The 461,373-nt window shown below is 35.4% G+C and carries 421 protein-coding genes, 81 pseudogenes and 2 CRISPR repeat arrays (2 of these 504 cut by a window edge); of the genes and pseudogenes, 233 read left to right on the plus strand and 269 right to left on the minus strand.

The genetic code is table 11. The features are described 5' to 3' along the window. From YN1551_RS08400 to YN1551_RS08430, 7 genes and pseudogenes are all read left to right on the plus strand, one after another. Positions 1-625 carry the 3' portion of a transposase gene (locus YN1551_RS08400; RefSeq protein ID WP_012715708.1) on the plus strand. The gene continues 305 nt to the left of window position 1, outside the view, so only the last 625 of its 930 coding nucleotides appear in the window; its start codon lies off the left edge, out of view; the stop codon is at positions 623-625. 199 nt (positions 626-824) lie between these two features. Then, positions 825-1,685, plus strand: a pseudogene (locus YN1551_RS08405) (IS256-like element ISC1332 family transposase); the annotation flags it as partial. Between the two features lie 44 nt (positions 1,686-1,729). Continuing rightward, positions 1,730-2,050 (plus strand): annotated as a pseudogene (locus tag YN1551_RS08410) (ISH3 family transposase); the annotation flags it as partial. Between the two features lie 14 nt (positions 2,051-2,064). Further along, positions 2,065-2,865: pseudogene (locus YN1551_RS08415) on the plus strand (transposase); the annotation flags it as partial. 143 nt (positions 2,866-3,008) lie between these two features. Further along, positions 3,009-3,686, plus strand: a complete 678-nt coding sequence (locus YN1551_RS08420) for an ABC transporter ATP-binding protein (protein WP_012717544.1) — start codon at positions 3,009-3,011, stop codon at positions 3,684-3,686. Then, complete coding sequence (locus tag YN1551_RS08425) at positions 3,683-6,190, plus strand: COG1361 S-layer family protein (RefSeq protein WP_012717545.1); 2,508 nt, start codon at positions 3,683-3,685, stop codon at positions 6,188-6,190. The genes YN1551_RS08420 and YN1551_RS08425 overlap by 4 nt, the downstream gene beginning before the upstream one ends. Beyond that, on the plus strand, positions 6,187-7,383 hold the full coding sequence (locus YN1551_RS08430) for an ABC transporter permease (protein WP_012713588.1): 1,197 nt from the start codon (positions 6,187-6,189) through the stop codon (positions 7,381-7,383). The genes YN1551_RS08425 and YN1551_RS08430 overlap by 4 nt, the downstream gene beginning before the upstream one ends. On the opposite strand, the gene YN1551_RS08435 is transcribed toward YN1551_RS08430, so the two are convergent. After that, positions 7,384-7,845 carry a MarR family winged helix-turn-helix transcriptional regulator gene (locus YN1551_RS08435; protein ID WP_012716080.1) on the minus strand — a complete coding sequence of 154 codons (462 nt, stop codon included), beginning with the start codon at positions 7,843-7,845 and terminating at the stop codon, positions 7,384-7,386. Positions 7,846-7,973: 128 nt separating this feature from the next. Here YN1551_RS08435 and YN1551_RS08440 point away from each other — a divergent pair, with 128 nt between their 5' ends. Next, positions 7,974-8,735, plus strand: a complete 762-nt coding sequence (locus YN1551_RS08440; protein WP_048052451.1) for a CoA transferase subunit A — start codon at positions 7,974-7,976, stop codon at positions 8,733-8,735. On the opposite strand, the gene YN1551_RS08445 is transcribed toward YN1551_RS08440, so the two are convergent. Beyond that, on the minus strand, positions 8,710-9,447 hold the full coding sequence (locus tag YN1551_RS08445) for a CoA-transferase subunit beta (RefSeq protein ID WP_012716078.1): 738 nt from the start codon (positions 9,445-9,447) through the stop codon (positions 8,710-8,712). The two genes, YN1551_RS08440 and YN1551_RS08445, sit on opposite strands and share 26 nt — an antisense overlap. Before the next feature lie 38 nt (positions 9,448-9,485). On the opposite strand from YN1551_RS08445, the gene YN1551_RS08450 reads away from it, so the two are divergent. Further along, positions 9,486-9,803: a hypothetical protein gene (locus tag YN1551_RS08450; RefSeq protein WP_012713584.1), complete on the plus strand. Its 318-nt coding sequence runs from the start codon at positions 9,486-9,488 to the stop codon at positions 9,801-9,803. Positions 9,804-9,832: 29 nt separating this feature from the next. Here the strand turns inward: YN1551_RS08450 and trm10 are convergent, their stop codons facing one another. Together trm10 and YN1551_RS08460 are read right to left on the minus strand one after the other, a co-directional pair. Then, positions 9,833-10,756: a tRNA (adenine(9)-N1)-methyltransferase Trm10 gene (gene trm10 / locus YN1551_RS08455; RefSeq protein ID WP_012716077.1), complete on the minus strand. Its 924-nt coding sequence runs from the start codon at positions 10,754-10,756 to the stop codon at positions 9,833-9,835. Further along, a complete protein-coding gene (locus tag YN1551_RS08460) occupies positions 10,753-11,823 on the minus strand; it encodes a VWA domain-containing protein (protein ID WP_012717547.1) in 1,071 nt (356 codons plus the stop codon). The genes trm10 and YN1551_RS08460 overlap by 4 nt, the downstream gene beginning before the upstream one ends. A 54-nt stretch (positions 11,824-11,877) precedes the next feature. Between YN1551_RS08460 and YN1551_RS08465 the strand changes: the two genes are divergently transcribed. Genes YN1551_RS08465 through YN1551_RS08475 form a run of 3 tightly spaced genes read left to right on the plus strand, consistent with a single transcriptional unit; the run spans position 11,878 to position 14,463 of the window. Then, positions 11,878-12,504 (plus strand): FHA domain-containing protein, encoded by a 627-nt coding sequence (locus tag YN1551_RS08465; RefSeq protein WP_012717548.1) that lies wholly within the window; start codon positions 11,878-11,880, stop codon positions 12,502-12,504. Beyond that, on the plus strand, positions 12,504-13,310 hold the full coding sequence (locus YN1551_RS08470) for a metallophosphoesterase (protein ID WP_012717549.1): 807 nt from the start codon (positions 12,504-12,506) through the stop codon (positions 13,308-13,310). The genes YN1551_RS08465 and YN1551_RS08470 overlap by 1 nt, the downstream gene beginning before the upstream one ends. Before the next feature lie 10 nt (positions 13,311-13,320). Then, positions 13,321-14,463, plus strand: coding sequence for a vWA domain-containing protein (locus YN1551_RS08475; RefSeq protein WP_012713579.1), 1,143 nt, complete (start codon positions 13,321-13,323; stop codon positions 14,461-14,463). Here YN1551_RS08475 and YN1551_RS08480 read toward each other — a convergent pair. The 5 genes and pseudogenes from YN1551_RS08480 to acnA (YN1551_RS08495) form a co-directional block, all read right to left on the minus strand. Then, positions 14,453-15,004: a hypothetical protein gene (locus tag YN1551_RS08480; protein WP_012713578.1), complete on the minus strand. Its 552-nt coding sequence runs from the start codon at positions 15,002-15,004 to the stop codon at positions 14,453-14,455. The genes YN1551_RS08475 and YN1551_RS08480 overlap by 11 nt on opposite strands. A gap of 157 nt (positions 15,005-15,161) precedes the next feature. Then, a pseudogene (locus YN1551_RS08485) lies at positions 15,162-15,968 on the minus strand (DUF402 domain-containing protein); the annotation flags it as partial. Between the two features lie 3 nt (positions 15,969-15,971). After that, a pseudogene (locus tag YN1551_RS15890) lies at positions 15,972-16,162 on the minus strand (hypothetical protein). A 96-nt stretch (positions 16,163-16,258) separates the two neighbouring features. Then, positions 16,259-16,729: pseudogene (locus YN1551_RS08490) on the minus strand (DUF402 domain-containing protein); the annotation flags it as partial. Beyond that, positions 16,713-19,280 carry an aconitate hydratase AcnA gene (gene acnA, locus YN1551_RS08495; RefSeq protein WP_012716073.1) on the minus strand — a complete coding sequence of 856 codons (2,568 nt, stop codon included), beginning with the start codon at positions 19,278-19,280 and terminating at the stop codon, positions 16,713-16,715. The gene acnA (YN1551_RS08495) and the pseudogene YN1551_RS08490, both read right to left, overlap by 17 nt. A gap of 66 nt (positions 19,281-19,346) precedes the next feature. On the opposite strand from acnA (YN1551_RS08495), the gene YN1551_RS08500 reads away from it, so the two are divergent. Both YN1551_RS08500 and YN1551_RS08505 read left to right on the plus strand, forming a co-directional pair. Further along, positions 19,347-20,099: a hypothetical protein gene (locus YN1551_RS08500; RefSeq protein WP_012717550.1), complete on the plus strand. Its 753-nt coding sequence runs from the start codon at positions 19,347-19,349 to the stop codon at positions 20,097-20,099. A 33-nt stretch (positions 20,100-20,132) separates the two neighbouring features. Beyond that, the gene (locus YN1551_RS08505) at positions 20,133-20,597 is read left to right on the plus strand and encodes a DUF2258 domain-containing protein (protein WP_012713574.1); all 465 of its coding nucleotides are present in this window, start codon (positions 20,133-20,135) and stop codon (positions 20,595-20,597) included. Between the two features lie 3 nt (positions 20,598-20,600). On the opposite strand, the gene YN1551_RS08510 is transcribed toward YN1551_RS08505, so the two are convergent. Continuing rightward, complete coding sequence (locus tag YN1551_RS08510; protein ID WP_012713573.1) at positions 20,601-20,897, minus strand: hypothetical protein; 297 nt, start codon at positions 20,895-20,897, stop codon at positions 20,601-20,603. A 53-nt stretch (positions 20,898-20,950) separates the two neighbouring features. On the opposite strand from YN1551_RS08510, the gene YN1551_RS08515 reads away from it, so the two are divergent. Next, positions 20,951-21,259, plus strand: a complete 309-nt coding sequence (locus tag YN1551_RS08515; protein ID WP_012713572.1) for a hypothetical protein — start codon at positions 20,951-20,953, stop codon at positions 21,257-21,259. 197 nt (positions 21,260-21,456) lie between these two features. Here the strand turns inward: YN1551_RS08515 and YN1551_RS08520 are convergent, their stop codons facing one another. Continuing rightward, complete coding sequence (locus YN1551_RS08520; RefSeq protein WP_012716070.1) at positions 21,457-21,840, minus strand: helix-turn-helix domain-containing protein; 384 nt, start codon at positions 21,838-21,840, stop codon at positions 21,457-21,459. Between the two features lie 200 nt (positions 21,841-22,040). Here YN1551_RS08520 and YN1551_RS08525 point away from each other — a divergent pair, with 200 nt between their 5' ends. After that, the gene (locus YN1551_RS08525; protein ID WP_012713570.1) at positions 22,041-22,361 is read left to right on the plus strand and encodes a hypothetical protein; all 321 of its coding nucleotides are present in this window, start codon (positions 22,041-22,043) and stop codon (positions 22,359-22,361) included. A 3-nt stretch (positions 22,362-22,364) separates the two neighbouring features. After that, positions 22,365-23,501 (plus strand): MFS transporter, encoded by a 1,137-nt coding sequence (locus YN1551_RS08530; RefSeq protein ID WP_012717551.1) that lies wholly within the window; start codon positions 22,365-22,367, stop codon positions 23,499-23,501. Here YN1551_RS08530 and YN1551_RS08535 read toward each other — a convergent pair. Continuing rightward, positions 23,482-23,808, minus strand: a complete 327-nt coding sequence (locus tag YN1551_RS08535) for a hypothetical protein (protein ID WP_012711147.1) — start codon at positions 23,806-23,808, stop codon at positions 23,482-23,484. The genes YN1551_RS08530 and YN1551_RS08535 overlap by 20 nt on opposite strands. Continuing rightward, on the minus strand, positions 23,798-24,220 hold the full coding sequence (locus tag YN1551_RS08540; protein WP_012713567.1) for a glycine cleavage system protein H: 423 nt from the start codon (positions 24,218-24,220) through the stop codon (positions 23,798-23,800). The genes YN1551_RS08535 and YN1551_RS08540 overlap by 11 nt, the downstream gene beginning before the upstream one ends. A gap of 52 nt (positions 24,221-24,272) precedes the next feature. On the opposite strand from YN1551_RS08540, the gene YN1551_RS08545 reads away from it, so the two are divergent. From YN1551_RS08545 to lrs14, 3 genes are all read left to right on the plus strand, one after another. Beyond that, positions 24,273-24,767, plus strand: coding sequence for a hypothetical protein (locus YN1551_RS08545; protein ID WP_012713566.1), 495 nt, complete (start codon positions 24,273-24,275; stop codon positions 24,765-24,767). Positions 24,768-24,801: 34 nt separating this feature from the next. Then, complete coding sequence (locus YN1551_RS08550) at positions 24,802-25,173, plus strand: hypothetical protein (protein WP_012713565.1); 372 nt, start codon at positions 24,802-24,804, stop codon at positions 25,171-25,173. A gap of 78 nt (positions 25,174-25,251) precedes the next feature. Further along, positions 25,252-25,629 (plus strand): HTH-type transcriptional regulator Lrs14, encoded by a 378-nt coding sequence (gene lrs14, locus YN1551_RS08555; RefSeq protein ID WP_012711143.1) that lies wholly within the window; start codon positions 25,252-25,254, stop codon positions 25,627-25,629. A gap of 12 nt (positions 25,630-25,641) precedes the next feature. Here the strand turns inward: lrs14 and YN1551_RS15900 are convergent, their stop codons facing one another. Continuing rightward, the gene (locus YN1551_RS15900) at positions 25,642-25,809 is read right to left on the minus strand and encodes a YHS domain-containing protein (RefSeq protein ID WP_012711142.1); all 168 of its coding nucleotides are present in this window, start codon (positions 25,807-25,809) and stop codon (positions 25,642-25,644) included. Between the two features lie 47 nt (positions 25,810-25,856). Between YN1551_RS15900 and YN1551_RS08560 the strand changes: the two genes are divergently transcribed. Further along, positions 25,857-26,123 (plus strand): sulfurtransferase TusA family protein, encoded by a 267-nt coding sequence (locus tag YN1551_RS08560; protein WP_012711141.1) that lies wholly within the window; start codon positions 25,857-25,859, stop codon positions 26,121-26,123. Here YN1551_RS08560 and YN1551_RS08565 read toward each other — a convergent pair. Next, entirely contained in the window at positions 26,106-26,441 is a 336-nt protein-coding gene (locus YN1551_RS08565; protein WP_012711140.1) for a helix-turn-helix domain-containing protein, read from the minus strand. The genes YN1551_RS08560 and YN1551_RS08565 overlap by 18 nt on opposite strands. A gap of 32 nt (positions 26,442-26,473) precedes the next feature. Then, positions 26,474-26,938, minus strand: a complete 465-nt coding sequence (locus tag YN1551_RS08570) for a CoA-binding protein (RefSeq protein WP_012711139.1) — start codon at positions 26,936-26,938, stop codon at positions 26,474-26,476. A gap of 106 nt (positions 26,939-27,044) precedes the next feature. Between YN1551_RS08570 and YN1551_RS08575 the strand changes: the two are divergent. The 5 genes and pseudogenes from YN1551_RS08575 (at position 27,045) to YN1551_RS08595 (ending at position 31,858) form a co-directional block, all read left to right on the plus strand. Then, positions 27,045-28,080: pseudogene (locus YN1551_RS08575) on the plus strand (lipoate--protein ligase family protein). Further along, positions 28,077-28,982, plus strand: a complete 906-nt coding sequence (locus tag YN1551_RS08580) for a radical SAM protein (RefSeq protein WP_012713562.1) — start codon at positions 28,077-28,079, stop codon at positions 28,980-28,982. The pseudogene YN1551_RS08575 and the gene YN1551_RS08580 overlap by 4 nt, the downstream one beginning before the upstream one ends. Continuing rightward, a complete protein-coding gene (locus YN1551_RS08585) occupies positions 28,979-30,034 on the plus strand; it encodes a radical SAM protein (RefSeq protein ID WP_012713561.1) in 1,056 nt (351 codons plus the stop codon). Before YN1551_RS08580 ends, YN1551_RS08585 begins: the two co-directional genes overlap by 4 nt. A 2-nt stretch (positions 30,035-30,036) precedes the next feature. Continuing rightward, entirely contained in the window at positions 30,037-30,876 is an 840-nt protein-coding gene (locus tag YN1551_RS08590; RefSeq protein ID WP_012716064.1) for a hypothetical protein, read from the plus strand. Beyond that, entirely contained in the window at positions 30,821-31,858 is a 1,038-nt protein-coding gene (locus YN1551_RS08595) for a histone deacetylase family protein (protein WP_012713559.1), read from the plus strand. The genes YN1551_RS08590 and YN1551_RS08595 overlap by 56 nt, the downstream gene beginning before the upstream one ends. Here the strand turns inward: YN1551_RS08595 and YN1551_RS08600 are convergent. Then, positions 31,823-33,082 (minus strand): DUF1641 domain-containing protein, encoded by a 1,260-nt coding sequence (locus YN1551_RS08600; RefSeq protein WP_012713558.1) that lies wholly within the window; start codon positions 33,080-33,082, stop codon positions 31,823-31,825. The two genes, YN1551_RS08595 and YN1551_RS08600, sit on opposite strands and share 36 nt — an antisense overlap. On the opposite strand from YN1551_RS08600, the gene YN1551_RS08605 reads away from it, so the two are divergent. Continuing rightward, positions 33,075-33,467, plus strand: a complete 393-nt coding sequence (locus YN1551_RS08605; RefSeq protein WP_012711132.1) for a PIN domain-containing protein — start codon at positions 33,075-33,077, stop codon at positions 33,465-33,467. The genes YN1551_RS08600 and YN1551_RS08605 overlap by 8 nt on opposite strands. On the opposite strand, the gene YN1551_RS08610 is transcribed toward YN1551_RS08605, so the two are convergent. From YN1551_RS08610 to YN1551_RS08625, 4 genes are read right to left on the minus strand one after another with little or no spacing between them, the layout of a single operon-like run. After that, complete coding sequence (locus YN1551_RS08610; RefSeq protein WP_012716063.1) at positions 33,427-33,987, minus strand: thioredoxin family protein; 561 nt, start codon at positions 33,985-33,987, stop codon at positions 33,427-33,429. The two genes, YN1551_RS08605 and YN1551_RS08610, sit on opposite strands and share 41 nt — an antisense overlap. Beyond that, the gene (locus YN1551_RS08615; RefSeq protein WP_012713556.1) at positions 33,984-34,352 is read right to left on the minus strand and encodes a hypothetical protein; all 369 of its coding nucleotides are present in this window, start codon (positions 34,350-34,352) and stop codon (positions 33,984-33,986) included. The genes YN1551_RS08610 and YN1551_RS08615 overlap by 4 nt, the downstream gene beginning before the upstream one ends. Further along, a complete protein-coding gene (locus YN1551_RS08620; protein ID WP_012716062.1) occupies positions 34,315-35,652 on the minus strand; it encodes a dihydrolipoyl dehydrogenase family protein in 1,338 nt (445 codons plus the stop codon). The genes YN1551_RS08615 and YN1551_RS08620 overlap by 38 nt, the downstream gene beginning before the upstream one ends. Before the next feature lie 10 nt (positions 35,653-35,662). Then, entirely contained in the window at positions 35,663-36,064 is a 402-nt protein-coding gene (locus YN1551_RS08625; RefSeq protein WP_012713554.1) for a DsrE family protein, read from the minus strand. 157 nt (positions 36,065-36,221) lie between these two features. On the opposite strand from YN1551_RS08625, the gene YN1551_RS08630 reads away from it, so the two are divergent. From YN1551_RS08630 to YN1551_RS08690, 14 genes and pseudogenes are all read left to right on the plus strand, one after another. Further along, positions 36,222-36,653 carry a DsrE/DsrF/DrsH-like family protein gene (locus YN1551_RS08630; protein ID WP_012711127.1) on the plus strand — a complete coding sequence of 144 codons (432 nt, stop codon included), beginning with the start codon at positions 36,222-36,224 and terminating at the stop codon, positions 36,651-36,653. A gap of 11 nt (positions 36,654-36,664) precedes the next feature. Continuing rightward, positions 36,665-36,907, plus strand: coding sequence for a sulfurtransferase TusA family protein (locus YN1551_RS08635; RefSeq protein ID WP_009989047.1), 243 nt, complete (start codon positions 36,665-36,667; stop codon positions 36,905-36,907). Between the two features lie 68 nt (positions 36,908-36,975). Next, positions 36,976-37,818, plus strand: a complete 843-nt coding sequence (locus YN1551_RS08640) for a 4Fe-4S dicluster domain-containing protein (protein ID WP_012717552.1) — start codon at positions 36,976-36,978, stop codon at positions 37,816-37,818. A 207-nt stretch (positions 37,819-38,025) separates the two neighbouring features. Then, positions 38,026-39,339, plus strand: a complete 1,314-nt coding sequence (locus YN1551_RS08645; RefSeq protein WP_012711124.1) for a CoB--CoM heterodisulfide reductase iron-sulfur subunit B family protein — start codon at positions 38,026-38,028, stop codon at positions 39,337-39,339. Positions 39,340-39,396: 57 nt separating this feature from the next. Next, entirely contained in the window at positions 39,397-40,503 is a 1,107-nt protein-coding gene (locus YN1551_RS08650) for a CoB--CoM heterodisulfide reductase iron-sulfur subunit A family protein (RefSeq protein WP_012716060.1), read from the plus strand. 43 nt (positions 40,504-40,546) lie between these two features. After that, positions 40,547-41,230 carry a hypothetical protein gene (locus tag YN1551_RS08655; RefSeq protein ID WP_048052312.1) on the plus strand — a complete coding sequence of 228 codons (684 nt, stop codon included), beginning with the start codon at positions 40,547-40,549 and terminating at the stop codon, positions 41,228-41,230. Then, positions 41,217-41,909, plus strand: coding sequence for a 4Fe-4S dicluster domain-containing protein (locus YN1551_RS08660; protein WP_012711121.1), 693 nt, complete (start codon positions 41,217-41,219; stop codon positions 41,907-41,909). The genes YN1551_RS08655 and YN1551_RS08660 overlap by 14 nt, the downstream gene beginning before the upstream one ends. Continuing rightward, on the plus strand, positions 41,906-42,823 hold the full coding sequence (locus tag YN1551_RS08665) for a CoB--CoM heterodisulfide reductase iron-sulfur subunit B family protein (RefSeq protein ID WP_012711120.1): 918 nt from the start codon (positions 41,906-41,908) through the stop codon (positions 42,821-42,823). The genes YN1551_RS08660 and YN1551_RS08665 overlap by 4 nt, the downstream gene beginning before the upstream one ends. 20 nt (positions 42,824-42,843) lie before the next feature. After that, positions 42,844-43,036: pseudogene (locus YN1551_RS17980) on the plus strand (hypothetical protein); the annotation flags it as partial. A gap of 89 nt (positions 43,037-43,125) precedes the next feature. Beyond that, a pseudogene (locus YN1551_RS08670) lies at positions 43,126-43,685 on the plus strand (IS607 family transposase). Next, positions 43,657-44,982, plus strand: a complete 1,326-nt coding sequence (locus YN1551_RS08675; protein WP_012717554.1) for an IS200/IS605 family accessory protein TnpB-related protein — start codon at positions 43,657-43,659, stop codon at positions 44,980-44,982. Before YN1551_RS08670 ends, YN1551_RS08675 begins: the two are co-directional and overlap by 29 nt. Before the next feature lie 3 nt (positions 44,983-44,985). Then, positions 44,986-45,396 (plus strand): annotated as a pseudogene (locus YN1551_RS08680) (hypothetical protein); the annotation flags it as partial. Then, positions 45,383-45,964 carry a hypothetical protein gene (locus YN1551_RS08685; RefSeq protein ID WP_012713550.1) on the plus strand — a complete coding sequence of 194 codons (582 nt, stop codon included), beginning with the start codon at positions 45,383-45,385 and terminating at the stop codon, positions 45,962-45,964. The pseudogene YN1551_RS08680 and the gene YN1551_RS08685, both read left to right, overlap by 14 nt. 128 nt (positions 45,965-46,092) lie before the next feature. Then, positions 46,093-47,268 (plus strand): cation:proton antiporter, encoded by a 1,176-nt coding sequence (locus YN1551_RS08690; protein WP_012717555.1) that lies wholly within the window; start codon positions 46,093-46,095, stop codon positions 47,266-47,268. Here the strand turns inward: YN1551_RS08690 and YN1551_RS08695 are convergent. The 5 genes from YN1551_RS08695 to YN1551_RS08715 form a co-directional block, all read right to left on the minus strand. Next, positions 47,246-48,385: an MFS transporter gene (locus tag YN1551_RS08695; RefSeq protein WP_012717556.1), complete on the minus strand. Its 1,140-nt coding sequence runs from the start codon at positions 48,383-48,385 to the stop codon at positions 47,246-47,248. The two genes, YN1551_RS08690 and YN1551_RS08695, sit on opposite strands and share 23 nt — an antisense overlap. Before the next feature lie 42 nt (positions 48,386-48,427). Further along, on the minus strand, positions 48,428-52,237 hold the full coding sequence (locus YN1551_RS08700) for a S53 family peptidase (RefSeq protein ID WP_012717557.1): 3,810 nt from the start codon (positions 52,235-52,237) through the stop codon (positions 48,428-48,430). A 170-nt stretch (positions 52,238-52,407) separates the two neighbouring features. Further along, the gene (locus tag YN1551_RS08705) at positions 52,408-53,523 is read right to left on the minus strand and encodes an OFA family MFS transporter (protein WP_012717558.1); all 1,116 of its coding nucleotides are present in this window, start codon (positions 53,521-53,523) and stop codon (positions 52,408-52,410) included. Between the two features lie 146 nt (positions 53,524-53,669). Beyond that, entirely contained in the window at positions 53,670-54,383 is a 714-nt protein-coding gene (locus YN1551_RS08710; protein ID WP_010923207.1) for an ABC transporter permease, read from the minus strand. Then, on the minus strand, positions 54,373-55,200 hold the full coding sequence (locus tag YN1551_RS08715; protein WP_010923208.1) for an ABC transporter ATP-binding protein: 828 nt from the start codon (positions 55,198-55,200) through the stop codon (positions 54,373-54,375). Before YN1551_RS08715 ends, YN1551_RS08710 begins: the two co-directional genes overlap by 11 nt. 90 nt (positions 55,201-55,290) lie before the next feature. Between YN1551_RS08715 and YN1551_RS08720 the strand changes: the two genes are divergently transcribed. Both YN1551_RS08720 and YN1551_RS08725 read left to right on the plus strand, forming a co-directional pair. Next, positions 55,291-56,580, plus strand: a complete 1,290-nt coding sequence (locus YN1551_RS08720) for a TrpB-like pyridoxal phosphate-dependent enzyme (RefSeq protein WP_012716053.1) — start codon at positions 55,291-55,293, stop codon at positions 56,578-56,580. Positions 56,581-56,583: 3 nt separating this feature from the next. After that, positions 56,584-57,680: pseudogene (locus YN1551_RS08725) on the plus strand (MFS transporter). Here the strand turns inward: YN1551_RS08725 and YN1551_RS08730 are convergent. Further along, entirely contained in the window at positions 57,681-58,706 is a 1,026-nt protein-coding gene (locus YN1551_RS08730; protein WP_010923212.1) for an arginine deiminase family protein, read from the minus strand. A 31-nt stretch (positions 58,707-58,737) separates the two neighbouring features. After that, positions 58,738-59,184, minus strand: coding sequence for a hypothetical protein (locus tag YN1551_RS08735; RefSeq protein WP_012711109.1), 447 nt, complete (start codon positions 59,182-59,184; stop codon positions 58,738-58,740). Here YN1551_RS08735 and YN1551_RS08740 point away from each other — a divergent pair. From YN1551_RS08740 to YN1551_RS08770, 8 genes and pseudogenes are all read left to right on the plus strand, one after another. Further along, a pseudogene (locus YN1551_RS08740) lies at positions 59,175-59,477 on the plus strand (hypothetical protein); the annotation flags it as partial. The gene YN1551_RS08735 and the pseudogene YN1551_RS08740 overlap by 10 nt on opposite strands. A 290-nt stretch (positions 59,478-59,767) precedes the next feature. Continuing rightward, a complete protein-coding gene (locus YN1551_RS17070; protein WP_012717559.1) occupies positions 59,768-59,926 on the plus strand; it encodes a hypothetical protein in 159 nt (52 codons plus the stop codon). Between the two features lie 43 nt (positions 59,927-59,969). After that, entirely contained in the window at positions 59,970-61,061 is a 1,092-nt protein-coding gene (locus YN1551_RS08745; protein WP_012717560.1) for a hypothetical protein, read from the plus strand. 140 nt (positions 61,062-61,201) lie between these two features. Further along, entirely contained in the window at positions 61,202-62,578 is a 1,377-nt protein-coding gene (locus YN1551_RS08750; RefSeq protein WP_012717561.1) for a TldD/PmbA family protein, read from the plus strand. Further along, on the plus strand, positions 62,571-63,800 hold the full coding sequence (locus tag YN1551_RS08755; protein WP_012717562.1) for a TldD/PmbA family protein: 1,230 nt from the start codon (positions 62,571-62,573) through the stop codon (positions 63,798-63,800). Before YN1551_RS08750 ends, YN1551_RS08755 begins: the two co-directional genes overlap by 8 nt. 80 nt (positions 63,801-63,880) lie before the next feature. Then, entirely contained in the window at positions 63,881-64,972 is a 1,092-nt protein-coding gene (locus YN1551_RS08760) for an acyl-CoA dehydrogenase family protein (protein WP_012717563.1), read from the plus strand. A gap of 28 nt (positions 64,973-65,000) precedes the next feature. Then, positions 65,001-65,435 carry a MaoC family dehydratase gene (locus YN1551_RS08765; RefSeq protein WP_012716047.1) on the plus strand — a complete coding sequence of 145 codons (435 nt, stop codon included), beginning with the start codon at positions 65,001-65,003 and terminating at the stop codon, positions 65,433-65,435. Between the two features lie 227 nt (positions 65,436-65,662). After that, positions 65,663-66,145: pseudogene (locus YN1551_RS08770) on the plus strand (AAA family ATPase); the annotation flags it as partial. 4 nt (positions 66,146-66,149) lie between these two features. Here YN1551_RS08770 and YN1551_RS08775 read toward each other — a convergent pair. Together YN1551_RS08775 and YN1551_RS08780 are read right to left on the minus strand one after the other, a co-directional pair. Then, complete coding sequence (locus YN1551_RS08775) at positions 66,150-67,433, minus strand: RNA-guided endonuclease InsQ/TnpB family protein (protein ID WP_012717564.1); 1,284 nt, start codon at positions 67,431-67,433, stop codon at positions 66,150-66,152. Next, a complete protein-coding gene (locus YN1551_RS08780) occupies positions 67,411-67,995 on the minus strand; it encodes an IS607-like element ISSis5 family transposase (RefSeq protein ID WP_012717565.1) in 585 nt (194 codons plus the stop codon). Before YN1551_RS08780 ends, YN1551_RS08775 begins: the two co-directional genes overlap by 23 nt. A 103-nt stretch (positions 67,996-68,098) precedes the next feature. Here YN1551_RS08780 and YN1551_RS15505 point away from each other — a divergent pair, with 103 nt between their 5' ends. The 5 genes from YN1551_RS15505 (at position 68,099) to YN1551_RS08800 (ending at position 71,541) form a co-directional block, all read left to right on the plus strand. Beyond that, positions 68,099-68,365, plus strand: a complete 267-nt coding sequence (locus YN1551_RS15505) for an MFS transporter (protein ID WP_012717566.1) — start codon at positions 68,099-68,101, stop codon at positions 68,363-68,365. 37 nt (positions 68,366-68,402) lie between these two features. Continuing rightward, positions 68,403-69,200, plus strand: a complete 798-nt coding sequence (locus YN1551_RS08785) for an MFS transporter (RefSeq protein WP_012717567.1) — start codon at positions 68,403-68,405, stop codon at positions 69,198-69,200. 69 nt (positions 69,201-69,269) lie between these two features. Further along, positions 69,270-69,722 (plus strand): pyrimidine dimer DNA glycosylase/endonuclease V, encoded by a 453-nt coding sequence (locus YN1551_RS08790; protein WP_012717568.1) that lies wholly within the window; start codon positions 69,270-69,272, stop codon positions 69,720-69,722. 14 nt (positions 69,723-69,736) lie between these two features. Next, positions 69,737-70,537: an aldo/keto reductase gene (locus YN1551_RS08795; RefSeq protein WP_048052313.1), complete on the plus strand. Its 801-nt coding sequence runs from the start codon at positions 69,737-69,739 to the stop codon at positions 70,535-70,537. 380 nt (positions 70,538-70,917) lie between these two features. Next, positions 70,918-71,541, plus strand: coding sequence for a DUF4143 domain-containing protein (locus tag YN1551_RS08800; protein WP_012717570.1), 624 nt, complete (start codon positions 70,918-70,920; stop codon positions 71,539-71,541). On the opposite strand, the gene YN1551_RS08805 is transcribed toward YN1551_RS08800, so the two are convergent. Beyond that, on the minus strand, positions 71,527-72,327 hold the full coding sequence (locus YN1551_RS08805; RefSeq protein WP_012713540.1) for an acyl-CoA dehydrogenase family protein: 801 nt from the start codon (positions 72,325-72,327) through the stop codon (positions 71,527-71,529). The genes YN1551_RS08800 and YN1551_RS08805 overlap by 15 nt on opposite strands. 252 nt (positions 72,328-72,579) lie before the next feature. On the opposite strand from YN1551_RS08805, the gene YN1551_RS08810 reads away from it, so the two are divergent. Continuing rightward, entirely contained in the window at positions 72,580-72,939 is a 360-nt protein-coding gene (locus YN1551_RS08810; RefSeq protein ID WP_012713539.1) for a HEPN domain-containing protein, read from the plus strand. After that, entirely contained in the window at positions 72,902-73,315 is a 414-nt protein-coding gene (locus tag YN1551_RS08815; protein ID WP_012716045.1) for a nucleotidyltransferase domain-containing protein, read from the plus strand. Before YN1551_RS08810 ends, YN1551_RS08815 begins: the two co-directional genes overlap by 38 nt. 43 nt (positions 73,316-73,358) lie before the next feature. On the opposite strand, the gene YN1551_RS08820 is transcribed toward YN1551_RS08815, so the two are convergent. From YN1551_RS08820 to YN1551_RS08830, 3 genes are all read right to left on the minus strand, one after another. Further along, positions 73,359-73,955, minus strand: coding sequence for a haloacid dehalogenase type II (locus YN1551_RS08820; protein ID WP_012711097.1), 597 nt, complete (start codon positions 73,953-73,955; stop codon positions 73,359-73,361). Between the two features lie 306 nt (positions 73,956-74,261). Continuing rightward, complete coding sequence (locus tag YN1551_RS08825) at positions 74,262-74,708, minus strand: nucleotidyltransferase domain-containing protein (RefSeq protein ID WP_012713536.1); 447 nt, start codon at positions 74,706-74,708, stop codon at positions 74,262-74,264. Beyond that, positions 74,671-75,099, minus strand: a complete 429-nt coding sequence (locus tag YN1551_RS08830) for a HEPN domain-containing protein (RefSeq protein ID WP_012717571.1) — start codon at positions 75,097-75,099, stop codon at positions 74,671-74,673. Before YN1551_RS08830 ends, YN1551_RS08825 begins: the two co-directional genes overlap by 38 nt. A gap of 659 nt (positions 75,100-75,758) precedes the next feature. On the opposite strand from YN1551_RS08830, the gene YN1551_RS08840 reads away from it, so the two are divergent. Beyond that, positions 75,759-77,180 carry an MFS transporter gene (locus tag YN1551_RS08840; RefSeq protein ID WP_012717572.1) on the plus strand — a complete coding sequence of 474 codons (1,422 nt, stop codon included), beginning with the start codon at positions 75,759-75,761 and terminating at the stop codon, positions 77,178-77,180. 125 nt (positions 77,181-77,305) lie between these two features. On the opposite strand, the gene YN1551_RS08845 is transcribed toward YN1551_RS08840, so the two are convergent. The 5 genes from YN1551_RS08845 to YN1551_RS08865 are packed head-to-tail and all read right to left on the minus strand — an operon-like array spanning position 77,306 to position 83,621. Then, on the minus strand, positions 77,306-79,165 hold the full coding sequence (locus tag YN1551_RS08845; RefSeq protein WP_012717573.1) for a glycoside hydrolase family 15 protein: 1,860 nt from the start codon (positions 79,163-79,165) through the stop codon (positions 77,306-77,308). Then, the gene (locus tag YN1551_RS08850; RefSeq protein WP_012717574.1) at positions 79,162-80,268 is read right to left on the minus strand and encodes an ABC transporter ATP-binding protein; all 1,107 of its coding nucleotides are present in this window, start codon (positions 80,266-80,268) and stop codon (positions 79,162-79,164) included. Before YN1551_RS08850 ends, YN1551_RS08845 begins: the two co-directional genes overlap by 4 nt. Continuing rightward, positions 80,265-81,146 carry a sugar ABC transporter permease gene (locus YN1551_RS08855; RefSeq protein WP_012713532.1) on the minus strand — a complete coding sequence of 294 codons (882 nt, stop codon included), beginning with the start codon at positions 81,144-81,146 and terminating at the stop codon, positions 80,265-80,267. The genes YN1551_RS08850 and YN1551_RS08855 overlap by 4 nt, the downstream gene beginning before the upstream one ends. 10 nt (positions 81,147-81,156) lie before the next feature. Continuing rightward, complete coding sequence (locus YN1551_RS08860; RefSeq protein ID WP_012717575.1) at positions 81,157-82,035, minus strand: carbohydrate ABC transporter permease; 879 nt, start codon at positions 82,033-82,035, stop codon at positions 81,157-81,159. Between the two features lie 8 nt (positions 82,036-82,043). Next, on the minus strand, positions 82,044-83,621 hold the full coding sequence (locus YN1551_RS08865; RefSeq protein WP_012717576.1) for an extracellular solute-binding protein: 1,578 nt from the start codon (positions 83,619-83,621) through the stop codon (positions 82,044-82,046). A 222-nt stretch (positions 83,622-83,843) separates the two neighbouring features. On the opposite strand from YN1551_RS08865, the gene YN1551_RS08870 reads away from it, so the two are divergent. After that, positions 83,844-86,552 carry a glycoside hydrolase family 57 protein gene (locus YN1551_RS08870; RefSeq protein WP_012717577.1) on the plus strand — a complete coding sequence of 903 codons (2,709 nt, stop codon included), beginning with the start codon at positions 83,844-83,846 and terminating at the stop codon, positions 86,550-86,552. A 7-nt stretch (positions 86,553-86,559) separates the two neighbouring features. On the opposite strand, the gene YN1551_RS08875 is transcribed toward YN1551_RS08870, so the two are convergent. Further along, entirely contained in the window at positions 86,560-87,813 is a 1,254-nt protein-coding gene (locus tag YN1551_RS08875) for an APC family permease (RefSeq protein WP_012717578.1), read from the minus strand. A gap of 36 nt (positions 87,814-87,849) precedes the next feature. After that, a complete protein-coding gene (locus YN1551_RS08880) occupies positions 87,850-88,779 on the minus strand; it encodes a sodium:calcium antiporter (RefSeq protein WP_012717579.1) in 930 nt (309 codons plus the stop codon). Between the two features lie 145 nt (positions 88,780-88,924). Between YN1551_RS08880 and YN1551_RS08885 the strand changes: the two genes are divergently transcribed. Further along, positions 88,925-90,727 carry a hypothetical protein gene (locus YN1551_RS08885; protein WP_012717580.1) on the plus strand — a complete coding sequence of 601 codons (1,803 nt, stop codon included), beginning with the start codon at positions 88,925-88,927 and terminating at the stop codon, positions 90,725-90,727. Here YN1551_RS08885 and hjc read toward each other — a convergent pair. Further along, positions 90,716-91,123 (minus strand): Holliday junction resolvase Hjc, encoded by a 408-nt coding sequence (gene hjc, locus YN1551_RS08890; RefSeq protein WP_012711084.1) that lies wholly within the window; start codon positions 91,121-91,123, stop codon positions 90,716-90,718. The two genes, YN1551_RS08885 and hjc, sit on opposite strands and share 12 nt — an antisense overlap. A 71-nt stretch (positions 91,124-91,194) precedes the next feature. Here hjc and YN1551_RS08895 point away from each other — a divergent pair, with 71 nt between their 5' ends. Then, entirely contained in the window at positions 91,195-92,265 is a 1,071-nt protein-coding gene (locus tag YN1551_RS08895) for an aminotransferase class I/II-fold pyridoxal phosphate-dependent enzyme (RefSeq protein ID WP_012717581.1), read from the plus strand. 147 nt (positions 92,266-92,412) lie between these two features. Here YN1551_RS08895 and YN1551_RS08900 read toward each other — a convergent pair whose 3' ends face one another. Both YN1551_RS08900 and YN1551_RS08905 read right to left on the minus strand, forming a co-directional pair. Continuing rightward, positions 92,413-92,946 carry a class I SAM-dependent methyltransferase gene (locus YN1551_RS08900; protein WP_012713524.1) on the minus strand — a complete coding sequence of 178 codons (534 nt, stop codon included), beginning with the start codon at positions 92,944-92,946 and terminating at the stop codon, positions 92,413-92,415. 80 nt (positions 92,947-93,026) lie between these two features. After that, positions 93,027-94,403: an MFS transporter gene (locus tag YN1551_RS08905; RefSeq protein ID WP_012717582.1), complete on the minus strand. Its 1,377-nt coding sequence runs from the start codon at positions 94,401-94,403 to the stop codon at positions 93,027-93,029. A 196-nt stretch (positions 94,404-94,599) separates the two neighbouring features. On the opposite strand from YN1551_RS08905, the gene YN1551_RS08910 reads away from it, so the two are divergent. Together YN1551_RS08910 and YN1551_RS16580 are read left to right on the plus strand one after the other, a co-directional pair. Then, complete coding sequence (locus tag YN1551_RS08910; RefSeq protein WP_012717583.1) at positions 94,600-95,739, plus strand: MFS transporter; 1,140 nt, start codon at positions 94,600-94,602, stop codon at positions 95,737-95,739. Positions 95,740-96,091: 352 nt separating this feature from the next. After that, a pseudogene (locus tag YN1551_RS16580) lies at positions 96,092-96,226 on the plus strand (IS110 family transposase); the annotation flags it as partial. Between the two features lie 111 nt (positions 96,227-96,337). Here YN1551_RS16580 and YN1551_RS08915 read toward each other — a convergent pair. The 5 genes and pseudogenes from YN1551_RS08915 to YN1551_RS17475 all read right to left on the minus strand — a co-directional run bounded on the left by YN1551_RS08915 (position 96,338) and on the right by YN1551_RS17475 (position 99,666). Further along, entirely contained in the window at positions 96,338-96,697 is a 360-nt protein-coding gene (locus YN1551_RS08915; RefSeq protein WP_012717585.1) for a nucleotidyltransferase domain-containing protein, read from the minus strand. Further along, on the minus strand, positions 96,673-97,062 hold the full coding sequence (locus tag YN1551_RS08920) for a HEPN domain-containing protein (RefSeq protein ID WP_012717586.1): 390 nt from the start codon (positions 97,060-97,062) through the stop codon (positions 96,673-96,675). Before YN1551_RS08920 ends, YN1551_RS08915 begins: the two co-directional genes overlap by 25 nt. Positions 97,063-97,300: 238 nt before the next feature. Then, positions 97,301-98,348: pseudogene (locus tag YN1551_RS08925) on the minus strand (IS110 family RNA-guided transposase). Positions 98,349-98,776: 428 nt separating this feature from the next. After that, complete coding sequence (locus tag YN1551_RS17470; RefSeq protein ID WP_238527806.1) at positions 98,777-99,061, minus strand: hypothetical protein; 285 nt, start codon at positions 99,059-99,061, stop codon at positions 98,777-98,779. A 131-nt stretch (positions 99,062-99,192) separates the two neighbouring features. Next, the gene (locus YN1551_RS17475; RefSeq protein ID WP_238527807.1) at positions 99,193-99,666 is read right to left on the minus strand and encodes a hypothetical protein; all 474 of its coding nucleotides are present in this window, start codon (positions 99,664-99,666) and stop codon (positions 99,193-99,195) included. A gap of 379 nt (positions 99,667-100,045) precedes the next feature. Here YN1551_RS17475 and YN1551_RS08935 point away from each other — a divergent pair, with 379 nt between their 5' ends. The 3 genes from YN1551_RS08935 to YN1551_RS08945 all read left to right on the plus strand — a co-directional run bounded on the left by YN1551_RS08935 (position 100,046) and on the right by YN1551_RS08945 (position 104,684). Then, positions 100,046-101,521, plus strand: coding sequence for a serine/threonine-protein kinase (locus YN1551_RS08935; RefSeq protein WP_012717587.1), 1,476 nt, complete (start codon positions 100,046-100,048; stop codon positions 101,519-101,521). A 767-nt stretch (positions 101,522-102,288) separates the two neighbouring features. Then, positions 102,289-103,968: a hypothetical protein gene (locus YN1551_RS08940; protein ID WP_012717588.1), complete on the plus strand. Its 1,680-nt coding sequence runs from the start codon at positions 102,289-102,291 to the stop codon at positions 103,966-103,968. Positions 103,969-104,027: 59 nt separating this feature from the next. Further along, positions 104,028-104,684, plus strand: coding sequence for a hypothetical protein (locus tag YN1551_RS08945; RefSeq protein ID WP_048052315.1), 657 nt, complete (start codon positions 104,028-104,030; stop codon positions 104,682-104,684). A gap of 107 nt (positions 104,685-104,791) precedes the next feature. On the opposite strand, the pseudogene YN1551_RS08950 reads toward YN1551_RS08945, so the two are convergent. The 3 genes and pseudogenes from YN1551_RS08950 to YN1551_RS08960 form a co-directional block, all read right to left on the minus strand. Further along, positions 104,792-105,686: pseudogene (locus YN1551_RS08950) on the minus strand (IS110 family RNA-guided transposase). 463 nt (positions 105,687-106,149) lie between these two features. Further along, positions 106,150-106,536 (minus strand): type II toxin-antitoxin system VapC family toxin, encoded by a 387-nt coding sequence (locus YN1551_RS08955; protein WP_012717591.1) that lies wholly within the window; start codon positions 106,534-106,536, stop codon positions 106,150-106,152. Beyond that, positions 106,533-106,775, minus strand: coding sequence for a hypothetical protein (locus tag YN1551_RS08960; protein WP_012713089.1), 243 nt, complete (start codon positions 106,773-106,775; stop codon positions 106,533-106,535). Before YN1551_RS08960 ends, YN1551_RS08955 begins: the two co-directional genes overlap by 4 nt. 145 nt (positions 106,776-106,920) lie before the next feature. On the opposite strand from YN1551_RS08960, the pseudogene YN1551_RS15905 reads away from it, so the two are divergent. Further along, a pseudogene (locus YN1551_RS15905) lies at positions 106,921-107,107 on the plus strand (RNA-guided endonuclease TnpB family protein); the annotation flags it as partial. 536 nt (positions 107,108-107,643) lie between these two features. Continuing rightward, positions 107,644-107,778, plus strand: coding sequence for a hypothetical protein (locus YN1551_RS17880; protein ID WP_012717592.1), 135 nt, complete (start codon positions 107,644-107,646; stop codon positions 107,776-107,778). Between the two features lie 191 nt (positions 107,779-107,969). Here the strand turns inward: YN1551_RS17880 and YN1551_RS08970 are convergent, their stop codons facing one another. The 3 genes from YN1551_RS08970 to YN1551_RS17485 all read right to left on the minus strand — a co-directional run bounded on the left by YN1551_RS08970 (position 107,970) and on the right by YN1551_RS17485 (position 109,479). Next, the gene (locus YN1551_RS08970) at positions 107,970-108,440 is read right to left on the minus strand and encodes a PaREP1 family protein (RefSeq protein ID WP_048052316.1); all 471 of its coding nucleotides are present in this window, start codon (positions 108,438-108,440) and stop codon (positions 107,970-107,972) included. A 530-nt stretch (positions 108,441-108,970) separates the two neighbouring features. After that, positions 108,971-109,123: a hypothetical protein gene (locus YN1551_RS17480; RefSeq protein WP_012717594.1), complete on the minus strand. Its 153-nt coding sequence runs from the start codon at positions 109,121-109,123 to the stop codon at positions 108,971-108,973. A gap of 125 nt (positions 109,124-109,248) precedes the next feature. After that, the gene (locus YN1551_RS17485) at positions 109,249-109,479 is read right to left on the minus strand and encodes a hypothetical protein (protein WP_012717595.1); all 231 of its coding nucleotides are present in this window, start codon (positions 109,477-109,479) and stop codon (positions 109,249-109,251) included. A gap of 211 nt (positions 109,480-109,690) precedes the next feature. Between YN1551_RS17485 and YN1551_RS08980 the strand changes: the two genes are divergently transcribed. Beyond that, complete coding sequence (locus YN1551_RS08980; RefSeq protein WP_012717596.1) at positions 109,691-110,461, plus strand: winged helix-turn-helix transcriptional regulator; 771 nt, start codon at positions 109,691-109,693, stop codon at positions 110,459-110,461. 16 nt (positions 110,462-110,477) lie between these two features. Here the strand turns inward: YN1551_RS08980 and YN1551_RS08985 are convergent, their stop codons facing one another. Next, positions 110,478-110,660 carry a DUF1059 domain-containing protein gene (locus YN1551_RS08985; protein WP_012717597.1) on the minus strand — a complete coding sequence of 61 codons (183 nt, stop codon included), beginning with the start codon at positions 110,658-110,660 and terminating at the stop codon, positions 110,478-110,480. A 132-nt stretch (positions 110,661-110,792) separates the two neighbouring features. On the opposite strand from YN1551_RS08985, the gene YN1551_RS08990 reads away from it, so the two are divergent. Next, on the plus strand, positions 110,793-111,146 hold the full coding sequence (locus YN1551_RS08990) for a hypothetical protein (RefSeq protein ID WP_012717598.1): 354 nt from the start codon (positions 110,793-110,795) through the stop codon (positions 111,144-111,146). A 7-nt stretch (positions 111,147-111,153) separates the two neighbouring features. Next, a complete protein-coding gene (locus YN1551_RS08995; protein ID WP_012717599.1) occupies positions 111,154-111,747 on the plus strand; it encodes a haloacid dehalogenase type II in 594 nt (197 codons plus the stop codon). 378 nt (positions 111,748-112,125) lie between these two features. Here the strand turns inward: YN1551_RS08995 and YN1551_RS09000 are convergent. After that, positions 112,126-112,746: pseudogene (locus YN1551_RS09000) on the minus strand (IS110 family RNA-guided transposase); the annotation flags it as partial. Positions 112,747-113,093: 347 nt separating this feature from the next. Beyond that, positions 113,094-113,549, minus strand: a pseudogene (locus tag YN1551_RS09005) (IS110 family transposase); the annotation flags it as partial. A 331-nt stretch (positions 113,550-113,880) separates the two neighbouring features. Here YN1551_RS09005 and YN1551_RS09010 point away from each other — a divergent pair. Together YN1551_RS09010 and YN1551_RS09015 are read left to right on the plus strand one after the other, a co-directional pair. Then, positions 113,881-116,349 carry a penicillin acylase family protein gene (locus YN1551_RS09010; RefSeq protein ID WP_012717600.1) on the plus strand — a complete coding sequence of 823 codons (2,469 nt, stop codon included), beginning with the start codon at positions 113,881-113,883 and terminating at the stop codon, positions 116,347-116,349. A 5-nt stretch (positions 116,350-116,354) separates the two neighbouring features. Next, positions 116,355-116,699, plus strand: coding sequence for a hypothetical protein (locus tag YN1551_RS09015; protein WP_010923537.1), 345 nt, complete (start codon positions 116,355-116,357; stop codon positions 116,697-116,699). 183 nt (positions 116,700-116,882) lie between these two features. Here the strand turns inward: YN1551_RS09015 and YN1551_RS09020 are convergent. The 7 genes and pseudogenes from YN1551_RS09020 to YN1551_RS18100 form a co-directional block, all read right to left on the minus strand. Next, positions 116,883-118,430: pseudogene (locus tag YN1551_RS09020) on the minus strand (hypothetical protein). A 236-nt stretch (positions 118,431-118,666) separates the two neighbouring features. Beyond that, positions 118,667-118,908: pseudogene (locus YN1551_RS17490) on the minus strand (IS1/IS1595 family N-terminal zinc-binding domain-containing protein); the annotation flags it as partial. Between the two features lie 247 nt (positions 118,909-119,155). Beyond that, a complete protein-coding gene (locus YN1551_RS09025) occupies positions 119,156-119,716 on the minus strand; it encodes a DUF6036 family nucleotidyltransferase (RefSeq protein WP_010923535.1) in 561 nt (186 codons plus the stop codon). After that, on the minus strand, positions 119,689-119,892 hold the full coding sequence (locus YN1551_RS09030) for a hypothetical protein (protein ID WP_010923534.1): 204 nt from the start codon (positions 119,890-119,892) through the stop codon (positions 119,689-119,691). The genes YN1551_RS09025 and YN1551_RS09030 overlap by 28 nt, the downstream gene beginning before the upstream one ends. A gap of 162 nt (positions 119,893-120,054) precedes the next feature. Next, positions 120,055-120,376: pseudogene (locus YN1551_RS16595) on the minus strand (transposase); the annotation flags it as partial. A gap of 4 nt (positions 120,377-120,380) precedes the next feature. After that, a pseudogene (locus tag YN1551_RS15925) lies at positions 120,381-120,579 on the minus strand (IS6 family transposase); the annotation flags it as partial. 174 nt (positions 120,580-120,753) lie between these two features. Further along, positions 120,754-120,987: pseudogene (locus YN1551_RS18100) on the minus strand (RNA-guided endonuclease TnpB family protein); the annotation flags it as partial. Between the two features lie 439 nt (positions 120,988-121,426). Between YN1551_RS18100 and YN1551_RS09035 the strand changes: the two are divergent. From YN1551_RS09035 to YN1551_RS09050, 4 genes are all read left to right on the plus strand, one after another. Next, a complete protein-coding gene (locus YN1551_RS09035) occupies positions 121,427-121,915 on the plus strand; it encodes a hypothetical protein (RefSeq protein WP_010923533.1) in 489 nt (162 codons plus the stop codon). Positions 121,916-121,976: 61 nt separating this feature from the next. Continuing rightward, positions 121,977-123,113, plus strand: coding sequence for a radical SAM/SPASM domain-containing protein (locus YN1551_RS09040; protein ID WP_012713069.1), 1,137 nt, complete (start codon positions 121,977-121,979; stop codon positions 123,111-123,113). Further along, entirely contained in the window at positions 123,086-124,138 is a 1,053-nt protein-coding gene (locus YN1551_RS09045) for a TIGR04053 family radical SAM/SPASM domain-containing protein (protein WP_010923531.1), read from the plus strand. Before YN1551_RS09040 ends, YN1551_RS09045 begins: the two co-directional genes overlap by 28 nt. A gap of 132 nt (positions 124,139-124,270) precedes the next feature. After that, entirely contained in the window at positions 124,271-125,680 is a 1,410-nt protein-coding gene (locus tag YN1551_RS09050; RefSeq protein ID WP_012716027.1) for an aldehyde dehydrogenase family protein, read from the plus strand. 279 nt (positions 125,681-125,959) lie between these two features. Here YN1551_RS09050 and YN1551_RS09055 read toward each other — a convergent pair. After that, a pseudogene (locus YN1551_RS09055) lies at positions 125,960-126,993 on the minus strand (ISH3 family transposase). Between the two features lie 139 nt (positions 126,994-127,132). Between YN1551_RS09055 and YN1551_RS09060 the strand changes: the two are divergent. The 3 genes from YN1551_RS09060 to YN1551_RS09065 all read left to right on the plus strand — a co-directional run bounded on the left by YN1551_RS09060 (position 127,133) and on the right by YN1551_RS09065 (position 127,923). Next, entirely contained in the window at positions 127,133-127,333 is a 201-nt protein-coding gene (locus tag YN1551_RS09060) for a hypothetical protein (protein WP_012716024.1), read from the plus strand. 151 nt (positions 127,334-127,484) lie between these two features. Next, the gene (locus YN1551_RS17075; protein ID WP_012716023.1) at positions 127,485-127,640 is read left to right on the plus strand and encodes a hypothetical protein; all 156 of its coding nucleotides are present in this window, start codon (positions 127,485-127,487) and stop codon (positions 127,638-127,640) included. Between the two features lie 34 nt (positions 127,641-127,674). Then, on the plus strand, positions 127,675-127,923 hold the full coding sequence (locus YN1551_RS09065; RefSeq protein ID WP_187146872.1) for a hypothetical protein: 249 nt from the start codon (positions 127,675-127,677) through the stop codon (positions 127,921-127,923). A 235-nt stretch (positions 127,924-128,158) separates the two neighbouring features. Here YN1551_RS09065 and YN1551_RS09070 read toward each other — a convergent pair whose 3' ends face one another. The 5 genes from YN1551_RS09070 to YN1551_RS09090 all read right to left on the minus strand — a co-directional run bounded on the left by YN1551_RS09070 (position 128,159) and on the right by YN1551_RS09090 (position 132,602). Next, on the minus strand, positions 128,159-128,593 hold the full coding sequence (locus YN1551_RS09070; RefSeq protein WP_012713363.1) for a Zn-ribbon domain-containing OB-fold protein: 435 nt from the start codon (positions 128,591-128,593) through the stop codon (positions 128,159-128,161). Continuing rightward, the gene (locus YN1551_RS09075) at positions 128,594-129,091 is read right to left on the minus strand and encodes a Zn-ribbon domain-containing OB-fold protein (protein ID WP_012713362.1); all 498 of its coding nucleotides are present in this window, start codon (positions 129,089-129,091) and stop codon (positions 128,594-128,596) included. Between the two features lie 11 nt (positions 129,092-129,102). Next, complete coding sequence (locus YN1551_RS09080) at positions 129,103-130,281, minus strand: thiolase domain-containing protein (RefSeq protein WP_012713361.1); 1,179 nt, start codon at positions 130,279-130,281, stop codon at positions 129,103-129,105. Next, the gene (locus YN1551_RS09085; RefSeq protein WP_012710776.1) at positions 130,278-131,423 is read right to left on the minus strand and encodes a thiolase domain-containing protein; all 1,146 of its coding nucleotides are present in this window, start codon (positions 131,421-131,423) and stop codon (positions 130,278-130,280) included. Before YN1551_RS09085 ends, YN1551_RS09080 begins: the two co-directional genes overlap by 4 nt. Before the next feature lie 63 nt (positions 131,424-131,486). Then, a complete protein-coding gene (locus YN1551_RS09090) occupies positions 131,487-132,602 on the minus strand; it encodes an acyl-CoA dehydrogenase family protein (RefSeq protein WP_012716020.1) in 1,116 nt (371 codons plus the stop codon). A gap of 100 nt (positions 132,603-132,702) precedes the next feature. Here YN1551_RS09090 and YN1551_RS09095 point away from each other — a divergent pair, with 100 nt between their 5' ends. After that, positions 132,703-134,571, plus strand: coding sequence for an AMP-binding protein (locus YN1551_RS09095; RefSeq protein ID WP_012717605.1), 1,869 nt, complete (start codon positions 132,703-132,705; stop codon positions 134,569-134,571). Here the strand turns inward: YN1551_RS09095 and YN1551_RS09100 are convergent. Then, complete coding sequence (locus tag YN1551_RS09100) at positions 134,563-135,195, minus strand: helix-turn-helix domain-containing protein (RefSeq protein ID WP_010923762.1); 633 nt, start codon at positions 135,193-135,195, stop codon at positions 134,563-134,565. The two genes, YN1551_RS09095 and YN1551_RS09100, sit on opposite strands and share 9 nt — an antisense overlap. 131 nt (positions 135,196-135,326) lie before the next feature. On the opposite strand from YN1551_RS09100, the gene YN1551_RS09105 reads away from it, so the two are divergent. The 6 genes and pseudogenes from YN1551_RS09105 to YN1551_RS17495 form a co-directional block, all read left to right on the plus strand. Then, positions 135,327-136,805, plus strand: coding sequence for an MFS transporter (locus YN1551_RS09105; protein ID WP_012717606.1), 1,479 nt, complete (start codon positions 135,327-135,329; stop codon positions 136,803-136,805). A 55-nt stretch (positions 136,806-136,860) separates the two neighbouring features. After that, a complete protein-coding gene (locus tag YN1551_RS09110) occupies positions 136,861-137,328 on the plus strand; it encodes a flavin reductase family protein (protein WP_012713358.1) in 468 nt (155 codons plus the stop codon). A 55-nt stretch (positions 137,329-137,383) separates the two neighbouring features. Next, positions 137,384-138,331: a 3,4-dihydroxyphenylacetate 2,3-dioxygenase gene (hpaD, locus tag YN1551_RS09115; RefSeq protein ID WP_012713357.1), complete on the plus strand. Its 948-nt coding sequence runs from the start codon at positions 137,384-137,386 to the stop codon at positions 138,329-138,331. Further along, on the plus strand, positions 138,328-139,803 hold the full coding sequence (locus YN1551_RS09120; protein WP_012716019.1) for a 4-hydroxyphenylacetate 3-hydroxylase family protein: 1,476 nt from the start codon (positions 138,328-138,330) through the stop codon (positions 139,801-139,803). The genes hpaD and YN1551_RS09120 overlap by 4 nt, the downstream gene beginning before the upstream one ends. Before the next feature lie 51 nt (positions 139,804-139,854). Further along, the gene (locus tag YN1551_RS09125; RefSeq protein ID WP_012713355.1) at positions 139,855-140,628 is read left to right on the plus strand and encodes a DODA-type extradiol aromatic ring-opening family dioxygenase; all 774 of its coding nucleotides are present in this window, start codon (positions 139,855-139,857) and stop codon (positions 140,626-140,628) included. A 17-nt stretch (positions 140,629-140,645) separates the two neighbouring features. After that, positions 140,646-140,747 (plus strand): annotated as a pseudogene (locus YN1551_RS17495) (DNA-directed RNA polymerase subunit M); the annotation flags it as partial. Here YN1551_RS17495 and YN1551_RS09130 read toward each other — a convergent pair. Then, positions 140,744-141,151: a hemerythrin gene (locus tag YN1551_RS09130; protein ID WP_048051878.1), complete on the minus strand. Its 408-nt coding sequence runs from the start codon at positions 141,149-141,151 to the stop codon at positions 140,744-140,746. The pseudogene YN1551_RS17495 and the gene YN1551_RS09130 overlap by 4 nt on opposite strands. A 65-nt stretch (positions 141,152-141,216) precedes the next feature. Here YN1551_RS09130 and YN1551_RS09135 point away from each other — a divergent pair, with 65 nt between their 5' ends. Continuing rightward, entirely contained in the window at positions 141,217-141,711 is a 495-nt protein-coding gene (locus YN1551_RS09135) for a hypothetical protein (RefSeq protein ID WP_012716018.1), read from the plus strand. 9 nt (positions 141,712-141,720) lie between these two features. Here the strand turns inward: YN1551_RS09135 and YN1551_RS09140 are convergent, their stop codons facing one another. Then, positions 141,721-142,071: a DUF4898 domain-containing protein gene (locus YN1551_RS09140; protein WP_012716017.1), complete on the minus strand. Its 351-nt coding sequence runs from the start codon at positions 142,069-142,071 to the stop codon at positions 141,721-141,723. 535 nt (positions 142,072-142,606) lie between these two features. On the opposite strand from YN1551_RS09140, the gene YN1551_RS09145 reads away from it, so the two are divergent. The 3 genes from YN1551_RS09145 (at position 142,607) to YN1551_RS09155 (ending at position 145,019) form a co-directional block, all read left to right on the plus strand. Beyond that, positions 142,607-142,843 carry a hypothetical protein gene (locus YN1551_RS09145; RefSeq protein WP_012713352.1) on the plus strand — a complete coding sequence of 79 codons (237 nt, stop codon included), beginning with the start codon at positions 142,607-142,609 and terminating at the stop codon, positions 142,841-142,843. Between the two features lie 337 nt (positions 142,844-143,180). Next, positions 143,181-144,599 (plus strand): MFS transporter, encoded by a 1,419-nt coding sequence (locus YN1551_RS09150; protein WP_012717607.1) that lies wholly within the window; start codon positions 143,181-143,183, stop codon positions 144,597-144,599. A gap of 117 nt (positions 144,600-144,716) precedes the next feature. After that, positions 144,717-145,019 carry a DUF4898 domain-containing protein gene (locus YN1551_RS09155; RefSeq protein ID WP_012713351.1) on the plus strand — a complete coding sequence of 101 codons (303 nt, stop codon included), beginning with the start codon at positions 144,717-144,719 and terminating at the stop codon, positions 145,017-145,019. Positions 145,020-145,381: 362 nt separating this feature from the next. On the opposite strand, the gene YN1551_RS09160 is transcribed toward YN1551_RS09155, so the two are convergent. From YN1551_RS09160 to YN1551_RS09170, 3 genes and pseudogenes are all read right to left on the minus strand, one after another. Continuing rightward, on the minus strand, positions 145,382-148,009 hold the full coding sequence (locus tag YN1551_RS09160) for a thermopsin (protein ID WP_012717608.1): 2,628 nt from the start codon (positions 148,007-148,009) through the stop codon (positions 145,382-145,384). Positions 148,010-148,294: 285 nt separating this feature from the next. Further along, positions 148,295-149,554: a Glu/Leu/Phe/Val family dehydrogenase gene (locus YN1551_RS09165; RefSeq protein ID WP_012717609.1), complete on the minus strand. Its 1,260-nt coding sequence runs from the start codon at positions 149,552-149,554 to the stop codon at positions 148,295-148,297. Positions 149,555-149,864: 310 nt separating this feature from the next. After that, a pseudogene (locus YN1551_RS09170) lies at positions 149,865-151,714 on the minus strand (APC family permease). Positions 151,715-152,109: 395 nt separating this feature from the next. Here YN1551_RS09170 and YN1551_RS09175 point away from each other — a divergent pair. Beyond that, entirely contained in the window at positions 152,110-153,588 is a 1,479-nt protein-coding gene (locus YN1551_RS09175) for an NCS1 family nucleobase:cation symporter-1 (RefSeq protein ID WP_012717611.1), read from the plus strand. 4 nt (positions 153,589-153,592) lie between these two features. Here YN1551_RS09175 and YN1551_RS09180 read toward each other — a convergent pair whose 3' ends face one another. The 3 genes from YN1551_RS09180 to YN1551_RS09190 are packed head-to-tail and all read right to left on the minus strand — an operon-like array spanning position 153,593 to position 157,655. Next, complete coding sequence (locus YN1551_RS09180) at positions 153,593-155,089, minus strand: acyl-CoA synthetase (RefSeq protein ID WP_012716013.1); 1,497 nt, start codon at positions 155,087-155,089, stop codon at positions 153,593-153,595. Positions 155,090-155,135: 46 nt separating this feature from the next. Further along, the gene (locus tag YN1551_RS09185) at positions 155,136-156,362 is read right to left on the minus strand and encodes a metal-dependent hydrolase family protein (RefSeq protein WP_010923746.1); all 1,227 of its coding nucleotides are present in this window, start codon (positions 156,360-156,362) and stop codon (positions 155,136-155,138) included. A gap of 9 nt (positions 156,363-156,371) precedes the next feature. After that, positions 156,372-157,655 carry an MFS transporter gene (locus tag YN1551_RS09190; RefSeq protein WP_012716012.1) on the minus strand — a complete coding sequence of 428 codons (1,284 nt, stop codon included), beginning with the start codon at positions 157,653-157,655 and terminating at the stop codon, positions 156,372-156,374. 346 nt (positions 157,656-158,001) lie between these two features. On the opposite strand from YN1551_RS09190, the pseudogene YN1551_RS09195 reads away from it, so the two are divergent. Beyond that, positions 158,002-158,244, plus strand: a pseudogene (locus YN1551_RS09195) (metal-dependent hydrolase); the annotation flags it as partial. Between the two features lie 82 nt (positions 158,245-158,326). On the opposite strand, the gene YN1551_RS09200 reads toward YN1551_RS09195, so the two are convergent. Next, positions 158,327-159,226 carry an IS5 family transposase gene (locus YN1551_RS09200; protein WP_012717109.1) on the minus strand — a complete coding sequence of 300 codons (900 nt, stop codon included), beginning with the start codon at positions 159,224-159,226 and terminating at the stop codon, positions 158,327-158,329. A 60-nt stretch (positions 159,227-159,286) separates the two neighbouring features. Between YN1551_RS09200 and YN1551_RS09205 the strand changes: the two are divergent. Then, positions 159,287-159,940: pseudogene (locus tag YN1551_RS09205) on the plus strand (metal-dependent hydrolase); the annotation flags it as partial. 2 nt (positions 159,941-159,942) lie between these two features. Here the strand turns inward: YN1551_RS09205 and YN1551_RS09210 are convergent. Together YN1551_RS09210 and YN1551_RS09215 are read right to left on the minus strand one after the other, a co-directional pair. Beyond that, positions 159,943-161,607, minus strand: a complete 1,665-nt coding sequence (locus tag YN1551_RS09210; protein WP_012717613.1) for a thermopsin family protease — start codon at positions 161,605-161,607, stop codon at positions 159,943-159,945. 37 nt (positions 161,608-161,644) lie between these two features. Beyond that, on the minus strand, positions 161,645-162,727 hold the full coding sequence (locus YN1551_RS09215) for a DEAD/DEAH box helicase (RefSeq protein WP_012717614.1): 1,083 nt from the start codon (positions 162,725-162,727) through the stop codon (positions 161,645-161,647). A gap of 67 nt (positions 162,728-162,794) precedes the next feature. Between YN1551_RS09215 and YN1551_RS09220 the strand changes: the two genes are divergently transcribed. Further along, positions 162,795-163,985 carry an MFS transporter gene (locus tag YN1551_RS09220; protein WP_012717615.1) on the plus strand — a complete coding sequence of 397 codons (1,191 nt, stop codon included), beginning with the start codon at positions 162,795-162,797 and terminating at the stop codon, positions 163,983-163,985. A 113-nt stretch (positions 163,986-164,098) separates the two neighbouring features. Here YN1551_RS09220 and YN1551_RS09225 read toward each other — a convergent pair. Beyond that, positions 164,099-164,908: pseudogene (locus YN1551_RS09225) on the minus strand (transposase). 131 nt (positions 164,909-165,039) lie between these two features. Between YN1551_RS09225 and YN1551_RS09230 the strand changes: the two are divergent. Further along, a complete protein-coding gene (locus YN1551_RS09230) occupies positions 165,040-165,558 on the plus strand; it encodes a hypothetical protein (protein WP_012717616.1) in 519 nt (172 codons plus the stop codon). Positions 165,559-166,059: 501 nt separating this feature from the next. On the opposite strand, the gene YN1551_RS09235 is transcribed toward YN1551_RS09230, so the two are convergent. From YN1551_RS09235 to YN1551_RS09250, 4 genes are all read right to left on the minus strand, one after another. Continuing rightward, entirely contained in the window at positions 166,060-167,025 is a 966-nt protein-coding gene (locus YN1551_RS09235) for an energy-coupling factor transporter transmembrane component T family protein (protein ID WP_010923739.1), read from the minus strand. After that, positions 167,009-168,601, minus strand: a complete 1,593-nt coding sequence (locus YN1551_RS09240; RefSeq protein WP_012717617.1) for an ABC transporter ATP-binding protein — start codon at positions 168,599-168,601, stop codon at positions 167,009-167,011. Before YN1551_RS09240 ends, YN1551_RS09235 begins: the two co-directional genes overlap by 17 nt. Next, positions 168,598-169,323, minus strand: coding sequence for a hypothetical protein (locus tag YN1551_RS09245; RefSeq protein ID WP_012717618.1), 726 nt, complete (start codon positions 169,321-169,323; stop codon positions 168,598-168,600). The genes YN1551_RS09240 and YN1551_RS09245 overlap by 4 nt, the downstream gene beginning before the upstream one ends. An 89-nt stretch (positions 169,324-169,412) precedes the next feature. Beyond that, the gene (locus YN1551_RS09250; protein WP_010923736.1) at positions 169,413-170,051 is read right to left on the minus strand and encodes an HAD family hydrolase; all 639 of its coding nucleotides are present in this window, start codon (positions 170,049-170,051) and stop codon (positions 169,413-169,415) included. Positions 170,052-170,129: 78 nt separating this feature from the next. Here YN1551_RS09250 and YN1551_RS09255 point away from each other — a divergent pair, with 78 nt between their 5' ends. Beyond that, the gene (locus YN1551_RS09255) at positions 170,130-170,699 is read left to right on the plus strand and encodes a class I SAM-dependent methyltransferase (RefSeq protein WP_012717619.1); all 570 of its coding nucleotides are present in this window, start codon (positions 170,130-170,132) and stop codon (positions 170,697-170,699) included. Positions 170,700-170,792: 93 nt separating this feature from the next. Here the strand turns inward: YN1551_RS09255 and YN1551_RS09260 are convergent, their stop codons facing one another. Then, positions 170,793-171,323, minus strand: coding sequence for a DUF1286 domain-containing protein (locus YN1551_RS09260; RefSeq protein ID WP_012717620.1), 531 nt, complete (start codon positions 171,321-171,323; stop codon positions 170,793-170,795). Next, on the minus strand, positions 171,320-171,538 hold the full coding sequence (locus YN1551_RS09265) for an SWIM zinc finger family protein (RefSeq protein ID WP_012717621.1): 219 nt from the start codon (positions 171,536-171,538) through the stop codon (positions 171,320-171,322). The genes YN1551_RS09260 and YN1551_RS09265 overlap by 4 nt, the downstream gene beginning before the upstream one ends. A 162-nt stretch (positions 171,539-171,700) precedes the next feature. Between YN1551_RS09265 and YN1551_RS09270 the strand changes: the two genes are divergently transcribed. Together YN1551_RS09270 and ssh7a are read left to right on the plus strand one after the other, a co-directional pair. Next, complete coding sequence (locus tag YN1551_RS09270; RefSeq protein ID WP_012952491.1) at positions 171,701-171,886, plus strand: hypothetical protein; 186 nt, start codon at positions 171,701-171,703, stop codon at positions 171,884-171,886. Between the two features lie 209 nt (positions 171,887-172,095). Next, entirely contained in the window at positions 172,096-172,290 is a 195-nt protein-coding gene (ssh7a, locus tag YN1551_RS09275; RefSeq protein ID WP_009992021.1) for a chromatin protein Ssh7a, read from the plus strand. A 210-nt stretch (positions 172,291-172,500) separates the two neighbouring features. Here the strand turns inward: ssh7a and YN1551_RS09280 are convergent, their stop codons facing one another. From YN1551_RS09280 to YN1551_RS09315, 8 genes are all read right to left on the minus strand, one after another. Then, complete coding sequence (locus YN1551_RS09280; protein ID WP_012717622.1) at positions 172,501-174,168, minus strand: FAD-dependent oxidoreductase; 1,668 nt, start codon at positions 174,166-174,168, stop codon at positions 172,501-172,503. Between the two features lie 117 nt (positions 174,169-174,285). After that, positions 174,286-174,594, minus strand: a complete 309-nt coding sequence (locus YN1551_RS09285) for an FkbM family methyltransferase (RefSeq protein WP_238527808.1) — start codon at positions 174,592-174,594, stop codon at positions 174,286-174,288. 67 nt (positions 174,595-174,661) lie between these two features. Beyond that, positions 174,662-175,396, minus strand: coding sequence for an IS1-like element ISC796 family transposase (locus YN1551_RS09290; RefSeq protein WP_012715555.1), 735 nt, complete (start codon positions 175,394-175,396; stop codon positions 174,662-174,664). A 222-nt stretch (positions 175,397-175,618) separates the two neighbouring features. Then, the gene (locus YN1551_RS09295; RefSeq protein WP_012713331.1) at positions 175,619-175,891 is read right to left on the minus strand and encodes a hypothetical protein; all 273 of its coding nucleotides are present in this window, start codon (positions 175,889-175,891) and stop codon (positions 175,619-175,621) included. Between the two features lie 53 nt (positions 175,892-175,944). Continuing rightward, positions 175,945-176,631, minus strand: a complete 687-nt coding sequence (locus YN1551_RS09300) for a class II glutamine amidotransferase (protein ID WP_010923731.1) — start codon at positions 176,629-176,631, stop codon at positions 175,945-175,947. Between the two features lie 37 nt (positions 176,632-176,668). Next, on the minus strand, positions 176,669-177,469 hold the full coding sequence (locus YN1551_RS09305) for a transcriptional regulator PaaX (RefSeq protein WP_010923730.1): 801 nt from the start codon (positions 177,467-177,469) through the stop codon (positions 176,669-176,671). A 112-nt stretch (positions 177,470-177,581) separates the two neighbouring features. After that, positions 177,582-179,177, minus strand: a complete 1,596-nt coding sequence (locus YN1551_RS09310) for a benzoate-CoA ligase family protein (RefSeq protein WP_012717624.1) — start codon at positions 179,175-179,177, stop codon at positions 177,582-177,584. Positions 179,178-179,246: 69 nt separating this feature from the next. Beyond that, positions 179,247-179,951, minus strand: a complete 705-nt coding sequence (locus tag YN1551_RS09315) for a 1,2-phenylacetyl-CoA epoxidase subunit PaaC (RefSeq protein WP_010923727.1) — start codon at positions 179,949-179,951, stop codon at positions 179,247-179,249. A gap of 101 nt (positions 179,952-180,052) precedes the next feature. On the opposite strand from YN1551_RS09315, the gene YN1551_RS09320 reads away from it, so the two are divergent. From YN1551_RS09320 to YN1551_RS09330, 3 genes are all read left to right on the plus strand, one after another. Continuing rightward, positions 180,053-180,823: a 1,2-phenylacetyl-CoA epoxidase subunit PaaC gene (locus tag YN1551_RS09320; RefSeq protein WP_012715998.1), complete on the plus strand. Its 771-nt coding sequence runs from the start codon at positions 180,053-180,055 to the stop codon at positions 180,821-180,823. A gap of 9 nt (positions 180,824-180,832) precedes the next feature. Continuing rightward, a complete protein-coding gene (locus YN1551_RS09325) occupies positions 180,833-181,636 on the plus strand; it encodes an enoyl-CoA hydratase/isomerase family protein (protein ID WP_012713327.1) in 804 nt (267 codons plus the stop codon). 114 nt (positions 181,637-181,750) lie between these two features. Continuing rightward, complete coding sequence (locus YN1551_RS09330; protein WP_009989050.1) at positions 181,751-182,908, plus strand: peptidase U32 family protein; 1,158 nt, start codon at positions 181,751-181,753, stop codon at positions 182,906-182,908. 14 nt (positions 182,909-182,922) lie between these two features. Here YN1551_RS09330 and YN1551_RS09335 read toward each other — a convergent pair whose 3' ends face one another. From YN1551_RS09335 to YN1551_RS09350, 5 genes and pseudogenes are all read right to left on the minus strand, one after another. Then, entirely contained in the window at positions 182,923-183,165 is a 243-nt protein-coding gene (locus YN1551_RS09335) for a sulfurtransferase TusA family protein (RefSeq protein ID WP_009989047.1), read from the minus strand. A gap of 307 nt (positions 183,166-183,472) precedes the next feature. Then, a pseudogene (locus tag YN1551_RS09340) lies at positions 183,473-183,970 on the minus strand (hypothetical protein); the annotation flags it as partial. An 8-nt stretch (positions 183,971-183,978) separates the two neighbouring features. Then, entirely contained in the window at positions 183,979-185,034 is a 1,056-nt protein-coding gene (locus YN1551_RS09345; RefSeq protein ID WP_012717625.1) for an ISH3 family transposase, read from the minus strand. Between the two features lie 151 nt (positions 185,035-185,185). Beyond that, positions 185,186-185,425, minus strand: a pseudogene (locus YN1551_RS16610) (hypothetical protein); the annotation flags it as partial. Next, on the minus strand, positions 185,418-186,323 hold the full coding sequence (locus tag YN1551_RS09350) for a hypothetical protein (protein ID WP_012717626.1): 906 nt from the start codon (positions 186,321-186,323) through the stop codon (positions 185,418-185,420). The gene YN1551_RS09350 and the pseudogene YN1551_RS16610, both read right to left, overlap by 8 nt. Before the next feature lie 213 nt (positions 186,324-186,536). On the opposite strand from YN1551_RS09350, the pseudogene YN1551_RS15935 reads away from it, so the two are divergent. Then, positions 186,537-187,487: pseudogene (locus YN1551_RS15935) on the plus strand (IS1 family transposase). 309 nt (positions 187,488-187,796) lie between these two features. On the opposite strand, the gene YN1551_RS09365 reads toward YN1551_RS15935, so the two are convergent. The 5 genes and pseudogenes from YN1551_RS09365 to YN1551_RS09385 form a co-directional block, all read right to left on the minus strand. Then, a complete protein-coding gene (locus YN1551_RS09365) occupies positions 187,797-188,168 on the minus strand; it encodes a PaREP1 family protein (protein WP_012715994.1) in 372 nt (123 codons plus the stop codon). Then, positions 188,125-188,502 (minus strand): PaREP1 family protein, encoded by a 378-nt coding sequence (locus tag YN1551_RS09370; RefSeq protein ID WP_048050306.1) that lies wholly within the window; start codon positions 188,500-188,502, stop codon positions 188,125-188,127. The genes YN1551_RS09365 and YN1551_RS09370 overlap by 44 nt, the downstream gene beginning before the upstream one ends. Before the next feature lie 72 nt (positions 188,503-188,574). Then, positions 188,575-188,682 (minus strand): annotated as a pseudogene (locus YN1551_RS17500) (transposase); the annotation flags it as partial. Between the two features lie 122 nt (positions 188,683-188,804). Beyond that, on the minus strand, positions 188,805-190,337 hold the full coding sequence (locus tag YN1551_RS09380; RefSeq protein ID WP_012717627.1) for a hydantoinase B/oxoprolinase family protein: 1,533 nt from the start codon (positions 190,335-190,337) through the stop codon (positions 188,805-188,807). Beyond that, the gene (locus YN1551_RS09385) at positions 190,334-192,268 is read right to left on the minus strand and encodes a hydantoinase/oxoprolinase family protein (protein WP_012717628.1); all 1,935 of its coding nucleotides are present in this window, start codon (positions 192,266-192,268) and stop codon (positions 190,334-190,336) included. Before YN1551_RS09385 ends, YN1551_RS09380 begins: the two co-directional genes overlap by 4 nt. Positions 192,269-192,314: 46 nt before the next feature. On the opposite strand from YN1551_RS09385, the pseudogene YN1551_RS09390 reads away from it, so the two are divergent. Continuing rightward, positions 192,315-193,117: pseudogene (locus YN1551_RS09390) on the plus strand (IS110 family transposase); the annotation flags it as partial. 11 nt (positions 193,118-193,128) lie between these two features. Here the strand turns inward: YN1551_RS09390 and YN1551_RS09395 are convergent. Then, positions 193,129-194,175: pseudogene (locus tag YN1551_RS09395) on the minus strand (ISH3 family transposase). A gap of 150 nt (positions 194,176-194,325) precedes the next feature. Here YN1551_RS09395 and YN1551_RS15940 point away from each other — a divergent pair. After that, positions 194,326-194,568 (plus strand): annotated as a pseudogene (locus YN1551_RS15940) (transposase); the annotation flags it as partial. Between the two features lie 102 nt (positions 194,569-194,670). Here the strand turns inward: YN1551_RS15940 and YN1551_RS17505 are convergent. From YN1551_RS17505 to YN1551_RS09420, 10 genes and pseudogenes are all read right to left on the minus strand, one after another. Beyond that, entirely contained in the window at positions 194,671-194,808 is a 138-nt protein-coding gene (locus YN1551_RS17505; RefSeq protein WP_080513590.1) for a hypothetical protein, read from the minus strand. A gap of 3 nt (positions 194,809-194,811) precedes the next feature. Continuing rightward, positions 194,812-194,880, minus strand: a pseudogene (locus YN1551_RS17885) (DUF4322 domain-containing protein); the annotation flags it as partial. 40 nt (positions 194,881-194,920) lie between these two features. Then, entirely contained in the window at positions 194,921-196,081 is a 1,161-nt protein-coding gene (locus YN1551_RS09400; protein ID WP_012715521.1) for an IS110 family RNA-guided transposase, read from the minus strand. A 218-nt stretch (positions 196,082-196,299) separates the two neighbouring features. After that, positions 196,300-196,485 (minus strand): hypothetical protein, encoded by a 186-nt coding sequence (locus tag YN1551_RS17510; protein WP_238527809.1) that lies wholly within the window; start codon positions 196,483-196,485, stop codon positions 196,300-196,302. Between the two features lie 94 nt (positions 196,486-196,579). Then, a complete protein-coding gene (locus tag YN1551_RS16625; RefSeq protein ID WP_012715989.1) occupies positions 196,580-196,720 on the minus strand; it encodes a hypothetical protein in 141 nt (46 codons plus the stop codon). A gap of 218 nt (positions 196,721-196,938) precedes the next feature. Further along, the gene (locus YN1551_RS09405) at positions 196,939-197,466 is read right to left on the minus strand and encodes an MBL fold metallo-hydrolase (protein WP_238527810.1); all 528 of its coding nucleotides are present in this window, start codon (positions 197,464-197,466) and stop codon (positions 196,939-196,941) included. 551 nt (positions 197,467-198,017) lie between these two features. After that, on the minus strand, positions 198,018-198,293 hold the full coding sequence (locus tag YN1551_RS09410; RefSeq protein WP_012717630.1) for a type II toxin-antitoxin system RelE family toxin: 276 nt from the start codon (positions 198,291-198,293) through the stop codon (positions 198,018-198,020). Between the two features lie 727 nt (positions 198,294-199,020). After that, positions 199,021-199,152, minus strand: a pseudogene (locus YN1551_RS17260) (nitric oxide response protein); the annotation flags it as partial. Positions 199,153-199,199: 47 nt separating this feature from the next. After that, positions 199,200-199,640, minus strand: a complete 441-nt coding sequence (locus YN1551_RS09415) for a hemerythrin domain-containing protein (protein ID WP_009070277.1) — start codon at positions 199,638-199,640, stop codon at positions 199,200-199,202. A gap of 27 nt (positions 199,641-199,667) precedes the next feature. Further along, positions 199,668-200,051, minus strand: coding sequence for a hypothetical protein (locus YN1551_RS09420; protein ID WP_012715982.1), 384 nt, complete (start codon positions 200,049-200,051; stop codon positions 199,668-199,670). An 89-nt stretch (positions 200,052-200,140) separates the two neighbouring features. Between YN1551_RS09420 and YN1551_RS15950 the strand changes: the two are divergent. Then, positions 200,141-200,283 (plus strand): annotated as a pseudogene (locus YN1551_RS15950) (4Fe-4S dicluster domain-containing protein); the annotation flags it as partial. A 52-nt stretch (positions 200,284-200,335) separates the two neighbouring features. Here YN1551_RS15950 and YN1551_RS09425 read toward each other — a convergent pair. From YN1551_RS09425 to YN1551_RS09435, 3 genes are all read right to left on the minus strand, one after another. Further along, positions 200,336-200,866, minus strand: a complete 531-nt coding sequence (locus YN1551_RS09425; RefSeq protein ID WP_012717632.1) for a hypothetical protein — start codon at positions 200,864-200,866, stop codon at positions 200,336-200,338. A gap of 56 nt (positions 200,867-200,922) precedes the next feature. After that, positions 200,923-202,905, minus strand: a complete 1,983-nt coding sequence (locus YN1551_RS09430) for an acetate--CoA ligase family protein (RefSeq protein WP_012717633.1) — start codon at positions 202,903-202,905, stop codon at positions 200,923-200,925. Between the two features lie 112 nt (positions 202,906-203,017). Next, positions 203,018-203,710 carry a DUF981 family protein gene (locus tag YN1551_RS09435; RefSeq protein WP_012717634.1) on the minus strand — a complete coding sequence of 231 codons (693 nt, stop codon included), beginning with the start codon at positions 203,708-203,710 and terminating at the stop codon, positions 203,018-203,020. On the opposite strand from YN1551_RS09435, the gene YN1551_RS09440 reads away from it, so the two are divergent. Continuing rightward, positions 203,693-205,069, plus strand: coding sequence for an APC family permease (locus tag YN1551_RS09440; protein WP_012715979.1), 1,377 nt, complete (start codon positions 203,693-203,695; stop codon positions 205,067-205,069). The genes YN1551_RS09435 and YN1551_RS09440 overlap by 18 nt on opposite strands. Positions 205,070-205,090: 21 nt before the next feature. On the opposite strand, the gene YN1551_RS09445 is transcribed toward YN1551_RS09440, so the two are convergent. Both YN1551_RS09445 and YN1551_RS09450 read right to left on the minus strand, forming a co-directional pair. Further along, the gene (locus YN1551_RS09445; protein ID WP_009991873.1) at positions 205,091-205,894 is read right to left on the minus strand and encodes a hypothetical protein; all 804 of its coding nucleotides are present in this window, start codon (positions 205,892-205,894) and stop codon (positions 205,091-205,093) included. Positions 205,895-206,018: 124 nt separating this feature from the next. Beyond that, positions 206,019-206,717 (minus strand): class I SAM-dependent methyltransferase, encoded by a 699-nt coding sequence (locus YN1551_RS09450; protein ID WP_012717635.1) that lies wholly within the window; start codon positions 206,715-206,717, stop codon positions 206,019-206,021. A 470-nt stretch (positions 206,718-207,187) separates the two neighbouring features. On the opposite strand from YN1551_RS09450, the gene YN1551_RS09455 reads away from it, so the two are divergent. The 5 genes from YN1551_RS09455 to YN1551_RS17525 all read left to right on the plus strand — a co-directional run bounded on the left by YN1551_RS09455 (position 207,188) and on the right by YN1551_RS17525 (position 210,170). Further along, a complete protein-coding gene (locus tag YN1551_RS09455; RefSeq protein ID WP_012717637.1) occupies positions 207,188-207,721 on the plus strand; it encodes a hypothetical protein in 534 nt (177 codons plus the stop codon). 34 nt (positions 207,722-207,755) lie between these two features. Continuing rightward, positions 207,756-207,920 (plus strand): hypothetical protein, encoded by a 165-nt coding sequence (locus YN1551_RS17515; RefSeq protein ID WP_238527811.1) that lies wholly within the window; start codon positions 207,756-207,758, stop codon positions 207,918-207,920. Between the two features lie 281 nt (positions 207,921-208,201). Next, on the plus strand, positions 208,202-209,260 hold the full coding sequence (locus tag YN1551_RS09465) for an ISH3-like element ISSis6 family transposase (protein ID WP_012717385.1): 1,059 nt from the start codon (positions 208,202-208,204) through the stop codon (positions 209,258-209,260). Positions 209,261-209,311: 51 nt separating this feature from the next. Next, positions 209,312-209,878, plus strand: coding sequence for an ABC transporter permease family protein (locus YN1551_RS17520; protein ID WP_238526241.1), 567 nt, complete (start codon positions 209,312-209,314; stop codon positions 209,876-209,878). A gap of 46 nt (positions 209,879-209,924) precedes the next feature. Continuing rightward, positions 209,925-210,170: an ABC transporter permease family protein gene (locus YN1551_RS17525; protein ID WP_238526246.1), complete on the plus strand. Its 246-nt coding sequence runs from the start codon at positions 209,925-209,927 to the stop codon at positions 210,168-210,170. Here YN1551_RS17525 and YN1551_RS09475 read toward each other — a convergent pair whose 3' ends face one another. Further along, on the minus strand, positions 210,171-211,361 hold the full coding sequence (locus YN1551_RS09475) for a metal-dependent hydrolase family protein (RefSeq protein ID WP_012717638.1): 1,191 nt from the start codon (positions 211,359-211,361) through the stop codon (positions 210,171-210,173). It lies immediately after the preceding gene. A gap of 51 nt (positions 211,362-211,412) precedes the next feature. Next, a complete protein-coding gene (locus YN1551_RS09480; RefSeq protein ID WP_009070270.1) occupies positions 211,413-212,012 on the minus strand; it encodes a DUF2249 domain-containing protein in 600 nt (199 codons plus the stop codon). 248 nt (positions 212,013-212,260) lie between these two features. On the opposite strand from YN1551_RS09480, the gene YN1551_RS09485 reads away from it, so the two are divergent. Beyond that, positions 212,261-212,488, plus strand: coding sequence for a hypothetical protein (locus YN1551_RS09485; protein ID WP_009070268.1), 228 nt, complete (start codon positions 212,261-212,263; stop codon positions 212,486-212,488). Here the strand turns inward: YN1551_RS09485 and YN1551_RS09490 are convergent. The 3 genes and pseudogenes from YN1551_RS09490 to YN1551_RS09500 form a co-directional block, all read right to left on the minus strand. Beyond that, positions 212,469-212,791 (minus strand): annotated as a pseudogene (locus tag YN1551_RS09490) (hypothetical protein). The gene YN1551_RS09485 and the pseudogene YN1551_RS09490 sit on opposite strands and share 20 nt — an antisense overlap. Positions 212,792-212,794: 3 nt before the next feature. Then, positions 212,795-213,559, minus strand: coding sequence for a plastocyanin/azurin family copper-binding protein (locus tag YN1551_RS09495; RefSeq protein ID WP_012717640.1), 765 nt, complete (start codon positions 213,557-213,559; stop codon positions 212,795-212,797). Positions 213,560-213,625: 66 nt separating this feature from the next. After that, positions 213,626-214,111: a hemerythrin domain-containing protein gene (locus tag YN1551_RS09500; RefSeq protein WP_009070261.1), complete on the minus strand. Its 486-nt coding sequence runs from the start codon at positions 214,109-214,111 to the stop codon at positions 213,626-213,628. Between the two features lie 62 nt (positions 214,112-214,173). Here YN1551_RS09500 and YN1551_RS16630 point away from each other — a divergent pair. From YN1551_RS16630 to YN1551_RS09510, 3 pseudogenes are all read left to right on the plus strand, one after another. Continuing rightward, positions 214,174-214,338: pseudogene (locus tag YN1551_RS16630) on the plus strand (IS1/IS1595 family N-terminal zinc-binding domain-containing protein); the annotation flags it as partial. Between the two features lie 90 nt (positions 214,339-214,428). Continuing rightward, positions 214,429-214,680 (plus strand): annotated as a pseudogene (locus tag YN1551_RS09505) (IS701 family transposase); the annotation flags it as partial. A 40-nt stretch (positions 214,681-214,720) separates the two neighbouring features. Continuing rightward, positions 214,721-214,909: pseudogene (locus YN1551_RS09510) on the plus strand (IS256 family transposase); the annotation flags it as partial. Positions 214,910-215,108: 199 nt separating this feature from the next. Here the strand turns inward: YN1551_RS09510 and YN1551_RS09515 are convergent. Next, positions 215,109-216,038: a transposase gene (locus tag YN1551_RS09515; protein ID WP_012715708.1), complete on the minus strand. Its 930-nt coding sequence runs from the start codon at positions 216,036-216,038 to the stop codon at positions 215,109-215,111. Positions 216,039-216,203: 165 nt separating this feature from the next. Between YN1551_RS09515 and YN1551_RS09520 the strand changes: the two are divergent. Beyond that, a pseudogene (locus YN1551_RS09520) lies at positions 216,204-217,242 on the plus strand (IS256 family transposase); the annotation flags it as partial. A gap of 95 nt (positions 217,243-217,337) precedes the next feature. On the opposite strand, the gene YN1551_RS09525 reads toward YN1551_RS09520, so the two are convergent. Together YN1551_RS09525 and YN1551_RS15965 are read right to left on the minus strand one after the other, a co-directional pair. Continuing rightward, the gene (locus YN1551_RS09525; protein ID WP_238527812.1) at positions 217,338-217,802 is read right to left on the minus strand and encodes a peroxiredoxin family protein; all 465 of its coding nucleotides are present in this window, start codon (positions 217,800-217,802) and stop codon (positions 217,338-217,340) included. Between the two features lie 160 nt (positions 217,803-217,962). Beyond that, positions 217,963-218,376, minus strand: coding sequence for a hypothetical protein (locus tag YN1551_RS15965; RefSeq protein ID WP_012713305.1), 414 nt, complete (start codon positions 218,374-218,376; stop codon positions 217,963-217,965). Positions 218,377-218,476: 100 nt separating this feature from the next. On the opposite strand from YN1551_RS15965, the gene YN1551_RS09530 reads away from it, so the two are divergent. Beyond that, positions 218,477-218,752, plus strand: coding sequence for a hypothetical protein (locus tag YN1551_RS09530; protein WP_012715969.1), 276 nt, complete (start codon positions 218,477-218,479; stop codon positions 218,750-218,752). After that, positions 218,752-219,129, plus strand: a complete 378-nt coding sequence (locus YN1551_RS09535; protein WP_012717644.1) for a YHS domain-containing protein — start codon at positions 218,752-218,754, stop codon at positions 219,127-219,129. The genes YN1551_RS09530 and YN1551_RS09535 overlap by 1 nt, the downstream gene beginning before the upstream one ends. A 114-nt stretch (positions 219,130-219,243) precedes the next feature. Here the strand turns inward: YN1551_RS09535 and YN1551_RS09540 are convergent, their stop codons facing one another. From YN1551_RS09540 to YN1551_RS15970, 3 genes and pseudogenes are all read right to left on the minus strand, one after another. Continuing rightward, positions 219,244-219,681: a HEPN domain-containing protein gene (locus YN1551_RS09540; RefSeq protein ID WP_012713303.1), complete on the minus strand. Its 438-nt coding sequence runs from the start codon at positions 219,679-219,681 to the stop codon at positions 219,244-219,246. After that, positions 219,671-220,162: a nucleotidyltransferase domain-containing protein gene (locus YN1551_RS09545; RefSeq protein ID WP_012713302.1), complete on the minus strand. Its 492-nt coding sequence runs from the start codon at positions 220,160-220,162 to the stop codon at positions 219,671-219,673. Before YN1551_RS09545 ends, YN1551_RS09540 begins: the two co-directional genes overlap by 11 nt. A 266-nt stretch (positions 220,163-220,428) precedes the next feature. Beyond that, positions 220,429-221,271 (minus strand): annotated as a pseudogene (locus YN1551_RS15970) (IS630 family transposase); the annotation flags it as partial. Between the two features lie 147 nt (positions 221,272-221,418). Here YN1551_RS15970 and YN1551_RS09555 point away from each other — a divergent pair. Beyond that, a complete protein-coding gene (locus tag YN1551_RS09555; protein WP_048052323.1) occupies positions 221,419-221,802 on the plus strand; it encodes a metal-sulfur cluster assembly factor in 384 nt (127 codons plus the stop codon). Here the strand turns inward: YN1551_RS09555 and YN1551_RS09560 are convergent. Further along, the gene (locus YN1551_RS09560) at positions 221,795-222,226 is read right to left on the minus strand and encodes a universal stress protein (RefSeq protein ID WP_012715966.1); all 432 of its coding nucleotides are present in this window, start codon (positions 222,224-222,226) and stop codon (positions 221,795-221,797) included. The two genes, YN1551_RS09555 and YN1551_RS09560, sit on opposite strands and share 8 nt — an antisense overlap. A gap of 216 nt (positions 222,227-222,442) precedes the next feature. Between YN1551_RS09560 and YN1551_RS09565 the strand changes: the two genes are divergently transcribed. Next, positions 222,443-223,177, plus strand: a complete 735-nt coding sequence (locus YN1551_RS09565; protein ID WP_012717648.1) for an IS1-like element ISC796 family transposase — start codon at positions 222,443-222,445, stop codon at positions 223,175-223,177. A 314-nt stretch (positions 223,178-223,491) separates the two neighbouring features. Here YN1551_RS09565 and YN1551_RS09570 read toward each other — a convergent pair whose 3' ends face one another. Genes YN1551_RS09570 through YN1551_RS09580 form a run of 3 tightly spaced genes read right to left on the minus strand, consistent with a single transcriptional unit; the run spans position 223,492 to position 226,405 of the window. After that, complete coding sequence (locus YN1551_RS09570; protein ID WP_012710842.1) at positions 223,492-224,430, minus strand: dipeptidase; 939 nt, start codon at positions 224,428-224,430, stop codon at positions 223,492-223,494. Beyond that, entirely contained in the window at positions 224,375-225,571 is a 1,197-nt protein-coding gene (locus YN1551_RS09575) for an MFS transporter (RefSeq protein WP_012713299.1), read from the minus strand. Before YN1551_RS09575 ends, YN1551_RS09570 begins: the two co-directional genes overlap by 56 nt. 36 nt (positions 225,572-225,607) lie before the next feature. Beyond that, positions 225,608-226,405, minus strand: coding sequence for a KaiC domain-containing protein (locus YN1551_RS09580; protein ID WP_048052463.1), 798 nt, complete (start codon positions 226,403-226,405; stop codon positions 225,608-225,610). On the opposite strand from YN1551_RS09580, the pseudogene YN1551_RS09585 reads away from it, so the two are divergent. The 3 genes and pseudogenes from YN1551_RS09585 to YN1551_RS09595 form a co-directional block, all read left to right on the plus strand. Further along, a pseudogene (locus YN1551_RS09585) lies at positions 226,380-226,709 on the plus strand (undecaprenyl-diphosphate phosphatase); the annotation flags it as partial. The gene YN1551_RS09580 and the pseudogene YN1551_RS09585 overlap by 26 nt on opposite strands. 20 nt (positions 226,710-226,729) lie before the next feature. After that, positions 226,730-227,664 (plus strand): annotated as a pseudogene (locus YN1551_RS09590) (zinc metalloprotease HtpX). 265 nt (positions 227,665-227,929) lie between these two features. Then, complete coding sequence (locus tag YN1551_RS09595; protein WP_012713296.1) at positions 227,930-228,559, plus strand: type 1 glutamine amidotransferase; 630 nt, start codon at positions 227,930-227,932, stop codon at positions 228,557-228,559. Positions 228,560-228,786: 227 nt separating this feature from the next. On the opposite strand, the gene YN1551_RS09600 is transcribed toward YN1551_RS09595, so the two are convergent. Together YN1551_RS09600 and YN1551_RS09605 are read right to left on the minus strand one after the other, a co-directional pair. Then, on the minus strand, positions 228,787-229,308 hold the full coding sequence (locus tag YN1551_RS09600; RefSeq protein ID WP_012715962.1) for a TQO small subunit DoxA domain-containing protein: 522 nt from the start codon (positions 229,306-229,308) through the stop codon (positions 228,787-228,789). A 6-nt stretch (positions 229,309-229,314) separates the two neighbouring features. Then, the gene (locus tag YN1551_RS09605; RefSeq protein WP_012713294.1) at positions 229,315-229,836 is read right to left on the minus strand and encodes a DoxD domain-containing protein; all 522 of its coding nucleotides are present in this window, start codon (positions 229,834-229,836) and stop codon (positions 229,315-229,317) included. 501 nt (positions 229,837-230,337) lie between these two features. Between YN1551_RS09605 and YN1551_RS09610 the strand changes: the two genes are divergently transcribed. Beyond that, positions 230,338-230,559: a hypothetical protein gene (locus YN1551_RS09610; protein WP_048052324.1), complete on the plus strand. Its 222-nt coding sequence runs from the start codon at positions 230,338-230,340 to the stop codon at positions 230,557-230,559. 19 nt (positions 230,560-230,578) lie between these two features. After that, on the plus strand, positions 230,579-231,403 hold the full coding sequence (locus tag YN1551_RS09615; RefSeq protein WP_012717651.1) for a DMT family transporter: 825 nt from the start codon (positions 230,579-230,581) through the stop codon (positions 231,401-231,403). Here the strand turns inward: YN1551_RS09615 and YN1551_RS09620 are convergent. Continuing rightward, positions 231,365-233,365 (minus strand): DEAD/DEAH box helicase, encoded by a 2,001-nt coding sequence (locus YN1551_RS09620; protein ID WP_012717652.1) that lies wholly within the window; start codon positions 233,363-233,365, stop codon positions 231,365-231,367. The two genes, YN1551_RS09615 and YN1551_RS09620, sit on opposite strands and share 39 nt — an antisense overlap. Before the next feature lie 63 nt (positions 233,366-233,428). Between YN1551_RS09620 and YN1551_RS09625 the strand changes: the two genes are divergently transcribed. Together YN1551_RS09625 and YN1551_RS09630 are read left to right on the plus strand one after the other, a co-directional pair. Further along, positions 233,429-233,620 carry a hypothetical protein gene (locus tag YN1551_RS09625; protein ID WP_048052325.1) on the plus strand — a complete coding sequence of 64 codons (192 nt, stop codon included), beginning with the start codon at positions 233,429-233,431 and terminating at the stop codon, positions 233,618-233,620. A 122-nt stretch (positions 233,621-233,742) separates the two neighbouring features. Then, the gene (locus YN1551_RS09630; RefSeq protein ID WP_048052326.1) at positions 233,743-234,033 is read left to right on the plus strand and encodes a hypothetical protein; all 291 of its coding nucleotides are present in this window, start codon (positions 233,743-233,745) and stop codon (positions 234,031-234,033) included. Positions 234,034-234,453: 420 nt separating this feature from the next. On the opposite strand, the gene YN1551_RS09640 is transcribed toward YN1551_RS09630, so the two are convergent. From YN1551_RS09640 to YN1551_RS09670, 9 genes and pseudogenes are all read right to left on the minus strand, one after another. Then, positions 234,454-235,029, minus strand: a complete 576-nt coding sequence (locus YN1551_RS09640; RefSeq protein WP_012713290.1) for a hypothetical protein — start codon at positions 235,027-235,029, stop codon at positions 234,454-234,456. Then, on the minus strand, positions 235,023-236,690 hold the full coding sequence (locus tag YN1551_RS09645) for a DNA polymerase domain-containing protein (RefSeq protein WP_012717653.1): 1,668 nt from the start codon (positions 236,688-236,690) through the stop codon (positions 235,023-235,025). The genes YN1551_RS09640 and YN1551_RS09645 overlap by 7 nt, the downstream gene beginning before the upstream one ends. After that, positions 236,636-236,902, minus strand: coding sequence for a hypothetical protein (locus YN1551_RS09650; protein WP_012713288.1), 267 nt, complete (start codon positions 236,900-236,902; stop codon positions 236,636-236,638). The genes YN1551_RS09645 and YN1551_RS09650 overlap by 55 nt, the downstream gene beginning before the upstream one ends. Positions 236,903-237,216: 314 nt before the next feature. Continuing rightward, positions 237,217-237,384, minus strand: coding sequence for a hypothetical protein (locus YN1551_RS15975; protein ID WP_238526085.1), 168 nt, complete (start codon positions 237,382-237,384; stop codon positions 237,217-237,219). A 159-nt stretch (positions 237,385-237,543) separates the two neighbouring features. Beyond that, positions 237,544-237,690, minus strand: coding sequence for a hypothetical protein (locus YN1551_RS09655; RefSeq protein ID WP_012715942.1), 147 nt, complete (start codon positions 237,688-237,690; stop codon positions 237,544-237,546). A 106-nt stretch (positions 237,691-237,796) separates the two neighbouring features. Continuing rightward, a pseudogene (locus tag YN1551_RS18155) lies at positions 237,797-237,895 on the minus strand (PaREP1 family protein); the annotation flags it as partial. An 8-nt stretch (positions 237,896-237,903) separates the two neighbouring features. Continuing rightward, positions 237,904-239,115: an RNA-guided endonuclease InsQ/TnpB family protein gene (locus YN1551_RS09660; protein WP_012717655.1), complete on the minus strand. Its 1,212-nt coding sequence runs from the start codon at positions 239,113-239,115 to the stop codon at positions 237,904-237,906. Continuing rightward, positions 239,099-239,740: an IS607 family transposase gene (locus YN1551_RS09665; protein WP_012717656.1), complete on the minus strand. Its 642-nt coding sequence runs from the start codon at positions 239,738-239,740 to the stop codon at positions 239,099-239,101. The genes YN1551_RS09660 and YN1551_RS09665 overlap by 17 nt, the downstream gene beginning before the upstream one ends. Then, positions 239,718-240,170 (minus strand): PaREP1 family protein, encoded by a 453-nt coding sequence (locus tag YN1551_RS09670; RefSeq protein ID WP_012717657.1) that lies wholly within the window; start codon positions 240,168-240,170, stop codon positions 239,718-239,720. Before YN1551_RS09670 ends, YN1551_RS09665 begins: the two co-directional genes overlap by 23 nt. A 268-nt stretch (positions 240,171-240,438) precedes the next feature. Here YN1551_RS09670 and YN1551_RS09675 point away from each other — a divergent pair, with 268 nt between their 5' ends. Further along, entirely contained in the window at positions 240,439-241,413 is a 975-nt protein-coding gene (locus YN1551_RS09675) for a glycosyltransferase family 2 protein (protein WP_012713283.1), read from the plus strand. Here YN1551_RS09675 and YN1551_RS09680 read toward each other — a convergent pair. From YN1551_RS09680 to cbsA, 4 genes are all read right to left on the minus strand, one after another. Further along, complete coding sequence (locus YN1551_RS09680; RefSeq protein ID WP_012717658.1) at positions 241,403-242,734, minus strand: APC family permease; 1,332 nt, start codon at positions 242,732-242,734, stop codon at positions 241,403-241,405. The genes YN1551_RS09675 and YN1551_RS09680 overlap by 11 nt on opposite strands. 111 nt (positions 242,735-242,845) lie before the next feature. Next, on the minus strand, positions 242,846-243,421 hold the full coding sequence (locus YN1551_RS09685) for an XdhC family protein (RefSeq protein ID WP_012715937.1): 576 nt from the start codon (positions 243,419-243,421) through the stop codon (positions 242,846-242,848). Positions 243,422-244,172: 751 nt separating this feature from the next. After that, on the minus strand, positions 244,173-245,117 hold the full coding sequence (gene cbsB / locus YN1551_RS09690; protein WP_012717659.1) for a cytochrome b558/566 subunit B: 945 nt from the start codon (positions 245,115-245,117) through the stop codon (positions 244,173-244,175). Continuing rightward, positions 245,114-246,532 carry a cytochrome b558/566 subunit A gene (gene cbsA, locus YN1551_RS09695; protein WP_012717660.1) on the minus strand — a complete coding sequence of 473 codons (1,419 nt, stop codon included), beginning with the start codon at positions 246,530-246,532 and terminating at the stop codon, positions 245,114-245,116. The genes cbsB and cbsA overlap by 4 nt, the downstream gene beginning before the upstream one ends. Before the next feature lie 570 nt (positions 246,533-247,102). On the opposite strand from cbsA, the gene YN1551_RS09700 reads away from it, so the two are divergent. Next, positions 247,103-248,152, plus strand: coding sequence for an ISH3 family transposase (locus YN1551_RS09700; RefSeq protein WP_012717661.1), 1,050 nt, complete (start codon positions 247,103-247,105; stop codon positions 248,150-248,152). Here YN1551_RS09700 and YN1551_RS09705 read toward each other — a convergent pair. The 3 genes and pseudogenes from YN1551_RS09705 to YN1551_RS09715 all read right to left on the minus strand — a co-directional run. Beyond that, entirely contained in the window at positions 248,127-249,281 is a 1,155-nt protein-coding gene (locus YN1551_RS09705; protein ID WP_012717662.1) for an RNA-guided endonuclease InsQ/TnpB family protein, read from the minus strand. The two genes, YN1551_RS09700 and YN1551_RS09705, sit on opposite strands and share 26 nt — an antisense overlap. After that, the gene (locus YN1551_RS09710; RefSeq protein ID WP_012717663.1) at positions 249,265-249,906 is read right to left on the minus strand and encodes an IS607 family transposase; all 642 of its coding nucleotides are present in this window, start codon (positions 249,904-249,906) and stop codon (positions 249,265-249,267) included. The genes YN1551_RS09705 and YN1551_RS09710 overlap by 17 nt, the downstream gene beginning before the upstream one ends. Positions 249,907-249,960: 54 nt before the next feature. Then, positions 249,961-251,508 (minus strand): annotated as a pseudogene (locus YN1551_RS09715) (HAD-IC family P-type ATPase); the annotation flags it as partial. 313 nt (positions 251,509-251,821) lie between these two features. Here YN1551_RS09715 and YN1551_RS09720 point away from each other — a divergent pair. The 6 genes from YN1551_RS09720 to YN1551_RS09745 are packed head-to-tail and all read left to right on the plus strand — an operon-like array spanning position 251,822 to position 258,357. Beyond that, positions 251,822-252,691, plus strand: coding sequence for an XdhC family protein (locus tag YN1551_RS09720; protein WP_012717665.1), 870 nt, complete (start codon positions 251,822-251,824; stop codon positions 252,689-252,691). 60 nt (positions 252,692-252,751) lie between these two features. Beyond that, positions 252,752-253,639, plus strand: a complete 888-nt coding sequence (locus YN1551_RS09725) for an FAD binding domain-containing protein (protein ID WP_012717666.1) — start codon at positions 252,752-252,754, stop codon at positions 253,637-253,639. A 1-nt stretch (position 253,640) separates the two neighbouring features. After that, positions 253,641-254,123 (plus strand): (2Fe-2S)-binding protein, encoded by a 483-nt coding sequence (locus tag YN1551_RS09730; RefSeq protein WP_012715913.1) that lies wholly within the window; start codon positions 253,641-253,643, stop codon positions 254,121-254,123. Next, positions 254,124-256,487 carry an aerobic carbon-monoxide dehydrogenase large subunit gene (locus YN1551_RS09735; RefSeq protein ID WP_012715912.1) on the plus strand — a complete coding sequence of 788 codons (2,364 nt, stop codon included), beginning with the start codon at positions 254,124-254,126 and terminating at the stop codon, positions 256,485-256,487. It abuts the gene before it with no gap. A gap of 42 nt (positions 256,488-256,529) precedes the next feature. Further along, positions 256,530-257,402 (plus strand): AAA family ATPase, encoded by an 873-nt coding sequence (locus tag YN1551_RS09740; protein ID WP_012715911.1) that lies wholly within the window; start codon positions 256,530-256,532, stop codon positions 257,400-257,402. Further along, the gene (locus YN1551_RS09745; RefSeq protein WP_012717667.1) at positions 257,368-258,357 is read left to right on the plus strand and encodes a VWA domain-containing protein; all 990 of its coding nucleotides are present in this window, start codon (positions 257,368-257,370) and stop codon (positions 258,355-258,357) included. Before YN1551_RS09740 ends, YN1551_RS09745 begins: the two co-directional genes overlap by 35 nt. Here the strand turns inward: YN1551_RS09745 and YN1551_RS09750 are convergent. The 6 genes from YN1551_RS09750 to YN1551_RS09770 all read right to left on the minus strand — a co-directional run bounded on the left by YN1551_RS09750 (position 258,343) and on the right by YN1551_RS09770 (position 262,912). After that, positions 258,343-258,588: a sulfurtransferase TusA family protein gene (locus YN1551_RS09750; RefSeq protein WP_187146852.1), complete on the minus strand. Its 246-nt coding sequence runs from the start codon at positions 258,586-258,588 to the stop codon at positions 258,343-258,345. The two genes, YN1551_RS09745 and YN1551_RS09750, sit on opposite strands and share 15 nt — an antisense overlap. 145 nt (positions 258,589-258,733) lie before the next feature. Beyond that, a complete protein-coding gene (locus YN1551_RS17530) occupies positions 258,734-259,129 on the minus strand; it encodes a hypothetical protein (RefSeq protein WP_238527813.1) in 396 nt (131 codons plus the stop codon). After that, positions 259,092-259,244: a hypothetical protein gene (locus tag YN1551_RS17085; RefSeq protein WP_012715907.1), complete on the minus strand. Its 153-nt coding sequence runs from the start codon at positions 259,242-259,244 to the stop codon at positions 259,092-259,094. Before YN1551_RS17085 ends, YN1551_RS17530 begins: the two co-directional genes overlap by 38 nt. Positions 259,245-259,511: 267 nt before the next feature. Further along, entirely contained in the window at positions 259,512-260,048 is a 537-nt protein-coding gene (locus tag YN1551_RS09760; RefSeq protein ID WP_012717669.1) for a HEAT repeat domain-containing protein, read from the minus strand. A gap of 441 nt (positions 260,049-260,489) precedes the next feature. Beyond that, entirely contained in the window at positions 260,490-261,038 is a 549-nt protein-coding gene (locus YN1551_RS09765) for a YdcF family protein (protein WP_048052467.1), read from the minus strand. An 11-nt stretch (positions 261,039-261,049) separates the two neighbouring features. Next, positions 261,050-262,912 carry a hypothetical protein gene (locus YN1551_RS09770; RefSeq protein WP_012717670.1) on the minus strand — a complete coding sequence of 621 codons (1,863 nt, stop codon included), beginning with the start codon at positions 262,910-262,912 and terminating at the stop codon, positions 261,050-261,052. Between the two features lie 228 nt (positions 262,913-263,140). On the opposite strand from YN1551_RS09770, the gene YN1551_RS09775 reads away from it, so the two are divergent. The 5 genes from YN1551_RS09775 to YN1551_RS17095 all read left to right on the plus strand — a co-directional run bounded on the left by YN1551_RS09775 (position 263,141) and on the right by YN1551_RS17095 (position 270,410). After that, positions 263,141-264,112, plus strand: coding sequence for a hypothetical protein (locus YN1551_RS09775; protein WP_012717671.1), 972 nt, complete (start codon positions 263,141-263,143; stop codon positions 264,110-264,112). A 5-nt stretch (positions 264,113-264,117) separates the two neighbouring features. Further along, the gene (locus YN1551_RS09780) at positions 264,118-265,800 is read left to right on the plus strand and encodes a hypothetical protein (RefSeq protein ID WP_012717672.1); all 1,683 of its coding nucleotides are present in this window, start codon (positions 264,118-264,120) and stop codon (positions 265,798-265,800) included. Positions 265,801-266,446: 646 nt separating this feature from the next. Continuing rightward, positions 266,447-268,558: a hypothetical protein gene (locus tag YN1551_RS09790; RefSeq protein WP_012717674.1), complete on the plus strand. Its 2,112-nt coding sequence runs from the start codon at positions 266,447-266,449 to the stop codon at positions 268,556-268,558. Between the two features lie 83 nt (positions 268,559-268,641). Beyond that, positions 268,642-268,941, plus strand: coding sequence for a hypothetical protein (locus YN1551_RS09795; protein WP_012717675.1), 300 nt, complete (start codon positions 268,642-268,644; stop codon positions 268,939-268,941). A gap of 389 nt (positions 268,942-269,330) precedes the next feature. Next, a complete protein-coding gene (locus YN1551_RS17095) occupies positions 269,331-270,410 on the plus strand; it encodes an ankyrin repeat domain-containing protein (protein ID WP_012717676.1) in 1,080 nt (359 codons plus the stop codon). Between the two features lie 10 nt (positions 270,411-270,420). Here YN1551_RS17095 and YN1551_RS15980 read toward each other — a convergent pair. Further along, positions 270,421-271,227, minus strand: a pseudogene (locus YN1551_RS15980) (IS630 family transposase). A 617-nt stretch (positions 271,228-271,844) separates the two neighbouring features. On the opposite strand from YN1551_RS15980, the gene glyS reads away from it, so the two are divergent. Then, positions 271,845-273,266, plus strand: a complete 1,422-nt coding sequence (gene glyS / locus YN1551_RS09820) for a glycine--tRNA ligase (RefSeq protein WP_012717677.1) — start codon at positions 271,845-271,847, stop codon at positions 273,264-273,266. Continuing rightward, positions 273,259-274,434 (plus strand): hypothetical protein, encoded by a 1,176-nt coding sequence (locus tag YN1551_RS09825; RefSeq protein ID WP_012717678.1) that lies wholly within the window; start codon positions 273,259-273,261, stop codon positions 274,432-274,434. Before glyS ends, YN1551_RS09825 begins: the two co-directional genes overlap by 8 nt. A 329-nt stretch (positions 274,435-274,763) precedes the next feature. Here YN1551_RS09825 and YN1551_RS09830 read toward each other — a convergent pair whose 3' ends face one another. Then, on the minus strand, positions 274,764-275,615 hold the full coding sequence (locus tag YN1551_RS09830; protein WP_012717679.1) for a metallophosphoesterase family protein: 852 nt from the start codon (positions 275,613-275,615) through the stop codon (positions 274,764-274,766). Positions 275,616-276,015: 400 nt separating this feature from the next. Between YN1551_RS09830 and YN1551_RS09835 the strand changes: the two genes are divergently transcribed. After that, entirely contained in the window at positions 276,016-276,939 is a 924-nt protein-coding gene (locus YN1551_RS09835) for an alpha/beta hydrolase (protein WP_012717680.1), read from the plus strand. A gap of 41 nt (positions 276,940-276,980) precedes the next feature. Here the strand turns inward: YN1551_RS09835 and YN1551_RS09840 are convergent, their stop codons facing one another. From YN1551_RS09840 to YN1551_RS09870, 7 genes are all read right to left on the minus strand, one after another. Then, positions 276,981-277,379, minus strand: coding sequence for a PaaI family thioesterase (locus tag YN1551_RS09840; RefSeq protein ID WP_012717681.1), 399 nt, complete (start codon positions 277,377-277,379; stop codon positions 276,981-276,983). 11 nt (positions 277,380-277,390) lie between these two features. Beyond that, complete coding sequence (locus YN1551_RS09845; RefSeq protein WP_012717682.1) at positions 277,391-278,752, minus strand: class I adenylate-forming enzyme family protein; 1,362 nt, start codon at positions 278,750-278,752, stop codon at positions 277,391-277,393. A 35-nt stretch (positions 278,753-278,787) separates the two neighbouring features. Beyond that, complete coding sequence (locus YN1551_RS09850) at positions 278,788-279,573, minus strand: PaaX family transcriptional regulator (protein WP_012713255.1); 786 nt, start codon at positions 279,571-279,573, stop codon at positions 278,788-278,790. Between the two features lie 83 nt (positions 279,574-279,656). Beyond that, complete coding sequence (locus tag YN1551_RS09855) at positions 279,657-280,751, minus strand: lipoate--protein ligase family protein (protein WP_012715901.1); 1,095 nt, start codon at positions 280,749-280,751, stop codon at positions 279,657-279,659. A 118-nt stretch (positions 280,752-280,869) separates the two neighbouring features. Beyond that, on the minus strand, positions 280,870-282,417 hold the full coding sequence (locus tag YN1551_RS09860; RefSeq protein WP_012713253.1) for an acyl-CoA synthetase: 1,548 nt from the start codon (positions 282,415-282,417) through the stop codon (positions 280,870-280,872). 47 nt (positions 282,418-282,464) lie between these two features. Continuing rightward, entirely contained in the window at positions 282,465-282,854 is a 390-nt protein-coding gene (locus YN1551_RS09865) for an SCP2 sterol-binding domain-containing protein (RefSeq protein WP_009989590.1), read from the minus strand. Between the two features lie 13 nt (positions 282,855-282,867). Continuing rightward, positions 282,868-284,265: a hypothetical protein gene (locus tag YN1551_RS09870; protein WP_012717683.1), complete on the minus strand. Its 1,398-nt coding sequence runs from the start codon at positions 284,263-284,265 to the stop codon at positions 282,868-282,870. 100 nt (positions 284,266-284,365) lie between these two features. Between YN1551_RS09870 and YN1551_RS09875 the strand changes: the two genes are divergently transcribed. The 3 genes from YN1551_RS09875 (at position 284,366) to YN1551_RS09885 (ending at position 288,111) form a co-directional block, all read left to right on the plus strand. After that, on the plus strand, positions 284,366-285,148 hold the full coding sequence (locus YN1551_RS09875; protein WP_012715898.1) for an acetoacetate decarboxylase family protein: 783 nt from the start codon (positions 284,366-284,368) through the stop codon (positions 285,146-285,148). 76 nt (positions 285,149-285,224) lie between these two features. Then, the gene (locus YN1551_RS09880) at positions 285,225-287,069 is read left to right on the plus strand and encodes an AMP-binding protein (protein WP_012717684.1); all 1,845 of its coding nucleotides are present in this window, start codon (positions 285,225-285,227) and stop codon (positions 287,067-287,069) included. A gap of 178 nt (positions 287,070-287,247) precedes the next feature. Next, on the plus strand, positions 287,248-288,111 hold the full coding sequence (locus tag YN1551_RS09885; protein ID WP_012717685.1) for an amidohydrolase family protein: 864 nt from the start codon (positions 287,248-287,250) through the stop codon (positions 288,109-288,111). Here the strand turns inward: YN1551_RS09885 and YN1551_RS09890 are convergent. Next, complete coding sequence (locus YN1551_RS09890) at positions 288,104-289,384, minus strand: MFS transporter (protein ID WP_012717686.1); 1,281 nt, start codon at positions 289,382-289,384, stop codon at positions 288,104-288,106. The two genes, YN1551_RS09885 and YN1551_RS09890, sit on opposite strands and share 8 nt — an antisense overlap. Positions 289,385-289,493: 109 nt before the next feature. Here YN1551_RS09890 and YN1551_RS09895 point away from each other — a divergent pair, with 109 nt between their 5' ends. After that, positions 289,494-290,606, plus strand: a complete 1,113-nt coding sequence (locus YN1551_RS09895; protein ID WP_012717687.1) for a mandelate racemase/muconate lactonizing enzyme family protein — start codon at positions 289,494-289,496, stop codon at positions 290,604-290,606. Here YN1551_RS09895 and YN1551_RS09900 read toward each other — a convergent pair whose 3' ends face one another. The 4 genes from YN1551_RS09900 to YN1551_RS09915 form a co-directional block, all read right to left on the minus strand. Then, positions 290,607-292,289: a long-chain-fatty-acid--CoA ligase gene (locus tag YN1551_RS09900; RefSeq protein WP_009989812.1), complete on the minus strand. Its 1,683-nt coding sequence runs from the start codon at positions 292,287-292,289 to the stop codon at positions 290,607-290,609. A gap of 67 nt (positions 292,290-292,356) precedes the next feature. Then, a complete protein-coding gene (locus tag YN1551_RS09905; RefSeq protein WP_009989811.1) occupies positions 292,357-292,815 on the minus strand; it encodes a MaoC family dehydratase in 459 nt (152 codons plus the stop codon). A gap of 91 nt (positions 292,816-292,906) precedes the next feature. Next, positions 292,907-293,452 carry a Zn-ribbon domain-containing OB-fold protein gene (locus YN1551_RS09910; protein ID WP_012715892.1) on the minus strand — a complete coding sequence of 182 codons (546 nt, stop codon included), beginning with the start codon at positions 293,450-293,452 and terminating at the stop codon, positions 292,907-292,909. Positions 293,453-293,457: 5 nt separating this feature from the next. Beyond that, positions 293,458-294,645, minus strand: coding sequence for a thiolase domain-containing protein (locus YN1551_RS09915; RefSeq protein ID WP_012713245.1), 1,188 nt, complete (start codon positions 294,643-294,645; stop codon positions 293,458-293,460). Positions 294,646-294,798: 153 nt separating this feature from the next. Between YN1551_RS09915 and YN1551_RS09920 the strand changes: the two genes are divergently transcribed. Both YN1551_RS09920 and YN1551_RS09925 read left to right on the plus strand, forming a co-directional pair. After that, positions 294,799-295,968 carry a thiolase family protein gene (locus tag YN1551_RS09920; protein WP_012717688.1) on the plus strand — a complete coding sequence of 390 codons (1,170 nt, stop codon included), beginning with the start codon at positions 294,799-294,801 and terminating at the stop codon, positions 295,966-295,968. Next, positions 295,965-296,333, plus strand: a complete 369-nt coding sequence (locus YN1551_RS09925) for a Zn-ribbon domain-containing OB-fold protein (protein WP_012715891.1) — start codon at positions 295,965-295,967, stop codon at positions 296,331-296,333. Before YN1551_RS09920 ends, YN1551_RS09925 begins: the two co-directional genes overlap by 4 nt. On the opposite strand, the gene YN1551_RS09930 is transcribed toward YN1551_RS09925, so the two are convergent. Beyond that, positions 296,323-297,324 (minus strand): MBL fold metallo-hydrolase, encoded by a 1,002-nt coding sequence (locus tag YN1551_RS09930; protein ID WP_012715890.1) that lies wholly within the window; start codon positions 297,322-297,324, stop codon positions 296,323-296,325. The two genes, YN1551_RS09925 and YN1551_RS09930, sit on opposite strands and share 11 nt — an antisense overlap. An 81-nt stretch (positions 297,325-297,405) precedes the next feature. On the opposite strand from YN1551_RS09930, the gene YN1551_RS09935 reads away from it, so the two are divergent. Further along, positions 297,406-298,086 (plus strand): SCP2 sterol-binding domain-containing protein, encoded by a 681-nt coding sequence (locus YN1551_RS09935; protein ID WP_009991477.1) that lies wholly within the window; start codon positions 297,406-297,408, stop codon positions 298,084-298,086. Between the two features lie 2 nt (positions 298,087-298,088). On the opposite strand, the gene YN1551_RS09940 is transcribed toward YN1551_RS09935, so the two are convergent. The 4 genes from YN1551_RS09940 to YN1551_RS09955 all read right to left on the minus strand — a co-directional run bounded on the left by YN1551_RS09940 (position 298,089) and on the right by YN1551_RS09955 (position 302,910). Further along, a complete protein-coding gene (locus YN1551_RS09940) occupies positions 298,089-299,633 on the minus strand; it encodes an acyl-CoA dehydrogenase family protein (RefSeq protein ID WP_009991479.1) in 1,545 nt (514 codons plus the stop codon). 81 nt (positions 299,634-299,714) lie between these two features. Next, a complete protein-coding gene (locus YN1551_RS09945; protein ID WP_048052329.1) occupies positions 299,715-300,818 on the minus strand; it encodes a lipoate--protein ligase family protein in 1,104 nt (367 codons plus the stop codon). A 209-nt stretch (positions 300,819-301,027) separates the two neighbouring features. Beyond that, positions 301,028-302,104 (minus strand): glycoside hydrolase family 88 protein, encoded by a 1,077-nt coding sequence (locus YN1551_RS15985; RefSeq protein ID WP_012717690.1) that lies wholly within the window; start codon positions 302,102-302,104, stop codon positions 301,028-301,030. Beyond that, on the minus strand, positions 302,101-302,910 hold the full coding sequence (locus YN1551_RS09955; protein WP_012717691.1) for an enoyl-CoA hydratase/isomerase family protein: 810 nt from the start codon (positions 302,908-302,910) through the stop codon (positions 302,101-302,103). Before YN1551_RS09955 ends, YN1551_RS15985 begins: the two co-directional genes overlap by 4 nt. 234 nt (positions 302,911-303,144) lie before the next feature. On the opposite strand from YN1551_RS09955, the gene YN1551_RS09960 reads away from it, so the two are divergent. Further along, entirely contained in the window at positions 303,145-304,185 is a 1,041-nt protein-coding gene (locus YN1551_RS09960) for an NAD(P)-dependent alcohol dehydrogenase (RefSeq protein WP_012717692.1), read from the plus strand. A gap of 11 nt (positions 304,186-304,196) precedes the next feature. Next, positions 304,197-305,057: a diacylglycerol/lipid kinase family protein gene (locus YN1551_RS09965; protein WP_187146875.1), complete on the plus strand. Its 861-nt coding sequence runs from the start codon at positions 304,197-304,199 to the stop codon at positions 305,055-305,057. On the opposite strand, the gene YN1551_RS09970 is transcribed toward YN1551_RS09965, so the two are convergent. Then, complete coding sequence (locus YN1551_RS09970) at positions 305,008-306,447, minus strand: MmgE/PrpD family protein (RefSeq protein ID WP_012717694.1); 1,440 nt, start codon at positions 306,445-306,447, stop codon at positions 305,008-305,010. The two genes, YN1551_RS09965 and YN1551_RS09970, sit on opposite strands and share 50 nt — an antisense overlap. Positions 306,448-306,529: 82 nt before the next feature. Between YN1551_RS09970 and YN1551_RS09975 the strand changes: the two genes are divergently transcribed. After that, positions 306,530-308,503: a 3-hydroxyacyl-CoA dehydrogenase/enoyl-CoA hydratase family protein gene (locus YN1551_RS09975; RefSeq protein ID WP_012717695.1), complete on the plus strand. Its 1,974-nt coding sequence runs from the start codon at positions 306,530-306,532 to the stop codon at positions 308,501-308,503. Positions 308,504-308,851: 348 nt separating this feature from the next. After that, a complete protein-coding gene (locus YN1551_RS09980) occupies positions 308,852-310,528 on the plus strand; it encodes a long-chain fatty acid--CoA ligase (protein ID WP_012717696.1) in 1,677 nt (558 codons plus the stop codon). Between the two features lie 15 nt (positions 310,529-310,543). Here YN1551_RS09980 and YN1551_RS09985 read toward each other — a convergent pair whose 3' ends face one another. After that, positions 310,544-310,897 carry an acetyl-CoA synthetase gene (locus tag YN1551_RS09985; protein WP_029552504.1) on the minus strand — a complete coding sequence of 118 codons (354 nt, stop codon included), beginning with the start codon at positions 310,895-310,897 and terminating at the stop codon, positions 310,544-310,546. A 190-nt stretch (positions 310,898-311,087) separates the two neighbouring features. Here YN1551_RS09985 and YN1551_RS09990 point away from each other — a divergent pair, with 190 nt between their 5' ends. Beyond that, complete coding sequence (locus tag YN1551_RS09990) at positions 311,088-312,311, plus strand: FAD-dependent oxidoreductase (protein ID WP_012717697.1); 1,224 nt, start codon at positions 311,088-311,090, stop codon at positions 312,309-312,311. A 115-nt stretch (positions 312,312-312,426) separates the two neighbouring features. On the opposite strand, the gene YN1551_RS09995 is transcribed toward YN1551_RS09990, so the two are convergent. After that, complete coding sequence (locus YN1551_RS09995) at positions 312,427-313,449, minus strand: DUF4322 domain-containing protein (RefSeq protein ID WP_012717698.1); 1,023 nt, start codon at positions 313,447-313,449, stop codon at positions 312,427-312,429. A gap of 743 nt (positions 313,450-314,192) precedes the next feature. On the opposite strand from YN1551_RS09995, the gene YN1551_RS10000 reads away from it, so the two are divergent. From YN1551_RS10000 to YN1551_RS10025, 6 genes are all read left to right on the plus strand, one after another. Continuing rightward, positions 314,193-315,191, plus strand: a complete 999-nt coding sequence (locus tag YN1551_RS10000) for a thiamine pyrophosphate-dependent dehydrogenase E1 component subunit alpha (RefSeq protein ID WP_012715882.1) — start codon at positions 314,193-314,195, stop codon at positions 315,189-315,191. A gap of 12 nt (positions 315,192-315,203) precedes the next feature. Next, the gene (locus YN1551_RS10005) at positions 315,204-316,178 is read left to right on the plus strand and encodes an alpha-ketoacid dehydrogenase subunit beta (protein ID WP_012715881.1); all 975 of its coding nucleotides are present in this window, start codon (positions 315,204-315,206) and stop codon (positions 316,176-316,178) included. Positions 316,179-316,185: 7 nt separating this feature from the next. Next, the gene (locus YN1551_RS10010; RefSeq protein ID WP_012717699.1) at positions 316,186-317,205 is read left to right on the plus strand and encodes an ATP-NAD kinase family protein; all 1,020 of its coding nucleotides are present in this window, start codon (positions 316,186-316,188) and stop codon (positions 317,203-317,205) included. Next, a complete protein-coding gene (locus YN1551_RS10015) occupies positions 317,187-318,371 on the plus strand; it encodes a dihydrolipoamide acetyltransferase family protein (protein ID WP_012717700.1) in 1,185 nt (394 codons plus the stop codon). Before YN1551_RS10010 ends, YN1551_RS10015 begins: the two co-directional genes overlap by 19 nt. Positions 318,372-318,919: 548 nt before the next feature. Then, positions 318,920-319,735 carry an N-acyl homoserine lactonase family protein gene (locus YN1551_RS10020; RefSeq protein ID WP_012717701.1) on the plus strand — a complete coding sequence of 272 codons (816 nt, stop codon included), beginning with the start codon at positions 318,920-318,922 and terminating at the stop codon, positions 319,733-319,735. A gap of 6 nt (positions 319,736-319,741) precedes the next feature. Next, positions 319,742-321,037 carry a hydroxyacid-oxoacid transhydrogenase gene (locus tag YN1551_RS10025; RefSeq protein ID WP_012717702.1) on the plus strand — a complete coding sequence of 432 codons (1,296 nt, stop codon included), beginning with the start codon at positions 319,742-319,744 and terminating at the stop codon, positions 321,035-321,037. Between the two features lie 2 nt (positions 321,038-321,039). Here YN1551_RS10025 and YN1551_RS10030 read toward each other — a convergent pair whose 3' ends face one another. The 3 genes from YN1551_RS10030 to YN1551_RS10040 form a co-directional block, all read right to left on the minus strand. Further along, the gene (locus tag YN1551_RS10030) at positions 321,040-322,464 is read right to left on the minus strand and encodes an acyl-CoA synthetase family protein (RefSeq protein ID WP_048052331.1); all 1,425 of its coding nucleotides are present in this window, start codon (positions 322,462-322,464) and stop codon (positions 321,040-321,042) included. Positions 322,465-322,757: 293 nt separating this feature from the next. Continuing rightward, positions 322,758-323,120 carry a PaREP1 family protein gene (locus YN1551_RS15990; RefSeq protein ID WP_012717703.1) on the minus strand — a complete coding sequence of 121 codons (363 nt, stop codon included), beginning with the start codon at positions 323,118-323,120 and terminating at the stop codon, positions 322,758-322,760. Beyond that, the gene (locus tag YN1551_RS10040) at positions 323,086-323,466 is read right to left on the minus strand and encodes a PaREP1 family protein (RefSeq protein WP_012717704.1); all 381 of its coding nucleotides are present in this window, start codon (positions 323,464-323,466) and stop codon (positions 323,086-323,088) included. The genes YN1551_RS15990 and YN1551_RS10040 overlap by 35 nt, the downstream gene beginning before the upstream one ends. A gap of 392 nt (positions 323,467-323,858) precedes the next feature. On the opposite strand from YN1551_RS10040, the gene YN1551_RS10045 reads away from it, so the two are divergent. The 4 genes from YN1551_RS10045 (at position 323,859) to YN1551_RS10060 (ending at position 325,311) form a co-directional block, all read left to right on the plus strand. Further along, entirely contained in the window at positions 323,859-324,086 is a 228-nt protein-coding gene (locus tag YN1551_RS10045; protein ID WP_012717705.1) for an AbrB/MazE/SpoVT family DNA-binding domain-containing protein, read from the plus strand. Continuing rightward, complete coding sequence (locus YN1551_RS10050; RefSeq protein ID WP_012717706.1) at positions 324,073-324,462, plus strand: PIN domain-containing protein; 390 nt, start codon at positions 324,073-324,075, stop codon at positions 324,460-324,462. The genes YN1551_RS10045 and YN1551_RS10050 overlap by 14 nt, the downstream gene beginning before the upstream one ends. 124 nt (positions 324,463-324,586) lie before the next feature. Continuing rightward, on the plus strand, positions 324,587-324,991 hold the full coding sequence (locus YN1551_RS10055) for a HEPN domain-containing protein (protein WP_048052332.1): 405 nt from the start codon (positions 324,587-324,589) through the stop codon (positions 324,989-324,991). Beyond that, on the plus strand, positions 324,979-325,311 hold the full coding sequence (locus YN1551_RS10060; protein ID WP_016731698.1) for a nucleotidyltransferase domain-containing protein: 333 nt from the start codon (positions 324,979-324,981) through the stop codon (positions 325,309-325,311). The genes YN1551_RS10055 and YN1551_RS10060 overlap by 13 nt, the downstream gene beginning before the upstream one ends. A gap of 558 nt (positions 325,312-325,869) precedes the next feature. On the opposite strand, the gene YN1551_RS10065 is transcribed toward YN1551_RS10060, so the two are convergent. The 4 genes from YN1551_RS10065 to YN1551_RS10075 form a co-directional block, all read right to left on the minus strand. Next, positions 325,870-326,241 carry a hypothetical protein gene (locus tag YN1551_RS10065; RefSeq protein WP_238527814.1) on the minus strand — a complete coding sequence of 124 codons (372 nt, stop codon included), beginning with the start codon at positions 326,239-326,241 and terminating at the stop codon, positions 325,870-325,872. Between the two features lie 289 nt (positions 326,242-326,530). Beyond that, positions 326,531-326,683, minus strand: a complete 153-nt coding sequence (locus tag YN1551_RS17100; RefSeq protein WP_012715876.1) for a hypothetical protein — start codon at positions 326,681-326,683, stop codon at positions 326,531-326,533. After that, positions 326,674-327,054: an MFS transporter gene (locus YN1551_RS10070; RefSeq protein WP_048052333.1), complete on the minus strand. Its 381-nt coding sequence runs from the start codon at positions 327,052-327,054 to the stop codon at positions 326,674-326,676. Before YN1551_RS10070 ends, YN1551_RS17100 begins: the two co-directional genes overlap by 10 nt. Then, on the minus strand, positions 327,035-327,760 hold the full coding sequence (locus tag YN1551_RS10075; RefSeq protein ID WP_012715874.1) for an MFS transporter: 726 nt from the start codon (positions 327,758-327,760) through the stop codon (positions 327,035-327,037). The genes YN1551_RS10070 and YN1551_RS10075 overlap by 20 nt, the downstream gene beginning before the upstream one ends. 487 nt (positions 327,761-328,247) lie before the next feature. Between YN1551_RS10075 and YN1551_RS10080 the strand changes: the two genes are divergently transcribed. After that, positions 328,248-329,510 carry an MFS transporter gene (locus tag YN1551_RS10080; RefSeq protein WP_012715873.1) on the plus strand — a complete coding sequence of 421 codons (1,263 nt, stop codon included), beginning with the start codon at positions 328,248-328,250 and terminating at the stop codon, positions 329,508-329,510. 7 nt (positions 329,511-329,517) lie between these two features. Next, positions 329,518-330,471, plus strand: a complete 954-nt coding sequence (locus YN1551_RS10085) for a zinc-dependent alcohol dehydrogenase (protein WP_012717708.1) — start codon at positions 329,518-329,520, stop codon at positions 330,469-330,471. A 110-nt stretch (positions 330,472-330,581) separates the two neighbouring features. On the opposite strand, the gene YN1551_RS10090 is transcribed toward YN1551_RS10085, so the two are convergent. The 3 genes and pseudogenes from YN1551_RS10090 to YN1551_RS10100 form a co-directional block, all read right to left on the minus strand. After that, positions 330,582-331,004, minus strand: coding sequence for a MaoC family dehydratase (locus YN1551_RS10090; protein ID WP_012717709.1), 423 nt, complete (start codon positions 331,002-331,004; stop codon positions 330,582-330,584). Position 331,005: 1 nt separating this feature from the next. Next, positions 331,006-332,180, minus strand: a pseudogene (locus YN1551_RS18105) (CaiB/BaiF CoA transferase family protein). 4 nt (positions 332,181-332,184) lie between these two features. After that, positions 332,185-332,946 (minus strand): SDR family NAD(P)-dependent oxidoreductase, encoded by a 762-nt coding sequence (locus YN1551_RS10100; protein WP_012717711.1) that lies wholly within the window; start codon positions 332,944-332,946, stop codon positions 332,185-332,187. Positions 332,947-333,053: 107 nt separating this feature from the next. Here YN1551_RS10100 and YN1551_RS10105 point away from each other — a divergent pair, with 107 nt between their 5' ends. Continuing rightward, a complete protein-coding gene (locus YN1551_RS10105; RefSeq protein ID WP_012717712.1) occupies positions 333,054-333,953 on the plus strand; it encodes a substrate-binding domain-containing protein in 900 nt (299 codons plus the stop codon). A 598-nt stretch (positions 333,954-334,551) separates the two neighbouring features. On the opposite strand, the gene YN1551_RS17545 is transcribed toward YN1551_RS10105, so the two are convergent. Next, complete coding sequence (locus YN1551_RS17545) at positions 334,552-334,701, minus strand: hypothetical protein (protein ID WP_238527816.1); 150 nt, start codon at positions 334,699-334,701, stop codon at positions 334,552-334,554. A gap of 262 nt (positions 334,702-334,963) precedes the next feature. Between YN1551_RS17545 and YN1551_RS17550 the strand changes: the two genes are divergently transcribed. Together YN1551_RS17550 and YN1551_RS17555 are read left to right on the plus strand one after the other, a co-directional pair. Further along, positions 334,964-335,392: an alkyldihydroxyacetonephosphate synthase gene (locus tag YN1551_RS17550; protein ID WP_012717714.1), complete on the plus strand. Its 429-nt coding sequence runs from the start codon at positions 334,964-334,966 to the stop codon at positions 335,390-335,392. Continuing rightward, positions 335,365-335,547, plus strand: a complete 183-nt coding sequence (locus YN1551_RS17555; RefSeq protein WP_238527817.1) for an FAD-linked oxidase C-terminal domain-containing protein — start codon at positions 335,365-335,367, stop codon at positions 335,545-335,547. Before YN1551_RS17550 ends, YN1551_RS17555 begins: the two co-directional genes overlap by 28 nt. A 241-nt stretch (positions 335,548-335,788) precedes the next feature. Here YN1551_RS17555 and YN1551_RS10115 read toward each other — a convergent pair whose 3' ends face one another. Both YN1551_RS10115 and YN1551_RS10120 read right to left on the minus strand, forming a co-directional pair. Further along, positions 335,789-337,174 carry an MFS transporter gene (locus YN1551_RS10115; protein WP_012717715.1) on the minus strand — a complete coding sequence of 462 codons (1,386 nt, stop codon included), beginning with the start codon at positions 337,172-337,174 and terminating at the stop codon, positions 335,789-335,791. Positions 337,175-337,436: 262 nt separating this feature from the next. Continuing rightward, a pseudogene (locus YN1551_RS10120) lies at positions 337,437-337,937 on the minus strand (IS1 family transposase); the annotation flags it as partial. A gap of 63 nt (positions 337,938-338,000) precedes the next feature. Between YN1551_RS10120 and YN1551_RS16000 the strand changes: the two are divergent. After that, positions 338,001-338,877: pseudogene (locus tag YN1551_RS16000) on the plus strand (IS5 family transposase). Positions 338,878-338,971: 94 nt separating this feature from the next. Here the strand turns inward: YN1551_RS16000 and YN1551_RS10140 are convergent. Beyond that, a pseudogene (locus YN1551_RS10140) lies at positions 338,972-339,217 on the minus strand (IS1/IS1595 family N-terminal zinc-binding domain-containing protein); the annotation flags it as partial. 102 nt (positions 339,218-339,319) lie between these two features. On the opposite strand from YN1551_RS10140, the gene YN1551_RS10145 reads away from it, so the two are divergent. Then, positions 339,320-340,447, plus strand: coding sequence for a mandelate racemase/muconate lactonizing enzyme family protein (locus tag YN1551_RS10145; RefSeq protein WP_012717716.1), 1,128 nt, complete (start codon positions 339,320-339,322; stop codon positions 340,445-340,447). A gap of 28 nt (positions 340,448-340,475) precedes the next feature. On the opposite strand, the gene YN1551_RS10150 is transcribed toward YN1551_RS10145, so the two are convergent. Further along, positions 340,476-341,387, minus strand: a complete 912-nt coding sequence (locus YN1551_RS10150) for a LysR substrate-binding domain-containing protein (RefSeq protein ID WP_012717717.1) — start codon at positions 341,385-341,387, stop codon at positions 340,476-340,478. Positions 341,388-341,718: 331 nt separating this feature from the next. Here YN1551_RS10150 and tcuA point away from each other — a divergent pair, with 331 nt between their 5' ends. From tcuA to YN1551_RS10170, 4 genes are all read left to right on the plus strand, one after another. After that, entirely contained in the window at positions 341,719-343,122 is a 1,404-nt protein-coding gene (gene tcuA, locus YN1551_RS10155; protein WP_012717718.1) for an FAD-dependent tricarballylate dehydrogenase TcuA, read from the plus strand. Beyond that, on the plus strand, positions 343,115-344,233 hold the full coding sequence (locus YN1551_RS10160; RefSeq protein WP_012717719.1) for a damage-inducible protein CinA: 1,119 nt from the start codon (positions 343,115-343,117) through the stop codon (positions 344,231-344,233). The genes tcuA and YN1551_RS10160 overlap by 8 nt, the downstream gene beginning before the upstream one ends. A 5-nt stretch (positions 344,234-344,238) precedes the next feature. Then, complete coding sequence (gene acnA / locus YN1551_RS10165; RefSeq protein WP_012717720.1) at positions 344,239-346,818, plus strand: aconitate hydratase AcnA; 2,580 nt, start codon at positions 344,239-344,241, stop codon at positions 346,816-346,818. 71 nt (positions 346,819-346,889) lie between these two features. Next, on the plus strand, positions 346,890-347,561 hold the full coding sequence (locus tag YN1551_RS10170; RefSeq protein WP_012717721.1) for a helix-turn-helix domain-containing protein: 672 nt from the start codon (positions 346,890-346,892) through the stop codon (positions 347,559-347,561). An 8-nt stretch (positions 347,562-347,569) separates the two neighbouring features. Here YN1551_RS10170 and YN1551_RS17890 read toward each other — a convergent pair whose 3' ends face one another. Together YN1551_RS17890 and YN1551_RS10175 are read right to left on the minus strand one after the other, a co-directional pair. Then, the gene (locus YN1551_RS17890; protein ID WP_012717722.1) at positions 347,570-347,785 is read right to left on the minus strand and encodes a Clp protease/crotonase-like domain-containing protein; all 216 of its coding nucleotides are present in this window, start codon (positions 347,783-347,785) and stop codon (positions 347,570-347,572) included. A 29-nt stretch (positions 347,786-347,814) separates the two neighbouring features. Continuing rightward, positions 347,815-348,357, minus strand: a complete 543-nt coding sequence (locus tag YN1551_RS10175) for an enoyl-CoA hydratase/isomerase family protein (RefSeq protein WP_012717723.1) — start codon at positions 348,355-348,357, stop codon at positions 347,815-347,817. A gap of 63 nt (positions 348,358-348,420) precedes the next feature. On the opposite strand from YN1551_RS10175, the gene YN1551_RS10180 reads away from it, so the two are divergent. Further along, the gene (locus tag YN1551_RS10180; RefSeq protein WP_048052336.1) at positions 348,421-349,254 is read left to right on the plus strand and encodes an IS5 family transposase; all 834 of its coding nucleotides are present in this window, start codon (positions 348,421-348,423) and stop codon (positions 349,252-349,254) included. Here YN1551_RS10180 and YN1551_RS10185 read toward each other — a convergent pair. Further along, entirely contained in the window at positions 349,243-350,403 is a 1,161-nt protein-coding gene (locus tag YN1551_RS10185) for an IS110 family RNA-guided transposase (RefSeq protein WP_012715521.1), read from the minus strand. The genes YN1551_RS10180 and YN1551_RS10185 overlap by 12 nt on opposite strands. Before the next feature lie 294 nt (positions 350,404-350,697). Between YN1551_RS10185 and YN1551_RS16645 the strand changes: the two are divergent. After that, positions 350,698-350,805, plus strand: a pseudogene (locus YN1551_RS16645) (IS5/IS1182 family transposase); the annotation flags it as partial. Positions 350,806-350,917: 112 nt separating this feature from the next. Here YN1551_RS16645 and YN1551_RS17560 read toward each other — a convergent pair. The 3 genes from YN1551_RS17560 to YN1551_RS17895 are packed head-to-tail and all read right to left on the minus strand — an operon-like array spanning position 350,918 to position 352,292. Beyond that, positions 350,918-351,271 carry an MFS transporter gene (locus tag YN1551_RS17560; RefSeq protein WP_238527818.1) on the minus strand — a complete coding sequence of 118 codons (354 nt, stop codon included), beginning with the start codon at positions 351,269-351,271 and terminating at the stop codon, positions 350,918-350,920. Further along, positions 351,271-351,849 carry an MFS transporter gene (locus YN1551_RS17565; protein WP_274379002.1) on the minus strand — a complete coding sequence of 193 codons (579 nt, stop codon included), beginning with the start codon at positions 351,847-351,849 and terminating at the stop codon, positions 351,271-351,273. Before YN1551_RS17565 ends, YN1551_RS17560 begins: the two co-directional genes overlap by 1 nt. A gap of 32 nt (positions 351,850-351,881) precedes the next feature. Beyond that, complete coding sequence (locus YN1551_RS17895) at positions 351,882-352,292, minus strand: MFS transporter (RefSeq protein ID WP_274379003.1); 411 nt, start codon at positions 352,290-352,292, stop codon at positions 351,882-351,884. Between the two features lie 165 nt (positions 352,293-352,457). Here YN1551_RS17895 and YN1551_RS10200 point away from each other — a divergent pair, with 165 nt between their 5' ends. The 4 genes and pseudogenes from YN1551_RS10200 to YN1551_RS10215 all read left to right on the plus strand — a co-directional run bounded on the left by YN1551_RS10200 (position 352,458) and on the right by YN1551_RS10215 (position 356,376). Next, entirely contained in the window at positions 352,458-352,943 is a 486-nt protein-coding gene (locus tag YN1551_RS10200) for a MaoC family dehydratase (protein WP_012717724.1), read from the plus strand. Next, positions 352,930-354,105 (plus strand): acyl-CoA dehydrogenase family protein, encoded by a 1,176-nt coding sequence (locus YN1551_RS10205; protein WP_012717725.1) that lies wholly within the window; start codon positions 352,930-352,932, stop codon positions 354,103-354,105. The genes YN1551_RS10200 and YN1551_RS10205 overlap by 14 nt, the downstream gene beginning before the upstream one ends. Before the next feature lies 1 nt (position 354,106). Further along, the gene (locus YN1551_RS10210; RefSeq protein WP_012717726.1) at positions 354,107-355,192 is read left to right on the plus strand and encodes a glycoside hydrolase family 88 protein; all 1,086 of its coding nucleotides are present in this window, start codon (positions 354,107-354,109) and stop codon (positions 355,190-355,192) included. Continuing rightward, a pseudogene (locus YN1551_RS10215) lies at positions 355,189-356,376 on the plus strand (CaiB/BaiF CoA transferase family protein). Before YN1551_RS10210 ends, YN1551_RS10215 begins: the two are co-directional and overlap by 4 nt. Positions 356,377-356,469: 93 nt before the next feature. On the opposite strand, the gene YN1551_RS10220 reads toward YN1551_RS10215, so the two are convergent. Next, a complete protein-coding gene (locus YN1551_RS10220) occupies positions 356,470-356,742 on the minus strand; it encodes an MDR/zinc-dependent alcohol dehydrogenase-like family protein (RefSeq protein ID WP_048052337.1) in 273 nt (90 codons plus the stop codon). A gap of 64 nt (positions 356,743-356,806) precedes the next feature. On the opposite strand from YN1551_RS10220, the pseudogene cas6 (YN1551_RS16010) reads away from it, so the two are divergent. Together cas6 (YN1551_RS16010) and YN1551_RS10230 are read left to right on the plus strand one after the other, a co-directional pair. Then, a pseudogene (cas6, locus tag YN1551_RS16010) lies at positions 356,807-357,025 on the plus strand (CRISPR system precrRNA processing endoribonuclease RAMP protein Cas6); the annotation flags it as partial. 479 nt (positions 357,026-357,504) lie between these two features. Beyond that, positions 357,505-357,828 (plus strand): hypothetical protein, encoded by a 324-nt coding sequence (locus YN1551_RS10230; RefSeq protein WP_012717728.1) that lies wholly within the window; start codon positions 357,505-357,507, stop codon positions 357,826-357,828. Positions 357,829-357,900: 72 nt separating this feature from the next. Here the strand turns inward: YN1551_RS10230 and YN1551_RS15515 are convergent, their stop codons facing one another. Then, complete coding sequence (locus tag YN1551_RS15515; protein WP_012717729.1) at positions 357,901-358,677, minus strand: zinc-dependent alcohol dehydrogenase; 777 nt, start codon at positions 358,675-358,677, stop codon at positions 357,901-357,903. Positions 358,678-358,725: 48 nt separating this feature from the next. Here YN1551_RS15515 and YN1551_RS16650 point away from each other — a divergent pair, with 48 nt between their 5' ends. Next, on the plus strand, positions 358,726-359,127 hold the full coding sequence (locus YN1551_RS16650; RefSeq protein ID WP_148206569.1) for a hypothetical protein: 402 nt from the start codon (positions 358,726-358,728) through the stop codon (positions 359,125-359,127). Between the two features lie 188 nt (positions 359,128-359,315). On the opposite strand, the gene YN1551_RS10245 is transcribed toward YN1551_RS16650, so the two are convergent. From YN1551_RS10245 to YN1551_RS10255, 3 genes and pseudogenes are all read right to left on the minus strand, one after another. Then, a complete protein-coding gene (locus tag YN1551_RS10245; protein WP_012715555.1) occupies positions 359,316-360,050 on the minus strand; it encodes an IS1-like element ISC796 family transposase in 735 nt (244 codons plus the stop codon). A 47-nt stretch (positions 360,051-360,097) separates the two neighbouring features. Beyond that, positions 360,098-360,706: pseudogene (locus YN1551_RS17570) on the minus strand (mandelate racemase/muconate lactonizing enzyme family protein); the annotation flags it as partial. Between the two features lie 5 nt (positions 360,707-360,711). Further along, positions 360,712-362,148 carry an aldehyde dehydrogenase family protein gene (locus tag YN1551_RS10255; RefSeq protein ID WP_012717732.1) on the minus strand — a complete coding sequence of 479 codons (1,437 nt, stop codon included), beginning with the start codon at positions 362,146-362,148 and terminating at the stop codon, positions 360,712-360,714. Between the two features lie 278 nt (positions 362,149-362,426). On the opposite strand from YN1551_RS10255, the gene YN1551_RS10260 reads away from it, so the two are divergent. Beyond that, on the plus strand, positions 362,427-363,185 hold the full coding sequence (locus YN1551_RS10260; protein ID WP_238527819.1) for a cyclase family protein: 759 nt from the start codon (positions 362,427-362,429) through the stop codon (positions 363,183-363,185). A 41-nt stretch (positions 363,186-363,226) separates the two neighbouring features. On the opposite strand, the gene YN1551_RS10265 is transcribed toward YN1551_RS10260, so the two are convergent. Beyond that, positions 363,227-364,255 carry an LLM class flavin-dependent oxidoreductase gene (locus tag YN1551_RS10265; protein WP_012717734.1) on the minus strand — a complete coding sequence of 343 codons (1,029 nt, stop codon included), beginning with the start codon at positions 364,253-364,255 and terminating at the stop codon, positions 363,227-363,229. 84 nt (positions 364,256-364,339) lie between these two features. On the opposite strand from YN1551_RS10265, the gene YN1551_RS10270 reads away from it, so the two are divergent. Genes YN1551_RS10270 through YN1551_RS10280 form a run of 3 tightly spaced genes read left to right on the plus strand, consistent with a single transcriptional unit; the run spans position 364,340 to position 367,019 of the window. Continuing rightward, the gene (locus tag YN1551_RS10270) at positions 364,340-365,494 is read left to right on the plus strand and encodes a homogentisate 1,2-dioxygenase (protein WP_012717735.1); all 1,155 of its coding nucleotides are present in this window, start codon (positions 364,340-364,342) and stop codon (positions 365,492-365,494) included. Positions 365,495-365,526: 32 nt separating this feature from the next. Next, positions 365,527-366,174 carry a helix-turn-helix domain-containing protein gene (locus YN1551_RS10275; RefSeq protein WP_012715865.1) on the plus strand — a complete coding sequence of 216 codons (648 nt, stop codon included), beginning with the start codon at positions 365,527-365,529 and terminating at the stop codon, positions 366,172-366,174. A 35-nt stretch (positions 366,175-366,209) separates the two neighbouring features. Continuing rightward, positions 366,210-367,019 carry an MBL fold metallo-hydrolase gene (locus YN1551_RS10280; protein ID WP_048052478.1) on the plus strand — a complete coding sequence of 270 codons (810 nt, stop codon included), beginning with the start codon at positions 366,210-366,212 and terminating at the stop codon, positions 367,017-367,019. Positions 367,020-367,319: 300 nt separating this feature from the next. Here YN1551_RS10280 and YN1551_RS16020 read toward each other — a convergent pair. Next, a pseudogene (locus YN1551_RS16020) lies at positions 367,320-368,213 on the minus strand (transposase-like zinc-binding domain-containing protein). A gap of 123 nt (positions 368,214-368,336) precedes the next feature. Continuing rightward, a pseudogene (locus tag YN1551_RS10290) lies at positions 368,337-368,570 on the minus strand (helix-turn-helix domain-containing protein); the annotation flags it as partial. 8 nt (positions 368,571-368,578) lie between these two features. Here YN1551_RS10290 and YN1551_RS10295 point away from each other — a divergent pair. Continuing rightward, on the plus strand, positions 368,579-368,905 hold the full coding sequence (locus tag YN1551_RS10295; protein WP_048052340.1) for a hypothetical protein: 327 nt from the start codon (positions 368,579-368,581) through the stop codon (positions 368,903-368,905). A gap of 183 nt (positions 368,906-369,088) precedes the next feature. Here YN1551_RS10295 and cas6 (YN1551_RS10300) read toward each other — a convergent pair whose 3' ends face one another. The 8 genes from cas6 (YN1551_RS10300) to csa3 (YN1551_RS10335) all read right to left on the minus strand — a co-directional run bounded on the left by cas6 (YN1551_RS10300) (position 369,089) and on the right by csa3 (YN1551_RS10335) (position 376,026). Beyond that, a complete protein-coding gene (cas6, locus tag YN1551_RS10300) occupies positions 369,089-369,985 on the minus strand; it encodes a CRISPR-associated endoribonuclease Cas6 (RefSeq protein ID WP_012717738.1) in 897 nt (298 codons plus the stop codon). Continuing rightward, positions 369,985-371,022 carry a type I-A CRISPR-associated protein CsaX gene (gene csaX / locus YN1551_RS10305; RefSeq protein ID WP_012717739.1) on the minus strand — a complete coding sequence of 346 codons (1,038 nt, stop codon included), beginning with the start codon at positions 371,020-371,022 and terminating at the stop codon, positions 369,985-369,987. The genes cas6 (YN1551_RS10300) and csaX overlap by 1 nt, the downstream gene beginning before the upstream one ends. Further along, positions 371,003-371,722 carry a CRISPR-associated endonuclease Cas3'' gene (locus tag YN1551_RS10310; RefSeq protein WP_012717740.1) on the minus strand — a complete coding sequence of 240 codons (720 nt, stop codon included), beginning with the start codon at positions 371,720-371,722 and terminating at the stop codon, positions 371,003-371,005. The genes csaX and YN1551_RS10310 overlap by 20 nt, the downstream gene beginning before the upstream one ends. After that, positions 371,719-373,224 (minus strand): CRISPR-associated helicase Cas3', encoded by a 1,506-nt coding sequence (gene cas3, locus YN1551_RS10315; protein ID WP_012717741.1) that lies wholly within the window; start codon positions 373,222-373,224, stop codon positions 371,719-371,721. The genes YN1551_RS10310 and cas3 overlap by 4 nt, the downstream gene beginning before the upstream one ends. Further along, a complete protein-coding gene (gene cas5a, locus YN1551_RS10320) occupies positions 373,208-373,930 on the minus strand; it encodes a type I-A CRISPR-associated protein Cas5a (RefSeq protein WP_012717742.1) in 723 nt (240 codons plus the stop codon). Before cas5a ends, cas3 begins: the two co-directional genes overlap by 17 nt. 15 nt (positions 373,931-373,945) lie before the next feature. Then, positions 373,946-374,911 carry a type I-A CRISPR-associated protein Cas7/Csa2 gene (gene cas7a, locus YN1551_RS10325; protein ID WP_012717743.1) on the minus strand — a complete coding sequence of 322 codons (966 nt, stop codon included), beginning with the start codon at positions 374,909-374,911 and terminating at the stop codon, positions 373,946-373,948. Then, positions 374,908-375,336, minus strand: coding sequence for a type I-A CRISPR-associated protein Csa5 (csa5, locus tag YN1551_RS10330; protein ID WP_048052480.1), 429 nt, complete (start codon positions 375,334-375,336; stop codon positions 374,908-374,910). Before csa5 ends, cas7a begins: the two co-directional genes overlap by 4 nt. 78 nt (positions 375,337-375,414) lie before the next feature. Further along, positions 375,415-376,026 (minus strand): CRISPR-associated CARF protein Csa3, encoded by a 612-nt coding sequence (gene csa3 / locus YN1551_RS10335; protein WP_012715847.1) that lies wholly within the window; start codon positions 376,024-376,026, stop codon positions 375,415-375,417. A 760-nt stretch (positions 376,027-376,786) separates the two neighbouring features. Beyond that, positions 376,787-379,017: direct repeats of the CRISPR family, unit length 24 nt; unit sequence CTTTCAATTCTATAGTAGATTAGC. Between the two features lie 272 nt (positions 379,018-379,289). On the opposite strand from csa3 (YN1551_RS10335), the gene csa3 (YN1551_RS10340) reads away from it, so the two are divergent. Beyond that, positions 379,290-379,982 (plus strand): CRISPR-associated CARF protein Csa3, encoded by a 693-nt coding sequence (gene csa3 / locus YN1551_RS10340; RefSeq protein ID WP_012717745.1) that lies wholly within the window; start codon positions 379,290-379,292, stop codon positions 379,980-379,982. A 71-nt stretch (positions 379,983-380,053) separates the two neighbouring features. On the opposite strand, the gene cas4 is transcribed toward csa3 (YN1551_RS10340), so the two are convergent. From cas4 to YN1551_RS16660, 6 genes and pseudogenes are all read right to left on the minus strand, one after another. Continuing rightward, positions 380,054-380,581 carry a CRISPR-associated protein Cas4 gene (cas4, locus tag YN1551_RS10345; protein ID WP_012717746.1) on the minus strand — a complete coding sequence of 176 codons (528 nt, stop codon included), beginning with the start codon at positions 380,579-380,581 and terminating at the stop codon, positions 380,054-380,056. Beyond that, positions 380,569-380,838 (minus strand): CRISPR-associated endonuclease Cas2, encoded by a 270-nt coding sequence (gene cas2, locus YN1551_RS10350; protein ID WP_012713189.1) that lies wholly within the window; start codon positions 380,836-380,838, stop codon positions 380,569-380,571. The genes cas4 and cas2 overlap by 13 nt, the downstream gene beginning before the upstream one ends. A 116-nt stretch (positions 380,839-380,954) precedes the next feature. Then, complete coding sequence (gene cas1, locus YN1551_RS10355; protein WP_080513521.1) at positions 380,955-381,863, minus strand: CRISPR-associated endonuclease Cas1; 909 nt, start codon at positions 381,861-381,863, stop codon at positions 380,955-380,957. 6 nt (positions 381,864-381,869) lie between these two features. Next, complete coding sequence (gene cas4a, locus YN1551_RS10360) at positions 381,870-382,721, minus strand: type I-A CRISPR-associated protein Cas4/Csa1 (protein WP_012715846.1); 852 nt, start codon at positions 382,719-382,721, stop codon at positions 381,870-381,872. A gap of 352 nt (positions 382,722-383,073) precedes the next feature. Beyond that, positions 383,074-387,299: a CRISPR direct-repeat array (repeat unit 24 nt; unit sequence GCTAATCTACTATAGAATTGAAAG). A gap of 56 nt (positions 387,300-387,355) precedes the next feature. Next, a pseudogene (locus YN1551_RS16655) lies at positions 387,356-387,496 on the minus strand (IS630 family transposase); the annotation flags it as partial. A 157-nt stretch (positions 387,497-387,653) separates the two neighbouring features. After that, positions 387,654-387,935 (minus strand): annotated as a pseudogene (locus YN1551_RS16660) (IS5/IS1182 family transposase); the annotation flags it as partial. A gap of 42 nt (positions 387,936-387,977) precedes the next feature. On the opposite strand from YN1551_RS16660, the pseudogene YN1551_RS16030 reads away from it, so the two are divergent. After that, positions 387,978-388,779 (plus strand): annotated as a pseudogene (locus tag YN1551_RS16030) (IS256 family transposase); the annotation flags it as partial. A 312-nt stretch (positions 388,780-389,091) separates the two neighbouring features. Here the strand turns inward: YN1551_RS16030 and YN1551_RS16035 are convergent. Further along, positions 389,092-390,006 (minus strand): annotated as a pseudogene (locus tag YN1551_RS16035) (IS1 family transposase). A gap of 415 nt (positions 390,007-390,421) precedes the next feature. Further along, positions 390,422-391,588 carry an NRAMP family divalent metal transporter gene (locus tag YN1551_RS10380; RefSeq protein ID WP_012717749.1) on the minus strand — a complete coding sequence of 389 codons (1,167 nt, stop codon included), beginning with the start codon at positions 391,586-391,588 and terminating at the stop codon, positions 390,422-390,424. Positions 391,589-391,897: 309 nt separating this feature from the next. Between YN1551_RS10380 and dps the strand changes: the two genes are divergently transcribed. Both dps and YN1551_RS10390 read left to right on the plus strand, forming a co-directional pair. Beyond that, entirely contained in the window at positions 391,898-392,479 is a 582-nt protein-coding gene (dps, locus tag YN1551_RS10385; protein ID WP_012717750.1) for a DNA protection during starvation protein, read from the plus strand. Positions 392,480-392,509: 30 nt separating this feature from the next. Next, positions 392,510-392,848, plus strand: coding sequence for a Rieske (2Fe-2S) protein (locus YN1551_RS10390; RefSeq protein WP_012717751.1), 339 nt, complete (start codon positions 392,510-392,512; stop codon positions 392,846-392,848). Positions 392,849-392,875: 27 nt separating this feature from the next. On the opposite strand, the gene crn1 is transcribed toward YN1551_RS10390, so the two are convergent. Continuing rightward, on the minus strand, positions 392,876-393,412 hold the full coding sequence (gene crn1 / locus YN1551_RS10395) for a CRISPR-associated ring nuclease Crn1 (protein WP_012717752.1): 537 nt from the start codon (positions 393,410-393,412) through the stop codon (positions 392,876-392,878). Between the two features lie 479 nt (positions 393,413-393,891). Between crn1 and YN1551_RS10400 the strand changes: the two genes are divergently transcribed. Further along, positions 393,892-394,491, plus strand: coding sequence for a cupredoxin domain-containing protein (locus tag YN1551_RS10400; protein WP_012717753.1), 600 nt, complete (start codon positions 393,892-393,894; stop codon positions 394,489-394,491). A 673-nt stretch (positions 394,492-395,164) separates the two neighbouring features. Continuing rightward, positions 395,165-395,566 carry a hypothetical protein gene (locus YN1551_RS10405; RefSeq protein ID WP_012717754.1) on the plus strand — a complete coding sequence of 134 codons (402 nt, stop codon included), beginning with the start codon at positions 395,165-395,167 and terminating at the stop codon, positions 395,564-395,566. Positions 395,567-395,707: 141 nt separating this feature from the next. Here the strand turns inward: YN1551_RS10405 and YN1551_RS10410 are convergent, their stop codons facing one another. From YN1551_RS10410 to csm4, 3 genes are all read right to left on the minus strand, one after another. Further along, complete coding sequence (locus YN1551_RS10410) at positions 395,708-396,442, minus strand: IS1-like element ISC796 family transposase (RefSeq protein ID WP_012715555.1); 735 nt, start codon at positions 396,440-396,442, stop codon at positions 395,708-395,710. A 556-nt stretch (positions 396,443-396,998) separates the two neighbouring features. Beyond that, positions 396,999-398,381, minus strand: a complete 1,383-nt coding sequence (locus tag YN1551_RS10415; RefSeq protein ID WP_012717755.1) for a TM1812 family CRISPR-associated protein — start codon at positions 398,379-398,381, stop codon at positions 396,999-397,001. A gap of 277 nt (positions 398,382-398,658) precedes the next feature. Then, a complete protein-coding gene (gene csm4 / locus YN1551_RS10420; RefSeq protein ID WP_012717756.1) occupies positions 398,659-399,501 on the minus strand; it encodes a type III-A CRISPR-associated RAMP protein Csm4 in 843 nt (280 codons plus the stop codon). Positions 399,502-399,805: 304 nt separating this feature from the next. Here csm4 and YN1551_RS10425 point away from each other — a divergent pair, with 304 nt between their 5' ends. The 6 genes from YN1551_RS10425 (at position 399,806) to YN1551_RS10450 (ending at position 406,017) form a co-directional block, all read left to right on the plus strand. Further along, positions 399,806-400,708, plus strand: coding sequence for an OLD family protein (locus tag YN1551_RS10425; protein WP_012717757.1), 903 nt, complete (start codon positions 399,806-399,808; stop codon positions 400,706-400,708). Between the two features lies 1 nt (position 400,709). After that, entirely contained in the window at positions 400,710-401,207 is a 498-nt protein-coding gene (locus YN1551_RS10430; protein ID WP_012717758.1) for a hypothetical protein, read from the plus strand. A gap of 88 nt (positions 401,208-401,295) precedes the next feature. Then, positions 401,296-401,706, plus strand: coding sequence for a hypothetical protein (locus YN1551_RS10435; RefSeq protein WP_048052341.1), 411 nt, complete (start codon positions 401,296-401,298; stop codon positions 401,704-401,706). Between the two features lie 4 nt (positions 401,707-401,710). Further along, positions 401,711-402,670 (plus strand): type III-A CRISPR-associated RAMP protein Csm3, encoded by a 960-nt coding sequence (gene csm3 / locus YN1551_RS10440; protein ID WP_012717760.1) that lies wholly within the window; start codon positions 401,711-401,713, stop codon positions 402,668-402,670. After that, positions 402,667-403,677, plus strand: coding sequence for a hypothetical protein (locus tag YN1551_RS10445; protein ID WP_012717761.1), 1,011 nt, complete (start codon positions 402,667-402,669; stop codon positions 403,675-403,677). The genes csm3 and YN1551_RS10445 overlap by 4 nt, the downstream gene beginning before the upstream one ends. Before the next feature lie 6 nt (positions 403,678-403,683). Continuing rightward, positions 403,684-406,017 (plus strand): Cas10/Cmr2 second palm domain-containing protein, encoded by a 2,334-nt coding sequence (locus YN1551_RS10450; protein WP_012717762.1) that lies wholly within the window; start codon positions 403,684-403,686, stop codon positions 406,015-406,017. Between the two features lie 74 nt (positions 406,018-406,091). Here YN1551_RS10450 and YN1551_RS10455 read toward each other — a convergent pair. The 8 genes and pseudogenes from YN1551_RS10455 to YN1551_RS17105 form a co-directional block, all read right to left on the minus strand. Continuing rightward, positions 406,092-407,140: pseudogene (locus YN1551_RS10455) on the minus strand (ISH3 family transposase). A 152-nt stretch (positions 407,141-407,292) separates the two neighbouring features. After that, positions 407,293-408,111 (minus strand): annotated as a pseudogene (locus tag YN1551_RS16040) (IS256-like element ISC1332 family transposase); the annotation flags it as partial. 43 nt (positions 408,112-408,154) lie between these two features. Beyond that, positions 408,155-408,283 (minus strand): annotated as a pseudogene (locus tag YN1551_RS16665) (ISH3 family transposase); the annotation flags it as partial. Between the two features lie 200 nt (positions 408,284-408,483). After that, entirely contained in the window at positions 408,484-409,413 is a 930-nt protein-coding gene (locus tag YN1551_RS10470) for a transposase (protein ID WP_012715708.1), read from the minus strand. A 158-nt stretch (positions 409,414-409,571) separates the two neighbouring features. Beyond that, positions 409,572-409,733 (minus strand): annotated as a pseudogene (locus tag YN1551_RS16045) (DUF4322 domain-containing protein); the annotation flags it as partial. Positions 409,734-410,225: 492 nt separating this feature from the next. Continuing rightward, a complete protein-coding gene (gene csx1, locus YN1551_RS10475) occupies positions 410,226-411,479 on the minus strand; it encodes a CRISPR-associated CARF protein Csx1 (RefSeq protein WP_012717764.1) in 1,254 nt (417 codons plus the stop codon). 23 nt (positions 411,480-411,502) lie between these two features. Then, the gene (locus YN1551_RS10480) at positions 411,503-412,054 is read right to left on the minus strand and encodes a ParB/RepB/Spo0J family partition protein (protein ID WP_012717765.1); all 552 of its coding nucleotides are present in this window, start codon (positions 412,052-412,054) and stop codon (positions 411,503-411,505) included. Next, a complete protein-coding gene (locus YN1551_RS17105) occupies positions 412,038-412,202 on the minus strand; it encodes a hypothetical protein (RefSeq protein WP_187146876.1) in 165 nt (54 codons plus the stop codon). The genes YN1551_RS10480 and YN1551_RS17105 overlap by 17 nt, the downstream gene beginning before the upstream one ends. Positions 412,203-412,357: 155 nt before the next feature. Between YN1551_RS17105 and YN1551_RS10485 the strand changes: the two genes are divergently transcribed. Both YN1551_RS10485 and YN1551_RS10490 read left to right on the plus strand, forming a co-directional pair. Continuing rightward, a complete protein-coding gene (locus YN1551_RS10485; protein ID WP_012717766.1) occupies positions 412,358-412,804 on the plus strand; it encodes a helix-turn-helix domain-containing protein in 447 nt (148 codons plus the stop codon). Positions 412,805-413,026: 222 nt separating this feature from the next. Further along, positions 413,027-413,452, plus strand: coding sequence for a hypothetical protein (locus tag YN1551_RS10490; protein WP_048052344.1), 426 nt, complete (start codon positions 413,027-413,029; stop codon positions 413,450-413,452). Between the two features lie 20 nt (positions 413,453-413,472). On the opposite strand, the gene YN1551_RS16670 is transcribed toward YN1551_RS10490, so the two are convergent. Beyond that, positions 413,473-413,715, minus strand: a complete 243-nt coding sequence (locus YN1551_RS16670) for a hypothetical protein (protein WP_012717768.1) — start codon at positions 413,713-413,715, stop codon at positions 413,473-413,475. Between the two features lie 117 nt (positions 413,716-413,832). On the opposite strand from YN1551_RS16670, the gene YN1551_RS10495 reads away from it, so the two are divergent. Continuing rightward, the gene (locus tag YN1551_RS10495; protein ID WP_012717769.1) at positions 413,833-414,888 is read left to right on the plus strand and encodes an SPL family radical SAM protein; all 1,056 of its coding nucleotides are present in this window, start codon (positions 413,833-413,835) and stop codon (positions 414,886-414,888) included. A 25-nt stretch (positions 414,889-414,913) separates the two neighbouring features. On the opposite strand, the pseudogene YN1551_RS17575 reads toward YN1551_RS10495, so the two are convergent. The 3 genes and pseudogenes from YN1551_RS17575 to tcmP all read right to left on the minus strand — a co-directional run. Continuing rightward, positions 414,914-415,047: pseudogene (locus tag YN1551_RS17575) on the minus strand (RNA-guided endonuclease TnpB family protein); the annotation flags it as partial. Positions 415,048-415,153: 106 nt separating this feature from the next. Then, complete coding sequence (locus tag YN1551_RS17580; protein ID WP_238527820.1) at positions 415,154-415,342, minus strand: hypothetical protein; 189 nt, start codon at positions 415,340-415,342, stop codon at positions 415,154-415,156. A gap of 165 nt (positions 415,343-415,507) precedes the next feature. Then, positions 415,508-416,137 carry a three-Cys-motif partner protein TcmP gene (gene tcmP / locus YN1551_RS10505; RefSeq protein ID WP_048052346.1) on the minus strand — a complete coding sequence of 210 codons (630 nt, stop codon included), beginning with the start codon at positions 416,135-416,137 and terminating at the stop codon, positions 415,508-415,510. 500 nt (positions 416,138-416,637) lie between these two features. Here tcmP and YN1551_RS10510 point away from each other — a divergent pair. Continuing rightward, positions 416,638-417,577: pseudogene (locus YN1551_RS10510) on the plus strand (IS110 family RNA-guided transposase). Positions 417,578-417,680: 103 nt separating this feature from the next. On the opposite strand, the gene YN1551_RS10515 reads toward YN1551_RS10510, so the two are convergent. From YN1551_RS10515 to YN1551_RS10530, 4 genes are all read right to left on the minus strand, one after another. Then, on the minus strand, positions 417,681-418,826 hold the full coding sequence (locus tag YN1551_RS10515) for an RNA-guided endonuclease TnpB family protein (RefSeq protein ID WP_012717770.1): 1,146 nt from the start codon (positions 418,824-418,826) through the stop codon (positions 417,681-417,683). A 277-nt stretch (positions 418,827-419,103) separates the two neighbouring features. Then, the gene (locus YN1551_RS10520; protein WP_009989379.1) at positions 419,104-419,481 is read right to left on the minus strand and encodes a type II toxin-antitoxin system VapC family toxin; all 378 of its coding nucleotides are present in this window, start codon (positions 419,479-419,481) and stop codon (positions 419,104-419,106) included. Further along, positions 419,447-419,701, minus strand: a complete 255-nt coding sequence (locus YN1551_RS10525) for an antitoxin VapB family protein (RefSeq protein WP_009989377.1) — start codon at positions 419,699-419,701, stop codon at positions 419,447-419,449. The genes YN1551_RS10520 and YN1551_RS10525 overlap by 35 nt, the downstream gene beginning before the upstream one ends. A gap of 159 nt (positions 419,702-419,860) precedes the next feature. Next, entirely contained in the window at positions 419,861-420,595 is a 735-nt protein-coding gene (locus YN1551_RS10530; protein WP_012717432.1) for an IS1-like element ISC796 family transposase, read from the minus strand. A 204-nt stretch (positions 420,596-420,799) separates the two neighbouring features. Between YN1551_RS10530 and YN1551_RS10535 the strand changes: the two genes are divergently transcribed. The 3 genes and pseudogenes from YN1551_RS10535 (at position 420,800) to YN1551_RS17585 (ending at position 422,269) form a co-directional block, all read left to right on the plus strand. Next, positions 420,800-421,327, plus strand: a complete 528-nt coding sequence (locus tag YN1551_RS10535) for a hypothetical protein (RefSeq protein WP_012717771.1) — start codon at positions 420,800-420,802, stop codon at positions 421,325-421,327. A 114-nt stretch (positions 421,328-421,441) separates the two neighbouring features. Then, positions 421,442-421,886 (plus strand): annotated as a pseudogene (locus YN1551_RS15520) (lipopolysaccharide biosynthesis protein); the annotation flags it as partial. A 224-nt stretch (positions 421,887-422,110) separates the two neighbouring features. Then, positions 422,111-422,269 carry a hypothetical protein gene (locus YN1551_RS17585; protein WP_238527821.1) on the plus strand — a complete coding sequence of 53 codons (159 nt, stop codon included), beginning with the start codon at positions 422,111-422,113 and terminating at the stop codon, positions 422,267-422,269. Between the two features lie 636 nt (positions 422,270-422,905). Here the strand turns inward: YN1551_RS17585 and YN1551_RS17590 are convergent. Together YN1551_RS17590 and YN1551_RS10550 are read right to left on the minus strand one after the other, a co-directional pair. Continuing rightward, positions 422,906-423,082, minus strand: coding sequence for a hypothetical protein (locus YN1551_RS17590; RefSeq protein WP_012717772.1), 177 nt, complete (start codon positions 423,080-423,082; stop codon positions 422,906-422,908). A gap of 162 nt (positions 423,083-423,244) precedes the next feature. Continuing rightward, positions 423,245-424,336, minus strand: coding sequence for a hypothetical protein (locus tag YN1551_RS10550; protein WP_012717773.1), 1,092 nt, complete (start codon positions 424,334-424,336; stop codon positions 423,245-423,247). Positions 424,337-424,553: 217 nt separating this feature from the next. Between YN1551_RS10550 and YN1551_RS10555 the strand changes: the two genes are divergently transcribed. The 4 genes from YN1551_RS10555 to YN1551_RS10565 all read left to right on the plus strand — a co-directional run bounded on the left by YN1551_RS10555 (position 424,554) and on the right by YN1551_RS10565 (position 427,020). Next, positions 424,554-424,952 carry a hypothetical protein gene (locus YN1551_RS10555; RefSeq protein WP_048052347.1) on the plus strand — a complete coding sequence of 133 codons (399 nt, stop codon included), beginning with the start codon at positions 424,554-424,556 and terminating at the stop codon, positions 424,950-424,952. Between the two features lie 303 nt (positions 424,953-425,255). Next, positions 425,256-425,561 carry a YbjQ family protein gene (locus tag YN1551_RS10560; protein ID WP_012717775.1) on the plus strand — a complete coding sequence of 102 codons (306 nt, stop codon included), beginning with the start codon at positions 425,256-425,258 and terminating at the stop codon, positions 425,559-425,561. A gap of 216 nt (positions 425,562-425,777) precedes the next feature. Next, complete coding sequence (locus YN1551_RS17110) at positions 425,778-425,942, plus strand: hypothetical protein (protein WP_012717777.1); 165 nt, start codon at positions 425,778-425,780, stop codon at positions 425,940-425,942. Beyond that, positions 425,932-427,020: a hypothetical protein gene (locus tag YN1551_RS10565; RefSeq protein WP_012717778.1), complete on the plus strand. Its 1,089-nt coding sequence runs from the start codon at positions 425,932-425,934 to the stop codon at positions 427,018-427,020. The genes YN1551_RS17110 and YN1551_RS10565 overlap by 11 nt, the downstream gene beginning before the upstream one ends. A gap of 15 nt (positions 427,021-427,035) precedes the next feature. On the opposite strand, the gene YN1551_RS17595 is transcribed toward YN1551_RS10565, so the two are convergent. Next, positions 427,036-427,212, minus strand: a complete 177-nt coding sequence (locus tag YN1551_RS17595; protein WP_238527822.1) for a PIN domain-containing protein — start codon at positions 427,210-427,212, stop codon at positions 427,036-427,038. Between the two features lie 126 nt (positions 427,213-427,338). Continuing rightward, positions 427,339-427,599 carry an AbrB/MazE/SpoVT family DNA-binding domain-containing protein gene (locus YN1551_RS10575; RefSeq protein WP_187146859.1) on the minus strand — a complete coding sequence of 87 codons (261 nt, stop codon included), beginning with the start codon at positions 427,597-427,599 and terminating at the stop codon, positions 427,339-427,341. A 376-nt stretch (positions 427,600-427,975) separates the two neighbouring features. On the opposite strand from YN1551_RS10575, the gene YN1551_RS10580 reads away from it, so the two are divergent. Then, positions 427,976-428,212 carry an AbrB/MazE/SpoVT family DNA-binding domain-containing protein gene (locus YN1551_RS10580; protein WP_009991916.1) on the plus strand — a complete coding sequence of 79 codons (237 nt, stop codon included), beginning with the start codon at positions 427,976-427,978 and terminating at the stop codon, positions 428,210-428,212. After that, the gene (locus YN1551_RS10585) at positions 428,190-428,588 is read left to right on the plus strand and encodes a type II toxin-antitoxin system VapC family toxin (RefSeq protein WP_009991918.1); all 399 of its coding nucleotides are present in this window, start codon (positions 428,190-428,192) and stop codon (positions 428,586-428,588) included. The genes YN1551_RS10580 and YN1551_RS10585 overlap by 23 nt, the downstream gene beginning before the upstream one ends. A gap of 122 nt (positions 428,589-428,710) precedes the next feature. Here the strand turns inward: YN1551_RS10585 and YN1551_RS10590 are convergent, their stop codons facing one another. Then, the gene (locus YN1551_RS10590; RefSeq protein WP_012717432.1) at positions 428,711-429,445 is read right to left on the minus strand and encodes an IS1-like element ISC796 family transposase; all 735 of its coding nucleotides are present in this window, start codon (positions 429,443-429,445) and stop codon (positions 428,711-428,713) included. 360 nt (positions 429,446-429,805) lie between these two features. On the opposite strand from YN1551_RS10590, the pseudogene YN1551_RS16055 reads away from it, so the two are divergent. Further along, a pseudogene (locus YN1551_RS16055) lies at positions 429,806-429,961 on the plus strand (DUF4322 domain-containing protein); the annotation flags it as partial. Between the two features lie 158 nt (positions 429,962-430,119). Then, positions 430,120-430,248, plus strand: a pseudogene (locus tag YN1551_RS18110) (IS5/IS1182 family transposase); the annotation flags it as partial. On the opposite strand, the pseudogene YN1551_RS10595 reads toward YN1551_RS18110, so the two are convergent. Continuing rightward, positions 430,246-431,479 (minus strand): annotated as a pseudogene (locus YN1551_RS10595) (IS256-like element ISC1332 family transposase). The pseudogenes YN1551_RS18110 and YN1551_RS10595 overlap by 3 nt on opposite strands. A 42-nt stretch (positions 431,480-431,521) precedes the next feature. Between YN1551_RS10595 and YN1551_RS10605 the strand changes: the two are divergent. Continuing rightward, positions 431,522-431,806, plus strand: a pseudogene (locus YN1551_RS10605) (hypothetical protein); the annotation flags it as partial. 865 nt (positions 431,807-432,671) lie between these two features. On the opposite strand, the gene YN1551_RS10610 reads toward YN1551_RS10605, so the two are convergent. From YN1551_RS10610 to YN1551_RS10620, 3 genes are all read right to left on the minus strand, one after another. Continuing rightward, complete coding sequence (locus YN1551_RS10610; RefSeq protein ID WP_012717780.1) at positions 432,672-433,790, minus strand: hypothetical protein; 1,119 nt, start codon at positions 433,788-433,790, stop codon at positions 432,672-432,674. Between the two features lie 6 nt (positions 433,791-433,796). After that, positions 433,797-434,648: a DNA-methyltransferase gene (locus YN1551_RS10615; RefSeq protein WP_012717781.1), complete on the minus strand. Its 852-nt coding sequence runs from the start codon at positions 434,646-434,648 to the stop codon at positions 433,797-433,799. Positions 434,649-435,025: 377 nt separating this feature from the next. After that, complete coding sequence (locus tag YN1551_RS10620) at positions 435,026-436,087, minus strand: IS110 family RNA-guided transposase (protein WP_012717783.1); 1,062 nt, start codon at positions 436,085-436,087, stop codon at positions 435,026-435,028. Positions 436,088-436,442: 355 nt separating this feature from the next. Here YN1551_RS10620 and YN1551_RS16060 point away from each other — a divergent pair. Then, positions 436,443-436,868: pseudogene (locus tag YN1551_RS16060) on the plus strand (transposase); the annotation flags it as partial. A 46-nt stretch (positions 436,869-436,914) separates the two neighbouring features. Here YN1551_RS16060 and YN1551_RS10630 read toward each other — a convergent pair. Further along, positions 436,915-437,348: pseudogene (locus YN1551_RS10630) on the minus strand (IS607 family transposase); the annotation flags it as partial. Between the two features lie 418 nt (positions 437,349-437,766). Here YN1551_RS10630 and YN1551_RS10635 point away from each other — a divergent pair. From YN1551_RS10635 to YN1551_RS10655, 5 genes and pseudogenes are all read left to right on the plus strand, one after another. Beyond that, positions 437,767-438,060, plus strand: coding sequence for an ATP-binding protein (locus YN1551_RS10635; protein ID WP_187146894.1), 294 nt, complete (start codon positions 437,767-437,769; stop codon positions 438,058-438,060). A 291-nt stretch (positions 438,061-438,351) separates the two neighbouring features. Next, positions 438,352-439,280 (plus strand): annotated as a pseudogene (locus YN1551_RS10640) (IS5/IS1182 family transposase). Between the two features lie 165 nt (positions 439,281-439,445). After that, complete coding sequence (locus YN1551_RS10645) at positions 439,446-440,375, plus strand: hypothetical protein (protein ID WP_409349256.1); 930 nt, start codon at positions 439,446-439,448, stop codon at positions 440,373-440,375. Positions 440,376-440,555: 180 nt separating this feature from the next. Further along, the gene (locus YN1551_RS10650) at positions 440,556-441,407 is read left to right on the plus strand and encodes a hypothetical protein (RefSeq protein WP_012717787.1); all 852 of its coding nucleotides are present in this window, start codon (positions 440,556-440,558) and stop codon (positions 441,405-441,407) included. 277 nt (positions 441,408-441,684) lie between these two features. Beyond that, positions 441,685-442,630, plus strand: a pseudogene (locus tag YN1551_RS10655) (IS110 family RNA-guided transposase). 291 nt (positions 442,631-442,921) lie between these two features. On the opposite strand, the gene YN1551_RS10665 reads toward YN1551_RS10655, so the two are convergent. From YN1551_RS10665 to YN1551_RS10675, 3 genes are all read right to left on the minus strand, one after another. Beyond that, entirely contained in the window at positions 442,922-444,421 is a 1,500-nt protein-coding gene (locus YN1551_RS10665) for a hypothetical protein (RefSeq protein WP_012717789.1), read from the minus strand. Positions 444,422-444,549: 128 nt separating this feature from the next. Further along, the gene (locus YN1551_RS10670; RefSeq protein ID WP_010923483.1) at positions 444,550-445,443 is read right to left on the minus strand and encodes a DUF973 family protein; all 894 of its coding nucleotides are present in this window, start codon (positions 445,441-445,443) and stop codon (positions 444,550-444,552) included. Positions 445,444-445,465: 22 nt separating this feature from the next. Beyond that, positions 445,466-447,352: a 4Fe-4S binding protein gene (locus YN1551_RS10675; protein WP_012715645.1), complete on the minus strand. Its 1,887-nt coding sequence runs from the start codon at positions 447,350-447,352 to the stop codon at positions 445,466-445,468. Between the two features lie 296 nt (positions 447,353-447,648). Between YN1551_RS10675 and YN1551_RS10680 the strand changes: the two genes are divergently transcribed. The 6 genes from YN1551_RS10680 (at position 447,649) to YN1551_RS10705 (ending at position 456,972) form a co-directional block, all read left to right on the plus strand. Beyond that, complete coding sequence (locus YN1551_RS10680; RefSeq protein ID WP_238526227.1) at positions 447,649-450,780, plus strand: molybdopterin-dependent oxidoreductase; 3,132 nt, start codon at positions 447,649-447,651, stop codon at positions 450,778-450,780. A gap of 6 nt (positions 450,781-450,786) precedes the next feature. Next, positions 450,787-451,473 (plus strand): 4Fe-4S dicluster domain-containing protein, encoded by a 687-nt coding sequence (locus tag YN1551_RS10685; RefSeq protein ID WP_010923480.1) that lies wholly within the window; start codon positions 450,787-450,789, stop codon positions 451,471-451,473. After that, positions 451,470-452,765, plus strand: a complete 1,296-nt coding sequence (nrfD, locus tag YN1551_RS10690; RefSeq protein ID WP_010923479.1) for an NrfD/PsrC family molybdoenzyme membrane anchor subunit — start codon at positions 451,470-451,472, stop codon at positions 452,763-452,765. The genes YN1551_RS10685 and nrfD overlap by 4 nt, the downstream gene beginning before the upstream one ends. Before the next feature lie 6 nt (positions 452,766-452,771). Further along, positions 452,772-454,139 carry a 4Fe-4S dicluster domain-containing protein gene (locus tag YN1551_RS10695; RefSeq protein ID WP_012715647.1) on the plus strand — a complete coding sequence of 456 codons (1,368 nt, stop codon included), beginning with the start codon at positions 452,772-452,774 and terminating at the stop codon, positions 454,137-454,139. Further along, positions 454,136-454,678, plus strand: coding sequence for a TorD/DmsD family molecular chaperone (locus tag YN1551_RS10700; protein ID WP_012715648.1), 543 nt, complete (start codon positions 454,136-454,138; stop codon positions 454,676-454,678). The genes YN1551_RS10695 and YN1551_RS10700 overlap by 4 nt, the downstream gene beginning before the upstream one ends. A 173-nt stretch (positions 454,679-454,851) precedes the next feature. Next, positions 454,852-456,972: a nitric-oxide reductase large subunit gene (locus YN1551_RS10705; protein WP_012715649.1), complete on the plus strand. Its 2,121-nt coding sequence runs from the start codon at positions 454,852-454,854 to the stop codon at positions 456,970-456,972. Positions 456,973-457,286: 314 nt separating this feature from the next. Here the strand turns inward: YN1551_RS10705 and YN1551_RS10710 are convergent, their stop codons facing one another. The 5 genes from YN1551_RS10710 to YN1551_RS10730 form a co-directional block, all read right to left on the minus strand. After that, entirely contained in the window at positions 457,287-457,673 is a 387-nt protein-coding gene (locus tag YN1551_RS10710) for a cupin domain-containing protein (protein ID WP_012713501.1), read from the minus strand. Between the two features lie 30 nt (positions 457,674-457,703). Next, positions 457,704-458,087 carry a hypothetical protein gene (locus YN1551_RS10715; RefSeq protein ID WP_012713500.1) on the minus strand — a complete coding sequence of 128 codons (384 nt, stop codon included), beginning with the start codon at positions 458,085-458,087 and terminating at the stop codon, positions 457,704-457,706. Next, complete coding sequence (locus YN1551_RS10720) at positions 458,071-458,628, minus strand: hypothetical protein (RefSeq protein ID WP_012710661.1); 558 nt, start codon at positions 458,626-458,628, stop codon at positions 458,071-458,073. Before YN1551_RS10720 ends, YN1551_RS10715 begins: the two co-directional genes overlap by 17 nt. A gap of 421 nt (positions 458,629-459,049) precedes the next feature. Then, complete coding sequence (locus YN1551_RS10725; protein ID WP_012717790.1) at positions 459,050-459,736, minus strand: MBL fold metallo-hydrolase; 687 nt, start codon at positions 459,734-459,736, stop codon at positions 459,050-459,052. Beyond that, complete coding sequence (locus YN1551_RS10730) at positions 459,736-460,920, minus strand: radical SAM/SPASM domain-containing protein (RefSeq protein ID WP_012713497.1); 1,185 nt, start codon at positions 460,918-460,920, stop codon at positions 459,736-459,738. The genes YN1551_RS10725 and YN1551_RS10730 overlap by 1 nt, the downstream gene beginning before the upstream one ends. A 251-nt stretch (positions 460,921-461,171) precedes the next feature. On the opposite strand from YN1551_RS10730, the pseudogene YN1551_RS16065 reads away from it, so the two are divergent. Further along, positions 461,172-461,373: pseudogene (locus YN1551_RS16065) on the plus strand (IS630 family transposase) (its annotated part continues 337 nt past the right edge of the window); the annotation flags it as partial.

The following is a 461,373-nucleotide window of genomic DNA, read 5'->3' on the forward strand; positions in this document are numbered from 1 at the left end:
CGCAAAAGAACTTGAGGAAAAGCTAAGCAAACTAGAAAACTACTTGCCAAGTAGTGCCTTATACGGCAAAGTTAACAAACTCTGGGCAATAGATTCCAACATAATCGAAGTACCCTTCGGAAAGAGAAACAAGGAGACATTAAAGAAAAAGCTAGAACTCAACTTGAGACAAGGAAAGTTTAGGGAAGCAGCAAACTTAATTTACTACTATATGAGGGCTAAGATTCATCGTAGATTTAAGGGTGAGTTTGCGAAGAAGAGGGGTAGGAGTTTCTTCGGCTTCAAGGTTTTATATGCTATTTCCCCAACCATGATTCTTCACGCAATTCAAGTTGAGTTTGCAAACTTTCCCGATAATAAGGTTGGTTTTGGTATGAGTGGTTATAAGGTTGTTGATAGGGGTTTCTTGGGAATGCCCTCAACTTGGATAATTGGTTTTTCTAGTTTTAGACGTTATGTTGAATTCTTTGGTATTTTCTTGAAGAGGTATTGGAGACCTTACGCTATTAACAAGGATATGGTTGAGGTTTTTGTTTACGTTATTGGAATAATTTACAATTCCTTGATTTACACTTCCGTGTTAGCAAAAGTTCCGCAAGAGGAATTTGTCAAACTCTCTAGTTAACCCTAGGCTAGGGTTAACTAGAATAATATGGGGTATGTTTGAAATTCATTTTTTCTCAACTATAAGTTATTTTATATTACAATAAAATATTAATCTTCCCTCATATTGAAAGATATAATTGACTTCTATTCTCAACTAGTTATAATATTGTTTTTCTATCACATTATATTTATTGAATTATTTGCATTCTGGACACTCTCTCAAGGCCGTGTTAGCAGCCAAGGGAATACCGTATAGTGAGATCGTAATGAATCGGGTTGCCGAGAGAATATCCAACAAACTCAAGGAATACAAGAGCCGCGAACTACCTCACGATCTCCTAGCCCTTTACATCGATGTGAAGATCGTAAAGGTCAGAATCAGCGAGTCGATCATGGAGAGAGCCATTTACATTGCCATAGGAGTTGACTTAGAAGGGAATAAGTTCGTCTTGGACTACGAAGTTAGGGATAGGGAGGACTTGGACGGTTGGAAGTCCTTCTTGAGCGGACTCGTAAGCAGGGGAGTCAGCAGGGTTGACGTAATCGTGAGCGATGACTTCTCTGGACTCGATCGCGTCGTGTCCACGCTCTTTCCCTCCTCTCAACACCAGCTCTGTATAACACACATGGTTAGGAACCTCATGAGGGTCCTCCCAGACAAGGAGGAACTAATGATTAGAGTTAGGGATCTAAAGTCCTCCAGGAACGTGGAGGAGGGAAGGAAGGCTATATTGTCCCTCAGCCAACTTGTCCAACCCTTTTCTCCAGCCCGAGCCAAGAGGCTTCTTGACGCTGCTGACAAGTATTGTTCCTTTCTCAACTTCCCCAGGGAGATTAGACACTACCTCTACACTAATAACACGTCGGAGAGTTTCAACTTGACCCTGGCTAGGTTTGAGGAGGAGCTCGGAGGTTACTTTCCCTCTCTTCGCTCCTTGGAGGTCTATCTCTACGTTTCGATCCATGAAAGTAATTCGCGTTGGAAGTTCAGGCCCATGTCGGTGATAAGGCATTACTCATATCATCTCAAACAACTCCACGCTTCAAGGTTCCAGGTGAGTCTTGATGAAGACTTTTAACCTTCTGCTTACATATTTTCTCACACAACTATACCCAGTAGCCCCGGGCTACTAATCTAGACCTATCCAAGAGGGAAGTGTTGGATTTGTACAATAAGGTAAGGGGTCCCATAGAGACCTCTTATAGGAACATTAAGGCTTTTCTTCCATTTACTAGTTCTACTAAGTTTGTTTTTCGCACGTTGATCTTCGTGCTGGCCCTTGTACTCTACTCCTTATATACCATATTCAAGGGGGAGGTGGGGAGAGAGGAGTTTAGATTATTATTAATTCTTTTATTTCCTGATTTATTCAATCCAGAGAATTTTACATTTAATATAATTGAAACACTTATTTACACTATAGATTTATTTTTAAGGAGGTGATTTTGGGTCTACCGGAACACTGGTGGGAATTACTCCAGGAAGAGAACAAGTATGCTAAGACCAAGTACAAGGCACCAAAGGAGTTCAACGACTTCCTAGCATTCCTACACTTATTCTTACCTTACAGAGCAATAGAAGGAGTACTAAGCACACTAGCAGAAATGAAGATAATACCGACAAGCCTAGATTAACAATATGGGAAAGGGTAAGAAACATGAATATTAATTTCCTTGAAGCGAGTGACGAACTTGAAGTAATAGCTGATGGTACTGGAATAAGCACAACAAGAGGAGGACAGTAGTAGCAAAGTGGGGCAAAAGGAGGGATTCAAAATTCCTTAAGATTGAAGTAGTTATGGAGAAAGACGAGTTCAAGATAGTAAGCGCTGAGGTGACGAGTAATGAGGCCGAATCTGCTTCAAATACTGTAAAGGACTTGAAGGAAAAGGGTAAGGAAGTTAAGAGGTTCTATGGCGATAAGGCTTATGATGGCAAGATTTATAATCTTGGCGTTGATGTTGTTGTTCCTCCTAGGAAAGACGCTTTAGGCGTGGTCATCCTGCTAGGCGTAAGGCTGTGCGCGAGTTCAAGAAGTTGGGTTATGAACGTTGGCGGGATGAGAAGGGTTATGGTAATAGGTGGTTGGTTGAATCCTTGTTCTCAGCGGTTAAGCGTACTTTTGGTGAGTCTGTTAGGGCTACGAGTTTTGCTGGTCAAGTTGTTGAGGCTAAGCTCAAGTTTTGGGCTTATGCTTGGATGATGTACATGGCCAACCTTGTTGTTGGTCGAGCTAAGGGCTTTGAGGTCAAGAAGTAGTATAGTAAATTATTTAGGAGAGATATTATTTTCTATAGAAAACATATTTTTACTGTATCATCCTATTGAAATATATTGAACGAACCCACAAAGCACCTTTGATGAAAAAATCTTTAACCCACTTTACGTAATACCCAATATATATGCCCGTAATAAGACTTGAAAATGTTACCAAGATTTATGAGGGGAATGTAAAGACTGTTGCGCTTAGAGATATAAACCTAAGTATTGATGAAGGAGAGTTTATTTCAATATTGGGACCTTCTGGTAGTGGAAAATCAACTCTCTTATCAATCTTAGGAATTTTGGATAGACCATCACAAGGGAAGGTATATATTTATGAAATGGACGTAACTAAGCTAAGCGATAACGAAATCTCAAAAATCAGAAATGAGTATATAGGCTTTGTATTTCAGAATTTTAATCTAATTCAGAGGCTTAGTGTACTACAAAACGTTGAATTACCACTAGTAGCCAGAGGAATACCAAAAAAGAAAAGGGAGGAGATAGCAATAAATTCTCTAAAACTAGTGGAATTAGACGGAGTAATAAACAAAAGACCGTCAGAACTTTCTGGGGGACAACAGCAAAGAGTAGCTATAGCTCGTGCATTAGCCCAAAATCCAAAGATCATATTAGCTGATGAACCTACTGGAAATTTAGATAGTATCAATGCAAAAATTGTAATGGACATATTCAAAAAGATTAATGAGGAGTTTAAAACTACGATAGCAGTAGGAACACATGATAGAGAAGTTGCGAGTTTTACAAGGAGAAAGATCTACATCAGAGATGGAAAGATAGTTGGTGAAGAAAGATGATAAAGAAGTTGATAATTGTCTTATTGTTACTTTCATTAATTCTCCCTATAATTCCAGTAAACTCACAGAGTACTGTTGTAATATCCAGTTGGGGATGGGGAACACCACAAAATCCAATAAGGGCACATCCAGCTTATAATGACACGCCATTTTATGTTATAGCCTCACAGCAAGTAGGGTATCAGATTGTTTACGCATATTTGATTCTCTCTGGAACACCAATAACCTCTGAAGGAGGAAGTAGCATAGCTTATGGTTCGGTGTCCTCATCATCTTTAACAACTTCGCAAATAACGTTCTTCCTCAATGTAAATGATAATGCTGAGCCGGGGACCTATAATGTACCATTAGTAGTAGTATACCAAAACGCAGTTACTGGTGCTGAAAGTCAGATAATTCAAGAAATAACTATACCCATTTATAACGTAGCCTTTCCAGTTTTGGATCAAGTATTTTGGGGAACTACACAACAACTAATATTTGCTCAGGTAGGAGAAGGCTTATTACCTCTTACCCTTAGCGTCTTTAATCCCACAACTGAACCTATGCTAAACGTAACCTTAAACGTATTCTTACCCAAGGGAATATTTTCCCAAACTGGTAGTAGAGAGTTAACAGTTACAATTCCAGCCTTACCCGCTGGAGAACCAATATTTGTATCTTCAATAGTGAACGTGAGTAATCTTGTTAAACCGGGAGTTTATACTCTTAATTATTCTTTTTCATTTACTAACTTTCTAGGATATTTCTATAAGCAATCCTCAAACAAGAGTATAAACATAACGATATATCCTCAAGCTAGAATTAACATTTACTCTGATCCCATACAGTCAACTCCAGATAATATAACTACACTCGTACTAGGAATTTCAACTAACGTTAGTAGCTTTATAATTAGTGTAAAGCCAGAATTACCCTCAAACTTCCTACCAATCTCCTCAAACTTTACGCCTATTTCTCTATCACCGGGAGAAAAGGTAATATACACTTTCAAGATTTACATACCTCAAGGAGTAATACCCTCAATATACCCTATACCAATAGAGATTAATTACACTGCATTGGATCAGAAACTAACAGTAGCTTATCTAACATATGCCAATATCTACTATAATGAAACTCCTAGGATAGTTGAGGCAATTTGGAATACTACGATAACGCCATTTCCCGGAATAGGAACAATTCCCTTAACATTGGTAATCTATAATCCATTGCCAATACCCATAACTGGTGTCAACATTACATATACATTTCCTAATGGCATATTTCCCTTGCAACCTTTCATTTTCTTACCCGGAATTCCTCAGTACTCTTCTATACCAATAACTATTCCAGTAGAAATAACTCCAAATAGCTCAGTAGGTGTACTTAATTTCACTTACAAGATTTCCTACAATCAAGATAAAACTGTGGATGGAGTGAATAATATTTACGTTTTACCTCCTGCTCCAGTGATAATTGAGGCCAATCAAACAGTAATAGGTAATGGAGAGTATGCCTTAGTACCAATTAAGGTTGTGAACCTTGGGGTGGAGTATGTTTATAACGTAAATCTAATAACCCTCACACAAGGCTTAGAGGTAATCACATCTGTAAATAACACAATTCCCTTCGTGAAGCCCAACTCATCAGTAACATTCTACTATACACTATACGCTCCACAAGGCTTACCACCAGCTGTGTATCCGCTAGTAATTAAATTGAGTTATACTTATTTTACCAACGAAATAGTGAGGACGTTTACAATTCCAGTTCTAGTTACTTCGTCACAATCGCCAATACTTATATCCTTTCTCAAAACCACAGTTTATTATAATACAAACAACACTGAAATCCTAGCAATTCAAAACCTAGCCAACTTTACGATATATAACATAAGGCTTGACTTAAATTACCCGTCACAAGAAATTTACCTCTCACAAAATCAGCTTTACATCCCATATCTTCCTTCTCACTTCATTTACACTGTCCCATTATATATTATACCACAAATTCCTCAAACAACGTCAATACCTATCGTAGTTACTCTGAATTATGTGTTAGGCCAGGGATCTCCACAGACCTATCAATATCAATTAAACTTACTCAGTACGGGATTCGTTAAAATGGAGATAACGCAAGTTTCCGCACAAATTGTAAACAATACAGTTGTAATTAACGGGTTATTAATAAATACTGGATCACAAAACGCACAATATGTTACAATATCCATTAATAACTATTCCTCAATTTATATTGGAAACGTACCCCCAAATAGTCCAACACCGTTCTCTTTTACTTTAGCGTTATCCCCGGGTTTATATAAGTTCAATATTACTGCAAATTACGAAAATGAGTTATATCAACCTAATATGACATTTTATACATTTTCTTACGTTGTATCTTATCCAACGTCAACTAATTCTCAAGATAAAATATCAATAACCTCAATATTATTGATAGCCGTGATAATAATTCTTATAATTATTATAATCTATTTGAGTCTTAGGGGGTTACGAAAATGAAGATCCTGGATTTTATATCTTATGCTTTAAACTCACTAAAGGAAAGGAAGGTTAGAGCAATACTTACCATCCTTGGAATAGTTGTTGGACCAGCTACAATAATCTCGATAAACTCCATGGTATTAGGTTATTCACATACAATAATTTCTCAAATATCGAATTTTCTCTCACCCTATGACATTATCGTGACGCCTACTGGAAGGGGATTGCCATTATCCCAATACCTCATACTCCAATTAGAGACTATCCTTGGGGTCAAAATGGTCATTCCATTTTATTCGTTTCCGGCGTTAATTAGAACACCCAATGGCTATGAAGGAGCAACTGTATTTGCAGTAAACATAAACCAACTTAAGATAGCGGCTCCGGCTATAAGTTTATCATCAGGTTATTTTCCAGGTGCAGAGGTTAGTTATGAAGCTTCAATAGGTTATCAATTGGGAAATCCGCAAGGTGGATATAGTCCAATAAGACCAAATCAAGTGATACAAACAATTATATTTTATAATGGGAATAATTTCAGTAAGACATTTTTAGTAACTGGAGTTTTGAACGAATATGGAAGTTTTCTCGGAGTTGATATAGATAAGTCAATAATAGTGCCTTTATCTTTCGGTCAGTCAATTTCGAGTTCTTATAGTGGAGCAATAATAATAGTAAACTCTTTAGGTGAAGTGAATGAAGTTGCAAATGAAATAAAACAGAAATTTGGAAATTCCTTAGATATTGTAGTGGCTGAGGAATTTATACAGCTAATAGATAACACTTTACAATCTCTTAACGGGTTGCTAGTATCTGCAGGGGCAACATCTTTCATAGTCTCGTTTATGGGCGTAACTACAACAATGTTTACAACAGTTGTGGAAAGAACTAAGGAGATAGGAATATTAAGAGCAATAGGTTTTACAAAGTTTGATGTACTCACAATGTTTTTAGTTGAGGCCAGTGTAATGGGATTTATAGGTAGTATAATAGGGCTAGCATTAGGTTCAGTAGTAGCATTAGTATTAACACAAGAGCATTTCGGATTGGGCTTTAGTTTTCTAAAGGGTCTTTCAGTATCGCCGATTTATTCTCCTACCTTTATGTTATTAGTGCTAATATTTTCTACAATGTTAAGTGTTATAGCAGCACTAGGACCAGCTTATAACGCATCTAGGCTAGATCCAAATAAGGCTTTGAGATACGAGTAGTTAGGAAAAAAGCTTACTAAAGATTCTCTCTAACTCCTTTATCTCATCTTCTGATAATTTGCTTAGAAAAGAAGATAAGACATTTAAGAAGATCTTCCTACTTTCCATTAATTTTTCTCTTCCCTTTTCGGTCAATTCAACATAAATTACTCTTCTATCACTTTCACTTCTTACCCTTCTAACAAGTTCTTTCTCTTCAAGTCTATCAATTATGCTTGTTAACCCTGCCTTTGTCAACATATATTTCTCAGCTATTCTGCTCATTGGGACTTTTCCTTCTTCCTCCAACGCGCACATTACCTTGAACTCAAAGTATGATAGTCCTATTTGCTCAAGAGCCTTATCTGTCTCCTTGTTTATCCTTCTAGTTAATCCAGTTATTAGATCCCAAACTTCTGAGTATTTTATAGCCAATATCACAGTTAGATATTTAACTTTATAAACAATAAAGTTTTTCCTCATTACAAAAACTCGCAAGCCTTATCTAAATTGTATTACATTCTTATTCTCAATTCCCTAAAATGAGAATTGTATCCTAATTTTGTGTGGAGAAGGTACTTATATATATATCTTTTGTAGATATTATAAATATGGAAAGTAAACTTATGAGAATGGAAGAGGCTGTGGAACTAGTGAAGAATGGAGATTCTGTGACAATAAGTGGTATAAGCATACATAGAAATCCTATGGCATTTATATATGCTTTAGTGAAGAGAGGAGTTAAAGATCTCTATTTTATAGATAGAGAGCCTGGCTTTGGTCTTGAGGTCTTGTTAAAATATGGATTGGTAAGGAAATTGAGAATAGCCATGTCTACTTTGGAATGGTTCTCAAGCATCCCAAGGCATTTTAGGAAAATGATCGAAGAAAGAGAGGTTGAAATGTTGGAAGATACTTGCGGTGCTTTCATTGCTGGGATAAGAGCGGGAAGCTTTGGTATACCATTTATGCCGGTTAAGGGAATAATAGGGTCTGATTTAGTTAAAATGCATGAAAGAGAAGGTACATGGAAAGTTATCGAGGATCCATTCAGTGGAGAGAAAATTGTGCTTGTGAAAGCTATCAACCCCGATGTTGCAATTATACATGTAAATAAGGCTGATGAAGAGGGAAATGCAGAGATTCTAGGTCCACTTTATGAAGATGAGTATAAAGCAAAAGCATCCAAAAAAGTCATAATAACTGCTGAGGAGATAGTTCCTAGATCCTACTTTTATGGTAGAAGGCCAACTATTAATGGGGAATATGTTACCGCTGTGGTTCATGCAATTAAGGGTGCAGAGCCAACTAGTATGTTCCCGTATTATGATGCAGATTATGAGAAAATCATAGAGTTTCTAGAGCACTTCTAAGGTTATAAGGATCCATATAATTGATGAATCTCAAATCTTCATTAGTCAGATCTATCAACCTTTCACTATCTTTTCTCTTTACCTCAAAGTCGGTATTCTCTACTACTTTCTCATATGAGCTAAATGGATAGATCGCTTCTAAGTACCATTTTCTATCCTCTCTATTATACGCTAAGACTCCCAAATTTGTCACTACGAATACTTTATTATTTGAAAACTTTGCTGTTCCAGTTATGAAGTCCACTTTTTTGACAAGAGATCGCTTAGAGTGTTTTAGGTTCCATAGTATTGCCTTTTTAGAAAGGGGTAGGATAAACGCTGTTGCTGCTCCACCGGGTAATTTAACTTTAGGATTATAGTAGTCATTTCCAATCATAGTTAAATTTACATTAGTTTCCTCGTCTATTTGGGCTGGACCTAAGAACATGACATCCAGTTTACCTTTCTGTGCAAAGTCAAATGCGTCAGCAGTAATTATAACTGGAGCTGCTTCAACGAAGAATGGATTTCCGGTAGATGGTGACAATAAAACTCTTGATGGATTTGAGGCTTCAGCTACTCCTATTATTCTTATCTTTTTTCCGTAAAGGTCCCTGGCCATGAAAGATGCAATTAGCGATGAGATTGAATTTAAGCCAATATATACTAATTCACCATCTTCTAATAATGTCGAAATAGCCTTAATGATGTAATCTACACTGTAACTTTTCATGAATAATTTTAAGTTTCTACGTGTTATTAAAGATATTGATGGTAAAGGTTTACAAAATAGGTGATTATTACATAGCTGGTGTAGAGCACGTAATTCAAGGATACTTACAAGATGTTGTTTTAGTTTATAAGAACAATAATAATTGGGTTAGCGTTAGTGCTGAGAGATTCAGGAGCAATGATCCTTCTATTAACAAAGTGAAAGAAGCGGTAAAGTACGCCACTCACGAGGAGGATCTAAAAAAGGCAGTAGAGGAGCTACGAAGTAGTGGTATCAAGATAGAGGAAGTCAAGGAAATACCATTCCCCAGAAAGTTTATTGAAGGGAGGAAGAAGATTCAAGAAGAGTTTGATTGATATGCAATGTAAGGAACCTTTACTCCTCATTAGATATGAGTGTTAAACTTACTTTTCTTCAGCGCTAATTTCAATAATTTATCGTCAATTTTTAGCCAATTTTTTAAACCAGTTATTGTATCATAATCAAATTTCTCTAACATATTCAATTCCCTAATTAACCTGCTCACTTTGTCAGCATTTGATTGGGTTGATATAATAGCCTCTTCTAGGTTATATCCTACAATGACTTTTAATAGTATCTCTATAATAGAATTTATTCTATCTGGGACTCCTACTGTAGAATTTCTTAACGAAATCTTGACTTGTGGTAACTCATCATATCCGTATTTTCTTGATAGTTCATAGGTCGCGTTCTTAAGTCTTCTTCCCTTATCAACTATCCCCCCAATTATGAAAAACTTAGTATTCCTTATTATCTCCTCATTTGCAATCGTGTCACCATAAGGGTTTAGCACAATGGCATTATCTTTAGGGATGTGATTAAGAATCTCTATTTTATTTCTACCCTCCAATTTGAAAGAATCTGGAGTATGAGCTAACTTCAGATTATAGTCAAACAAGTACTCCCTAATGGTTTTTATCGAAACTTGTATTTGTTGTTCTAGACTTGTTTTCTCCTCGTCTTGTAATAAGTCAATATTCCCTAAATCTATTATGAATTGCGGACTTTTCGGTATTATGTCACTGGGTATCTTTATCTCCCCATTTTTTAACAAAACGTAATCCGTAATTTCCTCTCCTCTTCCTTTTAGAATCTTTATCTTTTCTTCAACAGATGTAACCTTACCATAATCGCGTTTTTTAGATATTCCATAATCGTAAAGAAGCATGTTTATTGCAATTGATTGTAGATATCCGGTTTTGAATAGTTTTTTCATAGTAGAAATTTTTAATGTTTCTATTCCAAGAGTGTTTGTGAAATATCTTGCTAAAGCTTTACCTAAGATCATTGTCGCATCTTTCTAGTTATTTCTGATAAATCACTCTTACTATCATTACTCAACTTTTTAGTTTCCTCAATTAATTCTGGTCTTCTAGTTTCTTCGGCAACTCTCTTTAACTCATTAAGCACTTTGGTTGCATCTTTTCCAGCCTCTAAAGCTTCTGAGTATTCTCTTAGTAATCTATAGTATCTAATCTCCAGTATCACATCTCTATCCGCATGGCTTTCCACAAATTGCGGATTACCTCTTTGTAAAATAACGCTTTTTGTTACCGTCTTTCTTTGATTATCTATAGGGTCGATATAGTCTGCACTGAATGTAATCGTGTATGGTTCCTTTCCAGCAGGTATGACGAAACTTCCATAGACTGCAATTAGCTTTTCTACTATTGGTATTGTTATGGGAAGATCGTAATTAAAAGGCATAAAGCCTTGAGGAACTATTAAATTCAAATTATGTGCATATGTTGATGTGGTTCTTTGGCCCTCAAAAATATTAGGCAATTCAGATATATCTTTTATATGGTAAAATTTTCCTGATGATCTATCTGCTAATTTCTTTAAGATTCTTTCATTATAATTATTGCCTATTCCTATTGTAATTATTTGAGTGTTTGGTGGAATATCAAGTTTTTCATAATCCTTAACGTTCCTCTTATCAGTTGGTTTTCCGTCAGTTAGCATGATGATCTTAGTAGGTACTTGTGATTGTTTAGCTAGGTTAATGGTGAAGCTAACGGCTTCATGAAGCCTAGTGGTATATCCTTTACCTACGTCGAAAGTTATTATTCCTTTAGCTGGTCCTTGATACTTTATTTCAGGATGGTTAGAGAAGAGAATTAGTGTTACGTAGTTTCCCTCATTTAAATTATATAAAAGCTTTTGGGCTGATTGTACTGCAGTATTTAGCTTTTCACCACGCATTGATGGACTGTTATCAATCATTATGATATAGTGTATGCTACTTGTTACTGAACTTTGCTGAGGGGTTATGTAAATGACAAAGCCTACTTCAGTTGGTCTATCGCTATAAGCATAAGTATGTGATTGTTTAAGGTTAATAGCAATAGTCATATCTAAGATATTATAGTAGAAATTTTTAAGTACTATGACGCCTTTTATACAAACATGACATGGAAATGTCCAGTTTGCGGTTATGAAAATGCGGACGACTCTCTATTTTGCATCAAATGTGGTACTAAAAAACCAGAGCAACAAGCAGAGCAAGCTCCAGTACCTTCCGTTGAAAATCAAGCAAGTGGACAACAGTCAGTGGAGCAACAGTCAGCAGCTGAGCAACAACTTGTTCAACAATCTACAACATCAGAACAACAGCCAGTAGCCGAGCAACAGACACCTCAGCAAGTGGTAGTTGAACAGCCTAGTGAACCAAAACTTGAACAGCCTCAGCCAGCTGCAACTACTGTAAGTAAATATTATCTCCTTTTCATCAATACTCCTAATCCAGCATTTAATAAGACTAAATTACCCCTAGATTTCGATATATTTCCCTCAATATCCATAGGTAGAAGTCCAGAAAACGTAATAGTTATCCCAGATCCCGAGGTATCTAGAAAACACGCAATTATTAGTTTTGAGAACAACGAGTTGTACCTAGAGGATCTGAACAGCACTAATGGTACTTATATCTATGATGGAAAAGTATTTCAGCCAGTGAAGGGGAAGGTTAGGGTTCAGCCTAATTCAATTATAAAACTAGGTAATAATACTGTAGTGAGAATTGTGGGAGAATGATGAATTTAGATGAAGTTAAGAGCGTTGTGGGTAGTGCTGTTGAAATGTATAAATCCAAATACGATTCCCCATTTGCGGGAAATTTTGAAGTCAACGGTAACGTGATTTTTGTTGGAGATACTCACGGTGCAATTGACGTTACCAGTAAGGTTTTTTCCGATTTCGCTGATAACGCTGATTTAGTAGTGTTTTTGGGGGATTACGTTGATAGGGGAGAGGATCAATTGGGAAACTTACTCTTAATCTTACGTAAGATGGTAGAGAATCCTAATAAGTATATAGTATTGAGAGGGAATCACGAGAGTCCAATAACCAATGAGTATTATGGATTTAAGGAGGAGGTTAAGGAAAAATTGGGGGAAGAAAACTACGAAATGTTTATTGAGCTTTTCTCCTATATGCCCTATGCTGCTGCAGTTAATGGGTATTTTTGCGTTCATGGAGGTTTGCCAATGGGTTTAGAGAAAATTGAGGAGATTAAGAAATTACCCAGACCAGACGTAAATCCAGATAACCCGATAGCCTTTCAATTATTGTGGAACGATCCGAGAGAAGGAATTGACGATTTAGACTTCTTACCTAGTATAAGGGGGGAGGGAATATATTTCTTTGGAAAACGTGTCGTTGATAATTTCTTGGAGAATAATTCTTTAAAAGGTATAATAAGAGGGCATGAAGTAGCAGATGGTTTTAGGACTGACATGAGTGGTAAAGTAATTACGGTTTTTTCCAGTAGGTATCATCACATGAGGGCTGGAATTTTAGTTATGAGAAAAGAGGGGAGATTTGATTACGCGTATGTTTAGGTGATGTGATGTGACTCTTTCATTAAGAGTAGATACAAGTCATAAGTACTCATTTAGCGGAGATGTTAGGTACATTTTCAAGGTATTATTAGTTCCAGAGAAATTGGGTTCAGCTACGGGCTTCCATTACATTGTGGCCCTTGATACTAGTGGGTCCATGACTGGATATAAAATAGAGTTAGCTAAACAAGGTGCCATAGAGCTATTTAAGAGAATACCTAAGGGTAATAAGGTTTCCTTCATAACTTTCTCATCAAATGTGAACGTGATTAAGGAATTCGTTGACCCTCTAGACTTAACCAATGAGATACTACAGATAGCTGCAGGAGGGCAAACTGCACTTTACACAGCTATCTTAACTGCAAATAGTTTAGCAAAGAAGTATCAAATGCCAACTTACCTATTACTGCTAACTGATGGTAACCCAACTGATGAGACGAATGTGGGGAACTATCTAAAGTTACCTTATTTCGAAAAAATGCAAGTGTATTCCTTCGGAATTGGAGATGATTACAATGAACAATTGTTACAGAATATTAGCGATAAGACAAGTGGAGTAATGTATCATATTTCAGATGCTAATGAGATACCTCAAAAGCTTCCTCAAAAGGCTGTAACGCAAATAGCTGCAAAGAACGTTACAGTTGATATAGCTGCTGAGGGTAATGTGAAACTTTTGAATTACGCTACAACACCCGTAAAAGTGAATGGTATAGAAAATGTTATCAAAATCTTTGGAGAAACCATTTTACCAGCCAATTATGAGGGTAGCTTCTTAACTGTGAAAGTCAATTATGAGGATCCAGTAACCAATAAACTTGAATCGTTACTGCAAGTTGTTCAAGTTAAGAGGGCGCAGGATCAAAACACCTTTGTATCTGGTATAAATAATGATGTGATAAATGAATATAGGTATTACGAACTGTTGGATAAGTACGCTAAGCAAGTTCAAGCTGAACAATTGATTGAGGCTACGAAAACTCTTAATCAACTAAATGAAATAGCCCAACAGACTAGGAGGATAGACTTCATGGAGACTACTAGAAGGTTGTCAGAGGGATTAGAGACCACTAAAAGGATAGGTACTGTTGAACAGACTAAAAGGCTATCAAAAGAAGTTACTAGTGAGGTTACTAGAAAGCTTAGGGAATGATGGCAGCGTAATCTACGTCTAAAACCTTTATATCATTTCTTTCCTTATATTCAATCCCATCAACAATTGTAGGTATATTAGAGACTTTAACATAATAATTTTCTTTTAAATAATCTATTAATTTGTCCATCAATTCCTTTTTATTGGACGCTATGATTGGTACGTCATTTAAAATTAACATTCGATAGAGTCTTTCATTCTTTATTCCAAGAAAATGCAGTTTTGTCATCAATCCACTCATTTCTCCTATGACCTTTTTGTAGGCTTTTAGTGCTATCAGTACTTTATCACTACCTTTAAGTGAATACAAGTTATCAGTACTTTTAATTATCTTTACAGTATATTTGTAATTAGGATAGAAGTTAAAACCAATTTTTGGAGGATCAAATATTATGAGCTTTCGCAGAACGTTATTATTTAAATCATATGATACATATGCTGGAAATTCCTCCGCCAAGGAATCCACGAACTCATACCTAGTTATTATGTGACTAGTTTCAGTTGAAATTATAGATGAAATGTCAATTCCATTTAATTTCATATGTATATCTCATCTTAGTAATATTTAATTATTTCTTATTTAACGTTGATCACACTAAACAAAAAGCTAATTTGTCATTATATATTTTCCTAGAAGATTGAATAGTTTTTAATCAATGACGACATTTACTTTATAGAATATCTTGACTATAATCCTATTAAATCAACTTATTTTGTTGAATACAATCTATTAAATAATTAGCAACTTCCTTAGCTTTATTTACTAGTGAAGAGTACATGTAAATGCTTTTTTTGTTTAGCTCATCCTCATCCAATACTATTATTTCTGAATCTCTAATTGCAATATCAATTTCCAAATCTAAGTACCTTATTTTCCCTTTAAGTAATTCTGGTGGTGTTGATATATTAATATAGATTCCCTTTAACGAGTTATCTATACCACTATAATACCTATGAATCTGATACCACTTATCAGAATTGTACTCTACAATATCATAGTCGCCATTCTCTATTCTTTTTCCTATACCATCCAGAACTCCATTACCGTTAATCTCACGCCTAAGAGTGATTCTATATCCGTCATTATTAACTTCCTTCTCAATTACTTTCCCACCTCTTAGGTAGATCGCTTTTCCATCAGCCTTAATGTGCTCAATCTTCATGAAATCGGAAATTAGTGCTTCTAATAATTTAACTGGAGAACCTTCCTTATCCTTTTCTAAGGAGTCCACTTCCCTATTATAACTTAACTTTAACAAATGATGGTACTTAACAGTGTTAACTATGCTCTTTCTGACTTCATCTAAATGCAGTTTATCCGGTAATGAAAGGGTTATTAAATAGAAATCCTCTCCTTGATCTCTAAACTCCCTATTTTCATACCTCAATACTAATCTCTCTAGATCTTCCTTTAATTCGTTTAGTGTTGCATATTTTGCATTACTTCTCCACTTTACGTTATATCCTTTTCTATTAAGAGGTGAACTTAAGGTTAGTAGCCTCAGTGTTTACCCATGGCGTAACTTATCCTTACTTTTAATTACTTCTAATTCCGCCATGGGCACCCCTCCTAAGGGATCATACACAGTCACCCTTAAATCATTGGGCTGGTCGAGGGAAACACCACTACCCTCCCATCCACACTTTTATCACTCCCCAAACCTCGTGAGTAGTACCCGTCATCAGTTAGGGGGATCATCAATATAAAATACATTGTAATACTATATAAGCATTACTTAATCAAAACGATATTTAGAAGTAATTAAAAATAACGAGTAGTTACGTAGAAGTGTTACAGTCTTTCCTCCTCATTGTTGATATGCTCAGAAAAAGTAGTTACTCCCTTCCCTCTCCATACCATTGCGTACTTACTTACAGCCTTAGTCTCACTTAATACTATTTTTCCATCATAAGGCGGTTTTATAACGATTCCCTCTTCTAGGCATGGTTCTACTTTAAAGTTACCGTAGGTGCAACTTTCGTCTGCTTCTATTACCGAGTATAGTTTGATAGGACTTTTCCAGTGGAATGAGTACTTAAATACATCATGTAGGTCCTCCTCAATAGTTCCATTTCCCATCACGATAATCTTGCCTCTATCATACTCAAAATCCTTTATGGTAATGTCTGCTGGTAAATTATTTACTTCCCGCATAAATCGCTCAGCTATCTCCACAGATTGTTGTACAATTTCATACGAAAGAGAAGAAAAAATTGACGTTAACGCTGTAGCATAAATCCCCCTTATTCTAACTCTTCCTTTCATTTTCTAAGAATTTCTCGAGCACATAATTTAATATTCCTCCTTTCTTGACATATGTTAGTTCAACGTTGTTATCTATTCTTGCAATTCCCTTGGTAGTTATTTTCTCCCCATTAGATTTCACAAACTCTATGACTAATTCTTTCTTAGGTTTAAGATCCTTAATACCCTTTATGTTAATAGTCTCATCTCCCTTTATTCCTAGACTTCTCCAGTCTTGAATTTGTATAGGTATTACACCCATAGCTACTAAGTTACTCCTATGTATCCTCTCAAAACTCTCAGCTAAAACTGCCTTAACTCCTAACAATTTGGTCACCTTTGCTGCCCAATCTCTTGAACTTCCACTTCCATACTGTTTACCTGCTACTATCACTAGAGGAACTCCCTCCTTTTTATACTGCATTGCCACTTCATAGACACTAGCAATCCTTCTATCTGGGAAGTGAACAGTATATCCTCCTTCTTTTTCCACTAATAGATTCTTCATCTTAGGATTGAAAAATCCCCCTCTTAACATTACCTCATGGTTACCTCTTCTAGCACCATAGGTATTTAGATCACTTACACCAAATTGCTTTAAGTATAATCCTGCAGGTGAGTCAGGGGTAATTGGACCAGCTGGCGAAATGTGATCAGTAGTTATCTTATCTCCCAGTAACAATAGTATTCTAGCGTTAACTATATCATCTAACTCCTCCTGCTTTTCTTCAGTGTACCATGGGGGTAGTCTTATGTAGGTTGACTTCTCATCCCAACTGTATACATCTCCTTGTGGGGTCTTTAATGAGTTCCACAATTCATTTCCTTCAAAGATATTGGAATTCTTCTTGTACAGTTCTGGCTTTAAGGCCATATTCATGTAGGCTTTTATCTCTTTTAAGGAAGGCCAGATATCCCTTAAATACACTGGTTTTCCATTGGGATCGTATCCTATAGGCTCATTGTAGAAGTCTATATCAATTCTTCCCGCTAACGCATAAGCAACTACTAAGATTGGAGAGGCTAGAAAAGTACCCTTTAATAATGGGTTTATTCTGCCTTCAAAATTCCTATTTCCACTAATTACCCCATATGTTTCGATACCATTTTCCTTAATGTCCTCCTCTACATGCTTTGGTAAAGGCCCTGCATTACCTATACACGTTGTACATCCGAAACCAACTAAGTGAAAACCTAAGGCCTCTAAATATGGTAATAATTCGGTTTCCCTTAAGTATTCAGCTACTACTGGTGATCCGGGAGCAGTACTCGTTTTAATGTAAGTAGGTACTCTTAATCCCATTTCAACAGCCTTTTTAGCTAAGATACCAGCACCTAACATTACAGTTGGATTAGAAGTGTTTGTACAACTAGTAATTGCAGCCAAGACCACAGCGTTGTCCTCTACATATTTGCCCTTTTTCTTCTTCTCCTTACTTAGTTTTCCTTTAACTTCTCTTAAAACTATTCTCTCATCAGGATTTCTAGGTCCCGCTATTGCTGGTTCTATCTTACTTAAATCCACTTCTACTACATCCGTATACCTTATCTTCCTAGAATCGTCATAGAATAAATCTTGTAGTTGGGAATATTTCTTAACGAATTCTCCATCTCTATTTGTAAGTTCAAGATAGCTTACGGTTACATCATCAATCGGGAAGTACGCTGCTGTTGCACCGTACTCTGGTGTCATGTTAGCTATAGTAGCCCTATCTGGTACAGAAAGTAGCGATAAAGATGGTCCGAAGAATTCCACGAATTTACTTACCACGTTCTTTTTCCTTAATAACTCCGTAATGTAAAGAACAACATCAGTGGGAGTTACTCCTTCTTGAATCTCTCCAGATAATCTTACACCTATTACCTCTGGTACATTAAGGTAGTATGGCTCTCCTAAAAGTACAGCCTCTGCTTCTAATCCACCAACTCCCCATCCTAGGATTCCCAGACCTTCAATCATTGTAGTGTGCGAATCTGTTCCAATAATTACCTCTGGAAATGCAGTTAACAAACCCTTTACTTCAGCCTTTGTGACTACAGTACTTAAGTATTCTAGGTTTACTTGATGGATAATCCCTTTACCTGGAGGCACAATTCTTAAGTTCCTAAATGCCCCTTGAGCCCATTTTAAAAATTGATATCTTTCCAAATTTCTTTCAAATTCTTTTTTCATATTGAACTCTAGTGAGTAAACTGTACCGTAATAGTCCACCTGTACCGAATGATCTATGACTAGGTCTGCCGGAACTACTGGGTTGATCATCTTGGGATCTTTCTTCAGTTGAATCATCTTCTCTCTCATTGCTGCTAAATCAACTAATAGGGGAACTCCAGTGTAGTCTTGCATTACAACTCTAGTTGGCATAAAAGCCAATTCTTCTCCTACCTTCCATTTAGTTATATTCTCAAGGTCTTCTTCTGTTATCTTATTTCCATCTAAATTTCTGTAAACGTTTTCAATAAGGATTCTTATTGAATAGGGTAGATCACTTATTTTATAACCTTTTTCTTCCAATTCTTTTAAAGGATAATAATATATTTCTGAACCTTTGTATGAAAATTTACTTGGCATATATAAACATACTCACTCCGAGCAAAAAAATTAGTTTATAAAAAAGACTGTCAGTGATAAAGATATTTGCAACACAAAGTAGTATTGTATGTGAGTGAGATTTTAGAGATCTGCAAAAAAGTTAAACTACTAGCATATTTCGGATCTTATACAAGGCAAGAGGATTTCGTAGAAGGTATCTCAGATATAAACGTTTTCGCTATAACTGAGGATAAATATTTAATGCTTGAGCTTGCAAGTTTAGGCTACTCACCTATTGTACTTTCTGAAAAGAACCTCATAGATCTATGCGAGAAAGGTGATCCAATTTGTTATTATCTACTTTATGATTCTAACGTAGTCTGTGGGCAATTCCCTGAGAACGTTAAATTCAATTTGAATAACTTTACTTGTGAAAGGATAAGAAAATCCATTTTTTCCTTCTTATCATCAGCAGTGTCAGGATTTTTAAGACAAGATGAAATTTCCGCTGTTTCAAATTCCTTTAAGGCATTTAGAAGTGTAATACAATGGAGATCATGCGTTAATCTAAAAACAATTCCGTTAGGGAATAATGAATTAAAGAATAGATGCAAGGAATTAAACCTTTCAGTCTGTAACGAGTTTTCAGATATAGTGCTTGTTAGGCGAATGAAAGCTCCGTTATCACTTTGGAGTTTAGATAGGATAGTTGAGGCTATCTGTAGTGAGATCAAAATCAATTGCGTGAAACCATCTAAAGTATTGGAATTAGTTAAGAATCTCATGCAAGTTACATATAAAGAAGATGGTACAGTTATAGCAAAGGATAGTCTAGGTAGGGAAACTAAGATGCCATAAAATTTTTATTGTAAAATAATATTATAGTAATAGATGAGCGAAGAAATTAACCGTGATATGGAAAGAGCAGAAGAATATGAACAAACAACCACTAGGGTTTCTGCATTAGGTCAAAATAAGTTTGAATTGAGTACCGGTCTCATAATTGCTGCTAGATACGCTGATAAGTTAAGGAGAGTCGCATTGGTTGCATTTAGCAAGATAGCACCTAAGGAAGTTATTATTAGAGATGTGAGTGAGCTAAATAAACAACTATATGCCAAAATTGTGGAGGAGATGAAGCTAGGTAAATTGGATGTTATTAGAATATCAGTAGATGCTGAATATGATAATCAAAATAAAAAATTAATTTTCAGTAATTTGCGAATATTGAGGTACATTACTGAAGAGCAATGTGCAGAGAAGTATAAAGATGTCGTTAGTGAGAATGAAAAACTGAAAGAAGAAATTTCAGAATTAAGGAAAAAATTAGAGGATATATTATCCCTTTTAAAGTAGAAATTACCCTTTTATTATCCCTATTATGAATCCTATAATGAATGTTATTGAGGTATATGGAATTATAGATTTCAAGTTCTCAGTGCTTGAAATTACGGAAGGCAATTTTGCCGATAATGTATGTAAGAAGTTTATCACATCTTGAGGCGTAATGTAGCCAACTGCGATCAGTATTATAACGATAGCAAGCAATATGAGTCCTATTTGTATGATCTTTTTCACAAGAAAACCTATTAGCAACCCTAACAAAAACGCTATAACGATTGAAATTATTCCGCTCGTAGTTAATACTGGTAACATGCTAAGTATATTATGTAATCAAACTTATAACTTTGTATGGATTAGGATGAAATATGAAAGTTGTAAAGTATAATTTGAAGGCTAAGATTGAGAGAGCTGGAAAAGAACCTATAACAATAGAGAAGAAATTTAGAAAATTGGTCAATGCAAGAAGGTTTATAGATGAACTAGTAGGAGAAGCTCAAGTAAAGTGCACCCCATTGAGTAAGTCTGAAACTTTAATGACTAAGCAGTGTGAAGGTGATCAAGTAAAGTACTTCTTCGAAATTAGTATAGAGAGAATTAAAAAGCCAAAGAAGGAGGAAACTAAGAAGGAAGAGAAGAAGCAACAGCAGCAAGGAACTACTTCTCAATCGCCATAATGTACTCTAGTTTCCCTTAACCATTTTCTAAAGCATGATTTAGAACAAAATAGATAAGCCCTGTTTTTATGTACTAAGATAAATTCGGCATACTCTACCTCCTTCCCACACTGGCTACAAACACCAAAGTTAGGAATAGATAAAATTTGTCTTATAGACTTGAATTCAGCCATATAAAAATGTTTGATTGAAAAAGTTTAAATGACTATTTCTAATGCAGTGTGTTTTTGCAATGCGTCCTTTACTGTACCTGCAAGTTTTTCTAGATCTGCTTCTAATTTCTTGTATAACCTCTCTTTTTCTACCCAATATATGTAATTTGGTCTCCCTTTCCTTTCCTCTTTTTCAGCTGGAGCCTTTTCCCTCTGTATTAAACCTTTGTCAAGTAAGTTATTCAAAGCTTTACTTATAGAAGCTTTAGTCACGTTTAATTTTTGAGATAGGTCGTCAGTGGTCATCTTTCCATTTTGCAATAATATGTGTAGTACCTCTACATCGCTTTTAGATAGACCATACATGAAGGCTACGAAGTCATGTATATCTACTTCTCTTCCATCGGGGAACCTAACTTTTTCAGCCATTTCTTTTTCACCATATATCTATTTAGCTTACTTACTTAAAAAAGTCGTGTATATCCAAATATACATTTGTCCATAAATATATATAAGTGTATTTCAATTATCTTCTCCAAGATTTTCTTATTATGATAAACACTGTTAATAGTTAATTATAAAGGCTAATAATAAATGCTGTTAAATGTTTCTGCGGAGAGATAATATATATGCGTTACTCCACATTTTGTGAAGATGGATATGTTAATGTAGTTCCAGCTTTGAAGGTTATGTTAGTAATGAGCTTACTGAGTAAGGGTTTATCACTACGTGAGGCATGTAAATCTGTTAATATGTCAATAACCGCATATGAGAGGCATAAGAAAGATAGTATGGATAAAATTCAGAAAATTAGAGAAGATAGAGAGATTAGTAATATGATCAATTCTTTATCTACTAGAATAATAAATAAAGAGAAGATAGACCCAACGATGTTCTGTCTAGTTTGTAGTAAGTCACGAAGGTTATTTAACTTACCAGTATGTTTTTAAGCTGTGAAAGGGAAGAGAGTAATTTTTCTCTCAGCATCATCATTTTTCCTCTCATACTTTTCCAGAGTCGCTTGGAGTATTGTGGCACCTCTTTCCACATTAAAGACTACTACTACTGAAGATAGTATAATATTCGCACTTTTCTTCCTAGGCTATATTCTAATCCAAATTCCTTCTGGAACGTTGGCGGATCGTATTTCTGCGAAACGCTTACTTTTCCTCTCTTTATTAGGTGTAGCAGTCACGTCGTTTGTCTCAGCAACTTTTCCTCTCATTACGGTTGAATATCTCGCAAGCTTTCTAATGGGATTTTCTGCTGGTTGGATATATCCTATTACAGTAAAACTACTCAGCACCTCCTTTGATGACAAAGACTTACCTATTGCCATGAGTATTTATAGCATGGCTTGGCCCTTATCTATCGTAGCTTCCGGTATTGTAATACCTTTTCTAGCTTTAACATTTAGTTGGGAGTTCTCATTCTATTTTATAAGTGTATTTTCCATAATTTTAGGTATTTTAGCCCTCCTCTATCTTCCTTCATTGAAGTTAACGAAAAGTATAATTAAGTTTAAGGACGTAATTAGAGATAAGAACTCCATATATATTTCAATTGGAGGTTTTTTATTCTATTTAACATATTGGGTGCTTGTTCTATATCTTTATAAATATTTACTGGGTGTAGTTAGAAACGAATATGTAGCAGGTATAATATACTCGCTCACTGCATTAACCGGAATTTTCTCTACTATTCTAGCTGGATATATAATAAAATCGTTAGGTGTTAAGAGAACATTTCTATTGTTCATAAGCTTGTATAGTTTCTCGTTACTTATTTTTTCATTTACGAAGAACGTAATGGTTATAGGTATTGACGCATTGGCTTTAGGTTTCTTCAGGTTTATTATAACGCCAACGAGTTCTACAGCAGTAGCTGTAATTGGGGGAAAAGAGCGGAGTGGTAGCGTAACTGGATTTGCTAACTTCTTTTGGCAATCTAGCGGTATAGTTGGCTCCATAATAGCCCCTCTACTTATAAACTTATTTACATATACATATTTGTGGACTTTTATTAGTGTACTCTCTTTTCTTTCTTTAATTTTTTACTATAAACTTAAATTTATGAGAGATTATCTTTAATATCAATACTCATTCGTTCAACTTCAGCAGAGGAAAGCGTGTCAAGTATTTTTCTCATATAAGCCTTTACAAAATAGTATATCTTGTATTTTCGAAAAATCTCATACTCTTTTTCTACTACTTGATTTAAATAATCATCAGGTTGATATGTAACTACCTTGAACTTCTTTCCCTCAATCTCAACTTCGTTAGGAACGTTCAACGTAGTAACCAGAAGTATTTCATTATTATTTATTCCAGCCAAGTAAACGTAAAACTTATCCACCTTCTCTAATGCGCTTAACACTATTTCCTTATCATCTAACAACTCTTTTTGCCTCCTCCTCAAATTGCTTGTATGCTTCTTGAATTGGTTTGAAAGTTCTTTTTATAATATCGACATCCTCTATCCTTATCTTAATTATCCAACTATCATAAGGTCTTTCATTAATTAATGAAGGATTTTTTACTACTTCTTCATTTACGTCAAAAACTTCACCCTCTATTGGCAACCTAAACTTACCTATCCATTTAGCACTCTCAATGGAGAATAAAACGCTTCTTCCATTTACTTTCTCGCCCTTCTGTTTCGCTGTAACTTGAAATATTTTGCCAGCCATATATTGTCCTAGATCAGTAACGCCTATACTAATTACATTATTATCTTCTATCCTTACCCACACATGTTTTTCCGGTTCATAAAGTAAATCATCAGGGAAGGTAAACCCTAAGATCTTCATAAATATTTGACATATTTTTAAGCTTATAAACTTTATTTAGTAAACCATAATTATGGTTAATTTCGCAGTTTGGTTAGATGGAGTTATTCTAAAAATAGATCTAACTGACTCACTTTACAAGATTTATAAGGGAGACAAGATTAGCTTACCCATCACTTATGATATTAATGATGATTGGCTCAAAATCTATGATCAGATTAGAGAAGTGGAATTAGCCATTCTCTCTCCCTATGATGAAACTACTACAAAGACCATTTTGGAGAGAATTAATTTGAAACCCAGTTACGTCATAGTCAATAGAGGAAGAACTAAACCATCAAAAGAGCCGTATAGGATTTTAATTGAGGTCTCTAGATGGGATCCTTTACAAATAGTAACTTTAGCATCATCCCCCTTAGATTTACTATCTGCAAGATTTTTCGATTCTAGAATAAAAGTTATTTGCGTGAAGAGATATCAAGACTGTTCTAAATATTCTCCATTCTTATATTCTGCTAATCTAGAAGACGCTATATCCTCACTTAAGAGACTTAAAGTTATAAGGTAGGAAAAGTGTTTTTAAATAAGTTTATAATTTCTGAATGAAATATAAGAATATGTCGATTGAGAATGAGGCAAAGAAGTTAGCTGCTACTTATGCGAGATGGTTAAGAAATCCTCAAGATGCTCTCTTTGGGAAAGATGGGGAGGGAGTTGTTCTTCAAATTTATAAGAAACTAAAGCAAGCTAAGGACAAAAATGAAATACTTGAAATACTCAAGTTAGATCAGTATACATATACAATGGAAAAGACCACGTTGAATGATATGGCCAGATTTATAAGCGATTTACTAAATAAGATTCAGCAAATGGATGATCAATCTGCTTTGCGATTCACTGTAGAGGTATTTAGATATTTTCAAATAGCATTAGCTACTAAATTGGAGGATATGAATAAGGGTTTATGGGCATAGAATTTCCAAAAAATCACGTTAACTTTTTTTGCTAAAATAAGGAAAGATTTATATATACGTTTTTTCTGATATATTCATATGCAAGTAGAGAATATAAGAGTTAGGCTTCCATCTGGAAAAGAAGTTGGATTAGTAGATGCACTGAACTTCTGCTATGATATTTCAGATACTGACTTCCAAGTGTTAAAGACATTGCTGAACAGTGGACCGAAGACTGAAGATGAATTAGCTGAAATGCTTCATTTAAGCAAGGCTTCAATAAATAGATCTGTAAATAAACTAGTTTCATTGGGCTTTGTGGATAGGGTAAAAGATTCTTCATCGAAGGGAGGAAGACCAAGATATATCTATAAGCCCATAGAGGCGGACAGAATTACTGAGAAGATTTCGAGCGATTTCAAATATTGTGCTGACTTATTCTCTAGTACAATACCACAAGAATTGAAAGGAAAGTGAATTAGTTTGTTTTTAACCTTCGTTTTTCTTACATTTAAAAGCAAATCTATCTGGTTCTCTTAAAAAGGCTAACATACATATTTCAGTGTCAAAATAATACTTAATATTATTATAGTCAGTAGTATAGGGAGTACATTCAGCTTCAAATAACCTATTACATACTGGGCATATGACCTTCATGTTGTTAAAAATAAATTTTTTATCTTTATAACGTTAATTCTTTGAGTATGATTGAAGAAATGGATTTAACTTCGTTTGAATGCCCAGAGCCTTTCATGAAGGTAGTTGCAAAACTCATGAAGATAGAGAATGGAGAACTTAAGATTAGGTATAAGGATCCCAAATGCAGGGAAATGTTGTTGGAGGCTATGAAGCTAATGAATTGCAAGGTTCTTGAGGATTCACAACAAGATGGGATATTTTTTATGCATATTAAAAAAGAAAGTAGTAGTTCTGAAAAGCCTAAAAAAATCGAACTAACTGGAGGTTGCTGACAGTATCTTAGAAGCACAGCTAGTTAAATCTTGTTTTATTTTAGTCTCAGCATTATGTATTACCGCATATAGATATTTAGGTCTCCCTATTCTCTTCCCTTCCTCTCCATCCTTATTCCTAACTATCAACCCTATTTCTATTAATTTCTTTAGACTATTTTCAACTGTAGTTTTGCTGAGTTTCATTATGGAAGCTAACTCTTCAGCGGAAATTGGTCTGTTAAGCTCAACTAATTTAAATAGGCACTCAACATCAGTATCTGATATTTTATAACAACATCTTATTGCCTCTTTGCTTTCTGAAAGTTTTAAACTCATAAACTTATTTTATCTTTTCTAGTATTAAAACTTTAACTATTTTTTAAGGATGATACTGGGGGAGGATTATTTACATTATATATTTTTTTCATGTATTCCCTATACATACACCTATCTTGAATAACTATAAGTCCTGCTTTTCTAGCCTTTTCCGCAGCCTCATCATTTCTAATACCTTCCTGCATCCATATTACCTTTACGTCACCAACCTTATTAACTCTCTCCAAAACTTGATCAACAATTTTAGGTACCTCATTTGATGGTCTAAATATCTCAACGATTTCGACCTTATCCGGTACGTCGAGAATCGATGGATAAGACTTTTTACCTAATATTTCACTCGCAGATGGATTTACTGGTATTACGTTATATCCATGATCCATTAAAAACTTGGGCACTTGAAAAGCTGCTTTAGATGGATCTTTAGAGAATCCAACAGTTGCTACATTTTTATATTTAAGTAAAACTTCCCTTATGACTTCCTCTTCATTCTCCATAATATTTACTTGTATTTTTGGCTTTTAAATTTGTCTATGTCAATTTAATGTTTTTCGAAGATTTAGGAGAAATATTTTTATATTAAGTTAACTAAAGCATCTAGGAATGAGAGAATTAAGGTTTTTAGTTGAGAGAAATAATCAAGCTTATATACTAGCAGGTGAAGAGGCTCTTCTTTTATCAGTAGCTAACGGCTACCAACCAGTTTTACGATTTGTAATATTTGACCCTCCAGCAGTTCTTATAGGCTACCATCAAGCAGTTGAGCAAGAAGTGAATATAGAAGAAGTGAAAAAAAAGAGGCTGGGAGATAGGTAGAAGACCTACTGGAGGAGGTACAATTATAATGGGTCCATGGCAATTGGGTTGGGAAATTTACGCGAGCAATGATCTGTTGGGATACACTCCAGAAAGTGCAATAAAGATTGGCGCGGAAGGTGTCATTAGGGCATTAGATAAGTTGGGTATAAAGGCATCTTTTAGACCAAAGAACGATGTGGAGGTAAATGGGAGGAAGATCTCTGGAATTGGAGCGTTTTCTGAGGGTAAGTATATAGCAGTTACCGGCACGATTCTATTGGATTTCGATGCGGACGCAATGGTTTCAGTTCTTAGATTATCTTCTGAAAAACTTAAGGATAAATTAGCGAGAGATTTTAAAGATCGATTAACTTGGATTAATAAGGAATTAACACGCCCAATTGACATGGAAGAATTAATAAAAATCTCTAGAGACTCCTTTGCAGAAACATTAGGGGTAAAACTTGTAGATGGAAACTACAACGAATTTGAAAAGAAGACAATACACGAATTAGGGTTAAAGTACTCATCCCCAGAATGGATATTCAACTTAAGGCGACCATTAATTGGAGATAATATAAGATACGTAGAAAAGAAACTTCCAGGTGGGCTAGTTAAAGTACAAGTCAAAATGGCTAGTAAAAATCTGATAGAATCAGTTCTAATAACCGGTGATTTCTTTATAGAACCGAGAAATGCCATATATGATCTAGAAGCTAGGCTAAAGTGGAGTAGAGTTGAGGATTTAGAAGACGAAATCAAAACGTGGTTTAATAGCGTGAAGGCAATTGGAATAACTGCTGATAATCTCATAAAAATAATAGAAGAGGCGGTAAGATGAGGCCATTATTACTTTACGCTCCCAATTTAAAAAGGTATGAGACTGATTTTTTAGATTCTAGAAAGGGATGGAAGTCCATATCAGTCACAGGGACATATTGTGCATTTAACTGTAAACATTGTGGTAGACGAGTATTAGAATCAATGATTGATGGTTCTGCTCAAGATAAAATTGAGAAAGAAGTAATGGAAGCAGTAAATAGAGGAGATGAGGGAATTATACTATCAGGTGGTTCTACATTGAGAGGAGATGTTCCAATATGGAAGTATTCTAACTTATTGAAAAGATATTCCGATAAACTCACAATAATAGCGCATACTGGTGTAGTTAAAAATGAAGAAATAGCTATGAAATTTAAGGAAAGCGGTGTAAAAATCGCACTGCTGGATATGATATCTGATAATGATGCAATTAGAGATATTTTAGGGCAGCCATTTACCGTAAATGATTATCTAAACTCATTTAAATATCTGAAAAAGGTAGGTATAAAAATAGTTCCTCATATAATATTAGGATTGAGTAAAAAGGGGTTAGAAGGCGACTTAGAGTCAATAAGATTACTTCAAGAAGTTAATCCTGACGCACTAATAATCGTTGGCCTCATGCCACTAGTTGGAACACAGATGAATAATTCTAGACCTCCAACTCCGGAGGAGATGATAGTTGCCCTAAAAACTGCGAGGGATACTTTTCCTAATATTCCGATTAACTTAGGTTGTGCAAGACCCAGAGGTAAATCATTTCTCGAGGTAGAAAAGTTTGCTGTGGATTACGATATTGACGCAATAGCTTTTCCGGAAGACGAAACGTACGAATATGCAAAAGGTAAAAGGGAAATATTTTTAAGTTATGCTTGTTGTGGTAATGTAGTTTTTGATATATTTAAGGTGATAACCTCATGACACTACGTCTAGTTTCAAGTCCAGATTGGGTAAGACTAAGTTTTGGAGCAGATATGGTACTAGGTTTTTCTTCTGGAGTGTTTTTAAAGGGAGCTCTAAATACTACGATAAATCTGTTGCAATATTATCCAGATGGATGCAAAGCAAATTGCTCATACTGTGGTCAAGCTAGAGAAGTAGCCAATGGTCCAGAATGTAAAACCTTAATAAGGGTAGAATGGCCACTTAGACCTTTAAATGAGGTATTAAAGAGGATTTATGAAAGACAAGGTAACCCACAATACGGTCTTCAGAGAATATGTGTAGGTCAATTAGCTCATCCTAGGGCTTCACCAGATGCCATAGAGATAACAAGAAGGATAAGGGAGGCTGGAATTGAACTACAAATTTCAGAGTTAGTGACGGCCACTTATACGTTTAAACATCACATGATTGAAATGAGGAAAGCAGGAGCTGATATGATTGATGTTGCAATAGATGCTGCAAATGAGAAAGTGTTTGAAGAACTAAGAGGTAAGAAGGCTAGAAGCATGCACTCATGGAAGAGGTATTTAGAAGCAATAGATGAGGCAGTGGAAGTATTTGGTAAAAAGAACGCTGGTATTCACTTAATAATAGGGTTAGGTGAGACTGAGGAAGATGCAGTAAATCTGATGTGGTACGCTCATAGTAGGGGAGCTAAAATCTCGCTCTTCGCATTTTACCCAGAAGCTGGAACTCCAATGGAGAAGAAAAAACCAGTCCCAGTTCACGTCTATAGGAGAATGCAAATAGCTAGGTGGCTAATTGAAAATGATATTGTTGATATCAACGCGTTTAAGTTTGATGATAAGGGAGAACTGATTGATATAGAAATGCCATCTGGTATAACCTTAGACGAAGTAGCCCCAGCATTTATGACTAGTGGATGTCCAGGTTGTAATAGACCATACTCCAATGAGCGGCCAGGTAGAGTATTAAAGAATATTCCTTGGTATCTAAATAGAGAAATGACTTTACGTTCAATCAAAGCTTCTAGATTAGAATCCCTAATAAAGAAAGTAGTAAGGTAAATATGTTCATAAAAGATGGCTCTCTAATAAGTTATTTTTCAAGCGGTTTTCCTTCGCATGTAAGAGTAAAGGCAATAGATATTTCATCTCCCGATCTTAAATTGTTTTACTCCCCGGTTAAAGGTGAGATCGTAGATATAGTACGATTCGAGATAGGACGGCCAAATAGGTTTTCTAAGACTAACTACGATTATATGGTCTTAATTGAAAATGAAAATAGAAAGAGGATAAAGATCCTTCACGTCTTACCATGGGTGGAGAAAGGCGAATATGTTAAAGAGGGGCAAACAATAGGGGAATTTCTTCAAACACCTTATACTGGTGGTGATTTTCCTCACGCTCACATTGAAGGTATTACAATAAGATTTCCAAAGCTTTCAACTTATAGATATTCTAAAATTGGTATAGTGCACAAGAAAGATAAGGAGTTTTTTGATGTGATAATAAAGGACTTTGCTGAAGCTGGAAAGCTTAGAGGATTAGGTTGTTGTGGAGGATTATTGAATGCGAGTTTACCCTACGCTTGTTATGGTGGAATCATTGGGGGATTCTCTGGTCAATTGTCACTTTATGGCCTAAATTTAGGATATCTAGCGGTTAAACGTAGAACTTACCTCTTGTTTGAAGGTAAGAAGAACTTATTAAGAAATTGGGAGGAAGACGCTTCATTCAAGGTTCTTGCAAATAAGCCCATATGTGGTTTCGCGTTTATGGAAGTTGTTCTATCTTATAATGGTTACCCCATGATTAGATTCTTTTTAAACGACATAAATGTGAATGAAGGTGATGAGATTGATATATCAGAGTTCATTAGGAATCGTTTGGGATCAAAGATTTACTGAAATTTCGTTCTCTCATCCCATGATTAGGGATATGTCTAAGGCCAGAGTAAGAGATTTCATCAAATTAGTTAAGGAAAAACTCTCATTCATAGAAATAAGGCCGGAATACGCTACTGAAGAAGACTTAACGACAGTTCATACAAGGGATTACGTTAGTTTACTAAAAGAGAGCAGTAAGATTCCCTATATAGGATTTTTAGATCAAGGCGATACAATTCATTATCCGGGGATGTTTGAAGACATCCTACTAGTATTAGGTTCTTCATTTACTTCCATAAAGTATTCTAAATTCTTAGATTACGTCTACATTCCCATAGGTGGATTTCATCATGCAATACCTAATAAGGCAGTAGGGTTTTGTCCGATCAACGATGTTGCAATAGCGGCTCTTAAGCTATTTGAAAAGGGCGAAAGGGTTGCTATTGTTGATATCGATGCTCATCATGGAAATGGTCTACAATTCATACTATATGATAAACCAATTTTAAAGATGAATATTTACGCATATGATGGTAACTTCTTCCCTGGAACCGGTAAGATTTATGAAATAGGTGAGGGTGAGGGGAAGGGTTATAATATTAATATTCCTTTATCTTTAGGATCGACTGATGATATCTTCGAGAAAAGTCTGGAAATATTGGATTTATTAGAGGTCTATAGTCCTTCCTATATTCTAGTCATAGCTGGGGTAGATGGTCATAAAGATGATCAGCTAAAATCCTTAGAACTAACAACCAATTCCTATAACCTATTAGGTCTTAGAATAAGAAGAATAAAAAGGGATACTAATGCTAGTATAATAGCTTACGGTGGAGGAGGATATGGTCCAATGTCCTCCTTAAGTATGGTTTCATTTTTAGAAGGATTAGTAGGTAGAAGAACTTCTTATGAACCACTTACATTTTCTAAGGATATAGGAGAGATAAAAAGAATAGAAAAAATTATTTCAAGATTTAAAATTCTTTCCGATTTCTTTAGCTAATTCAAGCATTAATCCTAAAGTATAGCTAACGTCTTTATCGCTTGTAATTCTCAATAATCCCATAGTTCCAACTGGCCTTACGTTTGGCACATCATTAACCCAAGCTTTGAACGCCTTAGAGAACTTATCCATGACCATAACTAGTCCGTTAACGAATTGTGGATCAGACATTATCTCTAATAGTTGCATTAGTCTATCTAAACTACCAGACTTCTGCATTTCAACCAACTTATTTGTTAACATAAGTAATGAATTAACGTCTACTTGTGATATTATCTTAACAGTCTTTTCATCTGTTAGTTTCTTTAATAGTGGCATTGCTGCTTCTAGGGCACTAAGTGAAGACGCAATATCAAATTGCTGAATGATCTTTATTGCCTTATCGCTTGTTAGTTGTTTCATGATCGGTGTTAAGGCTTCTAATGCGTTAAACATAGCATCCAGGTCTAAACTTTTTATTAAATTTAGAGTTCTTTCGCTTGTTAGTTTTTCTAGTATTGGCCATATTGCTTGTATTTTTGGTAGTTGGTCCATTCCGAAGGATATGAGTGTGTTTATTAGGTCTGCCTTTTGTACTGCATCAAGTAGTGATATTCCTTGTTCCATTAAGTTAACTAACATGTCAATTTGACCTTTGCTAGACATCTGATCCATTAATGATGCAAGTTTATTTAGTGTAGGAGCCATCTTCGACGCTAGGTTAAGCAACATATCGATATCTAAGGCTTCAATAGTCTTAACAGTCTTCTCATTTGCAAGTTTCGTAAGAATTGGTACTAATTTCGAAGTACTATCTATTAAAGAGTCATAGTCTATTTGATCAAGTATCTTTAACGCTTTTTCATCTGTTAACTTCTTTATTACGGGAGATAATTTCTCTAACGCTGTAAGTGTAGAGTCTAAGTCTATCTGTGATAATAACTGTAAAGCTCTTTCGCTTGTTAGTTTTTCTAGTATTGGCCATATTGCTTGTATTTTTGGTAGTTGGTCCATTCCGAAGGATATGAGTGTGTTTATTAGGTCTGCCTTTTGTACTGCATCAAGTATGGAAACTGTTTGATCAAATAATGAAAGTAAGAAGTCCACTTGCCCTTTCTTATCCATCTCCGTTATCTTATCAGTTAATTTCTCTATTGTGGGTAACGCGTCGACTATCTTGGACAATCTACTTAAGTTTTCTGGTTTTAATATTTCCTCAAGTGGATCTACTGTTGAAATGCTCATACTACTATACCCTAAATTAATTAATCCGGCATGTTTATATATATTTAATATGTTTGCAGTTATCTCACCAAGTGCATTTGGAAAATTAAAAGAAATACTGGGTTCAAATAAGAATTATAAATTTGTCATTACAACATTAGGAGTTTCTTTTGCGATAAAGAATGGTATTGATATTGATAATGCACTAGATCATGGAGTAATAGTCAGAGCTTTTTCTCACAAACCTCCTAAGGTTGGAGATCTACCACAATATGAATCTGAAGCAATTATGGTTGCCTTAGAGCTGAACGCACTACTTATAGCGGAGGATAAGGATGTTATAGGTAAGGCAAAAGAACTTGGAGTTAACGCAGTTCAGATTGAAGAGCTTTTAACATCATCTTGAGTATCATAGTTGAAGGGAATCCACCTGGAATTTCCACCTTTTCGTTAAATATAATTTTTGGTACACTCAAAATCCTATACTTGTCTCTTTCCTCCTCATACTCTGTAGTATCGTAGATCTCCAATTTAACATTCTCATTTATTTGTGATACTTGATATAAGAACTCCGCGGTAATTGGACATTTAGTGCAATCTGGGGTTACAAACAATTTAACGTTTCCCCTCACTTGCCTTGCCAACTCCATCTCCTTTTCATCTAGGTTAACAATGTTATTAGAGATTCTTACTAACGAGTTAAGAAATGGCCATAGCTCATTTGCTATTGGAATACCATTATAAGTATAGTAAACTCTATCTCCCTTCTTAACTTTAACAAGAGGTTTTTTACAATTATCTAGGGTCTCCACTTTGACGTAATTTTTAAACTCATGAAATAAGTCATCTCCATTACAATGCTGGATCGTTATATCTCCCTTCTTAATCGCGTTAAGATACTCCTTAATAACGTAATCATAGCTCATATGAAATACCTCAAACTTTCTATACCTTCTAGTGATTTAATAATTGAGTTTTCTAAATCTTCTCTATTTTGAAACCTTTTAATAATATAAATGGTTGTACCATTCAATTCATATTCCAATGGTGCTCCTAATCCTTGAGAGATCCTAGATGCTCTTGCATACTTTGTCCCCATTCCTATCAGATCATCTAAACTCTCCTTACCTGTAGGTAATGGAATTGGCAAAAATATGGCTGAGTTTTCAATAAAGAACTCATAGTCATCCATTATCACCCTTTCCCTTTTTCCCTCATTAAATAGGGAAAATCCCTTCTTCCTTAAGTACTCCTCAAGTTTTCCCATCCTTGCTCTTATATCTATCCACATCTAAATCAAAAAAGCCCTTCGCTGCGTTAACTATGGCCTCAGATAATGAAGGATGAACAAAAGGCATTAGCGCTAAACTCTCTATTCTCATTCTATTATTTACTACTAACGTTAAAATATTGATTAATTCTTCAGCTTTGTCACCAATTACTTCTCCAAAAACTATCTCATTCCTCTCATTTATTCCTATTTTAACGTAGCCATCCTTTATTCCGTTAATAATCGCCCTTGTGATAGCAGCGAATGGGAAAACTGAAAACTTCTTAGCTTCTTTGTGATCACCTATAACACCTACTTGCGGATCGGTGTATAATACTACAGGTATTTTAAAATTGTCTGGTGGAATAAACGCAGTCTCCTTAAGGATATGTAGTGACGCAACTAAGGCATCGAACATCGCCGAATGTGCCGTTTTCCTTTCCTTATTTATCACATCACCTATTGCATATGCATTATTCTTTATTTGTTTATATTTGTCAACATTTATTCCACATTCATCAATTTCTAACCCGAGTTTCTCTATACCTTTGGGGAGCTGTGGTCTTCTTCCAGTAGCGTAAACTACCACATTTCCCTCTATCTCACCCTTCTCCGTGATCACTTTACCATCACGAAGCTTCACTATTCTAGTGTTTTCCACTACATTTACTCCATCGAACTCTAAGGAATCTTTCACAACACTCCTAACATCCTCTGGAAAAGTTGGTAAAATTTCACTTCTAGATAACAAGGTAACTTGTGATCCTAATCTGGAATATATTTGAGCTATCTCAACTCCTGCGTAACCTCCACCAATTACTACCATGGAAGAAGGTATGGAATTCAAATTGACCGCATCATCCTCACTTATTGCATCGTCAATACCATCAATATTCGGTATCATCGGTTTTGAACCGGTAGCTATAATTAACTTATCGAATTCAACAATTCTCCCATTTACCTTTACTTCACTAGGAGAAATTATTTCAGCCTCGCCTAACTCGGTCTCACCACCTGAATCCTCAATTAACCTCCTACCTGCATTTGATAAATAATTTACAATTTCATTTCTCTTACTAAAAAGAAGATCCTTGTATTCAATTTCACCATCTAAACCTAGATAGTACACAATTTCTTTAAATCTGTTTAATAAGAAAGTTACGTCAAAAAGAAAAATACTTGGCACACAACCGAAGTTTACACAAACTCCGCCAAATTTCTCCTTTTCGATTACTATTACCTTCTTGCCTTTTCGCGCCAATATGCTTCCAGCAACATAACCAGCAGTACCGCCACCAATCACTACTATATCATATTTCATGCTAGATCATTTAGAAGAATAATGTCCTATCAGCTTCCATTGTTAGATCTATTAACGTAGATCCTCCAACTAGTTCTATACCTTCTACCACATCATCTTCTTTCATATGACACATATCCTTTAAGCTTTGTACACAAACATACATCTTAACTCCATTGTCCTTTGCCATATCGAAGAAGTGTATGAATGGATTCCCACCCTTTTTTCTCTCCTCCTCTTGCCATTTCTTATCTAGTAGTTTTGGTCCCTTTATCATAAAGAACACTGAAGTCTCATATTCCATTGAAGCTGCTATTGAAGCCATAAATAATGGGGCATATGTCCTATCTAAATCCTCAGGACCATGAGTTACTACAATTAATATCTTCTTTTTTTGCTCTTCTTCTTGACCCTGAGTTTGAGCTTGAGCCATATTTTATTCCCAATTATAACTTCTTAAAGAACTTACTTAAATTTTTTATTAAACCTTTATTCTCTACTAATAGGTTGCGGAAAATAGGAAATAATTAAAATAAATGAAAAGGATAAAGCTTAAATAACTTAAACGTAAAAATAAATATGGTGAAAAAATGGTCGAAGAAAAGAAGAAGAAATTATCAATAATAGTCTTCTCTGGTACGATAGATAAGTTAATGCCAGTTGGAATTTTAACATCAGGTGCCGCAGCATCTGGATATGAAGTTAACTTGTTCTTCACATTTTGGGGGTTACAAGCAATCACGAAAAGGAGTCTGAATAGTCAACAACCACCTCAGATTGATAAGAACTACGAACAAATGGGTCCAGTAATGATGCAAAAGATGCAGGAAATGAAGTTCCCAATGTGGCATCAACTAGTACAACAAGCTAAGGAGGTTGGAGAAGTTAAAGTATTTGCATGCTCTACCACTATGGAGTTCTTCGGAATAAAGAGAGAAGATCTAGCTGAGTTCGTAGATGATGTAGTAGGTGTTGCCACATTCTTAGATAGAGCGGAAGGAGGAACCACTCTATTTATCTGAGGTGAAAGGGTATGTCTCAAGAGGTTAGGATTGCAAAGACGTTAGATGCTAGGGGGATGTATTGCCCCGGCCCAGTTTTAGAAACTGCAAAGGCAATTAAGCAAATAAATGTTGGTGAGGTTTTGGAAATACTTGCAACTGATCCTGCTGCGAAACCTGACATTGAAGCGTGGGCTAGGAGAACCGGAAACCAAGTAGTTGACATACAACAACAAGGAGGAGTAACAAGGATATTAATTAAAAGAATGAAATAAGTTAAGCTAGAATTCTTTTTTAACAAAGTTTATAAGTATCTAATTCTTCTATTTAATTGTGAAATGGTATGGCTACTAAAACTATATTGCCTCCTCTTCCTGACGATCCAAGATTTCTAGATATGTCATATGATGTTCAAGGACCACTACCGGAAGAAGAGAGGAACTTGCTAAGTAATTTAAAACCAGAGGATAGAGAAGTAGCGATAAAGTTCTGGGAAGCTGTTAAGAGCGATTTCAGATATGACGAGTATTTAAGAGGGTGTTTGAACTGTGGCGTTTGTACCTCAGGCTGCCCCGCGGCAAAATTCTACGATTTCGGTCCTAGGGAAATGATACAGTATATGATGAGGGATGAAGTGGACAAGATATGGGAGTTTGTAAATAAGAAAGTTTGGGCTTGCGTACAATGCTACACTTGCTCAATGAGATGTCCATTTAATAATGAAATAGCTGGTTTGATAATGGTATTAAGAGAATACGCTGTGAAATTTGGTTTACAATCAGCTAAGGAAGTATTAGCTCCTTATAGAAGAGTCTTATTAACAGTAATCACAACGGGTAATCAAGTTACACCAGATATGATCCAACCCGATGCCTTCCCAGATTGGGGACCACAAGCTGTAGAGGAGTCTAAGAATATGGATGTGTATAGGAAGGCAGTTCCAGTTGATCTTTTACAGAGGACTGATATAGGCTGGCACGCTTCATTACAGACTGCAGTTGAAATGATGACTATATTTGTCGAAGCAGGGGTTCTAGATTCCTTAAAGAACGTCGATAAGGACTTATATGATATGATTATGGATATATATGAGGAAAGGAAGCAACAATTAGAGGAAATCAAGGAGAAGTGGGAGAAAGGGGAGTTAAAGGAAGATGACCTACCAGATAGTTGGTTAGAGTTATAGTATACTTTTTCTTTATAGGAGTATTTTTTCTGTAAAGTTTGTTACTATATAAACTGTATCATAATACTAAGAGTGAGTTGGTTGTATCTGTAACTAACGTTTTTACCTCAAGTTGTGATAAAAATTATATTTACCCTTTCTTCTTGTTAGAAAGAAGTTTTAAAATAAAGTTTATAAATCTGAAATAACTAATATAAATAAGGTGGAATGTTGAGTCAAGAAGAGAAGCAAATTCAAAAGGCTGTTCAAGAAGCCTTCCCGATGTCTGATAATGTTGATTGGAATGAAGTTTATCAGAGGATAATTTATAGATATAGTACACCTCATGGGCTAGAACACGTTAAAGAGGAAATGTATAAATTGGAGGATAAAGGTGAAATCATTATACATCATATTAAGCCCTATAACAATCCAGTAGAAGCTCAAACACTAAATGGATCTCCAAAGAAAATACCCACAACCAAATTATGGCATCATAAGAGTTGTGGGCAATGTGGTCACATTCCCGGTTATCCAACCTCTGTTTTCTGGGTGATGAATAAGTTAGAGATAGATTATCTAGATGAACCCCATCAGACCTCATGTACTGGATGGAACTATCACGCTTCTGGTGCGTCTAACCCCGTAGCCTTGGCAGGAGTATATGTAAGGAACATGTGGAGAGCTTATGAAACAGGTTACTTCCCATTAATACATTGTGGAACCTCATTTGGCCATTATAAAGAAGTTAGGAACATGATAATACTACACAAGGAGATAAGAGATAAGCTAAGACCAATTATGAGAAAATTGGACATGGATATTGTAATACCAGAAGAAGTAGTTCACTATTCTGAATGGTTATATGTAATGAGTAAGAAAGCTGCACAACAGAAAAAGTACACTCTAGATAATATTAAAGCAGCTGTTCACACCCCATGCCATGTTTATAAGCTAGTTCCAGAGGACACTGTTTACGATCCGGAAGTATTCCAAGGTAGAAGGCCAGCAGCACCATCTGGAACGGTACAGAATTTCGGCGCTAAGCTAGTGGATTATTCAACCTGGTGGGATTGTTGTGGATTCGGATTTAGACATATCCTAACAGAGAGGGAATTCAGTAGGAGTTTCGCATTATTTAAGAAGGTTATACCAGCAGTTGAGGAGGGAAATGCTGATGTCTTTGTAACTTCCGATACGGGATGTGTTACTACACTAGATAAGAGTCAGTGGGCTGGAAAGGCTCATGGCTTCAATTATAACCTACCGGTGTTAGCTGATGCGCAGTTTGCGGCTTTAGCAATGGGTGCAGATCCCTACATAATTGCACAAATTCACTGGCACGCAACAGATGTCGAAGGTTTCTTAAGAAGGATAGGCGTTCCAGTAGATGACTATAAAGAGAAGTTCGTACAATATCTACAAGATTTAAGAGAAGGTAATGCTGAGCCACAATACTTGTATCCAAAGCATAGAAAGATTGACTTCTACTTATCCTTGCCAGATAGAGTAAAATGGTATAAGAAGGAGGTACCAAAGTAAATAGAGTAAAAGCAAAGTTTTTTAAATTAAATTTACTTAATAAAAGGTGGTGATTAAGTGGCGAGTAAATCTGTCCTAGTTATAGGTGCGGGGCCCGCAGGTCTTTCTGCAACTAAAGAACTGGCGAATATGGGGGTTAATGTTATACTTGTTGAGACAGAGTCGTTCTTAGGTGGTACACCCAAGAGGTTAAAGTACAGTTTATTATTCCCCGAGTTAAGACCAGCTTCAGAGGTTATAGATCCATTAGTAAAGACTGTTCAAGAGAATGGAAACGTTAAGATTTATACGGAAAGCATAGTTGATGCTGCTAAAAACACCTCTGATGGCTTTGAGGTAAGCATCAAGGATAAGAAGGGTAATGTAAAGGTGGAAAAAGTTAATGCGATAATCGCAGCTTCTGGTTTTGAACACTTCGATTCTAGAAGGAAGTATGAATACGGTTATGGTATAATTCCCAACATATATCAAATATCTGACATAGAGGGTATGCTTCATGATAATAAGCTAGTCACTACTAAGGGAACTCCACCTAAGAGAGTTGCGATATTATTATGTGTAGGTTCTAGGGATGCCACAGTAGGAAATACTTATTGTTCTAGAGTATGTTGTGCAGTCTCAATAAAGCAAGCTATGGAGATCAAACAGAGAATTCCAGATGCGGTAGTTCACATCTACTACATGGATATAAGAACTTATGGTCTAATGGAGGATAAATTATACTGGAAATCGCAACTAGATTACAGGATTGGTTATATTAGAGGTAGAATTTCAGAGTTCATGAGAGGTCCTAATGATACTGTGATAATAAAGGGAGAAGACACAATGAACTTGAATAGGGCATTGGCTGTACCTTATGATATGGTAGTATTAGCTAATGGAATGGAGCTTGGATTGGGTTCAAAACAAGTGGCTAAGATATTGGGATTAGAGTTTGAAGAGCACGGTTTCGTTAAGCCGTTAGATCCAGATAGGCTACCAGTCCAATCCACTAAGAAAGGAATATTCTTAGCTGGTGCTATAACCGGACCTAAAACTATCTCAGATTCAATAACTGAGGGATATGCAGCAGCAATGAAAGCTTATGAATACGTTACTCATGGAATATGGGAAGAGTCGGATTTCGCGAAGAAAACAGCTGAAGCGAAGGTGGTACATCATTAACATTTTTTTAAACATCGATTATGTAAGGGATATTTTTAACGCGATGTTAGCCAAGGATGTAAATAATACTGTGAGAAATAATCCTAAGGAGTCACTATCGGTAATAATTAAAGCAATGCAAATGAAGACCGATTTCCTAAATTCTTCAGAGATCAATACGGAGGAAGATGTAAAGAAGTTATTTGATGTGATATTTTATGCTAAGAGGCATTACAATGAAATTATAGGTAATAATGGAATTGATAAGATTAAATTAGCCTTCAAAACCCTTAGAAACAAGGATTTGCCTTATGGTGAAAGAGTTAAAGCTTTTACTTCGCTTAAGGCAAGTGAACCAGAAGACATAGAGGACATGGCTAGGGAAATAATTCACTTTTTAGAACCAGAAAAGTATCCATTGTGGACTAGATGGTTGTGGAACCCAAACAAAAATTCTGGTTCCATCACTTACATACTAAAGGATGGAGTAGTGTTGAAGAATGAAAAGGATTATTTTAACGCGGTTTCCGAATTGAGGGATGTTCTTTCAATCTTTGGGTTAGACTCACCTAATTATTATTACGCCTCAATTTTTTTAGTATATTCCTACGTTAGATACGTAGATTACGCAACTCTACTGGCTGTGGATAGAAAGGGAGGTGGACTTTATCCATCTCACCTTTCTACTACAGCCATGGTTTTAGGTCTCAAATCCTTCCTTAGGGTGATCCAACTTGCCAATTCCTGAATTAGAAAAATCCATAGTTAAAGGTCTAATTCAAAAAGACAAGGTAATAGTGGATGGCGTAGAGCTAGATGGAACGTGGAACGCCTTCATGATTGAGAGAACACAGACTGGTTACGATCCTACAGTATGGGACGAGATAGCCAATACTCTAGAAGGCGTTACAATAAGCGCTTGCTGGCAATGCGGGACTTGTACCTCAGGTTGTACAATGAGAGAATACGATCCAGACTATAGTCCAAGACGATTTATAGATTTAGCCAGAAAGGGCGACAAACAAGCACTTATTGAATTGCAAAACTCACTCTGGAGATGTGTATCATGTCAGAAATGTACTCACAGATGTCCTAAGGGAGTGCTAGTAGAAGAAGTGGTACATTCAATTCATCATTATCTATTAAAGCATGGGTTAGTTAAGAAAGATCCCGGTACAATATTTGATGAAATATTCCTAGAGACTGTGATCAAAAACGGCGGAAGAATTTCAGAACTAACATTAGGTGCTGCCGCAGCTAAAGCTGGAATGGTTACACTGAGTTTAAAGGATCTAATTAATATAAGTGCAGCGATATTGAAAGGAGGACTTATAAAAGATGTTTTAAGGCCAAATAGAGTTAAGAATTGGGATAGAGTACAAAAAGTATTGGAGGAAGCAATGAAGGAGGAGGTGGTACCAGAATGACATTACCTACACCTTATGGTAAAGTAGCATTCTATCCAGGCTGTGCTTTAGATGGATTAGGTAAATCTTATGACATCTCATTAAAGCTAGTTGCACAGGATTTAGGTATCCCATTAGAGAAGATCGAGGACTATAACTGTTGTGGTGCATTGGAAGTAAAGAACGTAAATACTATGGCAGGAATATTATTACCAGCAAGGAATTTAGCGTTAGCAAGGGAAATGGGAGCTGATGCGGTAGTTTCAGCTTGTCCTGGCTGTCACTATTCCTTATCTAGAACTCAATATTATCTAACTAAATACCCAAAATTAAGAGAGAAGACTAATATGTATTTGGAAAAAATGGGTACTAACAATTACGATCTAAAGCTGATGCTAGTTCACGCTGTTGAATATATTTATAATACCGTAGGGATTGAGGCTATTAAGACTAAGGTAAGAAGACCACTCACTGGATTAAAAGTGGCACCTTATTACGGTTGTCTATACGTTAGACCCAAATCATATACTTTGGCCGGATATATGAAAATGAGGGATGATCCAGAGAGACCATTCTTCATGGACGAAATACTGAAGGCGTTAGGTGCGGAAGTCGTACCATTTGAGGCTAAGACAATGTGCTGCGGCGGTCCTCATGTTTACTCTGATGTAGAAGTAGCCTTACACTTAGAGGCTAGAATATTAAAGGAGGCTAAAAGAAACGGTGCGGAAATATTAGTCACAGATTGTCCACTAGGCCACGTAGCTATTGAAACTAACATGGAGAAAATAGCTAAAAAATATGGTGAAGATCTAAGGACACCATTAGCTTACTTCTCACAACTAGTGGCCTTCGCCTTTGGTCATAGCCCAGAAGAAACTTTACTTACAGCCAATATTACTAATCCAATGTCAATACTCAAAAGATATTTGTAACCTTTTTCCATTTATTATATATGCCTTTTTTCTTTATAGATTTTTAACACGCATTACGGTATAAGACTATATAATTACATGGAAGAGCCTAAGCTTAGAGAGGATGGAATAGAGATAAATCGAATTGTATTAAATCCGATTTATAAGTACTCATGTGACTGTTGTGTAGATGGTTTTTATCAGCAATATCTTTGGGGAAGGAAAGACTATAGCACTTTCACGTGACTTTTAAATACTTCTAGTTACTTTTAATTACTGCGGAGAGGTATCTAACACCTAGTGAGGTTGCTGAAATATTTGGCATGAGCAGGAGTGGTGTTATTAAGTGGATTAGGGAGGGGAAGATAAAGGCCGTTGAAGTTAACGGTAGGTGGAGAATACCTTACAGCGAAATTGAAAGATTACTGTCTGGCGGTGGAAGGGTTAAACAAGTAGCGATTTACGCTCGAGTTTCATCAAATACACAAAAGGACGACTTGGAGAGGCAGTTGGACGCATTGAGAGAATGGGTTAGGAAAACTCTCGGAGGAGTGGGTGTAATAGAAATTAAGGATATAGGTTCTGGATTGAAAGAGGATAGGAGAGGGTTAAAGAAGTTAATAGAATTAGCCAAGAGGAGGCAAATTGACGCAGTTGTAGTAGCTTATAAGGACTAACACGTTTCGGTTTCGAATACCTCGTAGAGTTATTCAAAGCTTACGGAGTAAATGTTATTGTGGCTTTCCAAGATGAACCTAAGGATTACACGCAGGAGCTAGTGGAGGACTTTGTAGAAATCGTTAAATCATTCGCCTCTAGAATTTACGGTCACAAATATGAGAAGGTGGTAAAATGTGTTGAAGACGTTGAAAAGGACTGTTAAACTGGAGAGCGACTCTCTGAACGAGTGGACGTACCGCGTTCTTAAGGAGGTTGAAGAATATCAGAGGGAGATCGTTAACGAAATGATTGAGGTAATCCTATCAAAGCGCTTACAGACCACTAGGAAGAAATTACATGAGAGGTTTTACAATCATTATAAGGAGAAGTACTCCTTCTTACCTTCAAGGGTTATTGAAGGTTCTTATATTGTAGCTGGAAGGATTGTTAAGAGCTTTAGGGAGAGAAGGAAGAAAGGGTTAACGAGGAAGGATAAACCAGAGTATAAGAGAGTTGTAATCACTATTCCTAACATGGTTAATTGGAGGTTTAACAAGGTTTCTGTCAGCGTCCTAACTCACAAGGGTTGGGTTGAGATACCCCTCAAGTTCACCAAGCAATTTACCCGCTACGTATATGAAGGTTGGAGGGTTTCGCAAGAGCTTAAGCTGAGGTTAGTGGGTAGGAAAGTCCTAGTTTGGTTGACTTTTGAGAAGGAGGTTGAGGTTGACACGAAAGACGGCAATTATATCTCTATTGACGTTAATGAGAATAACGTCACGGTAGCGGTTTTTGAAGATTTTAAACTCAAGGAATTGAGAAGATATGAGACTGGGTTAGGGAGGATTGTGGTTAATTACTCCTTGAGGAGGGAAGAGATTACTAAGGGGCATTCAACTAAGGACGAGTTAATAAAGAAGAAGTTGGGGAAGCTGAGGGAGAGGGAGAGGAAAATTGACGTGTTAAGGAAGACTGTTAAGAGGATAACAGAGCTTGCTAGGAGTTTAAGTGCTAAAGTCGTAGTAGGTAAGTTTTCCTCAAGGTCTAAGGATAAGATGGAGAGCAATAAAAATGATAAGCTTAGGCATAGGATTCACCAGTGGAGTGTTGTTAAATTTGTGGAGATGTTGAAAACTCAGCCGATAGACGTCGCGGAGGTTTCTGAATCTTATACTTCCTCTATTAACCCATTTAACGGTGAGAAGTTGAAGAAGAGAAAGCAGGTAGTTGAGAAAGTTATCAAAGTTTTAAACCCCCATCTGATGACGGGCTCTGCTCACGAGGGTGGGGGTGTAAAAGTACTGAAGGTGAACGCTAGGTACTTGGAAAGCGGTGAAGTTCTTTTGGAGAGGGATTCTATTGCTCCTCTTAACTTGGCAAGAAAGGTGGATGGGAGGGTATTGGTGTTTCCCTCGACTAGCCCCAATGAGTTAAGGGTGACTGTGTATGATCCCTTAAGAGGGGTGCCCGTGGTGGAATTAGAAGTAATTAAAAGTAAGGATAAGTTACGCCACGGGTAAACACAAGTGGATAGGGGTATAATTGGTGTAGTTCTAAGCCCTAAACATCACAACTTTTCATTACGTCATTCATCGCTTAACTTCGTGTATGAACTAATAGATAGGAAAGGATTAATTCTAGTACTATATGATCCTTCTTTAGATGAACTAAAATGGTTATTGGATAAATATACTTTTCCCGTTGTACTCATTAATAGTGAACACGTTGTTAATAACGAGAGAGTCTATTATGTAGTGAATCATTCTTCAACAATTATCGATCCAAGAAGAAGTATTTATGGTAGTGATGCTCCATACAATTCTCTTAATTTAATCCAAAGTGCAAAACTCTTTATAAAAAATCATGGCTATGATAAGGATGTTGCATACAAAAACGCAACTGAACTATTGAACAAGGTTAATGCTAATTTATAATAAGACCAACATTAAAGGTTTTTATAATAACTTTCCGATATTTGTTATTGAAATGTGTGAGTTTAAAGTAGTTACTGTTGAAAGACCCATAAGGCAAGATAGTAATATTGTCTTAATTGACTATTATGATTTTGTTAAAATAAGTGATACTAAAATAATGAACGTCCTTGTAAAAGATTCAAGGGAAAATTACAGTAAAAGCTATTATTATTACATCAGAGATTATCTCAATAAGTTAAGGATACTTAAGGAGAATATGATTAACGTCAAGTTAGTGTTTCCTTTTGAAAAGGCTAATGGTTCGTTAAACCTTAAAAAAGGAATAATTTACGTAACTAACGATAAGCAAGTAGTTTATATGAACCTACATTCAAATGTATACACTAATTGTGAAAATTGTATAGCAAAACCCTTCTGTACTTACTATTTAGCAAAAATTGTTGGGGAAAGTAGGTTAAAAATTGGTGTAAATAAGGGCAATCCTGGAGAAAGTTGGGATAAGGCTATATCCTCTTTACAATCTAAGTATGTGAAGTCTAAAGTAATTGAACTTCCTCCTTCTGTTTAGGCAGAAAGTTTAATAATCATTTATCAATATCCTCAGTAATAGTGATGAGCCCAGCTCACTAGATTAGATGAAGAAGGGTACGAACGCTGATAAAAAGTTTAATAATGTTTTTGTTTTCATAGTATCACATGAATCCAATAATCTTGGCTCTCTTTGATGTATCAATATTCATCTTGCTAGCGGAAATTTTAAGCTCTCTTGTACAGAAGCACAGTTTGCCTAAGCTGATAGGCGAGTTATTGGCTGGAATGATAATAGGTCCTTATGCCTTAGGTTCTTTATTAAATCAGATAGTGGGTTTCTCCTTGATAAGTATAAATACTTATATCGAATTTTTAGCTGAGTTTTCAGTAATTCTGTTAATATTTGCCTCTGGTCTAGAACACGGAATTGCACCGATAAAATCTTCTGGAATTCTAGGATTGCTAGGGGCAACGTTTGGGGCATTATTACCTTTTTTTGCAGCATACTACTTCTATATGCCAGATTTTGGTTTAGATTCCTCGCTGATACTTGGTGCTGCGATGGGAGCTACCAGTCTTGCAGCTGTAGCATCTATAATAGAGGAAGAGAAATTGAAGGGTAAGGGCATAAATTTCATGGTATCTGCTGCTGCAGTAGACGATGTAGTGGATTTACTCTTGTTATCTGTCATTCTAGCTATTTTACAAGGTACGTCTACAAGCGTTACCTCTATCAGTTTGAAAATAATCACCCTTGTAGTCATATGGCTAATTATTTTAACAGTCTCAGTTATCTTAGTTCCGAAAATCACTGATAGATTAAGCGATAAGTACATTGAGGAGTTTCCGCTGACGGTGCTATTCGGCTTGACGTTATTAATGGTGTCATTGGGTTATTCTCCCATAATTTCAGCTTTCGTTGCTGGAGTTGCATTTGCAAATAGTATAAAAAGCGAAAAAATTAAGGAAATTAGTAACACATTACTTAGCGTTTTTGGACCATTATTTTTTGTATACGTAGGAGCTGAAGTTAATTTCCTAACACTTAATCTCAATACGTTATTGCTATCCTTAGAATTAACTGTCATAGCAACCATTTTCAAGTGGCTAGGAATCTTCCCATTCGCTCTAGCTTACTTAAGAAGCATAAAAGCTGCTAATACAGTAGCATTTGGAATGGTACCTAGGGGTGAAACCGGGTTAGTTATTGCTTCCATAGGTCTTTCATATAACGCGCTAAATCAAGCGGAGTTTGAGAGCATAGTTTTCATGTCAATGTTTACTACCTTGACAGGTAGTGCATTGTTTAAAGTCTACGCTAAGAAGCATTTGGTCTCATGATTAAGCTTAAGATTAGCGCAAAAGAGATTAGAGAAGTTACAGCAGCGAACAAGTATGCATATGTGTAGCTTATTTGATACAATAACCCCATGATCACATTACCGAGAAATATTCCAACGCTTCTACCCGCTGATAAATACCCCATACTTGTACCATATGCCTCCTCTTTAGTTATTTTAGATATTATTGTGGGTTCAAAAGTCTCAGTTGAGGCAACACTAATTCCCATTAAGAAAGAAAGGGGATAAAGGGAAAATAAACCAATGCCAGATAAATACGCAAATCCAAGAGACCCTATTGCCCCAATTAAGTATCCTAGAAACGCTAAACTTTCAAATTCCCTTAGTTTCATTCTACCAAATAAGTAACCAAATAGTGAAGAAGCGCCGAGGAACACGCCATAGGCCAATACTCCCAAATAGTCTTTTCCAGTAATTTCCGTGGTAGTTAGTATTGGAAAGCCGAAGCTGTATTGACTAAATCCAAAGAACATTGTAGATAATATGACAGTCCAGAAGACCCTTTTTTGCACTATTTTACTCTCTGTCTTCTTTTCCCCTTTCTTTCCCGCGTTAACTAGACTTAAAACTATTGTTGACATAAGCAAAGGTATTGAGGTGAATAATAGAATGAAAAATATGGAAACATGGAGGTAAAGTAGCACAGTCAGATAAATTATTGCTAATAACGCTCCAGCTATATCTAAGGAATGCAAAATTCCAAAGGCTTCAGATCTCTCATCTGGTGATGTAACTTCAGCCATCATTGCCCTTCTTGGTGGGGATCTGAAGTTCCTAAACCACCAGCCTATCATGAAGAAAATAAGGGCTTGAATGTAATTCCCTGCTAGTCCTATTAGAGAAACAAACAAGATGAGAATATTTCCTAAAATTGCAATCCTCTTTCTACCATACTTGTCTCCCGCTATACCACCTAGATAAGCCATTACAGTACCAATTCCGTAATTCAATGCTTCAGCTAAGCCGTAAAGGGGTATTGGGGCCTTGAAAATCAATACGAAAATTATTGGAAAAGACGCTACTACAGCTTGATATCCGAGATCGGCGAAAAAGGCTGAAAATGAGATTTTCAAGACTTCATTTCTGTTTTTAAGCATATGAAAATGTAGTTGGAAAATAATATAAAAAATAATAATGTCTTATCTTCTCCTTCTTATTAGAGAAAATATTGCCAAAACTATTGCGACAATACCAAGTACTAAAGATATAGTCTCATATTCTGATAATGCAGTCCTTAAGGAAGATATGGAAGATGACAAACTATTACTTACATTAGTCAACTGATTAGATATCGCACTAACCTTACCATTTATATTGGTTAAACCGTTTTCAAAATATATATAGCTACTATTGCTACTACTTAAACCATCGCTCTGAATTGCCGTAATTGTTAGATTATATCCACCATCTGGGTAGTTTTGAGTATTTATAGTTACCACATGAGTCCCATTGTTTGTAAACGAATTTATCAGATTACTATTTAAGTATACGTTAACTTCACTTACATCTTCACCTACCACGGTAACAGTAACGTTAATAGTTCCAGTTACGTTCTTAGAAGGCGAGTTTATTGTAATAGTTGGTAATTCTGGATGTAAACCTTGAATGTGAACGTTTATTGGAACTACTTTAGAGTCAATTACATTTAATCCATTTATACTTCCACCTATTGCGTATAGAGTTGAATTGTATAATACAATATTATTTGAATTAGTCTGCATCATGAACACTGTAGAATTTCTAATTACCAAACCAGATATATTTCCACTCAATATTTTTACGTTACTGTTAATTATGGTAACGTTGGTAAGGAAGTCATTCAATAGATTACCATTTGCATTCAATATCTTCACGTTAACTAAATTCGCGTAATATGGTAACGTTTTATCTAAGGTTTGATTCGCAATTAAAGTATATGGCAACACGTTGATCGTATAAGCATTACCGGGGTTGGTAGTGGTTGGATTTCCTAAGGCAGAAATTCCGGTTATTAAGATCTTGAATGGCATCCCGAAATATCCTTGTCCAGCTAAGTAAGTAAGATTTCCAGCGCTAATCGTTGAAGGCAGTGTGAAATTTCCTTCCCATTCTCCTACCTTAGGATTATACCATAACGGTATCTCTATTATTGAGCTTATCGTACTGTAATCAAATGAGAGGCTGGAGGGATACACAGTGGCACTAAACATTCCAAACTTAACTTCACTAGTACCATTAGTTATATTAGAGTAAATGAAAATAGTCTGTCCCTCGAATGCGTAGATAATTGACTTCACTGAAATCATAGCTTGATTAGAAACGTATATCTGACCGTAGTAGAATCCTTGAATTGTAGTGTTTAAAGTATAAGAGTGATAGGTTGCAAACAGTAAAATGTTATAAATCCCGGGAGAAGCATTTTTGGGTACGTATAAGTATCCAAAGTATATTCCATTCGGTGATAATGGAATATTAGCCTCACTTATTGCAATTCCGTTACTATTCACCAATTTAGTAGTAATATTAGTACCGTAAAATACGTCTTGGAATGTACTACTTGGTAAGTTAAATGGTGGTATTATCGTTCCTTCTATTGTAATGTATTGCCCCGGAGAAACACCACCTGGCTCAACTACCACTTGTGGCAATATGAATAAGCTTTGCATGTATATTCCATTAGTAAATGCATCAAATCCATAAGCACTGTCCACCGCTTCAATCAATAAATCCCCTACGCTTAGGTTTGCTGGTAAATCGATAACTCCTACACCATCTTTAATAGGTACATTTAAAGTCCTTACAAGTGTGTATTCGTTTGTTGTTATGTTATAGGAGTAAATATTAAGGGTAATATTCATTACTCCAATTGGCGCCTGGAAATATGAGTTAGATAAGGTAATTCCCAGTTCAGCATTACCCAACTCTACATAAACTGGTGTAAAAGTCGTCGTATAATTGAATGTTATGTAGTATCCAGAGAAGGTCTCATAGTACCCAATTCCTCTTAATCCATCACTACTTCCATAAACGTAGACAAATAAGATACCACTAGCTTTATTGGATAAAACACCACTACCAGTCCATAATTTAGTAAGTGAATTATATGTCAGATTAAACGTAGTTAAGTTCCCAAGATAGTTCTCTATTAATGCCTTGAATTCTCCAGTTTGTACTGGACTTCCGTTAGGATATGTTATATTAGCAGTGACTAGAATACGTTGTCCAGGATAGAATTGTTGAGGAGATACTGTGGGTATTGATGTATTGTAAACGCTAACTATCACATTTAGCTCTTTTGATAAATTAAGTGTGGGTAGTATTTTTTCAAAATATCCTGCGTTAATTGTACCGTAGCCTGTTACCAAGTTATAGCCATAAGTTGCAACCCACGGTATGTTATAACCAAACGTTATTGGCTCTATTACCTTACCGTAGTAATTCTCAGCCATGTAAGTTAGTATAGGATTAAGTAAACCTATTCTATGATGAGTATAGCTTTCAATTGTGGCTAGCACTCCAGCAGTTAAAGGAGAAGCCTCACTTGTGCCACCTGTTATCCCGGTTGTGTTACTTGGTAAAACGATGTATATTCCAGGATATACATTGGCGTTAGCGGAGATCTCTGGTATTAACTTACCGTTTGGATAAGTAGATGGTGTAGGTAGTCCCCATTGATACCACGGTTTAGGCTCTATTATACTTACACCACCAGTTGAACCACCATAATTTAGATTATTTGGAACGAAACCATAGTTGGACCAAGCAGTCTGATAATACGAACCGTTAGGGAATTGCACATATACAGTCGTACCTCCCACTGAAGTTACGAAAGGTGACGTTGAGGGATACCCTACAGTGCCTATTGGTCCATTACTATACCCAGAGCCTCCAGCATCTCCAGAACTTGCTAGGAAAGTTATTCCCTCAGCTGAACCTAGTGCATAGTACTCATCACTTAATATTATACATGAATAGAATGATGGCCCGTTGAAAAGTGAGGAAAAGAGACTTTCTGGTATGCTAAAGCTTTGGGATAACGTATCAACTTTATTTTGACTTGTAATATATGCGATAATAGCGGGTAAAGGAATATTTGGATTAGCGATATATAGCGTTATGTTAGCCTTTGGAGCTATTGCGTGTGCTACTTCAACATCCAGGCTAATCTCTCCAGCCCAACCAGTTACAATACCTAAGTTAGGATTATAGGGTCCAATTGGTACTACACTAAAGTTGGGAGGATTTGGTAATCCAGTTATTTTATCAAAATACGCTAATTGCTGTACAATGTAAGGATCGCCATAAAGGTCTAGTATTCCTATTGTAGTATTCTCTCCCTCTGTAGTAACATTGTACACTTTTTGTAACACAGTTGGCCAATAGCCTTCAAGTGGAAATGTTTGATTTATCTCTTGCTGAAAACTCTTTATTGTACTCTCTGTAATTAATGTAGATGGATGGGCGAAGAATATTGCAGAAATGTTACTGGAGTATACATAGGCGTTTATCTTGGGATATCCGTAATTAGTGTAATAGGTTACGGAACCATTAGAGTAAACCGCATACTTAGTACCTAAATATTTCTCAACTTGCCCCACTGTACCTTTTATTACTATTACTGAGTTCGATGCAGTAAATATCACTTGAAATCCGCTACTTTTGACGTAGTTTAGAATTTGGTTATACTCTTCAGTAGGTAAGAATAACTGCTGAACCTCGTGAGGACTTAAGAATTTATGATATAATGGTGAAGCTGGATTTGAAGCTCCACTGGTGTAATAGTATAATAGATCTAGATTTTTAAGTGGTACGAAGATTGTAACTATTACCTCTTCATTGGCATTTAGTGTTCCTATTTCTCTAAATCCTTTCAAAGTTATTGGATTCTGGTACATATTGGGATTTGATGCAAAAACTAATGGTATAATGGAAATTAATAGCATCGACATTAAAAATATATATCTATACATATTTGTTTATACTGTTACTAGTTTTTAAACTTTTCTACCAATAAGTGTACTGATCAGTGTACTAGTATCCTCTAATTCTTCTTAAATAGAGCTATATCTATTGTTCTATCTCAATTTGGTATTATCAATTAACGTAATACTTGACAATTAGTTGGTTATAAGATAAAAAATCATTGAACCTTTCTGCTCTGCTTAGTAAATAAAAGTGGCAATAAGGTAAGAACTCCTATTAGGCTACAAGACAAAGTATATATTTCAGAGGTTCTAAGACTTATCGTGTAAAGCAATGCAAATATAATACTACCTAACACACCGCCTAAAGCCTTACCAGTATATAATATACCACTATTCACTGTGGAAAACTTAAAGCCGAATATCTCCGTGGAAACGTTAAAATAGAGTGTAATTAGTGAGCCTCCTGCAAAGCCTACTAAAATCGTTGAAAGTGCTATTTCCCCTAAAAGTAAAGAAATACTACCTAACGTTAATACAATGGTAAGAAGGAACGTTGTTCTCAATATACCTAATCTATCAGCAATATAGCCGAAAATTGGCCTTAATCCTCCACTTAATAAGGGTAAGATTGAGATCAAAGTTACTAATTCTTGTTGAGGTAAACCTTTTCCTAGTATTGGTAATTCTGAAGAAAGTACTGTTAGCGGAACTATGGAAGTTGCGAAAGAAAGGTAGATTAGCCAGAATTTGACACTTAAAACGGCTTGCCTTGGAGTCTGACCAGATAGTTTAGGAGGATAATCTGAGATGTACAAGAGAATTGGTAATAGTACTATCTCAACTAATCCTATTGCGAGTGTTACTATTCTGTAATTACCAGCCATGGATATAAAGGGATTAGCTATGGCCGAACCTATTCCAAATCCCATTGACACAATCCCAGTTGCAAATCCCATTCTTTCCCTAAACCACTTCATTGCTAGGTTTGCAGCTATTCCGTAAAGTATGCCCTCTCCTATACTACCTATTGACCAGCTTACAAAAAAGACGCAAATATTAGGGGAAAGATAAGTACCCAGAAAACCAATTGCTGATAAAATTGCTGAGATAACCCCTATCCTTTTTGGACCTTGTTTATCAGCAAAGTGACCCCCAATTGGTTGAAAAACAGAGGAGAATACGCTGAACAACGTAAAGCCTAAGGCTATCTCAACTACACTAACATTAAATCCCTCTCTTAAGAGAGGCTCTAAAGCGTTCCAAGAATATTGGTAAAGTGAATTAAAGCACATTATTACGAAGCCAATAATTATGTACTTGTTCCTTTTCATGAGAATATGTTCACAATTAGTTAAAAAGCTTACTAAAGGACTAGAAAGAAGGCATGTATATTTTTTAAACCATTACGTAAGTCACCTTTGAGCGCTTGAAAGCACTATAGGACATTAAGCTCTGAATTCAAGGAGGAATTCAGAAACTATTGCCTTCTTATAACATATCTACTTAAAATGACGAAAATGAAACCGAAAATTATTATCCCTAAACTCCATAGTAAAGATAAAGGATTACCAATGAAAGCGTAGTAAAGGGCTTGAGAGACGTAAGTAGTAGGTTCAATATAAGTCAAATAGCGAAATGGTAATGGTATAAAGGCTACTGGGAAGTAAACTGGGGCGAAGAAGGAAAGTACGAAGCTTATAATTGTTGAGTATTGATTTACGGCGTATATGTTCCTAATTCCTAAGCCTAATGCCATACCTAACATTGAAGCCATAAATAGAGACGATACCAGTGCGATAAGTAGAAAAGGAATTGATTTTATTTCTACATGAAGTAAATAACTACCTAGGACTAGGATTATTGGTATCATAATTAGTGTGGCAATACCATTACTAAGAGCTATACTTATTGCATAGAACTCTCTCGGTATACCAGTTGCTATCATCAAGGAGAATCTGCCAGCATTTCTCTCAAATGCAAGAGATTGAGCAACAGAAGTTAAAACACCAATTGAAACGTAAAACGTTATTGTTCCAGCTACTATGAATGGCGTCAATGATCTAATTGAGATATATCCAAATACTAGCATAAATCCTATTGGGAAAAGTATTGAGAAGAAGAGAAACACCGGTAAGTACGCCCTTATCATCTTTAGTTGCATTACAATTAAGTTAAGAAATTCACTCAACATCCTTCATCACTTGAAGATATATTTCCTCTAAACTAGGCATTCTAACTTCAAATTTGCCGTTAATTGTCATTATGATTTTCTTGAGCTCCTCCTCACCCTTCACCTTATAGACCTTACCGTTAGTATAATCAATTACCTCGTACCAATCAGCGAATTTCTCCTTTATTTGTGTAGGTGTTCCCTCAACTATAATCTTCCTGCTTAGAAAATATATCTTATCGGCTAGTCTCTCTGCCTCATCCAAATAGTGAGTAGTAAGTAACATGCTCTGACCCTCCTTTCTCATGTTAAGCAATATTTCCCACACCTCCCTTCTAGCTTCAGGATCTAAACCAGTCGTGGGTTCATCAAGTATTAGGAGTTTAGGATTATTTATCAAAGCCATTGCGATTAGAGTTCTCCTCTTTAAACCTCCAGATAGATCCCTAGCCAGAGTGTTCCTTTTACTTCTCAAATCCAATCTTTCCAATAATTCCTCTCCTCTCTTCTTAATTTCATCCTTAGAAGCTCCCTTTAATCTCCCCATGTAATATATATTATCCCATACTGTTAGATCACCATAGGGCTCACATTCTTGCGGGATTACTCCTAAGAATTTCTTAACGTGTCTATCAGTTGGTTTCTTACCTAGAACCCTTATTTCACCCTTAGTTGGGGTTAACTCACCGTAAATTTGCTTAACGAGGGTCGTCTTACCAGCGCCATTGGGTCCCAATAACGCTACTATTTCTCCCTCTTTAACTCTCATCGTAATGTCCTCATTTGCAATAATCTTACCATAAGCCTTCCATACGTTATTTACCTCAATGACATACATTACAATCCTTTTTTCTGATTGAGTCCTTTTAAATTTTTCGTTAATAGTTAAAAAATAGGAGAAAAAAGTATAAACTTCTCTAACGTAGTAATGGCTATGAGAATAAGAATAGATTTGCCTCAAGATGAAATACCCGCACAATGGTATAATATCCTACCAGACTTACCGGAGGAACTACCCCCGCCACAAGATCCCACTGGCAAATCCTTAGAACTATTGAAGGAAGTTTTACCGAGCAAGGTGCTGGAGTTAGAGTTCGCTAAGGAAAGATACGTAAAAATTCCAGATGAGGTTCTGGAGAGATATTTACAAGTTGGAAGACCGACTCCAATAATTAGGGCAAAAAGGTTAGAGGAGTACTTAGGAAATAATATCAAAATCTATCTGAAGATGGAGAGCTACACTTACACTGGTTCTCACAAAATCAACAGTGCCTTAGCACATGTATATTACGCTAAATTGGATAACGCGAAATTCGTTACGACAGAAACTGGAGCTGGTCAGTGGGGATCATCAGTTGCACTAGCCTCAGCCCTATTTAGGATGAAAGCACACATATTTATGGTTAGGACTAGCTATTATGCAAAGCCTTACAGAAAATATATGATGCAGATGTATGGAGCGGAAGTTCATCCTTCTCCTTCAGATTTAACAGAATTCGGTAGACAATTATTGGCCAAAGACTCCAATCATCCTGGATCTTTAGGCATCGCAATAAGTGATGCAGTAGAATATGCTCATAAAAACGGTGGAAAATACGTTGTAGGTAGTGTGGTAAATTCAGATATAATGTTTAAAACGATTGCCGGAATGGAGGCTAAGAAGCAAATGGAACTGATTGGTGAAGATCCAGATTACATTATAGGAGTAGTAGGAGGGGGATCAAATTACGCAGCATTAGCTTATCCATTCTTAGGAGATGAGCTGAGGAGTGGAAAGGTTAGGAGGAAGTATATTGCCTCTGGATCCTCAGAAGTTCCAAAAATGACTAAGGGTGTTTATAAATACGATTATCCAGACACTGCGAAATTGTTGCCAATGCTAAAAATGTACACAATAGGGTCGGACTTCGTACCACCTCCAGTTTATGCAGGTGGGCTAAGATATCATGGAGTAGCCCCAACTCTCAGTCTATTAATGAGCAAGGGAATTGTACAAGCAAGAGATTACTCTCAAGAGGAGTCGTTCAAATGGGCTAAATTATTCTCAGAACTGGAGGGATATATACCAGCTCCAGAGACTTCTCACGCATTGCCAATATTGGCTGAAATAGCTGAAGAGGCTAAGAAGAGCGGAGAAAGGAAGACAGTACTGGTTAGCTTCTCTGGGCATGGACTACTAGATTTGGGCAACTACGCCTCAGTGTTATTTAAGGAGTAGAAAATGAGGACTTTAGTAGGAAGTATACTCTTAACAATTTCCCAATGGTACGCCTTCTTTTTATTTTCCCAGCTCTCTTTCATAGAATTTAACGTTATAATTGGCTCAATAATTTTCGTTCTGGGTTTTATAGCAAGAATGTTAGGAAGCATAATATTTGGTTATATAGGGGATTAGGGTAAATAGGAGAGTTGCCTTAATCTTAGCTGACATTACGTTAGCAGTTTCATCCCTAATAGTGTTGATACCTAATGTCTATCCTTTAATTATTTCAAGACTTTTGCAAGGTCTTAGTTTAGGCGGGGAATGGGGTGGAGCTAGTACTATCGTCATAGAAGCGTATTCTGAACATAAATTTAGAGGGTTTATTACAAGTTTATTGCAATTATCAGTCCCAATTGGCATTATATTATCTTCACTCACTATCCTAGTAATCTATAATTACTCTGTTTACTGGCCTTACTCATTTCTCTCAATAACCTTCCTATCGCTTCTCTCATTATTGTTAGTCAAGGATATAACTACGCAAAAGGTGACTAGGAGTGAAACACAACCACTATTAGAAGCAAAGAGACATGATTGGAAGAATATTTTAAAATCAATAGGGATTAAAGTGAGTGAAAGTGCAAACTTCTATATTTTTACCTCATATATTTTCACAAACTCATCCTCAATTTCCTTCCTCTCGTTAATAGTACTAATCTCTATTTCCTTTCAGCTCTTCCTAAATCCCATTCTTTGGCTACCTAAGTGACCTATTTGGAAGGAGGAAGGTCGTAATTATTGGGTTAATACTAATGATCCTAGCCGGTATTGTGCTATCAAGAAGAAATTTCCTTCCAGGGGAAATACTGATGTCAATTTCGGATTCAGCTTTATATGCCCCACAATCCTCAATATTTACTGAAATATTTGATAAAAAATACAGATTCACGGCCTCAAATTTTTCCTATCAAGCAGCAAGTATACTAGGTGGTTCACTAGCACCAGTAATACTAAGAGCTAATCAATCTTCACTAGTGCTAGTCACATTATCATACGTTCTGGTGACGTTTATAAGTGTATTGCTGATTGCAGAAACTAAGGGGAAGAAAATCTAATCAATCCCTCCTTATCACAGCTGTCATACAATGAATCCCACCGGCACCACCAGTCAAATTTGAAACTTCAACCTCTATTACATCATACTCTTTTTCAAGCTTCCTATTTGCGGAAATTTTAGGAGAGACAATCTTACCGTCGTCTATGGTCAAAAAATTAGTTACATACTTTTTTGCCTCATCCACACTCACTTCAATTAAATTAAATCCCTTTTCTTTAACCACGTAATCGTATAACGTAGTCTCCCTTATGATCTTCCTATCGTAATAGACAGCAACCCTACTCTCTTCCATGAAACTCCTAACACTAACTACTGAACTAGAAGATCCAACATTGAAGAAAGTATCCAAATGAATGAACTCTTCCCTATTCCAATGAATTATACCTATCTCTCCTCCATTCAAAATATTAAATAACTCACTTACACCCTCTAAATCAGTTCTAACTCCAACACCTACCAGATTGAAATCACCCATTGGAAAGAAATCTCCACCTTCAAATTTACCTCTACCTATTTCCTTATATTTTATATTTAACGCTTCCCAAAACAACTTCATAACTTCAACTTCTTTTTCTCTCTGATGTGTAGCCATCCTTCCCATTATTATTCCTTTTTCCGTAGTAATCTGTTGATCCCTCATGAAATAGAGATTGGAAAGAGGGTCAGTCAGTTTAACCTCTAAGTGTGTACCTTTATCCCTCTTCTCGTAACCAAGAATAGGTCTTAAGATCAACAACTCGACAAGGAATTCGGGATCATCATTATTAACTCCAACTTTTTCTATCACCTTCTCCCTAAATCTATCGTCTCTTCTAATCTTGTTCACAATTGTTTGTCTTAGCCTATATATTTTAACTCCTTCCTCTTTTAACACTCTTCTAAGATTATCATGTTCTCTCCTAGCTTTACTCCAATTGAATTGCCTTTCATAAAGGAAAGATGAGGGATCTAAAAGACCCAGCATTACCTCTAAGCCAGGCTTATGCATTCCTACAGCTCTAAGCTTTCCCCACTCAGCAATCATTAGAATAAAATCGGCGTGAATCTAAATAAAATTAAGGAGATAAACTAAGGGCAGCATTTAATATCCTTTCCAGTGCGTGCTCAGTACCTTCCATGAAGTGATCTCTATTCCAACCCTCTGTTAGTTTTAAAAGACCAGTCATAGTAACCTTCCATTCAGAAGAGATTTTCCCTTTAGAGATTTTCACCTTATTATATCCCCTTATTGGTCCGTCTAGATATTCAAAGGTTAAGGTTCTCTCATCGTCATTTATGATTATCCTAACTTTACCCGAAGAGGGAAACGCAAACCTGATTCTTCCCTCGTAAACATTCTTATCCACTTCCTTAACGTTTAATTCCCTAACACCCTTCCAGTAGTTTGGAATTGAATTTACATCTCTGGCTATCCGCCATACTATATCCTCTGGCATATTGAAACTCTTCTCAATTACGAACTCTATCATAATGATAATAATCTCGCTCAAGGATAAAAACATTTAATAAAGTGATAGGTGGTTACGCTCACGGATTGGAAGATCTAGGAAGAATAGTTGTAGCCCATATAATGAGTCAAGAGCCCTTAATAATTTCTAGAGATAATGGGATTAGTTGGGATAAGGTAAGTGTAAAGTTGCCAAGACCCACATTTGGTGTAACAGCAATAGCTAAAAAGGATGAGAGAAAGGTAATTTACTCCACTACTGCAGTGTACGAGGTCGATATAATAGAACAAAAGCCTATAGAGTTAGTTAAAGAGATACCAATGACGAGAAGAGTAATAAAGGTTTAATCATAAGACGATGAAGCTTATGTATAAAAGGAAAAATTTAAATTCCAAAAAGCGAAATTAATAATTTAAGATAGAGATTTTACAACAAAAATTATTTTTTAAAATTTTTCTGTGAGCCATTCTTGTTTTCCATAATACCGGCTTCATAGTTCAGTTTCTCGTTAACTATTTGCTTATATGTGAGATCTTAAAGCTATAAACTTTTTATTATATTGATTTTAGTGTAAACTCTCAATTTCCAAGAAATCTATTTCATTCAAATACTCATATTTATTGGAGTCCTCACGTTTGTGACTATTGACCAAAAAATGAGAGTAAACATGTACACGTTAGCCTCAAGTCAAGTAGTAAGGTATGCAATAATAATAGCAGCAGCTTCCCTACCATTAATCCTTGCAGCACTACATGTAACACACGCTGAAGAATCAATAGCACCAGGTACTGTTTAGATACGTTAAATTCTTTTTAGAATTTTGAAGATACTATTTTTATATGTTCTCACCACTTATTATATTGAGTATGATCGATTCTACTGTTATACAAAAACTTACGAAATTATTGCATTACGTTCAGAGGTTTGGTGATCATAATTACGAGTTACTGGGTGAGTTAACTGGGATAGAAAACGTTGGGAATGTCTTATCTAATCTTAAAGTATTGGTTATTCCGTCTCCCAAACTTGATTCTCTAGGATTATCGCTCTTTCATACTACTATTAAGTTGACAAGGAATTCTAAGGTCCAACCTTTAGATTTCTATTACCTACTTGACGGCATGGTGGTTGCGTCATTGAGGGATGTTTTGACTAGTGATACTATAGTTTTGGATGTTGTGTTTCCTAGGGGTAGGTGGGATTTTGTTCAAATTTTAGAAATGATGAGTAGGGGGGGATTAATTGATAATTATAAGACTTACTTGGAGTATAGGAGGGAGGTTTATCCAGTTGATTATTCAACTTTTAATTTCGATACTTTGACTTTTGAAAGGGTTATACTGGATAAGCCTAGAGAACCTTTCCAATTGCCGGATCTTACTGACGATTTTAAGCCGGACTGGATTGACGTTTATACACTTGGAAAAAAGCAAGCGAATCCTTTGAGGTCGTGGGATGAGATAGCAGAATCTATAGGTGTAACAGCAGATGAAGTGGTAGATCATTATTTTAATCACGTTGTTGGTAAGGGTTTGGTGGATGCGTTTTACACTTATTTAGGTAAGACGGACTTTAGAATGACGTTGATCGTAAACGATACTAGTGAGGAGATTGCTAGGGAGTTGAGTAGGATTGTTACACTTCTAAGAATATCTTATTTACATAACGATAAAATATACGCATTTATTGTTGGGCAAAGACATACATTGATAGATATCATGGAGTTCATTAATAAACTATCCTCAGCATACCATTTTTCATATGAAATTTACGTCCATCCAATTACGCCTTTAAGGGATTTCGTTAGAACGTATTCAATACCTTACGAACACTTCACAAAGGACAATAAGTGGTCAATTACGCTTAAAGAGTTAAAGGAGAACTTTGAGAAGGAATTGAGTAGAGTATTAGAAGAAAGGAAAAACACCTAAAAAATGCTATGGTAGTATATATTTACCACCGAAAACTTCGCGCATCAAAGGCTGGGAAAAGTCAAAATAGAAGAAAGTATTAATATAAAGAAGAAGTTGGAGTTAGCAATCTTTTTATTTGACTAAAATTATATCATAATATGACTGATCTGCAATCTCTTTACGATAAGTTCAGATACCCTTACGTGGAGGTTAGGAGACATATCGTATCGACGTTTGGGATGTCTTTTCTTAATGGCAGATTAATGGGATCTTTTAGGTTTACAGATGATGGCTATTCAGTTAGGTATTACAAGGATGGCGTGTTATATTTTGCTTCATCAAATAATCCCAATGATCTACTGAGCAGCAACAAGGAGTATAAGATAGAGGGGTGGGAGAGCGGTTTAGATAATACTGAACCTAAGGAGGGTAGTTATGAGGTTAAAGAGGGTAAACCTTTTGATCTCATGTCAGTTGACGAGAAGATAAGCTTCTTCAAGAACCTATACGAGGCTGTAAAGGACTTCCGTTCAGTCAAAAGCGTTTCATTTTTCTATGACGAAAGTATTGAGGAGAAGGAGATTATTGTCAATGGTTCACGTATAGTTGGAAGGGTTCCTAGGCTTTACGTAGGAATGAACTTAGTCCTTAACGAGAACAATAGGACGGCTACTGCGTTTTACGAACTTGGAGGAAGTGGTGGGCTGGAAGTATTAGAGAGGATGAATTTGAATGAGGTCGTAGTGGACAAGGTTAGATCTGTTACTGAGGTCTTGGCTAAGGGTAAGAGCTTTGGTGAGCGGACTACTGATGTAGTTTTGAGTAATATGTTAACAAGTATAATGGCTCATGAATCTGTTGGGCATCCATTTGAGGCCGATAGAGTTTTGGGTAGGGAATTCGCCCAGGCTGGTTTGAGTTATCTAGCCGAATTGAAGGATAATAGGATAGGTAGCGATGTCGTTACTGTTATAGATGATCCTACAATACCGAACAGTGGCGGTTATTACACAACAGACGATGAGGGTGTTGAAGCTAGACCTAAATACTTAATTAAGGATGGTAAGGTTAACGAATATTTACAAAATAGGTTTAGTAGTAGTAAATTTAACGTTAAGAGTAATGGCTCGGCCAGGGCTGCGAATTTCGATAGGGAACCTTTAATTAGGATGTCTAATACTTTCTTTAAACCTGGTAACATGACCTTTGATGAGCTTTTGGAAGACGTCAAGGAAGGCGTTTATATAAAGAGTTACATGGAGTGGAATATTGATGATATGAGACTAGGTCAACGATATGTTGGGTTGGAAGCTTATGAGATTAAGAAAGGAAAGATTGGTGATCCAGTGCTATTCCCGGTTTTTCAAGGGAAGACTACTGAATTGTTAAAGGCAGTTGATGCAGTTGACAATACTTTAGTATTTTATCCGGGTACTTGTGGCAAGGGTGATCCGGATCAAGGTATACCCGTTTGGCTAGGTGGGCCTAATATGAGATTGAGAAATGTTAGGATTAAGGTGATGGGAAATGAATGAGGATATGGTAAAATACGTGCAAGAAGTAAAGGGAGAAGAAGTAGGACTATTGAGAGTGAAGACAAGGAGGATAATCACTAAGCTAGTTGAGAGTAAGGTAGCTACAATACAGAGAATGACTAACAGCTACTATTTCCTAGCGTTAAAGAAGGATAGCCAGGGGTTCTTGGGTAGGATAAGTAATTTAAATGACAAACCTAAACTAACCCCAGTAGACTTCTTTCCTATTATGAGTAAAAATGAGCGAGAATACAAAATGGTTAGGAATAACACTAACATTATGTCATTATTTGACGATTTATCACCTCTTCTATCTCTCATAGAGTCGGAATATCCCCTTTACGGTATAATATCAATAGATGATACGGAAAGATCCTTGGTTACATCTAAGGGATTTAACGGAACGGAAAACAATCAGAGCTTAAGCGGTTACTTTAGGGTAAAGAATAAGGAACATAGTGGACAATGGGCTTTCTCGTCAACTAATTTCTCCCCATCTCAAGTTAAGGATAGTATAAAGAAGGCTAATGAGTTGGCATCAATTACTGGTAAATACGAGATTTCTGAAGGTAAATATGACGTGATTCTCTCTCCTTTAGTAATGGGTAATTTAATGGAGAGCGTTGCGAGGATGGCTTCCGGCTACGCTATAATGTCTGGGATGTCGATGTTGAAGCCTGGAGAAAAAGCGGGATCAGACAAGTTTACCTTATTAGATACTCCTAAGGAGGATAGACCTAACTCGTGGGGATTTGATGATGAAGGTACGTTTACCTATAACAAGGCTATAATAGAGAATGGTGTATTTACAACTCCTTTACTAAATAACGAACTATCCACTGTCTTAAAATTACCTAGTACCGGGAATGCGGGATGGATATATCCAACAGCGTGGAATTTAGAGGTTAAGGAGGGTGATACTAGTTTTGAATCACTGCTTTCCGGTAATGTAGTTTTCATAAACAATGTATGGTATACCAGATTCCAAAACTATGCTGAGGGCGATTTCTCAACAGTTGCTAGAGATGCCACTGTAGTTTATAGGAACGGTAATCCTGTTGGAGTAGTGGGCAGAGTAAGGATCGCTGATAATTTGAAGAAGATTTTAAAGAATATAGTACAGTTATCTAGAGAAAGGTACTCTGTGAGATGGTGGGACGCCCCAATGCAAGGGATTTACCCATACGCTTTGGTCAAGGATGTTAGACTAAGTGTAGCGTGATGAGCCGTGTTTCAGCCGATCTGTGACGATAGCCCTTCGGCTGAGCAATTTTTTATTTTATAATTACTAATTTTTTATCTGTGAATGAAGAGGAGTATAGGTTAAAGTTAAGGGAATGGATAAAAAATAACGCTCCAGAGTCGTTAAAGGGAAGAAAAATTCTATTTGAGACAGTAGAGTTTGATGATTATAATGAGTTAAGGTCTTGGCAAAGGAAATTGGCTGATGCCGGATATTTAGGAATAACTTGGCCTAAGAAATATGGTGGACAAGGTTTAGATCCAATTTACGAAGTGATTGCCTATGAGGAATTCATAAGGGCAGGATTACCATATGGCAGAAGCTTAGGTTCAATTGGCTTGATGGTAGTAGCTCCTGCAATTTTAAAGCATGGAAATGAAGAGCAGAAAAGAAAGTATCTACCTAGAATATTAAGAGCTGAGGATATATGGTGCCAAGGTTTTTCTGAACCTCAAGCCGGTTCAGATTTGGCTTCAGCGAATACTAGGGCTGAGGATAAGGGTGATTACTTTTTAGTGAATGGGCAGAAGATTTGGAGTAGTTATGCTCACATTGCCGATTATATGATATTATTAGCGAGAACTGGTGAGGATAAGTATAAGGGCTTAACAATGTTCATACTTAACATGAAGCAAGAGGGAATCAGAGTATCCCCCATAAGTCAACTAACGGGAAAGAGTGACTTTAACACGGTGTATTTCAACAATGTAAAGGTTCCTAAGGAGAACATTATAGGTAACGTGGGTGATGGTTGGAAGGTTGCAATGACAGTTTTAAATCATGAGAGGTTCATGTTGGGAGTTACAATGTTATTTACGTCGAAGATAGCTCTAGAGAGTTTGAAAGGCATAAGGGAGAGAGAGGAGTTGGAGGATGAGGTTGAAGGTCTAGAGGCATTTTATAGGAGAATTTTAGTAAAGCTAAGGAGAGGAGAGGATATAGACGTAGAGAGTTCTATGTTGAAGCTCTTGGCATCAGAATTATTGCAGAGGATATATGAGATTGCAGAGGCAAATTATGATTTGGAGACGGTAATGAAAGAGAAGTGGTATTTAGGTATGCTAGCTTCTAGGGGTAGAACAATAGCTGGTGGTACTTCAGAGATTCTTAGAAATGTCATAGGTGAGAGAGCTCTTAAACTTCCGAAATAATTATATTGCGTTTCTCTTTTCTTATAATATGTTCTTCGAAGATTTTCAAGTCGGCCAAAAGTGGGAGAGTAAGGGAAGGACTATAACTGATGCAGATGTTGTAATTTTTACTGGAATAACTGGTGCACTCAATCCACTTTTTTTAGATGAGGAGTACGGTAAAAAGACCAGATTTAAGGGTAGAATAATACCAGGTTTGTTGTCGGCTTCAATTGCAGTCGGCTTAACTTATCAATTACCTTCAGATCCTTTTGGTGAGGGTTTTGTAGCTCTAACTAAATTAGAGATGGATGCTAAGAAACCGGTAAAAATAGGAGATACATTAAGGACAGTGGTTGAGGTTACTGACAAAAAGGAGAGAGAGAAGGATGGTAGGGTGTATTTGACAATAAGGACGCTAAATCAATTAGGAGAGGAAGTAATGACGTTAAAAATGGAAATATTGTGCAGTAAGAGAAGTTAAAGAATGAATGAAAAGATAAAAGAACAAGTTAAGCTTTTGTTATAACTCGTCACATTCAAATCATTTATGATTAATAAGATTTGCATATAGAGAAAATTATCCTTAAACGTACTATGTTATAACTGGCTTATTCTCGTTTGTTTTGATCCACATGAAGGATCAAAATTACATAAAATTGATTCGTAGTATGGATCAAACTTATTAACATTTAACCATAAATTTTCTTAGTGCATAGGGAATTAGTGTTAAAGGCCTTAATAGACTGGAATTTCTGGTATAAGAACCAATTTATTGGTGTTGAAAGAGATTATTCTAATCAATTGTTAAGTTTATTAGGTAAGGGGTTTGCGATATCAGTTATTGGTGTAAAAAGATCTGGGAAGTCAACAATTATTAATCAGATTGTTAAGAAATTGATTGACAAGGGAGAAGATCCATTCAATACTTTAATAGTCAACTTTGAGGACTCCCGCTTTGGCGACATAAGGACTGCTAACGATCTGTTTTCATTATATGAATTGTACAAGGAGATAAGAAAGAAAAAAGATAGCAGACCTTACATCTTTCTAGATGAAATTCAGAAGGTCAAGGGATGGGAGGGATTTGTTAGATCATTAGTAGATAGAAAAGAAGCTAATGTAGTTATTTCTGGTTCAACGGCATCGGTAAATAACAAGAATGTTAGAGAAGTATTAGCTGGTAGGGGTTTGGGCTTCATTGAATTTTCATGAATTTGTATCCAATTCTCAGCCCTTGGGCTTCACCAGAGTCACGGGGAAACCCGTTACCCCTCCGCCCCTTTAGCGGGATAACCCCAACCCACATCCGCGGAATATCACGGATGTGGGGAAACCCGCACATCTTGAGGTAAATATTCAATGATGCATTCAATTGCCTATCCAGAGTGAACCCGCACCTCTCGCAATGAAAAGTCCTGCCGACCTTTCGGGAAACCCATCCACATCTGGGGCAGGACTTGGAAGTGAGGTGTGGGTTAACCTCCTTAACGAAAGAACCGTAAAGGAGAGCCTTGTACTTTAAGACGCGGTGTATAGTCCTCCATACAGTCCTCGAAACCTTCTTAGATAGCTTATCATCAGCGTCTTGGAACATTGACTGCTTATTCAATTTTTCAACAGCAAACATAGTGAGAGGATACATTCCCAACAGTTTGTTCACAAACTTGTGAACATAATCAAGCACGCGGTTCCTTTCACGGTGGGAGTACTTCCTCAACAATACCTTCCCCTTCCTACCGTGTTTAGAAGCGAAGGACTGTATTTTACTCCTCTTCAACTCCATACCGAACTTCAAACTATACAACTCCTTGATTGAGAAAGTGATGAATTTCTCCCCATCGTAAGCGTCTAATGTGTAAAGGTTACTATCAATAGATAGAAAGTCAAGGGGAGTAAACCAAGGTAACTTATAACGAAATGGTAGGTGAACTCTATCCTCCTTAATTATTGGCTCACCCAACTCAAGTCCTTTAACCTTTCGTGAAAACCATTTGTGAGACCAAGAGAAGGTGACGTATTCGTAAGGTCTTACAGTAATCCTAACGCTCTCACCCTCAACTTTCCTAAGAGTAGACTTAACCCTAACGTAAACCTTCTTCAATCTAGGTTTCCTTAATGACGCTTGTCCTTTTTCAGCCCTCCTCCTCCAACTCCCCAAGATTGAGTAAGCGTCATTTATTGCTTTGTCCACGTAGTGGGAAGCTAACTTGTTAATCTTTTCAAGCTCGTTTCTCAACGCCTTGTACACTTCCTTTTTCTTAGGCAGGGTTATTTTGATCTTAGTGGCTTTCTTACCTTTCACTTCTTTTCTCTCAACTTTTACCCTCTCCCATAACCAGTCTAAAGCTTTCTGTAATAGGACTCTGTAGTTTTCTAATAATACTCTGCTCTCCTCCTTCTTATCGTTCTTCAGAGAGTACGTTAGGTAAACGTATTCCTCCTCCGGTTGGAATGATTTAAGCCTTAAGCTCTTCGACACATTTCTTCACCTTCTCATATTTATGGCTCCTCATACCATACAACTTTCCGCTAAATGATACCAGTATAGAGATCAAATCTTCGATTAGTTCCTGCTCTGGTGTTTTGTCCTCCTTATTTAATACCACGAGCTCGCAGTTGTGTGCTTTGCATGCCTCCTCTATTATTTCAAAGCCGAACCTAACTAGTCTGTCTGGGTAGGCTATGACAACTTTCGATACTTCGTTGTTTAGTATCATTCTCAATAGCTTGAGGAATCCTTTTCTCTTCATGTTCAACCCAGAACCAATGTCTGTTATTACTTGGTCGTAGTCCTTAACGTTCTCCTCCAGGTATTTTACTTGGTTTATTAAGTCGTCTTTCTGTGTGTTTGATGATACCCTAGCGTATAATACTACTTTCCTCTTCCTAACAATCCCCATGAGTCTTTCGACATCCTCTTCTTTAAACCTCCATTTTCCACTCTGTAGTATCACGGGTTTTATGTAACCCTTCTTAACATAGCTCTGTAGTGTGCGGTATGATATTCCTAAGCGTTGGCACACTTCCTTAGGTTTAAGCATTATAGTTAAACTTACATACAAAGTATATAAACTTCACGGTTTATCGAAAACTGTTGGCGACGGCTAGTCTCAACTTTATAACAGTTTGGTACCAAACTAACTTATGAGGTTAAGCCTATTCTCAGTCCTAGCAACTTTCCTACTTTCAGCATACGCGATGTATTCAATTACCTTCGTGGTTGAAGGAATTTCAAAGGTGTTTCAAGTAAGTATTTCGACAGTAGTTTTCGCAATAACTTTATCCTGGATAGGTGGAGCAATAGGAGGTTTCATTTTCGGAATAATTGCCGACAAGGTAGGAAGAAAGAAGGCCTTGCTCTTGTCAATATTCCTCTACTCCTTTCCAACAATAGGAGTACTTTACAACTAATATTTACGAGCTTTACGTACTTTGGTTCCTCGTAGGCATGGGAGTTAACGGAGAGAACGGAATAAGTTACGCAATAGTAGCTGAATTGAGGTTCACAAACTTGAGAGGTTTTGCTGGAGGGTTAATGCAAGGCTTATATGCAATAGGCTCATTATTGGGAGCAGTTACTTCGGCTTTCATTATTTCCTGCTGGAGGGATATATTCCTATTTGCAGGAGGATTTTCATTACTTTCTTTCCTCTTTTGGATATGGATACCGGAAGAAAAGTTTACTAGGAAAATTAAGATGAGAGTTTCAGAAATATTCTCCTCATCAGTAATAAGAATAACTGTGCTGGGTTCAATAATTTCTCTTGCTTCGTTCCTTTATTTAATTCCGGCCTTCAGTTTAATGCCTACAGCGCTTCAGCAATTAAATATTTCGTCTTACGATCTAATCATAGCCTTTGCAGACCTAATTTCTACAATAGTTTACGGAATTTCCGGTTATTTATCTGACGTAAAAGGAAGAAGAATAACGGCGTTGTATTTCTCAATAGGTGCGATAATTTCTTCCGTCCTTTTCCTATTCTTCGTGAGAGAAATTTTTCCGGTGTTCTTAGTATATGCATTTTCAGCCTTCTTTGCATTCTTCGGAGTTTGGATTAGCGAACTTTATCCAATGCATGTTAGGGCAACTGGGGCAAATTTTACCTTATTGATAGGTAGGTTAATAGGAGGAGGTTTCGGAACTTTTATAGTTTCTTTAATTCCTCTGCAATTAAACGTCAGCTTAAGTCTAGATTTAATAATAACTGCAATAGTTGCAACTATTGGAATCTCATTAATGAGATGAAATCTATTACGCCCTATTTTTCAATAAATTTTAACATTAATTTTTAATTATCTGGTATAAGAAAAGCTCATGAGACTTTGGTCAATTCATCCAAAGTATCTTGACACTCAAGGACTTTTAGGCTTATGGAGAGAAGGATTACTTGCTCAAAAAGTTCTCCTAGGAGAAACAAGGGGATATAAAAACCATCCTCAGCTAATAAGGTTTAAGAGAACGAGCGATCCCGATCCTGTCCTTTATATTGGAACTTATCTTTATTACGTTTACCTAGAAGGAGTGAGGAGAGGGTACTCCTTTAATAAGGAGAAAATAGTTAAATACGACCTAACCTTGAGGATGCCTGTGACTGAAGGTCAAATCAATTACGAATTCCACCACTTGTTAGAAAAGTTGAAAATCAGAAACCCTAAAATGTACGCAGAGTTACTCCAAGTTAAAATAATAGAGGTAAACCCTATATTCTTCGTCATTAAAGGTGATGTAGAGGAATGGGAAAAAGTTAGCATTTTTAATACGGCGTAATGCAATATAATACCATGAAGAAGTTTAAGTACTTTACAATCTCTGATCTAGCCTTAGGAACTTGGAAAATGGGTGGAGGTTTCTGGACTCCAAGTTACGAAAACGACGAAAGAGATGTGAACGCAATAAAGAAGGCTATAGAGCTGGGAATTACGACTATTGACACTGCAGAAATGTACGGCGGAGGTCATGCAGAAGAATTAGTTGGCAAAGCGATAAAGGACTTCAAAAGGGACGACATTTTTATTATAACTAAAGTTTGGCCAAACCACGCAAAGTACGAGGACGTAATAAAGTCAGCAAAGGCAAGTAGTTCAAGGCTAGGAACTTTCATAGACCTTTACTTACTTCACTGGCCTTCTTCCTCGGTACCAATATGTGAAACGATGAGTGCATTTGAAAAACTTGTGGAAGACGGAATCGTAAAGTTCATTGGTTTAAGCAATTTTAAACCAGAAGGTATACAAAAGGCCAACGAATGCCTTAAGAAGTACGAGGTAACTGCAATTGAAAACCATTACAGCTTATTGGATAGGAGCGATGAAGATACTCTGGAGTATGCGAAAAAGAACGAGATTGCTTATTTTTCCTATACACCGTTGGAAAAAGGAAGAATATCAGAAATTAAGATACTAAACGAAATTGCTAGAAAATACAATAAAACACCAACTCAAATTGCTTTAAATTGGTATATATCCATTGACGTTATGATTCCCATAGTTAAGGCAAGTAATATAAAGCATTTAGAAGAGAACGCCGGAGCAATGGGGTGGAAATTAAGTAAGGAAGATTGGGAAGCAATAGCTAAAGCTTAAGTAGTTGCAAACGAAGTGACGTTATAACTTTAATACTTCTCGTGATAATATTTTATTGAAGATGTGGGGGGAGTTGTCTGGTGGATGCCAGGCGACAATGATCCCCAAGTTTTATTATTTTTATTATTATCAGTTATTTTATTCATGATAGTCATAGATGACGCTGGAGATCTAGGTAAGGGCATTTAGTATTAGAAGTTTTTCCTTTCTCCTTCAAGGAATTCCTGAGGTTCAAAAACATCAAGTTTTCAACGGAACTGGATATAATAGCCAAAGAAAATGAGATAAAAACACTATTTTCAGATTACTTAAAGTATGGAGGATTTCCGCTAGTAGTATCTAACGATAATGAGAGAGACAAGGAGAAAATACTGTTACAATTGTATGAAGACATAATGCTCAAAGACGTAATTAGTGAATGCAATATAAGGAATGAGGAAGAGGCTAAGTTTTTAGCCTTATTTTACATCTCAAATGCAGGAAATAAGGTACGTTATAGAAAAATCTCTTACTCTTTAAATATTCCCTTGACTAATGTTCTGAGATTCACTGAGTGTATGCAAAACGCTTATTTGATTTTCTTCATGAAAGCCTTAAGCCCAAAGCTGAGCGAAATGGTAAGATACGATAGAAAGGTGTATAGTATCGATAATGGTATTTCTAATGTTTTAGGATATAGGCTAAATCAGAACGTTGGTAGCTTGTTTGAAAATCTAATATTCCTAGAGCTCTTGAGGAGATATGGAATTAACAATATCTTTTATTATAAGGGGAGAAGAGGCGAAGTAGACTTCGTCGTGAAAGTAAAGGATGAAATAAGGGAAATATATCAGGTAACTTATGAGCTAAGTGATATAGAGAGGGAAATAAAAGGTATTGAGGAGTTTCTAAAGATTAGAAAGACAAAGGCTTACATTATAACTTTTGATAAAGAGGGAGAGATAGAACTTAACGATAACGTGGTGAAAGTAGTTAAAGCTTGGAAATGGCTATTGATGGAATAACTTCTCTAACAACACAACCCTCTTCAGATGAAGATGTAAGTCTAGGTCTGCAGTAAATCCTATTCCTCCGTGAGATTGAATTGAGTTAAGAATCGTTTTGAAAGCTTTCTTATACGCGTGTTTAAATATTCTTATCGGATCTGTTGGATTAGCCAAATACCTAGACCTAACCAATTCTATTCCTAAAGCATCGTCGACAATCCTATGTTTTATTGCTTGGTAAGATCCAATTGGCTTACCAAATGCAATCCTATTTTTAGAATACTCAACAGTCTCCTTAAGCACGGCTGTTGCATGACCTATAATTTGAGCCGAGGCAAGTAAAATCACTTTATTAAAATCAACATCTGATTGTCTCCACTTGCCTTCATTTATCTTATAAGCTCTCACTGAAGGATCTGGTGACTCTATTTCTTCAACACTTACATCATTTTTATTTGAAATCCCCTTTGGTGTAACAATGACTTCAGCCTTATCAACTTCAGCAACATAATTAACACCAACACTTACGGGATAATCAACCCCTAACATTGAGCTAAAAGCAATTATTCCCGGCAATAAGTTCTCACCTATAATCTCGTTTATCAACAAGGCATTTGTTAGGCTGGTTTCTTTAATAAATTGGAAGATACCTAAATCCTTAACCTTGCTGAACGTTTCCATAATTTTATCTCTACTAACCTCATGTTTCTTAGCTCCATACTTACTCCATTCTCTGATTAAGAACTCACCAAATGAGTTTTTAACCAGTTCTAAGTCCTCATTCGTCTCAACATCTAAAATCAATTAACCTTCACCACAATTTATGATTAAGAATAAAGGTTTAAATTACTATACTAAAAAGTTAGGAGAACTAACACCGTGTGAAACGTGAACCATTGATGGATTAAAAATACCTTAACGAAACTTAGAGGAATCTCAAAAACTTTCATAATAGATAATTAGTTAGTTAATAGCTAATATAAATAGCGTCAGATTTTTCAGCAAGGAAAGTATTTCGAACCCTACTAATTTAATTTTTCTCTTACGTCCATTTAAATGATGGCAAAGTGGTTTGAGAAGAGTGAGAGAGAAAGGGTGGTAGCACTTCTTCTTTTCAATAAAGGCTACTATCCTGAGGCATGTTTTCACAGTCATATGGCTGTTGAACTTAAATTTAAGGGACTTTTAGTTCAACAAACTGGTGCTGTACTTTATACTCACTCGTTGAAGCGCCTTTTACAAGAGCTTGAAAAAATTAAAGACATAAAAGTGAGCAATGAGATATTAGATTGTGCAAATTATCTTACGATGCTATATACAGGCTCTAGATATCCAGAGGAAAGCCTTATTGACTTGGGCAAAGAAGAGGGTGAGAAGTGTGTCAAATGCATGGAAAAATTACTCTCTCTATTCTGACCTAATGGAGATTTACAAGGAAGAGGAAACGGAGGCTAAGGAATACATATCGTCGATTTGTAGAAAAGAATACACTGTTATCCTCTTTGGCTCTAGGGCTAGGGGTGACAACAAGGTTTACAGTGATTGGGATATCTTAGTTATAGGGAAAGAGAAACCCCCATTACCACCTTCATCAGTGGATTTACATTATGTTAACGTTGATGAAATTGAGGAGAAGATTATGGAGTTCAATACGATTTTTATTGACGCCTTTTACGAGGGTAAGCTTCTGTGCGATAATCTTTCGACGTATCAAAAAATAAGAGGGAAAGTGTTAGAGAGAATCAAGGGATATAAAAAGACCAGAGAAGGATGGTTTAGAGAAAACGATTAGTGTTTTGTTAGGGGGATCTCGAAATATTTAAGAACTTCAGCTTTTATCTTTGTAACCATTCATATAACTCCTTAAAATCCCTTACCACAATATCCGGTTCATAACCTAATGGGTCAACTGGCATATTTCTCCTATTAACGTATATGCTCTTCATTCCACCATTCTTAGCACCAATAACATCAAATGGATTTGATGAGACCAGATAAGCCTCTCCATTAACTGCCTCAAGGAAGTATTTGTAGACCTTAGGTGAGGGTTTATATTCCTTTACCCTTTCTGCGCTAAATATTCCTTTAAAATAGCTAGACAAACCATTAAGTTTTAAAAGTTCCTCTATAGCCTTAGTCGTACCATTTGATAAAATGTAAATATCAGATATTGTGGAGATGTCCTTTAAATAGATTGCATCTTGATGTGCTCTTAGATTTCTCCACTTATTCAATTCTTCCTCTATTTTATCCTCTCCTAGGATGTAGCTTATTGCCATTTTGGTTATCTCATCGAAATCCACATATCTTCCCATTATGGTTAATAGCCAAGTATACTCTAGCTGTTTCCTTCTCATTTCTTGTGAAATTCCTGATAGATCCAAAATTGTACCGTACAAGTCAAATGCCAAAATTTTCTTTTCTTTTCCCATATATTTTTTAATGCTCTTATGTATATAAGCAATTGTAAAGATTCCGTACGTTATTACACCATTAAGTCGTACTAACTTTCGGGAATCTCGTTAGTGTTAGATTTAATAAAATGGGATTTACGTGCTCTGGAGGACTTCTTATAATTTGTTTTGAATGTTATGTATTCCATAGTCTATTCGAAGGATAAAATTTCTTTAAACGAGATCTATTTAAATAGAGAATATTAGAGATAATCTGAATATTATTTTATAACTAAATATCAAACAATATGATGACTCTTTGAAAGCAACTCCAAAATCGGCTAATTAGAAACTTATTTTACACTTTCTAATAGTTCTACCGACAATAAACTTTCCATAGGGTAGCTCAAGCACTGCACCGTATTTCCTTATCTCATTGCTCCACTTTTCTAATTCCTCGTAAACGTTAATTTCATCGTATGTAACACAAAATGCTATAGATACTCCCATTAAAACAGTTCCTAGAGTTAGATTATTTTTGAATTCCTTCTTTGTCATTATAACGGTATCCAGATAAATATTTGTATCTTTAACGAATCTCAATCTAGCATCACTAAAATTCAATTCCTTTGCTTCATCCTTTACAATAATTAATACATCCAAATCCGAGTCCTTCTTATATTTACCTATAACTCTACTTCCAAAGAATACTATCGCAAGTACTCCGTTTCTTCTTAACAAAAAGGTGGCTTTTCTAAATAACTCCATGTTTTCTAAGATAATTCTCTGCAATGCTGATCACCTCATCAGAATAGTTTATTCCTTGCCTACACATTTCCTCAGTCACAAATTCCTCTGGAGTAGTTATATTATTTCCGTTAAAAAATGGATATCTAGACATGTTCCATGCACCAGAAAGGTAATCTAATGCATTCAAAACTACATCTAATTCGTTTCCAAGATCTTGTAAATTATTCGAAGCATCCGCTATGATGTCGTGTTCTTTCTTATATATTAATTTTACTTCTAACATAGCTTTCACGCTTTTTTCGACAGATTGTTGAGAGTAAAAGAAACATTCAAGGTAGTCTTTAAGTTGTAAGGCCCTTTTAGCCCTAATATTATCTTTTTTTGCTATATTTAAGAAGGCTTTAGCATATTCTCTAAACTTAGGGGGAATCACAAGTAACTTCTAAAGTGATAGAATAAATCTTTTGAGAAATCCTTCGTATCGACAATATCAGATCTTAGGGCTAATCTCCTTTTTAATGATTTATAGAAATTTAGTAGAGATGATATTTTAAATTTTTCTGTTATATCCTTTTTTATCTCTAAAATGACTTTCTGAAAAGGAGCTATGTCTATCGTGTTTTCCTTACGTGTATTACGCAAGGAAGGTATTACTTTCAATTTATTGTATGATCGAAGGTGCCACTATTTCCACTGGAGTTTAGGTATTAGTATTAACTTGTTCGGTTAACTGGAGGTTAACTCGTCAAATTCACCTAATTCTTTTCCAGAAGTGTTTGAGTGCCTAAAATTAACGATATAACGTGAAACTACGCTCAATACCCCGTTCTGACTATTTCCTATGTATCTAGTAAAAATAGTAACATATGAGAGTAAAAACGTGAATTTCAAAAAATTATTTCTCTATATACTTAAAACGGAGTATTTGTCAAGAAATATTCTATTATACTCTCTATTTCCCAAATTTTACCCTAAAACTTAAGGGAGGTAGAGTCTAGACTCACGTTAAAGAATAAAATTATCTCATCATAATTTTTATTTGTTTTACGTAAATATGAAAAACATAAATAGTTAGAGTCTTAACTATTAATTATGAACTCAAGCAATCTAGCACTTCTAGTTCTCGTCTTCGGAACTTTGATGTCAGCAATTGATACCACGATAGTAGTTTTAGCGATCCCGTCGATAACTGAAGAACTTCACGCAGATCTATTCATTATGATCTGGGTAATAATTTTGTATTTACTAGTTATAGCAGTATTCACTACACAGTTGGGGAGGTTGGGCGACATATATGGAAGAGCGAAATTTTACAATTTGGGTTTCGCAATCTTCACGTTAGGTTCAGCGTTATGTGGAGCATCTCCCAATGCGATTTCATTGGTTGCATTTAGGGGAATTCAAGGTATTGGTGCGGCAATGATGCAAGCCAACGCTGGGGCAATAATAGCAGATATTTTCCCTCCAAATAGAAGAGGGAGGGCTTATGGATATACTGCAATTGGTTGGAATGCTGGGGCAACATTGGGTATAGTGCTAGGCGGATTTATTACTACCTTTATTGGATGGCGTTACATATTTTACATTAACGTACCGATAGGAATTATTGCACTTATCTTAGGTTTAAGGTACATTAAAACCTTAGAAACTAGGAAAGTTAAATTGGACATTGTTGGAATGATCACTCTACTAGTTGCATTGTCATCCATGGTTTATGGTGCAGTAGATATCGCTGGATATGGAATTAGAACTTTGAATATTGTCTTGATATCTCTAGGTCTAGTAATTTTGCTAACATTCTTCTGGTTAGAGAGAAAGCATGAGTTCCCAATAATTGACTTAAGGGCTTTTAAGGGAAATAGGGTCTTTACGTTTTCGTTGCTCGCGTCTTTCTTACAAAGTACTGGTTATTTAGCTACAGCGTTTATTATAATAATGTATTTACAAGGCATAAGGGGATTATCTCCTCTTAATGCATCCCTTCTTCTCGTTCCCGGTTATGTCTTAGCCAGTCTAGTAGCTCCATTTACTGGCAGAGTATCTGATAAGATTGGTGCTAGAATCCCTGCTACTATAGGAGTTGGTTTAATGCTAATTGCTGTCTTAATTTACCTCACTCTCTCCTTGAATACGCCTCTTTATATTGTGATATTGACTTCTACAATCGGAGGCTTAGGATCTTCGTTGTTTTTCCCGGCTAATAATAGTGCAATTATGGCTAATGCACCTAAGGGATTTTATGGTGGTGCCTCTGGACTAGCAAGAACATTAGCCAACTTAGGGAGTATAATCAGTTATACAATAGCTATTAGCATATCATCTATTGTTGTTCCTAGATATGTGGCCTTTGAGGTTTTCCTTGGGACTTCAAATTTAATAGGTGGTGTTGCTTCAGCATTTCTTACCGGGTTGAAGGCGGCATTTTACGTTTCCTTAGTGATATTAGCATTAGCGTTAGTGCTATCTGCAATTAGAGGAAAAGAGGTTAGGGCACAAGTTGCGAAAGGTAGTTAATTTATTAATTTCCAACGTCGATAATATATTATACTAAAAGAGATTCCTTATATAAGGTCTTCTACTAATGTGAGCAACATTATATTCATAGATTATCGAATATAATCAAGAAGAAATATTCTCCTTCATCTTCTTCTTAATATTGTAATTACAGATATTATGGCTACTGTTGCTATCATGATTCCTAACACATAATATCCAGTTAGTGTTGTACTCTGACTATTGTTCACGGGTTTATAGTTTAAGGCTACTATGTCGAACATTGCTGATGACCATGTTAACGGTGAAGTTGTAGGTAAGGGATATGCATATTTAGGATCTATAGCTTCTGGTAAAAGGCCATGTTGCGAGTGATCGTACGCCCAATTCATTAAATTAAGAGCTTCATTGTATTTACCTAACTCTTCTAAGTATAAAGCCTCAAATAGTGTGGTTATTATCCATGGAGGTCCTGGCGAAGTGGCATCGTAGAGCGATTGAGAGTAATGATACATATCATTAGGAAATCTAGCTAGTCCACCAGTCGTAAGAAGCGTTTTGTTTACAATCTCGAAGTTTGAAACGGAATAGTTGGATGTAGGCGGAAGATAGCCTAAATTAATAGGTAACAAAGTGGCGGAATCTACTGATGGAGGTTCCGGAGACAGTATTGTCTCGCTTTTCCCTCCTTCAAATACAACTGAAACTCCTAAAGCTGAGGCGAAATAGTTATCATTCCAGAAATTCCCTATGATGCTTTGATTTAATTCCTTCTCGTAATATAGAATTGTGGTATAATTACTAAAGTTCAATGCCCTATATATCTCGGCTACACTCTTTAATCCAAGATCATTAATAGCTTCAGTCCAAAAGTGATAGACCTCTCTGTCTTCCCACACGCTTAAGTCTTGGGGCAGTAAATGATATTTCGACTCGTTAATCATTTCAATTTGATATTTCACAGATTTATATATCGTAGTTAAGATTTGCTTGAGAAAAGTTACATTACCGGTAAGGTTATAATATTGATAGACGCCCATTTCATATAATCCTATTCCATCAAGTTCCGGTATTCCAAACGTGGTGTCAAGTTGACCATCATAGAAATTATATCTAGTATACCAGACCCCCGGCTTTAATTGACCAGCATTACTCAACCATAGCCAAAACTTCAAAGCGGAGTTATAGTGCCCAGCTAATTGTAATGCCATTGCACTAAAAGCAGAATCCCTTACCCAAGAATAAAGATAAATTGGAGAAGGCGAAGCAGCAAACGTCCCTAAATATGGGTTTTGGTCATCTTTAATTAGTAGTAGTGAGAGATAGTACTCTTTCAATAAATTGGTTGGTAACCCTGTTGGTAACTTAGATGAATTAAGCCACTTTCCTATCTTCATATCGTTTAATTTAGCCAACCCCGATATGTTAAAATTAGGCTGAGCACCAACACTTAGCTCCACAAACCACTTTCCCTTATAAACGATTATCTTTTCTGTATTGTTCTGAATAATGTAACTAGCGTTAGTTGAAATGTAAATTACTGGAATAGTGTATATTCTTACTAAAGAACTATTCACATGCAATATTGTAGTATTAGTTTTAACGTAAATTGAAGTTGATGAGTTAGTGTTGAACAAGATAAGGATATATGGTGTATTTGGGGGTGTAAGTATAGAAATATTTCCATTAGTGCTTATCAGATTAATAGTATTGTTAAGGTTTAAATAAGCGGAAGTCGTTAGGACATCAAAGTTCACAGTGAGGTTAACTATACCGTATTTTCCTACGTAAAGGTTTCTTATTGATGTATTATAAAGAGGGAATCCGTTAAGTTGAGGGTTTGGTATTGGTATACCAGTTACAACCCAAATTGACTGATTTACCCAATTGTTTAATAGCAAATACGATGGTGAGCTGTATTGAGATGAAGGCGTAGCAGAGATTGTTAAAAGTGGACTTGTAAGGAATAAAAACATAATAAAAATGGTAAAAAATTCCTTTCTCACTTCTTCTTCACTTTCTTGTATTGCTCAAGTAGGTTTCTTTCGCTTGAAGCATCAAAGAGTACTACCTTACTAGTATCAATGGATATTCTTACTTTTTCTCCCCTTTCTCGTCTAGATAGTGATTTCTCTATGACTCTAATGGTAGTTTCCTCATTAATCTTTAAGTGAATTATACTATATGGTCCTAGATCCTCTACCATTTCAACCATTCCCTCTATTTCTCCGTCATCACGTATCTCTATATCTTCTGGTCTTACTCCTACAAGAACTTTTTGACCACTTTTCACTAGATTTTTGTATTCTTCCGGTAATGCTACTCTATAGTTGTCTATTATTATCGAGTCACCCTCTATTTCACCCCTTATAATATTCATGGGGGGATTTCCTAGGAAGCTCCCTACCCAGGCACTATTTGGTCTCTTGTAAATTTCCATCGGATCACCATAAGCTTGTACTACACCATTGTGAAGTATTGCCACTTTTGTCGCCAGGCTTAAAGCCTCAACTTGATCGTGTGTAACGTAAATTATAGTAGGATTAAGATCACGTTGTAGTTGTTTGAGCTCTTCTCTAGCCACTACCCTAACTTGTGCATCTAAATTAGATAAAGGTTCATCCATTAGTATTATATCAGCTTCCTTTACTAATGCCCTTGCAATAGCAACCCTTTGCATTTGGCCTCCGCTTAATTGGCTAGGTTTTCTCTCTAGCAAATTGTCTATTCTTAACATTTTAGCTACTTCCAATACCCTTTTCCTTATCTCCTCTTTTGACGAGTGCATTACTCTTAACGGGAACGCGATATTATCGTAAACTGACATAAAGGGGTATATTGCGTAGTTTTGAGGCACCATCGCTACTCTTCTATCTTTAGGAGGTAAATCATCAACAAGTTCTCCTCTCAAATAGACGTGTCCCTTGTCTTGTCTTAATAATCCAGCTATAATCTTCAAAATTGTAGTTTTTCCTTCTCCAGTTGGCCCTAAGATTACTACAAATTCGCCCTTTTCTATCTCTAAATTCAGTCCCCTAAGAACTTGTACTTTCCTTTTCTTCTCCTCATACTCCTTCCAAATATCCTCCAATTTAACATAATCCATCATTGCTTCACCCCTGCTAGATTACTATATGCACGAGTCATCATTCTTTGCGAAACAATGAATAATGCCATTAACGGTATCCCCATTATAACTGCTCCAGCTGCAAATATATTATATGCTGGAGCGCTTGCTTGATTTAGCAAACCAGCCATATAATATAGCCCTATTGTTGCAGTCCACTCTTTTACATTGGGAAGGAGAAACGAATACGCTAATGCGAAATCCAAGTATGTTCCACTAAAGCCTAATAGTGCCGTTAAAGCCACTACTGGTAATGCTAATCTCATCACTATTCTTAAAAATGCCCCAAATCTAGATAGGCCATCAATCATCGCTATCTCTTCATAAGATGCTGGTATCGAATCGATGCTTAACTTTGCAATGAAAGCTGCAAAAATTGATGTTCCCGGAGTATAAGCTAGAATTAGACCTATGTAGTTAAGCAAATGGAACTTAGCAAATAATAGATATAAAGGTACTGCAGAAGCTGTATATGGGAAAAACGTAACAATATAGATAAACGTTGCCAAAATTTTCTTAGCGGGCACATTAAGCCTGGATAGAGCATATCCAGTTATTAAGGCTAATAGAACTGATATGATGGCTGTAGAACCGGCTAATATTAAACTATTTCTAATCCATAACGGGAAGGAACCTCCATATAAGTTTGTAGTAAATAAGTATTCGTAGGCTGTGAAGTAAATGTGTTTAGGTAATAAGTCTGATACAGCCAATGAAATCAAGTTTGGAGCATTACTAAATGAGGTAACGAAGACATAATATAGCGGGAATATGGAAAAAGCAGCCATTATTATTAATACTGCATACGAGATGACTAATCTTAGGATTTTAAATAACCTATATTTTTTTATCTGCATCATGTGGATCACCTCATGTAAACGAATCTAAAATTCTCGTGTATTTGATAACTATTATTCCTAAAACTATTACAAAAATAGTTGATATTATTGACCAAGCAGCTGCTAAAGCGAAATTATTGTAACTAAATGCCTCTTGATAGGCATAAACTATAAATGTCTCAGTCGAAATCCCTGGACCTCCACCAGTTAAGACGTAAATCGGATAGAAATTATTCCAAGTAAATACGAAGCTGGTTATGAATACGAAGGCAATAGTCCTCTTAAGAGAGGGTAACGTTATGGTAAAGAATTTAGTGAAGGCGTTAGCTCCATCCAAATCTGCTATATCGTATAATTCTCTAGGTATACTCTGTAAGGCTGAGTAGAATACTGTCATAAAATATGGGAAGGAAAGCCAGTCATTAGTCGCTATTAACTCTATCCAAGCATCAGTGGTTGAAGTCAAAGAGTTCACTCTAGGTAGATGGAGTAATGGCAAGACTAGTCTATTCATCATTCCGTAAGGGTCGACCCACAATCCTTGCCATATTAGAATTGATATGAAACCTGGAAAAGCCCAAGGTAATATTAATATAGCGTAAAAAATTGACCTTCCCTTAAGGTCTGTTTGATTTAGAATTAAGGCTAATACAAAACCTAACGTCATCATGGTTAATAAACTACCTATAGTCCAGATTAACGTATTTTTTAACAACTCTAAGAAATACCCATATTGAAATATTATGAGATAGTTCCTCAATCCCACATAGCTGTAGGTTAAGAAGTGTAACAAGCTTAGATTAGTAAATGAAATATAAACTGAATAGAGTAATGGAAACACGAAGAGGAAAAGTATCATAATAACTATGGGCAAAATATAAAAAAGAGAAAATAACTTCTCTTTTTTCATTTCTTAGTTCACCATCTTTTTTTAGGACTAATTACCACAACCATTGGTGTTAATATCACTGAGATTAACGCTAGCACATATTGGAATGGAGGAAGTATGGGTAAAGGTATTAGTGCAGACATTAGACCGTTTTGTACAAGAGCCTGGATAAAAGCTTGCTCCATTCCTTGTACTGCTTGAGTCGAATTTATCTTATTAGCGAAAAACTCACTAGCGTATTGATGGAACGAGTTCCAATAGTACGCCATTTGAGGTATGTTGGGGAATTGTTGACCATATTGGGCTTGTTCTAAAATGCCCTCCATTATTTGATTAAGGTATGTTGGTTTTAACATTCCTTCCTTTAATTGGGATAGAGCCTCATTATAGGCTTGTAAATTAGCTGGTATGTCATGTGCAACTTCCCATAATCTCAAATCAGCCTGATAGTTAGTGAAATAGAGAACGAATATTAGCGCTGCCTTTATTTGCAATTGTGTAGCGCCACTTGCTTGAGGTGAAGCTATTAGAAAGCCAGTAGAACCAATAAATGGTGCAGCTCTTAATCCAGTCTGACTAACTAATGGTAATGGTGCGGCTCCTAAATTAGGTCCTAATACTTGGAGATATGCATTTAGATCCCAAGGACCATCAAATATTATAGCAGTTTGATTAGCAACAAATAACTGACCTTCAGCACCTCCAGCACCAGTAGAAGGAGCTAAGTAATTGACCTTAAGATTATAGGTTAAATTATACCAGAAGTTCAATGCGTTAACCATAGCAGTACTGTTTAAACTGGGAACGACCTTACCATTATTAGTAGCAAATATTTGCCCTTCAAATCCAGCAAACCATGCCGCAAATCTATATCCGTATTCATCACCAGCCCCATATGCTATTCCCCAAACATGATAAGTTTTGTTAACGCTTTCGGCTATTTGTACTAGTTGTTCAGTAGTGTTTGGAGGATACGGGACGAACTTCTTGTTGTAGAACATAACAATATAATTCACATTATCTGGTAGTCCGTACAAGGAGCTGTTTAATTCCCAATCTTTTATTGCAGTAGGTACATATAATGACGTAACGCTCTGAGGCAAATACTGTGATAAGTTTAGCACTAGTCCAGCGGCGAATAATGCGCCTCCAGAATCACTAGTGTCTCTATATACTATTGGAGCTTGTCCAGCCTTCGCAGCAGTCTCAAATTGGGAAGTACCAACTCCAACTCCATACGTTACTTGGACGTGAATCCATGGAAATGCTTGCTCGAATTGTGCTAGCGTCTCATTAAACGCTTGATTTTCGGACGTACTATAACTGTTCCATACTGTTATTGTAACTGGTGTAGAAGGCGCAGTTGAGAGACCAACTAACTGCATTAAAGCTTGAGGATTACTAGTATTTAAAACACTTGAGGTTGTTGTGGTTGATGTCACTGACGTAGATGTAGAGGAGGTAGTCGGCATTGGGGTTGATGAATGTTGACTACTTAAATATGCATAAATACCCCCTATGGCTATCACAATTACTACAACTATTATTACTGCTACTAGTGTCTTTGAAATTGCCTTATAATCTATCTTTTTTACTTTGCTACCCAAGCCGATTCACCTTACTTATTCATTTATTTCTTAACAAGGTATAAAAGTTTAGCTTGGTGAATTTTGCCCTAAATAATTCATGATGATAATTAATCCCAATTATAGGATACAAGCTATTAATATGAGATTTTTTTAGTTATTGATATAGGAGAAATATCTATAATATTTTACGTAGTTGAGTAACTTTGGAATTAAACTAAATGTTCAATAGAAAAGTTTATAATGATAAAAGCCTCATGTTTATCAATGGTTAATCTCCCTAAAAAGTCAAGGACACTTTTACTTCTATTTTTTCTCACAAGTTTAGTCTCAGCGCCCCTCTTCATTTCAACGTCACAGTCGATAAGCGTAAACTTCACTGTTTCGAGCAATGGTATGGTGACTATTTACATTGGAGGCATACCACAAAATAATACTGTCATTTTACATTATGGAATCGAAAGCGGACCACAACAAGCATGGACTAGCATCTCTAACGTAGTAATGAAATGGGATGGGCAAAATTTCAGTGCGACTATAGGGCCATTCGCTAATGGAACTTGGATAGGTTGGGTGTTTTACGACAATACTACTGGACAATGGATAAATTACGATAATCACCCATTCTGGAATTGGAATTTAGAGGTTAATCCTCCAAATGTAGGGCAAACTTACGCTACAGTGCTTCAAAACGGTTCAATATTAATAACGGCTATAGGGAGAGCACCAGATGAGTTCGATATACATTATGGGCTAACTTCTGGACCTCAGACTGGATTACCATGGAGCAATATAACTGATGAATTAATGACTTACAATCCATTATGGGGTAATTACACGATAATCATAGGTCCGTTTAAGCCAGGCCAATGGGTACAATGGGTCTATCACGATCTGACTCTAAATCAATGGTATCACAACGTATCTGGTCAAAACTTCGCAATACAAGACGTTTATTCATTCATTCAATACATCAATGCTTCATATAATAGATATGTTTACATTGAGGGTCAGCCAGCAAATGTTTCAATATACCTACAGAACACTATCTCACAAGCGATTAATTCCTTAATTTCGATTCAGGTAGCGGGAAAAGCATATAATATCTCTTCAACATTAAAACCTGGATATAATCTATTATCCCTTACATTAGATACCTCCCAAATACCACAAGGGATATATTATCCACAATTAAACATTTACGTGAATAATAGTCTTCAGAGGCAGGCAACTCTACCACCATTATATATCCTAAACATTACTGGGAAGAAGCCCTTAAGTTTGGTAATAGTCTGGAATATGCATCAGCCCCTTTATGTAGCTCCAAATGGTAGTTGGGAACAACCTTGGGTATGGCTACACACTGGACAAGACTTTTATTGGGATGGAAGTTTAGTTGGAGCTTACGAATTGCAAGCGTTATTGATAAAACAGTTTAACGTTAGTGTAACGATAGACTTCACGCCTGTTCTATTATATCAATGGGAGACAATATTGCACGAGAAGAATTATAGCTTTACGTCTAATTTTGGAATTAATCCAAATCACGATATAGTTGCCGTAAATTATACCATTAATATCTATAGGCAACTAATTAATGACGGTAAGGTAGATGTCCTCACAGTGCCATTTTATCACCCTTTACAGCCATTGTTACTTCAAGATGGTTATTGGAGTGACGTCTTAACGCAAATCAGAATGGGTGAGAATTTCACTCATGAAGTATTTGGAGTATGGGCTAATGGTACGTGGACTCCAGAAATGGCATTTGATATGGATTTAGTAGGAATTTATAATGAGAGTAACATATCCTATACGATACTAGACCAACAAGGTTTCTTACCTTATACCACATTGGTTACTGGTTCATTAAACCCAGATCAACCCTTCATCGTGGAGAATAACCTAGGTCAAACTATTATTGTACTATTTAGAAACACCACTCTATCTAACGAATTTGGTTTTAAGTTCTTTAGCCAATCTCCTCAGCTTACTGCACAAGAACTCATACAGCAATTGGCTGAAATATATATGAACAATCCGGGTGGAGTTGTCACAGTTGCTTTAGATGGAGAGAATCCTCTCATCTTTAATCCAAACACTGGTCCAGCTGATCTATATGCAATCTATCAAGCTTTATCTGAATATCAAGGGCAATGGCTAATAACTCAAACTGCTAGTGAGGCAATAGCTACTCACAAGCCTTATAGTGTAATAACCAATCTACCTGTGAATTCGTGGGATCTTAATCTAAACTATTGGAATAATGGATATCTTGGTAAGACAGAAATATGGCAAAATGTTTCGCTAGCTAGGGAATATCTAGTAGCTTATACGGTAGCTGTTGGAGCCAACATTTCACCATTAGTCTATCTACCTTTGAACGAGACACCGAACTCAACTAATTTAGTATACACATTATGGAACTACCTATATGTTGCAGAAGGTAGTGATTGGACATGGCAGACGGGTCCTCCAGCATATGGTCCATTATGGTTTAAAGAACAAGCACTACTTTACACTTCTACGATAATTTCAGAGGTTAAACACCAATTTGATCTAATAAGACTGCAAAGTGTAAAGCTAGATGGAAGCAACTTAAAGCTCAGCATATATAATGGAATCAATACTACAGTGCATTTATTACTTGTAATTACTAACGGTAAACAACAAATACAATTACCTATAATATTAAGTCAAGGACAAAACAACTTTAAGATAAAAATATATAACATATCTAGTCAGCTTCAAATAGCGCTGTATTCTCCAATCACTCCCTCACAAGTTGGCTTAACATTGATACCCATTAATAGTTATGGATTTCTAGTAGCTCAATATCAAGTTAATCTAAACAAATCTACAAGCTCCATGGGAACTTACTTGTTGACGTTAATTGGTATACTAGTATTGTCAGCAATAATAGTTATAGTAATGAAGAGAGGTCACATTTAGTTTAAAGTTAATCCTCATCATTTTTTCCATTATTTCCGGCTATTTCAAGTACTTCTGCATAGATAAACCCAGCTATTATCCAAGCGAAGAATATGTAGTTAATTATGGGAGTGTTTTCTTGTATCGAATACACTAATATTATTAAGGATAATATCGTGGAGAAGATTGCAAGGGTTATTTCCATTTTCCTCTTCCTTAGTTTCTTTAACGCTATCCTAAACAGCGAAAGATTGGCTGAAAGTGATATTATTAAATAGCTTAATACCGTAAGTCCTCCTAGTACTAGAAAGGTTGTATATAACCCAGCGAAGTGAGTTAAGAGAAACAAAATAACAGTGTAGATAATGAGCGATACGACCTCAGCGTTATATGGTCTATTATACTTAAGCGATGAAATAATTGATGGCATAAAGTTCTTTAATGACATTGCATAAACGATCCTAGACATTGCTATAATATAAGCTATTCCACCTAAGATCCCACCATTTAAAGCTGAGAAGATCAAATAGGGAAATATAAATCCAGTCTTATCTAAAAGAATTTCTATCAAATCCGTCCCATATAGCGCACTAGCGTAAAAAAGTAAAGCTGATAGTAATCCACCTAAAAGTATCACGATAACAGTAATTATTCCCACAATTTTCTTCGCATTCTTTATATCTTCACTCATCGGATTCAAATTCCCATAACCTATGGGCATTCCTATGGCGTAAAGTATAACTAGAAAGGGATTAGCCGGAATTGTTAGGTTAAAACTTGGTTTTGTCTCTAACAAGAGCACAACTGAGCTGATAATTATTGCGACGATTTCAGCAATACTTATGAACTCGGCGTATTTAACGGAAACGTCTAAACCCCTTATAACTAGAAATGCTGAAAATAATAGGACTAAAAATGCGATTAAGTCAGCATTTATCTTTAAATAACTTGTTATAATGTAAATTGAACCAGCTAATAATGTACCACCGTAAGTAAACGCGTAAAGTAAAAATAACCATCCAGTTACTAATCCGAGCCTTTCGGTAAGCGAATAGAAGGCATAAGTAAAGTATCCTCCATGCTGGGAATACCTTAACGACAGTCTATATATTACTATACCATTTAATAACACTAGGATTGTCCCGATAATTGTGGCAATAGTTAAGAATGATCCACCAAGTTGTAAACCTATTGTGCCAAATGTAATCATGGACGTAAAGGGTGCTTGGCCTCCAAATGATAGTGAAAACGCTTCAAAAACTGAAAGTTTTTTCCTACTCACACACTGAGTTTAATGCTAAACCTTTAAAAATTCGCTCTACAGATAGAAGGATAATATTACCATTACTATATAAACTCCAATCAAAATTGTAGACTCAATCGTCCTAAGCCTCTTATCGAACAGTACGTATATTGCTATTATGTTCGCAACTAAAGCTGAAATATATTCTGGCAAGGCTACCTGTAATTTGTAATCCGTAAACAGACCTATAATTCCTAACAATACAGTAGCGTTCTCAATCTTACTTCCCACAAAACTTAGAATTGAAAGGGATCCTCCATCTTTGGACATTTGAATTAACCTAAATGCTGAAATCTTTTCTTCGAGCTCTCCCGCTATTGGCGCTATTAATAGCGAAAGCCATATTGCAGGAACGTTAAACATCGTTGCGATCTCATTTATGTAATCTACAAAGTAATGAGAGAAAACCACTAGTAGAATCCCTCCAGCGATTATAAATATAATGGGCTTTACCAAATTACCCTCTTTTCTACTCCCTCTCTCTCCCCTGAATTTAATTACTCTGTACACAACGTAAATTATGTAGATTAAGATAAGTAGAAGCCCAGAAATGATATCTAATTTACCGTAAATCAAAACCAGCAGCATTGCAACACTACTTATTATTAGAAATACATTTTCAACACTATATTCACTAGAAATTTGAAGAGTACTCCTCCATTTTAATGCATAAAGCAGTCCAACCAATCCAATACCTAGCGTAAATAACAATACATTACCCCCAATGGCCGAACCCAATGCCACATCAAAACTCCCTTCTAAAGACGCTACGATAACGAAAATGGTCTCTGGTAATGCTGTGAGGAATCCGAGTATTATACCACCAGTTATACCTTGACCTAAGAAATCCTCTAATTCATCAGCGCCCTTAGCTAAAAGCTCTGCAGATACGAAGATAGCTATAAAAATTACAAAGAATTCCAACCAAAATAATAACATTTTCATTAACTAATAGAGTAATTACCTTATAAGCTTAATTGAAAGTAACTTAAAATGCCCATTTTATGTTATCTGAAACACTTTAAGTTGATTAACGTAGATATTGCTAAAAGCTTTTTTAAGGACTCCTCTGTGGATAATACTAAGTGATATGGAAATGAAGGCAAAGCACATACTTTCCCTAATAGGATTAATCCCATTAGTTGCTTTAATAACAGGCGCAGTCTATTCCTCGGGTGGCATAACTTTTTACAGTCCAAGCTACAACGGTGAGACATATTATGTTGGGCAATCAATAACAATTGATGCCATAGTCCCTCAACAGTTCGCAACAGATGGCGCAACCATAAACTTCTTCTTCCCCAATTCCTCATTGGCAGTAACAATACCCGTTCAAATTAATGGAAGTGGCGGAATTTACGTGCGCAATGCCTATACTTTCCCTAATGTTCAAGGAACTTGGCAAATTGCAATAGAAGTAGCTGGAGGTGTAGCAGTAGGTTCAATTAACGTTAACGTTATTCAAAGAACTCCATTAGTTACAGTACACTTAGGTTACAGTGTTATTGGTCAACCAATACCACAAACACCAAATATAACCTTAACTTTCCCCAATGGCTCAACAACTACAGTTCCTCTCCAAGGTACAATTAATGTTCCTTCGGGTACATTATATCAAGTTGAGTCAGCAATTACTGAAGGCAATATTAGATGGGCAACTAATTACGTAAGCACTGGAACCATAACTCCCACGACAACATCCATAACGCCTACCTATTATCAACAGTACCTAGTTACCTTTAACTACACAGTCCAAGGCGGTAATGGCTACACTCCACCTACAGTTTACTATCACAGCCTTGGAACAAACGAGACCGCAGAAGCACCAGCAACAGTTTGGGTGGATGTCAATTCGGCCTATACTTATTCACCACAACTACAATCCAGTGTTCAAGGAGAAAGGTGGATAACAACGAACTACACTGGGATCGTTAAAGCTCCTGGCGAAATTAATGCATATTATATTAACCAATATTTAGTTACCCTACAGTCACAAGTCTCAGTTTATGCAATAGTAAATGGTGTAAACGAGACCTTAAATTCCACTAACTGGTTCACTCAAGGCACTACAATCAAATTAGAAAACATAACTCACTATGTAAGCAGTACAGAGAGATACATGATAGCTAATTTCTCGCCCTCAGCATTGATAACAGTAAATCAACCAACTACAATAACAGTAAATACCATTATCCAATACCTCATTAACGTCAACTCTCCAGTCCAACTAGGAGCGTTTATAAATGGTGAAAATGAAAGCCTCACATCTGGTTGGTACAATCAAGGCACTACAATCAAGATAGAGAACCTTACATACTATACGGGAAGTGGTGAAAGGCTAATCATAGGTAAAGTTCTTCCAGCTCCTCAACTAACTGTAAATGCCTCTTATACAATAACCGCAACAACAATAACCCAATACTTCGTTAACGTTTCCTCCCCAATACCAGTACAAGTGCTAATTAACGGTTCCAAGGCAACACTCAATTCCTCATGGATAAATTCTGGCACAACAATACAAGTGCTAAACTATACTTACAACGTTAGTCCACAAGAAAGGATTATAATAGTTGGTATATCACCCTCACAATCATTTACAGTGAAATCTCCCGTTAACCTAAAGCTCCTTACAACTACGCAATACCTAGTAACAATTAACGGTGTATCTAAATTCTACAATTCGGGATCAAAGATAATCCTCAATGCAAGTGTGCCATTCTATGAAACTGCATTGTTTAAAGGTACATATAACGTGTCTCCAAGTAGTGCAATTACAGTGAACCAACCAATAACTGAAACGTTAGTAGTATCACCAAACTACCTAATTCTAGGAGTAATAGCAGCTGTTATAATAATAGTAATAGCAGTAGTTGTAATCCTCTTAAGGCGTTAATATTTTTTCCTCAACACTCTTTTCCAATATTTTGAAAAGGTCTTCTATAGAAATCGTATTGTCAATAGTCACTACTATATCCTCAGCCTTTTTCGGAATAAGAACCCTCCACTCATGAATTTGTTTAAACTTCACAGCTATTATTGGTATACCACTCATGGTAAACATTGACAAGAACTCGAACAACTTCCTAACTTGATTTTCCTTAACCTTTACCTTATTTTCCCAAGTACTCTTACACTCAATTGATAACAAAGTATTCTCTTTAGTTGCGAAAATGTCCGGCAATGGATTTGGAGAAGAATTGGAAGTGGGAATCCTAACAGCGTTAAATCCCTCCCCTCTCAAAATTGACACCAATTCCCTCTCAGCGTTCTTACCAATATCCCTATTCATCAGATTTACATAAAGTTCATAGAGTTAAAAAGCATGGAACCTTTTAATACGCAAAACAACACAATATCACAATGTACCCCGAATTTTGCCTAGAGAGATGGCAATCCTTAAGGGATTGGAGAGCTAAATACGTCCTTTCAGAGAGCGGAGTAGAATCATTAGATCTAAGTGAGATTAAAATACCTAATGTTAAGCTAGAATATGGTCATACCAAGGGATTAATAAAACTAAGACAGCTAGTATCATCTCTCTATCCCGGGAAGAAAGAGGATGACGTTATAATAACAGCTGGAGGTGCGGAAGCCAACCACCTAACTATCCTTTCTACCATAAAATCTGGTGACGAAGTAATTGTGGAAATGCCAAACTACATGCAAATCCCCGGATTATTAAGGGGAATAAACGCAAAGGTAAAGTACATTTGGCTTAAGGATGATTTTAAGTTAGACCTAAACGAGCTCAACGAAATAGTCAGTAAAAACAGTAAGGCAATAGTCATAACAAACCCTAATAACCCTACTGGTATGGCACTTTCAGAAAGTGAAATTAAGGGAATAATTGAGATAGCTGAGGATAATCACGTTACCGTAATAGCTGATGAAGTTTATAGGGGTCTAGAGCATGACGGCAAAATGAGACCTAGCTTTGTCGACCTATACGATAATGCCATAAGTACTAACAGCATGTCGAAAGTTTACGGACTACCGGGAATAAGAATAGGATGGGTTGTGGCAAGTAAGGAATTAGTTGATAGGATGTGGAGCATCAGAGATTACACGTCAATTTCCCCTTCAGTTATAGGACAAGAGATTACCTATAACGTACTCTTAGAGAGGGAGAAATTCATGGATAGGGCAAGGAGAATTGCGTTAAATAATATGAGATTAATGGAAAGGTTAATTGGTGACCTTGACGTAAAGTGGGTTAAGCCTAATGCCACAGTACTAGCATATCTCAAATTGAACGTTAAGAACACTTACGATTTCAGTGAGAAGTTATTTGAGAAGTATAGCGTGTTGGTGAATCCTGGAGAGTGCTTCGAGATGCCCGGTTATGTCAGAATAGGTTTGGGAAGCACAAACACAGAGTTTTTAAGTGAAGCATTATCATTATTCATAAGCTATTTAAGGGAATATAAATAAAAAGGAGTGGTTTTTAATTATTGTTAAGTAATACGTCAATTGATAATACTCGAGAGACTCTCTTAATATGGTATAGCCCAAAGTCCCTAAGAAGCCCTAGTATTTTTATTTCTACAAACCTAGTATACTAGTAAGTGTACTAGTATATCAACTAGTCTTTCTCTTAAGTACTAATCCAAAGTGATAGGGTGTTGGTGTGAATCTCTTCTCCACTGTAAAATCGCTAAACCATTTCATGTAATCTTTCTCATCCATTCTAACACTTAATGGTGGACCGAAACCAGTGTTCTCTTTCCTCCAGTCTATAATGATAACCCTACCATCACTCTTTAGGATTCTCTTAACCTCACTTACAACGTATTGCTTATCGTCCATATCGTGGAATGAATTGGCGAAGAAAACGAAGTCAACTGTACTATCTGGAATCTCCTTAGGGCTCGTAAGGGTTATCGCACTATTGAACTTCTTTTTAACCTCCTCAAGCGCAATAACGTTTATGTCTATGCAGTATAGTTTTGTAGCGTATTCAAGTAAGTATCTAGCGTAGAACCCATTTCCACAGCCGTAATCTACTATAACACCTTTCTTTCCCTCAAATACCTCTGGTAAATATTCTTCTGGTCTCTCGAAGGTTCGTCTAAAGTCTTCAGGAGGGTAATAATATCCATGATGGTGGTGCATATTTATTATACCTAATTTTAATTATAAAAGTCTAATCGTAACGTAAGGACCAAAAAACCATTAGGGTAAAAAAGTTTAACTTAAGCTTTTACGAACTCTATCTCTCTTGAAGCTTCTTCTAGAGATTTGCTTTTAGTCTCTGGGATGAATAGGAATGTTAATAATGCAGCTATTCCAGAAGCGATCGCAACGAATATTACTGCAAAGGATAGTCCATACTGAACGTAAAGTGAGGGGAATACGAAGGAAGCAAAGGTTGCTCCTAATCTACCTCCAACTACTGTAATTCCTTGCGCTATACTTCTTATCTTAGTAGGAGCTAACTCAACTCCTAGTACTCCAGATGCAGATACTGAACCTGGCCCAGATTGTGACGAAAATAGTTCAAGTCCATAAAAGATGATGGCAATTAAGGGGATATAGTTTGGTGATTGTATATAAAATGCGAAGGAAGTTAAGGCTAAAGTCATTCCTATGAAGCCAATTATTTGTAATGGTTTTCTACCAACCCTATCTATAAGTAAAAGTGCTACTAGCCCACCGGGAATGATGAAAAATGCCTCGTTTACTAGTTGATAAGTAGCGGGATCTAAACCCAACTTACTCGCTATTAAGCTTGGACCAAATAAGATTCCAGCGTATGCTGGAATATCGTATAAGAACCATAGTATAGCAGCAATTAATATTGGCCTCCAATTTGTTTTGAAGTAATCTAACGCTTTAACGTTATCCTTAACGTTTGTCATAATGCTAACTTCAGTTTTAGTTACTTCTTTAATCACCTTCTTAACACCATCTATATCACCCTTTATCCTTCCTAAATACCTAGTAGTTTCTGGTATCTTTCTCCTCAAGTATATTACTGCTGCAGCCGGGATAGCTCCAGTAGTTAGTATAATTCTCCATATAAGATCTAAAGGTATTCCAATTGCTTGTAGAATAAGATATAATCCAGCAGCCGTGGATGCACCTAAACCCCAGAACAGCCCAAAACCTAAGGCTAACTTCTTACCTCTATCTTTAGCATTACTATGTTCAGCCATTATTAATGGGGAGAGAACGTAATCTGCACCAATTCCTAACCCTAAAATTAATCTCACTAATACTAATTGCATAGGATTTTGTACGAATGCTTGTAATAAGGCACCAATTGTCATTAGCGCTACGTCAACCCCGTAAAATGTCTTCCTACCCAAGTTTGCTAGGAAGCCAAAAATTATTGCACCTATTGCAGAACCAATCAGCGCTGCACCAGTTAATAGAGATGAAACTATTGCGAAATCTGGACTACTTTTAGTTATTCCAAAGGACGCTAGTACTGCGCCTAATACTATACCAATTGATGACAAGTCATATCCATCGGTGAAGACTCCCATGCCCGTCGTTATCATTGACTTTGCGTGGAACCAACTGAACTTTGCCTCATCTAACGGTTTAAATACATGCCTTATGTCCATGTGTGAAAGTTGTCATGAAGGGTATTAAGAATGTCGTATAGAATTTATAAATTGATGAGTTTTCTATGTAGTCTATATAGTTACATCACTCTTCCGTCTCTTTATCTCGATAACTGACTTTTTAAAGAGTAAAATTATGTAAACTATATAGAAACATAGAGTAAGACTTTTTTACTTAGTTCTATTATTTGGGTTGATGGAAACGAGGATTTTACCGTATTGGTTTCTCATCTTCACCATAGGCTTTGGATGGTTTTCATTAGCACCCCTAGTACCGGTCTTGGAAAACTACTTTGGTGTTCCCTTAAGTTCAATCCTTTTTATCATATCTGCTTATGGATACAGCATGTCAATTCTGGGTTTATTGGCGGGTTTCTTATCAGCTAAATTCACTACCAGAAGCGTTTTATTGATTTCATCTATCCTATCGTTTATAGGACTTTTAGGTAGGGCGTTATCTAATGACTTTTCTACCTTCTTCCTCTTTGCCATAATAGCATCACTAGCTTATCCCTTAGCAATTGCACCAGTTGGAAGTATTGCCAAGTCAATGTTCAAGGGAAGGGCTAACACTGTTGTCGGGATAAGTGTAGGTACTCTGTTTATTGGAATGGCACTAGGCTCGTTTTCCAGTCCATCAATACTTTCCTTTATAGGCTTAAGGGGAACTTTAATGCTTACGGTAATTTTAGCTTTAATCGCAATGGTTTTAATTATCCCATTTTTGAGGAGATATCCTAGTCATTATGAAAGATCTCTTAAAGGCAGTTTCAATCCGGGAATGATTAAGAACTGGTATGTTGGATTAGCTATTGCGTCTATTTCAGTAATGTTTGGTAGTATTGCCTCAGTAGTTTTGCAAATTCACGGTATAGTTACTTTGCTAGCAGTCATTATGGGAGGTTTCTTAACTGGTCTTAGTTTTCTAGGTTCTGGGCTCGGTGCTATAATATTGCCATCTTTGTTAGAAAGTAGGTTAAGGTTAGGTTTAATATTGACCGGGTTATTAACGTTTTTCTCAGCAATTATAGCTGTAATATCCATTTCCTTTACTGTTAATTTTCCATTAATAGCGTTAGGTTACTTCCTATTTGGTTTCTTTGGGAATGCCTATTGGTCAATGGCTATGGCTTCGACAACTCTATACGTTAATGACCCAGCAAAGGCTGGTTTCGCTACTTCCATGTATAGTGTGATAACAAATGTTGGAGTCTCAATAATTCCAGTGACAGTTGGAGTCTTATTTAACGATAATTCGACTATTGCTGAGGGAGTAATAATAGTGGTTATAATCGAGCTCATAGCTGCTTTGTTATCGTTTTTCCTGAAAACCTAGAGGAAAAATATATCTGCCTTTTCGAAAACATAGAGTTTTAATGGGTAAGAGGGCGAAAGCTCCTTTTTATGACGGTAAGCCCCAAAATATTTTTATAAAAATACTTCTAACTATCTAATATTAAATTTGTAGGAAATAATAAGAATTCAACAAATTAGAAAAATTAAAGTGAGAAAGCCGTATTACCACATGTGAGTCCAACAGTGATAACTTCAAGTTTTCCTCACCAAATAAGATAAGGTTTTTATTATTATTAACAAATACTCAACCCGTGAAAGAGCCTTATAAGAGTTTATTGGGAAAGCTCGGTGAACTCAACCAACCCTCACGGAAGGGACTTTCATCCCCTTAACCTACTTTGCTGAAGTTTTATGAAGCACACAAGGTTAAGCTTCACAGTAGGAAATTGCACACTGCTTTGGCTAGAAAGTTGGCAAGGGTTGTTTGGAGTGTTTGGTATAATAATAAGCCTTATGAGCCTAAATAAGTAAGCCCTCCCCGAATCGCCACGTGGGTTGAAAGGACCCACGAGGCAATGTTAGCTAATACTATGCTTGAAGTTTGACCGAAAGGTTTATTACTGAACGCCCCCGTTAAGTTAAAAAGATAGTCCGATCTCTTTTGCTAAGTCCTTTAGCCTCTTAGCTTCTTTTTTCATTTGTTTAACGAAAAGAGATGCAGAGTCATTCCATTCCTCGGGAGTAAAAGCAAAGAATTCTACGCGTGCTTTCAGGTACTTTCCGAGTTTTTCAAGTCTATCAATATACCTTAAGCCTTTAAAGTCTCGCGATATTATGACTAAATCTATGTCACTTGTCTCTAAGTAATCTCCTCTGGCCCTAGAACCCACTACGTATATATCTTCAATTTTAATTTCATTAGTTATATCATTAATAAATTCTATTGCAACTTTTACCAATTCAACTTGACTTTTTAATGCAGATTTCGCTTTACCCATTCTATCACCTTTTCCGCTTTTTTTACTAACTCCTCAGCATCTTCCTTACTATATAACGAATATGGTATAGTATTTGCAGCATCAGGATATCTAGAGATAGTATAATGTAAAGTAAGTTTGATTATTTCACTTCTTATCTCCTCTACGGATAATCCTATCTCTTCCTTTATTATCTCTAACAACTCATTTAAGTCATGAGTCCTCTCGATCTTTCCTCCCGCTATTAAGAGTGCTTTTAGAGCTTTCTCAGCAGCTTGTTCGGCCCAAAAGGCTGAAGCATAATAATGACCAGTTGTAATAGTATCTTTAGCAGTTGCTAAATCTTCTAAGGCTTGTCTCAACCATTTTTCTGCTTCTTCTCTCATCAGTTTAGATTAGCATCTAGGCCTTTTAATCATAACTATCCTAAAAAGGAGTGTAAAGGGAGATGGAATCTCATGTGAAAATTGCGACCTTTTTGTGTATAACGATTTAAATGAAATGTCCTTACAAAAATTGGAGGCGTTCAGTAATAAACCTTTCGGTCAAACTTCAAGCATAGTGTCAACTAACATTGCCACGTGGGTCCTTTCAACCCACGTGGAGATTCGGGGGAGGGCTTACTTATTTAGGCTCATAAGGCCTATTATTATACCAAACACTCCAAACAACCCTTGCCAACTTCCTAGCCAAAGCAACATACAACTTCCTACCTTTCAACCTATCCTTATGAGACTCGTAAAACTTCAGCAAGGTTGGATTCCTAGAATAATTCCTCACTGCCAAAAAGTAGAACAAGCTACGCAAGTACTTATTACCCCTCTTGGAAATCCCCCTACTTATTACAGCTCTTCCACTCCTCTCAACTACGGGATCTAAACCACAATAAGCCACAAAGGACTCTGGTTTAGGAAAACGCTTAACATCACCAACAATACCAATAATAATACCAGCTGCAAGCCTCCCAATTCCCGGGATTGTTAATAAAACGTGATTATCCGGTACTTGTTCCTCGATCATCCTCCTAACTTCTTTCAATTTCTCTTGAATCTCAAGAAGGTTTTTAGCCAAGATTTTGATCTCCTCAAGCACTATTGGCGTATATTCAAGTTGGTAGAGCTCTTCTCGTGTAAAATCTCCTTTTGCAAGTCTTTCCAACCTATCCTTGTTTACCTTATCGTTATCACTTACTAGGAATAGTGCCCTCTTAAGCCTATTCTTGTACTTTACCTCTATGTCCTTTAGGAAGAGGTAGAGTGTTGTCATTTCCTTTAAGGGGTTGTAATCGTACTCCTTAGCCTTATCAACCATGTTTTCTAATTTTTCTGCATCGTAAAAATCTGTTTTCTTTTCCCTAAACTCCTTTTCCCTTGCGTTTGGACTAACTTTTATCCCTTTCTCCTTGAAGTATTGTGAAGGCCTTATTGCGTATACTCCAGTAGGCTCTAGGACTATTGTGCAAGGTTTCATTTTAAGTATCTCTTCATAACCCTCCTTTTTGTTCTCGTATTTTCTCACCCTCCCCCTAATGATCTTTTGATACATCTATTCCTATTACCCCTACCTCTTTATCACACCTATATGCGTGAATTTTGTCACAATGTTCAGTCCGATGGTAGGGGTTTGTCACGCCCTCTTCCGAAGACTTTACTTCAATTTCTAAGTCGACCATGTTTCCCCAGCCGAGGAGAGTATTATTCTCCTCGGCTAATAGAACCTATATAGGCAACTAAGGCAGTAAATAGGAGCATTCGCACCATGATGTACTCTATAGCCCTAGTCTTATGGGAGAGAAGGTTAATCCCAGATAGCATTTATTGGAAAATCCTTGCATTATAATATTCTTATAAAGGGCTCCATTAATATTTATATTTAATTTTATGATATATTATAAAAACTAATGTGTATATAATGAAACTTCAAAATTTATCTCCACATAATTTTGAAAATTATTTAACTCTAGAATTTTCCCTAAAGTGCTACCCAGAATTTGTAGCTTAATGACGGCATTATCGACACACTCAAGTAGGGGGAGAGAAATATGAGATAAGAGTTAAGGATGTTTTGTCATTATCTTAGATAGCCCTATAAAGGAACATATTAAGGATATATCTTATCGATCAGCCTACTGCAGGGTGAAGATATCATAACAGCAATAACGTCAATGTTACATCTTACTAGCCTTCCGTTTTGGAATTCGCACCATTGTAAATTATTATTAGGATCGAAAAATACTAATCTAGTTAACTTAGCCGGACAGTCTATAATTATTGAATAATCGTGACCTGAGTACTTTACTCCCCCATGATCCAAAAGTATGCTAAAACCTAGTATTACATACCGCATTCTTAGATTAGGCGTAAATCTAGAAACCTTTACGCCCATCTCTACTAATTGACTTATATGATACCTTCCATTTAACGGAGTTTTAGGCGTAGATACCTTTGGTAATTTGTTAATTAAATTTAAAACAATGCTATCACTTAAATAAGGATTACCTATTGGGATGCTTTGACTTAAAATTTTACTATTTTTTCTATCATATATCTCAATTTCTGCAGAATTCTCGTACCATATACTACTCCGTAATAATAGGGGAGTAAGCTATCTCTATATTTCTGAACTTGAAAAATAGCTGTCTTATCATAGTATGATTTAAATTCAAGAACTAAAAAAGGATATTCGCAATCTAGTAATTGTTCATTTTCGCAACTCGTAGTGTATATCGCGAGATCTGGTTTGACTATACCTAACCCCTGAAGATCTATCGAACCACATTCTGAAATTGCACAAAAACCGTTTTTATTTAAAATTCTTACGAATTCTGCTCTTAAAAACCTCTCATAAGTTGGTGAGGCAAATATCTTATTTATAACAGTGCTTCTAGGAATAGTAAAATTAAGAGTTACTGAGAGCTCGTGGAAGAAAACTTGAGAAGAAGTAATTAAATAGGTCAGCATAAGATTGAAAGTCGTTGCTAAATACTTCATTATTACCGTGGTATATTATAAGATAAATATACTTAGTCAAATCAACACATATGGTATAATAAGGATTTATAATGCTAGAATATTTAAATGCTTGTTTACATATTCCATAATGAGAAATCCCTCCCCGTTTTAGCTCATTTTTAAATTCGAATAAAAAGAGAGGACTGCAATACCCATTATTACATATATAAGTAACTAAGTCAGATCTTTGATTTTGATTCCCTACTAGCATTTCTGGAATGTTTACATTATCTATGTTCTTCGCTCTAAAGTATTCTACTAGTGCTGCATACCATTGATCCCTTATTTCTCCCTCACCTATAAAATGTAAATATCTAACCATAAAAATTTTTAAGAACTTTTTTCCTAATAAATATTTATGCTGATTTATGCTTATATTATAGGTAAAGTACAATTTTCAAATCCTCCATTTTTAACTCCTTATGTCCAGATAACAACAGATCATTTTAATGTTAATAATGAGCCTTTAGAATGCGAATTAATGCTAATAGATGAAAAATTAAATGTAGAAATAACTTACGCTACTTGTTTGACAATTCGAGAAACAGATTCAGTAAAGGTTTTCATGAATAATCTTGATCCTAAAATTACTTCAAGACTTTTATCTCAAACTACATTTATTGTAATAATAAAGATATGGAGTCTATTGTTGAATTTGGATTTGTCAGATATAAGGCAGTCATTGGTATATTTCAATAACAACACATTAATATACAATTTCAATAACATCTATTATATATTGAAATATTCTAATTTTATTAATCCAATAGATTTACAAACTGCTATTAAATTATTGAATTATCTTATGACAAAAAGTTCTTATGAACTTTTTAGAGATACTGAATTTTCAAATATAATTCAAACGTTATTTATCAGCCAAACAAGCCCTTCAACCACTCAAGGTAATGTTTGGGTAGGTAGAACAATATATGGTTATAAATTACTTGAGAAGATAGGTGAGGGTGGGAACTCTACGGTGTATAAGGTTGAATATAAGAACTCACTTTACGCAATGAAAATTTATAAGATTTTACCACCTTCTCCAACTCAAAATACTAGTGTGCAAGCGATCAGACTATATAAAGATATATACGACGAGTCATCAAATCTAATAGCACTTTCTAATAAGTCTAAAAATCTAGTAAAGATCTTTGCAATTTACGTGGACTTGAATAGAATAAAAATGATATATAATGGCGATTTAACAATATATCTTGACTACCCGCCAGCAATAGTAATGGAATACATGGAAGGAGGTAATATATGGCAAATAGTTAAGGATAAGTTAATTTACTCAACTCGTTGGGAGAAGGTTGTCGCTAAAATAGGCCTTGAGATATCAAACGCCTTAGAGGTGATTCATGACGAGGGATACGTCCACTTGGACGTAAAGCCTAGCAACTTCCTTCTTTCTAAGAAGGTTAATGTAAATACTGCAGAAGAACTTTTGAATTTACTTAACACTGGCCAATTAGTCGTAAAGTTAGGGGATTTAGGTTCCGCTAGAAAGATTGGAGAGAACATACTACAATTAACACCCGCATACGCACCGCCAGAGCAATTTGATGTAATAAGTAAGGCAGATCCTAGTATGGACGTGTTCTCTCTTGGCGCATCATTATATGCGATATATAGGGGTATAAAGGGCTTTAATCCGACTAATGTGCAAACTAGTGTAGATATTAGAAAGGATTATGAAAAATATTATCAAGAACTCTTAAATAGGGCTAGCTCGCCATTTGAGAAGTTCTTGTTAAAAATGACTTCCCCAAATCCGAAAGATAGACCTACAATAAATGATGTGAAAAAAGAATTACAAAAATTTTTAACTTAATGAACTTTTTGTATTGATTAAAATTTATGAGTGGACAAAAATTAGCTTAACTAGTCGTATAATATTTTAGACTGAGAATTTCAATGAAAATTAGCGTAAACCTAGGCAGATTTAACAAAGATGTTACGGATGTAATTCTTAAATGTCTCAACCTCTTTACTACCAAGTTTTAAATTAGAGAACGTCTCGTTAGTGTTTCTGATCTTAGGATGGGGGCTTAGTAAGCCTACTATAATGGACTTAGGGTAACGTAGCCGACTTACCGTCAAAGTAAACTATATCTCTAGGTAAGTATGTTGATAAAGGGTATTCGGCGACATGCATATCTTACCCTTCTAACATTAACTATTAAGATTTTGTTTCCTTTCTTTTTCTTAAAAAATGATAGCCAACTTTAACTCAACGAAAGATTAGATTTTGAGTTATGACTATGAGAAATTTCAACTAATCTACAAGATATGTAATTATCTAAATTTTTGTATAATTTTGAAGAGAACTACAAGGCACACTTCCCTTGAAACTTTAAATATTAGATCTTATAAAAGTTTTTATTAGATAATTATGCGAGAAGGTGAAGAAAGTAAGAAGAAGAAATTTTATGAAGACGAGGATTATATCGGACGCGCAAGTGAAGATAGTGATGAACCTCCAAAGAACAAAATATCAATTAAAGAGATATAATCAGCAAAGTTAAAGGTAATTTACCTCCTCGACAACCTATTAATAGTTCCATACTTCCTTCTAGGCAAAATATAGCTAATAATGTTATGCATGGCAGTTCAAAAACTGGAAATATAAAATTCGATTTGGATGACTATCCTTATCTTTATTATATTGAAATGTTAGGTAAAGAAGAAAAATATAGTGATTATAAGAGAGAAATATTAGATGGCATAATTAAAGAAAGATCTTATCTCGCGTGGGGAGATGAGTGCCTATCAGCTCTTTTAGCTAACATAGAAAATGTTATTGATAAGTTACGTCAATTAGATCCTTACTTCTCTGATCACTATTTTATTCATCTTGAAGCGGATACTCCACGAGGAATTAAGGAGGTCTATCCTAAAGTAACAAATAATATTCAAAAAGTAAAACAAGATTTCGAGAGTATAAGGGAATGTATCTACAATTTTATTTTAAATTATTTACGCAAGACAGATAGAATGGGTCTATTTATTTTTATGAATAAAAATGACTTCTGGGAATTCACAAATTTTTTGATGGATGATAAAGATAGAAAAGAAGTCTTAACAATACGATCCCTAGTAGATATTTATGAAGTTGATAGGATGCAAGATTTTAAAAAACTGTATAATAACTATTATCTACAAATAATTAACGGATTAAAAGATGAGTTAAAGGACGAAGAATGGTTTAAAATACTTTGTGAACTTAGACGTTTTGTTAAAGTTGGCAAAATAATAAACATTCTTTCTAATTTATATAACATACCGCCACAAGCTTTATCCAGTTTATTCAGTTCAGAAATATGTAACGGTATTAAACACAAATTTGATTTTTCTGATCTTAAAACTTTCTTTTTACTTAATTCATTATCTGTATGTAATAATTACACTGAATGTAAAAATATTTTAGATAAAATATATGGTGATATACAGCAAATACTAAGTTCTTTAGGTTTGTTAAACTCGCAACAGTTAAATGTCAAGCTTATGCCGGTATTGAATTATATTTATTTGGATTACAACAAACCTAATCTTATAATAACATTAGATACTTTAAACTTTCCCGTAACTGCACACGTTTTGAACGAACTACTTCTGGATAATACTATTACTTATTTAGATCCAAAGTCAGTCGCAATTATAACTTTACCGCCTAAAATTTTTGGATTAAAATCTGAGGGATCTTCCAATGAGGAATATGTACAATTGTTCACTAATGACGATGAGCTAGAGTTTCACCCGATTATCAACAGGTTAATGGAAAAATTTAGGGAAAAATTTAAAATTGATATAAAAACAAGGCATTATAATTATACCATAATAGATAAATACGGAAAACCCATAAGTTTGGCAGAGCTTCAACAAAAAATGAGAGAGAGGAAAACATCGGTTGTAAATAGGTCTAAGGGAGTTTTAAATCAACCTGCAAATATAAATACCATATCTATAAATCGGAATGGAGTTCCTAAATACATTCAACTAGACACTAACTTTCTTGGAGGATTTAAAAAAATGGCGTCTCTAGTATATGCATCCGATCGTGGAACGACGATTATTGTTTATGATGAAAATAAACCTGGTATTGAAGATTCGTTAGCTTACTTAGCTACGGAAATTGCGTCAGTTAATGGGTATGAAACAAACCCTATTACAATTTCTAATAAAGATGATTTAAGTAGGGATTGGCGCGTGCCAAATGTTGGCATTGCTGCTGGAATTTTCGTTCTAAAAAGGATCTATGTGAAGCTAATGATAATGTAAAAAAAGCGCTACAAAATTCTCTAAATGGTATTATGGGTTACAAATACTCAATAATTATAATGCCAAAATGTTTATACGACGAATTTAAGTTAATAATAGGAGGAAAAGCAAAAGTAATTCAAGAAGATCTATCTAGAGAAGTAATTTCTACTTTAGCATATTTGTCCTCTGGATTTCAAATTAATCTAAAAACTTATGATGCCTTAGCTAATGTAAGGGAGCCTTATGAAAACTTATTAATTGAAGCTAGATCGTGGCTAGATAATAATTATATATGTAAAGATGTTGAAGGAGAAAAGGAGTCTGATTTACATAGGAATCTTAAGGCTGTCGCTATCAAACACTTAATAGAGATAGAGAAAATTAAAGTGGATGAAATTCATGTCGAAGAATATATTGATGATTTAAAGCCAGATATACTGACCCCTAATCTAGTAGTTGATGCTAAAACTAGTATTGGTATTGAACCCAACGATGAATTGTCTGATCTTAAAAAGTATTCAAAACTAAGTAATAGAATTTGGGCCGTAATGAAACCAATAGCTGTACTACTTGACTTAGATAGGATAATAGGTAGAATAAACGAAGCTGCAAAACAAGGTATTGAGATGAAGGTTATGATCCCCGTGAAAGACGATAAATATGGAAGCAAATTAATAAGTCTAGAAAACTTCATTAAAGAAGGGAGAAACTATTATAGTCAGCAAACTACCTGATTCTCAACATCTCCTCACTGGTATTCAGTCTAAAGCGGAGCTTCCGGTATAAAAACTTTCCTTGAAAATCGAGCATAATTCACACTACTTACGCAATGAAACCTGCTTTACTCACTAGCATCAAAGGGCTTATTATAATACAGCACAGCCCAAGTAATAACAGCCAACTTCCTTGCACATGCAACAATCAACTTCTTACCCTTTAACCTACCCTTGTGCTCCTCATAAAAACGCTTGATAACAGGATTAACCTTAATAGCAGTCAAAGCTGCCAAATAAAAAGCCCTCCTCAAAACAGCATCACCCCTCTTGGATATACCCCTTGAGACAACACTCTTACCACTAGACTCAACAACAAGACCACAATAAGCAACAAACCTCTTCTTATCACTAAAGCGCCTAACATCACCAACCCTAGCCAAAATAATACAACCCAAGGTTTTACCAATACCGGGAATGGTGAAAATCAAACTATCCTTGGGAACAAAATCCTCAAGCTCCTTCTCAATCTCCCTCTTCCTACCCTCAAGCCTCTCAAGCTCCTCCAAAAGAAACCTCAGCCAAGACAACACTATCCCCACCACCCCTCAAAACCTCCTCCAAATTCCTCTTTGACAAACTATCCCTATAGCCTAAAAGTACCAAATCCCTCCTCAACCTATTCTTAACCCTAGCAATACTCCTAGTAACAAAATCCCACTGGCTAGTCAACTCCCTAGCATCACTTGTTACAAACCCACTACCCATACTTACAACTATTTCTGCTAGCTTTTTAGCATCATTCTTATCACTCTTCTTACCCCTAAAACCCTTGAACTTCTTGAGTATAAAGGGATTAATAATCCTAACATTATACTCACCCATCAAGTACTTTGCTAGGTTAACGTGGTAAACTCCAGTACTCTCAATACCCACTTTGCAACCCTTAGGCAAGATCTTCCTTATCTCCTCAAACCCTTGCCTATCATTAGTAAACTCGTAGAGTTTACCTTGAAAATACATAATTAATTTATCTTTTGATACATCTATTCCTGCAACTGGGTGCCTCCAATTGTACTCACCCTTATGTTTTATTCGGGCTTTTTGCCCAACTTCCGGTTCGAATTGGAGGCGGCCAAGCTCCCCATCGGGCTTTAAGCCCAAGGAGCGTCACGGCCTACACCCCAGTCAGATCTGTATTACTCAGATCTGACTAATATGTTTTATATAAGGAGCGTCATTAGCGTTACTGAAAGATCTTGGGGAAAAAGAGATATTTAAACTTTCTATAAAGGGGCTATCCATCCCTTAGCTTTCCGCCCTTTAACCCTCAATTTTTGTAAAGCTAAAGAAGAAGCAGAAAGGTATCAGATTATGAATACTTGAATCCTTTTATAATTAAATTCAGAGATAGTGCAAGAATTGAATGAACAGAAAAAGATAAATAAAAGTTCTTTAAGCTAAAGAATGTTAACTATAAGAACACTCATTTTAACTTATTTTTAGCTTTCATTATTTCCTCATCAAGACTTAGTATTTCACTTTGTAAGATTGTGCTTATTGATAAATGTAAAAGATCCAACGTCTTAAGCTTTATTTTATTAGAAATCTTTATTGCAAAGTCGATTACTCTATCAAAATCTACTTCTTCAATTTCGCACTTGCACTTACTAAGGGTATAATTAACCAAAGCCTCTAGCTCCTCATCGGAAATCTTCATTCTTCTAGAGTAAACTGAATATAACTCTGCCAAGACTAGTTTACTAACCACCTTCTTACCATCCTTAGGGTACATCTTTATAGCCATTTCATGATTCGGATCTTTTTCATTGGCTAAAGCTATTGCAAGGCTAGTATCTATATAATATTTCATTCTCTATCACTTATGACGTCGTTAGATGTAGGTAACTCGAAAGGTAAACCTTCTTTTAACCATTTTTCGGTCAACTCTTTAACTTTCTTTTTCCTTTCTATTTCTTCTACAGCCCTATTTATGCCGTATAGTATAATTAAGTTAAATGCCTCGTTTTTAGATTTAGCCAAACCCATTTCAACCATCTGCTCGGCTATTTCATAGTACTCATCTTTTACTTTTATTGTTACTATCTTCATACTTTTATCTTACTAACAAAGTAATATAAAACTTACTTCAGTAAAATGTAATATAAGCTAATTACAGGAAAAAGGAGGATTAGGGGCGGAAAGCCTCTTCAAGGGATGGATAGCCCCCTTATACTTCTTTTTCTAATTTCTTTTAATGGCTAGGAGGGTTAAAGCGATCAGAGCTACTGTTTCAATGAAGGTTGCCCTCTTTGAACTCTCCTAGCCCTCGTTAATAACTACGTAAAGGCACTCCGCTTCGTCCTCTTTTGGTTAAGGAAAACGTTCCAAATCCGGAAGAGAAGGGAGTATTAGGAAGGGTTCACAAGGAGTTGTACACGAGACGCTATCCAACTTGAGCAAAATTGAAAAATTATCTTAACTATAATATTTCTTACAATAAAATTATTCATTATATTCAACTATAAAAGATTATATAATATGTATTAATAAATATTATACAAATAATTGTACAGTTTTACAATAAAATTTGTTATATTCACAACTAAAACTAGTAAGTAAGCCTTGTTAATTAACTAGCACCCTTGTCCTAATCCTCGTTAAGAGTACTTCAAGATCACGATAGAGGTTAAGGAAGAAGACCTCTATCACAGCACCCCTCAAAGTCGTTGCTGAAGCCTTACCTTCCCTAATCTTAACCCCTCAACCGGAAGCCTAGCAGAACTAACACCCTCAACCAAGATGTCCTTCCTAGAAGGGGCGAGGCTTGTCGTTCGTTTTTTCATTATAACTTAATAAAGAGTATTAATTAAATAGAACTACTCTCCAGATTTAGTTTTGGAGTATACTCCATAACTCTTCCGATTAACTTTTGGAGTATACTCCAAAAGTTTAAAAATGCAAAAAACTCATATTATGCGTGAACGTTGAGGAAATAAAAAGCGTTCTGAAGGAACAAAGAGAGGATGCAGAAAACTTAATGAGTAGGGCAATACCCAGAGATGTGCCTAAGGAGGAGTTGTTAGCAAACTTATCAATCCCAAAAACGTTTTAGCAGTACTAGGCGTCAGGAGGAGCGGGAAATCTACTCTATCACTTCCGGTTCAGAGGAGGTTAAGCTCCTCATCGAGCTTTAGGCCCAAAACGGCCTACGCCCCAGTCAGATCTGACTAAAATGTTTTATAAGGAAGTCAGTAAGCTGTTTAGAAAAGATGTGGGAGAAATAGAATGTAGATAATTACAATTTCAGCTCCCAAATACCTTCTCAGCGTTCTCTAGCAATTTTTTAACCCCTTCTAGGTAAGGGATTATATCAGTTACACTGAGTTTAGACTCGTGAAAACCCCAAACGTGAAGGAAATATGCACTACTCCACCCATTAACTACCCATTCACCCAACATTTTTGACAGAGAGGCCGATGCACTACCTAAAGTGTAAGCATACCATCTCCCTTCCTTAACAGCTTGTTGATACTCTGGCAAATTAAACTTCTCCGCTAAAGCTTTAACTACTTCCTCAGCAACCTTATACACTTTTTCAGAAGCCTGTACCGAATCGCCTTTCTTTAAGTACTCCTCGGCCTCGGCCATATATTTCCTAGCTAGGGTAAGTCTAAGCTTTATTCCCTCTTGAGGGTCTTTCCTCGACATTGCTGTAATTATTAAATCCTCAACATCAATTCCCATCTCTTCAGCTTTTTTTATTAACTCTTCCATCATAAATTACCTAGTTAAGGGCAAAAATATACTTAACGGGATGTACGCAACTGGAGGTTTTACCAATTATTATATTGGTATACAAAACTTCTCATGAATATTTTTCAAGTGGTGTTGCATAAAAGTGTTTACCCGTGGCGTAACTTATCCAATTCCGCCACGGGCACCTAAGGGATCATACACAGTCACCCTTAAATCATTGGGGTTAGTCGAGGGAAACACCAATACCCTCCCATCCGGTTTTTAACTCCCACCCTCGTGAGCAGTGCCCGTCATCAGTTGGGAGATCATCAATATAAAGTACTTCGGTAATACTATATAAACATTACTTGACCAAAAACGGTATTTAGAAGTAATTAAAAATAACGAGTAGTTACGTAAAAGAGTTGCTGTCTTAATATCTAAGAAAATTAAAGAGTTCTATAAAAGTAGTAAATGCTTTAATCTTATAGGTTGCGAATAGTATAATCTACATTTTTATTAAATTATAAATGAATTAAATATAGCTAATAATGAAATATTATGAAACCCTATGAAAGTCTGACCCCTATTTTGAATGCAGATATTCCCAAAATAAGGCCATATAATATATGGCCAATAACTGCTATTCCAAGAACGTCAGGCAATATTGTTGCGGCACTTGATCCCATCATATGTATCATTACTGGTGCAAACATAAACATGGCAACTGGAATGAAAGCTACTAGATAAACAATTAAACCCGCGGCTAAACCAAGTCCTAACGCTTTTTTACTGGATTTAAGATTTAATGGTCTTATATATGATACAATCGCACCAAATATTACACCTATACTATGCTGACCACAAAGTGTGCAATTACACCAACTATTATAGCGTTATTTATTGATGCACCTAGAGCCATACCCATTACCATAGGAAATGCCGTTGGAGGAAGACTTAAGGTCATTGCTCCTATCATTAGCACTATAACCATTACTATACCACCCAAGATTCCACCTATTATCGAAGAAATTATAATATTTCCTGGTCTGATATTTTCTTTATTATTATCATCCATTTGTCTTCACATATTCTAACTTAATAATTACATATAAATACTTTTATCAAAAAACTTTAGCTAAATTTGCAATGTATAGTCGTACATTTAGCTAGTAGTTATAATAATTACGATTTTCGATGTAATTAAGGTCGTTTATGTTAAAGTTATTATTCAATTTAATTTCCAATACCGAGTGAACTATTTAAGCTAATATGGAGAAAACAATGATATGGACAGAATAGATAAGCGCATTATTGTTGAATTATTTAAGGGTAATGATTCTTTACAATATCTATCAAAAATACTTAATATTTCGCCTCAAGCTGTACATTACAGATTAAAAAATCTTGAAAAGCAAGGAATAATTAAGGGTTTTAAGATATATGTGAATCCTAATCTTTTAGGATATCTACACTCTTTTATAGTTATCAAAGGATACGACAATGGTTATGAGTTTCCTTTTATAGCGTCTAAGTTTTCATGTATAGAAGGTTACACTATATATGAAGTTATTGGAAAAAATGTGGTAGAATTAGAGGAAAATGAAAGGAAAATACTCTCTATTACAAGAGGTGAAAAATATATGGAAATACGTATAAACGATTCAATCCGTGATAATCCTATTGATAGGAGAATTATATCGTACATTAGAGATGATCCAACGGTTACATTAAATGAACTGGCAACTAAGTTAAATCTTAGTATAAGAAAAATTTCTAGTAAGATAAAAAAGTTATACAGTAGCGGTTTAATAAAGAAAATTCCCGCTATAGATTTACAGAAAAGTAATATTTTAATGTTTTCAGTATTCTCAGACGATAAAATGAACGAGTTTGATGATTTAAAAATATTGAAATTCTCAGACGTTAATAAGACTCTTCTTATTGGTGTTACTGAAAATTATACATCAATAATTAAACGCGTAAGGAATGCATTAGAGGAAAACAAAAAATTTGCATTATCAATTAAATATGACTATTATATATATGAAATCGAATAAAAAATTAAAATCTTATTCATTTCATCTTAATAGCATTTCGTATCATTTGCATCATTTCTGGTGTGATTTCTTTAATACCATGCTCTTTTTCAGCATGTATCTTTAAAATCGACATTAATTCCTCTTCAGACTTAACACCACTTACCTCAAATTCACAGCTTTGACCTACATCTTTGCATTTAAATGAAAATGTTCCCATGTGATTTTGCTATACTATTTATAATATAAGCATTTGTCAAAAATGTTTTTAACATTTAACAATAAACTTAACGTTAAGTTATAAAAGGATTTTTGACTTAATCTCATAAATGCCGTGAGATCATTCTTAACTATGAAATATCTAATCTCCGTATTAACCGATCCTACAGAAAGTAGGAGCAACATGGCAAAAGTAGCTCATGCAATACTATATGCTATTGAATTAAAGAAAAATGGACACGAAGTTTTAATATATTTCGATGGTGGTGGAATTAAGGCAGTTGAGAACGAGAATTTAAGAAAATATATAGACCTTGTTGTTAAAGAAGGACTCATCTACGGGGCATGTGGCTATTGTGCGTCTCCTTCACATATAGGAGGTAAAGAAAAAATTGAGAAAATTGGAATAAGATTAATAGGAAATGAAGATAATCATCTTGGCATAGCAGAATTAGTTAATGAAGGTTATTATCCAATTATAGTGTGAAGGAATAATGCTATACGCATTTGACGTATATGGTACGTTATTTGACGTTAATAGCATAGTTGATGAAATTAAAGATATAGAACTGGTAAAGGAATGGAGAAGAAAACAACTAGAATATACATGGCTTTTAACGATTATGGGTAGATATGAGAGTTTCTGGGAAATTACAAGAAAGGCATTAATATATGCCATGAAGAAGTTTAACGTCTCCATAGATGTGGATAAAGCAATGAAAACATGGCTCAATCTTACACCTTACGAAGATGTAGTAGAGGCTCTGTCTAAAATAAATGCAAGAAAAGTAACGTTAACTAATGGTGACGAGTGGATGATCAGAGAATTATTGAGAAATTCAAATTTATTAGGATATTTTGATGAGATTATCACTGCTGAGAAAGTTAAAAAGTATAAACCAGCTAAAGATGTCTATAAATTAGTAGAGGGAGCAATTTTCATTTCCTCTAACCCTTGGGACATAGCTGGAGCACGTAATGCTGGATTACAAGCAATTTACGTTAATAGATACGGTTATAATTTAGAGGAAATAGATATCAAAGATAAAATAAAAATAATTAAATCTTTAAAGGAATTAGTTAAATAATTTTGTAATTAGTAATATTTTTTATATAAAATTTTTATAGGACATTGGGTTATGTTAATAAGAGGGTATGATAGTGGCTGAATACTTTTTTAACAAACTAGTATTTCAAGACTGTAACTCTTTTACGTAACCACTCGTTATTTTTAATTACTTCTAAATATCGTTTTGATTAAGTAATGTTTATATAGTATTACAATGTATTTTTTATTAATGATCTCCCTAACTGATGACTGCTCACGAGGGTGGGAGTGATAAAAGTGGATGGGAGGGTAGTGGCGTTCAGTAATAAATCTTTCGCTCAAACTTCAAGCATAGTATTAGCTAACATTGCCACGTGGGTCCTTTCAACCCACGTGGCGATTCGGGGGAGGGATTCACCTATTTAGGCTCATAAGGCTTATTATTATACCAAACACTCCAAACAACCCTTGCCAACTTCCTAGCCAAAGCGACATACAACTTCTTACCCTTCAACCTATCCTTGTGTGTTTCATAAAACTTCAATAAGGTTGGGTTCCTAGAATAACTCCTCATTGCTAAAAAGTAGAACAAGCTACGCAAGTACTTATTACCCCTCTTGGAAATCCCCCTACTTACCACAGCCTTCCCGCTCCTCTCCACTACGGGATCTAAACCACAATAAGCCACAAAGGACTCTGGTTTAGGAAAACGCCTAATATCACCAACAATACCAATAATAATACCAGCTGCAAGCCCCCCAACACCCGGTATCGTTAATAGGACATGATCTTGAGGAACTTGCCCTTCAATCATCCTCCTAACCTCCTTCAACCTCTCTTGAATCTCAAGAAGGTTTTTAGCCAAGATTTTGATCTCCTCAAGCACTATTGGCGTATATTCAAGTTGGTAGAGCTCTTCTCGTGTAAAATCTCCTTTTGCAAGTCTTTCCAACCTATCCTTGTTTACCTTATCGTTATCACTTACTAGGAATAGTGCCCTCTTTAACCTATTCTTGTATTTCGTCTCTATGTCCTTTACGGTAGACCCAAAATCTAATTAGTAAAAATAATTTTTATTCATTATTAGTAGTTCGTAACGATTTAATGTAATTAGTTAGATAATTATATGATAATTTTTATAAATTTCCAAGTACCATATTAGATTTTTTATATTTCCACACAATTAACTGAGGAATATTATTATAATATTAGAAAATGATAAAGATGTATATGATAGAATCTGTTTTATTTACATTGATTATTTAATACATTATTCTTAATGCTCTTGATTATGAGTATAATAAAATATATTCTTTTATTTATTAAGAAAAAATATGAGGTTTAATGTTGAATTTATATTTGTAATATGATTTTGGGTCTACCGTTTAGGAAGAGGTAGAGTGTTGTCATTTCCTTTAAGGGGTTGTAATCGTACTCCTTAGCCTTGTTAACCATGTTTTCTAATTTTTCTGCGTCGTAAAAATCTGTTTTCTTTCCCCTAAACTCCTTTTCCCTTGATAACACGTTTGGGCTGACTTGTAGTACTCTTACCCCTCTCTCCTTGAAGTATTGTGAAGGCCTTATTGCGTATACTCCGGTAGGCTCTAGGACTATTACGCAAGGTTTCATCTTGAGGATTTCCTCATAACCCTTCAAGTTGTTCTCGTATTTTCTCACCCTCCCCCTGCTAGTTATTAAATGTTCTTTTGATATATCTATTCCTATTACCCCTACCTCTTTGTCACACCTATATTCGTGAATTTTATCACAATGTTCAGTCCGACGGTAGGGGTTAGTCACGCCCGTAGCCGAAGACTTTGCTTCAGAACTCACGTCGACCATGTTTCCCCAGTCGAGGAGAGTATTACTCTCCCCGACTAATAAACCTATATAGGGAATTCACGCAAAACTAGATTATAAACAAAATTAAGTATTACAAGAGAAAATGAAATAAACAAGTAAGGAGTAAAACAAGATAAGCCCAGGGACACTAATGGGATAAAAACCCATTTGAGAGGCTGGCTGTGAAGCCTCTTAAAGAGATTTGAAAACTTGCAAAATGCAAGGTTAATGCAAAAACACACACCTCTATTGTGGAAACTTTTTTATGGAATTTACATAATTTAAGTATGATAAGAAGGAGGTGTAGTAGTTGAAGGGATATAATTACCTCATGATAGGTGCATTAGTGACTTTATTAGTAATTCTTTCTATTTTTACGACATCTTTATCTATTTTAAATCCCTTTCTTGGGATTTGGTACTCCTCTGGTAACGTAAATATGCTAAACGAAATCGTTTCCATCCCTGGCTTAAGTGGTAACGTAAATATATACATAGATAGTAATGGAATAGCTCATATTTACGCAAACAATCTTCATGATCTCTTTCTCGCTGAAGGTTATTACGAAGCTAGTCAAAGATTATTTGAAATAGAATTATTTGGCCTTTTAGCTATGGGAAATTTAAGCTCTTGGGTTGGTGCGAAAGCGTTATCCTCGGATATCGCGATGCATTTAATAGGAATACCGCAGAATGCAATAATGAGTGCTCAATACTTAAAGCACAACTATCCAACAATTTACTCATATCTGGAAGCCTTCTCTCAAGGTGTTAATGATTATATAAATACTTTAAACTATAGGGATTTACCCTTAGAGTTCAAGTTATTAAATGTTAGACCTTATTATTGGTCACCAGATTATTCGTTAGCTTTTGGGGAATATATGGGTTGGAGTTTAACTTCAGGATTTAATGATGAACTTAAATCGGCACTACTTTACACATACTTCAACTATTCAGAAATCAACGAAATTAATCCATATTATCCTCATTTCATAGATGGAAATCTTACTGTCATCCCTGGGGATGGTACAGTTAACGGTTATAATTTAACCGATCAAGGGATTTCACCTCAGTATTTATGGTCGCTAAACTGGTATCAATCATGGGCTACTGGCATAAATAAAGATGAGTTTAAAGATCTAGTACCACTAATGAAGTATGCCATACTGAACATTTCAGATCCTTTTATCTTGTTTCCGAAATTTGCAAGCAACTCATGGGTTATAACTTCTGATTTTTCCACTCAAGGTCCGATACTGGCTAACGACCCGCATTTACCTTTATTTGATCCATCAGTCTGGATTCCATTACAACTTATAGCCCCTGCGTTTAACGTAACCGGTTGGTCATTGGTTGGTATACCAGGGGTTCTAATAGGACATACCGCCTACACTGCATGGGGATTAACGACACCAGAAGGGAGTTCTTCAGACGCTTATCTGGAAATAGTGAATGGAAGTCAGTATTATTATAATGGTAAATGGTATCAAATGAATGAGTATAATTACACATTAATGGGCAGAACGTATACCGTTTACTATACTAATAATGGACCACTAGTAGCTAGGTATAAGAACTACGGAATAAGTCTGTATTGGTCTGCGTGGAAAGAGCCGATTCTTACAGTAATTTCCATACTTCTTTTAGATAATTCAACGTCCTTTAATGATTTAATAAATGCAGCAAAGTATTGGGTAATTCCCCCACAGAACTTGGCAATTGTAAGTAAGCATCATGCAGGAATAATTGTAGCTGGGCTGTATCCACTTATAAATGAGACTTTACCTAATGGTAAAAGCGTATTGGTAGTGGGTGCAAGAACGCCATTAAACGGTACTGTTACGAAGTACGAACCAATTGGTTATATACCCTTCAAATACTTGCCGCAGACATTTGACCCTGTAAGGGGGTTCGCCTTTGCACCTAATCAACCCACTGTTTGGATAAATTATCCATTTCCATTTATTGGTGGATTCTGGAGCTCCGGTGGTAGAGCTGAAGATATTTATCATTATTTAGAGTATCAACGAAGTGTTAACATTAGTGATATGATGAAATTGCAATCCAACGTTACCGATTATTGGGCATCATTACTTACTCCCCTTATAATAAAGGCTATGGTCAATAACACGAATGGCAGTATTCAAGGAACTGCATTTAACTATCTACGTAATTGGAACTTCACATTTTACCAAAACGAGGTAGCGCCTACAATATATACTTATATTGTTGCCGAAATGGTGAATAATAGCATTGCGAAAATACTTAATAAAATGGGTTTAGACATATTAGATATAGCTAGTATACCTTATATTGTACCTGACTTCATATATATTGCACAATACGATCCTACATCAATTTGGGTTAATGGAAACTTCACTAACTTAGTTAGGCAATCGTTTGTTAAAGCGATCTCGTTATTAGAACAGAATTTAGGAGATAATATAAGCCAATGGTATTGGGGAAGAGTACATTTCTTAGAAATTTACAACCCATTGGGATTAAAGGCGCTTTCCGTTGGCCCTATTCCAATATTTGGTGATCCTCATACGCTTGCAGTTGGTTCAACTCCTTATATTCCCACAGTTCCTTTACCTTATGTAACAGTAGGTTCATCGCTTAGGTTTATAGCTTCACCTTACTCTTCACAATTCTATGGAATATTCCCAGGTGGTCCTTCAGAGAGTCTAGTTAGCGCGTTTAGAGAGAATCAATTACCCCTATGGTTATCCTTCAAATATATTTCCTATTCAGGATATAATTATACCATAATAGCAAAAATAACATTGGAGGCGTAATAGTAATGAAAGGTACAAATACGATTTACATTATCATTTCGTCAATACTATTAGCATATATAATGCAAATTTTTGTATTGTATCCATTTACAGCAGTAGCTATAGGAATACCCTTAGGATTATTAAGCAGAAAGTATTCAGCGATAGGAGGTTTTCTCATAGGATTCTTATCCTCACTTTCCCTATATCTAATTTACCCTATAAACGCTGTTAGTAAAATAGCAGAAATAATTGGACAACTAATTGGAATTAACCCATTTCTAGTTGTACTTCTTTACCCACTAATTTACGGTACAATATCATTAATAAGTGCTCTACTATTTTATTATATAGTTAGGCTGAATAAATGATATAGTCTTTAGCTAACAGATTAATTTTTATAGAATTCAATAACAAATAATAAACTAAAATTGATAAAAATTTTTCTTGTTATTCCTGACATATCTCCACTAAAATTGTTTCGGATCTTTCTTCTAATCTCCTTCATGTTTATCAGGAAAAAAGATTATATGTTATAGAAGTTTCTCATTTCCTTACTTACCACCTTTTTTTCTTAATAATTTAATAAGCGGAATTATCACTATTAATAATACGAGTGTTATGAATGCAGTTATTCCAATATTAAGCCATAGTTCTGGTGTATTAACATGAATTCCACTTTCTGATTCATTAACTTGCATAACGCTTATCTCTCCATTTCCATAAAGAACTACATTATTGCCTATGTTTCCGACAATGTATTTGCCCCCAGGTATATAATAAGGTTTGCCTCCAATTATGATCGTACTCATTAAAATAATTGGCTGGTTTACCCCTAAAACATTTTCGTAGGCATAATTCACGTTGCTACTGTTGGTAATAACCACGCCGGATACTACTTGACCATTAATTAATTTTCCATCATTATAAACTAAATAGCCATTTGAGGTTTTTAGAAGTACTGAAGATTCGAAGATGTAAATCTCAGATACTGATGGCACAACATTTCCGTTAATACTTACTGGAACTGAATTTAATTTAATTTCATTGGGGGTAGTGGAAAAAGGTATTTTAAGACTGTTCGTATCAATTAATTCGCTTACTGTAATTGCTGGACAGGATAATATAAGGGGAATATTATCTATGGAAATGTTTTTTCCACCATTGGTAAAAGATAATATTGTTGAGACAAGGGTATTATTGCTTTTATTGGTGTAAGTTATTAGCGGATAAAGATTTGGTGTAGATGGAACACAAGAAATACTTATTAATCCTGGAGATAAGAATGGATATGAAATAGTAATATTCTTTATAGGATTATAGAGCATTACTTCAGAGGTATTATAGAACGTTAGGTAGTCTTGAGTTAAATCTGCTATCTCCCCATTAAAACTAACATTAAACTCGCTTACTCCACCAGAAGTTAGATTTATGACGTTAATAATGTATTGGAGGTTATTATTTGCCGTTATGATATAGAGGAAGTTATTATTAGGGTTGAGAACAGCATAGGGTTTGCCTGTGAAATTTTAGCCATCCTTCTCAAAGGACAACGGTAGACCAGTTGTAACAAATGATATTGTTCTAGTAGAATTGGTTATTAAGTTATATGCATTTATGATTATTTCAACTTTAGGTATAACTACTGTGTAACCGTAAACTTCTTCATTTGTAGTTGATAAGATTTTGCTTGCTACATTAAAAGCATAAATTCCATCATTGTCACCATAAAAGTTATTTACATTTACACTTAACTCCTTAAGATTTAGCTTATAGTATTTCATGGTTAATGTATTTATCACATAAACTGTTGTACCATTTAAAAGAAAAGACGTCATGAAATTTGAGACTACATTAAAATAAGGTTCTACAAAAACCAGCAAGTAGTTAGAGTAAGAGTAAAGATGTGCTATCCCCTCTAAAGGTAACTTAATCGTATAACCACTTAAATTCATTAAGAAAAGTTGTGTTGTGTTTTGAATATGATACACTACTCCTATTAGATTATTAGTAACAAAAACATAACTAACATTTGAAGGAAAGAGTTGAGGAGAAGCAAAGAAACTAATTAGCAAGAGTGGTATTAAGAGTGTTGCTTTCATATGTGAAAAGGGTGAGGAGAATGATTATATATTTTTTCGTAAGAATATATCTAATAAATCATGTTAATCTTAAAAATTAATTTGATAAACCTATTATTATACATATCCTAATTTCCTTGAGACGAAACTATGTTTTCACTCTATTCAATCCCATAATTCTCTAAGAAATCATGTAGTACTTTACGATAGACCTTAAATTCATTTTACAAAAAAAATATCTGAATGTGTGATAGCGTAGTCATTATGTTATAAATTATGAAATTAACCTTCTCTCCCATAAGACTAGGACTCACACCATTAGAATACATTTTTAAAGCTTCCTCCCTCAACTCCCTAGAATGGTAAATAGCATCACCCAAGAAGTACCTACCGCAATCCCTACACAAATACCTCTGCCTACCTAACTACACTTAACTACATGATGAGAACCACAAGATGGACAAGAAACGTCTTGTCTAACTAAAGCCTTCCTACCCATAACTAATACTCGTTATACAAATATAAATAGCTTAATAGCGACACCATCTCCACGCTCATAAAAGGAGTATTTAAACATTTTTATAAGTGGTGCTTTGTGGATTAGTTCAATTTTTATCTGAGTTAACGTGTAACTTACTTTTAAATCAACGTTCGATTTTGAATTTAAGAAAAATTGATGAGTCTGACATCTTAGAAAATTGAAGTATTCAGCAAAGCAGATTAGGGAGCAATTCTTAATAACTCATTTAACAATAGTCTTTCACTCTCTCAAGGAAATCTTTTACTCCTCTTCTCTCACTTTCGAGATTTATGTAATTAACGTCAATTCTGTTCCGTTGGGCGCAATAAACAAGAACAGCCTTATTTCTATCCTCAATACTGTTCCAGAATTTCCATGCTTCTAGGTAAGTTAATACTACCTCTTCCGGCGGAGTAATATAGATGTAATAAGAGTCAACTTGTACTTTAAGCGGAGATTTACGTTTATTATAAACGTTATCGACTATGTCAATTCCCTTTTCCGATATTTCCCTTATCTTAGGTAAGTATATTCTTAGCCCAAAATCCGATATCTCCTTTAATACTTGCCGTACTAAGTTTTCCGCTATACCTTCTACTATCACATCCACATCGCCTGTTCTATAGCTTCTACCAGAATATAATTCTACAGCAAAACCACCAACGATAATAATCCTACCAAGACCCTTATCTTCTAGAAGAGTATTTAAAATTGCTAGAAATTTTAGAAAGCGATCTGTTTCACTACCTTTCAGCTCACTTATTCTTGAAAGTAATTCCCTAAGCAACCAGTCTTGTAATATATTATATCACCTTCCATTTTCCAACAGCCTAACACTTCCAGCAATTTCATATTCTCCTCTCCAAATTTGGCCAGTCTCTTTAAGTCTTCATCCTTTATCTTACTACCTCTAGGTCTCTGTCTATCTTCTAATAACTTTATTATTAGTTTTGGATCTATCACACAATTACCTATTCCCTTATTCTTATTAAAGTTTTATTATGGTAATTGCCTTGTGGTATTCAGTAATAAATATTTCGGTTGAACTTCAAGCATAGTGTCAACTAAGGTTGCCACGTGAGTCCTTTCAACCCACGTGGTGATTAAGGGGAAGGGTTTCTTTAATTATTTGGGCTCATAAGGCTTATTATTATACCATACACTCCATATAATCCTAGCCAACTTTCTAGCCAAAGCAGTGTGCAATTTCCTACTGTGAAGCTTAACCTTGTGGGACTTGTAGAACTTCAGCAAGGTTGGGGCCTATGGTAATTCATCTCTGCAAGAAAATAAAACAAGCTACGCAAGTATCTATTACCCCTCTTGGGAATTCCCTTACTTATCACAGCCCTACCGCTTCTTTCCACAACAGGGTCTAATCCACAATAAGCTACAAAGGACTCGGCCTTGAAAAGCGCTTAATATCACCAACAAGAGTGTGAACAATAATTTCATTCAATTGGAATATTTACATCTATTATCACTTCTTTGTCTAGTAAATATACTGGAGTGTAAATAGGTTATATATCAAGAAGAACGTCGAGAGCCAACGGGTAATCGTGAATTTATTTGAATTCCAGGGAAGTGCTTGTCCATTGATGATATTCTGTGTTTTGTTGTTGTGAATCCTTGTTCTGCGTAATCTCTTTGTTGAATTACCCAAGATTAGGTATTGAGTAAGCAGAAGTATAATAAGCTTCTGATATGTGGGTAGTGTTAATCAGATGCGAATTTTATCGCATAGCCCATTCTATCTCTTACAACTAAGATGTCGTTCTTTTTAATCTCTCAAGTATCATATAATAATATGGAGGGGTTTAGGCTTCATAGGATTTCATGATATTTAATATCAATCCTCAGCCCTTTGGCTTCACCAGAGTCCCAAGCATCGCCTCATTCATTACTCCTGTACCTTTAACGGGATAACTCACATCCTTGATATTCCACGAATGTGGGGAAACTCACACATCTTGAGGAAAATATTAAGGGATGCGTTTAATTGCCTGTCAAGAGCGAACCCACACACCTCTCACACCTAAAAGTTCCGCCTATCTTTCGGAGAAGAATAAATGAAAACGTTTATATTATCTCTACACACGTTTATGAGTAGTCCTCTAATAAAGAGACTTAGAAATTCATTTTTTAAAATTCTGTTATTTGTAGGAAATAATTCTTCGCATTCTCATAAAAGTTTTCAGCTTTCAATCTATCTTTGCCTTCAATGAATTTAATCCTTTCTCATACCATACTGAAATCCTAGATTTAGATTAGAAATTATATTTTTATTAAGTACAATAAGCATTTTATTTAAAATCCTAGGGTTAGATAGTTTTTAAAAGAATTATATTCAAGATCATAATATTTTTATATTAAGGCTGTTAAATCCCATTATTTATATTAAAGTAAGAGCAAATATCAAGGTAAGTACTCAATCGAAGAATTCAACAAAGCAAACAAATTGGGAAGAATTTATAAGTCTGTAATACATGTTTAACACATGAGTCAAGAAAACAATGAAAACAAAAAGAAAACAATTACAATAAGAGGAGTTGATGAGAAAATATATAGAAAGCTAACAGAAATTGCTAGATCTTCTGGTAAGACTATTGGGGAAGTTACGAACCAAGCGTTTAGAACATTCTTAGATTTATCAGATGCTGCCAAAAGAACTGCAAGTGGAGTAGTTGAAAGTGGTAAAACGTTCATTGAAGGATTTAAGGAAGGAATAGGCAATTTAATAATAATTTCCGATATAGACGAGTTATCAGTAAACAAGGAAGAGATGATGCAAACGAGTAAGCCTATTGCATTTAAAGGTATTAAGAAATTAAGCCTAGTTAATATTTCGGATGATGATGTGGAGAAATACATCCAAGAAATAAGTGATGTTGATGAGCTTATAATACCACCAAATATTAATAAGTTAAAACTATTGCAGAAGTGTAGGAGAGTTAAAAAGATAATTGTGCAAAACAACCCCGTTTAAGAAAATAATTGCTAAAAGATTAGGGATCACTTTTTTATGACTAAGATATCTTTTTATTATTATGATTCCAATAAGCGTTCTAGTAACTAATGCTGGTACAGTTTCATTTCACATTAAGGGTGAGTATAATAAGGATAGACCTAGTAAATTCAGCGACGTATTTAGACCAGTGGTAACGTGGAATCTCACGCGGAAATGCAACTTGAAATGTCTTCATTGTTATATTAACGCGTCACCAGAAGGTGAGGATGGGTCAACTACAGAAGAGGCGTTAAGGCTAATAGACGAAATGGCTGAAATGAGAATTCCATTAATTATAATGAGCGGCGGAGAGCCATTAATGAGAAGGGATTTCTTTGAATTGGCATCATATGCTAGGATAAAGGGAATAAAATTAGCCTTATCTACAAATGGCACATTGATTACCGAGAGTGTTGCGAAGAAATTAAAAGAACTGGATTTCTCTTACGTAGGTATAAGTTTAGATAGTTACGATCCAGAATTTCACGATAAATTTAGAGGTCTAAATGGAGCCTTTAACATGACAGTAAAGGGAATTAAAAATGCAATAAACGTTGGACTAAACGTTGGACTTAGATTTACTATTACGGCTAGAAACATTCATCAGATAGACGAATACGTGAAATTGGCCCTGGAACTGGGAGTTAAGAGAATAACGTTTTATCATTTATCAGCTAGTGGGAGGGGTAAGGAATTAAGGGAGTGGATGTATACTCCAGAAGAATATGTTGGTTTCATAAACAAAATGATTGACTATGCAATTAAGCTAAGTGGAAAGATAGAGATCGAGACTACCTTGGGACAATTCGATGGAGTTTACATAGCTAAAAAGTTGGCTAGAGATGAGGAAGAACTTGAAAAGTACATGAAATTTGTTGAAAATAGTGGAGGATGTGGAAGGAAGATGATATCAATATATCCAAATGGTGACGTTTATCCTTGTCAATTCATTGACTTTTACAAATTAGGTAACGTTAGGGAAAAACCGCTTAAGGAGATAATTAAGAATATTCCCGACCTATTCATAAATACGGACAAGTATTTGAGGGGGGAATATTGTGATAAATGTAAATATAAATCGGCGTGTAAAGGAGGAGATAGAGCTAGAGCGTATTATTGGAATGGAGATGTTTATGGAGATGACCCATTATGCCCTTTGAAAACGCTCCACATTTAGTCTTCTGGGAAGTAACTAAAGCCTGCCCATTAACTTGTAAACACTGTAGAGCTAACGCTATAGATAAGCCGTTGCCAGGTGAGCTTAATACTGAAGAGAGTAGAAAATTATTAGAAGATATAGCGAGATTTGGAAAGGTTGTTATAGTTTTCACCGGTGGTGATCCGTTAAGTAGAAGTGATATTTTCGAACTAATGGAATACGCTAAGTCGCTAGGATTAGTAGTTTCAATAGCACCCTCTCCTTCTCACCGTTTAGACGATGAGACCATGAAGATAATAAGCAATTATGCTAGATACATGTCAATTAGCCTAGACGGAGCTACTTCGCAAACTCATGACTGGTTAAGGGGACTTGGTAGTTATAAATACGCTTTAAGAGGAATAGAGCTTGGATTAAAATACGGGATACAAGTTCAAGTCAATACCCTAGTTTGGAAGAAGAGTTATAGTGAATTACCTTTCGTAGTCAAATTGCTAAAAGAGATGGGGGTAAAGATTTGGGAAGTGTTCTTTCTAATTCCAGTGGGTAGAGGAACTACTGAATTGGATATTCCTAGAGATAAATATAAAGATGTTATAGATTTTCTAGTTGAAGCCACTAGATATGATTTAATTGTGAGAACTGTTGAGGCACCTTTCTTTAGGAGAGCTAAACTTGAGTATACTCCAGCTACTACTAACGATAATGAGCTGGTTTCTACATTACGCGAATTATTAGGTGAACCAGTAAAGGAAGCTGATAAGAGCATTTTGCCTACTAGGGACGGGGCTGGCGTTATCTTCATAGGTTATAATGGTGATGTCTATCCTAGTGGCTTCTTACCATTGTATTTAGGTAATGTTAAGAAGGAGAGTTTAGTCGATATTTATAGAAAGTCCGAGGTTTTGAAAAAAATAAAGGATAGTAGGTTCGAAGGGAAATGTGGCATATGCAAATACAATAATATTTGTGGGGGGAGTAGGGCTAGGGCTTTTGCAGTATATAATAACCCATTTGCAGAAGACCCAATGTGTCCATACTAATACGCTTTTATTTTAAATTATTTTAAACTAAAGATGAATGTGCTTATAAAAATGTTATAAGTATTATAGGTTTAAAAATTGGATTAAGTATTTCATAATTACTTAAAAACTTCTAATACAAATACATACTTGATGAGTCAAGAGGTTATTGAAGTTCGTTCGCCCTCCAATCTTAATGTAATTGGAACTGTGAAAAGAATGCATAAAGATGAGGTTAGAGGAGAAATAGAGGAGGCATATAAGGGATTTGAAATAATATCAAAGATGCCCCTCTATAAAAGGACAGCTATATTGAGAAAAGTATCGGAAATTTTGGAAAGAGAACAAGAGAGACTAGCTAAACTACTTGCGATGGAAGCCGGTAAGCCGATTAGGGATTCTAGGGTTGAAGTATTAAGGGCTTCCAGATTGTTTAGACATGCTGCTGAAGAAGTCGGAATGGTTTTAGAAGGTAAAAATTATAGAGTGGACGCTTATGAGTACCCTCCTGGAAATGAGAATAGAATAGTTGTAAGTACTAGGGAACCGATAGGTGTTGTAACTGCAATTTTACCCTTCAACTTCCCCATAAACTCCTTTGCCCATAAGGTTGCTCCAGCTTTAGCAGTAGGAAATTCAGTAGTGGTTAAGCCAAGTATAAATACACCCCTAGCCGCCATAGAAATGAAGAAAATATTGGTTGAGGCTGGATTACCCGATAGTGCAGTTAGAGTAGTCACTGGTTATAGTAGTGAAATCGGGGATGAGATAATTACTCACCCATTAGTCGGCTTAATTACGTTAACCGGTTCCACACAAACAGGTCTTAAAATAGCCTCTAAAGCTGTTTCCTTAGGGAAGAGAATAATAATGGAGTTGGGAGGTTCTGATCCCATAATCATCTTAGAAGATGCCAATATAGAGAGAGCCTCTTCAATAGCTGTTAGAGCTAGGTTTGAGTACGCTGGTCAGAACTGTAATGCTGGCAAGAGAATTATAGTTAGGGAGGAGATATACGATAAGTTCGTAAAGGCGTTTAACGATAAGGCTAGAGCGTTAAAGGTAGGTGACCCCTTGGATGAAACTACCGACGTTGGACCAGTAATCAACAAAGAGAGCGTTGAGAACTTAAACAGTGTATTAGCAGACGCTAAAGCTAAGGGTGGAAAGGTTGAAATCCTCAATAAGGGTCCAGAGAGTGGAAGTTTCTTCCCACTAACTATGGTAACCAATCCCTCACTGGATATGCTAGTCCTAAAGAGTGAAGTCTTCGGGCCTATAGTACCAATTGTGAGTGTTAAGAGTGATGAGGAGGCAATACGAATAGCTAATTCAACCGAGTATGGCTTACAGTCTGCAATCTTTACTAATGATGTAAATAGGGCTTTAAAGTTAAGTAGAGAGTTGAAGTTTGGTGCTGTTATCATAAATGATAGTACGAGATTGAGGTGGGACTCACTAGCATTCGGCGGATTTAAGAAAAGCGGTATAGGGAGAGAAGGAGTTAGAGAGACAATGCTTGAAATGACTGAAAATAAGTTAATAGCAATAACGCTTCTTTAATATTTTTGAGTTTCTCATCACTATAGTAATTTTTTACCATCTTTTGTGAAATATATAAATAAGGTCTACGGAACGATTTTCCTATAAAGCACATTCTACATGATTAATTAAATTAATGAAAATTCATGAGGCCCATGTGGTGTTATTATTAAGAGATAAGTAAAGGGCGAAATGAGATTTTTATATATTTTGTTTAGTAAAAAATAGTTAAACTATAACGTTACAAATAAATGGGGTTAAGGGGGCGGAAAGCCTCGCCTCTCTGCGGTAGACCCAAAATCACCTCCTTAAAAATAAATCTATAGTGTAAATAAGTGTATCTACTAGATTAAATGTAAAATTCTCTGGATTGAATAAATCAGGAAATAAAAGAATTAATAATAATCTAAACTCCTCTCTCCCCACCTCCCCCTTGAATATGATATATAAGGAGTAGAGTACAAGGGCCAGCACGAAGATCAACGTGCGAAAAACAAACTTAGTAGAACTAGTAAATGGAAGAAAAGCCTTAATGTTCCTATAAGAGGTCTCTATGGGACCTCTTACCTTATTATACAAATCCAACACTTCCCTCTTGGATAGGTCTAGGTTAGTAGCCCTAGCAAAATAAACAAGACTCTTTCTCCTCACTTTTTCCTTGCTGTACACGAGAAGCCTGAACTTGATCTGCTCATCCCTCCTATGCCTCTTACTATTAGTTGTGTAATCCCCGTCAAACTCCTCAAACACCTTAACATCCCCAACAGGCACAGCAACTATATACTTAAACTGTGAAACGAAGTTGAGCACATCAACTGTGTAGAAACCAGCGTCAAGAGTTATCAACCTTATCTTGAATCCCATTGCCATTACTTGCTCCACAAGAACCTTCACTATCTCGTCCTTAGTCATACCGTTCACTTGCGGAATAAAGGCAAGTAAAAGTACTTTCCCCTTATACTTGGTTGTTGCGTAGTTCCACGAGTTTCCTTTTTCAGAGCTCCCTTTCACTGGTTTCCCATACCACGTCTTGGTTGTCCAGTCTATTGAAAGATCTATCTCCTTTACCCCCTTTAATATCTCCAAGGATATTTTCCTAGCTCTTTCCAATAGCTTTTCAATCACTTCCATCCCTTGTTTCACTACGTAATTCCTCAAGGTCTGTGGGGATACGTCATACGCTCTGGACTTGTTCTCTACAGAGTTGTTCCACAAACACGCGGAGATGAGAGTTTTCGCTACCTTCTCTACCTTTTCCCCTTGGAAGTTCAACATGGAAAGTAATTTATATCCTATTTGTTGAATGTTCGGTGAGGGAGACCGGGTGTTACCATCTTCCTATCTCACGTGGTAATACTCCATCTCCCTCACCTTAAACCCTTTCTTCAATTGAATTCTTTATACTCTTGTAAATTTCTTTATCTTTTATAAATTCGATATTATCCTACCAGAAATATTTTTTCTAATACGATTTTGGGTCTATCGTTCCAGGGCGGGGAGAAATTCAGAAGGAGAAAATTTGGTAATGATAAAACTAAGAAGATAAAAGAAGGTCTAAGCAACGTATATTTATGGTTAGAATTAACATCTACCACTCCAGAGTTATATTATCTTTTCATGGATAAACTTAGCAGAATAGTGATGGAAAATAACGTCGATTTGGCATGGAAGTAATTGGAAGAATTTGAACATTATTTATTGGAGCTTAATAAGGGTAAGACTAGGGAAGTAGAATTGGGCTGAATTCTTTTTCACGTTAATAGAGATCTTTTTATATCTGTTTATAACAAAAAATTATTGATAAATGATGATCTCTCACGCCGATGTGGGCTATGCCCAAAAGGGTGAGGGGGATTACGGAGATGTGAGCCCCGTGCCGTTGGGCTCGAAGGAGTCCCATGACCCACCTATAAGGTGGTTGAGGGCTAAGTACCTACACTCGATCATGAATGAACATAAAATGATTGAAATGAAAGTGTAGGGACAAACGGAGGACTCTTGAAAAAATCAGTGATATGAAAAAGGCTCTAATTAATTACTTGGTTTCTATACAAGGAGACAGTGACGAAGCATTTTTAATAATAAGGAATGAAGCTTTTAATTTAATTCTTGGCAGTAATATATACGAGTTAAAAATTAGTGAACTAAGCGAAAATGAGAGGAAATTCTCCGAGAGTTTTAGACTTTATACTGCGTTGAAATTGTTGTTAGACGAGGAGAATAAAGTAAAAAATAAGAGACTTCTTGGAGAAGTTTTTCTATAAGCAAGATAAAGGATAAGGACGGAAAAGTTGTAAATGTTATGATAAGCTTCGCCAGTGCTAAGGAAATATTGAATTTAAGAGAAAACTCAAATATCGCAGTTAAACTTATGCGTAGAGTTGAAGATGTCTGCATATTTTTATCCGGTAGTACGTTATACGGAATGATTCCTTGCAATGTTGAGTTGGATTTGAATACAGAATACATATATTAAGGGTTAAAATGTTTTCGAAAAAATCAGTCAACCTTGACTCGTAGAGGCCATTCAAAACTCGTAATTTTAGCCTTTGCCTCCACTTTAACATTTCCTTCAGCGTAACACAGCAATCCTCCTTCAACATTTGGAAATCTAATTAGGGCAATAAACACTGGTTGTGCTAATTTGTTACCTTCATCATCATTGTAGATTATTGTATACGAATCCACGTAAGCCTCATCCTTATTTACTTCCACGTAATTCTCTATCTTGACGAAGCAGTGTTCACAATAGGATCTAGCAGGGACGAAGACTCTTCCACACTTCCTACACTTACTTCCTACAATCTTACCTTGTTTCAGCCCGTTAAAGAACTGTTCTCCCGCTGGGCCTACTGTATACTCGTATTTTTCAGCTTCCATTACGTCATACCATCTTAATAGCCTTCCTTCTTTTCCACTCTTCTCCCAAGACATTTAGATCACCTTAAAGCATTGGATATCTTCAATACTTCCTTTCCTTTCCTCCTTTGGCTTCCACACCGCCTTAACCCTCTTCCCTATGATTTCCATACTCTTCACTTGTTCATAACTTGCACATATTCTGTGGAATATTCCAGGGTATACGAAATCCCTATCGTTAGAAGGTAATAGCCTTATAATCCCGACTATCTCTGGCTCTTCCAACTTAGCTCTAGTCCAACTTATGAAGCTAGCAACTGCAGTCATTACTATTCCTTCATCTTTAACTTCAACCCACTCGTCAGTGGGTCTAAAGCATTCCTCACAATACATTTTTGGCGGTACGTGAATTCTACTGCACTTATTGCACTTCCTTCCATAAATTTTTCCTTCCTTAAGTCCAAGTAGATATTTGCTCTGAGCCTGTCCCGCAGTGTATGCGTATTTAGCGTTTGGTTTATATGAGAGTATATAATGTTTGCTTAAGTCTTCTTCTTTTAGAGGAGTTACCATCTCATATCACCTCAATTGCGTAAAACTATAACCGTACCGGCTTGCATTAAATCTCCCCAAGCCTGGGCTACACCAGTATGTACTGGTCTCTTAACTTGCATTTTCCCAGCGGTCCCCTTTAACTGCCAATATATACTTATGACTTTCATTAAACCCGCAGCAGCAATAGGATTGCCCACTCCCAGTAAACCTCCACTGGGACTACTGGGTATATCACCATCGATGTCGAATACTCCCTCCTTCAATAATTTTGGAGCCTCTCCTCTCTTAGCCAATTGTAGTGCCTCTAAATGATGTAGTTCTTTGTAATCAAACGGATCATATGGTTCAGCAACGTCTATTTCCTTAGTTGGTCTCTCAATCCCAGCCATTTTATAAGCCATTCTAGCAGCGAATTCCACATATCTAGCGTAAGATAAGTCCCTAGCAGGCCACTCCGTATTGTCTAACGTCCATCCAACTCCTTCAACCCAAACTGGCGTATCAGTATACCTCCTCGCTAAGTCTTCAGAAGCTAATACGATTGCCGCCCCACCATCACTAACTGGACTAACGTCTAAGAGTTGAACTGGCCAAACTAATACTTCGCTCTTTAACACGTCCTCTACTGTTATTTTTGAACCTAATTGCGCATATGGATTATTTACTGCATTCCTCTTGTTCTTAACGGAAACTAACGCGATCTCCTCCTTTTTAATTCCATAGGTTGCCATATATCTATGCATTTCCATTGCAAATATCCAGATTAGATTAGGGTTCAAGGGTTTTTCAAGGATTGGATCCCATATGTATCTGAATATTGCTTGAGGATGAGGTCTATCTGGGCTCATCTTTTCCTCAGCTACAGCAAGTACTTTTTGGCATAAACCACTGGCAACATGATACCATCCTGCTATGGCAGTCATAACTCCAGTAGCACCACCCACATAAACCCTACTTACTGGTTTTCTAATGCCCCCAGAACCATGTGATAAGTATTCGCCCTTTAGGTTAACTCCATCAAAAGCATCTGGTGCACTTCCAATAACAACACAGTCGATATCCTTTAACTCTAGTCCAGCCTCATCTAATGCCTTACTTGCAGCCTCCCATGCAATCTCTTGTGGAGTTTCTAGTAGTCTTCTCCTAAATAGAGTTAAGCCAGCACCTATTACTGCGACTCTTTTATTTAAATGAATGTTTACCTTCATGGCTTTTCCACCACCACAACTGATCCAGTAAGAGTGGGAATTCCACGCCAAGACGCGACAAGTGCCCTTTCACCTTTCCCTTGCTTAATATAATCTATTGCGTCTAACAGTAATGAAAAACCTGAAGCTTCTAAAGGAACTCCCTTAGCTATATGCCCACCTAATGGATTTACCGGAATTTCTCCTTGAGGAGAGAGATTTCCCTCCCTTAAGTCCTTTGATGGTTCCTCAGAAACTCTCAATCCCTCCAAGTGCTGTAATTCTTTGTAACTGTATCTATCATCAACAAAAACAGCATCAAAATACCTTCTAGGCGACTCAATTCCAGCCATTCTATATGCCATATCTGAGGCTATCCTCATGTAGTTTGCCTTTCCTAGCTCTGCAGTTTCTAGGTTTGAGGAATCAGTTACAAATCCCAGTCCCTTGATTACTAGATAATCATCTTTTTTCAGCTTTTTACCAACTTCCTCATCAGCAACTACTATAACTATTGCTCCATCAACAAAAGGCGCCATATCCAACTCACTAAGAGGGTAAACTACGTAATCTTTCTTTAACACGTCTTCAGCTGATATATTACTAGCATAAGACGCTCTAGGAGATGATAGACCAGCTTTCTTATTCTTTTCCACTACTAATGCTAAGTCTTCCCTTGTTATCCCTTTTCTTTGCATGAACTTTACCGCATCTAACCCTGCAATAAAATGGAAATTTGGTGGATTAATGGATCTAACGTATATGGGATCCATTGCGAATTTCACTAAGTCACTAAACGTTAGTATGTCGCTTACCTTAGAATGGGCTTCAATTGACACTACGTTAGCTACACCGGAATTAATATGCATTACAGCGTGAGCTAATCCTTGAAGCGCGTCTCCAGCTACAGTCATGGTTGGTCTCATTGCTCCTCCCATTTGGTCTGGCGCGAATTCGTCAGCTATCGATATTCCCTCCCAGAAGTCCTCTTGGCAGGATATAAAAGAGTCCACATCATTTCTAGGATTTATATTTCCCGCATCCTTATATGCCCTAGACGCAGCCTCGAAAACCATCTCTCTAAATGAGACTTCTGGAGTTGTAGACCTAAAGCCGAACCAACCTATGCCTATTATGGCAATTCGATTCAAAAAAGTCCCCAAATATATTCTCTTGACGTACTTATTAAAGCTTTTTAGCCTTACCTATGAAAGGATCGAAAGTAACTAAATATACGGTATTCCATACCGCTCAATATATTTAGCAATAATGTGTCTTTGTACTTCATCAGTTCCCTCACCTATCCTAAGTAATCTGGCATCACGATATATTCGTTCAATAGTGGTTCCCTTAGCGTAACCCATACCACCAAATACTTGCAAGGAGATATCGACTATTTCGTTAGCGATAATCGCCGATAATAGCTTTAACATTGCTACGTAAACTCCCTTATCCTTTGAATTCTCATCAAACTTATTGCTAACATCCTTAGCCATTGATTTTACCGCGTTGAGTTTAGCTACGGAATCGGCGAAGTACCATCTTATCCCTTGAAAATCATAAATTGAATTGCCAAATGCTGTTCTAGATCTAGCCCACTTAAGAGCTTCTTCCAACGCAGCCTCAGCCAAACCTATTGCAATCCCAGATATAGCAAGTCTCCCTATCTCTAGTACTGAATTTACCATATTCCACCCATTATTTACTTCTCCAACTACGTAATCTTTTGACACTTCACAATCATGAAAGATTACCTCAGCAGTTCCAGTTCCCCTATTACCCATGACTTCTATTTTTCTAGTCTCAACGCAATTACCCCTAGGCACTATGAAAACGGATAAATCATGCCTAGATGAGCCAGTTCTCGTAACTGTGACGAAAATATCAGCGTAAAGTCCTTGAGTTATCCACATCTTATGTCCTTTTATTCTCCATAATCCATTTCTTTTCTCAGCGAAAGTCTTCATGGAGCCTATATCACTTCCACCAGAAGGTTCAGTTAGGGCAAAACTACCTATCATCTCTCCCTTACTCATCGGTTCTAGAAACTCCTTCCTTTGTCTTTCGTCTGCATATAATCTAATCATTTCGCCAGCCAATTCTCCTTGAGCGTCAGCAATTAACGCTAAGGACCCGCTAACCTTGGCAATTTCTTCTAAAATTATCATCATATCGTAGTGTGAAAGTCCATTAGTTAAAGGGATTAGAAAGCCTAACTCTCCGAGTTTCCTAACTAAATCTCTAGGGTAGTAATCTTCTTTGTCTATTTTAGTTGCTATTTTTTCAACATCTCTTTTGAGGAATTCCCTCAGTGATTCTATAAAAAGCTCTTTTTCGCTCATATATTTATCCTACATTTAATAACTTTTAAATCTTATATCAATCTATCATTATTGAACGAAAGGTATATATAATTTTTAATTTACAAATGTATATGATAACATGAGTTGGAAAATATATTCTCTAGATCAGATTAAAGCATTGGCGAAATTCTCTATGGAAAATCCAGAAGCCTTCTGGCGAGATAAGGCTAATTACATAACTTGGTTTAGGCAACCAGAGAAAATACTTGAGGGAGAACCACCGTACGAGAAGTGGTTCGTTGGAGGAACCACAAATATATCCTATAACGCTATAGATAGACATTTACCAGATAAGAAAGATAAGGTGGCATTTTATTGGACCAATGAAAGATTAGATAGTTTTAGGTCAATATCCTTTCAAGATCTTTATCAAGAAGTAAACAAGGCAGCCTATGTCTTAAGTGAATTGGGCGTGAAAAAAGGCGATACGGTATCCATGCTAATGCCTAATATACCAGAAGCTGTATACTTCTCCTTAGCAACACACAGACTGGGGGCAATTCTAATAATACATTATGTAGGTTTGAGCGAGGAAACAGTGGCATATAGGTTTAATGATTGCGGTTCAAAAGTATTGATTGTTGCTTCAAAGACGTTTAGGAATGGAAATGAGATAAGAATTAAGGATTTTGTGGATAAAGTTTTGGAATCTCATACTACACCCATACAGAAAGTCTTGGCAGTGCCGAGGGGATATTCAGATTTTAATGTTAATGGGAAAAGGGATGTTGTGTATGATGATGTGAAACCTAAAGGGAAAGTTTACGTTAAACCAGTGGAAGTTGAGGCTAACGAGCCAGCGACAGTTTATTACACGTCTGGAACTACGGGAAGACCTAAGGGATTATACCATAGTAATGGAGGGTATGTGATAGCACTCAATTGGGCTTTTAAGGCAATATTTAACCCAACAGAGAATGACGTTTGGTGGACTGTTTCAGAATTAGGTTGGCCAGTATGGCCAATGGCAAATTTATACACGATACCAGTAATGGGAATACCTGGTGTGCTTTTTGAGGGATATGTTGGTTATAAAAGGGATCTATTCTCGAGAGTAATTGAGAGATATAATGTAAGCCTAGTTTGGAGTTCTACCACAACTCTTTACACTCTCAAGAGTTTAGGAGAGGAGTCAGTTAAGAGCGGAGATACATCAAGCTTAAGAATGATTCTTAATACAGGAGAACCTTTAAACGTTGGAGCGTGGATGTGGTTAAATCAGAATCTTCCTCAAGTTAAGATAGCAGATGCGTACTGGATGACAGAGCATTTATCGCCAGTTGGTGCAACTCCTTACGGAATCGGCGAAATTCCCTTTAAGGCAGGTTCCGCTGGTATACAATTCCCAGGAGGAACATATTTCTTAATTGTTGACGATGAGGGAAAACCATTACCTCCTAAGCAAAAGGGGTATATAGTGTTAAAACCGCTTAACCCAGCCTTAGCTAAAATGTGGAATGATCCCAATTACGAGAAGATAAAGGAGAAGTATTGGTCTAGGTTCCCAGGATACTTCTACACTGGAGATTACGGTTATGTTGATGAGGATGGATATCTGTTCGTGCTGGGAAGAGCTGATGATGTAATAAGAGCTGAAGGGGAGAGGATAGGAACACTTGAAGTTGAAAGTGTAATAGTAACTTATCCCAACGTGGCCGAAGCTGCCGTAATAGGTCAAGGCGGTAACATAATAGCGTTTGTAGTCCCAAGACAAGGGGTTGAGGTTGGTGACGCACTCAGAAATGACATTAAGAACTATTGTAGGAACGCTGGTTACATAGTTGATAAAGTAGTGTTTGTGAAGAGACTGCCTAAAACCAAAAGCGGGAAGATAATGAGAAGGCTACTAAAGGCTATCCTAGCTAACGAGAATCCAGGTGATGTATCAACATTGGACGATATAAGGATAATGGAGGAACTTAAGGAAGCGTTGAAGAGCCTAAGCTAAAATGTTTTTTATGGAAAACGCAATTAACTTCCTTTGGGCATTTCTCAAATGATAGAGGAACGTTACTTTACTTATTCCTAATAGCTTAGCTAATTCATCGGCAGTTGCTCTTCTGGGATAGTCTAAATAACCATAGGAATAGGATACCGTAAGCACTTTCTTTTCCCATTCAGTCAGATTAGGGTAGAGAATTGGGTTAAAGTCAGTTGTCTCCACTCTTTTCACCTTTCCTAAACTTTCGATCTCAGTAAGAATCTCTCGAAGATTTTTGCTGGAAGTTACAAATGACCATTTTTCGTCTTTACCTTCTATGAGATTACCCAGAATCAACACTTCCTTATCGTAGAGGACCCCAGCTATTGATCCCTTGTATTTATTTAAAAAATCCACATAAGTTCCTCCCTTAAACCTATCTACCTTCATAACCTTTATAACGCTTCTGTGTGTTTTCATTAAGTTTGATATAACCTTATTTTCCATTGAATCGATAAGAATCCTACTCCTTAAATAGTTCTTATGTGGATAAACTTCTAAATTAATAGTATATGCGGTAAATGGCATGTGTGAAGTCCAACAATCTTCATGGCTTACAACTATATCTACATGTTTAATCAAGTTAATCATGTACTATTTAAACTCTTTAAAAATATAAATGTTATGTATTATAAGAAACTATAATATAGTATACTGTTAGTCGTATGTTTATTAAACTAGTTTAATATAGAATATTAAATTATTGATTTGAAAAGCCAAATATGGCAGAAAAGGCTGCAGTAAAAGCAGGGGAAGCGATTGCTAGAATGGATAGAATCCCAATATGGGGACTTTCATATATTTTTATAGGAATATTAGGTATAGGGTTTCTCTTCACATTTTATGACATTTTCGATATAAATGTATCATTTATACAAACGGCATTAACGCTATTTCACGTTAGCAATCCAACTTCTCCTCAGATTCCAGCATTACTAGGCCCCATAGTCCTATTAAACCTAGTAGGGTATATAATAGGAGCCCTTATACTTTCTCCAATATCTGACGTAATAGGCCGGAGGAGGATGCTAATGATAACTATGATCATTACAGGCCTTGGCAGTTTATATAACGCATTGGCGAATAATTATGTTAATTTTTTAGTAGCAAGGACCATAACTGGTATTGGTGTTGGTGCTGATTTAGCAATAGTTAATACTTATATTGGAGAAGTAGCTCCCATTAACGGAAGGGCTAGATACACTAGTCTAGTATTCTTATTTTCAACACTAGGCGCAACACTAGGCATATGGTTAGGATTGTTCTTAACAACGCCCTCTGCTCCATTTCCTCTTGGATTACCGTTTGCACTTGGTGGAAGTGGGTTCTTTGCGGTTAATGGATGGAGAGTAATGTACGGGATAGGTGCGTTATTGGCTTTAATAGGATTGCTCTTAAGGTTTAGCTTACCTGAATCTCCAAGATGGTTAATATCTAAGGGTAAATTAACTGAAGCTGAAAGGATAGTTGAGGTGATGGAGAAGAAAGCTACTGGCAAGTTAGGTAATCTCCCACCATTACCCAATATAATTCAGCCTTATATTGCAGAGAGGTATTCCTATTTAGATGCATTAAAGACCATATTTAGTTCCTCACTTTATATAAAGAGGTTTGGAATACTTGTCTCAATGTGGTTATTTGGTTATATGACCGTCTATACCTTGGCAGCTGGTTTAACATCTGTATTAGCCTCACTGGGATTTGCTCCACCAGAAGCTGGAATGATTGCGGCAATAGGTGTTATAGGTTTCATATTAGTTCCTATAACAACCTTCTTTGTTGGAGATAGACTTGAAAGAAAGACGTGGACAGTCATTTCAGTAGTCTTCACAATAATTGGGGGATTATTAATAGCTATAGCTGGTACTAACATAGCATTATCTTTCCTAGGATCTATAATTCTCTTTTATGGTTTTAATTTATGGGTTCCAACATCATACGCTTGGACTGCTGAGAGTTTTCCGACTAGGGCTAGGAGTACTGGTTTCGCCTTATGTGACGGTGTAGGTCATATAGGGGGTGGGATAGGGATTATTGCAATTTCCTCTTTCATAGGTTCTCTGATAGCTTCTGGGGTCACTACAGCTTTGGCAATAGAGGTATTTTTGCTAATAGCCTTATTCCAAGCAATTTCAACAATAATTGCAATAGCAATAGGACATAGGTCTGCTAATAAGAGATTGGATGAGGTTTCACCCTAAGACATCAACTCAGTTTAATGATAAACTTAAATAATTTTTTTAAGTATATACTCTCATGAGCGAGACGATAAGGAATATAATGAGATTATTTCCACTAGGAATAGTAGTAGTTACAACTAAATGGAGTGATAATTTAGTAGGAATGACGGTCAACACATTTAATTCGCTTTCTTTAAATCCACCATTAGTTATGTTTACCGCAGATAAAACTAAGGGTAATGATGTACCTTTTATCGAGAGTAATGGTTTTATAGTAAATTTTGTCGATGACGAAAAAATCTTCAATACATTTGCCTTTAAGCCCATAAAGGAGAGATTCAAGGAGGCAAAGTTCTTCGAAGGTTTAGATGGAATACCCGTATTGGCTGACAGTTACGCTTACATGGAAGTTAAGAAGTATAAGACTATTGATATTGGTGATCACACCATTGTAGTTGGTGAGGTAATTAATGGAAAGGTTGTTAGAGATAATTTCTCACCCTTAGTCTATTACAATAGAAATTATTGGAAGTTATGTAGATAACCTTAAATCAGTTTAATAGTGAATTAATTTATCTTTTTGCACTTGATAGTGTTTGATGATCAACACTTTACGTACATCTCATGTGTGTATAAGAGTTAGCGATTTGGATAAGGCGAGATACTTCTACTCAGAACTCTTAGGATTTGTGGAGACAGAAAAGGATGGCGATTATATTTATTTGAGAGGGATTGAGGAAGGTCAGCATCATAGCTTAATACTAAAAAAGGCCAACTCGGCTGGTTTATCGTATATAGGCTTTAGGGTAAGTAAAGGAGAGGAATTAGATAAGGCCAGAGAAGAATTGGAAAACCTAGGTCATAAGGTTAGGAAATTTAGGGAAAAGGGTATTAATGAAGCTCTATTATTTGAATCCCCCGAAGGAATCCCAATACTTCTATACTATGACATGGAGTATGTAGGCGATTTAAGATTAGCATTTCATAGGCATAGGGGAGTGAGTCCAGTCAGGTTAGCCCACGTAAATTATATGGTTAAGGACTTGGAGAGAGAATTGGAGTTCTTTAAGAGATTCATGGGTTACTATGAGACTGAGAGGTTCTTGGATAAGGATGGGAATTTGGCAGTAGTGTGGTTAACTAGAAGAGGGGATTCACACGAAATAGCAATAGCGAAGTCAAGTAAAAACGTTCCGGGATTTCACCATGAGACGTATTACGTTCATGATGTAAAAGATGTCATTAAAGCCCCAGATATTCTAGCCTCAGTGGGATTGTGGGATAGTATAGAAAGGGGTCCCGGTAGACATGGTGTAACTGAGGGTTATTATATTTATTTGAGAGATTTTGATAAAAATAGAATTGAGTTCTTCACCAACGATTACGTGGTTCTGGATCCGGATAAGTGGAAACCAATAGTTTGGACCTATGATCAATTAAGGTATAGAAGTGATTTTTGGGGAAGGCCGATTCCTCAATCTTGGTTAACTGAATGGGTTGCCGTGGAGGATATTTCCACGGGTCAATTAAAGGGGTGGTCTGGATGATAAGAAGGGGAACAGATTACATAAAAAGTATAAAGGAAAACCCACCAGTAGTTTACTATGAAGGAGAAGTAGTAAAGGATGTTACAGAACATTCAGCATTTAAAATACCGATATCTACTGTTGCGAAATATTATGATCTACATTGGGATGAGAAATATAAGGAGTACCTAAGGGTTTATAACCTTGATGTGGGAGAGGAAACTAGCATAAGTTTTCTAAGACCTAAAAACAAGAAAGATTTAGGCAAATTAAGGGATGGCCTAGTAAAGATATATGATTACTATAGGGGATTCTTCGGTAGAAGTCCAGACTACCTAAACTTATGGACAATGGTATTCTATGCACACGCTGAGGACTACTTTGGAAAACAGTTCGGTTCAAAGTTCATGGAAAATGCGATTGAAATTTACAAAGAAGCTACAAAGAGAGATTTGTTCTATACCCACGCAATTGTGGCCCCAATGTACGATAGATCTAGACCACCTTCTCAATGGGAAGATCCATACATTCAAGTGGGAATAGTTGAGGAAAAACCAGAAGGTGTAGTAGTAAGAGGAGCCGCAATGATATGTACCGCCGGTCCTTATGCGGAGATGTTATGGTATTTACCAAATGTCAGAAGAGATAGTGATCCTAGATATGCAATATACTTCTCTATCCCAACAAACACTAAAGGAGTTAAGTTCTTGTCTAGAAGGGGGTTCCAGCCTAGGGAAGGAGGAGAATTTGAATACCCAATATCTTCTAGATTTGAGGAATCCGATGCAGTTTTAGTGTTAGATAACGTCCTAATTCCTTGGGAAAGGATAATATTCTTCAAGAAGCCTGAGTTAATCGAAGACCTAATGTGGCATACCGTTCAGTTAAGGGGATGGTTTAACTGGCACTTCGTAATTCAACATTATAGCAGGTTAAAATTCCTTGCTGGTTTAGCTATCGCCATTGCTGAAGCTTCTGGCACCAGTAATTTCATTAACGTTCAAGAAAAGATAGGTGAGATACTGATATATGTAGCTCTAAATGAGGCAGCCCTCTATGCATCAGTTGAAAGAGCCCAAGAATTGCCCAATATTACTAGACCAGATCCCTATATTTCCATTTCAGCCAGTCACTTCAACATGAAGACAGTTCCCAGAGCAAATGAGATATTAAGGTCAATTAGTGCAGGATCATCAATACCTATACCTGCTGGTATTAAAGATTTTGAAAATCCCGAGGAAAGAAAATTATTGGATAAGTACATGGCAATGAAAGGTCTTGATGCCCTAGAAAGAGTTAAGATGTTTAACCTACTGTGGGACGTTATAGGATCTGAAGCAGGGATGAGATATGAACAATATGATAGGTTCAGTAGGGGTGATCCCACAATAAGATGGGCTCAAACTTATACTGAGGTATTCAAGGATAGAAAGCACGAATTCGTCAAATTGGTTAAGGATATAATCGATCAGATGCCTAATCCTAAAGCTTAAGTGAACAAAAGTTAACTTAATTTTTTATTTATATTTTTGGAGTTCTTGTTAATGACAATTGGCTTATTTATATCTCATGGTTCTCCTACAATACTGATTGATGAGAATAAGTGGAAGGACTTATTGAGAAGAGTAGGAAAGGAAATTGAGGAGAAGTATAAACCAGAAACAATAATAGTCTCAAGTCCCCATTTCGTCTCATGGACGGAAACCTTCTATATTGAAAGCAGTGAGAAGCTAGAGTGTATTCAAGATTATTACGATTTCCCAGATGAGACTTATAAATACTGTTATAACGCGTTAAATGACACTGAACTAGTTGAAGAAATAGTGAAAAACGCTGAGGGAAAAGTAGTGAAAGATGATAAATGGGGATTAGATCACGGTGCGTGGATTCCCCTCTTCTACATGTTTCCCGAGTATAAACCAAAAGTTGTAACAATATCAATTACTGACAATTCGCCAGAATCACACTATGAAATAGGTGAAAAGATTAGGAAAGCAGTAGAGAAACTTGGAAGGAAAGCAGTGTTTTTAGCCACTGGTTCACCAACTCATAGGTTAGACTTGTTTTACTTTAAGATAACTCCTAAACCTACAAAATTCGATGCGATATTAATGGATCTAATAAAATCTGGTGAATTTGAGAAAATATTAAAAATTAGTGAACTTTATCCTAAGGAGTATCAGACTGCAATGCCAGAGGGAAATCTAAATACTCTACACATGCTCTTAGGGTATATTAAACCAAAGAAGGCTGAGATACTAGGATATGATACACCTTGGCCCGGAGTTAGTATGCTAGCCGCAAGCTTTTATGAGTAAAAGACTCATTTTTAGACGTGCGTTTTTGTCCTAGATGCGGTTCGGCGAGAGCTATATTACTTAATAAGAAGAAAAGATTGTATAGGTGCATGACGTGTAGCTTTGTTTACACTATTTAGAAATTTCTTATATCTATACCAGTAATTTTTTGATAGTTTTCAAAGCCATATTGTTCTATAATGTCTAAGACCAAACCTTTTCTTTCTTTTACCTTCGGAAATACGTATTTCTCTTCATTCAGATTATGATCTAACACTATTTTCATATACCTAGGTACCCAATCTTTTCTCTTCTCCTTTATTATCGTATCACCGTACTTCTCAATTAGTTTATGGTCGTTTGAATAAGGCTTGGCTTCTGGTATATCTTTAAAGACATACAAGTCCTCCATCTTCGCGTGAACATTAACTATGAAGTCATGTAATGTTTCCAATTCCTGCAAAGAATTATCAACTTTTTCCAGAAAATAGAACCTTATTCTAAATATACCATGTTCAAATTTAAGTAGTTCTATTAAGTCCATATTTTCATTAATGTTGGGATTACTAAAAAACCTTTTATTGAAGAGTGAAAAGTGTAGAGATAGTAATGAAATTCTCATTTCTCCTATTACTGATAATAACCGTAATTTCGAAAACGTTTATGCTAGGCAATTATATAATACATGTTAACGTAAATGAGAATTTTCCATTAGTTCAAAGCGTTGAGAACTCCACTATTGGTATAAAATTTGTAGTAAGTGTAAAGAACTTTACAGTAGAACCTCAAACTATTGATAAGTTATTAGCAATAAAGAATAGCACCAATTTCTCGGAAATAATTGTACCTTATTATCTGATTAACAAAACATTCTCAATAGTTTATAATGGGAGTTATTATGCAAACATTACAATAAGCTCTGTGCAAGTAAACGACAGTAATAATTTTGGTGGAAATCTTACGAATGTTTCATTCATTTCTACCTCTTCATCTCCTTTAGCCTTAAACACTTTTTACAGTAATGGGGTTATTGTAATGGTACTAGTTGCAACATTTTCAATAGTCTTATATACAATTTTACAGACCAAGAAGAAGAGAAAATAAGAGGAAAGATTAAGTTCGGAATGCTGAAAGCTCCTTTGATTCTTCTCTCTCACTTACGGATTGTAGTCCAATTATTATCATTGATTTCTGTGGTAGTTTAGATGTGATATAGCACGATACTTCTAGTGTATCTTTAGCTCTAATTAAACTTTCCTTAATTATCTTAACTGGTAAATCAGAAGATATTACTACGAAATATTTGACACTGTATGGAAGGAACGTGCTAAAGAATTTTTCAAAGTTTGAGATGATTTTTGTATTTATAAGGAATATATGTCTTATATCTTCTTTCTTTAAAAGCTTTAATAAATCATCATCAAGATAACTTTCAAGTTCTTTAACACTTAAGTGTTCCATCATATATAAAGTATCCTAAGTTATATATTAATTTAACTTCTTTACACTTCATCAGATTTCAAGGACAAGGTTTATATGTGTAAATATACTTGTAGTTTAAAGGGCAAGGATCTCTCTAAATTTATGCAAAAACCTTAAGTATGTTAGGGAGAGAAGCGATTAGGATTCGTTAGTAATTATAATATTATCTCTAGATTAGCGTAAGTCTATAAGGGAATACTTGATTAAATAACAGTGTATCGAGAAAAATAAGAAGCATAGTAATAATATTATTATGAACAATAATTTGATAATCTATACTCAAAAGCAATGGTCAAGGTGATCTACAAAATCCTCCAAGGAGAATGAAACGTACCAAAACACCTACTACTCAAGCAAAGACTCAATCAAATTATTAGACCTTAACTACTCCAAACACTCTTGGGGTAGCAAGATAAAAAACAAGATCGTAATAAAGCATAACAAGCTTGAGGCTATGTGGGACAAATCTGCATAAGTGGGGAAAGGTTAATAATCTCGGGGATTTATAATATAAATCATGGCATATGTTGTAAAAGTGGATGATAGAGGTAGGATAAAGCTTCCTAAAAATCTAGCTAATGCTGACTCGGTAATAATAATTGAGGCAGGGACTTTCTTCGTCGGTATACCTATTCCTAAGGACCCCTTGGCTGAAACTTACGGCATAATTAGAACTGAGCTTAGTGTTAAGGAGCTGAAAGAAATTACTGAAAAGGAGGCTGAAAGGGACGCATTAGGAAGGCACTCAAAATGATGATAGAGAGTGGGGTTTGGGCTTTATTGAATTTTCATGAATTTGTATCTAATTCTCAGCCCTTGGGCCTCACCAGAGTCACGGGGCATTGCCCCACTCATACCCCTCCACCTATATAAGAAATATCAGTAAAAAGGTTTGGTCAACCTTAGACGTCAATATTGAATGAAAATGCATTGCCCTTTAAAGTGTGATTAAGTATAGTTGCTTATCATAACTAAGTTGTAACTAAAAGCATTACTATTTATGGTAAAGAGTTAACACTATATCATTCTTTTATGTTCATTGAAAAAGATATATCGGAAAATTTATTTGTCTTTATATCGCTCTTTTCTTTATGGACTCTAAAGAAGCAATGCGTACTTTAATTACCCTCACTCTAATGTTAACTTTAGTAAATTACGTTGAGACAATGGTTATACCTGCACTGCCGAAAATCGAAACACAATTCTCTACTACAGCCACAACGGTTGCATGGATAACATCAGCCTATCTCATAGTTGGTGCAATTGCATCACCACTTTTTGGAAAACTTGGTGATAGATATGGGAAGAAGAAAGTTTACCTCTTATCTATTGGGTTTTACTCGTTAGCTGTATTATTAGCTGGGTTCTCAACTAACATCTACTTTTTAATTTTCGCTAGGGCGATTCAAGGATTAGGCTATGCAACGTTTCCTCTTGCAATAGCCATTATAACTGACCTATTTCCCAAAGAGCGAGTTGCATGGGCTCAAGGTATTTTAAGTGCGACACTCGCAGCCGGTCCAGCCTTAGGATTATTAGTAGGTTCCTATATAGTTCAAGATCTTGGATGGCCTTATGCGTTTCATACCGCATTTTTACTATCAATAATTCTAGTAATAATTTCCGCAAAGTACATAGTTGAGATCCCCGAGAAGACTAGGGAGAAGATAGATTATTTAGGGGCAACATTTCTTATGCTAACAGTAGTTCCGTTATTAGTATATTTATCTAATGGTCCTAATGTTGGTTGGACTTCACTTAGTCAATTGTTATTGATTGCGATTTCAGTAATAGCATTTCCCATATTTTTATTGGTAGAGAGAAGAGCCAATGAACCCTTGATGAGACTTGAGTTATTTGGAGTAAGAAATATAATGGTAGCAAATATAGCTGGGCTAATATCTGGAGCTGGAATGTTTTTAATGTTTACAGGATTAGTCTATTATCTTCAACTACCTCAACCCTATGGACTAGGCTTATCCATAATAGAATCTGGGCTGTTAATGGCACCTGTAGCTTTAGTAATGATGATTGTCGGACCGATAGTAGGTAGATTGATTAACGCTACTGGACCTAAGCCATTACTTATCATAGGTTCTGTAATTAGCATTTTTGGTTATTTGCTTCTAGATACTTTTAGGTATAGCGTATATGAAGTTGTACTTGATGTCATGATAACTGCTGTAGGGTTAGTTAATATTATGATTCCATTAGTTAATATGGTCGCAGTATCTTTACCAGAGGAACAAAGAGGAATAGGAATAGGAATGAACACTTTAATAAGAACTATCGGAAGTTCAATTGGCCCAGTAATCTCAACACTGTTTATGGATACCTACACTACATGGATAATATATGATTTTAACGATCAAATTGTACCGTTAGCTCAAGTACCATCTTATTTAGCCTTTCATTACATGTATACTGCTGCAGTCAGTATAATGGTCCTAAACCTTATCGTTGCTTTATTCACTAGGAATTACGTAATTAAGACGGGGCAACATGCGTGAGCTTTCTACTTATCTTTTCTATTTAAGTATTGCAGTATAAATTGTATAAATCCTATATACTTCTTATGGAATATTATACATGTATACTTATTAACATGGAAAATATACATAAATATAATGGTAGTTATACCAATTGAGGAGTTATCAGAACATGTTGAGGATAGCCTAATTAAAATGATAAGTAAAAGTGGAAGTGTGAAGTTTGTTAGGTACGTTAGTCCCAGTTTGATAGTTGATGCTCAGAAATTTTTCAAGACTTTTGTACCTACTGCTAAGTATTATGTAGTGATAGTGCCAGACAACGTAAAAAATGAAAAAGTAAAAGATGAGCTTATATCTATGTCAAGAAATAGTTTTAATTTTACAATCCTTTATTCTTATAAGCTTATGGATAAAATTTTAATAATAGGTTACGATTGATTGAAACAAAAGAAGGGAAAAGTGTTATAATAGATAGCTTGAAGGAAGAAAGGTCGCAAATAAGGAATTACTAATATCGGACTGTAATATATTAGTACTTGTAGCGCTTGAAAACGTCATAAATAAGTTTAATGCTCCCTTCAGTGTAGGCAACAATTTCACTCATGAAGCGTAGTTTAAATTCCCTTAAATCGGCTTTCATTGACATGTAAATATTTAGTAGAAATTAGAAGGAAAAACTATAATATTCAATTTTTACTATAGAATTTTATGTTGAATTGAAAATGAGTTTCTAATCTATATGATACTAAATTAATGAAACTGCTGTCTAAGCTGTAGAGAATAGCAGAAAGAATTAAAAATTATTTTCTTTTACTGATTACTAGTATAACAATTATAACCATTATTAAGATTATACCCGCAATAATTCCTATGCCTACGTAATTATATCCAGAGTTAACTATTAACGTTTTCACAGCAGTCTTACCCCATAAATCTTTAGCTATTAGCGTAATATTATTTTCACCGTTTTGCAACTTAAACTGTAACTGGGTTGTTGATGAGTAGTTACCTACAAGTTTACCGTTTAAGAAGATAAGATAATACGGATCAGTTCCGCCATTAACTGAAGCCGATAATGCAATTGATGTATTATACTGAATGAAGTTTCCTTGAGTTTGTTCTTTAACACTTAACGAAGGAGGTGGGACTATTAACACTGGTTTACTCATATTTATTATATAACCTGCAGAATCTCTCACCGTTACCGTTATTATATAAACTCCTATGCTGCTTAAATCTAGTTCCTTAATGGATTCATTACCCACATAACTTCCGTTAATATACCAAGAAATATAGTAGGGTGATGTTCCTAGAGATACTGTAGCGTTAACTGGAAACTCAGCTCCAGAATCTATAGTAGTTTTAGGTACTGATAACTCAACTACGGGATCAGGGTTAACCTTTATAATAACGCTCTTCGCTGACGATACCCCTAGAACGTCTTTTACCATAACAGTAATGTTATATTCGCCAATATTAGAAGGCGTGAAATTATACAGTTCATCCCCAATTCCACTACTTACTAAAGAGTTATTAACGTACCAGTAATATATAAGGCTTCCAGATCCTCCTTTACCTATAGCCTTTATTACTTCCCTTAATCCCTTATCTGTCTCAGAGGTATAACTTAATGTAGAAATATAGGGATTGGGATTGATAGTGAAATTATATTTTGAAATATTTATACTACCTGCGTAATCCTCAACTTCTATTTGAATGGTGTATTTTCCTATACTATAGCCCTTCATGTTTACTGCGTAATATGCAATTGAAGTGTAATTTATAATTTTATATGTTTCTGATAATATCCCGCTATCATTAGATATTGTAATAGTGATGTTATATGGCTTAGTACCTCCGCTTATTATTGAGGTAAAGTTAAAGTATGGCAATGCAAGATCTATATAATTGGTTACGTTGAGTATTTGTACTTTTAAGGGTGGGTTTATTGTAAGTGAGAATTCGTAAGATTTTGAATTTCCATTAAAATCAGTAAGTTTTATTTTAACAGTATAATTACCTGGAGAAAGCGGACTTAAGAATAAATAATACGTTGATACAGAGGGGAATAGAACGTAAGTATATCCAGATAACTCGTTTCCACTGCTATTGCTAATTGTAACGTTTAACTTATACGGTAAAACTCCGCCAGAGACGTTTATAGTAAATATATATGGGAAATTCTGGTCTGTAGCTTTAGTGTAATTAACAACGTTAAATCTCAACTGTGATACGTTTTCGTTTAAGTTGTTTATAACTTGATAACCACTACTCACTAAATAAACGCCATTATATGAAATAGAATATAAGTTATCTGCAGATTCCTCAGTATCAAGACCAAAGGGGAAGAGGAATTTAGGGGGTGCTAAAGTTCCGTTTAAATATTGATAGATCATAGCTAATTCTACATTTGATTCATTAAAGAACGTAAACTCGCCATTACCTCCACCACCTAATATTAGCTCTGCATCGTAAGCAAGCCCTCCTGCAGTGAAGTTATAACCATCTACTAGGATATATGCTGATAAAGTATTAGGTATTAATATGGTGACATTATCGTACCATATGGCTGAACCACTCTGGTTCATATAACCAAAAGATATCATGGGACCTTGAGAAGTATATGATGTGTTTATGAGTAAGTATTTTAAAGAGGGTATCAAGAGTGTTGAGAAATTGGTACCATATGCGTAATAATCATTTCCATTATTAGTAACGTAAACTATTCCATTACCTTTTACACTACTATTAGATAGAATTGAGATTTTACCAGTGAAATTCCATATATTATCTACAAATCTGTAGGAATCATTATTGGTATAAATTTGTATAACATTCTGTAACCAAAGTTGTTGAGAACCACCTATAGTATTAACTTGAAGAACTACATTTAACTGAATAGATGCAGAGTAATGACTTATACCAGCTGGTGGTGTTGAATTATAAGCTAGTAATTTGTTAATTTCAACAGCACCTATTACACTTTTAATTTTCTCTATATAAGGACTAATAACACCGTTGTTAATCTTAAGACCATAATCGGCTATACCAGTAGGCAAGGGTCTTGTTAGAATATAGTAATTTAACGTAACAGGATTATTACTAATGTTATTATTGAAAACAATATAATATTGCCCACTTAGAGGAAAGAATCTACTAAGGGAATTAGTAGTAATTGAATATATTGACTGAGATGAACCCGTTTGATTAAATTGATAAAATTGTGAAGGAGTCATAATCATGAACGTTATTGGTGACGATGTGTAAAAAATTACGTCAATACCGCTTTCCTGTGTAACATTTTCACTAATATAGAAAAGGTAGTGAGGAGGTAATTGTATCTGGCCATATAAAGGTAGGGATAAAGTAAAAAAGGAAAATAATGGAATAATTAACATTGCCAAAAGTAGTATTTTAAGCAATCTCATGTGTAAAAGTGGATACCATGTTATATTTAAATATTGTTATCGTAATACTTTATGTAACTAACGTTAACAATAACGCTTTTACCAACATTATTTTAATGACATTTTATCGATTTATGCTAATGATATTAAGTGATCAAAAATTAGTAAAACTTATACATTTAAGGGGCTAAGTAATAAATTATGAAAGTTGAACTCTAATCAAGCTCTATTCTTTATTTCATTATTATCCTACCTTGTCTTATCTTTCTCTTTAAGGGGTCTAGGATTAAGCCCAAGGAAAAAATATTATAATAGACCTCTAGCTTTCATAGCTCTTACTACTCTATCCACAGCTAATGCCATGGCAGCAGTTCTCAGATCGTGATCTTCTAATTTCTTTTGATGATAATCGTATAGGGTATTGAAAGCATTGTTCATTCTGTCGACTATAAGCTTCTTAGCCCCTTCATCGCTTATTATTTGACCCATTTTATTATTAGCCCACTCTACATAACTTCCAACAACTCCACCAGCATTAGCAAGTATATCTGGCACAACTACTATGCCCCTTTGTCTCATTATTTCATCTGCATCAGCAGTCAATGGACCATTTGCACCCTCAACAATAAGCTTAGCCTTAATCTTGGGAGCATTAAACTTATTTATGACGTTTTCAAGCGCTGCAGGTACTAATATATTACAGTCCGATATTAGTAGTTCCTCATTTGTGACCTTTCTTCCCTCAGGATAATTTGTCACACTTCCAGTTTTCTCCTTTATTTCCATAGCCTTTCCAACATCTATTCCATTCTCATTAATTACTCCACCTTTAGAGTCACTAATTCCTACTATTTTAGCTCCCATATCGCTTAGGAATTTAGCTGCATAATACCCAACATTTCCGAAGCCTTGAATTATTACCCTAGCTTCCTCAATACCTCCTATAAACTTATTCGCAGCTTCCTTAGCTATGGTAGCAACTCCAAGTCCAGTACTGTATAATCTAACACCTATTCCACCTAGTTCCACTGGCTTCCCAGTAAATACTGCGAAATCAACATTTCCAGTTATCTTTATGTACTCATCTAGGTACCATGCCATGGTTTGTGAATCTGTGTTCACATCTGGGGCTGGGATATCTAATTCGCTACCTAAATATTTATAAATAGCTTGGATAAACTTTCTCGATAATTGTTCTAATTCTTCTTTAGTCAACTTTTTAGGATCTACTCTAATTCCACCTTTTCCTCCTCCATATGGTAATAATAGTAATGAGTTCTTCCATGTCATTATCATAGATAACGCTTCTACCTCATCTTGTGTAACATTAGGATGATACCTAATTCCGCCCTTGTATGGGCCTAAAGCCGAGTTGTGCTGACTTCTCCAACCCATAAATGTTTTTAATTTACCATCAGACCCTCTAATTTGTATCTTAACTTGAATTATTCTTTCGGGCTGAGAAAGCGTTTCTAAAGTTTCGTTATCAAGACCCAATAATTCTCCGACTTTATATAACTTTTTGACTTGTTGAGTATACAGACTCGAACTAAGAACTTCTTCCATCAATATAAATTCGTTTTCCCGGAATAAAAATTTATTCCAGCACAGCTTTAAAATTTTCTTAATTCACAATTTTCTTTAGGTGAAAAAGTCAAAACGATATAAAAAGGGAATTTATTAATTGATATGCTACCAAAATGTAATAAATGGTTTTTAGTTGTTATTTGCTTTTTAGAAATTGTTTGGAAACTCACAACTATTATAATAAACAGTTTCTACTTTTCATTATTTTAGCATGATTTTTCGACCTAAAATAAGGCATAATTTCTTGATTAAAAAATTTCCATTAAGATTCGAAATAACATTTTTTCAATTAATCTCTTCTCTCCTTCTGATCTTCAATAATTTCTTCTATTTCCCTTGTTCTAAAACCACTTAAAACGGCTAAATAATGGAATATTATACCTATTATCGAAATTATTGCAATATCATAAGGGAATCTTATAGGAGCAGAGTTGCTTGATGGTCCAAACTCACTAGGATAACTGATAATGTAAATTGTAATAATTAAGCCCATAAGCCAAAATCCACTCTTCAGGTGTACTTTCTCATTAGTGTTTACAGTTAGATAAGCAACTACTAGGGGTGTTAACGCCATTAATATAAATAGTGCAAAGTATAGTATAGGATTATCGTTATTCAAAACTAGGCTATAATATCCGATTATAGTTAATATGATATTTACAACTAGTTGTGATATTCCTAAGCTAATACCAATCCATTTCTTTAGCCCTAGAATCTTCACAGCATAATTTATCCAGAAGATTGGAATTCCAATAAATAAAGCAGAGATGATATAAAACAATGTTGTAAACCCTGACCAATACACTATTAGCAAGGAAACTATTGTAGCAACTGGCGCTATTATGCTAGCAAACGGTATCTTAATTCCTCTCTTTAAATCGGGGGCTGTTTTTCTCAAGGTTTGTAAACCTATACCGCCCATAATATACGTAAGTACAGTAGCTGAGGAGTTGAATCCAACTAATAAATACCAACTTGGAAACGGAAGTAGGAATATGATACTGGCTATTAAGGATACGATTAAGGACCATATAGGGATTCTATAGCTATTTAATTTTTTAAATATTAGTGGGAAATATTCTTCTGCTGATAACCCGTAAAGCGTCCTAGCTGATGTCCCAGTATAAACTAGTCCAGTTCCACTGGGAGATAGAACCGCATCTATTAAAAGTACATATCCCCAAGCTCCAGCTATTGCTAGACCTTCAGCTTCCAGCTCACTGTAGAATGGACTGTTAGCCCACTTACTATTTAGCAATGCTGACCAATTGCCTGGTGTTACTCCAGCAGATACCCAATTTATTGCACCTATAAAAGCTATTTGTAGGAAAGTGTAAATTAGTATGGCAATTACTATTGAGAGAATTATGGCTCTCCATACGTTCCTTTCAGGGTTTTTGGCCTCTCCAGAATACTCTATGGGTTGTCTAAATCCTAAATACGAGTAGATTATCCCAGCCGAGGGTATTGCATACAGCATACCAACTGGACCACCATAATTTGATGCAACACTTTTCGGAAATAATCCTCCATAATTTGTAAAATTACTTGATTTAAATGCGAAAAATAATAACATAAATGTAACAACTGGTATGATCAATTTCCAAACTGTTATGGCTGAATTCGTTTTCCCTAAGATCTTTATACCGTAATAATTTACTAAGAAATAGATAAATAGTAAAAGAATGGAAAACAGTAATCCGGGAAGCTTCAATATAGTAACTGGTGTGCCGTTAACAACTGTTGAGTTAGTAAGCAATTTACTCAAAGTAGGGTTTACATTAGTTAAGTATTCGATTGTTGCTAAAGCTTCTATAGAAGGTGTAGAGATTGCCGAGAGAAGATATAGAAATGCTATGACAAATCCAGTGTAACTTCCGTGGGAATAAACTGGATATCTAACTATACCACCAGTTTTAGGTATTGAACTTCCAAGTTCGGCATAAGCTAACCCTATAAACATTACCATTATCCCAGCCATTATCCAAGATAAAATTCCAGATGGCCCGCTATGGATGCCACGCTTAAGGAAGCTAGTAACCAACCAGAACCTATCATTGCACTTAAAGATAAAAAGGTTAGATCCAAGAGGCCCAACTCTTTCCTTAACAACTTATCGGAGTTACTGACGCTTGTCATACAAATTATTTACGAAATAAGATAGGTCTTTTTAAAGTAATATCTAAAGAAACGTACGCTAATCGTACAGTTTGAGAGGTAATGATTTCGTAGTTCGTAAATGCGGGATCGAACTCTTACTGAATTGGTGACCTCAGGAGAGATGAACTAGGATGAATTCTCAATTTTTTCTCAGAATTATTATATGTCAAAAAACACACCTCATAAATAATGTATATATAATATCGTATAAGTCACTTTTCCTCTTATCTAGTTACATTGACTCTAGTAAATTAGAAAAATATAATTAGAGAATATTGGAGATTTTTGGTATTTCCTAATTCACGATTAGATTAAAAATTACTCTCTCTTTTAATCAGTTTAATTTATATACCCCTTTTTAGCAATACTGAAAGATGTCAGAACAAGAAATAAACCACGTTAATTTAGACTTAACGGAATATAATCAAGGAACGACTGTAGTACCAGACAGTTACTATAATCCAAACATAGCACCGCTTCCTAAAAACGCAAAAACATGGACATGGATAAATTATGCTACCATATGGGCTGGAATGATACATAACGTCCCCGCATTTATGCTTGCGGGGCTATTAACATTTGAGTTCGGCCCACTAATAGCATTAATGATCATCGCAATAGCCTACTTTACCTTGCTAATAGCACTATACTTAAATGGGCATATAGGTACAAAATGGGGAATTCCATTCCCCTCATCAATTAGACCAATGTTCGGAATAAGGGGTGCTAGAGTACCAGTAATAATAAGGGCAATTTCAGCATTGTTTTGGTTCTCCGTTGAGACCTATGCTGGCGGTCTAATATTAGATGCGCTAATCTCAATCTTTTATCCCTCATGGTCAACAATCTCAGCAGACCTCTTAGGAATGCCACTCCATCTGACAATTTCGTTCTTCCTCTTTTGGTTCCTTAACGTATTAGTCTTATTTAAGGGAATGGATGATATAAAGAAATTTGAACTAATTGCTGGTCCCTTGGTAATAATAATCTTAGGAGGTTTGATGATTCACGCAATTACTCTTGCAAATGGTCTATCATCATTGTTTCAAATAAGGGGGAATAACGTTTCATTACCTAACATAGCCTTAGCAATATCCACAATGGCAGGTTTTTGGGCAACCCTAGTCCTAAACATTCCGGACTTTACGAGATTTTCTAGAAGCCAAAAGGACCAACTAATAGGACAAACTATTGGTCTACCTATACTTACGTTGCTTTTCAGCTTCATAGCAGTTGGGTTAGCATCGGCAGTAATTTATATTTACAATATTCCAAGTAATGACGCAATTAATTATGTAAACCCAGTAAATATAATGTATCTCTTTACTGACAATCCTTACATAACGTTAATCTTAGGAATCAGTCTAGTTATTGCAACAATCTCAGTTAACGTTGCAGCAAATATTGTATCACCCGTTTACGACTTGATAAGTTTATTCCCAAAGAAGCTTAACACGTGGTCTAAATCAGCTATTGTATCTGCAATTCTGGGTTTACTTTACGCCCCATGGTTATGGTACAATAACGCTTCAAGTATAGAAAATGTGATAAATTTGATTGGTGCCGGTCTAGGTTCTGTCGCCGGAGTCATGATAGCCCACTACTGGATATTAGGAAAAACTGAAATTAAACTTGCAGATCTATTTAAGCCAAATGGAAGATATTGGTATGTGTCAGGCTATAACGTTAATGCGTTAGTTGCAATGATCATAGGGTTCTCTGTACCAGTAATAGGATTTCTAATTCCTAAACTATCCTTGCTATATGACTATGGTTGGTATCTTGGATTATTTTTGAGTATAGCAATATATTTGGGATTGGAGAGAAAAAGAGAAGTAAAAATGGAACCTTAATTTTTTATTTCTTTCTAAGTAGATATCTTTGTATTTTACCACTCTCAGTCTTTGGCAATTTATCAACAAAGTCAACCCTTTCTAGATGTACGTGCCTAGAATATTTAGTATTTACAAAATCAATAATCTCCTTCTTTAGTTCCTCACTTGGAGTATATCCACTTTTGAGTACAATATAAGCATGTAATACATGTCCTCGTATTGGATCTTCATCGGCAACAACAGCAGATTCTAGTACTGCGGGAAATTCTAGAAGTACGCTCTCAACTTCAAATGGACCTATCCTGTAACCAGATACCTTAACCACATCGTCCTTCCTTCCAACAAACCATAAATATCCTTCCTCATCTTTATACGCATTATCACCAGTCAAGTACCAATCGCCTCGAAATGATTCCTTGGTCTTCTCTGGATTGTTTAGATATCCCAAGAAGTGGAAACCTGGAGAATCTCTCTTGACAGCTATAATATCCTCTATTATATCGACCTCATAACCAGGTGCAGGTAGTCCCATACTCCCTATTTTTACTTTTGCGTCATATCCCCAGCCATTATAAACTACCATTCCAACTTCAGTTTGTCCATAATGATCCTTGATAGTAACATTGTACTTATCCATAAACCATCTTATAACTTCTGGGTTAAGTGGTTCACCTGCAGAACTCGCTCTTTCCAATACTAAATCATACTTCTTCTTAACCGTTCCAGCTATCATTCTATATGCCGTAGGTGCGAAAGCAAAATTAGTAACCTTATTTTCCTCCATGAACTCCATTGTCCTTTCTGGGTTAAATGGTTCGTCAAGAAAGATTATAGTTTTCCCAAACATTAGCGGTCCTATTATACCATAATATAGCCCATAAGCCCATCCAGGATCTGCGGGGTTCCAAAACACGTCATTTTCCCTAACACCTATACCATATTTCATGTAGACATAAATGTTAAGAAATAGCCTCTTAGCGATTAGGGCCCCTTTAGGTGTTCCCGTAGTACCAGAAGTGTAAAGTAAAATTATTGCATCATCCCAATTTATCTTTTCAATCTCTTTCAATTCACCGTAACTTAATAATTCATCAAACTTGGAGAAGAGTATTGCATCATTTATCTTATCCTTTTGGTCATCTTGACAAAAGATAATTTTTGGTTTTACATCTCTAGTCCTCATCTTAATTGCCTCTGGCCCAAATGCAGTAAATAATGGTTGATAAATTGCTCCTAGGGAGAGAGTTGCTAAAAGTACTATGATTTGTTGAATCTTCTTTGAAGCTAATATTGCTATTACATCACCCTTTTTAATGTTATGAAACTCCTTGAGATATAAGGCAAGTCTTAATGCCTTTCTTTTAAGATCTGAGAAGCTTATCTCCTCCATAGCGTTCTTAGTGAATCTCTTAACTGCTATACCGTCATGAGAAGTCAAAACGTCTAATGGGTTCTCGTCTAAATATCTAATTACCTCACTCCACGAAAAACTTCTCCTAACTTCTTCATAACTAGCCATAAGTTAATTATACATTTAAAACTTAAAAGGTTTATAAAAAGAAAAACTAACCCTTAATTGACTTATTCTCCACAGTTAATTTTCCATTCTTGACTACATGTGTAATCTTAGATATTTCCCTCACATTTAGCGTAGGATCACCATTAATGATTATGATATCAGCATCTTTTCCAATCTCTATTACACCAGCGTTAATTCCAATAGCCATCGCAGCATTATAAGTTGAGGCTCTTAAAGCCTCTATTGGAGACAGCCCTCCTCTTTCAACAAGTAAAACAGTCTCCATCCAATTCTTTCCCATATCAATCTCCTCTAATCCCGTTTCAAAACCCAAATCAGTACCACTTATTATCGTAACTCCATACTCCTTAGCTTTTCTAACAACATTTGCAATATTCTCCCTTACGGAAGTGATCTTTTGGAGTCCCCACTCATCGACTCCAATCTGTTTACCATATTTGAATATTAACTCTTGAATCGTCAATGTTGGAGTTAACGTTACGTTTTTCTCCTTCATTAACTTTAGCGTCTCATCCTTAAGTAAGGTACCGTGTTCTAACGTTTTTACTCCAGCCTCTATTGCAATCCTTGCTCCTCTATCTCCATGAGCATGAGCTGCTACGTAAGTATTGACTTTTTCAGCTTCGTTAACTATTGCCCTAATCTCCTCGTAACTTAGCTGGGGATGTTCTGGTCTATCCCTCTGTGATAGCACTCCGCCAGTTGCGAATATTTTGATGAAATCAGCGCCATCCCTTAGAACTTTCCTGGCAGCGTGAATACATGATTCCATTCCGTCACAAAATTCAGAAAAGCTCATGGTTTTTGAGAACTCTAACGGTACATCATGACTTAATTCCCCATGTCCAAAAGTCTGTGTAATAGGTTTGCCGGCAGCAATTACCTTAGGCCCACCTATAATTCCGTCATTTAAAGCCCTCTTTAAGGCTAAAGACACTGTTTCTCCACAGTCCCTGACAGTTGTAAATCCAGCTAACAGTAGCTTTTCTAGCCATTTAGCAGCGCGAAGTACCCTATATTCTGGTTTCTCAAACATTATCTTTAATAGACTACCACCTTTGATTCCAGAAAGATGAATATGAGCGTCAATTAATCCGGGCATTACAAACATGTCTTTGGCATCAATTTCCATTTTCGCACTGTGATCTTCTCTAGAGACTTCTACAATTTTTCCTTCTCTCACATAGATGTTAGTTTTTCCTATTATTTCTTTTCCGTTAAAAACGATCCCGTTTCTTATCGCTAGCTCCATGATTATCCCTTATCTTTTCAATACTTCTTGTCCCTCAAATACTGTTCCTTTAGTTTCTTTATACAATAAATAAGCTATTAATGTTACGATCATTCCAGCTATTCCCCAATAAACAGGTGCTAATTTATAACCAGTAGCGTAAATCAGATAGCTTGCAATGAATGGCGTGGTTCCTCCAAATACCGCAACTCCCACATGGTAGTCGAAGGATAAGGCTGTATATCTTACTTTGGTTGGGAATAACTCAGTTAAGGCAGTTGCATATGCACCAGCTGACATTGAACCTATAACGGAGTATATTATTTGAGCTAACAATATTAGCGAGAATTGGCCAGTAGAGATTAATAAGAAATACGGGTATACGAGGATTAATAAACCTACTGCAGTTGCAACCATTAATGGCTTTCTCCCTACTTTATCAGCCAACATTGCGAACAAGAGTATAGATATTGCCTCAACGATGTATCCTATAGTCAAGGCTAATGAAACGAGTCGTGCAGGTACTCCTATCACATTTTCTAAATATGATGATGCGAAAACACTAGTAGCATATGTCATTGTAGTACCACCTATTATGAATCCTAAACCCAATAGTATCCTTTTCCAATAAATTCTGAAAGCATCAACTAGTGGAAAATGAGAAATCTCATTCTTCTCCTTAACTTTTTTGAATACTGGTGATTCAGAAATTTTTAGTCTTATCATGACTCCTATTACTGCGATAAATGCGCCAATTATGAAAAGTATTCTCCAACCAATAGATGCGAAAGCACTAGGTAACATAATACTACTAAAGACGAATATTAATCCAGTAGCCATTAGCGGGCCTATACCTTGGGCCATTTGAGCAATTCCGGTATAAAAAGCTCTTTTCCCAGGTTCTGCAAATTCCGCTGAGAGAGTAATTCCTCCTCCAAATTCGCCTCCTAGTGAAAATCCTTGAAGTAATCTCAAAATCGTCAGCAACGTGGGTGCTAAAACCCCTAATATAGCGTAACCTGGTAATAAACCCGTAAATAATGACGATAGCCCCATTAATGTCATAGTAATTATTAATGTATATTTCCTTCCTATCTTATCACCTAGATGACCAAACACTATTGCTCCCAGCGGTCTACCAGCAAAGCCTGTAGCAAATACTGCAAACGTGTCAAGAAGCGACACTATTTTATTTCCAGATGGGAAGAATAAGTTAGCCAAGATGCCAGCTACGAATCCGAATATCAAAAAATCATAGAATTCGAATGCTATACCTATCATTGCTGCGATTGAAACTTTTGTTTCTTCCTTCATATTTTACAATCGTTTGTTTCTTCCTTAAATTTTTTACTCATTAAAAGTTAAACAGTATTCTATCATAATGAAGAGACTTTTACAATATAACTGAAAAATTTTTAAGTAAATTATAGATAAATTATAGGATCTAAAAATCTCGTTATTTTATAGAAGAGATGATTTTCTACTAAATTTTATAAATAGTTTACTATTTTAGGTATTTTTCCTCATCTTAAACAATCTTAACATTTATTATTAACTAAGTGAATATTTTAACTTAATTATCTGAAGGTTAGAACCAAGCTTTTTATTAATTTCATGCTGTCATAAAATTTATTAGAATGAGAAAAGGTAATAATTTTATATGAATTTACACACTCACATAATATTAGCCTTGGCATTTGGGCTAATTTTCTTCCACAATGACATAACCTTAGCTGTGTTAGTAGGGATTGGAGCGGCAATACCTGACCTGGATAGGGAATATGTATTAACTAAGAGGAAAATATTTGCAAAATATCAACTACACAGAGCTCTCTTCCATAACATCTTTTTCGCTCTTGCAGTGGTCTATTTAAACTTTTACTTAGGATTTGCTTTGTTGATCTCTTCAATTTATTTCATAAGCATGATATGATGCACTGAGAATTTTTCAGTAATTAATATTTATTTCAACGTTATTCGCAAGCTCACACCCTAATACCCGGAGCTCTACCAACTAAAGAATTAGCCAAGTGGACCATCCATGCATAAGCCCAGAACTTGAGCTTAGCCTCAACCACTTGTCCTAAAAAACTTGTAGCCCTAACAGATTCCCCAAAAGTACGCTTCACAGCAGAGAATAAGGACTCAATCCTCCACCTAACACCGTAACCCCTCTCCTCCCTCCAACGATTATAACCCAACCTCTTGAACTCCCTTACAGCCTTTCTCCTAGCAGGATGACCGCGTCTAGTGGAGGCGTTCTCCCTAGGTGGAACAACAACCTCAACCCCAGTCTTGTAAACCTCATTAGCATCATAAGCTTTATCTCCATAAAACTTCTTGACCTTCTTTCCCTTATCTTGTAAATCCTTAACCGTCTTAACTGCAGTCTGAACCTCGTTGCTGGTTACTTCAGCGTTTATTACGTTGAATTGGTCCTTATCCATTACTATTTCGATCTTGAGGAATTTTGAGTCCTTGGTTTTTCCCCATTTTGCTATAATGTATTGTCCTCCCTTGTTTGTGCTTATTCCCGTTGCGTCTGCTATTACTTCAAGTTGGTCATTTGCCTCTGGGAATTTTATGTTCATGTTTCTTACTCTTTCCCATATTGTTGAGTAGTCTAGGCTTGTTGGGATGATTTTCAGTCTTTCTAATGCTCTCAATACTCCTTCTATGGCCCTATAAGGTAGGAACAAGTGCAGGAACGCTAGGAAGTCGTTGAACTCCTTTGGCGCCTTGTAGGTTTTCTTGGCATTCCTATTCTCTTCTGCTAGTAATTCCCACCAGTGTTGGAAGACGTAGAAGGGGAACATTAGCTCGTATCTAGTTATAACGTTCTCGTCGTACTTGCTCCAATCCCTCTTGTACTTACTCTTTCCCATGAGTAATACTCGGTATAATTATTTATAAATTTTTGTATAATTCTGAAGTAACCCACAAAGCACTTAGGATTGGGAATATTTCTTCATATGGCTTTGGATCTACTTACATCACCTACGGATAGGGGTGTAGAATTGTTTTTCCCTTTAGGTAGATTGGTTAAAAATTATGAACTGGACTACGACGGTAATATAAGGAAAAGCAGGGGGATAATGTGGTATCTTGAAGATCCAATGAGAATAATAAATAAGACGGCAGATCCTGGGTTGAAAGAAGTAGTTAAGATGCCTTGGATCAGAATTTATGGTCCCTTTAAAAACAGTAGACTAGTTGATTGGATGATATTCTATTCTTCTTTCGTGTTCATCCAATTATATGAGTTAAATCATCTTGCTGAATGGTGGAAAATATTTCTATATACTGTGTTTGTAAAATTTACCTTCTATTGTATCGGAATAGTGCTATTTTACTTCACAGGAGAATTATGGAGAAGAAGATTGCAGTTTCAAAATTTAAATAGTAAATTGAAATATGTAATACTTGGCGTAATGGCTTTAGGCCTATCATTCATTCTATTTCAAGGTATAAATCTGTATTCGCCCATGAAGCCCATAATCAATTTCAATACATTAGTTCTTATAATAGTCTCAATGCTTGTTGGGTTATTTTTGGCTTATATTCACGTAAGACTTAGGTTTAAAAAAGTCACGCTATAATTTTATCTTCTCTTTCTCAGTATTAACATGATAATAACTATTACTATTATTATAGCCGTTATTTCTAATAGTAAATTATTAATAGATAATTGCAATTTTTCAACTATCGGTTTATTCACTACTATGGTCCCTCCTAGTGTTAAGTTATAAGTCCCGATAAACCTTCCCACTTCATAAAAGGGGATACTTGCACTTAATTTAACAATTGTACCAGTGTTAATCCATATGCTTCCATTTACCCTTTTATCATTTAAGTATGTTGGCAAATCGGAGTTTATTATAACTCGATATTGTTTTATAGTGTTTATGGTAACGTTTAAAGGCGAGCTAATGTTAAACGATAGCGATGGTAAAATTGATGAAATAACATACCTCTCATCGCTACCATTATAATACGTGTAATTAACTATTTTGATTTGAGTACCTTGGGCAAACCAATTTGTATCATTTAAGGTAATTTGTTTACCATTTATCGTGCCAATAACTGGAATAGATGAGTTTACTCTCACCAAGTAGTAATATGTGTAGTTAGGGATAATGTTCAAAATCTTGAACCAACTGACGTTAGGTTCTATTAAGCTAGGATAGTTTCCATTGAGGACTGCAAAGGAGGATGAGTTAATGGAATAATTCATAAAGAAGCCTAATTTAATTGGGGCTGAAACGTAACCAGAGAAAGTACGTGAAATGATGTTATTAACTAGAAACGGTATTTTACTACTAATATTCAAGTATAAGAAACCAGGGATTGAAGGGTTAAAGTTAGTAGTTAACAATCCTGGATTCTGCTTTCCTATTGTAACGTATGCATCTCCATTTTTTGCTATGGTAACACGTAAATTATTAGTGGACTCTGCTGTGTCACTCCCGTAATTATATACTTGTGAAAATGGGACCCATTTACCGTTTTTCATGTACAGTAATGCTAGATAAGAGGACATGTTTAAGAACGTTGTAGATGCACCATTTCCAAATCCTCCCCATACCAATTCAGCATCTAAGTAGCTTCCCAAATATGTTATAATACCTAAGTTTAAATTAGGAGTAGTCTGATTAGCTATTATAATTGAGGCAGAGGTCAAATTATTAACTGGGATGAAAACTGTATCGTAAAACGTTGGATTGGGTGGAGTTATATTTCCGTTCTGAAGAATAACGTAACCGAAACTAACATATACTCCTTGATTATTATGGCTTTCATTTACTATAAGGTAAAACGAAAATGGGAAATCGTATTTAATATAATAAGTGCCGTAAGCGTAGTATGAAGAATGAGAGAAAAGGTCTGAGGTGGAGTATATTTCACCCTTGCCAATTACGTTATTTATTCCAGCTAATGGAGTAGTTGAGTTCCAAATATTTTCACTAAAGAACATCTTGCTCTCATTTGTAATGAAATCTGCTACATTTTGTAGCCAAAAATAGTACTCCTCATTGCTAGTATTCACTTGTAGCATGACGTTTAATTGCAGCGAAGCACCATAAGGTGGAATTCCAAATTTTGAACCAGATGCATTATAAGCCTGAAGTGATGTTATATTCACGTAACCTAATACTTGATTTGTGAATATAGGACCGTCATAAGCTACTACTCCAGTTGGTAATGAAATGGCCAGTAATGGTGTTGGTAAGAGCAAAAGGAGGATTAGTAATGTATTCCTTAGCACGTAAGGGAAATGAATGTTCAAAAATAAAAACGTTTTCCTAAATTGCAAGTAAGTTATTGATTCTTTTAATCATGTCAGCTTCTCTGAACGTATAGAACGTTATTGCTTGACCCACTCTTCCCATTCTACCAGTCCTTCCTACTCTATGTATGTAAGTCTCCACGTCTCTAGGAATATCGAAATTTATTACCTTGTTAACATCTATTATATCAATTCCTCTAGAAGCCAAATCAGTTGCAACTAGAACATTGTACTTTCCCTTTTTGAACCCGTAAAAGTTCTTTAATCTAACGCTCTGAGGCATATCTCCACTTAAAAGTCCCACATTTACTCCCTTCCCTTTTAACAGATAGTATAGTTTCCTAGCCCTATCCCTAGTCCTAGCGAATACCAGAATTTTCTCACCGTTTATTTCCTCCAGTAATTTCGATACTTTATCATTCCAATCATTCCTAACCTTCACGAATTTCTGTTTAACCTCCTCTACCGGTTTATATTCATCCAATACGATCTCTCTAAGATCCTTGGAGAACTCTTTGGCAAGGGTCATAATTTCATCTGGTATTGTAGCTGAGAAGAACCCTGCAATTTTAGCATTACAATGATTCAATATCATTCTAATGTCATCTATAAAACCCATATCCAGCATTCTATCCGCTTCGTCAACTATAACGAAATCGTAACCAGAGAAGTCAATCTTGCCCTTACTCCACAGATCCAAAAGTCTTCCTGGGGTACCAACGACTATTTTGGATTGTCTTTGATCGTCGTAACTCATCCCACCTATTATCAAGCTAACGTCAATTTGTTTATATTTTCCTAGTTTCTTTATCTCATCTAGAATTTGCGTTGCTAATTCTCTACTAGGCGATAAAATTAAAGCGGTACTATTTCTTTCTAAAATTGGAATAACATACGCTGCAGTCTTACCAGATCCGGTCTTAGCTTGAACTATTACACTTTTACTGTTCATCAATTCTGGAATAACAACTTCTTGGACTCTGGTAGGTTTAATGTAACCGGCTTCATTCAAAGCCTTTCTTAGATCTTCACTTAAATTTTCAAACATATTGGGTAACTGCTCTTGATGGTCTAATAAAGCTATGCTTATTCGAATCATAAAAAATTAACACGTTTACTACTTTTGTAAGTAAGTTTAAATTTAACTTGTCAACTATGTATCTGCAATGCACAGCTCAAAACATTCATTGATTTACTCGGCCATAATTCTTGTACTAATGACAATCTCAGCCAGAGCTACAGATAACATGGTTACTACAACGGTTCCATTATTAGCAAAGTATAGTCTTCAACTATCTAACTCTCTGGTTGAACTTTTATCGGCATTACTATTTACCTTCAATTTTATCACCACAACATTTATTAATCCTGAACTTAATTCGAGGGTAAGAAGGAGAGTATTTGTAATTTCCAATGTTATAATTTTATTTTCGTTACCACTCTATTATCTGTCTAACGAAATATCAATATGGATAATCTCAATCTTCGCCGGAATCGCGTTCGGTTTAGTAATGCCTAACCTAATAACAGCAGCGAGTTTGGCAAATGATAAGAAATCAGTTGAGAGGCTACTATCCCTGTACTCAACTAGCCTTAGTACCAGTTTGATTCTAGGTCCTGCAATTGAAGTCTATTTACTAACTAAATACGACTATAGGGATGTATTCTTATGGTTTATTCCAATAGCAGTTATAGGCATTATAATTTCATCGAGTATTAGATTCCCAGATGTTAAGAGAGAAAGCAGTGGGATTTCAGTGATTAAAAATAAGGGTCTAACAGCTGCTGCACTATCAATTACCACGTATAATGTGCTATTCGCAGCATTTACCACATTCTTGGCAATATTGGCAAAGGATAGATTCAACTTACCTAATTTCGATGCCTACTTTGTCTTTTTGCCATTCTATATAATGTCTTTCTTAACTAGACTTACGATGACCATAAGACCTTTCGAAAACCTCAGAATGCCAATGTTAATTTCTATCATTATAACAATTTTGGGGTTATTTGGAATCCTATACGCCCCAAATTACTCTATTTTCTTAGCAGTTATAGCACTACTGGGAATACCTCACGGTTCAATATTTCCTATGGCTACCATAATGATAAGTAGGGCTACAAGTATAGCTGAGAGGAATGCAGTAAATTCCTATTTCTTAGCTTATAACAATTTATTGTTCTTAGTAGTACCAGCTACAATTGGATTTGTATCAGAGATAGTTGGATTATCACTCTCCATTTCAGCCCTAATAATACCAGTTGCCATTACTGCAGTAGCTTTCTTCAAGATGTTTTGGAATGATAATATTATGGTTAAGAGATGCTTTGTGGGTTCGTTCAATATATTTCAATAGGATGATACAGTAAAAATATGTTTTCTATAGAAAATAATATCTCTCCTAAATAATTTACTATACTACTTCTTGACCTCAAAGCCCTTAGCTCGACCAACAACAAGGTTGGCCATTTACATCATCCAAGCATAAGCCCAAAACTTGAGCTTAGCCTCAACAACTTGACCAGCAAAACTCGTAGCCCTAACAGACTCACCAAAAGTACGCTTAACCGCTGAGAACAAGGATTCAACCAACCACCTATTACCATAACCCTTCTCATCCCGCCAACGTTCATAACCCAACTTCTTGAACTCGCGCACAGCCTTACGCCTAGCAGGATGACCACGCCTAAAGCGTCTTTCCTAGGAGGAACAACAACATCAACGCCAAGATTATAAATCTTGCCATCATAAGCCTTATCGCCATAGAACCTCTTAACTTCCTTACCCTTTTCCTTCAAGTCCTTTACAGTATTTGAAGCAGATTCGGCCTCATTACTCGTCACCTCAGCGCTTACTATCTTGAACTCGTCTTTCTCCATAACTACTTCAATCTTAAGGAATTTTGAATCCCTCCTTTTGCCCCACTTTGCTACTACTGTCCTCCTCTTGTTGTGCTTATTCCAGTACCATCAGCTATTACTTCAAGTTCGTCACTCGCTTCAAGGAAATTAATATTCATGTTTCTTACCCTTTCCCATATTGTTAATCTAGGCTTGTCGGTATTATCTTCATTTCTGCTAGTGTGCTTAGTACTCCTTCTATTGCTCTGTAAGGTAAGAATAAGTGTAGGAATGCTAGGAAGTCGTTGAACTCCTTTGGTGCCTTGTACTTGGTCTTAGCATACTTGTTCTCTTCCTGGAGTAATTCCCACCAGTGTTCGAAGACGTAGAAGGGGAACATTAGCTTGTATCTAGTTACCACGTTCTCATCGTACTCCAATCCCTAGTGTTCTTCTTTTTCATGGGTAATACTCTGCATAATTACTTAAAAATTTTTGTATAATTCTGAAGCGATCCACAACGTAGTTAAGAGATGAAAATTTAAATAACTGTAAGGCTGTGCATATCCACATGGATAAGAAAATCTTGATTTTTATAGTATTAATAGTTATAATATCTTTTGCTTTAATAATGGTATGTCCCTCAAAAGACCTTTTGTTCTCTCCTCAAGAGGCTGAAGCTATCTTTGGGGGAAATTGGGAGGTTCTGCAAAACAATACTAATTTAAAGTCTATTGGTACGATAACAATATATTATGCTAATAGTACAAATCTTACTACACAACATTCACTAGAAGTCGAATCAATTGAAGAAGAAGTACTTGTGGGAGACGTAAATAATACTAAAGTGGAAATGACTATAGTTATCGTAAAATTCTCTTCAAATGGTAGTTGGAGTGAAATCTTCGGTAATAATACCAATTATTATAAATATAACGGATATTACATTACTTATTCAGCTACTTCTTTTACGTATCCTAAAACAATTATAGTTGCTTATAAGGGCTCAACTTTAGTAGAAATAACCTTAGAAGGGTATCAAGCTTCATTTGCTCAGGTAAAGGAGATATTAAGCTACTTGAACATTTAAATCTCATTAACTCATCTATACTCCCGTATTAACACATGATTATTAATGGAAATTACAACTATTAACAAATGCCATCCATTGACGATGATCAAATTAAGCTAGGAATGTAGAGGAAGTGAAGCATGTTTAGGATTTAGAAAGATAGGAGTTTGTAAGGAATAACGTAGAAAGCCTAAGAACAAAGGGAGGTTAGCTTAAATTACGACCAGCATCTTTCGAAAAGACTCTTAAATATTGTCAAACATCTTCATGATATAAAAAGGAAACTCCAATTCCAGTGGTTATAGCAATAGCCATAGTTACTATCTCAATAACTACAATGTCAGTATTCTCTTTAATAATTCTTTTGTTTCCTCTTCAATATATTTCAACTTTCCTTGATACCTCCTTGGTATTCTCGCCTTAACCAGATTCCTTTTGTTATTTAATTACCAGATAAAAGAAGCTTTAAAATTAATATCTTAATCTAAAAGTGATAAATTATTATAAAATTATAAAAAATTAAAGTCCAACGTATGGTATCGTTCTCCCAAATCCAAGTAAATTAGCTACAATTGCTATAATTATTAATGCCGCAATTATTGCAGTACCGTAGTAGTCAACTCTTGTAAACTTAAGTTCTACTAGACTAGTCCTACTTGGATAAGCTCTAAATCCCCTAGTATCAGCTGAAATTGCCAAGTTCTTAGCTCCCCTAAACAAATACACCATAGTTGGTATTATTGCTTCAAAAATCGCGTAAACTATTAACAGTGAAGAAACTATTTTCGGTCTACTATACCCTAAACCTCTTATATACTGCATCTTCACTGAAGTGTCTAACAGCTCAAATATCCTAGGTATCATCCTTATGCCAACTAACACTGAAAACGTAATTGCTATAGGTATCTTTATTTTAGTGAACATCCTGAAGATATCGGATCCAGTTGTTGTAGTAATGAACAGTAAGGCTGACAATAATACTGGAGCTACTCTAAAGGTAGTCTGAAGGCCGTAAATTAGAGCTTCTAACGTTAATTGTTGCTCATACCCCATTACTTGGAAATAAGATGGGAATGTCCAAATTACCGTAAACTGTTTCACACTAGGGAAGGCTAACTGTAGTGTACTAGGTGGAGTGTAAGGAGCAATGCTCCACGTTCCACCCAATATTGTTGAAAGCGCTAAGAAAAACGCATATCCGAATTTCCTTACTCCATCGTTTAGCGTAAGATATGATAATAAGAGAACTAGGGTTAATATGGCGCCTATCCACCATATCGTAGTAGCAGCTACAGTCATAACTACTATTGTGAGTACTACCTTCGTAACGGGGTTTAGCTTATATAGAAACGTATTTCCAGTCTCATAACGCGTTATTTCCCTTAAACCTGTTATTCCTATCAAGAAAATTACGAATAAAGCTGGCACTGCGGATCCGTAGAGAACAATTATCCAACTTATTATTTGATCAACTAAAGTGTTCATTTTTTATCAATCCTCCCAACTCATATTCTAATGGAGGTTCTATACCATGTCTTAGTGATTTAATGAAAACCTCTTCTGGCTTCCCTTCCAATACGATTTTTCCCTCATTCATTACTAACAGATAATCAGCAAATCTATCAACAAATCTGGAATCATGAGTCACAACCAGTATAGTATATCCCTTATCTCTCAATTCTAAGAGTTCTTTTCCCAAGATTTGCTTATGATACCAATCTTGTCCACTTGTCGGCTCATCCATCAGTATAACCTTAGCCCCACCTGCTAGTACTGAGGCCATTGCAACTCTTCTCCTTTGCCCCATGGAGAGAACTAAAGGATCTTCCTTCCTATAGGCATCTAGAGAGAACATCTTCAAAACCTCTCCTAACCTCTTCTCGTCGTATGTACCTCTATTCTTCATTGAGAACTTAATCTCATCCTCAACAGTTCTCTTTATAAACATAACGTCAAAGAACTGAGGTAAATACGCTATGAATTTTCCCCTTTCCACCAGCTTAGTCTTACTTAAATCTACACCGTTGACTATGACCTTCTCCTCCTCTACGATCAGCCTCTTCTTGTCTATTAAACCAACAATTACCTTCAATAAAGTAGTTTTTCCAGAGCCATTCTTACCCATTAACGCTGTTATAGTACCTTGTTTTAATGATATTTTAGTATTAATCAGATAAATTCCATTTTTCGTCTTAACCTTTACGCTCGCGTATAGCGCTTCTCCTTTTCCCCCAATTCTAGAAGGTGGTCTATAAGTATAAGTTTTCCTTAAATACTCGTAATCTATTTTCCTAAAACCGTTTTTCTTTAAAAATAGCATATAATCTGGTATTTCAAGACCCAAAGAGTAGAGAAAATCGGCCTTGTCCACAATCTCATCTTTTCTGACATCTACAGCAATTTTTCCTTCTTCTACTACAATTATTCTATCAACAAAGGGTAATACTCTCTCTATTTTATGCTCAACTAAAACTAGGCTAATTCCCTCAGATCTAAAGGTCTTTACTAGTTCTAAAATTTCCCTAGTACCTTGAGGGTCTATATTGGAAGTTGGCTCATCTAAAATTAACGCCTTAGGTCTCATGGCTAAAACTGACGCTAAGATAGTTTTTTGAAGTTCCCCTCCAGATAAAGTATTAATCTCCCTATCCCTTAAGTGTGAAATGCCACATATCTTCATTGACTCTTCAACCCTCTCTATCATCTCATCCCTACTTATCATATAGTTCTCGACGCCGAAAGCCACCTCATCTATTATAGTATAATTAAAAGCTTGAGTATCCGGATCTTGTAATAGTGTACCCACATATTTAGATATTTCATGTATTGGCGTACTCTTAACGTCAAATCCAAAAACTCTAACTTCTCCTTTTATTTCAGCGTTAATTAAGTGTGGAATTACGCCATTAATTACACTTACTAGCGTCGACTTACCACTTCCCGACCTACCAGTTATTAAAACGGATTCTCCTTCTTCTATATCAAGCTTATCTACCACTATGCTGGGCTTATCTTTTCCCATATAGGTTACTTGGAGATCCCTAATCTCCACAAACTTCATTGTCCCACCGCTTTAGCTATCCTCTGCCCGGCTAAAGCTCCTAAAATTCCTATGACCACATCTCCAGGTATAAAGGCTAGAAAGTCAAATTGTATAGTAGCCCAGTTCACTATAGCCCCACTTATTAAGGGCCTAAAGAAGCCAAGATAAAAGATTGGGTCTGGAATTGCAAACAATATACCAATTATTATACCTTCTAATATTGCCAATCCTACAACAGTTTTAGTTGCCACAGATGACCCATTGCTACTTTTATATCCAATACCGAATAATTTTCCCCTACTAGCTACAATTACAAGGTCAAGAAATAATCCATAAGTTAGGGCTTCATAAATTGTATACATGGGTTCTCCGCCAAAACCATAGAAGAATAAATCTGACAGTATATTAAAGATCAGTAAACTCAGTATCCCAGTACCTGGTTTTCTAACTAAGGCAGCTACAATAAGGAGAATAAACATTCTCCCCCAAAATCCTACTCCTATGAAAGGTGTACTGGGTAAAAATCTACCAATGAAACTACCTATATAGAATTCCCAAACCACGCTAAAAGCTGCTCCCACTGCAATGTAAACTAAATCAATTGTTGTAAAACTCTTTAAGCCGAATCTCCTAGCGAAGTAAAATACTATTGCAAGCCCTACTATAAAGTAGATAGTAGCTATCTCCCAAGGCACCATACCTGGAACAGAAGTATCGAATTTTATCCCATTGAATTCCATATTTAATTTCTGGCACAAATATTTAAAAGGATTTCCTATATTGATACTATAAACTATATAGTTTACTTTTGGTAATATCTACCTGAAATTTAGAGATTTTTCGTGACCATTGGAATTATCTCTCTTAAATTCCTTACCTTTTCCTTGATCTCTGGATAAAAGTCGTATCTGTCCAACAATATCGCATCTACATAGCTTCTCCTAGCTCCCACGTAATCAATTTCATATATATCCCCTATATGCAAAGCTGGATATCCTCCCTTTAAAATTGCAATGGCGAAGATTTTAGGATTAGGCTTAACAATACCAATCTCGTGAGATAAGACTAAGTCATCAAAGTACTTTACTAATCCCAATTCTTCCAACAACTTTTTGGTCCTAGGTGATGAGTTGCTTAATAAAATTAATTTAGTGTTGGTACTTCTAATAGTTTCTAAAAATTCCATCACATCATCATATATGAACGCTTCCCCGTCCCTTATATCAGAACCCCTTATATGGCTGATCAATCTATCACTTGGAGGAATATTCAAATTATATAGGAATTCCTTAATATCAGTTGGTTGGGAATAGTTATTAACAGCCATGGCTTTCACATAAGCTCTGAAGACCCTTCTAATGTCAACATCATAACCGTGTTCTCTCAGAATAGTTTGTAATTTCTCATAAAATGCTGGTTTAAAACCAACTAGCGTGTTTCCAAAGTCTACGAAAATCGCTCTATACACATGTTTTCACTAATTTTTAAGGTTATATACTTTTGTTCCCCTTTAAATATTGGGAAAAATTTAATTAGATAGAGAGAAATGTACACATTAATGAGCAAAAACGATAGATACATTAATCCACTAGTTCTTGATAATCCTTTAAGGTCTTTGGTTTCACCTCCTAATAGGATACTATCAAGATTCGTGAAATATCTAAAAGAAGACTACACGGTAGTGGATTTGGGATGTGGTCCTGGGTTCTTCACTACAATCCTCGCTAGAATTGTGAAAACCGTTTACGCAGTAGATCCTGACGAGAGGGCAATAAGAAGATTAAAGGAAAAAGTCCAAAAGTTGTCTTTGAATAACGTTATACCGTATGTAGCTCCAGCTCAAAAACTGGAATTTATTAAAGATAAAAGTATTGACTTTGTTTTCTCTAACCTAATGCTGTGTTGTACTTCAGACCACAATGGCGCTATAAAGGAAATTAAGAGGATTCTAAAGGATAATGGTTTAGCTTACATAAGCGTTACAAGAAGCTTTCTCATAAAGGATAAAATGGATGTTAGTGGAGACGAATGGAAGAAAATACTTGGTCAATTTAAGATAATAAGAGAAGGAAAGAATTTAATGGAGAGATGGGCTGTAGTGCAACAAATTAGTTAATATTAAAGATGTAGACCCGAATGGATAAGCGTAACTCTTGCCTTTTAAGGCGTGGAAGATATCAGAAATAGCTTTTTCTTAAAGGCGAAGCTCTCAGAGATAAGCCAGATATATCATTACGGCACCAGCTATTATTGCTAAACCGTTTGCTAAGGGGTTATCATATCTGAAATGTGCCAAGGCAAATCTTTTCCATCTACCGTATTTTTTAACGTAAATTCCCCTTTCCGTAAATACGTCCAGGAACAAATGAGAGGGCCCAACAACTACACCATTTAACAATATTAACAACACCACCTTATTGCTAAGGGAGAAATAGTACTCGTGATAGCTAAACCCATTATAATAAATCAATAAGAGAATAAAGACCGGGACTACGGAGACAATACCCCAAACTACACTTCTAGGAATTGTATGGGTTAAAGGTGTCCTTACCGGGATATACCCATACCCAGTGGCAATCTCCTTATGGCCAATCCTATCAATCAAGGAATTACCTATTACCGAAACTATTCCGCTCAAGATTAAAGCGTAGTAAAAATATTCATGAAAGAGTACAGAGTCCAGAAGCGTCAATAAACCGGTTGAGAAGATGTAATGGGTTCTGAGCCTCACAAGATTCATACCCTCTCCTCGCTTATAAATCTCACCTTATTTTTAGCAATTGCTATGTGTTTGCATTTTCCTCTCATTGCAAATCCCTTGCAACTACACGAATAATTGATTACGCTTTTATCCTTGTACACTATCCTTACTAGGTATGACTCTAATGGGTTCCTCTCAGATTCCATCGCTATGTAATAAGTGTTCCTAGTTATTCCAATCAAGTATGGGTACATCTCATTATCGTTTCTTCAAAAAAGAATTAGATCCAGTACACTGAAAGTATTATTCATTGAAGATGGGAAAGTATTCCTAAGGTTTTATACGTTTTAACCCTTTTAACTTATGTTAGATAAGTTTATAAATTAGAAGACTTATATATAGTTAGGGTGAAATATATGATAGGTCTCAAAATTAGTCATAAGAAAGAAGATAAAAAGAATGACAATTCTAGAGTTAACACTCCCATTACTTACGACATGGCTAGATTACCAGAGGAATACTTGAGAAATGAGTTTCCAGAAGAGTGGCGTTCATTGCAAAAAGAAAAGAAATCTTATTATGGTTGGATCTGGTATTCCTAACCTTAACTAAAACCTTTTTAAATTTCTATCTTCTTCTAAATTAAGCTTTTTGAATGTTTGTTATTTAGAACCTATATTTCTGAAAATAAGTTATATTCTTCTCTTAAAGGATTAACTCTTTTTAGTCTTATGATATTACCTTAAGTTATACTTTAGTTAAAACCGTAAAGTATATTTAAGAGAATAACATAAGGATATCTTGAAGAAATATGGCAACAGTAAAGTTCAAGTATAAGGGAGAAGAAAAACAAGTAGACATAAGTAAGATAAAGAAGGTATGGAGAGTCGGAAAGATGATAAGCTTTACCTATGATGAGGGTGGAGGAAAGACTGGTAGAGGAGCAGTAAGCGAGAAAGATGCTCCAAAAGAGCTATTACAAATGTTAGAGAAACAAAAGAAGTAAGCTAATGAATGAGTATTAAAAGCTAAATTCTTTTTGTTTTTCTTATTTATATCGTTGTTTTGTTGAGCAAATATTGTGTTTGGTCTGATAATTAGCAAAATAAAATAGTCGTTTCCGACCATATTCTTCATAAGTTTTAAAAAGAGTTAACACAATATGTCATTTGAATGATTAAAGTGGCCAGGACTGAAAAAACGTGATGAAATGTTTTTAATATGACTTGAAAGTTCTACCTAACCAATAACCTCTTTGTATAGCCTTACCAATACTCGGCTGGTCATCAGCAATATTATGTATTTCCACGTCAAACTTCATACTATTTTTTTCCTCTAAGAACTTCACACCAACTTCACTTAACTCCTTTCTTAGGAGGTACTCCCTAGTTCTATCCAATCCCTTAAACGATCTCTCAGTAATGTAAATCTCATTATATTTAGCTAGCTCAAACGCATAGTCATGATAAACGTAAAGGTTAGAATCTATCAGCAATTTTTCTCCCTTGACGTCGGGCATTTTAGGTATTTCATAGTCAGGTATAGCCATTATACAGTCAGAGCACTCAATCTTAGAGTTAAGCTTAACCTCAACATTAAGTCTCTTTAACTCCCTCTCATAGTAATTAATTAACTCTTGGAACTCCTTAACTTTCCAAGGATCCTTGTAAAGTAGGAACTGTCCTCCTAACTTATTGTTTTGCTCATATAAAGTTACCGTGAAGCCCCTCAAAGCTAAGACTCTAGCAGCTTCTAAACCCATTACGCCTCCTCCCACTACAATAACCTCTCCCTTGCCCTTCTCTAATGGTGGTAACAACTCCCATCCTAATTCGGGGTTGACATCACATCTTACCTCTTTATATACAACCCCTCTACATGTCTGATTACACCTAATACATGGTCTTATTGGTAGATCCCTTTTAGCTTTCTCTAGCCAATAGGGATCGGCTAATAATTGTCTTCCTAATACAACGACGTCAGCAATTTCTCTCGCCTTAATCGCATCTACTGGAGTTATCACAGATCCAACAAGAAATATTGGAATATTAACTGCATCCCTTACTACCTTTGCCTCTTCAAGAAATGCCAATCTCTTATAGTAGTATGGCATGCTGGAACCCAAAGGACCATCTCTTCCAGCTGATAAGTGAATATAATCTATCCCAGCCTTCTCCAACTTTTTACCTATTTCAGCAACAATTTCTGGAGTTAAGCCATCATTGTCGAATTCGGTTACACTGATTCTTATACCTACAGTGATTTTAGCTTTTTCCTTTATGCCCTTAAGGATTTCCTCTATAAACCTTACACCATCTTTGTACTCATCATTCCTCTTATTTGTCGCGGGAGATAAGAATTGGGCTAATAGATACCCATGAGCTCCATGAAGTTCTATTCCGTCAAATCCAGCCCTCTTAGCTCTTATTGATGCGTCTATGAAATCGTTTTTAACCCTCTCTATATCCTCCTTAGTCATTTCCCTTACTTCGTCCATTATAGGAATGGGAGAAGGGGCTATTGGTTTGTTACCCCAAATTATATCCTTTCTAGTCTTCCTACCAACGTGAACTAGTTGCACAAAAATCTTACTTCCCAAAGCGTGAATTAACTCAGTTAACCTCATGAACTTTGGCGTTAACTCATCTGAATCCATTCCCAGTTCGTTAACTGATCCCCTAGCGTCTACGTGATTAACGTATGTGTATTCTGTTATTATTAACCCAACTCCTCCCTTAGCTCTCTCAGCTAAGTAAGCTATATGAGCATCACTAGGATAACCCTCCGGCGTACCTAGATTACTGATCATTGGTGACATGGCTATTCTATTCTTTAAAACAATATCTCCAATTCTTATTGGTTCCAGTAGCTTCGATAGATCCATGAGGGATATTAGAATGTGATAGTTAAAAAGTTAACTGTAAGGCTCTGTATTTTCATAGAAATACTAAATCTTAGATGAATGTAATATATAAAAAGTTTTTTAACTATTCAATAATTGCTATAAAGCTCTCTTATATAAGAAATTTCCAATATTATCATAAGTCATGTAGACTTTAACTAGTTTAAATCCCTTTGCACGTAATAACGAGTTTATATCTTTTTCTAACTCCTTCCTAACTTCTATCAAAATTTTATCAGTTATATCTAAGGTATTCGTGGTTCCTTTCAATACTTCCAATTCACCACGCTCGACATCAATCTTTAATAAATTTACCTTTTTTAGGCCAAGAGAGTCTAAAGTAACTGCGTCAACCACAATCTTGTTACCCTTACTCTCATAGGCTGAAGTCATGTCATCATATTCCACCTTTAGTAGTTTGGTATATCATTCATTTATTTTAGGAAATCTGTTAAAATACCTGATAGTGTCGTCGTTAAGCTACAAATTCTGGGATTAACCTTCTCTCCCATAAGACTAGGGCTATGGAGTACATCATGGTGCGAATGCTCCTATTTACTGCCTTCGTTGCTCTCTTGAATCTAATTAGCCTATCCCTTAATGAGGAATGAAAGGACTCGTTCGGGTTAACTGGCGAGACAACCGTGTGGTCTTTCAACCAGAAGTACAAGTTATAATCATCGCTCACCCATCTACCCTCGTCAGGCAAATACTTTTTGACCTCAAGGAAAGTACTCTCATCCCTATCCCCCACAGAGTAAATGAGGTAAACTCCCAGCTTCGTGTACACGTAACAAGTGAAAACCCACTTGTAAAAAGCCCTAGCATTCTTGTACAAGTAAGTCCACATCTCATCAACAACCTTAGCAACAACCTTACCCTTGACCAGCTCCTTAGCCCTACCCCACAACTCAACCAACTTCTCATGCTTTTTCCTACCATAACGCTTAATCCAAGTGAAAACAGTACCAAGAGGTACGTTAAGCACCCTAGAAATAGCCCTCATACTCATACCATTAGCATACATTCTCAAAGCCTCCTCCCTCAACTTCCTAGAATGATGATGATAACTAGCATCACCCAAGAAGTACTTACCACAATCCCTACACAAAAACTTCTGCCTACCCAAAGGCCTACCACACTTAACAACATGATGACTACCACAAGAGGGACAAGAAACGTCTTGCCTAAATACAGGCTTCCTACCCATAAGTAATACTCGTTATACAAATATAAATAACTTAACGACGACACTACCAAATACCTCAAGTTAATGTATGTTTTAAAATAGGAATAATATAGACGGGAAATTTGAAGGTTTAACGTTAAGATATTCTCTTAATGAGGGAGGTTTGGTTTTTAACTCCTCTATTCTCAACGCAAACTAGCCTCTTCCATCAATTCCTTTAACCTTTCGGCGTGGTTTTCCATCTTAAACTCTTAGCAATCTCCCATATATGAGTTCAAACTCATTTTCCTCCTCAAAAATCTCATTTATACTATCCAAGGCTTCCTCCCAATCCTTAACGCCAAAACTCTTATCCTTTATGAGCTCCTTACTTCCTAAACCGCCATTAACTATAATTACTGGTCCTCTCATCATATCTCTTGCCTCTATTATTCTATCTAGATCTACTGTTGCGACACCTTCCCTATTTTTAGCGTAAATACTAAATTTAGCGTTAATATTTCTAGCCTCTTCCAAAGATACTCTAGTTAAAACCTAACTCCAGAGTATCCTCAGTAAAATGTTACTCATTATAGCTCTCCCAGATTACCGAACTTAACCTCCTCACCTTTTTCACAACCAGTATAGGCTAAAGATGAAGAGTAGATAGCACCTTTATTAAAATATAACTTATAGTACTCTTCCTTTCTTTTTATCCTATCCTTTCTATAATAGTTATAGAAGTAGATAGTAGAGGATCTATCAATCCTATTTATCTCCATGATTAGCAGATTTAATGCGGATTGTGTAACGTCCTGCAACTTGTCAATCTCTTTAATGCTGTATGTTGCAAAATATTTGGCAACAAGTTCTGAGTCTACCATTAGCATGGGGTCTATTCCTAGTACATTACCCAATTTGTATTTATCGACACTACCATTATGGGCTAAGAATAGTATTGATTTTGGAGTACTTTCTAAATAAGGATGGGAATAATAGGGGGAGATTAATCTCTTATCACTGGCTTGCCTAGCGTGAATTATTACTTTCATTTCACCATCTAGCAAGTTTAGGATTTTCTCTAGATTTTCGTCCTTAAATATTGGGAGATGGCTTCTGTAATGTATTAAATTATTACTAGCAATTGCCACAATTCCCCAGCCATCCCCATGGGTTTCATTGGTTAATGGGTCATTTAGTGATGCCTTAGCTAGGCAATTCGTAAGTCTCTTTAAGTACTCCTTATCATCTCCATGGTATGCTAACATTCTACACATGTTATTTTAATAGATGATGTGAGGGGATAAAAATGTTTCATGGTTCATAAACCTTATAAAAGAACTCGTTAGCCTTAGGAGTAAGTTCCTCCCTTAATTTCATAAATAGATCATATGCTGTATACCCTATCCAATTTGGAGGTAATAAATCCTCAGGTAAATCTGGATCAATGTTTAAAAATTTTCTATATTCGTGGACAAGTAGTATCCTAGTTACGAACGCCTCATTACTTTTTAGACTACTTACCTTTTCTAGTACTCCAGTCCATTTTTCTAAGAACGCTCTATAAGCTTGTTCAACTTCAGATAAATTCCAACATTTTTCTACTAGTCCCTTAGGTTCTCCTAGATAATTTGCAACGAAAATGTCTACTTGTATACCATTAGATGAACCATAGTGATCGTTAATGAAATTCTTTAAGGTATCTTCAATTGGGTTTGGTGAGATCCACGTCGATTGGGCTAACATACCAAATCCAAGCCACTTCAGCTCTCTCCTTAACTTATCTCTTAGTTCTCTATTGTTCTCTGGGATATTATATACTACTATCCTCCACTTATTATCCCATCTTCTCCTAACTTTTTCATAAACCCTCCTAGTTCCTTCCAATAATCTTAGCATACCTTTTTCTGATAATTTGTAGCTAACTTTCCTATTTTCTCCTTTTATTCCTACTATAAGTCCTGCTTTCTTCATTCTATGTAATCCTGCCCTTATTGCTCCTTCGGAAAATCCAAATTCCTTAAAGATTACGATTAGACTTTTAGAACTTATCGTTCCTCCAGAATCCTTCACATAATCTCCATAGAGTGTAAAGAACAATGACTGTATCTTCATTAATAATAACCTTTAAATTAATACTAAAAAATTTTCTTAGTTGTAGCAAGTGTTATAAAGCTCATCGACATGTTTACAAAGGATTAGTTTCTTTTTTAACTGTCCTTATAAATTATTTGATCTCCCCTAGCCTAAACTTATATCGTTGTATCTTACCGGTTGCAGTCTTAGGAATTTCCGTAATAAACCTTATTTCTTTAGGAACCTTATAATGGTCTAATTTTTCCCTAAGGTAATTCCTTATCTCCTCAGCTAATTCACTACTTGGCGAATACCCTTGTTTTAGCGTAACAAACCCAACTACCCTTACTAATCCTACTTCATCTGGAATACCTACAACTGCAGCCTCAAGAACTGCAGGATGTGATAATAGCGCAGATTCCACTTCTATTGGAGAAACCCATAATCCCGAAGTCTTAACCATATCGTCAGACCTTCCAACGTAGTAATAATATCCCTCGTCATCTCTGTAAAACTTATCTCCAGTTCTAAACCAAGATCCCATCATGTTCTTTCTAGTACTTTCGTAATCATTCCAATAAAACATGGCTACACTATCTCCTTTTACGTAGAGATCCCCTATAGTTTTAGGAGGAACCTCATTGCCATCTTCATCTACTATTTTAACCTCATATCCAGGGACTGGTTTCCCAGTACATCCAGGCTTAGAATTACTTGGAATGTTAGAGATATATATGTGAAGTGCCTCAGTGGAACCAATACCATCTAGAATTTCTACGCCGTATCTCTCTTTCCATTTAATATATATTAACGGGGGTAAGGGTTCTCCAGCAGAAACGCAAAATCTTAAACTAGTTAAGTTGTAATTCTTCCAATCCTCTACATGTAGCATTGCGTTATATAAAGTAGGCACTCCAAAGAAGATAGTAGGCTTGTATTTATGTATGGTCTCCAATACCCTTCTGGGTTCTACTCTATCTGGCATCAGAACTGTCGAGGCACCGTTACCAAAGGCGAAGTAGGATCCATTTCCTAATCCATAAGCGAAAAATAGTTTAGAGGCGCTGAATAGTCTATCTTTTTCACTGATTTTGAGAACGTTTTTCACATAGGTATCGAGAACAACTAATATGTCTTTATGTAAGTGAACTGCTGCTTTAGGATGTCCCGTAGTCCCTGACGTATAGAGCCAAAACGCCATATCGTTTGGAGAAGTCTTTTCAGCTTCTAAGTGAGTGGAGGCTGTAGAAACAAGTCCATGATAAAAACTCAACTCTGCCTTGTGATTATGATCCTCGAAAGTGATCTTCTGCGTTTCTGATATACTGGGCAAAATTATAACATGTTTAAGTTTATCAGCTCTACCTTTAAGGTATGGAGATAACTTGGGCCAAATGTCTGGTTCAATTGCCAATACCTTAGCTCCAGTATCCTCTAAAAGGAAAAGATACTCCTCTGGTTTTAAATAAGTGTTAACTGGTACCGGGATCGCACCAATTTTCATGGCACTATAGAAAATCGATATAAAGAACGGTGTATCATACGCTATTATCAATATTCTATTTTCTTTCTCCACTCCTAATTCCCTTAGGGCATTACCTACCCTATTTATTTCCTCTATTACCTTGCGATATGACCAAACTTCATCTTTATAATAAATTGCTATTCTTTTATCTGCCTCACTATTTTCCCATTTTGAAAACAACGCATCAGTTACATTTAAAATTCTACCATACTTAGCAGTCATTATTATTTAATTTTTTAAACCAATTTATATAGTTTACGCTGTTAATCTAGTACGTTAAAATCTCGCAATTTATTTTAGTACAATATTATAGTGGAGATTTTTATCGTAGTTTACTTCAACAAATCCAAAATTCCTCATCTCATCATTAGTCGATCTTACGTAGTCTTCAATGAGTTTATCACTTATCAATTCGGAAACGTTAAGGTCTCTAAGATGAACCTCATTTAGGGATTTCACTTTATATAGCATCTCTAAGGCTCTAGGGAACCAGAAGTTGAGCGCAGCTTGTAACCTATTCTTATTCTGATAGGCCTTCAATACGTTTTTAGAGAAAAATAAATGGCTCTCTTCCTCCTTAATCATGCTAGAGGCCAAATTGGCTAATGGTTCAAATGAACAATCCTTAATTACTCTCAACTGATATAACCCAGCTCTATCTACTAGAAATACAAACGCTATGACATCTTCCCAGTTAAATAGAGGCATATTAGATATATCCAACATATGGATTCCCAATCTAGCTTCTTCAATTTTAACTACTCTATCCTTAACGTTAAACTCTTCCAGTAATCTCACTAGTTGCCAACCATGATTCAGCTCATCTGAAACTAGCTTAGCCGTAAATAATCTATCATCTACTGTTGGCGCGTTAACTAGCCAGGGTGAAATTTGTTCTACCATGCCTAATTCGAAGTCTGCCCTTAACACTATTATCTCTATTAAGGTGTTTTTTAGATCTTGTGACAGTTCCCTTACACTGTTAAATTTTTGCATAGTAACTCATTAAGTATCTATTTTTTAGAAACTTTTATGCTTTTCGCTTTTTTCTTTCTACGTACAGAAAACGTTATATACTTTTAAGTACAATTGGTATAATGATGGTAGTTGTGGAATACAAAAAGCCTAAAAGAGTCGTTGGATGGGGAGAGTATAAGGGATTAAGAAAGTTTGAGTCAATTTATGATCTTCCACCAGAAGCAGTTAAAGTCTTATTTAAGCTATTGTCAGTTCAAGGGGATACAGAATTTGCGTCAATAGAGCAGCATATGCCTTGGTTAATTCATGCACCAAAACTATCTGATAGGGTAACTATCTCGAGAATTATGGTAGATGAGATGAGGCACGGATGGCAAGTAATTCAGATATTAAAGGAATTCGGTGAGGAGGGAAAAAAAATAGCTGAAGATCTACTATCTAGGCGAATGGGTAGACATAAGCTCGACGCATTTAATATTCCATTCAATATGTGGGAAGATACCTTAGGCTTCACCTTTTTAATAGATAGAGTAGGAATGTTCCAGCTATTAGCCTTTGAGGATTCTAGTTTTGGTCCCTTATCTAGGATAATACCCACCATGATGATGGAGGAGGAATTTCATATCAACTTTGGATACACTGGTATTAAGAAGCTAGTTGAGGAAGGCAAGAGGGATTTAGCGCAGGCATTAATAAATAAGTGGTTCCCTAGAGGCTTGGACATGTTTGGCCACTCTAAGTCGATTACAATAGATTTAGCATACAAGTATGGGATAAAGAAAATGAGGAATGATGAAATGAGACAGTTATACATTAAGGATATTAAAGAACTAATTACTCCTCTAGGTTTAGAGTTACCAGATATAAATAGGAATAGAAGGGTATATTAGGTGAGACTGATGGGCTTAAGTGAGTTAAATCCAAAGTACTTCAAAATAGAAGTCGAAGACGGAGTAGGAATTATTAAATTAAATAGATCTCCAGCAAACGCACATAATCTTGAGATGTTGAGGGAATTAGATAATATAATAGTTGAATCGAGATTCGACCAAAACGTTAAAGCCATACTCATAACTAGTAATATTCCTAGGTTCTTCTCTGCAGGATTTGATATAAATGAAATAAAGGATAAGTCCCCCGAGTATATTGGATTATCGAGTCAGTTTAGTAAGGAGGTTATGCTTAGGATGATGTCCACTAAGAAACTAATAATTGCTAGCATAAACGGGCATTGTATGGGAGGTGGGTTAGAACTTGCGTTGGCGAGTGATTTAAGATTTGGAGCTAACGATGAAAATATAAAATTTGGTATGCCAGAAGTAGCCAATTTGGCCCTAATACCAGGGGAGGGTGGAACACAGTTTTTAGCTAGGTTAGTGGGTAGATCTAAGGCAATATACTTAATAGTAACCGGAAAGACGCTCTCTCCTAAAGAGGCCTATGAACTCGGAATATTGGACAGATTAATAGAACCCGAAAAACTATTTGAAGAGTCCTTTGAATTTGCAAGACAAGTGGCTAAAGGTCCATCATTAGCTGTAGGATTTACGAAATTAGCGGTAAACGAAGGAATGGATTTACCTTGGTATAATGCGTTTGCCCTAGAAAGGGAAATGCAAAACCAAGCGTTAGCGTCAGAAGACGCTAAGGAGGGAGCTAGGGCGTTCTTTGAAAAAAGGAGACCAGTATTTAAAGGGAAATAACGACCGCTGGATGTGAAGTTCCTAAATAACTTTTTCCTAATAAACCCCGTTAAACTATTTCCCACATGTTTTTCCTTAGCCAATCTTATTTAAATGGAAAAAGTCTGATATCATATGAAGCTGGTAGTTGCTACAAATTTCGATGATTCCCTATTGGAAGAATTAAAAAAGTATCCAGAGGTTAAATACATTTTTGGAAGTTTTAAGAGGACAATAACTGGACACGGTAGGGCTGGTTTTATCATACCCGATATTAAGGAAGAACAGTTCAAGAATCACATTAGTATAGCACATTCTTATGGCATAAAATTTCTTTACACAATGAATACTAACACATTATTAGGCAAGGAATATGACGCAGAATTTATTGGTAAAGTAATGAAAGAGATCGACAAGTTAGTAAGTCTAGGAGTTGATGGTTTCATAATAGCAGTACCCTTTCTTATTAGGCTAATAAGAAGTGAATACCCTGACTTAGAAGTATCAGCCTCATCGTTTTCTAGAATTCACAATGTGAGGGAAGTTGAGGAGTATGCGAATTTAGGTGTAAACACTATTATTATGCATGAGGATGCAAATAGGGATTTCAAATTATTAAAGGAGATTGCTTCATTATCTAAAACTAATAAATTCGACGTGGAGTTAATACTCAACAATTCTTGTCTTTACGGTTGCCCGTTTAGGCTTACACATGACGGAATTTCATCAATTACTTCTATGGTAAACGGAGTAAATGACGTTTGGTTTGAGTATCCTATATTATTATGTGCAACTGATGTCTTAAACGATCCAGTAAATTTGATAAGGAGTAGGTGGATTAGGCCAGAGGATATAAAATACTACGAGGAGATAGGGATAAATAGGTTTAAGATCGCTGGGAGAAATAAAAAGACAGAATGGATATTGAACGTGGTTAAGGCTTTTACCGAGAGAATGTATGAAGGAGATCTCTTAGATCTTGTTAGCTACCCTCAAGGGAGAGCGGCAACAAAGGCTATTCAGATGGTTAATGGGCCATCATCCTATTCTGTACTAACTAAAGTGAAGATAGACAATACAAAGTTCCCTGAGGGATGGATAAAGTTCTTCCTTACCAACGATTGCGATACGAGAAGTTGCAAGGAATGTAAATATTGTGATATCATAGCTGAAAGAGTAATTACAATAGATGGAGAACCATTTAAGACTGACAAATGGAATATAAGGCAATCCTATCCTATCAATTTAATACCAAAATTTAAAGAAAATGGTATAAAAAAAGGAAATCAATAATTACTTACTCCTAATTATTTCATTCTTTTAATTAATATCCTTGTTACTCCTCCTTGTTGTTGTATGTCAACTACTTGGTTTCCGGTTCTCCTAGCCCACGCTTCAATGTCAGGTTTCGCAGCAGGATCAGTTGCAAGTATTTCCAAAACCTCACCAACATTTATTTGCTTAATTGCCTTTGCAGTTTCTAAAACTGGGCCGGGGCAATACATCCCCCTAGCATCTAACGTCTTTGCAATCCTAACCTCTTGAGACATAATATAAGATTCTCCTTATGGTTTATAAAACTTCTTATATATGCAAATTTTTTTAATTTAGTACCTCTTATCCCATTAATCGAGTTATTTCTTACTTTCTCTGAATATATTTAGTGTCGATTGTATTTATAAGTCATGCAATTTTTCTAATAGACTAGTACTCTGATATTTATAATTGGCTTTAACTTAGGCTCAGGTTAGAGACCCAGAAGGTAGAATGCTTAGTCATTTAACTTAGGGAAAAGTTGGGGGAAAAAGGTAACAACAGCGAAAGTTTTGCTCAGATCAAATACTTCCCTTATAGAAACTAGATGGTGAGAAATATTCTTGATAAAGTATAAGTTATCATTAACAACACTACAAAGAGTATATCCTTCTTTGATCCTCTCCTGCCTAATTCCCTTATTTCCTTAGGAGATTTCAGCTTTTCTCCCGGTATTAGGTATCTAGTTGACGGCTCAATTAACGTTATTAGAGTGATTGGGTTCTTTAAACTCAGCACTATTAGTAGAACTAATGAGATAACCCAACTTATCTGTACAACCCTCCTATCTAGTTTCCTATACGGTATCTTATATTCCACGTATAATGCGCCAGTAAAAATGTAGAGAAGCCAGTATATTGATGGTATAAGGAAGAAAGGGTTATTAATGAATAATCCCCATACAATCGATATAGATGCTTCAAATGCAGTACCTATTACGTTCCCCCACATGGTGTATTTTGTAAGATATAATGTCAATGTGAGTAACATTAGCACTAACGGTATCGAAACGTAGACTATCCTTATCTCGTTATACGGTAGACCCAAAATCACCTCCTTGAAAATAAATCTATAGTGTAAATAAGTGTTTCAATTACATTAAATGTAAAATTCTCTGGATTGAATAAATCAGGAAATAAAAGAATTAATAATAATCTAAACTCCTCTCTCCCCACCTCCCCCTTGAATATGGTATATAAGGAGTAGAGTACAAGGGCCAGCACGAAGATCAACGTGCGGAAAACAAACTTGGTGGAACTGGTGAATGGAAGAAAAGCCTTAATGTTCCTATAAGAGGTCTCTATGGGACCCCTTACCTTATTATACAAATCCAACACTTCCCTCTTGGATAGGTCTAGGTTAGTAGCCCTAGCAAAATAAACAAGACTCTTCTTCTTTCTCCTCACTTTTTCCTTGCTGTACACGAGAAGCCTGAACTTGACCTGCTCATCCCTCCTATGCCTCTTACTATTAGTTGTGTAATCCCCGTCAAACTCCTCATAAACCTTAACGTCCCCAACAGGCACAGCAACTATATACTTAAACTGTGAAATGAAATTGAGCACATCAACAGTATAGAAACCAGCGTCAAGAGTTATCAACCTTATCTTGAACCCCATCGCGACGACTTGCTCCACGAGGGCCTTCACGATCTCTTCCTTAGTCATCCCCTTGACTTGAGTGACGAAGGCCAGTAGGAGCACTTTCCCATTAAACTTTGTCGTCGCAGTTGCGTAGTTCCAAGAGTTTCCCTCCTCCGAACTCCCGAGCCCTCCCACCGGTCTCCCGTACCAGGTCTTGGTTGTCCAGTCTATTGAGACGTCTATCTCCCTTACTCCCTTCAGTACCTTCAAGGATATCTTCCTGGCGCTTTCCAAGAGTTTCTCAATAACTTCCACCCCTTGCTCCTCCACGTAATTCCTCACGGTCTGTGGGGACACGCCATACGCCCTCGACTTGCTTTCCACCGAATCGTTCCATAGACACGCTGAGATGAGGGTTCTCGCCACCTCTTCCCCTTTCTTTCCCTTGAAGTTCAGCATGGAAAGTAATTTATATCCTATTTGTTGAATGTTATTTTGGTGAGGGAGACCGGATGTTACCATCTCACTTACTCACGTGGTAATACCACATCTCCCTCACCTTAAACCCTTTCTTCAATTGAATTCTTAATACTCATATAAATCCTGTTATCTATCATGAATCGATATTATTCTGTCAGAATTATTTTTCATAATACGATTTTGGGTCTACCGTATAAGGGAGAAATACATAAGGGATAATCGGAGGTTTCATTACCAGAATGTCCTTATATCCTATCTTTAAGGACATAATTTTAGGTTGTAAATATTACATTATAGGTAAAGTGTAAGCTATTATTGGAATAAGTACCAATGCCTTTACTAAATTAACACTGAGGAACGGTAGTAGAGCAACTACATAAGTGAGTACTCCTAGGAAATATAACGCATGATTTCTAACTTTACCTCTATTCATTTAGCCTCACCACTTGTTTAAGTGTTAATACAAAAAATGAAAGTATTCCAATTCCTTGTAATGGAGAGGCCAATAAAAGAATTGGTATTGATAATCCGAAATTGTACAAGAACCTCATTGTTAAACCAACATTTAACAAGATAAATGGAATATATGAAGGTTTTACGTGTATCCTTCTATTGAAGGCATTGACAAACAAATCCATCATTACTACATCAACTCCAAATACTGTGTTGAAGAGAAAACCCACTGCTATTGCGTGAATGTATATATCATAACTGAAAACTAATATTGACGCAATCAAAAGATATATCCAAGCAATGCCCAAGTGGAGAATCGGATACCTCCTTCCCTTAAATCTGTATAACCCAGAAGCGTGAAACGATAAAATCCACGCTAAAATCATTAAAATACTACAATTAGGGTAAATTCCCATCCCAATAGCTAATAGTATGAAAGCCAATACGTTTTCCCAATGTCTAGCAATTTTTACTCCAGTTACAAGGGCGATATCTCTATCCATCACTGCCAAAATCATGCTAGCAGGGAATATTAGGTTTATGTAAGGTATTGCACATCCCAATCCAAGTTGGAACGCTACTATAGCAGATGATATCATGATAGAGTAAAATAGTAACCAATTGTAGGTTGTAGGTGACAAGCCTATTTTTGATACACCTAAGTATTCCTTTGAATGATAAAGGAGGATTCCCATACTAAGTAGGATAGAAATAAGTCCCAATTGTTGACTAAGGAAAAGGAATGAAATTGAACCTAAGATGGCAGACGATAAATAAACTGCTATTAGCCTATTATCAGCAGTTTTTCCACTCCATTCGACACTTAATGCTACCAATACTTCGTTTCCTATTAAAGCACCAAAAAAGCCATATATCATTATAAACCTCTGATTCACAATAAAAATTTTGAATAAGGTTAAAATTACAATACTATACTTTATTAATTGATAAATCTTGTGGCGGGGGGTGTTCTCATGCAGTCATCTTATTCGATATTGAATAGTAAAAATATTAAATATATGTTAAGATTATAAGTCTTCGTGAGAAAACTTCTTGTGTGAGGGTGACGAGATTGTATAGGGGAGACGAGAATGGACCTCGTCACCCTCACACAATTAATAGTATTGATTTTAGAGAATTTAAAGGTTAAGCCTAGAAAACACGATCTAGAAAGGATCTCAATGGCAATAGCTGCATACTTGTTGGGAGTGCCAATAACTAAGCTTGGAATACCGCCATCAACAATTTATTACTACACTAGGAAATTGGGTGTAAGGAAGAGGAGGGAGATTAGGCCAAACTGTCCATCTTGTAAGTCGGACAAGGTGATCAAGAATGGTTCATCAAGAGGTAAGACAAAGTACAAGTGTAATGTCTGCAGAAGGACTTTCTACGATGCTAATAGTCATGGGATGAGTAGGGAGCAAAAGGAGAGGATCTTGAAGGAGTACTTGAATAGGATGAGCATGAGGGGAATAGCTAAAGTTGAGGGAAAACCTTTAACTACAGTTTACAGTCTGATAAAGAGAAAAGGAATAGTGGCATACGTTAATTTATTAGTCCTATAAGAGCAACTAAAAAGCTTTACCGCAAAAGTCACGGTATTTGACGAGAGTTGGACTTACCTTAGGGTTAGGCATGGTTCCAAGAGGGAGAACTTGTGGATTTGGAATGCCTTAGCTGATGGTTTACCCTTCTTTACTACGGGTGATAGGGATTATAAGACTTTTAGTTTTCTCTTGAATTCTCTGCCTAAGAGTGAGGTTAATTACACTGATGATTACTCTGTTTATCAAGTCCTTGACAATCACGTTGCAAGTAAGAAGTACACTTATACGGTTGAGAGTTATAACTCTTACTGTAGGGCTCATTTGGCTAGGTTGGCTAGGGACACTAGGGCTGTCAATAGGAGTGAGAGAATGGTTGATTATAGTCTTGCCTTACTTAATGTCATGTATCCAGTAATTTATTCAAGGGAGAAGACTCCCTTGAACGAGGCTTACTTGAGGGGAGTACAGAATATTAGAGAAACTCTGATATAATTTTACTATAAGTTCTCGAATAAGATGACTGCATAAGAACACTCCCTTGTGGCGAATTGAAAATAAATTTACACTTTATATAATTTATACTGAATTAACAAAATTGTTATCCACACTCCCTTTGGAAGAGATAAATTTTTAATAAAATATCTAAAAATAATTATTTCATATAATATATAGATAAATTATGAGTAAACACTTAAAGAACAATTCAAAAGCAGTTTATTCTTACTAGTAATATTTTATGTTTAGTATTATCAAGTATAGAAGAAAGGTTAAGGAAAAAAGCTATAATTAGGAGTAAAATCCTTAACTATTAATGGCAAATATAACTAGTTTCTTAACATCTTCCTTAAGTTTTTTAACTTCCTTCTCGTTTAAACTAAGCTCATGGAATCCTTCCACATGAAGAGTCCATGCGCTTTTCCATAGAATTAGTATTTCAGGATTATTACTTCGTAATAATTTGGAAGCTTTAAACAAGTTTTCGCTTTCCCATCTTCCCTTGCTCTCAACATCATTTATTATTTCTTTTAGGTTATTTTCTATAACAAGAAGCTTTATAGCCTCCTCAGCAGCCTTATAATACTTCTCACAAGCTTGAACAAGATCACCCTTAGATAAAAACTCCTCAGCCTCATTTAAGAACTTTAATGCTAAATCTTTGCTTGGCCTCCTCAATTAGCGTCTTAATGTCTTTCTTATAATTCTCTATTAAATCTTTATCCATAAATTTCCTTGCAGTAAAAAGTGTTACCGCTGATGCCCACATGTCTATTATATTATCTCCAAGCTTATAAGACAGTTCAGTTACCGCATCATTTAATGTCTTAGAATCCCACCCGTGCTCTTCTGCCTCATTTATTATTTCTTTTAGGTTATTTTCTATAACAAGAAGCTTTATAGCCTCCTCAGCAGCCTTATAATACTTCTCACAAGCTTGAACAAGATCACCCTTAGATAAAAACTCCTCCGCTTCCTCGTAATATATTTCTGCACTAGTACTTATACTCATTACAATAAACATTATAAAACACACTTTTAACTTTTTCTGACAAAGAATGACAAGCCTCACCCGGACGGGGTTTGTGTATTTTCTTAACTCTGGGAATTTCTTCAAGACTTGTCTGGCTGATTTCCCCTTGAAGTAGTTTGCTAGGTACGATGGTGAGTATCTGGGTGGGCAGTTTACGAAGCATAGTAAAATTATGAAAGAAAATTAACTTTTCTAATTTTATAGCCATAAACTGTTACTTACATGCCTCTTATAATTTAAAATGTTTAGCTAAAATTGAATGAAAAAAGAGTAATAGATCACTATTTCTCGCTTCCATATCCTCCTCCCCCTGGGGTTTCAATTATTACCTCATCTCCCCGATTTAAAATAGTGGAGAACTTACTGGGCATTTCCTCTACAACATTACCCTTTCTGATAATTGTAACCCTCCCTGGCTTTCCGTTCTCTCCTCCCTTTAATCCCCAAGGTGGAACCTTAAATCTTTCAGCCATTATTGAGAGCTTAGTTTTCTCTAAAACCTTAAATGCTCTTATTATTCCATCTCCTCCCCTATACATACCCTTTCCTCCGCTTCCTTCTCTTATTCTATATGTAGTGAAAAGTATTGGATAATGCCTTTCAGCTATTTCTATGGGAGTATTTAACGTATTCGTCATATTTACATGAACCCCAGACACTCCATCCTTATTTGGTCTTCCCCCCGTACCTCCCCCTATAGTCTCATAGTAAGCCCAATATTTTCCCTTATAAGTGCCCCCCATCATTACGTTCATCATGGTACCAGAGCTTGCAGCTGGTACTGGAATTGAGTGTGAAAACGCTTTAAATGTGACATCTGCAATCCTCTGTGAAGCTTCAACGTTTCCTCCTCCGACTGCTGCAGGCTTTAATGGATTAACTATAGTACCCTCTGGTGCTATTACCTTAATTACGCTATAAAACCCCTCATTAGTAGGAATGTCCTTCCCTATTAAAGACCTAACCACAAAACTCACTGCAGAAAAAGTAACACCGTATACTGCGTTAAATGGAGCTTCAACTTGATTATCAGTTCCATTAAAGTCTGCAATTATTCCCTTATCACTAATAGTTATTTTAACCCTTATTCTCTTTAAAGTATCCAATTCTAAGTAATCCTCATCCTCAAATGAACCCTCATTCCATTTAGAAATTTCAGAAAGAGCTAAGGATCTTCCGTATTCAATTGATTTTGCCCAGGAAGATAAAACTCTATCTAAGCCGTATTTATCTATTAGCTGCTTTACTCTCAATACACCGTTTAAGTTAGCTGAGATCTGAGCATTTAAATCACCTAAGGATACTTCTGGAACCTTAAAGTTCTCTCTAACAATCTCAACTATCTCCTCGTTTAGCTTACCCTTCTTAATTATCTTTACTGGAGGTATTACAAGTCCCTCCTCATATATTGTAGTGGCATAAGGGTTTAAACTCCCTGGAGAAGGTCCTCCTACGTCTACATGATGAGCTTTATTAACAACGTATCCTATGAGTTTACCGTTATAATAAATAGGGGCTAACAGCATTACGTCATTTAAGTGAGTACCAGAAATGTAAGGGTCATTTAATATAACCATATCGCCCTCTTCTAAATTAACGATTTTCAGAGTATTCTTAACTCCTACACTGAATGAACCTAGATGAACGGGTATATGCTCAGCCTGAGCTATGATATTTCCCTCAGCGTCTAAAATGGCACAACTGTGGTCCATTCTCTCTCTAATATTAGGTGACATCGCCGATCTCTTTAACATAACTCCCATTTCTTCTGCAATAAATTCAAAAGCCTTATGAATTATTTCCCAACTCGTCATTCTCTCACCATTATAATTGAATCATCTACTAAAGCCTTCCAACCTGGCTTGACCACGATAGTAGAGCTATACTCCTCAATAATTGCCGGACCCCTTATTTCAAATCCCTTAGGTAACTTCTCCCTAACGTAGACCTCTGTATTAACCCAATCATCTTCTATTAGAACCTTTCTAATTTCCTTAGGTTTGTTTTCGTTCCCAAATGTAGGTGATATTTTTGGCGTAACTCTCCTTCTAATTGCGAACACCCTTATAGTAACTATCTCTATTTCCCTATCACTCATAACGAAACCATATGTAGCTAAATGTTTATCCTCGAACACCTTTCTAATTTCATTAACGTTTTCTGGAACCTGAATTGTCAGTTCCCATCCCTGCCCCTTATATCTAACATCGGCATATCTAATGAAGTAATCAACCTTTTTGAGCCTTTCAATTAATTTATTTTCTAACTCCTTGAAGTCCCTCTCTAAGTCTCTAGGGTAAGATTTCCTAGCCTCAAAACGCCAGTCAGCAAGTAAAAGTCCTAATGCACTAAACAGTCCAGGATAAGGTGGAATTATTACCCTTTTTATACCTATCTCATCGGCTAAATATAACGCATGTTGAGGACCAGCCCCTCCAAAAGCTATAAGAGAGAAATTTGACGGATCTAAGCCCCTCTCAACAGTAACTAACCTTATAGCCCTAGCCATTTCTAAATTGACTAAATCTAACGCGACTTTACTTACCTCATATGGATCACCTAGTCTAGATAAGCCCTCTAAGGCCTTCTCTTTATAAAGTTTCATGTTTCCTCCTAATAATTCCTCTCCAAGTCTACCTAAGACTAAATTAGCATCAGTTATCGTTGGTTTATTTCCCCCTTTGTTATAACATATCGGTCCGGGATCTGCACCAGCACTTATCGGTCCCACCCTTAAAGCGTTAGCCTCATCTCTCCATATAATCGTACCTCCTCCAGCTGAAACTTCTGCTAAGTCCACAAAGGGAAACCTTATCGGGTACCCGCTACCCTTAACCACTCTACCGTGATGAACCTCTCCTCCTACTTCATACTCAGAAGTTATCTCGAATTTGCCGTTTATTACGACTCCCGCTTTTGCTGTAGTCCCTCCCATATCAAAACTTATTAAGTTCTCCTCGGGAAGGAAACTGGCTGACGCTATCACTCCAGCTGCAGGACCAGATTCTATTAATTGGACGGACTTATTTAAAGCCTCATTAATATCTACTAGCCCTCCAGAGCTTGACATTATATAAAAATTATCAGTCGGTAAAGAAGACTGGATATTTTCAAGATAAGAGGAGACTATTGGCATTAAAGCTGCATTAATTACCGTGGTAGAAGTTCTTTCGTACTCTCGTGGTTCTGGAGCTACTTCTGAGGATATTGAGATATACTTAAAATATTTCTTTAAGACCTCCTTAGTCTTTAATTCATTATGTGGATTAATATAAGAGTGTAAATAACTCACTGCTACGGCTTCGGCTTTTATCTTGCTTACCTTTTCCACTACCTCTATCTCATCTACCTCTTTTAAAATTTCACCATCTGCATTAACTCTCTCATCTACCTCTATTCTTAACTCTCTGGGGACTATTTGGTTAGGTTTTTCGAAATACAGATCATACAATCTAGGCCTATTTTGTCTCCCTATTTCTATTACATCTCTAAAACCTTTAGTAGTAAGAAGAGCAGTTCTGGGAATGTTAAGATTCTCCTGCCCTAATAAAGCGTTTGTAGCTAATGTCGTGGCATGCACTACCTCCTCTACCTCGCAGTTTAAGCCTTTTATTACATTTTGTATTACCTCACCAGGATTTCTGGGATTAGTTAAAAATTTTATCGTACTAACTTCACCTACCTCGGAGAGTATTATGAAATCAGTAAAAGTTCCTCCAATATCGATTGCAACCTTACACTTCACACTTCATACTCACGATATTAGTATTAAGGTTTTTCGGGGAACTTACATCACTAGTATTTCCTATATAGGCGTGACTCACCCCTACCGTCGGACTGAACATTGTGATAAAATTCACGAATATAGGTGTGACAAAGAGGTAGGGGTAATAGGAATAGATATATCAAAAGAACATTTAATAACTAGCAGGGGGAGGGTGAGAAGATACGAGAACAGTAAGAAGGGTTATGAGGAAATCCTCAAGATGAAACCTTGCACAATAGTCCTAGAGCCTACCGGAGTATATGCAATAAAGCCTTCACAATACTTCAAGGAGAGAGGGATAAAAGTACCACAAGTCAGCCCAAACGTGTTATCAAGAGAAAAGAGTTTAGGGGAAAGAAAACAGATTTTTACGATGCAGAAAAATTAGAAAACATGGTTAACAAGGCTAAGGAGTACGATTACAACCCCTTAAAGGAAATGACAACACTCTTCCTAAAGGACATAGAGACGAAATACAAGAATAGGTTAAAGAGGGCATTATTCTTAGTAAGTGATAACGATAAGGTAAACAAGGATAGGTTGGAAAGACTTGCGAAAGGAGATTTTAAACGAGAAGAGTTCTACCAACTTGAATACACGCCAATAGTGCTTGAGGAGATCAAAATCTTGGCTAAAAACCTCCTTGAGATTCAAGAGAGGTTGAAGGAGGTTAGGAGGATGATTGAGGGGCAAGTTCCTCAAGATCATGTCCTATTGACTATACCAGCTGTTGGGAAGCTTGCAGCTGGTATTGTTGGTGATATTAGGCGTTTTCCTAAACCAGAGTCCTTTGTGGCTTATTGTGGTTTAGATCCCGTAGTTGAGCGGTAGACCCAAAATCACCTCCTTGAAAATAAATCTATAGTGTAAATAAGTGTTTCAATTATATTAAATGTAAAATTCTCTGGATTGAATAAATCAGGAAATAAAAGAATTAATAATAATCTAAACTCCTCTCTCCCCACCTCCCCCTTGAATATGATATATAAGGAGTAGAGTACAAGGGCCAGCACGAAGATCAACGTGCGAAAAACAAACTTAGTAGAACCAGTAAATGGAAGAAAAGCCTTAATGTTCCTATAAGAGGTCTCTATGGGACCTCTTACCTTATTATACAAATCCAACACTTCCCTCTTGGATAGGTCTAGATTAGTAGCCCCAGCAAAATAAACAAGACTCTTTCTCCTCACTTTTTCCTTGCTGTACACGAGAAGCCTGAACTTGACCTGCTCATCCCTCCTATGCCTCTTACTATTAGTTGTGTAATCCCCGTCAAACTCCTCATACACCTTAACATCCCCAACAGGCACAGCAACTATATACTTGAACTGCGAAACGAAGTTGAGCACGTCAATCGTGTAGAAACCAGCGTCAAGAGTTATCAACCTTATCTTGAACCCCATCGCGACGACTTGCTCCACGAGGGCCTTCACGATCTCTTCCTTAGTCATCCCCTTGACTTGAGTGACGAAGGCCAGTAGGAGCACTTTCCCATTAAACTTTGTCGTTGCAGTTGCGTAGTTCCAAGAGTTTCCCTCCTCCGAACTCCCGAGCCCTCCCACCGGTCTCCCGTACCACGTCTTGGTTGTCCAGTCTATTGAAAGATCTATCTCGTTGACTCCCTTCAGTACCTTCAAGGATATCTTCCTGGCGCTTTCCAAGAGTTTCTCAATAACTTCCACCCCTTGCTCCTCCACGTAATTCCTCACGGTCTGTGGGGACACGCCATACGCCCTCGACTTGCTTTCCACCGAATCGTTCCATAAACACGCTGAGATGAGGGTTCTCGCCACCTCTTCCCCTTTCTTTCCCTTGGAAGTTCAACATGGAAAGTAATTTATATCCTATTTGTTGAATGTTTGGTGAGGTAGACCGGGTGTTACCATCTCACTAACTCACGTGGTAATACTCAATCTCCCTCACCTTAAACCCTTTCTTCAATTGAATTCTTTATACTCTTATAAATTTCTTTATCTTTTATAAATTCGATATTATCCTATCAGAAATATTTTTTCTAATATGATTTTGGGTCTACCGTTGAGAGGAGCGGGAAGGCTGTGGTAAGTAGGGGGATTTCCAAGAGGGGTAATAAGTACTTGCGTAGCTTGTTCTACTTTTTGGCAGTGAGGAATTATTCTAGGAATCCAACCTTATTGAAGTTTTATGAGACACACAAGGATAGGTTGAAAGGTAGGAAGTTGTATGTTGCTTTGGCTAGGAAGTTGGCAAGGGTTGTTTGGAGTGTTTGGTATAATAATAAGCCTTATGAGCCTAAATAAGTAAGCCCTCCCTCGAATCGCCACGTGGGTTGAAAGGACCCACGTGGCAATGTTAGCTAATACTATGCTTGAAGTTTGAGCGAAAGATTTATTACTGAACGCCTATATAGGTTTTCCCTTGTATTCTATTGATGTCCAGTCTATTGATATTTTTACACGTTTTCTTCCACCTAGTTCCTTAACGGAAATCGTTTTGATCACGTTTAGCATTTGGTCTATTACTTGTGGTTGTTCTTCCACGTAGTTTCTAACTGTTTGTGGTGATATGCCAAGCTCTTTTGTCTTGTTTTCTACTGAATCTTTTGTTAGTGCTGCTGTTACAAGGCACTACATGCTGACGCCTCTAACAAACCTATGGGGATAACGAGTCTAGCGCGTCTCCCACGTCGAAGTCCTTGACATTAACTTCCTTACCCCTAGGAATCCTAAAACTCTTCTTGACAACTCCCTTGTAAACACCGTCCTTTATAACATGATAACAAATGCTTGCAAGCTTTCCGGCAAGAGCACAAGTAGCTTGAGTAACACTCTTCCCCCTAGCAATAAGCCTCTCATAATACCCTTTAAAAGGCTCAAGACCCCTAGCAACCTTGGCAACCAAGTAGAGAGCTCTACGCAAATACTTATTACCCCTAATCATACCGGAGTGAGACTCGCTATCACCACTCTGCTTAGTTTTGGGTGCAAAGCTTGCATAAGCCCTAGCAGCCTTAGAACTGGAAAAACGGGAAACATCACCGAACTCAGCGTAAATAGTTGCAGCACTAATCAAACCAATTCCGGGGATCTTACTCAACTCAATTACTGGTTTTGGAATCTTGGAAATTATCATATCCTCAACCTCCTTAATCATTTTCTCCAAGTTTTTTAACAGTTCAACTAATTGTTTTAACGCTAGTTTTTCCGCGTCGTTTAAGTTTCTCCCTAGTTTTTCTTTTAGTTCCTCCTTCTCTTCCTTGCTTAGTCCCTCCCCCTTTACTAGCTTTTCAAGTAGTTTTCTTCCCTTCTTGTCGAATGGTTGTATTTTATATCCCGCGAATTCTAATATTTTCCTTATCTCGTTCTTTACTTGTGTTGTCTTCTCTACTAAGCTTTCCCTATATCTCGTTAGTTCTCTTAGCTCCATTATTTCTCCTGTTGGTATGTATGATCCCTTGATTACTCCGGTCATGTGTGCTACTAGTAACCTTTGTGCGTCGAGTTTGTCTGTCTTTTTCCCTAGTATTTCTGTTAGGTGTAGTGGGTTTATTACTGTTACCTTGTATCCTTTTTCCGTTAGTTTTTCGTGTAGGTAGAAGTAATATATTCCAGTTGCCTCTATTATTCCTTCCTTATATTCTCCTAGGAATTTAATTAGTTCCTCTATTCCCTCGTTGTCGTGGTTGAATTCCTTTACCTCCTTGACGTATACTGCTGATTTTTCTTGTTCTACTACTAGTTCTCCCTTTGCTGCTGTTAGTTTGCTTTGTGAAATATCAATTGCGAAGGCCTTGTTTGTAACTTTTAATTCCATGCTTGTGTATTACGCGTTTCTCGAGATATTTTTTGTTCTCATAATACCTTGTTTTCTTTGCATAGTGTTAAGTGTTTCAGCCCCTAGAGTATTTTGTTACAACCTCCTACTCGGGGGTTTTTATCCCCTCTTGTTAGATCGTTCTAGGGGCTTCACAGCTAGCCTTGTAGATGGGGTTTTATCCCCATGTTTTCTATGAGCTTATGTTGTTTTTCTCCTTACTTGTTTATTTCCTTTTCTCTTGTAATACTTGGTTTTATTCGTTCTCTTGTTTTGCGTGGATTGCCCCGTAGGAGTGTTTTCTTGACTTCTTCTGCCCTTCTTCCCTTGAAGTTTATGATGGAAAATAATTTTTCCTCGATTTGCACACGTATTTTAGGGGAGATGTAGTCTGGTGTTGTCAAGTGTTTCTCCCCTAAAGTAATACCAGACTACATCTCCCTTAACTTTTTCTCTAATTACAAAATTTTCTGGGTTAGAAAAAATTATGCAATGCAATTATTTTTGTAAAATGAATTTGGGGTCTAAGGATAGAGGTGCTATTATAGTTGCTACATAACTATAAGTAAAGAAGTCATACCATTCTAGGGCCATTCCAAAGCTAGATGCAATTATTACCTTATTTTTCATCGAAACCATAATTAATCGTCTCCTAAACGTCTTAATAAACTTTTCTAACTATGAGAGAAAAATCATTAATGACTAATATTCCATTTTTGTGATTATATTAATATTATTTTTTAAATATACTATCAACTCGTTCTTATATTCTACTAGTGGAGTAATTGTACTTCCATCTATCTTAAAAGGTATGTCATGTCCTGGTACAATCACCTTACCTATAGATAAAGCCCTATTTATACTTTAATATTATAATATGCAAAGGAGGTCTTCCTCCTCTTAGCATCGCTTATATATTTTATTGCATCGCCTACGAATAGTACATCGTCGTATAAAGTTCCCATAGTACCTGCAGTATGCCCAGGCAATAAAATAAACTTCAAACCATATATTTCGTCTCCATTCTTTACTTTAACTAATTTATCCTTAAGAAGGGTAGGTAAATAATTTACTATATATGGATCAGAAGTCCCACTTAAAGCGTATTCAACTTCTCTTTGAGACACATATACTTTTGCTTTAGGAAATATCAAGGAGTTTAGTGAATGATCATAATGCAAATGAGAGACAATAACTCCATCAATGTCCGAAACTGAAAGACCAATACTTTTTAATGAGTTCAATAAAGCCTCCTTATTGCCAAAATGGCCCGGATCATAGATTAAGGTCTTACCATCACTTTGTATGAGAGAGATGTTGCAAAATCCTAAAAAACCTAAATTAGTATAAAGGGGAACTCCAAGTAAAAGAACTTTCCAAACCATGATATATAATAGCTCAATATACCATTTAAAGATTAGCTAGCAAAATAATAATTATAATATATTTTAAAAATTATTTGCTTAAACGTTCAAAAGCATAAACTAACTTTAACATAGTGTGAATATAATGTAGTCATTTAGGTATAAATTTGTACTTTAACGTAAAAGACACCTCTGACAATCTAGGCTTGACTTACTCCATGTAGAGAATTCCTCTATTGATAGTGCCAATATTAAGTTATAAATTTTGTCATAATGTAATCCGTTATAGAGTATAACGTTACTTATACCCTTATAAACTCACTTACTCATTTTCATCTTAATAGCGGCACTCTTACTCTATTTAATAATTTATAACACAATAAAGATACTATTTCTACACTATTCGCCCCAAAGAGTAATTTCATTAACACATTCCTTTAATAACACCTGTGAGTAGTTTATATATATGAGAATTGTTGAAGATGAAGATGGAGAAAGATTCCTTGAGTTAGAGAATGATGAGGATATAGATAAATTATTTGATGAAGTAATAAAGAAAGTTAAGGAGAAAGCTAAAGCCCGTAAACCTTCTTATGAGACCCAACCTCCCAAATGAAAACTACACAATTTTTTGGATCAACGCTATAAAGTATCCTTATATCTCCCGTAACTTTTATAGAGAACATTGGATTACCGTATTTATCCTTACCTAACTTCTCCCTAGAGTATTTGAAAGGGTCATTTCTGAGCAATTTAAGCTTCTCCCTTATGTTATTCAAAATTTTTATGTTAGAAAATTCGTTAGATAGATAGTCTACAAATTCTTCGAAAGTTACAGCTTTCCTCATCTTAAACCTTATTTTCCATTCTTTACAAACCACAATAATACAGAAATAAAACTCATTTAAAACTTTTCTGTTTCTTTCCCTATTCCTTTATTATCTCAATAGTAGTCATAAGAGACGTAATTTATTCGAACAGCTATTCAGATACGCCTTCTACAAGCATAGAAGGAAAATAGTGTGTGAATGCCTGCTCGTAAAATATAAGATAAAACTGATAGAAATATCTTTCAATAGAAAATTTAGAAAATATATAGTATATAGTAAGTTATGCATACACGGTAAAAGAGCGTAAAATTATTAGCGATGATATTTATGAGAAACTAATAGTCATTTTAGGAGACCTTCATTAAAGATTTTATTTTATATTCATTTATATTTCCGATAAAACGAATGAAATTGTTGTTCAAAATGAGATTAATTAAATGATGATTTAAAGCAGAATATGGGATTTTATAAATAATGAATACTAGTAAATTTAAATGGCAAAAACAATAACTTATAACAATTTTGGCAAATGTTGCTTTGTGGAATTCTTCAGTTTTTCTCAATAGGAACGTATAGCTAAATTTTAACTCAACATAAGATTTAGAATTTATTTTACTTCTCCTAGCTTAAGATCTAAGAAAATTCAACTAATCCACAAAGCAGGCACATGTTCAGAGTGTGGACAACAATTTCGTTCATTTGAAATTTGGTTAAAATTTCCTTAAAGTTGTATCATTTAAACTCAGTGAGCCGGGAATAATGACTCCGTGGGGTCTATGAAGAACCCTTGCATGCTCATGAACTCAAATACTGCAGGTACTCCTCCAAGTAAAAGCAGTAATATTCCCGTAATCATCAATAAAAGTGGTAATCTCACACGTTTCTTGCTTTTAGACTAAGGATTTATACGAAACACCTAAGCTATTAGGTGATTGCGTGACATTTCCAATCACTAGGTGGTTCCGCTAACTCTATATCTTCCAAGACTAACTTAGCTTGTTCCTCATCGGATAATGATTCAAGAAACTGATACACACTTCCCTCTTCAGCACCATCGTGTTCTAAAAGTACTCTCATAAACTCCCTTATTTTATCTTTCGCTCCTTCAATCTCATTAGATTTCAATAACTCCTCTGTTTGTTTTAATAAGATCCACATGCTTCCATGCTCTATCTCCAAGCTTCTTATGATGGCAAGAAAAGAAGTATCTGTAATCTTTTTAAATAGAATTTCCTCTTCCCAATAAATATGATTAGTATACGCTTTCCACATCATGGTATAAAGAGAAAGACTAGGATTTGCTAAAAAATCCTCTACCAAACCCTCAAGTCTCCTATGATCTAATGTTAAAATAAGTGATATCATATTATTATCATCAACGTTTATGCCTTATTATTTATACTGCTTGTAGTAAGGTATCATCTCTACTATACCATTTCTCTTTCCATCGGGTAAATAAAGGTTATAATAGAAGCCAATCTCTATGTTATCTCCAATTAAAACATAGAATTTCCTCTTCTCAACATTTTTCCTCTCATCCAATCCCAGCTGAATGTCATCAATCTTAGTTACGGTTTTACTGATGGCCTTTGCTAACTCTATGGTTTGGACTTTTCCTAACACTTTCTTTTCATTAGGATTTGGAACATTTTCTTTCAACCAGAATAGGGTGAAGCGTATTGCCTTTACATAGTTATTAACAAGGGCTAGGAGGGAATGAGATAGGGCGATCTTCATAGAAACAGTAGCTCTGATCGCCTTAATCCTCCTAGCCATTAAGGAAATTTAGAAAAAGAAGTATTTAAATATAAGGGGCTATCCATCCCCGCTAGGGAGGCTTTCCTCCCCCTTAACCTCCAATTTTAGTAAACGTTTTTCGATGGTTTGATACTCCAGGGAATCCAGTATCTGAAAAAAGGCTGATCCGTTTAATGAGCAGGCTTGTATATTCTGTATGGTATGTGTTAACGTTTGTCCAGTAGCAGCAATAGATGTGAAACCGCCATAACTCTAACGGGTAAATAGTATAAAGCGATAATATAATCTTCTTTTTATTCGCCCTAACTTGGTTTTGCTAGATAAGTCTTTCTGGCTATCATCATCAACCCTACTATTCCTATCATTTTTACTATATCTCCTATTATCGCGACTATCCCCAAACTACTCAGATATAAAGGCAATCCGATGGTAAACACTACTGCACCCCAGAAGAATAAGGAGGAGTATGTTTTGGAAAAACCTAACGTTGTTAAATATATTGATATTCCAGCTATTGGTTCAAATATATATCCTAATACTATAATTTCTACTCCCAAGAAATTTCCCGTATATGCAATAATCATCCCTATAAACGTTATTATTATTGCAAGAATTGCAAAATAATTCAAGATCCACTGTTTTTTTAATCCACTTCTCCGATAGTTGAGATAAGACGGTACTGCTAATATCCATACGAAAGTCATAAGGATTAGAAAAACTTTAGATAAGGCAAAATAAATACCGTTCTCTAATAGGAGAATGAGTCCATATAATATGATAAGTGAGGCAATCAAACTAATTATATTACCTTGAAGCAAAGATTTTCCATCCATAATTATCTGTTCGTTTTCATGAAAATAAACTCTTGTTAAAAAAGTTTTTATGAAAATTACTCTAAAACTATCCTCACATCTACCGCAAATGCCCCGTTTTCGTTGACAAATAGTGGATTGATATCCATTTCCTTTACGTTCAAATCAACTATCATTCTTGACACTCTGGTAATTGTCCTTATTAACGAGTTCTCATCATATCCCCTCTTTCGTGCATACAGCATGTCGTGAATCTTACTCTCTACTAATAACTCTTGTGCCTCGTCCTCATAAACTGGTGAAAGCGCATAGGCTACGTTCTTGAGTACTTCAACGTAGATTCCGCCGCTGCCTACTAACACAACGTGGCCAAACGCCGGATCCTTTAAACCTCCCACAAATATTTCCAATCCATTTAACTGCTGTTGAATTAACACTCTACTAGTTATCTTTGACAACTCGCTGTAAACCTTCTTAACGTCTTCTTTCTCAACGTTTACTACAACACCTTTCATTTCTGTTTTATGAACTGGTGTATCTGGAGATATCTTCATTACAACTGGAAAACCTATGTTATCTGCAACGTTTTGTGCCTCATTCTCATTTGTTGCTAGTCCCCATTTTGGAGTCCTAATCCCGTAAATTTCCATAAGTTTTAAGGCCTCAAAATCCTTAAGAGTCTTCTTCCCCTTAACCAACTCTAAGGCAGCCTCAATTGGCTGTATAGTCCTTATCTTTCTTCTGGGTGTTGGTCTAGAAGTGTAATATCTAATTGCCTTTACCGCATCTTCCGGAAAAGTATAGCCTGGAATACCAGTTGTCTCCAATATTTTTAACGCCATATCCTCATCTAGGCCCATGGTTACGCCAATTACTCCTTTTCCTTTAAAATTCGACACAGTTCTAGCAACGTCACTACAACTCACCATGGGTAACGATTGTACTATTATCAATTTAGTACAATCTAAATTGCTAACTATTTTTAGCGCATTATAATATCTCTCCTTATCGGCATCTCCAGTTAGGTCTAGGGGATTTTTAGGAAGGGATGTTGGTGGGAGTATTTTAGTTAGTTCCTTCTTCATCCATTCTGGAATTTCCACAAGCCTTAGCTTGTTTCTATCTATCTCATCCGAAACTAATACGCCATGTCCACCAGAATTAGTTATAACCAGGATTTCTTCACTTATCGGTTCAGAGTACATTAATATCTTAGCCAAGTTCAACATGTCATGAAGATTCTCCACTAAAATCCCACCAACCGTCTTAACTGCAGCCTTAAACACCTCAAATGATCCAGCTAAACTACCAGTGTGAGTTTTAGCAGCTGATGCCCCACTATTGGTAACCCCTCCTTTCAAAAATACTACCGGTTTTCTTCTGGTTGCCTCTGGTAGAGTCTCAAGAAAGGCGTTTCCATCTGAAACTCCTTCCAAATAAACGAATATTGCCCTTGTCTCAGCATCCCTAGATAAGTAGTTAATAACTTCATATTCCTTTACATCAGCCTGATTACCTAAACTAACCATGTAACTTATCCCTATCCTATACTTCTGAGCCCAGTTTAGCATGTAAACTCCTAGCCCACCACTTTGAACTACTAGGCCAATGTTTCCCCTCTTTACGTCGGTATAAGTAAATGTTGCATTAAATTCTGGTGTAATAATCCCAAAGGTGTTTGGTCCTAGAACCCTAATCCCTCCTTTTCGTGCAATGCCTATTACCTCATTTTCCAATTTTTCCTCTCCAACCTCTCTAAATCCTGCAGTTATAACTATGGAAGCTCTTACTCCTTTTTCTACTAATTCCTCCATTACTTGAGGAACAATCTCTCTTGGAACAGTAATTATGCCTAGGTCAATATCGTCTGGGATTTCCTTTACGCTCTTAAAGGCTTTTACTCCTTCAACGTCTTCAGCCTTAGCGTTAACTGGGTATAGTTTACCATGAAATGTGGAGAGTAAATTTCTGAATATAACATTCCCAACTTTCTCCTTATACCTTGACGCACCAACAACTGCAATGCTTCTAGGCTTAAACAAGTAGTTCAGATCGCTCATATTATCCTTTTACAAGGATTTCTAATATATCTTTCTACATGTTGGACTTAATCTTCTCTCGCAAATTAGAAGTTTTCCGGTACCGATAAAAAAGATTAAAGAAAAATACCTTTTATGGAGGATGTGCTAGATGGGCCGGGATAGTCTCAACAGCGATGAACGCGCCTATAATTCCCGCAATCACAACAAATATCCAAAATAATAGGAAAAAAGCGTACATCCATCCTTCTAGCTTTGGATCCTTAACTCCTTGTTGATCTCTAAGCTTATCTAACGCTAAGGTTACTGGATATCCTAAAATACCAGCTATTCCGTAAGTAGCGTATAGTGCTAATAATGCCAAGGGTTCCTTAGTAAGCCCTAAATTATAACCCGAAACACCGTAGTAAATAGTTATTAAGCCTACGAAAAACGAGAATATTCCAGTACTTTGTAATCTCTTTCCCATGTATACAGCAATTGAATAGGAGAGGATCGTTATACCAAGTAATAGGTATACGTCATAAAATAATATATTATAACTACCCGGTAATGTCCAAGTGAATTCTCCCCATAGGCTGAGTATTATGATTATTATACCCAAAATCGCAGCGGGAAGTATGGAATCGTCAAGGCTTCTTTTTATTGCCTCATAACTGCTTTTTCTAAATCCTATGAAAGCTTGAATTGTAGTATAAGCTATTAACACTGATACTAACGGCAATATAAATAACATTAAACCCAAATTATCTATGAAAACCATCTTATCACCAATATATACTTTCCTTTTGAAATATATAAGTCCAATATGTTTAAATATAAACAAAAATTAAATCTTTTACACATGGCTTCACAAGTAACTCTTAATAGGATGCTCATAAGAGGAATATGTATGGATGGTCTATCCAAGAAGCTCGAACCTAAGGAGAATACTATCCCACCAATTCTAGTTTACGCACAATCATTGGCGTCAATTGCACCTTTGGGTTCTGCCTCAGCCTACTTAACTTACGCCTTATCCTATTCCCTTTCGTCCACGGTCATAGCGGGAATACTAGGTTCATTAATCTATTTCCTTTGGGTTGTAATAGGTTACAGATATTCCAAAGTAATAGCCTCTACTGGTGGTACATATGAGTTTGCAAGAGCTGGAGGTGGAGAGTTAACTGGTAGAATTGCTGGTTGGCTTTACTGGATAAGTTACATGATCTACTTACCATCTGCTACGACTTATCTTGCTAGCGTAGTTTTACCTTCTGAGTTCAGCTTAACTCCAATTACAATAGCTCTCATTGAGGTCTTAATACCAATAATTCTAACTCTGTTTTTGCTAGCTGGAATTAAGCCACCCCTATTTTACGCTCTAGCAACATCTAGTATAGAGGTAATTCTTATTCTAATATTAGGTATAAAGGTTCTAAGCGTTACTGGATTATCAATAGAGCCGTTAGCACTTAAAGTACCAATATCGGATTTCTTTCAAGGAGCTTTAGGAGTCGGTTTCACCCTAGCCGGAGGTGGTGCGTCGTTCTTCTTAGGCTATGAGGCAATAGGGAAAGGGAAGACTGTGGGAAAAAGTTATCTTATCGCATACTGGATAGCGGCAATTGCGGTTTTGTTCGCAGCGTATTTCGAAATAGCTGCTGCGGGTTATTCAAATGTGGGTGTAACCAATTTACTTAACATTACGAATTACCCTGGGTTTTACATTGCCAAGAAGTTTATGGGTAACACGTTTTCCTTAGTATTTTTCATATTCACAGCAAACAGTCTAATTGGCTCAGTATTAGCAGCTTATGTCGCACTTTCCAGACTTTCATATTCATTAATAAGAAAAGATATGCTAAAATCAATATTTGTAGTAGCAGTACCATTTACCTTAGTCAATTTAATAGCGTCACTCACGGGGCAGTATCTAAACGTTTACAGCATTACAACCGAGATCTCCCTAGTTACTCTTTACGCTTCACATGTAATAGTATCTGGAGTTTTTCCATCATTTATAAATAAGATTTCAAGACTACAGGCTTGGGATGTATTATTAGCTATAGCAGCAGTGATTTTGATGGGTTATGGTGTCTATAGTTACGTCGTACCCTACAGTTACCCGAGCTCGCTGATAGGTTTAGCTTCTCTAGTTAGCGGCATATTGCTAGGTGTAATTAGTTTTACGAAAAGGAGATAATTTTCAACAACTCTTTATAGTTTATAAAACAAGTGGTGTTATGTCCGATATTCCATTGGTCAAGTATATTCCTCTTTTCTTACATTCATCAATTAATTCAAATGTAACTCTCTTAGCATAAATTATTGGAATAACCTTCTTTTTACTTAATTCAGGTTTCACCTTTAATAGTTTCTCAATAGTATTTTCCAATTGGGTAATAGCCTTAACCCCAGCCCTCATCTTAACTTCCCCTACAAATACGTAATCGTTATGCTCAGCATATAGATCAATCTCAACCACCTTGGGAATTTCTAAAGACTGGACTATTGCGGTAATGTTATATTCCTTTTTAAGCTTATAGGTCAAGAAGTCTATTGCCTCATCTTCTATAGATATGCTTAATCCCTCAATAGTCCTCTTTATATCTCTAATGTCTTTTTTTATCAGTCTAATATCCTTTTTCATGTCCTTAACGTCGTTTCTCAGATTCGTAACCTCTTGTCTTAGGCTCATAGTTTCCTTTTTTACTCCCGTAACTTCTTCTCTTAAATCCGTAACCTCCTTTTTAAACATGTTAATGGTTTCGTCAATTCTTTTATCTAACCTTTCCATTTCTGCATTATGTCTCTCATCTTCCTTCTTCATATCTTCTAATATTTTGTTGAATTTTTGGTCTTGGTTTAGGAATTTCTCCCAAATTAACTTGTTCTGATCCATCAAGTAGTTAATCTTCTTGTCAATCTCTTCTAGCTTACTCACGATTATATTATTGGCTACTGCTTCTGCAACTTTCTTTATGAATTCAGGATCGTTCTTTAATCTCTCTACAATGTCACTTGACACAATTATTCATTTGTTATAATTACTAAAAAAGATTTACTACTGGTTCATAGCGTTACGTTTATTCATTTATTTTTGATGGTCATACAAAATACATCTACATCTTATTAGTTGGTTTTGTACAAAATCACCCTTTAGGAAACCCTACCACGAAATAGAATAAATTTAGTGCCCTCTCCTCGTATACTTTAATATCAATATATTTCTCAAAGATCTTCTTATGGAAAGAATTAGTAGGTACTCTTTCATAAATGTAATAAATGTATTTGAAGTCCCTCGACTTGGCTCCAGCTAGGGCTGCGATATATGGCATAATATATCTTAGGTAGATGCTCAAATAGACTCTTTTTATCCAACTGTCTGGTTTGCCCATGGCTATAAATCCCACAATTTTTCTTGAAACTCTAGTAATTTCCCTTATCACATCCTCTATATTGTCAGCTGCATGTAAGGCGAAACTACTCATTACGACATCAAACATTTTTTCCCTAAATGGTAACGCGTCAAATGAGCAAAGTACCTTGTCGTCTTCTATTAGCGCCATTTTAAGCATGTTTTCGGCATAGTCAGACAATATGATCTCATATTTAGCATTTCCCTTGAAAACTTTCTTAAACGTATATGAGAGTTCACCTTTTCCACCTGCTACATCTAAAACTAATTTAGGTCTTTCACAGAACTTAAGTATGGTCTTAACCAGATCTGCTCTCCACTTCACATCTTGATTAAAGGAAATAAATCTATTAGCCCTATCATAGGCTTTTGGTATATTGTTGTAAACTTGTTGTAGTTCTTCGTTGGTAGCCTTAACGACTTTATTGGCCATTACGTCTTTTTATCTAAAATAAAATCTATTAAGCTTTTTCACTTATATTAAACTTGAATTTATTGTGTGATAAATTATTATCTCAATCACGTCATAGTAACCTTGTCATATGCTATGGCATTAATGTCAAAATTCTGGGAAAGTTGCTGATTCTTTTCTTTTATACCTAGATTTTTCCATCTAAGATATGGCATCTTGTCCATTTCTATTATTTTAAAAAATATCGTTAGATAGAATTAAGTCATACTGAGACAGCAATACTTTAGCTATACTTCTGACTTCACCAACTGACGTCTCTCCATGTATGAGATTGCCCAGCGTTAAATTGTCCCTTTATACGAATTACTAAGTTTAAATTCCAGAAGTATAGTTTAAACTTATCTACTAACTTACTTTATTAAAGATTTTTCCACAATAACTCTCAACATTTCGTGGAAAAATTTAATAATTATCGATACGAATATTAACATATGGGGAATGCTGAAATAATTACTAATGCGAAGAAGAAATTAGAGCAGTTCTTAGGATTTTCCTTCCTATCACCTCTCGTAATTGAAATTAGTATCCCCTTTTATGGTTTTTATAAGGATAACGTAGTGGCAATAGGTTACTTTGGCGATTATGAATATGAGTTGGAGAGAACATTAATACATGAATTAGCGCATTTCATTCAAGATAAAATTTGCAAACCCAAGTTTCCTTATCTTCACATGATAATAGAGGGTATTCCTCTGCTTTTCGGAATAGGAAATGGAAAACTGTTAGGGTATTACCAATTTGTCGAAGGTTTTGCTACGTGGATTGACGAGGAGATTATGGGTTATAGAGGAGACGAATATTGGTTTTCAGTACCTAAATATTACTTCAAGGTGTATTATAAAGGAGCTGAAATTTTTAGGAAGTTGGGTAAGAAGGAGGCAATAGAATACGGATTAACGGATAGGGAATTCTGTAAAGATCCGCAGAAATACAAGTTGTTAAGAACTATTAGCATATCAAATTGATAGATTTTTTAATGCTAGTTGGTTAAAGTGCATTATGAATGCTATAGATATCTTATGGCTTGCTTATAAGAGCTTAATGGCTAGGAGAACTTTAGCCATAATATCAATTATAGCCATCATGATCGGAATAACCAGCGTTTCATTCATAGAAGCTTTTAGTCAAGGAGTGGAGCATTCAGTAATTTCCACGCTTTTTTAACTTAATCCTACCAACATTTACGTTTTTAATGAGATAGGTTACGTATCACCAACGGACGTCTCCTTTATGAGCTCCTCACCTGGCATATATGCAGTATATCCGGTAATTGAAGCCCATGGCATAGTTCAAATACGGTAGACCCAAAATCGTATTATGAAAAATAATTCTGACAGAATAATATCGATTCATGATAGATAACAGGATTTATATGAGTATTAAGAATTCAGTTGAAGAAAGGTTTAAGCTGAGGGAGATGTGGTATTACCACGTGAGTAAGTGAGATGGTAACACCGGTACTCCCTCACCAAAATAACATTCAACAAATAGGATATAAATTACTTTCCATGCTGAACTTCAAGGGAAAGAAAGGGGAAGAGGTGGCGAGAACCCTCATCTCAGCGTGTTTATGGAACGATTCGGTGGAAAGCAAGTCGAGGGCGTATGGCGTGTCCCCACAGACCGTGAGGAATTACGTGGAGGAGCAAGGGATGGAAGTTATTGAGAAACTCTTGGAAAGCGCCAGGAAGATATCCTTGAAGGTACTGAAGGGAGTCAAGGAGATAGACGTCTCAATAGACTGGACAACCAAGACCTGGTACGGGAGACCGGTGGGAGGGCTCGGGAGTTCGGAGGAGGGAAACTCTTGGAACTACGCAACTGCGACGACAAAGTTTAATGGGAAAGTGCTCCTACTGGCCTTCGTCACTCAAGTCAAGGGGATGACTAAGGAAGAGATCGTGAAGGCCCTCGTGGAGCAAGTCGTCGCGATGGGGTTCAAGATAAGGTTGATAACTCTTGACGCAGGTTTCTATACTGTTGATGTGCTCAACTTCATTTCACAGTTTAAGTATATAGTTGCTGTGCCTGTTGGGGATGTTAAGGTTTATGAGGAGTTTGACGGGGATTACGCAACTAATAGTAAGAGGCATAGGAGGGATGAGCAGGTCAAGTTCAGGCTTCTCGTGTACAGCAAGGAAAAAGTGAGGAGAAAGAAGAAGAGTGTTGTTTATTTTGCTAGGGCTACTAATCTAGACCTACCGAAGGGGGAGGTGTTGGATTTGTACAATAAGGTAAGGGGTCCCATAGAGACCTCTTATAGGAACATTAAGGCTTTTCTTCCATTTACTAGTTCTACTAAGTTTGTTTTCCGCACGTTGATCTTCGTGCTGGCCGTGGCCTTCTACTCCCTGTACACCGTGTTCAAGGGGGAGGTGAGGAGGGAGCAGTTCAGGATACTCCTAATACTCTTGTTTTCTGATGATTTATTCTATCTAAAAGATTTTCTATTTAAATCAATAGAACCGCTTATTAATAATATAGATTTATTTTCAAGGAGGTGATTTTGGGTCTACCGAAATAGGGGGAGGGTTATTAATGTTCTAGTAATAGGTGTGGATAACATATCGTCATTGGTAGGAAAGGTGGAACTTGAGAATGGCACAGTGTATCCCCCAGTGACGGTGCCATACGCAGTAATAGGCCATGATATAGCACATCCCATTCCAAATATAACCATTCAACCTGGTTCAACGATAATTCTAAAACTATCTAATGGAAATACGGTTCCCTTAACAGTATATGGTGTATTACAATCAACCCAATCCATTGTCATAGGTGATACCTCAGATGCCATTTTCATTCCATTAAGTGAGGCCAGGGCGCTGATAAATCCTCCGGGCTATTTTCTAGTAGTATTGCAAGCTGGTAGTATAAGTGAAATTAACACGATCACCACTCTATTAAGCTACATTTACGGAAACTCCTTAACGGTAACTACAATACAGCAAGCAGTATCATCTGTTCAAGTTATAATAACGAGCTTCTCGTTTCTAGTAATATTAATAGGATCTATATCACTATTCGTTGGTGCCGTTGGAATAATGGGGATAACCTTAGCTAGAGTTTATCAGAGAACTAGGGAAATTGGAATAATGAAAACCCTAAGGGCTAACAACTAGACAAATCTTATTAGCCTTCTTATTAGAGGCACTTATTATAGGAGTAATCGGAGGAATAGTAGGACTAACATTAACTTTTGTGGGTACATATTTATTAGACATAAATGGTATACCATTTAATGCAGGTTCAAGCAATGGTTCAAATTTACTTATAGTCATACGTCCACTTTTCTCAATGTCTGACGTTGGAATCTCAATTGTGATAGCCTTAGTGACAAGCGTTATAGCTGGTATATATCCTGCATGGAAGGCCTCCAAATTAACCGTTATAGAAGCGGTTAGAAAAGATTAGTTATTCTTGATACAATCCATAACCAGTATATAATCTGCCATCCTTAATAATGTATGAAACGTTAGTGGGCTTCAAGTTCTCAATATCCTTAGTGGGATCATCCTTTAATACTATTAAGTCAGTCCTATACCCTTCCCTTATATAACCGGCTTTAACGTCAAGGCATTCGGAAGCTATTGAAGTTGATGCCCTTAATACCTCTAAATTGCTCATATATTTAGATAGCAACACAGCTTCTCTGTAGTTCCGTCCATGAGGTCTCCTCTTAGATCCCACGTAATCCGTGCCAGTAGCTATTTTCAATTTATGGGAAATGGCGATACTCATATCCTCGCTGAAATGTCTCTTAACTAACTCTTCTCTGTAAACCTTAGCTTCAGGATCTCTTACCTCAAATGGAATTTCATAAGTAGCTAACGTCGGAATGTAACAAATTCCCCTTTCCTTAATCATGCTCGCAGTTTCATCATCCAATCCTAAGCCATGTTCTATTGTATCCACACCAGCTAAAATTGAGTTCATGATTGCATCTTTTCCGTAAGCGTGAGACGCCACTTTCAAACTAAACCTATGTGATTCGTCAACTATGGCCTTAAGCTCATCCAATGCTAACCCCGGTAAGATTTTTCCACCTTGAGAAAATGCTCCAGAGGCGTAAACTTTTATTACTCTAGCACCTTGCCTTACTGCCATTCTTACAACCTTTCTGCACTCATAAGGGGAATCACAGTAGAATGAGTATGAAAGTCTTTGTGCAATGTCTATTGGTAAATCTTTAGGATTATCGTTACCGCCAGTAATCGCTAAAGAGTATCCAGAGGCGATCACAGTTGGTCCTAATATTTCCCCTCTTCTCTGAAGGTAATCTAACCTAACTGCGACCTTACTTCCCAAATCCCTAACTAGGGTAAATCCTGAACGTAATAGTCTTTCCATGTCCCTAGTACTCCTTATTGCAGCGTCAATTTCGTTAACTATATTCCAAGAGAGAACGTTATCCTCTTCAACTCCGAAGAAATGCAAATGGGAATCGACTAACCCTGGCATTATGAAATTGCCATGAATAACCTTACTTCCTTGAGGAATCTCGATTCCTTCTACGATTCTTTCAATCTTATTATTTTCTACAATTACTGTGCCTTGTTCAATAATTCTTTCTCCGTCGAATATCTTTCCAACGAGAGTTATCATCTTATTAAAAAATAGGAAATTAAAGTATATAAAAGAGAGAAGGTTGTTTGTCTAGTGTTTTAGATTAACCTCTGCAATACCCTTTTTGGCTGCTCCCATTACTTTCTCGTGATCTTCTGGTGAAGGGCTTGGTACAACTATGTGTAAAGCCTCCATATAAGTGTCAGCCTTAACTCCTCTCTTAACTCCTTTAGGTACTATTACGATTGATCCATCACGTACTTCATATTCCTTATTGCCAATGGTAACTTTTCCCTGTCCTTGCAGTACATAAAATATTAAATCTGAATTTGGTGCATGTATTGGAATGTATTGGCTTGGCTTGAAAAAGACCAAAATAACCCCATACTCTTCTTTTCTAAGTACTGGAATTGGAGTGAAAACTTCTCCAGTTTTTCTAAACTCGGAAATGTGTGAAATTATCGCCTTATTACTTTCTCCCTTCTTTTTTGTCAACCTTAATACGAAATCACCATTTTCCGTTTGCTCAACCTTATACTTCTCAACATGACCAGATAATAGTTGTATTAAGTGAGATGGATAGTGATCAGCTATTACTGTCAACTCCTCTTCTTCTTTTAGCTTATCGAAGCTTTCTAACACTAGTCTGTGCCTATATTCTGGTTCCACACTTCTTAGATCTAGTTCCATGGGATAGTGTTTTACCTTATATTATAAAAAATGGTACGCTAAAACATTAGGGTTACTACGTTTTTTGAAAATGCCAGTTAGAAGTAGAGAGTTGAGGACGCCTAGAGCTCTTTAGCGACCATATGAGAGACACGTTAAATATACAAAAATCTCGGCACAATTTTCTTAGACTTTCCGATTCAGTCTATTTAACCACCTTATATTTTAGGTCCTCCTTTTATATCTAAAGAGGTCATACAATCCATGAGATGACAAGGTATATAATTGATACTAGAGTTTTAGAGTATTTCTCTCATAAGATAATTGAAAGAAGGATTAATGAGATAGTAGAGGGTGAAATAATAGTGGTAATTTCCAAAGTTGATCCAGCTAGGATACTTGCAAGACTGAAACTTAAGAAGGGTATTGACATTATAGTAAGTAAAAATAAAAAAGAGAATTGGATATTATATCTGATTAAGTCTTCTTACCACTAGTGAAAGCTAGAATTCCAGCAATCAGTAATAGGATAAATGATATTATTCCGATAAATCCCATGGCAGGTATTGAAAGTAATGCAGCTAAAACTAATAACACACCTGCTATTGTCTTATCTGAAATTAACGAACCGATTATACCCAAAACAAATGCAGGTATAACCAGAAATCCCATGAAGCCGTAAAACATCATTCCTCCATATCCCATCATTCCATATCTAGGGTAGAAAAATGCGAAAGGAAGGCTATTCCAATAATTAAAAGTAGTGAGCCAACCAATCCTAAAATTTGATAGTTCTCCATCTTTTACGCCACCACTATCTCTCCATACATTCCCATTTCTGCATGACCGGGATATTCGCAAACGTAATAATATACACTTGGCTGACTCAAGGTGGTTGTAAAGCTGAACTCATAAGCTTGTCCAGAATTATAGTTCGCATAAGGTAACATTGGCGTCATTCCTATTGTATTCATTCTAATGTACATCATAGGGTAATAGGGGTAAGGTGGTGGGACTGGTATAATTGCAATATTATGTAACATATCATCATCTAGATTAATGAATACAACTTGAACTGTAGCTCCCCTCGGGATAATAAGTGTTGGGTTAATCAAACCATAAATTACGAAGACATCGTGCTGTGCATAGGCTGGCGGTTGTTGTCCAGTTAAGTTTATTGCCCTCTCATGACCCATTCCCAAAACTACTAATACTATATTTGAAGAGGTGAAAAGTAAAGTGTTGTTATTGGGAAACACTTTAACGTAAGATGGTATATTTCTCATCATGGATATTGCCTCGCTTATTGGAATAGTATTCTCATATAAGGTAGCATAACCTCCATAATATCCCATCATGTGGTACATTCCTTCACCTCCCATCATTCCTCCACCCATCATTCCGTAATTTCCTTGTGAATAATATCCCATGTACTGTAATTGTTGGTTATAGTATGTTAAAGAATTTTGGACAGGTAGATAGTAATTATAATAGTAAGCATATCCTACTACACTCGCAACCACAACTGCAACTATTATGCCTATTAATAGTAACTTTTTGCTTTCCATACGTATTACTTAGTACATAGGTAAAAAATTTTGTGATTAATATGACCTAGAAATTAAAAAGTTAATCTAAAAAGTAGAAAAATTAGTTGGGTAATTTATTCTTTTATCTTTTATTTGATTTTTATTGGTATATCTATTATAAAGCGTGTTAATTAGCTCTATATATTTCCTGTGTCTTTCTTTACCAAAACCTTCTTCTATCCTCTCAAATTTATAATAAATTATTTTGTCTTCATCATCAGATAGCAAATTTTCAGCAGTTGGAAATAGAACGTTATTTTCCTTATCGATATGGCTAGATAACATCACGATAAGGTTATTCAAATCCTCTCGCAAGCCTTTGGGCTCATTGTATTTAACCTCTATCCTATTTATTATATCCCTTAACTTGTTATGCTCATATGCCATAACATAAATTGGACCTCCTACCATCCCTTTATGTTCTAAAAAGTCAAACAGTAGTTTCTCTTCCTTAACGTGGTGGCAATTATCAACGAAATTCTTCATGAAATCTATAATTATTTTAATATCTTGCATATTATCTGTGTTCATATCTATAACGTTCAATATCTCGATAGTGTCGTCATTAAGCTATTTATATTTGTATAACGAGTATTACATATGGTAGGAAGGCTGTAGTTAGGCAAGACGTTTCTTGCCCCTCTTGTGGTTCTCATCATGTTGTTAAGTGTGGTAGGCCTTTGGGTAGGCAGAGGTATTTGTGTAGGGATTGCGGTAAGTACTTCTTGGGTGACGCTACTTACCATCACCATTCTAGGAATAGCAGTTGTTCTACTTTTCCTCGGTAATACAAAGTTCACGGTACTATCGATAAAGTTTTTAGATTTGCGTTTAGTTGATTGAAAACTGTGAAGTTCGAGAGGGAGCTGAACATTGCGAGGAGTGAGTTCATTAAGTCCTTCAATTCCTTAGTCGGAATACTGAGGATGAACGGATTGAGCAGAAAGGTCGCAGTAGGTTTAGCACTCATGGCCTTGATAGGAGGGAGGGCCAGCATTAGAAACGCATCCATCACATTCGGGTTAAACTACGCGAACTTGTTAAAAGCACTAGAGAACTTAGAGGACGCATGGAGTGACTACCTCGAAGCGTTAAGCAGGGGCTACCAGTTATAGTTGTGGTAGCAAAAGGTGAAAAATAATGACAAAAAGTAAAAATAACCCCGGAAGGGGTAATACCATAAGGGAGAGTAATACCATGAAGGTAATGGAAGAAATAAGAGAAAAGATAAGAAAGGCAATCAAAGAAGGAGTTAGCCTAAGGGAAATAGAGGAGATAATCTTGCAAGAGGCCATGATGGAAGAGAGGGAAGCCTACCTAGAAGTTGAGAGAGTGTCCAGAATGCAAATAATTCAATAAATATAATGTGATAGAAAAACAATATTATAACTAGTTGAGAATAGAAGTCAATTATATCTTTCAATATGAGGGAAGATTAATATTTTATTGTAATATAAAATAACTTATAGTTGAGAAAAAATGAATTTCAAACATACCCCATATTATTCTAGTTAACCCTAGCCTAGGGTTAACTAGAGAGTTTGACAAATTCCTCTTGCGGAACTTTTGCTAACACGGAAGTGTAAATCAAGGAATTGTAAATTATTCCAATAACGTAAACAAAAACCTCAACCATATCCTTGTTAATAGCGTAAGGTCTCCAATACCTCTTCAAGAAAATACCAAAGAATTCAACATAACGTCTAAAACTAGAAAAACCAATTATCCAAGTTGAGGGCATTCCCAAGAAACCCCTATCAACAACCTTATAACCACTCATACCAAAACCAACCTTATTATCGGGAAAGTTTGCAAACTCAACTTGAATTGCGTGAAGAATCATGGTTGGGGAAATAGCATATAAAACCTTGAAGCCGAAGAAACTCCTACCCCTCTTCTTCGCAAACTCACCCTTAAATCTACGATGAATCTTAGCCCTCATATAGTAGTAAATTAAGTTTGCTGCTTCCCTAAACTTTCCTTGTCTCAAGTTGAGTTCTAGCTTTTTCTTTAATGTCTCCTTGTTTCTCTTTCCGAAGGGTACTTCGATTATGTTGGAATCTATTGCCCAGAGTTTGTTAACTTTGCCGTATAAGGCACTACTTGGCAAGTAGTTTTCTAGTTTGCTTAGCTTTTCCTCAAGTTCTTTTGCGTATTCCTTGAATGCTTTCTTTATTTCTCCCCTAAGTTTCTTTGCCCTTCTGTGGTTTTCGGATTTTGACTTGCGTTCTCCTAGAAACCATCTTACTACAATGTCCGTGTAATAGTATGCTTCTACATCTCTGTAGGAGCATTGCCATATCATCATGACGATGAGTACTCTAAGTATGTATAGGTCTAGTGATGATAGTGCTTTTGAGGTGATTAGTATGTAGTGCATTTTCAAAAGAGTTTTATGCCTTGATGATAGTTTATCATAGGGGACCGGGAGATTGTAGTATTCTATCCAAGGTTTCATATCTCCCAATCCTTGTACTACGTCTTCCCGGTCCCCTTTAAGTATTACTCAAGATTTTACTCCAAGTGAAAATTCAAAATTTCTCAAGAGTTTATGCTTTCTTTTGAGTTATTATCTATAAACTTATACATAGATTTATTGAATTATTTACACTTGGGATGCTCTCTTGAGGACGACCACAAGAACGGGACCTACTTCAGATATCTGGGAACCGGAGACGGAGTATTAAGACTCAGAGTACCGAGAACCAGAAAGGGTGGCTTCAGACCTAAGATCCTTCCGGAGAAAGGACCAGCCCAGATTACGAGGACTTCCTCCAGCAGCCTATCAGGCATGACTCCAAGTCAAGGCCGTGTTAGCAGCCAAGGGAATACCGTATAGTGAGATCGTAACGGATCGGGTTGCCGAGAGAATATCCAACAAACTCAAGGAATACAAGAACCGCGAACTACCTCACGATCTCCTAGCCCTTTACATCGATGTGAAGATCGTAAAGGTCAGAATCAGCGAGTCGATCATGGAGAGAGCCATTTACATTGCCATAGGAGTTGACTTAGAAGGGAATAAGTTCGTCTTGGACTACGAAGTTAGGGATAGGGAGGACTTGGACGGTTGGAAGTCCTTCTTGAGCGGACTCGTAAGCAGGGGAGTCAGTAGGGTTGACGTAATCGTGAGCGATGACTTCTCTGGACTTGATCGCGTCGTGTCCACGCTCTTTCCCTCCTCTCAACACCAGCTCTGTATAACACACATGGTTAGGAACCTCATGAGGGTCCTCCCAGACAAGGAGGAACTAATGATTAGAGTTAGGGATCTAAAGTCCTCCAGGAAGGTGGAGGAGGGAAGGAAGGCTATATTGTCTCTCAGCCAACTTGTCCAACCCTTTTCTCCAGCCCGAGCCAAGAGGCTTCTTGACGCTGCTGGCAAGTATTGTTCCTTTCTCAACTTCCCCAGGGAGATTAGACACTACCTCTACACTAATAACACGTCGGAGAGTTTCAACTCGACCCTGGCTAGGTTTGAGGAGGAGCTCGGAGGTTACTTTCCCTCTCTTCGCTCCTTGGAGGTCTATCTCTACGTTTCGATCCATGAAAGTAATTCGCGTTGGAAGTTCAGGCCCATGTCGGTGATAAGGCATTACTCATATCATCTCAAACAACTCCACGCTTCAAGGTTCCAGGTGAGTCTTGATGAAGACTTTTAACCTTCTGCTTACATATTTTCTTACACAACTATACCCAGTAGCCCCGAAATACGTTTAGGGGGTGCTCTGGGTTTGATGAAAATCTTTAAGCTGCGTTAAAGTAGAACAACTGCTATATATATTATCTTTCCAGAAGGAGATAATAGGTAATATATATCTAAATAACCGTTAGGGTTGTATTCTTTCGTCATAGCTAATGTAGCGTAACCGTAATAAAAAGTTATGTTAGAATTAGCATAAGATTTTATAAATTCATTTAATGGAATGCCCTGATAACCTAAATCGTTATATGATTCTACTACAATCACTGTAATATTTTTTGAAGCTAATGTTGGTATTATTTGAGATAAGATATGTAATCCCTCTGCACAAGTTTCACACCACGTTACTATAAAGTAAAGAAGTACATATTTACCGTGAAAATTATATAGGTTAATTTTAGTTCCATTAATAAGGGTAAAGGTGGCATTGGGGGCTATATCACCTACTGCCACGCCTACATTATTTGATTTAGATAATATAAAATATAATCCTATTATCAATATTATTATAAAAATCACTGAATAAATCGCTATGCGACTGCGTTTTAATCCCTCATTCCTTTTATTTTTATTGTTCATTTTCTTTTTACCTCAAATTTACATAGATCACAAGTGGCTATATTTTTTGATGCGAGAATAAAACTAATAATAGATAAAAATATTGATATTACAGAAAATACTAGATTATATAACGAGAAATTGCTTCTATTTTTCCGCCTAAGGTTATAGCTGTATAGGAACCTGCTATACTAAATATTATGGTAGGCAAGATAGAGGAGCAACATAATGTACTAGGCAGAATACTTGAAATTATTGAACCTATTACAGACTTTGTAACCTTAATTCTCTTGGAAATTGAATATATGGTAAAGGTTAAGGAGAGACCTATGAATATTGAGAGTATAACTGATACAAACAATACGTAGTATATAAACGCGGTATTGAATATTAAATAACCAAACCCAAAGTAATAGAATAGATAATAATAGCCTAACATAAGAGCTATAATCAAGAAAGCTGCAATAAGGATATATTTTCTGTCATTCAAGAACGTGAAAATGAAGGCATTTTTGACATATGAAAATATATTCATATGTTATACATTATCGTTTTATTAATAAAGTTTTTCCTAATATTTACCATTAATGCCTTATAAGAAAGATTTAAATAATTAATCATATATTCATTTATTCATGAATTTACAGAGTAAGATCTACAAATATGATTTAATAATTGATGATGTGAGTTGTGAAAAGTGCGTTAATAGGATAAATTCTTTATTAACAAAAATGTTTAACATTTTAGATATAGCTGTTAATTTACAACATGAATCTAAAAAGGCTCATTACACTATATTATCTAAAAAAAGTAAAATAAATATAGGTAAATTAAATCAAGTGATGGTCAACGCTTCTAATGGAACCCCGCATAATTACCGAATTATAAATTTCAAGGAGAGTGAACTATAATGGCTAGAATAGTTGCCAGAGGATCATTAATATGCCCTGTTTGCAAATGTTCTTTGCAGAGGCTTATATTATTAGGTTCTGGAAAATTGCTAAAAATATCCGAAGTCTCAAGGAAAGTTCCATCAACAATTTATAATGGCTTAAAGTATTATTTCTGTTGCGAGGATTGTAGGGAGAAATTTCTTAAAAATCCAGAATATTATATAAATGAATCTAAAAATATTGTCGTCTGTCCCGTATGTTTTGTGGAAAGAGATAAGAGCAATGCAATAAAGATAGAATATCAAAGCCTAGAAGTTTATACATGTGGTTGTCCTCACTGTGAAGAGGCGTTCACAAATGATCCCTCTTCATTTCTTGAAACTATTGAGGAGTAAAAATAATAAAGATAAAGATAAGTTTATTATAAGATTTAAGCAAAGATTTAAGATTATAATTCTTTTAATTAAATCATTAAGAATCAAAGATTTATTTTAGTCTCGTTAAAGAGATTAAACATTTTGCTTCGTTCTTTTTTCTTCATATAATTTTCTTGCGTATTCTAACACTTCTTCGGCCATTTTAATTGATTGTTGAGCGTCATAATCTGAGTAGAGTAATTCTGGTGGGGTATTCGTCTCTTCATCACCGTACATTGACAATTCCCTTTCTTTTCTTAGAGATCTTGAGTATGACGCAAAAATATCTATTTTTTCCTTAAACCATTGTGGAAATTTATCGGCGTTATTTTTTAATATAGGGCCTACGTCATGAAATTTTGGTGGTTCTATATTAACAAGTCTAAGGCATGCTTTAAGAGAAAGCTCTACAGATTCTTGGCAAAGTCTAACTACAATATTATATTTCTTTCTTTCATATTCTATTTTAGCTAAGTTTAGTCTCTCTTCAGCTTGTGAGATATATGAGGAGGCTAAGGAGTTAAAGTTCAATTGTATCGCCGAATTTCGAATCTTTTTTAAGTACCCAATACCATTTCTTACCCATTCTTACCCTTTCAGCTCCTAATTCCTTAAGTCTCTCCTTTAGTTTTTGTAGTATTTTAGTGAAGAATTGATTCTTGTCATAAAGTATTATCGCATCATATGCCATGTCTAAATAGAGAGGAGAAATTTTCTCTGCCTCTTCTGGCGTTTTAAGAATTGGTGAAAGCGATATATAATAACCATTTTTCCAGTATTCATCTAAGTTTAGCTTATCCTCAACCTTAGTCTCAAATAATCTAATTCTCTTAAGCATACTATCCTTAGGCAGGTTCTTTATAATTATTAATAAATCTACATCGCTGTCATTTCTATTATCTCCCCTAGCAACACTTCCGTAAAGTACAACTGAGGTGAGATCATCTTTAAATTCCTCTTTCATTATTTTAACCATGTTATTAAGCAACGTAATGTAAGGCTCTTTTATCACATGATATTATAATCCCAAAAATCTAATAAACATGTCGTTTTAAAATCTATTATAGTTATTATAGTCTTTTTCATAATAGCTGCAACAGGCTTTTAACTTCCCTCAATACAAAATATAGAAAAACATTGAGAAAAGCTTGTATTATTGTGAGATAAAACTTGTTAATAGATAATAAATCAAATATGAGAAAAATTTTCCCATACTTATACCTTCCTCAAGCATGTCATGAAACTTATTAATCCAATACCTAGTATAATTACCCTTAGAAACCAAATAATAGAACTCATCCTCAATTCTAGAGTATAACACGAGTAATAATAAGTATTAACCCAACGCTTCAAATCCTCCCAAACCAACTCAATTGGGTTTAAATCCGGAGAATAGGGAGGCAAGAAAAGCAAAGTAATGTTAAGCCTAGAAGCAGTAGCGAAAACATAAGAAGACTTGTGAAACTTAGCATTATCAACACGACATTACCAGAATTCCTAACCCTAAGCAAGTAAAGAAAATTAGCGAAAACCCTAGAATCAACATTGTGAGCATAAAACAAGGCTTACCATCAAACAAGGGAATACAAGCTAGAATATTAACACTTGGATAATCAACCCTAACAACATACAAACCCTAGAGGGATCATGACGAATACCAGACTCGTCCATGAAAAACACTTTTACACCCTTCTTAATAACGCCCTTCAACCTCTCCCTAAGTCAGCATCTATTGGTCTCTTCTTGTCGATCTTGTAGGGTTTTATGTAGGGTATTTTCAGTCTTTTTCTCGCTATTCTCCAAGCTGTAGCTTATTTTTACGTTGAACTTCTCCTCTATGTTTTTGCTTCCCATATGGTTTTTCCTTGTATTTCTTCTACCTTTATTTCCCTCTCGTTTACCTTCTTTTTTCTTCCTTTTCTTTCCTTGTGGAATAGGCATTTTTCTCCCTCTCTCTGGAATTCGTTGATCCATCTATATACTGTGCTTTTGTGAACTTGTAGTATTTTTGCTATTTCGCTAATTTTCATTCCTTCCAAGTATTGCCCTAGCTTTTGTCTCGTTTAGGTTCTTGGGCTTCTTGCTAATTAGCTTCCTTTTTAAGGTCCTCAACACGCTCAGCCCAACAGCTCCCATTACTAACACTAGATTTACTAATTTTAGCCCCCCCCCCCCCGTTACAGCTATTATGAAAAAGACTATAAATAACCAGAACCTCATTACTTAGGGGTGCTATATAAATTTTCTAAATGTATAGAAGAAAAATATATGAATGAGAAGGAAAAAGGCGAATGGAAGAAAAAGATAATTCAAGGTCTACATGAGGTTTATGATCCTGAAATACCAATAGATATAGTTAACTTGGGATTAATCTATCAAATAGATATAAGTGATGATGGGGACGTGTACGTTAGAATAGGAGCTACAACACCAGCTTGCCCAGTTACTGAAGATTTGCAGTATACTGTCGAGCAAGTGATTAAGGAAAGCATACCGGCTAAAAGTATAAGGGTAGAGTTGGATTTAGATACGGAATGGATACCATTAATGATGACTGAGGAGGGCAGAAAAGAGTTCATAAGAAAATTCGGTTATGATATAGTAAAGAGATGGGCTGAAAGGATGGGTATAGAGGAAGAAAAAGTCACTTAACCACTAGTACTGGTATTTTAGCCTCATGAACAATTCTAGATGAGACGCTACCTAGGAATATTCTCTTAACAGTTGATAATCCCCTACTTCCAGTAACTATCAAATCAGCTCCCGCTTTTCCGGCATAGTCCATTATTGCAGTGGCAGGGTCTCCCTCAATATTTACTGCTTCGACGTTTTTAACTCCACTATTTATAGCTTTTTCCTTAGCCTCCTCTACGTCTTTTTTAGCCTTATTATACATTTCATTTATTACCTCACTTGGTATTGGACCTAAACCCATTCCGACCAACACTGAAGTATCTATTACCTCGATTATTGTAAGCCTGGCCTCATATCTTTTTGCCAAATCGATCGCTACATCTAATGCCCTTTTGGCATTTTCCGAACCATCATATGCTACGACTATATTTTTAAACACCATATTTTAAATCCCCGTAATAATATAGACATACAAATATAAAAAACTTTAGCTACGTGGGCATGAGCTTGGCGATAAGAGGGAATCAATATCGTATTTAAAAGATTAAATAGTGTTTAGGCATAAGATAAAATTCTTTCTATGCTTTTGAATCAACTGTTAAAACATTACGGTAGTGTCGTCGTTAAGTTATTTATATTTGTATAACGAGTATTACTTATGGGTAGGAAGCCTGTATTTAGGCAAGACGTTTCTTGTCCCTCTTGTGGTAGTCATCATGTTGTTAAGTGTGGTAGGCCTTTGGGTAGGCAGAAGTTTTTGTGTAGGGATTGTGGTAGGTACTTCTTGGGTGATGCTAGTTATCATCATCATTCTAGGAAGTTGAGGGAGGAGGCTTTGAGAATGTATGCTAATGGTATGAGTATGAGGGCTATTTCTAGGGTGCTTAACGTACCTCTTGGTACTGTTTTCACTTGGATTAAGCGTTATGGTAGGAAAAAGCATGAGAAGTTGGTTGAGTTGTGGGGTAGGGCTAAGGAGCTGGTCAAGGGTAAGGTTGTTGCTAAGGTTGTTGATGAGATGTGGACTTACTTGTACAAGAATGCTAGGGCTTTTTACAAGTGGGTTTTCACTTGTTACGTGTACACGAAGCTGGGAGTTTACCTCATTTACTCTGTGGGGGATAGGGATGAGAGTACTTTCCTTGAGGTCAAAAAGTATTTGCCTGACGAGGGTAGATGGGTGAGCGATGATTATAACTTGTACTTCTGGTTGAAAGACCACACGGTTGTCTCGCCAGTTAACCCGAACGAGTCCTTTCATTCCTCATTAAGGGATAGGCTAATTAGATTCAAGAGAGCAACGAAGGCAGTAAATAGGAGCATTCGCACCATGATGTACTCCATAGCCCTAGTCTTATGGGAGAGAAGGTTAATCCCAGAATTTGTAGCTTAACGACGACACTATCAAACATTACGAATCTGCTCTATTACTGGAATTAGAGCTCCATTGAATTTTCATGAATTTGTATCTATTCTCAGCCCATGTGTGTCATTAAAGTCACGGAACATTGCCTCGTTCATTTTCTCAGTCCGTTCTATAGAATTAAAATTATTCTCCTAAAAATAAATCTATAATATTAAAAAGTGTTTGGTTAAGTCTGACTTAATAATCCTTTATATTTAGATACCATCAATAAATGAGAATATAAATAAAAATCTGAAATCTCCTCATCACATTACCCTTGAACAACGTAAATCGAAATTCTGCTAGCCAGAAGATAAGTTCTCTTTTATTACCCTATAGGCGTTTTTCCATAAAACCTCTTCCTCATGTCCCTCTATTGCCCTAGCCAACTCCTTAACTCTCAAGATATTTTCAAACCCTTTTGGTGTTTCACCTATTCCTAGAAAATCAGTACCTATGGCAACGTATTCCCAACCAAACGATTCCCCTAGATATTTTATACTCTCAACAATACCATTAATTGTTGGCTCTTTAAGAGTTGATACTATAGCAGTAATGCCCATGACACCCTTAGTCTTAACGATAGCCTCTATCTCCTCATCGTCTAAATTTCTCTTGTGCTGTTTTAATCTGGTAAAGTTAGTATGGGAATCGATTACTGGTTTCTTAGAGATTGACGTAGCCTCTAAAACAGTTCTCTTACCAGCATGGGCTAGATCTATTATTATTCCCAATTTATTAGCCAATTTGACCAATTCCTCACCCTCTGAAGTCAATCCATAATCCTTCTTAGCCATGCATGACGATGCGAACTTATTATCGTAATTCCAAGTTAAACCTAAATTTAGAACGTGAAGTTCTTTTAAAAGATATAGATCACTGTAATCTCTTAAAACGTCAGCACCTTCTAATGACAATAGTAGTTTAACGCCTTTTGGCTCAATATCATTAGCATTTCTCACAATTTTCACTATACCCTTCCTCTCCAAATAATAGTAAAACTTAACTTGATCTAAAAATAGTTCAAGAGAAAAATTCGTTGACCTAGTCGGATTTCCATAAAGGGTAGTTAATTCCTCACTTCTCTCGTCTAAAGTATCAACATGGGGGAAAATTGAGGCAAAAATTAACGAGTCGAACTCTTTAAGCATTTTTATACTGGACTGTCTATTACCTTCAATTACATCAGTCCCTACTTGGTTTGAGTAGGCTAGATCCTCGTGAAGGTCTATTAACTTCATTTTTTCCTCCAAAGAACTTATAGTACATGTAAATATTTAAAGCCATTATGATACCAGAGGCCAAGAATGGTAAGTCAATCTGTGATTCTGAGAATAAGTAACCGGTTAAGCTTGTCGAACCAGAGGAAGCTGCTAATCTAGTAACTTGATTGATCCCCATTGCTCTACCTAACTCGTCTTGACTTACCATTTCCGTCATAGCCCTTTGTTGTATAGGTAGTGCTAATATTCTGATGGCAGGAAGTATAAGGTAGATTCCTAAAGATATTGGAAAGATCCTTATAAGGGGCATTATAATTGAAAGAAGCGCTCCTACACCTCTTGTAATAGCTATGCTCATCACAAATCCCATCTTCTTATCTAAAAATGGTGCTATGAGGATTAGTGTGGAAGCGATAAGGCTACTAAGGAAAGTGTATATTGACATCTCAGATTTTGGTGTGTGGTATATGATTATGAAGAACGGAATTAGGAATGGAGTTATTAGACCTACAGATATACCATTTAATAATCCTGTAATTGAGAATTTCCCTATGACGACTTTGCTTTTCAAGGAAGCAGACTTAGCCCTTATGTTTTTAGTCCTTATGGGAAGTAGTGCAAAAACTGATAGAAATCCCATTATTATGGCAATCAAAAACTCTTGCTCTGAACTAAATAATCCAGCTATAAGTGAGCCAACTGAAGCGGATATTCCAGATAGAAATGTGAAAAGAGAGAAGTAAAACGTTCTATTCTCGTTCTCGATTATCTCAGTAATTAAGGCGTTTTGTATTGGCGCAACAATTCCCCCAATTCCACCTCCAGCAACTGCTCCAGTTGCAGAATACCCTCCTAATGCTGATGCGACAAGAAGTGCTATTAGGGAGTGATTTAGGAATAAGAGTAATGCGCTTAATGGTAGCAGAAGCGAAGCTAGGATTAAAGTATTTTTCCTTCCATATAAGTCCGCGAGATAACCTACAGCTAAGCCAAATATGGCTGTAGCAAAGGTACCAACAGTATATGCAAAACCCAAGAATAATGAGGAATATTTCAACTCAACTAAAACCAAGTAAGGTAGGATTACAAATATTATACCAGCCGATGAACTTCTTAAAACCCTTGAGATTATTAGTGAAAAAATGCTAACCCTATCCATAAGTTAAAAAATATACTGTTTGTTAAATAACTATCTCTATTCCTCTTCTTCTACCTTTACTTCCACTTCCTTTTCGGCTTCTTCAACAGCTTTCTTCATTTCGTCAACATCCTTTTGCGGTAATGGTTGTATTGAAACTGACCAATTAGTCATTTTCAAATACTTATCCCATTTTACAACAATTCCATTATCAGTTATATCCATTGGATGCCTAACCATCGATATCTTAGTATCCCTCATCTTCCACACGATTATTGACCTATACATTACACCCTCAACTTCATCAAGGTCTAACCTTATTATATCATCAACTGCGTGTTTTACACCTGGCCCACCAAATCCCCTTTCCCCAACTGAAACTTGACTTACGAAAATCGCAGTAAATCCTAGACCGGAAATAACTCTCTTCAATTGCATTGCAATACTCCTAGCCATCGCTGGTTTCGTTAAGTAAAGCGTACTTACTGAGTCCACAACGATTCTAGTAGCATTTGTATCCTTTATTGCAGCTCTAATGTTTTCTGATAACTCCTTAACATCATCTATGTTTTTCACAACGTACCTCTCCCTTTGTGCGGCACTACCAATTCCACCTGTAAATGCGTCAATTATTGCGAATTTCCCTTCCCTTTCATATTTTCTCACATCCCATCCAAAGTGTTCAAAGCTTCTACGTACAGAGACGGGATGTTCCTCTAAGGCTACAAATACACCTCCTTCACACTTTGTTAACCCGTTATATAGGAATTGTTTTCCTAAAATTGATTTACCAGTTCCCGGTCCACCTGAAACTAACACTATGTGCCTTTCTGGAATGACCACATCTGCGTTAATATTGTTAGGCGTAAAGCCAGAGGAAGCGTTTAAACTATCCTTTATTTCATTAATACCAGCCGCACTAGGTGCAATAGGTGTGACTTTACTTTTCAGCAAGCATGAGGTTTCACAAGCAGTTCACTCGGTAAGCCTATCCGGTTTGTTAATTTCAATCGTAGTTGCTACATTTGTTAGTATCTTCTTCATTAACGCATTATTGAGATTTGCTAGGACGAATAAGGTAGTTGTACTCGTAATAATCTTGGGGATTATAGCAATTATTAGCGGAATCTTAAGTGGTATTGCAAAAGGTTTTTATTAAGAGATATACAAGGTTTTATCATGGATGTAAAACAAAGGTTATTATCGAGTATGATTATCTCATTAGGTCTAACTATTATATCAGAGGGTATAGTATTAATGGGAATAGCCTCTCTACTTCATATATCTTTATTTTTTATATTTCCAGCTCTCGTAATTTTTTGGTTATTCCAATGGATTATATCTCCTTATGTAGTGGGAAGAGGCGGTTATGAGGTTTTTCCAAACGATCCACAGTACGGCTGGCTTTACAATTTAGTTAGGAAAATAGCGGAAGAGTCTAAAATTAAACCCCCTAGGGTTTTCGTTATTGACGCACCTTATCCTAATGCCTTTGCTTACGGCAATAGATTAAGCGGGATGAGAGTTGGAATAACTTTACCCCTATTAAATATCCTTAACATTGATGAATTAACTGCAGTTATAGCTCATGAAATAGGGCACATAAAGCATAGAGATGTTGAGATAGGTATGACAATAGGTCTAATTCCTACAGTATTAGGATATATTAGTACGCTACTGATGAATTTCGGATATTTGGCAATATTCCTTGCAGCTGATGAAATTGAACTATTATTCGCTATAGCAGCGTTGGCAATAGGATTTGTTATCTTCATTGTAACTTTCATCTTACAAATATTCGTCTTATGGTTTAATAGGCTTAGAGAATCCTATGCGGATTTAACTCATTTCTAGTATTAGGAGAGGGATCGAAGGCTTTAGCTACCGCGTTAGCTAAAATTGAAATTTATATGCAAAATATCAGGATTGACCCGTTTACTGGAATTATAGTGACAGCACCACGAGTAAAGGTTGAAGATAAAGATCCTTACTTGCTGGTTGAACAGTGGTTGAGAACTAAGGTTAGTGTATTTAAGGACATTTTATCCACTCATCCTTATCCAGCTAGGAGAGCACAAATGATTTACAGGTTAATCTATGGTAGTGATATATAGTTTTATCATAATAAATATTATATACTCTCTATACAGAGAATCTTTACAATGATCCATAAAAACGTAGAGAATAATGAAATTCAATGAAATAAAATTCGATATACGTATTCTAGCATAGTATTATCGCTAGAATACAGTTTGACCTATCAACGTCCATACTTGGAGACAGTTTGACGGGAATTTTAGGGAATTTGGTAAGGCAGGGAATCGTTAGAGCTGTTGGCCATTAATACTTATATTTCTACATTCCCTTATTTTTATACATATGAGCATACTAGCAATTTATAATCATTCAATGGAAACACTAGGTACGTTAAAGAAATTCTTACCTCGCGTTAAGGAAATAATGGCTGAAGAACTTAAGGGAGACGAACAATTTGATGCGTTAATAATAATGGGAGGACCGATGGGAGTTTATGAAAGGGATAAATATCACTTTTTAAACGTAGAGATGGAATTAGTAAAAAACGCGTATAAGCAAAACAAGAGAGTATTGGGAATTTGCTTAGGTTCCCAGTTAATTGCCGAAGCCTTAGGCGGTAAAGTAATTAAGGGTGGTTTTGGACAAGAAATTGGTGTTCAAAAAGTTAGGTTGTTAGGAGAGTTAAAGGATTTTATGGGTAGCGAGGAGTTATTAGTATTCCAATGGCACGGTGATACATTCTCGTTGCCAGAAAATGGTGTATTGCTGGGCTATAGCAACAAATATTTCCAAGTGTTTAGGCTAAAAAGAACTTTAGGTGTACAATTTCACGTTGAGGTGGATTCGGAAATGATTAGTAAATGGGTAAAACTATATGGAGGAAATGAAAGTATGGTTGAAGATGTAAAGAAATTTGAGAATGAACTTAAGAACTCCGCGTCAAAATTGATAAAGTATTGGATGAAATTATAACTTTTTTATCAATTCAGAGCTTGACATTACACCCCTTTTTCCAAATAAGCCATTATCATCACTTACAAAACATGATTAAGGTGTAAAGTCTCGCTGCGGAGATGGATAGTCCTATCTCATTCATTAGCTTAAATAACGCATCTCCTACTTTCATTACCAAATAATATGGACTTAATTATTTAAAATTAATAGGAAAAAGAGGGAAAGAGAGAAAAATAATTAGTTTGCTAAGAATCTACCTTTACAATAATCTGGAACTTATTTCCATATGCCGCTGACTGTCCATCAGCATCCCACACTTTTATAATATAAGTCCCTGGTGATATTGGGTGAGGCAATTGCAAGATTACCGTAGAATTTTGCCCTAATGGGACTTCTATACCAACACCATAATTCCCTATCTTAATTGGCTTAGATGGATGTAGAGGGAATTCATTCTTTATGCTACTGCTTGGCAAAATACCTAGTTGTTGACCAGTCCATTGATATAATACTGTACCGTTTGGATATAGTAGTTGGACCAGTACTATGAAACCACCATAGGTATCTGGACCAGCAGTCCTAGCTACTTGTAGGAACAATGTGCCATTTTCGTATAATCTAGTACCCACAAGAGAGTAGGCTGGAGTTTTAGAATAGTTGGTTAAATTTCCAAGCCCTTGAAAGTTTATCTGGTATAATCCTAGTGTCACACCCGTACTAAATAGTATCATAATGATTGCAATTATTGTTATAACCTTGCCATTCATCCTTCATCACCATAGGGGTATGTTATATTTACCAACCCTTATTCCCTTTGACTTTTTAGCTAAGAGGTAGTCAATTGAAAACCATCTACTCCCAGTGAAGACAAACATGAACGCAGCAGCGCCCTCAACTGCTGCTATTTGCCACTCATCAACGCATGTTGAACCTAACCATCCAGCAGCCAAACCTATTCCCCAAGCTAATCCAGCTAGTACGAGTCCCGACAGTCTCGTTAGGAACCCTAATATCATGAACAACCCGAAAATAGCTTCCAATGCTGTAAATAATATTATAAACTCGTAGAGTAAGCTGGGGTTTAACAGAATGCTTTCTAACATTCCCTTAATTGGAGCCCATGCGTGAGGAAGGAACGTTATTAATTTTCCTCCTACATATGCGCTACTATTTGGGTCTAGTTTAGCTGGTACATTAATAGCTCTTCTAACGAAGGCTGAGAAGAACATAAATCCTAATGTTATTCTAAGTATGGGAAGGAACTTTTGGGTTTCCTCTACTGCAACTTGAGCCATAATCCATCATCATTAACTATATCTCATTATAAGTTTATAAAGTTAGTTAGCAATAAATGTTAGATGTTTCTTTTTTTAAAGTAGTATATACTATACAAAATGATATTATATGAGATAAAGAAAGGAGGTCTCATCATTAGAGTAGCAGTGTGAAGCAAATTTACACATGCCTTAAAGACAAAAAGAGAATTTGTAGCCAATACGACACTTTCAAAAAACACAATTAGATTATAAGGTTTCTGTCTTAAATCAGTAAAATCTTATTATTTACCTTTAGATATAAAATAAACATTAACGGAAATATTCATGAAAATTATAAAATGTAGTGGTTTTCCGATAAATGGTATTCATACTTTTGTATCGTGACTTGTTTCTTCTCACTGGGGAACAGAATACTGCTTAACATAAAGGATGTTATCTCTCTCAGAAAATCGGTTAAGCTTCATCATCTAGACTAACTAGAAGGGAATTACTTACTTTAATTTTTATATTCATGAATATATGTTTGATATAAGAAGAAGAGAATGCAACGAGATAAGAAACTTGAAGGATTGGAGGTTAATTTACGATAGGAGAAAAGTAGGGAAGACATACCTAGCCATGAAATGCCTTAATTTCGATGAATATTATCTAATTTTCAAAACCTTATCGATAATTCACGAAAATAATGAACTCTCATTAAAAGTTATAAATAAAACCGAGCTTAAGATTTTTAATCTTTAACTATTTTCTGTTTAACTGCATGCAGAGAACTACAATCTCATTCCTTAGGTGGATAGTTCCGTTGTCATTATTCTGGGGTTTTGCCTTCCCTTTAACTAAAATAATTGCCTACTCAGCATCGCCCATGATCATTAGTGCATTTAGAGTTGGGATAGCTGCAATTTTCTTTCTCACTCTAGGGAAGGGGTTATCAGTGGGTAAGAAACAATTTGTAAATGGCTTGCTTAACTTCGCGTTCTTCTTAATTCTCATAAATCTTGGAATTGGGTTATCTACAAATCCAGGTTTAGTAGCGGTAATGATATATACACAACCAATTTTTGTTCTGATAATTGAAAGGTTACTGGGTTATAAGATCACACCTAAAGGGATTATCGGAGTAGTTTTAGGAGTAATTGGAGTAATATCTTCAGCAACCTTATCATTTGATATTGGGTTGGTTTTCGGATTGTTGGCTGGGATATTATGGGCTGTAGGTACTATTTATTACTCCAGAAATTTAGCTAATGAAAACATCGCTAAACTTAACGCATTTATGGCCCTAACCTCAGTTCCCATAGTCCTAGCTTTTACTCCAATCGACTACTATTTCAAATTTAGCCTAGTTACACTATCCTTAATTTTACTTTTAGCTATCATAGCCCAAATTCTAGGATTTTACTTCTGGTTTAATGGAGTTAGGGAATTGGGAACCGTTTACGCAAGTACTGGGTCTTTATTAGTACCAGTAATGGCTTACGTTACCAGTTTCGCCGTGTTGGGCGTAATCCCAACGTTATTCCAGATAATTGGCTCCGTGATAACCCTATCTGGAGTTTACCTTACCATTACCAGTAGAAGTTAGTTTATAGAAATTGATTAGACTGCTATAGGCTATAAGAAGAGAATTTAATTTGACTAACTTCTCATCTTTGAGGTCATAATAATTTATTTGGATTTTAGGATTCACAGTAACTGAATCAACACTAGCTGAGATTAAGATTTGAGCTAAAAGACCATTTCCAATCTTGCTCATATGAACCTCAACATTATAATCTTTTCCCTCCAATTCTTTCTCATACTTACTTTTCTTTTCGCTTAACTCTTTCATTACCTCGTTTAAATTACTTGAGAGGAATAGCTTCATGAAAGGCCTAAGAGAACTTTTTCTGTCTAGTTTAATATTTCCTTTTTTCCTCAATAAAATCTCTCCAATTTTCTTATACTCACTATTACATAACCTTATGTAAGTCTCTCCAAAACCTATATTACAATAACTACCTAATAACACTTGACTAGCTAGCTTTCCCATCATCTCTTCATCGTAATAGTACAGCGCTTTCCCATCTCTCAATGTCCTATCAATATATTCGTCAACATGTGACTTACTTTCATTTGATTCAAGTAATGAGAGTAATGAGAGGTTACTCTTCTTTTTTGTATCGTCTATCTGATTGATTAAGACTTGTCCACCGCTTTTGTTAATAATTTCTACTACCCTAGCAACTGGTCCCTTATCTTCCCTCTTATCAATAAGGTAACTCACATCTACTCCTTCTAAGTAAAGATTTCTTAATGCCTCATCTAGATTATCATATTCTGAAGTCTTTGGGGTCAACGTTACAACTAAATATTTTATAGCTGACTCTCCTTCCTCTTTTTCCTTTCCTCTTATTAATCTTCCCAATCTTTGATAGAACCTTAATGCACTCTGAGGCACGTCTGTCATTATTAATAATTTAGCTTCCGGTATATCAATTCCCTCTTCTCCTACAATTGTCGATATTAGAACGTCAATTTCTCCTTTTCTAAGATTTTGTACGACTTTTAACCTCTCATATCTAGATGAGTCTCCGGTTATTACTTTTACCTTCCCTAGATCAGAGATAGCCCTTTCGAATTCATACGCTGTTGACTTCCTGGAGGTAAATATTAGCACTGGTTTAAATTCCTCAACTCTATAAATATTTAAGACGCTTCTTAATGCTCTAGCTTTGTGACTTAAATCCTTTGAATCGCAAATTGAATCAATGTAAGGACTCTCCTCTACTTTCCCAATTAATCTTCTATAGCTTTCACAGAAAGCTTCTTTGCCATAAGTATAGAACGTGAGTTCTAAGAACTTAATCGTTTCCTTATTTCCTTTTATTAATCCCTTGAAGAAGGCCTCGTAGACTGAATCCTCTAAGTTGTTAAACTCTGAGTCGAAAATATCAGCTATTGCCTTAGGGAGTTTAAAGGACGGATCTATTTTAGTAAGGCTCTTGAAGTCATAGACTAAATACTCGGGTTGACCTAATAACTTAATTAAACGGGGGTCTATAAGATACTTTTTATAAGAGGGTAGTAACGCAGTAAACCCTATTAAAAATCTAGGCTCTAAATTTACTAATATCTCCTCGTATCTAGCATCTCCAAAGGCATGATGTACCTCATCAATTATCATTGCTTCTGCCTTGTCTAAACATTTGGCTGTTGTAAATGGAGTTGATACTATGATTTTCTTGCCTTTTTCAAAGGACTCACAATTTCCCTCATACTCTACGCCAACATTATCACCGAAGACCTTCCTCCAGAATCTATGATACATTTGGTCACAAAGAAGCCGAGTGGGTTCTAATACAATTATATTATTAACCTTGTTAATTAAATGATAGGCAACGGATAGTTCGATTAGTGTTTTCCCGCTACCGGTAGGCATTGAAATTATAATGAACCGCTTTCTATCAAGATTTTTCTCTATTTCTTCACTAATATACTTTTGATAAGGGTAAGTTTCGATGCCAAGTCTCTCCCTAACTAGCTTATTTAAATCATCCAATGGCACGATATAGATATTAGTGTATTAAACTGATAAAGTTAGCCGTTTATCCTTACGTTTGGGCGATTCATGTTTCCATTGCAAATTATAATATTCTCTACGAAAAGGTTTGAAGCCAATATTGATAAAGAATATGAGGCTGAATACTTTGGACTAAAGGTATACGTCACAATAAAACCCAATTTAGATGAATTAGATATTTACGAACCTTACGTATTCTTAACTAATAAAAAACCCAGACTGGGATTAAAGATGAGCTAAATTTTAATAGAGACCCTTACGAGACTAGGATAACACAGCTAAATGAGAACAGACAGAACTTTATACTTTCAATTTTAGAAAAATATTACGTAAAACTTACTTTAAAACTAAAGACATAGTTAGTGATTAAGGACCCTTCCATATTTGAAAATACAATATATATAATAAAATCGTTAAGATATTCACATTTGGTTTTAAGGACTTCGAAGTTGTCCCTAAGTGAAATGATTAGTTATTTGCCATTCCTTCTTAGCGGTCTAGATAAATCCAAAGATTTAATTAAGACATTAAAGAAGTTCCATGACGCAGTAGAAGAAGAAGGAGCAGATTTTGACCTTATTAAGAAAGAAATTGAAAATCTGGGCTGGTATAATATAAAGTTGTCTACTAAACCGATCATAAAAGATGAATAGAGGATATAAAAAGTTTAAGAATTTTCTACAATTGAATGAGAAATTAGGAGGTCTTGCTGAACTGTTCACACATCTTATGATTTCTATTATGTATTTTTATGAAATCAACGGCTATGATTATGTTACACCTCCTACTGTTGCAAACATAGGCTTGTTAGAGGCATGGCATGTAATGCCTATATCCGTGAATTTTATCACAATGTTCAGTCCGACGGTAGGGGAGCGTCACGCTCTTGCCCGAAGACTTAGCTTCAGTTAAGGGGTCGGCCATACCCCAGCCGAGGAGAGTATTACTCTCCCCGACTAATAAAACCTATATAGGTGCCCATGGCGGAATTAGAAGTAATTAAAAGTAAGGAAAAGTTACGCCACGGGTAAACACTATATGTCCATTTACACTAGATAGGAAAAAATCAGCTACTAAACCATATATTTCAACAAACCTCCATCATCACTTACTTTACTGTATAAATCTAACAAATAACTAGGAATTTCAATCTCTCTACTAGTAACGCTTTTTGCTATAACGAACTTAAAACCCCTAGCACTCTTCACCAACTTAATCATAGAGTGAGAAGTGTGTGAACCGAAAATCGAACCCTCTCTTTCCCTATCCATAAAACTGAACAAGAACTTCCTACTCCTAACTTTCCTCAATGACGAGACGATCTTAGTGTAATTCTTTCTATGATGATAAGGATCAATAACTATTAAGTCGTTATCTCCCATTGAATCTATAGTAATTGGCACATCTTCAGCCTTGAAAGCCCTCCTTATATATACTTCAGCGTGATTATCGAAAACGTTTTGAAAACGCCCAATTAGGTAAGGATCTAATCCACCCCTTTCGGAAACTACTACAACGTAAACTGGGGCTGAAATGGCTATAACCCTATGATAGAAAATTCTCAACAAATCGTAATCAGTTGAGAAGAACTCCACAATATCGTCCCTCTTTATTATCTCGTCTAGAAAGGGAAAGCCAGTAGTTAACATCTAGAGATCACCTCTTCCACGTCGTCATAAACCCTCCTCAGGTAATTGATGTAGTAATTCACATCTCTTCCCATATAACCTAGTCTAGCGTCATAGAAACCTTTAATTCCCCTCACGTAAGGAACGCCCTTAATCCATATAACGTAATCTATTGGCTCACCGTTTATGGTCCTCTTTCTATACTTCTCATACAAATCCCTAATCCTAACCTTTTTAACATCAGAACAAGTCCTAGTTAATGAAAGCCCCCTTAATACGTCTTTCAAAAACGACTTAACAATGTTTGGCATGTTCTCCCTTATTAAACCCTTAGCGATTATTTCACCATTCATGTTTGCAATATATCTTGTAGGATATGGTGTGTCATTTTTGGTAGTAGTAAAGATAATCCAATTGTAACGTTTGTGATCCAGTCTTAGCCCCGTTTCTTTCTCGACCCTCTCAATGAATTTATCAATGTTATCCCCCTTAACAACTAGTGAATCTATTATACTGTGTAAAACCTTCAACCCCATCTCCTCGGCAATCTCCATTGTCCTCCTTAACGTTTTCCTAGCTAAATATGTGACCATTTCGTAAGCCTCAATCTTCCCAAACAAGGAATTCCTATAACCTAGATAGCCAAAAGAGGCAACTAAAATCCACTTTATTGCCTCAGCCCTCTCCTTGTCAATTCTCTTCAGCTCTGATTTTCTCTTTATCAACCACTCTAAGGCTTCTGGTATAATTCCCTTTTCCCTTAAGCAAATTGAATGCAGTTCCGTTTTTATATCATCACAAGCGTCAACGGTTTCAGCTGAAATGTTGTATTTTACAATCAAGGAGGGGTACATTGAAGAGAAGTCAACTTGATAAACGTTATCGTAACATCCGGGCTGTGGGAAGAGTATTAATCCTCCCTTATCCGCCATCATTATATTCTCTAACCTTCTCAACTTCTCAACTCTTGGAACAATTTTAGGTATGATTATTCTCCTCTTAAACGCAACCCAAGCCTCATTTGTAGTTAAAACTTTACCAATCGTTGCGTAGGCTATCTCGTGAAGTGGGGTAAGTGAGATTAGGGACCACTCTATTAAACCCTTAGCTGAAACTGGAGATCTCTTCTTCTCAATCCTAATCTTAACGTTTGACTTCACGTAATTACACGCTTCTCCTAAACATTCAGTGATATCAGCCTCAACTTCGGGTTTTTCGTAAAATCTCCTAACCTCGTTATTTATTTTAACTTCAAACACTTTCCCTTTTAACGATTCGCCATACCAATCTAAAGGTACAACTTTCGCAATGGTTACCTTTGGGAATTCGTCATCGGAAGAGTTTAGTCTCCTAAAGGGCTTTATCCCTAGGCGGTATAGCGTTTGTGATAGTACTGTTGGTGTTTCGTTCACGACGTTTAGCCTTTTCCTCATGTAATAATAAGCGTCAAAGGATTCAACCTCAAAGCGGTAAACTTTAGCCTCTTTTCCATTCAACGTTTTCCATTTTTCCTCTTCGTAATATTTCACTTCTGGGTGTTGTAGTACTACATCGGGGTTATCTGTTATGGCATAAACTGGGAACGTTGTTCTGATAATTTTCTCCTTGAAATTGCTTAGGAATAGCTTCACTCCTCCTTTGACCGGATAAGCGTCAAGTACGTACTCCTCCATTTCTCGCATTCCTCCGCCAAAGCCCAAATTAGCGTAAAGTAAACGAGGTTATAGGGATCAATGAGTTCGTCATAGGATGCACTTTGAGTATACCTTACTTTTTCCTTAACTCTTTCTAGTAAAAGGGATAATGTGGGAGAATGTAAGCGCTCTATAATTCTTTCAAGCTTTTCTAACTCTCTATTAACTGCCATGGTGTATGATGGCTGTGTTCTTCCCATGTGATATATCTCTCCCTTGGTAAATTAAGTCTTTAGAGAGAACACCGAAAGTGTAGGTTTTAGCTTTTGTAGCTAGATATTAGGAAGATAATATCTTAAAGAGAGTATTATCTTTTGATTACAGAAGGAAAAAGTTTCGATAAGGTGTGACAGTCTGTCCTTTCGAAATGAGTAACCACCCTTCTTCTAGTATATAATTATGATGAATGAGTTTGCAATCATAAAGCTCATCATTGACCAACTTAATTTGTTGAAATGAAAGTACTTATGGATATTACTTTTTATTTTTCCGGAAAAGACTGAGATGCTAGAGATTAAAGGTAAAATCTTAAAACGTCGAGAAGATAATTATATACAGCTGATAATAATTTAGAGCTTTCCAATGCTAACAAGATGCCTATTAGCGTTAATGACATTTCACATGACGCTGTCCAACTTGAGTAAAATTGAAAAATTATCTTGACTATAATATTTCTTTCCATATAATTATTCATTATATTCAACTAGAAAAGATTATATAATATGTATTAACAAATATAATACAAAGAATTGTACAGTTTTGCAATAAAATTTGTTATACTCACAACTAAAACTAGTAAGCAAGCCTTGTTAATTAACTAGTACCCTTGTCCTAATCCTCGTTAAGAGTACTCAAGATTACGATAGAGGTTAAGGAAGAAGACCTCTATCACAGCACCCCTCAAAGTCGTTGCTGAATCCTTACCTTCCCTAATCTTGATCCCACTACCCTCAACAGGAAACCTAGCAGCACTAACACCCCTAACCAAGACATCCTTCCTAGAAAGTAATCTTATTTATAAGTTAAATTTTCTTATAATGCTTAATATTTTAAATTAATTACATTGCTTGATAATTTGAATTTTTAATAGAATGCTATTTCTCCAATATCTTTATTACATTATCTAACATTTCCTTAACTTTTCTTAAGTACTCAGTAATATCTGAAGTTGAAAGCTTTACTTCATGAAAACCGTTTGTCCCTACACTTTCATTTCAATCATTTTATGTTCATTCATGATCGAGTGTAGGGACTTAGCCCTCAACCACCTTATAGGTGGGTCATGGGACTCATTTGAGCCCAACGGCACGGGGCTCACATCTCCAGCCCTCTTCGCTAAGTTGTACAGTGCAACTACATCCCTATGCCACTTTTCCTTCCCCTTCTCACAAACACCAACCCTTGGGGCATCGCCCCCATCGAGTTGGTAAACGATCTTCGCCCCATGAACTGGGCAAACAGTGGAAGTATAAGATGGATTAACTAAGACCACGGGGACACCAAACTCCCTAGCCTTCTCAATAATAGCATTCTTCATTGAGGAAAATGCAGATCTATAAATCCTCAACCTAAGTTGTTTATCCTTAATATCCTTTATCATATGCTCCGGAGTTCTCCTTGGCAAGTCCTCTAAAACTATGACACTCCTACTTTCAAAAGCCTCTTTAACGATCAGCTTAGCTAATTTCCTCCTAATGTCTACTTTCTTATCCCTCTCCCTCAGCCTCTTTAACTTCCTCCTCACTTCCCTATCCTTAGTTGACTTACCAGTGATTGTCAACTTCCTCCTATACTCATAGCCCAGAGTAATCCTCCTAGTGTTAGTCTCTAAAAGCATCGGTTTTCCATCAACTAATACAGAGACTGAATTCTCATTTAGATCAACTGGGATGAAACCCTTAGGTTCATAAGGTTTAACATCTCTCTTAAAAATGACGTAGAACTCTACAACATTTCCCTTCATCAGCCTAAACCTGGCCTCACTCGCAATCAACCAACCCTTATTATAATATCTCCAGAAGATCTTAGGGAAGGTTGGTGAAATGAAAACCCTACTCCTCTTTGTGGAAATTGAAATCGTGTCGAGGCTGAACTTCCATAAGTGATCATCCAGGTGAATAGTAACTCTCCTCACTGACGGTTTCTCAGTGTAACTCCTACCTCTCTTCTTCAACTTCTCAAAGCTATCCAACCTCTCGCTTGCGTCCTCACAAGCTGTGTAAATATAATGGGAGGGTAAGTCCTTATGTTTCTCCCTCTCAGTCTTGTAAACTCCAGCTTTAATCCTGGTGAAGGAGGTAGTTTTGTTTGACAGCCCATAATTTATTGCGTCCTCTAGAACCTCTCTGTACTCCTTCTCGACCTCCTTAAGTGCTGAGTATGTAGAATAGTCAACCTTAACCCTTAACTTCACTGTCCTCTCCACTTAACTCACCTATTAACTTTTTTACACCTTGAACTAGGAGTGTTTTCTTGTGACTCTTCATTCCGTAAATTTTCCCAGCGAATGAGGTAATGATGTAGATTAAGTCCTCAACTAGCTCTTGTGCGTCATCTTTGGGCTCCTCACCGAAAACTACTTCAATCTTAACTCCCATGGTTGAGAAGAACTCTTCAATGTACTCGAAGCCGAACCTTGTAAGTCTGTCTTTGTGTGTTATTAATACGATGTCGACACTCCTTCCCTCAACAAGTTTGAATAATTTAAGCAATCCTTTTCTTTGTGTGTTTAACCCGCTTGCAATATCTTTCAGTACTTCAACTACCTTGTAACCTTTTGCCGTTGCGTAATTTGTTAGGTAGTTTATTTGTCTTTCCAAGTCCTCTTTTTGATCGGTAGAGGAGACCCTAGCGTAAATTACAGCCCTCGTCTCTTCCCTCCTTTCTAAGTACTTCTTTATCTCGCTGTAAGGTATCCTATACTTCCCTCCTTCAGTTGTTACTACCCTTATTTTTCCTTCTCTAATCCACCGTAGGAGTGTTGAGTATGAGATGCTGAGTAGTTGGCAAGCCTCCTTAGGTCTCAGTAGTCTCTCCACAAAATTGGTTGATAATAAATAAATATAAAAAGATTTCTATTAACGTGAGAAAGGATTCAGTCCATACGTGAAGAATATAAGCAGAATTCCAACCATTTAAAACCCAACCTAAATCCTTAGTTAATCTATTAACTGCGGAAGCTAACCAATAAGTATACCACCTTCCTTCTTTCGATGCTTGCTGATATTCTGGAATATTGAACTTCTCCGCTAAGGCCTTAACGATCTCTTCAGCAGTTTTATAAGCTTTCTCTGAAGCTTGTACAGCGTCACCTTTCTTCAAATAGTCCTCCGCTTCCGCAATGTACTTCTTCGCCAATTCTATTCTTAAGTTAATTGCCCCCTTAGGATCTTTCCTTGAAATGGCGTCAATTATGAGGTCGTTAATGTCAATATCGTACTCTTCAGCCTTCTTAATTAGACCCTCCATATATAGAATACTATAATAGTGAAGTTTTAAGCGTTATCATGAAATACTTCAATTCTCCTTTGGTCTTTACATCTATCTCTCTGATTCAACCTTACTTTAAATATAACGACCTCATGGTAATCTAGATGTCTATTAGCTTACTCTCCTTGTCCCTAATGGTGAGACTTTCGATTGTGAAATTATTTAATTGTCTTTACACAATACTTAATGATTATTCCATGGTTCGATAATGGAAAATCTTATTATAACATCAAGAAAGATGTAGAGTGTGAATTATTGCATTTACGCAACGGTTTTCAACAATGTCTCAACATTGGAGGAGAGTGTAAAGAGCGTTTGGAGAAGTGATTCCATCATAGTGATTACTGATAATTATTCCACAGATGGTACATGGGAGAGGTTACAAGGGTTGAAAAAGGATTATAATTTAATACTATATAGGCTGAAATCAACTAGGGGTAAGGGTAGAGACTATTCTTTAAAACATTGTCCAGAGAACAGTATTACAACTTACTTTGACTCGGATATGAGGTACAACGAGAGTTTTCATAAAATCCTAGAATGGGCTCCGAGAGATAAGAGAACTTTAGTAAACTTAGTTAACGGGTTCGTTGTTAAGAGAGAGACCATATTGGAGAAAGGGAGTTGGAGAAATTTAAACAGGGCTGAGGATTGGGAGATTGTTTCTAGAGTTGGCTTCGATTATTTTATCCCTGCACTTACTCACGCTGAGTTACGTAATGAGTTAGATAGGGAGAGGAGATATGCTAAAGGTTTAAAATATTACGCTAGGAGGTTTAAAAACAAATTGGACGTTATTAGGGGTTTGGGATATAACTGGAGTGATATGAACATAGTTTATTCTAAACACTCAACACCATATAAGATTTTTATCAATGCTCCTTCCTATATACTCGCCAAACTTATGGGGATTTATAGAAACTATAGGGAATATAATAACGGAGTTGGTACAATATTGTCAGCACTTGATAAGATGATCGATCTTAAGGAGATAGGAGTTAATGATAAGTACTTCTTATTCGGTGGTTATTGGGGTTTCTTCAGTGCATATAATTTGGATAAGATTATTGACGAAAAACTGCCAAGTAAAGTAGGGAGAGTGAGAAAGTTCATATGTAATGATAACGGATTGCGATATGTAAAGACCTTAGAGGAATTCGACATAATTAAGCTAGCATCTTCTTTAAAGGATAAGCTTGAATGTAATGAATTTAACCCTTAGAACCCTCTTCCTCGCTTGATTGTCTACTTATTTCCAACGCCTCAGCGTAAATGAAACCTAAAATTATCCAACCAAAGAACAGATACACAATGTACTTGTTAAACGTTGGCAAAGAGTATAGAAAGACTGATATACTGACCAGTGATGCAAAAATCCCGATAAATATTTCATGAAGATGCTTCAATGCTCTCTTTGATGCAATCCTAATTAGTGAGGAATTGGCCGAGATGTGAACAAACAAGTTGTTTAAACCAGCTAACGCTCCAAGTATTGTGAAAGTGTTGTATAATCCAAAGGTGTAGCTCATTGCAGTTAACGCAGTTATGAAGACTAATCCCACAAGTAGCTCAGAGTATTTCACCTTAGAGAGACCACTTGGCGTTATCCTATCCTCAGCCATTGCCTTCAATGTTCGGGAATCAGCTAAAATATACGTCATTCCTCCTAACGTTCCATCGCTTAACGCGATGAGAGCTATTATGAATGTACCTATTAAGCCAAATCTAAACAGTAAGTAGTCTATTAAGTTTCCAGTGAAGTTCATGGCTGCCAAGGAGTAAAAGAAAAACGTTGCTAAACCTCCACCAAATAATAACACTGAAATTGCAGCTCTACCTATGGTTTTAGGATTGGTTTCTCCACCTAAGGGAGCTATTGAGCCGTAACCTGTTGGTATTCCCAATCCAAATACTGCAGCTGATATTAAGGTGGGTGTTAATGAACTCGGTATCGGATTGTAAAAATTCCATCTAGAATCGTAAAGAAATAGTAGGGAAAGTAGGGAAATTATTAAGATTTCTGCTATTGACGCTCCAATAGCGTACTTAGCTGACACTTGTATTCCAGCAAGTACTATTGACGTTGCAATTATTCCTACAATTAATGCGTAAAACCACTGATCGTAAAATATTGAAGGCAGTATTGTAGAGGGTACGTACGTTGAAATAATAGTGTACAGTACGTAAGCTCCACCTGTGAGTAATGTCCCACCATAAGCCAACCCGTAAAGTAAATAGTTCCAACCCGTATTCAACCCTAACCTAGAGGTTAAGGAGTAAAATGCGTATGTATAATATCCCCCACCCCTCTTAAATCTACTTGATAAAGAGTAAATGACTAGACCGTTAAATAGGACTACGAGAGTTGCGACCAACATGGCAAATGGCGCTTGTGTTCCTACTTTTCCTATCATGACAGTACCGAAGGTTAGTAAGGAGATAAAGGGTGCTTGTCCACCAAAGGAGATGAAGAATATGTCCTTAAATGATAACTTTTTACTCCCCTTATTCAGCTCCTCTTCTTTGTTGATCTCTTCCTTCATACACTAAAAGATAAAGATAATGATACATTCAAATAAACATTTCCTTATACTGTCGTAGAGGAAGAATTATCTAGAATTAAAGTTACTCTTCTTCCAATACAATTTAATGTCTCATAATTTCTCCAAAAGCTTTTCAAACCCCTTAACTTCTCTAAGAGGTAATCCCATACTACCTCTTGTCACAGCTAAGACTTCAGCGACAATCGATAGAGCGATCTCTTTCTCGCTCTTAGCACCAATATCTAAACCGGCTGGAATTCTCAATTTCTTTAATTTCACTTTATCAATTCCGGCTTGGACAAGCCTCTTCAATATTACCTCAGCTCTCTTTAAGCTCATAATTACAGCAATCTCCTTAGCTCCACCATAAATTGACTTCATGATAGCCCAAGTATCGTAAACGTGCCTAGTTGCAACTATTACGTAATTGTCCTTTACAACATCATCTGGAATTTGGAAAGTAGTACCTTTTATCACCTCATCAGCCTCATAATAACTTTCCTCAGCAAATGGGTCAACCACTAAAACGTGAAAACCCAAATCCTTTAAATATCTTGTTATATATGGAGCGACGTTAATTCCCTTCCCAGTACACCTACTGGCGTCAACCCTTACGGTATCCCTATCGCAAAATACTGGTTCCTCCATTTCCGCTTCTCTACTTGAGGCAAATACGACGACTTTCATAAATTAACATACTAACTAAACACTTATATGTATTCATTAAAAGCTAGAAAAGTAGTTTCAAGGAAAATGAGTAGCAACTTCTACTAGTAGGGCAATGCTTAGATTTTCCATAATAAAAATATCTATGGAAAGTCATTAATGAATTGTGGAACGCTTTAACAAAAATCACTTTTACTTTGTATTTATCTACTCAGTGTTAAATCTGGAGTCGGACTTCACTGACGTTTAAACTAAGGGGAAAGTTTGTTCTTTTCTAGGTATTTTATAGAATTCGTCCTTTAAATGTTAAACTCACCATTTTCTTAAATTCAGAATCAAACGTTAGATTAAAAGTTTAACCCTCAAACTTTGATGAAAATTTGAAGCGATCAATAAAACGCTTTCATAAGTATTTGATATAAGACTTGAAATCGCCAATATGAAAATGAAAATAAGAACTTCCTGGACTAACATGCAGTTTCATGATTTCGACACGATAAGATATTGACAAATTTAGTGTGTAATTATATAAGATAAGAATGTTATATTTATAATAATGTTTCACTTTTGATCAATTTGGATAACGTCTCGTCACTCTCATATAAATAAAAAATTGTAATGTTAACACTCGTCGAATAATTATACATTTATCTAACAAATAGGATGACCAAGTGAGAACAATTATGAGAATTGCATAATGTGACTATTTTCTAGTAAATTCTATTCTTTAACTTCAGTACATTTTTATAATCAAAAAAAGTAGGGATTACTTTTAACCTTTTCTCGTTAGACTAATAATCTCAATTATATACTTTTTCCTTTTAGTGTCTTCAAAATTCATCAGACAAAATCCTATAATTGGAGAGATCATATATAGCAATAAAGTATATCCGTCAATTCCCAAAAATACCGTACTTATTACAATAAAGTAACCTATTCCTGCACTCAAATTCCCCTTTATTATAGAGATTAAAATACCCATGGCTGTCAAGCCTAAGGCTAGTATTAATAAAGTTATACGATAAGGATTATACAAGTTTATTCCAAGAGTTGCGGGCAATATCATATTCATAAGTATCTCCATATATCTATTACTACTTATTACGTTCTCCATGAATATGAATGGAATTAAGGATAAAACCCCAATTACTATTGCAATGTAATTCCTCATAGACTTAATCTTACCTTGTATGATACTATACGTTATAAAGCTTAATAAGGAATTGAAATAGGCAGTAAGGTAACTTAAAAATAAGGCATGCTGAAATACGTTAAGTGATACTGAAGCATACAATCCAATGGCAACTAGGATCATAGTAGGGGTTAACAATATATTCTGTAAAGGCGATTTAATTAATCCCTCAACCATGCTAACTATTCCCAAAATGAATAAGGCTATCTCTAGAGAGTACCAGAAGCTGGATATATTATAGTGTGGAATTAGGTTAAAAAATGGAGAAATAAGCAAAACGATCGTTATTGGTATTAATGCTCTATACTTAGTTGATATAATTGCCGAGATTACTATTAACATTATAAAATACAGATAAAAGGCTATGTTCCCAATAATCTCTAAAATACCTTCGTTTGGTATATTAAGGGGTAAGATTGAAGGGAAGATAAAAGCTTGTTTAAGGATGAACTGCAAAAAAGAGGATATACCTAATAAGATTAAAAAAATCTTAAAATTACTTTTCAATTCATTTAAAAAACTCATCTTCTAAACACCGCGTAGAGTACTGCTAATGCTACTAATGCTATTACTACTCCTATTACCGTGACGTAGATAGTAGCAGTTGAGACTGAGGTTAACGTACTTGTAACCAGCGATGACGTTGTTGTGTTTGTCACGGGTGGTAGTGAAGTAGTAGTAGGTGCGGTAGTAACTAATTCTAATGTTAAGAAGTTTGACGTAATAGACTTGTCGAATAATGTTTCTCCTAATCTTCCTTGCCACACTGCAAATGCCACATAGTATACTTTACCTGTAGTTATATTAGGCATGAAAGGTTCATAATCTGGCGGAACTGCTAACGGTCTTGCAAACTCTACATACCAGTAACCATCTTGATATTTAGCACCAGTCCAGATGAAGAATAGAGAACCATTAAGTCCAGATGATCTAACTGGAGTATACCAAATTCCGCCAGTATCAACTTCATATAGGTTTGTATTATTAGTATATAATGGCACCGCAAATCCATGATTCCCTGGATCAGTATAAGGAATATTAGTACTATTAAGAAATGTTAAATTCTCCCATATGTTAGCCTTAAATGCCGGATCATAAGTAGCGTTGTTCCATGTAGCGCCAGATAACCACATCCATATATTTGCGGCTCCACCTTGTTGAGCTAAAGATCCTCCAGCGTATTTGAATGTAAATCCATCAAAAACCTCTCCAGGTTGCTCTCCACCTAAATTCATATCGTCTTTTGTTGGGACGTTATTTGCTACGTACCACATTATCGCCGTTCTATCGGGATAATACCATGATGAATTAGTGTAATATCCATAAAACATACCATCATTATATAACAAATCCTCTATACCTCTAAGAGAACCATAGTATAGTATCGTCCCATTTTGTAGTACAGAGATCTGCGTGTTATTAGGAGCTGGCAAAAGTATTCCAGAAAAATTAAACACAAGCCTTCCAGTTTCTTCTTTTCCATTAATAGTTGAGACATAATTGGTATAATTAGACTCTAAAGTATATGTTGTTCCAGGTGTTAATTCTATTATATCATTAACTCCTGGACCTGAAGCATACGGATATACACCGGCAAGAGATGCAGACCACGCATTAAAAGCGGGCTCTGGAGCATACCACTTCTCTAAAATAAATATCCAAGTTCCATTCCAAGCAGCTTTAACTAATAAATAGTGAGTTAATCCAGATGTGGGAGCCATTGGTATATTTGCAGTTAATGAAATGTTAATCCATGGTATTTGGTTCCAATAGTTAGCACTCCCTGGATTTGACAAATCCGCGCTTCCTACAACATTATATGCTGGAATTTGAGGTGTAGTTTGAGCCATTGGCACGTTAGAGATTGCTAAAACTATCGAAAGGAGAACTGCAATAATAATTAAGCTGAGAGTGATTTTTGACCTTACCTTAACATTCACCGCAATTCACAAGTAAATAGTGTGAGAAGGGGTTTATTAAATATAAGCCGTTGGACTAATGATTATTATAAGCTTAATGTTTAGTATTTCCAAAAATTTCTTACACGTTATGATTCATTAATAAGTTGCTAAGGATAAACCCATTAAGCCCAATACTATATGAGTATAATTTTCATGAATACTTTAATCAAATAATACAATTCCATTATTCTCTATAAATTCGATACTACTTAATCAGAATTATTTTTGTAAAGTGACTTTGGGTCTACCGTGAAGGGCGAGGCTTTTCGCACCCTTAACCGTTTGTCCCTACACTTTCATTTCAATCATTTTATGATCATTCATGATCGAGTGTAGGGACTTAGCCCTCAACCACCCACTTACTGTAGGTGGGTCATGGGACTCCTTCGAGCCCAACACGGTAGACCCAAAATCATATTAGAAAAAATATTTCTGATAGGATAATATCGAACTTATAAAAGATAAAGAAATTTATAAGAGTATAAAGAATTCAATTGAAGAAAGGGTTTAAGGTGAGGGAGATTGAGTATTACCACGTGAGTAAGTGAGATGGTAACACCCGGTCTCCCTCACCAAAATAACATTCAACAAATAGGATATAAATTACTTTCCATGCTGAACTTCAAGGGAAAGAAAGGGGAAGAGGTGGCGAGAACCCTCATCTCAGCGTGTCTATGGAACGATTCGGTGGAAAGCAAGTCGAGGGCGTATGGCGTGTCCCCACAGACCGTGAGGAATTACGTGGAGGAGCAAGGGGTGGAAGTTATTGAGAAACTCTTGGAAAGCGCCAGGAAGATATCCTTGAAGGTACTGAAGGGAGTAAGGGAGATAGACGTCTCAATAGACTGGACAACCAAGACCTGGTACGGGAGACCGGTGGGAGGGCTCGGGAGTTCGGAGGAGGGAAACTCTTGGAACTACGCAACTGCGACGACAAAGTTTAATGGGAAAGTGCTCCTACTGGCCTTCGTCACTCAAGTCAAGGGGATGACTAAGGAAGAGATCGTGAAGGCCCTCGTGGAGCAAGTCGTCGCGATGGGGTTCAAGATAAGGTTGATAACTCTTGACGCTGGTTTCTACACTGTTGATGTGCTCAATTTCATTTCACAGTTTAAGTATATAGTTGCTGTGCCTGTTGGGGACGTTAAGGTTTATGAGGAGTTTGACGGGGATTACACAACTAATAGTAAGAGGCATAGGAGGGATGAGCAGGTCAAGTTCAGGCTTCTCGTGTACAGCAAGGAAAAAGTGAGGAGAAAGAGTCTTGTTTATTTTGCTAGGGCTACTAACCTAGACCTATCCAAGAGGGAAGTGTTGGATTTGTATAATAAGGTAAGGGGTCCCATAGAGACCTCTTATAGGAACATTAAGGCTTTTCTTCCATTCACCAGTTCCACCAAGTTTGTTTTCCGCACGTTGATCTTCGTGCTGGCCCTTGTACTCTACTCCTTATATACCATATTCAAGGGGGAGGTGGGGAGAGAGGAGTTTAGATTATTATTAATTCTTTTATTTCCTGATTTATTCAATCCAGAGAATTTTACATTTAATATAATTGAAACACTTATTTACACTATAGATTTATTTTTAAGGAGGTGATTTTGGGTCTACCGAACAGCACGGGGCTCACATCTCCAGCTCTCCTCGCTAAGTTGTACAGTGCAACTACATCCCTATGCCACTTTTCCTTCCCCTTCTCACAAACACCAACCCTTGGGGCATGGCCCCCATCGAGTTGGTAAACGATCTTCGCCCCATGAATTGGGCAAACAGTGGAAGTATAAGATGGGTTAACTAAGACTACGGGGACTCCAAACTCCCTAGCCTTCTCAATAATAGCATTCTTCATTGAGGAAAATGCAGATCTATAAATCCTCAACCTAAGCTGAGAGTCTTTCACGTCCTTTATCATATGCTCTGGAATTCTCCTTGGCAAGTCCTCTAAAACTATGACACTCCTACTTTCAAAAGCCTCTTTAACGATCAGCTTGGCTAATTTCCTCCTAATGTCTACTTTCTTATCCCTCTCCCTCAGCCTCTTTAACTTCCTCCTCACTTCCCTATCCTTAGTTGACTTACCAGTAGTTATTGCCTTCCTCCTATACTCATAGCCCAGAGTAATCCTCTTAGTGTTAGTCTCAAGCAATAAGGGTTTACTGTTGATGAGCACCGAGACCGAATTCTCGTTAAGGTCGACGGGAATAAACGCTTTAGGCTCATAAGGTTTAGGCTCATCCCTCTTAAAAATGACGTAGAACTCTACAACATTCCCCTTCATCAGCCTAAACCTGGCCTCACTCGCAATCAACCAACCCTTATTATAATATCTCCAGAAGATCTTAGGGAAGGTTGGTGAAATGAAAACCCTACTCCTCTTTGTGGAAATTGAAATCGTGTCGAGGCTGAACTTCCACAGATGATCGTCGAGGTGAATAGTAACTCTCCTCACAGACGGTTTCTCAGTGTAACTCCTACCTCTCTTCTTCAACTTCTTAAAGCTATCCAACCTCTCGCTTGCGTCCTCACAAGCTGTGTAAATATAATGGGAGGGTAAGTCCTTATGTTTCTCCCTCTCAGTCTTGTAAACTCCAGCTTTAATCCTGGTGAAGGAGGTAGTTTTGTTTGACAGCCCATAATTTATTGCCTCCTCTAGAACCTCTCTGTACTCCTTCTCGACCTCCTTAAGTGCTGAGTATGTAGAATAGTCAACCTTAACCCTTAACTTCACTGTCCTCTCCACTTAACTCACCTATCAACTTTTTTACACCTTGAACTAGGAGTGTTTTCTTGTGACTCCTCATTCCGTAAATTTTCCCAGCGAATGAGGTAATGATGTAGATTAAGTCCTCAACTAGCTCTTGTGCGTCATCTTTGGGCTCCTCACCGAAAACTACTTCAATCTTAACTCCCATGGTTGAGAAGAACTCTTCAATGTACTCGAAACAGAACCTTGTAAGTCTGTCTTTGTGTGTTATTAATACGATGTCGACACTCCTCCCCTCAACAAGTTTGAATAATTTAAGCAATCCTTTTCTTTGTGTGTTTAACCCGCTAGCTATATCTTTCAGTACTTCAACTACCTTGTAACCTTTTGCCGTTGCGTAATTTGTTAGGTAGTTTATTTGTCTTTCCAAGTCCTCTTTTTGATCGGTAGAGGAGACCCTAGCGTAAATTACAGCCCTCGTCTCTTCCCTCCTTTCTAAGTACTTCTTTATCTCGCTGTAAGGTATCCTATACTTCCCTCCTTCAGTTGTTACTACCCTTATTTTTCCTTCTCTAATCCACCGTAGGAGTGTTGAGTATGAGATGCTGAGTAGTTGGCAAGCCTCCTTAGGTCTCAGTAGTCTCTCCACAAAATTGGTTGATAATAAATAAATATAAAAAGATTTCTATTAACGTGAGAAAGGATTCAGCCCTAACCATAGCGTGAAAAATGACTCAATAATTACTAAAAACGCCAATATAAGAGAGGCTTTAACGATTTTTCCTGCATCTAATCTCTCTGGTTTCATGGAGTATCTTACATTATCAGTTGCAATGGACATTGTAACAAAATCATTAAGAAACAGTAATAATATCACATCAAAAGGTGTGGTTACGAAAAATCTAACTATGAAAAATGACAAAGTTAAGAATATTACAACTTGCAAAGTTTTAATTATCTTATTTAAAGTATATGTTAATATTCTCTGATAAATCCTTCTCCCAGTTTTAATAGCCTCTACTATATCCGTTAGTCCTTCATGAGTCAAAACTATACTAGCTGAGGCTTTAGCTACATCAGTCGCATTAGCCACCGCTATGCCTACTTCTGCTTGCTTTAAAGCAGGGGCGTCATTTACACCATCTCCTGTCATTCCCACATAATGACCTCCATCTTGTAGGGTTTTAACTATAAAGTATTTATCCTCAGGGAAAACCTCTGCAAAAACATCACATTCCTCTATCTTCTTAATCCTATCCTTTTCCTCCAACTGCTTTATAGTGTTGATATCGCATATTACATTTCCTATATCTACTTGCCTAGCTATCTCCCCTGCTATTAATACGTTATCTCCAGTAACCATTTTCGGCTTAACGTTTAACTTCTTTATTTCATTAATGAATTCTCTACTATCCTTTCTTGGCCTATCGTAAAGCGGAAGTATGCCCACGAGTTTTAATTTTCCTTCTTTATCTCCTATGGCGACTGATATGGTCCTATATCCCTTCTTAGATAACTTCTCTAAAATGCTATGATATTTCTGAATGTCTAGAATTTCTGACATTTGGGCAATTACCTGTGGAGCTCCTTTAACTACCCTTATTATTTTTCCGTTAATGTTTACTATGGCTTCGGTTCTTTTAGTTGAAGGATCAAATGGTTTAAATTCTATTCTCTCATATTTCTCTGGGGCTATGTTATTTTCCCTTAAGCACATAATTACTGCAGTATCTATGGGATCATGACTTGCCTCATCTGAAGCCATATAGGCGAATTTTACAACATCCTCCTTAGTAAACCCATTAAAGGGAATCGGATCCCCCACTCTCATTCTGTTCTCGGTTATAGTTCCAGTTTTATCCAGATTTAACACGTCCATAGATGCAATATCTTCAGCTGCAGTTAGCCTAGTTACTAATATCCCCTTCTTCGAAAGCTCTAAACTTCCTAATGCCATAGCTATCGTAAACGTTGCAGGTAAGGCTAATGGAACTGATGCTATTAACACAATGAGAGAAAAGGGTAAGATCTCAGATAAACTTACTTTAAGCAGAAGAGAATAAATGAAAAGTGTAATGACTAAAGATACATCAAATAACATGAGGTACTTAACTATATTTAAAATAAGTTTTTCTAGGTGTGATTGTGCTCTTGCGGTCTGAACTAATTCCGTAGTTTTCCCGAAATACGTCTTCTCTCCAGTTGCAATAACTATTGCCGATGCCTCTCCTCTCTTTACTATAGATAATGACTAGCTAAATTAATTTTGCGATTTTATGGAAATTTACTTTTATTAATTATTGAGAAAAAAGAAATATCAATAGTATATAACTGAGATAACTGTAAATATTTCTCAGTATTTTTCATTAAATTTTATTATATCAAATAAGAATTTATGTATGTGTTAAATTCACTATTAAGATTAGAGTCTATGGTGACTAAATGGAAACTAGATCGAATTAAAAAGTTTGAGTATAATACTTTTTATATAAAATAAGTTTTATACTATTTTATAAAATTCACTATAATTAAGTTTAAATACTAGTATAACATAATTAATTACAATGGGAGTTGAGAGAGTAAGTTATCTTTTTCATGATTTAGAGTTTGTAAATAGAGTTAAGGAATTAATTGAAAATGAAGAAAGTTTTGCTATAGTCGAGATCGTAAAAACTGAAGGACCTAGTGCTTTGAAAGCAGGCAATAAGCTAGTTATAAGAAGTGATGGATCATTTGAAGGATGGATAGGTGGTTTCTGTACTAAGGATGAGATAATAAAGCATTCTTTAGAAGCTATAGAGGAGGGATTAACTAAGTTTTTATACCTGAAGACCTGCCATGGAGGTTCCATATATTTATACATAGAGCCCATACTTCCTAAGAGAAAGTTAATAGTAATTGGGAATAATCCTATAACTTATTATATTAAGAGAATAGGGGAGAATATAGGTTTTAATGTAATGAAAGTCAGTGAACCTAAGGAAATTGAGAAAATAAAAATAAATAAGAATACATTCGTTATTATAGCCACAATGGGAGAGAGGGATCATGAATTCGCTGAAGCTATGCTGCCTAGTGATGTCAGATATATAGGGATTGTAGCTAGTAAGAAAAGGGGTGATGATATACTATCTTATTTACGTAATAAGGGATACTCAGATGACTTAATTTCTAAGATTAAGGTTCCAGCGGGTATAAATATAAACGCAGTTTCTCCAGAAGAAATAGCATTAAGCATTATTGCTGAGATAATTAAGGTTTCTAGAGAGGCTAAAGCTAAGGAGGTTACTGAGGAGGAGATAGATCCAGTATGTGGAATGAGGGTATTGAAATCGTCTCCTTATTACTCCACTTTTGATAATAGAGTATATTATTTCTGTAGTAAATACTGTAAAGAAAAATTTGATTCTAATCCTCAAATATATTTTAAATAATGAAATATGCATGATTAGATATAATTAGATTTTTTATAGCTGAAATCTAAAGTAGAATTAGTGAGTTTAGTGTATCCAGCTCCTTTTGAATATTTCGCTCCCACCAGTCTTAAAGAAGCATTGGAACTTCTGTCAAAATATGGGGATGAGGCCAAGATTCTAGCGGGAGGTCAGAGTTTAATTATTTCAATGAAGTTAAGAATAATTTCGCCAAAATATATTATAGATATAAATAATATACCGAATTTATCTTATATTAACGAATCCGAAGGATATTTGAGACTTGGTGCATTAACTAGATATTCTGATTTAGAGTACTCAGATTTGATAAAGTCGAAGTATCCTTTACTTTACGAATCCGTAAAACACTTAGCTGATCCAATAGTTAGGAATTGGGGAACTGTTGGAGGGAACGTTTGTTATAATCATCCTGGCAATAATTTACCTGCTGTGATGTTAGCCTATAATGCAGAGTTCGTAGCAACTAGCTTATCTGGAAGTAGGGTTATTAAGGCGACAGACTTCTTTTTAGGTCCATTTCAAACTGCATTAAGACAAGACGAAATATTAACGGAAATAAGAATCCCCATACCTAAGCCCAGAAATGGGGGACATTATATTAAGCTTGAGAGGAGAGTAGGAGATTTCGCTATCATTTCCACAGCAGTTAACTTATCGTTAGACTATGATGGTACTGTTAGGGAGGCTGGAATTGGAATTGGAGGTGCAAGTAATAACCCTGTTAAAGTGACTAAGGCTGAGGAGTCGTTAGTGGGCAATAAGATAAATGATAATTTAATTAAGGAAGTAGGGAAAATAGTGACTGATGTTATAAAGCCAGTTGAGGAACCCTTTGGACCTCCGGCTGATTATAAGAAAGCCATGGCTGGAGTAGTTACTATTAGGGCAATTAAACAAGCGATAAAAAGGGCTTTAGGTGGTGTTTAATATGGTTCAGAAAGTTCACGTTAAAATAGTCATTAATGATAAACCTTATGAAGCTGATATAGAACCAAGACTACTTTTAGTTCATTTCATTAGGGATATAGCTGGGCTAACTGGAACACATATAGGGTGCGATACTACTAATTGTGGTGCATGTACTGTGATTTTAGATGGCAAAGCTGTAAAATCGTGCACAATGTTTGCCGTCCAAGCTAACGGTAAGGAAATAATTACCATAGAGGGATTAGCTAAGGATGGGAAATTACATCCGATTCAAGAAGGGTTCTGGGTTAAGCACGGACTGCAATGCGGCTATTGTACTCCAGGAATGATAATGGCAGCTTATCAATTACTTAAGAGGAATCCTAATCCTACTGAAGAGGAGATTAGATGGGGGATTTCTGGTAATTTATGTAGGTGCACAGGTTATCAGAATATCGTAGAGGCAATTAAGTACGCAGCGGAGAAAATGAGGGGGATGAGTTAAATGGCCGTAGAGGAGACATTACCTCCCGTAGGAGTTCACGGGATGGGGCATAAGATAAGGCGTAAAGAAGACATGAGATTTTTAGTAGGTAAGGGGACGTATGTAGATGACATAAAATTACCTAACATGGTTTACTTAGCATTCGTGAGGAGTCCTTATGCTCACGCTAGGATAAAGAGGATAAACGTGGAAAAGGCCAAATCCATACCTGGAGTAATTGATATAATTACGGGAGAAGAGCTGGAAAAAGCAGGACTAGCGTGGATACCAACATTAATGGGAGATAAAATGATGGTTTTACCAACGGAAAAAGTTGTCTTTCAAGGACAAGAAGTAGTAGCTGTGATAGCAGAGGATAAATATGCGGCGTGGGATGCGGTAAATCAAATAGAGATCGATTATGAACCTTTAGAACCGGTAATTGACCCTAAGAAGGCTTTAGAGCCTAATTCACCAATAGTTAGGCCGGATAAAAATTCTAACTTAGTATTCAGATGGGAAGCTGGAAATAAAGAATTAACTGAGAAAATTTTTAAAGAAGCTGATATAGTGGTAAGCCAAGATTTCTACTATCAGAGATTACATGTAACTTATATGGAACCAGTGGGCTGTATAGCTCATTATGACCCAGTTTCTGGAAAACTTACCTTATGGATGACTACTCAAGCACCTCATGTAGTTAGAACAGTGTTCTCTTTAGTTGCTAAAATTCCAGAAAATAAGATAAGGATAATTTCTCCTGATATAGGCGGAGGATTTGGAGGGAAAGTTTACGTTTACCCAGGATATGTTGTAGCAGCATACGCTGCAATAAAGTTAGGAAGACCAGTTAAGTGGATCAATACTAGGTCTGAGGATATGAAGAGTACAGCGTTTGCTAGGGACTTTCACATTCACGGTGAGTTAGCTGCTAAAAAGGATGGAACGATATTGGGGCTTAGAATTAAGGTTATCAGTGATCATGGAGCGTTTTATGGTGACGCTAATCCAAGTAAATTCCCTGCTGGCTTATTCAGTATTTGCACTGGAGCTTACGATATAAAGGCAGCTTACGTTGAGGTTACAGGTGCTTATACTAATAAACCCGCTGGTGGTATAGCGTATAGATGCTCATTTAGGGTAACTGAAGCAGCGTATACTATAGAGAGATTAGTTGATATTTTAGCTCATGAATTGGGAATGGATCCTGCAGAGTTAAGGCTAAAGAACTTCATACCACCGGAGAAGTTCCCATATAAATCGGCTTTAGGTTGGACTTATGATAGTGGTAACTATCCAGCTGCGTTGAAAAAGGCTATGGAAAAGATAGGATATTATGAATTAAGAAAGGAGCAGGAGGAAAAGAGGAAGAGAGGAGAGCTTATGGGAATAGGAATTAGCACCTTCGTAGAGATTGTAGGAGCAGGACCTGCTGACTTATTTGATATTGTAGGGATAAAGATGTTCGAAAGTGCTGAGATAAGAATTCATCCTACTGGTAAGGTTATTGCGAGGTTTGGAACTAGGGCTCAAGGACAAGGCCATGAGACTACTTATGCGCAGATAATTTCTGAAATATTGGGTATACCGGTTGAGGATATAATAATAGAGGAAGGAGATACTGATACATGTCCCTATGGTTTAGGGACATACGCCAGTCGTAGTACACCTACTGCAGGTGCTGCAGCAGCGGTTTCTGCAAGAAAGATTCTGGATAAGGCTAAGAAGATAGCCGCTCATCTACTTGAGGCTAGGGAAGAGGATATAGTATTTGAGAAGGGGAAGTTCTATGTTAAGGGATATCCAGATAAGTATAAGACAATTCAAGAAGTCGCATTAGCTGCATATACTAATCCTCCACCTAATATTGAGGCTGGACTAGAGGCTGTAACATATTATAATCCTCCAAACATGACCTTTCCATTCGGTGCTTATATTTGTGTTGTTAATATAGATAAAGGTACTGGACAAATTAAAATAAGAAGATTTGTGGCCGTAGATGATTGCGGAAATATAATAAATCCCGTAATAGTTGACGGTCAAATAATGGGGGCTCTAACCATGGGCTTCGGGACGTCATTTATGGAGGAAATACGTTATGATGAAAACGGAAATATCTTCGGAGGGAGCTTTGCTGAATATTTAATACCTACTGCAGTCGAGACTCCTAAATGGGAGCTAGATAAAACGGTAACTCCATCACCTCATCATCCCTTAGGTGCAAAAGGGGTTGGCGAATCCGCAACTGTAGGATCTCCCGCAGCTTTTGTAAATGCTGTAGTAGATGCATTATGGCATTTAGGAGTCAAGCATATAGATATGCCAATATGGCCGTGGAAAGTGTGGAAAGTTCTTAGGGAAAAGGGAGTAGCTTCCGATGAATAACTTTTTTTTTTTTTTTTTTAAAAAAAATTTAGTGTGAAGAAAATGTTAAACAGTGTCGATGAATTAATTAAATTATTAGAGGAACAAGACTATATAATTGAAAGAGATGCAGCAATTGCAGTATTTTTGGCATTAAAATTGGAAAAACCTCTACTAATTGAAGGTCCTCCAGGATGCGGGAAAACGGAATTAGCTAAGGTTATTGCAAAGTCTTTAGGTCTTGAGTTGATAAGGTTACAGTGTTATGAAGGGCTAGACTACTCACACGCACTTTATGAATGGAATTATCCTAAGCAACTGTTGGAAATAAAACTATTACAACAGAAAGAAGATGAGGCAGAAATAAAGAAAAGGATATATAGTGAGGAATTTCTTATAGAAAGGCCTCTGTTAAAGGCCATAAGGTCTGAAAATAGGGTAGTTTTACTAATAGATGAAATAGACAGAGCAGATCCAGAGTTTGAGGGTTTTCTCCTTGAATTTTTAGGAGAATTTCAGATTACAATTCCAGAGTTAGGTACAATTAGGGCTAAACATAAGCCTTATGTTTTTATAACTTCCAATAAAACTAGGGATCTTTCTGATGCTTTAAAAAGGCGTTGTCTCTACTTATACCTATCTTACCCCACTGAGGAGAAGGAATTAGAAATCGTTAAGAAAAAGGTTAAGGGAGTTGATGAGGAAAGGACAAGAAAAGCTATAAAGATAATAAACGAGATAAGAAGAGATGAAGAGATAATACATAAGCCAGGTATAGCTGAGACAATAGACTTCGTTTCCTCAATGAGTTTCCTGAACTCTGAAGATGAAATAAAGGCATTAATAGTCACCTTACTTAAGGATGAGGAAGACGTAAAACATTTTAAAGAGGTGATAAAAAGTGGAGGAAAGAATAGCAATAGTAAAAATAGCTAACATACTGAGGCAAATGGGAAGGAATGTAGGAATTGATGAGACGATAGATGCCTTAAGGGCTTTAGAGTTAATAAGAGATAAGGATTTAGATACAATAAGGGCAATACTTAAGGCAACACTTATAAAGGATTTTACTTTATTAGAGAGCAATAAAAGGGAAGAAGAAAAGAATTCCGTAATAGGTAAAATAACTCAGAGCAATTATCTAGCTGCAGAATATTACATTTATAGCCGCATCGAATCTAAGGCAAAATTACCCAGTTTTATAATAACAAATAGCGATCTGATTAAATGGTCAAAGATTGCAAAATATGTAGAAGAAATTACTTTGAACTACAAGGGACGTAGATTTAAGCCTAAAGATAAAGGAGAGATAGATATGAGGAGAACTATAAGGAGCGAGACTAAATACTCGATGGAATCTCCTTATCTCCTTAAGTCCGTAAGAAAGATAAACAAATCAAATTTGATTTTACTATGTGACGTTTCTGGTTCCATGAAGGACTTCTTTAAGGAAACTATACTGTTATCGTTTTTTATAAAGAGAAATATACCTAAATCAGAAATATTCCACTTCAGTACTGATTTAAGGAGAGTCACCAATTTATTTCAAGTTACAAGTATATATAAGGTAAACGTTAGAAAATTGGCTTTAGCAGTATCCTATGGTAGTGGGACTAAAATAGGTGAGGCTTTATATATGCTTAGAAGAAATTTCGGAGACTTAATTCATCATAATAATAGCATTCTAATATTTAGCGATGGATGGGATTTAGGTGATTTAGAACTATTAGATAGAGAGATGAGAATTATTAAAAGAAGATGTAAAAAAATTGTATGGATGAACCCACTATTAGATGAACTTCACCCACCAGAAACATCGGGAATGAAAATAGCCTTAAAATATGTTGACTTACTATTATCTCCAGATATTAAAAAGTCACTTTCCTATTAATAGTATGTATTTGTTTCCCTCTTGTGACTCTTGTATTAGCTTCAAACCCCTCTTCTTAACCCATAATGTTATATCCTTCTTAGTAGCCTCATCACCCAAAATTACCTTAACAGCCTCACCCTCCCTCAACTCATCAACAACGCTAGATAATTCACCTATAGGACCTGCACAAGACGAACTAGTTAAATCCAATTCCTTATAGATCTTAAGAGAACTCATATCTTTCCCCATTTATATTTGTCTCATAAGGGTTTATAAATTCTTCATTTATGCTAATAAAATTTCGTTTAATCAAAAACAATTGCAATAAATGAAATAAATTATTATTTATTTTGTTAGTATTGAGATGAACATTCATAATCGATTATTAAATGTTTCAAACACTTTTTCGAATCTTATTTTCTCTCCTAATTCTCCAGAGTCCTTTACTAAAACTTATTATTTCTATGTTAAAAGCATCTATTGCGGAATCTGAGAGTAGAGGCTCTATTAAACCCTCAGCTACTGCAACATCTAAAATAACTGAAGTTAACTCTTCTCCATTATCCAATAGTGTACCCTTTATTGCCTTTTTATATAACTTAACTTCCACGTACGTAGTAGCCTCTTCTGAGTAAGTAGTTTCAGCTTTAAGTTCGTTTAATTTCAACTCTTCAGCAATTTCAGTAGGTAATGCTATACTAGGCTCTGGACTTTCAGCTCCACTATTTAAAAGAGCCACGATCTCCGTACTCTTACCCGTTATCGCTTCTAACCTTATTCTTACTCTCACTCCCAACGCTTAGCACCTTAAATCTCCCAAATGTTATTATTTCTCCTCTTTTGACCTTAGCCATCTTTTCAAGCTGTGATTCTGGCATTAAAATTATTGATCCCCTCTTCTTCACAATATTTAATTAGAATAGGTAGTAATAAGGTTTTCACATATATTATCTCTGTGTCTTCATAAGCTTTTGAGGCATAAATAATGTTATTTTAAGTATGTAATTACAGTAAATTTTATTACAAAACTATACAATTATTTGTATTTTATCTTATTAATCCATATTATATTATTCTTTATAGTTAAATATAATAAATAATTGTATAATATGAAATATTATAATTATGATAACGTTTCAATTTTGCTCAAACTGGACAGCGTCACTAAAATCTTATGAATTTATTCCTTTATCAAAATCTGTGAGTAATTTTATAACTAAACGCCAAGCCCTTACTCTTATGGACTTCTCTTTACTTTGCAAAAGTTCTAGCAAGTACTTTGAATACTGTTTTATATCCTCCTCGTTCAGTAATGCTTCTATTCTTATATCTTCGTCTTCGGATTTTAATAATTCAAGGAAATAGTTTAGATTATTCATTATCTTTTTTTTATCGGATATTTTTATGAATTTAGGAACTAGTTTCCACATCCATAACCTATGATTTTCCCTCTCGCTTTTTAAAAGCGCTATGTAATAAGTTAAATATTCTTTCACTTCATCAGTAGATAAAACTCTACCTGCTATCTTCCACAAAGCAAGAGCCCTATAATACTCATCATCAAACTTCAACAGTTCAATTAGGTAATCTTTAAGTATCAGTTTTGCTAACTTAGGTAATAGATTCAAGCTTCTAAAGCTATAGAATAGTGCGAAATCAATAACCTTATAAAATACCTTATAGTATTTATTGGAAAATCCTTGCATCATAGTATTCTTATAAAGGACTCCATTAATATTTATATTTAATTTTATGATATATCATAAAAATCTAATATGTATATAATGAAACTTCAAAATTTATCTCCACATAATTTTGAAAATTATTTAACTTTAGAATTTTCCATAAAATGCTACTAAGACCCTCAATACTCCTTCTATGGTTCTATAAGGTAAGTGTTGAGGAATGCTAGGAATTCGTTGAACTCCTTGGCAATATTAGTTGGCACTATGCTTAGAGTTTGACTGAAAGGCTTATTACTTAACGTCATAGTGATTAAGTGGACTTATAAAAGTAAAGGTAAATGAATTTTCTTAAATTCGAAATCAAACGTTAGATTGAAGGTGAGTTCAACGCCAGCATTAATGAATTACAAAGCACCTTTCTTGAAATAAAATATAACTCAATGTGGACATGGTTAATAATCTCATTTACTTATCAATCTCAGGGTCTTCCATTAGTCCTAGCTCGTAAGCCCTTTTAAGGATCTTATTAAGTGGACCTTCAATTGTATCAAAGAAGGCCTTTATTTCTTCATCGTCTCTTCCCTTTAAGTAGTCATATAGGTATAGAATCTCATCTAAATATCTTTCTTTTAGCAGAATGTAAGTATCTGGATTGTCTTCTACGCCTATTGCATCTATTTTGCATTCATTACCTAAAAATAACTCGAATGATTTAATTGCTCTTTTTACATGGAATTTCGACGTAACTATCAGTATGCTCCTTATATTTAGCTTCCTAATTATTTTCTTGGCGTAGAACGCGTTATCTATAGTACTTGAAGAATTACCATCAAAATAGATGTTTTTTATATTTTTGGTCTCTTTTAAGGCTTTTTTATACATTTTTTCATAATCGTCTTTTCCTCCTACTATGATTAAGTATTTTGCTATACCTTGTCTATATAACCTTATTGCTTCATTAATCCTACCCTCGCTCAGTTCTCCTCCTCCTAACACGACTATCGCATCATACATATTTTTCACCTTTAGAATATGAAGATGCCATGCCTATTCGGTAACATTTCTTGTGCCCTCCCTAGTCTTAACACGATATATATCCAATACCTTAGAAATTCCTTAAGAAATTCCCCTATTTTCTCACAAACTACTTCATCATCATTATTTAAGCATTTTTCTATTGTTATATCATAAAATACCTCTTTATTTAATTGTATTTTTAAGTCTTTAATCTCATCAATCGCTATTTTAGTAAAGTCATCAATCCCTAAATATTTTAGTCTTTCGGATACTTTTTGCACCGCTCTTTTATAGTCAGTCTTATCATCTAATGAATAAAGATAAGCTAAGATTAGTGCAGGTTTAAGGGATAATGCGAGATTACCGACTATTTCTTCCAAGGATCCAAATGGTCTCTTTACTGGTTTATCGCCAGTAATTCCAACGTCTGGATTGAAACATCCTCCAATTAGTCTACCCTCATATACTAAATCACTACAAACACTTGGTAAGCCATGAGGATTTAACTCCCCTTTGTATCTTGACATTATCTTAAAAACATACTTTAAGGTTTCCGCATCGCGTATCACAGCAGACGTAATAATGTTTATTTTCTCTTTTTCTAAAGGATTCTTACTATAATAATAGATTAGATCCATAAGTATCGATCCTAATGATACATCTGAAAATGACATATCTAAGTTAGAATCATCTTCTTCAAATTTTTCTAACATGTCATTTAAGATATCATTTAAATCTTTATTTGAGTATTGAGTTAAATCGATTTGTAAAGCCCTCTTAACTCTATTCACTACTTTTTCGTAGTCACCAAGACTTTTACTACGTTCATATACACGTTTAGCATACTCCTTCAAATCACCATCTGCAAAGTACTTATCTGCATTTCTGTAAAAATACGTTTCATTCTCTACTAAAGCCCAGGTTGGTGGCTCAATAAATACACTAATGATATCCAAAATTTTAATCTGATGATTAAAATCTGAAAGTATGGATGAAAAGTATTTAATAGTTTTTCTATCTTTAGCCAACTCGTCTAAAAGCATATTCATATTGGCTAGAACTTTTTTCGCTTCACCTTCATTTAATCTTTCTCCGATAATGTCAGCTTTGTCTTTTTTTGCAAATTGTTCTCCAACAATTTTCCCTAAGTTTATCTTATCGTAAATTAAACCAGTAAAGCCTATGATATCGATTCTCTCCCTCCATGAAAGTTGGCTGATCAAAATACCAGTTTTCGTTCCTGCCAACATATACCAGTGTGTATATTCATGAAGTAATGTCTGTATGTAATCAATTAGATCAATTAATTGATAAATACGATCCCTAGGAACTTTGAACGATTCAGAGCGTTCTTTCATATTTTTTTCAAATTCTGTCAAATAAATAGAATATCTTGTTTTTTCACTATATTCTTCTACATCACCTTCACAATTTATTTTATCATCTAGTTTATAGATTAAATCGGTCATTTGTTTACAATATTCTTCTATGGTTTCTTTCGGCTCTTGTTCAAATAGCGATCCAGCCATTTGTTTACAACATTCGATTATAGTTTCTTTAGGTCCTAGTTTACGAATCGAATCAGCTATGCATTTAGTTACTTCACCATTAATTTTTTCAACATTTTTATACGGAAAAATCTTCGCATCATATACTTCAAGAACATTAATAAAGCGACCCGTCATTACCGCTTTAGCTTCCCCAGCGTATAAACCTATCAATTTGTTATTTACTCTTATTCTACTGAGAGCTTTTAATTTCTCTATGGGGGGTACGTCTATTCTTTTAATGTATCTGTAAGCCTTAGCTACAGCTATTGCAGAATTACGAAGTAATATCTTTACAAGCCTATTTTCAAATAAATTTGCCATATTTCTCAATTTCAAGTGCTAATATATAAACCTTATTATAAAGTTTGATAGTCTAATTAGATTAATGAATATAATTAGAGTATTATAGGGCGTGCTCTCGATTTCCAGAAGATAGCCGAATAACTAGAAATGTATTAACTTGTTATATAAGTTCACTTAATTATACATTCTTACTTCACTCTATTGAGTCACTAAAAGTTTTTAAACTCTTACACTATTTAATATTTGATGAAAATGCGGATACCAATTATTGGAAATAATAAGGCTGATAGTAATCAGGAAACATCAATTGGTGTTGCTAAAAGATCAGTAGTGGTAATGGGATATAGAGGTGCAGGCAAGACAACTTTCATGGGCTTACTTGCTATACATATAGACTATTTAGCCAGTATCGATAACAGGATAACATACATTATTAAACCGGGCGTATACGATTTTCCACTCCCGGAATGGTATAAAATTTTGGCGAAGTTGAGGAACGGCGAACCTTTACCACCTACTGAAGTTACGAAAAAACCTTATGTTGGAAGACTCGTTGTTACGTATCCTAAATTACTAGGTAGTGGAGAAGTTAATATACCTATTGTGGATTTAGCAGGTGAATTATATCAGCCAATTATGGACTTCATTTTCAACTCTAAGAGTGAAGACTTTGACTATAACCAATGGAATAAGGAGTTAAGAGAAAGGTTAGAAAACCTGGGAATAACTAAAGACGATTTACTATATATACACGATTTTATTTTCAATGCTAAAGCTTATTTAATTCTAATAAACTTGGATCATGCTTTATCAGCGATTTCTACTAATTCTAAAAATAATGCATCTGACGATAATGATGATATCAAATCATTATTAGGAAGATATTTTAATGTTGTGACCAATCTTGTTAATTATAGATTAGAACGAAAAGATAAACCACGTGTCGGAATCGTTTTGACACATTATGACAAAGTCAGGGAATACATCGAAACGAATTTAGGATTTAACGTGTGGGATAATTATAATGACAGAATAAAACTTATGACTCACATAGAGCCTGAAATACTAAACCTGCTAAGAAATTTAGATAAAGACGTTCCGATATTCATATCCTACTATAGACCAAAGCGTATACCTCCTGGAGGAATTAGATTGCCTGACTATCCGCAGAAGGAATACGATCGGATCTTCGATTGGATTAAAGAAGTACTAAAGTGATTAATATGGGTGATATAACAGTTAAAGGTCACATAATAAAATCCTATAAGAAAGGAATAATTGTAAACTTTTATCCTGACGATAAAAGAGATTATCTGAGAAATGTATGGCTAAATGAAATTAGTAAAGTCTTTGATTTCTTACCTAAATCTAATAACAATGTAGTAATAACTGGCTATTCGCAATACTTTAATGAAGAAGAGGCTTTTATAGCATACGGTGAGGATAGAGTAATCGAAGGAAGACCTTATGTGCATCTCCATGTATTGGTATTGGATATAGATGAATATAAAAAAGCAAATTATAATATGTTTGATACAGATGTAAAGTTTATCTCTTATGAAAATTTCAGAAAAAACGAAATAAGTTTGCAACGGGAATTAAGAGTCAATGCAACGGGAATTAACAGTTCCAACAGCTATGTAGATAACATACTTAACGATTGGCTTAATGGTAAAAGTACTTTTTACTCAAATGACCCAACTAATTTAATCAAAGCTTTAGCTAGAAGAAAAGGAGGAAATTTCACATATGTAACCAATTTATCCCCAAGAGACCCAACTAAATTTAATATAATTGTTTATAGAGGAACTGACGAAGTACCTGATTATCGATCGAAACAATTAATTATGGATTATCTAGAAAAAGCGAAATCTACTGAAATAATATTTAAATTTGTTAATATTTATCAATTTTTGAAAAGCCTTAATATTGAGATGAAAGAGGGGAAAAGTTATCAAGAGGCACTAATTGAATTCATAAAAAAACATTGCCATTACCTTGAGCCTTCAGGACTATATTGTAAGCTAGAAGCTATATTTGGTGAAAAGGCAATAGAAATATATAATCTTATATTGAAGAATTGTCCTGACTCTCATGTATCTACAAACGACCCTTGCTTTACACAAGCAATATATAAAATAGGACACTATCCAGAACTGCCGTCACGCAATATAATTGAAAATATAAAAAAGCAAGATAAGGGAGCTTACGAAAAACTATCCCAAATCTTCCGAATTCTTCTTGAAATACAGGAAAAGTTTAATGAATTAAATGAATTACTAGCTAAAGAAAACGTAAATATAGAAAAATTACGTAATTATCCACTATTGTTAAACGCTTTAGAATCTATGTATTATACATTTGTGAATTACGATGAAGAACCTCTCAGATCGTTACTAAACTATGTTAAAGTTAAACAGCCTAACGTTATCGATACTAATCTGCTTAAAGAAATAATTCCTTATCTAACGAAAGAGGAACGCAAAAAGCTAATAGTCGAATACCTTAAAGAAAATGGAGTTAGTGTTAAATCTTATCTTAATCTTTTCGATAAAAGTGAAATTAAAGATGTAATTAATGAAACGATTAGAAATAAGGACGGTCTATTAATCATAGGCACTCATATTCACGATTATTTAGATAACAATACCAACTGCTTTAATCTCCTTGTACAATGGGTTGAGAATAATAAAGTTGAAGACGCTTCCGAATATATAGACAAGATCAAACACGCTTTTAGCGATTTACTGAATACAAAGAAAGGAGTATTTAATCAACATGTAGATTTAAGGGGTCTAGCGCTTAAGAATAAAGAAGTAATTGGTAAGATCGAGATATTATCAAACTATTTAGAGGAAGAGGATAGAAAATATATTCAAAATGAACTGAAGAGAATTAAAAAATAGGAAAAAGTGATAAAAAATGGAAAAAATATTAATAATATTAAAAATATCTTTATTATCTATTATTTCAATATTATTTATAATATTATTTTCATTTATATATAATTTTTATTTATCACTTAGCTATTCTTCTTTTTCCATTCTAATGATAACTTCGATACTGTTACAATTTACGACTTTAATTTCAATATTATATGCAATTATAATTGCAATATATGTTTACAGACATTTGGAAGGCATTATACATGGCAGTATATTTACTATCTTACCATTAATTAATGGAATTAAACCACTTGCTTGGTTTATTATAATTGAAGGCATTTTGCTAATTGTAATAGGTGTTTTTACAAAGAATTTAATTCCATCCATCATTTTATTAATTGGAGGAGCTGTCGTATTATTGATATTACGTTATTTAAGAAAACGTTCAACCTTTAAACTTCGTAGGCCAGACTTCATGTCGCATTAACTGAGTAATAATCAAAGTATTTAGTCTTCTACGTTATTAGAGAAACTAACAACTAGTCTCGTGTGTAATTATGGTGTAATTGAATAATTCTACAATTAATTGGAGTTACTATTATTTACTATTTAATTCGAATTACATGAAGAGTAAACTTTATTAATTATATTAGTTATACTATAACACATGAGTAAGGCTACAAACTTTATTATTTTAATTTTAGTCTTAACGTCTTTAATACCTGTAAACTATTCTTTAGCTTACAATATTTCGAGTGATCCTCGACTTCTATTCTGGCTAGTACCTTGGGGTCCGTCTAATGGTACTTATGAAAACCTATTACCATATCTACAGAATTTAGTTGTTGGTATAGTTTTTCCTTTTAACACTTACAATTTAGGAAATGAAAACGTTTCATTACAACAAGCGTTAAATTATGGAAACAATGAATATTGGATTTCTGAACAGTTATCTAAACTTGATATGCTCTATAACTCCTCTAATTTATTGTTCATCAACTTCTTTCTAACTACTGATAACTGGAGGGGATATCTAACAAATGTTACACATGCTCAAATGCTTCTACTTAATTACACCCTTCATAAGATAGCTAACGTTACAAACGGTGGCGAAAAGTTAGCTGTAGGAGTCTCAGAAATGAATGATCTAAGCAACTATGGCTATTACGAAGTGTATTCACTGATAAAGCAAATATTACCTAACGCTAAGTTATTCTATTACACAGATTTGGGTCAGAGCGTAAGTTCAGTAGAAAGTGTATTCGAGTATTTACAATCTAATGGAATAACATTAAATTACATAGGGTATGACGTATATCCTTATCCTTCTTATAGCTACGTAAATGGTATAATTAGCATACCCAATAATTACGTTAATCAAATTTTAGATCTAGAAAATTTTGCGAATCAACAAGGTGTTAGTTTCTTTATAGGTGAAATAGGTTTTCGTGACGGTGATATTAAGGGCTACATTAATCCTGCATCAACAACATATATTGATTTTAATTCTACGATAGGATATCAAGACACTATAAACTATTACGAAGACGTGATATCTCAATTAAATTCTATGGCTATAAACCTCATAGGCATTTGGAATTATAATGGTTGGAATGGAGATCCGTTTGGACTTTGGGATAATCCGTATTTTAATCAATTGCTTGAATTTGTAGGAATACATCCAGTTAAAATAGCCAAAATTGACGTAGTCTCTACATTTCCATATTATTATATAAATGGTACTATATACAATGTTAATAGGACATATGTCGTTATTTTGCCAGCTAATATAACATTAATCAATGAGAAATATATTAATAGTACTTCTAGGTTAATCTTAACTAATGTAACTATTAACGGTAATAGTACTTCTAGGAGCTTTGTTATAAATCAACAAGGGGAATATACTATAATGGCTAATTATGTTATACAATATTATGTAACTACAAATGTCAACGTTTCCGCTTATGTAAACGGTATTAAAGAAGAATTAAGTTCTGGTTGGTATAATAGGGGGTCTATAATTCAAGTATTTCCACAAATAATTCCGATAAGTCAATATGAGATCTATAATATCACTAGAACTTTCAATTTTATTGTTGATTATCCAATGCCAATTAAAATACCTTATATTGTAGAATACTACGTTAATGTTAATTTCACGGGACCGCCAATACTTGCTATAATAAATGGTACTAATAGAACCCTTGTAAGCGGTTACTATCCAGCTGGTACAATAATAGAAATTCCTATGTATGAATACTTAAATCCATACGCAAGGTTAGAGATTTTTAGTCTACCTCAGAAATTCATTGTTAATGCATCACTACAAGTTGATATTAAAGCTATCTCACAATTTTTAGTACTTATAAATCTACCTAATGGAAGTATTTCAGGGTGGTATAATAACGGTTCGGTTATAGTTATTCCTAAAGTCATAAAAGTAAACGGGACAACATACATACTTAATGGATCTGATGAAATAGAAATTACTCATCCACTCTTCATAACGCCTGAATACATTAAATTGGTTAATAATACGGAAACTACGACTGAAACTACTACTAACATTATAACAAACTCTCAACCTTCAACTACGTTAAATAGTAATACAATTACGTTAAATAGCAGTTCTTCTACTATGTTAAATAGTAGTATAACTATAACCCAGACTCTAATATCTCATAATACCCTAAATACTACAGCGTTAATATTAATAATAATATTGACTATTACCGCTATTATAGTAGTCATAATTATAGCTATTAGAAGGCAATAAAAAACTGTTGTAAATTCAATATTTCTTATATAATATCAAATAATAGAGGAAAAATTTTTATATAACTTAACGAAATTTCACTCATGGAACTTTGTATAAATACGAAATTAAGCTTAAGTGGTGCATCTGCAAATGTCAAAATCTATACTATCTCTGAAAATATATGTAACGAAATAACAAGTATAATTAATGATATATCTCTTTCAGAGTTAATGAATTTAGTTAGAAGACATGGAGGTTGTGAGATTACTTCAGATAATCCTTTAACGATTAAGACATGTGACAACGAGATTGAGGTTGTAGTTAGTCCAGCGAATCTCCTTGCTAGAATGGGCTGGGGAAAAGCCGTGAGTAAAGCCAGAGAGAACTGTAAAGGATGTTAATGAAATTGATGATGCAATTTCACATTTTATTATATAATGTAAAATAATTAATTATTGGAAAAAGAGTTTTTTAAATACATTTCCATTTATTATAGTTATGTCTAGATTCCATAATTAATGTAAGGTTCATGTGATTATAAGCACATATTTTCTATTAGAGAATATTATTATAATAAATATATCCAAAACAAGATTTTTAATTATTAGTTGATGCTTGGACTCTCTCTTAAGTATATATAACTAATTTTGATCCTCTCTGTTTAATCTAAATCTTTTAGATTAATTTAATACATTATATTAACTTTACTCTAACTAGTGGCTTAAGATATTATTATATCTTTCTTTATTTCGAGTAAATTTATTAGACTAACTATATACAGTAAGTATGTATGCAGGATAAGGAAAGCCCAAACATAAAAAAATTAACTCCAGCAGAATGTGCAGTGGTTATAAGTATAGATATTCTTTCTAAGGCTGGAAAGCCTACTACACCTAAGGAAATAGCAGATTTTTTAAAAGAAGATATACAGGCAGTTAGAAACATTTTAGAAAGACTAAGAAAGAAAGATATAGTTATTTCTTCATTAGCATTCGGTCTAGCTGGTTTAGCGAGAGTAAGTTCGTCTTCTCAAGTTAGTGGTAGAGAGAGAATACATAGATTGACTAGTGATATTGAAAGTATCTTACAGCAGCACCCTGAAATACTAGATTGGGCTAAGGTAGGTCTAGGTATTAATGACAAGAACGAGCTAATAGAGTATATAAATAAACGCGCGGAAGAAGAAAGATTAGTATCCTACGGCTTGACGCCATTGCATATGGCAGCACAAATAGGTGATGTTGACGTTGTTAGGGTTTTGCTTGAGCGTGGTGCTGACCCAAACGCTAAAGATAATAACGGTCAAACGCCATTGCATATGGCAGCACATAAAGGTGATGTTGACGTTGTTAGGGTTTTGCTTGAGCGTGGTGCTGACCCAAACGCTAAAGATAATAACGGTCAAACGCCATTGCATATGGCAGCACAAGAAGGTGATGTTGACGTTGTTAGGGTTTTGCTTGAGCGTGGTGCTGACCCAAACGCTAAAGATAATAACGGTCAAACGCCATTGCATATGGCAGCACATAAAGGTGATGTTGACGTTGTTAGGGTTTTGCTTGAGCGTGGTGCTGACCCAAACGCTAAAGATAATAACGGTCAAACGCCATTGCATATGGCAGCACATAAAGGTCATGTTGACGTTGTTAGGGTTTTGCTTGAGCGTGGTGCTGACCCAAACGCTAAAGATAATAACGGTCAAACGCCATTGCATATGGCAGCACATAAAGGTCATGTTGACGTTGTTAGGGTTTTGCTTGAGCATGGTGCTGATCCGCGGATTGCCGACAATGGGAGGCATATTCCCTTAGATTATGCTAAAGATAGTGCAATTCGTAGTTTACTTGAGAGTGCCTTGAGAAATAGCTAATCTGAAGTACCTAGAGCATAACACGAGTAATAATAAGTATTAACCCAACGCTTCAAATCCTTCCAAACCAACTCAATTAAGGAGAATAGGGAGGCAAGAAAAGCAAAGTAATGTTAAGCCTAGAAGCGGTAGCGAAAACATAAGAAGACTTGTGAAACTTAGCATTATCAAGAATCAACACGACATTACCAGAATTCCTAACCCTAAGCAAGTAAAGAAAATTAGCGAAAACCCTAGAATCAACATTGTGAGCATAAAACAAGGCTTACCATCAAACAAGGGAATACAAGCTAGAATATTAACACTTGGATAATCAACCCTAACAACATATAAACCCTAGAGGGATCATGACGAATACCAGACTCGTCCATGAAAAACACTTTTACGCCCTTCTTAATAACACCCCTAAACCTCTCCATAAGTCGGCATCTATTGGTCTCTTCTTGTCGATCTTGTAGGGTTTTATGTAGGGAATTTTCAGTCTTTTTCTCGCTATTCTCCAAGCTGTTACGTAGCTTATTTTTACGTTGAACTTCTCCTCTATGTAGGCCTTTGCTTCCCATATGGTTTTTCCTTGTATTTCTTCTACCTTTATTTCCCTCTCGTTTACCTTCTTTTTTCTTCCTTTTCTTTCCTTGTGGAATAGGCATTTTTCTCCCTCCTTTTTGAATTCGTTAATCCATCTGTGCTCTTGTGAACTTGTAGTATTTTTGCTATTTCGCTAATTTTCATTCCTTCCAAGTATTGCCCTAGTCTCGTTTAGGTTCTTGGGCTTCTTGCTAATTAGCTTCCTTTTTAAGGTCCTTAGCACACTCATTTAGTTTTAATAGTGCATTTTGTCTAATATATCTTGGGGGCTGTTGGGTTCAAAGCGAATTAAGGTCCTTAGCACACTCAGCCCAACAGCTCCCATTACTAACACTAGATTTAACTCCCTTTTAGCCCCCGTTGCAGCTATTATGAAAAAGACTATAAGTAAAAACTCTGAAGAAGAACATAATCAACAAATTAAAAGAAGAAGTAAAAATGAGTAAAAGATGAAAAATTTAAAAAATATTTTTTGTATTATTTACATTAATATTAGAATAAATGTTAAAAACTGTATAGTGTAAGTTATTAATTATAATTTTATTATGTATAGGAAAAATTTTCTTTATATAAATACTAACTGAGATTCTGAATATATTTTGTCAAAATTAGGATTTATAACTCAATATTTATACTATTTGTACGCTTAATATACCTCCTACGTCGATTAGATTAACGCATAGCATTGTTAAAGACGAAAGCAGTAGTGCTTATATGGATCAAATATAAATTAAATAAATTTCTATAATCAAAATAATCTAGTGAGTTAGTTGAATGTATATAATGAGATAACATCAGTTAAATTTATAAATTATAGAGTGAGACAATATAATTGGTTGAATAAAATTGAGTCAAATTAAGTACAAGCAAGATGTAGAAAGATTCCTAAGGAACTTTTACGTTAATTCAGCAGAAATTTACAAAGGTAGAAATATTTCTGGATTTATAGATTGGCTACCACCAGGTGCAATGCTAAGGCAGAAAATAATAGATAGCTGGATTAATTTCTTCATAAAGAAAATACCTAATGTCTTCTTAATGGATGGAAGTACGATACTGCCATTAATCGTCTTTGAGGCATCTGGACATCTTGCCAATTTTACCGATCCCGTGATAAAATGTCCAAAATGCTCGAATACCTATAGAGTAGATCACTTACTAAAGGAAACTAATGGTAAACTAATCTGCCCTAGAGATTTAACTGATCTAAAAGAACAAGAAATAAAACAAAAGAGTCTAATGTTGGAACTCACAGTAGGTTTGACCGATGAGATAAATGCCGCATTAAGACCAGAGACTGCACAAAACATTTATATCAATTTCATGAATTTTAAAGCAATTGGACTAAAGTTACCATTTGCTATAGCGCAAATAGGCAGATCTTACAGAAATGAAATATCGCCCCGTGGATCTAGGCTCAGAGAGTTCGTCCAGATGGAAATAGAAGAATTCGTTCTACCCTCTCATTTAGATTCACATCCACTTTATGACAGCGTTAAAGAGATTAGATTACCCATATTTTATGAAGAACAGACTATCGAAATGGAGTTAAATGAAGCCGTTAAAAAAGGTTTAGTGCCGAATGTCAGACTAGCCTTTTGGATAGGTAGAGAGTGGCAATGGCTAACCAATGAACTAGGTTTACCTGGCAATAAGATTAGATTCAGAGTCGTACCACCTGAAGAGAGGGCCTTCTACTCTAAGGGGACGATAGACGTGGAAGTAAATATAGAAGATGATTGGGTCGAAATAATAGGCAATGCTTACAGAACGGATTATGATCTCACTGTGCACTCTAAACATTCTGGTGCTAATTTAAGTGAAAACGGTATGATCCCGCATGTTGTAGAACCGTCCTTTGGCCTAGATAGAATTGCAATGGCTGTTTTACTGCTAAACTATGACCCTAGTCCATCAGATAGAAATTGGCCATTATTTAGAATACCATACAAAATATCGCCTTTAGAAGTAGGTATAGCCTCTATCCATCATAGCGATGAATATATTAACGTTGCAGAAAAAGTCGATTTAACATTAAGATCATTGGGTTACGTTACATTTAAATTATTTGAAAAAGGTAAAATAGAGGCTCAATATGCTAAAGCTGATACTCTAGGTATCCCATTAGTAGTTACTGTAGATTCTAAAACTTTAGATGAAAATACAGTAACTATTAGAAATAGGGATACGAAGGCGCAAATAAGGGTAAATATTAGAGAAATAGGCCAGGCTATAAAAAACCTTCTTTTAGGCGGAGGATATGGGTAAAGAAATTAAGGGATCTTCTATAATCAGAGTACTTGCTATAATCAGAGTACTTGCTATAATCAGCATACTTGCTGCCTTTTTTAAGCAAGAATCTTTTAAAGAAGGGATTTATACATCTTTTTTTGCAACTGTAGGATTGGGTATTTTCTATTATCTTGACATGAAAGGACTTTCTCTAATATTTACAATTCCGTTAATTATGCTAATATATGGATTAACTATATTAGTAATTTTAGGACTAGAAAGAATGTCAATACACGAAAATAATTGGGCACAACTATTCTTAATTATAGGCTTTGTTTTTTATGACGTACCAGCTAGTTTAGGTTATTTATCGTATTTTGCAAATAACGACATAGCCTTAATCTTTAACTTACCCTTCGAGTTCGTAGTATTTATAACAGTATTTATTTCTATTATACTTTTTATAATAATGTATTATTATAGAAATTCAACATATTTTGTAAAATTCAAATACTATTATACATCATCACTAATCCTACTCATCCCACTCTTAGGTACAGGTGATAAAATACAGATAACTGAAATAGACTGGATAGGTTTAACGTTATTTGCGATGGTAGGCTTTACACCTATATTTAATAAATTAAGGGAGAAAAAATACTTGAATTCCCCAGATGAAAGGAAGGAATTCATATATGGTGTGATAATGGGTTTTTTAGTGATAACTGTAATTATTATATTATATATTTTAATTGATCATTTTAATCTTGTACTAAACATAAATCCTAAAATAGGCAAACTATTAGTAGGGATAAATGGATTGATAGCTTATTTAGCCTTCTCTACATCCTTTGCAGATCTCATTTATCATCTCATTAAAAAGCACATAAACGAGAAAGGAAAATCAGAAAATGTTCAGCAAGATTTGAGAACAAGGGTTATGCCTTTAATAAAGAGCATAAGTATAATACAAATCCTATTTAATAGAATAACCATGAGTATAAGACAAATTGATAGTAAAACTATATTAATAATCGTGACAATACTAATAACAATACTAATAGATATAATATTAGGGACTATAATATTAATATTGAGGTTGCCAGTGCATCGATATCTCGTCTACTCTGGTTTAGCAGGAGGATTGTTACAATACATCATCCCGATAATATATATATTAAATAAGGTAAAAAAGAAAAAATAACTTTTTATATCATAAAAAATCAACAATCAATTTTCAACTCTATATGTATGTTATTTTTCCAACTAACACTATCGTAAATAGATTCGCTAAAAATCTGAACGTGATCTACTCCAACACTTAATATGTAATACTTATTTTTAAACATTAAGCCGAGATGTATCACTATCAGGGGGAATACACCTATTAAGCCCCCATCATACTATAATTTCTTTCATCACCTTAAATATTCTAACCAAAATCCAGTTTATAAATTTTTTAACTATCTTGCTGTAAAGAACAGTTAATAACATAGCAATTATAATATAAATAAAAAATGGAAGTGACTAAGTTTAGAGATTTAATAAAGCGTTTTGTATGTAATCCTTAAGCTTGAACTGAAATGTATAGGCGTTTATGAAAGTAATTCCGTTTATTGTCATTTTAGGAGCTACTGAATTTCCATGGAGATGCCCGTAAATGTAGTAGACTATCTTTTTGTTAGAATTAAAGATTATATTATTAAAGATTATATTAGATAACTCTTGTCCATCATAAGCGTTAAAGAATGAATGTTCTTTAATCAAATCCTTAAATGGTGCGTGATGTGTGACTATTATGGTTTGCCTTCCCCTTATGTTCCTTTCTATCTTCTCTTTATTTATCTTAGCAAAACTTCTTGATTCGAGCTTTGTATATATACAGTCGTTATGCCAATTAGGGCATGAGCACTGACTTATAGTATTAAGATAAATGCAATTACTCTTTATATACTCCTTACTAAATCCGTAGGGATTACAGTTTTCATAATCGAAATCGGTATAACCAGGGGCAAAAGAATAATCGTACCAACCTACATTACCAACAACGTCGTAATCCCCTAACTCAGTCCTATTTATAGCATCTAATAATTCAACGTTATATTTTTCACATAGTTTATTTATTCTTTCTATCTTACTAATGCTGTCTATGTCTTTCTCGTGTATCCATAAGTCATGGTTTCCTAAAACTATAATTATTCTCATTTTCTGATTAGCTTTCTTTAACTTTATGAAAAGTTTTTCAATATCTCCCAGCTTTCCATCTACACTCAAGTCTCCAGAAATTATAAGTGCATCAGGTTTTACTAGTTTTATCCCCTCTAATATCGTAGCTAAGTAAGGTGATGGCATATGGATATCTGTAGCTACAAGTACTTTAGTCATTATTCATAAATAGTATTGTCCAGCTTTTAAATAATTGATTGTTCTTAGTCTTAATTACGGGTAATATGTTTTAAGTAGCCTTATGAGAATTTCAAGAATAGATATATCATTTGGCTTATCTGAACTATAAAACTTAACGAGATATAGTTCTTTATCTTAAAATTTATAAGTTATGGCGTTACATTTTTAAAATTTTATATAATTAAAATAAAAATATCACCGTTTCAAAACTAATTTATACTAATAGTATTTTATAGATTTATAGTCTTTAACATAAATCTATCTAATTATATATTTTCAAGTATAACTAATTATCATTAAAAATTTTTCATATATATCGATGTCTAAAAAAGACAACTTATAACAAATATTTATAAGTATATCATTCTTAAATATATTTATGAGAAATGATGGAGAATATAACTTTAAGAGATTAAACGTAGAATTTTATTCTGAAGGAGTTAAATTAAAGGGCTGGCTTTATCTTCCTGAAGGATCTGAAAAGTTCCCAGCAATAGTCATGGCTCATGGTTTCTCTGCAGTTAAAGAAATGTACCTTGATAGTTTTGCAGAAGTTTTCGCTAAAGCAGGTTTCGTAGTCCTAGTTTACGATAATAGGAATTTTGGGGAAAGTGAAGGAGAGCCTAGGCAAGAAATAGATCCCTGGCAACAAGTTAAGGATTATAGATACGCTATATCCTATGTTAGATTAAGATCTGAAGTAGATCCAGAAAGGATAGGAATATGGGGAACAAGCTATAGTGGAGGACATGTAATAGTAGTAGGCTCTTTAGATAGTAGAGTCAAGGCTATAGTTGCGCAAGTTCCTTTAGTTAGCGGTTCTGAAAATTTAAGGAGACTCGTTAAATCCGATATGATACCCCAATTAAGGGCTATGTTTGCAGAGGATTATGAGAGGAGAATGAAGGGCGAAAAACCCTTAACTATTCCAGTTGTTTGCAAAAGTCCTCCTGAAATGTGTGCTTTACCTACTGCAGATGCTTATGAATGGTTTACGGAGACTGGCAAGAAAAGAGCTCCAAATTGGAAAAATGAGGTAACCTTAAGGAGCGTAGAATATCTATCCATGTATGAGCCCATAAATTTCATTAGAGGTGTTAGTCCAAAACCCATAATGTTAATATTAGCTCAAAATGACGTTTTGACACCTACGGATTTAGCTTTAGAAGCTTATGAGAGAGCTTTACCACCTAAGGAGTTAGAAATACTTCCTGGAGGACATTTCGATGCGTATGTTAAGGAATTTGAAAGGTCTAGTAAGACAGCAAGGGATTTCTTCCTACAACATCTTGGTAAAAAATAGTAAATTAACGGAAAATTCCATAAATGCTAAATAAAATATACTTAACTTACTTTCATAAAAGTTCCTAAAGCCTTAACACAGAGCTTCCCTTTATCATTATAAATTTCGCCTTCCGCAAATATAGTCCTCTTACCTTTCTTTAAAATCTTTCCTATTACTTTAAATTCTTTTCCCTTTAAAGGTTCCAGGAAAGAGAACTTTAACTCTAACGTTAAAACTTGAGTATCTGAAACTAGTCTCGCAACTGACCAGCAAACTGTATCTAAAACGTACATAGAAATTCCTCCGTGAACCATATATCCAGGAATACTTATTAATTCTTTAAATGGAAACTTAACTACTACGCGATCCTCTGTTATTTCTTCAACTTTTAGCTCTAAGAGTTTAGACATAGGATGGGATTCTATGTAAGTTATGAGATCTTGCTGTGTTACGCTCATTAGAATCTCCCTTACGGTAATTTATCTACAATATATACTTTTTTAAGTTTCTTATAGAATGCTACCTTAGAATTAACGAAATTTAATAATTCTTCTTCTAAACCACTCCTTCTTTCCTTAACTATTACATAAGCTACTGGTTTCTGCCCTAAATTGCCCTCATCCTCTCCTAGTACTTTAGCGTCTATAACCATTTCGTGTGTTTTTAATATGTCTTCAAGATCCCTAGGGAATATTGGATATCCCTTATACTTTAACATCCTTTTCTTAACCCCTCTGAAGTAAAGTAGACCTCTCTCATCCATGGTAACTAAATCGCCCGTCTTAAGCCAGTCTCCTTCAAATACTTTTTTTGTCTCACTTTGATCCTTATATCCTAACATGACCCAAGGAGATTTGACCCATAACTCTCCGACTTCTCCTATTTTGGCTTCCTTTCCATCATCCTTAACAATCTTTATTTCTACACTGGGTAAGGGTTTTCCTATGGTCAATATTCCAGCGTATTCCTTTGGTTGATAAGTTACTCCTAGACATTCTGTGCAGCCGTAAGCTTGCAATAAATCCTTTCCATATTTTTCCTTAAAGGACTTTAAGGTATTGAGAGATAGGGGTGCAGCAGAGCTTATGCAAAGCTCTAGACTGCTTAAATCGGCGTTTTCTGAGAGTAAAGAATCATAAATCATTGGAACGGTGGATAGGTAGTTTATTCTATACGTCTGTATGGCATTAATTAGTTCTTTAACGTTAAACTTCCTCATTACATAAACTGTTCCGCCAGATTTTATGGTTATTCCAAATATGCTATTACCTAAGACGTGAGCTAAGGGAACTGTTAACACTGATCTTACCTCTTGTATCTGTGATGTGTTATAACTCTCCTCAATGTTCTTTATTACCCTTCTAGGACTATGTAATACTTGCATTGTCTTTCCTGCTATTCCAGCATAATAATAGATTAGCCCAGCCTCATTATCCTTATACTCGTAAGGTTCCCTTATCTCCTCCTTCTTTTGTAATTGCGTAATTACCTTATAGCCCTTTAAAATGTCTTTTTCTCTATTGTAAATTTCGTCATCTGTAATTACCACTGCAGGTTTTGCATCTTCTAAAATAAATTTGAGGTCTTCTGCTGAGGTTAATGGGTCTAACGCTATTATTTTCGACCCTGCCCAGAATGCAGCTAAATAAGCGAGAATTGAGGGAATTGAATTATACATCAAGTGTACTACAGTCTCCCCAGCTGAAAAGTTTGAGGCTATGCTGGATATTTCCTCTATTACGTCATTATAAGTTAACATTTTTTCCCCTATCAAGAACGCTTTAGATGGATTAGTCTTACCTTTTTCATATAGTAAGGTAGCTAAGCTCACATATGTTATTTACAAAATGAAATTAATAAACTTAATTATTCTTCATAGACGCTCTCAAAGTATTTATTAGCTAATGGTGTGAGAGAATCATAGATGTTTTTAAATAGTTTATACGCTTCATACCCTATCCAATTATTCGGTAAGAGTTCTTCAGGTAATCCAGGATCTATGTGAAGAAATTTCCTATACTCGTGAAGTATTGTTATCTTATTTACGAAAGCTTCAGCTGGCGATAGTTTATCTATTTTATTCAACAATCCTATCCACTTACTTATGAACTCCTTATACTTTAACTCTATTTCACTTAAATTCCAGCACGTCCTTATTATGATCTGCGGGTCTTGTGGAAAATAGGCTATGAATAAGTAGACCTTTCCTCCATCTTTCCAATATTTCTCTATCATCTCATTTACTACATCTTCTAAAGGATTAGGGGAAACCCACGTTGATGAGGCCAAGGTTCCAAAACCTAACCACTTTAATTCTCTTCTTATTTTATTCCTTAACGCCTTATTATCCTCGCCGAAATTATACACTACTACCCTCCATTTCCCGTCCCAATGTCCGAATCTCCACTCCTTAACCCTCCTTATCGCAGTCTCGAACTTTAACAGTGTCTCTTGAGAAAACGTATAACTACCTCTATTTACACTAGTTATTAACCCTTCTCGTTTTAATCTATGCAACGTAGTTCTGACTGCACTATTAGTGAAGCCAAAGGGTCCGACTAATTTTACTAGACTTCTAGCCCTTATTGCACCATTCTTCTTACTCAAATTATAGTCTCCAAGAATCGTAAAAATCAACGTCTTTAATTTCATACTATGTCAATATTATCTTTAGCGCAAAGATTTAAATGATTGTCTTCGTTTTATAGAAAATCATATTAAAAATATTTAAATATTTAATATCCACTACATGCCATAAATACTGGAGTAATGAACTCTTCTGGGGAGGCACCTATAATTTCGTATCCGTTTTTCATTAGCTTTAAAACTCTATTTTTAGCTACTTCAAAATCATCACATGTTAACTCTATCAGTTCCTTGGTTATGTCCTCATCTAGATCTGGAGGAACTAATCCAAAGTCACCCGTGATCATCACATCTTTAATTCTATTATTATCATCTAACGCTAATGAAGCTTGGACAAGTTTCCTGTACTTCTTCTGGGCAAACCTATACTCATAACCTCTGTTCTTTGTAATGAATTTTCCAGTAGACCTTCTGAAGATAAAACCCTCTGATTTTAATATGTTTAAATATTTCCTCCAAACGTTCTCCTCCTCATCAGATAATTCTTCCGTTTCTACCTTTGCGTTAAATTCTTTACTTATAGCCTTCACTAAGGCTTCTTTAAAGTCTCCTAGTTTTGGGGTTAAGTTTCCGTCTATTTCTATTGCTGCAAAGTACTCTTCTGGTTTTTTAATTGCCTTATCTGCGAATTTCTCTGGAGGGATGTTAAGGATCTTGAAGGGTAATTCTGGATCGGGTTTCCATAAGTTCGTGAAGCCATTGAAAAATACTACTTCTCTTTTATCGTTTAATATGCTAACTCCAGTTCCGCATAACTTCTTCCCTTTTACCCTTATATCGTTAGGGCTAACGTACTCAGCGTTTGTAACTCCAAGATTTTTCACAGTATCAAGGAACACTCTACCCACTAGAATATCGTAAGCTTCTGCGGAATTCTTAAAGACCTTTTGTGGAAAAATTATAGCCCATCCGCCGGTAATCTTATCCATGAATATATTACCCATTCCCAGCTTCCATCTTCTAACTAATTCTACATTATATTTCGTAACATTATCTAGTTTAACCTCTTTATCAACATCTTGGTAATAACCTAAATAAGAGAAAGGTCTGCTGAATCCTTCCATTACTATCAGTGTAGGAGGCATTTCTTTCAATTCACCAGTTGAATATGCGTATGAGAGTATTGAGGCTAGGTTAAAAATTTGGGGATCCGCTCCCTCGAAGTATAACAACCTTATATTCATATGATTTAATAATTACGTTAACTTATATATTTTGCGGACAATCTTTATTAAAATAAATTCTGTATTTCATGATATATTAAATTCTGTAAAAAATCAGTTTTAGTTAGATACTATGAATTCATCCTAATTCTTTCAGCTTATATTTTTGTATTTTACCGCTCTCAGTCTTAGGAAGTGAGGTAACGAATTTCACTTCCCTTGGATATGCATGTCTTGAGTACTTTTCCCTTACGAAGTTAATTATCTCATTCGCTAAATCACTTGAGGGCTTATAATTTGGCTTTAAAACTACGTAAGCTTTAATTATCTTTCCCTTAACTGGGTCATCTACTCCTATTACCGCTGCTTCCATAATTGCAGGATGTTGTATTAGAACACTTTCTATTTCAAATGGACTCGCCCTATATCCTGACACCTTTATTACCTCATCCTCTCTCCCGATGAACCAGAAGTACCCATCCTTATCTATTTCTGCAGCATCACCGGTTAAATACCAATCTCCTTTAAATACCTTCTTAGTTCTCTCTTCGTCATTTATATAACCTAAGAAATAGAATCCCTCACAATTCTTGTTAACTGCTATTACTCCATCGATTACAGTGACCTGATATCCTGGTGCAGGTAATCCCATACTGCCCGGTTTAACGTCAGCCTCATAACCCCAGCCGTTATAAACTACCATTCCAGATTCAGTTTGACCGTAATGGTCCTTGATCATGAAGCCTAAATTTTCCTTAAACCACCTTATAACTTCTGGATTTAATGGTTCTCCTGCAGAGCTAGCTCTAGTAATCCTTAAGTTAAATTTTTTAGGCTCTTTTACAGTTCCCATTATCATCCTATAAGCAGTTGGCACGAAAGCGAAATTAGAAATTTTAAAATCTTCAATGAATTTCAGAGTATCTTCAGGAGAGAATAGCTTATCGAAAAATATTACAGTTTTCCCGAATATTATAGGAGATATTATCCCTACTCCGAGGCCATAAGCCCAACCTGGGTCTGCTGGAGTCCAGAATACGTCATCTTCTCTTAAACCAATACCGTACTTTATGTAAACATATAGGCTATAAAGTGTTCTGAAGTTTTGTAATGCTCCCTTAGGCCTCCCCGTAGTACCAGAAGTGTATTGTAAGCCAGAGGGATCGTCGTATGAGATCTTCTCCCATTCCTCTCTCCTCAACATATCATAAGATATGGCTTCATCAAGGGATACAGAATTTCCTGTCTTTCCTGGAAATGTAATTATATTATTGAACATGTCCTTGATTTTATCGTACTGATCATCTTGTGCTAGTATAACTTTAGGCTTTCTATCTCTAGTCCTCATCTCTATTGCAGCAGGTCCGAAAGCCGTGAATAAAGGCTCATATATTACTCCTAATATCCAGCTAGAAACTAAATAAACTACTTGTTCAACTTTCTTAGATGCTAGACAAGCTACTACGTCACCTTTCTTTACCTTAAATTGATGTCTTAAAAACGCACTTAGTCTCTGAGCTTTGTCTTTTAATTGGGAGTATGATAGGGATTCCTTATCCCATTTACTATCTACTCTGAATACTGCTGTATCGCTACTATCCCTTATTAACTTATCCCTAAAATCCTTGCCAAAGTAATTTTTTACCTCATTCCAACTAAAATTTCTGACTAATTCTTCATATTTCATTAGACTAGTATTTGATAAAAAACTTAATAAGCTTATGTTAACATTTTTTACATAATTTCCAGATCGTTAGTCAATCCCTTAGCTCTTATTATACTCGCAATGTTAACTGCAGCTCTAATATGTCTTAATAAATTGAGCCTATCACCCTTAATTAATTTAAGCTTACCAGCTAGTAAGGCTACTGCTAAGTCTAATTCGCCTAACAATATGGACTTCCATATATCATAATCCCCTTCAATTATATAGTCAGCACCTCCATCTTCTTCAACTCCTAGGCACTTCCCTGCCTTTATATTTACCTTAAATTTCATATCATTATTTTTCACATTTCTTAATATAAATAATATATCCCAGTTCCACGACCTTATCTCATCTATCTCAATATTATTTATCTCATTACATAATTTCTCAGCCCATTCAAGACTAGGAAATTTCATTATTTATCGCACCTTAATGCCATATCTCAAAATGTCTTAATATATTCTCAGTAAGTACTTCTTCCTTGTAGTATTTTTTATAGAAGTCTATATCTAAGTGATGAACTTGTATCGCCATTGGTATCCATATTGGGTCAACTCTAGGGAACATTCCATATTTTGCTACTGAGTAATCTATAAACGATATTACAGCTTCCTTTATATCTTCTTTAACTTTAATCTTCTCATCTCTTCTAAGCATTTCGTAAATGTCTCTCTTCCATGCTACTAGATTAGGATCCCTATTGGGGCTCCATATTCCATCATATTCTAAGTTGTTTGGCTCCTTATATTTGCCATACTTTATGTCAAGGAAAGCCTCTACTAATTCCCTACCATTCTTATAGGATGAATCCTTACAGCCCTCTATTATAGAAAAGCTCATTTTAACGTTCTTTATTCCGACCTTATACGGCCAGATTCTCTTACTTTTCTCTGGAGGTTGACAAACTACAGCCCCTGCTTCCTCTAAACCCCTAAATTGAGGTGCAAATGCACCCATTATAGTATAATCGTAAATTCCACCAAAAATCCAATCGCCAAGACCTATAGCCTCGCTTATTAATCTTACGTTTTGAACTGAAGTTCCTACAACTACTCCAGCTACTGCACCTATTGCCCTATCTAATAGATCCATTGTCATTGGTATCTGGGAGGATAAAATCCCTTTATCTACTAATCTCTTCATCACCCCATTTTGATCTGCAAGTTGACCAGTGTTATCGTCAATTATGGGAACTCTTTCATATTCAAAATAGTGGAACAGTATATTAACTATCACCCTCGACGCGTCATATATGGGAAGCAATAAAGTACTGCCATTTTCGTTAAAGTTCTTATTAAATACCATTGCGAAGGGTAATGTACCAGCTAAGTCAGTTCTCCCATTAGCTAACTTAATGGAATAATTCTTATACCAATCTACTATTTTTCCCAGATCTTCTTCACTTTCGATTTCATATATCTTTGAGGCTTGTGGAGGTTTATAGAAGTAAACTCCATCATCAATTATATAAATTAGATCAAGAGCTTGATCATTATCTGGACCAGGTATCGTTCTTCCAGTAGCGTAAATGAAGGTTGCAACATTATTGCTAACTCCTAAATCTGCTAAGATTAACCCATTTGGACCTGCGGCAGCCCAAGTAATTAAAGCATTCTCTACATCAGATAAGGGTATGGGCTTCTTTTGGGACTTAAACTCTAATAATCCTTTAGGATACTCAACCACCAAATTTCCTTTTCTAATAGCCTCTCCAGTATCATATCTATATCCCAGCCCGAATCTCCTACTTCTAACGTGGGCTAGTTGTTTCATTAAGGATTCGTTCCACACTCTTCTTAATAGTTCCCTCTCCTTTTCAGATATCATATATATTTAACTATGCAAACTTCTTTTTAAAACTTTATTCTTCTCCGAGAATTTATGATTAAAGTTTATTAAGCTAAAAAAGAGACATATATATGGGAATATGAAGGGTAAACTAAACGTAAACCAAGTATTTGCCATGCCTGGTAACGCTCCTCTATATTTGAAACCACCAGCCTATTATAGGGATTGCCCAATACTGATGGGAGTATTTAAGGGAAATCCAGACGGAATTATTGAAACAATACCAGATAACTTAGACTTAGTAACATTAGGAGATAATAAGCCATTGTTCCTCTATTTCCAAGCGTATTACCCATTTTCAAGCCTTTACGGATCATACAACGAAGTTGTATTAGCCCCCTTAGTCCTTTACCAAAATCAGCCCCATCTCTTCATTTCATACATTTACGTGGATAATGACGCTGCTCTTACTGCTGGTAGGGAGATATGGGGATTTCCTAAGAAGTTTGCTAATATGAAATTAGAAATAAAGGGAGAGAGCGTAGAGGCAAGTTTAGAAAGACCAACTGGAAGAAAGTTAATAAGTGCCCAAATGAGGATTGAGAGGCAGGCGAAACTAGAGGAATTGCAATCAACTGGAATTGGTTCGTCTCCAACTCTTCTCCTTAAAATAATTCCTAATCCAGATGCTGAATCTAAACCTTCAATAGAATTAGTTAAAGTTGAAGTTAAAATGATGCCTAGAGTTTCAACGAGTGATAATTCCTTGGAATTATGGACTGGGAAATTATTACTAAACTTCGTGGAGGAAAGTTTAACGGATCCCTTATTTAAATTCGGTCCAGTGGAATTAGTAAGTGCCTATTTCGGAAGATTTGACATGATACTGCCACCTGGAAAAGTTATATATAAATATATTTAAGTGTTTAATTTTTTATTCTATAAACCTAAAGCTTGATAGTAAACTTTATATATTTTTTTAAACTATTATTAGTATAATGGAGCTATATTCATTATCTAAAATTAGAAAGTTTATAAAGGAAGTTGAAGAAAATCCCCTTAAATTTTGGTGGGAAACTAGGAATATGATAAAATGGATTGTAGAACCTAGAGATGTAGCAGAAGGGGAACCACCGAAAATAAGGTGGTATATAGGAGGGAAATCAAATATATGTTGGAATGCAATAGACTTTAATCTAGATGAAAATAAAGATAAAGTTGCGTTCTACTATATGAATGAGAACGGATTTACTAAAGTGATAACTTACTGGGATCTATTCTATGAGGTAAACAGAGTAAGTTATCTCTTAAAGGAGTTGGGAGTTAAAAAGGGAGATACTGTATCCTTATTAATGCCTAACATACCAGAGGCACTATATTTCGCCTTAGCAATATATCGATTAGGAGGGATAATAGCAATGCACTACCTTGGCTTATCACCACAGATCTTTGCTGAGAGGCTAAATGATAGTGGATCTAAAATTCTGGTAACTGCATCAAAGGGATTTAGAAATGGGAGTGAGATAAGGATTAAGGACTACGTCGATAAAGTATTAAGTGAGTATAAAACTCCCGTGGAGAAGGTAATAGTAGTAGGTAGAGGATTTTCGGATTTTAACTTAGTTCAGAATAGGGATTTATTATATGAAGACGTAGTTCCTAAGGGTAAAATTTACGTTAAACCAGAAGAGATAGAGTCTAACGATCCAGTAATAATTGCTTATACCTCCGGCACTACTGGAAAACCCAAGGGAATATATTCCTCTTTAGCATATATAGTAGCTTCAACATGGGCACTTAAGGCAGTTTTAGGATTCCGTGAGGGAGAAGACGTAATTTGGATTCTCTCAGATTTAGGATGGTTAACTTGGGGAGGGAATATTCACTTCATTCCCCAAAAGAGATTAACTGGAGTAATATTTGAGGGTTTCATAGGATATAAAAGGGAATTATTCTCAAGGGTTATTGAGAGATTTAACGTTAATTTGGTCTGGATGCCTACCACGCTACTTAACATGCTTAAAAGCTTAGGTGAGAAATCTGTAAAGGCAGGAGATATAAGTTCATTAAGATTAATACTAAATACTGGAGAGCCTCTTAACCCTGGAACATGGCAATGGTTAAGGGAGAACATGCCTGATGTATTTATCGCTGACTCATATTGGATGACCGAATATGGATTTCCCATAGCCGCAACTCCTTTTGGACTAGGTGAAATTCCCTATAAAGCTGGTTCAGCTGGGTTAAAATTCTTTGGCGTTAAGGTAGTTGATGATGACGGTAAGCCTTTACCACCTAATCAGAAAGGTTACATTGTTCTAAGCATGCTTAATCCCGCAATGGGTAGACTATGGAATGACCCTAATATGGAGAGGTTTATAAAAATTTATACTTCGAGGTTTCCCAACTACGTTTATACTGGTGATTATGGATTTTATGATGATGACGGATATCTTTACGTTTTAGGAAGAGTTGATGATATAATATTAGCTAGCGGTAATAGAGTAGGGACCATGGAAATTGAAGGGATTTTAGTAAGTAATCCCAACATAGCAGAGGCTGCTGTAGTAGGTTATAATAGGAATAATAGTTATAGAGTAGCTGCCTTTATAGTGCCTAAGGCTGATATTAACATATCAGTAGACAGTGTCAGAAATTATCTAAGAGACAAGGGATACTTAGTAGATGATATCTTCATAGTTAGGAGATTGCCTAAAACTAAGAGTGCTAAGATAATGAGGAGGTTACTTAGGGCTTTACTTTCCAATGAGCAATTAGGGGATATATCGGCTTTAGATGACATTAACGTATTAAATGAACTAAGAGAGGTTATAAATAAATAAGTTTCACTTTAAATTAGTTCACAAATATGTGCAACATTTATTTGTGTAAAATTTCTTTAATAGCCAAGGTAATTATCCCATAAAATTAAAATATTATCATTTTGTCATTTTTATGATATTTATCAGATTTTATCGTAATAAAAACCTTTAAAAACATTTTTTTGTACTAATAACTAGTATGGGATGCGTAGATTCTCATGTTCATATCTGGGTAGAGGAAATTCTATCCGAGGAGATGAAAAGGAGAATAAGTGGCATTGCTAAAAACGCTGAGAATAGAACTAACGTAAATGACGTAATTAAGGAGATGGATGAGGCAAACTTAGACTATGTGGTTAACATAGTATATCCATCAAGAGAAATGTGGGGCTCTAATGAAGAAATAGTGATAAGAGCAATTGATTTCTTTAGAAAATATTCCGGTAGATTTTCTATAGTTGGAGGGGTTCAGGTGAATCATTTATCCGAAAGCGAGACTAAATACTGGATAGAGAGACAATATGAGGCTGGAGTATCTGGCTTTAAGATTCATCCTCCCCATATGTGGCTTAAACCTAATACGTATAGGCAGGAAGAGAGAGGATTGAAACAGTTAGAAATATTATATGAATTCGCACAAGACCATAAAATGCCCATTATAATTCACACTGGAACGAGCTATTTCCCATTTGCCAGAAATAAATATGGAGATCCAGTATTTGCTGATGATTTATCAGTGGACTTCCCAAAGCTTTCAATTATATTAGCTCATGCAGGAAGACCTATTTGGGTAAATACAGCATTTCAATTGACTAGAATCAGAAGGAACATTTACTTAGATCTATCAAGTATACCACCGAGGAAGGTGTTAGAATATTTGCCTAGGTTAGAGGAGATTAAGGATAAATGCCTTTATGGTAGTGATTACCCAGATATTGGAGTAAAAGGAATTAAGGAAAACTTACTTGAATTTTTACAGATACAAATCTCTAAGGAGGCTATGGATAAAATAGTTCAAATTAATCCTAAAAATTTCTTCAAACCGTTAAGTTATACTAGATAGTTTTAAGTCCTATTGAGGTCTCTTCTAAAGACTTCTTCTTAGTTTCTTTAGCCATAAATAAGGATATTATAAATGCTAAAGTGCAAATAATTCCAAATACTAATAGGGAAGCTGAGAATCCTAATAATTTAGTCATTGTAGGGAAGTATGTTACACCTAAAACTGCACCTATTCTACTAACAGAAGTTGCGAAACCTTGTCCACTAGATCTAACTGAGGTCGGAAAGAGTTCAGTTGGATAAAATAACGTTACTGCACCTGCCCATTGTTCTAAGGACACAAATGACATGAAATAGGGTACTAGAAAAGTTCCCGTAACCTTAACCAATCCTCCTAATATTAATAGGAAAGCCATGGAGCCTAATCCCACTAAAAGTACCACTCTCCTACCTAAGGAATCAATGAAGAATTCTGCAATTGTATAACCTATAATAGCTCCTATAGCTATTAACATTGTACCATAAAGTACTTCGTAATTTGAAGGAAAAGCGAATTGCCTTAATATAAATGGGTAATAAAGACCTATTCCATAAGAAGCTACATCAAAGAGGAACCATACGCTAGAGACGAAGATAGTAACATATAAGACTTCTCCCTTAAATAAGTCCAGATAGCCCTCAACCCCCTTATTTTCATCATCTTGTCTGAGTAAATTATTGTCCTTTATAATTCCCTTAGAGATTAGCCATCTCGGTGATTCGCTGAGACGTATTCTGATCAGAATTATAGGAATAGATATTATAGCCCCAACTAGGAACACCCATCTCCAAAAATAAGGTCCTAACGGTAATAAAAATAGTGTGACTAAGGCTGAGAGAAGAGTTCCTATCCAATACATAGATACACTACCAGTTAGATATCTTCCCCTACTAATTGAGGGAGAGAACTCAGCCATTAAAGTACTGCTGACCGGATAATCACCGCCTATTCCTATCCCTAAAAGTAATCTTGAAATAAAAAGTTCGAGGAAGTTTTGAGATAATGCTGAAGCTAATCCAAATACTGCAAAAAAGATTAAATCTATTCCCATTATCCGGCTCCTTCCCATCTTATCTGATAACCAGCCAAATAACATAGCCCCAAATATCATGCCTATTAATGACGCTGACGTGATTAGTCCCGTTTGTATTGATATTAATTTAAATTCATTTGCAATGAAATAAACAGCAAAAGATATTACGGATAAATCATATCCGTCTAGAAAGAAACCTGCAGATGAGACAAAGAATGACTTAACCTTAATGCTAGTGGGAACATTATCGAAATATCCCATAAATTATATAATGATAAATTAAAATAAAACGTTTACTCATTTATAGTTAACTGATATATTAAAAGATTTGTCGAAAAGCTTAATTTTTACGAATGTTAAGAACTTAGTGATGAAAATAAGCGATATTAAAACGTATAGAGTTAAAATACCATTAAGAGAGTCTATACAATTCTCATGGGAACCATTTCCTAATACCCACTTTGAATTTATATTAATAGAAGTTGTAAATAGTAAGGGTATTAAAGGGTATTCTGCGACACAGTTTACAGCACAGACTGAGGTTGCGATAAGGGGTTTAAAACCATTATTAAAGGGATTAGATGTTGAGGACTTCTTAGCTAATGATAGGCTTCTGGAATTGGGTAGTTGGTTTTTCGGAAGGATAGGCGCTATTGAAGTAGCCCTATTGGATCTCTTAGCTAAGGAAGAGAACTTACCATTATATAAACTATATAGGGGAAATAGAAAGAGAATTAGGGTATATGCTAGTACTGGAAGATTAGCCAAAGCCGAGGAAATCATTAATTTAATTAAAAAATATTATGATATAGGTATTGACATAGTTAAAATAAGGTTTCACAGAATTACTATAAACGATGATTTAAACATAGTTAAAGAAATAAGAAAGGAGTTTGGAGAACAAATCAAAATTGCAGTAGATGCTAATCAAGCTTGGGGATTAGTTTCCCCGTTCTGGAACAGATATGATGCGTTAAAAGTAGCTAAGGAGCTAGAGAGATACAATATAGAATGGTTAGAGGAACCTCTTTTTAAGGACGACATAGAAGGTTATGCGTGGTTAAGAAGAAATACTAGTGTTAAGATAGCCGCTGGAGAACTGGAGCATAACTTCTGGATATTTAAAAAGTTTATTGAAGAGAATGCTTTAGATATAGTTCAAGCTGATGCAATCTACTCTAATGGAATTAGCGAGTGCATTAAGATAGCCTTAATGGCACAAGTTAATGGTTTATTATTCTTACCCCACGCATGGGATCCAGGACTAGGATGGTTAGCTAATTTGCATTTAACTGCAAGCTTACCAGAAAGTTTAACTCCTTATTTAGAAACTCCTTTAGATCCATTATGGTGGTTTAATGATGTAATTCAGTTTGCCTTTAAGGAAGGAATAGAAATACAGAACGGTTATGTGAGAGTACCAGAAAAAGAGGGCCTTGGGATTGAGTTGGATATGGAAAAGATTAAAAAATTCATTACATAGCTATTTTTGACTTAAAATATTTGAATATTTGTCTCTTAAAGCCTTCTTATCTGTTTTTCCCGTACTAGTCTTAGGAAGCTCTACTTCTAAAATTATAATCTTATCTGGAACCCACCATTTTGGAATAGCGCCTTGGCTTACAAATTTATTTAGATGCTGCATTATGTCATTTTCAGTTAATTTTCCCTTATATTCTTGTTTAGGAGCTACAATTGCAACTGGTCTTTCTACCCACTTTTCGTGTTTAGCGGCTATTACTGCGACCTCAGCCACTCCAGGATGTGTGGATATTAAATCCTCAAGCCTAGTACTAGGTATCCACTCTCCTCCGCTCTTTATGACGTCTTTTACTCTATCTATATAAGCAATGTATCCTTCTTCATCCCAGATCGCTAAATCTCCAGTGTGAAGCCATTCTCCTCTCCAAGTCTCCTCTGTCTTCTTAGGATCTTTATAATACCCTCTGGTCATCCACGGTGCTCTAACTACTATCTCGCCCATGGTTTTCCCATCTTTAGGAACATCTTTCATATCTGGGTCTACAACTCTAATGAAAACTAATGGAGCCGGTCTTCCTGCTCTATATAAAATGTATTCCTCTTTCTTCTCTTCCGACCAGTTCTCCATTTTAGGTTTGAAAGTTAAACCTCCCATCAGAGGGGCAGTTTCAGTCATTCCCATTCCTTGAGATATTAATATCCCTTTCTTCTTAGCCTCCTCATATAAACCCTTAGGAATTGCTTGCCCAGCAACAATAAATTTAAATCCTCTTAGATCATAGTTTGCCAATTCTGGACTGTTAATAATCAAATAAAGCATAGTTGGGACTCCTGCAGTATATGTTACCCCTTCCTCTTTAATTATCCTTATAATGTAATTCCAGTCATATCTTCCTGGATATACGGATTTCATTCCCAATAATAAAGAGGAGTAAGGAGATCCCCATCCATGAGCATGAAACAAAGGCGGTATCTGTAACCAAACATCTTTATGAGTTAAGTTTAAGGGTGGTGCATTCCATACACCAGCATTTACTACAATACTATGGAGCACCATATCCCTATGTCTGAAATACGTTCCCTTAGGTAAACCAGTAGTCCCAGAGGTGAACACTAAGGTAGCAATAGTATTTTCGTCAAGTTCTGGAGGAGTATAATTTGGGTCTCCTTCTCTACTTAACTTCTCATATTCATAAACTTCAACATTTGATAACTTTACGTTAATATCTTCGTTTTTATCACTCATTACTATAACCTTCTTTACTGTAGGTAGTTTAGGAAGTAAGGAGGACAAGAGCGGAAGGAAATCTTCGTTGGTAAATATTATCTCATCCTCAGCTACGTTTATAGTGTGTGCCATTTCTTCTGGGGATAATCTTACATTAACCGTATGCATTACTGCTCCAGACATGGGTATTGCATAGTATAATTCTAAAAATCTGCTTGTATTCCAATCCATAACACCTATCCTAGTACCCAAATTTTCCTTATCGCCTTGTTTTATCTTAAATTGACTTAACACGCTCCCCATTCTCCTCGCTCTTTCGTAGAGTTTAGAATAGGTTAGTCTAACTTTAGGAGCCTTAGGGGGAGCGTAAACAATTTCTTGATCAGGGTAGGCATAAGCGGCCCATTCTATTATCTTATCTATAGTTAATTGGTAGTCATAGATAGGACTTACCATCTTATCTCAAAAATATTTGATTTAACCTATTTAAAAAGTTTGTTAGATATAGAATCGATATTTTTATTTAATACATTCTTACCCTTGTAACTAAAAGTTTAGACTCAGATTCTACCACAATTTCGTTATTTTGGTTTTTTATAAGGGATCTTATTGTTACTACACCGCCATTGTACTTTTCGACTGGTTTTTTATCTATCACCTCAGCTTCTCCATAAATTGTATCTCCAACCCTAACAGATTTTAAGAATTTAGTATGCATTTCTAGAAATGCTATCGCAGTTCCAGCAACTAACATACCCATATGTCCAGAAAGTAAAGTTATAGTTAATAATCCATGAGCAATTCTACTTCCAAATATAGTTTTCTTAGCGAAGACATCATCTACATGTAAAGGGTTAAAATCACCACTTAATCCTGCAAAAAGGACTATGTGAGCATCTGTTACCGTTATCCTAGGAGATACGAATTTCATCCCTATTTCGAAATCATCGAAAGTTAGAGGCGATGTTTTAGTTGAGGACATATTTATAAGCTATAAAAATCGTTTAATAAACTTTTCTATTGTAACTTGATTTTTCAAAATAATAGATAACTTAATAAAAAATAAAAATAACTTACTGGACTTTTCTTAACTCGTATATAAAATAGCCCTCGGGTTCCCTCCTCACTATATTTACTTTTACCTTCATTCCCACTTTTATATCTTCAGGTTTCTCATTAACCCACGCTAAAATATTTATTCCCTCTTTCAGCCTTGCTATACCAACTATGTAGTCTTGATAGTGCATGAAACTAACAGGTTTAACGGTTATGATCGTGTAAGTTAATAATTCTCCCTCTCCAGAGAGCTCTATAGTATCAAGACCAGATACTTTACACTTAGTACAGTCATCTTGAGGAGGGAAGTATATTGAACCGCATTTAGGGCATTTAGTTCCTACAATTTTTCCCTTAGATAACTGGTCAAAAAACTTATATATTCTCCCTATAGGAATCATAAATCTCTGTGTTAACTCCCTAACGTCTACCCAAAGAAGATTGGTATTCTTTAAATCTCTCATTATAGGCATTCCACTATTCTTGATTAGTAGATCTATCTGCTCTAAAGCCTTTTTATCGATTTCATTAAATTGCTTCCCTCTAATCTCAGTAACGCCCATTACTATCACACTGAAGGCTTCTTTGTGGAAAATATTGTAACATATGCGTAGTGTCCCGTTCCTCCTACGTTGTGTGTTATTCCCATACCGTTCCTAACTTCTACTTGTGTTCCTTTGTGTGCTCTATATAATAATTGTCTTGTTATTGATACTGCCATGCTTACTCCAGTTGCCCCTATTGGGTGTCCCTTTGCTTTCAACCCTCCATCAACGTTTATTGGTATTTTTCCACCTATGTATGTTTGCTCTTCCCTAGCTAGTAAATGTCCCTCACCTCTTTTTGCGAATCCTAAATCTTCATATGCCATTATCTCCGCTATTGTGAAACAATCATGCACATCTGCTACGTCGAAATACTTCCAACTATTCTCAAAATCAATTTTAGCCTTCTTATACGCTTCCTCAGCAGCCAATCTTGCGGCATCTATTGATATGAAATCGTCTCTTTTAGATAAATTAGCTGTTCCAGATTTAAACCCTTGTGAAACTATCCATACTGGAGAGTCTGTTATTTTTTTAGCTACTTCTTCTGATGCCAATATTATAGCCGCAGCACCATCAGTTATTGGGCAAGCATCGTATACCTTTAATGGATAAGCTACAACTCTGGACTTCATATATTCGTCCATTTTTATTTGTTTTTGAAACATGGCATAGGGATTAAAGCTACCGTAATAGTGATTTTTAATAGCAATTTGTCCTAAATCCTCTTCCTTCATTCCGAATTTAGCCATACGACGTGTTGCATAGAGTCCATAATATCCAGGGAAAGTTAATCCGAAATTCTCAAATTCCCAGAAGTAATTCCCAGCTCTCCCCATCATTTCTACGGCAACTGGATTAGGTGATTGGTGCATTTGCTCTACTCCAATTACCATTGCCATTTTAGCATCCCCTGACTTAATTGCTTGGTAAGCTATTCTTAAGGCTGCACTGCCAGTAGCACAGGCAGCTTCAACTCTCATGGTCCCTTTAGGTGCTAAATTACAATACTCTCCTATTACTATCGCGGAAAGAGGTTCTGAACTCCACCCACCAGCATTGCCTACCACGAACATATCTATATCCTTCTGGTCTAAATTAGACTCCTCTAAGGCTTGTTTTACCGCTTCCCATGCTAGTTCCTGGAGATTAACATCTGTTCTATTTCCGAATTTGCTGTGACCAGTACCTACTATTGCAACATCTACCATATCTATATATTTGTGTTAACTTCCTAATTAACTTTTCGTTCTTTCATAATATAAATTTTATTTCAAGTTAATTTTATGAAGGTATATCTTGGAACCATAAATATCATAAAAGTTTTTTAAGTTATTAATTATACACTCTAATAGTGATAGCAAATGTTATTGGGTTTTTCCAGTAGATATGAAAAGGTATATCAAGGTTTGGCACTTGACCTAATAGCGGAAACTGTAAAGGAAGCTTTAGACATGGCTAAACTAGAACCTAAGGACATAGATGGAGTTATAACTACGTGGTTGCCATGGATTTTCGATGGTACTTTAGCAATAGGCTTTCCAGAGAATTATATTAGTGAGTACTTAGGAATAAGGCCTAAATTTACAGACTTAGTTCAATATGGAGGAGCTTCGGCTTTAGAAATGTTTTATAGAGCTTATAAGGCAGTAAAAAGTGGTGAGGCAGATAGAGTTTTATGTGTAATAGGAGGTAAGGGAACTTTAATGAAAAAACAATTAAGAGAAGGAGGATTAGAGAGATTTTCAGAAGTTGAGCTACTAAATATACTAAGGAATAATCCCTTTGATGAATTCATAAGGGTATATCAAGAAATGGATCCTATATCTTTTTACGCAATGGTTGCTGCTAGACACTCGAAATTATACGGAACTACTGATGAACAAAGAGCCTTATTAGCGGTTCAGCAGAGATATAATGCAAACTCTAATGAGAGGGCTTTATTTAGGGGTCCTCTAACAGTTAAGGACATTATAAATTCGCGAGTGGTATCAACTCCTCTTCATCTTCTTGAAATAACTTATCCTATAGATGGCGTTTTAGCCTTTATAGTAGGTAAGGGGACTTCACAGCTGAGGTCGATGGATGTAATATCCTATGGAGATGCAATATGGCCAGAGTTTTTCGCCGAAAGGGATGTGGATATTGTTTATACTCCCACAATCGAGAGTGCTAAGAAGATAGACTTCAATTTAAATAAGATCGATGCTTTCGAAATATATGACGCTTTTACAATAATGGTATTAACTGAGCTAGAAGATTTGGGTTTAACCGAGAAAGGAAAGATAGGGAAATTCGTGGAGGAGAATGATCTGACGATAAAGGGTAGCATACCAGTTAATACTGGAGGTGGAAGTTTAAACATGGGACAGCCTGCATATATGAGTGGGATAATCATCCTTGAAGAAGCGTTCCTGCAATTTAATAACATGGCTAAAGGACATCAAGTAAGCGGAGCTGATTATATATTAGTTAATGGCTTAGGGGGTTGGAATACACACGCTACCACATTAGTAATAGGTGAGAAAAAATGAACTTAAATGAAATAATTCAAACCTATTACGAGTACTTTAATAAGGAGAAGTTGCCTTATATTAAGTGTACAAATTGCGGACACGTGTTTTATTATCCCAGAGCAATATGTCCGAAATGTTTATCTAAGAAACTGTTAATTATGGAGAGTAAGGGAGAAGGTGAAATATATTCTGAAACTAAATTTGTTAACGAGAAAGGACAAGTTACTATAGTAGGCTTAATAAAGCTTGAGGAGGGGTTTATGATTTACGCTAACATATTAACTAATAGGTTAGAAGACGTGAGTATGAATAAGAAGGTTAAAGTAAAGTTTAAGGAGGTCATTAAGGAGCAGAAATTCCCGTTCTTTACTATTATAAGCTGATCTTAATGTTTTCCTTTTGTTTAATATACTTGATCATACCATCACTTATCCTTTTCCTTACAGCGTTTATGTCCTCTAAATATTTTAGATGTGCTAAAGTCTCTCCCATAGCTAAGTACTTCTGAGAGGGATCTAACTCATCCCATCCATTATATTTCAACTTCCATTTGATTTTACTTGCAATTTCGTAAGCCGCTAATTCTCTATTTCCCATCATCTCTAACATTTCGTTTAACCTTTCCTCGTGGTGTTTTATTAATTCCCTTATCCTCTCCTCAGTGTTCTCTATAATTCTTCCGTGAGCTGGCAGGGATTTCTTCACTTCTAGGCTGGAAATTCTCTTTAGGGACTTTAGATATTCGTTTAATGGATTACAATTCTCTTCGTATAAACTTACATTGGGTGTTATGTCAGCTAATAATGTATCCCCAGATAAGAGTAATTTATTCTCTTCATCATAAATGCATATATGTCCAATTGTATGTCCAGGAGTGAATAAGAACTTTAAGTTATATAGTTGCTGACTATCGTTAACTGTTTCGACATTATTAAGTTCCCCTACTCTAGAGTAAATATTAGCCCTAAATCCAGAGGTGAAATCAAATGCTATGTCTAAAAGTTGTTGCGAAGCACCATTCAATTTTAGGATTTTGATCATCTCATCATATCTATATTTAAATCTCTTTATGAAATTATATTCCACATTACCAATTATTATTTTAACCTTAGCTAGCTTACTTAAAAGATACGCCAAACCTATATGATCTATATGAAAATGCGTTATTATAATTTCGTTAATATCGCTAATTTTCATACCTAAATTTTCCAATTCTTCAACTAATGATGATATTGATCCATATGAGGGACTTCCAGTATCGATTAATATATTCTTATCATTAAGAGTTAGTAGATAAGCGTTTAAACTTTCGATTGCCAAATCCGGTAATTTAATCGAAAGTTTGAATAAATTCTTAGTTATGCTTTCTGGCATGAGATAATCTAATTGCGTTATTATAAATAAATCTTTTCTTTTAAGATAAATTTATAGTCTCTTATTACGTCCTAGTTTATTATGAGTCTAAAAAATAAGCTTCACGAACTATTTGAAAGTATAGACGTAAGAGGCATAGAGGATTTACCAAAAAAGGGATTAAAAATAGGAATAAAGTTTGGAAATTGTTATTTTACTGTAATTTTAGATAAATCCAAGATTAGCGTAGTGGAAAATAAATTAGATAACTTAGATAATGAAATAATAACGGACGAGGAAAGTCTAAATCAGCTTCTTGAGGGAAAAGTGTCATTAATAGACCTCATTATACAAGGTAAGTTATATATAAGCGGGAAGTTAAGCAATTTACTGAAATTAGTTGAAGTATTTAGGGCTAAGGCAATTAACTTAGGATTTGAGGGATCTAGTTTATATAATGTTTTAAAGGCTGTTTTTGAGGGTATATGTAATAAAAACGAGGATATTCTAAGGCACATAAAGAACTTTAATGTCACTTTTCAGTTCAGCGATTTTGAAGGAAGTATTTGTTGTCTTATAATAAATGAAGGTAAATTCATCGTTAAAAATGGGAAATGTGAAGGAAAACCTACGGCTTCCATATCAGCAAAAAGAGAAGTATGGAATAAAATATTTAACGGCGAGGAAAGTGTAGGTACTGTTGCAATGAATGGTGAGGCAAAAATAGAGGGTAACTTAATTCAAGCATTTAAATTAAAAACGATAATTGATAAAATATTTTAAAGTTAAAATATATATTCACTCATTTTTTCCTTAACCCATCTTGGGAAGTACATATAATACTCTCTCGGGTAAGCTTTCCTTAAACCGTCATATGTAGCCTTAACTAGTCTAGGCTTATCCCTATCCCTTAAAACCTTAACCAATCCCTTAGCTTCTAAGGAATTTATTATCTCAACTAACTGTTTCTCGTCACACTCTATAAACCTCTTAATATCGTTAAGCTCCATGAAAAGTCCCGGATTTACTAAATAGTCTCTAGCTAAGACTCTCAATATCTCCATTTCTCCCTCCTCTCCTCCCTGAAGTTTTTCCTTAGTTATCGACTTTTCAGAAACGGTAATGGGTACTTTAAGTTCTGGATGCGATATCCTTATCGGAGTTTTCAGATCATCAGCCATAGCAGTTAGTGCATATCTAACTATAAACCTCTTCAAAACCTCACTAGTACCTCCGCCTATGGTTCCTAGTTTAGCGTTCCTATATATGGCTTCAACTGGATAAAACTTTGTCCATCCATCTCCTCCCATAGCCTGAATAGCATCTCTAGAAGCCTTTTCTACTGCTTCGGTAGAGAAAGCTTTTAATACATTCGCGTCTATTACTGGATCTACGCCTTGATCCATTAAATAAGCAGTATAATAGGTTAATAGCCTAGTAATCCTATAATCTATTATAATATCAGCCAACTTATATTGATTAGCCTCATATTCAAACGTAGGCTGATTAAACTGAACTCTTCTTCTAGTATAAAATGCCACATATCTGGCTAATTCCCTTAATAGACCAACTTGTTGAGCACCTATGACTAGCCTTTCAAAATTAAGACCAGATACTAAAATCCACCATCCTTGCCCCTCTTCACTTAACCTATTTTCTACTGGAACTTCAACGTGATCTAAATCCAAATAACCATTTAGTAATCCGTCAAATCCTTGAAGTTCATTTATCTTTTCCACATGAAAACCTTTCATTCCCTTTTCCAATATGAAAGCAGAAAGATGAGAATATGACTTCCTCGCCTTAGAGCTAGGATCAGTAACTGCGTAAACTACATAAATGTCTGCCATGCCTGCATTAGTTATAAACCTCTTCTTACCGTTTATAATATACTTATCTCCCTCTTTAATAGCTATAGTTTCAGCACCTGCAGCATCGCTACCAACGTAAGGTTCAGTTATACATACAGCTCCTACAGTACCCTTAGCGAACTTAGGTAATGATTTAGCTTTCTGCTCTTCATTTCCGAACCTTAGAATCTGATAAAGCCCTCCGAAAAGTGTAGTAGCGAAAACTCCTCCTACAGATCCCAGATTACTTATGTACTCTGATATTATCGCAACGCTTGTATAGTCCCCTCCCATGCCTCCATATTCCCTGGGTATTACAACACCCCACCAACCCTTTTCTACTATCTTTTTATGTAAATCCATAGGATATTCGTTCTTCCATAACGCTTCTTCTGCTCTACCTCTATTTTCCTCTACGAAATTTTCCACTTCCTCTGCTAAACTCTTATGCTCTTCTTTCCACCAGGGTAAAGGTTCCACCAAGATATATCACTAATCAATTTAATTGAGAAACATTAATAAACTTATTTTAAGCAGTTAAATCACTCGTAAAAATATGAATTAAAAAATTATTTTGATTTCGCCTCCTATTGCCATTTTTATTACTGTTAAAATGTCCTCTTGACTTACCATTGGCATTTCCCATCCATTCCTAGAATATAATTCAGATACCTTTTTACTAATTTCTTCTAAATTGTTTATTTCAATTCCCTTTAAGCTATTCTCGAAATCAAATAAATATTGCGTAGGACTACAGTAAAAATCTCCGCTAATCATAATATCCTTAATAACCTTTTTATCAGTTAATAAATGAACAACGAGTAGCTTTCTAGCCTTATATCTTGCGAATCCTAAAACGTGATTCGGTGGTATATTTGCAAACCTCTTACCACTGGACCTTAAGTATAAATGCTCTTCAGAGGAGGCAATTTTTCTATACTCCTCTCTGATCTTTTTAGCTTCATCTGAAAGTTCATGCTCTTCTAAATCTAACCTTAAGGTCTCTCCGAAACTACTCACAAAGGCATTGTAAACTTCTTCCATTGATGGTTTATAGCCAGTTTCCTCTTCAACTGAAGAAACATAATCTTGAGGACCCTTAGCAGTCTTATCCTTAAACTTCTCTGGAGGGATTCTCAAAACTTTAACCATCTCTTCCACGTTTAACTTACCTATTCCTATTACCATGTTAAGGACTAATGTATTGCCTATTGTAGTGAATCCGAAGCCAGTTATTTTCTTATGACTTTTAGGAGAACCAACTCTAACATCTCCTATATGATCATACCATGCTCCCTTAACCTCTAATTTGTAATATGCATGAGCTGTAGCCGAACCTATTTGACAGAATGCCTTGTCCATGTTAGGAAAGAAATCTGAAGGCATTGCCATATATAGTGCCATACTTGAATTTTTGTCACTATATATTGTACCTCCTCCCACACCTAATCTCCTTACAACTTGAATACCCCTTCTCTTAGCCTCCTCTAAATTTACTTCAGTATCTAAGTCTTGGAAATACCCTAAACTTACACCACTAATTTTACTGCCTACAACAGCCATTATAGGGACGTTTAGTCTTCTAGACTCCTCAACTAATGAAGCTGGAATTGCTACACTATCTAGGAGATCCCCGTTTTTAATTAACATACTCTTTCCTTTCATATTAAATGATATCTCGTTAAAATTCCTAATAAAACTTTCTTTAGCCACTTTCCTTGAAAAGTAGAGGTTACACCACTCATCTTAAATTAGATAAAAAATATTAACACATTGACCGATTAAAACCTTTGCTATTAAATAAAGTATTCATTATAAAATGTTTCAAATATAAGTGTAATGATTAAAGATGAAATATCATATAAAAAATTTAATTAAATAAATTTGTCTAGTTTACCTTCCAATTTCAATAAGGATTCAAATAGGAAGTAATCACCCCATATAAGTTCACTGTTAACTCCTAATTCTCGTTTTTTAAAATAACACCCATTAGTTAAAGCTCCTGGTATTTTAGAGTTAATTAAGTAATTTTCTACAAGACTTTCTATTGTATTCTTAGCGAATTCCCAATAAGAGAGTTTAAGTAATGATGAGGCAGCTATTGCAGTAGCTGAAGTATCTTTAATCGTTTTATCATTGAAATCCCAATATGCTATGTAATCCTTGGGAACATTTTTAATCCACCATTCTGATGTTAATCTTGAAACGCTTAAAAACTCCCTATCGTAAAAGGAAAGCAAAGCATAATTAAGCATAGCCCAGGCTTGTCCCCTAGCCCAGATACTACTTTCATTTAAACCCATGTGATTAAATCTCTTAATTACTCTTCCCTCATTATCTAATCTAACGGATTGGGTAACGGAGCCATCCTTATTAATGCAAAAAGTAACGTGCTGTATTGCATGATTTTCAGCAATTTCCATAAGGCTTTCCTCTCCAGTAATCTTTGAAGTATAAGCTAATAGCGTTGATGCAATAACTCCATCTATGTTAGTTTCAACGAAGTTAACTTCATTAATGCTAATAGAGTTAAGAAAGGCTATTTCCAATTTATTAAGCGGTATAATTTTTAACTTACTATCGTACTGTTTAGCTAAGTTCTTACCTCCTTCTACCGCTATCCTTCTAGCTGTATCATGGTTAAATAAGATATCAGCTATTGCAGCACCATAATAGAATATGAATCCTCTGAATACTGTAGGTAACATGATTCTATTTCTTAGCTTGTCTAACCAATTTTCGGCCCACTTTAGAAACTTCTCCTCTCCAGTTCTATAATATGCCAGCCATAATAATCCAACCCAAAATCCATCACTCCAATATCCATCTGATGAAGTATACCACTTTCCAGAATTCACGTCACCATAAATGGGGAATTCGTCCTCTTTAATAGTCTTAGCTGTACTTTCTATTCTAATTAGCATTTTATCTATAGCGTCAGTGATCCTCATTTCTTAGCCCTTCTCTCTATAAACTTTTTAACTTCATTCTTATGTTCTTCAGATTTAAAAGTATGCAATTCTAATGCTAGTGACGTATCCAATACTAGATTCACATAATGTTTGACTATTTTATTAATTGACAATTTAGTCCATATTACACCATATTTAGACTTGCTTATTAATTTCCTCGCTACATCAATCGCTGTATCTAAAACCTTATCATCGTCAACTACCATGTTGACTAAACCCATCCTATAGGCTTCTTCAGCGTTTATTAACTCTCCCGTCATTAAGTAATACTTAGCCTTATGAATTCCCACTAACAACGGCCATATGATAGCACCACCATCACCTGCGACTAAACCCACAGAGATATGAGTATCTCCTATTTTCGCACTCTTACCCATTATTACTATATCAGAGTAAAGAGCTAGGGTGGCTCCTAATCCCGTGGCAAAGCCGTTTACTGCTGCTATTATGGGAACTTCAAGTTCTAACATGTTATTTATTATCCTTTTACCCTCTTTAATTAACGTTCTAATCCACTCAGTATTGTTAGTTCCCTTCTCTATTACCTCAGCCATGTAGTAAATATCCCCACCAGAACAAAATGCCTTCCCTTCACCAGTCATAATTATTGCATTAACTCTGGAGTCATTATTAAAATCGTAAAACACGTTTTCCAGTTCCTCATGCATGCTTCCTTCGCCTAAGTTTATGGCGTTCAACCTCTCTGGTCTATTTAGCCTCAGGATATATATGCCATCTCCTATGTCCTCAACCTTAAGATATTTATATCTTGAGTAATCTATCATTAAATTATACTCATAGCGGAAATACTTAAACGTTTTGTCAAATATAATTTGATATTTAAATAAATTAATGAAGATTTATAATGATGCTTTATATACATTTACTATAATTTATTTAGTATATATAATATTCTTATAAAATAAATTAATCACTTTATAAACTTTATATTTATATATGTTAATAACGTAACATATTTAAAGTTTAAATTACATAATGAAAATTGGTGATTCGTCTAAATGAGAGCTATGAGATTAGTCGAAGTAAACAAGCCTTTAAAAATGATGGATGTAGAAATTCCGAAAGTAAAAGGAAATGAAGTATTAGTTAAAGTTGAAGCTGCAGGAGTTTGCCACTCAGACGTTCATATGAGGCAGGGAAGAGTAGGACCTTTAAGAATAGTGGAGGATTTAAAATTAAGATTACCCATAACATTAGGGCATGAAATTGCTGGAAGGGTAGTTGAAGTTGGAGAAAACGTAGAAGGATTCAACAAAGGGGATTTAGTGGCAGTAAATCCTTGGGAAGGTGATGGGACATGTTACTACTGCAAAGCAGGAGAAGAGCAAATGTGTGACAGGCCATTATGGTTAGGAATAAGTATAGATGGGGGATATGCGGAATATGTTAAAGTAACTCATTACAAATACCTTTATAAACTAAAGAATCTTACTGCAGTAGAAGCTGCACCTTTAACCTGTTCTGGAATAACAACTTATAGAGCAGTAAGAGAGGCTTCTGTAGATCCCTCAAAGACTTTAGTAATTGTAGGGGCTGGAGGAGGATTAGGAACTATGGCAGTGCAAATAGCTAAAGCTATGACTGGAGCCACGGTAATTGGAGTTGATATAAGAGATGAGGCGTTAGAAGCGGCTAAAAGGGCTGGGGCAGATTACGTCGTGGACGGACGTAAAAACCCGGTTCAAGAAATAAGGACATTAACTGGAGGAAAAGGTGCAGATGCAATAATAGATTTAAATAATTCAGAAAAAACCTTATCAGTCTATCCTTATGCATTAGCTAAAAACGGTAGGTATGTAATGATAGGGCTATATGGAGGGGAATTAAAGATATTATCACCAATTATTATATTTAACTGGGTAAAATTCGTAGGAAGCCAAGTTGGAAACAATATGGACTTCTTGGGTGTTTTAACCTTAGCCGAAAAAGGAAAAATAAAGCCTATGGTTACTAAGACGATGAAATTAGAAGAAGCTAATGAAGCGTTAGATAATTTAGAAAACGCAAGGGTAACTGGAAGGCAAGTTCTAGTCCCGTAAAGATGAAAGTATTGGCAATAGTTAACCCTAAGGCAGGAACTTATGACCAGAAATTAGTAGAATTATGCATTAATGTGCTAAGGGCTAAATTTACGGTTAATTTAGTATATCCTATCAGCATTAATGAAGCTAAGAAATTAGCTAATAATAGAGATTATGACGCCTTAATAATAGGAGGAGGAGATAGTACTATAGGTAATTTATCGATTAACGTAAAAGTCCCTATAATCATTCTACCTATAGGCAGGGGAAACACGTTCTATTATACAGTTTATGGTAAAATAGATCCCTTAAACTTATTTACTTCACTTCTTAAGTGTAATAGAATAGAATACGTTGATATTGGCTTTATAAGGGAATTAAATAGGGGATTTGTCCTTGGAACATCAATAGGTATATTAGCTGATTTAGTAAGGCTTTCAGAATTATATAAGAAGTTCAGTAAGGGTATATGGTCCTATACTTTAGCATCTATAGATTTAAGGGTTAGGATGAGAAAAGGTCAAATTAAACCAATAAGGGTTTCGTTAAGGGTTAATAAAGAAAAGGTGTATGATGATTACGCATATTTACTCTCAATAGGAAATACGCCAGTAAGAGGAAGAGGAAGTATGAAATTATTTCCTAAAGCCTCAATTAGTGATGGTATATTGGATGTCATAGCGTTGCCTAGAGTAAATGAGGAGATAATGGATTCATTAGCTAAAGGATCATATTCAAATGAATTATATTACAAGGGAAAAAACATTGAAATCGCATCTGACAGAAGGTTAAGCTTAGAGGTTGATGGAGACTATGTCTTATTGGAAGAAAATAAAATTACTATTGATGTAATTCCCTCTTCACTTCCTCTATTAAAACCTTGTACATGAACTTCAATTCGTCGTTTCCTCTCTTTTCTAGACTATATAAGATATTATAAATATTTTTTAGATCCTCTTCGTTACTATCTTTGATAGCATCTAAGAATTTCTTATTAACTACTTCTCTCTTTTTCTCTAAACCAGTACCATGAAAGCCATCAACTATCTCTTTTTCTACGCTTATTTTTCTACCTTCCTTGGTTTTTACATCTATTATTATTCCCATATATTTTCTAGTTTTCTCAAAATTTACCTCATTTAAATCAACCCCTCTTAAATTATATTCGAAACCTCCTAGGAATTTTTTAATAAAGTCTGCTCCTATTTCATTTATTGCAACACCAAATGGTAGAGGCTCGTTTAATAGCTTAATTGTAAGATTAACGTCATGAAGTATATTTACCTTATATGCTAATTTCCAAATTAATGGGTCTTTTATGTGACTTTCATCGTAAGAGTTAACTCCGAATCTCTTATCTTTAATTGTAACAGTTAAAAGGTAAGGAGAGTAAAATTGAAGAAGGGTAAATGACGGATTACCCTCCTTGACTATCCTTTCGTGGTTCTTATCCATGAAATAGGTGAGCATATTCTCCCTTAATGTAACTTCACTTATCTCATCCAGATTAACCTCTTGACTTATCTCTAACGCACCTTCTATTAACGTTTGTGCATATGCACATGCTGGATATTTTTTAACAGAGAGAGTATTTACGTGCCATCTTTTGTTAAAACTTCCTAAAGGGGCCTTAAGATAATATTCCCCATACTGCTTTAAGAAGTCCGTCAGGAAGTTCTCGTTGACGTTCTGATATTTAGCTAATCTGAAAGCCTTATAGCCCATCTCAACTCCTAAAGAGGCCGAATACAATTTGCCCAGACTTCCGAAACCGTGTGATGTAGGCTTTATCATATAACTTAAGGATAATCCCATGCTATTTTTTAAATCTTGATTATATAATTTAGAGAGAAATACTACAGTTGAGAGTGCATGTATCGATGTCATTGATTGTCCCCTTGTCTTACTAACAGATAAAGAAGCTGCAACCCTGGCGGAGATTTCTACAGAGGATATTACAGCTTCCATCAGCTCTTTACCAGTTACATTAGTATTAGGAATTGAAAACAGTAATGGAGAAGCTATTCCGTGACCTAAATGTCCGTAATATAGTAATGTAGAGTCGTAATCATACATGACGCTAAGTATTGGAAAAAGTTCTTGGTAGTTTACGTTAAATAAGTCTAATAACATCTTAGCCCAATATGTCCTAGAGGATATTAAAGCTGTGAATATAGTATCTATTATCATTAGTTTAGCGTTCTCTAAACTGTCATTGGGTACTTTAGATATTGAAATGTTATTGGCCCATTCCTTAGCCTCTTCTAAAAAGGATTCCATAGAAACTCTCTTTGCTAGAAAATTAATATCTTTTCCTATTTTCAAAAATAAAGTTTATTAGCCTTATAGCATAATTTAAGATATGCCCATATTCTCAAAAGTGGGTGTAGTAGGAGCCGGAACGATGGGTCACGGTATAGTAGAAGTTGCAGCTATATCTGGATATCAAGTATATTTAAGTGATGTTTCTCAAGATATATTAAATAATGCATTAGAAAAAATTAGATGGAGTTTACAAAAATTAAAAGAAAGTGGAAAACTTAAGGAAAGTATTGATACTATAATAAGTAGAATAAAGCCTACAACTAATCTTAACGATTTCGCCGATGCTGACTATATTATAGAGGCTGTAGTAGAGAACTCTGAGGTAAAAAGAAAGATATTTTCAGAACTAGACGGAATAGTCAAGCCAAATGCCATATTTGCCACTAATACGTCTACAATACCTATTTCTACACTTGCAGAGGCCACTAAGAGACAAGATAAATTTATAGGACTTCACTTCATGAATCCCCCAGTATTAATGCCCCTAGTTGAGATCATAATGGGCAATAAAACTAGCCAACAAACCTTAGAAATTACTATTGAATTCGCTAAAAGTATAGGAAAAGATTACGTTATTGTTAAGAAAGACGTTCCTGGGTTTTTAATAAATAGGATAAATGGAAGGACTTTCGCTGAGGCAATCTTAATGTATGATGAGGGATACCAGAAAGAAGATATAGACGCTATGACCAGATTTAGACTAGGAATGCCAATGGGTTTCTTAGAACTTTTAGATTTCACTGGGATAGATGTTTCCTATAGTGCTGCATTAGAAGCTATAAAGAGAGGTGAGAAAGAGCCACCGCATTTTAAGGTTTTAAAGAAGATGGTGGAAGAAGGTAGATTGGGCGTAAAAAGTGGAAAGGGGTTTTACACATATAAGAGTAAAATTTACGAAAGACCTAAAATAGTCCCCACTGATAGTATGTATTTAATAAATCCCTTAAGCATAATCGCCCCTGCAGTAAACGAGGCTGCATGGTTAATTAGGAACAATATCAGTAGTGCTGAGGACATAGAAAAGGGAATGGTTAAGGGAATGAATTGGCCTCAAGGACCCTTAACGTTTGCCGATAAGTTCGGAATAGACAACATAGTAAACTTCTTAGAACAGAGATACCATGATACTGGTAATGATTATTATAATCCAGATTCACTACTTAAAGATATGGTAGAACAGAAGAAATTAGGAGTCAAATCCGGAGAAGGTTTCTTTAAATGGAATTACGAGAAAGTAGACTTTGGGCCAGTAAGATATGAAAAACTTCACGATTATGCTAAAATAACCATGAGAAGGGCTGAAAAACTAAATGCATTAAATGAAGCTATGTGGACTGGGCTAACTCAGGCTTTCAATAAGGCTAAGGAAGATAAGGATGTTAGAGCTGTTATCATTATGGGCGAAGGTAGAGCTTTTTGCGCTGGTGACGATATAGAAATGATGCACTATTGGGAGAATACAGCTAGCGTAATTGAGTGGAGTCAAAAGATTTCCTCTCCGTTAATAGATACCCTAACTGATTACCCTAAGCCAATTATAGCAGAAGTTAACGGATTAGCATTTGGCGGAGGAATGGAATTGCTAATATTGTTTGATATAGTTATAGCTAGTGAAGATGCTACGTTCGCAATACCAGAAGGATTAATAGGAGCTTTACCACCCTTAGCGTCATCAATAGGAGTTGGATTCATAAGTAGAAAAATAGCTAGATATGCGTTAACTGGTGAGTGGCTAAGTGCGAAACAAGCCAAGGAATTGGGATTAGTAGACACTGTAGTGCCTCCAGAACAATTAGAGATAACTGGAGTTGAGATAGTTGAGAAGGTTAAGAGAGTGGCGCCATTATCCAGTATGTCTATTAAGAGGGCTATAAACTCGATAAGAAACTCCTATCTGGACAACTTGCAGATAGCATCACAAGAATTGACAATTTTATCAACTACAGAAGACTTTAAAGAAGGTATGAAAGCGTTCATTGAGAGGAGACAACCTAGATACAAAGGAAAATAAAAAATAATTTCGAAATTTAATTAATTTTCTCTCATTTCTATTTACCAATATAAGCTCAAGGTGGTTTATACTTTTCTATTTACATTTATACTTTACTTCAACTAATAGTGTAGAAAATATCTTAATGTAACTATTACTAAGAAGTCGACTTAAAGAGAAGCTAAAAATAAACAATAGTTGATCATTAATCTAAAGCTTCCTAAATTTTTTTAAAACTATAGCATTAGATTATAAAAAACTTTTTAAAATATCCCTTTTACATGACGTTAAAAGTCAATTAACTCCTTAATAGCAACGTGTTCATATTAAGTGGAAGAAATACTTAAAATAGTTAAATTATATAAATAAATGATGGCTAAAGTCTTCATAAAGGGTTTACCATCAACAATGATGGATGATTTTCAATTAAATGTAATTAATTTGCTTCAACATGCTGCAGAAAACTATGGAGAGAGGGAAATAAAGTCTAGAAAATTAGATGGCAAATTAGAAGTATTTAATTATAAGACTATTTACGAGAGGGTAAAGAGACTAGCAAATGCATTAGAATCATTAGGAGTTAAACCTACTGATAGAGTTGGAGTATTAGGATTTAACACTCACAGATATTTTGAAGCCTATTTCGGTATAAGCGGTATTGGTGCAGTAATGGTTGAGATGAACTTTAGACTCTCACCAGAGGAATTATCTTACATTGCTAAACACTCTAAAGTTAAAGTAATATTTACGGATGAGCAATTAATACCGATAGTGGAGAAAGTTAACGATAAGGTGAACTCCGATAAGGTCGTGATTACGACCGATAAGGAAAGAACTCCCTCTACTAAAATTTCTAAAGTTTACCATTATGAGGACTTACTTAAAAGTAGTTCTCCAAATTACGACTTCCCTATAATCGATGAGAAATCCGCTTGTTTTGCTTGTTACACTTCCGGTACTACTGGAATGCCTAAAGGAGTTTATTATTCACATAGGGCCATAGTATTACATTCTATGGCAGTAATTCAAGCAGTTCCCGTAAACACTAATGACGCACTTTTACAGCTAGTTCCTATGTTTCACGCAAACGGCTGGGGATGGCCTTTTACCGCTACCATGGTTGGAGCTAAGCAAGTATTTCCTGGGCAATACAGTTTAGATAACTTAAAGCCTATCATTGATCTGCTTATAAACGAAAATATCACAATATCTAATGGAGTTCCAACTCTCTGGATAGCAATTCATAACTATTTATCGTCACTAAAAGATAAGCCTAAATTTAACAATTTGAAAGTACTTATAGGCGGAAGCGAGCCTCCTTTAGCCTTAATAAGGGGACTTAGGGAATTTGGAATAGAGGTAATACACGGTTATGGGTCAACCGAAACTACGCCTCTATCCCATATAAACATAATAAAGTACTATTTAGGATTAAGTCAGGAGGAATATGAGGAGTTAAAATCCAAGCAAGGAATTCCAGTATTTCCGATACAAAGAAAAATAGTAACTCCAGATGGAAGAGATATACCTTGGGATAATAAAACCATTGGAGAACTTTTAGAGAGAGGGCCTTGGGTGGTTAAAGAATATTATAATGACCCAAGAACGTTCGAATCTTTCATAGGAGAGGGTTATGAAATTTGGTGGAAAAGCGGAAATGCTGTTACTGTAGATCAGTACGGTTATATAAAGATAGCAGATAGGCTTAAAGATCTTATAAAGAGCGGAGGTGAGTGGATATCAAGCGTAGATATGGAGAACTTCTTGATGGCTCATCCTAAGGTTCTTGAGGCTACAGTAGTTGGCGTCCCTCATCCTAAATGGCAAGAGAGACCTTTAGCCTTTGTCGTTGTAAAACCAGAGTATAAGGGTAACGTAACTAAGGAAGAACTTTTAGAACATCTATTAAAGAGATTTGCAAAGTGGCAATTACCCGAAATAATTTTTACGGATTCCATCCCTAAAACCAGTACTGGTAAGTTCGATAAAAAGTTATTGAGGGAACATTATAAGGAGTATTTCATAAAAAGAGAAATTATAGAGTAAGTTCTTGATAAAAGTTCACATATTCTTTTTTCTTTTAATTTCTTCAATTACTGGCTTAGATAGTTCTATAAACGTATAGAAGGCATCAAGATTGGAGATCGAGTCTATTCTCACTGCTTTATTAATATCCCGCCCCATTAATATTTTCTTAACTGGCACTTCAAGTTTCTTAAAGTTTAACGTTAAAAGTATATCTGGAACCTGTATAATGCAATCTGGTATGAAATAGGGACCCAATTCTTGCCTCATTTTATCTTTAATCTTTTGTTTAAGTGATTCATTAAGAGTTAAATTTCCCTTAAGTATCACGTGAGTTGAAAGGACCCATAATGATACTACGAATATGTTTATATAAGTTATACGCAGCATAATAATAGAATAGAAACCAATTTTTTATATTTAATATTATAAAAGATTGTAAATGACAATAAAACTAGACTCCTTGAGTTTTACGGAAGAATGGTTCAACCATAATATTGAATGAACAAGTGAAAGTAGAGGAAGAAGTGAGCGAAGATATTGTATAGTATTTATATTCGAGAAATTGAAGAATAATATTATGAAAGTTGTAATAATTGGTGCAGGGCCAGCAGGAGTTTACTCAGCATTAACCTTATCCAAGAATGCAAAAGTCACACTTATAGAAAAGGAAGAAAAACTGGGGGGTACGTGCGTACTTTACGGGTGTATACCAACAAAATCCATATTAAGCCAGCTTATCATATCTAGGCAAGCATCCAATATGAGTTTAAATACGTTTAGAGAGTATGCATTAGGTTCAATAAATACTATAAGTAAGAGTTTAGAACAGTTACTAAATAGTCATGGGATAGAGGTTATTCACGCTAATGGTTTTCTAAGGTCGTCTATGGTTCATGCATCAAATACTTCACTTACGGCTGATAAGGTTTTAGTTTCAACCGGGACCAGAAGAGAAAGATTAGGAAAGGTAAAATTCACGGAAGATTTAGCCTATACTAATGAGGATTATAATAAGGTGGTTATAGTAGGAGGAGATGCAGGGGGAATAGAACTAGCTTGGATGATGAAGAAACTGGATAAGGAGGTACATCTTATAGATAAGAACGATTTACTTTTACAAAACATTGATAATACACTATCTGAGGTAGTTACAAATTTTCTAAGCCGTATCGGAATTAAATTATACTTAGGTAAAAAGGTCTCTAAAATTGATGAAACTTCTGTTACCCTTGAAGATAACCAAACGATCTCAGGCGATGCTGTATTTGTAACCTTCGGTCGTAAACCAAATATTGAAGGATTTGAGGAAATCCCCCACGAGAAGTACATATACGTCGATGAATATTTGAGAACTCAAATTCCCAATATCTACGCAGCAGGAGATATAATAGGTACGTTTACTGCACATGAAGCCATATATGGTGGTATTATAGCTGCGAAAAATATGTTAGGCGAAAAAAGAGAGTTCCTCGTAGAAGGAATACCTAAGGTTATATACATTTACCCCCAAATAGCCTATGTAGGGACTACTATTGGTAATTGTGTTACTTTCAACACATTAAATTTAACCAGAACAGTAGTAGAAAGAGAAGGTGAGGGATTCTTAAAGATATGCGAAAGGGATAACAGAGTAATTGGGGGAGTAGCATTCATGCCTTATGCCGAAGACGTAATTTCTCTTATTTCAGTATTAATACGATATCAAATAAATTTAAAGGATACTATAGATCTTGTTATGCCTCATCCTTCTTATCTGGAAGCCATTACTGAGGCTTTAAATATGCTGCAAAGTAAAGAGTAAAGAACTGTTCATTGCTCAGTGAAGCTCATAGTGTTATTTTAACTTATTTATTTTTCTATGCTGAGTAGTATTTATTGGAAAATCGTTGTATTCCATACCCTAGACCCCAAATTCATCACCCCGAAAATAATTCAAGGGAGTTAAAAAGTGGATAAAATAATTTAACTAAATATTCTTGCAAAATAGTAATATTATCTTGCAAGAGCAAGATAGTTAGGAGTAAGCGGAAGTCTTTCTTGCTCGTTGTCCCCTTGAGGAGCAAGTATAGTGTATAGATTAACATTGCTAGTACGAAGATGAACAAGCGGAATAACCAACTCCTTGATGAGGTAAAGATTAGGAAAGACTTGATTAACTTGTATGATGTTTCTATTGGCGTCCTAACCTTGTCATACCATTTCACAACAATACTCCTATTTACGTCTAGGTTTGTCCCCTTTGCCAAGTACTCCTTTCCCCTACCATGATGTACTATTAGCCTAAATGTCGCTTTCTTACCATTTGACTTTACAGTATAATCTCCATCAAAATTCCTATGTATCCCTACCTTACCCACGGGTACTCCAATGATGAAGTTAAACCTTGACAAGTAGTTGATCACATCCACTGAATAGAAACCAGCATCTAGTGTTACTAATTCTATTTCTAGGCCCAATGCTAGTATTTGTTGTATTAGGCTTTCAACTATCTTTAGTCTAGTCATTCCTTTTTCTACGCGCGTGAATGCTAGTATTAGTGTTTTTCCCTTTACTCTTGTGGTTGCTGTTGCGTAATTCCACGCGTAGCCTTTTTCTGACCCGCCTAGTCCTTCTACGGGTTTTCCCTTGTATTCTATTGATGTCCAGTCTATTGATATTTTTACACGTTTTCTTCCACCTAGTTCCTTAGCGGAAATCGTTTTGATCACGTTTAGCATTTGGTCTATTACTTGTGGTTGTTCTTCCACGTAGTTTCTAACTGTTTGTGGTGATATGCCAAGCTCTTTTGCCTTGTTTTCTACTGAATCTTTTGTTAGTGCTGCTGTTACAAGTGTTTTCTTGACTTCTTCTGCCTTTCTTCCCTTGAAGTTTATGATGGAAAATAATTTTTCCTCTATTTGTACTCGTATTTTAGGGGAGATGTAGTCTGGTGTTGTCAAGCGTTTCTCCCCTAAAGTAATACCAGACTACATCTCCCTTAACTTTTTCTCTAATTACAAAATTTTCTTGGTTAGAAAAAATTATACAATGCAATTATTTTTGTAAAATGAATTTGGGGTCTAAGGCATAATCCTTTTGAATACTTACCTTAATATTTACTATTACTTCAAGATACATAGTAGGATTTAACAGTTTTAATGTAAAAATATTATGATCTTAAACGTGATTCTTTTAAAACCATCTAACCCTAGGATTTTACGCAAAATGCTATTGCGAGTATTTAGGACATAATCAAGTATTCTACTCCACTAGTCTTGTTGGACAAAACGCTTATTCTTGAGTTTATTAGGTTAATAAAGACACTATAATATGTTGTGCAGCATTTAGAGATTGAAAGCGATCCTAATAATTTTTATATGAATTTTTATGGATGAGGTTAGCTACTTAACAACAAAAACATTTTTACGATTTATCAAATAGCAATATTTTTAGGTAAATTTAAAGGAATTAATAATCTTTCTAAAAATATCGATAAGAATTTCATAGTCTCTAATATAAAGCCCATTATTTGCGTTACTAACTTAAAGAGAAGTATAATTTTTCATAACTATTCATTGCAATCTTTAAATTTAACGATTTTCCAAGCTGATATAAAATTGCTGACAGCGACGTTGTCTTCTCCTCTCATAGCTATTTTGTTAACATTTAAATACTTCAATTTTAATATATTCTTATTGAGATAATGGTGCAAGATATCCCTAAAAGTAAATTATTAGACATGTATAAAAAGATGCTATTAATTAGATATCATGAGCTTACTGCTAAAGAGCTCTTTGCTATTGGTAAGATTCCGGGATTTGTTCATCTCTATGTAGGTGAAGAGGCTGTAGCTGTAGGAGTTATGAGCACGCTAAGAGATGATGATTATATAACTAGCACACATAGAGGGCATGGGCATTGTATAGCTAAGGGTTTAGACGTAAAGAGAATGTTAGCAGAGATAATGGGTAAGAAAACTGGAGTGTGTAAAGGAAAAGGTGGATCGATGCATATTTTTGATTATAGTAAAGGTATGTTAGGTGCAAATGGTATAGTTGGTGGAGGAGCTCCTCATGCAGTAGGTGCAGCATTAGCGTTTAAACTTAAGGGTTTAGATCGTGTAGCTGCAGCGTTTATTGGAGATGGAGCTATGAATCAAGGTGTAGTTTTGGAATCTTTAAACCTCTCTGCCATATGGAAACTTCCAGTAGTCTTTATAGTAGAAGATAACATGTATGCGATGTCGACTAGAAGTTTAGCCCCAGCTAAATTACAGCCTAGTCATTCTGCTGCTAAAAGTTACGTCGAGAGGGCTTTAGGTTTTGGAATACCCGCTGTAGAAGTGGATGGTATGGATGTACTAGCAGTTTATGAGGTGGCAAAAGAAGCTGTTGATAAGGCAAGAAAAGGAGGAGGTCCATCCTTATTACACTGTAAGACTTACAGGTTTTTTGGACACTTTGAGGGAGATTCTTTAGTTTATAGGGATAAAGAGGAGGAAGAGATGTGGAGAAAAAGAGATCCAATTACTCTATTTAGAGATAAACTTGTTTCAAATGATATCGTAAATCAAGAGGAACTGGATAAGATAGATAGAGAAGCTAAAACCGAAATAGAGCAGGCATTGAAATTCGCTGAGGAAAGTCCATATCCTGAAGTGGAAGAGGCTCTAACTGACGTTTTTACAGATAATTCATATTAGGGTGATATGTAAATGAGGCAGATAACGTTTACCGAAGCAATAACTGAAGCTTTAAGGCAAGAAATGGAAAAAGATCCCTCAGTCATATTAATAGGAGAAGATATAGGTGTTTATGGGGGCGCGTTTGGAGTAACCAAGGGTTTGGTAGAGAAATTTGGCTCAGATAGGGTTATTGATACTCCAATATCTGAGGCTGGATTTATAGGTGCTGCAGTAGGTGCTGCGCTAGCTGGCTTAAGACCAGTAGTAGAGCTAATGTTTGTAGATTTCTTTGGAGTAGCAATGGATCAGATCTATAATCAAATGGCTAAATTAAGGTACATGTCTGGAGGGCAATTGAAAGTTCCCCTTACTTTAAGGGCACCGATAGGGGCGGGAATAAGTGCTGCAGCTCAACATTCACAAACTCTTTACTCAATTTTCGCACACGTACCTGGTTTAAAAGTAGTAGTACCCTCTACTCCTCATGACGCTAAAGGTTTATTGATCTCATCAATACATGATGATAATCCAGTAGTATTCTTAGAACATAAGGTGTTATATGGGATAAAAGGTGAGGTACCTGAGGAAGAATACACTATACCTCTAGGCAAGGCAGATATAAAAAGGGAAGGAAGTGACATAACAATAATTGGAATAGCCAGAACAGTATGGAATAGCTTAGAAGCTGCGGAGCAACTATCTAAGGAAGGTATAAGTGTAGAGGTTATTGATGTGAGATCAATAGTTCCTTTTGATAAGGAAACTGTTATTAAATCAGTTAAGAAGACAGGAAGAGTTGTAATTGTGGATGAGGATTATGACAGATGTGGTTTCGCCTCATGGGTTTCTTCCATAATTGCAGATGAAGCTTTTGAATACTTGGATGCGCCAATAAAGAGAATAACCACTCCTAACGTCCCTATACCTTTCAGCCCTCCCTTAGAGCAATATATATTACCAGATTCCAAAAAGATTATTAATACAGTTAAATCCATATTGGGGTAAATTTTAGTTGACATCTATAGGAATTATTATTAATCCTGAATCTGGGAGAGACATTAGAAGACTAGTTGCAAAAGCTACCTTTGTCTCTAATTACGCTAAAATAGATGCAATAAAGCGTTTTCTTTATGGGCTAAATATAACCAACTCTATCGAGGAAGTCGTATTTATGCCAGACTTTTACGGAATTTCCTTAGATATAATACGTGATATTAAGGATGATGTTAAGTTTAAGTTAAGGACTCTGGATATGAGGATAGAGAATACAGCAGATGATACTATTAATGCTTCAAAATACATGGTAGAGAATAGGGTAAGTGTCATAATAAGTGCTGGTGGAGATGGTACTCTCCGGGCAATATACAAAGGAGCAGGAGATAAGGTGCCAGTACTCGGTCTCTCTTTAGGAACAAATAACGTCTTAGGTGCCTTATACGAACCAACAATTTTAGGAATGATCATGGGGCTTCTCCTTGAGAAGAATAATATTATCTCAAATGTAGTTGAAAGAATAAAGACCATAAAGCTTTTTGTTAATAATGAATTTAAAAATTTGGCATTAGTAGATTTAACTTTTATGGATGGTTGGTATGTAGGAGCTAGAGCAATATGGGACGAATACTCATTAAGATATGCTTTTATCTCTAAGGGTGAATTGGGAGATGTCGGAATACCTTCAATAGTTAGTCTCGTTAGACCCATAACTTTTCAAGATGATTTAGGTTTAATGGTAAAATTCGGGTTAGGTAAGATTAAGGTCAACGCAGCATTTGCACCTGGATTGGTAAAAGAAGTATTTATAGATGGAATTAATATACTTAAACTCGGACAAGAGGTACACATACCTAGTGACAACTACGTTATTGCATTTGACGGAGAAAAGGAAATGATAGTGAATTCTAATGATGAGATAATGATCAGAATAGATAGAGATGGTCCTCTCTTAGTTAGCATATCCAAGTCTTTAAATTATATAAACACTTATTATAAGGAAGAGATGGGTGAATTAAGATGGGCAAAGAAGTATTAATGCCAAAGTTAGGTTTAACCATGACTAAAGGGAAAATAGTTCAATGGAAGAAAAAAGAAGGAGATAGAGTTCAAGAAGGAGAGGACTTAGTAATAATAGAAACTGAGAAAATAACAACTGCAGTAAAAGCAGTAGCTAGCGGTATCTTACTTAAGATTTACGCCAAAGAAGGTGAAGAGGTACCTGTTGGTCAAATAATAGCGTACATAGGTGAAATTGGAGAAAAACCCCCATCCTTATCTACTAAACCCACTTTGGTTAGTGAACAGCAACAAGGGCAATCAACTCGAATTGAAGAGGCTAAGGCAATAAGTGAAGTAAGAGCTTCACCTAGAGCTAGAAGGCTTGCTAAAGAAAAAGGAATAGATCTAGTTAAAATAAAGGGGACTGGACCTGGAGGTATGATAACAGAAGATGATGTAATTAGAGAGTTAGAAAATATTGAAAAAGGAGTGAAATTCACTGCCACTGGTCTTAGAGTTAAAGAAGTGATACCAATGACTGCAATAAGGCAAGAAATAAGCAGAAGAATGGTTCAGAGCCTTCAGACAATGGCCCAAGTGACACTAAATATTGAGATTAATGCAAATTCGTTAGTTAAAATAAAAAATGAAGTAGAGTCTAAGTATAGCATGAAAATTACTTATACAGACGTTCTAGTTAAAGTAGTAGCTAAACTCATCAGAAGTCATCCATTTCTAAACGCAACACTAGAGGGCGATCAAATAAAGATAATTGAGGATGTTAATATAGGAATAGCTGTGGCTCTAGATCAAGGATTAATAGTACCAGTAATAAGGAACGCAGATATTAAGCCAATTACTGAAATAGTAAAAGAAAGTCATGAACTAGCGGATAAGGCTAGAGAAAACAAGTTAAATCCCGACGAAGTAACAGGAGGAACGTTTACGATAAGTAATTTAGGAATGTATGATATAGATTCATTTACACCAATTATAAATCCTCCTCAAACTGCTATATTGGGAGTAGGTAGGATAAGAAAGGCACCAGTTGTAATAGGCGATAATATCTCAATCGGTTACGTTATGTGGCTAAGTTTAACATTTGATCATAGAGTGTTAGATGGACATACCGCTGCTAAGTTCTTGAAAGAGCTTACTGAAATATTAGAGGATGAGAATAGATTGAGAGCGTTTTTAAGTTAGGAATCTATTCCATCTTGAACGGTAAATCCAAAACATCTTATTTAGGTAATTAGTAGGTGTTTAATACCTTCTATGCTCTTACTGGTTAGAATTACACTTTTTAATATTTAGCTCAGCCATTAAAGTATGGATTTAGGGGGTTTGTTTTTCATTTAGTCTAGTTGGCATTATGCTTCTCTTTTCATCGACGTTAAATAAATTTAATATTTCAGATATTTAAGAAAAATATTGTTTATTAACTATAATTGTTAGAAAAATATGATATTTTACTCGAATTGAATAAGTATAATTCAATTTATTATAAGTTTTAATTTATCTTGAGATAAATTAGATTCCCATACTGACGTAGTTTCTAACTGTCTGAATTATGCCCTGCAATTATTTTTGTAAAACGAATTTGGGGTCTAAGGAATAGTCAAATGTATATATTAATGAAAAGTATACATCTCATTCCTTTTTAAATATATGTACAAATCTATCAAACCACTAAATGTATTAATAAATTTTTATAGATAGGTTTAAATAACATAATTTAGGTTAATATCCAGATGAAAGCGAAGAAAATATATCTCCTAGATTTAGGTATGTTAGGAGGAGATTCTGGTTGGTTTTTACCAGGAGCTGCAGGAGGAGCTAAAACATATAGTAATAGAAATGCCACAAGTCAGTGGATTGAAATCCCAGTCTCAGCAGCGTTAATTGAGCATCCAGAAGGATATATTCTCTTAGATACTGGAATAGCACCAGATGCAATGCAGACACATGAAAAAGGTTTAATGGAAGCATTTCCTATTATAAAATTTTCAGAGGAAAATAAGTTAGAAAAACAATTGGCTTTAGTTAATGTAAAGCCAGAGGACATTAAAGCAGTTGTAATATCTCATTTACATTTGGACCATATAGGCCAGGCGGGAATATTTAAAGATTTGAGAACACCAATTTTCGTACAAAAGAAGGAATTAGAGTATGCCTTATTAATGTTATGGCAGGGTAAGGGAGGAGCGTATGATTATTCTGATTTAGCGCCTTTAAGAGGGGCTAATTGGATTCCAATAGCAGATGAGAAATTTGAGATTGCTGAAGGAGTTATAGCAGAATTCACTGGCGGACATACACCAGGACATCAAGTTCTTCACGTTATTACAGAAGCTGGTAACACTTATATTCTAACTGGAGATTATTTACACTTAGTTAAGGAAATGGAGATAGAGGCTAAAGGATGGCTTCTTGGCGATGCTGAAGAATGGCACACTTATATTAGAAAATTAAAGTATTTAGTATCTAAGCCTAAGACTAAATTGGTAGCAGGGCATGATGTAAACCTTTGGAACACTTATCCTAAAGCACCTAAAGCATTAGAGTGATATTTTATGAGTAATGCTAATTACATAGCTTATACGCCTACCAACGATTCTGTTTTTGTGATAGAAGTTCCTAGGATAAAATTTGGATTAGGAGCTGTTAAGGAAGTAGGCTTTGAAGCTAAGAGGTTAGGCTTTAAGAGTGTGCTTCTAGTAGTTGGCAAAAGGCTTTCACAAAGTAAATTAACAGAAGAGGTCATACAAAAACTAGAAGAAGCTTCCATATCAGTAAAGAAAATAGAAGAAGTTAAAGTTGAACCAGATGATGAAGCGCTAATAGAGGCATATAAGAAAATAAAGGATGAGAGAGTTGATGGTTTTGTAGCGCTAGGTGGAGGATCTACAATAGATACAGCTAAAGTTTTGGATTTACTTCACACATATCCAGCTGAGTTATCAGAATATATAAATGCACCAATAGGTAAGGGTAGTGTTCCACCAGGACCAATAAAGCCTTTAATAGCAATCCCTACTACTGCTGGCACGGGAAGTGAAAGTACGGCAGTAGCGGTATTAGACGTTAAGTCTTTAAAAGTTAAAACGGGTATAAGTAATCCCTATATAAGACCTGCAGTAGCATTAGTAGATCCATTAACTACTTTAACTTTACCCCCTATGGTAACTGCATCTACTGGTTTAGATGTTCTAAATCACGCGATAGAATCATTTACTTCTAGGCCATATACTTCTAGACAAATTCCAGAATCTCCTCTGAAAAGAGCAGTCTATGCTGGATCTACGCCAGTAGGTGATATTTTCGCATCTAAGGCGATAGAATGGGTGAATCGATATTTAAGAAGAGCAGTAGCAAATCCTAATGATATTGAAGCTAGGTACTATATGATGTTAGGTGCAAGTATAGCAGGCATAGGCTTTGGTCATGCAGGAGTTCATTTACCTCATGCAATGGCCTATCCTATTGCAGGTATGGTAGAGAAATGGTACCCTCCAGATTATGATTTCGGATATGCTATAGTTCCCCACGGAATTTCTACTGCTATACCAGCAGCTTATGCTTTTAGATATTTAGCTAAATTTTATCCAGAAAGATTTGCTGAAGTTTTAAGAATAATGGGTATAGAAACTAGTAATGACCCTAAGGAAATATCTGAGACAATTTCCGAATATTATTTACATTTACTTGAAGACCTTTCCATACCTACAAAGCTGAGAGATATAGGATTCTCAGAATCACATTTAGATAAATTAGTAGAGGGTACGTTAGCTCAGAGAAGATTACTTGAGCAGTCACCTAAAAGGTTATCTAGAGAGGAATTAAAAAAGATTTTTATGGAAGCTATTTGACTTTATTTTTTCTTTCTTTGATCTAAAAATACTTGCAATTTATATCCTGTCCAAACTGTTTGCCCAGGCTTAACCCATTCTATTTCTATATCATCTGGACTTATTCCAATTTTATTAGCTAAGATCTCCCTAGCCTCCCTATCATAATTAGCATCCACTTCACTCCTCCTAGTTTCAATCCCAATTTTCAACTTATCCATTTGATTGTCATAAACTAAAATATTAAACATGCCAGTAGTGTCTTGGATTTCATTTATGGCATCTTCTATATAAATTGGCAAAAGTAATTTCCCTTTTACTGTAAACATCCATTCTACCCTTCCCGGTATTGGCTCAGCAAATCGCATATGAGTAATACCATACTTAGGATCTGGGTCAATTAGAAATTCATTCTTTACATAATCTCCTAAACTATAACGGATTAGGGGCATTGTAAAATGATTAAGTAATGTTGCTATTAATTCACCCCTTTCGCCTTCTGATACTGATTCATCAGTCTTAGGATCTACTACGTCAAATATCTCCATATCTTCCCATATTACTAATTGCCCATCTAAACCTGGAACCTCAATAGCCATATGCCCATCAGTAGTACCCCAAACACTTATTGCCAGTTTAGCATTCGGATGAACTTTAAAAAGTTTCTTTTTGGTATTTTCTGCTGCTGCTCCACCATGTAACAGAAGTACTTTGAATGGAGTCTCCCAACCCTCTAACAAAGCCTCTTCTCCTATTAACCTATGTAACCAAGGTGTTGTAGCAAATACGTCAACTTTCCAGAGTTTAAATATTAAATTATGTCTATTTTTCCAGTTAAAATACGTTTCACCTCCACCAGCTATTGCAGTAGCTCCACATCTCCACATTGCGGTCTCAACTAATGGCGGACCCCAACTATAAAATCCACTCATATTTAGGTAATTTGCATAAACCTTAGTTGGCTTAACCTCTGCAAAAGTCCATAAATATCTAGCTTGTGCCTCCTCAAAATAGTCTAATTCTAATGCACCCCAACCTTGAAAAGTAGGTAAGCCAGTGGATCCGGAAGTAGCTCCAACAAACCTAATCCTTTTAGCTAATTCTGGAACGAAAATTGATCCAAATGGTGGATTTTGTTGTAAGTCTTTTCTTAGCTCATCTTTTCTTAAGACTGGTATCTTAATAATATCTCTCCAATCCTTAATCATATCCGGTTCGAATCCCTTACTCTTCCAAAACTTCCTATAAAACTCCACATGATCCCAGGCCCATTTTACAATCCTTTTAAGCCTAAAAGTCTTTAATTTCTCTAACTCCTCCCTAGGCATTGTCATTATTTTCTTATTCCATAAAACTTCTGATGATGATGGTGGGTAATCTGTTCTGATTGATGCCTCTTGCCTTAACTCTTTATGAATTGCTTCATATTCTTCTAAAACTGTAGTCATTAATATACAATTGACTAAAAAGTTTAAAAAGTTTATGCTATACATTATCTAGTAATTCATTTATTTTTGTCATCATATTTTTATATAGATTATTAATGAGCAGTTTATTTATAGTAGATATTAATCTATAATCTTCTTATTTGATATTGTTTAACAAAAATATATTGAATACTCTCTAATATTCCATATTTTTAAGTACTCCTATTTTCGCTTCTAACATGGTTTAGATTATAAGATTGACGTCTGTTGGGATTTTTTGAATCCATTCCTTATATAAGAACTTGAAATCTTAATTAAGTTAGATTATCTTTATATTTCAATAGAATATCAACAACTTTCCTTTTTAGTTCATAAACCATTTCTATATCTAAACTATCTTCATGAAAACCATCTTCGTGAAGTTTCCACGCGTTTTTCCACATAGTAAAAATACCTGGTAAAGAGGGATCGAGAAGTCGTGCAGCTTTAAATAATATTTCGGCTTTCCATCTTCCCTTTTTAGAAACTTCTTCAAGAACACTAACGAGCCTAAATCTATTAGATAATATTTTTATTGCCTCTTCAGCAGCCTTATAATATTTTTCAGAAGCTTGAACAGTATCCCCTCTCCTTAAAAACTCCTCAGCCTCCTCTAAGTAACTTATTATATTTTTCATTTGCAATTTCCACTAATTTAGCTACGTCATTAGCTAATAACTTTAACGTCTCTAAATCTAAATTGACAGTATAGATTGCAGTCGCGCTGTTCCAATACTCTATTATGTCTTCGCCAAGAAATTTGGATATCTGATAAACGGCTCTATTAAGAAATTTTAAGCTCCATCCTTCTTTCTTAACACTATCTAATATTTCTAGATTTAAAGACAGTGCTAATATTTTTATTGCCTCTTCAGCAGCCTTATAATATTTTTCAGAAGCTTGAACAGTATCCCCTCTCCTTAAAAACTCCTCAGCCTCCTCTAAATATACATCAGCAGAAGATTTGAGTATTTGACTATTCATTATACTATATTATTTTTAGGAAGTAATAAAAATGTATTGTCCCTTACATTATGGATAACTAATTTTATTAATTTGGTATAAATCACATATTTGGAAATTTATATTCAACTGAACGTGAGATTTATTTACTAGTAAGAGAAGCGATATTATATTTTTCAAAAATTTCACATCAATAAAAACTGATTTGAAGAATTCAAACTAAATTTTAAATGAATGAAATTGCTGCCACACATAAGATCATAACTATCAGAAACCTCTCATGGTAATTAAATTTTCGGCTAAATTATTTAGACCTGCTAGAGGCTAATAGTGCTTAGAAACTTATCGGATTTGCTACTGAGTTGTAGTAGTTACTAGTAAAGTTTATATATTAGTAATTCTCATCCTTTACTATGAAAGTAAAGGTTACTAGAAACTTTCAAGTTACTATACCCTCTGAGATAAGAGAAAAATTAGGTATAAAGGAAGGAGATTACGTCGAAGTAACTTTAGATGAAAGTAATGGAACTATAATAATTAAACCGTATGTAAGAAAGTGGACTACAATAAGGTTAAATAAAAAAGTGGGTCAAGAGGATATAGATAAGGCAGTTGAGGAGGCATTAAATGATAGTAGTTGATACAAATATATTAGTTTATTCAACTTTTGAAGATTCCAAAAATCATTCTAAAGCTCTGGAAATTATAGAAAAGGAGGACGTTAAAATTCCGCAGATAGTCGTTTATGAGTTTTTATGGGTTTTAGCCAAACTTACATCAGATGTTTCCTTAATAAAAACTAAGATTGAAGAGTTAAGAGAGTTTGAAATTATATGTGAAAGCCCAGAAATCATACTTAATGGCGTAAAAATGTTAAAGGAAGACGGTAAACCTTTAAAGATGTTAAATGATTATGTTGTTCTAGCCTTAGCTAAAGAATTAAAAGGAGATTTAGCAACCTATGATGAAAAATTAAGGAAAATTGCTGAAAAACATGGTGTAAGAATAATTCCTTAAGGCTAAAAAGTAGAGATAATTTTGGACGAGTAATCCCATCAAGGTTTGATTAGGGGAAATAGGTCAAGGGAAACTGATAATGAATAAAAAACTTTATGTTTTTATTGGTAAGTCTAGGTTTGTCATGCATGAATTACATTATGTGTTATGTAAGAGATCTTTGGAATACTTAAAAGCATCTGAAGATTCTTTAAATAGAGGTTTGTATGACGTTAGCGGCGTATTAGCTCAAATATCTGCGGAACTTTCAATTAAGGCTACAATACTATTTTTAGGATATTCATTTCCAGAAACACATGAAATTAGGAAACTACTTAGTATTTTATCTTCTTTAACTTTAAGAGATGAGATACAAAACTTTGTTAAGTCTAGAAGGGGAGAATTAATACTTTTAGAGAATGCTAGAACAAGAGGACAGTATTTATCTTACGGTTTAGATAGGGAAGATGCAGAAGTTTGTTTAAATATTGCTAAGGAGATTATTAATTTAATGAAAAAGATATGGGGGAATAAGTGGTGTTCGGATTAGAAAGAATAGAATTTTTGGAGAAAAATTGGAGAAAAATTGCTGAGACAGTTCTACATAAATCTAGGGAAATAGCTAATGTAAAAGAGGTAATAGTTTTCGGCTCAGTTATTAAGGGCAAAACCATGGGTGCAAGTGACTTAGATCTCGCCCTAATTATTAGGGGACTAAATAAGAGCGAGATAAGCAAACTATTAATTAAAATCCATTCAGCCTTACCAGACGAAATTTCAGAAATAATAGATTTAACCATAATTGCAGAAGAAGATGAGGACGATTTTCTAAAATTTGTAGGTAATAATTATGTTATAATTAGTGACTAATGGAAAATAATTAATATAATTGTATTTCTATAGAAACTGACTTTTTAAATATCTAATTTTCATAATAGCTGTAACGAGTTTATAACTTCTCTAAATGCAAAATATAGAAAAATATTGAGAAAAGCTTGTATTATTCGAAATAAACCTAGCCTTTGTCTCGTTTAATCTTCTAGGCTTCTTATTAATTAACTACACTCGGCATGCTTAGCTCAATAGCTCTCATTACTAGTTTACACTAGATTTATCCAATTTTCTAATTATTATTTTATTATTATAATAGCCATTATGAAAAAAGACTATATAATCAGAAAGTTAGAAGCTTATCAGATTTACTAGCATTGGATTAAATAATGAATATCATATATAACTGGTATAACTGGACTGCTGGAGCTAATTTGTGTTTAACCGTGGCGTAACTTATCCTTACTTTTAATTACTTTTAATTCCGCCACGGGGAACCTATACCCTAGACCCCAAATTCATCACCCCGAAAATAATTCAAGGGAGTTAAAAAGTGGATAAAATAATTTAACTAAATATTCTTGCAAAATAGTAATATTATCTTGCAAGAGCAAGATAGTTAGGAGTAAGCGGAAGTCTTCCTTGCTCGTTGTCCCCTTGAGGAGTAAGTATAGTGTATAGATTAATTGCTAGTACGAAGATGAACAAGCGGAATAGCCAACTCCTTGATGAGGTAAAGATTAGGAAAGACTTGATTAACTTGTATGATGTTTCTATTGGCGTCCTAACCTTGTCATACCATTTCACAACAATACTCCTATTTACATCTAGGTTTGTCCCCTTTGCCAAGTACTCCTTTTCCCTACCTTGATGCACTATTAGCCTAAATGTCGCTTTCTTACCATTTGATCTTGCAGCGTAATCCCCATCAAAATTCCTATGTATCCCTACTACCTTGTCCACGGACACTTATATAGAATTTGAAGCGTTGGTTTAATACTTACCATAATCCCGAGTTGGATCAAGTTGAGGATGAGTTCTATTATCTTGTTTCTTAAGGTACTGGTTATTGGGTTAAGTTGTTTAGCGACGAGCTTAAGGAAGGTGATGTTATGGAAAAATTTTATCAATTCTCAAATATTATCTATTAACAAGTCTTAACAAGATTATTCTCTTAATTATTCAACCTTTTCTGAATGTTTTTCTATATTTTGTATTGAGGGAAGTTAAAAGCCTGTTGCAGCTATTATGAAAAAGACTATAACTCTATTGCTGTGAGAGACATAAATATAACATAGAATGCTATCAATATTGCAGATATTATGAAAACAAGATCCCATTGATTTAGATTAATCCATATTCCTCCTAAATATGCTGCTATAGAGTAAAATACTCCATAAGTTAAAGCCATAGAAATCCCTCTCCACTATGCCTAATTCTTGTAGGATATATTTGAGGCATATAAGCGGGAGCAAAGCCCCATATAGTCTGAAAACCATAACCAACTAAGAACAGTATTAAAAAGTCCGCTATATATGACACATTATCTGGAACTAGCCAATATATTATCAATGCAGGTACAGTAATAAATGTTATTAAAGCAACTTTTCTAGTTCCAAATTTATCCATAAACCAGCCTTCTGTTAAATTAGCAATAAAGTGACCTAATGCAAACCCGTAAAAAACTATAATAGTAAATATAAGAGTAGGTAATGGAGTCCTTGTTATACCTCCTATGATGTACCAATCTTCATAGTAATAATCATGAAAAGGCTGTAGCAAAAAATGCAGCGGAAAGTCCTATAAAGGCCAGAATAGTAACTAGCTTATAGCACCCTTTGAATATTTCTGAAATTCCTTGCCTAATGGATGCTTTTTCTAGGGCTTTAACTTGAATTATTCTACTCCATAGTGGTGATTCTCTTATCTCTAACCTTATTAGATATGCAGCTAACCCAAATAATGCGTTGGCTAAAAATCCAGCTCTCCAGCCTAAAGCAGACGGTGAAGCGAACGTACCTGCAAAAGTATCTGCAAGAAAATACCCAACCGCTACTCCTCCTTGCGAGATAGAAATAAACCATGATCTTCTTCCTGTGGGTATTTGCTCTGCTAATAATACCCAACCAGCTGTCATTTCACCATCACTAAAAATTCCCGCCCCTAATCTACTTATAACATACATAGGAAAGTTTACTGGAAGACCAGTTAATGCAGTAAATACCATAACACCAACTAGTGTAGTTAAAAATGTTAGCTTTCTTCCCCATCGTAAGTCATTTATTCTTCTAAACAGAAATCCTCCTAATCCGTCTCCTGCACCAAAAGCTATGCCGATAATTCCAAAAATTGCATCACTTATGTGAAATGCATTTGTAATTTGATTTATAAGAAAAGCATTTAGTACTATATCAGTAGCTGAAACTGCCCAACCAAAGAAAACAGTAATTAAGAGTATTATATGATATTTGTTAATTTTACCTTCCATATGTGTGGATCATAATGTTTTAATATATATATTATACCTCTTATTATGTAGTAGACATTATTGTAAAAGAGGGATTCGTTAGTATTTCCAGAAAGTTCTTAATCAATTAATAAGTTACTTGTGAATTGAGATAAAAAGAACTAGCTCATTAAGGCTAAATATTATAGAACTATAATTTTAAATTATTCTATCAAATACTACTAGATCATAACTTACTGGAAGAATTGGTGCGTTTTCTCCTTAAAATATTCAGAACTTAATATGGCTATTTTTAAGCATCTTAAGGCTAAGTAATACTGTTTTTTAATCCAATTAAATAAATTGAAAAATTATATTAAATAGTTTTTCGAAGAAAATAATTATAAGTTCAATCTTAGTGCACCAAAGGTTGGATAAAATTGGAGTCAAAGAACTTTTCGAGAATCCTAGTAATATCAATAAACTAGTAAACATTAAATTTATATATGGCATTTAAGCTACTTTTTTGATGGCCAATAATTTAAGATGGTACATAATCTTAATAGTATTTTGTTTAATAATAGTTGATTATATTGATAGGGGACTTATTACAGTGATTTTACCAGTAATTAAACCAGAATTTCATATTAGTTCATTTGAAGCAGGAATAATAGGGGACGGATTTACTTTTGGATACTTAATCATGAATCCTTTAGTAGGTTATTTCTTAGATAAGTATGGCCCAAAGAAGACTTTTAGCAGATTTGCGGTCTTTTGGGGATTAATTCAGGCAATTAACGTTTTTGCATTTTCAGCATTTTATTTCATAGTTACTAGAGTATTGCTAGGAATCGCAGAGGCGGTTGGATTCCCTGGAGTTACTAAAATAGTAGCTAATTGGCTTAGAAGAGATGAAAAAGCAAGAGGCGGTACCATATCTGATTCTGGAGTTAATTTAGGGATAGTGTTCGGGTCATTATTTATGATAGGAATGTTTTCTATATTTCCAGAAGAATTAGCATGGAGACTAGGATTTTTAATTAGTGGAGTCTTAGCTATAGTATTAGGATTAGTATTAGGTTATTTATTATTTGATTTACCAGAGTTGCATCCAAAAATATCTAGGCAGGAGTTGGATTATATATTAGCTAATAGAGATAATGTTTCTCAAAGAAAAAAAGTACCACTAACAAGCTGGTTTTCAAATAAGAATTACTGGGGTTACATGCAAGGTTTAGGAGCACAAGCTGGAATATTTTTTGGTCTTTTTACGTGGTTACCATTATATTTGTATTACGCTAGACATTTCTCATTATCTTTCACACTTACATATACTGCATTAATATGGAGTTTTGGCTTTATAGGAGAAATAATAGGAGGGTTTATAATTGATAAAATAGTTAAAAATAATCCTAATTTAGGTTTTAAAGTTGGTTTCGCAGTAAGTTCTATTGCTGTAACATTAGGATTAGCAGCTACAATATTTGTATCTTCCCCTATAGAAGCAGTAGAGATTTTAATGATTACCTTTTTCTTCCTGAGATGGTCCGGTATACAATGGGCTGCACCTTCATTTCTGGTACCTGCAGAACTTTCGGGTCAGTTTGGAGGACATATAGGATTTTGGGAAACCTTATGGGGTATAGTAATTCCCATAGTCTTTGGAGCTACAGTAGAGGTTACTCATGCATATTTTTTAGGTATGGAGATCTTAGTAGGAGTTGGACTCATATATTTCATAGGAACAGTTTTAGTTACGGATTATAAGGTAATGGGGATAAAGGAGGAATAGATTAAAGTTGTGGAAAATTTTTTATCATGGTAAATTTTATAAATTATTCATAAATGATGAAAACCCTAACAAAGAAGAGATAAAAATAATACCAAAGTATATAGGAATTTGCGGAACAGATAAAAATATATATTTAGGAAAAAAGAAGGTTAATGAACCATTAGTAATAGGGCATGAAATATCAGGGATAACTGTTGATGGGAATAAAGTAGTAGTTTTCCCAAATTATTGGTGTGGGAAATGTAAGAATTGTAAGAAAGGATTTTATAATAGCTGTAGGAATAAGATTTCTATAGGCGTTAACACCAATGGTGGATTAGCAGAGTGGATTAACGTTCCAAAACAATATGTTTTTAAAATCCCCGAGGATTTGGATCTTAGATTAGGAGCACTTGTAGAACCTACTGCAGTAGCCTTTTCAGCATTAAGAAAAATAAATACAAATATAGAAGATATTATAGTAATTGGAGGAGGAAGTATCGGTTCGTTAATTTCAATAGTAGCTAAAGTTCTTGGATTTAAACCAATAATACTTGAAAAAGATCCCAGAAAAATAGAGAGACTAAAGCAAAAAGGTCTTCCAGCAACTTACGATATTGAAGAAGATTTTGACGCCCAAATTGCCATAATAGATACTGTGAATAGTAGAGAAAGTATAGCATTAAGTTTAAAGTTGCTTCAAGGTGCAGTAGCTAATTCTCAATTGATTATTACTGGCTTAGATGAGGAAAATATAATATTAAATAGGGATATAATAGTTAGAAACGAAATAATAGTTCAAGGTTCTATAATATATACTCCTGCTGATTTTAGTAGATCTATACAAATTATAGATAAAAATAAAGAAATATTTAGTAAAATTATAGATAAAATAGCAGATAGCGAGAACATTAATGATTGGTTTAAAGCATACGTAATAGATGAGCCTAATTTAAAAGTATTAATTAGCCTAAATAATTAAAATTTTTATTAATGAAAGATTAGAGGAAAAGCTTCATTAAGGATTTTAGATAATTTTTATAATATCTTGAATAAAACCAATTTTTAGTTATATAATAATTTTTAATTATTTTAATATTTCATTAGCTCTATAACCTCATATTCTAAAACATCACTATTATCTTGTTTCTTTCCAATACAATGTATCGTTACAATAAAATTATTTGGTCTACTTTTACTCTCCCTACTATCCGTTATTTCACACTCTGACCATATAGTATCTCCAACGAAAACTGGAGACTTAAACTTAACGTTATTTATTCCTAACAATGCTATTATATCTTCAACTATTTTATGTTGTGCTAATAAACCTTGAAGAATAGAAAGGGTTAAAAAACCATGTGCTACTCTTTTACCGAATATTGAATTTTTAGCGTAAAGGTCGTCCAAATGTGCTGGATGCCAGTCACCCGTTAAACCTACAAATAATATAATATCAGCGTCAGTGATTGTCCTTCTTTTAGTGGTAAACTTATATCCCACCTTATATTCCACTTTAAATTACACCTTCTATCCTTAATTTTTCTATTTTATCTTTAGATAAACCAACTAGTTCACGATAAACTTCCTCATTATGATAACCTTTAAGTAAACCCGGCCATTTAACTATTCCAGGAGTTTCGCTCATCTTGAAAGGTGAGCCTGGCACTATTATTTTATTTCCGTTAAGTAAAAACTCTACAAACATATTTCTAGCCTTAACGTGAGGGTCTTCAAATTGCTCCTTTAATTCCCTAACGGGGGCTGCTGCACCACCACACTCTATTACAATTTTAACTATTTCATCCTTAGTTAAATTTTTGAAGTAATCTTGAACTATTTTATTTACTTCACCCCTATGGGCTACTCTATCCGCAACAGTCTTATATTTAGGATTATCAATTAAGTCTTCTCTTCCCATCCTTTTAGCTAAGTTCCTCCAAGCCTCGTCAGTGGGAATTATCACATATACGTAACCGTCCTTAGCCTCATATAAGTACTCTGGAGAGAACACTAAACTTGTTGGGCCAACCCTAGGATGATGACCTAAAAATATGTAAGTTAAGGACTGCATTGAAAGGGTTAAAGATACGTCATACATACTCATATCTATGAATTGGCCTCTTCCAGTTTTTCCCTATATAATAATGCTGCTAGAACTGCAATGACTGCGTAAGCTGCAGTAGTGAAATCCAGAATTGCCATGCCTGCTCTAGTAGGTCTATCTGGATATCCCGTAGAATCCATCATTCCACTTAATGCTTGAACTATGGGGTCAAAAGCTGGCAGATCCTTATATGGACTATTATAGCCATATCCAGTTGAAGATACAAGAATTATTTTAGGATTTACTTTCACTAAGTCATCATATCCTATTTTCAACTTCTCTAAAGTTCCAGGTCTAAAATTACTAATTACTATATCACTCTTCTTTACTAATTCTAAAAATAATTCCCTTCCTTTATCTGTTTTTAGATTTAATGTTATAAACTTTTTATTTACATTATAGTAAATTGAATGTAAGCTATCTCCATTAATGAAAGGTGGTGAATTTCGCATCGGATCTCCCCATGGAGGTTCAATTTTTATCACCTCCGCTCCTAATTCCGCTAACAATCTACCTATGTAAGGTCCGTTAAGATATATACCCAGCTCTAAAGCCCTAATGCCTTCAAGAGCCCCCTTTTGCATTAAATCACCTTATTAAGTATCCTCCATCTACTGCTATTAACGATCCTGTAATGAATGTAGCTAAATCTGAGGCTAGAAAGGCTATTACAGAGGCTACTTCTTCCGGCTTTCCCCACCTACCTAAAAGAACCACTTGTTTAATCCATTGTTCCCACTTTTCCTTTTCTGGACCCCTAGTTCTAACCCAATTAATTGGAGTATCAATTGGCCCTGGTATTACGGCATTAACGCGTATATTATATTTAGCTAAAACCCTAGCTAAGGATATGGTAATGGCGTGAACTCCACCTTTACTGGCAGCATAGCATAATAAATTATCCTCACCTCTCTCTGCTGTAACTGAACCCACGTTAATAATACTAGCATTTTGAGATTTTTTTAACAGTGGTAATGCAAACTTTGCTAAGAAAATTGTAGGAAAAAGATTAACTCTAATAACTCTTTCGCAATCCTCATATGTAAGCTCCTCAAAATACTTCCACTCTGCGATACCTGCATTATTAACTAAAACATCTAACTTACCGTATTTTTCACTAACGTAATCCACAACCTTCTTTAAATCCTCAATCTTTCCAACATCGCCGTGAAAATGTGTGAAATCTAATCCCTTACTTCTTAACTCACTCTCCAATCCCTTACCCCACTCATCATTCATATCAATCCCAACCACATTAGCATTGAGCTTAGCAAATAGTTCAACAGTAGACCTGCCAATACCAGAGGAAGAGCCAGTTACTAAGACAACTTTGCCCCTAAAATCCATCATACCAGATCACGTTCCTTTTATTAGTATATAAAAATTTATAATGTTCCTCATACTTGTAAGAGTTGTGTTTTAAATATCAATTAGAGAGTCCTATTACTTGTGAAAATATGGTAGATAAAAGTAGACGTAATTTTATCATAGGAATGGCTGGTTTAGGTGCTTTAGCTGCTGCAGGTTGGGGAGTAGCTGGCTGGTCACTTTCACGAGTAAGTGGAACTAAAGTAACTTCAGCTACACCTGCTTTTGGCCAAGGAGTTAAGATAATTTTTGTTGGGCATTGGGGATCAGAGAATGTGTTCGGGAATGTAGTAGAAAGAGGGTATGATGATGCATGCGCATTAACCGGAGCGAATTGCATAAAAATGTATAGGCCAAAAACCGATGCTGATCTACAAGAAATAATATCTAATTTACAAGTAGCTATTAATCAGACGCCAGATGTATTAATTACCACAGACATATATACGGCGGTTCAGCCTTATTTACATCAAGCATCGCAAGAAGGAATTATTGTAATATTAACTAACGTAAATGCTCCTACACAAGCAGACTTTGAATATACTGGTGCTATATCTTTTATAGGTCAAAATTTAGTTACTGCAGGATATACTCAAGCTCAAGCATTAAGTAAATATTTTCCATCTAATAGTCATGTTGTGATAATCGATGAAGGACCTGGGCAAGTGTGGGCACAACAAAGAAATCAAGGTATTGAGGAGTTTCTTAAACAATATGGTTGTACTTGGGATGTAATAGAGTCAAGCTTTGACTTATCTCAAGTTACCTCACAAATGACTGCATACTTAGAGGCTCACCCGGACACTAAAGCTATACTTAGTAATGGATATGGAGGAGCTGTAGCTATGGATGTATTTCCTAAATTAGGGATTCAACCTGGTCAGATACCTGTAGCCACATTTGATATAACTCCTCAAGTGTTAAATGCAATAATAGCTGGATATGTTACATTAACTACAGATCAACAACCATATTTACAAGGAGATTAGAAGAAATTAATGAAGTTTCGTCTACTAAATGAAATTTTTCTCATTATTTAATATTTTTTAATTTAATTGAAATTTATTATTTTTCCTTTTATATTTAAAATCAGCACAATTTATTTTATATTTTAGAATATCTCTTTATACAATTGAATATCATTTAAAATCGATAGCCACGTATGATAAAATTCTTTAATATATTTTAGAATATCTTATGAAAGATATTAATCTATTCTCATGATATGATAAAAAATAAATATTATTTAAGATAATTATAACAAAAGTTTTAAGAAATTTTATGGAAAATCTATAACACTCTTAAATGACAGCAATAAGAAGTTGTTTTCTCTGTTCATAAGCCATAACTCTCTGACTTAAACTCTAACTTCTTTATTATAGTTTTTAAAGATTTTTCATCTTCTAGTACTTTAAGTTCTCTCGATTATCTTTTAAGATAAGAAGGTATTAATACTTTTATTAAAATTATCGAATGCAAAAGCCAAGTCTGTATGAAAAGGGGCCAAGGGAAATACTCTTAGTTTAACTTTACTTATTATACCTAAGGTACCCTCAGATCCTATAAATAATCTGATTAAATCTGGAATCATAGAAGTTCTAATAGCTTTCCCAGATCCTCTCCTAGAATTTCTCTCAATACTAACAAAGGAGTCCAATCTCTCTTATATCTTTCAGATTCTCTAACTAGTAAATGAGGGAAATTCTTCTCAATTAAGGTAAGAAATTTCTCAGACATAAAGTAAGTTTAAAAATAAACTATAATAATTTTTCCATTATATATACTCTGTTAGTTAACTGAAAATTATACTAAAATTATAAGTTTTCTTAGATAGAGTATTACCTAGGAGGTAAGAAGTATATTAAAGAAGAACAAATAAAGGGTTTTTAAGGAAGTCTAGAAAGATAATAGGATTTCGAAGGAAATTAGATTTGCTAGAGAATTTGCAATTAGATTTCCCTCTCCTCATCGGATTGTAATACACGATAAGGATAGTAGTATGTTTATGCTTAATTTACCCTATAATATAGCCTTGATCAGAATTAGAGGGTATGATGAAGAATTAATTAACGCACAAGAGAGAATAACAAGGAAAATAGCTCAGAAGTATAGTTCAAGCGAAATTAAAAGAGATTTAGTAAAAGTTTGGAGAGATGTATTCGCTAGAAAATATGAAGAACAGTTAACTAAATTAATATCTTCAGGATTATGGAACGATACTTTAGATTTAGCTGGAAGTTGGAGCGTCTTAAGTGAAATATATGATAAATTGAAAAGTGAACTATTATCTATAGAAGGCGTTAATAATGTTTTGTCTAGAATAACTCATTTATATGCAAATGGGGCCTCATTATATAATGTAGTAATAATGAAACAAGATATTAAGGTGTTAGAAAAAGTGTGGGAAACTACTGCCAAGATCGCATAAATAGTGGGGGTACAATATCTCATCATCATGGTGTTGGATTATTAAAGAGAAAGTGGGTTAAAGATGAAGTTACTAAACAGTTAGAACTATTAAAGAATTTTAAGAAGTTACTTGATGATAAGAATCTACTAAATCCTGGAAAATTAATTTATTAGTAATAATTACTGATTAATTATAGAAAAATTTTTGTTGTAAAGAGAATTGATAAGTTTTAAAGAAAGAATTGAACTTTAAGACTGAAACTTACGTGTGTAGATTTATTTATATACTATAAATGGTAAAAACTAATTATGTTCTTGATGATTGCGATGTTAATTACAGAAGTTTTAGGAACTGAAACTAAAGGAAAGCCAGTAGAGCTTATTGAGAAAAAACAAAAATAAATTGGAACAAAAATTACTTTATTATTTTTTTCTGAATATCTTCTAGACTTAAGTTTTCTATATGTAAAATTGAGTATAAGGGTAAAATAACTCCTATGCCTATAATACCGAGTATTCCATACGTTGAAAATAATCTTAAGACATTATGACCTTCAAATAGTAATGGAGTGATAAATATACCTGCTGCGCTTGCTAATCTATCGCCTGCCATTACTATTCCACTAGTTGTTCCCCTTATTTTAGTCGGGAATAACTCTGATCCGAAATTCCTAACTACTGGTATTGCAGTAAATGCGCCATATGATATAATTGTAAAGAGAACCAATAGAAGTATAGGAGTATGATATATTAAAATAACCATGAAACTTGCTAAACTCTCTAGTATTCCTCCTAATATTAAAAAATTGATACGTTTTACTCTCTCTACTGACATAGCTACAATATACGTTGCAATAGTCTGTATTCCCAGGAAGAATGCAGAGTAAAGCAAGGTTCCAGATTTTGTTATACCTAATGCACTTAATATTGATGGATTTAATGTAGCTAATGCACCTGGAATTAGGTTAAAACAGAAAGCTGCAATTACTATTGGCACAATATACTTTAATAACCTCCCTATTGCTACTTTTTCTGATCTAGGTGATTTTTCAAATAAATATATTTGAGTTCTCGCGTGCTTTAATTCGTCTATGCTAAAGATTTTGCCGATTGCCTTTTTAGTTGCTTCATTAGCCTTATTGTATTTCTCTTTAAGTATAGCCCATCTTGGAGATTCTGGTAAAGTTGATCTTAACAATACTCCTATGAACGCTGGAATGGCTACGGAACCTAACATAATTCTCCATTCTAATGGTGTTGCACCAATTAAATTATAAAGTATATAACCTACTATATAAGCTAAAACACCACCTAAAGTAAAACTTACCCATAAATATGTCATTCCTCTTCCTCTATATATTCTTGGCATAAATTCTGCTACTAAAGTCATAGCAGCAGGATAATCGCCACCAGTGGCAATCCCTAAAAGAAATCTTATGATATACAATTCTACTGGTGACGTAACTAAAGCTGATAAGATTGCTAGAATACCAATTGAAAGTAAATCTAGCATGAAAGTTAGTTTTCTTCCTAAAAAATCTGTAACAATCCCTATGGAAAGAGCTCCGATTATAGCACCTATAAAGAAAATAGATCCCGCAAAAGCAAATTCAGATAAATTACCATGAAAAAGAAAAGGAATAATGCTAAATGTGGATGCACCTAAAGATAAGGTTGTGTAAAGATCAGTAAAAGCACCTAAAGATGTAATAATTACTAAAGTTCTATGGAAAGAACTGTAAGTAGCCTCGTTTAATGATTTAAATGGTTCAATATTGCTAATTGACGCTTCATCCGCCATTATATCACTAAATTATACAACTCATCTCAAGTTTAAAAATTTTCATGAACATCAGTAATTGACGTAGTAAAAGATAATTTTTTTAATTATCTAATATTATCGTATTTTAGTATTATAATTTATTAATTTCATATTACTTTAGAGGATGAATAATCTCTTTTATCGCAAAATTATGTTATATATTGAATCAATTTAGAAAAAGCTATTATTGGAATGAATAAGGGGTTAATCTAAAATTTATATGAGTGTGGAGATAGTGTCGTCATTGGCCTACAAATTCTGGAATTAATTTTCTCTCCCATAAGACTATTGCTAGAGAATACTTAATTATCTCCAAACTTCTACTTACAGTCTTTGTAGCCCTCTTGAACCTAACGAGCCTATCCCTCAATGAGGAGTGTAAACACTCATTAGGGTTAACAAACTTGACTACGGTATGATTCCTCAAGGAGAAGTATACATTATAATCATCACTCACCCACCTTCCACCCTCTGGAGCATATTGCAAAATTTCCTTGAAGGCCTTCTCACCCCTATCCCCAACCGAGAATAGAACGTAAAGGCCGAGGGAAGTATAAACGAAACAAGTAAAGACACACTTGCAAAAGGCCTTAATATTCTTAAACAAGTAAGTCCATATCTCATCAACAACCTTAGCAGCAACCTTACCCTCGACTAAATCCTTAACCTTACCCCACAACTCAACTAACTCCTCATACTTTTGCCTACCATAACGTTTAATCCAAGTGAAGACAGTACCCAAGTGCTTTGTGGGCTACTTCAGAATTATACAAAAATTTATAAATAATTATGTCGAGTATTACCCATGGGAAAGAGTAAGTACAAGAGGGATTGGCACAAGTACGACGAGAACGTTATAACGAGATATACCCTAATGTTCCCCTTCTACGTCTTCGAACACTGGTTTACTAGCAGAGGAGAATAGGCATGCCAAGAAAACCTACAAGGCACCAAAGGAGTTCAACGAATTCCTAGCACTCCTCCACATCTTCCTACCTTATATAGAAGGAGTATTGAGAGCACTAGAGAGACTGAAAATCATCAAGCCTAGACTACTCAACAATATGGGAAAGAGTAAGAAACATGAACATAAAATTCCCAGAGGCAAATGACCAACTTGAAGTAATAGCAGACGCAACGGGAATAAGCACAAACAAGGGAGGACAATACATTATCGCCAAGTGGGGTAAAACCAAGGACTCAAAATTCCTCAAAATCGAAATAGTAATTGATAAGGACCAATTCAACGTAATAAACGCTGAAGTAACCAGCAACGAAGTTGAGACTGCAGTTAAGACAGTTAAGGATTTACAAGATAAGGGAAAGAAGGTCAAGAAGTTTTATGGAGATAAAGCTTATGATGCTAATGAGGTTTACAAGACTGGGGTTGAGGTTGTTGTCCCACCTAGGAAGAACGCTTCTACTAGGCGTGGCCATCCTGCTAGGCTGTAAGGGAGTTCAAGAGGTTGGGTTATAATCGTTGGAGGGAGGATAAGGGTTATGGTGTTGGGTGGAGGATTGAGTCCTTGTTCTCTGCTGTGAAGCGTACTTTTGGGGAATCTGTTAGGGCTACAAGTTTTTTAGGACAAGTGGTTGAGGCTAAGCTCAAGTTCTGGGCTTATGCATGGATGGTCCACTTGGCTAATTCTTTAGTTGGTAGAGCTCCGGGTATTAGGGTGTGAGCTTGCGAATAACGTTGAAATAAATATTAATTACTGAAAAATTCTCAGTGTATCATATCATGCTTATGAAATAAATTGAAGAGATCAACAAAGCAGTACCCAAGGAAACATTTAAAACTCTAGAAATAGCCCTCATACTCGTACCATTAGCATACATCTTTAAAGCCTCCTCTCTAAGCTTCCTAGAATGATGATAATAACTAGCATCACCCAAAAAGTACTTACCACAATCCCTACACAAATACTTCTGCCTACCAGCAGACCTGCCAGACTTGACAACATGATGACTACCACAAGAGGGACAAGAAATGTCTTGCCTAATTACAGGCTTCCTATCCATAAGTAATACTCATAATACAAGTATAAATAGGTTAATGACAACACTATCCCCACACTGAATTTATATAGTAGTTTAATATATACCTTAGTTGTGAAATGTTAGATGAAAATAGTAGATATTAAAGCTATTCATGTAAATTTGCCTTTGAGAACAAATTACAAAAGTTGGACTGGTGAGCATAAAACACAACCTTCTATTGTTACAATTATAGATACCGATGAGGGTATTAGTGGTATTAGTTCAATAGAGCCAGATAGGCCAAATTATTCAGAGCAAAGTTGGCATGAGATATTGAGTACAATAAACATTGATATTAAAGAAATACTAATTGGAATGGATCCATTAGATCTGTCTAGAATAAACTCATTAATGGAAAAACTGTTATATGGAAGGTATATGAGTAAAGCAGCTATAGATATAGCTCTTAATGATCTAAAAGCTAAGTACTTAGGTGTACCATTATATAAGTTAATTGGTGGAGCAGCTATAGAAAAAATAGATATAATAGGTTGGATAGGGTTAGAGGGTGTTGAAGAAACTATTAAAGACTCTCTTTATTTTATAGAAAATGGATTCAAGACATTAAAAATAAAAATAGGTAAAAATGTTGAAGATGAAGTAAAAAGGATAAAAAATTTAAGAGACGCAATAGGATATAATGTTAAACTAAGATTGGATGCTAATCAAGCCCTAACTCCCAAATCTGCACTAAAGCTAGCTAAGGAAATTTATAGATACGAAATAGAATTGCTTGAACAACCAGTAAGTAGAGATGATATAGAAGGCATGAGATATGTAAATATTTATAGTGATATACCAGTATTGGCGGATGAGAGTGTCATAACTCCCCGAGATCTTATTTTAATAGCTGAAAAAAGAGCGGCATCTATTGTTAAATTGAAGGCTATGAGGAGTGGAGGAGTATCTAAAACGAAATTTATGTTTGAATTATGTGAAATGTTAAATATTGAATGTATTATTGGTCACGGTTTTTCAACGACATTAGGTGCTTTAGCTGAAGCACATATAGCGTTTACAATACCCTCAATTCAAAGAGCATGCGAGTTTGTAGGACCATTAAAGCTTATAAAAGATATATCAAAAAAGAGCATTGTTCAAATATTACAGAAAGGCTACATAACTGTTAATGAGATAAGTAAATTAGGAAATGGACTTGGAGTAAATAAAGATGAATTAATATTTGATGATGATACTTTATTTCTAAAGTAATTTTATATAAAATTTAGTTAAAAAATTTCTATATATTTAAATTCTCAGTTATAAAATTAACAGTAAAATTTATAAATTTGTTAATAATTTCATTCTTTCCTCTCCATGGATCAATAGCATATAAATAGCTCTCGACTTTCGTATCTAATTCTGCGTAGTCAAGCAGACCTGCCTCAATATATCTCTTTGCTTGTATAAAACTAACGATAGATATGCCAATACCTTCTATTACGGCATTTATAACAGATGATGAGTTATCAAGTTTATATACAATATTTAGATCATTTTCCGAAAATCCTTCCGATTCCAAAATTTTTCTAACCTCCGCTTGTATTCCAGAATTATACTTACGTCCTATATAAGGAAAATTAAGTATTTCTTTAACGCTAATTTTATTCTTTCTTAAGGAGCCTTTCTTACCTATCACTACTAGCTTGTTCTTAACTAGTCTTATTACTCTATAATTGGATAATGTACTTTTTACCTCATCAAAATTTATACTAGCTACAAAGCCTATATCTGCACTTCCATCTTCTAAGGACTTAAAGACATCCAAGGTACTAAGCACTTCAATATTGATTTTATATTCAGCATATTTGTCTTTAAAAGCTTTAGCGATTTGCGGTAAAAAATATATTCCAGCTACTTCACCTGACGCGATTTTAATTTCATAAGTCGTCTGCTCACCATATATTTTTAATTTTTCTATTATATTTTTAATTTTTCTAAATTCCTCTATAACTATTTCTCCATAATCAGTAAATTCTACTTTTCTTGTACCAAGAGATTTAACTATTTTTCTATTTAAAAAACTTTCAATATTTTTTACTCTATATTTTACAGTACCATCTGATATGTTCATTTCCTTTGATACTTGCTCTACACTTTTATATTTGTATAGCAGTAGTAGCGTCTCAATATCTTCTAACGAGATTGTCACTTTAATCTATTCGTGAGATGGCATTATAATATTTACGCTTCAAGTTGCTTTGTGGACTAGTTCAATTTTTATCAAAGCTAACGTTAAGCTTACTTTTAAATTAACGCTTGAATTTAAGAAAAATTGATGAGCTTAGTATTTAAGAAAATTGAACTAGTCCACAAAACAGCTTCAAGTTTAATTTAAACTATAATTCTTGCCAATAAAATAGATTTGTTTTAAAATCTTGTTAGAAGATATTTCAATAATCTTATATAAAGAAAATTTTTATATCAAAAACCAGAACATAGCTTTTTAAGTAAAATTTTTAACCGCTTAGATGTAAAAAGATATGGGCAAAGGAATGGATAAGTATGATATTATTGTAGTAGGTGGAGGAAATGCAGCACTTACAGCAGCGATTACGGCGGCAGAGAAAGGTAAAAGGGTTATATTATTAGAAAGGGCACCAAAAGAGTTTAGGGGTGGTAATTCTAAATTCACTCGAAGTATAAGGTATGTTCATGATACTCCAGATCAATATACTACTAAAGAATATACTGAAGAAAATTTCCTTAAAGATATAATAGAAATAACTGGTGGTCAGACAAATATAGAGTTAAGTAAATATATAGTTAAAAGATCAGCAGAGTTGCCTAAATGGATGGAAAAGCATAAAGTGAAGTTAAAGAGAGCTGTAAGAGGTGCCTTTCATTATTCTGGAACAAATGCATTCATTTTGGGTGGTGGAGGTCAGTTAATTAAAACTTATTATGAGTATGCGGAAAAAATAGGAGTAAAAGTTGTTCATAATGCTACAGTAAAGGATTTTATAGCAAAAGACGAAAAGATTGATGGAGTAGTAGCTGAAATTAATGGAAAAAGAGAAATAATCAATGGAGAAGCTATTATAGTTGCATCTGGAGGATTTGAAGCTAATTTAGAATGGCTTAAACAATATTTAGGTGATGCCGTAGACAACATTATAGTAAGAGGGGTAAAGTATAATGATGGGATTCCATTAAGAGCGCTGTATAAATTAGGAGCTGCTCCTCCAGATACTGTAAAAAATCCTAAAGATGCTCACTGGACAGCAGTAGATGCACGAGCTCCAAAATTTAATGGTGGATTTGTGACTAGAATAGATCTCATCCCTATAGGCATAGTGGTAAACAAAAAAGGAGAAAGAATTTATGATGAGGGGGAGGATTTATGGATAAAAAGGTACGTATTATGGGGAAGATTAATCCTTGAACAGCCTGATCAAATAGCGTATGTAATTATAGATTCTAGTATGTTAGGAGATAGTCTAATTCCAATGTATAGTCCAATTAAAGCAAATTCCATTAAAGATCTTAGTCATGCTCTTGGAGTAAATGAAGATAATTTAATTAATACTATTTCTCGCTTTAATCAAAGTATACCTAAGAATTGTCATTACAATTTATCTGAGCTCGATGATTGTGGGACAATTAATTTATATCCTCCTAAGTCTCATTGGGCGAAACCGCTTTTACATCCTCCTTTTTATGCATGGCCATTAAGACCTGGTATTACATTTACATATATGGGAGTTAAAATTGGATTAGATACGAGAGTAATCAAAACAAATGGAAAAGCATTTGATAATGTATTCGCAGCTGGAGAATTAACTGTTGGTAATATATTTGGGCGAGGATACTTAGGAGGGACGGGCCTAGTTATAGGTTCAATTACTGGAATAACAGCTGGAGAGGTGGCTTCAGAATATGTATGAGCAAAGTAATGAGAAATCAATTCTTTTAGATGAAGCAGTAAGGCAGTATACAATATGTAATGCGTGCAGACATTGTGAAGGTTTCTGTGCAGTATGGGATGTGATAAGCCTAAGAACTATTATTAAAGAAAAAGATGTTAAGTACTTTGCTTACTTATGTCATGATTGTAGAGATTGTTATTACGCATGTCCATATAGTATACCTCATGAATTCTCCTTAAATATTCCTAAAATAAATAGTAAAATAAGATTAGATATAAATAAAGAAATGAGTATCCCAAAGTTTTTAGGGAAAATATATGATAAATTGAATATAATTACTGTATCAATAAGTATTTTATCGTTTATTTTTATGATAACTATAATCGGATTACTTAGAGGCATAAATCTCTTAATTTCTCCTCAACCTTCATTTTATACCGTAATTCCCAGTATCTATATTCAAATAGGTGGTATAATATTAGGATTATATGCCTTAACTGTACTGATTTATCAAGGAATCGTCTATTGGTATGAAATAGGTGGAGATACTATTAACTTATTAAATCTCAAAAGTCATGTAATAACACTCTATCAAGAATTATCCCATAAATGGTTTAAAGGTGGTGGAGTTGGTTGTGATTATCCAAGTTACTCTGGAAGTTACTTAAGATTATTCTTTCACTCATTGCTTGTCAGTGGTTTCATTCTAGATTTTCTATCAACTGTAATTGCTGCATTTTATGAAAAAATATTGCACATAATGCCTCCGTATCCATTTGAATCTCCAGTAGTTATTTTGGGAATTTTAGGAGGTTTATTGCTATTATTATCATCTATAGGATTATTAACTTTAAAGAGAGTTTCAAATAAATCATTAATAGATGAAAATATGGTACAGATTGATAATTGGCTCATTTATTTATTAGCATTAATTTCCATTTCAGGATTTCTTTTGCTTATATTTAGAGATACGCCATTTATGGGAATTTTATTAATTTTACACTTAAGTATTACAATACCTTTATTTCTCTTGGCACCGTATAGTAAATTTAGTCACTTTATTTACAGATATTTTGCTACATTGAAATATAATCAGGAGAAAACTTATTTCTTAAAAAACAGAAGGTGACTTGAATGAAATTAAAGTTGAATGCTCTGACACAAGATATTTATTATGTGCCATTAAATCAGTTCGAATACAATCTTGATAATTTACCTTATGTCAGTAAAATTATCATAGAAAACGTAATTGCACATAACATAAATGATATCGACAATAAATTAGTTAATAATCTACTAAAGTGGGAAGTAGGAGAAGAAATACCATTATACCCTAATAGAATAGTTATGCAAGATTATACTGGAATTCCAGTCATTGCTGATCTCACAGCCTTAAGGGATGTTGCGAAAAATTTAGGGTTAGATGTCAAAAAGATATCACCAATGGTACAAGTAGACTTAATAATAGATCATTCTGTTCAAGTGGACTATTTCAAAAGAAATGATGCAATAAAATTGAACATGAGAAGAGAAATTGAAAGAAATTTAGAGAGATTTTCAATTATAAAATGGGCTCAAAATTCTATTAACAATTTACGAGTTATTCCTCCAGGCAATGGAATAATTCATGAAATAAATTTAGAATTTTTATCTGATATTGTAACTATTGATAAATTAAATGACTTAAAAATAGCGCATATGGATTTCGTTCTAGGTACGGATTCACACACTACTATGATTAACGGTATAGGGGTATTGGGATGGGGAGTAGGTGGAATAGAAGCTGAATTGGTTATGTTCAACGAACCTTATTACATAAAAATACCAGAAATTATTGGAATCAGATTAAATGGCAAGTTAAAACATGGTGTTACGCCAACTGATGTTGCACTATATATTACACAGCAACTAAGAAAGAGAAACTTAGTTGGAAAATTTGTAGAATTTTTTGGCGATGGACTAGTAAGTCTTTCTGCTTTTGATAGAGCTACGATTTCTAACATGGCCCCAGAATATGGTGTCACTGTAGCTTACTTTCCAATAGATAGTGTTACATTAAACTATTATAGTATAACGAATAGAAATGTAAAACTAATAATGGAATATCTGAGAGTTCAAAATTTATTATATTCAAATAATACATATCATAATAAATTAAAATATCAAGATGTAATAGATATAAACCTAGAAGATGTAGAACCTTCAATAGCTGGGCCTAGATATCCATACGAAAGAATAGAACTAAGTAAATCAAAGGAATTTATATATAATAATATTATAGGAAATAAAAAGAAGAAGGGTAAATATATAGAAGATGGTTCAATCACATTAGCAGCAATAACTAGCTGTACAAATACTGCGAATCCGTTATCTATAATTATTGCAGCTTTATTAGCTAAAAATGCAATAAAATATAATCTTAATATTCCTTGGTATGTTAAGACTAGTTTTGCACCTGGATCAAAAATAGTTGAAGAATATCTTAACGATCTTGGATTATTAGAATATCTGGATAAATTAGGTTTTAATATAGTTGCATTTGGATGTACAACGTGTATAGGAAATACTGGTCCCCTCTTAAAAGAAGTAGAAGAAGACATAAAAAATAATGGAATAATTACATTTGGAGTTATATCTGGAAATAGAAATTTTGAAGGAAGAATACATCCCTTATTAAATGGCGTATTCCTAGCTTCACCACCAATGGTTATTGCCTATGCTATAGCCGGAAGAATTGACATACAGCTAGATAGAGAACCTTTAGGATATGATAATTTAGGAAATGCTGTATATCTTAAAGATATATGGCCTACTAGTAATGAAATAAATGAAGCATTAAATAAGATATATAATAAATTTAATATTTATCATAACAAGATAGCAAAAATAATTATAAATAGTAATGATAATTGGAAAGAAGTGAAAAGTCCTTCAGGAGAAATATTTGATTGGTCTTTTACAAAGCAGTATATAAAGAGACCTCCATGGTTTGACGAGGAAAATAAACATACCTTAAATGACATAGTCGATGCAAGAGTACTAGGACTCTTTGGAGATGATGTAACTACTGATCATATTTCACCAGCTGGACCTATTCCAACGAATTCAACTATCTATAATTATATGATCTCACAAGGGATAAAACCAGAAGGTAATTTAGGTTCTTATAGGGCAAATCATGAAATTTATATAAGATCCGCGTTTTTACATCCTAAATTAAAGAATTATCTTAATAATAAAGAAGGTGGATTAACATTATATTTACCAGAAATGAAAGAAATGACGTTTTATGAAGCTTCGCAAGAATATGCGAAAAACAACATTCCATTAATAATTATAGCAGGAAAAAGATTTGGAATGGGCAGTTCTAGAGATACTGCAGCGAAAATTATACGTCTTCTTAACGTAAAAGCTGTTTTAGCTGAAAGTTTTGAGAGAATATTCAGAGAAAATCTAGTATTGATGGGTGTAGTTCCTATACTTATTCCTAATTGGAAATCTCTTAATATTAGTGGCGAAGAGAAATTTAGTATAAAAGGATTATCAGCTCAATTGAAACCAAAGCAAGATGTATTAATTGAGATAAAAACTGAGAAGTCTATAATTAATATTAAAGGAAAAATATCTATAGAAACTGAAAAAGAATTAAAATATTTAGCTTATGGAGGCGCTTATAACTACATTAAGGATAAAATTCTCTATCATAGACAGTAAATATAAAATATAATATAGTTTAGCATAACCTTTAAGTATTTTTAAAAATTATAATAGAGAATGGGAATTCAATGTTAAAAATTTTAGAAATTAAGACTAAATTAAAGCATTATGATTGTTGGAGTACTCTTTGTGAAGCATATTTATGTACAGGAAAAATACATTATGCGATTAAGATTAACAATAGCGAAATCTTGGAAATTGCTACTCTTAAATTTAGAGATATTGAGCTACTTAGGCATTTCATAAATATTTCTACCAAAAAGAATATTATAGATATATTATATTTTAAACGAAATTTTAATAATAATGTAGAAATTATGTATACCTTAAATTATGATGAAACAGTTAGAAGAGTATTTGAAATCTTTCATCCTATTTTAGAAGAAGTTATTCCAATGGACGGATTTGAATTTTGGACTTTATTTTTAATGATAAGAAGGAAAAGTGAATTATCTTCAATAGTAGCTACTTTAGTAGATTCATTAGAGGCTAAAAATATTAAAGTTCTTGATTTATATTACAATTTATACGAGTTAAATAGTATAATAGATCGTGTAGTAATGCCATTACTCACTGATCGTGAGAATGAGATATTATATAAAGCTTATACGAAGGGATTTTTTGAAACTCCCAGAAATATTACAGTAACTGAATTGGCAAACGAAATAGGAATAAGCAAGACCGCAGTTTTAAAAATTTTAAGAAATAGTATAAAAAAAACTTATAAAATCTTATTTTAGTAAAGTTGCTACATAGATCTTTTCCCCTTTTTATATATAAACTCTTCTATTTTTTTCTTCACATTATCATTAAATAAGTTTACAGCTAATTCTATCTCATATGATAATGAAGTTGACAATGGACTTTCTATCCCTTCATTAATAGCTCTTTTAGCTTTATATATTGCATCAACTGAAAATTTACAAATATTATTGGCTAATTTCTTAGCTTCTTCTAAAAGCAATTCTTTGTCTACTATTTTATTAATTATATTTAGTGATAACGCCTCTTCTGAGTAATAAATTTAGCTTCAAGTATAAGTTCTTTAGCCTTATTTCTTCCTACTATTCTAGCAAGTCTTTGGGTTCCCCCACTACCTGGTATTAGACCCAATGTAATCTCAGGGAATCCAAATAAAGCATCTTTAGTAGCAATTATTAAATCTCCGGCTAGTGCTAATTCAAATCCACCACCTAAACAATAGCCATTTACTGCACTTATTATTAATTTGTTCATATTTTCTATAAAATCGTATACCATCCTAGCAATTTTTAGAAATTCGGCAAAAGTTTGTTGAGTCATACTATAAAACTCATAAATATCAGCACCAGCACTAAATGCTCTCCCTTTTCCAGTAATAATTATTGCACAGATCTCCTTATTAATCTCAAGCTGCTGTAATATATTATATAATTCAAGATATAGCCTAGTGTTTAGGGCATTAAGTTTTTGCTCTCTATTTAAGCTTATAATCGCAATTGGCTTCTCTATACTTATATCTATCAAATTGCCATTACTTATAGGGCAACACCTCATATGCTTTGTGGGTTACTTCAGAATTATACAAAAATTTATAAATAATTATACCGAGTATTACTCATGGGAAAGAGTAAGTACAAGAGGGATTGGAGCAAGTACGACGAGAACGTTATAACGAGATATACCCTAATGTTCCCCTTCTACGTCTTCCAACACTGGTGGGAATTACTAGCAGAAGAGAATAGGAATGCCAAGAAAACCTACAAGGCGCCAAAGGAGTTCAACGACTTCCTAGCGTTCCTGCACTTGTTCCTACCTTATAGGGCCATAGAAGGAGTATTGAGAGCATTAGAAAGACTGAAAATCATCCCAACAAGCCTAGACTACTCAACAATATGGGAAAGAGTAAGAAACATGAACATAAAATTCCCAGAGGCAAATGACCAACTAGAAGTAATAGCAGACGCAACGGGAATAAGCACAACAAGGGGAGGACAATACATTATCGCAAAATGGGGAAAAACCAAGGACTCAAAATTCCTCAAGATCGAAATAGTAATGGATAAGGACCAATTCAACGTAATAAACGCTGAAGTAACCAGCAACGAGGTTCAGACTGCAGTTAAGACGGTTAAGGATTTACAAGATAAGGGAAAGAAGGTCAAGAAGTTTTATGGAGATAAAGCTTATGATGCTAATGAGGTTTACAAGACTGGGGTTGAGGTTGTTGTTCCACCTAGGGAGAACGCCTCCACTAGACGCGGTCATCCTGCTAGGAGAAAGGCTGTAAGGGAGTTCAAGAGGTTGGGTTATAATCGTTGGAGGGAGGAGAGGGGTTACGGTGTTAGGTGGAGGATTGAGTCCTTATTCTCTGCTGTGAAGCGTACTTTTGGGGAATCTGTTAGGGCTACAAGGCACTACATGCTGACGCCTCTAACAAACCTATGGGGATAACGAGTCTAGCGCGTCTCCCACGTCGAAGTCCTTGACATTAACTTCCTTACCCCTAGGAATCCTAAAACTCTTCTTGACAACTCCCTTGTAAACACCGTCCTTTATAACATGATAACAAATGCTTGCAAGCTTTCCGGCAAGAGCACAAGTAGCTTGAGTAACACTCTTCCCCCTAGCAATAAGCCTCTCATAATACCCTTTAAAAGGCTCAAGACCCCTAGCAACCTTGGCAACCAAGTAGAGAGCTCTACGCAAATACTTATTACCCCTAATCATACCGGAGTGAGACTCGCTATCACCACTCTGCTTAGTTTTGGGTGCAAAGCTTGCATAAGCCCTAGCAGCCTTAGAACTGGAAAAACGGGAAACATCACCGAACTCAGCGTAAATAGTTGCAGCACTAATCAAACCAATCCCGGGGATCTTACTCAACTCAATTACTGGTTTTGGAATCTTGGAAATTATCATATCCTCAACCTCCTTAATCATTTTCTCCAAGTTTTTTAACAGTTCAACTAATTGTTTTAACGCTAGTTTTTCCGCGTCGTTTAAGTTTCTCCCTAGTTTTTCTTTTAGTTCCTCCTTCTCTTCCTTGCTTAGTCCCTCCCCCTTTACTAGCTTTTCAAGTAGTTTTCTTCCCTTCTTGTCGAATGGTTGTATTTTATATCCCGCGAATTCTAATATTTTCCTTATCTCGTTCTTTACTTGTGTTGTCTTCTCTACTAAGCTTTCCCTATATCTCGTTAGTTCTCTTAGCTCCATTATTTCTCCTGTTGGTATGTATGATCCCTTGATTACTCCGGTCATGTGTGCTACTAGTAACCTTTGTGCGTCGAGTTTGTCTGTCTTTTTCCCTAGTATTTCTGTTAGGTGTAGTGGGTTTATTACTGTTACCTTGTATCCTTTTTCCGTTAGTTTTTCGTGTAGGTAGAAGTAATATATTCCAGTTGCCTCTATTATTCCTTCCTTATATTCTCCTAGGAATTTAATTAGTTCCTCTATTCCCTCGTTGTCGTGGTTGAATTCCTTTACCTCCTTGACGTATACTGCTGATTTTTCTTGTTCTACTACTAGTTCTCCCTTTGCTGCTGTTAGTTTGCTTTGTGAAATATCAATTGCGAAGGCCTTGTTTGTAACTTTTAATTCCATGCTTGTGTATTACGCGTTTCTCGAGATATTTTTTGTTCTCATAATACCTTGTTTTCTTTGCATAGTGTTAAGTGTTTCAGCCCCTAGAGTATTTTGTTACAACCTCCTACTCGGGGGTTTTTATCCCCTCTTGTTAGATCGTTCTAGGGGCTTCACAGCTAGCCTTGTAGATGGGGTTTTATCCCCATGTTTTCTATGAGCTTATGTTGTTTTTCTCCTTACTTGTTTATTTCCTTTTCTCTTGTAATACTTGGTTTTATTCGTTCTCTTGTTTTGCGTGGATTGCCCCGTAGGAGTTTTTTAGGACAAGTGGTTGAGGCTAAGCTCAAGTTCTGGGCTTATGCATGGATGGTCCACTTGGCTAATTCTTTAGTTGGTAGAGCTCCGGGTATTAGGGTGTGAGCTCGCGAATAACGTTGAAATAAATATTAATTACTGAAAAATTCTCAGTGTATCATATCATGCTTATGAAATAAATTGAAGAGATCAACAAAGCAACACCTCATATAATTCTTTAAATTACTTGTCTAGCAGTAATTTCTTCTAAAATACGACGACGAGTTTCAGGTACTCCAAACGTTAAAGCCAGTGTAACTAGAGCTACCATTATACCCGTTATATACACTCCAACTAATCCGTAAGTTTGTGCTATTACAACTCCTACATATGGTGCTAAAGCAGCTCCTGCTCTTGCTGCTGCGTAATTGACTCCAGTAGCAGTTGCTCTAATATCATTAGTATAAGTTTCTGGACCCCATTGATGCACTACATCAGCCCAAATAGTAACCATTCCGCTTATTATCGCGCCAGCTACAAGTAGGATAAACTTCGTCGGAATAGCTAAATATATACCAGCTGCAATTATCATTATGATAATACTATTATCATTGTACCTCTTCTTCCTATCTTTGTATCTATAGTAAATACGGGTGGTAAGGCTAAAGCGGCAGCACCTATGCCTGAAGCTAGACCATATTCTAACGAGTGAATAATTGTAAAACCTCGTGTAACTAAGATTGATGGCAAGGCTGTTATAAAGAAATACCATCCAAAAAAGGATAAGAAATAAATGGGCAACCAGAAAGCTGTCAATTTTCCGTTTCTTCCTTTAAATACTTCCTTTACACTTAGTTGTGAAGTAAAGGGTTGCAATGAGAGTATTAGAGGAGAAGGTAATTTTTTATGGATATCCGATTCTACATGTTTCTCTATGCTAGTCATAACTGCTTTAGCTTCGTCATATTTTCCTCTTACAGCTAACCACCTAGGTGATTCAGGTAATATAGTTCTAGCTGCCCATAAAGGAATAGCGGTTATTCCACCTATAATAAACATATATCTCCAAGCTTGCGGTGATAGGGGTATTATAATTAAACCTAGTGCAAATATAACTGGAACATACCATTCAAATATTGCAAAAACAACTTGAAAATATTTTCCTCTCATCTTACTGGGTAATATCTCATTTAAATATGAATCTAAAGTGGTATCTCTATGCCTAAAAAAATTCCCGTTAATAATCTTAATATGAACATTATTATATAATTAGGTGAAGCAGCTGTAATAAGCGATAAACTTCCCCAACCTATTAATGTTATCATAAACATTCTTTTCCTTCCATACTTATCCGCTAAGTATCCTCCAATTGCAGCACCTATCAGCATACCTAATAATGTTATGGTTATTAGTAATGCACCTGCAGCAGTAGATACATGGAATGTTTTAGCAGCGGCTGGTGCAACTGCTCCCATCATGGATACTTCAAAGAAATCGAAGAAATATCCGAATGCTGCTATTAAGAAAACCATCCATATGTATTTAGTAATTGGTAGCCTCTCAATTCTTGCTACGATTTCTTGAAGTACCTTCTCTTTTTCGTTCTCAGTCATATTTCTTCTAGAAGGATTTTAATTTACTAATAATATAAGATATTACGTCAACATATGTACTAACGTATTCGTATAAATAATTCTTATTCTAATTATAAACTTAGGACTTTTCAGTTCACATGTAAACTAATGTATTGATAATCTATTATAAGAAAGCCGATTTTGGTGATAAAAATAAAGTTTTATGAGGATATAAACGTAAATGAACAATTTGTAACTCCTGCTAGAACAATAACAGAAGCCGACGTAGTACTATTCGCAGCTATTACTGGCGATTATAACTCTATTCATACAGATGAGGTTTATAGTAAAAAATTTAGTATATATGGAAGGAGAGTTGTGCATGGCCTATTTGTACTCTCTATTGCTGAAGGACTTTTTCAACGATTAGGATGGTTTGAGGGAGTACCAGCAGTTTCCATAGGTTATGAGGATGTAAGGTTTATTAAGTCAGTATTTATTGGTGATACGATACATTTTGTAGGTGAGGTAATCGATAAAAGGATAAGTAAGAAAAGAGAAAAATGGGGTATAGTCAAAATAAAAATGGAAGGAAAGAATGTAAATGATAATACTACAGTAATCTCTTTCATCCACGCTTATTTAGTCCCCTTAAAAAATGGAGAGATGAAAAGTAATGAAAAAGCTTAAATCAGACGCTGAATTATTCCTTAAATCAATTTACGGTGAGAGAGCAGAAGAATATTTAATAATTATTAATAATATGATAAATTACGTTAAAGAAAGAATATTGAATAAGAGAAATGAATTTGATAGTAACTCTCCCATTTCTAAAGATTATATATATGATACTCTTAAATTTGGTTTCAATTCAATACCCTATAATAAAGAATATGGAGGATATGAATTACCATACATTATATACATAATAGGCATGGAAGTTTTAGCCTATGGCTCACCAGCATTAGCTAATATACTCTGGGCCTCAAATTCAGTAATTGATGGTTTACATTACTTTGGATCAAACTTACAGAAGGAACAGTATCTTAAACCCCTATTAAAGGGAGATAAGATAGCAGCAATAGCAATGACAGAACCTACTGGTGGTTCTCTAATAGAATATATAAAAACTAAAGCCGAGAAAAAAGGAGATCAATATATTATATCTGGCAAAAAAGTATTTATTACAAATGCCCCAATAGCAGATATATTTTTAGTCTTCGCAAATACAAGCAATGGAATTACTGCGTTTATAATACCTAGTAATGTCGAAGGATTAAAAATAGGTAAGCCTATTCATAAATTAGGATTACGTGGTGCGGTATTTTCAGAAGTTAGTCTTGATAATGTTATTGTTTCCATAGAGAATAGATTAGGTGAAGAAGGAGAAGGCATCAACATAGCTAGACATATTTTCATAGGCGGAAGAATTATCGCTGCAGCAATAGCATTAGGCATAGGTGATGCGGTATTAGATCAAGTATACCAATACGTTATTTCTAGGGAATTAGGTAATCACAAACTAATTGATTTTCAGATATTAAAGGAAAAAATTGCAAATTTTGAAACAATATTACATATGGGAAAAATTTATACATATTATGTAGCATACTTAATGGATAAGATGCCTAGACAAGAGTTAAATGAATTAGCTTCTATAAGTAAATTATTTACTACTGAAGGTGTACTTAATATAGCGAATGAAGCTATCTCTATATTTGGTGGATATGGATATACTGATAATCTAAATATACATATGTATTGGAGAGATGTAAAAGGACTAACTATTACTGAAGGAACTTCAGATATTCAACGCTTAATAATTCAACATGAGCTAAAAAAGAGGATGTAAAATGAAATTTAGAGATGCTCTAGAAGAATTAAAATTAAATATTATCAATTTAGCATATGAATATAAGGAAAAAAGCGAGTTTCCAATATATTTAGATGAGAAAAGTGGAGCTTGGAAAACATCAAATGGCCGACATTGGATGGAGGGATTTCTAATTGGCACTTTATGGAATTTATATGATTTCTTTAGGGACGAAAAAATAAAGGAATTGGCAGTAGAGTATACTTTAAAGTTACTTAAAATAGAAGCTCCTATTACGCATGATATAGGCTTTAGGATTTATTATTCTGCTGTAAAAGGTTGGGAGAATATGTATTCAAATCAGCTAAAGAAAAATATAGTAACTTATGCTAATATCTTAGCATCAATTTTTAGAGAAGATCTAGGATTTATTCCAGTAGGCGAGGATTTTGTAACATATTTTCCTGGAGAAGATAAAAAAATTGCAAAAAGCGAATTAATAATTGATACTATGATGGCTTCCTTACCCTTTTTAGCCTGGGTATCATCAAATTTTGACATGAACTATAAAAACATTATAATCTTACACGCACATAAAACGTTTGATCTATTAGTAAGAAATGATGGAAGCACGTATCAAGCGGCATACATAAATGATAATTTAGAAATATTTAAGCATACCCATCAAGGTTATAGTAATGAAAGTTGCTGGGCTAGAGGCCAAACATGGGGAATTTACGGCTATATAATACTTTATTCATATCTAAAAAATGAAATCTTTTTGAAAATTGCCAGAAAATTAGCGTTATTCTTCATGAAAAATATTCCAGGAGATAAAATTATGTATTATGATTTTCAAGATACTACAGAAAAGGATTCGTCAGTAAATGTGATAGGAGCTTCTTCATTAATTAATTTATATAGAGAGACATACGAGGTTGATTATCTAAGGACTGCAGTAACACTAGTAAGAGCAGTTATTAATAATAGAGAATATTTTAGAGAAGGTGGGTTAAAACACACTAGATATAGGAAAGATGAAGGAAAGGACTCAGAGACAGTGTTTGGAGACTACTACCTAAGCGAAGCGCTGATTAATTTAATAAAAATGGGGATAGAAGAATGAAAGGGGTATTAGAGGGAATAAGAGTACTAGAATTGTCATTTGCACTAAACGGACCTATTGCTGGAAGAATTTTAGCTGAATTGGGAGCTGAAGTAATAAAAATTGAACCACCATGGGGTTCCGCAAGAGATTTCGCTCCTATAGTAAATGGTGAGTCTATAAATTTCATATTTATTAACGCGAATAAAAAATTTATTACACTAAATCTTAAAACAAAAGAAGGTGTAGAAATATTTAAGAAACTTGTAAAAGTTAGCGACGTTGTTTTAACTAACTATAGACCTGGAGTACTAGATAAATTAGGTATTGGCTACGAAGATCTTAAAAAAATAAAAAACGATATAATCTTCGTGAGTAGCTCAGGTTTTGGATATAACAATCCTTATTCAAGTCTTCCTGCCTACGATTACATAATTCAAGCAATGGTGGGAATGTATGGTGTCACAGGTTTAGAAGATCTTCCAATTAAAACTGGGCCTGCAATTTTAGATGTTCTATCAGGAACATTTGCAGCGCTAGCCACTTTAGCAGCAATATATTATAAATCATTAACTGGAAAGGGACAATTCGTAGATATTGCAATGTTTGATGTAGGACTTTACGCAATGATCGAAAATATAGCTGGCGTAATGTTTGAAGGCAAAGGTTCAAGATTCGATAAAAGGTTAGGAAATAGACATCCAGTTACAGCACCTTATGCACTATATAAGACAAAAGATGGATATGTATTTATTGCTACAGCAAGTGATGAACAGTTTCATAAGTTATGTAAAGCGATGAAAATGTAACACTTAATTAACGATAAGAGGTTTCTAACTAATGACGATAGGGTTAAACATGTAGAAGAGTTAGATGCTATTATTAACGAATGGACCTCTAGCAAATCTAGCAAAGAGGTGGTGAATATCTTAAGGGGATATGATATTGCAGTAGCAGAAATTAAGCAACCTTCACATGTACTTAAAGAACCTCTAATATCCATTAGAAATATGCTTGTAGATGTTACACATCCTAAATTAGGCAATATAAAAATTTTAGGCAGCCCATTAAAATTAAGCGAGACACCAGGAATAGTTAAAGAACCAGGATATCCTATTGGCTACCATAACACTGAGATATATAAAAAACTTTTGAATATGTCAGAAAGGGAAATAGAAGAATTAAAACTTAAAGGAATTATTTAATTTATAAATTATAAAAACAAAATACTAAAATCTAAACCTAATTATAAAGCTTACAAGATATAATCAATAATTTTATTTACTTATTTTAAATTTTTAGAAGATGAATGCTATCTTACCGTAGTTTTGACTATCAGCTATTTTAAATGCCTCCTTATGTTCTTCTAATGGGAATTTATGTGTCACTATAGGTTTTAATGAAATCTTATGTGTTGTTATAAAATCAATTAAGTCATACATATTATACATATTTCCTACTAATACTGATTGCAATTGTAATGACTTTTCAATTATAGATAAGATATTTAACGTAGCATTATGAAGAGAATTACCTATTCCTACAAGGCCAATCTTACCTTTTCCTCGCACAATTTTAATTAAGGTCCCTATTGCTTCTGCACTTCCAGAAGAGCTAAAGGAGGAGTTAGAGAGATATAATTTGAAACCGGTGACGGTCGTAATAGGTGAGGATGGTAAGGGGAACTTGAGGATTACTAGGGGGTTTGTCGGGTGGATGGAGTTTGATATTGTTTATGAGAAACTCAAGAGGGCTGTAACTAAGTACTTGCTGGTTACATCAGTTTTAGGGATCGGGAGAAGTAGAGGGGTAGGATTCGGTGAGGTAAGAGTAGAGTTGAAGGACCAAAGTTAAAGGAGAGTGATTGATTAAATCGAGAAAAAGAGAAAGAGACTTGTACTTAAAAAATTCCTTCATTAAAGTCCCAGCAATTGTGAATCTCATTTTCTTAAATCGCTCTTTAATTAGGACACTTCTTATTACAGCAACGTCCTCTATCCAAGCTAAGGGAGGTAGAGCTTAACTGGGTGGATGGGGAAAAGGCCTCATGAGTTCGTACTAATATACATGGCTAATCGGGTTTGCAAAGAGGTACCAGCAAAGGTTAAATCTGTGATTTTTTAAGCATTTTTGCAAAGTACTTACTATATCTCCTTGCGTAGGGGAAATCATAAGTCGTATAGATTGCACGTAACTATTTTCATTACCCTTCATACATATAAGTTTAGTATCTTTTTAAATTTCAACATAACACTACTTATCAAACAAGTGGTGGGAAGCTTAGGGATACACGTTCAGCAAGGCTTATATATTAGCTGTAAGATAAAATTAATATGATGTTTGAAGACCCTGAGGAACACGATGAAAAGATAATTGCAGAGGATGAGCAAGAAATACCGTATACTGATGAGGACGAAATTGATGAAATAGTAAATGATATAGTTAGCGAATTACGAGCTTTTGGTTATTTCCCCACAGTTCGTACGATATCTATGGGAGGATACCCAGGAGCCATAGAGGTAAGTGGTTGGGATCGAGATAAATCCAGTAAAATCGAATACAGGATAGATATAGGTACTAATGTATTACACCTAAGGCGTACTGTGACGGTTCCTTTCCCTAGCGAAGAGCCGTGGGAAGAGGAGGAAGAGCCGTGAGAAACGCCGAAGATAAATATAATGGATACGTTTTCGCAGAGGAGGCCTATAAGAGATATGACAGTTAAGAACTTATGATCGCCCAGGAACTCCAGAAAAATCAATACCTATATCTACTAATGAACCATCATTGAGCCTTCTTATCTCATTCTCTATATTTACGTTACTATGATACCTAATTAGTTTATTTATCCCAATTTTTTCAGCTAATTTTAGTCTATTTTCATTAGTCTCTATACCTATGATATTATCAGTAATTTCTCTTAGAAAAGTGGCAGCTACAAGTCCTAATGGTCCAAGTCCAGTAATTGCTACACTACTACTGTCATTAACTCTTAAATCTCTAATGATTTGATAAGCGGTTATACCATTACAACCTAATATAGATGCGGTCTCATTATCTACTTCATTAGGTACTCTAAAAATTACTCCAATTGGGGCTAAGAAATAGTCAGCAAAAGTCCCTGAGGATCTCCAAGGATTATATAATTGCCCAAGAACTAATGTACTAGACATTCCGTTTTCACAATATTGAGGCCATCCTTTTTTACACATTTTACATTTAAAACATCCATATCTATGAAAAGCTATAACCCTATCCCCTTTCCTTAAGATCTCATTTTCATTACTTGATATATCATAAATTATACCTACTGCTTCATGTCCTGCTATTAGGTTTTTTCTTTCTCCTAATTTCTCTGGAGACGCTCTATAAAAATGTAAGTCGCTTCCACAGATTGTTGACATTATTGTTTTTATTACTACTTGTTCTCTTCCTATAGCTGAAATTTGAAATTCCTTTAATTCGGATTCTCTATTACCTTTAAAAACTATTCCTTTGATTTTCATTTTTGGCCCTCCCAAGCAATCTTGACAGCTTCTTCTAAACTCTTTCCTGTGACATCTATAGATAATATCCAAGTACCTAAAGCAAAAATAGCTGATAGTATTATTTCTAATATAAATGCATATTTAAGACCTAAGTACGCGTATAATGTGAGTGCAGGAAGGGCCAATCCAAAAGCAAAAAGGTTATCCCAACCAATTGTTGTACCCCTAACTCTAGACCTAGTTAGTTCAACCGATGGAATGTACATTAAAGTTCCTACTAAACCAACGTTAAAGAAATATATAAGTCCTATAGCTAATGTAGCAATAGGAATAGTAATAGAATGCAAAATATATGGTATTAAAAATAATAAGGATGGGGGTATAGTTAATATAAAACCTAATGTTCCAGTAATTTTTCTACCTATTTTATCTACGAGTGTGGACAACAATTTTGTTAATGCAGTATAAATTATACAAAGTGTGAATTTAATTTCAATTCATCACAAGATTAATTCGTTAATAAAGTAGATAGTAATAATTTTAACCTTATTCAAAATTTTTATTATAAATCAGAGAGTTTAAATGATACAACTTTAAGGAAATTTTAACCAAATTTCAAATGAATGAAATTGTTGTCCACACTGATAGTGTCGTCGTTAAGCTACAAATTCTGGGATTAACCTTCTCTCCCATAAGACTAGGGCTATGGAGTACATCATGGTGCGAATGCTCCTATTTACTGCCTTCGTTGCTCTCTTGAATCTAATTAGCCTATCCCTTAATGAGGAATGAAAGGACTCGTTCGGGTTAACTGGCGAGACAACCGTGTGGTCTTTCAACCAGAAGTACAAGTTATAATCATCGCTCACCCATCTACCCTCGTCAGGCAAATACTTTTTGACCTCAAGGAAAGTACTCTCATCCCTATCCCCCACAGAGTAAATGAGGTAAACTCCCAGCTTCGTGTACACGTAACAAGTGAAAACCCACTTGTAAAAAGCCCTAGCATTCTTGTACAAGTAAGTCCACATCTCATCAACAACCTTAGCAACAACCTTACCCTTGACCAGCTCCTTAGCCCTACCCCACAACTCAACCAACTTCTCATGCTTTTTCCTACCATAACGCTTAATCCAAGTGAAAACAGTACCAAGAGGTACGTTAAGCACCCTAGAAATAGCCCTCATACTCATACCATTAGCATACATTCTCAAAGCCTCCTCCCTCAACTTCCTAGAATGATGATGATAACTAGCATCACCCAAGAAGTACTTACCACAATCCCTACACAAAAACTTCTGCCTACCCAAAGGCCTACCACACTTAACAACATGATGACTACCACAAGAGGGACAAGAAACGTCTTGCCTAAATACAGGCTTCCTACCCATAAGTAATACTCGTTATACAAATATAAATAACTTAACGACGACACTACCTCCACACTCTTAATAGCAGAAGTTGGATTAAATCTACCATGAGCGTCAATCATTATATCTATGCTATACCCCACTGAATCCCTTATTGCCCTTAGTCTATCCTTAGCCTTCTCAAGATCCTCATTATTTATCTTGGGCCCAGAACCTCCGAAGGGATCTATCTTAACGGCATTAAACCCCATTTCCACTACGCCTCTGACAGCATTTGCAAATTCTTCTGGCGATCTGTCACCAGATATGAATCCATTAGCATAAACTCTTACTGAATCTCTAACTTTACCACCTAGTAATTCGTATACTGGCTTATTAACACTCTTTCCTAATATGTCCCATAGGGCTTGTTCTATAGCGCTAATAGCTGTCATTAATATTGGACCACCTCTCCAGAAAAAATGTCTATACAAGAAATTATAAATTTCTTGTATATTTATTTCCCTCCCTATTAAAAATGGCTTAAAATCATATATTGCGGCCTCTACAGTTTTCTCGAAATCTCCCATAGTTCCCTCTCCATAACCAGATATTCCTTCATCTGTATCAATCTTGGTTATTACGAAATTTCTCCATACTGCGTTTACTAGATAGACTTTTACATCTTTTATTTTCAATTATCTCACCTCGAATAGACTATTAATTTAGTTTCGGTCATTTCTAACATAGTATCGATAACACTTTCCCTACCTATACCGCTCTTCTTAAAACCTCCGAAAGGTAAATTATCCCACCTTAGTCTGGTAGTATCGTTTATTATTACCGTTCCAGCATTAATTTTTGATGCTATTTCATACGCCCTTGAAAAATTAGACGTAAAAATAGATGCATCTAAACCATATTGAGTAGAATTTGCAACGTTCACTGCTTCCTCATCACTCTTAACTGTGACAACTGGAAGGATAGGTCCGAAAACCTCCTCTCTAAGTACCCTAGCTTTTGAGATTGGGGATAAACGTAAAATTACTGGGGGAAAGTAGTAGCCTCTTTCTGGGACACTTCCCTTATATATTATTTCAGCACCCTTATTTAACGCGTCGTTTAGAAACTCCCTCATTCTATTAACGGCTTGTTGGGAGATTAAAGGTGGTATGTCTACATCTTCATCCATAGGATCTCCAGCCTTATATTTTTGTAATTCTTCTTTCATTCTTTTAATGAATTCCTCTTCTATTTCCTTCCTTACAATAATTCTTTTTGTCGCATTGCAAAACTGACCAGCGAAGTCAAATCTACCTACTAAGGCTGACCTTATCGCCTTATTTAAGTCAGCGTCTTCTAAAACGATCATAGAATCGCTTCCCCCTAATTCCATTATTACCCTCTTACCATTCTTTATCGCCTTACTCGCAAGTTCCAGCCCAACTTCTACCGATCCAGTAAAGGTTATAAGTGAAACTTTCTCATTAACTACGAATTCCTCACCTATCATATTTGCGTCTCCAGTAACGACGTTAACACTACCCTCCGGAAACTTCTTTAATACTAATTCCGCTAATTTAAGTTGAGTTAAAGGAGTTAATGATGATGGTTTAAATACTACCGAATTACCTACCGCTAACGCTGGAGCTACTTTGTGGGCGAAACTTGCTGCGGGGAAATTAAATGGGGTTATTGCACCTACAACGCCTATGGGTTCCCTTTTAATGAAAGCAATTCTCTTCTCATTTCCCGCAGGGAATTCGTATAAGTCGAGGGGAACGAATTTCCCTTCTAAAACCCTCTTAAGCTCTGAGGAGGCTAGTTCGAAAATTTGGGCGGTTCTCTCGATTTCCGCTCTTGAACTCTTTATAGGTCTTCCAGTTTCTTTAGTCATTGTAATTGCTAGATCGTTAAGATTTTCTCTAATAAGTGAGGTGATTTCTAATAGCAGTTTAGATCTTTTAGCAGGAGTAATTGAATTCAGTACTGGAAAACTTTCGTAAGCTATGTCAATTGCTCTCCTTACATCTTCCTTAGATAACGAGGGAACGTAATCGATTATTTCGCCAGTAGCCGGATTCCTAACTGGGATCCTATTTTCACTGTCTACTTTTTCTTTACCGATAATAGCTTGCATGTATACAATTATGTATTCATAATTAAAAACTTTACTGGATATAATAGACCTATTTTAGGTGAATGAAAGAATGGTATTAAGATTGTGTATAAATAATGATATTTATTAAATATAGTTGTTTCAATATAAATACTTATATTGAAAAAAGATTTTAATTATATGTGAACAATCTTAACTTTGATTGAAAAATGGAACCCGTAATAACCCACTTCCTTAACCTCTTTCAATATGAGGCAGTAGGGGAAGGTTCATATAAGATTAAGAGGATTCAAAGTATTTTGAAGTTGATCCAAAAAGGAGAAATTATAGAACTTGGAAAGACAGTAAAGAACGGTCTATATTATTTCGCCCACGGTCCAGTTTACATAAGTAAACAGTTACATTATGATGATGCTAAAAGAAGATATAGGGATTTGGATATACCGGAGGGAACAGGCTTCGCTAATGTTAGGCTGAGTATGTGTGATCATACCGGTACTCATATAGATGCGTTGAATCACGTATCTGAAAAAGGTAAACTGTTCGGAGGAATTGATATAAAGACCATGAGGGCTGATGTGGATGGATATAAGGATTTGGATATTACCACAATACCTCCAATAATTACTAGGGCTATCTTCTTCGATGTTTCTGATATAGGCTTAGAAAGGGAGGTTACAAGTGAAGACTTACAAAAGAGGTTAAAGGTTAACGTGGAGAAGGGGGATGCAGCTATTATATATACGGGTTTTAGTAAAGACGGTGCTGAAGAAGAGCTTGGAATAGGTTTAGATGCTGCTAAATGGTTAGTTAGTAAGGGTTTTGGATTGGTGGGGAGCGATTCACCAAGGACTGAATACGTAATAAATGGAAGTAAAAGTTACTTACCAGTTCATAGGTATTTAATTGCTGAAAACGGAATACCTATCATAGATAATATGTATTTAGAGGCGCTGGCTAAGTTACTGGTGGGCAAGCAGGAGTTCGTGTTAATAGTATTGCCACTTAGATTAAGTGGAGCTACAGCATCTCCGTTAAATCCCATAGCCTTGCTTTAATTTTTGAAAATTAAAATTTATTATAAAAAATTTTTATATGATTAATCAGCGAAGTCCAGCGAAATTCCTTTCTCTTCTAGATGTTTAGCTACCTTTTCTCTTATTTTAGTTAAAACGTCAATGACCATATCATATGGTTTCATTCCGTAATCTACTAAGAACATAATCCTACTCGGTTTAGCTAATTTGTATATCTTATAGATTTGATTTGCAACATCTTCTGGACTACCGAATAGTAATAGCCCGCTACCATATAATTCATCAAGTGTTCTTCTCTTAGCGTAAAGTCTTGAGAATACATATCTATGAAGGTACTCTTTAGAAGTCTCAACTGCGTCATGGAATGAGTTAGCTACGTGTGTGTGGAAAGAAAGGGATAACTCTTTTTCCTCAGTTTTGCTCTCTTTAAGACCTTCTCTGAAGGAATTTACAACTGGCATTATATCATCGATCTTATCTACTGTGGCATATGGTATCATTATTAAGTTAAATCCCTTCTTTCCTACATGGTACGCAGCTTCAGCTCTAAGTACTGCTATCCATATGGGGGGATGAGGTTTTTGCATTGGTAATACATTTATTCCTATATTTTCGTATTTAAAATACTTCCCGTTAACAGTAATCTTCTCACCTCTCATTAGCTTAATGATTATGTCTAGGGCTTCATCGAATATCTCTCTTTTAGCCTCAGGGGGGACGTTAAAGCCGGTAAATTCGTGTTTTAAATACCCGCTACCTACTGCTAAATTTAATCTTCCCTTAGAGAGAGTGTCTAATAACGAATATTCTTCAGCCACTTGTATGGGATTTCTGAAGACTATTGTGGAAACTGCTGGTCCTAATCTTATTCTGCTAGTTCTACTCGCTAAATACGTTAAATATATTGGGGCTGATGGGACTATTCCGTAATCTATGAAGTGGTGTTCTGCTATCCAAACACCTCTATATCCTAATTTTTCAGCATATTCCACTTCCCTAGCTATTTGTTCGTAATATTCTCCCTTTGAAATACCCGAATCTGGGTGATAGTCTACAACCCAAAATAACTCTGGTTTTATTTTATCCATCATATTTATTTTTAAGTATATCAAAATAAATGTTTCATAGAAACGTTTCGATTATATACTTAAATACTTAGGTTAAAAGATTATATTATGGTATTCTATTATAGGCAAGGTGAAGTTCCAAAGAAGAGGCATACTGTTTTCATGAAGGATAATTTGTTGTTAAGAGAGGAAGTGTTTGGTTTAAATGGATTTAGTGGTAGATATTCCCTCCTTTATCACTTAAATCCGCCTACTAGAATAGTGAAGGTCGGAGAATGGAGAAATAGTGTAATTGAGGAATGGAAGGACGCTGGATATAAACATCATAAGCTTTCCACGAGTAAATTGAGGAAGTCTAATGATGTATTTTTAGATAGGATTCCCCTAATTTTTAATAAGGACGTTATTATATCTTACGCTAAGGTGGATGAGGGGGAGAGTAAATTATTTTATAGGAATGCTGATTTCGATGAAGTTTATTACATTCAGGAGGGAGAAGCTGAATTTAGGAGCGTTTTCGGAAGCATAGAATTGGTGCAGGGAGATTATTTAGTTATTCCCAGAGGGACTACTTATACGTTTAATTTTAAAAGATATTCGGAACTTCTCATAGTAGAGGGTAGGCAAGTTGAAATACCTAGACAGTACAGAAATGATTACGGACAATTAATTGAAGGTTCGTTCTATTATAATAGGGATATTAAATTACCCAATTTAAAGACGTTTAATGAGAAAGGGGATTATAACTTAGTAGTAAAAACTTCTCAAGGCTTCCAATCTATTACTTTAGACTATCATCCCTTTGATGTTATAGGGTGGGACGGATATCTTTATCCATTTGCGTTAAACGTTTACGATTTAGAGCCAATTACTGGTAAGCTACACCAGCCTCCAACAGTATATACGACTTTCACGGCTAATAATTTCGTAATATGTACTTTTGTTCCTAGACTATTTGATTACCATCCTAATTCTGTCCCAATATCTTATTATCACGATAATGTGGACGCAGACGAGGTACTATTTTACTCTTCTGGGCAATTCATGAGTAGGAGGGGAATTTCAAAAGGAGATATAACGCTACATAGGGGTGGGCATGTTCACGGTCCTCAACCTGGAGCTGTTGAATCGAGTTTAAGTAAAAGGGGAAGTTATAACGATGAAGTTGCAGTAATGGTGGAAACTCAGAGGAGAGTTAAGTTAACGAATTACGCTAAAGAGGTGGATGATCCTTCATATCCTTTGTCATGGTATATCCCATAAATCTTTTATACTTATATTTATTAAACTAAATTATGGAAAAATTTTCAGTATTGTCAATTCACCTTTTTCATCCAGGATGTTGGACTTCTATAACGGATAAATATGAGGTTAACGTTAAACTCATATCCCAAAACTTCAGTGACGACGATTTCTTTTCGTCAAGGGTTCTAATATTAGGTAGGGATACTAAGAAGTTAATTAATGAGATGAGGACTTCGAAAAGCGTTAAGGTAATTAAGGTATACTCAATGGATAGAGGAGCCTTCTTAGTAGACTTTATTTACCCTAAAAGGAACGCGATTTCTAATTTAATTCATGAAACAGAATCCATTGTAGTATCCCATAGGATCGTAGATGGTACTGAAAAGTGGAAAATTGTTGCTAATGTTTCTTTTATACCTAAGATTTTAGAGAGCTTAGAAAGAACTTCGAATTTAATAAATTTTAAAGAAATTAAATTAAGTGAGTTACGGAAGTTGATGAGTAAATTAACTGATAGAAATCTGGAAATACTTAAGATAGCATATGAAAGAGGGTTATTTGATTACCCTAGGCAGTGTAAGTTAACTTCGATAAGTAATGAAATAGGGATTAAGCCAAATACCCTTTTATATCACATAAGGAAAGCTGAGAAGTTATTATTGGAAATTTTATTAGATGAGTATTATAGCTTATTATGAAAACAAATTTAAACCACAAAACTAATAAAAGAAATATGAGCGTAAATAAAATCTATCTTCTCGATCATGGTAAAATAAGTGCAGATTTAGCGTGGTTTTTACCAACGTTCATGACTGAAGAGGAAATGAAAAACCCTAAGCCGAGGAGTTGGATAGATGTTAGCGTTATGAGCGCTGTTATAGAACATAAAGACGGGATAATACTTTTTGATACTGGCATATCAGAGAAGGTAAAGGAGAAATGGCCACAAATAGCTCTCAGTGCCTTCCCGGTCACGAAATTTTCTGATGAAAATAGAATGGAAAACCACCTGAGACAAATAGGACTTAAACCAGAGGATATTCACTTTATAGTATTTTCTCATTTACATTTAGATCACACTGGGAATTTAGATCTTTTCAGAAGTGCGAAACCAGCGGTAATAGTCCATGAAAAGGAATTGAAATACTCGTTATTAAACGTATGGTTAAATAAGCCAGTCCCATATTTACTTAAGGACCTCGAAATATTAAGGGAGATGAATGTAGTCCCAATGTCAGCTGATTACCTAGAGTTATTACTGGGAGTCGAATTATACTTGTTCGGTGGACACACCCCTGGATCCATCATCTTAAAGGTCAGAACTCAAAATGATAATAATTACATATTTACGGGAGACTTCATACATCTCCCTGACGAATTGGATTTCGAAAGTAAGGGATGGCTTTTAGGAAACGCGGAAGAATATTATACTAGAATAAGGTTACTTAAAGCACTAATGAAGTTACCGAGAACTAACGTTATAATAACTCACGATCCTAAATTATGGGATAAGTATCCTAAAGCTCCCAAGGAGTTAAAATGATTTTCATCTAATTATATTGCTGATTACAACAATTATTATTTTTACTTTGATATTTGCGAAGTGTTAATTATTTTAGCTTAATATTTTTCATGACTTTGGTCTTATATTAACTTATAGTTAAATAGTTATAGATTATTATATTCAAATTTCATAAATAATTCTTATTATCTTTATAATTACAGTTTTTATAACGGATTAAAGGGCATATTGGGCTAAGTTTAAGAGGGAAACATATTATACTCTACACATTATTTGGGAGTGTTCTCATGTAGTCATCTTATTCGATATTGTTTAGAAAAATTATATCAAATTTTCTCTACTATACTGTACTCCCTTCAAGTAAGCCTCATTCAAGGGAGTCCTCTCCCTTGAATAAATTACAAGGTGCATAACGTTCAACAAGGCAAGACTATAATCAACCATTCACTCCTATTGACGACCTTAGTATCCCTAGCCAACATAGCCAAGTGAGACCTACAGTAAGAATTATAACTCTCGATAGTGTAAGCGTACTTCTTGCTAGTAACGTGATTATCAAGAACTTGATAAATACAATAATCATCAGTATAATTAACCTCACTCTTAGGAAACGTCATAGGAAAAGTCCTATAATCCCTATCGCCATGAAGAAAGGTGAACCATCAACCAAAGCAGTCCAAATCCAAAGATTCTCTCTTAGGACCATGCCTAACACGAACGTAAGTCCAACTCTCATCAAGTATCGTGAATTTTGAAGTAAAATTCTTTAGTTTTGAAAGACTGATATACCAACGTATGCCTTTATCCCTGCTCTCTTTATCAAACTGCTGTAGTTAATGGTCTTCCTTCAACCTTAGATATTCCCCTCATGCTCATCCTGTTCAGATACTCCTTCAAGATTCTTTCTTTTTGTTTCTTGTCCAGCTTGTGATTAACGTGGTAAAACGTTTTTCCGCACGTTTTACAGTTGTACTTTGTTTTTCCCCTAGATGATCCGTTCTTTATTATTTTATTTGAGTTGCACGATGGACATGTTGGTCTTTCTTCTTCTTTTTAGTGTAGTGTTGATGGTGTTATTCCTAGTTTCATTATTTGCACTCCTAGAAGGTATGGTGCTATAGCGAGTGCAAGGTCTTCTAACTTGTACTTTCTAGGCTTAAGATTTAAATTTCTTAGAATCAGAAGTATTAATTGTGCAAGGGTTACGAGGTTCATTGAGTCCCTACAAAAATCTCGTAATTCTTGCACATAAATGTTCTAGAAGTAATTTTTACGCCATTCTAATAATTTCGCATTTAGCTCTCGAATAAGATGACTGCATAAGAAGACTCCCATTTGTTTTTCTTTCTCAGCTTTTCTCGGTCTTCCCGATCTGGGCTTGTCTCTTAGTCCATCAAGACCTTCTTTCTTGTACTTGCCAACCCACAATTTTATTGTGGAATAACCCTTGTTCAGCATTTTCGAAACTTCCTTCTCCGATTTACCGTCAACTAAGTGCAACTTTACTGCGAGAATCCTCTCCTTAATCCTAGCGTCCTTCTCTTCCTCATAAGCTTGAACCAAATCTTCCATAATTCAATTTGGTAATACTATTCTATAAACTTTTTGGAAATACTAACACAACTGCTAGAATAGTAGTTGAAATTAGAGTTTATGACATACCCGTATTAACTGGTAACTCACTAAAGCATTGGCATTCAGTCTATCTTGCTGAAGTCTATATAACATTAGGTGGTAAACATGCTAATGAATTATGTAAAGCTGGAATTGGATTCAGAGGATATAAACTAGAATCAACATTAGATGATACAAAGGCTGCAACATCAGAGAATGAAGCGATTGAAGACGTATGTAATGATATACACGGTTTTCTAATTACCATTAAAGGGCAAGGTAAAATTGGATAATGATAACGTGTGAACTAATAACTTATGAGTAGACTTATGCTGACCTACTTTATGGATTTCTTCAATTTTTATCAAAGCTAACGTTAAGCTTACTTTTAAATCAACGCTTGATTTTGAATTTAAGGAAAATTGATGAGCTTAACATCTTAGAAAATTGAATTAGTCCACAAAGCAATGCTGACCTTAACCTTTAAAGTCTGAGGAAGTATATTTACCCTCTTTTTCCTCTATTTTCCTAAACTCCAATCTTATCTCACCAAACCCAATGCCCCTACTTCTTCCTATACCCAAGTAAGAAGATGTTAACAAATAATTCAAAGCTCTCCTCTTCAACCTCTCATCTGGAATGTCGAACTCAATCCAACCCATAACACCCCTCGCTTTTCTTAAATTTCCCTTACTATCCTCACCAATGGCAACGGTAACTGGATGTAAATCATAACCTATAATTCTAGATAAGGCATTAGAAAGAATGCCAAATTTAAACGCTCTGACCTCAACTTCCTTCTTCCCAATCAAATTGCAATATACATTATAAGCGTAAGCAACAATTAAGCCAACTGATGGCAAAGTTGAGTAACCCGCATCGATTTTCTTATACCTTTCAGAAAGGGAAGGAGGAAGTAAAACCTTAGACGAAAGCAATGTAGGGGAAACAAACCTCACTCTTATATTATCGTTCATGTGCTTTTCAACCTCTTCCTTTAGCTTCTCAACTTCCACTATTTCTATACTCTCAATCATTATGTGAAATTTGCCATAAACAGTTTCGAAGATACCCTCATCTGCAACTTCAGACAAAACGTTAGCTTGTGTAGAAAAGGCTATTATTGAGGAAAGCCTGCTTCCCTTGGTTATAGTCTTCAAGTTTCCATTAGTCTGGAAAATCCTCCTCTGTTTGAAACCGAGATGGGATATAAAAATTGGTTTGTATTTATCCCTTGATGTAATTAAGTCCTTTAACGAAGGGATTAATTTTCCACTCTGTATTAAGTATTTTAACACCTTAGATGATGGAGTAGGCAAAATAACGTCTTGTAGAGGGATAACGTTATACCCTATCTTAAAAATTAATGGCACTATCCTTCTCCTCTTATTAACTCTCCATTAACATATGTTGAAATTAACTTAAGATCTCTAACCCTTTCCTCATCTGAGTTTAAGTTCATAATTAAGTCCCTATTGGCGAAATATAGCAAGTCCTCGAGCCTTTTAGATCCAGTCAAGTACTCATAAATGTAATTTGCTAAAACGATGTATCTTTCTCTCATATTACTACTTATACTTAATGCATTCCTAGCTATTGCCTCTAACCTTTCACTCAATAGATCCCTCTTTTCCAATAATTTAGTCAAGTCTATGGAGAAGCCTCCATTTATTGTGGTGGGGTTCTGCCCAGCAGCATCAGAAATGGTATAAATTCTCATCACACTAACGTTGGGATTAGTAACACTACTTACCACCTTTCTAGCTATCCAAAGTCCAAAGGCAGTCTCTGGCTTTATACCGGGTATAATTCCGTTAACGTTTTGAATCAAACTGTAGAGAATACCCCTCGTTGGAGTAAACACGTTTACTCCTACGTAGTCACCCTTACTAACCATAGCCTTTCCTAGTCTAGTTAAAACCCACCCAGCAGCAGCTATAATTAGGTAATGTGGCTCTACTTCCAGTTTCACCCTTCTAGTTCTCTCCACCATTCCCGGTGATCTTCCAAACTGATAAAACTCAGGCTTTACAAAGGATGGCGCACTTACTTCCTCACACTCCTTCACTTGTGAGAAGTTCTTAAAGACCTCAGATAGAGCTACAGTCGTGGGGAAATTATAACATTTTAACGTCTCTGTCCAAGGGTTCTTGTCATTTCCGCTTAAAGGTAAAATTACGTTTGACGTAGTGGTCTCCCCTTCCTCTCCCTTTTTCTTTTTTGCCTTGCCTCTCCTCTCCGCTGCCGCATCCTCATTATTTTTAGCTATCTTATAAGCTAAGTTCAGTACATTTCTTAACTCGTCATCGTCTATTTCCACTTTATTATTGTATATAGATGAATTCTCTGCTTCCGTTGCGACCTGAATTATGTAATTATCTCCAAATATATTATATAGTGGAACCTCCATTTAACTCACCCTCTAATATACGAACAAATCTGGTTTTACTTCCATTATTTCGAACTAAACTACTATCTAAATTATCCCCCAACATTATTGGGGCTAAAAAAAGATTATACAACTTTAAATATTTATCACTCTTCTTAGAAAACGCATACAGCATATCATGGTAGTCATCAAAAGTGTAATCCCTAACTTTTAAGCTCTTGGAAATCACACCTCTTAGGTTTTGCAACATAATACTCCCGTACTTATTAAGCTTTATCATCCTTTCATCAAAATTGTCTGGAAACTTATTCACTAGATAATCAGATATCACCCTAATTGCGTTCAAGTGATTTAGAACAGCTAAAGTCAACAAAGACTTAACCTCCTCAGCTTTCTCGACGTCAATAGGTTCATAATCATTATAGAAAAATAGAGCCGAACCGAGTTCATGATATATGAAAGAGAAGTTACTCTTTAGAGGATTACAATTATCGTCGAACTGATTCTGGTAATACTCGCCGGCTTTTCCCATATCGTGAAGGACAACGACGTCCTTAACTATTTCCTTAACACCGTTTAGATCAAGAACTATTCCATATCTCTCCAATCTTCTCGAGATAATCTTATAATAAGACTCACTTATTTTACCATCTAAAACCCTATAAGAACCAATAGCGTGATCAATTAAACCTTGTTTCTCATAAGCGCAAGGCTTGATCAATACACACCACCTATTTCACTATTATAATCTTGAATCCTAACTCCTAAAATATCATTCTTCAACATTTCCAATTGAAGGCATTTCTTGTTATATAATTTAACATTACCATTCCCAACAAACGCAGAACTTCCCTTACTCTCTATTATTTTAATTGCCTCCTCCTCAGTTAAGGGTATAGCATCATTAACGTCATTACTGTTTGGCGGAAATCCCAATATGATACTTGCATTCCTAGTAATAGAACAAATCTTCTCGTATATCGACTTCACCTTTTTAGAGTCCACGAAAACGGAGTTATCTATTACAGATAGATCCTTAGCCAGAATCGAATCAATCACCTCTGTGTAATCCCTTTCAATGAGTAAGTTCTCATCAATAGTCTTTAGTTCCCTTACCCTTTCCACAGTCTCCTTAACCTCCCTCTCATCATAAACCTTTCCACTAAACGGGAAAATGTAAACCTCGCCCTCTAATTTCCCTCTTCCTCCCTTCCCATACCTCGCAACCCTACCAGCCCTTTGAATTAGATTATGAGAGGGAGAAGCTTCAGTTATTAAAACGTCAAAAGAAGTATCAATACCGGCCTCTATAACTTGAGTTGAAACTACCAGCTTTGCCTCGTTTATCTTGTTCACTTTATCTATCCTATCCTTTTTACTGAACTTACTGTGAATTAGAATAGGAGATAACCCCCTTCCCTTTAACTTCTTATAGGCTTCAATTGCCCCCATTCTCGTATTGTAAACCAAAAGAACCCTCTTACCCTCTTTTACCTTTTCATCACTAATGGAAATCTCATCATTCTCCAATACGTTAACGTATATCTTTCTATCAATTTTAAAATCATCCGCGTTAACTACCTTTACATTCTTACCCAGCTTGTTCATCAAAACCCTCTCCAACCCCTTATCTATTGTAGCTGAAGTAACTACTATCGGAACACCCGCATCCCTCAAAACTTCTAAAGCGGCAAGTCCAGCTCCTAAACTCTTACCATCCTCTCCCAATAAGTGAAATTCATCAAATATTACAATACTACTATATATTAACGCCCTAGGGAACTCATAATGAGAACCGTAATTTTTAAAAATTAACTTAAAATCAACAGTAGGTAATTTAAACAAATTGAGAATGAAGGTATCTAGAGTCGTAACGTTAACTTTCTTCATGAAAAAAGGGGAATCTTGATAATCCATGTCTTGGGCACCAATATTCTTAGTGTAAATTACCCCTCTATCAGCGTAATTTTTCAGCTTTAGATACAAATCTTGCACAATAGCCCTATACGGCAATACGTGAATAACCCTACTACCTAGGTCAATATCACTACTAACGGCATTAGCTAAAATCATAGTTAACGTTGTTTTACCGTAACCAGTGGGAGCCTTAAGTATAACGCTATGCCCGTTTTCCAAATTTAGTAAAGTCTCTTCAATACCCTTCCTTTCCTCAAAGCCATGACGAGTTATGAAATCGTTATAGAAATCAGCTAAAGACAACATATTCTCCACCAACCTCATATGCTTCCTTAGCCTCAACTTCAACCTCCTTACTAGCTAAGGGATAGGTAGCCACCGGCAAGATGTACCTTATTGGTCCTCCCTCCTTTCCCCATATATACCCGTTCTCTTCCCAAAAAGTAACATATTCCAAAAACTCCTTCTTACCTACTACCTTTACAGTATCTCTAAAATAATATCTAGTTTTCATCCTACCTGAAACCTTCTTAGCCTCCCCAATTTCAACGTTCTCCACACTTACCAAACACTCCTTACCTCCTATCCTAGTTATACTCCAGCTGAGTTTTTCCAGCTCTTCCTTGCTCATGGAATCAGTTACGTAGACGACAACTAACGTACCGTTAGGCATATACACTTTACCAGTAGGGATCACTCCGTAAATATATCTCGGATTATCCCTCCTATCCTTACGTTGGAAATAAGATATAACGTTTCTAACAATATCCTCAGTGTAAGCTCCCTCAGACTCTAATCTAGCAGCAGCCATAACGTTCCTAAAATTATACGCCGGACTACCGTAAATCTTGCCTAAATTAGTATTATCAATCCCCCTAAATTTACCGTAGGATAAAGCTCCAATCAATGTAGTAGGAGGTGGTAAATAGAACCCTGACTTTGCCTTAGCTGCTGAGGGCTTAACTACGGAAAAACCCCAATGAAGTTTTAAAAAAACCTTAGAGTAGATCAAATCTCCCCTGCCTCACTACTTTTCCTTTAATTTAGCTACCAAATCCTCAACACTTGACAGTACTGTAGCTCCTTCACCCACTTCTATACCCTCATTGTTAATCACATAGACCTTAGCTACATTTCCGTTCAACACACTTTTAGCCTTCTCTAACCTCATAACAGTGGTCTTAATGTAACTATCGTCATGCCCAGGTTCCGGTATGAATGGGAAATCAGTCTTCACCACTACTAAAGACATCAACTTCATGGATGGTAAGAACCTAGACCTCTTCCCTCCGAAATTACCCGCTAGCAAAGAGTAAAGGGCTTTAATTGCAGAGTCAACCCTTCGAGCCTTTTGCCTCTCTAACTCCTCTTCGCCTTTAACCTTTTCCCCCACAGTAGATGGAACTGCTATCAAATCTTCGTCAAGTTCAAACGAAAACGTGTAGAGAGCAGAGGACACTTCCACGTTGAAGATAGCTTGAGAACCTTTAACAGGCTTATTTGAGAATCTCACGTGAAATTGCGCTTCTAGTTGTGCAGGTATTTCGTCTCCCCTTAAAGCCGGTATCATATAACCTAACTTTATCCTCGATGTTCTTCTCACCGGAGCACTTCCAGCGTACATGAAACCTCCAACATCAGCAATGACGTCCTTAAGCATCACCTCTACCTCGAACCTCCTCGCATCATTATAATCCTTGGGTTCCTTTATCCCTTCAATCTTTAACGCCTCATCGGTTGAGAACTTTATGAACTCGTATTGAGAAGATAAATTACCTACAAGCAATCCCTCTTTTTTAGCTATATCCACTAGGCTTGCTTGATAGGCATGAGCTAAGGCTTCTCCGGAAATCACTGGAACATATCTCACTAAATAACCGGTTGAAGTCTTTAACACAACTGGAGCGGTTCTGTGCTTGGTTAAGTTCCCTATACTCTCAACACCATTCAGCGACTCCAGATTTACTAAAAATCTACCTGAACCGCCTATCATTTCTTTTCACCACCTTGTTCACTCTTACTAACTAACTTAGTCCTATTTGCTATACTCATGGCTAACGCACCAGCCTTCCTAGCATAATACACATCTTCCTCAATCATCCTAAGAAAATATTCTATATCTTGGTTAGTCGGTAGATAACCCACTACCGTGTACTTCCCCTCACTTGAAGACACGTTAACAGCGGGATATTCCTTTCCTTGAATCATAGTTGTCGTGCTCACTATCTCACCCCTATCAATACCCATCTGTACAATCCTTTGAACATCATATAGAACCTTAGCCACAGCCTCTTTGGATAAGGCATTAGCAAACCTATCCACTAGTGTTGGAGACTCGCTATAGAGGAAGCCCACAGCCAACAAGTTGGCTACCCTCACTATGATACCCTCCTTCTCTTCTTTTACTTGTTGTGCCATATTATTCTCTTTCCTACCCCAATATATAAAACTTTCTATTTCTTCTGAACGAAAAGACATTTCATAAATATGGAAAAATTAGGATCCGTAAATTTTCAACAAAAGCTCACCCTTCGTGGTCAATTTATTGGTCTCATCAATTAATTTCTCCTTCCTTAACTCGTTCAACCTCCTCCAAGTAGTAGTTAAGGGAATTTCCGTGTTCTTACTTATTACATTAGCAGAAGAATAACCATCCTTAATTGCCTTTAATATTGTCAAGTGATCCTTAGTTAAGGATAGGAAAGGTAAAGTGACATCGCTTACCCTAAAGTAGTAAACCTTAGTTAGGTCCTCAGTCTCTATCTCAACAGTAGCTTCTATTCCGGTCAGTAAAAAGGCGGAAAATACTGCTAAAATCATTAATCTCATCCCTCCGCTTAGGTTAACCATGAAATCCTTCCCTGCATTAGTTAGAATAAGCTTGCCAACTTTCTCAACAATATTTTTAAAGTCTCTAGGGTCAACTTCAATAGTCTCATAAGGAACGTTAACTGTTTTTAAGAAATCGGTAAGGGATTCCAACGCTTTCTTAGCCTTCTCTTCCTCAAAACCCCCAACAATAATGACCTTTTCAATACTCTTACCTTGCCTCATTAATGCACGGTATTGAAACTTCTCATCAAAGCCAAGTGTTAAGACTAGTATCATACCCTAAATACGAAAAATAAAGTATTAAATTTTACTCTCCACGGAAAAAGGTACCCCGTATTACGTGTAGTAAATTTACTAACGAGTTTTAGCGATTAATTTATTGATTATATAATAATAGGGTTATAAAACTAAAAGTGAGAAAAACTATGTTAAAATCATAGGCCATAATAAGGCTCTAGAACACTATTTATCATGACATTCAATAGACCAATATTCACATAGTAGCATATTTTTATGATATTTTTAAGGCTCTTCTCCGTGAAGCTAGTATAGGAAAATTTGAACAAGCATACAGAACTTCAGACCATATAGATAATATTGTAGAAGAAGGCAGGCATTCTATCCTTAGATAATGTACAAACTTCAGATTGCTCAGAAAATTTACCTTCAGTCTCCTCCTACAGTTCCAAACTCATGTCTGTTAAAGGCGAGGCGTAGATTGCCTCCTTAAGACCATTTTCGCTTTCCCATGTGTTCTATTAATCTTCTATAGATAAGGCAAAATTTGAGTTTAAGACTCTAACTCTATTAATAGATTTATAAAGCAATTTGTAAAATCTGTTGAAAACTATCTTAACTCTAAATACGGTGAAATTTCGTATCATTGTCACTAGAATAAAGTTGTATATTATAATGATAATGATGAAGTTAAATGACAAGTAATTTGAAATGCTATAGGCTCAACTAGATTCTTCCCTCAAAAGAGTTGAATAACACCAAACGATGTTTCCGTGTTTACCCATTTAAGATGAGCCCTCTTTCAATTCTATAGTAGATTAGCTGACATATACATTTAAATGTCAGGTTTTCATTTACACATGCTTTCAATTCTATAGTAGATTAGCTACGTTCTCTATGTTGAGAATAAGTGTTAAGAGTTAAAACTTTCAATTCTATAGTAGATTAGCTCGATTTTTTGCCAAGGGTCTTATGTTACATTCATGTTACACTTTCAATTCTATAGTAGATTAGCTCTCATTTTTTGCACAATTTACGCAAAATGACAGATTAATCTTTCAATTCTATAGTAGATTAGCCTATCGGGAGTTTTAAATCATCGAATATGACCGCATAAAACTTTCAATTCTATAGTAGATTAGCCGCGATTAATGTATTGGGGTCTTCCCACGCAACCCCGAACTTTCAATTCTATAGTAGATTAGCTAAACAGTGTCTACTGAGACTGTAGCATTAGCACCGAATACCTTTCAATTCTATAGTAGATTAGCGTACCTCACAGGGGTCACTCACTATTATTCCTGCCGACGACTTTCAATTCTATAGTAGATTAGCACAGAAGTGAAACCGCTGATTTCGAATGAAAAGAAAGAATTCTTTCAATTCTATAGTAGATTAGCTACAAATACCTCATAGACAATGTAACACGCAACCTAAGACTTTCAATTCTATAGTAGATTAGCAAGGTGACAAAGCACTAATTATACAACCAATGCAAAGATTGGAAGACTTTCAATTCTATAGTAGATTAGCAAAGAGTTTGCAATCACCAAACAAAATGATGAGGTTTGGTACTTTCAATTCTATAGTAGATTAGCAACTGGATTTCCTTATCTAACCCTTCTGCGATAGCATTATTCTTTCAATTCTATAGTAGATTAGCAGCTCATATTTTTTCAGTTAAAGAATATACGACAAAACTTCACTTTCAATTCTATAGTAGATTAGCCCCGCTACACCTGGACCTAGACCTCCTGCCAAACCACCTACTTTCAATTCTATAGTAGATTAGCTATATTTGTCAGATAACGAAAAATAAGAATGACAAAGTACTTTCAATTCTATAGTAGATTAGCTAAATTATTCACGCGATCCAGTGCAAATTTATAAATTAAGCACGCTTTCAATTCTATAGTAGATTAGCAGGTGGCTAAATCTGGACTAAGATTCTTGGTTTCATCTGATCTTTCAATTCTATAGTAGATTAGCTTGATTGAGTGGTTTGGGTTTGACTTTGATTTTGTGTTCTTTCAATTCTATAGTAGATTAGCGGTGGAGGAGACACAATGTGCCGTGGAGGAGGTGGAGGAGGCTTTCAATTCTATAGTAGATTAGCAGCAGTTAAAATTGTTACTAAATCTAATTGTGTAACATTTTGCTTTCAATTCTATAGTAGATTAGCTCAGAAAATGACCTTGCACCTACCCATTTCGCAATTTCTTTAAACTTTCAATTCTATAGTAGATTAGCAAAGGTCTAATAATCATAAAAAGTGAGATAAATCCTTCTAGCTTTCAATTCTATAGTAGATTAGCGAAGATCGAAAATTAAAGATAACTTTAAATTTGTCATAATCTTTCAATTCTATAGTAGATTAGCAAGGCTTTGGTTTGAAGGTAGCTAGAGCGTTGAACAGACTCTTTCAATTCTATAGTAGATTAGCACAGTCTTAAATGTACTTTTCGATATCGTAAACTTCTATGAGCTTTCAATTCTATAGTAGATTAGCAATTATGAATATGTTTAGTAACTAAAAACTTTAAATTAGGGTTTCTTTCAATTCTATAGTAGATTAGCGGTTGAGCTCCGCCCAATACCTCCCCTACCCTCCCTACTTTCAATTCTATAGTAGATTAGCAGGAAAAAGTGAAAGAGAATCAGAATACCACAAACACGGCAACTTTCAATTCTATAGTAGATTAGCCACTACAACAAATTCTATCAGCACTAACAACATCAGAGATCTTTCAATTCTATAGTAGATTAGCTAGTTGAAAGATTAGAAGAAGAGGACATATATAATATTTTAGACTTTCAATTCTATAGTAGATTAGCCAATGAACCCACTAGGAGGGTCACTCCCACCCTTCTAGTACTTTCAATTCTATAGTAGATTAGCACCAGATCTCAAATCCACGATAGCATTTCTAATAGAGAAATATCTTTCAATTCTATAGTAGATTAGCCATTTAGTGGTGGTTCTGCTGGATCTGCACCTCTTCCAGCCTTTCAATTCTATAGTAGATTAGCTGAGGGTTTTTTAACCCTCTATTTAATCTTTTCTTCTCCCTTTCTTATAAGTTTTTCTTCTCTACTCTTTCCATTAGTATTATATTACTCTTTCTTATCTTTTTTACTATTCCCGGGTTTTTTCGGGATCTTAAGGAATTCTTCATAAAGATAATGAATTTAGGATAACAACCTAACCCAAAACGAAACAAGGAAAAAGGAAAACAACGGAAATAGTAGGGAATAAAAATTGGAATTGGAGTTCTTCGAAAGTAATCAAAAGTTATTTATTTATGATATTACCATATATAATGATGAAGTCTTACTTTGTAACTTTGGGATTTAATGAAACTTATCTTCTAAGACTTCTTAATGAGACTTCAGCTCAAAAGGAGGATAAATTACTTATAGTAGTTCCTAGTCCCATAGTGGAAGGAACTAGAGCTGCTATAGAAAACTTAAAAATCCAAACTCTACGACTTCGCTATCCTAGCCCGGAAATAATTGAAATTAAAATTAGTACTTTTGATGATATTCTTTCCCAGCTTCTAGATAATTTATTACCTCTGCAAGAGCCTATAATTTCCGATTTAACTATGGGAATGAGGCTTATGAATACACTGATTCTGATAGCAATTTTAGTTAGTAGGAAGAAGTTTACAATTTACTTAAGAGATGAAAATGGTGGTAGTAGAGTGGTATCTTTCACCAGTTCGGATATAAATGCGTTATCTAAGGAATATTCTTCAGAAGAGTTGAAGATGCTATATTCTATATTCAGAAACAATACGATAAGTACATTCGAGTTGTCAAAAATTTTAGGGAAAAGTGAAAAAACAATTCAGAATAAGATATCTGAATTAAAGAAACTAGGTATATTAACACAGAAAGGAAAAGATAGAACAGTAGAACTTACATCGCTCGGGCTTAATGTAATTAAATTAATTAAAAATTCAAAATTATATATAGAAAATGAAATTCAATGATTTTAATAAATATAAATTGAGATTGTCGAATCTATACTAGGCGAAAATGAGGTCTCTAGTATTTGATAAAATCATAGGATTACCGATAAGGGACAGACTCTTCTATATTGGCAAGCTTCACATAATTTAGGAGATGGATTAGCTACGGGTGGACTATCTTCTTCTAAGGACTCTACTAGTTTATTAGTAATTTTCTCTACATATTCCATATGCTCTTTCCTAACTTCAATTTTAACTCTCTTTTCTCTTCCTAAAATAAGAATTGCGTCTTTTACTCTGAAACCATTCCTTTCCGCTAAATAAGCGTATGAAAGTAATTGTATTCTAAAATGTCCATAAAACCTTCTATAAAATGCCTTTATTTCGGCAACAATGTCCTTTGCTAATACATCTATGATTCCGCTTAAGCCGGTACTCTTATCCCTCATGTAAACCTCATAGTATTTGGGATCTGGTAGGTCATTTGCTAATTCTCTAGGCTTAATGTTCTTAGCTATCCTTTGTCCTTCAGTAATTGGTTCTCTCCAACCCAATTTTTTCCTTATCCAAGGGATTACGGGGCATAGCGTAAAATCCTTTAAATCGGTCACGCTAACCATTCTCCTACAACCCCTTCTTTACCTATGACTATCCTTCTCTCCCAATCCCTTATGCCTAAGGGAATTATATGCACTATATCAGTTTTAATGTCTACTATATCATTTATTACTCTAATTAGGTTTTTGACTCGCTGAGTATCTATATCTCCCTCAAATGCGCTCTTTTGAATTCTATAAAGACCAAATTTCTTAAGCTCATTAGCTAATTTATTTCTCTTTCCGTTATCAGAAATATCGTAAACTACAACTATTTTCAATATAGCCACCTTGATTCATCTTCATCTATTAAAGCGTGATCATCTTTAAGTGCTGATGGTAGAAAGACTTTATCGATTAGTGATATACTAGAAGCTATCTTCAAAATACCACACTCCTACAAAACTAGTTTAAATCCGTTATAAGGTCTCTTCTCTCTTACGCTAGACGCTAATTTCACCGTATGAGCCCTAATTGCTTGTACTAAAGTTTTAGGATTATGATCGTTTTCCTCCTTAACTTTATCATCCATTCCCTTAACTACTATTCTAGCCAATGATGACCTACTTTCTCTATCTATAAGTCCATCTTTGATTTTTAGTCTAAATCCCTCTCTGAAAGCCCTAACCAAGATGAAGTCTATATAAGGCTTGAACATTTCAGAAAAATCGTAAACCAAGCTCTCACTACCTGGCCTATCCTTATGAACGAAACCTAAATAGGGATCTAAGCCGGCAATAACTAGATACTTGAATATTCTATTGTATAGAATGGCGTAAGAGTAATTTAACGCCATGTTGAATTGATCAGCCGAGTCCGTATCTCTTCCATCAAAATGTATGTCCTTAGGCAATAGAAAAGCAATATTTTGCCAATATATTCTAGCTGCAGTAGGTTCATCTCTTCCTATAAGTTCCTTATAGTTCGTTCTAATACCGCTCCTAGTCCAGTATTTCAAATGAACATGCTGGTTAAAAATTTTACATTTAATTATCTCCTCACCGTATCTGGTATCATTGTTTAATACAGCCTCATATTGAGCCCTTTTAGTTTTAACAGTCTCAGTTACCACGGAAGGTAATAGTATACCCCAAGGATTTTCCCTAGAATCTAAAAATATAACGCCGATACCGTGACTTAACGCCACCATTAAAGCTTTGGTTGAAATCAGAGAGGAAGATAAGACTAATATTTCATCAACCTCGGAAGGTGAAACTTCAACCTTATTATCTCCCTTTTTTATTACGAACATTCCCTTCTTTACTGACAAATATGCGCCATACTCCGATATTATTAAGGTCTTAATTTCCCCTCACCTCTTATTACAGTAATTGAGAAACGGGCATGAAGGAGAACACGCAGTAGGCATTCCGGGATCTCTTCCTTCAGATACCATATCTATTACCTCATCTCTAGCGTCTATGAACTCCTTTCTTAAATCTGGAGAAATATAATATACTTCATACTTGAACTCTGGCATGTTTTTATTTATGCCATTTACATAAATTAGACTACCGAAATCTATTGGTAACTCTAACGCACTTTCAAGGGCCAAAGCATATCCAGCTAAGGCTAACTTATGAAACTCCTGCGTATTAGCCACTTTTATCTCAACTACCAATGATAGTTGTGTTATAGCATCTACTGAAAGCCTAGATGATAAACCCAGTGGAGTTCCATCTACTCTAAATTCCGATATTATTGGTAAGAAAGAAGTTGAGTCCGAAAAGTCGGAAATTAGATCCAACGCAAAAGCCTTGTAAACCTCCTCACAGAACTTAAAGAACTGTTGAGGACATAAATTACTTACCTTATTTACCTTTCTGAAGATAGCTTCTATAGCAGCCCAAGGTTTATAGCCCAGAGATAAAAGCTTAACTATTTCATTAGAAACACTCGCTAGAACCTCATGAACTGATTGCCCTAATACTAAAGCGCTTCTCTGTTCACCTTGAACCTTTAAAACTCTTCTTAGATATACATCCCTTTTAGTATCACAATATCTATAAGCCACGTCAGACATAGACAAGCCTAGATATCTTCTGGGTTTTATTGGAGGCATATGATAATTCCAACCCCTTAGTTCCTCCTCTATAGGGTCAGAAGCCCTATAGGAGTGAAGCCTCCTAACTTGTCTAATTATCTGCGACCTCACGTTATACATTATGCAAAAAGAATCTAAAATGCACGATAATGATCCTTGTAAATTTCTTCCCGGTTTTAGTAAGGATAATCTTAATAAACGACGATTTTCCTCTTGATGAAGAATAATGGAAAATATAGGGAAAGTGTTCTCCCGTATATGATCCTTGTTTTCCTTTTTCCTTGTTTCGTTTTGGGTTAGGTTGTTATCCTAAATTCATTATCTTTATGAAGAATTCCTTAAGATCCCGAAAAAACCCGGGAATAGTAAAAAAGATAAGAAAGAGTAATATAATACTAATGGAAAGAGTAGAGAAGAAAAACTTATAAGAAAGGGAGAAGAAAAGATTAAATAGAGGGTTAAAAAACCCTCAGCTAATCTACTATAGAATTGAAAGTTTCCGATATGAATTGGATTATTCCATAGAACGTCTGGAGCTAATCTACTATAGAATTGAAAGAACCCTTGCCCACTTACTGAATATAACGTCTTTGAGCCTTGCTAATCTACTATAGAATTGAAAGCGTCTTTTCTGAGTAGCGTAGGATGTTCTTTTTTTATCCATGCTAATCTACTATAGAATTGAAAGATAAGAAAAAGAGAAATAATAATTCATAAAAAATTCCAAGCTAATCTACTATAGAATTGAAAGTTATACAAAAATTGAATGGATAGAAAAAATTATACCGGTTTTGCTAATCTACTATAGAATTGAAAGGTTGATGACTTTATTCCAAGAAATCCATTATTTAGACCAGGCTAATCTACTATAGAATTGAAAGGCTTTATTTCCTTATTATTTTCTTTGGTTGAAACACTTTGAGCTAATCTACTATAGAATTGAAAGAAAATAATGTATGAAATATTGTATTTTGTTATAATATCTTTGCTAATCTACTATAGAATTGAAAGAAAATAATGTATGAAATATTGTATTTTGTTATAATATCTTTGCTAATCTACTATAGAATTGAAAGGCATTGAAACCGCGGCCCGAATCCACGCCTGTGGAGACAGCGCTAATCTACTATAGAATTGAAAGAAAATAGGTTTTTTTACGCGATTTCACCGTTCGTGCTGAGCTAATCTACTATAGAATTGAAAGTTCTAAAAATCTAACATATAAATTTTCTATATTATATCTCTGCTAATCTACTATAGAATTGAAAGCTTCACTGATGTAATCTATGCACTCCTCCTTCATTTCATCAACGCTAATCTACTATAGAATTGAAAGTAAACGGAGTTATACGTGTTCTGTATTGCGTTATTCGCAGGCTAATCTACTATAGAATTGAAAGAGAGTGCCAGGCTTTAGGCTGGGACAGTCAAGCGTAGGAAGCTAATCTACTATAGAATTGAAAGCGGTAAGTGAAAGAGAATGGTCTACTGTCGAACCAGAGTGCTAATCTACTATAGAATTGAAAGTTCTTTTATTGCTTGCCTTATTAATTGACTTAATTGTTCATGCTAATCTACTATAGAATTGAAAGAAATCATTGCTGACCCTAAATGTATCATTGGGGGATGTCCTGCTAATCTACTATAGAATTGAAAGATATAATTACTATTGATGATATTAAAAAAAAATAAAATTCTTTTTGCTAATCTACTATAGAATTGAAAGTTTCCCTATCATTTTTAGGCTCATAAGTAGTTAACATTGCTAAGCTAATCTACTATAGAATTGAAAGTATGTTTTTCTAATTCTGTACGGTTATCTGCCGAATTTATGCTAATCTACTATAGAATTGAAAGTCTTTCGTGGCGTGTTGTCTTCTTGAAGTAAATCGAATTTATGCTAATCTACTATAGAATTGAAAGTCCAAACGCCTTGAGGATGTTCTTTTAAAAAATCTAGGACGCTAATCTACTATAGAATTGAAAGTTTCTGCGGTTTCCGCCGTTTTTCGCTGCACACTTTCCTCTAGCTAATCTACTATAGAATTGAAAGGCAATCAAGAGATTTAATACTTCAACATCGCAATCACAGAGCTAATCTACTATAGAATTGAAAGTTTTTACTCCCTAGTATAGTGTATGTCTGATATAATAGCTAATCTACTATAGAATTGAAAGTTATTATATGTTATGATATTATAGCCAGCTTCTTTCAATAGCTGCTAATCTACTATAGAATTGAAAGGTATACTTTATCAATTCTTCAAGTGTTAGACAACCACGATTTGCTAATCTACTATAGAATTGAAAGCAAGATTGTAAGGGAAGGGTTGACCGGGTAAAGTCACTGCGCTAATCTACTATAGAATTGAAAGCAACCCAATTCCTCAGTAGGTGCTAGCTCTAGCGTAAACTTGGCTAATCTACTATAGAATTGAAAGATAAACCATTCGTTACAAATAACACAAAACAAGGTCTCTGCTAATCTACTATAGAATTGAAAGATTTCTTTTGAGTCATATATTTTTATTTTATTTTCTTCAGCTAATCTACTATAGAATTGAAAGTAAGGAGTTTCCATATTGCAATCCTTAGGAGTTCACTTACCGCTAATCTACTATAGAATTGAAAGAAATCTATTCGGAATAATTTATGATTTTAGTGAAATTATGCTAATCTACTATAGAATTGAAAGTCTATAAACACTCTTGGTAATTTTACATAAAGATGCTCCGAGCTAATCTACTATAGAATTGAAAGTCTTCCGTCTTCGTAACAATTTTCTCTGTGACGCTCTCAAGCTAATCTACTATAGAATTGAAAGTCCTTAACGTAATAAGGAGTCTGATCTCTCATACCCGCTAATCTACTATAGAATTGAAAGGTCGTGTTCTACAACTCTGCAGGAGGGACAATTTACATACGCTAATCTACTATAGAATTGAAAGCAAAAGCCCTTTTTCTTTCCCCGCCTATGTTCTTCTTCGGCTAATCTACTATAGAATTGAAAGTTCCCGTGGTCGCAGATAGGCTACATAGGGATAAGAGGCGCTAATCTACTATAGAATTGAAAGTTTAACTTGTCTCTCACTTATGTTTAAAACTTTTGCAATTTGCTAATCTACTATAGAATTGAAAGCTCCGAGGGTAAATATCAACAAGCCCTGCAATTAGCCCAACAGGCTAATCTACTATAGAATTGAAAGTAATTGGAACAAGCGAGGGACATTTACCTGTGCCAAGTTTTCTTGCTAATCTACTATAGAATTGAAAGGTTTTGGCAAACATATGTTTGACCAAAAATGGTGGAAAGCTAATCTACTATAGAATTGAAAGAACTGGTTAGCGAAAAAGGTTTAAATACCAGTTTTGGCAGCTAATCTACTATAGAATTGAAAGAGAACTGCTTTTTCTTTTTTACCTAACCTAACTTTTTGACTCAGCTAATCTACTATAGAATTGAAAGTTCTCGTTTTCCCTAATTTGATATAATGTCATAAAAAGATCCGTGCTAATCTACTATAGAATTGAAAGTTGTTCTCACTCTCGCATACAACTTATAATATTCTGTGTGCTGCTAATCTACTATAGAATTGAAAGGAAATATCAGCGGAATTACCCCCACCACCGCGTCATAATAGCTAATCTACTATAGAATTGAAAGAGAGTCCGAGAGAGACTATTCATTTGACGACAATGTGAGGCTAATCTACTATAGAATTGAAAGAAATTATATTTGGCTCTTGATGATTTAACTATGGCATTAGCTAATCTACTATAGAATTGAAAGAAATTATATTTGGCTCTTGATGATTTAACTATGGCATTAGCTAATCTACTATAGAATTGAAAGATATTGGCTGACCTAGTACTCCTAAATTTCAATATTCCAAGCTAATCTACTATAGAATTGAAAGGAGGAAGGATTAATTTCAGCACGAATTTCTATTAATCCGCTAATCTACTATAGAATTGAAAGCCTGCTTAGGCTGCACATTTTCTTCCAGAAGGTCGAATTCAGCTAATCTACTATAGAATTGAAAGTGAGAGGTCAGAGAAGTAAAAATCTATAACCGTGAAATTTTAGGCTAATCTACTATAGAATTGAAAGTTTCCACTATGGTCTTACACAAACCTTGCCAACATGACATTTGACCGCTAATCTACTATAGAATTGAAAGCAAAAAACTCTACGATTTTTTCAAGATATTCTTTGTACTGGCTAATCTACTATAGAATTGAAAGATAACAACACTCCAATTTACAAAAATAATCTTTATAATGCTAATCTACTATAGAATTGAAAGTAGTCCAAGCGGAAGCTTAGAGGCTGACCTGAATAAAAAGGTATTGCTAATCTACTATAGAATTGAAAGTTATGCCTTGGATCATAAGATATATATTTTGTATCACTATGCTAATCTACTATAGAATTGAAAGGTTAGCATTATACGAATGTAGGAAGTTTAAAGATCAAGTCTTAGCTAATCTACTATAGAATTGAAAGTAGACTCAAGAACTGGTAATCCAAAGCCTTCAGTTCCAGAGCTAATCTACTATAGAATTGAAAGGTCACTTTTCACTTTACCTTCTTTGAAATTTGTTATTTTGCTAATCTACTATAGAATTGAAAGTTAATTGCTGACGATTTAAATAAACTCATTGACGCAATTGGTTAATCTACTATAGAATTGAAAGTTAGTGTATATTACCCTTGCAATTACTTCGTCTTCACATATTTGTTAATCTACTATAATAACGCCCTTCAACCTCTCCCTAAGTATATTGTCGGCATCTATTGGTCTCTTCTTGTGGATCTTGTAGAATTTTATGTAGGGAATTTTCAGTCTTTTTCTCGCTATTCTCCAAGCTGTTACGTGAGAATGTCCGGAATGTAATTATCTGAATGAATATATAAATGGAATGATAAATATTAATATTATCAGAAGTATATAACCTGGTTAATCTGGAAAAACTTGATCATGGAAAAATATCAAGTTAAGAAGATTTATTTATCATGCATGGTGATGCTTGAGTGCGTAATGACGTTTCTTAGAGTTGAACTATTCGACGTCCTGGAGGGGTTCTTCGTTGGACGGCTAGGAACATCCTGATGTTGTAGAAGACTCCCAGGACGTGGAGGAAGGCTTCGTTCCTCCACACCGTGGTCCCATAGGGCCTCCAGAACTTGTACAGGAAGGTACCGAAGAACTCCACGTGAGCCCTCAGAGTCGTGAAAGGTTTCTCCATAGCTATGAGCTGGGTTGGGGAGGGCGAGAAACCCCTGTCAGCTATCTTAATCCCCTTGAGCGGGGACTTAAATCTCTTATCCGAGGGGCTACCAGTTATACTTGTGGTAGCAAAAGGTGAAAAATAATGACAAAAAGTAAAAATAACCCCGGAAGGAGTAATACCATAAGGGAGAGTAATACCATGAAGGTAATGGAAGAAATAAGAGAAAAGATAAGAAAGGCAATCAAAGAAGGAGTTAGCCTAAGGGAAATAGAGGAGATAATCTTGCAAGAGGCCATGATGGAAGAGAGGGAAGCCTACCTAGAAGTTGAGGACGACCACAAGAACGGGACCTACTTCAGATATCTGGGAACCAGAGACGGAGTATTAAGACTCAGAGTACCGAGAACCAGAAAGGGTGGCTTCAGACCCAAGATCCTTCCAGAGAAAGGACCAGCCCAGATTACGAGGACTTCCTCCAGCAGCCTATCAGGCATGACTCCAAGTCAAGGCCTTGTTAGCAGCCAAGGGAATACCGTATAGTGAGATCGTAATGAATCGGGTTGCCGAGAGAATATCCAACAAACTCAAGGAATACAAGAGCCGCGAACTACCTCACGATCTCCTAGCCCTTTACATCGATGTGAAGATCGTAAAGGTCAGAATCAGCGAGTCGATCATGGAGAGAGCCATTTACATTGCCATAGGAGTTGACTTAGAAGGGAATAAGTTCGTCTTGGACTACGAAGTTAGGGATAGGGAGGACTTGGACGGTTGGAAGTCCTTCTTGAGCGGACTCGTAAGCAGGGGAGTCAGCAGGGTTGACGTAATCGTGAGCGATGACTTCTCTGGACTCGATCGCGTCGTGTCCACGCTCTTTCCCTCCTCTCAACACCAGCTCTGTATAACACACATGGTTAGGAACCTCATGAGGGTCCTCCCGGACACGGTAGACCCAAAATCATATTACAAATACAAATTCAACATTAAACCTCATATTTTTTCTTAATAAATAAAAGAATATATTTTATTATACTCATAATCAAGAGTAGTAAGAATAAATATATTAAATAATTGATACAAATAAAGCTGATTTCATTATTCGTGTCCTTGTCATTCTCTAATGTTATAATAATATTCCTCAGTTTACTTTCAGAAATATAAAAGATCTAATACAACACTTAAAAATTTCTAAAAGATACTGTAAAATCAGGGAGTGTTCTCATGCAGTCATCTTATTCGATATTGAATAGTAAAATTATATCAGATTTTCCCTAATATTCTGCACTCCTCTCAAGTAAGCCTCGTTCAAGGGAGTCTTCTCCCTTGAATAAATTACTGGATACATGACATTAAGTAAGGCAAGACTATAATCAACCATTCTCTGACTCCTATTGACAGCCCTAGTGTCCCTAGCCAACCTAGCCAAATGAGCCCTACAGTAAGAGTTATAACTCTCAACCGTATACTTCTTACTTGCAACGTGATTGTCAAGGACTTGATAAACAGAGTAATCATCAGTGTAATTAACCTCACTCTTAGGCAGAGAATTCAAGAGAAAACTAAAAGTCTTATAATCCCTATCACCCGTAGTAAAGAAGGGTAAACCATCAGCCAAATCCACAAGTTCTCCCTCTTGGAACCATGCCTAAGGTAAGTCCAACTCTCGTCAAATACCGTGACTTTTGCGGTAAAGCTTTTTAGTTGCTCTTATAGGACTAATAAATTAACGTATGCCACTATTCCTTTTCTCTTTATCAGACTGTAAACTGTAGTTAAAGGTTTTCCCTCAACTTTAGCTATTCCCCTCATGCTCATCCTATTCAAGTACTCCTTCAAGATCCTCTCCTTTTACTCCCTACTCATCCCATGACTATTAGCATCGTAGAAAGTCCTTCTGCAGACATTACACTTGTACTTACCTCTTGATGAACCATTCTTGACCACCTTGTCCGACTTACAAGATGGACAGTTTGGCCTAATCTCCCTCCTCTTCCTTACACCCAATGTAGTAATAAATTGTTGATGGCGGTATTCCAAGCTTAGTTATTGGCACTCCCAACAAGTATGCAGCTATTGCCATTGAGATCCTTTCTAGATCGTGTTTTCTAGGCTTAACCTTTAAATTCTCTAAAATCAATACTATTAATTGTGTGAGGGTGACGAGGTCCATTCTCGTCTCCCCTATACAATCTCGTCACCCTCACACAAGAAGTTTTCTCACGAAGACTTATAATCTTAACATATATTTAATATTTTTACTATTCAATATCGAATAAGATGACTGCATGAGAACACCCCCAAATGCTACTCTTGCTTATACAAACTTTTCTTAAAAATATTCTCTCGGCTTTTTCTGTATTTTAATCATCTTGTTTTTTACGCGAAAAAAGAAATTCTCATACTGACGTTTTAACTTTGGTGTATTTCTAAATAAATTTGACTCCTTATATGAGTCAAAAAATCGTTCTTTAATTCATGAAGTTTTAACTTATTATTAATTAAGGTAAGTTCCAGGCTATAGTACACTTAATGCTATCGACGTAATAACTGGATGGAAAATAATGCTTAATGAAAGATCTCACATACTACAGATAGAAAAATCCTATCACACCTCCAAGAACTATTAATCCAATTGTTAAGAAGTAAATAAGCAGTCTTATCTTTCCGTAAGCGTAATTACCCATTATTCTTTTGTTCGATATTAATATGCCAATGAGTATAGCAGGAAAGGCTATAACGATAGGGGAAAGGGAGAGTAACGTTAAAGCAAAATTTAATATTATTGAGTAATTATTACTTATAATCGATAAGATAATTAATGCTGGTATAGATTCAATTACATATATTTTAAATACGTTTTTATAATTATTCTTATCTAGGGCCTCTAAAATACCCCAAGCACTACTTAGGGAAACAACTATTAACGTTAAAAATCCTGCACTTATTAGAAGAACTCCAAATATTACGTGAATTACTCCTAACGATTTAGCGAGTTGTACTGGATTTGTAGGGTCTGCATTTTTGATTAAAGTTCCTATAATTTCGGAAAATACTATAGTCAATTCTGTTACTATTGCACCTACAATAGTTTCTACGTTGGTCCATTTAACTTTTTCTGAGATGTTAATGTTAAGTTTAGAATACTTGACTGCAGTAGCAGAACTTTGATAAATTAACATGCAAGGTGGTGTAACTACTGCACCTATATTAACTGCCAAGAAGAAGAGAAAATTTTTCGAAGTTGAGAAGTAAAAAATATTTGTAAAATATAATTTCGGTTCAGCTGCAATCAAAGCGGAAATTAGCAAAATAAAGGAAATTACTATGAGAGCTCTTTCCGTTATTTCATAATTTTTAGTAAAAATAATTATTATATGAATAACAAAAAATATTAGGAGACCAATTAAGGGATTTATTCCGATAAGATACGAACCTATTGCTATTCCAGTGTATTCACTTAGATAAGTAAAAAAGTCTACAAAAAATATTGGAATTATAGATAAAAATGAAATCTTCTTTGAATAATATTTTCTAATAAGCTCACCTATACCATAATTGGTTACTGCACCCAATCTCCCAGAGGCTTCTTGAATTATGAATAGCGGAATAGCTAAAACGAGTACGAACCATATTAGTCTATATCCGTATTCTTCACCAGTAGATAATCCTCCAATTATGCTTGCAGCATCCGCGTCTGCCAACAACGCTATCCACGCTGGACCGAAAAGCTTAACTGAGTCTCTGATACTCAATCAAATCACCTAAATAAGTATATTTTTGTGACTCATTTTTATTGTTTATTAAATAAAATATATCCCATAAGGAATGTTGAGAATCTAAATGAAATAGTTTCAACATTAAACTCCACATAATAGTTAATGGGCATTTATTTATAAATATTTCTATTTCATACTTACTCTTAATTAGGAATCAATTTTTGTATTCATAAAAGGGAATCTAACAATTACAACTATCCAGACTTATTTTGCTTCAGAAATTAGAATAACTTTTAATTAGAAAGCTTTATAAACTAGTATTGAGTATAAAGTAATAGTGATTAAATGCAGGATAAACCAAAAGAGGAACCTAAAGTAGTAGGAGTAGAAGTTTTAGAAAAATCGGAATTAGATGTAAAAAAGCTAATAGAAAAGCTAGTTAAAGCAACAGCTGCAGAATTCACAACGTATTATTACTATACCATATTGAGAATGCACCTTACTGGTATGGAAGGAGAGGGTCTTAAAGAAATAGCTGAGGACGCTAGATTAGAGGACAGATTGCACTTTGAGTTAATGACGCAGAGAATTTATGAACTAGGAGGAAATTTGCCTAGAGATATTAGACAACTTGCTGACCTATCAGCTTGTGCAGATGCTTATTTACCAGAGAATTGGAAGGATCCTAAGGAAATATTAAAAGTACTTTTGGAAGCTGAGCAATGTGCTATTAGAACGTGGAAAGAGGTATGTGACATGACATATGGAAAAGATCCCAGAACATATGATTTAGCTCAGAGAATATTGCAAGAGGAAATAGAACATGAAGCGTGGTTCTTAGAATTACTATACGGTAGACCATCTGGGCATTTCAGAAGAAGTTATCCAGGAGAAGGTCCATTTTCTAGAAAATCAAGGTATGAATAATTTTTTAATTCTTTTTCTTAGTGATTATAAATGTTAATTAGAGTATGTAAAATATCTGACTTAATAGATAATAAGCCTATGAAGTTTTCAGTATCTAAATTTGAAATAGTGTTGATAAAGATTAGAGATGAGGTTTTCGCTATTGAGGCATATTGTCCGCATAAAGGTGCTAATATAGAATATGGTGATGTAATAGCTAAAGAGTACAGAATAAGATGTCATTTGCACGGTTACGAATTTAATTTAAAGGATGGTAGGTTAATGTTTAAACCGTATAATAGGGATGGAAATTGGTATTATTCAAATAATTTGAGAGTTTACAAGGTTAAGATTATAAACGATGATATATTTATAGATATTGATAAATAAGTAAAAAAGTTATTATTATTTTTTTTACTAAATATCGAATAGAATTGTATTAGCTTTATCTGAAATTAAGTTGCAGTAGGTGTTTTTTATTTCTCCAACACATTGCGCTCTATCCTGAAGCTCTGGGATGTTCTTTAGTTCTCTAATTCTATTGTTTGTTTCTCTATAAGAATCTTGAGAAATTATTGAAGTTATTATTTTAGCTCCCTTCTTTTTAGCAGCTAAGGCTGCTGCAACACTCATACCTTTTCTTCCTCCAGTTATATCTACATAATCTCCTTCTCCTATCTGTTTTTCTATAAAATTCTTGAATTTTATTAAATCCTCTTCATTATTTATATCATCCATTTCAACTGGGTGTTTACTAATTATTACATTAGGATACTTCTCCTTTACGCAACAAATGAACATTATTTTCACTATTTTCCAAGCTTTCTCTACCTCAGGATTCGTAGTAGTTATGACTCTGATCTCGTCAATTTCTACTCCTTGTTTTATGAGATACAAAAAGGTTTCTAGGACACCGCCTGGCGATGTGCCTAAAGTGGCTACTAATTTAGCCATATCTTATACTAATAAAAACTAGCTTAAATTAATTACTTTCTCCTTGATCTTAAATATAAACACTATATTAAGTATTATTGTAAGGAAATTTACTACTAGGACTAGTAGATGAGGCATTTATTTGATGAAAAATAACACCTTGCCTTGATTTATTATGTACCTTATTACTGTGATTCATCTAGAAAAATATTTCGTTACAAATTTTGCTACTATGAATAGTAAAATTTTTAATTTAAAAATTAATTTAAAAATCTTAAATTTATCTTTATCAAATGTCTAAATATTTAATAAAATTATAATATCCCGTCTCACAAACCAAATTTGACGCTAAATTAAAATAAATTTTAATTTATATAGTTTATATTAAATTAACAAAATTGTGACTACATTCAATAAATGTATATAAATATATAAAAGTATATATACGTAAACATTATTAATTTATATGTTAAATTGTAATAGATATATTTGGTGGTTAAATGAGTGGAAAACAGTTAATTGTTACCTTACTTTTCTTAGCTTTAGGTGTTGTAATAGGTTTTGGTAGTTCGTTACTATTCTTACCTAGAAATACTACAAGTGTTAGTACAACTCAAGGTCAGCAAGTCATTTACATCGCTGTTATTCCAGATTACGGCGGAAATGGTTGGGATGCCTTCGTCCCTTTAAAATACTTAGGTTATCCAATAACAGCGCATGAAAATATTGTTGGGATAAACAATACAATCGTAGTAAAGGCTGGAGTTCCTGTAAAATTTGTAATAATTAATTTAGATACTATGGTGACTATGAATTTTAGTGGAAATGTTGCTGTTCCATTTATATTATATAATGATACAGAGAATGGACAAATTACATTAACCTTTAATAAAGGTCAATATATACAAAATTTGCCAATAGGCCATACGTTTACAATTCCTAAGTTAGATATTAATATACCGTTGCCACCAGATACTGTAGTCTCATTTAATTATACTTTCACAAATCCTGGAACTTATGAATATTTATGTATAACACCATGTGGTCCAGGAATGGGACAATTAGGTTATATGGTCGGTTATATTATAGTTCAATTATAACTTTTTTTAGTATCTTCTTTTTCTCCTCTCTTTTCGAATTCTTTTACCAATCTGTGCTTTTGTGAACTTGTAGTATTTTTGCTATTTCGCTAATTTTCATTCCTTCCAAGTATTGCCCTAGTCTCGTTTAAATCCTTAAGCTTCTTGTTGATTAGCTTCTTTTTAACACCCTCGGTACGCTCGGCCTAACAGCTTCATATTACTGATACCAGATTTACCCATTTTTAGCCCCCGTTGCAGCTATTATGAAAAAGACTATAACCTATCAGTAATTGAATATTGACCTTCTTTTACATAATTCTCATATATAATTTTTGCGATATCATCTACATTGTGACATTCCCTCTGCATAAGATAATTTTTAACTCGAAACTTTTAAGTATTTCTTTGCATTATAACAAGTGAAAATAGTGTAATTATAGGCTATAAATTATTTTCTTTTATTTGTAAGATATATAGAAAACTTAATGACTTTCTTTTAACAAAAAAGCTTAGAATAATTATATTATCTCTAAATTAACATAAATATAGGAAATTCGATCAGAAAATATCATAAAGAATTTTTCGCAAATATATTCATATTATAATCTAGTTATTTATAGATCTCTAATCTGTATTTATTGGAGCAAATAGTTTTTATAATTTTGTTAGTGTTAATTTATAGGAGATACAATTGATTTACATAACTGATGCTAAGGGAGATGGAAGGCCTTGTCTTAAGGTGTATGAGGGAAAGGTGATAAAATGGTATTATTGTAAGAGTGAGGAAGATTTGTTCTCTTCGTTCATAAATTTACTTAAATATGATAAAAATTTTAGAATTTATAACGTCTACGGAAAAAAGGTATACATTCCTAACGATCCAGAGGTATTTAAGGTTAAGGAGGAATTAGAGGAATTTGAGGGAATAATATACAATTTATCACAATTATCTCTTTTAATTAAAATATCTAAGGAGATAAAAGGAAATCGTAAAAAGATAAAGGTAAAGCTGAAAAATAAAATGAATGCTGAAGAAGTATTAAAATTAGGAGTTAAAATTACGAAGCCAGTAGAGTTGCCTAGATTGTTTTAATCGTTATGTTTAATTAATCCCTAAAGCGGATAATGTTTGAAGATTTGTTTTTATGTATACTTTTCAGTTTTTCTCAGAGAGAATGATGATTAACATAACAAGTGCTTTGTGGATTAGTTGAAATTTCTGATAGTGTCGTCGTTAAGCTACAAATTCTGGGATTAACCTTCTCTCCCATAAGACTAGGGCTATGGAGTACATCATGGTGCGAATGCTCCTATTTACTGCCTTCGTTGCTCTCTTGAATCTAATTAGCCTATCCCTTAATGAGGAATGAAAGGACTCGTTCGGGTTAACTGGCGAGACAACCGTGTGGTCTTTCAACCAGAAGTACAAGTTATAATCATCGCTCACCCATCTACCCTCGTCAGGCAAATACTTTTTGACCTCAAGGAAAGTACTCTCATCCCTATCCCCCACAGAGTAAATGAGGTAAACTCCCAGCTTCGTGTACACGTAACAAGTGAAAACCCACTTGTAAAAAGCCCTAGCATTCTTGTACAAGTAAGTCCACATCTCATCAACAACCTTAGCAACAACCTTACCCTTGACCAGCTCCTTAGCCCTACCCCACAACTCAACCAACTTCTCATGCTTTTTCCTACCATAACGCTTAATCCAAGTGAAAACAGTACCAAGAGGTACGTTAAGCACCCTAGAAATAGCCCTCATACTCATACCATTAGCATACATTCTCAAAGCCTCCTCCCTCAACTTCCTAGAATGATGATGATAACTAGCATCACCCAAGAAGTACTTACCACAATCCCTACACAAAAACTTCTGCCTACCCAAAGGCCTACCACACTTAACAACATGATGACTACCACAAGAGGGACAAGAAACGTCTTGCCTAAATACAGGCTTCCTACCCATAAGTAATACTCGTTATACAAATATAAATAACTTAACGACGACACTACCTCCACACTCTGTTCCTATTGAGAAAAACTGAAGAATTCAACAAAGCACATAACAAGGTCTAACGTCGGGAAAAAGATCATGATAGTATTTACTATATTATCTGAAATTAATGGAAAACCCTCAATTGTTAATTTACCTTACATCTAGCGATATTTATATAGTTTTGAAGTGACCCATTTAGATTTACGTTTATCAAATACGAAAGTTGGTAATAATATTTTTCTTAATCAGAACCGATTCTACGTGAGTAATACTTTTAATATAGAAATGTAACAATACGTTAAGTCTTTCCATAAAAGTACGTGAAAAATCCGAGATAAGAAGAGATTAGAACCGATTTTATGATAATCTCTAACCTCAGTTTTCAATAAATTATGCAAAATTACTGTTAGAAGCTTTACATAGATAATTCAATTTATTATTAGAATATATGAATAAAAATAATGTTAAAAAGTAATACGAATTATAAATAAATTTTACACATAACAGTTATTTGACTACCTGCCTTTTAAGTGTTTGTTTGCACTACTTTATTTTTAACATTCTGGTAATCATTCTCCAGCTTCTGCGTAATGTAATTCTCTATTGTTGATAATCCAATTTCATTTTTTAGTTCTATTCTACCCTCTTTTACCTCTGCCTCCACATCCTTAGAAAGGCTTCCATGCATTAGTATATTTCTAAACTGAAGTATACTGCTCTCCTTAAGGTAATTCCTAACAATTTCGTCACATTCCTTATAATTCTTGTCAAAGTCACTATATACGCCGCCTCCTCTGGAGTTAAGGCAAAAGGCTACGGGAAGTTCTCTTGCCAATGATATTGCCTTGTCGTAATAACCTACTTTTATATATAAGCCTAAAATTTTCTCAAGAACTTCTAAGTCGTTACCCTTATAAATTAAGTCCCTAACTTTAATGGTAGAGTAGAAGTGTGAGAGAACTATCATGTTCTCCTTCTCGAAGTAAGACTGATTATACCATTCACTATAAGCCTTAGAAAGTTCGTTTACGTCCCTTTCTAATTCGTTAATATAACTTTCTAAATCTCTCATACCCCTTACACTGTCTACAGCGAAACCATTCCTTAAGTTTTTCAATAGGCTAATTACTTTATTTGGATCTTTTGATTTAATCCTTTCTATTATCAATTTCATTTCCTTAAACTCATTGGGTTTTAAGCTCTTAAGAGTTACGCTATAGTCTCTGAAATACCTCTCATCTACTTTCTCTATGGAGTAAGTTATCGCTAAGGAGTCCTTCATAGCCTTAACGACCTCTGTTAAATCAACTATTGATACTTTTTGTCCGGGAGGTCCCATTACCGGTGCAGCTACGAACCTACTATTAAAAAGGGAACCTACAGCCATAGTAACGGAGACTAATACGTTAGTTCCGTGAGTTAAGTCAACTATTATCTCATTACAAGATTTACTTATCTCGTTAAATATTGAGTAAACTACGTTAAAGATGAAGACTGGAGACCTTTCTGAATAGTAAGGGCTCCTTTTATATCTCTGACCCTCAGGTATTAAGTTACCTTCGTTATCGACATAATAAGCTTGCCCGCTACCCACATTTGGTACGACCCTTACTTCAATTCTGTTGACGAAGTCCTCTATGTCTTTTCTCATATTTTCGTCTCCAAACAGCTGATTACTTCTAATTAATATCATATTCTTATATCCTTTTATTAAAATATCTAGATCTTTAGCTGTAGTGTCATCACGAACTATTAGGCTATCTGGTAGAAGTGCCACTATTTTTTGTGGACTTAGAAGTTTAGCTAGGGCGTGAGCTGAGAAAAAGGTGTTAAATTCTCTACCTTCAATTTCATAATTAGTTGGAGTATATGACATTACATCTCCTGCTATATAAATTAGGCATCTCACAATAAAATATATAGAAGAAATAGCTAATATTCCTATTGTATATTTAAGTATAATACATGAAATTAATTAAAAATTATTATAATAGATTGCTAGTAATTGAGGGATCTTTTTGATAGCGCGAATGTTAAGTTATTATTGTCTTTCTCTTTATTATATAGTAATTGTAACTAAATCCATAGAATATAGCTAATTTAAGAAACTTCTAATTTCCTTTTCCTTTAGAGTCTGAGGAAGTATTATAATTATTTTTATAGCTTATTGCTGCTTTTTAGTCAATTTATAAGAGTATTGAATCTATTATTACGATATTATTTTCTTTTTCTAATAATAGTCTCTTTACGTTTTTTACAAGAGAACCGATAGGGAGGAGTATTAGAGTGTTAAACAATACCAGACTTATATCACCTCCTAATATCTGGACTTTATCTAGTCTTTCCGCTAAGAACTCGTGTTCCGTATAGGCCCTTCCGGTAACATATTTATATTGTCTTTTTTCTGGAAAGCTCAAATTATAATCCTTAATTTTCTTAACTGTAAATTTACCGTATCCTAGATTTCTGTCCTTTCCGATACCGAGTTTCTCTAAAAGCCTTAAGGCCTTATCCAGCTTATCATTCCAATTAGTACTTAGAAATCCCATCTCATATTTAGGCATAAATGAAGGAGAAGAATATATATCAGCTGAGTTTACAAGTCTGTCCATTCTATTCTTATACTCAACTATTGTCTCTCCGTAGGATGAAAGGTAATTTGATTCTAACTTTATCTCTTTTCCATTAATCCCCTTAACGTATTTTTCAGTTCCTCTACATTCAAGTCTATAAGGCGGTTCAACTTCTTTTAAAATATCAACATCTATATACTCTATTTTCTTGAGTTCTTTTTCCATATCCCTATTGTCGCATTGTATCGTTTTAAAGGGCATTTTTAGGTAAAGTTTATTATCAACTATCGGGAACATGGATGAGAATTTTACCTCACCGTTTTTTATTTCGTCAAAGGATTCACCTAAGAGTGATAAAGCCTTAATGAATGCTCTATAAAGAGTTATTGTATCTATATAGTTCTCCCTTTCTGCTATTTTGAAAGGAGATGTGAACTTAACGACAATGAGTTTCATTAATTTATAATTGTTAGGCTATTTTATATTTCTTCATCAGCTTTTTAGATATGGTCCCATTTTCTTTAAGCTTAATGCTGCTTTGTGGATTAGTTGAAATTTCTTAGGTCTTAAGCTAGAAGAAGTAAAAGTAAATTCTAAATCTTATGTTGAGTTAAAAGTTAGCTATACGTTTTAAGAAAAAACTGAAGAATTCCACAAAGCAACTTAATGCTAAACCTTTTTAAGCGATTATTATAAAGGGGTATCGCAAATGAAGTACTTAGTGAAAGAATATATTATCTTTTTATCCTAAATATTAATTATGAAGGTAAACGTAAACGTGACGGATCCCGTAGAAGCTAACGTAACATTAGAGTTAACTAGATTAACGTTACTAATAGGACCAAATTTAAACGGTAAGTCAATATTATTAAGGTGTATTTATAATTCTATAAAAGGGTTAAAATACAATTTAAGCGTAAATTATCCACCTATAGGAGAATGTTCGATAGATGAGGATTTTAATTACGTAATATATATAGACCCCTATATAATAACTTATTATATTTATGATAAATATAGAGAATTCTTTGAAAGATATGAGGGTAATGAAAAGCTAAGTAAATTATCAGAAATAGGGAAAGAAGTTAGTGGTATTTCTAGATTGCTTGAAATACGTTCATTATCTAGAGACGATGATTTATTCGAGGCTAAACAACAAGTTAACAATGTCATTCGGGAAATAACTGAAGAATTGAAAGAAGCAAAGCATGAGGAAGAAGCTAAGTATCTAGTACCGTTATGGATTTCCTTAACTAAAAACGGCTTAGAATGGAGAGACATTTTTGGAAATGAAGGTACTAAAATCACTGAACTTCCTCCCTCTTTTTATCCCTCTTTTGTTTTAACTGCCACAATGTACTCTTATGCCTTAAGTAAAAAGAGGGAAAATGTTTTACTTTTACTTGACGAACCTGAAGCTTTTACATATCCTAGTTTCGCCTATACATTAGGGAGAATAATTAGACACCTAACGGAAAACTCAGAATATTTACACGTAGTTGCCATAACCCATAGTTGGGACTTTTATAGAGGACTCTTACACCGTAATTCCTCAAATGTTAAGGTGTATGTAATAAACAGAGATGGAAAGAAGCTAGAGATCGTCCCTAGAGAAGACAGTTGGTATATCCCAGGTTTCAGTGTTTCTGCGGTGTTAGGATAATATGGTTCGTGTTTATATTGATTTAATTGGATTATATTACTGTATCGAAAAATGTAAGAACATTGAAGTTGCTGGAAATTTACGCCATGAATTATTAGCTAGGTATTTGAATTTGATAAAAAAGGTAGAAATAATTAAGGTTTGGGATAAGAACGTAAATGTAGGTGAGGAAATTTTGAGATTTATGTATGAAATAACAGGGTATTTAATTCATCATACGGATATTCATGAAGTTAGGGAATGCAATGAGGGTAAGAACAACTGTGATTTTGTTGAGTGTAAAATGCATAAAGCATATTGTTGTATGTGTGACATTTCTAAGGATGATATATTAGTCTCTATAGAAGCGGGTTCAGAGGTAGTTTGCTTTAACCAATCTAGCATCAAGATGAATGACGGCATAAAATATCCTTCCTCCTCAGATGTAGGTTTGAAACCATATTGTAATGATCTAGACGATTATATTAATTGTAAGATTGTCATTTGTAGGTGTGTATAAGTTGAGCCATCATTTAACTTATTTTACATAAAAATTGATCTTTCATTCTGAAAAGGTTTATATAAGCCTTATTCCTAGTATATTCTATATGTCAACAAGTCGTTCACCTCATCAAGGAGTTAGTATTTCTATAAGGAATATGCAGCCAATGGAAATAGTGAAAGCAGTCCTAGAGAACAATTACAAATACTTTTATAGCCAAATAAAGTCGGAAACATCTTACAGGAACATACATGAGATTTTAGCAACTATTCTCGATACTGCTGAAGGGATGAATCCAAACGATGCTATTTCTTTTCTGAAAAAACAACTGCCTAGAGTTTATGTAATTATAGAATATCAAAACGCAAGGGGACAAATATATAATGGGCTAAGAGATTTATTAATTAATGTGATTAATGAACTTTTATCGGCTAACGCGTCTAACATAAAGGATCTAATAAGAAATGCGAGATTACTGATAGACAGTTTAGCGGTAATAGCTAAAGAGGTAGGGTAAGAGTATGTCAAGTCAACCTTCCATTTCCTTAAAACTGGAAAAGATAATAAGGTTTAAGGTTTATTTGCAAACGATAACTGGTTTATTAATATCTGCAGGGAAAGCTTTGGGTAGAATCGGAGGAGCCGATACTGAACCAATGAGTATAGAGAGAACCTATACTTGCAGAAATAAGTCCATCAAGGTAAGAGTTCCTTATATTCCAGGTTCATCTTTGAAAGGAAGAATGAGATCTCTCTTAGAAATAGCCCTAGGATTACCGTTATACTCCTCCGACAAGAAAATATGGTCTCATACTTTAGCGAGAAATGTATACGTTAATTTATCATCAGAAGATAAGTTAAATTCAGTTGATTTTGTAAATACTCTAATTAAAACTGATCTAGACCGTATGTTCGGATACGGAGCCTTTCCGTTAAATGAAGTTTTTGATGAACTTAAAAAAGAGAATAAAACACAATTAATGACCTCTCTATTTACAGTTCTCTCTCCTACGTCCCTTTTAGTTGAAGATCTATTTCCAGAGGAAACCTATGTATGCAATATCTATGAGGAAAACGATTTAGTAACATTCGATGACTTCATAGAGGATAAAAACGAGAACAGAATAGATAGAGTAACATCCGCAGCAGATCACAGAACCATAGGTAGAGTTAAACCAGGAGTAACATTTACCGGTACATTGTCGTTGTTAGTTTTTGACAAGAACTCCTCTAAACTAAAGGATTACTTAGAATTGTTAGTTAAAGGAATGGTACTTATAGAAAAGACGTATTTAGGAGCTGCTGGTTCAAGGGGTTACGGTAGAGTTAAATTTACTAAATTAATCGTATCCATTTATGATCCAGCAAAAATGTCTGAAACAGTTTACAAGGAGGAATTTAAGTCGGTAGAAGAACTGAGTAAGGATATTGAGAACCTAGCTAAATCAGTAACTTCACAGCAAACTGGGGTTAAGTCGTGATTAAGGAAACTTTTAGAATTGAAATTGAACCCTTATCTCCTACGTTTGTGTGGAGCGGCGAAACTTTATATAAGGGAGCGGATTTCGATCTTGTAAACGGTAAAATACTCATTGTAGATCCTTTCAAAGCTCTAGGAAAAGTAAAAAATTTACGTGAAATTTTTAAAGAACAATTCGTTAGGACAATTAAGGATTTTAAACTAATTTTCCCTTCTACTTCAGTTCCTAATCAAATCCTCATGATAAATGAGTACTTAGTACCAGCATCTTCACTAAAAGGGCTTATTAGAACCACTATACTGAATAAAATGGCTAAAAATTCACCATCTGTATATAATCAAATTCAATCAAATCTAAATACCCTCACTACTTTACCTCCCAATCAGATTTTTAGGCAAGTGAAAAATGTAGCTGAACCCGTTGAGAGTTTATTAAAGGACACAGTTCCTTTCGGTAGAAGTAAATATACTTACGATGCGTTAAACAGGCTTATAATTAGCGACCCAGAAATAATTCAAGTTTCTCTTTCCCTTAGGAAAATAACTATACTTGAACTTTTCGGCACTTTTAAAAGTGAGAATTATGCGATAACTTTCGATAATGGTAAACTCGTCTATGATGTAAAAATTCTTCAACCTTCAAACTATGGGGTAAACTCCATGCTTAAGAAACTAGATGATAAAATTAGTAAGAAGGAAATATTTGATTCTCTTATAGACTATAGTAATCTAGTAATAAATTCGGAAAAAGATAAACTTAGGGCTACGGATAAAAATTTAAGAAAATACTTTGAATTTTTGGAAAAGTTACATATTGAAGGTGAATGTGTCCCGCTAAAAATAGGCATGTTTACTGGTCACGTTGCGAAAACGATATCTTTACCCTCAAATGTTAAGAGTAATAGAGATAGTATTATGACTAAAATTACTGGACATTTGTGGGATAATAGGACTGTAAAACTTACGGATAGTATAGGAGTTGGATGGATCAAAATCTGTATAAGGTGATATGTTTTGGACGAGAAACTAATGCTCGTAACGCTTTTACATGATGTTGGTAAGATTTTACAAAGGGCAGGTATCGAGCCTAAATGTGAATTAAGTGGTGATTTTTATGAACATGACAGACTTACATGTGATTTCCTCAATAAATACTTAGGTGAGGAATACGTAGAACTCTTTAAAAAAGGTAAGTGGAAGATAGGAGATTACGCATCTGCAAGCGAGAGAATTGAAGCGAAGGAGACTGGAAAACCTGAATCAACTCCATTACTTGATCCCACCTTAGATATTCAACCTAACGTAGATCCGTTAAAATTAGCTAGATGGTACTCTGTTACTTACGTTGACTTTAATGCAGCTCCAGAAACCTATAAGGCTAGGAGAGTTAATGAGGCATTTATAAATTATAAGGGAATATACGAGATGCTAGTCCAACTCGCAAATAGAGCAAAAGAAATTAAGGACCCAGAAAGTCTTCTTGAGACCTATGATTACATTTATAGAACTACAGCCCTATTCGTTCCAGCTGCAGTATATAAGGCAATTCCAAATACTTCCCTTTACGGTCATAGCAGACTGGCAGCTCCACTAGCCGTATGCGAAGAGATAAGACTTCTAGTCATTGATATAAAGGGAATACAGAAGTTCATTACTAATATAAGAGGAGAAGCTGAATCATCTAAAAGGCTAAGGGGGAGAAGTTTCTTTCTTCAACTTCTTCAAAGGGCTTTATCCGATAAGATAGCTGATGTGCTTGGTATTTCAGTTTTGCATAATATCTCCTTTGAACCTGGTAAACTGATTTTCGTAGTCTGTGACAATGTAAAGTATAAGGTAGATGAGATTCTAGTTAAAGTAGAGGAGTGGAGTAATTATGAATTACAGTTTGCCTCTTCCATTAGTAGTGAGAAAATTAAGGTTAGTGGAATGAAAATATTTAGTGAAAGAGAGGAAGATAGAAGTTTTAAAAAGGCATTAGAAAATACTATATATGATTTGCGAATTGTCGGAAAACCACATATCACAGAAGACGTAGATATTGATTACTTTGGAGATGTTTATCCTAGGAAAATGATGTTTAAAGCTAAAGATGTGGAGGGAATAGAATCCTTAACTGCTGGAGAAGTTCCAAAAGATGCCTTAATATCGGAAATCAACTTAATCTCACTAATTGTAGGGCATTCTACAAGAAACTTAAAATATGTAATTGAAATGATGTATAAAGATAACGTAAAAGGAGAAATAGGCTATCGTACTATAGGTAAGTATAGAGTAGGAGAAATATACATAGAACCACTAAATATAGGTTTCCTTTTAGTTCATGGAAGTGAAAAAGATGATGATATAGCTTTTCTTAAATCACTTATACAGACTAAAAAGGAAGTTGCTAAAAGAATAAGAATATTTACAGTTAACAACACCCTGGACTTTATCTATCCAGAGTTGGTCAAAGAGTTCAGTAAGATAAGTTTCGGTTATATAACTCTAAGTACATATCATCCCGTTGAGAAACAAGATACATTTAAACTCGTCGCTGAGAAATTTAAGAGCCTAGACGACATGGCAAACTATATAGCTCTAGGTATTACAGACGGTGACAGAATAGGCGAAATAGTAAAAAATTTATCGGCATTTCCAGGAAGATTCATGACTTTTTCCTCTCTGTTAGACTTTACTTTTGCCCATATAGTAACCACCAAAGTCATTAATGAACTTAAAAAGAGAGGTGATATTCCCATTGTAGTTCTCTACTCAGGAGGGGACGACTTAGCAATATATGGGAAGTGGGACGATGTTCTTATACTTCTAGGTGAACTCTCTAATTTAATAGTTGAAATCTTACCATCCATTTCTGTCTCTGGAGGAATATTCATATTTAAGAAGAAGTATCCCATATCCTTTGCGTACTCATTTGCTAAAGAATATGAGGGGATTGCTAAAAAAGAACGAGACGGAAGAGTAGGTAGGATATCAAGTAACATATTCGAAAAGTATACTGAAGATGAGAAAAAAATATGCGAGGGCTTAGATAAAAGATCTTTAACCTGGAATGAGGCTGCTAAGTTTCTGGAATATGCTAAGAAATTAATTGAAAGCAATGTACCGAGCGCATATTTATATAAAGTTTACAATATAGGGCAAATGATAGAGGATTGCGAAATCCCTAGGGCTCTAGTCACTTACGCATATTTAAACGCTAGGAATGAGAGAGTATTTAAAGAAGTTAAGGAGAAAACTGACGCATATTTAGCGGATTATCCAGGAGAAGAGGAGAGAGAAATAATAATAAGGTTATTGAAATTTAGAAACGTAGTTAATATGTACACCTTACTAAAGAGAACCTAAAAACTTTAAAATAATATTTACAAAGAAAGGGGTTAAGGGGGCGGAAAGCCTCGCCTCTCTCGGTAGACCCAAAATCACCTCCTTGAAAATAAATCTATAGTGTAAATAAGTGTTTCAATTATATTAAATGTAAAATTCTCTGGATTGAATAAATCAGGAAATAAAAGAATTAATAATAATCTAAACTCCTCTCTCCCCACCTCCCCCTTGAATATGGTATATAAGGAGTAGAGTACAAGGGCCAGCACGAAGATCAACGTGCGAAAAACAAACTTAGTAGAACCAGTAAATGGAAGAAAAGCCTTAATGTTCCTATAAGAGGTCTCTATGGGACCTCTTACCTTATTATACAAATCCAACACTTCCCTCTTGGATAGGTCGAGGTTTGTAGCCCTAGCAAAATAAACAAGACTCTTTCTCCTCACTTCTTCCTTGCTGTACACGAGAAGCCTGAACTTGACCTGCTCATCCCTCCTATGCCTCTTACTATTAGTCTTGTAATCCCCGTCAAACTCCTCATAAACCTTAACGTCCCCAACAGGCACAGCAACTATATACTTGAACTGCGAAACGAAGTTGAGCACGTCAATCGTGTAGAAACCAGCGTCAAGAGTTATCAACCTTATCTTGAACCCCATCGCGACGACTTGCTCCACGAGGCCTTCACGATCTCTTCCTTAGTCATCCCCTTGACTTGAGTGACGAAGGCCAGTAGGAGCACTTTCCCATTAAACTTTGTCGTCGCAGTTGCGTAGTTCCAAGAGTTTCCCTCCTCCGAACTCCCGAGCCCTCCCACCGGTCTCCCGTACCAAGTCTTGGTTGTCCAGTCTATTGAAAGATCTATCTCGTTGACTCCCTTCAGTACCTTCAAGGATATCTTCCTGGCGCTTTCCAAGAGTTTCTCAATAACTTCCACCCCTTGCTCCTCCACGTAATTCCTCACGGTCTGTGGGGATACGTCATACGCCCTCGACTTGCTTTCCACCGAATCGTTCCATAAACACGCTGAGATGAGGGTTCTCGCCACCTCTTCCCCTTTCTTTCCCTTGAAGTTCAGCATGGAAAGTAATTTATATCCTATTTGTTGAATGTTATTTTGGTGAGGGAGACCGGGTGTTACCATCTCACTAACTCACGTGGTAATACTCAATCTCCCTCACCTTAAACCCTTTCTTCAATTGAATTCTTTATACTCTTATAAATTTCTTTATCTTTTATAAATTCGATATTATCCTATCAGAAATATTTTTTCTAATATGATTTTGGGTCTACCGTGTCTGGGAGGACCCTCATGAGGTTCCTAACCATGTGTGTTATACAGAGCTGGTGTTGAGAGGAGGGAAAGAGCGTGGACACGACGCGATCGAGTCCAGAGAAGTCATCGCTCACGATTACGTCAACCCTGCTGACTCCCCTGCTTACGAGTCCGCTCAAGAAGGACTTCCAACCGTCCAAGTCCTCCCTATCCCTAACTTCGTAGTCCAAGACGAACTTATTCCCTTCTAAGTCAACTCCTATGGCAATGTAAATGGCTCTCTCCATGATCGACTCGCTGATTCTGACCTTTACGATCTTCACATCGATGTAAAGGGCTAGGAGATCGTGAGGTAGTTCGCGGCTCTTGTATTCCTTGAGTTTGTTGGATATTCTCTCGGCAACCCGATTCATTACGATCTCACTATACGGTATTCCCTTGGCTGCTAACACGGCCTTGACTTGACTTGGAGTCATGCCTGATAGAACGAGCTGCTGGAGGAAGTCCTCGTAATCTGGGCTGGTCCTCTCGTACTTCTCCGGAAGGATCTTGGGTCTGAAGCCACCCTTTCTGGTTCTCGGTACTCTGAGTCTTAATACTCCGTCTCCGGTTCCCAGATATCTGAAGTAGGTCCCGTTCTTGTGGTCGTCCTCAACTTGCAAGTAGGCTTCTCTCTCTTCCATCATGGCCTCTTGCAAGATTATCTCCTCTATTTCCCTTAGGCTAACTCCTTCTTTGATTGCCTTTCTTATCTTTTCTCTTATTTCTTCCATTACCTTCATGGTATTACTCTCCCTTATGGTATTACCCCTTCCGGGGTTATTTTTACTTTTTGTCATTATTTTTCACCTTTTGCTACCACAACTATAACTGGTAGCCCCTCGCAGTTGCGTAGTTCCAAGAGTTTCCCTCCTCCGAACTCCCGAGCCCTCCCACCGGTCTCCCGTACCAAGTCTTGGTTGTCCAGTCTATTGAGAGGTCTATCTCCTTGACTCCCTTCAGTACCTTCAAGAGAGTGTCCAGAATGCAAATAATTCAATAAATATAATGTGATAGAAAAACAATATTATAACTAGTTGAGAATAGAAGTCAATTATATCTTTCAATATGAGGGAAGATTAATATTTTATTGTAATATAAAATAACTTATAGTTGAGAAAAAATGAATTTCAAACATACCCCATATTATTCTAGTTAACCCTAGCCTAGGGTTAACTAGAGAGTTTGACAAATTCCTCTTGCGGAACTTTTGCTAACACGGAAGTGTAAATCAAGGAATTGTAAATTATTCCAATAACGTAAACAAAAACCTCAACCATATCCTTGTTAATAGCGTAAGGTCTCCAATACCTCTTCAAGAAAATACCAAAGAATTCAACATAACGTCTAAAACTAGAAAAACCAATTATCCAAGTTGAGGGCATTCCCAAGAAACCCCTATCAACAACCTTATAACCACTCATACCAAAACCAACCTTATTATCGGGAAAGTTTGCAAACTCAACTTGAATTGCGTGAAGAATCATGGTTGGGGAAATAGCATATAAAACCTTGAAGCCGAAGAAACTCCTACCCCTCTTCTTCGCAAACTCACCCTTAAATCTACGATGAATCTTAGCCCTCATATAGTAGTAAATTAAGTTTGCTGCTTCCCTAAACTTTCCTTGTCTCAAGTTGAGTTCTAGCTTTTTCTTTAATGTCTCCTTGTTTCTCTTTCCGAAGGGTACTTCGATTATGTTGGAATCTATTGCCCAGAGTTTGTTAACTTTGCCGTATAAGGCACTACTTGGCAAGTAGTTTTCTAGTTTGCTTAGCTTTTCCTCAAGTTCTTTTGCGTATTCCTTGAATGCTTTCTTTATTTCTCCCCTAAGTTTCTTTGCCCTTCTGTGGTTTTCGGATTTTGACTTGCGTTCTCCTAGAAACCATCTTACTACAATGTCCGTGTAATAGTATGCTTCTACATCTCTGTAGGAGCATTGCCATATCATCATGACGATGAGTACTCTAAGTATGTATAGGTCTAGTGATGATAGTGCTTTTGAGGTGATTAGTATGTAGTGCATTTTCAAAAGAGTTTTATGCCTTGATGATAGTTTATCATAGGGGACCGGGAGATTGTAGTATTCTATCCAAGGTTTCATATCTCCCAATCCTTGTACTACGTCTTCCCGGTCCCCTTTAAGTATTACTCAAGATTTTACTCCAAGTGAAAATTCAAAATTTCTCAAGAGTTTATGCTTTCTTTTGAGTTATTATCTATAAACTTATACATAGATTTATTGAATTATTTACACTTGGGATGCTCTCTCGACTTGCTTTCCACCGAATCGTTCCATAAACACGCTGAGATGAGGGTTCTCGCCACCTCTTCCCCTTTCTTTCCCTTGAAGTTCAGCATGGAAAGTAATTTATATCCTATTTGTTGTAAGTTGTTTTGGTGAGGGAGTACCGGTGTTACCATCTCACTTACTCACGTGGTAATACTACATCTCCCTCACCTTAAACCTTTCTTCAACTGAATTCTTAATACTCATATAAATCCTGTTATCTATCATGAATCGATATTATTCTGTCAGAATTATTTTTCATAATACGATTTTGGGTCTACCGGACTGTGGGAGGGATAAGCAGTTTCAAAGGGACTAGAGCTAGGCGATGATCCTTCTTGACTGCGAATCGATGGTGGAACGATGACCCTCACTGTCATGGGACAGACGTAGTTTACTATTTCTTGCTAGGAATTCTACAAGAGGACTGTAAATCTTAAATTGCTAGTTATTTTTGATTATTTCAAAATATCGTATTGATTAGTTTTGCATAAGTGGTAAAATTAAATAGGATAAGTTATGCTAGGGTAAGCACTACTCCTTATAACTAAGATGTCACCAAGCACTTTTGAGTATTAAATATTAGCCAGTTAAGAATTTGTTCATAAAAATCGAGAAAAGCAAAATCATCCTAACTGCTTTTCCACATTTTCAATACAATCGCACTTTCCATCAGTATAACTTACACAAATATCGTCTCCGCATTTCCAAAGGAACGTCACGTTCTGCTCAAAACCGCCGTGAGCTATTAGATTCCTTTTATCCGCTGAGCATATGCGAGGCAAGTTAGTGCTAAGGATTTTCGCGTAAAGCGTTGGAGAGTTAGGAATTTCATTCTTTTTATCCTCTATTCTGCTAATTTCGTTTAAAATAACATATTTTACTGAGTCTGAAGTTGAATAATTATCAGCCATTCTGCGAATTTCACTTATTTTATTACTACCTTGAGCTATATGATTAGAAACCTTAAGTAACGAATGTATATAACTTATCTCAATAGGAATATTTTCGTCGTAAATTACTTTACCATTCTCAAAATTTAACTGTACCGCGAAGTTGTTGAAGTCTAATTTTCCGAGAATGTTCTCTACAACGTTCAAACAGCTATTAATCTCGTTCTTCTTTAATATTAAATAGAGGAATATTCCAGCGGATAAGGCATTAACGATGTAGTAAATGAAATCTGCATTACATGAGCTAGTATTTACATTCTCTGAGTTTGCTTTATTACGTATCACTTTAAACACCTTATTTTTTATTACGTTTTTGCTCTCACTTGAAAGGAAAGGCGACAAAATTGACGATAAAGCTTGTCTCACAGTAATTTTCTCAGAGTATATATCATCTATTGCATAAGGACCTTGATTACCTTTAGTTACGGGTTCAGAATTATATATTGTTAAATTGACTCCGTTCTTATTGTTTTCCACGATGTAAGTATATGTAGCAAGCCTTATTGCGTCTGTGGCCAACAAAGGCATGTAGTTTATTCCGTGAGTAATATCTATGTAAATTTCGTCCGGTTTATTATCTTCAAGGATTTTTAACGAATTAAAGTATATGAAATTGAAATAAAGGGTGTTTTTCCTATCCTTTTGAATGAACCTCGTACCGTAAATGTTTGGAGCAATTAATAGGTCGAATTCATTACCCAGCTTTTGAGCCACTTTTTGTGTTACAGAATCTTTACAACATTTATAATCATTACAGTTAGTATCACACAAGCTTAGCCCGGCGTAAACTACTAATTTATCAATTTTCAATGCTTGAGATATTGCAATAAAGGAAGCGTTAGTATTATATGGCCCTTTCCCATTTACTAAATACTCTACGCTAACGTACCCTGAAGGATCTCCTATAGGTGCAAAAAGAATCTTCATGAAGTAAAATAGCAAAAATCCTTTTAAAATATTTTCCGATCATGCTTTCTAACGAACTTAATTTGTTTTTCTTTGTCTGCGATCCTTGTAGCGAGAACTGCTATTGATAACGATATTTTACCTTCCTCTAACAATTTCTTTACTTCATCTGGAAGCTTTAATGCTACTGCGATTCTTTGAGATACCCATGCAGTGCTCTTACCTAACTTCTTTGCAACATCGGTTTCCGATAAACCGTAATTGTTTATCAGTTTTAAGATAGCTTGTGCTTCATCTATGGGATCCATCTGTTTCCTCTGAATGTTGTTCGTTATCGAATATACTAAAGCGTCAACGTCATTTAAGTTAACGATATTGGCTTCTATGTCTTTCCATCCTAATTTTTTAGCAGCGGCATATCTATGTAAACCATCTATTATTTTATATTTACCGTCTTTTGCAGGCCTTACTATTATCGGTGTTAAAAGCCCAATTTCCTTCATACTCTCTTTTAACTCGTTTACAAATTCGTCATCAATTTTTATCCTAGCAAGAATTTTATCGTTAATAATTATGGAATCAAGAGGTATTCTCATTCTTATTCACTCTCCTAAATTTCACGGTTAAAACATCATTATATAACGAGAACTCCTCAATCTTAACGTATTCCCAATTATCGGGTATAATTGAGCCTAAAGATAGTTGTTTTGAATTACCTATTTTTCTAACTTTTAAGATACGCATAAATATTTTTAGGTAGATGACTTTATAGCTATTTTTGTTTATAGTAAAGTATTACTATTAGGGATTTCTTTATTATTTTCCCAGTCAACTGGGCATTTATATTTAAACTTTTTGCATAAAGCTTATATATGTGTTCCCAATTGACTGGGAATGAAATGCTTAACTTATATGAAATAATTAACAAAATGTTAAATGAACATGAGAAAGCTATGCTCAAAATAATATATTCTAAGAACGGTTTAAGTACAAAGGAGATATTGGAGTCATTTGGCTCCCATACTTTAGGATATAAGGCTCTTAATGGGCTTGAAGAAAAAGGTTTAATAATAAGAGTGAAAGGAAAACAAAGAACGCTAAATATATTTTTAACAGATTATGGTAAGATGGTTTATCAGTTATTATATGCAGACGAACGCAAACAACATGAAAACCAAAGCCTAAAAAGCGAACAACTTACAAAACCTAAAATAACATGGATATCGATAGATAATGAAAAGTATATAACTGGTGACGATTTCTTTAAATGTTATGAGTGGTGCGAAAGCCAGGGAAAGCATAAGGATGATTTTGATAAATGTATAAAGAAATGTGTTGGAATCTAATTTTTATTTCTCAGTCATCATACATTATTATTTACTACTACTAAGAGTTCTGAGAATGAAAAACAGAAGAGTGAAAGTGTAGGCCCAGGGTGCTTTTCTGCTTTTATTGTGTAAAAAGCCCTTCTTTCTCTTCATAAAAAGTTATACATAGTCAAACATTTACCCGAGGTACTCTGGACTCTCGAAGCTAAATAATAAATTTTAGAAGATGACATATTCTCCATGACTAAAACTAATAAGAGTTATAGCAACCAGGTGATAGGTAATATAGCTCTTTATTATACGGCATACATTCTTTCTCGTCATGAATGGAATGTGCTGCCTACTTCTAGAAATACAAGAGGCGTTGATATTGTAATATATAGTCAGGATGGAACGAAAATGCATACTATTCAAGTTAAGGGACTATTTAAACGAAATCCGGTTCCCTTCGGGTCGAATTTGAATAATCTAATTGCAGAATTTTATGTTATAGTTTTGCTGAATGAACTTAAGAGTGAACCGTGGGCTTTTGTACTTAAGAAAGAGAATATAATTGAGAAATTAGTAAAGAGGGATAAGAATAGAAAAGTAAGCTATTGGCTTAACGATAGGAAGTTTTTATCAGAATTTAAGGATAAATGGGATATTATAGGTTACGGATATTAAATAAATTTTTATAGTAATCTTTATTTTTTAGAATATTTCTTGATTAGATTCGAGCAGACTTTATCATTTGTACAGTTCACAAATTGCATAGGTAATGTATTCTTAAATAGCCGGTTCTCAGTACTGACCAAAACTGGTACCGTAGTATAGCCCTTACCCCACAACTTGCTCCTACCTAACACCTTAGCCATACTAGTAACTCTACTAGTAAACTTACTGGTAATATTATATAAACCTAACGCGAGCGTAGAGGGTAATACCACTTAACTCCCCAGTTTGCTAAGAAAAATTCAACTAACATGCGTAAATAGTAGATGCAAATATATATTAGCTGTTATGTAATATAGCATAGGGTATTTAAGTCTTTGGGGTAATGAATTTTGGCCTTAAATGAGATTGAAATTAAGAAAGACAATGATGAGCAGGATGATACATTATCTATTATCAATAATTTATTGCATAGGAGAAGGTCTGAAGCTGCAAAGAAGGCTCACGAAACTATAAGAAAGAGAAAGATCGCTAAAAATATGACTATACATTTTACTTTAGATAATTTTGAGTTTGATAAAGACGTTAGAAAAGTTTCCTTTGGAGAATATGAGATAAGGCCACCATTGATTAAACCTTCAAAATTGACTTACGTTGAGAAGGGCGGAGTAGGAAAAGAACTTAGTGATGGTTGGGCAATTAATTTTGCTATCGGCTGTATTCACGCTTGCCCCTTCTGTTATGTTGATAATATCCATAAGAGGTTCAGTTTTGCGAGAGTAGGTAACATAGTACAAAGACCGTGGGGAATGTACTTCTTAAAACCTAAGAACATTGACGAGACAATAGAAAAGACACCATGGAAAAAATGGAGAGGAAAATTGGTTATGATGTCCTCAACTCACGATCCTTATTTGCCCCAACTTTACCCAATTCCTAGGAAGATCCTTGAGAAAGCCTTACCAGCGGGAGTTAGGTTCTTGATTCAAACAAGGTCAATGTTGGTGCTTAAAGACCTTGATTTACTTTCAAAATACAAGAACCAAGTAATCCTACAAGTTTCGATAGCTACTTTGAACGAGAAGTTTGCTTCAATTATTGAACCCAGGGCACCTCCACCTAAAGCTAGGCTAGAGGTTTTAAGGAAGGCTAAAGAGGCAGGACTAAAAGTAGGAGTAATAGTAGCGCCAGTGTTTCCTCCTAACAAGGTAAGGGGGGAAATAGAAGAAGATTTAGACGGGATAATGAAAGAGCTTGCGGATATAGGTGTGAATCAAGTTTTTGGTGAAATGCTTCACGAGAGAGGTATGAATATGGAGTATATAGAATCGTTATTAGGAGAGAAGATAACTATTGATAAAGAGAATGATGAGAAATTAGGCAAGATATTTACGATATTGCTTGCAAAATATCGCCTAAAAGGCAGATGGTGGTATGAGCGTTTTTAACTTTCAGCTAGGGGTTTGGGCTTCATTAAATTTTCATGAATTTGTATCCAATTCTCAGCCCTTGGGCTTCAACAGAGCCACTTCCGTTACCCCTCCGCTCCTTTAGCGGGATAACCCCAACCCACACCCCTCACGGATGTGGGGAAACCCGCACATCTTTTATTCACCGTCACACCTTTCGGGAAAACCCATCCACGTCTGGTGTAACTTTACTCATATTAACCATTAAAGTATATAAACTTCACGGTTTATCGAAAACTGTTGACTACGGCTTAAAGAAATCATCTATACGTCCACCTTTACCGTGTATTTGATCCAGGATATTCAGTACGATTTTACCATTATATTTAGTTGTTATATTATTTGCAAATTCTACTATCCCTTTTACCCACGGCGCACCAGATTTTGTAGACCTAACCCTAAGCACTAATTCGTATCTGGGACTATTGTTCACATCTCTTATTTCTGCGGTGGCTTCTATAAGTTTTCCAAACTGAGTAAACAGTATATCACGTGCTTTCTCAGGATCCTGTACATTAGATAATGTTGGCAAGTATTGTTCGAGCCTCTTTAAGGATACAGAGTCCCCATTTTGGGCCTTTCCTAGTAATCTATACACTCATTCACTTTGATTAAGAATAACGTCTATGCTTTTAGATCTAGATAGCATTTTTGATAAATCACCAAGACTTATTTCCATCCCTTCTGGGTCTACGAAGAGGATACCGTAATCTCTTTGATTTATTTCATTAGCTATATCATCAATTTTCTTATTTATGTCTCCTTTTATTAACTTAATATCCGTTGCAAGATTTAACTCCTCTTTAATTAGATTTAACCTTCGATATAATAACGAGAATTTGTTCTCATCAATCTCCACACCTATTATCTTACTGAAACTTGTTCCAGAACGCGACTTAAATATTAATGCTAGTAGTGATGAACCTAAAGACACGTACTCAGTATCCTTTATACTTACTAATCCACTTCCAGCAAAAGTATCGATAAATACATAATTTTTAAAGTAGTTTTTAGCTATTTCTAGTGCTATGTCAAAGTAATACTTAAGATATGCTAGCTTTAACAAAGTGTGCGGACCATAAGATACGTCCTCATTAGTTATCCATAGATTATTATTTTTAAGAATTTCTCGAACTCGCTTAGTGTAGCTGTCGGCGAAAGTAAGATATTCCAATATTGGTCTAATTCTATCATATGGCTCCTTCTTTTTCTTCTTTTTGTTTAGCATTTAATAGTAAGTGTTAATGTTTACCTTTAAATATTTTAACCTTACTAGCTACGGAAATACGAGTTTTGTTCTAGGGAGATGTATTCTATTCTGGTTATAACTACTACTAAGAGTTTGAGAAGTGGAAAAGATTAAGTGAAAGCTTAAGGCCCAGGGTAGTAATGAAGTATGTAAGGCCTTCTTTCTTTTCATAAAATTTTTCTAAAAATAAAAGTAAAAATTCAATTAGTTATAATTTAGCGTAAAATTAGCCTAAGTAAAAAGTCGTAAAATTGAAAGTAGTGTAAGAACGTTTGTTTTTGTTTTTATTTTTTGTGGAAGTTTAAGTAGTACTGACTTCCTTATATAAAACATATTAGTCAGATCTGAGTAATACAGATCTGACTGGGGTGTAGGCCGTTGACTTCCTTGGGCTTAAAGCTCGACGGGGAGCTTGGCCTCCTCCAATTCGAACCGGAAGTTGGGCAAAAAGCCCGAATAAAACATAAGGGTGAGTATAATTGGAGGCCCCAGTCGCAGGAATAGATGTATCAAAAGATAAATTAATTATGTATTTTCAAGGTAAACTCTACGAGTTTCCTAATGATAGGCAAGGGTTTGAGGAGATAAGGAAGATCTTGCCTAAGGGTTGCAAAGTGGGTATTGAGAGTACTGGAGTTTACCACGTTAACCTAGCAAAGTACTTGAATAATGAGTATGATGTTAGGATCATTAATCCCTTTATTCTCAAGAAGTTCAAGGGTTTTAGGGGTAAGAAGAGTGATAAGAATGATGCTAAAAAGCTTGCGGAATTAGTTGTAAGTATGGGTAGTGGGTTTACAACAAGTGATGCTAGGGAGTTGACTAGCCAATGGGATTTTGTTACTAGGAGTATTGCTAGGGTTAAGAATAGGTTGAGGAGGGATTTGGTACTTTTAGGCTATAGGGATAGTTTGTCTAAGAAAAACTTGGAGGAGGTTTTGAGGGGTGGGGATAGTATTGTCTTGGCTGAGGTTTCTTTTGGAGGAGCTTGAGAGGCTTAAAACTAGGAAGAGGGAGATTGAGAAAGAGCTTGAGAATGTTGTTTCCAAGGATAGTTTGATTTTCACTATTCCCGGTATTGGTAAAACCTTGGGTTGTATTATTTTGGCTAGGGTTGGTGATGTTAGGCGCTTTAGTGATAAGAAGAGGTTTGTTGCTTATTGTGGTCTTGTTGTTGAGTCTAGTGGTAAGAGTGTTGTCTCAAGGGGTATTTCTAAAAAAGGTGATGCTGTTTTGAGGAGGGCTTTTTACCTGGCAGCTTTGACTGCCATTAAGGTTAATCCTGTTATCAAGCGTTTTTATGAGGAGCACAAGGGTAGGTTAAAGGGTAAGAAGTTGATTACTGCTTGTGCAAGGAAATTGGCTGTTATTACTTGGGCTGTGCTGTATTATAATAAGCCCTTTGATGCTAGTGAGTAAAGCAGGTTTCATCACTTGCGTAAGTAGTGTGGACTATGCTCGATTTTTCATGGAAAGGTTTTTATACCGGAAGCTTCCCGACCTGGAAGGGCGAGGGTTCCCCTCATCGATTCGGGTTTACATCTCTCATTTGAGGGGCAGTCGAGAGGGTCAGAGACCCCCTCCCATTTAAATTCATGATTGCAATAACGTCACGATCATTCTCATAACCACATGAGCACTTAAACCAACGATGAGAAACCTCAACCATCCTTTTACCGCATTTTGGGCATGAAACAGAAGAATAACTAGGATTAACAAACTCAACAGTCATTCCACGCTTCTTAGCTTGCCAAGAAATCCAGTACTGCAAACGACGATACTGCATAAGATACAACTTATCCCTAAACTCCTTAGATAGCTTTTCCACGCTCTTAATAAGGTTCTTAAGACTCTCCAATTTGATGACGTTAACACCCATTCTCTTTGCTACATCAACAATCCACTTCCCCACTTTCCTAGCAAAGTCCTCCATAATCCTCCTAGCCTTTAGATGGAAAGAACGAACTCTATACAAGATCCTCTTATTCTCCCTCCACCTCCTTGGATACTTCTTCAGCAACCTCTCGGCTAACGACTTCCAGTGGTGAACTTCCTCAAGGCGAGTTGGGATCCTAACGTAGTTCTTATCGTCCTTCCCTACAACTACCTCAGCCATGTTTATATCTACGGCAATACTTTCCTTTGGCTCAACCTTCTGCTCCTCTTTCTCAAAAACAACTTTAAGGAAAGCCTTATCATCCCTGATCACTAACCTAGCCTCCTTCATCTTCCAACCCATGTACTCCTTGAGGTTTCTAGGATAACCTAAGATTGAAAGTTCGCCAACACTCACAATCCTAACAGTCATTGCTTCGAAGTCCACATTATAACTTGCCCTCGGTGTTAACCATACCGTAGGTCTGTACACTCTAGGAAAACGTCCTCTTCTAGGATTATTATACCAACCCTTGTACGTCGCTAGAGCTTCCCTATAGCAATCCTCAGCAACCTTTGATGGTAGATTGTACTCCTCCCTTAACTTCTCGTACAACGCCTCGTGGACTTTCGAAAGCACTCCCTTCTCTTCCGGGTTCGGGACATTTTCTTTCAACCAAAATAGGGTGAAACGGAGTGCCTTAACGTAGTTGTTCACGAGGACTAGGAGGGGTTCAGAGAGGGCGATCTTCATTGAAACAGTTGCTCTGATCGCTTTAACCCTCCTAGCCATTAATGAAATTTTGACAAAGAAGTATTTAAATATAGGGGGCTATCCATCCCCTGGCGAGGCTTTCCGCCCCCTTAACCCCCTTTCTTTGTAAAGAAATTAATAGTACAATGATATAACGACGATATTCACACAAAAGTACCTCTGGATTGAAATTATTTACCTAGAAAATAATTCAATAAAACTATGATAGAAAAAGAAGTCTAAATAGAAAATTTACAAAATATTTCCTTCTTTAAAGTATTTTGCTAACTGAAGCCTAAAGACGGTATAATAAAACCTAAGTAATTAGAGCGACTTTCAGTTCATTAAATTCGTCAGCTACTTTTAAAAAATCAGTATCCTTAGTCACTAGAGTTAAATCTCTATTGATAGCTTGGGCGGATATTAATATATCGAAATATCCTATCAACTTTCCCTTATCTCTTAATCTCTTGTATATCCTTGAAGCAATAATGGAATCTTTTTTATTAAGACCTATTACATTAAATGCTGACAAAAAGTCGAGGATTTTATTTTCCTCAACTTTGCCGAGTAATACTTCAAAAATTGTTAATGTACTAACATAAAAATCTTCAGAATTGGAAATAATTTCCTTTACCTTTGCATTACCTTTCAAATATTCAATAATTGCTGAGCTTTCTATTAATACTTTCATCAGTTATCTTCCTCACTTCTTTGATTTCTTTCATAATCTCTTCTGCTTCCTCTTCATTAAGAATTCCGAAATACTTCTCCAATTTCCTCCTCCTCAAGGTTAGAGATTCTTCTATAAGTTCCTCAATTATTTCACTAAAGCTTTTGTCCCCTTTTATTTCTACCAATTTCTTATAGACGTCGTCCCTTATCATTATCGTTTTCATATATGATGTATACATACTATAGGTAAATAAACCTTGTGGAGAATTTGCTTACAGAAAGTCTAGCCAAGTTGCATCTGACCTCTCTTCTAAATTCTCAATAATTCCAGCTCGACTGTGAGTAAAGCTTGTTATACTTCAGCCCTTAATTGAGGAGTAATTTCGATAGTGTCGTCGTTAAGCTACAAATTCTGGGATTAACCTTCTCTCCCATAAGACTAGGGCTATGGAGTACATCATGGTGCGAATGCTCCTATTTACTGCCTTCGTTGCTCTCTTGAATCTAATTAGCCTATCCCTTAATGAGGAATGAAAGGGCTCGTTCGGGTTAACTGGCGAGACAACCGTGTGGTCTTTCAACCAGAAGTACAAGTTATAATCATCGCTCACCCATCTACCCTCGTCAGGCAAATACTTTTTGACCTCAAGGAAAGTACTCTCATCCCTATCCCCCACAGAGTAAATGAGGTAAACTCCCAGCTTCGTGTACACGTAACAAGTGAAAACCCACTTGTAAAAAGCCCTAGCATTCTTGTACAAGTAAGTCCACATCTCATCAACAACCTTAGCAACAACCTTACCCTTGACCAGCTCCTTAGCCCTACCCCACAACTCAACCAACTTCTCATGCTTTTTCCTACCATAACGCTTAATCCAAGTGAAAACAGTACCAAGAGGTACGTTAAGCACCCTAGAAATAGCCCTCATACTCATACCATTAGCATACATTCTCAAAGCCTCCTCCCTCAACTTCCTAGAATGATGATGATAACTAGCATCACCCAAGAAGTACTTACCACAATCCCTACACAAAAACTTCTGCCTACCCAAAGGCCTACCACACTTAACAACATGATGACTACCACAAGAGGGACAAGAAACGTCTTGCCTAAATACAGGCTTCCTACCCATAAGTAATACTCGTTATACAAATATAAATAACTTAACGACGACACTACCGGATGAATTCTACATTAAACGTTTAATTAAAAGTAAGTTTAATATTATTTATGAGAAAAATTGAAGTAACCTACAACTTACTTTCTATGTAAATTAAACTATGCTATAGAATAATAAAGAGAAACATATTTATTGAACAATTTCCAATTTAATAGCATGTCTTCAATAAGATGGGGAGGACTCAGAGGAGAAGATGCAGTAGCAATTTATTTTGAATCTAAAGGATACATTGTTTGTAGAAATTGTTTTGTATACTTCAGCCAAGGTAAGGTTACTTCAGTTAAATGTAACTGTAATAATAAAGAATTTCAAGATGGAATAACTAATTCACTCAAAGGTAAGAACTGGTTTGTATATAATGGTCGACCTCAAAATCAGTACGAAATAGATGTATTAGCTGCCAATAGTACCTTTTTTGGCTATAATGTGTATGCGGTAGAAGTTAAGGATTGGCAAAATAGATCAGTGAGTTGTAATGAATTTTGTTATCATTATTATAAAGCTAATCATTTCATTCACAGTCTTGGCATCCCATTAAATGAATATTATATATTATTTGCATTAGCAGGAGATTCTAATATAGCTGGATGTAGGTGTGACCAAAATGAGATATTTATAAAATCTTATGACGTAATAAATACAATAAATCCAAAGATAACTTTATATAATTTATATTCAAGATAAATTTCACCTAAAATACTGTTAATATAATAAATACATCAAAAATTAATAATCTTTTTTATAAAGAGTAAGTTAAACAATAGTTCTTGCTATATAGAACGCCAGAAAGTTTTTGCATTGTCATTCCCCATAGGCTCTTTAACGAATTTCATTATAGCGGCTAAGAAGTCGTTGAGGCCTTTCCTCATCCTTTCATTGCTTAACGGAGGTTTGGTTTTGTTTACATCTTTCCTCCTAATCCCCAGACTAGGTATTATTGGCGGGGCGATTTCTCAAGTGATAGTTTCCTTAATCTCATCTTCCTTCGTGTTGGTTTACGCTTTGAAGGAGAAAACTTTCGTCTTGGATAGAAGGGAGAGTGCGCTACTGACAGCTATGCCTTTAATAGCTTTTTATGAGGTTTTCGTAGACCCTCCCTATTTGGACTTCTTGTTATTGCTGTCCGGTTTTTATCCTCTTTAAGTCCTTTAAAGTGATTTCTTTAGAGGACGTGAAGTTGATTGAATCGTTTTTGCCTTCTAAGTTGAAGTTTATAGCGTCTTTGCTAAAGCTGATTATTTGAGTGAGGGAAAAAGGTGATAAGTAATTAATGAGTATTGATACTACTTAAACTAGGTGTGTTACCGACGCATAGAAGCGTTTTACGTTAGTAATTCCATGAAGTTCTTATTCGTTTGGATATGGGGAATATGGACTAGCAATGACAGTTATAGAATCTGTTCAGCGCACAACACCAGTTATTATAAACGATGAGTTAGGAACTGCAGAACTAGTTAGTAAATCAATTTGGATTTGGTTACACACGGATTAGATTATGATACTATAAGAAATTTTATTAACAAAATTGATGAGGAGGATTATAAGAAATTGCAGAAGAATATAAATAGAGTGCAAAAGGAGTATACATGGAAAAGTCACGTAAGAAAACTAATAAATGATTATTAGGTATTAAACTACAGTAAGCTTTGTGCAATTCGTATTTCGATTTTATTACCTTTAATGATAGATTTTTAGCTATTCGATAATTATTAACTAGAGATAATGCAGTTATTGAGCTACGAATAAGTAAGTGATTTTATAAGGGCGTAAATAACGTTATAACGGATTACCTGTAACATAATTTAATAGCTTAATATTCACACTATTTCGACTTATTTGAAATTTTCGAAAATAATAGTATAAACTAATAATAGTAGCAATTTCACGGAAAACTCTAGTATTTCCGTTTAGACTTAATTAAGCTCTTCATAATATGTACATTTTCATATAGAATCTAGCTTTTTCGATAACTAAGAGATTTCCGATTACTCTATTATCCTAAACGCTAAGGTAATTTCTATTCATAAAGAATTGAATATATAACCTTTAAAGCAGTAGTGTTTGAAAGTGTTGTGATTATGTTATAAACTGTTGAGTAGGAGAATTCTCTATATAGAGTATAGTTTAGGTTTAAGAAGCGTCTTTTACGCTATAGCTCAATGATGACACTCTCGCTTAGTTGATATTTCTAATTCTGGTGCTAACAAGAACTTATGATTCAGTACAACAAGATATAAGACTCTAAAAACTTTACGTAAGCTTTTAATAAGCTCTCTTTCCGTATACTATCCTATACTCTTCTCTCGATAATGCCGGAACGTCATACTTTTTGGAAAAGTAATTAACGAGAATTTTAGTTTTGATCTCTGCCTTTAAAAAGGAAGGTAAATGGAGTAACCCATTTCTGAGTGTAGCCTTTACTAGGTCTCCCTTACTCATGAAGCGTAAATTGAATCCTTCTTCTCTTAATATTGCAGGTATTCTTTTTATGTTCTCTTGGCCGTGTAGCTCTATAGCTATTTGCTTAACGTAACTTAGCCATTCTCTTCTTTCAAATAATTTGCCGTCATCAGCAGTTTCCGATAAACCGTGAAATTTATATCATTTGGCATCATTCAACATTCCTAGACATTTTAATACTATTAAGTAAGCTGAGGCTATATGCCTATCAAAACCCTTTTCCCTCATCACCCTTTCGTGATCCTCTGAGTTAGTAGTACCCTTAGGATTAACTAGAATAACGTTAAAACCTAACCTTAACGCTTTAATAACACCGTGGATTAATAATTGCTTCTTAGCAAAATGCGAAACCTTCCTATTACCGCTTTTGCTCCTCGTAAACTTCCTCTTCTTAACTAAGAATAAATCCTCAAAAACAACGTAATCAACACCAATCCTCGATAGGGAATTAAGAGACTCTGAAAGAGCATTCAAACGTAAAGCCCTTGCTTTCTCCTTAGGAAAACCGTGAGAAACAACCTCAGAATACCACCACGTCTTTTTAGCAACGACTTTACCATCCTTGTTAATCACAACAACGTTTAGTCTATCACTATTCAAATCAAAACCAGCAATTAAACCGTAACCATTGGGTTTTGGTGAAGAGAAGTACTTCAAATATAACCAGAGTGGGATTTGAAGGTGAATCATTGGATAATGCTTGAAACTTACTATAGCACCATAACCCTCTTCTTTCCTTTTAGATAATTCTTCTAATTCTTTAAGCAATGGCAAGTACTCCTTGCCGAAGTACGCCTTCCCGTGAACCCACTTACCCCATGGGTCTTTAACTTTAATTTCCACGTGGTCTTCCAAAACGTGAAACTTAATATTTCTGTTCCCTTTATCGCTTTTATTCCCCCTACTACCGAACCAGAACCTCCTTATCCTTGCGTGTATTATCTCACCCTTTTCATCCTCCCTATCCAATAAACCGTCAGTAATTGTCTTAGCTTGCTTTAAAGCAGTTTCGAGGTAAATGTAGTTTGGTAAGATGTTGTAAAACTCCTTAGTCAGTTCGTCTACACTTTTCCCATCAAACAATGGTCTAATAGCACTCTTAACAACTTGTGAGTAAGCCCTAGCAATCCTAACAACTTTATCCTTGTCTTCAAAAACAACTTTACCGTTTATTGTGACGAATTGGAAGTTATCTAGAGCTTCCATAGAACCAATTAGCTTACTCTTCATCATCTGGTAGGATAACAATTACTATCACCTCCTTTCCAACGATTTTACTAACCTTATCCCTAACATTTCTGAAGATACTGATTTGATTCCAAGTTATTGCTTCTTACCTCCCGGATTTTGCAAGTATTTAGTAACTGGAGAAGTATACTGTACTTATATAAGCTTCCTGGTTCCGAATTCGTCGACTCCTATAAAGTTAGTTTACGCTTGTAAATGTTGTATGGACAACGTGAACGTAACGTTAACTCCTCATCTAGTATCTTACGTCTTTAACGTATACATAAAATACGAATTACCTTACGGTAAGGTTTGTTGCTTATATTATTGTACAATAGGGAAGTATTATTCACCAGACTCAATAATTAACATAAGCTTTACTGCATATAGATATAGCCAAAACTTAGAACTAATAGGAGTAGAACCTTCGACATACTTCACTTTAATATCTCACGGTCAAACTGAAGCTCATTATTGTCTAAAAAGCTGGATTGCTGTTAAGTTGAATAACGTTAGCGTTTATACGTCGATATACATAGTAGTGAAAGTTATGAGCCCAAGTAGTGCGACTCCTAAATTCAACATTCCCATGTTACCAATTATAGACAGAAGAATGATTTAAGTCATCTCCTTTTTTATCCAGTATTCCTTTTCTTTCTTTGATGCTTACTAAGCTTCACGTTTTTCCAAATTCGTTAATGTATGTTTGAAAGAGACTGTTCAGTAAATTTTGGACAATAGGAAGATCAAGATCTTAGCTAATAGGGTAGGGTTACGTACGTCTAAGTGTCTCAACGAGAACACGAATGCAAGGTGATATCTTTGAAGAGCATCTTAATATGCTAATAGCGTGAACGCATTGTCCTTATCTGCTGTTTTCATGTTTGAAAGCAAAGTCTAAATTTACTATTTCGTCAACTACCTTATGAGCTATAAAGAAGGAGATGTCCTAGTTACTAACGGCGAACAATCGCCCGGGTATAAGATTGTGGAAATAAAGGGTTTAGTAGTAGGAATAACAGTAAGGTCTAGAGGCCTAGGTAAAAACATAATTGCCTCTTTGCGTAGCCTTCTAGGAGGAGAAATTAAAGAGTACGTAGAGTTAGCGGAACAAGCAAGGCTACAAGCCTTACAGAGAATCGTTGATAATGCGAAAGCCTTAGGGGCAAATGCTGTAGTAAACGTTAGATTCGACTCTAACGAGTTATCAGAGGGGTCGGACTTTCATTGAGGTTTCATGAATTTATATTCAACCTCTCGTCCTCATCCCCCTTATTTCCCTCCCCATGCCGTCTACGGGAGCGGTAGTTAAACCACTCCCTTCAAGGACATGGGGAGTTTCATCGGGTGCCTTCCTCCCCCTCACATTGCTCATCGAGTTCATAGTGGCACCCTCTGATTTAATGTTGGCATAAAAGTTTATAAATTTTTCCGCTACTTACAACATATGGAGCAGATAGTTTTCAGAGGTGTCATATCCTCAGCTGGTAGTGATAAGTATGGTGAGAAGAGGTATGCAATATACATCCCTAAGAGTGTGAAAGAGAAGGCTGGGAAAATCGCTGGAAAGGAGGTGATAGTAATTGTCATCCTACCAGATGATGAGGAATAGGATTATCGGTTCCAAAGAAGCTCTCGAAAACTTCCAATTCGTTACGATAAATGGTAGAGTCTTGTTTAACGAGAAAGAGAGGGTCGTTAGAATTGCTAGGGCTTACTCACAAGTAGTTAAGAGTGCTATTAGACCATTGTTTGATGGGAAAAGTGTAGACGAGTTAACCAAGGAGTTTTACAACATCTTACCAAACTACATTTACCTCGAAACTGCTTTAAAGCAAGCTAAGACAATTACTGACTGTTTATTGGATAGGGAGGATGAAAAGGGTGAGATAATACACGCAAGGATAAGGAGGTTCTGGTTCGGTAGTAGGGGGAATAAAAGCGATAAAGGGAACAGAAATATTAAGTTTCACGTTTTGGAAGACCACGTGGAAATTAAAGTTAAAGACCCATGGGGTAAGTGGGTTCACGGGAAGGCGTACTTCGGCAAGGAGTACTTACCGCTACTTTCTGAGCTAGAGGAGTTATCTCGAAGGAAGGAGGAGGGTTACGGTGCTGTAGTAAGTTTCAAGCATTACCCTATGATCCACCTCCAAATCCCACTCTGGTTGTACTTAAAGCACTTCTCTTCGCCGAAACCCAATGGTTACGGTTTGGTTGCTGGTTTCGATTTAAATAGTGATAGGTTGAACGTTGTTGTAGTTAATAAGGATGGTAAAGTTGTTACTAAAAAGACGTGGTGGTATTCGGATGTTACTAGACCGGGTTTTCCTAAAGGGAAAGCTATGGCTTTGCGTTTGAATGCTCTTTCACAAGCTCTTAATTTCCTATCAAGGGTTGGCGTTGATTATGTTATCTTTGAGGACTTGTTCCTAGTGAAGAGGAGGAAGTTCACTAGGAGTAAGAGCGGTAATAGGAAGGTTTCACGTTTCGCTAAGAGGCAAATGTTAATTCACGGTGTTATTAAAGCACTTAGGTTAGGTTTCAACGTTATTCTAGTTAATCCTAAGGGTACTACAAATTCTGAGGGTCACGATAGGATAATGAGGGAGAAGGGTTTTGATAGGCATACAGCCTCAGCTTACTTAATAGCCTTAAAAGGATTAGGAATGTTAAATGATATCAAATGACATAAAATTCACGGCTTATCGGAAACTGTTGTCAATGGCATCAGATGGCTTAACTGAGTATTTTCTCATAATTTCTTTAGCCCTCTCATATTCCTTTATCGTGATTGGTAAAACTGTTAAGTACTTGAGCACTATTTCATCCAAGAATTCTATGGTATCGCAATACTTAACTCCATACTTCTTCTTAGACACGTATTACCTCATCTATAACTAAAGGATCTGAAAACAAGCTTTCATATGTGAGGAGTTTTATATAATACTCTTTTACCTCGCTTACACCCGAGTTTAAGTAGATTAAGAAATTAGCATCAAGAAAAATCAATCTTCAAATTCCTCTTCAAGACTTATGTTCTCAAGTTCCCCAAGGCTTGCCCTTTTAGCATAAGATATCTTCCTCTCATGTTCTTCTAATTTTTTGACAACTTCTCGTATGTTAACCTTCCTCTCAGGTTCTAAGATTATCTTATCTCCAACGACTGTCAAAATTAAGATATCCCCCTCTTTTATTCCCACCAAATCCCTTACACTTTTAGGAATTATTATATAACCCTTCTTTCCAACTTCCACTCTTAGAGTCAAACTCATTCTACTATAGTTTAACTGGCTAAACTAATATTTAAAATTTAACGCTAATGAGCAACAACAAGTTTTATAATTTGTATAAATAATGTAGATTATGCTAAATTTTCAAAGAAAAATTTTATAAAAGAAGCTTTATAATCCATTTTACTACACAATTCGATACATTTTTGGTCATGTCATTATATTCGACAATTGTCTAAAACTTTCGAAAAAGACTGAATTAGTAAGGATTAAAAACGTTAATACTGAAGGTTAAATGGTTTTAAAGTATTGCTTTCCCTTCACCGAGAAATTCTTCAGTTATGTCAAACTTGCCTCATGGTTTAACTCTATTGTAAGTTAAACTTTAATAATCGTTAAATGAATATATCTCATGGAGGTAAAAGTTCACAAGAAAGGGATTATAGTTATCCCCGCTGAGGTTAGAAGGAGGCTTAATATTAAAGAGGGTTCTGTTATAGAGTTGGAAGTTGAGGGTGATAAGATTATTTTAAAACGTAAATTAACCCTCTTGGACGCTTACGGCATAGATAAAGAGATGGGAGATTCTGCTGTAAAGGAGTTGGAAAAGCTGAGGAAAGAGGAAGTTGAGAAGGAAAATTCTGTTTGATACCGGTTTTTTCCACGTATATTTTTCCGGGCTTAATGAAGAGGCTAAGAAAGCTGTGGAAGAAGTTTATACGGGTAAAAGTGTAGGTTATACTCTAGATCTTAATTTAGCGGAGTTCCTTTATACTTATGGCAAACTTAATGGGGTAGAAGAAGCTAATGTTAGACTCTCCTTAATTCTAAATTCACCAATAAAGATTGTTAGTACTAATAAGGAACTTGCTTTAAGGGCAGGTGAGCTTAAAGTTAAGTACCAAAACCTTTCCATAGTGGACTGTTTTCTAGTAGCCTTTGCTGAAAAAGAGAATACTGTAATATATACTACGGACTCTGAGATTAAAAGAGTATATAAAAACACAATAATTCTACATAGTTGAGAAAATTATCCTGAGCGTAAATAATTGAATAAACCTATGTCCAAGTTTATACAGTGTAATCAATAATTTCGTTCATTTGAAATTTGGTTAAAATTTCCTTAAAGTCGTAGATAGTGTCGTCGTTAAGCTACAAATTCTGGGATTAACCTTCTCTCCCATAAGACTAGGGCTATGGAGTACATCATGGTGCGAATGCTCCTATTTACTGCCTTCGTTGCTCTCTTGAATCTAATTAGCCTATCCCTTAATGAGGAATGAAAGGGCTCGTTCGGGTTAACTGGCGAGACAACCGTGTGGTCTTTCAACCAGAAGTACAAGTTATAATCATCGCTCACCCATCTACCCTCGTCAGGCAAATACTTTTTGACCTCAAGGAAAGTACTCTCATCCCTATCCCCCACAGAGTAAATGAGGTAAACTCCCAGCTTCGTGTACACGTAACAAGTGAAAACCCACTTGTAAAAAGCCCTAGCATTCTTGTACAAGTAAGTCCACATCTCATCAACAACCTTAGCAACAACCTTACCCTTGACCAGCTCCTTAGCCCTACCCCACAACTCAACCAACTTCTCATGCTTTTTCCTACCATAACGCTTAATCCAAGTGAAAACAGTACCAAGAGGTACGTTAAGCACCCTAGAAATAGCCCTCATACTCATACCATTAGCATACATTCTCAAAGCCTCCTCCCTCAACTTCCTAGAATGATGATGATAACTAGCATCACCCAAGAAGTACTTACCACAATCCCTACACAAAAACTTCTGCCTACCCAAAGGCCTACCACACTTAACAACATGATGACTACCACAAGAGGGACAAGAAACGTCTTGCCTAAATACAGGCTTCCTACCCATAAGTAATACTCGTTATACAAATATAAATAACTTAACGACGACACTACCTCCACACTCGCGTAACTTTTCCTTACTTTTAATTACTTCTAATTCCGCCATGGGCACCCCTCCTAAGGGATCATAAACTGTCACCCTTAAATCATTGGGGCTAGTCGAGGGAAACACCTATATAGGTTTATTAGTCGAGGAGAGTAATACTCTCCTCGACTCGGTAGACCCAAAATCATATTAGAAAAAATATTTCTGGTAGGATAATATCGAATTTATAAAAGATAAAGAAATTTATAAGAGTATAAAGAATTCAGTTGAAGAAAGGGTTTAAGGTGAGGGAGATGTGGTATTACCACGTGAGTTAGTGAGATGGTAACACCGGTACTCCCTCACCAAAATAACATTCAACAAATAGGATATAAATTACTTTCCATGCTGAACTTCAAGGGAAAGAAAGGGGAAGAGGTGGCGAGAACCCTCATCTCAGCGTGTTTATGGAACGATTCGGTGGAAAGCAAGTCGAGAGAGTGTCCCAAGTGCAAATAATTGAATAAATCTATGTAAAGGTTTATAGATAATAATTCAAAAGATATCATGAATTACTGAGAAATTTTGAATTTTCGCTTGAAGCAAAAAGTCGCGTAATACTTAAAGGGAACCGGGACCATGTAGTACCGATTCACATGAAACATTGGATAGAATACTACAACGGCCCGGTCCCCTATGAACATTTATCAGCAAGGCATAAAACACTTGTGAAAATGGGGGCTACTGGGTATAGTTGTGTGAGAAAATATGTAAGCAGAAGGTTAAAAGTCTTCATCAAGACTCACCTGGAACCTTGAAGCGTGGAGTTGTTTGAGATGATATGAGTAATGCCTTATCACCGACATGGGCCTGAACTTCCAACGCGAATTACTTTCATGGATCGAAACGTAGAGATAGACCTCCAAGGAGCGAAGAGAGGGAAAGTAACCTCCGAGCTCCTCCTCGAACCTAGCCAGGGTCGAGTTGAAACTCTCCGACGTGTTATTAGTGTAGAGGTAGTGTCTAATCTCCCTGGGGAAGTTGAGAAAGGAACAATACTTGTCAGCAGCGTCAAGAAGCCTCTTGGCTCGGGCTGGAGAAAAGGGTTGGACAAGTTGGCTGAGGGACAATATAGCCTTCCTTCCCTCCTCCACGTTCCTGGAGGACTTTAGATCCCTAACTCTAATCATTAGTTCCTCCTTGTCTGGGAGGACCCTCATGAGGTTCCTAACCATGTGTGTTATACAGAGCTGGTGTTGAGAGGAGGGAAAGAGCGTGGACACGACGCGATCGAGTCCAGAGAAGTCATCGCTCACGATTACGTCAACCCTGCTGACTCCCCTGCTTACGAGTCCGCTCAAGAAGGACTTCCAACCGTCCAAGTCCTCCCTATCCCTAACTTCGTAGTCCAAGACGAACTTATTCCCTTCTAAGTCAACTCCTATGGCAATGTAAATGGCTCTCTCCATGATCGACTCGCTGATTCTGACCTTTACGATCTTCACATGGATGTAAAGGGCTAGGAGATCGTGAGGTAGTTCGCGGCTCTTGTATTCCTTGAGTTTGTTGGATATTCTCTCGGCAACCCGATTCATTACGATCTCACTATACGGTATTCCCTTGGCTGCTAACACGGCCTTGACTTGGAGTCATGCCTGATAGAACGAGCTGCTGGAGGAAGTCCTCGTAATCTGGGCTGGTCCTCTCGTACTTCTCCGGAAGGATCTTAGGTCTGAAGCCACCCTTTCTGGTTCTCGGTACTCTGAGTCTTAATACTCCGTCTCCGGTTCCCAGATATCTGAAGTAGGTCCCGTTCTTGTGGTCGTCCTCAACTTCTAGGTAGGCTTCCCTCTCTTCCATCATGGCCTCTTGCAAGATTATCTCCTCTATTTCCCTTAGGCTAACTCCTTCTTTGATTGCCTTTCTTATCTTTTCTCTTATTTCTTCCATTACCTTCATGGTATTACTCTCCCTTATGGTATTACCCCTTCCGGGGTTATTTTTACTTTTTGTCATTATTTTTCACCTTTTGCTACCACAACTATAACTGGTAGCCCCGATTATGTTATCTTTGAGGACTTGTTCCTAGTGAAGAGGAGGAAGTTCACTAGGAGTAAGAGCGGTAATAGGAAGGTTTCGCGTTTTGCTAAGAGGCAAATGTTAATTCACGGTGTTGTTAAAGCACTTAGGTTGGGATTTAACGTTGTTTTAGTTAATCCTAAGGGTACTACAAATTCTGAGGGTCACGATAGGATAATGAGGGAGAAGGGTTTTGATAGGCATACAGCCTCAGCTTACTTAATAGCCTTAAAAGGATTAGGAATGTTAAATGATATCAAATGACATAAAATTCACGGCTTATCGGAAACTGTTGACGACGGCAGTTTCGGCATAGAACGCGTAAGGAATGATCTTGTATAACTCCTTAACAGCATCGTTTAGGGAGATTGTAAGGGGGTAAGGCTAGGGGATTTTCACGGGATGTGTTTCCCACTCAGTTCAGCGGGCATTATGCTTCCCTTTCTTCAACGTTAAATAAATTCAATATTTAAGGAATATTTAAGAGAAATATTGTTAATTAACCATAATTATTAGAAAAATATGATATTTTACTCGAATTGAAAGGTATAATTTAATTTATTATAAGTTTTAATTTATCTTGAGATAAACGAGATTCCCATATTGACGTGTAAATCTAGGCTTTCGTTAATTATAACTAGTTCCCTTAAAGCTTAAATGCCTCCTTAATATCGTCTGCAACAATTAGGATATCTTCATCGAGTTCTTTACTGCAGAACTTCGTCATTAGCCTTAATCACATGAAAGACTAGAAAACTGAGTATATACGTATTTCTACTTCCTTTCTTACTCTATTTTAGAATTTTAAATTATATTTGATCTCGACGTAATTCAATTTATTTATAGATAGTCCATGTCTTGTATTGGTATATTTATTCCGTCAGATGTTAGGAAGTACGAGTCACTAATTTTCTTGTAAGTAGGAAACATATATCATAAGACGTCTGTTAGTATCTTCGTCAAAAATTTCAATAACGCACTTATCTTTCCATTTCTCTAATATTTCTTGGATTTCTCCTTTTTCTTCAGCTATTAAATGTGGAAAGCCATCCTTACAAGAGTAGATTTTCCCTATCATGCTTGATATGAAGCTAATAATGCAAGGTGAGTCAATCGAAAATGTAAAAAATTAGCATATGAAATCGATAAGCTCTAGGTTATTATTTATAAAATTATTTATTTTTTTATTGTTAAATAGTATTTCGAAATGATTTTCTTTAGCCTCTTCCAAGAGTGATTTTAATATAGTGTAATCCTTATTGCTCATATTTACTTCCTTCTCAGTAGTAAGCCTGAGCATGGGCGTAAAATCATTTACTTTTATTTTTTCTTGTTTCTCAGAAATATAATATAAATCCTTTAAATTCGTATACAATATCATCTTTAATAATCCATCTTTAATGTCATCCTCAGAAGGTAAAGCAGAATTCTTTGTATTCTTGGCTTCGATTAAACATACTTTATTTTTCTTAGAATTAAAGAACACCTCGTCAACAGTAAAGTGATAAAATCCGCCTAAATAATTCTTTATATCTATAGTACCTTTATTACCATAGGTTCTTTCTTTAGGTTGGCGAGTTATGCTTTCTCTATACTGCGCTTTTAAAGATAAGGTTCTAGAGAAATTCTTGAAAGCCTCTACATCAGACATGACCTTTTCTATCCTTTTACGTGCAGAGGCTAAATCATGAAATGTTACTTTTGTTTCACTTGAAATTCTCTTATATGATTCTAAAGCCTTCTCTCCTATCTGTTTCAAGTTTGATAACTCATTCATGTTCCAATGTAACGCATCTGACCTATAATTGGAGAGTTCGTCAAACTTTTTCTCTAGGTATTCATAATCGAATTCCTGACTAGTTACCTTATTTTTATACTTAGGATTCTTACTAGCTTTTACATAATAACCAATGATAACATAAACTCCTAATAAACTCATAAGAGCAACTGTATCCCATTGTATAAAATCCCTGTCTCCGTCAACTCCTTCGTCTTTCATAATAGGTATTATTGTAACTATTTTGCCCTTAGAAAACTGCAAAGTATTATAAACTCTTGCGTAAGGATAAGATCTAGTTCTCTTGGGAGAAACCCACCAGCTTACAGCAAACTCATTACCAGATCTCTTATATACAAAAGAAGAAGAATGCTTAATACCTTCAGATAAATCGTAATAAGTTTGCAAAACTGGTAACAGGAATTTCGGCTTATATTTAATACCTTCTATTGTACCGCAAAGGTGAATCAATTTAGATCATCTATTTTGTAATTTTTCCTCAATTTTTTCCCTTAACTTAGTCCTTAATCTCTTAGCGTCTTCTCTCTCAATTATGTCTATCTGCGGTTTTCCGAAAAGTGTATTAACACCAATCCTTTCTAAGATTATATCCTTTAATTCTAAGTCTATTTCATAGCCTATCGCATTTCTTTTCAATTCATTAGCGACCTTTAATGTAGTACTAGTCCCAGCAAAGGGGTCTAGAACTGTATCCCCTACGTAAGAATAAAGCGTAATAATTCTCCTAGCTAGCTCTTCTGGAAACGGTGCTGTATACTTCGAATACTTATTATTAGGCAGTACGTTAGTTATTTCCCACACACTCAAATACCATTTCTCCCTTTGAAATTTATTTACATCTATTTTACTTTCTTCCTTATTCCTAGGGATAAATTTCCCTGGCTTCTTAAACACTAGTATATCTTCATAAACATTATCTGGATAATAATAAAGAGGATAAGGATGTTGAATAAGAACCCCACTCCTCCTACTAATTCTGATATAACCTTCTGGTTTTTTCCAAATAATCCTCTCTTGATATTTAAAACCCAAGCTTTGCATTATTTTTATTAAATCTGCAACTATAGGATAAAGTTCACCGTGTATTCTAACATCTGCTGTAACGAAAACCGCGACCCTACCTTCCTCTAAGACCCTAAAAATCTCCTTACCCACTCCATTCAACAAGCTCAAGTAATCGGCATAAGAAGGAAAAAGATCTGGAAAGTCAAAAGGTGCATTATAGTAAGGAGGAGAAGTAAGAACTAAACCAACACTATTATCCTCAACTTCTTTCATATTTCTAGAGTCTCCAAATATAACTCTCATTATTGAGACTTTTGTTATAAGTTAAACTTTAAAGCTTTTGTTGTGTGAGAGGTCGGACTGTCATAGGGTTTTACGATTCAGCAAAAACGCTGAGATGAGAGACTGTAACGCTTCTACGTAACTACTCGTTATTTTTAATTACTCCTAAATATCGTTTTGACAAGTTGTGTTTATATAGTATTACCGAAGTAGTTTTTATTGATGATCTCCCTAACTGATGACGGGCTCTGCTCACGAGGGTGGGAGTGATAAAAGTGTGGATGGGAGGATAGTGGCGTTCAGTAATAAATCTTTCGCTCAAACTTCAAGCATAGTATTAGCTAACATTGCCACGTGGGTCCTTTCAACCCACGTGACGATTCGGGAGAGGGATTCACCTATTTAGGCTCATAAGGCTTATTATTATACCAAACACTCCAAACAACCCTTGCCAACTTCCTAGCCAAAGCAACATACAACTTCCTACCTTTCAACCTATCCTTGTGTGTTTCATAAAACTTCAATGAGGTTGGGTTCCTAGAGTAATTCCTCATTGCTAAAAAGTAGAACAAGCTACGCAAGTACTTATTACCCCTCTTGGAAATCCCCCTACTTACCACAGCCTTTCCACTCCTCTCAACTACGGGATCTAAACCGCAATAAGCAACAAAGGACTCAGGCTTAGGAAAACGCTTAACATCACCAACAATACCAGCTGCAAGCCTCCCAACACCTGGTATCGTTAATAGGACGTGGTCTTGAGGGACTTGCCCCTCAATCATCCTCCTAACCTCCTTCAACCTCTCTTGCGTTTCTAGGAGGTTTTTAGCCAGGATTTTGATTTCCTCAAGTACTAAGGGGGTGTATTCAAGTTGGTAGAGCTCTTCCTGTGTGAAATCTCCTTTCGCAAGTTTTTCCAACCTGTCCTTGCTTACCTTATCGTTATCGCTTACTAGGAATAGTGCTCTCTTTAGCCTGTTCTTGTATTTCGTCTCTATGTCCTTTAGGAAGAGGTAGAGTGTTACTAATTCCTTTAAGGGGTTGTAATCGTACTCCTTAGCCTTGTCGACCATGTTTTCTAATTTTTCTGCGTCGTAAAAATCTGTTTTCTTTCCCCTAAACTCCTTTTCCCTTGATAACACGTTTGGGCTGACTTGTAGTACTCTTACCCCTCTCTCCTTGAAGTATTGTGAAGGCCTTATTGCGTATACTCCGGTAGGCTCTAGGACTATTACGCAAGGTTTCATCTTGAGGATTTCCTCATAATCCTCCTTTTTGTTCTCGTATCTTCTCACCCTCCCCCTGCTAGTTATTAAATGGTCCTTTGATACATCTATCCCTATTACCCCTACCTCTTTATCACACCTATATGCGTGAATTTTATCACAATGTTCAGTCCGATGGTAGGGGTTTGTCACGCCACTACCCGAAGACTTTGCTTCAGAACTCACGTCGACCATGTTTCCCCAGTCCGGTAGACCCAAAATCATATTACAAATATAAATTCAACATTAAACCTCATATTTTTTCTTAATAAATAAAAGAATATATTTTATTATACTCATAATCAAGAGTAGTAAGAATAAATATATTAAATAATTGATACAAATAAAGCTGATTTCATTATTCGTGTCCTTGTCATTCTCTAATGTTATAATAATATTCCTCAGTTTACTTTCAGAAATATAAAAGATCTAATACAACACTTAAAAATTTCTAAAAGATACTGTAAAATCAATTATCTAATTACATTAAATTCACATGAATTACTAATAACAAATAAAAATTATTTTTAGTAATAAGATTTTGGGTCTACAGGACAAGGAGGAACTAATGATTAGAGTTAGGGATCTAAAGTCCTCCAGGAACGTGGAGGAGGGAAGGAAGGCTATATTGTCCCTCAGCCAACTTGTCCAACCCTTTTCTCCAGCCCGAGCCAAGAGGCTTCTTGACGCTGCTGACAAGTATTGTTCCTTTCTCAACTTCCCCAGGGAGATTAGACACTACCTCTACACTAATAACACGTCGGAGAGTTTCAACTCGACCCTGGCTAGGTTTGAGGAGGAGCTCGGAGGTTACTTTCCCTCTCTTCGCTCCTTGGAGGTCTATCTCTACGTTTCGATCCATGAAAGTAATTCGCGTTGGAAGTTCAGGCCCATGTCGGTGATAAGGCATTACTCATATCATCTCAAACAACTCCACGCTTCAAGGTTCCAGGTGAGTCTTGATGAAGACTTTTAACCTTCTGCTTACATATTTTCTCACATAACTATACCCAGTAGCCCCAAAAGAACTCTTCAATGTACTCGAAACCGAACCTTGTTAACCTATCTTTGTATGTTATTAATACGATGTCGACACTCCTTCCCTCAACAAGTTTGAATAACTTAAGCAATCCTTTTCTTTGTGTGTTCAACCCGCTTGCAATATCTTTCAGTACTTCAACTACCTTGTAACCCTTTGCCGTTGCGTAATTTGTTAGGTAGTTATTTGTCTTTCCAAGTCTTCTCTCTGGTCTGCTGACGAAACTCTTGCGTAAATTACAGCCCTCGTCTCTTCCCTCTTCTCTAAGTACTTCTTAATCTCGCTGTAAGGTATCCTATACTTCCCTCCTTCAGTCGTTACTGCCCTTATTTTTCCTTCTCTAATCCACCGTAGGAGTGTTGAGTATGAAATGCTGAGTAGTTGGCAAGCCTCCTTAGGTCTCAGTAGTCTCTCCACAAAATTGGTTGATAATAAATAAATATAAAAAGATTTCTATTAACGTGAGAAAGGATTCAGCCCTTATTTCCCTCCCCGTACCGTCTACGGGAGCGGTAGTCAAACCACTCCCTTCGAGGATATGGGGGTTTCATTGAGCATCTTCCTCCCTCTCACATTGCTCATAGAGTTCATGGTGGTGCTCTCTATTCTAACGTTAACATAAAAGTTTATAAACTTCGTGAAAAGATAGTTAGGAATGCTAAATGATATCAAATAACATAAACTTTACGGTTATCGGAAACTATTGACAACGGCATTTAGGCCTAGGTACGGTGAAAAGCCTAGGGAGAGGCTGACGTTTAATAAGAAAGTATATGTAGTAGACCAATGCATAATTTCGAGAGTAGCTCTGAGGGCTAAGGATAGGGGGAGGGTTATGGAGAATTTAGTTGCTTTAAAGCTGTTCAGAGATAACCAATTAAAAGGGCTATATTACGTTAAAGGTAAGGACTTCGAAATAGATTTTTATGACGAAATTAACTCACGTCTGCTGCAAGTGACTTACACTTCAGATAAGATCGAAGAGAGGGAGATAAGATCTCTTCTAAAGGCTGAGGAAATGTTAAGAACTAAGGAGTTAATAGTGATCACTTACGATATTGAGAGCGAAGAGGAAAGGGAGGGTAAGAAGATAAAACTCATCCCCTTATATAAGTTTTTATTGAGCTGATTAGGTAGACAAGAGTAAGAAAGTAATCTCACCTTTATATCGTGTAACGACCTAAGGTGAAATTAAATTCCTCTTCTCCTCTATAATTTCCCTTTGATTAACAATAACTCTCTTTAATTCCTCAAGAGAGCATCCCAAGTGTAAATAATTCAATAAATCTATGTATAAGTTTATAGATAATAACTCAAAAGAAAGCATAAACTCTTGAGAAATTTTGAATTTTCACTTGGAGTAAAATCTTGAGTAATACTTAAAGGGGACCGGGAAGACGTAGTACAAGGATTGGGAGATATGAAACCTTGGATAGAATACTACAATCTCCCGGTCCCCTATGATAAACTATCATCAAGGCATAAAACTCTTTTGAAAATGCACTACATACTAATCACCTCAAAAGCACTATCATCACTAGACCTATACATACTTAGAGTACTCATCGTCATGATGATATGGCAATGCTCCTACAGAGATGTAGAAGCATACTATTACACGGACATTGTAGTAAGATGGTTTCTAGGAGAACGCAAGTCAAAATCCGAAAACCACAGAAGGGCAAAGAAACTTAGGGGAGAAATAAAGAAAGCATTCAAGGAATACGCAAAAGAACTTGAGGAAAAGCTAAGCAAACTAGAAAACTACTTGCCAAGTAGTGCCTTATACGGCAAAGTTAACAAACTCTGGGCAATAGATTCCAACATAATCGAAGTACCCTTCGGAAAGAGAAACAAGGAGACATTAAAGAAAAAGCTAGAACTCAACTTGAGACAAGGAAAGTTTAGGGAAGCAGCAAACTTAATTTACTACTATATGAGGGCTAAGATTCATCGTAGATTTAAGGGTGAGTTTGCGAAGAAGAGGGTAGGAGTTTCTTCGGCTTCAAGGTTTTATATGCTATTTCCCCAACCATGATTCTTCACGCAATTCAAGTTGAGTTTGCAAACTTTCCCGATAATAAGGTTGGTTTTGGTATGAGTGGTTATAAGGTTGTTGATAGGGGTTTCTTGGGAATGCCCTCAACTTGGATAATTGGTTTTTCTAGTTTTAGACGTTATGTTGAATTCTTTGGTATTTTCTTGAAGAGGTATTGGAGACCTTACGCTATTAACAAGGATATGGTTGAGGTTTTTGTTTACGTTATTGGAATAATTTACAATTCCTTGATTTACACTTCCGTGTTAGCAAAAGTTCCGCAAGAGGAATTTGTCAAACTCTCTAGTTAACCCTAGGCTAGGGTTAACTAGAATAATATGGGGTATGTTTGAAATTCATTTTTTCTCAACTATAAGTTATTTTATATTACAATAAAATATTAATCTTCCCTCATATTGAAAGATATAATTGACTTCTATTCTCAACTAGTTATAATATTGTTTTTCTATCACATTATATTTATTGAATTATTTGCATTCTGGACACTCTCTCAAGGCCTCTTTCTAGTGTTGTCAGCAATTTTAGGGTATTTCCTTCACAATAGGTTATCCGTGAGAATAGTAAGTTTTGTAAACAACTGGATAAACTTACCTTTGATATTTCTCGTCACATATCTTCAGAGGGGTTTTGAGGTAAGTGACGCTAAGATTTTCCTAACCTCTGTAATTTATAATTTCTTAATGTTTGCGATAGTTTTATACTTAACCAGAGAAATCGAACCATTTAGTAGAGGGTCTGTTTTAATAAACTCAATCTTCATGAATACAATTAATTTACCTTTCTCAATACTCCTAGCGTTTAGGGGGAATTATGAAATCTCTGCAACGGTTGCAGTGGCGATGGCTACATTAAGGCTACCGATAGTGATGATAATTTTTACGTATTTAAACAAGGGTATAAGCGTGATACACAATACTACAAATAATTCAATAATAAGAACAAATCTTTCAAGATATCTCCCTGTAATAACTTTTCTAATAGGTGGTAGTTTACATTATGTTGTAGGCTCAGTTATAAACGTTGACATCGTTAATACAATAAATTTGATTCTCATCTTAATAGTACTTTATGAATTCGGTTATCAAATAAGAAGAGTAATTGGTGAAATGAGGATTAAAGATGTTACGTCAAAGCCTTACATGATAATTTATATATCAAGAATTCTTATTAGCCCAATCCTAATATTTCTTATCTTAATTTCTCTAGGTATCACTTCCAAGATAATTATCGAGCAAGTTATGGTAACAGCGATTATGGCTCCAGCAATAACAAACGTGGTTTGGGCTAGAGTTTATGGTTTTGGCACAGAAATCATAGTGAAATCCACCTTAATATTAACACCTATTAGTACAATAATTGCTATAATATTTCTTATATTATATTAATTTAAAAATCATAATATTTGAGATCGGTAGAAATGTATAAATTCCCAACAATATATATCTACCTATCGAAAAAGACTCTATATAGCTTATCGATAAACTTTCTATAAAAATTAAAAATAAGTCGAAAACTAAACCGGAAAAGATTTAAATAGACATATTAAGAAGTTGTGATGACCATGAATGTACAGCACAGAATTGACATTAAATTCCCCTAGTTGGATCGTGAGAAAATTCCTTATGGATCCTCTGTTTATTAGTGGAGTTAGTGGACATATTTCCATTTTAAAATTTAAGGATAAACAAAAGGATGAGTATATCATGGGAGATAGAATTAGGGAATTATCAGCACCCACAGACGAGTTCATAGCTCTGTACATATTATTGAGAACCAATAAAGACTTCAAATACACTGAGGGGATTTTCAATGGGCCGAAAGTTACCATGGAAAGCATAAAATATTCTGGTATGTCTGATGATGGAAAATTGGAGTTTACAATAGAATTTATGCCAAAAAGTTTAGGAGATACTCAGACAAGGCTATACGTTGCGACGAATGTAAAGTATAACGATTCGCTATTAGATAAAATGTTAGGAAAGTCAGCCGTTGATTTCGCAAAGCATATAGTAGAAGACCATTTCGCAACTTACGTAAGAGTATATTTCCCATCATTATATGGAGACATTATTAGGAGTTTAACTAATAAAGAAACTGATAAAGAAAAAACGACACAAGGATTATCGCTAACACCATTATTTGAGTTCAGTGGAGATGCTACTAGTATATTAAGTAAGATTAACGAGATGGTATCTCAGCTAGATTTAGGTCTCATTAAGGTAAACTTTGGTAAAGTAAATTGTAACATTATAGTTCAAAATAAGGACATGAAAAGGGCGATTTGCAGATCCGATAGTAATGTAAAAGCGAGTTTTGAGGCATTATCTCTGATAATTTCCGCCAAAGGACAAGGTAAGATGGAAGTGTATTCAGTGAAGATGGAGGATCTAATTGATACCTTGTATACATTAGCTTAATGCTTTACAAAAATTGGAGGTTAAGGGGCGGAAAGCCTCGCCAGCGGGGATGGATAGCCCCCTTATATTTAAATAATCCTTTTTTCTGAAATTCTTTTAGTGATGTTAATGATGCTCCTTATATAAAACATATTAGTCAGATCTGAGTAATACAGATCTGACTGGGGTGTAGGCCGTGACGCTCCTTGGGCTTAAAGCCCGATGGGGAGCTTGGCCTCCTCCAATTCGGACCGGAAGTTGGGCAAAAAGCCCGAATAAAACATAAGGGTGAGTATACATGGAGGCCCCAGTTGCAGGAATAGATGTATCAAAAGATAAATTAATCGTGTATTTTCAAGGTAAACTCTACGAGTTTACTAATGATAGGCAAGGGTTTGAGGAGATAAGGAAGATCTTGCCTAGTGGTTGCAAAGTGGGTATTGAGAGTACTGGAGTTTACCACGTTAACCTAGCAAAGTACTTGATGGGCGAGTATGATGTTAGGATCATTAATCCCTTCATACTCAAGAAGTTCAAGGATTTTAGGGGTAAGAAGAGTGATAAGAATGATGCTAAAAAGCTAGCAGAAATAGTTGTAAGTATGGGTAGTGGGTTTACAACAAGTGATGCTAGGGAGTTGACTAGCCAGTGGGATTTTGTTACTAGGAGTATTGCTAGGGTTAAGAATAGGTTGAGGAGGGATTTGGTACTTTTAGGCTATAGGGATAGTTTGTCTAAGAAAAACTTGGAGGAGGTTTTGAGGGGTGGGGATAGTGTTGTCTTGGCTGAGGTTTCTTTTGGAGGAGCTTGAGAGGCTTAAAACTAGGAAGAGGGAGATTGAGAAGGAGCTTGAGGATTTTGTTCCCAAGGATAGTTTGATTTTCACTATTCCTGGTATTGGTAAAACCTTGGGTTGTATTATTTTGGCTAGGGTTGGTGATGTTAGGCGTTTTAGTGATAAGAAGAGGTTTGTTGCTTATTGTGGTCTTGACCCAGTTGTTGAGTCTAGTGGTAAGAGTGTTGTCTCAAGGGGTATATCCAAGAGGGGTGACGCTGTTTTGAGGAGGGCTTTCTATCTTGCAGCTTTGACTGCCATCAAGGTTAATCCTGTTATCAAGCGTTTTTATGAGGAGCACAAGGGTAGGTTAAAGGGTAAGAAGTTGATTACTGCTTGTGCAAGGAAATTGGCTGTTATTACTTGGGCTGTGCTGTATTATAATAAGCCCTTTGATGCTAGTGAGTAAAGCAGGTTTCATCACTTGCGTAAGTAGTGTGGACTATGCTCGATTTTTCATGGAAAGGTTTTTATACCGGAAGCTCCCCAGCTCGATTGAGGGCTTAATGGGACTGTGGGAGGAGTATCTAGTATCTCTTCCCTTTAAGGGACTAGACGTTATGGATGAAAGTCCCCTATTCGAATGGGAGTGGATCTCTGATCCACTCGACTGCCCACCAGATGAGAGATGTAATCCCAAATCTTTAAATACGATCCAAATCTGTTATGACTAAAATTCATAATAAATAGGAAATAAAAATTATCTTCTCCTTAATGCTAATATCGCTACAACTACTATAAATACTATCGCAATAATTATGGGAAGAAGTAGATTACTGGAGATACTAAATGACTGAGAAGATGGTTGATATCCATATACTATGTAATAAGTCATTGAAGGATCGTCAAACACCACAATCTTTCCGTTATAGATAAAATAATTATTTGGATTCAATTCAACCATTCCATTACTACCTTGTTTAAAAACGGCAAACGTCTCATTCTTTGCCATACTAACGTTAAATATCACGTAATTTGAACTATTGTTAATGTTAACGATCTGTGTAGTATAGGTTTTTCCTCCTAAAGTAATATTTGAAACTGTAACACTAGGCTCTACTTGGCTTACATACTCGTAAGATCCATTAGGGAATATGGTAATATATGCTCCACTGGATGTAGTATTAACGTAAATTAGGGTTGTTGGGCCAAATACCATAACCTTGTGGTATAAGTTAACAGTTGCAGTACTCTCTACTCCTTGATCAGTAATAACTACAACTGCAGGATTTCCGTTGACTAAGACAGTAGTAGCTACTGAGGCTTTAGCGTACTCTGCATTTGGATTAATAACAATTTTTATTCTAGAATTTAAACTATTATACGTTATGTTTAATATAAAACCTTGATGAGTAAAGTAGATTGAGGAGAAAGTATTATCCAGAGATCCTACAACACTACCATTTACACCAAAGAATTCAATATCAGTGAACTCCACAATACCTTGTAAATTCGTAAGCTCAGTAGCCAAAAGTCCACTGGCTTTACTACTCCATATCATTGCGGGAACGTAGGTCCCATTATAATAGGCTATTGAAGTATTGTAAGGTGCTTGAGCCCTTATCCCTTCATAATTGAACTCCATCTTACTATACCTCTGCGGTTGTGTTCCTTGTATAGTTAAAGTAAGCTGATATTCTCCAGTCATCGTTAAGTTAACCTTATGTAATAATAGCGTTAACGCCTTATGATACGTTGTTTGAGTGTGTGATATTGTAAATGTTATATTGGCGAAATTACTACCATTTAGGAACTGTAATACTAGAGTTGCAGTATTGTTAAAATACGTCAGTCCCTTCACCGTGGTTGTAGTATTTGTAAAACCAGCCCATACTACCTCTTCTATTAACCTTGGTTCAATTAGTAACACTCTAGCTAATTGCGGTATTTGTGATGTAATACTTATACTGAACGGGCTTACATTTACGCTTACTTTTCCCGTATAATTAGTTAAGGGACCTACATTTACATTAAATGAGTTACTATTGTATTTTATTGTCCTCTCGTCATTGGTTGAGGACGTTGTAGTGTTATAAAAACTTGACGAGTATTTGTACGTTATATGAGATGGGGTAATCTGGAGTGTTGATGAATATTGTTGATACATTACGTAGAGTGAAGGTGATGAAGAGTTAGCAGCAAGAGCAAGTGTTGGTAGGGAAAGGAGTATAGGAATTAAGAGTAACATTTTAGGTCTCATGGCTATAGCAATTTCATGTGCTGATTTAATAAGCTTTATCCAAATATCATATTGAAAGAGATTGGCTAAAGGGATTTGTATCAGGAATTCATTACGTAAAAAATTAAAAATTCCACTTATTTATTAAATTATGGTTGATAAACGGCTGTTGTAGATATGTTAATTATATTCCCTCCAATGTTTATCGTTAGTGTTATAATGTAAGTAGTATTTGGAGCTAATGATTGAACGTTTCCAAAGAATATTGTTACCTCATTATTACCGATTTGCAATACAGTAGGATTTATTGCACTTGACATAATATTCGCACCCTCAATTTTCGCAGATATAATGCTAGCTGGGGTTGATGAGTATAATGTAATATAAGCATAGCCATTATTCCTTATAGTCCCTTGACCCACTTGATAAACTTGGGGAACTAAAGGTTGCTGTGCAACAGTTGGTAACGGTCTTACTTTACCTAGACCTACATATGCCAAAATAAAGCCGACGAAATTAATAAGATCTATGGGTATTACTATTAATATCCCACCAATCTTAACTAATCCCTCATTATATATTTCACCAACCTTGTAAAACCCTATACCAATTAATATCCCACCAATCAGCGCTATTATTTCTCCTAAAATCAATATTGGGAATCCTATCAATACAATTGTAAGCAATGCTCCAATAATGATAATAATTAGTCCCACTAGATAGAGGGTAGTTCCAATTTCACCTATTCCTACATCTCTACCTAGGCTTTTCAAAATACCGAAACCACTCCTTATTCTCAATATACCTATTAGCCCTATAATAGCGCCAATTAGTATTACTATAGCAATTCCTACTAAAAGGCCAATACCACTGGCGATTACTCCGCTAACGTTACCGCTCGCAGCGGAAAACATACCACCGAGCATACCTGCAGATATAATTACTAGAATTCCTATTGCGGCAAGTAACACGGCAAGTATCATAAAGAGGGAGCCGCTCCTTAATTTTCCTATTCCTTCCAATTCCGTATTCTGTTGTGACATATAAGATATTCTAATTACTAATTTAAAAACTTTTACTTTCTCTATTTTTCAGAATAGTTACAACATTAACAATTTCAACATTGTCACAAGCATCGACACACCTAGCACATACAATACAACTTATCCTATTAGAATAACCTTTTTTCAAAATATCGTTACTAATAGGTATCTTAACTGGGCAAGAAGTATCACATTCCTTACTAACGCATTCTTTGCAAGTGTTAACGTCTTTGGCCCTAATCTTAAACAACACCTTGTTAAATATTCCATTGAAAGTGCCGAAACCACACCAGCCTTGCCTAGCACATGAATATATTCCAAAAATTGGAGTTAAAAAGTAAAAGAACCACCATATGTAGTTTAACGTAAACATACCGTAAAAGTCTAAGGGATTAATAGGAAGCTTAATTTTCCCTAAACCCATCATCACGAAAAGGTAAAATGCGATGATCAATGGCACGAGAAAAATCCACCTCAAATAGTCCCAAAACTTGCTGTTTTTCTTAGCTGAAAATTGTTCATAGAACACATTAGACCACATGTGAGCGGACATACAAACAAGGTTACAATAAACACCCCTGCCAAATAATGTTGAAAATAATGCAATAACGACTAGGGAAATTACGAAAGGTGCTAAAGTCACGGGAAATATCATACCACTCATTCCGAAAATATAATAGTTTGTATAGTAAGGGATCAAAACTACGAATATTGGTATCCCGGTTAGAATACCTAAAGTCCACGCCTTTAAATATCTTGTCTTAACTTTCTTAAACCTCTCATAAACTAAATAACTCATCTCAGCGCCCATCATTATTACGTAAAATGGGGCCATGGTAGTTGTCATTATAGTCATGAATGGTACCATCACTAGTTTACCAAGTAAATTGTACTTCATTATTGTCATAGTAATCATTGTTAAAGGATTAATTGGGAATAACCACCAAAACGGATTATTGAAAGGCGATCTCATCATATGTGAACCTATCATCATCTCGCAGTTCATCGTATTAACGAAGAGTGAGTTAGTCAGATTAAACCCTAATACACTCTCTCCAAAACCCATTGCCAATTCCGTTAAGTTTACTAATACAAGGAAGAGGAAAGGTTTAGGTGAGATTTTCTTAGCAGGAACATTGTAAAATATCAAAAAGAAGTACCAAACCATTGACGCAATCATAGATAGGGTAAGGAAATATAAGTTGCTAAGTGAAGCAAAAAAGGTTAAACCGAGCATCATTAGGAGATTGAACAAGGATAGAGAGATCGCAACTAATTGTCCTTGAAATGTTAACATTCTCATTTCTGTTAAGTATAACAACACGATGTTTACTATCATAAAAAGTGAGGTCAAAATTGACATTATGAACTCAAGCATTCTATCCATCAAATAAAGGGAGGGCATGAAAGCCATGGAAATGGCAAATGTGGTTATAGCGAACTCCATAATGCTTCTTCTCCTCAATATATAGAGGAAGAAAATCGCATCACCTAACATCATGGCACCATAGGCTGGATTATTAATCGCGGTAAGTAAAGGATTAGGTAAGGGAGTGAAGTAATTACCATAAAGATAACCCATTGCTAACTCATCGAAAACTATAACCGATGATAATAATAACCCATATTTCCAATTTCTATTAACGTTAATACTATGGTCCTTTATTAGGAATGATATAAACAGAGGTATCAATACTAGAAGCATTCCAGATATGAAAAGTAATACATTAAGCTGAGCTAACGCTAAACTTTCCAAACCCATCATCAATACTATCGAAAGAATTATTAACAAACCCTTAACCCTTACGTATTCTCTTCTTAAAATCAAACCAAATATCCAAAAATCAATTGTCATCATTATAATAATGTAAACAAGAGAGAACAACTTGAGTATAGTCTCATATTCCATATGGTCTATTCAAGTTTCAAAAATTTAAGTTTTACTTGAAATAACATTGGAAAAATAATATTATAGTACTATTTTTCACTTTTAAGCAATTTAGCATCAAAATAAATCTAATGTATGAATTAAATTTCCTACATTAATGACGTCTGATCAATTTAATCTTTTATATGAAATTTAATTTATATGGATAATTCAATTTTTTAAGAATTTTCGATCTAATGGTCTTATTTAATTATTGTAATTATCGTTTTTCTCATTTTTTCTAAAAATTTTTAAGTATGAACTACGATAGTAACATAATGGTAGAAAATAAAGGTCTTAGACTGAATAGAAGGGACTTCTTGAAAGCTTCTGCCGCAGCCGGTCTTGTAATGGGGCTTGGTTATTTTGCATCAAAATATAATTTTAACATATTCGTCACACGGGATGCCGTAAATGATGAAGAGTTACAACCGGGTTGGCAGTATTCCTATGTACCCAGTATATGCGCGTTTTGTTCGTCAACTTGTGACATTTTAGTGGAAACTGAATATAAAAATGGTTATATGAGAGCTCTCGAAATCGATGGTAATCCCCTTTCACCTCTAAATGAGGGTAAAGTTTGCCCTAGAGGAAGAGCTGGGATTTTCAGAACTTACAATGTAGATAGGCTTAAGACACCACTAATTAGAACTGGTCCAAAAGGTACTTGGAGTTTTAGAGAGGCCACTTGGGAGGAGGCAATTAATTACATAATGCAGAACATAAAACAATTGAATCCACAACCATACGAATTCCTTTTAATTGGTGGTGGAATACCATGTGCAAATTATAAGCCCTATTTCATTCCGTTTACTCTAGGTACACAAATACCTAATATAAATGGTACTCCGATGCAAACGTGCTTATTTAGTGATCAAGTGCCAATAGGTTTCGTAATAGGTGGATTCGATCTACATGCCACTGATATGATGGATGATATGACGTATTCTTCTTTAATAGTTGCGTGGGGTACCAGTGGAATCCCTGCAGGAATATTCGTAAATAGGGCAATAAGGTATGCAAAAGGTATAGAAAACGGTGCGTATGTTATAGCAATCGATCCCAGGATGTCTGAAGCCGCATCTAAGGCTAATCTATGGATTCCAGCAAAACCTGGTTCTGATCTTTATATTGCCATGGCTATTATTAACTACTTAATCCAAAATAACTATTATGATGACGAGTTTGTAAGGTATTACACTAATGCTCCCTTCTTAGCCTATAAAGAAAACGATGTTGTTAAATTACTAGAGGAAGATTATGATGATGGTACTGTAAAGGCATATTACGTTTACGATGAGATAAGTGGGCAAATTATAGAGGTACCACCGTTTACAAATACTAATAAATACGACGTTAATGGTAATTTTATCAAGCCAGCATTAAACGCTCCTCAAGGTTTAACTTATAATGGTAAACAAGTACAAACAGTATTCCAATTCCTAGCACAAAAAGTTAGTAATTATACGCTCGAATACGCGGCTCAAGTTGCAGACGTTCCCCTATCACAACTTCAAGAGTTAGCATTTAGAATTGCAACAATGAAACCAATGACGATAATTACCGGGTTAAAAGGTTTCTTCAACGATCAAGCTGTACAATTTAGAAAAGCTTACGCAACTATAATGGCGTTAACTGGTAACATAGACATTAGAGGAGGTTGGGTGTACTCTGCAGTTTATAGAGAAGGTATTAAGAAAGTGGTAAATGCTTATAATAACATGGTCAGTAGTGGGAAGACGAAGCCTGGTATATTATTACAAAGGCCTGAGGTATTGGAACAACTACCAGTCAATGAATTACCAGGAGCTTTCTTCGCCATGTTTCCTATCATATATGTTTATAACAACCCTTCATTCTGGATAACTGGTGTTCCAGCACTTAGCTATGCCTATAATCAAGTTCTAAAGCAACAAGGGAAGAAACCAGCTGGAGCTTATACGTTATTTGAAGAATCGGGATCATATGCCGCAATTAAGGGACAAGTTACTTGGAATGGCCAACCCTATAAACCTAAAGTTGCAATGTCCTATGGAGGTTCACCATTTAACTTCAAATGGGATGAGTATAAACAAGTGTTGGAGACCACATTCTACATTATGATAGATATACTACCGACAGAGGCTAGTTTATATGCAGATGTGATTTTACCGGATGTAACTTATCTAGAAAGAGATGAATTCTTCTGGGATGATGGCCCAGCCATGGATAGGGCAATTAGGGGCAGATGGCAAACAATACCAGTGTTATGGCCTAATACCGCAAATGGTTTGGATTTATTCATAATGTTTGCGTACATGTTAAATCCACAAGCTGGAGACGCCTATATACAATGGATGGCTAGGTTCGCTGGGGTACCTTTAGATATATTAAAGTCAGTTATACAACAAGAGATGCCCAATTATCAACAATATTTAATGAAGAATAACGGTTATCCACCATGGGGTAGTTTCACAGCTAAAGCGTGGAGAGAGGCTCAACTTAGCGTATTGTCAGAGGAACTAAACATGCCTAAAGAGCAAATATTGCAAACCTTAAGAAATAATGGTGTGATTGTAATTAAGACTGTTGATGATTATTTTGCAAACCATGAAAGAATACCATGGGACTTACCAGCTGCAACTCCAACTGGTAGAATTGAGATATATTCAACTATATTATACTATTACGTTATACAGAATTATGGATATGACCCAGTATGGGATCCAATAATAGCTGAAATACCACCAAATTGGAATGGAGGTTATGCAGTTGAAGATGGCGTTTATCTCTCACCACCAACACCATATAACTATCCAACGTTTAAACCAACACCACCAGAACTCTTCTTCATAGAGTATAAGATCCCACAATTCGCTTACACGTCTAGCGCTGACAATCCGCTGTTGATGGCTATTACTTCTAATAGTTATCATAAAGATATCTTAATGAGGGCTTGGATAAATCCAACTACTGCAGCACAATTAGGAATTAACGAAGGAGATTGGATCGCTATCGAAAGATGGAAATTACCAAACCCAGATGGTAGCATACCTAAACTAATTGTTAGGGCCCATTTGACTCAGTGGATAAGACCAGATACAATAGGAGTACCAGAGCCTTTTGGTCAAAGGAACCCAGCATTAACTACTGCAACCAAAGCTGTAAACGAGTTTGGCAATCAGCCAGTATCAGTAATGTGGGCACCAGGTAGAAATCCTTTAGGTGGTTATCACATGAATGAGCAATTCACTGTTAGGGTTAGAAAAGCGACGTCTGATGAGATTCAAGCTGCAACACAATTGGCAAGTGTGCAAACTCCAGACACATTACCTTCACAGCAGGCTAAAGTTACCACTCCTAACAATTCCGCTTCTCAAAATGATTGGCAACAATACGTCTCATACGGTAATGTTTCCACATTAGGGTGATCCCTCATGTCCACACAAGTTTCAAACCCATATATACAATTTGGGAATACTCAACCTTGTAAACACTGGGGATTCGTGGTTAAGGTAGACCAATGTCTAGGCTGTGATGCTTGTGTTGCTGCGTGTACAATAGAGAATCAAACGCCATTCTGGCGAGGTCTATTTAGAACTCATGTTGAAGATCTAGAATTAGGAGAATATCCCAACACTCAGAGAGTCTTCGTACCTAGATTGTGTATGCAATGTGAAAACCCGCCATGTTATTATGTATGTCCAACTGGCGCTACCCAAATTGTTGCTGGAGGTATTGTAGTGGTTGACGAGTATAAATGTATGGGATGTCTTTACTGTGTTGAGGCATGTCCATATGGTGCTAGATACTTCTACACTTACGAGGATATTGAGAAGTCCAAGGAGTATTTTGGATTGAATTCAATTCACGTGGTTCCTCACGTAGATAAATGTACTTTCTGCTACGGTACAGCCCCAGAAGGCACTTATACTCCTGCATGTGTAAGAACTTGTCCGGGTCATGCCAGAGTATTTGGGTGTCTTGATGATCCTAATAGTGAGGTTAGTATATTAGTTAATACTGGGCAAGCAGTAGTGTTGAATCCGGAATTAAACGTTCAACCTAAAGTTTTTTACGTGTTTAATAGGCAGTTGGGTAGGGGAGGAGGTGGTAACTCATGAATAAATTCCTATTAGCTTGGACTATAATATTCATAATAATTGGAGGAGGGATATTACTTTACGGTATGAGCTTTAATCCCATGTCATGGGCTAATGGCCTAGTGACATTTACTGAGCCTAATGACGAGCCAATACCTTGGGGACTTTTAGTAATTGGCTATATGTTTTTCGGAGTTATAGGTACTGGCGTTAGCACTTACAATTCACTATATGAACTGTTTAATAAGAATCATCCAGAAAAGAATCCGTTTAAGAATATCTCATTAAGAAACGAGTGGATAGCACTAACTGTACTAATACCGGGCTGGATTATGGTCTTTGCATCAACTTATAAGCCTGGAGAAGCTGTCTATATTTACACGAGCTTTAGAGATACCTCAAGAATAGCTTGGAACGGTTTATTGTACGCACTTGTGGGTATTGGTATAATTCTAGAAATACTAGCATTAATAGGGGAGAAGAGAAGGGAATATAAGGACCCTATTAGTAGACTCTTGGCTTGGCTATCATCTAAATCAGTATTGATATTAATAGTTGGCTATGCAATACTAATGGAGTTAATACTGGATGCGAACTTAGGCTCAGTATTCGGCTACTTATCAACATGGGTCTACGAGTTCGGTCCATTCATGTCAATGTTATTCGTCATATTATCATTCTATTCCGGTATTGCGATGTTATCATTTATGACTCCGTTATATAATAGATTTAGAAAAGTTAAAGAAGATCCAAATAGTTTGAGTATACATGAAATGTATAAAATACTAGGAAGAGACGGTGTATTAGCTACGATAGCAGTAGGTTTTTCACTACTGTGGTGGTTATGGTTAACAGCAACGAATCAGCAAACTTCAGCTTGGGCAGAGCTTATGATTTCTGGGCCATATAGTGTAGTCTTTCTAATAGGTGGAGTACTAGTTGGTGTGATAATTCCAATAATCCTTTACGGGCTTGTATATAAGAGGGGAAGTAGCCATATGTTAGTAACATCTTCGATATTCACATTACTTGGAATGTTCTCGATAATTACGATTGCTGATATCATACCTCAATCAATAACGTGGTATTATTCAGTCTCACCAATATCTCCATCAAATTCCAACTGGGTTTACGAATTGCGCAGCATTTTTAATAACGGTCCATCGTGGACGCACCTGCCATTTAATATATCGTTCTACGATATAGTGTTTTTCATTGGCTCAGTACTACTATTACTTGGGATTTACACATTGGGCGTAATACTATTACCATTAGAAGAAGATGAAAAGCCAAGACACCTTATATTCAAGTGAAGTCATATGACATCCCTTTTTTATTCACCCCTTATTAAATACCGAGTAGATGTTTTGCCCTCATCTGAGTTGAAAAAGGAAAACATTAATACCAAAGCCTTAGTCGTTATAGGAGATGGAATTGATAGGGAAAAAATTTCAGAAGATCTAGAGCTAAACCCCTTGCTGGTAAGAATAGTTGGCAAGGATAGTAGTAAGGAAGAGGTAGAATACAACAAAGTAGTTCTAGAAAACGCTTGGCTAGCAGATATAGCTCCAGTTGAAGAGATAAAATCCATTGATAGACGAAGTCTTTTACGCGGAGAAGTAAAAAAGGCTAAAAAGGTTGACAAGCCAATTTACCTTAGCGAATATTGTAATGGCTTATATAAGGCATGTAATGTATGTGAGTTTTCATGTCCTTACAACGCTATTAAAGTTGATAAGAAAACTGGAGTAAATATTGATTACATAAAATGTACATCTTGTGGTCTATGCGTAGCTTCATGCCCAGTTAGTGCTATACAATTTCCATCACTTTCTCAAAATTCGATTTTTGAATTAGCAAAGGTAAAAGGGGAAAAGAGGATTACATGCTATAAAAATACTAAAAATAGAGGAGTCAAGATACCTTGTTTAGCAATGCTATCGGAGGTAGATATAGTATTATTGAAAAGCAGTGGGAATTTAACCTTTGAATGTCCAGGGTGTGAATTTCAAGATAATCTAAAGCATTTCATTGAAGTGATCAAGGAATATAACGAGAGAATAGGAGGAATCAGCTTTTATTCCCCATCTGAAAAAATTGAGGCAAAAGAAACAAAGGAAGTAAATACTACTCCACAGTCATTTTACAATAGGGCTGAGGCTAGAAGGAACATAAGTGATGAATTGCCATACATATTATTTGATGTGAGTATTGATAATAACAGATGTACTTTATGCGAAAGCTGCGTTAATTGGTGCCCCACATCAGCACTAAAGCTCAGAAGGAATAGTGGAGTGGAAGAAATAAACTTTGATCCCAAGAGATGTATAGGCTGTAATGTGTGTGTCAATGTTTGCCCAGAATCGTGCAAATTAGAAGAAGGTAAAACAAGTGAGATTCCTCCAAATATAGCATCTCTTACTAAGGTTATTAAGGTGGAAAAGAGTAAAAGCGTTAACAAAGAGGTAAGGAAATTAGTGGGCGATGAATTAGTGAGATGCAGAGTTTGTGGAGCACCAATAGGTTCGAGGAAAAGTCTTAATCATGTTAAGAAAATAATGATTGAAAAGGGGGCTTCTTGTGAAGATGAATGGTTGGAGAGATGCCCTAAGCATAGGGCAGAGTACGCGTTTCAGAAACAATTTTCATTTAATGCAAGATTTAAACCTAGAGGTGATCTAAGATGAAGTCTCTCTCTACGGATTTCAAGATCTTTTCCTTTTTATTTCTGAGCCCGAGATATATTAAAGACGTTAAAGGGCTTATGGAGGAGATAAAGGATAAGTCATATTACAATACATTAAAGCAAATAATTCAATTGACAGAAACTAACTATGATAAGGTAGCTACGGAATTCACTTCATGTTTTATAAATGATTACAAACACGTTAAGTGCCCACCTTACGAATCGTGGTATAGGGAGAGAACTGTGTATGGCATTTCAGCACAAAGAGTATTAGAAGAGTACATCAAATATGGTATTTATCCAAAGAAACAACTAGCTGATCACATATCTACGGAATTGGAATTCGTATCATTTCTCTTGTTCGTAGAACAAGAAGACGAAGCTAAAAAGTTTATAAAAGAACATATAGTAAGCTGGGTTCCCAAATTAATTGAGGATATTCTAGCAAACAGTAAAGGGGAGTATACAAAACTGTTAGGCATAGCGCTTGAGCAATTCTTAGATTACGCAATACAAACTATCTTTGTAGTCAATAGATAGTTCTATTTTCTTTTAAATATATAATAAATTTTTATCTTTGATTATTTACCTTTTTGCAAGATTTAAAAAATCCTATTTAAACGATATTGCACTTTATTTCTTAGTACGCCTAAGCTATTAGGGGTTTAGGATATATCAAGAAATTTCATTTTATTATCTTTGAGGAGTAAAATATGGTCAAAAGAATTAGGGGCGACGTTTGGTCAAACTTAGTATTAGTCGCGACAGTCCTTGTATACGTAGTTTACATTACATTAGCTGGTTATACGTTAACGCATTTACCTCCAGTTCCATCAGTAGTTGAGACCGAAAACGGTACTGTATTATTTACGGGAGGTGAAGTTATAAGCGGAAAGGTATTAATGCAGAAATATGGATTATTCGATTACGGTAGCTTTTGGGGATTCGGAGGTTATTACGGAACTGATTTTACTGCTCTAGCCTTGAAAGTTATAAATCAAACTGCAGATCCACCTACGATAAAGGTAGATGGTCTAGCTTACTCCTCCATAACTGATTCAGAGACAAGTAAATGGATAGTGTCCAACGATTACGTAAAAGCTTACAACACGCTTTACAATGAGCTTTACAATATTTTGTACAACAATTCCTCCAACTATGGACTTAAGCCTAACTTTGTGAGTCCAAACGATTTGAGAAATATAACTGCATTTATTTTATGGGGTGCTATGATTTCTCTCCTAGGCTATACTAATGGTTTCCCTTACATGCCTCAACAAACTCAACCATCCGTAAACGTTAGCCTATCAACGTGGATAATGGTAATCGTCTTTTTAGCGGTCTTAGTTTCAATGGTGAGCTACGTTAGTCTAAAAATACTTGATCATTGGAGAGATCCTAGAATATCTGTCACCCTTCCTCCACCATCTGCATCACAAAGGATAGGCTTGATAGGAATATTCTTCGCCTCAGTCCTCGCGGGTGTACAAGGTTTGTTAGGATATTTGGCTATGCATTATTACGTAGACCCAGAGGGAATATTAGGTTTAATAAACTTCCTACCTTTTAACGTTACTAGGGCCTTGCACTTAAATATGGCAGTAGTGTGGATAGCACTTACATGGGTTGCCTTTTCAATCTTTGCGTTACCATATCTGGGTGTTCCCTTATCCAGAAAGCTTTCATTTGCAATTTTAGGTTTAACGCTATTTGCCGGAGTGGGTCTACTTCTAGGAATATTGTTCTCCTATAATCAGTTAATCCCATCACCCTATTGGTTTATTTTCGGTGCTCAAGGAAAGCCAAATGACGTTGATCAAGGTACCTTCTGGTTGCTCCTAGTTGCTCTAATATTCTTCTTAGCCTCCTCATTATTCTTCAAAGCTTCGAAGTCAACCGCGGAACCTTTAAGACCACTAACGAGGATTACTGCAATAGGTCTCTTGGGATCTGGAATAGGTGCAATCTTTGGATCATTACCAATAATTGCTCCATGGCCTAACTTCACCGAAGACCAGTTCTTCTTATGGATTATGATACATTCGTTCGTTGAGGGATTCTGGCCCTCTATAGTAATACCAGTAGTATTAATACTTCTAGTTGTCAACAATTTAATACCACCAAGTCTAGCTACGATGGCAGCGAGTATAGATTCCGTTAGCGAAATACTCTCTGGGATGATAGGTACTGCACATCATTATTATTTTGGAGGTGAACCGTTATTCTGGATGTACTTGGGAGCATCAGCATCCATATTAGAGGTTATCCCTATTCTCTTCTTAACTTATTACGCAATTTTGCTAGGGAGAAGAGGTGAAATTAAGACCGAATTTCAAAAGACGTTAGTAACTACCATCTTAATCTCAGCTATTGGAGGGGCATTTGTAGGAGCGATTATTGGTGGGGCTTCAATATTAAACGCTCCAATGATAAACTATTACGTCCATGGGCTACAATTTACCATGGCTCACGCGCATTTAGCATTCCCACTAGTATGGGGTTTAACTGCAATTCTAATGTGGATTGCTGCATTGTATTTGTCCGGTGGGATTAAAGAAAACGAGCTAAAGACATTGAGAATTATGATACTGATTTACGCTATCGGTTTCATAATGCAAGGAATAGACTTATGGGCATTAGGGGCTGTTCAACTAGCTACAGTTTTAAGGGTAGGTTATTGGGCGGCTAAAGGTACACTATTCTATCTACTATCTATTCCAGATTTAATAGTGTGGCTTAGAATGATTGGTGATGTAGTTGCGGGTTTCGCTGCTGCCGTAATTATAATTTACACGCTCAAGGGTGTAATTAAATCTTACAAGATCAAAATATAAAAGGCAAATTACTTTTTTTTTAAAAAAACTCTTTTAGTTCATGTTTTGAGTTATCACCTTTCATAAGGTCGCTTTTCCCAGTTAAATCTCTAAGATGTACGTTTTTCCAATGAATATCGTCAAATGCGGTTTATCTATTATTTGTTTTTGAAAAAGCTTCTACTATTAACTGCTCTGAGAAGTTCATTAATGATGTTAAGTAGTCAGACATTCTTTCCACCTTAGGTTGTAAAGGAATTTATGTTAACTGAAAGGTTTTAGAAGTAAGAAGGGATAAAACTTGATAAAGACGTGCTTTGACTCAAATTAACTCTCTACTTCTTATTGCAATCCTCATTTAACGTGATTATGCTCATATCATCTGGATAATCAATTATACAGAAGAACTCCAATTGATCACTCTCATTAATAATTGCGTGTTTCACGTTAGAGTTTATAAAAATGTAGTCACCCTCCTTTAACTCATAAACTTTATCGCTCACACAAACCTTACATTTCCCCTTAGTTACAACAACAGTCTCCTGGTACTTGTGGATATGCATTGGTATAATTCCATCCCTCAATAGGGTGAATTTTCTTACAGCGTAGTTAGAATCATTTTCTTTAGTAACTAACCATTGAATGAACGCGTTTTTAGAACCATTGACTAGCACCCTATCCATTTTTACTTCCTTGATATTTGAAACAAAATAATCAACCATAGGTAAAAATAAAGATTGTAATTAAAAAATCTAACGATGTCTCATAAAACAATATAAGTAACCTACAAGCATTGAGGTTAAAGCTAAGGAAAACTCAAACCCGTAAAGCATTACTTTTGTGAGCCACTCGTAGTCTGTTAACAAGTAACTCAAACCACCAAATCCAGCTATTCCAATGGATACCAAATTGCCTAAACCAATGAATTTGGGGAATAATAAACCAGTCTTGTTAGCTAACATATAAAGGTAAATTCCAAAACCTCCAGTGATTCCAGCAAAGATAATGTGAAGTATCAAGATACTAGTTGACAAAGTGTCTTGAACAGTATCATACATTGCCCTAACTAGCCCAAATGAGAATGCCAAAAACATTATGATGATACTAAAAATTGAATATTTATAGATCTCTCGCATATTCGCCAACTTTAATCACCTCAGACGACTTTCCAATTTCAGTCGTCTTTACTCTTAAAAATATAGAGGACTCGAGAAGATAGTATTGAATGTCCTCTAACAACTCATACCAAGCGATGTTGGGAATATCACTCCTTATTTTAATGTCTAACTCATGAGCAATTTTCTTCAATGATGGAACACATGAAAAAGTTGTAATAGAACACCTATCACACTGATATGTAGCATCGTAATAGTTGAAATATATCAAATGTCTATCATTAGTGATATACATTATCCCCTCCTTCAAATTTATCCCTTTATTATTTACCGTAAAGGGAAGTACTGCCTTAAAACCAATTGCATTGTCAATTAGTAACCCCATTCTCCTTAGCCTATCTACGATAAAGTAAAAATAACTCTTACTGATCTCCCCATCCCTCCTATCACTGCTTAAAACCCTTAAGTAATCTTTTACCTTGCTGAAACTGTCATCCCTAAGTAATATAACGTCATCTGAAATTATTGGCCTTGCAACATTATTGATCACAAGGAGACACATATACGATACTATTCTTCTTTTTACGATAAAAATTTAACCATATTAACTTTCTCAAAACGTTAATTAACACTGTTAAAGAAAGTCGTTCTTGCCCAATTTTAATTAGATAAAAAAGTTAAAATTTTCTTAATTCCAATATGTATTTATGAACTAAACGTTAAAGGCAAGGGTAAACTTTCAGTTGTAAATTATTTTTCTCGAAACTCATAAACTATATCATAAATCAAGGATTAAATTTCTAGTGAAAAGTATAAAGATTAATTAATTATTTTGAATAATGCATAGCATCAAGGATAAACCTAGGATAACCCAGCATATAAATGAGAAATTGGCTATTCAAGAATCCTATAAACAAAATTGTGCTAATCTTCTTTTTCTTACTATTATTACTACTATAGGATAGCAACGGGAAAAATATATATTATAAATTCTTAATTGTGATATCCCCGTGATATGGTATCAATACAGTATAGGGAAGGGATACTAAATAATTAAACGAGTTCACTGCAAAGTCGTAATTCCAAGAGAATATTCTAAGGGGTGGTGATAACGTATTTCTAACATTCCTAATAGCATCACCAACTATCAAATACTTACCATCAAATAAGGCAATATGCCCCTTTGTATGCCCCGGTACATGTGTAACCTTAAACCCTCCCAACTCCTCACCGCCTTTTAATGCAACATCAACCTTAACTGATTCATAATGCAAATTGTTAATCCTCTCCATGGTCTTCTTAAAGATTGAAAACGAAACGCCCAACTCATCACTATAAATTATGTTATATTTTGGAGGATTTTCCAAATTTTCTAACTCATCTACATGGGCATATATTTTAGCATCACTTATTCTCTTTATTGCCATAGCGTTGCCGGCATGATCGTGATGCCAATGTGTTATTACGATATCCGAAATATCTTCTAGCGAATATCCCCATGTCTTAAGATAGAACTCAATCTGATCAAGGTATCCCGGTAAACCAGTATCAACAATCATTAATCCCCCACAAGGACCATTCTCTATAACGGATATATTGTGATTAAGTATCGTATCGAAAAATTCAGGCTCTAACAACTCCATTATCCTAACCTTACCGATTTTAACCATTAATCCATCACCAAACGTATTAATCTAACAACCTTTTCGTACGCTTCCCTCTTACAATCGTCCCCATTAATGTTACTCAAAAATTTACAACCACCCATACACAAAGGTAGATATGGACACGATTTACACTTATCCTCAATTTTAACCTTCCACCATAACGACTTGTTCGTTACTTTAACACTCCCATCCTCTTCCAATTTACCCTTAACGTAAAGCGGATTACCGGTGAAAGCCCAACAAGGGTAAATATTTCCCTCTGGATCAACTACAATATCTTCATTTGAATAGGCTACACAAAAACCTAGTCTAAATACGTCATGAGGAACTTCAAATCCATATTTTCTCGCAGTCTCCCAGAATTTCACTAAAACATCTCCTTCAGCCTTGCTGGATATTGTGAAATCCCACCACTCATTTCTGAACATGTTTGAATGAACCAAATGAGGGTCTAATCTCACTTTATTTATCCCTTCCCTCTTCAACTCGTCCAATAGCTCCTCTATTTCGGTCAAGTTCTTTACATCAATGTTTATCCTCAATACTACTTTTATCAAATCTTGTACCTCCTTTAGATTCTTCACTATTACATCGAATGAACCCTTACCTCTAACAAAGAACCTCCTCTTATCGTGAACTTCTTTTGGTCCGTCTAACGTTATTTGTGCATAAGTCAACCCTAGTGGAATTAGTCTTTCAGCTATTTTTCTAGTTAAAAGAGAACCGTTAGTCACTACACTGAACGAGTATTTTAAGTCAGATAATTCTCTCGATATCTCCTCTATTTTCCTAAGCTGTAGGAGTGGTTCTCCACCAAAGTAGGTTATCCTTACCTTCCTACCTCTCTCGTTTTTCCTAATATAGTTTACGAAACCTCTTATAACCTTATCTGATACTGAAACGTTTTTCCTAAACCCTTTCTGGAAACAGTAAATACAATCGAAGTTGCAGTTATAAGTTAACACAAGAGTGGGTTCTAGAACGGGTTTTCTTAAAAATTTATCAATTTCCTCATCTAAATCCTCATCTGCAGCTGAAAAGCCTTCCTCTATTATATCCTTTAAATGTTCTGGTACAATCCCTTTCCTTAACTTTTCAATTTCCCATAAATTGAGCTTAATTGCGTATCCAGTGAGGGTATTGAAGAGGACATCTCCAATAAAAAGATTAAACTTGGAGAGGGCCATGACTATTTGCCCTCAGTCTCCCCAGCTTGGAGAGTAACCACATCTACCATATTTCCTCTCTATTACAACTACCTTTTTTGCTTGAAGAGTTGCCTCCATTTTTCCACCCGTAAGGCTACATATGATTAATTACATTTAAACTTAATATTTAAAAGAGGGCCATTTGCGCAATTAACAGTATTTAGGCGGTATTATGAAGAACCATTTAAAAATCTAGAATATTCGACAATAATATGGGAAAAGGGCTTTTAAAAATAAAGGAATTGGAAGGAGAGGCGCTGTTCTTTCTAGACGAGAGTAGGATAGTCATTAGCACGTCAATTAGGAAGGTTTTGGCCAAGATTGGTAGTAAGCCAGTAATGCACGTTAATATGGGTTTTTCTTCACTTCACGTTTTTCTCACTATAAACGCGTGGACTGGTGAAGTGGTTGTTGGTATTCTTAGGAGGACCA

Source organism: Sulfolobus islandicus Y.N.15.51 (assembly GCF_000022485.1).
GTDB classification, from domain to species: domain Archaea; phylum Thermoproteota; class Thermoprotei_A; order Sulfolobales; family Sulfolobaceae; genus Saccharolobus; species Saccharolobus islandicus.

Excerpts from the sequence above, each read along its gene's own strand:
- YN1551_RS10705 (WP_012715649.1), top strand. The coding sequence starts at position 454,852 with ATGGTCAAAAGAATTAGGGGCGACGTTTGGTCAAACTTAGTATTAGTC.
- YN1551_RS10270 (WP_012717735.1), top strand. The coding sequence starts at position 364,340 with ATGGTATTCTATTATAGGCAAGGTGAAGTTCCAAAGAAGAGGCATACT.
- YN1551_RS08435 (WP_012716080.1), bottom strand. The coding sequence starts at position 7,845 with ATGAGGAAAAACTTTATTGTTTATAAAGTTAAATATCTAACTGTGATA.
- YN1551_RS09775 (WP_012717671.1), top strand. The coding sequence starts at position 263,141 with ATGAAAATGCGGATACCAATTATTGGAAATAATAAGGCTGATAGTAAT.
- YN1551_RS08615 (WP_012713556.1), bottom strand. The coding sequence starts at position 34,352 with ATGTGGATAGATATAAGAGCAAGGATGGGAAAACTTGAGGAGTACTTA.
- YN1551_RS09570 (WP_012710842.1), bottom strand. The coding sequence starts at position 224,430 with ATGAAGTTAATAGACCTTCACGAGGATCTAGCCTACTCAAACCAAGTA.
- YN1551_RS08540 (WP_012713567.1), bottom strand. The coding sequence starts at position 24,220 with ATGAAGATCTTAGGGTTTACCTTCCCTGATGATTTACTTTATGAACCG.
- YN1551_RS09480 (WP_009070270.1), bottom strand. The coding sequence starts at position 212,012 with ATGGAACTAGATCTAAGAAGTGTGGAACCAGAATATAGGCACAGACTA.
- YN1551_RS08820 (WP_012711097.1), bottom strand. The coding sequence starts at position 73,955 with ATGGGAAAAGAAAAGAAAATTTTGGCATTTGACTTGTACGGTACAATT.
- YN1551_RS09795 (WP_012717675.1), top strand. The coding sequence starts at position 268,642 with ATGGAACTTTGTATAAATACGAAATTAAGCTTAAGTGGTGCATCTGCA.
- YN1551_RS17550 (WP_012717714.1), top strand. The coding sequence starts at position 334,964 with ATGTTTATGCTTAATTTACCCTATAATATAGCCTTGATCAGAATTAGA.
- YN1551_RS09650 (WP_012713288.1), bottom strand. The coding sequence starts at position 236,902 with ATGGGAAGAACACAGCCATCATACACCATGGCAGTTAATAGAGAGTTA.
- YN1551_RS10530 (WP_012717432.1), bottom strand. The coding sequence starts at position 420,595 with ATGGGTAGGAAGCCTGTATTTAGGCAAGACGTTTCTTGTCCCTCTTGT.
- YN1551_RS09975 (WP_012717695.1), top strand. The coding sequence starts at position 306,530 with ATGCCCATATTCTCAAAAGTGGGTGTAGTAGGAGCCGGAACGATGGGT.
- YN1551_RS09075 (WP_012713362.1), bottom strand. The coding sequence starts at position 129,091 with ATGGTAACTCCTCTAAAAGAAGAAGACTTAAGCAAACATTATATACTC.
- YN1551_RS09180 (WP_012716013.1), bottom strand. The coding sequence starts at position 155,089 with ATGGCTAGTTATGAAGAAGTTAGGAGAAGTTTTTCGTGGAGTGAGGTA.
- YN1551_RS08595 (WP_012713559.1), top strand. The coding sequence starts at position 30,821 with ATGAGATTGATATATCAGAGTTCATTAGGAATCGTTTGGGATCAAAGA.
- YN1551_RS15900 (WP_012711142.1), bottom strand. The coding sequence starts at position 25,809 with ATGAAGGTCATATGCCCAGTATGTAATAGGTTATTTGAAGCTGAATGT.
- csm3 (WP_012717760.1), top strand. The coding sequence starts at position 401,711 with ATGTCAAGTCAACCTTCCATTTCCTTAAAACTGGAAAAGATAATAAGG.
- YN1551_RS08510 (WP_012713573.1), bottom strand. The coding sequence starts at position 20,897 with ATGTTACCAGTATTAACTACGAGCGGAATAATTTCAATCGTTATAGCG.
- YN1551_RS09730 (WP_012715913.1), top strand. The coding sequence starts at position 253,641 with ATGGTTCAGAAAGTTCACGTTAAAATAGTCATTAATGATAAACCTTAT.
- YN1551_RS10175 (WP_012717723.1), bottom strand. The coding sequence starts at position 348,357 with ATGAGGTGTTGCCCTATAAGTAATGGCAATTTGATAGATATAAGTATA.
- YN1551_RS08920 (WP_012717586.1), bottom strand. The coding sequence starts at position 97,062 with ATGAGAGAAGAAGCAGAAAAATGGTTGAGACAAGCCTTAGAAGATTTA.
- YN1551_RS10040 (WP_012717704.1), bottom strand. The coding sequence starts at position 323,466 with ATGAATAGTCAAATACTCAAATCTTCTGCTGATGTATATTTAGAGGAG.
- YN1551_RS09305 (WP_010923730.1), bottom strand. The coding sequence starts at position 177,469 with ATGAAGATACAGTCATTGTTCTTTACACTCTATGGAGATTATGTGAAG.
- YN1551_RS08995 (WP_012717599.1), top strand. The coding sequence starts at position 111,154 with ATGCTATACGCATTTGACGTATATGGTACGTTATTTGACGTTAATAGC.
- YN1551_RS09865 (WP_009989590.1), bottom strand. The coding sequence starts at position 282,854 with ATGAAATTTCCTAGTCTTGAATGGGCTGAGAAATTATGTAATGAGATA.
- YN1551_RS09135 (WP_012716018.1), top strand. The coding sequence starts at position 141,217 with ATGAAATTCTCATTTCTCCTATTACTGATAATAACCGTAATTTCGAAA.
- YN1551_RS10615 (WP_012717781.1), bottom strand. The coding sequence starts at position 434,648 with ATGAGAGTTATATTTGGAGACTCTAGAAATATGAAAGAAGTTGAGGAT.
- YN1551_RS09750 (WP_187146852.1), bottom strand. The coding sequence starts at position 258,588 with ATGGGGAAAGATATGAGTTCTCTTAAGATCTATAAGGAATTGGATTTA.
- YN1551_RS09215 (WP_012717614.1), bottom strand. The coding sequence starts at position 162,727 with ATGATTCGAATAAGCATAGCTTTATTAGACCATCAAGAGCAGTTACCC.
- YN1551_RS09605 (WP_012713294.1), bottom strand. The coding sequence starts at position 229,836 with ATGGCTCAAGTTGCAGTAGAGGAAACCCAAAAGTTCCTTCCCATACTT.
- YN1551_RS08905 (WP_012717582.1), bottom strand. The coding sequence starts at position 94,403 with ATGGACATAAGGCATGTATTTAAACCGTTAGATGAGGCAAAGTTCAGT.
- YN1551_RS15965 (WP_012713305.1), bottom strand. The coding sequence starts at position 218,376 with ATGAATATATTTTCATATGTCAAAAATGCCTTCATTTTCACGTTCTTG.
- YN1551_RS10435 (WP_048052341.1), top strand. The coding sequence starts at position 401,296 with ATGTCAACAAGTCGTTCACCTCATCAAGGAGTTAGTATTTCTATAAGG.
- YN1551_RS10185 (WP_012715521.1), bottom strand. The coding sequence starts at position 350,403 with ATGGAATTAAAAGTTACAAACAAGGCCTTCGCAATTGATATTTCACAA.
- YN1551_RS10230 (WP_012717728.1), top strand. The coding sequence starts at position 357,505 with ATGATGTTTGAAGACCCTGAGGAACACGATGAAAAGATAATTGCAGAG.
- YN1551_RS09370 (WP_048050306.1), bottom strand. The coding sequence starts at position 188,502 with ATGAGTATAAGTACTAGTGCAGAAATATATTACGAGGAAGCGGAGGAG.
- YN1551_RS09155 (WP_012713351.1), top strand. The coding sequence starts at position 144,717 with ATGGTAGTTATACCAATTGAGGAGTTATCAGAACATGTTGAGGATAGC.
- YN1551_RS09830 (WP_012717679.1), bottom strand. The coding sequence starts at position 275,615 with ATGACTAAAGTACTTGTAGCTACAGATATCCATATGCCATCACCTTAC.
- YN1551_RS10045 (WP_012717705.1), top strand. The coding sequence starts at position 323,859 with ATGAAAGTAAAGGTTACTAGAAACTTTCAAGTTACTATACCCTCTGAG.
- YN1551_RS09330 (WP_009989050.1), top strand. The coding sequence starts at position 181,751 with ATGAAGCTGGTAGTTGCTACAAATTTCGATGATTCCCTATTGGAAGAA.
- YN1551_RS17590 (WP_012717772.1), bottom strand. The coding sequence starts at position 423,082 with ATGAGTAAGGGAGACCTAGTAAAGGCTACACTCAGAAATGGGTTACTC.
- YN1551_RS17560 (WP_238527818.1), bottom strand. The coding sequence starts at position 351,271 with ATGATAATTGCAGCTGGTATATATTTAGCTATTCCGACGAAGTTTATC.
- YN1551_RS09885 (WP_012717685.1), top strand. The coding sequence starts at position 287,248 with ATGGGATGCGTAGATTCTCATGTTCATATCTGGGTAGAGGAAATTCTA.
- YN1551_RS09595 (WP_012713296.1), top strand. The coding sequence starts at position 227,930 with ATGAGCATACTAGCAATTTATAATCATTCAATGGAAACACTAGGTACG.
- YN1551_RS15505 (WP_012717566.1), top strand. The coding sequence starts at position 68,099 with ATGAGGTTAAGCCTATTCTCAGTCCTAGCAACTTTCCTACTTTCAGCA.
- YN1551_RS08525 (WP_012713570.1), top strand. The coding sequence starts at position 22,041 with ATGCGTTACTCCACATTTTGTGAAGATGGATATGTTAATGTAGTTCCA.
- cas3 (WP_012717741.1), bottom strand. The coding sequence starts at position 373,224 with ATGTTGTCTTTAGCTGATTTCTATAACGATTTCATAACTCGTCATGGC.
- YN1551_RS10030 (WP_048052331.1), bottom strand. The coding sequence starts at position 322,464 with ATGACTACAGTTTTAGAAGAATATGAAGCAATTCATAAAGAGTTAAGG.
- csa5 (WP_048052480.1), bottom strand. The coding sequence starts at position 375,336 with ATGGCACAACAAGTAAAAGAAGAGAAGGAGGGTATCATAGTGAGGGTA.
- YN1551_RS08985 (WP_012717597.1), bottom strand. The coding sequence starts at position 110,660 with ATGGGAACATTTTCATTTAAATGCAAAGATGTAGGTCAAAGCTGTGAA.
- YN1551_RS10620 (WP_012717783.1), bottom strand. The coding sequence starts at position 436,087 with ATGGTCGACGTGAGTTCTGAAGCAAAGTCTTCGGGTAGTGGCGTGACA.
- YN1551_RS09780 (WP_012717672.1), top strand. The coding sequence starts at position 264,118 with ATGGGTGATATAACAGTTAAAGGTCACATAATAAAATCCTATAAGAAA.
- YN1551_RS09760 (WP_012717669.1), bottom strand. The coding sequence starts at position 260,048 with ATGATGCAAGGATTTTCCAATAAATACTATAAGGTATTTTATAAGGTT.
- YN1551_RS09500 (WP_009070261.1), bottom strand. The coding sequence starts at position 214,111 with ATGAACACAGATAATATGCAAGATATTAAAATAATTATAGATTTCATG.
- hpaD (WP_012713357.1), top strand. The coding sequence starts at position 137,384 with ATGATCAACACTTTACGTACATCTCATGTGTGTATAAGAGTTAGCGAT.
- YN1551_RS08730 (WP_010923212.1), bottom strand. The coding sequence starts at position 58,706 with ATGATTGCTGAGTGGGGAAAGCTTAGAGCTGTAGGAATGCATAAGCCT.
- YN1551_RS09175 (WP_012717611.1), top strand. The coding sequence starts at position 152,110 with ATGTCAGAACAAGAAATAAACCACGTTAATTTAGACTTAACGGAATAT.
- YN1551_RS10725 (WP_012717790.1), bottom strand. The coding sequence starts at position 459,736 with ATGGTTAAAATCGGTAAGGTTAGGATAATGGAGTTGTTAGAGCCTGAA.
- YN1551_RS09380 (WP_012717627.1), bottom strand. The coding sequence starts at position 190,337 with ATGACGAGTTGGGAAATAATTCATAAGGCTTTTGAATTTATTGCAGAA.
- YN1551_RS10720 (WP_012710661.1), bottom strand. The coding sequence starts at position 458,628 with ATGTGTCTCCTTGTGATCAATAATGTTGCAAGGCCAATAATTTCAGAT.
- YN1551_RS10160 (WP_012717719.1), top strand. The coding sequence starts at position 343,115 with ATGTATGAGCAAAGTAATGAGAAATCAATTCTTTTAGATGAAGCAGTA.
- YN1551_RS10580 (WP_009991916.1), top strand. The coding sequence starts at position 427,976 with ATGGAGGTAAAAGTTCACAAGAAAGGGATTATAGTTATCCCCGCTGAG.
- YN1551_RS08695 (WP_012717556.1), bottom strand. The coding sequence starts at position 48,385 with ATGCTTAAAAACAGAAATGAAGTCTTGAAAATCTCATTTTCAGCCTTT.
- nrfD (WP_010923479.1), top strand. The coding sequence starts at position 451,470 with ATGAATAAATTCCTATTAGCTTGGACTATAATATTCATAATAATTGGA.
- YN1551_RS09320 (WP_012715998.1), top strand. The coding sequence starts at position 180,053 with ATGATGGTAGTTGTGGAATACAAAAAGCCTAAAAGAGTCGTTGGATGG.
- YN1551_RS08785 (WP_012717567.1), top strand. The coding sequence starts at position 68,403 with ATGGGAGTTAACGGAGAGAACGGAATAAGTTACGCAATAGTAGCTGAA.
- YN1551_RS10710 (WP_012713501.1), bottom strand. The coding sequence starts at position 457,673 with ATGGTTGATTATTTTGTTTCAAATATCAAGGAAGTAAAAATGGATAGG.
- YN1551_RS17565 (WP_274379002.1), bottom strand. The coding sequence starts at position 351,849 with ATGAGAGGAAAATATTTTCAAGTTGTTTTTGCAATATTTGAATGGTAT.
- YN1551_RS09740 (WP_012715911.1), top strand. The coding sequence starts at position 256,530 with ATGTTAAACAGTGTCGATGAATTAATTAAATTATTAGAGGAACAAGAC.
- YN1551_RS09680 (WP_012717658.1), bottom strand. The coding sequence starts at position 242,734 with ATGAAGGAAGAGATCAACAAAGAAGAGGAGCTGAATAAGGGGAGTAAA.
- YN1551_RS08855 (WP_012713532.1), bottom strand. The coding sequence starts at position 81,146 with ATGATGCAGATAAAAAAATATAGGTTATTTAAAATCCTAAGATTAGTC.
- YN1551_RS09045 (WP_010923531.1), top strand. The coding sequence starts at position 123,086 with ATGCCCTTTGAAAACGCTCCACATTTAGTCTTCTGGGAAGTAACTAAA.
- YN1551_RS08700 (WP_012717557.1), bottom strand. The coding sequence starts at position 52,237 with ATGTATAGATATATATTTTTAATGTCGATGCTATTAATTTCCATTATA.
- YN1551_RS08810 (WP_012713539.1), top strand. The coding sequence starts at position 72,580 with ATGATGGCAAAGTGGTTTGAGAAGAGTGAGAGAGAAAGGGTGGTAGCA.
- YN1551_RS09535 (WP_012717644.1), top strand. The coding sequence starts at position 218,752 with ATGGCTAGAATAGTTGCCAGAGGATCATTAATATGCCCTGTTTGCAAA.
- YN1551_RS09350 (WP_012717626.1), bottom strand. The coding sequence starts at position 186,323 with ATGATATATGGCTTTTTTGGTGCTTTAATAGGAAACGAAGTATTGGTA.
- tcuA (WP_012717718.1), top strand. The coding sequence starts at position 341,719 with ATGGGCAAAGGAATGGATAAGTATGATATTATTGTAGTAGGTGGAGGA.
- YN1551_RS09615 (WP_012717651.1), top strand. The coding sequence starts at position 230,579 with ATGCAGAGAACTACAATCTCATTCCTTAGGTGGATAGTTCCGTTGTCA.
- YN1551_RS15985 (WP_012717690.1), bottom strand. The coding sequence starts at position 302,104 with ATGAGGATCACTGACGCTATAGATAAAATGCTAATTAGAATAGAAAGT.
- YN1551_RS09610 (WP_048052324.1), top strand. The coding sequence starts at position 230,338 with ATGTTTGATATAAGAAGAAGAGAATGCAACGAGATAAGAAACTTGAAG.
- YN1551_RS10205 (WP_012717725.1), top strand. The coding sequence starts at position 352,930 with ATGAAAAAGCTTAAATCAGACGCTGAATTATTCCTTAAATCAATTTAC.
- YN1551_RS10425 (WP_012717757.1), top strand. The coding sequence starts at position 399,806 with ATGAAGGTAAACGTAAACGTGACGGATCCCGTAGAAGCTAACGTAACA.
- YN1551_RS17470 (WP_238527806.1), bottom strand. The coding sequence starts at position 99,061 with ATGGGCGTAAAGGTTTCTAGATTTACGCCTAATCTAAGAATGCGGTAT.
- YN1551_RS08955 (WP_012717591.1), bottom strand. The coding sequence starts at position 106,536 with ATGAAATATTATATAGATACTAGCCTTGCAATAGCTTTAGCCAATGAA.
- YN1551_RS09915 (WP_012713245.1), bottom strand. The coding sequence starts at position 294,645 with ATGGTAGATGTTGCAATAGTAGGTACTGGTCACAGCAAATTCGGAAAT.
- YN1551_RS17485 (WP_012717595.1), bottom strand. The coding sequence starts at position 109,479 with ATGGATGATAATAATAAAGAAAATATCAGACCAGGAAATATTATAATT.
- YN1551_RS10695 (WP_012715647.1), top strand. The coding sequence starts at position 452,772 with ATGACATCCCTTTTTTATTCACCCCTTATTAAATACCGAGTAGATGTT.
- YN1551_RS09260 (WP_012717620.1), bottom strand. The coding sequence starts at position 171,323 with ATGAATCTTGTGAGGCTCAGAACCCATTACATCTTCTCAACCGGTTTA.
- YN1551_RS08870 (WP_012717577.1), top strand. The coding sequence starts at position 83,844 with ATGATAAAAGCCTCATGTTTATCAATGGTTAATCTCCCTAAAAAGTCA.
- YN1551_RS08655 (WP_048052312.1), top strand. The coding sequence starts at position 40,547 with ATGTTAGCCAAGGATGTAAATAATACTGTGAGAAATAATCCTAAGGAG.
- YN1551_RS10170 (WP_012717721.1), top strand. The coding sequence starts at position 346,890 with ATGTTAAAAATTTTAGAAATTAAGACTAAATTAAAGCATTATGATTGT.
- YN1551_RS09050 (WP_012716027.1), top strand. The coding sequence starts at position 124,271 with ATGAGTCAAGAGGTTATTGAAGTTCGTTCGCCCTCCAATCTTAATGTA.
- YN1551_RS09040 (WP_012713069.1), top strand. The coding sequence starts at position 121,977 with ATGATTCCAATAAGCGTTCTAGTAACTAATGCTGGTACAGTTTCATTT.
- YN1551_RS08915 (WP_012717585.1), bottom strand. The coding sequence starts at position 96,697 with ATGGGTAAAGCGAAATCTGCATTAAAAAGTCAAGTTGAATTGGTAAAA.
- YN1551_RS09420 (WP_012715982.1), bottom strand. The coding sequence starts at position 200,051 with ATGGCTAGGAGGATTAAGGCGATCAGAGCTACTGTTTCTATGAAGATC.
- YN1551_RS09100 (WP_010923762.1), bottom strand. The coding sequence starts at position 135,195 with ATGATTAACTTGATTAAACATGTAGATATAGTTGTAAGCCATGAAGAT.
- YN1551_RS09220 (WP_012717615.1), top strand. The coding sequence starts at position 162,795 with ATGCACAGCTCAAAACATTCATTGATTTACTCGGCCATAATTCTTGTA.
- YN1551_RS09455 (WP_012717637.1), top strand. The coding sequence starts at position 207,188 with ATGGGGAATGCTGAAATAATTACTAATGCGAAGAAGAAATTAGAGCAG.
- YN1551_RS09575 (WP_012713299.1), bottom strand. The coding sequence starts at position 225,571 with ATGGATAGGGTTAGCATTTTTTCACTAATAATCTCAAGGGTTTTAAGA.
- YN1551_RS10180 (WP_048052336.1), top strand. The coding sequence starts at position 348,421 with ATGGGAAAGAGTAAGTACAAGAGGGATTGGAGCAAGTACGACGAGAAC.
- YN1551_RS15975 (WP_238526085.1), bottom strand. The coding sequence starts at position 237,384 with ATGGAAAGAAATATTATAGTCAAGATAATTTTTCAATTTTACTCAAGT.
- trm10 (WP_012716077.1), bottom strand. The coding sequence starts at position 10,756 with ATGATCTTAGGTAAAGCTTTAGCAAGATATTTCACAAACACTCTTGGA.
- YN1551_RS09835 (WP_012717680.1), top strand. The coding sequence starts at position 276,016 with ATGAGAAATGATGGAGAATATAACTTTAAGAGATTAAACGTAGAATTT.
- YN1551_RS09625 (WP_048052325.1), top strand. The coding sequence starts at position 233,429 with ATGTTTCCATTGCAAATTATAATATTCTCTACGAAAAGGTTTGAAGCC.
- YN1551_RS09065 (WP_187146872.1), top strand. The coding sequence starts at position 127,675 with ATGAAAAAGGCTCTAATTAATTACTTGGTTTCTATACAAGGAGACAGT.
- YN1551_RS10075 (WP_012715874.1), bottom strand. The coding sequence starts at position 327,760 with ATGGAAGGTAAAATTAACAAATATCATATAATACTCTTAATTACTGTT.
- YN1551_RS08545 (WP_012713566.1), top strand. The coding sequence starts at position 24,273 with ATGGTTAATTTCGCAGTTTGGTTAGATGGAGTTATTCTAAAAATAGAT.
- YN1551_RS09895 (WP_012717687.1), top strand. The coding sequence starts at position 289,494 with ATGAAAATAAGCGATATTAAAACGTATAGAGTTAAAATACCATTAAGA.
- lrs14 (WP_012711143.1), top strand. The coding sequence starts at position 25,252 with ATGCAAGTAGAGAATATAAGAGTTAGGCTTCCATCTGGAAAAGAAGTT.
- YN1551_RS10390 (WP_012717751.1), top strand. The coding sequence starts at position 392,510 with ATGTTAATTAGAGTATGTAAAATATCTGACTTAATAGATAATAAGCCT.
- YN1551_RS10560 (WP_012717775.1), top strand. The coding sequence starts at position 425,256 with ATGAGCTATAAAGAAGGAGATGTCCTAGTTACTAACGGCGAACAATCG.
- YN1551_RS09245 (WP_012717618.1), bottom strand. The coding sequence starts at position 169,323 with ATGGAATTCAATGGGATAAAATTCGATACTTCTGTTCCAGGTATGGTG.
- cbsB (WP_012717659.1), bottom strand. The coding sequence starts at position 245,117 with ATGAGTTTTTTAAATGAATTGAAAAGTAATTTTAAGATTTTTTTAATC.
- YN1551_RS09645 (WP_012717653.1), bottom strand. The coding sequence starts at position 236,690 with ATGCGAGAAATGGAGGAGTACGTACTTGACGCTTATCCGGTCAAAGGA.
- YN1551_RS09910 (WP_012715892.1), bottom strand. The coding sequence starts at position 293,452 with ATGGGCGTTACTGAGATTAGAGGGAAGCAATTTAATGAAATCGATAAA.
- YN1551_RS09130 (WP_048051878.1), bottom strand. The coding sequence starts at position 141,151 with ATGGACTTAATAGAACTACTTAAATTTGAACATGGTATATTTAGAATA.
- YN1551_RS08765 (WP_012716047.1), top strand. The coding sequence starts at position 65,001 with ATGTTCTTCGAAGATTTTCAAGTCGGCCAAAAGTGGGAGAGTAAGGGA.
- YN1551_RS10145 (WP_012717716.1), top strand. The coding sequence starts at position 339,320 with ATGAAAATAGTAGATATTAAAGCTATTCATGTAAATTTGCCTTTGAGA.
- YN1551_RS09145 (WP_012713352.1), top strand. The coding sequence starts at position 142,607 with ATGGCATATGTTGTAAAAGTGGATGATAGAGGTAGGATAAAGCTTCCT.
- YN1551_RS09440 (WP_012715979.1), top strand. The coding sequence starts at position 203,693 with ATGTTTAAATATAAACAAAAATTAAATCTTTTACACATGGCTTCACAA.
- csx1 (WP_012717764.1), bottom strand. The coding sequence starts at position 411,479 with ATGAAGATTCTTTTTGCACCTATAGGAGATCCTTCAGGGTACGTTAGC.
- YN1551_RS08460 (WP_012717547.1), bottom strand. The coding sequence starts at position 11,823 with ATGACTATTGCTATTAACCTTAAACAATCACATACTTATGCTTATAGC.
- YN1551_RS10280 (WP_048052478.1), top strand. The coding sequence starts at position 366,210 with ATGAGCGTAAATAAAATCTATCTTCTCGATCATGGTAAAATAAGTGCA.
- YN1551_RS08980 (WP_012717596.1), top strand. The coding sequence starts at position 109,691 with ATGGACAGAATAGATAAGCGCATTATTGTTGAATTATTTAAGGGTAAT.
- csm4 (WP_012717756.1), bottom strand. The coding sequence starts at position 399,501 with ATGAAACTCATTGTCGTTAAGTTCACATCTCCTTTCAAAATAGCAGAA.
- YN1551_RS09265 (WP_012717621.1), bottom strand. The coding sequence starts at position 171,538 with ATGTACCCATACTTGATTGGAATAACTAGGAACACTTATTACATAGCG.
- cas4a (WP_012715846.1), bottom strand. The coding sequence starts at position 382,721 with ATGTATAACGTGAGGTCGCAGATAATTAGACAAGTTAGGAGGCTTCAC.
- YN1551_RS08440 (WP_048052451.1), top strand. The coding sequence starts at position 7,974 with ATGGAAAGTAAACTTATGAGAATGGAAGAGGCTGTGGAACTAGTGAAG.
- YN1551_RS09930 (WP_012715890.1), bottom strand. The coding sequence starts at position 297,324 with ATGCCAGAAAGCATAACTAAGAATTTATTCAAACTTTCGATTAAATTA.
- YN1551_RS09095 (WP_012717605.1), top strand. The coding sequence starts at position 132,703 with ATGAGTTGGAAAATATATTCTCTAGATCAGATTAAAGCATTGGCGAAA.
- YN1551_RS10525 (WP_009989377.1), bottom strand. The coding sequence starts at position 419,701 with ATGTATACATCATATATGAAAACGATAATGATAAGGGACGACGTCTAT.
- YN1551_RS09200 (WP_012717109.1), bottom strand. The coding sequence starts at position 159,226 with ATGGGAAAGAGTAAGTACAAGAGGGATTGGAGCAAGTACGACGAGAAC.
- YN1551_RS10550 (WP_012717773.1), bottom strand. The coding sequence starts at position 424,336 with ATGATGAAGAGTAAGCTAATTGGTTCTATGGAAGCTCTAGATAACTTC.
- YN1551_RS09450 (WP_012717635.1), bottom strand. The coding sequence starts at position 206,717 with ATGGCCAATAAAGTCGTTAAGGCTACCAACGAAGAACTACAACAAGTT.
- YN1551_RS08780 (WP_012717565.1), bottom strand. The coding sequence starts at position 67,995 with ATGCTTAAACCTAAGGAAGTGTGCCAACGCTTAGGAATATCATACCGC.
- YN1551_RS10000 (WP_012715882.1), top strand. The coding sequence starts at position 314,193 with ATGGTGCAAGATATCCCTAAAAGTAAATTATTAGACATGTATAAAAAG.
- YN1551_RS09825 (WP_012717678.1), top strand. The coding sequence starts at position 273,259 with ATGGGTAAAGAAATTAAGGGATCTTCTATAATCAGAGTACTTGCTATA.
- YN1551_RS08515 (WP_012713572.1), top strand. The coding sequence starts at position 20,951 with ATGAAAGTTGTAAAGTATAATTTGAAGGCTAAGATTGAGAGAGCTGGA.
- YN1551_RS09790 (WP_012717674.1), top strand. The coding sequence starts at position 266,447 with ATGAGTAAGGCTACAAACTTTATTATTTTAATTTTAGTCTTAACGTCT.
- acnA (WP_012716073.1), bottom strand. The coding sequence starts at position 19,280 with ATGCCAAGTAAATTTTCATACAAAGGTTCAGAAATATATTATTATCCT.
- YN1551_RS10555 (WP_048052347.1), top strand. The coding sequence starts at position 424,554 with ATGGACAACGTGAACGTAACGTTAACTCCTCATCTAGTATCTTACGTC.
- YN1551_RS08465 (WP_012717548.1), top strand. The coding sequence starts at position 11,878 with ATGACATGGAAATGTCCAGTTTGCGGTTATGAAAATGCGGACGACTCT.
- YN1551_RS09925 (WP_012715891.1), top strand. The coding sequence starts at position 295,965 with ATGAACTTAAATGAAATAATTCAAACCTATTACGAGTACTTTAATAAG.
- csaX (WP_012717739.1), bottom strand. The coding sequence starts at position 371,022 with ATGGAGGTTCCACTATATAATATATTTGGAGATAATTACATAATTCAG.
- YN1551_RS08570 (WP_012711139.1), bottom strand. The coding sequence starts at position 26,938 with ATGGAGAATGAAGAGGAAGTCATAAGGGAAGTTTTACTTAAATATAAA.
- YN1551_RS08795 (WP_048052313.1), top strand. The coding sequence starts at position 69,737 with ATGAAGAAGTTTAAGTACTTTACAATCTCTGATCTAGCCTTAGGAACT.
- YN1551_RS08960 (WP_012713089.1), bottom strand. The coding sequence starts at position 106,775 with ATGAAGATAGTAACAATAAAAGTAAAAGATGAGTACTATGAAATAGCC.
- YN1551_RS10115 (WP_012717715.1), bottom strand. The coding sequence starts at position 337,174 with ATGGCGGATGAAGCGTCAATTAGCAATATTGAACCATTTAAATCATTA.
- YN1551_RS09035 (WP_010923533.1), top strand. The coding sequence starts at position 121,427 with ATGAGTCAAGAAAACAATGAAAACAAAAAGAAAACAATTACAATAAGA.
- YN1551_RS08840 (WP_012717572.1), top strand. The coding sequence starts at position 75,759 with ATGAACTCAAGCAATCTAGCACTTCTAGTTCTCGTCTTCGGAACTTTG.
- YN1551_RS08850 (WP_012717574.1), bottom strand. The coding sequence starts at position 80,268 with ATGATGGATTATGTTAAATTGGAGGATATTTGGAAGGAGTATGAGGAG.
- YN1551_RS09955 (WP_012717691.1), bottom strand. The coding sequence starts at position 302,910 with ATGATAGATTACTCAAGATATAAATATCTTAAGGTTGAGGACATAGGA.
- YN1551_RS09555 (WP_048052323.1), top strand. The coding sequence starts at position 221,419 with ATGAATGAGAAGGAAAAAGGCGAATGGAAGAAAAAGATAATTCAAGGT.
- YN1551_RS10515 (WP_012717770.1), bottom strand. The coding sequence starts at position 418,826 with ATGGCTAGGAGGGTTAAAGCGATCAGAGCAACTGTTTCAATGAAGATC.
- YN1551_RS09105 (WP_012717606.1), top strand. The coding sequence starts at position 135,327 with ATGGCAGAAAAGGCTGCAGTAAAAGCAGGGGAAGCGATTGCTAGAATG.
- YN1551_RS09735 (WP_012715912.1), top strand. The coding sequence starts at position 254,124 with ATGGCCGTAGAGGAGACATTACCTCCCGTAGGAGTTCACGGGATGGGG.
- YN1551_RS10105 (WP_012717712.1), top strand. The coding sequence starts at position 333,054 with ATGGTAGATAAAAGTAGACGTAATTTTATCATAGGAATGGCTGGTTTA.
- YN1551_RS09315 (WP_010923727.1), bottom strand. The coding sequence starts at position 179,951 with ATGCAAAAATTTAACAGTGTAAGGGAACTGTCACAAGATCTAAAAAAC.
- YN1551_RS10055 (WP_048052332.1), top strand. The coding sequence starts at position 324,587 with ATGCATGAATTACATTATGTGTTATGTAAGAGATCTTTGGAATACTTA.
- YN1551_RS08935 (WP_012717587.1), top strand. The coding sequence starts at position 100,046 with ATGCTGATTTATGCTTATATTATAGGTAAAGTACAATTTTCAAATCCT.
- YN1551_RS09190 (WP_012716012.1), bottom strand. The coding sequence starts at position 157,655 with ATGAAGGAAGAAACAAAAGTTTCAATCGCAGCAATGATAGGTATAGCA.
- YN1551_RS09920 (WP_012717688.1), top strand. The coding sequence starts at position 294,799 with ATGTTATTGGGTTTTTCCAGTAGATATGAAAAGGTATATCAAGGTTTG.
- YN1551_RS09290 (WP_012715555.1), bottom strand. The coding sequence starts at position 175,396 with ATGGGTAGGAAGCCTGTATTTAGGCAAGACGTTTCTTGTCCCTCTTGT.
- YN1551_RS10670 (WP_010923483.1), bottom strand. The coding sequence starts at position 445,443 with ATGTCACAACAGAATACGGAATTGGAAGGAATAGGAAAATTAAGGAGC.
- YN1551_RS08625 (WP_012713554.1), bottom strand. The coding sequence starts at position 36,064 with ATGGCTCAAGCTCAAACTCAGGGTCAAGAAGAAGAGCAAAAAAAGAAG.
- YN1551_RS09415 (WP_009070277.1), bottom strand. The coding sequence starts at position 199,640 with ATGATATCACTTATTTTAACATTAGATCATAGGAGACTTGAGGGTTTG.
- YN1551_RS10080 (WP_012715873.1), top strand. The coding sequence starts at position 328,248 with ATGGCCAATAATTTAAGATGGTACATAATCTTAATAGTATTTTGTTTA.
- YN1551_RS17515 (WP_238527811.1), top strand. The coding sequence starts at position 207,756 with ATGAATGCTATAGATATCTTATGGCTTGCTTATAAGAGCTTAATGGCT.
- YN1551_RS09890 (WP_012717686.1), bottom strand. The coding sequence starts at position 289,384 with ATGGGATATTTCGATAATGTTCCCACTAGCATTAAGGTTAAGTCATTC.
- YN1551_RS10470 (WP_012715708.1), bottom strand. The coding sequence starts at position 409,413 with ATGAAACCTTGGATAGAATACTACAATCTCCCGGTCCCCTATGATAAA.
- YN1551_RS09165 (WP_012717609.1), bottom strand. The coding sequence starts at position 149,554 with ATGGAAGAAGTTCTTAGTTCGAGTCTGTATACTCAACAAGTCAAAAAG.
- YN1551_RS08630 (WP_012711127.1), top strand. The coding sequence starts at position 36,222 with ATGGTCGAAGAAAAGAAGAAGAAATTATCAATAATAGTCTTCTCTGGT.
- YN1551_RS08590 (WP_012716064.1), top strand. The coding sequence starts at position 30,037 with ATGTTCATAAAAGATGGCTCTCTAATAAGTTATTTTTCAAGCGGTTTT.
- YN1551_RS09935 (WP_009991477.1), top strand. The coding sequence starts at position 297,406 with ATGAGTCTAAAAAATAAGCTTCACGAACTATTTGAAAGTATAGACGTA.
- YN1551_RS09720 (WP_012717665.1), top strand. The coding sequence starts at position 251,822 with ATGGGAGTTGAGAGAGTAAGTTATCTTTTTCATGATTTAGAGTTTGTA.
- YN1551_RS10025 (WP_012717702.1), top strand. The coding sequence starts at position 319,742 with ATGAGTAATGCTAATTACATAGCTTATACGCCTACCAACGATTCTGTT.
- YN1551_RS09485 (WP_009070268.1), top strand. The coding sequence starts at position 212,261 with ATGACAAGGTATATAATTGATACTAGAGTTTTAGAGTATTTCTCTCAT.
- YN1551_RS09855 (WP_012715901.1), bottom strand. The coding sequence starts at position 280,751 with ATGAATATAAGGTTGTTATACTTCGAGGGAGCGGATCCCCAAATTTTT.
- YN1551_RS09900 (WP_009989812.1), bottom strand. The coding sequence starts at position 292,289 with ATGGTAAGTCCTATCTATGACTACCAATTAACTATAGATAAGATAATA.
- YN1551_RS10480 (WP_012717765.1), bottom strand. The coding sequence starts at position 412,054 with ATGAGAATACCTCTTGATTCCATAATTATTAACGATAAAATTCTTGCT.
- YN1551_RS10410 (WP_012715555.1), bottom strand. The coding sequence starts at position 396,442 with ATGGGTAGGAAGCCTGTATTTAGGCAAGACGTTTCTTGTCCCTCTTGT.
- YN1551_RS09345 (WP_012717625.1), bottom strand. The coding sequence starts at position 185,034 with ATGGTAACATCCGGTCTCCCTCACCAAAATAACATTCAACAAATAGGA.
- YN1551_RS10565 (WP_012717778.1), top strand. The coding sequence starts at position 425,932 with ATGAGGAATAGGATTATCGGTTCCAAAGAAGCTCTCGAAAACTTCCAA.
- crn1 (WP_012717752.1), bottom strand. The coding sequence starts at position 393,412 with ATGGCTAAATTAGTAGCCACTTTAGGCACATCGCCAGGCGGTGTCCTA.
- YN1551_RS10650 (WP_012717787.1), top strand. The coding sequence starts at position 440,556 with ATGTACAGCACAGAATTGACATTAAATTCCCCTAGTTGGATCGTGAGA.
- YN1551_RS09080 (WP_012713361.1), bottom strand. The coding sequence starts at position 130,281 with ATGAAGGTAAACATTCATTTAAATAAAAGAGTCGCAGTAATAGGTGCT.
- YN1551_RS10490 (WP_048052344.1), top strand. The coding sequence starts at position 413,027 with ATGACTAAAACTAATAAGAGTTATAGCAACCAGGTGATAGGTAATATA.
- YN1551_RS08910 (WP_012717583.1), top strand. The coding sequence starts at position 94,600 with ATGGAAACGAGGATTTTACCGTATTGGTTTCTCATCTTCACCATAGGC.
- csa3 (WP_012717745.1), top strand. The coding sequence starts at position 379,290 with ATGATATTACCATATATAATGATGAAGTCTTACTTTGTAACTTTGGGA.
- YN1551_RS10275 (WP_012715865.1), top strand. The coding sequence starts at position 365,527 with ATGGAAAAATTTTCAGTATTGTCAATTCACCTTTTTCATCCAGGATGT.
- YN1551_RS08685 (WP_012713550.1), top strand. The coding sequence starts at position 45,383 with ATGCTAATTTATAATAAGACCAACATTAAAGGTTTTTATAATAACTTT.
- YN1551_RS09990 (WP_012717697.1), top strand. The coding sequence starts at position 311,088 with ATGAAAGTTGTAATAATTGGTGCAGGGCCAGCAGGAGTTTACTCAGCA.
- YN1551_RS09120 (WP_012716019.1), top strand. The coding sequence starts at position 138,328 with ATGATAAGAAGGGGAACAGATTACATAAAAAGTATAAAGGAAAACCCA.
- YN1551_RS09335 (WP_009989047.1), bottom strand. The coding sequence starts at position 183,165 with ATGTCTCAAGAGGTTAGGATTGCAAAGACGTTAGATGCTAGGGGGATG.
- YN1551_RS09160 (WP_012717608.1), bottom strand. The coding sequence starts at position 148,009 with ATGAGATTGCTTAAAATACTACTTTTGGCAATGTTAATTATTCCATTA.
- YN1551_RS09230 (WP_012717616.1), top strand. The coding sequence starts at position 165,040 with ATGGATAAGAAAATCTTGATTTTTATAGTATTAATAGTTATAATATCT.
- YN1551_RS09880 (WP_012717684.1), top strand. The coding sequence starts at position 285,225 with ATGGAGCTATATTCATTATCTAAAATTAGAAAGTTTATAAAGGAAGTT.
- YN1551_RS10590 (WP_012717432.1), bottom strand. The coding sequence starts at position 429,445 with ATGGGTAGGAAGCCTGTATTTAGGCAAGACGTTTCTTGTCCCTCTTGT.
- YN1551_RS17480 (WP_012717594.1), bottom strand. The coding sequence starts at position 109,123 with ATGTTTATGTTTGCACCAGTAATGATACATATGATGGGATCAAGTGCC.
- YN1551_RS09875 (WP_012715898.1), top strand. The coding sequence starts at position 284,366 with ATGAAGGGTAAACTAAACGTAAACCAAGTATTTGCCATGCCTGGTAAC.
- YN1551_RS09600 (WP_012715962.1), bottom strand. The coding sequence starts at position 229,308 with ATGAATGGCAAGGTTATAACAATAATTGCAATCATTATGATACTATTT.
- YN1551_RS09325 (WP_012713327.1), top strand. The coding sequence starts at position 180,833 with ATGGGCTTAAGTGAGTTAAATCCAAAGTACTTCAAAATAGAAGTCGAA.
- csa3 (WP_012715847.1), bottom strand. The coding sequence starts at position 376,026 with ATGATACTAGTCTTAACACTTGGCTTTGATGAGAAGTTTCAATACCGT.
- YN1551_RS10680 (WP_238526227.1), top strand. The coding sequence starts at position 447,649 with ATGGTAGAAAATAAAGGTCTTAGACTGAATAGAAGGGACTTCTTGAAA.
- YN1551_RS10675 (WP_012715645.1), bottom strand. The coding sequence starts at position 447,352 with ATGGAATATGAGACTATACTCAAGTTGTTCTCTCTTGTTTACATTATT.
- YN1551_RS08640 (WP_012717552.1), top strand. The coding sequence starts at position 36,976 with ATGGCTACTAAAACTATATTGCCTCCTCTTCCTGACGATCCAAGATTT.
- cas7a (WP_012717743.1), bottom strand. The coding sequence starts at position 374,911 with ATGATAGGCGGTTCAGGTAGATTTTTAGTAAATCTGGAGTCGCTGAAT.
- YN1551_RS10520 (WP_009989379.1), bottom strand. The coding sequence starts at position 419,481 with ATGAAAGTATTAATAGAAAGCTCAGCAATTATTGAATATTTGAAAGGT.
- acnA (WP_012717720.1), top strand. The coding sequence starts at position 344,239 with ATGAAATTAAAGTTGAATGCTCTGACACAAGATATTTATTATGTGCCA.
- YN1551_RS09255 (WP_012717619.1), top strand. The coding sequence starts at position 170,130 with ATGTACACATTAATGAGCAAAAACGATAGATACATTAATCCACTAGTT.
- YN1551_RS09860 (WP_012713253.1), bottom strand. The coding sequence starts at position 282,417 with ATGAAATATGAAGAATTAGTCAGAAATTTTAGTTGGAATGAGGTAAAA.
- YN1551_RS17100 (WP_012715876.1), bottom strand. The coding sequence starts at position 326,683 with ATGGCTTTAACTTATGGAGTATTTTACTCTATAGCAGCATATTTAGGA.
- YN1551_RS08735 (WP_012711109.1), bottom strand. The coding sequence starts at position 59,184 with ATGTTTTTATCCTTGAGCGAGATTATTATCATTATGATAGAGTTCGTA.
- YN1551_RS09560 (WP_012715966.1), bottom strand. The coding sequence starts at position 222,226 with ATGGTGTTTAAAAATATAGTCGTAGCATATGATGGTTCGGAAAATGCC.
- YN1551_RS08940 (WP_012717588.1), top strand. The coding sequence starts at position 102,289 with ATGCATGGCAGTTCAAAAACTGGAAATATAAAATTCGATTTGGATGAC.
- YN1551_RS10665 (WP_012717789.1), bottom strand. The coding sequence starts at position 444,421 with ATGAGACCTAAAATGTTACTCTTAATTCCTATACTCCTTTCCCTACCA.
- YN1551_RS10255 (WP_012717732.1), bottom strand. The coding sequence starts at position 362,148 with ATGCAAGCTATTATCGGTAAAGAAAAAGTAGACAGTGAAAATAGGATC.
- YN1551_RS10005 (WP_012715881.1), top strand. The coding sequence starts at position 315,204 with ATGAGGCAGATAACGTTTACCGAAGCAATAACTGAAGCTTTAAGGCAA.
- YN1551_RS09495 (WP_012717640.1), bottom strand. The coding sequence starts at position 213,559 with ATGGAAAGCAAAAAGTTACTATTAATAGGCATAATAGTTGCAGTTGTG.
- YN1551_RS15515 (WP_012717729.1), bottom strand. The coding sequence starts at position 358,677 with ATGAAAATCAAAGGAATAGTTTTTAAAGGTAATAGAGAATCCGAATTA.
- YN1551_RS08970 (WP_048052316.1), bottom strand. The coding sequence starts at position 108,440 with ATGGAAGAGTTAATAAAAAAAGCTGAAGAGATGGGAATTGATGTTGAG.
- YN1551_RS08900 (WP_012713524.1), bottom strand. The coding sequence starts at position 92,946 with ATGCACCACCATCATGGATATTATTACCCTCCTGAAGACTTTAGACGA.
- cas4 (WP_012717746.1), bottom strand. The coding sequence starts at position 380,581 with ATGGTTAGCGTGACCGATTTAAAGGATTTTACGCTATGCCCCGTAATC.
- YN1551_RS09465 (WP_012717385.1), top strand. The coding sequence starts at position 208,202 with ATGGTAACACCGGTACTCCCTCACCAAAATAACATTCAACAAATAGGA.
- YN1551_RS10245 (WP_012715555.1), bottom strand. The coding sequence starts at position 360,050 with ATGGGTAGGAAGCCTGTATTTAGGCAAGACGTTTCTTGTCCCTCTTGT.
- YN1551_RS08450 (WP_012713584.1), top strand. The coding sequence starts at position 9,486 with ATGGTAAAGGTTTACAAAATAGGTGATTATTACATAGCTGGTGTAGAG.
- YN1551_RS10715 (WP_012713500.1), bottom strand. The coding sequence starts at position 458,087 with ATGCGAGAGATCTATAAATATTCAATTTTTAGTATCATCATAATGTTT.
- YN1551_RS08580 (WP_012713562.1), top strand. The coding sequence starts at position 28,077 with ATGAGGCCATTATTACTTTACGCTCCCAATTTAAAAAGGTATGAGACT.
- dps (WP_012717750.1), top strand. The coding sequence starts at position 391,898 with ATGCAGGATAAACCAAAAGAGGAACCTAAAGTAGTAGGAGTAGAAGTT.
- YN1551_RS08880 (WP_012717579.1), bottom strand. The coding sequence starts at position 88,779 with ATGAAAATGTTATTATTTTGGTTGGAATTCTTTGTAATTTTTATAGCT.
- YN1551_RS09235 (WP_010923739.1), bottom strand. The coding sequence starts at position 167,025 with ATGAACACTTTAGTTGATCAAATAATAAGTTGGATAATTGTTCTCTAC.
- YN1551_RS08445 (WP_012716078.1), bottom strand. The coding sequence starts at position 9,447 with ATGAAAAGTTACAGTGTAGATTACATCATTAAGGCTATTTCGACATTA.
- YN1551_RS10015 (WP_012717700.1), top strand. The coding sequence starts at position 317,187 with ATGGGCAAAGAAGTATTAATGCCAAAGTTAGGTTTAACCATGACTAAA.
- YN1551_RS09240 (WP_012717617.1), bottom strand. The coding sequence starts at position 168,601 with ATGAAGTTTGTGGAGATTAGGGATCTCCAAGTAACCTATATGGGAAAA.
- YN1551_RS09430 (WP_012717633.1), bottom strand. The coding sequence starts at position 202,905 with ATGAGCGATCTGAACTACTTGTTTAAGCCTAGAAGCATTGCAGTTGTT.
- YN1551_RS09670 (WP_012717657.1), bottom strand. The coding sequence starts at position 240,170 with ATGGAGGGTCTAATTAAGAAGGCTGAAGAGTACGATATTGACATTAAC.
- YN1551_RS08635 (WP_009989047.1), top strand. The coding sequence starts at position 36,665 with ATGTCTCAAGAGGTTAGGATTGCAAAGACGTTAGATGCTAGGGGGATG.
- YN1551_RS09475 (WP_012717638.1), bottom strand. The coding sequence starts at position 211,361 with ATGATAACTCTCGTTGGAAAGATATTCGACGGAGAAAGAATTATTGAA.
- YN1551_RS09125 (WP_012713355.1), top strand. The coding sequence starts at position 139,855 with ATGACAATTGGCTTATTTATATCTCATGGTTCTCCTACAATACTGATT.
- YN1551_RS09850 (WP_012713255.1), bottom strand. The coding sequence starts at position 279,573 with ATGAAATTAAAGACGTTGATTTTTACGATTCTTGGAGACTATAATTTG.
- ssh7a (WP_009992021.1), top strand. The coding sequence starts at position 172,096 with ATGGCAACAGTAAAGTTCAAGTATAAGGGAGAAGAAAAACAAGTAGAC.
- YN1551_RS08665 (WP_012711120.1), top strand. The coding sequence starts at position 41,906 with ATGACATTACCTACACCTTATGGTAAAGTAGCATTCTATCCAGGCTGT.
- YN1551_RS09010 (WP_012717600.1), top strand. The coding sequence starts at position 113,881 with ATGATAGGTGCATTAGTGACTTTATTAGTAATTCTTTCTATTTTTACG.
- YN1551_RS09770 (WP_012717670.1), bottom strand. The coding sequence starts at position 262,912 with ATGGCAAATTTATTTGAAAATAGGCTTGTAAAGATATTACTTCGTAAT.
- YN1551_RS10700 (WP_012715648.1), top strand. The coding sequence starts at position 454,136 with ATGAAGTCTCTCTCTACGGATTTCAAGATCTTTTCCTTTTTATTTCTG.
- YN1551_RS08565 (WP_012711140.1), bottom strand. The coding sequence starts at position 26,441 with ATGAGTTTAAAACTTTCAGAAAGCAAAGAGGCAATAAGATGTTGTTAT.
- YN1551_RS09515 (WP_012715708.1), bottom strand. The coding sequence starts at position 216,038 with ATGAAACCTTGGATAGAATACTACAATCTCCCGGTCCCCTATGATAAA.
- YN1551_RS09110 (WP_012713358.1), top strand. The coding sequence starts at position 136,861 with ATGAGCGAGACGATAAGGAATATAATGAGATTATTTCCACTAGGAATA.
- YN1551_RS17895 (WP_274379003.1), bottom strand. The coding sequence starts at position 352,292 with ATGACTGAGAACGAAAAAGAGAAGGTACTTCAAGAAATCGTAGCAAGA.
- YN1551_RS09400 (WP_012715521.1), bottom strand. The coding sequence starts at position 196,081 with ATGGAATTAAAAGTTACAAACAAGGCCTTCGCAATTGATATTTCACAA.
- YN1551_RS08550 (WP_012713565.1), top strand. The coding sequence starts at position 24,802 with ATGAAATATAAGAATATGTCGATTGAGAATGAGGCAAAGAAGTTAGCT.
- YN1551_RS09090 (WP_012716020.1), bottom strand. The coding sequence starts at position 132,602 with ATGAGCGAAAAAGAGCTTTTTATAGAATCACTGAGGGAATTCCTCAAA.
- YN1551_RS10100 (WP_012717711.1), bottom strand. The coding sequence starts at position 332,946 with ATGATGGATTTTAGGGGCAAAGTTGTCTTAGTAACTGGCTCTTCCTCT.
- YN1551_RS08520 (WP_012716070.1), bottom strand. The coding sequence starts at position 21,840 with ATGGCTGAAAAAGTTAGGTTCCCCGATGGAAGAGAAGTAGATATACAT.
- YN1551_RS08585 (WP_012713561.1), top strand. The coding sequence starts at position 28,979 with ATGACACTACGTCTAGTTTCAAGTCCAGATTGGGTAAGACTAAGTTTT.
- YN1551_RS10635 (WP_187146894.1), top strand. The coding sequence starts at position 437,767 with ATGGAGAATTTAGTTGCTTTAAAGCTGTTCAGAGATAACCAATTAAAA.
- YN1551_RS17545 (WP_238527816.1), bottom strand. The coding sequence starts at position 334,701 with ATGTCTGAGAAATTTCTTACCTTAATTGAGAAGAATTTCCCTCATTTA.
- YN1551_RS08645 (WP_012711124.1), top strand. The coding sequence starts at position 38,026 with ATGTTGAGTCAAGAAGAGAAGCAAATTCAAAAGGCTGTTCAAGAAGCC.
- YN1551_RS09960 (WP_012717692.1), top strand. The coding sequence starts at position 303,145 with ATGAGAGCTATGAGATTAGTCGAAGTAAACAAGCCTTTAAAAATGATG.
- YN1551_RS09150 (WP_012717607.1), top strand. The coding sequence starts at position 143,181 with ATGGACTCTAAAGAAGCAATGCGTACTTTAATTACCCTCACTCTAATG.
- YN1551_RS09280 (WP_012717622.1), bottom strand. The coding sequence starts at position 174,168 with ATGGATCTATCGAAGCTACTGGAACCAATAAGAATTGGAGATATTGTT.
- YN1551_RS08710 (WP_010923207.1), bottom strand. The coding sequence starts at position 54,383 with ATGTTGAGTGAATTTCTTAACTTAATTGTAATGCAACTAAAGATGATA.
- YN1551_RS08705 (WP_012717558.1), bottom strand. The coding sequence starts at position 53,523 with ATGAAAAGGAACAAGTACATAATTATTGGCTTCGTAATAATGTGCTTT.
- tcmP (WP_048052346.1), bottom strand. The coding sequence starts at position 416,137 with ATGCTAAACAAAAAGAAGAAAAAGAAGGAGCCATATGATAGAATTAGA.
- YN1551_RS10020 (WP_012717701.1), top strand. The coding sequence starts at position 318,920 with ATGAAAGCGAAGAAAATATATCTCCTAGATTTAGGTATGTTAGGAGGA.
- YN1551_RS09945 (WP_048052329.1), bottom strand. The coding sequence starts at position 300,818 with ATGAAAGGAAAGAGTATGTTAATTAAAAACGGGGATCTCCTAGATAGT.
- YN1551_RS08610 (WP_012716063.1), bottom strand. The coding sequence starts at position 33,987 with ATGAGCTATGATTACGTTATTAAGGAGTATCTTAACGCGATTAAGAAG.
- YN1551_RS09270 (WP_012952491.1), top strand. The coding sequence starts at position 171,701 with ATGATAGGTCTCAAAATTAGTCATAAGAAAGAAGATAAAAAGAATGAC.
- YN1551_RS08430 (WP_012713588.1), top strand. The coding sequence starts at position 6,187 with ATGAAGATCCTGGATTTTATATCTTATGCTTTAAACTCACTAAAGGAA.
- YN1551_RS08560 (WP_012711141.1), top strand. The coding sequence starts at position 25,857 with ATGATTGAAGAAATGGATTTAACTTCGTTTGAATGCCCAGAGCCTTTC.
- YN1551_RS09565 (WP_012717648.1), top strand. The coding sequence starts at position 222,443 with ATGGGTAGGAAGCCTGTATTTAGGCAAGACGTTTCTTGTCCCTCTTGT.
- YN1551_RS15990 (WP_012717703.1), bottom strand. The coding sequence starts at position 323,120 with ATGAAAAATATAATAAGTTACTTAGAGGAGGCTGAGGAGTTTTTAAGG.
- YN1551_RS08505 (WP_012713574.1), top strand. The coding sequence starts at position 20,133 with ATGAGCGAAGAAATTAACCGTGATATGGAAAGAGCAGAAGAATATGAA.
- YN1551_RS10210 (WP_012717726.1), top strand. The coding sequence starts at position 354,107 with ATGAAATTTAGAGATGCTCTAGAAGAATTAAAATTAAATATTATCAAT.
- YN1551_RS08470 (WP_012717549.1), top strand. The coding sequence starts at position 12,504 with ATGAATTTAGATGAAGTTAAGAGCGTTGTGGGTAGTGCTGTTGAAATG.
- YN1551_RS08620 (WP_012716062.1), bottom strand. The coding sequence starts at position 35,652 with ATGAAATATGATATAGTAGTGATTGGTGGCGGTACTGCTGGTTATGTT.
- YN1551_RS09425 (WP_012717632.1), bottom strand. The coding sequence starts at position 200,866 with ATGGATGGAAAATCTTTGCTTCAAGGTAATATAATTAGTTTGATTGCC.
- YN1551_RS08605 (WP_012711132.1), top strand. The coding sequence starts at position 33,075 with ATGCTCATACTACTATACCCTAAATTAATTAATCCGGCATGTTTATAT.
- YN1551_RS09685 (WP_012715937.1), bottom strand. The coding sequence starts at position 243,421 with ATGAAAGTCGTCGTATTTGCCTCAAGTAGAGAAGCGGAAATGGAGGAA.
- YN1551_RS08480 (WP_012713578.1), bottom strand. The coding sequence starts at position 15,004 with ATGAAATTAAATGGAATTGACATTTCATCTATAATTTCAACTGAAACT.
- YN1551_RS10265 (WP_012717734.1), bottom strand. The coding sequence starts at position 364,255 with ATGATGGATAAAATAAAACCAGAGTTATTTTGGGTTGTAGACTATCAC.
- YN1551_RS10685 (WP_010923480.1), top strand. The coding sequence starts at position 450,787 with ATGTCCACACAAGTTTCAAACCCATATATACAATTTGGGAATACTCAA.
- YN1551_RS08690 (WP_012717555.1), top strand. The coding sequence starts at position 46,093 with ATGAATCCAATAATCTTGGCTCTCTTTGATGTATCAATATTCATCTTG.
- YN1551_RS09185 (WP_010923746.1), bottom strand. The coding sequence starts at position 156,362 with ATGGAGCTAGCGATAAGAAACGGGATCGTTTTTAACGGAAAAGAAATA.
- YN1551_RS09970 (WP_012717694.1), bottom strand. The coding sequence starts at position 306,447 with ATGGAATCCTTTTTAGAAGAGGCTAAGGAATGGGCCAATAACATTTCA.
- YN1551_RS09310 (WP_012717624.1), bottom strand. The coding sequence starts at position 179,177 with ATGACTGCTAAGTATGGTAGAATTTTAAATGTAACTGATGCGTTGTTT.
- YN1551_RS17110 (WP_012717777.1), top strand. The coding sequence starts at position 425,778 with ATGGAGCAGATAGTTTTCAGAGGTGTCATATCCTCAGCTGGTAGTGAT.
- YN1551_RS09410 (WP_012717630.1), bottom strand. The coding sequence starts at position 198,293 with ATGAGGAAAGCTGTAACTTTCGAAGAATTTGTAGACTATCTATCTAAC.
- YN1551_RS08885 (WP_012717580.1), top strand. The coding sequence starts at position 88,925 with ATGGAAATGAAGGCAAAGCACATACTTTCCCTAATAGGATTAATCCCA.
- YN1551_RS09300 (WP_010923731.1), bottom strand. The coding sequence starts at position 176,631 with ATGTGTAGAATGTTAGCATACCATGGAGATGATAAGGAGTACTTAAAG.
- YN1551_RS10430 (WP_012717758.1), top strand. The coding sequence starts at position 400,710 with ATGGTTCGTGTTTATATTGATTTAATTGGATTATATTACTGTATCGAA.
- YN1551_RS08425 (WP_012717545.1), top strand. The coding sequence starts at position 3,683 with ATGATAAAGAAGTTGATAATTGTCTTATTGTTACTTTCATTAATTCTC.
- YN1551_RS08895 (WP_012717581.1), top strand. The coding sequence starts at position 91,195 with ATGTACCCCGAATTTTGCCTAGAGAGATGGCAATCCTTAAGGGATTGG.
- YN1551_RS08990 (WP_012717598.1), top strand. The coding sequence starts at position 110,793 with ATGAAATATCTAATCTCCGTATTAACCGATCCTACAGAAAGTAGGAGC.
- YN1551_RS16625 (WP_012715989.1), bottom strand. The coding sequence starts at position 196,720 with ATGGTTTCGATGAAAAATAAGGTAATAATTGCATCTAGCTTTGGAATG.
- YN1551_RS09980 (WP_012717696.1), top strand. The coding sequence starts at position 308,852 with ATGATGGCTAAAGTCTTCATAAAGGGTTTACCATCAACAATGATGGAT.
- YN1551_RS08720 (WP_012716053.1), top strand. The coding sequence starts at position 55,291 with ATGGCTATGAGAATAAGAATAGATTTGCCTCAAGATGAAATACCCGCA.
- YN1551_RS09840 (WP_012717681.1), bottom strand. The coding sequence starts at position 277,379 with ATGAGCGTAACACAGCAAGATCTCATAACTTACATAGAATCCCATCCT.
- YN1551_RS08860 (WP_012717575.1), bottom strand. The coding sequence starts at position 82,035 with ATGAAAAAAGAGAAGTTATTTTCTCTTTTTTATATTTTGCCCATAGTT.
- YN1551_RS09700 (WP_012717661.1), top strand. The coding sequence starts at position 247,103 with ATGGTAACACCCGGTCTCCCTCACCAAAATAACATTCAACAAATAGGA.
- YN1551_RS08755 (WP_012717562.1), top strand. The coding sequence starts at position 62,571 with ATGAATGAGGATATGGTAAAATACGTGCAAGAAGTAAAGGGAGAAGAA.
- YN1551_RS10050 (WP_012717706.1), top strand. The coding sequence starts at position 324,073 with ATGATAGTAGTTGATACAAATATATTAGTTTATTCAACTTTTGAAGAT.
- YN1551_RS08945 (WP_048052315.1), top strand. The coding sequence starts at position 104,028 with ATGCCAAAATGTTTATACGACGAATTTAAGTTAATAATAGGAGGAAAA.
- YN1551_RS17095 (WP_012717676.1), top strand. The coding sequence starts at position 269,331 with ATGCAGGATAAGGAAAGCCCAAACATAAAAAAATTAACTCCAGCAGAA.
- hjc (WP_012711084.1), bottom strand. The coding sequence starts at position 91,123 with ATGAATAGGGATATTGGTAAGAACGCTGAGAGGGAATTGGTGTCAATT.
- YN1551_RS09870 (WP_012717683.1), bottom strand. The coding sequence starts at position 284,265 with ATGATATCTGAAAAGGAGAGGGAACTATTAAGAAGAGTGTGGAACGAA.
- YN1551_RS08750 (WP_012717561.1), top strand. The coding sequence starts at position 61,202 with ATGACTGATCTGCAATCTCTTTACGATAAGTTCAGATACCCTTACGTG.
- YN1551_RS10400 (WP_012717753.1), top strand. The coding sequence starts at position 393,892 with ATGAGTGGAAAACAGTTAATTGTTACCTTACTTTTCTTAGCTTTAGGT.
- YN1551_RS09985 (WP_029552504.1), bottom strand. The coding sequence starts at position 310,897 with ATGCTGCGTATAACTTATATAAACATATTCGTAGTATCATTATGGGTC.
- YN1551_RS08790 (WP_012717568.1), top strand. The coding sequence starts at position 69,270 with ATGAGACTTTGGTCAATTCATCCAAAGTATCTTGACACTCAAGGACTT.
- YN1551_RS09905 (WP_009989811.1), bottom strand. The coding sequence starts at position 292,815 with ATGTCCTCAACTAAAACATCGCCTCTAACTTTCGATGATTTCGAAATA.
- YN1551_RS17105 (WP_187146876.1), bottom strand. The coding sequence starts at position 412,202 with ATGCGTATCTTAAAAGTTAGAAAAATAGGTAATTCAAAACAACTATCT.
- YN1551_RS08745 (WP_012717560.1), top strand. The coding sequence starts at position 59,970 with ATGTTCTCACCACTTATTATATTGAGTATGATCGATTCTACTGTTATA.
- YN1551_RS08600 (WP_012713558.1), bottom strand. The coding sequence starts at position 33,082 with ATGAGCATTTCAACAGTAGATCCACTTGAGGAAATATTAAAACCAGAA.
- YN1551_RS10485 (WP_012717766.1), top strand. The coding sequence starts at position 412,358 with ATGCTTAACTTATATGAAATAATTAACAAAATGTTAAATGAACATGAG.
- YN1551_RS09765 (WP_048052467.1), bottom strand. The coding sequence starts at position 261,038 with ATGTATGATGCGATAGTCGTGTTAGGAGGAGGAGAACTGAGCGAGGGT.
- YN1551_RS09140 (WP_012716017.1), bottom strand. The coding sequence starts at position 142,071 with ATGATGGAACACTTAAGTGTTAAAGAACTTGAAAGTTATCTTGATGAT.
- YN1551_RS09405 (WP_238527810.1), bottom strand. The coding sequence starts at position 197,466 with ATGGTTTGGAAAGTTCTTTTACTTGGAGTTCCCCTTTATACTAATTTA.
- YN1551_RS17475 (WP_238527807.1), bottom strand. The coding sequence starts at position 99,666 with ATGAAGTATTTAGCAACGACTTTCAATCTTATGCTGACCTATTTAATT.
- YN1551_RS08420 (WP_012717544.1), top strand. The coding sequence starts at position 3,009 with ATGCCCGTAATAAGACTTGAAAATGTTACCAAGATTTATGAGGGGAAT.
- YN1551_RS10730 (WP_012713497.1), bottom strand. The coding sequence starts at position 460,920 with ATGGCCCTCTCCAAGTTTAATCTTTTTATTGGAGATGTCCTCTTCAAT.
- YN1551_RS09530 (WP_012715969.1), top strand. The coding sequence starts at position 218,477 with ATGAATTTACAGAGTAAGATCTACAAATATGATTTAATAATTGATGAT.
- YN1551_RS09640 (WP_012713290.1), bottom strand. The coding sequence starts at position 235,029 with ATGTTAACTACTGGCTTTCCCTTTCTAGACGAGATAATAAAGAGGGAC.
- YN1551_RS08715 (WP_010923208.1), bottom strand. The coding sequence starts at position 55,200 with ATGTATGTCATTGAGGTAAATAACGTATGGAAGGCTTATGGTAAGATT.
- YN1551_RS10535 (WP_012717771.1), top strand. The coding sequence starts at position 420,800 with ATGTCTTCAATAAGATGGGGAGGACTCAGAGGAGAAGATGCAGTAGCA.
- YN1551_RS09015 (WP_010923537.1), top strand. The coding sequence starts at position 116,355 with ATGAAAGGTACAAATACGATTTACATTATCATTTCGTCAATACTATTA.
- YN1551_RS09070 (WP_012713363.1), bottom strand. The coding sequence starts at position 128,593 with ATGTCTTGGGAGAAGAGTGGAAAAGAAGGAAGGCTATTAAGATGGTAT.